The 447,313-nt window shown below is 63.4% G+C and carries 451 protein-coding genes, 2 tRNA genes, 1 other RNA gene, 3 pseudogenes and 2 riboswitches (1 of these 459 cut by a window edge); of the genes and pseudogenes, 200 read left to right on the top strand and 257 right to left on the bottom strand.

Going from position 1 to position 447,313, the window contains the following annotated elements; all coding sequences use genetic code 11:
* Positions 1–168 precede the first annotated feature (168 nt).
* Together sucC and SPHS8_RS07010 are read right to left on the bottom strand one after the other, a co-directional pair.
* Complete coding sequence (gene sucC, locus SPHS8_RS07005; protein ID WP_201514904.1) at positions 169–1,368, bottom strand: ADP-forming succinate--CoA ligase subunit beta; 1,200 nt, start codon at positions 1,366–1,368, stop codon at positions 169–171.
* 137 nt (positions 1,369–1,505) lie between these two features.
* The gene (locus SPHS8_RS07010) at positions 1,506–1,841 is read right to left on the bottom strand and encodes a hypothetical protein (protein ID WP_201514905.1); all 336 of its coding nucleotides are present in this window, start codon (positions 1,839–1,841) and stop codon (positions 1,506–1,508) included.
* Positions 1,842–1,904: 63 nt separating this feature from the next.
* On the opposite strand from SPHS8_RS07010, the gene SPHS8_RS07015 reads away from it, so the two are divergent.
* Positions 1,905–2,303: a low affinity iron permease family protein gene (locus SPHS8_RS07015; RefSeq protein WP_201514906.1), complete on the top strand. Its 399-nt coding sequence runs from the start codon at positions 1,905–1,907 to the stop codon at positions 2,301–2,303.
* Between the two features lie 15 nt (positions 2,304–2,318).
* Here SPHS8_RS07015 and SPHS8_RS07020 read toward each other — a convergent pair whose 3' ends face one another.
* Entirely contained in the window at positions 2,319–2,498 is a 180-nt protein-coding gene (locus SPHS8_RS07020) for a hypothetical protein (protein ID WP_097091092.1), read from the bottom strand.
* A 273-nt stretch (positions 2,499–2,771) separates the two neighbouring features.
* On the opposite strand from SPHS8_RS07020, the gene SPHS8_RS07025 reads away from it, so the two are divergent.
* The 4 genes from SPHS8_RS07025 to SPHS8_RS07040 are packed head-to-tail and all read left to right on the top strand — an operon-like array spanning position 2,772 to position 6,945.
* Positions 2,772–4,157, top strand: coding sequence for a glycosyl transferase family protein (locus SPHS8_RS07025; RefSeq protein ID WP_201514907.1), 1,386 nt, complete (start codon positions 2,772–2,774; stop codon positions 4,155–4,157).
* 56 nt (positions 4,158–4,213) lie between these two features.
* Positions 4,214–5,209: a hypothetical protein gene (locus SPHS8_RS07030; protein ID WP_236575025.1), complete on the top strand. Its 996-nt coding sequence runs from the start codon at positions 4,214–4,216 to the stop codon at positions 5,207–5,209.
* 60 nt (positions 5,210–5,269) lie between these two features.
* Complete coding sequence (locus SPHS8_RS07035; RefSeq protein WP_097091090.1) at positions 5,270–6,184, top strand: sulfite exporter TauE/SafE family protein; 915 nt, start codon at positions 5,270–5,272, stop codon at positions 6,182–6,184.
* Positions 6,185–6,222: 38 nt separating this feature from the next.
* A complete protein-coding gene (locus SPHS8_RS07040) occupies positions 6,223–6,945 on the top strand; it encodes a TIGR02186 family protein (protein WP_201515464.1) in 723 nt (240 codons plus the stop codon).
* A gap of 3 nt (positions 6,946–6,948) precedes the next feature.
* Here the strand turns inward: SPHS8_RS07040 and SPHS8_RS07045 are convergent, their stop codons facing one another.
* Positions 6,949–7,380, bottom strand: coding sequence for a DUF488 domain-containing protein (locus SPHS8_RS07045; protein WP_201514909.1), 432 nt, complete (start codon positions 7,378–7,380; stop codon positions 6,949–6,951).
* Positions 7,381–7,461: 81 nt separating this feature from the next.
* Here SPHS8_RS07045 and SPHS8_RS07050 point away from each other — a divergent pair, with 81 nt between their 5' ends.
* The 9 genes from SPHS8_RS07050 (at position 7,462) to SPHS8_RS07090 (ending at position 15,716) form a co-directional block, all read left to right on the top strand.
* On the top strand, positions 7,462–8,457 hold the full coding sequence (locus tag SPHS8_RS07050; RefSeq protein WP_201514910.1) for an aspartate carbamoyltransferase catalytic subunit: 996 nt from the start codon (positions 7,462–7,464) through the stop codon (positions 8,455–8,457).
* The gene (locus SPHS8_RS07055; protein WP_201514911.1) at positions 8,454–9,677 is read left to right on the top strand and encodes a dihydroorotase; all 1,224 of its coding nucleotides are present in this window, start codon (positions 8,454–8,456) and stop codon (positions 9,675–9,677) included. The genes SPHS8_RS07050 and SPHS8_RS07055 overlap by 4 nt, the downstream gene beginning before the upstream one ends.
* 57 nt (positions 9,678–9,734) lie before the next feature.
* A tRNA-Trp gene (locus tag SPHS8_RS07060) sits at positions 9,735–9,810 on the top strand.
* Positions 9,811–9,978: 168 nt separating this feature from the next.
* A complete protein-coding gene (gene secE / locus SPHS8_RS07065) occupies positions 9,979–10,185 on the top strand; it encodes a preprotein translocase subunit SecE (protein WP_066529257.1) in 207 nt (68 codons plus the stop codon).
* Positions 10,186–10,242: 57 nt separating this feature from the next.
* The gene (gene nusG / locus SPHS8_RS07070) at positions 10,243–10,779 is read left to right on the top strand and encodes a transcription termination/antitermination protein NusG (protein ID WP_097091085.1); all 537 of its coding nucleotides are present in this window, start codon (positions 10,243–10,245) and stop codon (positions 10,777–10,779) included.
* A 249-nt stretch (positions 10,780–11,028) separates the two neighbouring features.
* Positions 11,029–11,460, top strand: a complete 432-nt coding sequence (rplK, locus tag SPHS8_RS07075; protein ID WP_201514912.1) for a 50S ribosomal protein L11 — start codon at positions 11,029–11,031, stop codon at positions 11,458–11,460.
* 3 nt (positions 11,461–11,463) lie between these two features.
* On the top strand, positions 11,464–12,162 hold the full coding sequence (rplA, locus tag SPHS8_RS07080; RefSeq protein WP_097091083.1) for a 50S ribosomal protein L1: 699 nt from the start codon (positions 11,464–11,466) through the stop codon (positions 12,160–12,162).
* Between the two features lie 230 nt (positions 12,163–12,392).
* Positions 12,393–14,138: a DEAD/DEAH box helicase gene (locus tag SPHS8_RS07085; RefSeq protein WP_201514913.1), complete on the top strand. Its 1,746-nt coding sequence runs from the start codon at positions 12,393–12,395 to the stop codon at positions 14,136–14,138.
* Positions 14,139–14,180: 42 nt separating this feature from the next.
* The gene (locus SPHS8_RS07090; RefSeq protein ID WP_201514914.1) at positions 14,181–15,716 is read left to right on the top strand and encodes a cryptochrome/photolyase family protein; all 1,536 of its coding nucleotides are present in this window, start codon (positions 14,181–14,183) and stop codon (positions 15,714–15,716) included.
* Between the two features lie 3 nt (positions 15,717–15,719).
* Here SPHS8_RS07090 and ybaL read toward each other — a convergent pair whose 3' ends face one another.
* Positions 15,720–17,360 (bottom strand): YbaL family putative K(+) efflux transporter, encoded by a 1,641-nt coding sequence (gene ybaL, locus SPHS8_RS07095; protein WP_097091080.1) that lies wholly within the window; start codon positions 17,358–17,360, stop codon positions 15,720–15,722.
* On the opposite strand from ybaL, the gene SPHS8_RS20380 reads away from it, so the two are divergent.
* Positions 17,283–17,576, top strand: coding sequence for a hypothetical protein (locus tag SPHS8_RS20380; protein ID WP_236575092.1), 294 nt, complete (start codon positions 17,283–17,285; stop codon positions 17,574–17,576). The two genes, ybaL and SPHS8_RS20380, sit on opposite strands and share 78 nt — an antisense overlap.
* An 11-nt stretch (positions 17,577–17,587) precedes the next feature.
* On the opposite strand, the gene SPHS8_RS07100 is transcribed toward SPHS8_RS20380, so the two are convergent.
* Entirely contained in the window at positions 17,588–17,959 is a 372-nt protein-coding gene (locus SPHS8_RS07100) for a hypothetical protein (protein WP_201515525.1), read from the bottom strand.
* A 218-nt stretch (positions 17,960–18,177) separates the two neighbouring features.
* On the opposite strand from SPHS8_RS07100, the gene rplU reads away from it, so the two are divergent.
* The 6 genes from rplU to SPHS8_RS07130 all read left to right on the top strand — a co-directional run bounded on the left by rplU (position 18,178) and on the right by SPHS8_RS07130 (position 22,939).
* Entirely contained in the window at positions 18,178–18,474 is a 297-nt protein-coding gene (gene rplU / locus SPHS8_RS07105) for a 50S ribosomal protein L21 (RefSeq protein WP_097091078.1), read from the top strand.
* Positions 18,475–18,504: 30 nt separating this feature from the next.
* Positions 18,505–18,774 (top strand): 50S ribosomal protein L27, encoded by a 270-nt coding sequence (gene rpmA, locus SPHS8_RS07110; protein ID WP_007683600.1) that lies wholly within the window; start codon positions 18,505–18,507, stop codon positions 18,772–18,774.
* A gap of 273 nt (positions 18,775–19,047) precedes the next feature.
* Positions 19,048–19,623, top strand: a complete 576-nt coding sequence (locus SPHS8_RS07115; protein WP_201514915.1) for a GNAT family N-acetyltransferase — start codon at positions 19,048–19,050, stop codon at positions 19,621–19,623.
* Between the two features lie 115 nt (positions 19,624–19,738).
* Positions 19,739–20,836 (top strand): GTPase ObgE, encoded by a 1,098-nt coding sequence (obgE, locus tag SPHS8_RS07120; protein WP_201514916.1) that lies wholly within the window; start codon positions 19,739–19,741, stop codon positions 20,834–20,836.
* Between the two features lie 51 nt (positions 20,837–20,887).
* Positions 20,888–22,018 carry a glutamate 5-kinase gene (gene proB / locus SPHS8_RS07125; RefSeq protein ID WP_201514917.1) on the top strand — a complete coding sequence of 377 codons (1,131 nt, stop codon included), beginning with the start codon at positions 20,888–20,890 and terminating at the stop codon, positions 22,016–22,018.
* A 6-nt stretch (positions 22,019–22,024) separates the two neighbouring features.
* A complete protein-coding gene (locus SPHS8_RS07130) occupies positions 22,025–22,939 on the top strand; it encodes an NAD-dependent epimerase/dehydratase family protein (protein WP_176502170.1) in 915 nt (304 codons plus the stop codon).
* Positions 22,940–22,943: 4 nt separating this feature from the next.
* Here SPHS8_RS07130 and SPHS8_RS07135 read toward each other — a convergent pair whose 3' ends face one another.
* Positions 22,944–23,465 (bottom strand): CvpA family protein, encoded by a 522-nt coding sequence (locus tag SPHS8_RS07135; RefSeq protein WP_097091074.1) that lies wholly within the window; start codon positions 23,463–23,465, stop codon positions 22,944–22,946.
* A 10-nt stretch (positions 23,466–23,475) separates the two neighbouring features.
* Positions 23,476–24,843 carry a DNA repair protein RadA gene (gene radA, locus SPHS8_RS07140; RefSeq protein ID WP_201514918.1) on the bottom strand — a complete coding sequence of 456 codons (1,368 nt, stop codon included), beginning with the start codon at positions 24,841–24,843 and terminating at the stop codon, positions 23,476–23,478.
* Positions 24,844–24,990: 147 nt separating this feature from the next.
* On the opposite strand from radA, the gene SPHS8_RS07145 reads away from it, so the two are divergent.
* From SPHS8_RS07145 to SPHS8_RS07155, 3 genes are all read left to right on the top strand, one after another.
* On the top strand, positions 24,991–25,686 hold the full coding sequence (locus SPHS8_RS07145) for an endonuclease/exonuclease/phosphatase family protein (protein ID WP_201514919.1): 696 nt from the start codon (positions 24,991–24,993) through the stop codon (positions 25,684–25,686).
* A gap of 124 nt (positions 25,687–25,810) precedes the next feature.
* Positions 25,811–28,204 (top strand): patatin-like protein, encoded by a 2,394-nt coding sequence (locus SPHS8_RS07150; protein ID WP_201514920.1) that lies wholly within the window; start codon positions 25,811–25,813, stop codon positions 28,202–28,204.
* On the top strand, positions 28,152–28,631 hold the full coding sequence (locus SPHS8_RS07155) for a hypothetical protein (RefSeq protein ID WP_236575026.1): 480 nt from the start codon (positions 28,152–28,154) through the stop codon (positions 28,629–28,631). The genes SPHS8_RS07150 and SPHS8_RS07155 overlap by 53 nt, the downstream gene beginning before the upstream one ends.
* An 8-nt stretch (positions 28,632–28,639) precedes the next feature.
* On the opposite strand, the gene SPHS8_RS07160 is transcribed toward SPHS8_RS07155, so the two are convergent.
* On the bottom strand, positions 28,640–28,933 hold the full coding sequence (locus SPHS8_RS07160; protein ID WP_201514921.1) for a 4a-hydroxytetrahydrobiopterin dehydratase: 294 nt from the start codon (positions 28,931–28,933) through the stop codon (positions 28,640–28,642).
* Between the two features lie 40 nt (positions 28,934–28,973).
* Between SPHS8_RS07160 and SPHS8_RS07165 the strand changes: the two genes are divergently transcribed.
* The 4 genes from SPHS8_RS07165 to SPHS8_RS07180 are packed head-to-tail and all read left to right on the top strand — an operon-like array spanning position 28,974 to position 31,511.
* On the top strand, positions 28,974–29,381 hold the full coding sequence (locus SPHS8_RS07165; RefSeq protein ID WP_201514922.1) for a metallopeptidase family protein: 408 nt from the start codon (positions 28,974–28,976) through the stop codon (positions 29,379–29,381).
* Positions 29,378–29,980 carry a heme ABC exporter ATP-binding protein CcmA gene (ccmA, locus tag SPHS8_RS07170; RefSeq protein ID WP_201514923.1) on the top strand — a complete coding sequence of 201 codons (603 nt, stop codon included), beginning with the start codon at positions 29,378–29,380 and terminating at the stop codon, positions 29,978–29,980. The genes SPHS8_RS07165 and ccmA overlap by 4 nt, the downstream gene beginning before the upstream one ends.
* A 5-nt stretch (positions 29,981–29,985) precedes the next feature.
* Positions 29,986–30,624 (top strand): heme exporter protein CcmB, encoded by a 639-nt coding sequence (locus SPHS8_RS07175; RefSeq protein ID WP_443018588.1) that lies wholly within the window; start codon positions 29,986–29,988, stop codon positions 30,622–30,624.
* Positions 30,621–31,511 (top strand): DMT family transporter, encoded by an 891-nt coding sequence (locus tag SPHS8_RS07180; protein WP_201514925.1) that lies wholly within the window; start codon positions 30,621–30,623, stop codon positions 31,509–31,511. Before SPHS8_RS07175 ends, SPHS8_RS07180 begins: the two co-directional genes overlap by 4 nt.
* A 157-nt stretch (positions 31,512–31,668) precedes the next feature.
* On the opposite strand, the gene SPHS8_RS07185 is transcribed toward SPHS8_RS07180, so the two are convergent.
* Positions 31,669–31,947 carry a chorismate mutase gene (locus tag SPHS8_RS07185; protein WP_097092697.1) on the bottom strand — a complete coding sequence of 93 codons (279 nt, stop codon included), beginning with the start codon at positions 31,945–31,947 and terminating at the stop codon, positions 31,669–31,671.
* 104 nt (positions 31,948–32,051) lie between these two features.
* Between SPHS8_RS07185 and SPHS8_RS07190 the strand changes: the two genes are divergently transcribed.
* From SPHS8_RS07190 to SPHS8_RS07220, 7 genes are all read left to right on the top strand, one after another.
* Entirely contained in the window at positions 32,052–33,092 is a 1,041-nt protein-coding gene (locus SPHS8_RS07190) for a polyprenyl synthetase family protein (RefSeq protein WP_201514926.1), read from the top strand.
* Positions 33,093–33,181: 89 nt separating this feature from the next.
* Complete coding sequence (locus SPHS8_RS07195; protein ID WP_201515466.1) at positions 33,182–33,961, top strand: TSUP family transporter; 780 nt, start codon at positions 33,182–33,184, stop codon at positions 33,959–33,961.
* A 57-nt stretch (positions 33,962–34,018) separates the two neighbouring features.
* Positions 34,019–36,466 (top strand): ATP-dependent helicase HrpB, encoded by a 2,448-nt coding sequence (hrpB, locus tag SPHS8_RS07200; protein WP_201514927.1) that lies wholly within the window; start codon positions 34,019–34,021, stop codon positions 36,464–36,466.
* A gap of 59 nt (positions 36,467–36,525) precedes the next feature.
* On the top strand, positions 36,526–36,804 hold the full coding sequence (locus SPHS8_RS07205) for an ETC complex I subunit (RefSeq protein WP_201514928.1): 279 nt from the start codon (positions 36,526–36,528) through the stop codon (positions 36,802–36,804).
* 120 nt (positions 36,805–36,924) lie between these two features.
* Positions 36,925–37,167, top strand: coding sequence for an acyl carrier protein (locus SPHS8_RS07210; protein WP_097092694.1), 243 nt, complete (start codon positions 36,925–36,927; stop codon positions 37,165–37,167).
* 131 nt (positions 37,168–37,298) lie between these two features.
* A complete protein-coding gene (gene spt, locus SPHS8_RS07215; protein ID WP_097091063.1) occupies positions 37,299–38,561 on the top strand; it encodes a serine palmitoyltransferase in 1,263 nt (420 codons plus the stop codon).
* A 138-nt stretch (positions 38,562–38,699) separates the two neighbouring features.
* Positions 38,700–40,673: an ATP-binding protein gene (locus SPHS8_RS07220; RefSeq protein ID WP_443018587.1), complete on the top strand. Its 1,974-nt coding sequence runs from the start codon at positions 38,700–38,702 to the stop codon at positions 40,671–40,673.
* On the opposite strand, the gene SPHS8_RS07225 is transcribed toward SPHS8_RS07220, so the two are convergent.
* The 28 genes from SPHS8_RS07225 to SPHS8_RS07360 form a co-directional block, all read right to left on the bottom strand.
* A complete protein-coding gene (locus SPHS8_RS07225; protein WP_201514930.1) occupies positions 40,630–41,505 on the bottom strand; it encodes a hypothetical protein in 876 nt (291 codons plus the stop codon). The two genes, SPHS8_RS07220 and SPHS8_RS07225, sit on opposite strands and share 44 nt — an antisense overlap.
* 47 nt (positions 41,506–41,552) lie before the next feature.
* Positions 41,553–42,197 (bottom strand): DUF938 domain-containing protein, encoded by a 645-nt coding sequence (locus SPHS8_RS07230; protein WP_201514931.1) that lies wholly within the window; start codon positions 42,195–42,197, stop codon positions 41,553–41,555.
* The gene (gcvPB, locus tag SPHS8_RS07235) at positions 42,194–43,765 is read right to left on the bottom strand and encodes an aminomethyl-transferring glycine dehydrogenase subunit GcvPB (RefSeq protein WP_201514932.1); all 1,572 of its coding nucleotides are present in this window, start codon (positions 43,763–43,765) and stop codon (positions 42,194–42,196) included. The genes SPHS8_RS07230 and gcvPB overlap by 4 nt, the downstream gene beginning before the upstream one ends.
* Complete coding sequence (gene gcvPA / locus SPHS8_RS07240) at positions 43,762–45,120, bottom strand: aminomethyl-transferring glycine dehydrogenase subunit GcvPA (protein ID WP_201514933.1); 1,359 nt, start codon at positions 45,118–45,120, stop codon at positions 43,762–43,764. The genes gcvPB and gcvPA overlap by 4 nt, the downstream gene beginning before the upstream one ends.
* A gap of 136 nt (positions 45,121–45,256) precedes the next feature.
* Positions 45,257–45,628, bottom strand: a complete 372-nt coding sequence (gcvH, locus tag SPHS8_RS07245; RefSeq protein WP_097091058.1) for a glycine cleavage system protein GcvH — start codon at positions 45,626–45,628, stop codon at positions 45,257–45,259.
* Between the two features lie 46 nt (positions 45,629–45,674).
* Positions 45,675–46,826, bottom strand: coding sequence for a glycine cleavage system aminomethyltransferase GcvT (gcvT, locus tag SPHS8_RS07250; RefSeq protein WP_201514934.1), 1,152 nt, complete (start codon positions 46,824–46,826; stop codon positions 45,675–45,677).
* A 175-nt stretch (positions 46,827–47,001) separates the two neighbouring features.
* A riboswitch (glycine riboswitch) is annotated at positions 47,002–47,101 on the bottom strand.
* Positions 47,102–47,168: 67 nt separating this feature from the next.
* Positions 47,169–47,462: a hypothetical protein gene (locus tag SPHS8_RS07255; RefSeq protein ID WP_201514935.1), complete on the bottom strand. Its 294-nt coding sequence runs from the start codon at positions 47,460–47,462 to the stop codon at positions 47,169–47,171.
* A 44-nt stretch (positions 47,463–47,506) separates the two neighbouring features.
* The gene (locus SPHS8_RS07260) at positions 47,507–48,664 is read right to left on the bottom strand and encodes a deoxyguanosinetriphosphate triphosphohydrolase (RefSeq protein WP_201514936.1); all 1,158 of its coding nucleotides are present in this window, start codon (positions 48,662–48,664) and stop codon (positions 47,507–47,509) included.
* Positions 48,665–48,674: 10 nt separating this feature from the next.
* A complete protein-coding gene (locus SPHS8_RS07265; RefSeq protein ID WP_201514937.1) occupies positions 48,675–50,396 on the bottom strand; it encodes an SPOR domain-containing protein in 1,722 nt (573 codons plus the stop codon).
* A 119-nt stretch (positions 50,397–50,515) separates the two neighbouring features.
* A complete protein-coding gene (gene ftsZ / locus SPHS8_RS07270; RefSeq protein WP_097091053.1) occupies positions 50,516–51,976 on the bottom strand; it encodes a cell division protein FtsZ in 1,461 nt (486 codons plus the stop codon).
* A gap of 110 nt (positions 51,977–52,086) precedes the next feature.
* Positions 52,087–53,373 carry a cell division protein FtsA gene (gene ftsA, locus SPHS8_RS07275; RefSeq protein WP_201514938.1) on the bottom strand — a complete coding sequence of 429 codons (1,287 nt, stop codon included), beginning with the start codon at positions 53,371–53,373 and terminating at the stop codon, positions 52,087–52,089.
* A 5-nt stretch (positions 53,374–53,378) separates the two neighbouring features.
* Positions 53,379–54,317, bottom strand: a complete 939-nt coding sequence (locus tag SPHS8_RS07280; protein ID WP_201514939.1) for a cell division protein FtsQ/DivIB — start codon at positions 54,315–54,317, stop codon at positions 53,379–53,381.
* Positions 54,310–55,269: a D-alanine--D-alanine ligase gene (locus SPHS8_RS07285; RefSeq protein WP_201514940.1), complete on the bottom strand. Its 960-nt coding sequence runs from the start codon at positions 55,267–55,269 to the stop codon at positions 54,310–54,312. The genes SPHS8_RS07280 and SPHS8_RS07285 overlap by 8 nt, the downstream gene beginning before the upstream one ends.
* Before the next feature lie 100 nt (positions 55,270–55,369).
* Positions 55,370–56,287, bottom strand: a complete 918-nt coding sequence (murB, locus tag SPHS8_RS07290) for a UDP-N-acetylmuramate dehydrogenase (protein ID WP_201514941.1) — start codon at positions 56,285–56,287, stop codon at positions 55,370–55,372.
* A 25-nt stretch (positions 56,288–56,312) separates the two neighbouring features.
* Entirely contained in the window at positions 56,313–57,734 is a 1,422-nt protein-coding gene (murC, locus tag SPHS8_RS07295; RefSeq protein ID WP_097091049.1) for a UDP-N-acetylmuramate--L-alanine ligase, read from the bottom strand.
* A 109-nt stretch (positions 57,735–57,843) separates the two neighbouring features.
* The gene (murG, locus tag SPHS8_RS07300) at positions 57,844–59,010 is read right to left on the bottom strand and encodes an undecaprenyldiphospho-muramoylpentapeptide beta-N-acetylglucosaminyltransferase (RefSeq protein WP_201514942.1); all 1,167 of its coding nucleotides are present in this window, start codon (positions 59,008–59,010) and stop codon (positions 57,844–57,846) included.
* The gene (gene ftsW / locus SPHS8_RS07305; protein WP_201514943.1) at positions 59,007–60,209 is read right to left on the bottom strand and encodes a putative lipid II flippase FtsW; all 1,203 of its coding nucleotides are present in this window, start codon (positions 60,207–60,209) and stop codon (positions 59,007–59,009) included. Before ftsW ends, murG begins: the two co-directional genes overlap by 4 nt.
* Before the next feature lie 35 nt (positions 60,210–60,244).
* Positions 60,245–61,567 (bottom strand): UDP-N-acetylmuramoyl-L-alanine--D-glutamate ligase, encoded by a 1,323-nt coding sequence (gene murD, locus SPHS8_RS07310; RefSeq protein ID WP_201515467.1) that lies wholly within the window; start codon positions 61,565–61,567, stop codon positions 60,245–60,247.
* Positions 61,568–61,572: 5 nt separating this feature from the next.
* Complete coding sequence (gene mraY / locus SPHS8_RS07315; RefSeq protein ID WP_097091045.1) at positions 61,573–62,646, bottom strand: phospho-N-acetylmuramoyl-pentapeptide-transferase; 1,074 nt, start codon at positions 62,644–62,646, stop codon at positions 61,573–61,575.
* A complete protein-coding gene (locus SPHS8_RS07320) occupies positions 62,646–64,025 on the bottom strand; it encodes a UDP-N-acetylmuramoyl-tripeptide--D-alanyl-D-alanine ligase (protein ID WP_201514944.1) in 1,380 nt (459 codons plus the stop codon). The genes mraY and SPHS8_RS07320 overlap by 1 nt, the downstream gene beginning before the upstream one ends.
* Positions 64,022–65,464: a UDP-N-acetylmuramoyl-L-alanyl-D-glutamate--2,6-diaminopimelate ligase gene (locus SPHS8_RS07325; protein ID WP_201514945.1), complete on the bottom strand. Its 1,443-nt coding sequence runs from the start codon at positions 65,462–65,464 to the stop codon at positions 64,022–64,024. The genes SPHS8_RS07320 and SPHS8_RS07325 overlap by 4 nt, the downstream gene beginning before the upstream one ends.
* 1 nt (position 65,465) lies before the next feature.
* Positions 65,466–67,175: a peptidoglycan D,D-transpeptidase FtsI family protein gene (locus tag SPHS8_RS07330; protein WP_201514946.1), complete on the bottom strand. Its 1,710-nt coding sequence runs from the start codon at positions 67,173–67,175 to the stop codon at positions 65,466–65,468.
* A complete protein-coding gene (locus SPHS8_RS07335; RefSeq protein ID WP_201514947.1) occupies positions 67,175–67,825 on the bottom strand; it encodes a colicin transporter in 651 nt (216 codons plus the stop codon). The genes SPHS8_RS07330 and SPHS8_RS07335 overlap by 1 nt, the downstream gene beginning before the upstream one ends.
* On the bottom strand, positions 67,822–68,790 hold the full coding sequence (gene rsmH, locus SPHS8_RS07340; RefSeq protein WP_201514948.1) for a 16S rRNA (cytosine(1402)-N(4))-methyltransferase RsmH: 969 nt from the start codon (positions 68,788–68,790) through the stop codon (positions 67,822–67,824). Before rsmH ends, SPHS8_RS07335 begins: the two co-directional genes overlap by 4 nt.
* Positions 68,787–69,284 (bottom strand): division/cell wall cluster transcriptional repressor MraZ, encoded by a 498-nt coding sequence (locus tag SPHS8_RS07345; RefSeq protein WP_201515468.1) that lies wholly within the window; start codon positions 69,282–69,284, stop codon positions 68,787–68,789. Before SPHS8_RS07345 ends, rsmH begins: the two co-directional genes overlap by 4 nt.
* 182 nt (positions 69,285–69,466) lie before the next feature.
* A complete protein-coding gene (locus tag SPHS8_RS07350) occupies positions 69,467–70,705 on the bottom strand; it encodes a DUF4350 domain-containing protein (protein WP_201514949.1) in 1,239 nt (412 codons plus the stop codon).
* 25 nt (positions 70,706–70,730) lie between these two features.
* Positions 70,731–71,036: a hypothetical protein gene (locus tag SPHS8_RS07355; RefSeq protein ID WP_097092689.1), complete on the bottom strand. Its 306-nt coding sequence runs from the start codon at positions 71,034–71,036 to the stop codon at positions 70,731–70,733.
* A 40-nt stretch (positions 71,037–71,076) separates the two neighbouring features.
* The gene (locus SPHS8_RS07360) at positions 71,077–72,072 is read right to left on the bottom strand and encodes a cysteine synthase A (RefSeq protein ID WP_097092688.1); all 996 of its coding nucleotides are present in this window, start codon (positions 72,070–72,072) and stop codon (positions 71,077–71,079) included.
* Between the two features lie 165 nt (positions 72,073–72,237).
* Here SPHS8_RS07360 and SPHS8_RS07365 point away from each other — a divergent pair, with 165 nt between their 5' ends.
* The gene (locus SPHS8_RS07365; RefSeq protein WP_201514950.1) at positions 72,238–73,173 is read left to right on the top strand and encodes a cell wall hydrolase; all 936 of its coding nucleotides are present in this window, start codon (positions 72,238–72,240) and stop codon (positions 73,171–73,173) included.
* 345 nt (positions 73,174–73,518) lie between these two features.
* A complete protein-coding gene (locus SPHS8_RS07370; RefSeq protein ID WP_097091038.1) occupies positions 73,519–73,647 on the top strand; it encodes an entericidin A/B family lipoprotein in 129 nt (42 codons plus the stop codon).
* A 52-nt stretch (positions 73,648–73,699) separates the two neighbouring features.
* Here the strand turns inward: SPHS8_RS07370 and tatC are convergent, their stop codons facing one another.
* From tatC to SPHS8_RS07420, 10 genes are all read right to left on the bottom strand, one after another.
* The gene (tatC, locus tag SPHS8_RS07375) at positions 73,700–74,488 is read right to left on the bottom strand and encodes a twin-arginine translocase subunit TatC (protein ID WP_201514951.1); all 789 of its coding nucleotides are present in this window, start codon (positions 74,486–74,488) and stop codon (positions 73,700–73,702) included.
* Positions 74,485–74,910 carry a Sec-independent protein translocase protein TatB gene (gene tatB / locus SPHS8_RS07380; protein WP_201514952.1) on the bottom strand — a complete coding sequence of 142 codons (426 nt, stop codon included), beginning with the start codon at positions 74,908–74,910 and terminating at the stop codon, positions 74,485–74,487. Before tatB ends, tatC begins: the two co-directional genes overlap by 4 nt.
* A gap of 29 nt (positions 74,911–74,939) precedes the next feature.
* On the bottom strand, positions 74,940–75,182 hold the full coding sequence (locus SPHS8_RS07385) for a twin-arginine translocase TatA/TatE family subunit (RefSeq protein WP_097091035.1): 243 nt from the start codon (positions 75,180–75,182) through the stop codon (positions 74,940–74,942).
* Between the two features lie 29 nt (positions 75,183–75,211).
* A complete protein-coding gene (scpB, locus tag SPHS8_RS07390; protein WP_201514953.1) occupies positions 75,212–75,805 on the bottom strand; it encodes an SMC-Scp complex subunit ScpB in 594 nt (197 codons plus the stop codon).
* Entirely contained in the window at positions 75,802–76,599 is a 798-nt protein-coding gene (locus SPHS8_RS07395) for a segregation and condensation protein A (protein ID WP_201514954.1), read from the bottom strand. Before SPHS8_RS07395 ends, scpB begins: the two co-directional genes overlap by 4 nt.
* 235 nt (positions 76,600–76,834) lie before the next feature.
* Positions 76,835–77,848, bottom strand: coding sequence for a beta-N-acetylhexosaminidase (nagZ, locus tag SPHS8_RS07400; RefSeq protein WP_201514955.1), 1,014 nt, complete (start codon positions 77,846–77,848; stop codon positions 76,835–76,837).
* Between the two features lie 82 nt (positions 77,849–77,930).
* The gene (locus SPHS8_RS07405; protein WP_201514956.1) at positions 77,931–78,314 is read right to left on the bottom strand and encodes an endonuclease domain-containing protein; all 384 of its coding nucleotides are present in this window, start codon (positions 78,312–78,314) and stop codon (positions 77,931–77,933) included.
* Between the two features lie 95 nt (positions 78,315–78,409).
* Positions 78,410–79,120, bottom strand: a complete 711-nt coding sequence (locus tag SPHS8_RS07410) for an SPOR domain-containing protein (RefSeq protein WP_201514957.1) — start codon at positions 79,118–79,120, stop codon at positions 78,410–78,412.
* Between the two features lie 20 nt (positions 79,121–79,140).
* Complete coding sequence (argS, locus tag SPHS8_RS07415) at positions 79,141–80,868, bottom strand: arginine--tRNA ligase (protein WP_201514958.1); 1,728 nt, start codon at positions 80,866–80,868, stop codon at positions 79,141–79,143.
* A 123-nt stretch (positions 80,869–80,991) separates the two neighbouring features.
* Complete coding sequence (locus tag SPHS8_RS07420) at positions 80,992–81,600, bottom strand: hypothetical protein (RefSeq protein ID WP_201515469.1); 609 nt, start codon at positions 81,598–81,600, stop codon at positions 80,992–80,994.
* A 154-nt stretch (positions 81,601–81,754) separates the two neighbouring features.
* On the opposite strand from SPHS8_RS07420, the gene ispH reads away from it, so the two are divergent.
* From ispH to rnhA, 3 genes are read left to right on the top strand one after another with little or no spacing between them, the layout of a single operon-like run.
* Positions 81,755–82,702 carry a 4-hydroxy-3-methylbut-2-enyl diphosphate reductase gene (gene ispH, locus SPHS8_RS07425; protein ID WP_201514959.1) on the top strand — a complete coding sequence of 316 codons (948 nt, stop codon included), beginning with the start codon at positions 81,755–81,757 and terminating at the stop codon, positions 82,700–82,702.
* A gap of 4 nt (positions 82,703–82,706) precedes the next feature.
* A complete protein-coding gene (gene thrB, locus SPHS8_RS07430; RefSeq protein WP_201514960.1) occupies positions 82,707–83,684 on the top strand; it encodes a homoserine kinase in 978 nt (325 codons plus the stop codon).
* Complete coding sequence (rnhA, locus tag SPHS8_RS07435; RefSeq protein WP_201514961.1) at positions 83,681–84,127, top strand: ribonuclease HI; 447 nt, start codon at positions 83,681–83,683, stop codon at positions 84,125–84,127. The genes thrB and rnhA overlap by 4 nt, the downstream gene beginning before the upstream one ends.
* Positions 84,128–84,160: 33 nt before the next feature.
* Here rnhA and SPHS8_RS07440 read toward each other — a convergent pair whose 3' ends face one another.
* The 3 genes from SPHS8_RS07440 to SPHS8_RS07450 all read right to left on the bottom strand — a co-directional run bounded on the left by SPHS8_RS07440 (position 84,161) and on the right by SPHS8_RS07450 (position 86,786).
* A complete protein-coding gene (locus SPHS8_RS07440) occupies positions 84,161–84,526 on the bottom strand; it encodes a UrcA family protein (RefSeq protein WP_236575029.1) in 366 nt (121 codons plus the stop codon).
* A 203-nt stretch (positions 84,527–84,729) separates the two neighbouring features.
* Complete coding sequence (locus SPHS8_RS07445) at positions 84,730–85,833, bottom strand: NAD(P)/FAD-dependent oxidoreductase (RefSeq protein WP_201514962.1); 1,104 nt, start codon at positions 85,831–85,833, stop codon at positions 84,730–84,732.
* The gene (locus SPHS8_RS07450) at positions 85,830–86,786 is read right to left on the bottom strand and encodes an alpha/beta fold hydrolase (protein ID WP_201514963.1); all 957 of its coding nucleotides are present in this window, start codon (positions 86,784–86,786) and stop codon (positions 85,830–85,832) included. Before SPHS8_RS07450 ends, SPHS8_RS07445 begins: the two co-directional genes overlap by 4 nt.
* A gap of 50 nt (positions 86,787–86,836) precedes the next feature.
* On the opposite strand from SPHS8_RS07450, the gene SPHS8_RS07455 reads away from it, so the two are divergent.
* From SPHS8_RS07455 to SPHS8_RS07485, 7 genes are read left to right on the top strand one after another with little or no spacing between them, the layout of a single operon-like run.
* Positions 86,837–87,310, top strand: coding sequence for an A24 family peptidase (locus SPHS8_RS07455; RefSeq protein WP_201514964.1), 474 nt, complete (start codon positions 86,837–86,839; stop codon positions 87,308–87,310).
* A gap of 50 nt (positions 87,311–87,360) precedes the next feature.
* Positions 87,361–88,377: a Flp pilus assembly protein CpaB gene (cpaB, locus tag SPHS8_RS07460; RefSeq protein WP_097091022.1), complete on the top strand. Its 1,017-nt coding sequence runs from the start codon at positions 87,361–87,363 to the stop codon at positions 88,375–88,377.
* Between the two features lies 1 nt (position 88,378).
* Positions 88,379–89,884 (top strand): type II and III secretion system protein family protein, encoded by a 1,506-nt coding sequence (locus SPHS8_RS07465; RefSeq protein WP_201514965.1) that lies wholly within the window; start codon positions 88,379–88,381, stop codon positions 89,882–89,884.
* A 17-nt stretch (positions 89,885–89,901) separates the two neighbouring features.
* Entirely contained in the window at positions 89,902–90,543 is a 642-nt protein-coding gene (locus tag SPHS8_RS07470) for a CpaD family pilus assembly protein (RefSeq protein ID WP_201514966.1), read from the top strand.
* 2 nt (positions 90,544–90,545) lie between these two features.
* The gene (locus SPHS8_RS07475; protein WP_201514967.1) at positions 90,546–91,829 is read left to right on the top strand and encodes a pilus assembly protein CpaE; all 1,284 of its coding nucleotides are present in this window, start codon (positions 90,546–90,548) and stop codon (positions 91,827–91,829) included.
* Positions 91,830–91,887: 58 nt separating this feature from the next.
* The gene (locus SPHS8_RS07480) at positions 91,888–92,883 is read left to right on the top strand and encodes a type II secretion system F family protein (RefSeq protein WP_201514968.1); all 996 of its coding nucleotides are present in this window, start codon (positions 91,888–91,890) and stop codon (positions 92,881–92,883) included.
* 15 nt (positions 92,884–92,898) lie between these two features.
* Positions 92,899–93,888, top strand: a complete 990-nt coding sequence (locus tag SPHS8_RS07485) for a type II secretion system F family protein (protein ID WP_097091017.1) — start codon at positions 92,899–92,901, stop codon at positions 93,886–93,888.
* Positions 93,889–93,943: 55 nt separating this feature from the next.
* Here SPHS8_RS07485 and SPHS8_RS07490 read toward each other — a convergent pair whose 3' ends face one another.
* The 5 genes from SPHS8_RS07490 to SPHS8_RS07510 all read right to left on the bottom strand — a co-directional run bounded on the left by SPHS8_RS07490 (position 93,944) and on the right by SPHS8_RS07510 (position 97,005).
* The gene (locus SPHS8_RS07490) at positions 93,944–94,636 is read right to left on the bottom strand and encodes an aspartate/glutamate racemase family protein (protein WP_097091016.1); all 693 of its coding nucleotides are present in this window, start codon (positions 94,634–94,636) and stop codon (positions 93,944–93,946) included.
* A 59-nt stretch (positions 94,637–94,695) separates the two neighbouring features.
* Positions 94,696–95,349: a hypothetical protein gene (locus SPHS8_RS07495; RefSeq protein ID WP_201514969.1), complete on the bottom strand. Its 654-nt coding sequence runs from the start codon at positions 95,347–95,349 to the stop codon at positions 94,696–94,698.
* Positions 95,346–95,624 (bottom strand): NADP transhydrogenase subunit alpha, encoded by a 279-nt coding sequence (locus tag SPHS8_RS07500; RefSeq protein WP_201514970.1) that lies wholly within the window; start codon positions 95,622–95,624, stop codon positions 95,346–95,348. The genes SPHS8_RS07495 and SPHS8_RS07500 overlap by 4 nt, the downstream gene beginning before the upstream one ends.
* 110 nt (positions 95,625–95,734) lie before the next feature.
* Positions 95,735–96,853 carry an NAD(P) transhydrogenase subunit alpha gene (locus tag SPHS8_RS07505; RefSeq protein ID WP_201514971.1) on the bottom strand — a complete coding sequence of 373 codons (1,119 nt, stop codon included), beginning with the start codon at positions 96,851–96,853 and terminating at the stop codon, positions 95,735–95,737.
* 26 nt (positions 96,854–96,879) lie between these two features.
* On the bottom strand, positions 96,880–97,005 hold the full coding sequence (locus SPHS8_RS07510) for an aa3-type cytochrome c oxidase subunit IV (RefSeq protein ID WP_176502167.1): 126 nt from the start codon (positions 97,003–97,005) through the stop codon (positions 96,880–96,882).
* A gap of 156 nt (positions 97,006–97,161) precedes the next feature.
* On the opposite strand from SPHS8_RS07510, the gene SPHS8_RS07515 reads away from it, so the two are divergent.
* A complete protein-coding gene (locus SPHS8_RS07515; protein ID WP_097091012.1) occupies positions 97,162–98,610 on the top strand; it encodes a sigma-54-dependent transcriptional regulator in 1,449 nt (482 codons plus the stop codon).
* A gap of 88 nt (positions 98,611–98,698) precedes the next feature.
* Positions 98,699–99,319, top strand: coding sequence for a hypothetical protein (locus SPHS8_RS07520; protein ID WP_201514972.1), 621 nt, complete (start codon positions 98,699–98,701; stop codon positions 99,317–99,319).
* A 163-nt stretch (positions 99,320–99,482) separates the two neighbouring features.
* Here the strand turns inward: SPHS8_RS07520 and SPHS8_RS07525 are convergent, their stop codons facing one another.
* Positions 99,483–100,298 (bottom strand): HpcH/HpaI aldolase/citrate lyase family protein, encoded by an 816-nt coding sequence (locus SPHS8_RS07525; RefSeq protein ID WP_201514973.1) that lies wholly within the window; start codon positions 100,296–100,298, stop codon positions 99,483–99,485.
* A gap of 100 nt (positions 100,299–100,398) precedes the next feature.
* Between SPHS8_RS07525 and SPHS8_RS07530 the strand changes: the two genes are divergently transcribed.
* Entirely contained in the window at positions 100,399–101,370 is a 972-nt protein-coding gene (locus SPHS8_RS07530) for an SPFH domain-containing protein (RefSeq protein ID WP_097091010.1), read from the top strand.
* On the top strand, positions 101,370–101,813 hold the full coding sequence (locus SPHS8_RS07535; RefSeq protein WP_201514974.1) for an NfeD family protein: 444 nt from the start codon (positions 101,370–101,372) through the stop codon (positions 101,811–101,813). Before SPHS8_RS07530 ends, SPHS8_RS07535 begins: the two co-directional genes overlap by 1 nt.
* 237 nt (positions 101,814–102,050) lie before the next feature.
* Here SPHS8_RS07535 and SPHS8_RS07540 read toward each other — a convergent pair whose 3' ends face one another.
* The 4 genes from SPHS8_RS07540 to SPHS8_RS07555 form a co-directional block, all read right to left on the bottom strand.
* A complete protein-coding gene (locus SPHS8_RS07540) occupies positions 102,051–103,217 on the bottom strand; it encodes a hypothetical protein (protein ID WP_201514975.1) in 1,167 nt (388 codons plus the stop codon).
* 117 nt (positions 103,218–103,334) lie between these two features.
* Positions 103,335–104,150 carry a ferredoxin--NADP reductase gene (locus SPHS8_RS07545; protein WP_097092682.1) on the bottom strand — a complete coding sequence of 272 codons (816 nt, stop codon included), beginning with the start codon at positions 104,148–104,150 and terminating at the stop codon, positions 103,335–103,337.
* A 173-nt stretch (positions 104,151–104,323) separates the two neighbouring features.
* Positions 104,324–104,641 carry a hypothetical protein gene (locus tag SPHS8_RS07550; protein WP_201515470.1) on the bottom strand — a complete coding sequence of 106 codons (318 nt, stop codon included), beginning with the start codon at positions 104,639–104,641 and terminating at the stop codon, positions 104,324–104,326.
* A gap of 128 nt (positions 104,642–104,769) precedes the next feature.
* Positions 104,770–106,365 carry a phosphoenolpyruvate carboxykinase gene (locus SPHS8_RS07555; protein WP_201514976.1) on the bottom strand — a complete coding sequence of 532 codons (1,596 nt, stop codon included), beginning with the start codon at positions 106,363–106,365 and terminating at the stop codon, positions 104,770–104,772.
* 283 nt (positions 106,366–106,648) lie between these two features.
* Here SPHS8_RS07555 and SPHS8_RS07560 point away from each other — a divergent pair, with 283 nt between their 5' ends.
* From SPHS8_RS07560 to SPHS8_RS07595, 8 genes are all read left to right on the top strand, one after another.
* Positions 106,649–107,353, top strand: a complete 705-nt coding sequence (locus tag SPHS8_RS07560) for a response regulator transcription factor (protein WP_097091007.1) — start codon at positions 106,649–106,651, stop codon at positions 107,351–107,353.
* Positions 107,322–108,917, top strand: a complete 1,596-nt coding sequence (locus tag SPHS8_RS07565) for a sensor histidine kinase (RefSeq protein WP_201514977.1) — start codon at positions 107,322–107,324, stop codon at positions 108,915–108,917. The genes SPHS8_RS07560 and SPHS8_RS07565 overlap by 32 nt, the downstream gene beginning before the upstream one ends.
* Before the next feature lie 93 nt (positions 108,918–109,010).
* Positions 109,011–109,445 (top strand): HPr kinase/phosphorylase, encoded by a 435-nt coding sequence (locus SPHS8_RS07570; protein ID WP_201514978.1) that lies wholly within the window; start codon positions 109,011–109,013, stop codon positions 109,443–109,445.
* Positions 109,442–110,380: an RNase adapter RapZ gene (rapZ, locus tag SPHS8_RS07575; protein ID WP_201514979.1), complete on the top strand. Its 939-nt coding sequence runs from the start codon at positions 109,442–109,444 to the stop codon at positions 110,378–110,380. Before SPHS8_RS07570 ends, rapZ begins: the two co-directional genes overlap by 4 nt.
* A 23-nt stretch (positions 110,381–110,403) precedes the next feature.
* Positions 110,404–110,808, top strand: coding sequence for a PTS sugar transporter subunit IIA (locus SPHS8_RS07580; protein ID WP_097091003.1), 405 nt, complete (start codon positions 110,404–110,406; stop codon positions 110,806–110,808).
* Positions 110,805–111,077, top strand: coding sequence for an HPr family phosphocarrier protein (locus tag SPHS8_RS07585; RefSeq protein ID WP_097091002.1), 273 nt, complete (start codon positions 110,805–110,807; stop codon positions 111,075–111,077). The genes SPHS8_RS07580 and SPHS8_RS07585 overlap by 4 nt, the downstream gene beginning before the upstream one ends.
* A 65-nt stretch (positions 111,078–111,142) precedes the next feature.
* Positions 111,143–111,943: a TrmH family RNA methyltransferase gene (locus SPHS8_RS07590; protein WP_201514980.1), complete on the top strand. Its 801-nt coding sequence runs from the start codon at positions 111,143–111,145 to the stop codon at positions 111,941–111,943.
* 89 nt (positions 111,944–112,032) lie between these two features.
* On the top strand, positions 112,033–113,298 hold the full coding sequence (locus SPHS8_RS07595; protein WP_236575030.1) for an MFS transporter: 1,266 nt from the start codon (positions 112,033–112,035) through the stop codon (positions 113,296–113,298).
* Positions 113,299–113,521: 223 nt separating this feature from the next.
* Here the strand turns inward: SPHS8_RS07595 and rplS are convergent, their stop codons facing one another.
* The 6 genes from rplS to ffh form a co-directional block, all read right to left on the bottom strand.
* A complete protein-coding gene (gene rplS, locus SPHS8_RS07600) occupies positions 113,522–113,890 on the bottom strand; it encodes a 50S ribosomal protein L19 (RefSeq protein WP_022681436.1) in 369 nt (122 codons plus the stop codon).
* Between the two features lie 12 nt (positions 113,891–113,902).
* Positions 113,903–114,634, bottom strand: coding sequence for a tRNA (guanosine(37)-N1)-methyltransferase TrmD (trmD, locus tag SPHS8_RS07605; RefSeq protein ID WP_201515471.1), 732 nt, complete (start codon positions 114,632–114,634; stop codon positions 113,903–113,905).
* A complete protein-coding gene (locus SPHS8_RS07610; RefSeq protein ID WP_201514982.1) occupies positions 114,631–114,891 on the bottom strand; it encodes a hypothetical protein in 261 nt (86 codons plus the stop codon). The genes trmD and SPHS8_RS07610 overlap by 4 nt, the downstream gene beginning before the upstream one ends.
* Before the next feature lie 70 nt (positions 114,892–114,961).
* Entirely contained in the window at positions 114,962–115,420 is a 459-nt protein-coding gene (rimM, locus tag SPHS8_RS07615; RefSeq protein ID WP_236575084.1) for a ribosome maturation factor RimM, read from the bottom strand.
* Between the two features lie 153 nt (positions 115,421–115,573).
* Positions 115,574–116,026 (bottom strand): 30S ribosomal protein S16, encoded by a 453-nt coding sequence (rpsP, locus tag SPHS8_RS07620; protein ID WP_201514984.1) that lies wholly within the window; start codon positions 116,024–116,026, stop codon positions 115,574–115,576.
* 103 nt (positions 116,027–116,129) lie between these two features.
* Positions 116,130–117,602 carry a signal recognition particle protein gene (ffh, locus tag SPHS8_RS07625; protein ID WP_201514985.1) on the bottom strand — a complete coding sequence of 491 codons (1,473 nt, stop codon included), beginning with the start codon at positions 117,600–117,602 and terminating at the stop codon, positions 116,130–116,132.
* A 354-nt stretch (positions 117,603–117,956) separates the two neighbouring features.
* On the opposite strand from ffh, the gene dapF reads away from it, so the two are divergent.
* From dapF to ispZ, 4 genes are all read left to right on the top strand, one after another.
* Positions 117,957–118,757 (top strand): diaminopimelate epimerase, encoded by an 801-nt coding sequence (dapF, locus tag SPHS8_RS07630; protein WP_201514986.1) that lies wholly within the window; start codon positions 117,957–117,959, stop codon positions 118,755–118,757.
* A gap of 3 nt (positions 118,758–118,760) precedes the next feature.
* Positions 118,761–120,092 (top strand): tRNA (N(6)-L-threonylcarbamoyladenosine(37)-C(2))-methylthiotransferase MtaB, encoded by a 1,332-nt coding sequence (mtaB, locus tag SPHS8_RS07635; protein WP_201514987.1) that lies wholly within the window; start codon positions 118,761–118,763, stop codon positions 120,090–120,092.
* Entirely contained in the window at positions 120,089–121,027 is a 939-nt protein-coding gene (ftsY, locus tag SPHS8_RS07640) for a signal recognition particle-docking protein FtsY (RefSeq protein WP_201514988.1), read from the top strand. The genes mtaB and ftsY overlap by 4 nt, the downstream gene beginning before the upstream one ends.
* 102 nt (positions 121,028–121,129) lie before the next feature.
* Positions 121,130–121,777, top strand: coding sequence for a septation protein IspZ (gene ispZ / locus SPHS8_RS07645; RefSeq protein WP_097090991.1), 648 nt, complete (start codon positions 121,130–121,132; stop codon positions 121,775–121,777).
* Positions 121,778–121,940: 163 nt separating this feature from the next.
* On the opposite strand, the gene SPHS8_RS07650 is transcribed toward ispZ, so the two are convergent.
* Entirely contained in the window at positions 121,941–122,504 is a 564-nt protein-coding gene (locus SPHS8_RS07650; protein ID WP_097090990.1) for a urate hydroxylase PuuD, read from the bottom strand.
* A gap of 210 nt (positions 122,505–122,714) precedes the next feature.
* On the opposite strand from SPHS8_RS07650, the gene SPHS8_RS07655 reads away from it, so the two are divergent.
* Together SPHS8_RS07655 and SPHS8_RS07660 are read left to right on the top strand one after the other, a co-directional pair.
* Positions 122,715–123,326, top strand: a complete 612-nt coding sequence (locus tag SPHS8_RS07655; RefSeq protein ID WP_201514989.1) for a superoxide dismutase — start codon at positions 122,715–122,717, stop codon at positions 123,324–123,326.
* A 122-nt stretch (positions 123,327–123,448) separates the two neighbouring features.
* Positions 123,449–123,880, top strand: coding sequence for a hemerythrin domain-containing protein (locus SPHS8_RS07660; RefSeq protein ID WP_201514990.1), 432 nt, complete (start codon positions 123,449–123,451; stop codon positions 123,878–123,880).
* On the opposite strand, the gene SPHS8_RS07665 is transcribed toward SPHS8_RS07660, so the two are convergent.
* The 11 genes from SPHS8_RS07665 to mscL form a co-directional block, all read right to left on the bottom strand.
* A complete protein-coding gene (locus SPHS8_RS07665) occupies positions 123,863–124,216 on the bottom strand; it encodes a (2Fe-2S) ferredoxin domain-containing protein (protein ID WP_201514991.1) in 354 nt (117 codons plus the stop codon). The genes SPHS8_RS07660 and SPHS8_RS07665 overlap by 18 nt on opposite strands.
* Positions 124,189–124,737 (bottom strand): J domain-containing protein, encoded by a 549-nt coding sequence (locus SPHS8_RS07670; RefSeq protein WP_097090986.1) that lies wholly within the window; start codon positions 124,735–124,737, stop codon positions 124,189–124,191. The genes SPHS8_RS07665 and SPHS8_RS07670 overlap by 28 nt, the downstream gene beginning before the upstream one ends.
* Positions 124,738–124,903: 166 nt before the next feature.
* An RNA gene (gene rnpB, locus SPHS8_RS07675) (RNase P RNA component class A) lies at positions 124,904–125,292 on the bottom strand.
* 42 nt (positions 125,293–125,334) lie between these two features.
* Positions 125,335–126,033: an N-acetylmuramoyl-L-alanine amidase gene (locus SPHS8_RS07680; RefSeq protein WP_201514992.1), complete on the bottom strand. Its 699-nt coding sequence runs from the start codon at positions 126,031–126,033 to the stop codon at positions 125,335–125,337.
* A gap of 146 nt (positions 126,034–126,179) precedes the next feature.
* Positions 126,180–127,046 (bottom strand): CheR family methyltransferase, encoded by an 867-nt coding sequence (locus SPHS8_RS07685; RefSeq protein WP_201514993.1) that lies wholly within the window; start codon positions 127,044–127,046, stop codon positions 126,180–126,182.
* Positions 127,043–128,125 carry a chemotaxis protein CheB gene (locus tag SPHS8_RS07690; RefSeq protein ID WP_201514994.1) on the bottom strand — a complete coding sequence of 361 codons (1,083 nt, stop codon included), beginning with the start codon at positions 128,123–128,125 and terminating at the stop codon, positions 127,043–127,045. The genes SPHS8_RS07685 and SPHS8_RS07690 overlap by 4 nt, the downstream gene beginning before the upstream one ends.
* Positions 128,126–128,173: 48 nt before the next feature.
* Positions 128,174–128,539, bottom strand: coding sequence for a response regulator (locus SPHS8_RS07695; protein WP_201514995.1), 366 nt, complete (start codon positions 128,537–128,539; stop codon positions 128,174–128,176).
* Positions 128,540–128,616: 77 nt separating this feature from the next.
* Positions 128,617–129,054 carry a chemotaxis protein CheW gene (locus SPHS8_RS07700; protein WP_201514996.1) on the bottom strand — a complete coding sequence of 146 codons (438 nt, stop codon included), beginning with the start codon at positions 129,052–129,054 and terminating at the stop codon, positions 128,617–128,619.
* Positions 129,055–129,065: 11 nt separating this feature from the next.
* Positions 129,066–131,429: a chemotaxis protein CheA gene (locus SPHS8_RS07705; RefSeq protein ID WP_201514997.1), complete on the bottom strand. Its 2,364-nt coding sequence runs from the start codon at positions 131,427–131,429 to the stop codon at positions 129,066–129,068.
* Between the two features lie 140 nt (positions 131,430–131,569).
* A complete protein-coding gene (locus SPHS8_RS07710; protein WP_097090980.1) occupies positions 131,570–131,845 on the bottom strand; it encodes a hypothetical protein in 276 nt (91 codons plus the stop codon).
* Between the two features lie 145 nt (positions 131,846–131,990).
* Positions 131,991–132,419: a large conductance mechanosensitive channel protein MscL gene (gene mscL / locus SPHS8_RS07715; RefSeq protein ID WP_097090979.1), complete on the bottom strand. Its 429-nt coding sequence runs from the start codon at positions 132,417–132,419 to the stop codon at positions 131,991–131,993.
* 103 nt (positions 132,420–132,522) lie between these two features.
* Here mscL and SPHS8_RS07720 point away from each other — a divergent pair, with 103 nt between their 5' ends.
* Genes SPHS8_RS07720 through SPHS8_RS07735 form a run of 4 tightly spaced genes read left to right on the top strand, consistent with a single transcriptional unit; the run spans position 132,523 to position 135,154 of the window.
* Positions 132,523–133,128, top strand: a complete 606-nt coding sequence (locus SPHS8_RS07720; RefSeq protein WP_097090978.1) for a LemA family protein — start codon at positions 132,523–132,525, stop codon at positions 133,126–133,128.
* Positions 133,129–133,137: 9 nt separating this feature from the next.
* Positions 133,138–133,935, top strand: coding sequence for a TPM domain-containing protein (locus SPHS8_RS07725; RefSeq protein WP_201514998.1), 798 nt, complete (start codon positions 133,138–133,140; stop codon positions 133,933–133,935).
* Positions 133,935–134,612, top strand: a complete 678-nt coding sequence (locus tag SPHS8_RS07730) for a TPM domain-containing protein (RefSeq protein ID WP_201514999.1) — start codon at positions 133,935–133,937, stop codon at positions 134,610–134,612. Before SPHS8_RS07725 ends, SPHS8_RS07730 begins: the two co-directional genes overlap by 1 nt.
* Positions 134,609–135,154, top strand: coding sequence for an NUDIX hydrolase (locus SPHS8_RS07735; protein ID WP_201515000.1), 546 nt, complete (start codon positions 134,609–134,611; stop codon positions 135,152–135,154). Before SPHS8_RS07730 ends, SPHS8_RS07735 begins: the two co-directional genes overlap by 4 nt.
* A 4-nt stretch (positions 135,155–135,158) precedes the next feature.
* Here SPHS8_RS07735 and SPHS8_RS07740 read toward each other — a convergent pair whose 3' ends face one another.
* Positions 135,159–135,617, bottom strand: a complete 459-nt coding sequence (locus tag SPHS8_RS07740) for a DUF6456 domain-containing protein (RefSeq protein WP_201515001.1) — start codon at positions 135,615–135,617, stop codon at positions 135,159–135,161.
* A gap of 97 nt (positions 135,618–135,714) precedes the next feature.
* Here SPHS8_RS07740 and SPHS8_RS07745 point away from each other — a divergent pair, with 97 nt between their 5' ends.
* Entirely contained in the window at positions 135,715–136,278 is a 564-nt protein-coding gene (locus SPHS8_RS07745) for a helix-turn-helix domain-containing protein (RefSeq protein ID WP_201515002.1), read from the top strand.
* A 58-nt stretch (positions 136,279–136,336) separates the two neighbouring features.
* Positions 136,337–137,509 carry a glycosyltransferase gene (locus SPHS8_RS07750; RefSeq protein WP_201515003.1) on the top strand — a complete coding sequence of 391 codons (1,173 nt, stop codon included), beginning with the start codon at positions 136,337–136,339 and terminating at the stop codon, positions 137,507–137,509.
* A gap of 171 nt (positions 137,510–137,680) precedes the next feature.
* On the opposite strand, the gene SPHS8_RS07755 is transcribed toward SPHS8_RS07750, so the two are convergent.
* Positions 137,681–139,306 carry a molybdopterin-dependent oxidoreductase gene (locus SPHS8_RS07755; protein ID WP_201515004.1) on the bottom strand — a complete coding sequence of 542 codons (1,626 nt, stop codon included), beginning with the start codon at positions 139,304–139,306 and terminating at the stop codon, positions 137,681–137,683.
* Positions 139,307–139,329: 23 nt separating this feature from the next.
* Positions 139,330–140,076 (bottom strand): HAD-IIB family hydrolase, encoded by a 747-nt coding sequence (locus tag SPHS8_RS07760; protein WP_097090971.1) that lies wholly within the window; start codon positions 140,074–140,076, stop codon positions 139,330–139,332.
* A gap of 88 nt (positions 140,077–140,164) precedes the next feature.
* On the opposite strand from SPHS8_RS07760, the gene SPHS8_RS07765 reads away from it, so the two are divergent.
* Positions 140,165–140,980 carry a phosphotransferase family protein gene (locus SPHS8_RS07765; protein ID WP_201515005.1) on the top strand — a complete coding sequence of 272 codons (816 nt, stop codon included), beginning with the start codon at positions 140,165–140,167 and terminating at the stop codon, positions 140,978–140,980.
* Here the strand turns inward: SPHS8_RS07765 and SPHS8_RS07770 are convergent.
* The 7 genes from SPHS8_RS07770 to thiS all read right to left on the bottom strand — a co-directional run bounded on the left by SPHS8_RS07770 (position 140,973) and on the right by thiS (position 148,155).
* On the bottom strand, positions 140,973–142,241 hold the full coding sequence (locus SPHS8_RS07770) for a capsule biosynthesis protein (RefSeq protein WP_201515006.1): 1,269 nt from the start codon (positions 142,239–142,241) through the stop codon (positions 140,973–140,975). The two genes, SPHS8_RS07765 and SPHS8_RS07770, sit on opposite strands and share 8 nt — an antisense overlap.
* Positions 142,234–143,826, bottom strand: coding sequence for a capsular polysaccharide export protein, LipB/KpsS family (locus SPHS8_RS07775; RefSeq protein ID WP_201515007.1), 1,593 nt, complete (start codon positions 143,824–143,826; stop codon positions 142,234–142,236). The genes SPHS8_RS07770 and SPHS8_RS07775 overlap by 8 nt, the downstream gene beginning before the upstream one ends.
* 75 nt (positions 143,827–143,901) lie before the next feature.
* Entirely contained in the window at positions 143,902–145,200 is a 1,299-nt protein-coding gene (locus SPHS8_RS07780; RefSeq protein ID WP_201515008.1) for a glycosyltransferase family 4 protein, read from the bottom strand.
* Between the two features lie 45 nt (positions 145,201–145,245).
* Positions 145,246–145,686 carry an HIT family protein gene (locus SPHS8_RS07785; RefSeq protein ID WP_097090968.1) on the bottom strand — a complete coding sequence of 147 codons (441 nt, stop codon included), beginning with the start codon at positions 145,684–145,686 and terminating at the stop codon, positions 145,246–145,248.
* Positions 145,687–145,696: 10 nt separating this feature from the next.
* Positions 145,697–146,332, bottom strand: coding sequence for a CoA transferase subunit B (locus SPHS8_RS07790; RefSeq protein WP_201515009.1), 636 nt, complete (start codon positions 146,330–146,332; stop codon positions 145,697–145,699).
* On the bottom strand, positions 146,332–147,042 hold the full coding sequence (locus SPHS8_RS07795) for a CoA transferase subunit A (RefSeq protein WP_097090966.1): 711 nt from the start codon (positions 147,040–147,042) through the stop codon (positions 146,332–146,334). Before SPHS8_RS07795 ends, SPHS8_RS07790 begins: the two co-directional genes overlap by 1 nt.
* A gap of 111 nt (positions 147,043–147,153) precedes the next feature.
* On the bottom strand, positions 147,154–148,155 hold the full coding sequence (gene thiS / locus SPHS8_RS07800; protein WP_201515010.1) for a sulfur carrier protein ThiS: 1,002 nt from the start codon (positions 148,153–148,155) through the stop codon (positions 147,154–147,156).
* A gap of 122 nt (positions 148,156–148,277) precedes the next feature.
* On the opposite strand from thiS, the gene aroQ reads away from it, so the two are divergent.
* The 6 genes from aroQ to polA all read left to right on the top strand — a co-directional run bounded on the left by aroQ (position 148,278) and on the right by polA (position 155,366).
* Positions 148,278–148,718 (top strand): type II 3-dehydroquinate dehydratase, encoded by a 441-nt coding sequence (gene aroQ, locus SPHS8_RS07805; protein ID WP_201515011.1) that lies wholly within the window; start codon positions 148,278–148,280, stop codon positions 148,716–148,718.
* Positions 148,719–148,814: 96 nt separating this feature from the next.
* On the top strand, positions 148,815–149,300 hold the full coding sequence (gene accB, locus SPHS8_RS07810) for an acetyl-CoA carboxylase biotin carboxyl carrier protein (protein ID WP_201515012.1): 486 nt from the start codon (positions 148,815–148,817) through the stop codon (positions 149,298–149,300).
* A gap of 14 nt (positions 149,301–149,314) precedes the next feature.
* Positions 149,315–150,667, top strand: coding sequence for an acetyl-CoA carboxylase biotin carboxylase subunit (gene accC / locus SPHS8_RS07815; RefSeq protein ID WP_201515013.1), 1,353 nt, complete (start codon positions 149,315–149,317; stop codon positions 150,665–150,667).
* Complete coding sequence (gene arsC, locus SPHS8_RS07820; RefSeq protein ID WP_201515014.1) at positions 150,664–151,008, top strand: arsenate reductase (glutaredoxin); 345 nt, start codon at positions 150,664–150,666, stop codon at positions 151,006–151,008. The genes accC and arsC overlap by 4 nt, the downstream gene beginning before the upstream one ends.
* A gap of 135 nt (positions 151,009–151,143) precedes the next feature.
* A complete protein-coding gene (locus tag SPHS8_RS07825) occupies positions 151,144–152,490 on the top strand; it encodes a hypothetical protein (RefSeq protein WP_201515015.1) in 1,347 nt (448 codons plus the stop codon).
* Between the two features lie 89 nt (positions 152,491–152,579).
* Complete coding sequence (polA, locus tag SPHS8_RS07830; protein WP_201515016.1) at positions 152,580–155,366, top strand: DNA polymerase I; 2,787 nt, start codon at positions 152,580–152,582, stop codon at positions 155,364–155,366.
* Between the two features lie 91 nt (positions 155,367–155,457).
* Here polA and SPHS8_RS07835 read toward each other — a convergent pair whose 3' ends face one another.
* From SPHS8_RS07835 to SPHS8_RS07845, 3 genes are all read right to left on the bottom strand, one after another.
* Positions 155,458–156,915 (bottom strand): mannose-1-phosphate guanylyltransferase/mannose-6-phosphate isomerase, encoded by a 1,458-nt coding sequence (locus SPHS8_RS07835; protein ID WP_201515017.1) that lies wholly within the window; start codon positions 156,913–156,915, stop codon positions 155,458–155,460.
* A gap of 95 nt (positions 156,916–157,010) precedes the next feature.
* The gene (locus tag SPHS8_RS07840) at positions 157,011–157,292 is read right to left on the bottom strand and encodes a TFIIB-type zinc ribbon-containing protein (RefSeq protein ID WP_201515472.1); all 282 of its coding nucleotides are present in this window, start codon (positions 157,290–157,292) and stop codon (positions 157,011–157,013) included.
* 2 nt (positions 157,293–157,294) lie between these two features.
* A complete protein-coding gene (locus SPHS8_RS07845) occupies positions 157,295–158,005 on the bottom strand; it encodes a Bax inhibitor-1/YccA family protein (protein ID WP_201515018.1) in 711 nt (236 codons plus the stop codon).
* Positions 158,006–158,290: 285 nt separating this feature from the next.
* On the opposite strand from SPHS8_RS07845, the gene SPHS8_RS20385 reads away from it, so the two are divergent.
* From SPHS8_RS20385 to SPHS8_RS07875, 6 genes are all read left to right on the top strand, one after another.
* Positions 158,291–158,914, top strand: a complete 624-nt coding sequence (locus SPHS8_RS20385; protein ID WP_236575031.1) for a hypothetical protein — start codon at positions 158,291–158,293, stop codon at positions 158,912–158,914.
* A gap of 59 nt (positions 158,915–158,973) precedes the next feature.
* Entirely contained in the window at positions 158,974–160,476 is a 1,503-nt protein-coding gene (gene cysS, locus SPHS8_RS07855; RefSeq protein WP_201515020.1) for a cysteine--tRNA ligase, read from the top strand.
* Between the two features lie 107 nt (positions 160,477–160,583).
* Complete coding sequence (locus SPHS8_RS07860) at positions 160,584–160,943, top strand: Rap1a/Tai family immunity protein (RefSeq protein WP_236575032.1); 360 nt, start codon at positions 160,584–160,586, stop codon at positions 160,941–160,943.
* 168 nt (positions 160,944–161,111) lie between these two features.
* Complete coding sequence (locus SPHS8_RS07865) at positions 161,112–162,482, top strand: class II 3-deoxy-7-phosphoheptulonate synthase (RefSeq protein WP_097090953.1); 1,371 nt, start codon at positions 161,112–161,114, stop codon at positions 162,480–162,482.
* A 137-nt stretch (positions 162,483–162,619) separates the two neighbouring features.
* Positions 162,620–163,369, top strand: coding sequence for a ParA family protein (locus tag SPHS8_RS07870; protein ID WP_201515021.1), 750 nt, complete (start codon positions 162,620–162,622; stop codon positions 163,367–163,369).
* 551 nt (positions 163,370–163,920) lie between these two features.
* Positions 163,921–164,376 (top strand): VOC family protein, encoded by a 456-nt coding sequence (locus SPHS8_RS07875; RefSeq protein ID WP_236575033.1) that lies wholly within the window; start codon positions 163,921–163,923, stop codon positions 164,374–164,376.
* Positions 164,377–164,648: 272 nt separating this feature from the next.
* Here SPHS8_RS07875 and SPHS8_RS07880 read toward each other — a convergent pair whose 3' ends face one another.
* Positions 164,649–166,370: a fatty acyl-AMP ligase gene (locus SPHS8_RS07880; RefSeq protein WP_201515023.1), complete on the bottom strand. Its 1,722-nt coding sequence runs from the start codon at positions 166,368–166,370 to the stop codon at positions 164,649–164,651.
* A gap of 204 nt (positions 166,371–166,574) precedes the next feature.
* Between SPHS8_RS07880 and SPHS8_RS07885 the strand changes: the two genes are divergently transcribed.
* The 4 genes and pseudogenes from SPHS8_RS07885 to SPHS8_RS20390 form a co-directional block, all read left to right on the top strand.
* Positions 166,575–167,099 (top strand): regulatory protein RecX, encoded by a 525-nt coding sequence (locus SPHS8_RS07885; protein WP_201515024.1) that lies wholly within the window; start codon positions 166,575–166,577, stop codon positions 167,097–167,099.
* Positions 167,100–167,154: 55 nt separating this feature from the next.
* On the top strand, positions 167,155–167,682 hold the full coding sequence (locus SPHS8_RS07890) for a DUF192 domain-containing protein (protein ID WP_201515025.1): 528 nt from the start codon (positions 167,155–167,157) through the stop codon (positions 167,680–167,682).
* Between the two features lie 51 nt (positions 167,683–167,733).
* Complete coding sequence (locus SPHS8_RS07895; RefSeq protein WP_201515026.1) at positions 167,734–168,132, top strand: NADH:ubiquinone oxidoreductase subunit NDUFA12; 399 nt, start codon at positions 167,734–167,736, stop codon at positions 168,130–168,132.
* Between the two features lie 233 nt (positions 168,133–168,365).
* Positions 168,366–168,536: pseudogene (locus tag SPHS8_RS20390) on the top strand (DUF2155 domain-containing protein); the annotation flags it as partial.
* Between the two features lie 35 nt (positions 168,537–168,571).
* Here the strand turns inward: SPHS8_RS20390 and aat are convergent.
* The 6 genes from aat to sdhC all read right to left on the bottom strand — a co-directional run bounded on the left by aat (position 168,572) and on the right by sdhC (position 172,729).
* Entirely contained in the window at positions 168,572–169,327 is a 756-nt protein-coding gene (aat, locus tag SPHS8_RS07905; RefSeq protein ID WP_201515027.1) for a leucyl/phenylalanyl-tRNA--protein transferase, read from the bottom strand.
* Between the two features lie 64 nt (positions 169,328–169,391).
* Positions 169,392–169,598: a hypothetical protein gene (locus SPHS8_RS20395; RefSeq protein WP_236575034.1), complete on the bottom strand. Its 207-nt coding sequence runs from the start codon at positions 169,596–169,598 to the stop codon at positions 169,392–169,394.
* A 9-nt stretch (positions 169,599–169,607) separates the two neighbouring features.
* Positions 169,608–170,051 (bottom strand): GFA family protein, encoded by a 444-nt coding sequence (locus tag SPHS8_RS07910; protein ID WP_201515028.1) that lies wholly within the window; start codon positions 170,049–170,051, stop codon positions 169,608–169,610.
* 91 nt (positions 170,052–170,142) lie between these two features.
* The gene (gene sdhA, locus SPHS8_RS07915) at positions 170,143–171,945 is read right to left on the bottom strand and encodes a succinate dehydrogenase flavoprotein subunit (protein ID WP_097090946.1); all 1,803 of its coding nucleotides are present in this window, start codon (positions 171,943–171,945) and stop codon (positions 170,143–170,145) included.
* The gene (gene sdhD, locus SPHS8_RS07920) at positions 171,945–172,334 is read right to left on the bottom strand and encodes a succinate dehydrogenase, hydrophobic membrane anchor protein (protein ID WP_201515029.1); all 390 of its coding nucleotides are present in this window, start codon (positions 172,332–172,334) and stop codon (positions 171,945–171,947) included. Before sdhD ends, sdhA begins: the two co-directional genes overlap by 1 nt.
* Positions 172,334–172,729: a succinate dehydrogenase, cytochrome b556 subunit gene (gene sdhC / locus SPHS8_RS07925; protein WP_201515030.1), complete on the bottom strand. Its 396-nt coding sequence runs from the start codon at positions 172,727–172,729 to the stop codon at positions 172,334–172,336. Before sdhC ends, sdhD begins: the two co-directional genes overlap by 1 nt.
* A 168-nt stretch (positions 172,730–172,897) precedes the next feature.
* On the opposite strand from sdhC, the gene SPHS8_RS07930 reads away from it, so the two are divergent.
* The 4 genes from SPHS8_RS07930 (at position 172,898) to SPHS8_RS07945 (ending at position 177,061) form a co-directional block, all read left to right on the top strand.
* Entirely contained in the window at positions 172,898–174,229 is a 1,332-nt protein-coding gene (locus SPHS8_RS07930; protein ID WP_097090943.1) for a methyl-accepting chemotaxis protein, read from the top strand.
* A gap of 236 nt (positions 174,230–174,465) precedes the next feature.
* The gene (locus SPHS8_RS07935; protein WP_201515031.1) at positions 174,466–175,464 is read left to right on the top strand and encodes a 50S ribosomal protein L11 methyltransferase; all 999 of its coding nucleotides are present in this window, start codon (positions 174,466–174,468) and stop codon (positions 175,462–175,464) included.
* 205 nt (positions 175,465–175,669) lie between these two features.
* Complete coding sequence (locus tag SPHS8_RS07940; RefSeq protein ID WP_201515032.1) at positions 175,670–176,197, top strand: porin family protein; 528 nt, start codon at positions 175,670–175,672, stop codon at positions 176,195–176,197.
* Positions 176,198–176,341: 144 nt separating this feature from the next.
* Positions 176,342–177,061 (top strand): dienelactone hydrolase family protein, encoded by a 720-nt coding sequence (locus SPHS8_RS07945; RefSeq protein WP_201515033.1) that lies wholly within the window; start codon positions 176,342–176,344, stop codon positions 177,059–177,061.
* Between the two features lie 121 nt (positions 177,062–177,182).
* Here SPHS8_RS07945 and SPHS8_RS07950 read toward each other — a convergent pair whose 3' ends face one another.
* Complete coding sequence (locus SPHS8_RS07950; protein ID WP_201515034.1) at positions 177,183–178,313, bottom strand: M14 family metallopeptidase; 1,131 nt, start codon at positions 178,311–178,313, stop codon at positions 177,183–177,185.
* A complete protein-coding gene (locus tag SPHS8_RS07955) occupies positions 178,310–178,906 on the bottom strand; it encodes a hypothetical protein (protein WP_201515035.1) in 597 nt (198 codons plus the stop codon). Before SPHS8_RS07955 ends, SPHS8_RS07950 begins: the two co-directional genes overlap by 4 nt.
* A 200-nt stretch (positions 178,907–179,106) precedes the next feature.
* Here SPHS8_RS07955 and ykgO point away from each other — a divergent pair, with 200 nt between their 5' ends.
* Positions 179,107–179,232 carry a type B 50S ribosomal protein L36 gene (gene ykgO, locus SPHS8_RS07960; RefSeq protein ID WP_004210176.1) on the top strand — a complete coding sequence of 42 codons (126 nt, stop codon included), beginning with the start codon at positions 179,107–179,109 and terminating at the stop codon, positions 179,230–179,232.
* Between the two features lie 51 nt (positions 179,233–179,283).
* Positions 179,284–179,925, top strand: a complete 642-nt coding sequence (locus SPHS8_RS07965; RefSeq protein ID WP_201515036.1) for an HAD family hydrolase — start codon at positions 179,284–179,286, stop codon at positions 179,923–179,925.
* Here SPHS8_RS07965 and pyk read toward each other — a convergent pair.
* The gene (gene pyk, locus SPHS8_RS07970; protein WP_201515037.1) at positions 179,909–181,360 is read right to left on the bottom strand and encodes a pyruvate kinase; all 1,452 of its coding nucleotides are present in this window, start codon (positions 181,358–181,360) and stop codon (positions 179,909–179,911) included. The two genes, SPHS8_RS07965 and pyk, sit on opposite strands and share 17 nt — an antisense overlap.
* A 119-nt stretch (positions 181,361–181,479) precedes the next feature.
* Here pyk and SPHS8_RS07975 point away from each other — a divergent pair, with 119 nt between their 5' ends.
* The 5 genes from SPHS8_RS07975 (at position 181,480) to ruvC (ending at position 183,864) form a co-directional block, all read left to right on the top strand.
* Positions 181,480–181,767 (top strand): DUF1244 domain-containing protein, encoded by a 288-nt coding sequence (locus SPHS8_RS07975; RefSeq protein WP_281494513.1) that lies wholly within the window; start codon positions 181,480–181,482, stop codon positions 181,765–181,767.
* Between the two features lie 45 nt (positions 181,768–181,812).
* Positions 181,813–182,055 (top strand): DUF2312 domain-containing protein, encoded by a 243-nt coding sequence (locus SPHS8_RS07980; protein WP_097090934.1) that lies wholly within the window; start codon positions 181,813–181,815, stop codon positions 182,053–182,055.
* 95 nt (positions 182,056–182,150) lie between these two features.
* Positions 182,151–182,477 carry a heavy metal-binding domain-containing protein gene (locus tag SPHS8_RS07985; protein ID WP_174525906.1) on the top strand — a complete coding sequence of 109 codons (327 nt, stop codon included), beginning with the start codon at positions 182,151–182,153 and terminating at the stop codon, positions 182,475–182,477.
* Positions 182,478–182,543: 66 nt separating this feature from the next.
* Complete coding sequence (locus SPHS8_RS07990) at positions 182,544–183,287, top strand: YebC/PmpR family DNA-binding transcriptional regulator (RefSeq protein WP_201515039.1); 744 nt, start codon at positions 182,544–182,546, stop codon at positions 183,285–183,287.
* 85 nt (positions 183,288–183,372) lie between these two features.
* Complete coding sequence (gene ruvC, locus SPHS8_RS07995; RefSeq protein ID WP_201515473.1) at positions 183,373–183,864, top strand: crossover junction endodeoxyribonuclease RuvC; 492 nt, start codon at positions 183,373–183,375, stop codon at positions 183,862–183,864.
* Positions 183,865–183,903: 39 nt separating this feature from the next.
* Here ruvC and SPHS8_RS08000 read toward each other — a convergent pair whose 3' ends face one another.
* The 5 genes from SPHS8_RS08000 to SPHS8_RS08020 all read right to left on the bottom strand — a co-directional run bounded on the left by SPHS8_RS08000 (position 183,904) and on the right by SPHS8_RS08020 (position 187,115).
* Positions 183,904–184,182 carry a DUF2218 domain-containing protein gene (locus SPHS8_RS08000; protein ID WP_201515040.1) on the bottom strand — a complete coding sequence of 93 codons (279 nt, stop codon included), beginning with the start codon at positions 184,180–184,182 and terminating at the stop codon, positions 183,904–183,906.
* A 3-nt stretch (positions 184,183–184,185) separates the two neighbouring features.
* Positions 184,186–184,818, bottom strand: coding sequence for a PadR family transcriptional regulator (locus SPHS8_RS08005; RefSeq protein WP_201515041.1), 633 nt, complete (start codon positions 184,816–184,818; stop codon positions 184,186–184,188).
* 149 nt (positions 184,819–184,967) lie between these two features.
* Positions 184,968–185,522, bottom strand: coding sequence for a nucleotide exchange factor GrpE (gene grpE, locus SPHS8_RS08010; protein ID WP_097090929.1), 555 nt, complete (start codon positions 185,520–185,522; stop codon positions 184,968–184,970).
* Positions 185,519–186,562, bottom strand: coding sequence for a heat-inducible transcriptional repressor HrcA (gene hrcA / locus SPHS8_RS08015; protein WP_201515042.1), 1,044 nt, complete (start codon positions 186,560–186,562; stop codon positions 185,519–185,521). The genes grpE and hrcA overlap by 4 nt, the downstream gene beginning before the upstream one ends.
* Positions 186,563–186,620: 58 nt before the next feature.
* Entirely contained in the window at positions 186,621–187,115 is a 495-nt protein-coding gene (locus SPHS8_RS08020; protein ID WP_176502246.1) for a DUF6438 domain-containing protein, read from the bottom strand.
* 243 nt (positions 187,116–187,358) lie between these two features.
* On the opposite strand from SPHS8_RS08020, the gene rph reads away from it, so the two are divergent.
* Complete coding sequence (rph, locus tag SPHS8_RS08025) at positions 187,359–188,075, top strand: ribonuclease PH (protein WP_097090926.1); 717 nt, start codon at positions 187,359–187,361, stop codon at positions 188,073–188,075.
* A 96-nt stretch (positions 188,076–188,171) separates the two neighbouring features.
* Positions 188,172–188,801, top strand: a complete 630-nt coding sequence (gene rdgB, locus SPHS8_RS08030; RefSeq protein WP_201515043.1) for an RdgB/HAM1 family non-canonical purine NTP pyrophosphatase — start codon at positions 188,172–188,174, stop codon at positions 188,799–188,801.
* A 20-nt stretch (positions 188,802–188,821) separates the two neighbouring features.
* Here the strand turns inward: rdgB and SPHS8_RS08035 are convergent, their stop codons facing one another.
* Entirely contained in the window at positions 188,822–189,358 is a 537-nt protein-coding gene (locus tag SPHS8_RS08035; RefSeq protein ID WP_201515044.1) for a CAP domain-containing protein, read from the bottom strand.
* 124 nt (positions 189,359–189,482) lie between these two features.
* Here SPHS8_RS08035 and hemW point away from each other — a divergent pair, with 124 nt between their 5' ends.
* A complete protein-coding gene (gene hemW / locus SPHS8_RS08040; protein WP_201515474.1) occupies positions 189,483–190,658 on the top strand; it encodes a radical SAM family heme chaperone HemW in 1,176 nt (391 codons plus the stop codon).
* Between the two features lie 193 nt (positions 190,659–190,851).
* On the opposite strand, the gene grxD is transcribed toward hemW, so the two are convergent.
* From grxD to SPHS8_RS08080, 8 genes are all read right to left on the bottom strand, one after another.
* Positions 190,852–191,184: a Grx4 family monothiol glutaredoxin gene (gene grxD, locus SPHS8_RS08045; protein ID WP_097090924.1), complete on the bottom strand. Its 333-nt coding sequence runs from the start codon at positions 191,182–191,184 to the stop codon at positions 190,852–190,854.
* Positions 191,185–191,246: 62 nt separating this feature from the next.
* Positions 191,247–191,480, bottom strand: a complete 234-nt coding sequence (locus tag SPHS8_RS08050) for a BolA/IbaG family iron-sulfur metabolism protein (RefSeq protein WP_097090923.1) — start codon at positions 191,478–191,480, stop codon at positions 191,247–191,249.
* Between the two features lie 18 nt (positions 191,481–191,498).
* Positions 191,499–191,822, bottom strand: a complete 324-nt coding sequence (locus tag SPHS8_RS08055; protein ID WP_097090922.1) for a DUF1476 domain-containing protein — start codon at positions 191,820–191,822, stop codon at positions 191,499–191,501.
* Positions 191,823–191,879: 57 nt separating this feature from the next.
* Positions 191,880–192,473, bottom strand: a complete 594-nt coding sequence (leuD, locus tag SPHS8_RS08060; protein ID WP_201515045.1) for a 3-isopropylmalate dehydratase small subunit — start codon at positions 192,471–192,473, stop codon at positions 191,880–191,882.
* 109 nt (positions 192,474–192,582) lie between these two features.
* Entirely contained in the window at positions 192,583–194,037 is a 1,455-nt protein-coding gene (leuC, locus tag SPHS8_RS08065) for a 3-isopropylmalate dehydratase large subunit (protein ID WP_201515046.1), read from the bottom strand.
* Positions 194,038–194,131: 94 nt separating this feature from the next.
* The gene (locus SPHS8_RS08070) at positions 194,132–194,818 is read right to left on the bottom strand and encodes a glutathione S-transferase family protein (RefSeq protein WP_201515047.1); all 687 of its coding nucleotides are present in this window, start codon (positions 194,816–194,818) and stop codon (positions 194,132–194,134) included.
* A 128-nt stretch (positions 194,819–194,946) separates the two neighbouring features.
* A complete protein-coding gene (locus SPHS8_RS08075; protein WP_176502165.1) occupies positions 194,947–195,099 on the bottom strand; it encodes a hypothetical protein in 153 nt (50 codons plus the stop codon).
* A gap of 20 nt (positions 195,100–195,119) precedes the next feature.
* The gene (locus SPHS8_RS08080) at positions 195,120–196,712 is read right to left on the bottom strand and encodes an isocitrate lyase (RefSeq protein WP_201515048.1); all 1,593 of its coding nucleotides are present in this window, start codon (positions 196,710–196,712) and stop codon (positions 195,120–195,122) included.
* Between the two features lie 139 nt (positions 196,713–196,851).
* Here SPHS8_RS08080 and SPHS8_RS08085 point away from each other — a divergent pair, with 139 nt between their 5' ends.
* A complete protein-coding gene (locus SPHS8_RS08085) occupies positions 196,852–198,252 on the top strand; it encodes a helix-turn-helix domain-containing protein (protein ID WP_201515049.1) in 1,401 nt (466 codons plus the stop codon).
* A 145-nt stretch (positions 198,253–198,397) separates the two neighbouring features.
* On the opposite strand, the gene SPHS8_RS08090 is transcribed toward SPHS8_RS08085, so the two are convergent.
* Genes SPHS8_RS08090 through SPHS8_RS08100 form a run of 3 tightly spaced genes read right to left on the bottom strand, consistent with a single transcriptional unit; the run spans position 198,398 to position 200,032 of the window.
* Positions 198,398–198,805, bottom strand: a complete 408-nt coding sequence (locus SPHS8_RS08090) for a hypothetical protein (protein ID WP_201515050.1) — start codon at positions 198,803–198,805, stop codon at positions 198,398–198,400.
* Positions 198,806–198,831: 26 nt separating this feature from the next.
* Positions 198,832–199,035 (bottom strand): hypothetical protein, encoded by a 204-nt coding sequence (locus SPHS8_RS08095; RefSeq protein WP_097090915.1) that lies wholly within the window; start codon positions 199,033–199,035, stop codon positions 198,832–198,834.
* A gap of 58 nt (positions 199,036–199,093) precedes the next feature.
* Positions 199,094–200,032: a NosD domain-containing protein gene (locus tag SPHS8_RS08100; RefSeq protein WP_201515475.1), complete on the bottom strand. Its 939-nt coding sequence runs from the start codon at positions 200,030–200,032 to the stop codon at positions 199,094–199,096.
* 216 nt (positions 200,033–200,248) lie between these two features.
* Here SPHS8_RS08100 and SPHS8_RS08105 point away from each other — a divergent pair, with 216 nt between their 5' ends.
* Both SPHS8_RS08105 and SPHS8_RS08110 read left to right on the top strand, forming a co-directional pair.
* Positions 200,249–201,700: an ABC transporter substrate-binding protein gene (locus SPHS8_RS08105; protein ID WP_236575036.1), complete on the top strand. Its 1,452-nt coding sequence runs from the start codon at positions 200,249–200,251 to the stop codon at positions 201,698–201,700.
* Between the two features lie 31 nt (positions 201,701–201,731).
* Entirely contained in the window at positions 201,732–202,154 is a 423-nt protein-coding gene (locus tag SPHS8_RS08110; protein WP_201515052.1) for a DUF4112 domain-containing protein, read from the top strand.
* Positions 202,155–202,160: 6 nt separating this feature from the next.
* On the opposite strand, the gene SPHS8_RS08115 is transcribed toward SPHS8_RS08110, so the two are convergent.
* The 5 genes from SPHS8_RS08115 to SPHS8_RS08135 all read right to left on the bottom strand — a co-directional run bounded on the left by SPHS8_RS08115 (position 202,161) and on the right by SPHS8_RS08135 (position 206,537).
* A complete protein-coding gene (locus SPHS8_RS08115) occupies positions 202,161–202,958 on the bottom strand; it encodes a ribonuclease T2 family protein (RefSeq protein ID WP_201515053.1) in 798 nt (265 codons plus the stop codon).
* Complete coding sequence (gene nadC / locus SPHS8_RS08120; protein ID WP_201515054.1) at positions 202,951–203,799, bottom strand: carboxylating nicotinate-nucleotide diphosphorylase; 849 nt, start codon at positions 203,797–203,799, stop codon at positions 202,951–202,953. Before nadC ends, SPHS8_RS08115 begins: the two co-directional genes overlap by 8 nt.
* Before the next feature lie 132 nt (positions 203,800–203,931).
* Positions 203,932–204,918: a quinolinate synthase NadA gene (gene nadA / locus SPHS8_RS08125; RefSeq protein ID WP_097090909.1), complete on the bottom strand. Its 987-nt coding sequence runs from the start codon at positions 204,916–204,918 to the stop codon at positions 203,932–203,934.
* Positions 204,919–204,954: 36 nt separating this feature from the next.
* Positions 204,955–205,674, bottom strand: coding sequence for a DUF4230 domain-containing protein (locus tag SPHS8_RS08130; protein WP_201515055.1), 720 nt, complete (start codon positions 205,672–205,674; stop codon positions 204,955–204,957).
* Positions 205,659–206,537 carry an MBL fold metallo-hydrolase gene (locus SPHS8_RS08135; protein WP_097090907.1) on the bottom strand — a complete coding sequence of 293 codons (879 nt, stop codon included), beginning with the start codon at positions 206,535–206,537 and terminating at the stop codon, positions 205,659–205,661. Before SPHS8_RS08135 ends, SPHS8_RS08130 begins: the two co-directional genes overlap by 16 nt.
* A gap of 91 nt (positions 206,538–206,628) precedes the next feature.
* Here SPHS8_RS08135 and SPHS8_RS08140 point away from each other — a divergent pair, with 91 nt between their 5' ends.
* On the top strand, positions 206,629–207,525 hold the full coding sequence (locus SPHS8_RS08140) for a tyrosine recombinase XerC (RefSeq protein WP_201515056.1): 897 nt from the start codon (positions 206,629–206,631) through the stop codon (positions 207,523–207,525).
* A 155-nt stretch (positions 207,526–207,680) separates the two neighbouring features.
* Here SPHS8_RS08140 and SPHS8_RS08145 read toward each other — a convergent pair whose 3' ends face one another.
* The 4 genes from SPHS8_RS08145 to rsmI form a co-directional block, all read right to left on the bottom strand.
* Positions 207,681–208,280 (bottom strand): DedA family protein, encoded by a 600-nt coding sequence (locus SPHS8_RS08145; protein ID WP_097092671.1) that lies wholly within the window; start codon positions 208,278–208,280, stop codon positions 207,681–207,683.
* A gap of 106 nt (positions 208,281–208,386) precedes the next feature.
* Positions 208,387–209,361 carry a glutathione synthase gene (gene gshB / locus SPHS8_RS08150; RefSeq protein ID WP_097090905.1) on the bottom strand — a complete coding sequence of 325 codons (975 nt, stop codon included), beginning with the start codon at positions 209,359–209,361 and terminating at the stop codon, positions 208,387–208,389.
* Positions 209,362–209,404: 43 nt separating this feature from the next.
* A complete protein-coding gene (locus SPHS8_RS08155) occupies positions 209,405–209,758 on the bottom strand; it encodes a YraN family protein (protein ID WP_201515057.1) in 354 nt (117 codons plus the stop codon).
* Entirely contained in the window at positions 209,755–210,597 is an 843-nt protein-coding gene (gene rsmI, locus SPHS8_RS08160) for a 16S rRNA (cytidine(1402)-2'-O)-methyltransferase (RefSeq protein ID WP_201515058.1), read from the bottom strand. The genes SPHS8_RS08155 and rsmI overlap by 4 nt, the downstream gene beginning before the upstream one ends.
* An 11-nt stretch (positions 210,598–210,608) precedes the next feature.
* Here rsmI and SPHS8_RS08165 point away from each other — a divergent pair, with 11 nt between their 5' ends.
* On the top strand, positions 210,609–211,811 hold the full coding sequence (locus tag SPHS8_RS08165; protein WP_443018584.1) for a penicillin-binding protein activator: 1,203 nt from the start codon (positions 210,609–210,611) through the stop codon (positions 211,809–211,811).
* A gap of 105 nt (positions 211,812–211,916) precedes the next feature.
* Here the strand turns inward: SPHS8_RS08165 and SPHS8_RS08170 are convergent, their stop codons facing one another.
* Positions 211,917–212,696 carry an ABC transporter ATP-binding protein gene (locus tag SPHS8_RS08170; RefSeq protein ID WP_201515059.1) on the bottom strand — a complete coding sequence of 260 codons (780 nt, stop codon included), beginning with the start codon at positions 212,694–212,696 and terminating at the stop codon, positions 211,917–211,919.
* Positions 212,690–213,685: a FecCD family ABC transporter permease gene (locus SPHS8_RS08175; RefSeq protein ID WP_201515060.1), complete on the bottom strand. Its 996-nt coding sequence runs from the start codon at positions 213,683–213,685 to the stop codon at positions 212,690–212,692. Before SPHS8_RS08175 ends, SPHS8_RS08170 begins: the two co-directional genes overlap by 7 nt.
* 125 nt (positions 213,686–213,810) lie before the next feature.
* Between SPHS8_RS08175 and SPHS8_RS08180 the strand changes: the two genes are divergently transcribed.
* Positions 213,811–214,650, top strand: a complete 840-nt coding sequence (locus SPHS8_RS08180) for an ABC transporter substrate-binding protein (protein WP_201515061.1) — start codon at positions 213,811–213,813, stop codon at positions 214,648–214,650.
* 36 nt (positions 214,651–214,686) lie between these two features.
* On the opposite strand, the gene SPHS8_RS08185 is transcribed toward SPHS8_RS08180, so the two are convergent.
* Positions 214,687–216,543: a TonB-dependent receptor plug domain-containing protein gene (locus tag SPHS8_RS08185; RefSeq protein ID WP_201515062.1), complete on the bottom strand. Its 1,857-nt coding sequence runs from the start codon at positions 216,541–216,543 to the stop codon at positions 214,687–214,689.
* A 167-nt stretch (positions 216,544–216,710) separates the two neighbouring features.
* A riboswitch (cobalamin riboswitch) is annotated at positions 216,711–216,972 on the bottom strand.
* A 27-nt stretch (positions 216,973–216,999) separates the two neighbouring features.
* On the opposite strand from SPHS8_RS08185, the gene mobA reads away from it, so the two are divergent.
* Positions 217,000–217,533: a molybdenum cofactor guanylyltransferase gene (gene mobA, locus SPHS8_RS08190; protein ID WP_201515063.1), complete on the top strand. Its 534-nt coding sequence runs from the start codon at positions 217,000–217,002 to the stop codon at positions 217,531–217,533.
* Between the two features lie 201 nt (positions 217,534–217,734).
* On the opposite strand, the gene cobA is transcribed toward mobA, so the two are convergent.
* From cobA to SPHS8_RS08225, 7 genes are all read right to left on the bottom strand, one after another.
* Positions 217,735–218,517: a uroporphyrinogen-III C-methyltransferase gene (gene cobA, locus SPHS8_RS08195; RefSeq protein ID WP_201515064.1), complete on the bottom strand. Its 783-nt coding sequence runs from the start codon at positions 218,515–218,517 to the stop codon at positions 217,735–217,737.
* Positions 218,504–221,116: a nitrate reductase gene (locus SPHS8_RS08200; protein ID WP_201515065.1), complete on the bottom strand. Its 2,613-nt coding sequence runs from the start codon at positions 221,114–221,116 to the stop codon at positions 218,504–218,506. The genes cobA and SPHS8_RS08200 overlap by 14 nt, the downstream gene beginning before the upstream one ends.
* A gap of 126 nt (positions 221,117–221,242) precedes the next feature.
* On the bottom strand, positions 221,243–221,578 hold the full coding sequence (gene nirD / locus SPHS8_RS08205; RefSeq protein WP_097090896.1) for a nitrite reductase small subunit NirD: 336 nt from the start codon (positions 221,576–221,578) through the stop codon (positions 221,243–221,245).
* A gap of 5 nt (positions 221,579–221,583) precedes the next feature.
* Positions 221,584–224,091, bottom strand: a complete 2,508-nt coding sequence (gene nirB, locus SPHS8_RS08210) for a nitrite reductase large subunit NirB (RefSeq protein WP_201515066.1) — start codon at positions 224,089–224,091, stop codon at positions 221,584–221,586.
* Positions 224,092–224,394: 303 nt separating this feature from the next.
* On the bottom strand, positions 224,395–225,639 hold the full coding sequence (locus tag SPHS8_RS08215) for a nitrate/nitrite transporter (protein ID WP_201515067.1): 1,245 nt from the start codon (positions 225,637–225,639) through the stop codon (positions 224,395–224,397).
* Positions 225,640–225,898: 259 nt separating this feature from the next.
* A complete protein-coding gene (locus SPHS8_RS08220) occupies positions 225,899–227,101 on the bottom strand; it encodes a CmpA/NrtA family ABC transporter substrate-binding protein (RefSeq protein ID WP_201515068.1) in 1,203 nt (400 codons plus the stop codon).
* Positions 227,098–227,679 carry an ANTAR domain-containing response regulator gene (locus SPHS8_RS08225; protein ID WP_097090892.1) on the bottom strand — a complete coding sequence of 194 codons (582 nt, stop codon included), beginning with the start codon at positions 227,677–227,679 and terminating at the stop codon, positions 227,098–227,100. Before SPHS8_RS08225 ends, SPHS8_RS08220 begins: the two co-directional genes overlap by 4 nt.
* A gap of 188 nt (positions 227,680–227,867) precedes the next feature.
* Between SPHS8_RS08225 and SPHS8_RS08230 the strand changes: the two genes are divergently transcribed.
* Positions 227,868–229,445 carry an ABC-F family ATP-binding cassette domain-containing protein gene (locus SPHS8_RS08230; RefSeq protein ID WP_201515069.1) on the top strand — a complete coding sequence of 526 codons (1,578 nt, stop codon included), beginning with the start codon at positions 227,868–227,870 and terminating at the stop codon, positions 229,443–229,445.
* On the opposite strand, the gene SPHS8_RS08235 is transcribed toward SPHS8_RS08230, so the two are convergent.
* From SPHS8_RS08235 to SPHS8_RS08245, 3 genes are read right to left on the bottom strand one after another with little or no spacing between them, the layout of a single operon-like run.
* On the bottom strand, positions 229,442–230,938 hold the full coding sequence (locus SPHS8_RS08235; RefSeq protein WP_201515477.1) for a DHA2 family efflux MFS transporter permease subunit: 1,497 nt from the start codon (positions 230,936–230,938) through the stop codon (positions 229,442–229,444). The two genes, SPHS8_RS08230 and SPHS8_RS08235, sit on opposite strands and share 4 nt — an antisense overlap.
* A gap of 37 nt (positions 230,939–230,975) precedes the next feature.
* Entirely contained in the window at positions 230,976–232,139 is a 1,164-nt protein-coding gene (locus SPHS8_RS08240; protein WP_201515070.1) for an EmrA/EmrK family multidrug efflux transporter periplasmic adaptor subunit, read from the bottom strand.
* Entirely contained in the window at positions 232,132–233,643 is a 1,512-nt protein-coding gene (locus SPHS8_RS08245) for an efflux transporter outer membrane subunit (protein ID WP_201515478.1), read from the bottom strand. The genes SPHS8_RS08240 and SPHS8_RS08245 overlap by 8 nt, the downstream gene beginning before the upstream one ends.
* An 89-nt stretch (positions 233,644–233,732) precedes the next feature.
* Between SPHS8_RS08245 and SPHS8_RS08250 the strand changes: the two genes are divergently transcribed.
* Together SPHS8_RS08250 and SPHS8_RS08255 are read left to right on the top strand one after the other, a co-directional pair.
* Positions 233,733–234,392: a TetR/AcrR family transcriptional regulator gene (locus tag SPHS8_RS08250; protein WP_201515071.1), complete on the top strand. Its 660-nt coding sequence runs from the start codon at positions 233,733–233,735 to the stop codon at positions 234,390–234,392.
* Between the two features lie 63 nt (positions 234,393–234,455).
* Positions 234,456–235,070: a response regulator transcription factor gene (locus tag SPHS8_RS08255; RefSeq protein ID WP_201515072.1), complete on the top strand. Its 615-nt coding sequence runs from the start codon at positions 234,456–234,458 to the stop codon at positions 235,068–235,070.
* Between the two features lie 100 nt (positions 235,071–235,170).
* On the opposite strand, the gene SPHS8_RS08260 is transcribed toward SPHS8_RS08255, so the two are convergent.
* From SPHS8_RS08260 to argH, 5 genes are read right to left on the bottom strand one after another with little or no spacing between them, the layout of a single operon-like run.
* Entirely contained in the window at positions 235,171–236,127 is a 957-nt protein-coding gene (locus SPHS8_RS08260) for a zinc transporter ZntB (protein WP_201515479.1), read from the bottom strand.
* Positions 236,124–236,882 carry a precorrin-2 dehydrogenase/sirohydrochlorin ferrochelatase family protein gene (locus SPHS8_RS08265; RefSeq protein ID WP_201515073.1) on the bottom strand — a complete coding sequence of 253 codons (759 nt, stop codon included), beginning with the start codon at positions 236,880–236,882 and terminating at the stop codon, positions 236,124–236,126. The genes SPHS8_RS08260 and SPHS8_RS08265 overlap by 4 nt, the downstream gene beginning before the upstream one ends.
* Positions 236,882–238,147 (bottom strand): diaminopimelate decarboxylase, encoded by a 1,266-nt coding sequence (gene lysA, locus SPHS8_RS08270; RefSeq protein ID WP_201515074.1) that lies wholly within the window; start codon positions 238,145–238,147, stop codon positions 236,882–236,884. Before lysA ends, SPHS8_RS08265 begins: the two co-directional genes overlap by 1 nt.
* A gap of 25 nt (positions 238,148–238,172) precedes the next feature.
* The gene (locus SPHS8_RS08275) at positions 238,173–238,433 is read right to left on the bottom strand and encodes a hypothetical protein (RefSeq protein WP_201515075.1); all 261 of its coding nucleotides are present in this window, start codon (positions 238,431–238,433) and stop codon (positions 238,173–238,175) included.
* Positions 238,430–239,797 carry an argininosuccinate lyase gene (argH, locus tag SPHS8_RS08280; RefSeq protein ID WP_201515076.1) on the bottom strand — a complete coding sequence of 456 codons (1,368 nt, stop codon included), beginning with the start codon at positions 239,795–239,797 and terminating at the stop codon, positions 238,430–238,432. The genes SPHS8_RS08275 and argH overlap by 4 nt, the downstream gene beginning before the upstream one ends.
* A 55-nt stretch (positions 239,798–239,852) precedes the next feature.
* On the opposite strand from argH, the gene SPHS8_RS08285 reads away from it, so the two are divergent.
* Both SPHS8_RS08285 and SPHS8_RS08290 read left to right on the top strand, forming a co-directional pair.
* A complete protein-coding gene (locus SPHS8_RS08285) occupies positions 239,853–240,449 on the top strand; it encodes a TlpA disulfide reductase family protein (protein ID WP_201515077.1) in 597 nt (198 codons plus the stop codon).
* A 213-nt stretch (positions 240,450–240,662) separates the two neighbouring features.
* The gene (locus SPHS8_RS08290; protein ID WP_201515078.1) at positions 240,663–243,290 is read left to right on the top strand and encodes a TonB-dependent receptor plug domain-containing protein; all 2,628 of its coding nucleotides are present in this window, start codon (positions 240,663–240,665) and stop codon (positions 243,288–243,290) included.
* 146 nt (positions 243,291–243,436) lie between these two features.
* On the opposite strand, the gene SPHS8_RS08295 is transcribed toward SPHS8_RS08290, so the two are convergent.
* The 7 genes from SPHS8_RS08295 to SPHS8_RS08325 form a co-directional block, all read right to left on the bottom strand.
* A complete protein-coding gene (locus SPHS8_RS08295; RefSeq protein WP_097090880.1) occupies positions 243,437–243,610 on the bottom strand; it encodes a Trm112 family protein in 174 nt (57 codons plus the stop codon).
* Positions 243,607–244,218 (bottom strand): LON peptidase substrate-binding domain-containing protein, encoded by a 612-nt coding sequence (locus SPHS8_RS08300; protein ID WP_097090879.1) that lies wholly within the window; start codon positions 244,216–244,218, stop codon positions 243,607–243,609. Before SPHS8_RS08300 ends, SPHS8_RS08295 begins: the two co-directional genes overlap by 4 nt.
* An 11-nt stretch (positions 244,219–244,229) precedes the next feature.
* Complete coding sequence (locus SPHS8_RS08305; RefSeq protein WP_201515079.1) at positions 244,230–245,141, bottom strand: tetratricopeptide repeat protein; 912 nt, start codon at positions 245,139–245,141, stop codon at positions 244,230–244,232.
* Positions 245,142–245,223: 82 nt separating this feature from the next.
* Positions 245,224–246,075, bottom strand: coding sequence for a MipA/OmpV family protein (locus SPHS8_RS08310; protein WP_201515080.1), 852 nt, complete (start codon positions 246,073–246,075; stop codon positions 245,224–245,226).
* A 73-nt stretch (positions 246,076–246,148) separates the two neighbouring features.
* A complete protein-coding gene (locus SPHS8_RS08315; protein WP_097090876.1) occupies positions 246,149–246,586 on the bottom strand; it encodes a DUF2141 domain-containing protein in 438 nt (145 codons plus the stop codon).
* Complete coding sequence (locus tag SPHS8_RS08320; protein ID WP_201515480.1) at positions 246,583–247,311, bottom strand: sterol desaturase family protein; 729 nt, start codon at positions 247,309–247,311, stop codon at positions 246,583–246,585. The genes SPHS8_RS08315 and SPHS8_RS08320 overlap by 4 nt, the downstream gene beginning before the upstream one ends.
* 53 nt (positions 247,312–247,364) lie before the next feature.
* Complete coding sequence (locus SPHS8_RS08325; protein ID WP_201515081.1) at positions 247,365–248,255, bottom strand: prephenate dehydratase; 891 nt, start codon at positions 248,253–248,255, stop codon at positions 247,365–247,367.
* A gap of 186 nt (positions 248,256–248,441) precedes the next feature.
* On the opposite strand from SPHS8_RS08325, the gene SPHS8_RS08330 reads away from it, so the two are divergent.
* Together SPHS8_RS08330 and SPHS8_RS08335 are read left to right on the top strand one after the other, a co-directional pair.
* Positions 248,442–249,101 carry a c-type cytochrome gene (locus SPHS8_RS08330; RefSeq protein WP_097090874.1) on the top strand — a complete coding sequence of 220 codons (660 nt, stop codon included), beginning with the start codon at positions 248,442–248,444 and terminating at the stop codon, positions 249,099–249,101.
* A gap of 328 nt (positions 249,102–249,429) precedes the next feature.
* A complete protein-coding gene (locus tag SPHS8_RS08335) occupies positions 249,430–249,951 on the top strand; it encodes a hypothetical protein (protein WP_141397797.1) in 522 nt (173 codons plus the stop codon).
* 58 nt (positions 249,952–250,009) lie between these two features.
* Here SPHS8_RS08335 and SPHS8_RS08340 read toward each other — a convergent pair whose 3' ends face one another.
* A complete protein-coding gene (locus SPHS8_RS08340) occupies positions 250,010–251,326 on the bottom strand; it encodes a hemolysin family protein (protein ID WP_201515082.1) in 1,317 nt (438 codons plus the stop codon).
* A 155-nt stretch (positions 251,327–251,481) separates the two neighbouring features.
* On the opposite strand from SPHS8_RS08340, the gene SPHS8_RS08345 reads away from it, so the two are divergent.
* Positions 251,482–252,162, top strand: coding sequence for an OmpA family protein (locus tag SPHS8_RS08345; RefSeq protein WP_097090871.1), 681 nt, complete (start codon positions 251,482–251,484; stop codon positions 252,160–252,162).
* 173 nt (positions 252,163–252,335) lie between these two features.
* On the opposite strand, the gene SPHS8_RS08350 is transcribed toward SPHS8_RS08345, so the two are convergent.
* The 10 genes from SPHS8_RS08350 to SPHS8_RS08395 all read right to left on the bottom strand — a co-directional run bounded on the left by SPHS8_RS08350 (position 252,336) and on the right by SPHS8_RS08395 (position 261,932).
* Positions 252,336–252,953 carry a MarC family protein gene (locus SPHS8_RS08350; RefSeq protein ID WP_201515083.1) on the bottom strand — a complete coding sequence of 206 codons (618 nt, stop codon included), beginning with the start codon at positions 252,951–252,953 and terminating at the stop codon, positions 252,336–252,338.
* Positions 252,950–253,600 carry a YybH family protein gene (locus tag SPHS8_RS08355; protein ID WP_236575038.1) on the bottom strand — a complete coding sequence of 217 codons (651 nt, stop codon included), beginning with the start codon at positions 253,598–253,600 and terminating at the stop codon, positions 252,950–252,952. Before SPHS8_RS08355 ends, SPHS8_RS08350 begins: the two co-directional genes overlap by 4 nt.
* Entirely contained in the window at positions 253,597–254,490 is an 894-nt protein-coding gene (folD, locus tag SPHS8_RS08360; protein ID WP_097090868.1) for a bifunctional methylenetetrahydrofolate dehydrogenase/methenyltetrahydrofolate cyclohydrolase FolD, read from the bottom strand. Before folD ends, SPHS8_RS08355 begins: the two co-directional genes overlap by 4 nt.
* The gene (locus SPHS8_RS08365; RefSeq protein ID WP_097090867.1) at positions 254,487–254,810 is read right to left on the bottom strand and encodes a DUF167 domain-containing protein; all 324 of its coding nucleotides are present in this window, start codon (positions 254,808–254,810) and stop codon (positions 254,487–254,489) included. Before SPHS8_RS08365 ends, folD begins: the two co-directional genes overlap by 4 nt.
* Positions 254,807–255,097, bottom strand: coding sequence for a YggT family protein (locus SPHS8_RS08370; protein ID WP_097090866.1), 291 nt, complete (start codon positions 255,095–255,097; stop codon positions 254,807–254,809). Before SPHS8_RS08370 ends, SPHS8_RS08365 begins: the two co-directional genes overlap by 4 nt.
* 195 nt (positions 255,098–255,292) lie before the next feature.
* Positions 255,293–256,198 (bottom strand): acetylglutamate kinase, encoded by a 906-nt coding sequence (gene argB, locus SPHS8_RS08375; RefSeq protein ID WP_236575039.1) that lies wholly within the window; start codon positions 256,196–256,198, stop codon positions 255,293–255,295.
* A 224-nt stretch (positions 256,199–256,422) separates the two neighbouring features.
* The gene (locus SPHS8_RS08380) at positions 256,423–257,937 is read right to left on the bottom strand and encodes a Ppx/GppA family phosphatase (protein WP_201515084.1); all 1,515 of its coding nucleotides are present in this window, start codon (positions 257,935–257,937) and stop codon (positions 256,423–256,425) included.
* 5 nt (positions 257,938–257,942) lie between these two features.
* Positions 257,943–260,081, bottom strand: coding sequence for an RNA degradosome polyphosphate kinase (locus SPHS8_RS08385; RefSeq protein ID WP_097090863.1), 2,139 nt, complete (start codon positions 260,079–260,081; stop codon positions 257,943–257,945).
* A 10-nt stretch (positions 260,082–260,091) separates the two neighbouring features.
* Entirely contained in the window at positions 260,092–260,724 is a 633-nt protein-coding gene (locus SPHS8_RS08390) for a chromosomal replication initiator DnaA (RefSeq protein WP_201515085.1), read from the bottom strand.
* Positions 260,721–261,932, bottom strand: a complete 1,212-nt coding sequence (locus SPHS8_RS08395) for a heavy-metal-associated domain-containing protein (protein ID WP_236575086.1) — start codon at positions 261,930–261,932, stop codon at positions 260,721–260,723. Before SPHS8_RS08395 ends, SPHS8_RS08390 begins: the two co-directional genes overlap by 4 nt.
* A 184-nt stretch (positions 261,933–262,116) precedes the next feature.
* Here SPHS8_RS08395 and purM point away from each other — a divergent pair, with 184 nt between their 5' ends.
* The 6 genes and pseudogenes from purM (at position 262,117) to nadB (ending at position 267,348) form a co-directional block, all read left to right on the top strand.
* Positions 262,117–263,211 carry a phosphoribosylformylglycinamidine cyclo-ligase gene (purM, locus tag SPHS8_RS08400; protein WP_201515087.1) on the top strand — a complete coding sequence of 365 codons (1,095 nt, stop codon included), beginning with the start codon at positions 262,117–262,119 and terminating at the stop codon, positions 263,209–263,211.
* Positions 263,212–263,320: 109 nt separating this feature from the next.
* Positions 263,321–263,893: pseudogene (purN, locus tag SPHS8_RS08405) on the top strand (phosphoribosylglycinamide formyltransferase); the annotation flags it as partial.
* A 46-nt stretch (positions 263,894–263,939) separates the two neighbouring features.
* Complete coding sequence (locus SPHS8_RS08410) at positions 263,940–264,230, top strand: LysR family transcriptional regulator (RefSeq protein ID WP_201515089.1); 291 nt, start codon at positions 263,940–263,942, stop codon at positions 264,228–264,230.
* Between the two features lie 141 nt (positions 264,231–264,371).
* Positions 264,372–265,298 (top strand): ABC transporter ATP-binding protein, encoded by a 927-nt coding sequence (locus tag SPHS8_RS08415; protein WP_201515090.1) that lies wholly within the window; start codon positions 264,372–264,374, stop codon positions 265,296–265,298.
* Entirely contained in the window at positions 265,295–265,738 is a 444-nt protein-coding gene (locus SPHS8_RS08420; RefSeq protein ID WP_201515091.1) for an endonuclease domain-containing protein, read from the top strand. Before SPHS8_RS08415 ends, SPHS8_RS08420 begins: the two co-directional genes overlap by 4 nt.
* 5 nt (positions 265,739–265,743) lie before the next feature.
* Positions 265,744–267,348, top strand: a complete 1,605-nt coding sequence (nadB, locus tag SPHS8_RS08425) for an L-aspartate oxidase (RefSeq protein WP_201515092.1) — start codon at positions 265,744–265,746, stop codon at positions 267,346–267,348.
* Between the two features lie 11 nt (positions 267,349–267,359).
* On the opposite strand, the gene SPHS8_RS08430 is transcribed toward nadB, so the two are convergent.
* The gene (locus tag SPHS8_RS08430) at positions 267,360–268,211 is read right to left on the bottom strand and encodes an alpha/beta fold hydrolase (RefSeq protein WP_236575040.1); all 852 of its coding nucleotides are present in this window, start codon (positions 268,209–268,211) and stop codon (positions 267,360–267,362) included.
* A 157-nt stretch (positions 268,212–268,368) separates the two neighbouring features.
* On the opposite strand from SPHS8_RS08430, the gene SPHS8_RS08435 reads away from it, so the two are divergent.
* Positions 268,369–269,514 (top strand): serine hydrolase, encoded by a 1,146-nt coding sequence (locus SPHS8_RS08435; protein WP_236575041.1) that lies wholly within the window; start codon positions 268,369–268,371, stop codon positions 269,512–269,514.
* An 8-nt stretch (positions 269,515–269,522) separates the two neighbouring features.
* Here the strand turns inward: SPHS8_RS08435 and SPHS8_RS08440 are convergent, their stop codons facing one another.
* The 5 genes from SPHS8_RS08440 to SPHS8_RS08460 all read right to left on the bottom strand — a co-directional run bounded on the left by SPHS8_RS08440 (position 269,523) and on the right by SPHS8_RS08460 (position 276,044).
* Positions 269,523–270,371 carry an SGNH/GDSL hydrolase family protein gene (locus SPHS8_RS08440; protein WP_201515094.1) on the bottom strand — a complete coding sequence of 283 codons (849 nt, stop codon included), beginning with the start codon at positions 270,369–270,371 and terminating at the stop codon, positions 269,523–269,525.
* A 14-nt stretch (positions 270,372–270,385) separates the two neighbouring features.
* On the bottom strand, positions 270,386–272,983 hold the full coding sequence (gene metH / locus SPHS8_RS08445; RefSeq protein ID WP_201515096.1) for a methionine synthase: 2,598 nt from the start codon (positions 272,981–272,983) through the stop codon (positions 270,386–270,388).
* A 114-nt stretch (positions 272,984–273,097) separates the two neighbouring features.
* On the bottom strand, positions 273,098–274,144 hold the full coding sequence (locus SPHS8_RS08450) for a homocysteine S-methyltransferase family protein (protein WP_201515098.1): 1,047 nt from the start codon (positions 274,142–274,144) through the stop codon (positions 273,098–273,100).
* Positions 274,141–275,076, bottom strand: coding sequence for a methylenetetrahydrofolate reductase (metF, locus tag SPHS8_RS08455; RefSeq protein WP_201515099.1), 936 nt, complete (start codon positions 275,074–275,076; stop codon positions 274,141–274,143). The genes SPHS8_RS08450 and metF overlap by 4 nt, the downstream gene beginning before the upstream one ends.
* Positions 275,073–276,044 carry an ArsR/SmtB family transcription factor gene (locus SPHS8_RS08460; protein ID WP_201515101.1) on the bottom strand — a complete coding sequence of 324 codons (972 nt, stop codon included), beginning with the start codon at positions 276,042–276,044 and terminating at the stop codon, positions 275,073–275,075. Before SPHS8_RS08460 ends, metF begins: the two co-directional genes overlap by 4 nt.
* A 215-nt stretch (positions 276,045–276,259) precedes the next feature.
* On the opposite strand from SPHS8_RS08460, the gene SPHS8_RS20625 reads away from it, so the two are divergent.
* Complete coding sequence (locus tag SPHS8_RS20625; protein ID WP_097090850.1) at positions 276,260–276,487, top strand: circumsporozoite protein; 228 nt, start codon at positions 276,260–276,262, stop codon at positions 276,485–276,487.
* A 133-nt stretch (positions 276,488–276,620) separates the two neighbouring features.
* Here the strand turns inward: SPHS8_RS20625 and SPHS8_RS08470 are convergent, their stop codons facing one another.
* The gene (locus SPHS8_RS08470; RefSeq protein ID WP_201515103.1) at positions 276,621–277,046 is read right to left on the bottom strand and encodes a glycine zipper 2TM domain-containing protein; all 426 of its coding nucleotides are present in this window, start codon (positions 277,044–277,046) and stop codon (positions 276,621–276,623) included.
* A gap of 263 nt (positions 277,047–277,309) precedes the next feature.
* Between SPHS8_RS08470 and SPHS8_RS08475 the strand changes: the two genes are divergently transcribed.
* Complete coding sequence (locus SPHS8_RS08475) at positions 277,310–278,311, top strand: esterase-like activity of phytase family protein (RefSeq protein WP_201515105.1); 1,002 nt, start codon at positions 277,310–277,312, stop codon at positions 278,309–278,311.
* 260 nt (positions 278,312–278,571) lie between these two features.
* On the opposite strand, the gene rpmB is transcribed toward SPHS8_RS08475, so the two are convergent.
* Positions 278,572–278,865, bottom strand: coding sequence for a 50S ribosomal protein L28 (gene rpmB, locus SPHS8_RS08480; RefSeq protein ID WP_097090848.1), 294 nt, complete (start codon positions 278,863–278,865; stop codon positions 278,572–278,574).
* Positions 278,866–279,021: 156 nt separating this feature from the next.
* Between rpmB and SPHS8_RS08485 the strand changes: the two genes are divergently transcribed.
* A complete protein-coding gene (locus SPHS8_RS08485) occupies positions 279,022–279,243 on the top strand; it encodes a hypothetical protein (RefSeq protein ID WP_097090847.1) in 222 nt (73 codons plus the stop codon).
* Between the two features lie 40 nt (positions 279,244–279,283).
* Positions 279,284–279,742, top strand: a complete 459-nt coding sequence (locus SPHS8_RS08490; protein ID WP_097090846.1) for a nucleoside deaminase — start codon at positions 279,284–279,286, stop codon at positions 279,740–279,742.
* Here SPHS8_RS08490 and SPHS8_RS08495 read toward each other — a convergent pair.
* On the bottom strand, positions 279,704–281,605 hold the full coding sequence (locus SPHS8_RS08495; RefSeq protein WP_201515107.1) for a hypothetical protein: 1,902 nt from the start codon (positions 281,603–281,605) through the stop codon (positions 279,704–279,706). The genes SPHS8_RS08490 and SPHS8_RS08495 overlap by 39 nt on opposite strands.
* A 45-nt stretch (positions 281,606–281,650) precedes the next feature.
* On the opposite strand from SPHS8_RS08495, the gene SPHS8_RS08500 reads away from it, so the two are divergent.
* Entirely contained in the window at positions 281,651–282,067 is a 417-nt protein-coding gene (locus SPHS8_RS08500; protein ID WP_201515108.1) for a GtrA family protein, read from the top strand.
* A gap of 7 nt (positions 282,068–282,074) precedes the next feature.
* On the opposite strand, the gene SPHS8_RS08505 is transcribed toward SPHS8_RS08500, so the two are convergent.
* From SPHS8_RS08505 to SPHS8_RS08515, 3 genes are read right to left on the bottom strand one after another with little or no spacing between them, the layout of a single operon-like run.
* Positions 282,075–282,875: a LytR/AlgR family response regulator transcription factor gene (locus SPHS8_RS08505; RefSeq protein WP_097090843.1), complete on the bottom strand. Its 801-nt coding sequence runs from the start codon at positions 282,873–282,875 to the stop codon at positions 282,075–282,077.
* A complete protein-coding gene (locus SPHS8_RS08510) occupies positions 282,872–283,978 on the bottom strand; it encodes a sensor histidine kinase (protein WP_097090842.1) in 1,107 nt (368 codons plus the stop codon). The genes SPHS8_RS08505 and SPHS8_RS08510 overlap by 4 nt, the downstream gene beginning before the upstream one ends.
* A gap of 46 nt (positions 283,979–284,024) precedes the next feature.
* Positions 284,025–284,507 (bottom strand): winged helix-turn-helix transcriptional regulator, encoded by a 483-nt coding sequence (locus SPHS8_RS08515; RefSeq protein WP_097090841.1) that lies wholly within the window; start codon positions 284,505–284,507, stop codon positions 284,025–284,027.
* A gap of 111 nt (positions 284,508–284,618) precedes the next feature.
* Between SPHS8_RS08515 and SPHS8_RS08520 the strand changes: the two genes are divergently transcribed.
* From SPHS8_RS08520 to rplL, 3 genes are all read left to right on the top strand, one after another.
* Complete coding sequence (locus SPHS8_RS08520; RefSeq protein ID WP_201515110.1) at positions 284,619–286,724, top strand: RelA/SpoT family protein; 2,106 nt, start codon at positions 284,619–284,621, stop codon at positions 286,722–286,724.
* Between the two features lie 601 nt (positions 286,725–287,325).
* Positions 287,326–287,841 carry a 50S ribosomal protein L10 gene (gene rplJ, locus SPHS8_RS08525; RefSeq protein ID WP_201515112.1) on the top strand — a complete coding sequence of 172 codons (516 nt, stop codon included), beginning with the start codon at positions 287,326–287,328 and terminating at the stop codon, positions 287,839–287,841.
* Positions 287,842–287,922: 81 nt separating this feature from the next.
* Positions 287,923–288,303: a 50S ribosomal protein L7/L12 gene (rplL, locus tag SPHS8_RS08530; protein WP_097090838.1), complete on the top strand. Its 381-nt coding sequence runs from the start codon at positions 287,923–287,925 to the stop codon at positions 288,301–288,303.
* A gap of 103 nt (positions 288,304–288,406) precedes the next feature.
* On the opposite strand, the gene SPHS8_RS08535 is transcribed toward rplL, so the two are convergent.
* The 9 genes from SPHS8_RS08535 to SPHS8_RS08575 form a co-directional block, all read right to left on the bottom strand.
* Positions 288,407–288,682, bottom strand: a complete 276-nt coding sequence (locus SPHS8_RS08535) for an Hpt domain-containing protein (protein WP_097090837.1) — start codon at positions 288,680–288,682, stop codon at positions 288,407–288,409.
* Positions 288,679–289,047 (bottom strand): response regulator, encoded by a 369-nt coding sequence (locus SPHS8_RS08540; RefSeq protein WP_236575043.1) that lies wholly within the window; start codon positions 289,045–289,047, stop codon positions 288,679–288,681. The genes SPHS8_RS08535 and SPHS8_RS08540 overlap by 4 nt, the downstream gene beginning before the upstream one ends.
* Before the next feature lie 13 nt (positions 289,048–289,060).
* On the bottom strand, positions 289,061–290,683 hold the full coding sequence (locus tag SPHS8_RS08545; protein WP_201515114.1) for a GAF domain-containing sensor histidine kinase: 1,623 nt from the start codon (positions 290,681–290,683) through the stop codon (positions 289,061–289,063).
* Positions 290,684–290,767: 84 nt separating this feature from the next.
* The gene (locus SPHS8_RS08550; RefSeq protein ID WP_201515116.1) at positions 290,768–291,484 is read right to left on the bottom strand and encodes a Crp/Fnr family transcriptional regulator; all 717 of its coding nucleotides are present in this window, start codon (positions 291,482–291,484) and stop codon (positions 290,768–290,770) included.
* Positions 291,456–291,737, bottom strand: coding sequence for a DUF6894 family protein (locus SPHS8_RS08555; RefSeq protein ID WP_201515118.1), 282 nt, complete (start codon positions 291,735–291,737; stop codon positions 291,456–291,458). Before SPHS8_RS08555 ends, SPHS8_RS08550 begins: the two co-directional genes overlap by 29 nt.
* Positions 291,738–291,831: 94 nt before the next feature.
* Entirely contained in the window at positions 291,832–292,323 is a 492-nt protein-coding gene (locus SPHS8_RS08560; protein WP_201515120.1) for an energy transducer TonB family protein, read from the bottom strand.
* A gap of 297 nt (positions 292,324–292,620) precedes the next feature.
* Positions 292,621–294,240: an NAD(P)/FAD-dependent oxidoreductase gene (locus SPHS8_RS08565; protein WP_201515121.1), complete on the bottom strand. Its 1,620-nt coding sequence runs from the start codon at positions 294,238–294,240 to the stop codon at positions 292,621–292,623.
* A 65-nt stretch (positions 294,241–294,305) separates the two neighbouring features.
* Entirely contained in the window at positions 294,306–296,357 is a 2,052-nt protein-coding gene (locus SPHS8_RS08570) for a TonB-dependent receptor family protein (protein ID WP_201515123.1), read from the bottom strand.
* A 54-nt stretch (positions 296,358–296,411) separates the two neighbouring features.
* The gene (locus SPHS8_RS08575) at positions 296,412–296,822 is read right to left on the bottom strand and encodes a hypothetical protein (protein WP_201515125.1); all 411 of its coding nucleotides are present in this window, start codon (positions 296,820–296,822) and stop codon (positions 296,412–296,414) included.
* 97 nt (positions 296,823–296,919) lie between these two features.
* Between SPHS8_RS08575 and SPHS8_RS08580 the strand changes: the two genes are divergently transcribed.
* The 3 genes from SPHS8_RS08580 to SPHS8_RS08590 all read left to right on the top strand — a co-directional run bounded on the left by SPHS8_RS08580 (position 296,920) and on the right by SPHS8_RS08590 (position 300,356).
* Positions 296,920–297,330 (top strand): MerR family transcriptional regulator, encoded by a 411-nt coding sequence (locus SPHS8_RS08580; protein ID WP_097090829.1) that lies wholly within the window; start codon positions 296,920–296,922, stop codon positions 297,328–297,330.
* A gap of 39 nt (positions 297,331–297,369) precedes the next feature.
* The gene (locus SPHS8_RS08585; RefSeq protein ID WP_201515127.1) at positions 297,370–299,172 is read left to right on the top strand and encodes an acyl-CoA dehydrogenase C-terminal domain-containing protein; all 1,803 of its coding nucleotides are present in this window, start codon (positions 297,370–297,372) and stop codon (positions 299,170–299,172) included.
* A 104-nt stretch (positions 299,173–299,276) separates the two neighbouring features.
* Positions 299,277–300,356, top strand: coding sequence for an alpha/beta hydrolase fold domain-containing protein (locus SPHS8_RS08590; protein WP_201515129.1), 1,080 nt, complete (start codon positions 299,277–299,279; stop codon positions 300,354–300,356).
* Positions 300,357–300,431: 75 nt separating this feature from the next.
* Here SPHS8_RS08590 and dnaJ read toward each other — a convergent pair whose 3' ends face one another.
* The gene (gene dnaJ / locus SPHS8_RS08595; protein WP_201515130.1) at positions 300,432–301,562 is read right to left on the bottom strand and encodes a molecular chaperone DnaJ; all 1,131 of its coding nucleotides are present in this window, start codon (positions 301,560–301,562) and stop codon (positions 300,432–300,434) included.
* Positions 301,563–301,699: 137 nt separating this feature from the next.
* Complete coding sequence (gene dnaK / locus SPHS8_RS08600) at positions 301,700–303,598, bottom strand: molecular chaperone DnaK (protein ID WP_097092660.1); 1,899 nt, start codon at positions 303,596–303,598, stop codon at positions 301,700–301,702.
* A 174-nt stretch (positions 303,599–303,772) separates the two neighbouring features.
* Here dnaK and SPHS8_RS08605 point away from each other — a divergent pair, with 174 nt between their 5' ends.
* The 3 genes from SPHS8_RS08605 to SPHS8_RS08615 are packed head-to-tail and all read left to right on the top strand — an operon-like array spanning position 303,773 to position 305,085.
* A complete protein-coding gene (locus SPHS8_RS08605; protein ID WP_097090825.1) occupies positions 303,773–304,237 on the top strand; it encodes a copper chaperone PCu(A)C in 465 nt (154 codons plus the stop codon).
* Positions 304,234–304,698 carry a vgr related protein gene (locus tag SPHS8_RS08610; protein ID WP_201515132.1) on the top strand — a complete coding sequence of 155 codons (465 nt, stop codon included), beginning with the start codon at positions 304,234–304,236 and terminating at the stop codon, positions 304,696–304,698. Before SPHS8_RS08605 ends, SPHS8_RS08610 begins: the two co-directional genes overlap by 4 nt.
* 27 nt (positions 304,699–304,725) lie before the next feature.
* Positions 304,726–305,085 carry a hypothetical protein gene (locus SPHS8_RS08615; RefSeq protein WP_201515133.1) on the top strand — a complete coding sequence of 120 codons (360 nt, stop codon included), beginning with the start codon at positions 304,726–304,728 and terminating at the stop codon, positions 305,083–305,085.
* A 3-nt stretch (positions 305,086–305,088) separates the two neighbouring features.
* Here the strand turns inward: SPHS8_RS08615 and SPHS8_RS08620 are convergent, their stop codons facing one another.
* Positions 305,089–306,078, bottom strand: coding sequence for a S66 peptidase family protein (locus SPHS8_RS08620; protein WP_443018583.1), 990 nt, complete (start codon positions 306,076–306,078; stop codon positions 305,089–305,091).
* A gap of 41 nt (positions 306,079–306,119) precedes the next feature.
* On the bottom strand, positions 306,120–306,563 hold the full coding sequence (locus SPHS8_RS08625) for a cupin domain-containing protein (protein ID WP_201515135.1): 444 nt from the start codon (positions 306,561–306,563) through the stop codon (positions 306,120–306,122).
* Positions 306,564–306,613: 50 nt separating this feature from the next.
* Between SPHS8_RS08625 and dapE the strand changes: the two genes are divergently transcribed.
* Positions 306,614–307,756, top strand: a complete 1,143-nt coding sequence (gene dapE / locus SPHS8_RS08630; protein ID WP_201515137.1) for a succinyl-diaminopimelate desuccinylase — start codon at positions 306,614–306,616, stop codon at positions 307,754–307,756.
* A gap of 3 nt (positions 307,757–307,759) precedes the next feature.
* Here the strand turns inward: dapE and SPHS8_RS08635 are convergent, their stop codons facing one another.
* From SPHS8_RS08635 to SPHS8_RS08650, 4 genes are all read right to left on the bottom strand, one after another.
* Positions 307,760–309,436 (bottom strand): putative bifunctional diguanylate cyclase/phosphodiesterase, encoded by a 1,677-nt coding sequence (locus SPHS8_RS08635; protein ID WP_201515139.1) that lies wholly within the window; start codon positions 309,434–309,436, stop codon positions 307,760–307,762.
* 98 nt (positions 309,437–309,534) lie between these two features.
* Complete coding sequence (locus SPHS8_RS08640; RefSeq protein WP_201515140.1) at positions 309,535–310,068, bottom strand: Smr/MutS family protein; 534 nt, start codon at positions 310,066–310,068, stop codon at positions 309,535–309,537.
* Positions 310,069–310,080: 12 nt separating this feature from the next.
* The gene (gene mltA, locus SPHS8_RS08645; protein ID WP_201515142.1) at positions 310,081–311,334 is read right to left on the bottom strand and encodes a murein transglycosylase A; all 1,254 of its coding nucleotides are present in this window, start codon (positions 311,332–311,334) and stop codon (positions 310,081–310,083) included.
* Positions 311,331–311,987: a Tim44/TimA family putative adaptor protein gene (locus tag SPHS8_RS08650; RefSeq protein WP_097090816.1), complete on the bottom strand. Its 657-nt coding sequence runs from the start codon at positions 311,985–311,987 to the stop codon at positions 311,331–311,333. Before SPHS8_RS08650 ends, mltA begins: the two co-directional genes overlap by 4 nt.
* 186 nt (positions 311,988–312,173) lie before the next feature.
* Here SPHS8_RS08650 and secB point away from each other — a divergent pair, with 186 nt between their 5' ends.
* The 4 genes from secB to SPHS8_RS08670 all read left to right on the top strand — a co-directional run bounded on the left by secB (position 312,174) and on the right by SPHS8_RS08670 (position 316,185).
* The gene (secB, locus tag SPHS8_RS08655) at positions 312,174–312,674 is read left to right on the top strand and encodes a protein-export chaperone SecB (protein WP_201515144.1); all 501 of its coding nucleotides are present in this window, start codon (positions 312,174–312,176) and stop codon (positions 312,672–312,674) included.
* 115 nt (positions 312,675–312,789) lie between these two features.
* Positions 312,790–314,385: a murein biosynthesis integral membrane protein MurJ gene (gene murJ, locus SPHS8_RS08660; RefSeq protein WP_201515146.1), complete on the top strand. Its 1,596-nt coding sequence runs from the start codon at positions 312,790–312,792 to the stop codon at positions 314,383–314,385.
* Between the two features lie 16 nt (positions 314,386–314,401).
* Positions 314,402–315,406, top strand: a complete 1,005-nt coding sequence (gene trpS / locus SPHS8_RS08665; protein WP_201515148.1) for a tryptophan--tRNA ligase — start codon at positions 314,402–314,404, stop codon at positions 315,404–315,406.
* 131 nt (positions 315,407–315,537) lie between these two features.
* Entirely contained in the window at positions 315,538–316,185 is a 648-nt protein-coding gene (locus tag SPHS8_RS08670) for a DUF4136 domain-containing protein (protein WP_201515150.1), read from the top strand.
* 41 nt (positions 316,186–316,226) lie between these two features.
* Here the strand turns inward: SPHS8_RS08670 and SPHS8_RS08675 are convergent, their stop codons facing one another.
* The 4 genes from SPHS8_RS08675 to mutM form a co-directional block, all read right to left on the bottom strand.
* Positions 316,227–316,832, bottom strand: a complete 606-nt coding sequence (locus SPHS8_RS08675; protein WP_201515152.1) for a peptidylprolyl isomerase — start codon at positions 316,830–316,832, stop codon at positions 316,227–316,229.
* 37 nt (positions 316,833–316,869) lie between these two features.
* A complete protein-coding gene (gene dnaA, locus SPHS8_RS08680; protein ID WP_201515154.1) occupies positions 316,870–318,282 on the bottom strand; it encodes a chromosomal replication initiator protein DnaA in 1,413 nt (470 codons plus the stop codon).
* 432 nt (positions 318,283–318,714) lie between these two features.
* Positions 318,715–318,978, bottom strand: a complete 264-nt coding sequence (rpsT, locus tag SPHS8_RS08685) for a 30S ribosomal protein S20 (RefSeq protein WP_097090809.1) — start codon at positions 318,976–318,978, stop codon at positions 318,715–318,717.
* 117 nt (positions 318,979–319,095) lie between these two features.
* Positions 319,096–319,908, bottom strand: coding sequence for a bifunctional DNA-formamidopyrimidine glycosylase/DNA-(apurinic or apyrimidinic site) lyase (mutM, locus tag SPHS8_RS08690; RefSeq protein WP_201515156.1), 813 nt, complete (start codon positions 319,906–319,908; stop codon positions 319,096–319,098).
* Between the two features lie 106 nt (positions 319,909–320,014).
* Here mutM and SPHS8_RS08695 point away from each other — a divergent pair, with 106 nt between their 5' ends.
* The 9 genes from SPHS8_RS08695 (at position 320,015) to SPHS8_RS08735 (ending at position 328,610) form a co-directional block, all read left to right on the top strand.
* Complete coding sequence (locus SPHS8_RS08695) at positions 320,015–320,746, top strand: class I SAM-dependent methyltransferase (RefSeq protein WP_097090807.1); 732 nt, start codon at positions 320,015–320,017, stop codon at positions 320,744–320,746.
* Between the two features lie 91 nt (positions 320,747–320,837).
* The gene (gene ubiB, locus SPHS8_RS08700) at positions 320,838–322,379 is read left to right on the top strand and encodes a 2-polyprenylphenol 6-hydroxylase (RefSeq protein WP_201515157.1); all 1,542 of its coding nucleotides are present in this window, start codon (positions 320,838–320,840) and stop codon (positions 322,377–322,379) included.
* Positions 322,376–323,623: a bifunctional phosphopantothenoylcysteine decarboxylase/phosphopantothenate--cysteine ligase CoaBC gene (gene coaBC, locus SPHS8_RS08705; RefSeq protein WP_201515159.1), complete on the top strand. Its 1,248-nt coding sequence runs from the start codon at positions 322,376–322,378 to the stop codon at positions 323,621–323,623. Before ubiB ends, coaBC begins: the two co-directional genes overlap by 4 nt.
* Positions 323,598–324,062: a dUTP diphosphatase gene (gene dut, locus SPHS8_RS08710; RefSeq protein ID WP_201515161.1), complete on the top strand. Its 465-nt coding sequence runs from the start codon at positions 323,598–323,600 to the stop codon at positions 324,060–324,062. Before coaBC ends, dut begins: the two co-directional genes overlap by 26 nt.
* A complete protein-coding gene (locus SPHS8_RS08715; RefSeq protein ID WP_201515162.1) occupies positions 324,059–324,826 on the top strand; it encodes a HesA/MoeB/ThiF family protein in 768 nt (255 codons plus the stop codon). Before dut ends, SPHS8_RS08715 begins: the two co-directional genes overlap by 4 nt.
* Positions 324,814–325,179 carry a DsrE family protein gene (locus tag SPHS8_RS08720; protein WP_201515164.1) on the top strand — a complete coding sequence of 122 codons (366 nt, stop codon included), beginning with the start codon at positions 324,814–324,816 and terminating at the stop codon, positions 325,177–325,179. The genes SPHS8_RS08715 and SPHS8_RS08720 overlap by 13 nt, the downstream gene beginning before the upstream one ends.
* 111 nt (positions 325,180–325,290) lie before the next feature.
* On the top strand, positions 325,291–327,273 hold the full coding sequence (gene thrS / locus SPHS8_RS08725) for a threonine--tRNA ligase (RefSeq protein ID WP_201515485.1): 1,983 nt from the start codon (positions 325,291–325,293) through the stop codon (positions 327,271–327,273).
* A 124-nt stretch (positions 327,274–327,397) separates the two neighbouring features.
* Entirely contained in the window at positions 327,398–327,931 is a 534-nt protein-coding gene (gene infC, locus SPHS8_RS08730) for a translation initiation factor IF-3 (RefSeq protein WP_021238112.1), read from the top strand.
* A 295-nt stretch (positions 327,932–328,226) separates the two neighbouring features.
* Entirely contained in the window at positions 328,227–328,610 is a 384-nt protein-coding gene (locus SPHS8_RS08735) for a VOC family protein (protein WP_201515166.1), read from the top strand.
* Between the two features lie 57 nt (positions 328,611–328,667).
* Here SPHS8_RS08735 and SPHS8_RS08740 read toward each other — a convergent pair whose 3' ends face one another.
* The 6 genes from SPHS8_RS08740 to pabB form a co-directional block, all read right to left on the bottom strand.
* Complete coding sequence (locus SPHS8_RS08740; RefSeq protein WP_201515168.1) at positions 328,668–329,780, bottom strand: zinc-binding dehydrogenase; 1,113 nt, start codon at positions 329,778–329,780, stop codon at positions 328,668–328,670.
* Between the two features lie 14 nt (positions 329,781–329,794).
* A complete protein-coding gene (gene msrA / locus SPHS8_RS08745) occupies positions 329,795–330,466 on the bottom strand; it encodes a peptide-methionine (S)-S-oxide reductase MsrA (protein WP_201515170.1) in 672 nt (223 codons plus the stop codon).
* Positions 330,453–330,620, bottom strand: coding sequence for a hypothetical protein (locus tag SPHS8_RS08750; protein ID WP_201515171.1), 168 nt, complete (start codon positions 330,618–330,620; stop codon positions 330,453–330,455). The genes msrA and SPHS8_RS08750 overlap by 14 nt, the downstream gene beginning before the upstream one ends.
* Before the next feature lie 212 nt (positions 330,621–330,832).
* Positions 330,833–332,035: a pyridoxal phosphate-dependent aminotransferase gene (locus tag SPHS8_RS08755; RefSeq protein WP_201515173.1), complete on the bottom strand. Its 1,203-nt coding sequence runs from the start codon at positions 332,033–332,035 to the stop codon at positions 330,833–330,835.
* A 192-nt stretch (positions 332,036–332,227) separates the two neighbouring features.
* Positions 332,228–332,851 carry an aminotransferase class IV gene (locus SPHS8_RS20405; RefSeq protein ID WP_201531047.1) on the bottom strand — a complete coding sequence of 208 codons (624 nt, stop codon included), beginning with the start codon at positions 332,849–332,851 and terminating at the stop codon, positions 332,228–332,230.
* An 18-nt stretch (positions 332,852–332,869) separates the two neighbouring features.
* The gene (pabB, locus tag SPHS8_RS20410; RefSeq protein ID WP_201531045.1) at positions 332,870–334,051 is read right to left on the bottom strand and encodes an aminodeoxychorismate synthase component I; all 1,182 of its coding nucleotides are present in this window, start codon (positions 334,049–334,051) and stop codon (positions 332,870–332,872) included.
* Positions 334,052–334,145: 94 nt separating this feature from the next.
* Between pabB and SPHS8_RS08765 the strand changes: the two genes are divergently transcribed.
* Positions 334,146–334,532, top strand: a complete 387-nt coding sequence (locus SPHS8_RS08765) for a DUF983 domain-containing protein (RefSeq protein WP_201515175.1) — start codon at positions 334,146–334,148, stop codon at positions 334,530–334,532.
* A gap of 294 nt (positions 334,533–334,826) precedes the next feature.
* Here SPHS8_RS08765 and SPHS8_RS08770 read toward each other — a convergent pair whose 3' ends face one another.
* The gene (locus SPHS8_RS08770) at positions 334,827–335,264 is read right to left on the bottom strand and encodes an acyl-CoA thioesterase (protein ID WP_097090792.1); all 438 of its coding nucleotides are present in this window, start codon (positions 335,262–335,264) and stop codon (positions 334,827–334,829) included.
* A 181-nt stretch (positions 335,265–335,445) separates the two neighbouring features.
* On the opposite strand from SPHS8_RS08770, the gene SPHS8_RS08775 reads away from it, so the two are divergent.
* Entirely contained in the window at positions 335,446–336,564 is a 1,119-nt protein-coding gene (locus tag SPHS8_RS08775) for an AI-2E family transporter (protein ID WP_097090791.1), read from the top strand.
* Positions 336,565–336,585: 21 nt separating this feature from the next.
* On the opposite strand, the gene SPHS8_RS08780 is transcribed toward SPHS8_RS08775, so the two are convergent.
* The 4 genes from SPHS8_RS08780 to SPHS8_RS08795 form a co-directional block, all read right to left on the bottom strand.
* Entirely contained in the window at positions 336,586–337,209 is a 624-nt protein-coding gene (locus tag SPHS8_RS08780; protein WP_201515177.1) for a DUF4142 domain-containing protein, read from the bottom strand.
* A complete protein-coding gene (locus tag SPHS8_RS08785) occupies positions 337,206–337,421 on the bottom strand; it encodes a hypothetical protein (protein ID WP_201515179.1) in 216 nt (71 codons plus the stop codon). The genes SPHS8_RS08780 and SPHS8_RS08785 overlap by 4 nt, the downstream gene beginning before the upstream one ends.
* 111 nt (positions 337,422–337,532) lie before the next feature.
* Positions 337,533–338,849: an FkbM family methyltransferase gene (locus SPHS8_RS08790; protein ID WP_201515181.1), complete on the bottom strand. Its 1,317-nt coding sequence runs from the start codon at positions 338,847–338,849 to the stop codon at positions 337,533–337,535.
* Positions 338,850–339,036: 187 nt separating this feature from the next.
* On the bottom strand, positions 339,037–339,900 hold the full coding sequence (locus SPHS8_RS08795) for a sulfotransferase family protein (RefSeq protein WP_097090787.1): 864 nt from the start codon (positions 339,898–339,900) through the stop codon (positions 339,037–339,039).
* A gap of 258 nt (positions 339,901–340,158) precedes the next feature.
* Between SPHS8_RS08795 and SPHS8_RS08800 the strand changes: the two genes are divergently transcribed.
* Genes SPHS8_RS08800 through SPHS8_RS08825 form a run of 6 tightly spaced genes read left to right on the top strand, consistent with a single transcriptional unit; the run spans position 340,159 to position 345,223 of the window.
* Entirely contained in the window at positions 340,159–341,343 is a 1,185-nt protein-coding gene (locus SPHS8_RS08800; protein WP_201515183.1) for a glycosyltransferase family 4 protein, read from the top strand.
* Positions 341,343–341,945 carry a sugar transferase gene (locus SPHS8_RS08805; RefSeq protein WP_201515185.1) on the top strand — a complete coding sequence of 201 codons (603 nt, stop codon included), beginning with the start codon at positions 341,343–341,345 and terminating at the stop codon, positions 341,943–341,945. Before SPHS8_RS08800 ends, SPHS8_RS08805 begins: the two co-directional genes overlap by 1 nt.
* Entirely contained in the window at positions 341,917–342,837 is a 921-nt protein-coding gene (locus SPHS8_RS08810; RefSeq protein WP_201515187.1) for a methionyl-tRNA formyltransferase, read from the top strand. Before SPHS8_RS08805 ends, SPHS8_RS08810 begins: the two co-directional genes overlap by 29 nt.
* A gap of 2 nt (positions 342,838–342,839) precedes the next feature.
* Complete coding sequence (locus SPHS8_RS08815; RefSeq protein ID WP_236575044.1) at positions 342,840–343,517, top strand: PIG-L deacetylase family protein; 678 nt, start codon at positions 342,840–342,842, stop codon at positions 343,515–343,517.
* A 1-nt stretch (position 343,518) separates the two neighbouring features.
* Positions 343,519–344,559, top strand: a complete 1,041-nt coding sequence (locus SPHS8_RS08820; RefSeq protein WP_201515189.1) for an ATP-grasp domain-containing protein — start codon at positions 343,519–343,521, stop codon at positions 344,557–344,559.
* Positions 344,540–345,223, top strand: a complete 684-nt coding sequence (locus SPHS8_RS08825) for an HAD family hydrolase (protein ID WP_236575045.1) — start codon at positions 344,540–344,542, stop codon at positions 345,221–345,223. The genes SPHS8_RS08820 and SPHS8_RS08825 overlap by 20 nt, the downstream gene beginning before the upstream one ends.
* Here SPHS8_RS08825 and SPHS8_RS08830 read toward each other — a convergent pair.
* The 4 genes from SPHS8_RS08830 to asnB form a co-directional block, all read right to left on the bottom strand.
* Complete coding sequence (locus SPHS8_RS08830; protein ID WP_236575046.1) at positions 345,220–346,569, bottom strand: lipopolysaccharide biosynthesis protein; 1,350 nt, start codon at positions 346,567–346,569, stop codon at positions 345,220–345,222. The genes SPHS8_RS08825 and SPHS8_RS08830 overlap by 4 nt on opposite strands.
* A 202-nt stretch (positions 346,570–346,771) precedes the next feature.
* Complete coding sequence (locus SPHS8_RS08835) at positions 346,772–347,965, bottom strand: calcium-binding protein (protein WP_201515191.1); 1,194 nt, start codon at positions 347,963–347,965, stop codon at positions 346,772–346,774.
* 281 nt (positions 347,966–348,246) lie between these two features.
* Positions 348,247–349,401, bottom strand: a complete 1,155-nt coding sequence (locus tag SPHS8_RS08840; RefSeq protein WP_201515192.1) for a glycosyltransferase family 4 protein — start codon at positions 349,399–349,401, stop codon at positions 348,247–348,249.
* Between the two features lie 124 nt (positions 349,402–349,525).
* Positions 349,526–351,475: an asparagine synthase (glutamine-hydrolyzing) gene (gene asnB, locus SPHS8_RS08845; protein WP_201515193.1), complete on the bottom strand. Its 1,950-nt coding sequence runs from the start codon at positions 351,473–351,475 to the stop codon at positions 349,526–349,528.
* A 262-nt stretch (positions 351,476–351,737) separates the two neighbouring features.
* Here asnB and SPHS8_RS08850 point away from each other — a divergent pair, with 262 nt between their 5' ends.
* Genes SPHS8_RS08850 through SPHS8_RS08860 form a run of 3 tightly spaced genes read left to right on the top strand, consistent with a single transcriptional unit; the run spans position 351,738 to position 355,593 of the window.
* Positions 351,738–352,925, top strand: coding sequence for a glycosyltransferase (locus tag SPHS8_RS08850; RefSeq protein ID WP_201515194.1), 1,188 nt, complete (start codon positions 351,738–351,740; stop codon positions 352,923–352,925).
* Positions 352,925–354,181, top strand: coding sequence for a glycosyltransferase family 4 protein (locus SPHS8_RS08855; protein ID WP_201515195.1), 1,257 nt, complete (start codon positions 352,925–352,927; stop codon positions 354,179–354,181). Before SPHS8_RS08850 ends, SPHS8_RS08855 begins: the two co-directional genes overlap by 1 nt.
* Complete coding sequence (locus tag SPHS8_RS08860; protein WP_201515196.1) at positions 354,175–355,593, top strand: pectate lyase family protein; 1,419 nt, start codon at positions 354,175–354,177, stop codon at positions 355,591–355,593. The genes SPHS8_RS08855 and SPHS8_RS08860 overlap by 7 nt, the downstream gene beginning before the upstream one ends.
* A gap of 12 nt (positions 355,594–355,605) precedes the next feature.
* Here the strand turns inward: SPHS8_RS08860 and SPHS8_RS08865 are convergent, their stop codons facing one another.
* From SPHS8_RS08865 to SPHS8_RS08880, 4 genes are all read right to left on the bottom strand, one after another.
* Positions 355,606–356,838, bottom strand: a complete 1,233-nt coding sequence (locus SPHS8_RS08865) for an outer membrane beta-barrel protein (RefSeq protein ID WP_236575047.1) — start codon at positions 356,836–356,838, stop codon at positions 355,606–355,608.
* Positions 356,829–357,395 carry a polysaccharide biosynthesis/export family protein gene (locus SPHS8_RS08870; RefSeq protein WP_097090774.1) on the bottom strand — a complete coding sequence of 189 codons (567 nt, stop codon included), beginning with the start codon at positions 357,393–357,395 and terminating at the stop codon, positions 356,829–356,831. Before SPHS8_RS08870 ends, SPHS8_RS08865 begins: the two co-directional genes overlap by 10 nt.
* A gap of 69 nt (positions 357,396–357,464) precedes the next feature.
* Positions 357,465–358,721, bottom strand: a complete 1,257-nt coding sequence (locus SPHS8_RS08875; protein ID WP_201515198.1) for a DegT/DnrJ/EryC1/StrS family aminotransferase — start codon at positions 358,719–358,721, stop codon at positions 357,465–357,467.
* 65 nt (positions 358,722–358,786) lie between these two features.
* Positions 358,787–360,868, bottom strand: a complete 2,082-nt coding sequence (locus tag SPHS8_RS08880) for a polysaccharide biosynthesis protein (RefSeq protein WP_201515200.1) — start codon at positions 360,866–360,868, stop codon at positions 358,787–358,789.
* Positions 360,869–361,500: 632 nt separating this feature from the next.
* Between SPHS8_RS08880 and SPHS8_RS08885 the strand changes: the two genes are divergently transcribed.
* The 4 genes from SPHS8_RS08885 to SPHS8_RS08900 all read left to right on the top strand — a co-directional run bounded on the left by SPHS8_RS08885 (position 361,501) and on the right by SPHS8_RS08900 (position 366,601).
* The gene (locus tag SPHS8_RS08885) at positions 361,501–362,271 is read left to right on the top strand and encodes a response regulator transcription factor (RefSeq protein ID WP_201515202.1); all 771 of its coding nucleotides are present in this window, start codon (positions 361,501–361,503) and stop codon (positions 362,269–362,271) included.
* A gap of 201 nt (positions 362,272–362,472) precedes the next feature.
* Positions 362,473–363,813: an O-antigen ligase family protein gene (locus tag SPHS8_RS08890; protein ID WP_201515204.1), complete on the top strand. Its 1,341-nt coding sequence runs from the start codon at positions 362,473–362,475 to the stop codon at positions 363,811–363,813.
* A 246-nt stretch (positions 363,814–364,059) separates the two neighbouring features.
* The gene (locus tag SPHS8_RS08895) at positions 364,060–365,535 is read left to right on the top strand and encodes an MBOAT family O-acyltransferase (protein WP_097090770.1); all 1,476 of its coding nucleotides are present in this window, start codon (positions 364,060–364,062) and stop codon (positions 365,533–365,535) included.
* A gap of 7 nt (positions 365,536–365,542) precedes the next feature.
* A complete protein-coding gene (locus SPHS8_RS08900; RefSeq protein WP_201515206.1) occupies positions 365,543–366,601 on the top strand; it encodes an alginate O-acetyltransferase AlgX-related protein in 1,059 nt (352 codons plus the stop codon).
* Here SPHS8_RS08900 and SPHS8_RS08905 read toward each other — a convergent pair.
* Positions 366,579–367,265 (bottom strand): rhamnogalacturonan acetylesterase, encoded by a 687-nt coding sequence (locus tag SPHS8_RS08905; RefSeq protein WP_201515208.1) that lies wholly within the window; start codon positions 367,263–367,265, stop codon positions 366,579–366,581. The genes SPHS8_RS08900 and SPHS8_RS08905 overlap by 23 nt on opposite strands.
* A 21-nt stretch (positions 367,266–367,286) precedes the next feature.
* Positions 367,287–369,617 carry a GumC family protein gene (locus tag SPHS8_RS08910; protein ID WP_201515209.1) on the bottom strand — a complete coding sequence of 777 codons (2,331 nt, stop codon included), beginning with the start codon at positions 369,615–369,617 and terminating at the stop codon, positions 367,287–367,289.
* Positions 369,618–369,907: 290 nt separating this feature from the next.
* On the opposite strand from SPHS8_RS08910, the gene SPHS8_RS08915 reads away from it, so the two are divergent.
* From SPHS8_RS08915 to SPHS8_RS08940, 6 genes are read left to right on the top strand one after another with little or no spacing between them, the layout of a single operon-like run.
* Positions 369,908–370,777 (top strand): cytochrome c oxidase subunit II, encoded by an 870-nt coding sequence (locus SPHS8_RS08915; protein ID WP_201515210.1) that lies wholly within the window; start codon positions 369,908–369,910, stop codon positions 370,775–370,777.
* Positions 370,777–372,495, top strand: coding sequence for a cytochrome c oxidase subunit I (locus SPHS8_RS08920; RefSeq protein ID WP_201515211.1), 1,719 nt, complete (start codon positions 370,777–370,779; stop codon positions 372,493–372,495). Before SPHS8_RS08915 ends, SPHS8_RS08920 begins: the two co-directional genes overlap by 1 nt.
* Positions 372,492–373,091, top strand: a complete 600-nt coding sequence (locus SPHS8_RS08925) for a heme-copper oxidase subunit III (protein ID WP_201515212.1) — start codon at positions 372,492–372,494, stop codon at positions 373,089–373,091. Before SPHS8_RS08920 ends, SPHS8_RS08925 begins: the two co-directional genes overlap by 4 nt.
* Before the next feature lie 9 nt (positions 373,092–373,100).
* Positions 373,101–373,793 (top strand): heme-copper oxidase subunit III family protein, encoded by a 693-nt coding sequence (locus SPHS8_RS08930; RefSeq protein ID WP_201515213.1) that lies wholly within the window; start codon positions 373,101–373,103, stop codon positions 373,791–373,793.
* 5 nt (positions 373,794–373,798) lie between these two features.
* Complete coding sequence (locus SPHS8_RS08935; protein WP_097090762.1) at positions 373,799–374,152, top strand: cytochrome C oxidase subunit IV family protein; 354 nt, start codon at positions 373,799–373,801, stop codon at positions 374,150–374,152.
* A gap of 4 nt (positions 374,153–374,156) precedes the next feature.
* Positions 374,157–374,831, top strand: coding sequence for a c-type cytochrome (locus SPHS8_RS08940; RefSeq protein ID WP_201515214.1), 675 nt, complete (start codon positions 374,157–374,159; stop codon positions 374,829–374,831).
* A 9-nt stretch (positions 374,832–374,840) separates the two neighbouring features.
* On the opposite strand, the gene SPHS8_RS08945 is transcribed toward SPHS8_RS08940, so the two are convergent.
* Positions 374,841–375,641: a DUF2189 domain-containing protein gene (locus SPHS8_RS08945; protein ID WP_201515215.1), complete on the bottom strand. Its 801-nt coding sequence runs from the start codon at positions 375,639–375,641 to the stop codon at positions 374,841–374,843.
* A 313-nt stretch (positions 375,642–375,954) separates the two neighbouring features.
* Here SPHS8_RS08945 and katG point away from each other — a divergent pair, with 313 nt between their 5' ends.
* Positions 375,955–378,204 carry a catalase/peroxidase HPI gene (gene katG, locus SPHS8_RS08950; RefSeq protein WP_201515216.1) on the top strand — a complete coding sequence of 750 codons (2,250 nt, stop codon included), beginning with the start codon at positions 375,955–375,957 and terminating at the stop codon, positions 378,202–378,204.
* A gap of 56 nt (positions 378,205–378,260) precedes the next feature.
* Here katG and SPHS8_RS08955 read toward each other — a convergent pair whose 3' ends face one another.
* Positions 378,261–378,878 (bottom strand): hypothetical protein, encoded by a 618-nt coding sequence (locus SPHS8_RS08955; RefSeq protein ID WP_201515217.1) that lies wholly within the window; start codon positions 378,876–378,878, stop codon positions 378,261–378,263.
* 173 nt (positions 378,879–379,051) lie between these two features.
* Here SPHS8_RS08955 and SPHS8_RS08960 point away from each other — a divergent pair, with 173 nt between their 5' ends.
* The 3 genes from SPHS8_RS08960 to SPHS8_RS08970 are packed head-to-tail and all read left to right on the top strand — an operon-like array spanning position 379,052 to position 380,794.
* Positions 379,052–379,870, top strand: coding sequence for an alpha/beta fold hydrolase (locus SPHS8_RS08960; protein WP_201515218.1), 819 nt, complete (start codon positions 379,052–379,054; stop codon positions 379,868–379,870).
* A 52-nt stretch (positions 379,871–379,922) separates the two neighbouring features.
* Positions 379,923–380,213, top strand: coding sequence for a hypothetical protein (locus SPHS8_RS08965; protein ID WP_201515219.1), 291 nt, complete (start codon positions 379,923–379,925; stop codon positions 380,211–380,213).
* Positions 380,210–380,794, top strand: a complete 585-nt coding sequence (locus SPHS8_RS08970; RefSeq protein WP_201515220.1) for an alpha-ketoglutarate-dependent dioxygenase AlkB — start codon at positions 380,210–380,212, stop codon at positions 380,792–380,794. Before SPHS8_RS08965 ends, SPHS8_RS08970 begins: the two co-directional genes overlap by 4 nt.
* A gap of 213 nt (positions 380,795–381,007) precedes the next feature.
* On the opposite strand, the gene SPHS8_RS08975 is transcribed toward SPHS8_RS08970, so the two are convergent.
* Complete coding sequence (locus SPHS8_RS08975; protein ID WP_201515221.1) at positions 381,008–381,301, bottom strand: hypothetical protein; 294 nt, start codon at positions 381,299–381,301, stop codon at positions 381,008–381,010.
* Between SPHS8_RS08975 and xth the strand changes: the two genes are divergently transcribed.
* Together xth and SPHS8_RS08985 are read left to right on the top strand one after the other, a co-directional pair.
* A complete protein-coding gene (xth, locus tag SPHS8_RS08980; RefSeq protein ID WP_201515222.1) occupies positions 381,300–382,088 on the top strand; it encodes an exodeoxyribonuclease III in 789 nt (262 codons plus the stop codon). The genes SPHS8_RS08975 and xth overlap by 2 nt on opposite strands.
* Entirely contained in the window at positions 382,085–383,128 is a 1,044-nt protein-coding gene (locus SPHS8_RS08985; protein WP_236575048.1) for an ATP-dependent DNA ligase, read from the top strand. The genes xth and SPHS8_RS08985 overlap by 4 nt, the downstream gene beginning before the upstream one ends.
* On the opposite strand, the gene SPHS8_RS08990 is transcribed toward SPHS8_RS08985, so the two are convergent.
* The gene (locus SPHS8_RS08990) at positions 383,115–383,993 is read right to left on the bottom strand and encodes an oxygenase MpaB family protein (RefSeq protein WP_201515223.1); all 879 of its coding nucleotides are present in this window, start codon (positions 383,991–383,993) and stop codon (positions 383,115–383,117) included. The genes SPHS8_RS08985 and SPHS8_RS08990 overlap by 14 nt on opposite strands.
* A gap of 154 nt (positions 383,994–384,147) precedes the next feature.
* Between SPHS8_RS08990 and SPHS8_RS08995 the strand changes: the two genes are divergently transcribed.
* The 3 genes from SPHS8_RS08995 (at position 384,148) to SPHS8_RS09005 (ending at position 386,655) form a co-directional block, all read left to right on the top strand.
* Positions 384,148–385,038, top strand: a complete 891-nt coding sequence (locus SPHS8_RS08995; RefSeq protein WP_236575049.1) for an iron-containing redox enzyme family protein — start codon at positions 384,148–384,150, stop codon at positions 385,036–385,038.
* A 5-nt stretch (positions 385,039–385,043) separates the two neighbouring features.
* Positions 385,044–385,355 (top strand): response regulator, encoded by a 312-nt coding sequence (locus tag SPHS8_RS09000; RefSeq protein WP_201515225.1) that lies wholly within the window; start codon positions 385,044–385,046, stop codon positions 385,353–385,355.
* 79 nt (positions 385,356–385,434) lie between these two features.
* A complete protein-coding gene (locus SPHS8_RS09005; protein WP_201515226.1) occupies positions 385,435–386,655 on the top strand; it encodes an MBL fold metallo-hydrolase in 1,221 nt (406 codons plus the stop codon).
* Position 386,656: 1 nt separating this feature from the next.
* Here the strand turns inward: SPHS8_RS09005 and SPHS8_RS09010 are convergent, their stop codons facing one another.
* The 5 genes and pseudogenes from SPHS8_RS09010 to SPHS8_RS09030 form a co-directional block, all read right to left on the bottom strand.
* Positions 386,657–387,130: a hypothetical protein gene (locus SPHS8_RS09010; protein ID WP_097090748.1), complete on the bottom strand. Its 474-nt coding sequence runs from the start codon at positions 387,128–387,130 to the stop codon at positions 386,657–386,659.
* Between the two features lie 129 nt (positions 387,131–387,259).
* The gene (locus SPHS8_RS09015) at positions 387,260–387,760 is read right to left on the bottom strand and encodes a DUF3617 domain-containing protein (protein WP_201515227.1); all 501 of its coding nucleotides are present in this window, start codon (positions 387,758–387,760) and stop codon (positions 387,260–387,262) included.
* Between the two features lie 77 nt (positions 387,761–387,837).
* Positions 387,838–388,115 (bottom strand): annotated as a pseudogene (locus SPHS8_RS09020) (HNH endonuclease).
* Between the two features lie 4 nt (positions 388,116–388,119).
* On the bottom strand, positions 388,120–388,656 hold the full coding sequence (locus SPHS8_RS09025; RefSeq protein WP_097092656.1) for a DUF3617 domain-containing protein: 537 nt from the start codon (positions 388,654–388,656) through the stop codon (positions 388,120–388,122).
* An 87-nt stretch (positions 388,657–388,743) separates the two neighbouring features.
* Entirely contained in the window at positions 388,744–389,565 is an 822-nt protein-coding gene (locus SPHS8_RS09030) for an acid phosphatase (protein ID WP_236575050.1), read from the bottom strand.
* A 76-nt stretch (positions 389,566–389,641) separates the two neighbouring features.
* Between SPHS8_RS09030 and uvrB the strand changes: the two genes are divergently transcribed.
* The 5 genes from uvrB to SPHS8_RS09055 all read left to right on the top strand — a co-directional run bounded on the left by uvrB (position 389,642) and on the right by SPHS8_RS09055 (position 393,987).
* Positions 389,642–391,825 carry an excinuclease ABC subunit UvrB gene (uvrB, locus tag SPHS8_RS09035; protein ID WP_201515489.1) on the top strand — a complete coding sequence of 728 codons (2,184 nt, stop codon included), beginning with the start codon at positions 389,642–389,644 and terminating at the stop codon, positions 391,823–391,825.
* A gap of 47 nt (positions 391,826–391,872) precedes the next feature.
* The gene (locus tag SPHS8_RS09040; protein WP_201515228.1) at positions 391,873–392,358 is read left to right on the top strand and encodes a disulfide bond formation protein B; all 486 of its coding nucleotides are present in this window, start codon (positions 391,873–391,875) and stop codon (positions 392,356–392,358) included.
* The gene (locus tag SPHS8_RS09045) at positions 392,355–392,909 is read left to right on the top strand and encodes a demethoxyubiquinone hydroxylase family protein (protein ID WP_201515229.1); all 555 of its coding nucleotides are present in this window, start codon (positions 392,355–392,357) and stop codon (positions 392,907–392,909) included. Before SPHS8_RS09040 ends, SPHS8_RS09045 begins: the two co-directional genes overlap by 4 nt.
* 13 nt (positions 392,910–392,922) lie before the next feature.
* Entirely contained in the window at positions 392,923–393,504 is a 582-nt protein-coding gene (locus tag SPHS8_RS09050) for a hypothetical protein (RefSeq protein ID WP_097090742.1), read from the top strand.
* An 87-nt stretch (positions 393,505–393,591) separates the two neighbouring features.
* Positions 393,592–393,987 (top strand): hypothetical protein, encoded by a 396-nt coding sequence (locus tag SPHS8_RS09055; RefSeq protein ID WP_201515230.1) that lies wholly within the window; start codon positions 393,592–393,594, stop codon positions 393,985–393,987.
* Between the two features lie 52 nt (positions 393,988–394,039).
* Here SPHS8_RS09055 and pip read toward each other — a convergent pair whose 3' ends face one another.
* Positions 394,040–394,981 carry a prolyl aminopeptidase gene (gene pip, locus SPHS8_RS09060; protein WP_201515231.1) on the bottom strand — a complete coding sequence of 314 codons (942 nt, stop codon included), beginning with the start codon at positions 394,979–394,981 and terminating at the stop codon, positions 394,040–394,042.
* Positions 394,982–395,170: 189 nt separating this feature from the next.
* Between pip and SPHS8_RS09065 the strand changes: the two genes are divergently transcribed.
* Together SPHS8_RS09065 and SPHS8_RS09070 are read left to right on the top strand one after the other, a co-directional pair.
* Positions 395,171–397,660, top strand: coding sequence for a TonB-dependent receptor (locus SPHS8_RS09065; RefSeq protein ID WP_443018582.1), 2,490 nt, complete (start codon positions 395,171–395,173; stop codon positions 397,658–397,660).
* Positions 397,661–397,725: 65 nt separating this feature from the next.
* Positions 397,726–398,145 (top strand): response regulator, encoded by a 420-nt coding sequence (locus SPHS8_RS09070; protein ID WP_236575051.1) that lies wholly within the window; start codon positions 397,726–397,728, stop codon positions 398,143–398,145.
* Between the two features lie 79 nt (positions 398,146–398,224).
* Here SPHS8_RS09070 and SPHS8_RS09075 read toward each other — a convergent pair whose 3' ends face one another.
* Together SPHS8_RS09075 and dnaN are read right to left on the bottom strand one after the other, a co-directional pair.
* A complete protein-coding gene (locus SPHS8_RS09075) occupies positions 398,225–400,825 on the bottom strand; it encodes an EAL domain-containing protein (protein WP_201515233.1) in 2,601 nt (866 codons plus the stop codon).
* A gap of 168 nt (positions 400,826–400,993) precedes the next feature.
* Entirely contained in the window at positions 400,994–402,106 is a 1,113-nt protein-coding gene (dnaN, locus tag SPHS8_RS09080; RefSeq protein ID WP_097090738.1) for a DNA polymerase III subunit beta, read from the bottom strand.
* A gap of 168 nt (positions 402,107–402,274) precedes the next feature.
* On the opposite strand from dnaN, the gene SPHS8_RS09085 reads away from it, so the two are divergent.
* Both SPHS8_RS09085 and rlmN read left to right on the top strand, forming a co-directional pair.
* Positions 402,275–402,745: a hypothetical protein gene (locus SPHS8_RS09085; RefSeq protein WP_201515491.1), complete on the top strand. Its 471-nt coding sequence runs from the start codon at positions 402,275–402,277 to the stop codon at positions 402,743–402,745.
* 47 nt (positions 402,746–402,792) lie between these two features.
* Complete coding sequence (gene rlmN, locus SPHS8_RS09090; RefSeq protein ID WP_097092651.1) at positions 402,793–404,052, top strand: 23S rRNA (adenine(2503)-C(2))-methyltransferase RlmN; 1,260 nt, start codon at positions 402,793–402,795, stop codon at positions 404,050–404,052.
* Positions 404,053–404,061: 9 nt separating this feature from the next.
* On the opposite strand, the gene SPHS8_RS09095 is transcribed toward rlmN, so the two are convergent.
* The 4 genes from SPHS8_RS09095 to creD form a co-directional block, all read right to left on the bottom strand.
* Positions 404,062–404,529, bottom strand: a complete 468-nt coding sequence (locus SPHS8_RS09095) for an MgtC/SapB family protein (RefSeq protein ID WP_201515234.1) — start codon at positions 404,527–404,529, stop codon at positions 404,062–404,064.
* A 46-nt stretch (positions 404,530–404,575) separates the two neighbouring features.
* Positions 404,576–405,466 carry an NAD(P)H-hydrate dehydratase gene (locus SPHS8_RS09100; protein WP_201515235.1) on the bottom strand — a complete coding sequence of 297 codons (891 nt, stop codon included), beginning with the start codon at positions 405,464–405,466 and terminating at the stop codon, positions 404,576–404,578.
* Positions 405,463–406,266, bottom strand: coding sequence for a histidine phosphatase family protein (locus tag SPHS8_RS09105; RefSeq protein WP_201515236.1), 804 nt, complete (start codon positions 406,264–406,266; stop codon positions 405,463–405,465). Before SPHS8_RS09105 ends, SPHS8_RS09100 begins: the two co-directional genes overlap by 4 nt.
* 95 nt (positions 406,267–406,361) lie before the next feature.
* Entirely contained in the window at positions 406,362–407,870 is a 1,509-nt protein-coding gene (creD, locus tag SPHS8_RS09110; RefSeq protein WP_236575052.1) for a cell envelope integrity protein CreD, read from the bottom strand.
* A gap of 79 nt (positions 407,871–407,949) precedes the next feature.
* Here creD and SPHS8_RS09115 point away from each other — a divergent pair, with 79 nt between their 5' ends.
* A complete protein-coding gene (locus SPHS8_RS09115) occupies positions 407,950–409,014 on the top strand; it encodes a class I SAM-dependent methyltransferase (protein WP_236575053.1) in 1,065 nt (354 codons plus the stop codon).
* A 24-nt stretch (positions 409,015–409,038) separates the two neighbouring features.
* On the opposite strand, the gene SPHS8_RS09120 is transcribed toward SPHS8_RS09115, so the two are convergent.
* From SPHS8_RS09120 to recJ, 3 genes are all read right to left on the bottom strand, one after another.
* A complete protein-coding gene (locus SPHS8_RS09120) occupies positions 409,039–409,398 on the bottom strand; it encodes a DUF2200 domain-containing protein (RefSeq protein ID WP_201515237.1) in 360 nt (119 codons plus the stop codon).
* Between the two features lie 124 nt (positions 409,399–409,522).
* Positions 409,523–409,597: transfer RNA gene (locus SPHS8_RS09125), tRNA-Glu, on the bottom strand.
* Positions 409,598–409,698: 101 nt separating this feature from the next.
* The gene (recJ, locus tag SPHS8_RS09130; RefSeq protein ID WP_201515238.1) at positions 409,699–411,465 is read right to left on the bottom strand and encodes a single-stranded-DNA-specific exonuclease RecJ; all 1,767 of its coding nucleotides are present in this window, start codon (positions 411,463–411,465) and stop codon (positions 409,699–409,701) included.
* 132 nt (positions 411,466–411,597) lie between these two features.
* On the opposite strand from recJ, the gene SPHS8_RS09135 reads away from it, so the two are divergent.
* Together SPHS8_RS09135 and SPHS8_RS09140 are read left to right on the top strand one after the other, a co-directional pair.
* Positions 411,598–413,712 carry an autotransporter assembly complex protein TamA gene (locus SPHS8_RS09135; protein ID WP_201515239.1) on the top strand — a complete coding sequence of 705 codons (2,115 nt, stop codon included), beginning with the start codon at positions 411,598–411,600 and terminating at the stop codon, positions 413,710–413,712.
* Positions 413,712–417,926: a translocation/assembly module TamB domain-containing protein gene (locus SPHS8_RS09140; RefSeq protein WP_201515240.1), complete on the top strand. Its 4,215-nt coding sequence runs from the start codon at positions 413,712–413,714 to the stop codon at positions 417,924–417,926. The genes SPHS8_RS09135 and SPHS8_RS09140 overlap by 1 nt, the downstream gene beginning before the upstream one ends.
* Here the strand turns inward: SPHS8_RS09140 and SPHS8_RS09145 are convergent.
* From SPHS8_RS09145 to dapA, 10 genes are all read right to left on the bottom strand, one after another.
* Positions 417,920–418,381 (bottom strand): GFA family protein, encoded by a 462-nt coding sequence (locus SPHS8_RS09145; protein ID WP_201515241.1) that lies wholly within the window; start codon positions 418,379–418,381, stop codon positions 417,920–417,922. The two genes, SPHS8_RS09140 and SPHS8_RS09145, sit on opposite strands and share 7 nt — an antisense overlap.
* 216 nt (positions 418,382–418,597) lie before the next feature.
* Positions 418,598–422,197 carry an error-prone DNA polymerase gene (locus SPHS8_RS09150; protein ID WP_201515242.1) on the bottom strand — a complete coding sequence of 1,200 codons (3,600 nt, stop codon included), beginning with the start codon at positions 422,195–422,197 and terminating at the stop codon, positions 418,598–418,600.
* The gene (locus SPHS8_RS09155) at positions 422,194–423,789 is read right to left on the bottom strand and encodes a Y-family DNA polymerase (protein WP_201515493.1); all 1,596 of its coding nucleotides are present in this window, start codon (positions 423,787–423,789) and stop codon (positions 422,194–422,196) included. Before SPHS8_RS09155 ends, SPHS8_RS09150 begins: the two co-directional genes overlap by 4 nt.
* Positions 423,686–424,501, bottom strand: a complete 816-nt coding sequence (locus SPHS8_RS09160) for an ImuA family protein (protein WP_201515243.1) — start codon at positions 424,499–424,501, stop codon at positions 423,686–423,688. The genes SPHS8_RS09155 and SPHS8_RS09160 overlap by 104 nt, the downstream gene beginning before the upstream one ends.
* A 180-nt stretch (positions 424,502–424,681) precedes the next feature.
* On the bottom strand, positions 424,682–425,755 hold the full coding sequence (gene recA / locus SPHS8_RS09165; protein ID WP_097090727.1) for a recombinase RecA: 1,074 nt from the start codon (positions 425,753–425,755) through the stop codon (positions 424,682–424,684).
* 102 nt (positions 425,756–425,857) lie between these two features.
* Positions 425,858–426,214, bottom strand: a complete 357-nt coding sequence (locus SPHS8_RS09170; protein WP_097090726.1) for a response regulator — start codon at positions 426,212–426,214, stop codon at positions 425,858–425,860.
* An 80-nt stretch (positions 426,215–426,294) separates the two neighbouring features.
* Positions 426,295–428,733 (bottom strand): hybrid sensor histidine kinase/response regulator, encoded by a 2,439-nt coding sequence (locus SPHS8_RS09175; protein ID WP_201515244.1) that lies wholly within the window; start codon positions 428,731–428,733, stop codon positions 426,295–426,297.
* A 45-nt stretch (positions 428,734–428,778) separates the two neighbouring features.
* Positions 428,779–429,387 (bottom strand): DUF2062 domain-containing protein, encoded by a 609-nt coding sequence (locus SPHS8_RS09180; protein ID WP_236575055.1) that lies wholly within the window; start codon positions 429,385–429,387, stop codon positions 428,779–428,781.
* The gene (gene smpB / locus SPHS8_RS09185; RefSeq protein WP_201515245.1) at positions 429,387–429,869 is read right to left on the bottom strand and encodes an SsrA-binding protein SmpB; all 483 of its coding nucleotides are present in this window, start codon (positions 429,867–429,869) and stop codon (positions 429,387–429,389) included. Before smpB ends, SPHS8_RS09180 begins: the two co-directional genes overlap by 1 nt.
* A gap of 46 nt (positions 429,870–429,915) precedes the next feature.
* Complete coding sequence (gene dapA, locus SPHS8_RS09190) at positions 429,916–430,794, bottom strand: 4-hydroxy-tetrahydrodipicolinate synthase (RefSeq protein WP_097090723.1); 879 nt, start codon at positions 430,792–430,794, stop codon at positions 429,916–429,918.
* A 154-nt stretch (positions 430,795–430,948) separates the two neighbouring features.
* On the opposite strand from dapA, the gene SPHS8_RS09195 reads away from it, so the two are divergent.
* From SPHS8_RS09195 to SPHS8_RS09205, 3 genes are all read left to right on the top strand, one after another.
* Positions 430,949–432,988: a lytic transglycosylase domain-containing protein gene (locus SPHS8_RS09195; RefSeq protein ID WP_201515494.1), complete on the top strand. Its 2,040-nt coding sequence runs from the start codon at positions 430,949–430,951 to the stop codon at positions 432,986–432,988.
* 86 nt (positions 432,989–433,074) lie between these two features.
* The gene (gene greB, locus SPHS8_RS09200) at positions 433,075–433,557 is read left to right on the top strand and encodes a transcription elongation factor GreB (protein WP_201515246.1); all 483 of its coding nucleotides are present in this window, start codon (positions 433,075–433,077) and stop codon (positions 433,555–433,557) included.
* Between the two features lie 307 nt (positions 433,558–433,864).
* Positions 433,865–434,548, top strand: a complete 684-nt coding sequence (locus tag SPHS8_RS09205; protein WP_201515247.1) for a hypothetical protein — start codon at positions 433,865–433,867, stop codon at positions 434,546–434,548.
* A gap of 189 nt (positions 434,549–434,737) precedes the next feature.
* Here SPHS8_RS09205 and SPHS8_RS09210 read toward each other — a convergent pair whose 3' ends face one another.
* The 5 genes from SPHS8_RS09210 to aspS all read right to left on the bottom strand — a co-directional run bounded on the left by SPHS8_RS09210 (position 434,738) and on the right by aspS (position 440,573).
* On the bottom strand, positions 434,738–436,087 hold the full coding sequence (locus tag SPHS8_RS09210; protein WP_201515248.1) for a S41 family peptidase: 1,350 nt from the start codon (positions 436,085–436,087) through the stop codon (positions 434,738–434,740).
* A 91-nt stretch (positions 436,088–436,178) separates the two neighbouring features.
* Entirely contained in the window at positions 436,179–436,364 is a 186-nt protein-coding gene (locus tag SPHS8_RS09215; RefSeq protein WP_097090720.1) for a hypothetical protein, read from the bottom strand.
* Between the two features lie 82 nt (positions 436,365–436,446).
* Complete coding sequence (locus SPHS8_RS09220; RefSeq protein ID WP_201515249.1) at positions 436,447–437,766, bottom strand: methyl-accepting chemotaxis protein; 1,320 nt, start codon at positions 437,764–437,766, stop codon at positions 436,447–436,449.
* Between the two features lie 72 nt (positions 437,767–437,838).
* Complete coding sequence (locus SPHS8_RS09225) at positions 437,839–438,633, bottom strand: polyphosphate kinase 2 family protein (protein ID WP_201515250.1); 795 nt, start codon at positions 438,631–438,633, stop codon at positions 437,839–437,841.
* A 155-nt stretch (positions 438,634–438,788) separates the two neighbouring features.
* Positions 438,789–440,573, bottom strand: coding sequence for an aspartate--tRNA ligase (gene aspS / locus SPHS8_RS09230; RefSeq protein ID WP_201515495.1), 1,785 nt, complete (start codon positions 440,571–440,573; stop codon positions 438,789–438,791).
* Between the two features lie 127 nt (positions 440,574–440,700).
* Between aspS and rnd the strand changes: the two genes are divergently transcribed.
* Both rnd and SPHS8_RS09240 read left to right on the top strand, forming a co-directional pair.
* Complete coding sequence (gene rnd / locus SPHS8_RS09235; protein WP_201515496.1) at positions 440,701–441,867, top strand: ribonuclease D; 1,167 nt, start codon at positions 440,701–440,703, stop codon at positions 441,865–441,867.
* An 11-nt stretch (positions 441,868–441,878) separates the two neighbouring features.
* Entirely contained in the window at positions 441,879–442,175 is a 297-nt protein-coding gene (locus tag SPHS8_RS09240; RefSeq protein WP_201515497.1) for an I78 family peptidase inhibitor, read from the top strand.
* Positions 442,176–442,482: 307 nt separating this feature from the next.
* Here SPHS8_RS09240 and SPHS8_RS09245 read toward each other — a convergent pair whose 3' ends face one another.
* The 4 genes from SPHS8_RS09245 to lepA all read right to left on the bottom strand — a co-directional run bounded on the left by SPHS8_RS09245 (position 442,483) and on the right by lepA (position 445,848).
* Complete coding sequence (locus SPHS8_RS09245) at positions 442,483–443,181, bottom strand: hypothetical protein (protein WP_380801080.1); 699 nt, start codon at positions 443,179–443,181, stop codon at positions 442,483–442,485.
* A gap of 150 nt (positions 443,182–443,331) precedes the next feature.
* Positions 443,332–443,718 carry a PH domain-containing protein gene (locus SPHS8_RS09250; RefSeq protein ID WP_097090717.1) on the bottom strand — a complete coding sequence of 129 codons (387 nt, stop codon included), beginning with the start codon at positions 443,716–443,718 and terminating at the stop codon, positions 443,332–443,334.
* 54 nt (positions 443,719–443,772) lie between these two features.
* Entirely contained in the window at positions 443,773–443,979 is a 207-nt protein-coding gene (locus tag SPHS8_RS09255; RefSeq protein ID WP_097090716.1) for a DUF2945 domain-containing protein, read from the bottom strand.
* A gap of 63 nt (positions 443,980–444,042) precedes the next feature.
* Positions 444,043–445,848 carry a translation elongation factor 4 gene (lepA, locus tag SPHS8_RS09260; RefSeq protein WP_097090715.1) on the bottom strand — a complete coding sequence of 602 codons (1,806 nt, stop codon included), beginning with the start codon at positions 445,846–445,848 and terminating at the stop codon, positions 444,043–444,045.
* Positions 445,849–446,014: 166 nt separating this feature from the next.
* On the opposite strand from lepA, the gene SPHS8_RS09265 reads away from it, so the two are divergent.
* Positions 446,015–446,827, top strand: coding sequence for a CsgG/HfaB family protein (locus tag SPHS8_RS09265; protein ID WP_201515251.1), 813 nt, complete (start codon positions 446,015–446,017; stop codon positions 446,825–446,827).
* A 93-nt stretch (positions 446,828–446,920) separates the two neighbouring features.
* Here the strand turns inward: SPHS8_RS09265 and SPHS8_RS09270 are convergent, their stop codons facing one another.
* Positions 446,921–447,313, bottom strand: the final stretch of a protein-coding gene (locus SPHS8_RS09270) for an acyltransferase family protein (protein WP_236575056.1). The gene runs 648 nt beyond the window's last position; only the last 393 of its 1,041 coding nucleotides appear in the window; its start codon lies off the right edge, out of view; its stop codon occupies positions 446,921–446,923.

Here is a 447,313-nt window from a genome sequence, read left to right on the forward strand (position 1 = left end):
CCCGCGGCTTCACATTATAGTCAATGACCCGCTTCACGGGCACAAGGATCTTCATCGCAACATCCTTTCGTTTCACGCCACAGCCCGCATATGCGGACAAGGACGCAGGCGGCCCTTAAAAAGACCGCCTGCGCCCCATGGTGTTTGTTCAAATGGCTGGAAAGTGCCTCAGGCTGCCTTCCTCACTTCCGCCACGATCTTCTTGGCTGCGTCGCCCAGGTCGTCCGCAGGGACGATCGCCAGGCCCGACGAGGCCAGAATGTCCTTGCCCTGCTGGACGTTGGTGCCTTCGAGGCGCACGACCAGCGGGACCGAGAGGTCAACTTCCTTGGCGGCGGCAACAATGCCCTCGGCAATGATGTCGCACTTCATGATGCCACCGAAGATGTTGACGAGAATGCCCTTCACCGCCGGGTCCTTCAGGATGATCTTGAAGGCCGCGGTCACCTTCTCCTTGGAAGCGCCGCCACCGACGTCCAGGAAGTTGGCGGGGAATTCGCCGTTCAGCTTGATGATGTCCATCGTCGCCATGGCCAGGCCAGCGCCGTTCACCATGCAGCCGATATTGCCGTCCAGCTTGATGTAGGCAAGGTCATATTCCGAAGCTTCAACTTCGGCTGGATCTTCCTCGGTCAGGTCGCGCAGTTCGGCAATGTCCTTGTGGCGGAACATGGCGTTGCCGTCGAAGCCGACCTTGGCGTCCAGCACCAGCAGGTTGCCCTGCTCGGTCAGCGCCAGCGGATTGACTTCGATCTGCTCGGCGTCGGTGTCGAGGAACGCGGCGTAGAGCGACGAGGCGACCTTGGCGGCCTGCTTCGCCTGATCGCCGGTCAGGCCCAGAGCGGCCGCGACCGAGCGGCCATGGTGCGGCTGGAAACCGGTTGCAGGGTCGACGGTGAAGGTGTGGATCTTCTCCGGGGTCGAATGAGCGACCTCTTCAATGTCCATGCCACCTTCGGTCGAAACGACAAAAGCGATGCGGCTGGTGGCGCGATCGACCAGCAGGGCGAGGTAGAATTCCTTCGCAATATCGGCGCCGTCGGTGATGTAGAGACGGTTGACCTGCTTGCCCGCTTCGCCGGTCTGGATCGTGACCAGCGTGTTGCCCAGCATGTCGGCTGAGTGCGCCTTCACTTCGTCCAGGTTGAAGGCAAGGCGAACGCCGCCCTTCGCTTCAGGGGCCAATTCCTTGAACTTGCCCTTGCCGCGACCACCAGCGTGGATCTGCGACTTCACGACATAAAGCGGCCCAGGCAGCTTCTTGGCAGCTTCGACAGCCTCATCGACCGAGAATGCCGCGAAACCCTGCGCGATCGGCGCGCCATATTTCGCCAGCAATTCCTTCGCCTGATATTCGTGAATGTTCATGGGCTCGGCCCGTCCTTTCGCCTGAAAAGCTATTGGAGGGGCTAAAGCACATGGAGCCCTGTCACTCCAGCATCATTTCGCAAAACCACTTTGCAAAATTGCAAAGCTACTGAACCGATATAATCCCGGCAGGAGGATCAGTCGAGCAGGGCGCAGGCAACCGCAGCCTTGCTGGTCACCGCGAATATCTCCGGATCCTCCAGCGCGCGCAGCTTATAAAGAAACCGGTCGACCGTCAGATCGCCGATGTGCGAATTGCGGATCGAGGCGAGCGACTGGACCCGCCGCAGTTGCACCAAGCTCAACCGATCCACCATCCGCTCTGCCATGCAGCTGGCCATCCTTGGGGAAAGCCCCGCTTCTATCAGCCCCGTCCGCACTTTCGATTCGGGCGATACCGTCGCGCAAGAGGACAAGAACAGAGCCGCTGCGGGCAAGGTGAGCGCAAAGACGCGGAGCGATATGGCCGTCATCGCTACTTCATGGCAATCACTGCATGAACGCAGGGTAAATAGATCGAAACGGGGTAGCCATTCATGGACAGGATTTTCGGAATCTTCGCGCATCGAATCGCCAGCTGGTCCGGCCAACCACTCGCTTTCATACTGGCATCCGCGGTCATCATCGGCTGGATAGTGACGGGCCCATTCTTCCACTATTCCGACACGTGGCAGCTCATAATCAACACGAGCACGACGATCGTGACCTTTCTGATGGTGTTCCTGATTCAAAACGCCCAAAACAGGGATGGATCAGCCATTCAGGCAAAGCTGGACGAACTCATCCGCGCAGTCACGGACGCGCGCAACGACTTCATCGGCATCGAACATCTGACCGAAGCTGACCTTGAGCGGATCAAGACCGCGCTTGAGAAGGAATGCGGCCCCGACGCCGCGCACCACCAATCGCTGGAGCGATTGATCCAACGGCGGTAGGTCCAGCCAAGCCGATCAATGCGCCGGGTTCACCAGGCGCGCATTCTCTTCGCGATATGCGTCGATCTGGTCACCATAGCCACGAGCCAGGCCTTCATACGCCGCACGTCCCTTTTTGGACCGGCTCATCTGCGCTCGTATCAGCGACACCTGCTGCCTATGCAGCAGGTAGTTGACATCCATCTCTCCGGTCATTCACGCCCTCCTACCTATCGCTCACGAGACTGGCTGGGGTGCCGCAACTCTTGTCGAGTCGTCTTTCCGGCAGTTGGGACGATAGCATCCCCTGAGCGATGCGACGATTCCATCCAACGCATCCTTGGAGCAGCTTGGCGGAAAACGCACGAACGATGCTCATTCAAGGGAATGGCGCCACTCTTTCAGCCTTTCTGAAAAAATGTTGACAAAGGTCTATGAAATGTAACGCTATTTTGCCAATCCCCTGCGCCAACTCGGGGGTTTCTCATCATGGCGCAATCGCTGGCCACGGTTTTAGTGGTCATCTACCAGGAGATTTTGCTGTTCGCGGTTGTCGGGCTGACCATTGGCGGCATCGACGATTTTCTGGTCGATATCATGTTTCTCGCGCGCCGCTGGTGGAGGAACATCGCGGTGTATTCGCGTCATCCACGCATGACGACCGCCACGCTGCCAGCCTCGTCAAGGCCCGGGACCATCGCCGTCTTCGTCCCTGCCTGGGGCGAAGCGGACGTGATCGGGCCGATGCTGCGCAATGCGCTCAGCCAATGGTCGATCGGACGCTATCGCATCTTCGTTGGCGTCTATCCCAACGACCTTGCTACCCTCGCGGCAGTCAACCCGATAGCGGATCAGGATGACCGGCTGATCATATGCGTCAATGAACGCCCCGGCCCGACGACGAAGGCGGATTGCCTCAACGTCCTGTGGCGGACCATGCTGGAAGAGGAAGAGCGCACAGGCACGAAGTTCAAGGCGATTGTTCTCCACGATGCGGAAGACGTCGTGCATGCCGACGAAATCCGCCTGTTCGACCTGATGATCGACCGGTTTCAACTGGTGCAACTGCCGGTCCTTCCGCTGACGGGCGAAGGCGGGTGGTGGTCGCGCGCGATCGCCAACCATTACTGCGATGAGTTCGCCGAGAGCCACGGAAAATATCTGACCATTCGCGAAGCCATGGGCGCGTCTGTCCCCTCGGCCGGCGTCGCTTGCGCGTTTGAACGGCTGACGCTCGAACGCCTCGTAAATCCGGCAAATGGCGGGCCCTTCGATCCCGGCTCCCTCACGGAGGATTATGAAGTTGGCCTGCGCATCAGGAATATGGGCGGGCGCGGCGTCTTCGTACGGATGCGCGACGCAGCAGGGGAGCTTGTCGCCACCAGGGAATATTTTCCCGACAGCCTGGACGGCGCCGTGCGGCAAAAGGCGCGCTGGATGGTGGGAATTTCGCTCGCCGGGTGGGACCGCATGGGCTGGCAAGGCGGCCTTGCAGAGTCGTGGATGCGCATCCGCGACCGGCGGGCGGCGATTGCCGCCGTCATTCTCTTTGCTGCCTATGTCGCATTCCTGCTCTGGGGCTTGCTCGTCGTGGCACGCTGGCTGGGGCTTGAGGCCGACCACCGGCCATCCTCCGCTGTAGAGTTGCTCCTCTGGCTGAACTTCGCCTTCATGACTTGGCGTGCAGCCATGCGTGCCATCTTCGTGGGCCGCAGCTATGGCTGGATGCACGGCGTTGGAGCCATCCCCCGCGCGATCATTGCCAACCTGATCGCGATGCTCGCAGCACGGCGCGCGGTGCTTCTCTACCTCAAATCCTTGTTCGGAAAGCCGCTGGTCTGGGACAAGACGCAGCATCGTTTTCCCAATCTTTGACGGTCATCATGCACAGTATGACACGCGGACGACCCGTCCGTTTTTTTGCGATCCTCATGGGCGGCTGGGTATTGTTGCGCATCGCCAGCACCGTGCCCGGCACAGACATGGAGCCGACATCTCCATTGCAGCTGGAACCGGTCGCGGCCGCTGAACTGATCACGCCTCCGCTGCAAAACATAGTGTCGACGACCTCATCACCAATCCGCCCGTATTTTGCGCGATCGGCGGTGAGCAAGGGGGTCGTCGCTGCGGAAAAGGCGCCGATCACAAGGGCTGAAAGCGTAGGATCGAGACCCGAGGCAAGCTTTGCACCGCTAATGGCAGAAGCCGCTCAGCCCGACCAATCCCCTTCACCTGATCAACCGGCGCCGCCCGCATTTCCCATGTCTTCCCCGGCAAGCGCACAGGGTGATCGTTGGCGTGCCAGCGCTTGGATCCTCTGGCGCGAAGGCAGCGGAAACCCCCGAGACCTCGTCACCGCTGGCAGGCTCGGCGGATCGCAGGCTGGCCTTCGCCTCGACTATGACATGACGCCAGCAAGCATCAGCCGCACCGCCTTGTACGGCCGCCTGAGCAGCGCCCTCAATCGCCCCGCCTCGCCTGAAGGTGCGGTGGGTGTCGCTTGGCAGCCTGCAAGGTCTGTCCCGCTTACGATCGCTGCGGAACGGCGCATGGCATTGGGAGACGGCGCGCGCAATGCTAACGCGGTATTTGCGGTGGGCGGCTTCGGCCCCCGGCCCCTGCTCGGCAAGGTGGAAGCCCAAGCCTATGCCCAGGCAGGCATGGTGGGGTTCAACCGGCGCGATCTTTTCGCCGACGGCAAACTCTCCCTGCTGGCACCGGTGACCCGAACGCCGGTGCGTACGGGGATCAGTCTTTCAGGAGGCGCGCAGCCTCAGGTGGAACGGCTCGACATCGGGCCCGAAGTACAGCTCCGCCTGCCAATGCCTCGCGCAGCATCGCGGCTCAGCATAGAGTGGCGGGAGCGCGTAGCTGGCAAAGCCTCACCCTCATCCGGCCTCGCGGTGACGCTCGGCGGCGATTTTTAAGGCCGATCCAGCCCTCTACACCTTTATCTTGCCACCCGATCAGCCTAACCCTGCAGGCACATGGATCTCTACCTGCCTATCGCCAATCTATCGGTGAACGCGTTGGTGATCATAGCCCTTGGCGGTGTGGTCGGCCTGCTTTCCGGCATGTTCGGCGTCGGCGGCGGGTTCCTGACGACGCCGCTGCTCATCTTCTATGGCATCCCGCCCACCGTCGCGGCTGCATCTGCCGCCTCTCAAGTCACCGGCGCGAGCGTTTCAGGCGTGGTCACCCACATGGCCAGAGGCACGGTGGATTTCCGGATGGGCGGCGTCCTCATCGGGGGCGGCGTCATCGGCGCTGGCATTGGCGTGCTGCTGTTCCGGCTACTCCAGTCCATCGGGCAGATCGATACGGCGATCGGCATCCTCTATGTGCTGATGCTCGGCGGCATCGGCATCTTGATGGCGAAGGAATCGATCCAGGCGCTCATCATGCTGAAAACTGGCAAGCGTTTGCAAGCGCGCAAGCGCCGCCATCATCCCCTGGTCGCGGCGCTGCCTATGCGGTGGCGCTTTTACCGGTCCGGACTTTACATCTCCCCGCTCGCGCCTTTGCTGCTCGGCGTCGCGACAGGGATATTGACCACCCTGCTTGGAGTCGGCGGCGGCTTTATCCTTGTGCCCGCGATGTTGTACCTGCTCGGCATGACGACGCAGTCGGTCGTCGGCACGTCGCTGTTCCAGATCCTGTTCGTCACCATGGCGACCACCATGATGCACGCCATGACCACCAAGGCGGTCGATCTTGTCCTTGCCCTGCTGCTGCTGATCGGCAGCGTGACCGGCGCGCAGATCGGCACCCGCATCTCGATGACGGTGCGGCCGGAATATCTGCGCATATTATTGTCGGTGATCGTGCTGCTGGTCGCCGCGCGCATGGCGCTTGGCCTCGGCTTCCGCCCGGATGAAATCTACACGGTGGAAGTGCGTTGAGATCGCGCGTCCGTCTCGCTCTTCTTCCTGCCCTATCAATGCTGCTCGGCGCGGCCGGAGAGCCGATGCTCGTCCCCGATGTCTCGCAACGGGAAGTCGAAATCCAATACAGCTTCACCGGAGCCGACCTGCTGCTATTCGGCGCGATCGTCTATCCGGACGGGCGAATGCCCAGCAAGCCGGCGGATATATTGGTGGTCCTCAAAGGGCCCGACCAGTCCATCACGATGCGCGAAAAGCAAAAGGTCGCTGGCATCTGGGTCAATGCCGACAGCGCCCGTTTCCGATCCGCGCCCAGCTTCTACGCGGTCGCTTCGTCGCGCCCCATCGCGAAGCTGGTCGATGAACGAACGGCCGCCATCTACGAACTCGGCGTGGACAAGCTGCAATTATCCCCGTCCTCTCTCAACGACAGCGCGGAGCTGAACCGCTTCCAGGCCGGGTTGATCGACCTGCGCGAACGCACCGGCCTCTTTGCCGAGCATCAGGGTTCGGTCGAAATCACCGAAGGCGTCCTGTACCGCGCCCGCATCCCGCTCCCGGCACGCGTCATCGTTGGCGACTACACGGCGGAAACCTTCCTTGTGCAGGACGGCAGGGTCGTTGCCGCTGCCGTCCGCGACATCACCATACGCAAATCGGGGTTCGAGCGCTTCATGGCTGTCGCCGCCGAACGATGGTCCTTCCTCTACGGCCTCACCGCGATCCTGCTGGCCGTTGGCATGGGCTGGACCGCCGGAGCCATTGCCCGGCGCCTCTGAAGATCAGGGCTTCAGGTCCACCCGCTCATCGTCGGGGAAAAGATATTCGAGCAGCAAGGAGCGATGGCATCCATCCGCCTCCCGCTCGAAACATAGCAGAGCAGTAGGCCGCTCTCCCGCCATCTCACGCAGTTGCTCCGCCTGTACGATGGCTTCAGGCAGGTCGAGCTGGCCCGAGTAAATCTCCCGCAGCTTCGCATGATTGCCCTTGCGCGCTGCTTCCCGGCCCTCGGCAGGCGTGCCCAGCGCCTTCAGCCCGACATAGTCGATCCCTGCCTCCTTCAACCCCGCCGCCAGGATGTTCTTGGAAAAGCCCGGCCGCCGCGACAGCGGAACCGCTCTTATGTCCGCCAGCAGCGTGACGCCCGCCTCCTGCAACGCCGTTATCAGCTCGGCCTGCGTAGCCCCTTCATACCCGATAGTGAAAATGCGCATGACATTGAGATAGGAAGGCGGCAGCGACTTCCAAGCTTCCTGCCTTGCCCTCTTTCCTGCCCTCGCCTAAAGGGTCCGTTCATGCCCGACATCACCGTTCCATCCGCCTCGCCCGACCTGACTGGCCGGGCGTTGTTCCCGCATCGGCATCTTCTCTCCATCGCCGACTTGAAGCCTTGGGAAATCCGCTTCCTGCTGGACGAGGCGGAACATTGGGCGAAGAGCAACAGGGGCGGCGCGCGTAAGCATGACGATCGGCTGGCGGGCATGACGCAAATCAACGCCTTCTTCGAAAACAGTACCCGCACCCTCCTGTCCTTCGAGATCGCAGGCAAGCGTCTGGGCGCGGACGTCGTGAATATGCATGCCGGGCAGTCGAGCGTGAAGAAAGGCGAAACGCTGATCGATACTGCCATGACGCTGAACGCCATGGCCGCCGATGTCATCGTGATCCGTCACGCCAGCTCGGGCGCGGTCGCGCTGATTGCCGACAAGGTTGACTGTCCGGTCCTGAACGCGGGCGACGGCTGGCATCAGCATCCGACGCAAGCGCTGCTGGATGCACTCACCATCCGCCGCCGCAAGGGCGGGTTCGAAGGTCTGGTCGTCGCCATCTGCGGCGATGTGCTGCACAGCCGCGTCGCGCGCTCCAACATGCTCTGCCTGGCAGCTTTGGGCGCACAGGTGCGCGCGGTCGCCCCCCCCACGCTGATGCCGCCGGAAGTCGAAATGCTCGGCGCCACGCCCTATAACCGCATGGACGAAGGTCTGGATGGCGCCGACGTCGTCATGATGCTGCGCCTTCAAAATGAGCGGATGGACGGCGCCTTCATACCCTCGCCGCGGGAATATCATATGCTCTACGGCTTGACGCCGGAACGGCTCGCCATCGCCAAGCCCGACGCGCTGGTCATGCATCCTGGTCCCATGAACCGGGGCGTCGAAATCTCGAGCGTGGTCGCCGACCATCCGGAACGCTCGGCCATCACGGAGCAGGTTGAAATGGGGGTCGCCATCCGCATGGCCTGCCTCGACGTTCTGACGCGGAGTGCGCGCGGCGTGGAGGGTTGGGTATGACAAAGATCGCCATCATCAACGGACAGCTGGCTGACCCCGCCACCGCCGACCTCTGTCCCGGCGCGATCCTGATCGAAGGCGATCGCATCCTGGCCGCAGGCAATATCGATGTACCCGGCGACGCGGAACAGGTCGATGCCGCAGGCCTGGTAGTCGCACCCGGCCTCATCGACCTGGGCGTGTTCGCAACGGACAAGCCCGCCTTCCATTTCGGCGGCATCACCCGGGCGGCGCTGATGCCCGACCAGTCCTCCATACTCGACGAAGCCGGGCTCATCCGCCAGGCCGCGCGCGCCGGCAAGCCCGACTTCTGGGTCCACCCCATCGCCGCCGCCACACGCGGCCTCAAGGGCACCGAACTCGCTGAAATCGGCATGATGCAGGCGGCGGGTGCAAAGGCCGTGGCCACCGGGCGTCAGTGGATCGCCGATTCAGGCGTCATGATGCGCGTCCTTGCCTATGCCTCGGGTCTTGGCCTCACCGTCATCACCCATGCCGAGGATAGCGGTCTTGCTGGCAAGGCCGTGGCGACGAGCGGCGAAACCGCGACACGGCTTGGCCTGTCCCACGCTCCCGCCTGTGCCGAAGCCATCGCCATCTCTCGCGATATCATGCTCGCGCGGGAAACCGGCGCTGCGGTCCACTTCCGGCTGGTGACGACCAAGGCAGGCTTCGACCTCATCAGGGCGGCGAAGGCAGAGGGGCTGAGGATCAGCTGCGGGATCAGCCCCGCTTATCTCTACCTTGCGGACAATGCCGTCACTGATTTCCGCACCTTTGCCCGCCTGTCCCCTCCGCTACGATCGGAGGATGACCGCAAAGCAGCCATTGCGGCGGTGGCTGACGGCACCATCGACGTCATCACCTCCAGCCATGATCCGCGCGGACCTGAGGACAAGAGGCTCCCCTTCGCCGACGCCGCCCCCGGCATGGCGGGCGCCGAGACATTGCTCGCCCTGTCGCTCAACCTCGTGCGCGAAGGCCATCTCTCGATGACGCGCCTGATGACGTTGCTCAGCGCCAATCCGGCCCGCATCCTGGGCATCGACGCGGGCAGTTTCGCAAGCGGCAGCGCGGCCGACCTCATCTTCATCGATCCCGGCGCACCCTGGATCGTGGATTCCGCCAGGATGGCTGCGCAGGCAGGCAACACCCCCTTCAATCGCATGCCCGTGCAGGGCCGCGCCCGCCGGGTCATGAAGGGCGGGCTTTTCCTCTAAAGTTTCCTGCTTGCCCTCCCACGCATGCCACGCTAAAGCGCCCTCCTTCGCCGGCACAGGAGTGTAGCTCAGCTGGTAGAGCGTCGGTCTCCAAAACCGAATGCCGGGGGTTCGAGTCCCTCCACTCCTGCCAAGCAACTGGTCGCGATCCTTGATTTTTCAACGGTTCGCGGCTAGCTGCCCGAGCGAAGATGGGTCGCGAAGCCAGCGGCCGCACCCCGGGACGCCGACATGGCGGGGTCCGGAGGGCGGACTGTTGCTTCGCGCTTTGGTGTTTGTTCGAACGTTTTTTGAGGCAGTGATGGCGAAGGTTTCTCCGGGCGAATTCGTCAATCAGGTGAAGACCGAAGCGTCTAAGATCGTGTGGCCCACCGGCCGCGAAACGGTCATGACCGCGGTCATGGTCGGGATCATGACCACGCTGCTCGGCCTCTTCTTCTTCGGCATCGACACCTTCTTCGGCGCGGTCGTTCAGTGGCTGCTGAGCTTCGCTGCCGGACAGGCTTGAGTTTTTTATCTGCCGCGGTTTCCCGGGAAATCGCTTGTGGGAGTTTGAAACGGTAACATGGCGCGCTGGTACATCATCCACGCCTATTCGGGCTTCGAAAACAAGGTCAAGGAATCGATCCTGTCCGAAGCCGAGCGCATGGGCCTCTCCCAGCTGGTCGAGCAGGTGGAAGTCCCCACCGAGACCGTCACCGAGGTGAAGCGCGGCAAGAAGGTACAGGTCGAACGCAAGTTCATGCCCGGCTACGTCCTTGCCAAGCTGGCGATGAACGACGACATCTACCACCTCGTCAAGAACACGCCGAAGGTGACCGGCTTCCTGGGTAGCTCAGGCAAGCCGCAGGCGATCAGCGAAACCGAAGCCGCCCGCTATTTCGGTGCGCAGAAGGCCGCCGAAGCCGCGCCCAAGCACAAGGTCAATGTCGATTACGAAATCGGCGACAGCGTTAAGGTGCTGGACGGCCCCTTCGCCAGCTTCAACGGCACGGTCGAGGAACTGGATTTCGAAAAGAACCGCGTCAAGGTGTCCGTCTCGATCTTCGGCCGCGCCACCCCGGTGGAACTGGACTTCGAACAGGTCGAACTGTCGAAGTAACTATTCCCCTCTTCCGCAGGCGGGAGAGGGCAGCGAGACTTGGCGGCTCAGCCGCCTAGTCGCAGCGGGAGAGGGCATAGCCCCTCTCCAACCTAGGCTAGCCAGAAAACTGGCAAGCTACGGTATCCTCTCCCCTGAAGGGGGCGAGGATAATGCAGTGCGGGAGGCTTGCTCTCAGCAAGCTGTCTGACCGCTAAACTTGAACCGGTGGATTTGCCCGCAAATCCGCCAGCAACAGAGTGAGTGAAAATGGCCAAGAAGATTACGGGCTATATCAAGCTCCAGGTGCCCGCTGGAGCCGCCAACCCCTCGCCGCCGATCGGTCCGGCGCTGGGTCAGCGCGGTGTGAACATCATGGAATTCTGCAAGGCGTTCAACGCCTCGACGGAAAAGATGGACAAGGGCACGCCGCTGCCGACCATCATCACCGTCTATGCGGACCGTTCGTTCAGCTTCGTCACGAAGCAGCCGCCCGCCACCTATCTCATCAAGAAGGCCGTCAACCTGAAGTCGGGCTCGAAGGAGCCGGGCAAGGTGACCGCTGGAAAGATCACCCGCGCACAGCTCACTGAAATCGCCCAGGCCAAGATGGTTGACCTGAACGCGAACGACATCGACGCAGCGACGAAGATCATCGAAGGCTCCGCTCGCGCAATGGGCCTCGAAGTGGTGGAGGGCTAAGACATGGCAAAGCTGACGAAAAAGGCGAAGGCTCTCGCCGCTGCCGTTGACCGTGAAAAGCTGCACGGCGTCGATGAAGCGCTGGGCCTGATCAAGACCCACGCAACCGCCAAGTTCGACGAAAGCGTCGAAATCGCGATCAACCTCGGCGTTGACCCGCGTCACGCCGACCAGATGGTCCGTGGCGTCGTCACCCTGCCCGCAGGCACCGGCAAGGACGTCCGCGTCGCCGTGTTCGCCCGTGGCGACAAGGCCGAAGCCGCGACTGCCGCTGGCGCCGACATCGTGGGTGCCGAGGATCTGCTCGACAGCATCCAGGCTGGCAACATCGACTTCCAGCGCGTGATCGCCACCCCCGACATGATGGGTCTGGTCGGCCGTCTTGGTAAGGTTCTGGGTCCCAAGGGCCTGATGCCGAACCCGAAGCTCGGCACTGTCACCCCGAACGTCGCCGAAGCGGTCAAGGCTGCCAAGGGCGGTCAGATCGAGTTCCGCGTCGAAAAGGCCGGCATCATCCACGCCGGTCTTGGCAAGGCGAGCTTCTCGGCCGAAGACCTGCGCAAGAATTTCGACGCTTTCGTTGACGCGATCGTCAAGGCGAAGCCATCGGGTTCGAAGGGCAAGTATGTCCGCAAGATCGCCCTGTCGTCCTCGATGGGCCCGGGCGTGAAGGTCGACGTGGCGGAAGTCGCTTCGGTCTGATTCTCGCTGACAAGCAATAAAGGGGCCGCCTTCCCTCTTTGCGGGGGAAGGCGGCCTTCTTATTTTGGGTATCCCGCCACCGGGGATTTCAGTCGCCTTGAACGACCCCAACAACGGTGTGAACTTCGGGGTGTGCGACCTGCACTCCGGGCTCCAGCAGCAGCCGGAGCACATCAGGTCATCCATGTATCCGTCGGGAATGGCGGGTCGCTTTACCGACGGAAAATACAATGTCTTTTGAACATCTACCCCCTCTCCTCTCGGACGCGCTGACGCGGAAAGGCTATGAAAGCCTGACTCCCGTCCAGGCCGAAGTCACCCAACCGGAAGCCGAAGGGCGCGATCTCATCGTTTCAGCGCAGACCGGCTCGGGCAAGACGGTCGCTTTCGGCCTTGCCATGGCGGGCGAACTGCTCGGCGAACAGATGCGCCTGCCCGTGGCCGGAAAGCCGCTTGCCCTCGCCATAGCCCCCACCCGCGAACTGGCGCTGCAGGTCAGCCGCGAACTGGAATGGCTCTACGGTGAAGCCCGCGCCCGGATCGCAACCTGCGTCGGCGGCATGGACGCCGCCAAGGAACGCCGCGCCCTGTCCCACGGCGCGCACATCGTCGTCGGCACCCCCGGCCGCCTGCGCGACCATCTTGAACGCGGCGCGCTGGACCTTTCGGGCCTCAAGACCGTGATCCTCGATGAAGCGGACGAGATGCTCGACATGGGCTTCCGCGAAGATCTGGAGGAAATCCTCGACGGCGCGCCTGAAGGCCGCCGCACGCTGCTCTTCTCCGCCACCATGCCCAAGCCCATCGTGGCGCTTGCCAAGCGCTACCAGAAGGACGCGCTGCGCATCTCCACCGTCAGCGACGAACGCGGCCATGGCGACATCAGCTATCAGGCCGTGACCGTAGCGCCCGCCGATATCGAGAACGCGGTGGTCAACCTGCTGCGTTATCACGAAGCGGAAACCGCGATCCTCTTCTGCGCCACCCGCGACAATGTCCGTCACCTCCACGCCAGCCTCACCGAACGCGGCTTCGCGGCGGTCGCCTTGTCTGGCGAGCATAGCCAAAACGAGCGCAACCACGCCCTTCAGGCGCTGCGCGACCGCCGCGCCCGCGTCTGCGTAGCCACCGACGTCGCGGCGCGCGGCATCGACTTGCCCAACCTCAGCCTTGTCGTCCATGTCGAAATCCCGCGCGATGCCGAAACGATGCAGCACCGATCGGGCCGCACTGGCCGCGCGGGCAAGAAGGGAACGGCTGTCCTCATCGTCCCCTATCCCCGCCGCCGCCGTGTCGAATCCATGCTGCGCGGTGCGAAGATCCCGGTCGAATGGGGCACCCCGCCCAGCAAGGAGGCGATCCAGCAGCAGGACAATGCCCGCCTGCGCGAGCGCCTGATGGAGCGTGCCGAACTGGACGAACAGGACTGGGCGCTCGGTGCCGAGCTTCTCGCCGAAAAGAGCCCCAAGGAAATCGCCGCCATGCTGGTGAATAGCGCTCGCGCCGCCCTGCCCGCGCCCGAAGAATTGCTCGACGCCAGCGAAGCCCCTCCACGGCGCGACGGCCCGCGCCCTGGCTTCGAGGACACCGTCTGGTTCCGCATGGACATCGGCCGCCGCCAGAACGCCGATCCGCGCTGGATCCTGCCGCTCATCTGCCGCCGCGGTCACGTTTCGCGCCAGGACATTGGCGCCATCCGTATCGCCGCGAACGAGACGATGTTCGAAATCCCGTCCGCTATCGTTTCGCGCTTCATCGGCGCGGTCAAGCGTACCGGGGAAGCGAATGACGAGGGCGCGGACGTCGCTTTCGAACAGATCGAGGGCGCACCCCGGGAAGCCGCTCGCGAAAACCGCCGCGAAGGCCCACGCGGCAAGGGCCGCCCCAACGAAGGACGCGGACCCAAGCCCGCTTATGGCGCCCGCCCGTTCAAGGGCGCCCCGCGCAAGGGAGGCCCTCGCAAACCCCGCGGATAGTTGCCACGGACACGGATGGGGGCTTCACGCATTAGCGCCATAATGAAGCCCCCTATCCTCATCCCGATCCTGGGCGATCAGCTGACGCCGGACATATCCTCGCTTGCCGAGGCTGATCCAGGAGACAGCGTCCTTCTGATGATGGAGGTGGCGGACGAAACCACCTATGTTCGCCATCACAAGGCCAAGATTGCCTACATCCTCTCGGCCATGCGCCACCATGCCGAACGGATGCGCGCACTTGGTTGGACCGTCGATTATGTCCGCCTCGACGACCCGGCAAACAGCGGCAGTTTCACCGGCGAAATCGCCCGCGCAATCGATCGCCACCAGCCCCGCGCCATCCACGTCACCGAAGCAGGCGAATGGCGCGTCCGCGCAATGCTGGAGGAATGGGAGGGCCGCTTCGCACTACCCGTCACCATCCTTGAGGACGATCGCTTCCTTTGCTCCCACGCCGAGTTCGACACCTGGGCAGCCGCACGCAGGCAACTCCGCATGGAATTTTTCTACCGCGACATGCGCCGCAAGACCGGCCTGTTAATTGACGAAGAGGGCCAACCGGAAGGCGGCCAGTGGAATTTCGACGCCGAAAACCGCAAGCCTCCACCCCCACGCGATCTACTGATGCCCCGCCCTCTCGCCTTCAAACCGGACGCGATCACCCGGGAGGTCATTGCATTGGTTGCGGAGCGTTTCGCCAATCACATCGGCTCGCTCGACCATTTCGCCTTTGCCGTCACCCACGAAGACGCCCAACGGCAGCAGGCGCGCTTTCTAGACGAAGCACTCCCCCGGTTCGGCGATTATCAGGACGCGATGCTCACCGGAGAGCCCTTCCTGTGGCACTCCATATTGTCCCCCTACATCAACAACGGCCTGCTCGATCCGTTGGCTTTGGTGAAGGAGGTGGAGCAGCGCTATAAAGCAGGCAAGGTGCCGCTGAACGCTGCGGAAGGCTTCATCCGCCAGATCATCGGTTGGCGCGAATATGTGCACGGCGTTTATTGGCATGAAGGGCCGGATTATGGCAGCCGCAATGCTTTGGAAGCTCAACGCGATCTGCCCGGCTTCTACTGGACTGGCGACACCGACATGCATTGCGTGGCCCAGGCGATTGGCCAGACCATCGACCACGCCTATGCCCATCATATTCAGCGGCTGATGATCACGGGCAACTTCGCGCTGCTCGCCGGAATCGAGCCAACCCAGGTCCATGTCTGGTATCTGGAGGTTTATGCCGACGCCTATGAGTGGGTCGAGATGCCCAACACGCTCGGCATGGCGCTCTTCGCTGACGGAGGGCTATTGGGATCGAAGCCCTACGCGGCGGGCGGAGCCTATATCAACCGCATGTCGGATTATTGCCGCCATTGCCGCTATGACGTGAAGCAGCGGGTAGGCGAGGATGCCTGCCCGTTCAACGCCCTATACTGGCACTTCCTCGCCCGTAATGAACGCAAGCTTCGCCAGAACCCGCGCCTCGGCATGCCTTATCGCAATTGGGAAAAAATGACCGAGGAAGACCGCGCCGCCATCCGGGATCAGGCGGCACGGTTCCTCAAAAGCTTAGGTTGACGTTCAGCCCGCGCCGGAAAGCTGGAGCATCCGCGCCGCCAATTCTCGTTCACCCATCACGACATGCGGCACGCCCATCCCTTCGAGATGCGCGACCTCCGCATCGCTGTGCGCCCGAGCGATCACCTGCAGCTTGGGGTTAAGATGCCGCGCATGCTCATGGATCGCGCCGCCCTCGAACCCTTCAGGCACTGCGATCAGCAGTCGCCGCGCCTCGCAAATGCCTGCCGCCATCAGATGGCGGTCCTCCAGCGCGCTTCCCCGCACAACTGGGTGCCCGGCTTCCTCGGCCTCCTCTGCTCGCTCGGCATCCGCCTCCAGAACCACGAAATGCGCTTTGCGTTCGGCCAGCCGTTCCGCGATCAACTTGCCGACACGTCCATAGCCGACCAGGATGACATGACCGATATGCGGCCGTTGACGTGCCTTTTCCGCTTCTTCTTCCTCCTCGATTTCCTCCTTTTTATGTCCCCGCACGATCATCGAGAAGATGAAGGGGTTAAGGAAGATCGACACGATCGCCCCCGCTAGAATCAGGTCGCGTCCCTCCGCCGGAAGCACACCAAGCCCCGTGCCTAGCGTCGCGAGGATGAACGAAAACTCGCCGATCTGAGCCAGGCTTGCTGCAATGGTCAGAGCCGTGTCACCTGGATATCCGAACGCACGCACTATCGCAAAGGCGGCAATGGACTTGCCGACGATGATGATCGCCACGGTGGCGAGCAGCGGTAGAGGCTGCTCGATCAGCACCGCCGGGTTGAACAGCATGCCAACCGATACGAAGAACAGCACGGCGAAGGCATCGCGCAATGGCAATGTCTCCTCCGTCGCGCGGCGGCTGAGCGGCGTCTCACCCAGGATCATGCCTGCGAAGAAGGCGCCAAGAGCGAACGACACGTCGAACGCAACCGCTGCGCCGAAGGCGACGCCCAGAGCGATGGCAAGCACAGCCAAACGAAACAGCTCGCGCGACCCCGTGTGAACCACCCAATGCAGCGCCCAGGGAATGACCCGGCGGCCCACGAGCAGCATCAAAGCCACGAACCCGGCGACCTTCAGCAAGGTGCTGAGGAGAGGCGCCAACAGATCGCCCATTCCGGCTGAAGCATCAGCGTTGTTCATTACCTTTGCCAGCGCGGGCAGCAGCACAAGCGCCAGCACCATCACAAGGTCTTCCACGATCAGCCAGCCCACGGCTATGCGTCCGCGCCGCGTTTCGACAAGGTCGGCGCCCTGCAGGGCGCGCAGCAGCACGACCGTGCTCGCCACCGATAGGGCAAGGCCGAACACGATACCGCCCATAACCGGCCAGCCCATATAGTGCGATAGCCCCAGGCCAAGCAGCGTCGCGACCGCGATCTGCCCTATGGCTCCCGGCACCGCGATATTCTTGACCGAAAGCAGGTCACGCAGAGAAAAATGTAGCCCGACCCCGAACATCAAAAGGATGACGCCAATCTCGGCCAGTTCGTTAGCCAAGCTGGTGTTGGCTACAAAGCCTGGCGTGAAGGGGCCAACCATGATCCCGGCGATGAGATAGCCGACGAGCGGCGATAATTTGAGGCGATGCGCAATGGCACCCATTATGAAAGCAACAACAAGGCCCGCGACGATTGTTCCGATCAGGGGCGTGTGGTGAGGCATAAACGTCCTTCCCTGTCTGCCGGCGGAGCGTTTATCGCCTCCACCGGCAGCATATCATATTTTCATTCTGCAACCGCCAGCATGGCGGCCGACAACAAGGCTCCAGCAGCACCCAGTCCAGCCAATACTGTGGGCATGAACCACCATGGCGGACGGCGTTTGCTGCGGCGCGACCGTCTCCGGACCATCAAAAAATCTCCTGTCCTGACGATTTAACGGAATATACGTTAGATCAGGGCAGGTGGCGCGCGGGCGTGGAAGCCATTGGGAAAGTGCCTTTGCACGCGTTGCGTGATGGCAGGACTGGCTACGGGAAGCGGGCGCAACAGCCAGGCGACGACCAATATCGCCGTAGCGAAGACCAGCCATTGTATGACCGAAGTCACGGGCGCAATGCTGTCATTGTCGCCTGGGGCGCTCACGCGCTCGCCTGGCGGGATCGACAGAGCCCGCGCTTTCAAAACCACGTCCGTAGTTGCCGGATTGAAGGCGGAACCGGTTATCTTGCTGGACGGGGGGCCCAGGGGCGTAAGGGCGCTCAACAACGCGACGCTGATCGCCATCCACAGGGTCAGCATGAAGAGCAGCCTGCCGCTCATGCTTTCTGTCCTGTCAGATCTAGGCATCATGCGCGGCGAGTTTCCTTCCGGGACCGAAGATAGGCTCTAGCCCGCGCAAAAACCACCCCCTAGAATGGGGCATCCCGGTTGACAGAAGCGAGTCAGTCCACTACCGGGCCACATTCCCGCGCGGGTCAACAGGACTTCATGTCCTCGACGATCTGCGTAAAGCAGATTTGAACGAGAAGAGAAGAGCCATGTTCGCAGTCGTGCGCACGGGCGGCAAGCAGTATCGCGTCGCCGCCGGAGACAAGATCGTCGTCGAGAAGCTGGCCGGTGAGGCTGGTGACAAGGTGACGTTGGATGACGTCCTGTTCGCCGGCGAAGGCAGCGACGTGAAGGATGCCAGCAAGCTGACCGTCGCCGCGGAGATCATCGCGCAGGCGAAGGGCGAAAAGGTTATCGTTTTCAAGAAGCGTCGTCGGCATAACTACCGCCGCCGCAACGGCCACCGCCAGAATCACACGATCCTGAAGATCGTGTCGATCGCCTGAGCCGCAGTCCAGTTTCGAGGAGTTTGAGTCATGGCACATAAAAAAGCTGGCGGTTCATCGCGTAACGGTCGCGATTCAGAATCGAAACGCCTTGGCGTGAAGAAGTTCGGCGGTCAGGAAGTGATCGGCGGCAACATCATCATCCGCCAGCGTGGCACCCGCGTATATCCTGGCCGCAATGTCGGCATGGGTAAGGACCATACCCTCTTCGCCCTTGGCGAAGGTCGCGTGGTATTCCACACTGGCAAGCTCGGCCGCAAATATGTGTCGGTCGACGCGATGGCTGAAGCAGCCGAATAACGGACGATCAATGACGGATCGTCCCTCATCATCGGGGCGATCCTTCCGGAGAATGGTTTCAAGCCGTCTCCGGTAATCCGAGGGAAATAAGGGGCGCCCCATCAGGGAGCGCCCCTTTTTCTGTTCGGCGGCACCTCCCCTCATTTTCCCTCAAACCTCTGGAACCCTGGGACTTCTCGCGCGTCATGCGGGCGGGGCTCAGCCAGAGGAAGAAGTCGTCAAGTCGTAACTTTTTGCGGCCATTGGCGTGTCGATCAGAGGAGAGATTTTAAAATGTTCGCCCGCACCCCCCGTTTGCTCCTGAGACCCGGTTGGATGGAAGACGCATTCGCGCTGGCCGAGGCGTTCGGCGATCCGGCGGTTCTGCGCAACCTGACCCGGGCCCCGGCGTCCTACGGCATTGATGACGCGCGCCACTTCCTCTCGCTTCCCCAGGACAACTGCCTGCCGAGTCTTCTGGCCTTTTCCCGTACTCGCGGCGCACCGCGTCTTGTCGGCGGCTGCGGCGTTCAATTGGGCGAAGATGGCACGCCGGAGCTGGGTTACTGGATAGCACGACCCTATTGGGGCCTCGGCTTCGCGACCGAGGCGGCGCGCGCTGTATTCAGTATGGCACGGGCTGCGGGCGTCAGTGGAATTCAGGCCGTGCATTTTGCCGATAACCCTGCATCGGGCAACGTCCTCCGCAAGATCGGTTTCCGCCATACGGGCCGGGTCGAGCAACGCTATAGTCCCGCGCGGGGCGCAATGGCCGATTGCCTGGTCTTCGAAGAAGGTGTGGCCGGACGAATGACGATCGACCCGGCCATGGACCTTTATGAGGATGCACTGCCCGCACTCGCGGCCTGAATGAAAGGCGTGGACGGCGTTTCTATACGCCGTCCACGCTGGTGAATTGTCAGTTTGAGGTCGACAGCAGACGGCGAGGTTTAATTCCGCACCATAAGCGGCTATGGGCCAGCCCATGCATTTTCTGGATCAGGCGAAGATTTACATCAAGTCCGGCTGGGGCGGCCCCGGCGCGGTCAGTTTCCGGCGTGAGAAATATGTCGAATATGGCGGGCCCGACGGCGGCAACGGCGGCAAGGGTGGAGATATTATTTTCGAAGCGGTAGCCGGCCTCAACACCCTGATCGACTTCCGCTACACACAGCATTTCAAGGCACAGCGCGGCCTGCCGGGCGCAGGCAAGAATCGTTACGGCGCGGGCGGTAATGATCTGGTCATCAAAGTGCCTGTCGGAACGCAAATCCTGTCCGATCCCCAGCCTATAGAGGGGACGGAGGACGAGGATGGTTATCCGGAATATGAGGAACAGGAACTGCTCGCCGACTTCACCGAGGTAGGGCAGCGCCTCGTCTTTTTGCGCGGTGGCGACGGCGGCCGTGGCAATCTTTCTTACAAAACAAGCACTAACCGTGCGCCGCGACAGCATGGAACTGGTTGGCCGGGGCAGGAAATGTGGGTGTGGCTGCGCCTCAAACTGCTCGCTGATGTCGGCTTGGTCGGCATGCCGAATGCGGGGAAGTCGACCTTTATCAATCAAGTGACCAACACCAAGGCGAAGGTTGGCGCTTACGCTTTCACCACGACCAAGCCACAGCTGGGTGTCGTCACACATCGTGACCGCGAATTCGTGCTGGCGGATATCCCCGGCCTGATCGAGGGCGCGGCGGAAGGCGCGGGCATTGGCGACCGGTTCCTGGGCCATATAGAGCGCTGCCGGGTGCTGCTGCATCTGATCGATGCCACAGGAGACGATCCGGTGGAACAGTTCCGCATCGTGCAGGACGAACTGGAAGCCTATGGCGAAGGGCTGGCCGACAAGCCGCAGATCGTAGCGCTCAACAAAGGCGATCTTCTCGGACAGGAGTTGATGGACGACATCGCCGCTCAGCTTCACCGCGAGGCTGGCGTGGAGAAGATATTTATCATCTCCGGCGCCACCGGCGAAGGTGTGCAGCCACTGTTGGATGCCGTCCTGCCGCTGCTGCAACAGTACAAGCCGGACAAGGAGGAGGAGACGGGCGATGAAGGCGACTCGACATGGTCGCCGATTTGACAGCCCATTGTTCCGCATTTCCTCCTAGCGTTACCGAACGGAACTGATCCAGTGACTCCCCCTTCGTCAGGTTTCCCTCCCTCCCAGATAAGACGGCTGGTCATCAAGATCGGTTCGGCCTTGCTCGTGGATGGAAACGGAGAGGTCCGCGAGGCTTGGCTCCGCACGCTGGTGGAAGATGTGGCTGCGCGCAAGGCTGCGGGGCAGCAGATCATCATCGTATCGTCGGGCGCCATCGCCCTGGGCGCGCGGCGGCTAAAGCTGCCCAAGGGCGGGCGCGGCAGCCTGGAGGATGCGCAGGCCGCAGCGGCGACCGGCCAGATTGCGCTATCTCAATGCTGGGCGCGCCTGTTGCAGGACAAGGGCATCACTGCCGCCCAGATGCTGGTGACGCTGGACGACCTTGAACATCGGCGGCGCTATCTCAACGCGTCGGCAACTCTGGAACGGCTGATCACGCTGGACGTCGTGCCAGTCGTCAATGAAAATGACAGCGTCGCGACGGCCGAAATCCGTTTCGGCGACAATGATCGTCTGGCAGCGCGCATCGGACAGGCAGCACGGGCTGACGCAGTCGTGCTGCTTTCCGACGTTGACGGGCTTTACACCGCCAATCCGCATGTCGATGCGAGCGCCATGCTGATAGAGACAATCGAGCGCATCGATGCGCGGATCGCGGGAATGGCGGACAGCGGTTCAGCCTCAGGAATGGGGTCCGGGGGCATGACGTCCAAAATAGAGGCCGCGCGGATCGCGACCGGGGCTGGGGCCCATCTCGCGATCATATCCGGGAAGGTCGATGCGCCGCTGTCTCATTGGTCAAATGGGGGCAAGGGATCGATCTTCATCGCCGCGCCAGCAAAGCGAGCCCGGAAGGGATGGCTGGCGGGGCGCCTCACCGTTCGCGGCCGCATCGTCGTCGACGCGGGCGCGGAAAAGGCTTTGGACCGGGGCAACAGCTTGCTGCCCGCGGGTGTGGCCCAGATTGAAGGCAGCTTCGTGCGGGGGGATGTTGTCGACATCGTCGCGCCCGACGGCCGGGTGATCGCCCGGGGCCTCAGCGAATATGACAGCGAGGAAGCGGCGCGGATCGCGGGCAAGCGGAGCGAGGATATCGCGGCTCTGCTTGGGCATCTTCCGCGATCGGTGCTTGTTCATCGCGATCAGATGGCGATGGTCTGACATCCCATGAAATTACGTATTGCCATGACGGGCGCGACAGGTTTCGTCGGCGCCGAAACGCTGAATCAGGCTCTTGAAGCTGGTCATCATGTGACGGCTATCACCCGAAAGGCGCAGCCGCCTCGCGCCCGGCTGAAATGGGTGCATGGCTCGCTTGAAGATCGCGCGGCGCTCAACACGCTTGTGCGAGACGCTGATGTGGTGATCCATATTGCGGGTGTCGTGAACGCCCCGGACCGCGACGGGTTCGAGGCTGGCAACGCTCGTGGCACCATGGCGGTGGTCGACGCCATGCGGCAGCGGGGTGTGCGGCGGCTGGTGCATGTTTCGTCTTTGGCCGCACGCGAGCCGAAGCTGTCTGACTATGGCTGGTCGAAGGCTTTGGCGGAGCGTCATGTCAAGGCTAGCGGCCTTGATTGGACGATCGTGCGGCCGCCCGCGATCTACGGGCCTGGCGATCGGGAAATGCTGGAACTGTTCCGCATGGCCAAGCGCGGCATCATGCTGCTGCCTCCCGGTGGACGGCTGTCGCTGATTGAGGTGAGCGATCTTGGCCGGTTGCTGCTGCGGCTTGCTGGCGAGACGGAGATAAGCCTTGCCCACTGTTACGAGGCGGATGATGGCACGCCCGGAGGGTGGGACCATCTGGACTTTGGGCAGGCTGTTGGCCGCGCGGTCGGCAAGGATGTGCGAACCTTTGCCACCCCGAACTGGGCATTGGGCCTGGGTGCCCGGCTGGACCGCATTCTACGGGGCAAGGGTGCAAAGCTCACACAAGATCGTGTCAGCTATTTCTGCCATCCCGACTGGGTAGTAACGAAGCGCAAGCAGCCTCCCAAGAAGCTGTGGGTGCCCCAAGTGTCTACCGAGGAAGGCCTCAAGGCGACCGCCGAAGCCTATCGGGTCAAAGGTTGGCTTTGAGCCATCACTGATCGCTCTGGATTGACGGCTTTCTGGAGCGGCGTTCGGCTACGAATTCACTGATGGCTTGGCCGCTGGCGTTGAGCAGCGGATAGGTGCGCGCGTCGGACAGCCAATCCGGGCGGCGTTCACCGCTGCCGTAGAAAGTGTCGTACACCAGGCTGAATGCCAGGAAAACGAGAGTTGCGCCGATTAGTCCCTTGATCGCGCCAAAACCGCCGCCCAGAACGCGATCGACGGGGCCAAGGATGGATTGGCGCGTGCGGCGGCCGATGGCGTGGGCGAGGAGTTTTCCTGCGCCGAAAGTGACGCCGAAAACCAGAATGAATGCAAGAATTGCCGCGCCTCCGGTCGTACCGACGAAGGGGGCGAGGAGTTCGGTAGCTGAAGGATGGAAGAGGCGGATGGCGAAGATGCCCAGGACCCAGGCGATCAGCGACAGGGTTTCAAGAACGAAACCACGAAGCAAACCCAAGACTGTGCAACCGCCGATGGCGAGAAGGACGAGGATATCGACGGCGTTCATGTGGGCCGGGCTATCCGCGGCCGAGCATCTGGTCAACCAGTTGGCTTAAGGCGCGATAGCCGCTGACGGCGATCCCCTTCACCCCATCGGCGACCGCGGAAGGAACATAGGCGCGTTCGAAGCCGAGCTTTGCCGATTCGCGCAGGCGAAGCGGCGCATGGGCGACCGGGCGGATTTCCCCGGAGAGCGCGATTTCTCCGAACAGGACCAGATCGGCGGGCACTGGCCTTTCCGCGAGCGCCGATATGAGCGCGGCGGCGACGGCAAGGTCAGCGGCGGGGTCGGACAAGCGATAGCCGCCCGCGACGTTCAGATACACTTCGCAGGTCGAGAAGCTGAGGCCGCAGCGCGCCTCCAGCACGGCGAGGATCATGGCGAGGCGGCCGCTGTCCCATCCCACCACCGCGCGCCGGGGCGTGGCGCCGCTGGATAGGCGAACGACGAGCGCCTGGATCTCGACCAGCACTGGCCTAGTGCCCTCCAGCGCGGGAAAGACGGTTGCGCCGGTCACGGTTTCGTCGCGATGGGTAAGAAACAGAGCCGAAGGGTTCGCGACTTCTTCCAACCCCTCCGCGACCATTGCGAAAACGCCGATCTCGTCCGTGCCGCCAAAGCGATTCTTGATCGCGCGCAGGATGCGATATTGGTGACTGCGCTCGCCTTCGAAGCTCAGCACGGTATCGACCATATGCTCCAGCACGCGCGGCCCGGCGATGCTGCCATCCTTGGTGACATGGCCGACCAGGATGACAGCGGTGCCGCGCTGCTTGGCGAAGCGGATCAGTTCCTGGCTGGAGGCGCGCACCTGACTGACGGTGCCCGGCGCGCCTTCGATCAGGTCGCTGTGCATCGTCTGGATCGAATCGATGACGAGCAGCGCAGGCGGCTCCCCCTCCCCCAAGGTGGTCAATATGTCCCGGACGGAGGTTGCGCTGGCGAGCTGCACCGGCGCGTTGCCAAGGCCGAGGCGCTGCGCGCGGAGGCGGACCTGGTCCGCCGCTTCCTCACCGCTGATATAGGCGACGGAAAGACCGCGCGCGGCGATGCGGGCAGCGGCCTGAAGCAGCAGGGTCGATTTGCCGATGCCGGGATCACCGCCAATCAGCGTGGCTGATCCGGGAACGATGCCGCCGCCCAGGGCGCGATCGAACTCGGCAATCCCGGTGCTCGTCCGCTGGGGCAGTTCGACCTGGCTGTTCAGCCCGACAAGCGTCAGCGCGCGCCCGCCGGTTTGCAGATCGTGGCGCGCGGAAAAGATGGTCTCTGCCGCTTCCTCGACAATGCTGTTCCATTCGCCGCAGTCGTCGCACTGCCCCTGCCACCGGGAAGAAAGGGTGCCGCACTGCTGGCAGACGAATTTGCGCTTTGCCTTGGCCATCTGCGAGCTATGGCTTGCAGTTGCGAACGTTTCAAGAACAAAAGAAGCGCCTGAATCGCTCCTCCCTTTGCCAGGGGCATGGCATGGACATGATGAACCTGCCCGAGGGTGCTGGAAACTCATGCTGATGTGGCGCATTGTTTCGCCATGAAGTCCTTTCGCGTCGCCAGCTACAATATCCGCAAAGCCATTGGCACCGACCGCCGCCGCAGCCCCGAGCGAGTATTGGAGGTGCTGGGGGAACTGAATGCGGACGTCATCGCACTTCAGGAAGCGGATCGACGCTTTGGCGTGCGCACCGCCGCCATTCCGCCCTGGCTGCTGGAATCGATGAGCCCCTACAAGCCTGTGCCCCTGAATGTGCAGGTCGATTCGATGGGATGGCATGGCAACGCGATCCTGGTGCGGAAGGAGGCTGAGATCGGCACTCATGACGTGCTGCACCTGCCCTGCCTGGAGCCCCGCGGCGCGACGATGGCGGAGGTGGAGTTGGGCAAGGCGAAGCTGCGCGTCTTTGGCATGCATCTCGACCTGTCGGGCCTGTGGCGGCGCAAGCAGGCGGCTGCGGTCATTCACGCGGCGGCGCAGCGGGACGCGATGCCCACGGTATTGATGGGCGACCTGAATGAATGGAGCGCCAACCGGGGATGTCTGGCGGACTTCGCCCGGCATTATGCTTTCGCACCCTGCGGGCGGAGCTTTCACGCGCGGCGGCCCGTGGCGCGGCTCGACCGGATCATGCATTGCGGTCAGTTGAAGCTGGTGGACAGCGGCGTGCATGACAGCGCGGCGTCCCGAAAAGCTTCGGATCATCTGCCGATCTGGGCGGAGTTTCGGTTGTGAGGTGGCGCGTTTTCATGGGGGTGAAGGTGCAAAAACATTGCCCGCTCGCCTCAAGGAAAAGTAGAGCCCTTCGACAAGCTCAGGGCGAAGGGAGGAGAGGTTTAGGGCCGGGGGGGTGCGCCGCATGAAGGAGCGCGAACTTCGGCTTGCGCTGGTCTGCTATGGGGGGATCAGCCTTGCCGTCTACATGCATGGCATCACCAAGGAAATCTGGCGGCTGGCGCGGGCGAGCCGGGGGTTTCATGACGGCACCCCGAGCAGCGAGGGTAGCGAGGCCGTTTACAGGAAGCTGCTGGAGGATCTGGAGGCGGCAAGCGGCGTGCGGTTGCGGGTGATGCCGGACATCATCGCCGGGGCAAGCGCTGGCGGGATCAACGGCATCTTCCTCGCACAGGCGATCGAAACGGGGCAATCGCTGGAACCGCTCACCGATTTGTGGCTGGAAAATGCCGATGTTGAGCGGCTGCTGGACCCCGATGCCCGTCCAGCAAGGCGCATCAGCAAATTCTGGGCAACCCCGCTGGTGTGGATGGCAGCGCGGCGGCCGGGAGACACGGTCGAGCGCACCGTCGCCCCCGACACGCGCGAGGAGGTGCGGCAGAAGCTGTCCCATTTCATCCGGTCCAGATGGTTCGAACCTCCCTTTGGCGGCGAAATCTTCACGGCGATGCTGTTGGATGCATTCGATGCGATGGAGGCGGCCGAGCGCGGGCCGCCCCTGCTGCCGGACGGGCACCCGCTCGACCTGTTCGTCACGGTCACTGATTTTGAAGGTCACCCCCAGAGCCTGAGCCTCAACAGCCCGCCCCAGGTGGTGGAAACCGAACATCGCCTGTCCGTCGGCTTCCGGGCGCGGGGACGCGGCGACCGTCTTTTCGCCGACCCGGCGGAGCTGGTATTCGCCGCGCGCGCGACGGCGAGCTTCCCGGGCGCCTTCCCGCCCTTCACCGTGCGGGAACTCGATCGGGTGCTGAAGCAGCGTCACCGTGCCTGGCCGACCCGCGACGCTTTTCTGGCCCATGCCCTGCCCCGCCACTGGGCGCGCGGCAATGCGGAAGACGCGATCCTGATCGATGGGTCGGTGCTGGCGAACGCGCCCTTCGCTCAGGCGATAGGGGCGCTGCGGAACCGCCCATCACGGCGCGAGGTCGATAGGCGCTTCGTCTATATAGATCCCAAGCCCGGCCATCGATCCATCCGGCTGAACCGGGAGGGTGAGCAGGAAGACGCCACGCCGGAGGAAAAGGCGCAATTGCCCGGCTTTTTCCGGACCATCTTCGGCGCACTGAGCGATATCCCCCGCGAGCAGCCGATCCGCGACAATCTGGAAGCGATCGATCGTCATTCGTCGCGCATTCGGCGGATGGTCCGGATTTTGAACGCGCTGAGGCCCGGGATCGAGGCGGAGGTCGAAAATACGATCGGCGGCATGCTGTTCCTCGACCGTCCGACGCCCGCTCGTTTGTCCGCGTGGCGCGCGAAGGCGCAAATGCGCGCCGCGAATTCGGCGGGTTTCGCTTTCCCGGCCTATGGTCATTTGAAGCTGTCGGGCATCGTCGAGGATCTTGCCGTCGTGCTGTTCCGCCTCAGCGGCGAAGACAGCCCGATGATGCGGGAGAATTTTCGTCAGGCCTTGTGGTCCCATGTCCGGGCGATTGGTGCGGACAAGCTGATCGAGGATGTGGGGCCGACCTCGCCACCTGTCGCGTTCTTTCGCACCCATGACCTCAGTTTCCGCATTCGCCGCCTGCGCTTTCTGGCGCGGCGGCTCGCGGAAACATTGGAGATCGATTCGCAGGCTGACGCCGCGGCGATCCAGAAGATGCATAACGCCATCTACCAATCGATGGCGCATTATACGGAATGCGAGGGCACGGATTTCTATAACGGCGCGATCCGGGCCGCAGCCAGGGACGTGCCGTCCGATCCTGCCGCCGCGCTGGATGCGATCGCGCAGGCACGCGATTTGAAGGCGCGGGACGACGTGGCCGATATGGTGCTGGCCGAAGCGCTCGCCGGGCTGCCGAAAGCGGAGCGGCGGATCATGCTGCTCTCCTATCTTGGCTTTCCCTTTTACGACATCGCCACCCTACCGTTGCTCCAAGGCCACGCCATGGAAGAATATGATCCGGTAAAGGTGGACCGCATTTCTCCGGAAGATTGCAGCGCCATTCGGCCGGGAGGTGCGGACGCCACCTTAAAAGGCATTGAATTCAACAACTTTGGTGCGTTTTTCAGCAGGGCTTACCGAGAAAACGACTATTTGTGGGGACGCCTTCATGGTGTCGAGCGGCTGCTCGATATCGTAATTTCCACATTACCCGCGGCAAGCCGCCTTTCGGAAGACCGTGTGCGCGATTATAGGCAAGCCGCATTCTTGGCGATTCTCGATGAGGAGGAACAGCGACTGCCGCATGTCGCTGATCTCATTGCCATTTTGCGGGAGGAAATCGGTGGGCGCACGGGTGGGGCTGTTTCCATTGATGGTGATGCTGGCGCTGACCGCCGGTTGCCGTGACGCGTCTGGCGATGCTGCGTCCTCGGAGAACGCCTCCATCCCTCAGCCCGTGCTTTCCGCCAACGCGATCGAAGGCGAGCCGATCGAAGTGGTCGCCGCGCCGCAGCGCTTGTCTGCGCAAGTGACCGTGCAGGCGCAGCCCGCGCCGCGCGGATCGCTCGACCTACCTCCTTCTCCCGATGCTGCTCTGGCGACGGCTTTCCCGCAGGAAGTCACCAGCTTCATGGTCGATCGCGACAGCTGCGACCATTTCCGGGGGGAAGAGCCCTATGATGGGGAAAGGCGCGTGTTCCTGATGGAGAGCATCGCCGAGCTATGCACCGGCACCGACGCGAAACTCGCCATGCTGCGCCGCCGCTATGCCGGAGATTCGGCCGTGATCGCAGCGTTGCATGGCTATGAGGATCGCATCGAGGGGCAACCCTGATCGACCGATCAGGTGGTAAGTAGTGCGTCGATAGCTTTTGCAAGGTCTATGTCACGGCGCGACAGGCCATCGGCGTCATGCGTCGTCAAGGTAATGTCGACGCGATTATAGACGTTGAACCATTCGGGATGGTGGTTCGCCTGTTCGGCGAGCAGCGCCACTCTGGTCATGAAACCGAACGCTTCGCTGAAATCCGAAAAGGTGAAGCGCCGCTTGATCCCCTCCGGCTCCGCCACCAGCGTCCATTCCGGGAGGGAAGCGAGCTCTTGCACCCGTTCATCGCCGGACAGTTTACCAATCATGGCTCTATCCTCATAATAGTGTTTCGCCTATGTCGCAGCCATGTCAGACGCCGGTCAACCCCCTCTTTTCGCGCCAACCGTGGCGCAGATCGAACGACTGGCGCTTGAGGCGCTGGGGCGTTTGCCGGACCCTTTCAGATCCCATCTGTCCAATGTCGTCCTGTTCGTTGAGGAATTTGCCGACGACCGGATATTGAAGGAGATGGAGATCGATGACCCGTTCGGGCTGACCGGGCTTTACAGCGGGCGGCCCGTGGGGGAAGCCGAGCAGACGGGTGACAGCCCGCCTACCGTGCATCTTTTCCGGCGGCCGCTGCTGGATGAATGGGTGGAAACGGGCGTGCCGCTCGATGCGCTGATTACCCATGTGGTGGTGCATGAGATCGGCCACCATTTCGGGCTTTCCGACGTGGACATGCAGGTGCTGGAGGACATGGTCGCGTCATGAGCGGCGTGGCGCTGCGGTTGTCGGGCATCGCCTGCGCGCGTGGCGGGCGGTTGCTGTTCCGGGGCGTGGACCTGGCGCTGGAACAGGGTGGTAGCGCCCTGCTTCGGGGGCCGAACGGGATCGGCAAGTCGAGCCTGATGCGCATTTGCGCGGGGCTGCTGCGGCCGACCGCGGGGACGATCGAGCGGCGCGGCAGGATCGCGCTGGCGGACGAGCGGCTGGCGCTCGATCTGGAAGAACCTTTGGCGCAAGCTCTCGGCTTTTGGGCGCGGCTGGATGGTGCGGACGGACGTGCGCTTGATGGTGCATTGGAAGCTATGGCGCTGGGGCCGCTTGTGGGGATTCCGGTGCGGATGCTTTCGACCGGGCAGCGCAAGCGCGCCGCGCTGGCGCGGGTGATTGCGAGCGGCGCTGAGCTGTGGCTGCTGGATGAACCGGGCAATGGGCTGGACGATGCGTCGCTCGGGCTGCTTGGCGCGGCGGTGGCGGCGCATCTAGCCAGGGGGGGGATCGTGCTGGCGGCTTCGCATCAGCCGTTGCCGATGGCGTCGCCCGTGGTGATCGACCTTGCCGCCTATGTCGCGGAGGAGGCGGCGTGAGGGTGATGGCGCTGCTGGTGGCGCGGGATTTGCGGCAGGCGTGGCAATCGGCGGGGCTGTGGCTCCCTGTGGCATTCCTGCTGCTGGTGGCGAGCCTGTATCCCTTTGCCGTGGGGCCTGACGCGGCGCTGTTACGGCGGTCGGGTGGCGGGACGCTGTGGATCGCGGCGCTGCTGGCGAGCCTGTTGCCCGTGGACCGGCTGATCGCGCCTGACAGGGACGCAGGGGTGCTCGACCAGATCGCGTTGCGGGGCGTGGGCGAGGAAACGCTGATGCTGGCGCGGCTGATCGCGCACTGGCTGGGATTCGGCCCGGCGCTGATGATCGCAACCCTGCCCGCGAGCGCGCTGCTGAAGCTGGACGGCGCGACGGTGTGGATGCTGGAACTGGGGTTGCTGATCGGCACGCCTGCGCTCGCGGCTTTGGGGTTGCTGGTGGCGAGCCTGACCGCGGGGCTTCGGTCGAGCGGGGCGCTGGCCGGGCTGCTCGCGCTGCCGCTCGCGGTGCCGCTGCTGATATTTGGCGCAGGGACGTTGGGCGACGGGAGCGGAGCAGCGCTCAAGTTCCTGGGCGCGGCGTCGCTGCTGCTGGTTGCCATCACGCCCTTTGCGGCGGGGGCTGCGATCAGGGCGGGACGGGAATGATAGGGTTCGCCGCCTCGCTGTTATTCGTTCTGATCTGGTCGACCGGCTTCATCGTCGCGCGGGGCACGGTGCCGCATGGCGCGCCGGAATTGATCCTGAGCGTGCGCATGACGCTCACGGCTCTGCTGCTGGGATTTGTGGCGTGGCGTGCCGGGCAGAAGCTGCCCCGAGGCAAGCGGCTGATGCTGCATCTGGCAGCGGGCGCGATGCTGCATGGGGTTTATCTGACCGTGAGCTGGTGGGCCGTCTATCGCGGAATGCCTGCTGGCATCATGTCGCTGCTCGGCGCGCTGCAGCCGCTGATGGTGGCCGTGGCAGGCGCATTCCTGCTGGGCGACCGCCTGCTCGCGCGCGGGTGGGCGGGCCTGGCGATCGCCATTGCGGGCGTCGTCTGCGTGCTGCTGCCAGCGATCGAACGATCGGGCGCGGGCGCGGTGCCGCTGCTCCCCGTGGTAGCGGGCTTGCTGTCGGTAGTAGCGATGGCGGCAGGGACGCTGGTGCAGCGCGGCTCGCTGTCAGGGGATGGCATATGGATTTCCGGCACGGTGCAAAATGCAGGCGGCGCGTTCGTCGCCATCACCGCAGCCCTGATCGCTGGGGAGACCCGCTGGGATGGCGCGCCTATCCTGTGGCTAGGGCTCGCATGGTCAGTGCTGGGCCTGTCAGCGGGCGGCCTGTCGCTGCTGGTATGGCTGGTGCGGACGCAAGGTCCGACGCGGATGTCGATGCTGCTGCTCTTGGTCCCGCCGCTTGCTGCGGTGGAGGCGTGGCTGCTATTTGGTGAGAAGCTGGTGCTGGTTCAGTTGGCCGGCTTCGCGCTGGCGCTGGGCGGAGTGCTGCTGGGCCGGTCACAAGGCAAGCGGGAGGCGGTTAGCGAACCGGCTTAAGCTAGTGTGCGATTAGGCGAGGAGAAAAGCCCCCTTCGACTGTCTGCTTGCAGCAGGCGCTCAGGACAGGCTTCGATAAGCTCAGGGCGAACGGCGATGGTAACGCCCTGCTTCTCGCCGGGTGCGCGCCGATCTGCCTCCTTCGCGTAGCAGGTTCTCAGGCGTCCCTTAGCCGCTCGTGATGGCGGATCACTTCATCGATGATGAAGCGCAGGAATTTTTCGGTGAAATCGGGATCGAGATTGGCATCCGTCGCCAGCTGACGCAGGCGGCTGATCTGACGCTCCTCCCGGCCCGGATCGGCCGGCGGCAGGGCGTGGGTCGCCTTATATTCGCCGACAGCCTGGGTGATCTTGAAGCGTTCCGCGAGCATGAACACGAGCGCGGCGTCGATATTGTCGATGCTCTCGCGATACCGCTTCAAAGTGTCGTCCACGCTCGTCCCTTCCGAATATCCGCGCGCTTTTTGCCCCATCCGTCGCTCTGTGCAAGCTATTCCCGCTTGCTATCTGCATTTTGCGCCGCCACATGGGCCGGGTCATGACCGCACCTGCCCCCGGCCCCATCTCCGGCAATGTCCACCCCATCGGCCGCGCCAATGGCGAGCCTTCGCTCACCCCCATGATGGCGCTGGTTGCCGACGGCATGAACCAGGTCAATGCGGTCATATTGGACCGGATGCAGTCGCGCATTCCCCTGATCCCGGAACTGGCCGGCCACCTGATCGCGGGCGGCGGCAAGCGGATGCGCCCGATGCTGACCCTCGCCTGCGCTCAATTGGTCGGCTATGCGGGCAGCCGCCACTATAAGCTCGCAGCGGCGGTCGAGTTCATTCACACCGCAACACTGCTGCATGATGATGTGGTCGATGGATCGGGCCTGCGCCGGGGCCGCAAGACCGCCAATATCATCTGGGGAAACAGCGCCAGCGTGCTGGTGGGCGATTTCCTCTTCTCCCGTGCCTTTGAGCTGATGGTCGAGGCGGAATCGCTCAAGGTGCTGAAGATCCTGTCCAACGCCTCGGCGGTGATCGCGGAAGGTGAGGTCAATCAGTTGACCGCGCAGCGCCGCATCGACACGAGCGAAGAGCAATATCTGGACATCATCGGGGCGAAGACAGCCGCGCTGTTCGCCGCCGCCTGCCGCATATCCGCCGTGGTGGCGGACCGGGACGAGACGGAGGAAAAGGCGCTGGATGTCTATGGCCGGAACCTTGGCATCGCATTCCAGCTGATCGACGATGCGATCGATTATGAATCGGACGGCGCCACGATGGGCAAGGACGCAGGCGACGATTTCCGCGATGGCAAGGTGACGCTGCCCGTGATCCTCGCCTATGCCCGCGGTTCCGAAGAAGATCGCGCTTTCTGGAAGCAGGCGATCGCGGGCAATCGGGTCAGCGACGAGGATTTGGCGCATGCGACCGGGTTGCTGCGCAAGACGGGCGCGATCAACGATACGCTCGCGCGGGCAAGGCTCTATGGCCAGCGCGCCATCGATGCGCTGGGCCGGTTCGACACGGGCAAGGCCAAGGCAGCGCTGACCGAAGCCGTCGAATTCGCCATCGCTCGCGCTTATTGAGGAACAGGCGCGCTCCGATCGTATAGGTGTGCAGGCGCATGTGGTTCTGACGACAGGCGCGGCAGAGGCTGAAGCGGACGCGCATGGACATCATCCTATCTCCTGAAACGCTGGCCTTCCTTATGGCGGCGGCCCTGATCTCCGGATGCATCGACGCGATGGCTGGAGGCGGCGGGCTGATTTCCCTGCCTGCATTGCTGGCGGCAGGCGTGCCGCCCGTAGCAGCCGTGGGCACGAACAAGCTGCAATCATCGCTGGGTACATTTGGCGCCTGCGTCGCTTACGCGCGCGCCGGGCATATGGATCTGAAAACCTATCGCTGGCCGATCATCGCAGCATTTGTTGGGTCGGTAGGTGGCGCCTGGCTGCTTCAGCGGGTGGACCCCGGCATATTGGCGGGATTGATGCCGGGTCTGCTGATCGCGCTCGCAGGCTATTTCACCTTTTCGCCCCGCTTAAGCGAGATGGATCGGCACAGCCGGGTGGGAATGGCGGGGCTGAGCCTGTCGATCGGCGTCATTGGCTTTTACGACGGCTTCTTTGGACCGGGTGCCGGAGCATTTTATGCCACTATCTTCCTGGCATTGGGCGGACTGGGCCTGGTCCGCGCGACGGCGCAGACAAAGGCGGCCAACCTTGCCAGCAATGTAGCGGGCCTGTTGACGATGGTCGCTGGCGGTCATGTGCTTTGGATCGCGGGGTTGACGATGGCTGTCGGCAGCATCACCGGCAGCCAGATCGGATCGCGCCTGGCCATGCGGTTCGGCAGCAAGCTGATACGGCCCCTGCTGATCATCATGTCCCTGGGGCTAACGGCTAAGATGCTGCTCGACCCGGACAACCCGGTCCATAGGCTGCTGTTTGGATAAAGCTTGGCATTGCACCGGCATTGCACCGGATGACGATTGGGGCGAGAGGAGCAAATCATGAGCGCCACCCTGCCCATCCACGATATTCTCCCTCATTTGCTGAGCAGCCTGCGTGACATGAACAGCGCGGTGCTGGTGGCGCCGCCGGGCGCTGGCAAGACGACGGCTGTAGCACCTGCCTTGCTGAATGAGCCATGGTGCACGGGGCAAGTATTGCTGCTGTCCCCCCGCAGGCTGGCAGCGCGCGCGGCGGCCGAGCGGATTGCGGAGCTGATGGGCGGCGTGCCGGGCCGGGTCGTTGGCTATGCGACGCGGATGGACAGCAGGCAGTCGGCCGCAACGCGCCTGCTCGTCCTGACGGAGGGGATTTTCGTCCGCCGGATTCAGGATGATCCGGAGCTTGCCGGAGTATCAGCGGTCCTGTTCGACGAAGTGCATGAGAGGAGCTTGGACAGCGACTTAGGGCTGGCGCTGGCGCTGGATGCGCAGGCGGCGCTGCGTCCTGATCTGCGCATCGTGCCCATGTCGGCCACGCTGGATGGCGCCCGCTTTGCCGCGTTGCTGGACGATGCGCCAGTGCTGGAGAGCGAAGGCCGGATTCAGCCGCTGGAGTTGCGGCACATCGGCCGGGCGGCGGAAAAGCGGATCGAAGATGAGATGGCCGGGGCCGTGCGGCGGGCGCTGGCGGAGGAGGCCGACGGCGACCTGCTTGCGTTCCTGCCCGGCGTGGCGGAGATCGAGCGGACGGCGGAGCGGCTGGAGGGGATCGGCGTCGAGCTGCATCGGCTGCACGGCAGCCTGGACCCGGCAGCGCAGCGTGCCGCCATCCGTCCTTCGCGGGAGGGAAAGCGCAAGGTGATCCTGGCGACCTCGATCGCTGAAACCAGCCTGACCATCGATGGAGTGCGGATCGTGATCGACTCCGGCCTCGCTCGAAGGCCGCGCTATGACCGGGCGGCGGGGGTGACGCGGCTGGTCACGGAACGGGCGAGCCAGGCAGCCGCGACCCAACGTGCGGGGCGTGCTGCAAGGCAGCGGCCGGGCGTGGCTTATCGGCTGTGGGAAGCGGCCGCCACGGCGGGCATGCCGCCTTTTGATCCGCCCGAGATATTGGAAAGCGATCTATCGAGCCTGTTGCTTGATTGCGCGTTGTGGGGGGTGAGCGACCCGGCCAGCATGCGCTGGCTCGACCCGCCGCCCCGCCCCGCGCTGGATGAGGCGCGCAAGCGGCTGACGGTCTTGGAGGCGCTGGACGAGGATGGGCGGATCACGCCGCATGGCAAGGCGCTGGCGCGGCTGCCGGTGGAGCCGCGGATCGGGCATATGCTGGTGCGCGCGGGCGAATTGGGACTGGCCGAGGTGGCGGCGGAGATCGCGGTGCTGCTGGGCGAGCGGGGCATTGGCGGGCAGGATGTGGACCTGTCGCAACGGCGGCTACGCTGGCGGCGGGAAAGTGGAAAGCGGGCCGATGCGGCCAAGGCAATGGCCAGGCGCTGGGCGAAGCTGGTCGCTTCCGGACACAAAGCGGCGGCGGGCGAGCATGATGCGGGGCTATGTCTTGCGCTGGCCTTCCCTGACCGCGTGGCTAAGCGGCGCTCTGCCGACGGCGCGGAATGGGCCAGCGTCGGCGGACGCGGTTTTAGGCTTGATCCGCTGAGCCCGCTCGCGCGTGAGGAATGGCTTGCGGTGGGGGAAGTACAGGGCAGCGCGGCAGGAGCGCGTATCCTTTCCGCCGCCCCAATCAGTGAAACTGAAGTGCTGCAGTTGTTCAGCGCGCGGCTGACGGAGCATCGGACGGTGCGGTTCCGGGCCGCAACAGGGGGCATCGAGGCTCTGCGCGAGAGGCGATTGGGCGCGGTGCGGCTGACGTCCGGATCGGATGACCGGCCGGACCCTGATGCTGTCGTAGCAGCTTTGCTGGATGGGGTCAGGCAGGGTGGACTTGATCTGCTGCCTTGGTCGGACGCGGCGCGATCACTGCGGATGCGGGCTGGCTTTGCGGGGGTGGAGGCGTTGGCGGATGCCGCGTTGCTGGCGACGCTCGACGAGTGGCTTTCGCCCCTGCTCGCGGGCAAGAGGCGCCTGTCGGACATCGACCGGTCGCAATTATCCGGCGTTCTTGAGGGCATCATCGGCTGGGACGGCAAGCAACAGCTCGACCGCCTGGCTCCCCCGGCGTTTCAATCGCCTGCCGGAAGCAGCCATGAGATCGACTATGCAGCAGAAGGCGGGCCGCGCGTGGAGCTTCGGGTGCAGGCGCTGTTCGGCCTTGCCACGCATCCGGTCGTCGGCAGCCAGCGCATCCCGCTGGTCCTCTCCCTCACCTCTCCCGCCGGGCGGCCGATACAGACGACGCGAGACCTGCCGGGCTTCTGGGCGGGAAGCTGGAGTGCGGTCGCAAAGGAGATGCGTGGGCGCTATCCCCGGCATCCATGGCCCGACGATCCGGCAGGCGCCGCCGCCACGCTCCGCACGAAACGCGCCGATGCCCGCTCCAAGTCTTGACTTCCGGGCGCACGCTGGTGCAACGGACCCATCGCCCTTCCCAGGAGTTTGACGCGATAATGGCTGCGCGCATCTACCAGATTCAGAAAAATGCCCTCCAGTCCGGCAAGGCGCGGACCGACAAATGGGTATTGGAATTTGCGCCGAGCGAGGCGAAGAAGCCAGACCCGCTGACGGGCTGGGCCGGATCGGGTGATACGCAGAGCCAGGTGAAGCTGACCTTTCCGTCGCTGGACGCGGCGCGTGCCTATGCCGACAAATATGAAATCGGCTACACCTTCATTCCGACGCCGCCCAAGACGCTGAAGATTCAGGCTTACGCCGACAATTTCCGGTAAGAGCGCGCGAAGCCGCTCATAATCGGGCGCGATGCTGCCTGATTGACGCCTTATTCCCTTGCCAAGAGGCGGGACTTGGGGGCAAAAACCGCCCTTTCATGGGAAAGCTTTGAACAGATCATGACGGATCGCCAGCAGATTTTCGACAGCATCGCCGCGCAAATCGCTCCTTTCAACAAGAAGGGCGTCGACCTCAGCGAAGCGACGACCTTCGCAGGCGACCTGGAATGGGACAGCCTGACCGTCATGGATTTCGTTGCGGCGATCGAGGATGAGTTCGACATCATCATCACCATGAACATGCAGGCTGAGATCGAAAATATCGGCCAGCTTGTGGACGCTGTGGCGAAGTTGAAGGGCTGATCCAGTCCCCTCCGTTCACTTCGCCCCTCTTGCGCCTCGCGCAGGGCGGATGATGAAGAGGACGGGCAAAAATTTTCGACTGACGCATCTCGACTTGCTCGACGCTGCTCGAACCCTAACGGAAATATGCGATGACCGACGCTGTAGAGACCGCCACCGACGCCCATACGCCTGCTGAAGTCCCGGGCGCGCGCGACCTCTTTTCCAAATTCGATCCCTTGATCGCCGAGCGCGAAGCGCTGCTCGCGACCGGGGTGCGTGATCCCTTCGCGATCGTCATGGATGAGGTGAAGTCCCCTACCCAGGCTGTGATCAAGGGCAAGGACACGATCCTGCTCGGCACATATAACTATATGGGCATGACTTTCGACCCGGACGTCGTCGCGGCGGGCAAGAAGGCGCTTGACGAATTCGGAGCCGGAACCACCGGCAGCCGCGTATTGAACGGCACCTACCAGGGCCACAAGGAAGTCGAAGACGCGCTGAAGGAATTTTACGGCACGTCGGGCGCCATGGTCTTTTCGACCGGCTATCAGGCGAACCTTGGGATGATTTCCACGCTGGCTGGGAAGGGCGACTATGTCGTGCTGGACGCAGACAGCCACGCGTCCATCTATGACGGCTGCTTCCTGGGGGACGCAGAAATCGTCCGCTTCCGCCACAACAGCGTCGAGGATCTGGACAAGCGTCTCGGCCGCCTGCCTGCGGATGCGCAGAAGCTGGTGGTGCTGGAAGGCGTCTATTCAATGCTGGGCGACGTCGCCCCCCTGCCCGAGATGGTGGCTGCGGTACGCAAGCACGCCAATTGCATGATCCTGGTGGACGAAGCCCATGGCATGGGCTTTTTCGGCGCAAACGGCCGCGGCGTGTACGAGGAGCAGGGCGTAGAAAAGGATGTCGATTTCGTCGTGGGCACCTTCTCCAAGTCGGTCGGCACCGTGGGCGGCTTCTGCGTATCGAACCATCCCAAGTTCGAGGTTCTGCGCCTCGTCTGCCGTCCTTATGTCTTTACCGCCTCGCTGCCGCCGAGCGTCGTTGCAACCGCGGCGACATCGATCCGCAAGCTGATGCATGCTGGCGAAAAGCGCGCGCATCTGTGGAAGAACAGCCAGCGGCTGCACAAGGGCCTTACCGATCTTGGCTTCAAGCTGGGCACCGAAACGCCGCAGTCCGCGATCATCGCCGTCATCCTGACCGACCAGACGCAGGCCGTGGCAATGTGGCAGGCTCTCCTAGAGCTCGGACTTTACGTTAACATGGCGCGTCCTCCGGCCACTCCGGCAGGAACCTTCCTGCTGCGTTGTTCGCTTTGCGCGGAGCATAGCGACGAACAGGTTGGCCAGATCATCGGCATGTTCGAGGCAGCGGGCAAAGCCACAGGCGCGATCGCCTGATCGCGCAACGCCGTTGCGTCGGCGAAAAGAGGCGAGCGAGCGGCAACATGGGTCATCGCCTGGAACCTTTTGTGCCTTGATATTTTCGCTGTAATGCTGTTCGTCTAAGATCAGGGGTTGATGGCAGACAGCTATTACATGGACGACCAGGAGTCTGGCTGGCGGGCTGCGGTGCGACGCTCCCTTCCGCTGGTCCTCGTGATATTGCTGATAGGGTCCTTGGGAACCCTGCTCTACAGCGCCAGCAGCGCGTCGCGCGATCATGAGCGGGCGCTGCAAGAACAACGCCGCAGCTTCGAGATCATCGCGCTCGCTCGTGCATTCGAGGCCAAGACGGCACGCGCAGAGGTGACCTTGGCGCGCTATGTCATCAGCCTGGACCCAGACGTGGGCCGCCTTTTCCAGGATCAGTGGCGCACCGCATCCAGTCAGCTCAAGCTGCTGAATTACGCCACGCGCCGATCCGGTTGGCAACGCGCCAATGTGCGGGAATTGCAGGACGCCTTTCAGCAGCGGGGCAAGACGCTAAGCGAAATCGGGCTGCGCACCACTTATGACCAGAAGATGGCGGCATTGGCGCAGTTTCACCGTGCGGGCCGGTCGGAAGATTTGAAGCATATCACGGCCTTGCTTGACCGGGTGATCCAGGCGGAAAATGCCCGGCTGCAGGAGCGGAGCCTGGCCGTTAAGCTGGCGGGCAACCGGACGCAATTTGTCGATCGTACGTCCCGGCTGTTCGGGCTGGTGCTGCTGGTCTGCGTGCTCTTCGCGCTGTGGGTCGCGAATGCTGCCTATAGCGAGCGGCGCATGGCGCGGCGCATGGCCGAATCGGAGGCGGAGCGCGCCGACCGGTTGGAAGAAGCCGTGGCGGCGCGAACGGCCGAACTGTCGGATGCTTACGAGCAGTTGAAGAAGGAAACGTCGGAGCGCGCTGCCGCAGAGGAAAATCTCCGCCAGATGCAGAAGATGGACGCCGTCGGACAGTTGACCGGCGGCATTGCCCATGACTTCAACAATATGCTGGCGGTGGTGGTCGGCGGATTGGAACTGGCCAAGCGCAGGCTGCGCCTCAAGCCGCAGGAGGCGGCGCGCCATCTGGACAATGCGATGGAAGGGGCGAACCGTGCCGCCGCCCTCACCCGCCGCCTGCTCGCCTTTGCCCGATCAGAGCCGTTGTTGCCGAGCGCGGTCGATCTCGACATGCTGGTCGGCGGTATGGGTGAACTGATTGACCGGTCGATCGGCGATCAGATCATCGTGTCGATCGACAGGCAGGCGAAGGGCTGGCGCATTTTCGTCGATCAGCATCAGATGGAAAATGCCGTGCTCAATCTGTGCGTCAACGCGCGTGACGCCATGGAGGGTCGCGGGCGGCTGCTGATCCGAACCGGGCAAGCGCATCTGGCGAGCCATGAAATCGGCGAATGTGCCGAGGGCGATTATGTCACGCTGAGCGTCAAGGACGATGGCTGCGGCATGAGCCCGGATGTGTTGGCACGTGTGTTCGAACCCTTCTTCACCACCAAGCCGGTTGGCAAGGGAACGGGCCTGGGGCTGAGCCAGATTTTCGGCTTCGTCCGGCAGAGCCAAGGCGAAATCCGTATTGAATCCGAGCCAGGTGAAGGGACCAGCGTTCACATCTACCTGCCACGGAAGATTGGCATGGAGAAAGCCGCCGACGCTGAACAGTCTTTGCCAGAGGGTGAGCCGGTATTGCATCCGCCCACCCGCATCCTGGTCGTGGAAGATGATCCGCGGGTCCTGAACCAGACCATGTCCGCACTTGCGGAACTGGGCCATTTGCCCGTTGCCTGCGACCACCCGTCAAAGGCAGCGAAGCTGTTGACCAGCCATGGTGACATCGGCCTGATCATGAGCGACGTGTTGATGCCCGACATGACGGGTCCTGAAATGATCCGCACCCTGCCCCCGGCATTTGCCAGCCTGCCTGTGCTGTTCGTCACCGGCTATGCGGGTGACATCGCCGAAGGTACGGACTTTGGCGGGCATGAGGTGCTGCGCAAGCCCTACACGTTGATGGGCCTGTCCCAGGCGCTTTCCAATGCGCTCAGCGGATCGCACCACCCCGGAACAGCCGCGGCAGCAGAGTAAGCGCGCCGACAAGCGGCCAGCGCCGCTGCCAGGGCTTGATCTGGATGCTTGTGCCTGCGTGACGGTTGATCTTCCACGCCAGATAATCGATTCCGCCCGCATAGGTGAAGCTGGCCTTGGCGAGGCGGATGACGGAGAGATATTTGCCGCGCCTTTGCAGAGCGCGCCAACGCTTGGCCGGATCTGGCGGTGAAGGCGGCAAGCCTTGAGCCAGGGCGGCCTCTCCGAAGCGGCGATAGCGATCGGGATCGGCATCGACGATCGAAACCGAACGCCCCTTCTTCTCCGCCCGCAGTTCGGCATTATAGGTGAGGGTGAAACCCGCCTTCCAAAGCGACAGCGCGTCCTGCGCCTGGGTCATCGGACGAGCAAGCGACAGGAGCGTAGGGGCGGCGCCCGCGACCGCGCTGATCGCGCGCTGGCGGGCGAGATCGTCTGCGGCCCAGAGCAACCGCGCAGGCTGCGCGAAGCGGGCCCAGACCGAGACATTGTCGGCGGCGGGGCTGTTCAGGCGCGCGAAGTCAGCCTCCGAGAGTATGGCATATTTGGCGATCAGGCCATTATGTTCGAACGGAAAGACATTGGGCGGGATCAGCCGGTTGGCGGTGGCAAGCCAGCTTCTTCCGTAAGCGGCGCGATAGCTGGACACGATGAGGTAGAAGTCGAGCATCAACCCGTCGAGATTGCGCTCCCGCAGACAGGAGCCGTAGAACAGCACCGCCCGCGCCGCTTCTGGATATTGCGCCGCCAGCGCCCCGGCCATCGCCGCAGCGCGCGGGTCGGCGGATGCTGTGAGTTCGGCTGTGACAAGGCGGAGGAGCGGGTTGGGCATCGCGTTCCCCATATCCGGTCCAGCAGAACTTGTCGAAGGGTCAGCCATCAAAGGCCGTCAGGCGCCACCTTTCGGAACAGCAGCGACAGATTATTGGCGGGCATTTCGATCAACTTGTCCAGCGAGAAGCCTCGCGCCTCGGCGGCAGCCGAAACCTCATCGATGCGACGCAAGCCCCATCGTGGGTCGCGCGCCTTGAGCGAAGCATCAAAGGCGAGATTGCTAGGTGCGGTTTCCACCTCGTCCCGGATGAAGGGGCCGTAAAGGTAGAGGAGACCGCCTGCGGGAAGCGTTTTCCCGGCACCTTCCATCAGGCCGAGCGTCGCGGACCAAGGGCTGATGTGCGTCATGTTGATGCAGAGGATCGCATCGGCCCTGTTGAACGGCCAGGGAGCAGTCGCATCGAGCATGACCGGCGGGAGGAGATTGGGAAGCTTGGCCTCCGCCCGCCATGCGTCGATCGATGCCAGCGCCGAAGAGTCAGGATCGCTGGGCTGCCAATCGAGGTGAGACAAAGCGGCGGCGAAGTAAGCGGCATGCTCACCGCTGCCGCTCGCCACCTCCAGCACAAGTCCGGAAGATGGCAGCGCGTCACGGAGCACCGCAAGGATGGCGTCGCGGTTCCGCAGCGTTGCGGGGGCGTGAAGCTTGTTGCTCGCCGCCCCCGCGTCCCCCGGAACCCAGACGCTCACTCCGCCGCCTGCGCCAGCGCCGGGTCCGTCCAACTGAGGACCGGCTTGCGGGCGGCCAGCGTTTCATCGAGACGGCGGCGAGGGGCGAAATAGGGCGCGCCCTTCAACGCCTCGTCCCCGGCCTTGGCGCGTTCCGCGAGGCTGCGCAGCGCCATGATGAACTGGTCGAGCGCTGCCTTGCTTTCCGTTTCGGTGGGCTCGACCAACATCGCGCCATGGACGACCAGCGGGAAATACATGGTCATCGGATGGAAGCCCTCGTCGATCAGCCCCTTGGCGATGTCGAGCGTGGTGAAGCCTTCGGCCAGGCCCTTGTCGCTGAACAGCGCCTCATGCATGCACGGGCCACTCTGGCCGAACGGGGCATCCAGCACGTCGTCCAGGCTGCGCAGAATGTAATTGGCGTTCAGCACCGCGTCGCTTGCGACTTGGCGCAGACCGTCCGCGCCATGGCTGAGGATGTAGGTCAGCGCGCGCGTGAACATGCCCATCTGGCCATGGAAGGCGACCATGCGGCCGAAGCTGCTGGCATGATGTTCGTCCGCCGTTTCTTCTTCGACCAGCACGAAGCTGTCGCCTTGACGCTCCACGAAGGGCAGCGGCGCGAAAGGCGTGAGCGCTTGGCTGAGCACCACCGGCCCGGAACCGGGACCACCGCCGCCATGGGGCGTCGAAAAGGTTTTGTGCAGGTTGATGTGCATGGCATCGACGCCAAGGTCGCCGGGGCGGACCCGACCGACGATGGCATTGAAGTTCGCGCCGTCGCAATAGACGAAGGCTCCGGCGGCATGCACCGCGTCGGAAATCGTCTTCATGTCACGCTCAAACAGGCCGCAGGTGTTTGGGTTGGTGATCATCACCGCCGCGACGTCCGAGCCGAGCCGGGCCTTCAAGGCTTCCAGATCGACGCGGCCGTCTGGAGTTGCCGGAATGTCTTCGACCTTATAGCCGCAGAAGGCCGCTGTCGCGGGGTTGGTGCCATGGGCGCTTTCCGGCACAAGGATGACGCTGCGCGCGTCGCCTCTTGCTTCCAGTGCCGCGCGGATCGCGAGCAGGCCGCACAGCTCGCCATGCGCGCCCGCCTTGGGGCTCATCGCAACCGAGTGCATGCCCGTCAGCTTGACCAGCCATTCGGCAAGCTCATGGATCACCGCGAGCGCACCCTGCACCGTCGATTGCGGCGCAAGCGGGTGAAGGTCAGCGAAGCCGGGCATCCGCGCGACCTTTTCGTTGAGGCGCGGGTTATGCTTCATCGTGCAGCTGCCAAGCGGGAACAGGCCAAGGTCGATGGCGTAATTCTGGCGGCTGAGGCGGGTGTAATGGCGCACCGTCTCCTGCTCGGACAGGCCGGGCAAGCCGATCCCGTCAGTGCGAGCAAGGTTGCCGAGGCGGCTTTCCACCTTGGGCGCTTCTGCGAAATCGACGCCGGTGGTGTCGGTCGAGCCAATCTCGAAGATCAGCGCCTCCTCCAGCATCAACGCGCGGTTGCCGGTGGCGGTTGCAGCAATCCCAGCTTCTTCGGTTACGGCTTGCGGCGCGGTGGGGCGGCCTTCCTTGAGCATGGTCATGCCAGTTCCTCCTCAAGCGCCCTGGCCAGGGCTTCGATATCTTCGGCGGTCACGGTTTCCGTCACGGCGACGACAAGGCCGTTTCCGATCTCCGGAGCATCCGGGAACAGGCGTCCCAACGACACGCCGCCAAGCACGCCCTTGTCGGCGAGATTGCGCACGGTTTCGCGGGCATCCTTGGAAAGCACCAGCGTGAATTCGTTGAAGAAGCTGCCGTTGAGCAGTTCGACGCCAGGCACCTGCGCCAACCGTTCGGCCGCCTGAACGGCAAGGCCATGGTTCAACATCGCCAATTCGCGCAGTCCCTTCTCACCCAGCAACGTCATGTGGATGCTGAACGCCAGGGCGCAGAGGCCTGAATTGGTGCAGATGTTGGACGTCGCCTTCTCACGCCGGATATGCTGCTCACGGGTGGAGAGGGTCAGCACGAAACCACGCTTGCCCGCGGCATCCACCGTTTCGCCACACAAGCGGCCGGGCATCTGGCGGACATATTTCTGCTTGCACGCGAAGAGGCCGAGATAAGGGCCGCCAAATTGCAGGCCGACGCCGATCGACTGACCCTCGCCTACGACGATGTCGGCGCCCATATGACCCGGCGCCTTGATCGCCCCCAAGGCCACGGGCTCAGTCACGACCGCGACCAGCAACGCGCCGGCTTCATGCGCGGCGGCGGCAAGTGGGGTGAGATCGGCTATGCGGCCCAGAATGTCTGGATATTGGACGACGACGCAGCTCGTATCCTTGTCGATCCCGGCAATCAGCGCGTCGATGTGGGCCGCGGCGTCCAATGTCGGCGCCTCATGCACGAGCGCATCACCGGTGAACTTCGCCATGGTCTTTGCGACGGAGACATAGTGGGGGTGAAGGCCCGATGACAGGATCGCCTTGCCACGCTTGGTGATGCGGCGAGCCATGCCGATCGCTTCCCAGCAGGCGGTGGAGCCATCATACATGGACGCATTGGCCACGTCACAGCCCAGCAGGCGCGCGACCTGCGTCTGAAATTCGAAAAGCACCTGCAACGTGCCCTGCGCGATTTCCGGCTGATAGGGGGTATAGGCCGTCAGGAACTCGCCGCGCTGGATCAGATGATCCACGCTGGCGGGAACATGGTGACGATAGGCCCCGGCGCCGAGGAAGAAGGGCGCTTCCCCTGCCGACAAATTCTTCCGAGCCAACGCCGCCATATGCCGTTCGACGGACAGTTCGCTGGCATGATCCGGCAAGCCGGGGATCTTGCCGGAAAGACGGGCTTCAGCGGGGACGTCGATGAACAGGTCATCGATCGAAGACGCGCCGATGACGGACAGCATGTCCTGCCGGTCTGAGTCGGTAAGGGGTAGGTAGCGCATATTCCGTAAACTCCGCCCTTCCCCCCTTTTGATCTACCCATCCGCGTGCGGGAGGGGCCGGGGGGACGGTTTGTTGAGGAGACGGCAACACTCGCCCTCCCCCAAACCCCTCCCGCAAGCGGGAGGGGAATATTGGTTAAAGCGAAGCCACGAACTTCTTGTAGGCGGCTTCGTTCATCAGGCCTTCGAGCTCGCTCGCATCCGTCACGCGCAGCTTGAAGAACCAGCCATCTTCTTCCGCATCGCTGTTGACCAGGGCGGGCTCGTCTTCCAGCGCGCCGTTGGTTTCCACGACCTCACCCGAAATCGGCGCATAGACGTCAGACGCAGCTTTGACCGATTCCACGACGGCCGCATCATCGCCCTTTTCGAAGGTCGTTCCTTCGGCAGGCAACTCCACGAATACGATGTCGCCCAGCTGTTCCTGCGCATAGTCCGTGATGCCGACCGTGGCGATTTCGCCCTCTACGTCGATCCATTCATGTTCGTCGGTGAAGTAACGGCTCATCTTACTGCTCCCCTCGGAGTGCTTGCTTGACCATAAAATCAGGAAATCAGGCCTTGCGGCGGTAGCGGTGTGGCACGAACGGCATGGGCGCTACGGTCGCCGCCACGCGCTTGCCGCGCACTTCGATCTCCAATGCGGTATCGATCGCGCTGTGGGGCAAGCTGACCCAGCCCATGGCGATGGGCGCGCCAACGGTCGGCGCAAAACCACCTGAGGTCACCTCTCCCACCCTGATCCCGTCAGCAAAGATCGGCGCGCCTTCACGAACCGGCAGGCGACCTTCGATCTTCAATCCCACGCGCTTCGAACCTGGCCCATCGGCCAGTTCCTTCATCACACGCCCATGGCCGATGAAACCGCCCTCCTCGCGACGCCGCTTCTGGATGGCGAAGCCGAGATCCGCGCCGATCGTGCTGACGGCGGGTGTCAGGTCGTGGCCGTAGAGCGGAAGCCCGGCCTCAAGCCGCAAGGAGTCCCGCGCGCCAAGGCCGATCGGCTTCACTTGCGGCAAAGCGCACAGAGCGTCCGCCAGTAGCACAGCGCTGTCTGCGGGCACGCTGATCTCAAAGCCGTCCTCCCCCGTGTAGCCCGACCGGCTGATCCACAGTGGGACGCCGCGCCAGGTGAAAAGACCCGACTGCATGAAAACAAGATCGCCTGTTTCGGGGATCAGGCTGGCCAGCGCCTCGCCTGCCTCAGGACCCTGAAGGGCGAGCAGCGCCTGCTCGTCCATATGGTTCATGACGACCTCGTCCGGCAGATGCTCGATCATCCAGCCAATGTCGTCATATTTGGTCGCGCCGTTGACGACCATGTAGATGTCCGCACCGTCGAACGCGCCCGCGCCGAGGCGAGAGACCATGAGGTCGTCGAGAATACCGCCTTCTTCATCAAGCAGCATCGAATAACGCTGGCGGAAAGGCTTCAGCCCCTTGATATCGCTCGGCAGCAGATATTCGAGCGCTTCGTCCACGCCGTCACCGGAGAAGGTGAGCTGGCCCATATGGCTGACGTCGAACAGCCCGGCATGCTCGCGGACCCAGCCATGTTCGGCCATGATGCCTTCATATTGGATCGGCATGTGATAGCCCGCAAAGCCGACCATCCGCGCGCCTCGCGCACGATGCCAGGTATCGAGCGGCAGGTCCTGCAGCGGCAATTCTTCTTCGATATGGGCGATGTCGTCATTGCCGGACATGAGAGCGGCCTTTCGTGGCAAGGATATGGCGACAAACGCGTGGGTCCAGAGACGGACTCGTGACGTCTGCCACCCCCTCTGTCACGGAACCTGAGAGCTTTGACCACCAGCCGCGCGGCCGGATGGCTTACCCCTTCGGTGGGACGGCGCGAACCGTCCGCTTTCCAGAGTGCCTGCCCATGATGCGGTCCTTTGGCCTGAGAGATTCCGGGGCGGTTGCTCCTTCGGCGACGGGGTGGCCTGAAAGGCTTCCCATGCTCTCCCGCATCATGTCCGGACCCGAATCTGTCGGGCGCCGGTGACCCCGTTGCATTGCGGGAAATGACGTGCGCCGTCAATTGCTCAATCGGCAGCACCTTCTTCGCGCGCCAACCGTTGCGCCAATGCGCGGGTCACCTTGCGCAGCTCGTCGAGACGATTGTCACTTGCCGGGTCGCCCAGGACGAGATGCTCCAGGCTGTCATCGCCTTCGAACAGGCGCAGGAAATGGTCGACGCCGGTGAAATTGGAGTCCGCCACCAGATGAGCGCATAGCTCCACCCTGCCCGACCATTTGCGATCGCCCCGGCTGCGCAGAAATGCGGCGAGATCTTCGAGTTGTGCCGCAAGGGCGGCGATCTGCGGATGAAGGGCCATATGGCAGAGGCTAGGGCGCGTTCAGGGCCAGCGCAACCGGCTCTTCAGGCGAGCGCCACTTCTCCGAAAATCTCCGCATGCCGCTTTTCCGCATAGCGGTCAGTCATGCCAGCGATGAAATCGCCGATGTGCCTGCTCCGGCGCGGCTCATCGAGCAGGCGATCATCCTGCCACTCGGCTGGCATCAGTTGCGGCTCCTGTTGATAAGCCCGGAACAGATCCCGCACGATGATGCGGGCGCGGTCGGCGGCGGCCAGTTGGGATGGATGATGATAGAGCGAAGCGTACATGAAGCGCTTCAGTTCACGTTCCTGCGCCGCCAGTTCGGGGGAGAAGCAGACGAGCGCGCGTCCGGCGTTGCGCACATCCTCGACCGTTTCGATGCGTTCGTCCGCGATGTTCCGGCGGGTGGACGCGATGAGGTCATTCGCCATGAGGCCGATCTGTTCACGCACCAACTCGCGCAGCAGGCGTTCCTGCGGAATATCAGGATAGCGCGCACGCACCCTCTCCCAGCAATGCCTGACGACCGCGACCTCCATCAGTTGCTCGAGCGTCAGCAAGCCAGCGCGCAGGCCGTCGTCGATGTCATGATTGTCATAGGCGATATCGTCGGCAATCGCGGCCAACTGCGCCTCCAGCGAGGCGTGGGAGGACAGTTCCAACGGAAATAGCCCATCCACTTCCCGCATTGCCCAGCCGGGCCGATCGACCGGGCCATTATGCTTGGCGAGCCCTTCCAGCATTTCCCAGCTGAGGTTGAGCCCGGCGAAACAGGGATAGGGCGACTCCAGCAGCATGAGCGTGCGGAGGGTGTGCGCATTGTGGTCGAAACCGCCATGATCCTCCAAGGCCGCCTCCAGCGCCTCCTCACCCGCATGACCGAAGGGAGGATGGCCTATGTCATGGGCAAGGCACAGCGCTTCGGTCAGATCCTCATTGAGGCCGAGGGTGCGCGCCGTTGTCCGGCCGATTTGCGCGACTTCCAGACTGTGGGTCAGGCGGACGCGGAAATGGTCGCCATCCGGGGAAACGAACACCTGCGTCTTGTGCCGCAACCTTCGAAAGGCGATCGAGTGAATGATGCGATCACGATCCCGCTGAAAGATGTCACGCGGGCCACGCAATTCGCCGCCAGGTTCAGGATGCAGGCGGCCGCGGCTGCGGCTGGGGTGCGAAGCATAAGGGGCAAGGGTCGTCATGAGGACGCCCTTACTTCCCTCCCAGCCGTTCGACCACCTCGCCCGCGTCGCTTTGCCACGCGAAGGCGTCAGCGCCGGCGGATTTCAGCTTGGCCTCCACCGCCTTGGCGCGGGTGAAGCTGGCAAATGGGCCGATCAACAGGCGGTTGGTGCGGCCCCAGCTGGCAACCCAGCCATCCTGCGGCTTCACATCATCATATTTGCGGCGAAGGCTCTTGAGCGTGAAGCCAAGGGCGCTGCGATCCGCACCCGTGCCGATCTGCACCCAGCTGCGTGCCGGATTGGCGGCAAGCCGGGCTTTTTCCTCGGCCGCTTTCTTCGCCTTGGCATCCGCTTCCGCTTTCGCCTTGGCCTTTGCCGCTGCATCAGCCTTTTCCTTGGCTGCGGCGGCCGCCTTCTTCGCCTTGTCCGCTGCCGCCTGCCGCTCCGCACGGCGCGCAGCCTGAAGCGCTTCGATTTCGGAAAGATCGACCGCTGCCACGCTCACCTGGCGTTCCGACGCAGGAACATCGATGGCGTGGATGATGTCGGCCAAGGTTCGTGTCGCTTCCGGATTGGGTTGCGGACGCGGCGCTGGTGCAATAGCGGGCGGCTGTGGCGTTGGCGCGGATGTTGGCGCTGGCGTCGCCGCACTAGGCAGGTTTTGCTGTGCAGGCAGCGAAGCAGCCGGGCGAGCGACAGGAGCGGAAAATGGCGCAGGCGGCCCCTGCACCTGTGCCGGGCGCGTTTCCGTCGTCTGCGCGAGGGTGGATGGCGCAGGATTGGGTGGAACGGGACGGGCAACTGTTGCGGAGGACTGAGGCGATGAGGGCGTTGCCGTGAAGGAAGGCCTGCCCGGCTGTTGCGTTTGCGCGCTTGGTAAGGGCATCGCTGGCCGCGCGGAAGTGGACGGCACGGCCTGGGCTGGAGCCGGAGTTGGCCTTGGCGCCGGTGCAGCCATCGGCGCAGGCGCGGGCGCCGCCCTGGGAGTTGCAGCTGCCAAGGATGTGCCGACGGTGGTCGGGAAATGACCGAAATGCACCGCTGCGGCTTTTTGCGCGGGAGTCAGATAGGGCATCTTCTCCATGTAAGGCGTGAGCGCAGATGCGAGCTGCGCTGGCAAAGTCTGGCTGGCGATCTTTCGCGCATCGGCCTGCTTGTTGTTCATGGCCAGGATGAAAGCGCGATAACGCCATGCAGCGCGGTCACTCTTGTAAAGCAGCGGCTGAAGCACCTTCTCGGCCGCATCAACCTGGCCCGAAATACCGAGCGACGCGGCATAGCGGTAGATAAGATCCGGATCTGCCGGAGCACGCTTGAGCGCCGCCTGATAATCCTGCTGCGCTCCGGCCTGATCACCGGTCATGTCGCGCGCAAGCCCTCGATCTCCGAGCAGTGTGGCCTCGCCAAAACCAAGGCGGGTTGCCTGATCGAACAAGCGAAGCGCTTCGGCAGGATTCTGCGCCTTGAGCGCTACTCGTCCAAGCCCCGCCTTCACTCGTCCATTATTGGGCTGGATCGCATCGGCGCGCGCGAAGAAGCCTGCGGCGGCCCGGGTGTCATCCATGTCGATCGCCGCCTCACCCGCCCCGATCAGCGCATCAACATCGCGCGGATTGGATGCCAGACGGGATAGGTTGCGGCTGAGATTTTCAGCGCCCGAGGGGCGGAGCGGTTGGATTTGAGCGGGCTGTGCCTGCGCGGTTCCCGCAACAAGCAGGCCGCCAAGGATCCATAAAGCTGAGCGTTTCACACTAGCCCTTTACCGGATCGATGGGTGAATGGGAAATTTATAGAAGTAAAAAGCGCGCCCGGCCGCCCGATGCAGCCGATGGCGCGCTTTCATATCAAATCGAGCTTCGATCCGCCGTCTTACTGGTTGCTCTGGCGGTTGAGGAAGCGCGGGATGTCCGGCGTCGATGCCGCATCATCGCTGAGGCCAGCATTCTTGTCTGAACCCCGGGTAAGACCGGCCATGCGTTCGAACAAAGTCCCGCCCGAAGCGACGCGCGGCGCAGCCTGAGGTGCGGGAGCAGGGGCTGGAGCGGGCTGCGCTTCGGCTTCCTCGGCGCCGAGCAGCAGTTCATCCTGCGACGGGTCTTCATCTGAAAATACGGCGGCTGGCCGCGCAGGCGCCGCAGCAGCGGGCTTGGGAGCAGGAGCAGCCGCCCGCTCTTCGACAGGAGCCGGAATGGGCGCAGGCGCTGGAGCCGCCGGAACATCCAGTTCCAGCGTTTCCGGCTCGGGCTCAGGTGCTGCAGCCGGAGCGGCCTGCGGCACCGGCCGCGAGGCAGCAGCAGGAACAGCGACGGCGGGACGGCTCGCGAAACTGAACGGCTGGGTCAGCGGAGCAGCGGCACCCGTGGCCTCGCTGTCGATGCCGGTCGCTACGACCGAGACGCGAATCTTGCCGTTGAGGCCATCGTTGAAGGCCGAACCCCAGATGATGTTCGCATCGGGATCGACCAGCTCGCGGATATGGTTCGCGGCTTCGTCGACTTCCATCAGGCGCATGTCGTCGCCGCCGACGATGGACACGATGACGCCCTTCGCGCCGCGCATCGACACGCCGTCGAGCAATGGGTTGGCGATCGCCTTTTCCGCCGCCTGAAGCGCGCGGCCGTCGCCTTCGGCTTCGCCGGTGCCCATCATCGCCTTGCCCATCTCGCCCATGACCGAGCGGACGTCCGCGAAGTCGAGGTTGATGAGGCCCGGCATAACCATGAGGTCGGTAATGCCGCGAACGCCCTGCTGCAGCACCTCGTCAGCCATCTGGAAGGCTTCCTTGAAGGTGGTGTTGGGGTTCGCGATCAGGAATAGATTCTGGTTCGGGATGACGATGAGGGTATCGACATGCTTCTGCAGCTCCTCGATCCCGCTCTCGGCCGATTTCATGCGGCGATTGCCCTCGAAGGTGAAAGGCTTCGTCACGACACCGACGGTCAGGATGCCCCGTTCACGCGCAGCCTTCGCAATGACAGGCGCAGCGCCGGTGCCGGTGCCGCCGCCCATGCCAGCGGCGATGAAGCACATATGCGCTCCATTCAGCGCCTCTTCGACCGAGGTGATCGTTTCTTCAGCAGCCGCCTTGCCGATTTCGGGGCGCGAACCAGCGCCAAGACCTTCGGTGATTTGCGGCCCGAGCTGAATGCGCCGCTCGGCAGGCGAGGCGTTCAGCGCCTGCGCGTCGGTATTGGCGACGATGAAATCCACGCCCTCAACCGACGCGGCGATCATGTTCGCGATGGCGTTGCCGCCCGCGCCGCCGACGCCGATCACCGCGATGCGAGGCTTCAACTCGTCTACATGCGGCGGGCTGATCTCAATGCTCATAAATTCTAGCTCCCTCCAGCTTCGGCGACATGAGCGAAACTGTCATCGAAAGTTAATGCAACAGAAAATAGCGTATTTCACTAGCAAATTTCGTCTGGCTTTAGATTTGTTCAATAGTTCGTCTTCATCGCCCGCACCATGCGCTGCCACCATTGCGGTGCGTTGATACGATGAACGGTCTGTGGCGCAGGCGCTATCGTTCTAAGATCAACCGGGTTCGATGCGCCGTAAAGCGCTAGTCCGGCCAGCGTAGCGAAAGCGGGGCCGCTATGCGCCTCCGGCAGAGCGGCAAGGCCACGCGGCCTGCCGATGCGGACGGCACGGCCCAACGCGCCCTGCGCATAATCGGCAATGCCCTTCATCTCCGCGCCGCCGCCGGTCAGCACCACCTGGCGTCCCGTAGGCGTATTGAAGCCCATGCCCGCAAGCGCCGCGTTGATTTCCGTCATCAACTGGTTCAGCCGTTCGCAGATGACGGCGACCAGCGCAGCGCGCGTGATTTTGCCACCATCGGCGTTCGGCCCTGCGCTCTGTCCCGGCACGGCGACATCGCCATGCGGGGGCGCGATCTCGATCATTTCGCGGAAGTCCCGGCGGTTTTGCATCGCCGACCCGTAAAAGCATTTGATCCGCTCGGCTTGGCTGCGACGGATGCCGAAGGCCGACGCGATGTCGTCCGTGATGTCGGACGCGCCGATCGGTATGCTGTGCAGGCCGACCAGCATGCCGCCCGCGTAGAGGGAGACGTTGGTCACGCCCGCGCCCAGTTCCACCAGCGCAACACCCAGATCACGCTCCTCCTCCGACAGGCAGGCGAGACCCGTCGCGATCGGCGATGCGACGATCGAATTGACGTTAAGATAGGCTCCCCGCACGCACAGATCGAGATTAGCAAGCGGCGCGCCATCCGCCAGCACGACATGGATATCCACGCCGAGCAAGTCGGCATGCATGCCAAGCGGCTTCTTGACAGGCACCTTGCCATTGATCGTGAAGCAAGTGGGCTGGGCATGCAGCACGACGCGCCCGTCAGGGTCGATCCCCTGCTGCCCTGTCGCAAGCAGATCGTCGATGTCGGCCTGTTCGACGCGATAGCCGCCCATGTCGCGCTCGACCGTCACTACGTCACTAACCAGGCTGCCGCCGGAAAAGCTGACCCACACATCCTCGATGTTGGTGCCCGCCACCCGCTCTGCCTGCTCGACGGTTTCGCGCACGGCCAATTCGGTGCGCTCCATATCGGCGATAAAGCCGCGCCGGACACCACGGCTTTCCCGTTGGCCAGTCCCCAATATCGCCAGTTCGCCCGTCTCGGTCCGGCCTGCGATGAGGGCCGAAACCTTCCACGATCCAATGTCGATCGCGGTGACGAGCTTGTCGACCTTGGGCTGAGCCATGCGCGTCAGCCTTCCTCGCCCTGAGGCTGGGGCTCGGCGCTCGCCGCAGCCTTGTCGTTCACCTGATTTTGCGGGAGCCGCAGCACGAAGCGGTCAGGGTCGCGCATGTCGAACTTCACGATGCCGCGCCCCAGCAGGCGATTGACGCCATCCATGCGCGCGAAATTGACCAGCGCGGTTGCAGAGGCCCTGTCTCCCTCAGGCAGCGAAAGCGTTTCACCCGACTGAAAGCGCAAGTCCCAGCGACGGTTCCCGACCCAGGTCGCACCGGCCAGCATGGGTTTCAGCGCGGGCGCATTTTCCATGAGCTTGTTGAGGCCCGCAGTCTGGCGATTGGCATCGGGGCCGACGACCAGCGGCAGGTCCGGCATCGCGTCGGTGGATACGGACTGAAGCACCACGCCCTGTACGTCGATGAGGTGCAATTGCCCGTCATGCTGCCAGACCGCCACCGGGTCGCGCTCGACGATATCGACCACCAAAGTGTCAGGCAGGCGGCGCGAAATGCGCGCGTCCTTGACCCAGCCGAGCTTCAGCATTTCGTAGCGGACCTTGGGCAGATCGAGCGACAGCATCGAGCGGTCCACCTGGCCGAGCGCGATATTATAGACCGGCAACTCGTCCATGCGCTCGACGCCCCGCACTTCGACCTTCTGCACCTCGAACCCGGCGCTGGCGGCGACTTCGGCTGCCTTCTGCCCGGCCGTGGCGGGGACGCCCATCAGCATGGCGATGCCACCAAGTGCGATGACGACGATACCGACGATCGCCCAGCTCGCCATGCGCTGAAGCGTGTCGTCGCTGACCGGCAGCGCGTGCAGCATACGGCCGAACCAGGAGCGGCGCTTGCCTGGCTTTCCCCGGCCGGGGCCGGTGCGGCCGCGCGGTCCGGTCGTCCGCGTCAGTCGCGCCGTCCCTCCGCGCCGGATGCGTGCTTCAGCCATGCCCTGCCCCCTTTGCGCCCTGCTTTTGCGTCAGCGCATCCTCGACAATACGCTCGACCAGCTCGGCATAGTCAATGCCCAGTTTCGCCGCCTGCTCGGGCACGAGGCTGAGCGGTGTCATGCCGGGCTGCGTGTTCACCTCCAGCAGGTAAAGCCCGTCTACCCCCTGCGTGTCGTCCCAGCGGAAATCGGACCGCGAAGCCCCCTTGCAGCCCAGAAGCTGATGCGCGCGAAGGGCGATGGCCTTGCAGGCTTCACCGATCTCGTTCGGGATTTCGGCCGGGCAGACATGCTCTGTCATGCCATCGGTATATTTGGCGTCGAAATCATAGAAGCCGCTCTTGGGGCGCAGCTCCGTCACCAGCAGCGCCTCGTCACCCAAAACGGCGGTCGTCAGTTCGCGCCCGCGAATATAGGGTTCGGCAAGCAGCTGATCGAAATGCTGCCAGGGCCCTTCTACGTCACGGCCGATGGGCGAACCATAGTTACCATCCTGAGTGACGATGGCCACGCCGACGGAGCTGCCTTCATTGACGGGCTTCACCACATAGGGGCGCGGCAGGGGATCGGCTTCGAACAGGCTGGCGCTGTCCACGATATGACCGCCGGGCATCGGAATGCCCTGAGGCACCAGCGCCTGCTTCGTCAGCTGCTTGTCGATCGCGATGACGGAGGTGGCGAGACCCGAATGGGTGTAAGTGAGACCCATCAGGTCCATCATGCCTTGAACCGTCCCGTCCTCCCCCGGAACGCCATGGAGCGCGTTGAACACGACATCGGCCTTGGCTTCGGCAAGCCGGGCAGCAACGTTGCGATCCATATCGATCCGAGTGACCTTGTGCCCGCGCGATTCCAACGCCTTGGCTACGCCCTCGCCGCTCATCAGCGATACCGGGCGCTCGGCGGACCAGCCTCCCATGAGAACGGCGACATGCCAGGGGCCACGGGTCATTCCATTATCTCCGTCATCCCGGCGGAAGCTGGGATCTCTTTGGTCTTGTAAAGAAAGGGAGAACCCAGCTTTTGCTGGGATGACATAAGGGTGGAGAGCATCACTTCTTCACTCCCACCCGCTGGATTTCCCATTCCAGTTCGATGCCGCTCTTTGCCTTCACCCGGCGGCGGACTTCCTCACCCAGCGCTTCGATATCGGCGCTGCTGGCGTCGCCCAGGTTGAGGAGGAAATTGGTATGCTTTTGCGAAACCTGCGCGCCGCCCAGTTGCAGCCCCCGGCAGCCGGCCTCATCGACCAGCGCCCAAGCCTTATGGCCTTCGGGATTCTTGAATGTCGATCCGCCGGTCTTGCTGCGGAGCGGCTGGCTTTCCTCGCGCGCGGCGGCGATGCGGTCCATTTCCGCCTGGATCTGGGCAGGCTCGCCGGGAACACCCCGGAACAGAGCGCTGACCACGACCGCGCCTTCGGGCAGGCTGCTGTGACGGTAAGTATAGCCCAAGGCATCAAGCGGCAGCGTCACCCGCTCACCAGAGCGCAGTATGACGTCACATTCGACCAGAATATCACATGTCTCGCGCCCATAAGCGCCGCCATTCATCCGCACGAAACCGCCGACCGTGCCCGGGATCGAGCGCAGGAACTCCAGCCCTGCGATGCCAGCATCCCGCGCGGTCGAGGAGACCAGGATGCCCGACGCCCCGCCCCCACAGCGGAGCGTAGTGGCGTCGGCTTGCTCGACCTTCGCAAAGGGCTTGCCCAGACGCACGACGACGCCGGGAACGCCGCCGTCCCGCACGATAAGGTTGGAGCCGAGGCCGAGCGCCATCACCGGTATCGCCGGATCGAGACGCGCCAGAAAATCCGACAGATCTTCTGCATCCTTGGGTTCGAACAGCCATTGCGCCGCACCGCCCGCCTTGAACCAGACGAGCGGAGCCAGCGGGGCGCCAGCCTTCAATGACCCGCGAACCGGAGGAAGGGCGGCCAGCGCGGTGGTCACCCCAGCGCTTTCCATGCAGAAGATCGGTCCAACTGCGCCATCATGCCGCTTCTTTGGCTGCGATAGCCGGAGCCAGGCCCGCAGCCCATTTGGTGATATCGCCCGCGCCCAGGCAGATGATCATGTCATCGGCCTGAACATCGCTGGCGATGACGCGGGCAAGATCGTCCGCGCCCTCAACGGTGGCGGCCGAACGATGTCCGCGCCGCTTCAAGCCCGCTACCAGTTCAGCGCTGTCCACGCCCTCGATCGGCTGCTCGCCCGCCGGATAGACCGGGGCGGCATAGACGATGTCGGCATCGTTGAACGCCTGCTGGAACTCGTCCATCAAGTCGCGAAGCCGGGTGTAACGGTGCGGCTGCACCACGGCGATGACACGGCCCTTGGCGCCCTCACGCGCGGCCGCCAGCACGGCCTTGATCTCGACCGGGTGGTGGCCATAATCGTCTATCACTGTCGCAACCCCCTGCCCCGCCGGTATCTCCCCAACCTTGGTGAAGCGACGCTTCACGCCGCCGAACTTTGCAAAGCCGGTCTGGATGGTGGCGTCGTCGATGCCCATTTGCAACGCCACGCCGATCGCCGCCATCGCGTTCAGCACATTATGACGGCCGGGCATCGGCATTTCGATGCCCTCGATGCGGCGGAGAGAACCGTCCCGCTCGCGGATCTGCACATCGAAGCGATTGCCGCCGGGGATCGGCTGAACATTTTCGCCGCGAATATCAGCCTGCGCCGAAAAGCCATAGGTGACGATGCGCCGGTCCTGCACGCGCGGCAGGATCGCCTGCACTTCCGGATGATCGAGACAGAGCATCGCAGCGCCATAGAAGGGCACATTTTCGACGAACTCGACAAAGGCGTCCTTCACCTTTTCGAAGCTGCCATAATGATCGAGATGCTCAGGATCGATATTGGTAACGACCGCCAGCGTGCCGTCGAGGCGCAGGAAACTGCCGTCGCTCTCGTCGGCCTCGACCACCATCCAGTCGCTCTTGCCGAGGCGCGCGTTCGAGCCATAGCTGTTGATGATGCCGCCATTGATCACGGTCGGATCAACTCCGCCCGCGTCGAGCAAGGCCGCGACCATCGATGTCGTCGTGGTCTTGCCATGGGTGCCTGCGACCGCGACCGTGGATTTGAGACGCATCAGTTCGGCAAGCATTTCCGCGCGGCGGATCACGGGAACGCGGCGTTCCAGCGCCAGATCAACTTCCGGGTTGCCCTTCTTGATCGCGGTGGAGGTCACGACCACGGCGGCGTCGCCCAGATTTTCAGCCTTATGGCCGATCATCACGTCGATGCCCTTCTTGCGCAGCCCTTCAACGACATAGCCCTCGGCGACGTCGGAACCCTGAACCTTGTAACCCAGATTGTGCATCACCTCGGCGATGCCGGACATGCCGATGCCGCCAATGCCGATGAAATGGATCGTGCCGATGTCGGTGCCGACACCCTTCATGCGATAGTCTCCAGAATGCGAACAGCACCGCCTCCCGGTCCCTTGGGAGCGACGGCGCGAGAAGGAATGAGATTCCAGCTTTCGCTGGGATGACGTGAGGGGTTCATGTTCATGCAGGAACACCCTGCAAGTTCAAGCTCGTCGGCACCGGACCAACCTTGAGCGGATCGTTCATGATCGGCGCAGGACCGATGCTTTCGAGCAGGTCGGCCATGTCGCGCGCGGCATTCGGGCGACCGCAGGCTCTGGCGCGCTTGGCGGCGTTCTGAAGCGCGCCGGGCTCCATCGCCATCTTCTGCATCTGCTTGGCGAGTTCGACGGCAGTGAAACGCGACTGCGCTATCGTCCGCGCGCCGCCCGCCTCCGTCATTTCGCGGGCATTGGCCGTCTGGTGATCATCCATTGCGCTCGGCAGCGGGACAAGGATGGCCGGACGGCCCGCACAAGTCAGTTCCGCCAGCGTCGATGCGCCAGCGCGCGCGATCACAAGATGCGACCAGCTCAGCTTTTCCGGCACATCGTTGAAATAGGTCGCGAGGTCAGCGGGTATCTCTAGCTCCGCGTAGAAGCGCCGCACCCGCTCGATATCCTCCGCCCGGCATTGCTGCGTGACCTGCAACCGGCGGCGCAGGCTGAGCGGCAACATGCCAAGGCCATCCGGCACCACGGAAGAAAGGATGCTGGCGCCCTGGCTGCCGCCGATGACGAGCACGCGAAAGACGCTTTCATCCGTCAGTGCAGGAAATTCCTCATCTCGCAGCGCCTTGACTTCCTCGCGGACCGGATTGCCGACCAGATGCACCTTGCCCGCATATCTTTCGCGCAGGCGCTCGACCTTCGGATAAGCCGTCGCGATCGCGTCGACGCGGCGCGCGAGCAGGCGGTTCACGCGGCCCAGGACGGCGTTCTGCTCATGGATGGCGGTGGGGATGCCATCCGCCAGCGCACCCAACAGTGCAGGCATTGCGGGATAGCCGCCGAAGCCGACGACAGCGGTGGGGCGAAAGGTTTCGTTGAGGCGACGCGCCATGGCGCGGCCGGCCAGGATGGCTTTCAGCGCGCCCGGCCAGCTTTTCGGGTTCTTCGTCATGCGCCCGGCAGGCAGGACATGGACCTGCGCGCGATCAAAGATGCCCGGGATCTTCGCCCCACGCTCGTCGGTGACCAGCGCGACATGATGGCCGCGCGCCATCAACTCTTCGGCGACGGCATGCGCCGGGATCATGTGACCGCCCGTCCCACCCGCGGCCAGGACGAAGTGACGGGAAATGCTCATCGACCACTCCATTTGACGACGGTATGCCGCCCCATGAAGGGATTGCGCCGTGTGAACGCAAGCAGCAGGCCGACCCCGATACAAAGCGCCAGCATAGAGGAGCCGCCATAGCTGATAAAGGGCAGCGTCATGCCCTTCGATGGAAATATCTGGGCATTGACGCCCATGTTGATGATCGCCTGCAACCCGAACTGCGTGGTGAGGCCCGCAGCCGCGAGGATCGTGAAATTATCGTCCTCGTCGAGCATGCGCAGCAGCACGCGGACGATGACCGCCAGATAGACGCAGGCGATGCCGATGCAGGCGAGAAGCCCGAATTCTTCCCCGATTACCGAGAAGATATAGTCAGTGTGCGCTTCGGGCAGGCGGAATTTCTGCTGGCCACCGCCCGGCCCCACGCCGGTGAAGCCCCCATGGGTGATGGTGCGGAAAGCCAATTCCGTCTGGTCAGGCCCCGTGTCTTGCGCAACGCCGATGCCAAGGAAGTCGTTGATGCGCTGACGGCCGTTTTCGTAGAACATGTACATGGCAACCAGGCCCGCCAGCGCCACCCCGCCCATCATGCCGATGAACCGCATCGACACGCCCGAGAGCAGAAGCAGGCATCCCCAGCAGGCAAGGAAGATCACCGTCTGACCGAAATCCGGCTGCTTCATCAGGATTGCCGCTATCAGCAGCGTCAGGGCGCCCGTCAGCGGGATGACCGGCAAGCTCATGTCCTTGCCGCGCAGAGACAAAAGCCAGGCCAGGGTCACGACATAGACCGGCTTCAAAAACTCGGACGGCTGAAAGCGGAAACCGGGCAAGTCGATCCAGCGCCGCGCGCCGTTCACGGTCGATCCCAATATGGGCACGCACAGCAGCATCAAGGCAAAGAAGATCGTCATGAATATGGCAAGCCGGCGCGCCTGTTGCCGGGGCAGCATTGATATGACGAGCATGATGGGCAGGCCGATGAACACCCAGATCAACTGCCGGTAGAAATAGATAAGCGGCGTCACCGACACGCTGCTGGTCGACCGATCGATCGCCGCGACGGGGGACGCCGCCGCGACGGCAACCAAGCCGATCGCCATCAGCGCCACGATGAGCGAGAGGAGGACGCGGTCGATCTCCCAGAACCAGATGGCCAGGGCCGTACGCTCGCGCGGAACGGTGCGGTTCTTGAACCCCTTCACCAGTTCGCCTGCCCTGAACATTTTTGTGTCGCCCCTTCTTCGCCCCTGCCCTGCCTTTAGCCGTCCACGCCCCCTTCTTCCAGCGCCGCGACCGCGGCAACGAAGGCATCGCCTCTCGCCTCGAAATCCCGGAATTGGTCGAAACTGGCACAGGCTGGCGAAAGCAGCACAACGTCGCCGGGCTGCGCCACGCGAGCGGCCCGGCGGACGGCGGCCGATAGCATCTCGCTATCATCCACCGCCATATGATCTTTCAGCAGATCAGCGAACATATGGCCCGCTTCACCGATGGTGTAAGCGGCAGCGACATTGCCGAACCATGGGGCGCATTCATCCAGATTGTCCGTCTTTGCAAGGCCGCCGACGATCCAATGCAGACGCTGCCGGCCGTCGACAGGTGGATAGGCCGCAAGCGCGGGCGCCGTGGAGGCAGGGTTGGTCGCCTTGCTGTCATTGACGTAGAGGACGCCATTCAGTTCGCGAACGCGCTGCATGCGGTGGGGCAGGCTGGCATAGCTTTGCAGCGCGGCCTCGATCGTCGCCTCGTCAATGCCGAGCGCTTTGGCGACCGCAATGGCGACAGCAGCATTCTGCGCATTGTGCGGCCCTTGAAGCGATGGCCATCGCGCCTGCTCCGCAGGATCGATGTCGTCCGCCCTTACCTCGACCCGGTGGGCGCCCGCTTGGGCGGCAATCGATCGGCTTGGCTCATCTTCGGTCGCGATTACCGCAACATGGCCGGGCGACTGCATGCCGAATAGCCGCGCCTTGGACGCCACATAGCCTTCAAAGCCATTATAGCGATCAAGATGATCCGGCGTGATGTTGAGCAACACCGCAACATCGCAGTCCAGGCTCTGCGTCAGGTCGATCTGGTAGCTCGACAGCTCAAGCACATAGACACCACCTTCCGGCAGCGGCTCCTGTCCTAGGATCGGCAATCCGATATTGCCGCCCATCCGGGTCGGAATGCCCGCCGCCTCGATAATGTGGTGCACCAGCGCCGTCGTCGTCGACTTGCCATTGGTGCCCGTGATCCCAACGACGCGATGAGGAGGAAGCGTCGGCCGGGCCAGCGCGAACAGCTCGATATCGCCGATGACCGGCACGCCCGCGAGCTTCGCATGCATCGCGATTGGATGCTTGTTGAGGGGGACGCCCGGCGAAACAACCACGCCGTCGAAACCGGCAAGGTCGATCTCCAGCGGGTCCGCCAACTCAGCCTTATCAGCGACAGCGGCGCGCGCTTCATCGCGATTGTCCCAGGCGACCACTCGCGCCCCGCTCGCCACCAGCGCTTCGACGGTGGCAAGGCCGGACCGCGCTAGGCCCAGGACGGCGTAGCTTTTGCCAGCAAAGGCTGAAGAGGTAAGTGCCATATCGCTCACCGCAGCTTCAGCGTTGCAAGACCGGCAAGCGCCAACACGAAGGAGATGATCCAGAAACGGATCACGACCGTCGGCTCGGCCCAGCCCAGCTGCTCGAAATGATGGTGGATCGGCGCCATCTTGAACACCCGCTTGCCCGTCCGCTTGTAGAAGAAGACCTGGATGATGACGCTCATTGCTTCAACGACGAACAGGCCGCCGATGACGCCGAGCACGATTTCATGATGCGCGGTGACCGCGATCACGCCGATCGTGCCGCCGAGCGCCAGGCTGCCAGTGTCGCCCATGAAGACGGCGGCAGGCGGGGCGTTGAACCAGAGGAAGGCCAGACCCGCTCCGATAATCGCGCCGCACAATATGGTGAGATTGCCCGCGCCCGGCACATGTGGAATGCCGAGATAAGAGGCAAAGTCGGCGCGGCCAACGAGATAGACGATCGCCATGAAGGCCATGCAGGCGATGATCACCGGCATGGTCGCCAGCCCATCGAGCCCGTCGGTCAAATTCACAGCGTTACCAAAGGCCACGATCACGAAGGCAGCAAAGAGGAAATAGAAGGGGCCAAGTTCGATCGCGGGCCCATTGTAGAAGGGTAGATAAAGCGCAGTGTTGCCATGCTGGTTGACGATCAACCAGGCCGCCACGCCAGCAATCAGAAATTCGAACGCAAGGCGCATCTTGCCTGACAGCCCCTTGTGGCTCGCCTTCGTCACCTTGTCATAATCGTCGAGAAAGCCGATCGCGCCGAAGCCCAGCGTCACGAACAGGCAAGCCCAGACATAGATGGACGACAGGTCCATCCAGAGCAGCACCGATGTGATCATCGACGTGAGGATCATGAGCCCCCCCATGGTCGGCGTACCGCGCTTGGCAAGATGGCTCTGCGGGCCATCGTCGCGGATCGGCTGGCCCTTGCCCTGCCGCACCCGCAGCCAACCAATGAACCGGGGGCCAAGGAGCAGGCCAATGATAAGCGCAGTCGCGATCGTCGCGCCCGCGCGAAAGCTCAAATAGCGGACAAGGTTGAACACCCCCGCAAAATCCATGGTCTGGGCGAGCCAGTAGAGCATTAGTTCTTATGTTCCCCAAGCGCGGCGACCAGGCGCGACAGGCCGATGCCGTTCGAGCCCTTGACCAGGATCGCGTCGCCAGCGCGCATTTCCGTCTGGATGAGATTGGTGGCGGCCGCCGTATCCGGCACATGAGCAAAGGCCAACCGCTGCCCCTGCAAGGTGTCGGCCAGCGGTGTCATTTCATCGCCCACCAGAATAGCGTAATCGACTTTCCCGGTGGCAAGCGGCTCGGCAAGCCCGGCATGAAGTTCGTAGCTGCGATCGCCCAATTCCCGCATTCCGCCCAACACCGCAATGCGACGGCTGGCGTCTTCCTTGCCCAACTGCTTGAGCGTGGCTGCCATGCTGAGCGGATTGGCATTGTAGCTTTCGTCGATGAGCAGCGCTTCTCCGCCCGCAACGGCAATCATCCGCCGTTCGCCCCGTCCCGGCAGACCCGGCAGTTCGGCCAGCGCAAGTCCCGCAGCCGCAAGATCGCCGCCCAATGCTTCGACCGCCGCCAACACCGCCAGCGCGTTCGATACCCAATGTTCACCCGGCGCGCCCACGGTAAAGCAGAGTTCGGCGCTGGGAAGCGCGGCCGTGACCAACGTGCCGCCATTTGCCGCCGGAACCATGTCACGCGCGCGTACATCCGCCTCTTCATCGAAACCGAAGGTCAGGATACGGGCGGCATGCTGCTCCGCCTTGGCGTAGAGCGTCGCTACATGCGGACTGTCATAGGGAATGACGGCGGTGCCATCGGGCTCGAGCCCTTCGAATATCTCCGCCTTGGCCTCTGCGATCTTCTCTTCGGTGCCGAAAAATTCGATATGCGCGGGGGCGATGGCAGTGACGATGGCGACATGGGGCCGGACTTGCCGCGTCAGCTGCGCGAGCTCGCCTGCGTGGTTCATGCCCATCTCGAACACGCCGAAGGCCGACGCACGAGGCATGCGCGAAAGGCTGAGCGGCACGCCGACATGGTTGTTGTAGCTCTTGACCGAACGATGCACCTGATCCGGACAGATGCGATCGAGCGCATGGAACAGCGCTTCCTTGGTTCCCGTCTTGCCGACCGAGCCCGTCACCCCGACGACCTTGCCCTGCATGCGCGCGCGGGAGGCGCGGCCCAATGCTTCCAGCGCGGCGGCACTGTCGGGAACGAGGATATGGGGCTGCGAAACCGGTTCGCTGACGATCGCCCCAGCTGCGCCTTGACCAAAGGCCTTGTCGATGAAGCGATGGCCATCCGTCGTCTCGCCCTTCATCGCGACGAACAGGTCACCGCCCGTCACTTCGCGGCTGTCGAAGGCGACACCTGAAACGGCGAAGGGCGCCGAAGCGACGCCCCCTGTGGCTTGCGCTATTTCCTCGGAGGTCCAGAGGTCGCTCACCCTGCGCACTCCCGGGCAACGGTGACATCGTCGAAGGGCAGCACCCGGTCGCCGATAATCTGTCCCTGTTCGTGCCCCTTGCCTGCCAGCAGCACGATGTCATCGGCTCCGGCCTGCGCGATCGCTGCGGCGATGGCAGCGCGGCGGCCACCGATTTCCTCGGCGCTTGATGCCCCAGCCATGACGGCAGCGCGAATGGCGGAAGGATCCTCCGACCGGGGATTATCATCCGTGATGATGACATGATCGGCCAACTCGGCCGCCACCTTGCCCATCTGCGGGCGCTTGCCGGCATCACGGTCGCCTCCCGCGCCAAACAGTGCGATCAACTTGCCGCGCGTATGCGGCCGCAGCGCCTCGATGGCGGCGCGCAGGCCGTCTGGCGTATGCGCATAATCGACATAGACGGGCGCACCTGCCTTGGTGATCACAGCGCGTTCCAGGCGACCGCGAACCGGCTGTACCCGGCTAAGCAGTTCCAGGACCTTCGCCGCGTCCTCGCCGCCAGCGATGACGAGCCCGGCAGCAGTCAAGGCGTTGGCGGCCTGATAGGCACCGATCAGCGGCAGATTGACCTTGTAGAGCCTGCCCTCGACCTCGACTTCCAGCGTCTGGCCCAACTGGGTCGGGGTGCGGTTGGCAAGACGCAATGCCTGCCCCTGCACCCCGACGCTCAGCACACGAAGCCCCCGCTTCGTAGCTCGCTGGATAACCTTGCCGGACCATAAGTCATCGGCCCAGACGACTGCCGTGCCGTCGGGAGCGACCACCTCGTCGAACAGCCGCATCTTGGCTTCGAAATAGCTGTCCATGTCGCCATGATAATCAAGATGATCGCGCGACAGGTTCGTGAAGGCAGCGGCAGATACCGGCAGGCCCTCGGTGCGATACTGAGCCAAGCCATGGCTCGAAGCCTCGAAAGCGGCGTGGGTGATGCCCTCACGCTTCAGGCCCGACATGTTGGAGAGGAAGGTTACGATGTCCGGCGTCGTCAGCCCGGTCGATACCTGATCGACCGAGGTGGTGACGCCCAGCGTCCCGATAGATGCCGAATGATGGCCAAGCATCCGCCAAAGCTGGCGGGCCAGCTCGACCGTAGACGTCTTGCCATTGGTGCCGGTGACGGCGACCGTCACCTCCGGAAAAGGCGCGAAATAGCGGGCGGCGAGCAGCGCGAAGAGGCGGCGGGGATTGTCATGCGCGATATGCGCCGCCCCCTCCACCTTGGCTTCCGGCCGGGCGACCACTGCGACGGCCCCGGCGCGCACGGCATCGGCAATGAAGTCCTCGCCATTCACCCGAAGCCCCTGAAAGGCGCCGAAGACCGTGCCCGGCGCAACCTTCCGGTTATCGATCGCGAAGCCCGACACTGCGGCGTCAAGCGACACCGCAGCGTCGAGCTTCACATCCAGCCCCTCGATGAGCGACCCGAGGCGCATCTCAATGCTTTTCCTTCTGCCCGAGCAGGGGCATGAGGTCCGATATATCCACGTCCCGGCGCTCGTCGGGCAGCACGCCCAGCATCGGCGCGGTGCGCTCGACCACGCGCTTCACCACGGGCGCGGCGGTCCAGGCAGCGGTACGCAGGCCGAAAGTCTGCGCGTTGCCCTTGGGCTCGTCCATCATCGTCAGCACGACGTAGCGGGGATTATCCATCGGAAATGCGGACGCGAAAGTCGTCACCAGTGAACTCTTGTTGTACCGGCCTTCTTCAGGCTTCTCGGCTGAACCCGTCTTGCCGCCTACCCGGAATCCCTTGGCGTCGGCGCTGCGACCTGTACCCGCCGCGACAATCATCCGCAACAGCTGCCGCATCCGAGCGCTGGTGGCGGCGGAAAAGACGCGATGGCCCTCGGGCACTTCATTGGCGTGCAGCTTGCGCAAGGTGGCGGGCCGCCAGATGCCGCCATTCACCAGCGCCGCATAGGCGGTGGCGAGATGCAGCGGGGTCACCGCGATGCCATGGCCATAGGATACGGTCATGGTAGTTATGCGGCCCCAATTATAGGGCCACAAGCTCTTGGCGCGCTCCTTGAGCTCGATCGGGGCGCGCTGGTCAAATTGAAGATTGCGGAATAGCTGCTGCATGGGCGCCGCGCCCATTTCATCGGCGATCCTGGCCGTGCCGATATTGGAACTGTGCACCAATATTTCCGGCACGTTGATCCAGCGGCCGAGCGAGTGGTCGTCCTTGATCCGGAACCCGGCCACTGCCAGCGGCGCGGTCGCGTCATAGCGTTTTGCCATGGACGTTACGACGCCCCGATCCATCGCCGCGGCGATCGACAACGGCTTGAAGGTCGAACCCAGCTCGTAACGCGCCTGGACCATATGGTTGCAGAGCGGCGATTCGCTGCACTTCTTGCCCGCATAATTCTGAAGCTTGTTGGGATCGAACACGGGGATCGACGCCATTGCGATCAGTTCGCCTGTATTGGCGTCCATGATGATGCCACCCGCGCCCTTGGCGTTCTGCGCGACCATCTGGGCGTAAAGCTCGCTTTCCAGCGCGCCCTGCACCCGGCTGTCGATCGAAATGGCAAAAGGCTGCCCACGCAGCGCCGAGTCCGTCAGCCGTTCGTTGAACGCAGCCTCCACCCCCATGCCGCCCTGCCCATCCGCGTTGGGCGCGAAGCCGAGCACATGCGCGGCGAGGCTGCGCTGCGGATAGAGGCGTTCCTTCTCGCGGGGAAATTCGATGCCGATTTCGCCCAGCGCGTTCACCGCTGCGACTTCCTCCGGCAGCGCGCGGCGGCGAAGATAGGCCCAGCCTCTACCCGTCAGCTTCTTGTAGAAAGCCGCTTCGGGTTCATCGGGGAATATTTCGTGCAGCTTGCGGGCAAGCTCGGCAGGCTCGCCGATCAGCTTCGACGGGCGCACGGCGATCGAATAAGCGTCCATCGTGCGGGCGAGCGGCACGCCATTGCGATCGACAATGTCCGCGCGCACCGGAAGGAAGCCCGAAGCGTCGCCATTCCCGCTCGCGCCATGCGCGAAGATGCCGACCCAGGTCAGCCGCAGGATCACCACCGCCGTGATGGCCATGAACAGGATGAGCAGCAGCATCAGCCGGTTATGTGCGACAGCAGTCAGGTCGACCCGCTGCTTGCCTGCCCTTGCGCCACCGGGCTGAACGATGATCGTCGCCATCAGCGCGCTCCCTTCTTGCGCTCGCGCGCCGCCTTGTCGCTTATGTCGCCCATGGTGCTGTCATCGAGCAGCTTGGCGTCCAGCATCGCCATCCGCTCAGCACGGCGGGCGAGCGGGTTGGGCTTCGACACGTCCGCATCGTCCTTCGCCTTCTCGGCAGCGCTCTTGGCCGCGGGCTTGGCGATCTTCTCGACGTTGTCGGCGGCATGGGCTTCGCGGATCACGGCGATGTCGCTGCGGATCTGCGTGGCGGCCGGACTTGCCGGAACAGCCTGCGCGGCAGAGGGAAGGTCTGCCGGGCTCTGCACCATCGCCACCATCACCGGTGGGGCGACATAATCAGGCCCGTTGGGCTGAATGCCGTCGAGGTTCGCCAGCGCCCGCTCGCCGCCCAGATATTGCTGGGCGGTCGGGGTGGCGTACATGAAGTCGTCCTGGTTCCAGCGTTCAAGCTGCCGCATGCTCGCCCGCGCGCTGAACTCCGTTTCCAGATAGCGGATGTCGGCCCGCGCCCGCGCGATCTGCGCCTGCACCTTCATCAATTCGTTGCGCTCCGTCGCGACTTTCAGCGACACCAGATAAGCGCCAAGCGCACCCAGCGCGACGAGCAGGATCCAGATCAGGCTCTGCAACCTTTTCACCGCGATCATGGGCGAGGGCTCCTCGAAGAACTTTGCCGGGAAGGAATGGCGGCTGATGTACGAACGGCACTGCGCAGGGTCGCGGAGCGCGCGCGCGGATTGCGGGCCAGTTCCACCTCGCCGGGGCGAACAGCCTTGGCCGGTTTGTGGAAGGTGGGTGCGGCAGCCGCCTTGCGCTCCGGCAGGTGGCGCGATCCGGCGCCTTCGCCGCCGCTACGCTGACGCAGGAATTGCTTGACGATACGATCTTCCAGGCTGTGGAACGTGACGACGGCCAAGCGGCCGCCCTCCTCCAGCATCGCCTCCGCCGCCTCCAATCCGCGCTCCAGTTCCTCAAGCTCGCGATTCACATAGATGCGGATCGCCTGGAAAGTGCGGGTGGCCGGATCCTTCTTGTCATGCGGCTTATGTCCAAGCGCCCGGCGAACGACGCTGGCCAACTGGCCTGTACGCTCCAACGGACGCGCCTCCACGATCGCGCGAGCCACACGGCGCGAGCGCGGCTCCTCTCCATAGCGATAGAGGACGTCGGCAATCTCCTGCTCAGGGGCATTGTTCAGGAAATCGGCAGCGCTCATCCCGCTCTGGCTCATGGTCATGGTGAGCGGACCGTCAGCTTGAAAAGAAAAGCCGCGTTCTGGCCGGTCGAGCTGCATCGACGACACGCCGATGTCGAGCGTCACGCCCGATACCGAGGTGATGCCGCAATCGGCCAGCAACTGCTCCATCCGGGAAAATTCCCCGGCGATCAGAGTGATGCCCTTTTCCGCCGCCAACGCCTCGCCCTCGCGAATCGCGTCAGGGTCGCGGTCAAAGGCGAACACCTTCGCCCCCTTGCTCGCCATCGCGCTGGAATAGCCACCCGCACCGAACGTGCCGTCGACATGCACTTCGCCGGGGTTGATGGCGAGGGCATGCAGCACTTCATCGAGCAGAACCGGGACGTGACGACCGGCGTCGACAGCAGCGGTCACTTGCCGCCTCCCGCAGCCCGCTGGTCGAGCCAGCGCCGCACCTTGTTGCGGATCAGTTCGGGGCGATCCTTGCTCTCGGCAAGCGTTTCGGGCTTCCAGATCTGGATGTAGCGGCCGACGCCGTAGAAGAAGACCGCGTCGGTGATGCCATATTCATCCTTGATGTCCGGATGCATGGCGAAGCGGCCGCCCTCGTCGAAATTCACCTCCTCGATCGTGCCGAGGCGGCGTTCCAGTTCCAGGTCGGCATTATAGTCGCGGCCTTGAGCGCGCGCTTCGCGAGCCAGTTCCTCGACCTCGGTGAACAGGAAGCGGCGGTGCGATTCTCCAAAGCCGGTGGCGCAGGGGTTGTCGCCATGGACCGAGAGATAAAGCCGCGTTTCGCCGCCGCTGGACAGCTTGACCTGTCGGCGCATCTCAAGAGGCAGGACGAAACGGCCCTTGCCGTCCGCCACGCTGAACGCGTTGCCTGTAAAGAGAATGATATCCGACACGTACGGACTGATGCCCCTCTGTTCGTAGGGACGCAGGCCATCGCTCACCAACCCGCATCATCGCGGCCGGTGCGCAGGACTAGCAAAGCCTGACAAACCCCTATGCGCCTTAGATACCAAGGCGAGAGGTGCATGGAAAGGGAAAAGTCGGGAGAAGCCGGGAAATCCTGTTTTGTTCTGGTCTAACCCGGTTTAACGGCCTCCCAAGGTGGACGGGAAGAGATGTCTTGCACCCGATCGTCGCGGTAAAACCAGCCGAGCCAGACGCTTCCCAGGATCACCCAGCCAATTCCCCCAAGAATCGACCAGCGTAGGGCCATCACAAGGTCGGCCACCGATCGGAGCCAGCGGCGCCCTTCGACCATGCCGCCATCCAACGCCTCGATCACGAACCCCGGACTATCAGCGGACCAGTGCCGCGCATCCAGAGGCGCAGCAGCATCGGCCAGCCACAATCGGTCGTCGATCAGGTCCGCGTCGGCAACCAGCACGGCGCTCCCTCTGCCGATCGCGCATCGCGCGGCCAGCCCCTCCTCTTCGACGTGACATGACGTCCCAGGCCGCAGCACGAAGCCAGAACTGCCCATGGTCGTGAGTACGCGGCCATCCTCCAATATGCGCCGCTCTTCCGCCACGGCGACCGGGGGAAGAAGCGCGAGGCCCCAGTGATTCAGCAGCGACGTAAGCATGCTGACGGCAGGGGGCCTGCGCCTGTCTCCCAGCGGCAGGGACGATGGCCAGCGCAGCAAAGGATCAGCCAGCAGCAAGACATGTCCGCCGTCGCGCACCCAATTATCCAGCGCGACCAACTCTGCCGGGGAAAAGGCGCGCGGCTGCGCGAGCAGCAGGGCGTTGGCATCCCTCATCGCTGGGCCGAGCGGGCTGTCAACGGGCTGTACGTCGAAGCGCCGCCGCAGGAGAGTGACGATCGGCGCATCACTCCGCGCACCGAAACTTGGCTCTCCCTCCTTCCAGAATAAGGGCAGCGCGCTGATGACCGCCAGCTTGGGCCGGGGCGATGGCGTTTCCGGGAGAGGCGCCTCCCGCGCCAGCCAGCAGGACAACAGAGCAGCAGCGCAGAAGGTAAGCCCTGTCCACTTCCGGCGAGGAAGGCAGACGCCAGCCATGACCGCCAGTGCGGCAACGAGCGTTAAACCGCCAACATCACCTATCGCTGGATAGGAAGACGCCGCCAAAACATCGAAGATCAGGACCGTCCCCAAACTTCCCGCCCCAGCCCATAGAGCATAGGGCCAGCCCCGCTTCAGGCTTAGCAACAGCGCGACGGGCATGAGCATCAGGGCAGGCCAGGTCCAGCTCTGCAGGTCGACCTGCCCCGTTTTCAACAAGGAAGGAAGACCGCCGAGCACAACCAGCACCGGACCAAGGCCAAGCATCAGGAATGTGCGCAACGCCTTCATGGAATGCGCGCTTCGATCAAGATGATCAGCGGCCGGACGCTTGCGGATCGCGATCCATCGGCTTGCGCAAATTGGGGTCCGGCTGCAGGTCGGGCACGATCGGCTGCTGCTCGGGCGCCGGTTGCACGCCCAATTCCGCCAGCGGCTCCTTGGGCGCGACGGCATTGACGTCCAACGTGGGCACGGTCGGCGGCGGCACCGCCGGATCGTCGATCCGCGCCTTTTCGATCACGATATTCGCCAGACCTACGAGGAGCACCACGCCCGCCAGCCCCGTCAGGCCGATCTGGACACGCTGCAACCCTTCCTGCCGGCGGGGATGTTCAGCCATCAAAGCGCTCTTTATCTTGCCGCCGCGACCCGTGCGGCGATCAGCGATTGTGCGCGAGCCAGGGGAACACCGTCAAGCCCTTCGCTTCCAGCCACTCGCGATTGTAGAGGGTGGAGAGATAGCGGAAACCCGTGTCGCAAAGGATGGTGACGATCCGCTTGCCCGGGCCCAGTTCGCGCGCCAGCGCCACCGCGCCCGCCACATTGATGCCCGACGACAGGCCAAGGCAAAGCCCTTCTTCCGCCAGCAGGCGCTCGACCCAGTGCAATCCCTCCTCATCGGAAATGCGGAACTGGGTATCGATAGGCGCACCCTCCAGATTGGCGGTGATCCGGCCTTGCCCGATCCCCTCGGCCACGGATGACCCTTCCGCCTTCAGCTCGCCATGGGCGTAATAATTATAGAGCGCCGCGCCATGCGGATCGGTCAGCGCGATCGTGATATTCTCGTCATGCGCCTTGAGGCCCAGCCCCACGCCCGCGATCGTGCCGCCAGTGCCCGCCGCGCAGGTGAAGCCGTCGATCTGCCCGTCCAGCTGCTGCCAGATTTCCTCCGCCGTACCGACGATATGCGCTTTCCGGTTGGCGATATTGTCGAACTGGTTCGCCCAGATCGCATTCTCCGTTTCTTCCGCGATCCGGCGGGACGTGTGGACGAAATGCCCCGGGTTCGAATAGGCAGCGGCAGGCACCGTCACCAGTTCAGCGCCCAGCGCGCGCAACGTGTCCATCTTCTCGCGGCTCTGCGTTTCGGGCATGACGATGATCGTCCTGTAGCCCTTCGCATTGGCGACCAGCGCCAGGCCGATACCAGTATTGCCCGCCGTTCCTTCGACGATCGTGCCACCCGGCTGCAACAGCCCTTTTTCTTCCGCATCATTGACGATGAAGAGCGCCGCGCGATCCTTGACCGACGCACCGGGATTGGCGAATTCGCACTTGGCGAAAATATCGCAGCCCGTCTCTTGCGACGGACCGGCAAGGCGCACCAGCGGCGTGTTGCCAATCAGGGCGAGGCTATCATTCTGAACCAGCATGTTCCCCGCATAGCGGAGCGGATGCACGCTTGCCAAGCAAGGGAATGCTGATCCACCCAAAGACCTGATTGCAATCCGTGCGCGATAATCGCCGCCGCCGGGAAGAAAGTGGCAAGGCTTTTGCGCTAGGAGTGGCGCCGTGCGGCGTTAAGCCGCGATCCATTGATGAGTACAGACAGCTTCGACATGACGCGCGGGCAATCCTGGCATCTGATATTGTCCGTTCTGGCGCTGACGGCGCTTGCTCTGCCGCGCCTGATCACCGCCGCGCCGCTGGACATGCTGGCGGATGTGAGGGCGCGCGACGATGTTGCCGAGCGGGCGGGAGAAAATTTCCCTGGTTCCGCCTACTTTTTCGCTGACGATATCTTCCAGGATCTCCCCGATTCGGTTGGGAACAGCCCACACGTCCTGAAACTCGCCACCATCGACGCCGCGCCAGCGGCTGCGTTTCGCGGCAAGACCCCGCTCGATAGCTACAGGGCGGTCAACTGCCTCACCTCGGCCATCTATTATGAAGCAGCCAACGAGCCGGAAGACGGCCAGCGCGCGGTTGCCCAGGTCGTCCTGAACCGCGTCCGCAATCCGCTGTGGCCGCACAGCGTCTGTGGCGTCGTCTATCAGGGATCGGAACGCACCGACTCCCTCTGCCAGTTCACGTTCAGCTGCGACGGCTCGATGGGGCGGGCCAATCATGCGCAAAGCTGGGCACGTGCGCGCCGGATCGCGGAACAGGCGCTTGCGGGCCGCGTCTACGCGCCCGTTGGGCTCGCCACATTCTACCATACGCTGGCCGTGCGTCCCGGATGGGCGGCATCGAAGCGGCCCGTCGCCGTCATCGGGGCGCACATCTTCTACCAGATGCCGGGCTTCAACGGGACAGAGGCAGCGTTCCGCATCCCCTATGCGGGGCGGGAGTGGCAATCGGGCCCATCAACCAGAGCTTGGACGGTGAGGCCACCTGCGATGCAGCATCCCTTGCCGCCAGTGGGTGGGGATGTCACCGTTCCCCTTGCCGTCCCTCCGCCAGCGGCGACTGACATGCTGCCACAATCAACGATCCGGCCCGAATATCGGAACAGCGGCCGCCCGCTCATCTGAATAGCAGGGCGCGCAATTTATTGGCGGCCTTTCCTAAATCACTGATTCTTGGTCATAATAAAAAAACTTCAGGAAGTGGAGGAACGGCGGAACCAAATGCCGCGATCGGTGGTTCTGCATACCGGATAGCAAATCTTTTGCCCCCCGCTCTTGCTATCCAAAAAAACATGAGCCCGGAACGCATCTCCCCCCCCCGACGCGTTCCGGGCTCAGATTTTGTGGGGCAGCCTCCTTCGAGTCTCAGATATTTCCGGTTGCGGAACGTATTTCGCCTCTGCGGGTTCTCCCCCTCAGCCGCTGGATAGCGCGGCCATCCGGCTCGAGTTTTTTCCTCAGGAGACGACCATGACCAAGAAGATTTTTGCTGCCCTGCTGCTTACCGGTTCGCTGATGGTGGCCGCGTGCAACACCGTCGAAGGCGCGGGCAAAGACGTGCAGAGCGCTGGCGCGGCGGTGGAAGACGCAGCCAAGTAAGCAGCGAAAAACAGGCTCCCACCCTAGCGGCCCGCCATTGGCGGGCCTTTTTTTATCTGGTGGAAGTGTCTGCTCCGTCCGCTGTTGCGGCGTCGCGGGCCTGTTTCCGATCGGTGAACCAGATCGCGACGATGGTGATTTCGTAGAGCAGCAGCAGGGGGATGGCGAGCATCAGCTGCGATACGACGTCGGGCGGGGTCAAGACGGCGGCGAGGACGAACGCGGCGACGATCATGTAGCGGCGCAGGCCGATGAGTTGAGCACGGGTGACGAAACCGGCGCGGTTCAGCAGCATCAGCAGGACGGGCATCAGGAAGCTGATGCCGAATGCAAGAATGAACTGCATGACTAAAGTGAGGTAGGCGTCGGTACTCGGGAGTGCCTCGACTGCGAGGCCTCCGCTACTTCCTTGAAATTGCAGGAAAAAGTGGAACGCGGTCGGCATCACGACATAGTAAGCGAGGCTCGCGCCCATCAGGAAAAGCACCGGCGTCATCACCAAGAAGGGCAATAACGCCTTCTTTTCCTTCGCATAAAGACCCGGCGCCACGAAAGCCCAGAGCTGGTTCGCGATGATCGGGAAGGACAGACAGAAAGCGCCGAAGATCGCCACCTTCACCTGAACGAAAAAGGCTTCGTAGAGCTTGGTATAGACCAGCCGCCCGCCGCCGTCGCCAAAGGCCTCTTTGAGCGGATGAACCAGGAAGGCGAAAAGCTTGTCGGAAAAATAAAAGCAGACCGCGCCCGTCAGGAAGAGCGCCCAGACGCACTTCAACAGCCGCCCGCGCAGTTCGATCAGATGGTCGAGCAGCGGCGCCTTTGTCTCATCGATATCTCTCATGCCTGAGCATCACCTTTGGCCGCAGGATTGGACTGGGCCGCGATATAGGGCGGGCCGTCGGACGCAGGGGCGGGAGCAACGGGCGCCGATTGGGCGACGAAGGCCGGGGGCGGCGACGATGCGCCCGTCGGGGGGACGGCGGAGGAGTCCGGCAAGGGCTCCATCGCTGGGGCGGACGACGCTTCGGGCGGATGTTCCTGCATGATGCGCCGGTTCTGGTCCGCCCACTTCTTTTCCAGCTCTTCCATCTCGGCTTCGCGCACCATCGCGTCGATGCCGGTGCGGAAATGGCGCGCCATGCCGCGTGCCTTCCCGACGATCTGCCCAACCTTGTACAGAGCGCGCGGCAGATCCTTGGGACCGATCACGACAACCGCGACGATCACGATCAGCAGAAGTTCGGACGAACCGATATCGAACATGCGCGCCTACCGCTGGAGGGTGACGAAGGTCAGGCCTTGGTCTTTTCTTCGGTGGTCGCGGTCGGCGCATCCTGTTCAGGCACGCGATGTCCTTCGATCCGCGTGGCAGGCTTGGCCGGGGCGATGTCGTCATCATCGTCCGCCATGCCCTTCTTGAAGCTCTTGATGCCCTTGGCGACGTCGCCCATCAGGCCAGAGATGCGGCCGCCGCCAAACAGCAGCATGACCACCAGGAGAACGATGACCCAATGCATCAAAGAAAAGGAACCCATTTTAACTTTCTCCTGAAAGGAAGCCCTTTTTAGGCTTCTTCCTCATCATTTTCCAGAACGGATTGAGCGCCGAGGCCCTCCAGCGCAAGATCGACCGGATCGAGCAATCCGGCAGCGCGCAGATCATCCAGTCCCGGCAAATCCCGGCGGCTGCTAAGTCCGAAATGTGACAGAAATTCGTGCGTCGTCGCATAAATCAGCGGACGGCCCGGAACTTCCCGCCGTCCCACGGGCCGGACCCAGCCTGCTTCCATGAGAACGTCGAGCGTCCCCTTCGCCACCTGGACGCCGCGAATGGCCTCCACCTCCGCGCGGCTGACCGGCTCGTGATAGGCGATGATGGCCAGCGTTTCCATCGCCGCGCGGGACAGCTTGCGCGTCTCATCCTTCTCCCGCCGCAGGATATGCGCAAGGTCCGCCGCCGTCTGGAAATGCCAGCGCCCGCCACGCTCGACCAGATTGATGCCCCGCCCGGCATAATGATCCGAGAGCATGGCCAAGGCAGCACTTAGATCACCAGCCTCCCCCACATGCTGCCGCAACTCGGCAGCCGTCAGCGGATGTTCGGCGACGAACAGGGCGGCCTCCACGGCGCGCATGAAATCGTCCGGTTCCTGCATCACAACAGACGCCTCCCACCCTGGTCCGCCCCATTTTGATCTGGCAGCGCGGCGCGCAGATAGATGGGCTCATATATGCCATCCTGCTGTATTTCCAGCCGCCCCTGCCGCGCGAGTTCCAGCGCCGCGACAAAGCTGCTCGCGAGCGCCGATCGCGCCATCGGTCCGTCCTGACCATCGGGCAGGAAGGATTCGAGCGTGGTCCAATCGATCGCGGACCCAACCAGCGTGCCGACGCGCTGGATCGCTTCATCCAGCGTCATCACCGGACGGGCGGCGACCATATGGACGGCCGGTTGCGTGCGCGCGCGCAGCTGTCCGTAGGATTGCAGCAGATCATAGAGGCTGGCGGCCCATTTTGCCTTGCGCACCAGCCGCAGTCCTTCGGGCCGAGGGCGGACGAACACGTCGCGGCCGATACGGTCCCGGGCCATCAGGCGTGCTCCCGCCTCCCGCATGGCGTGCAGGCGCTGGAGCCGCAATTGCAGGCGCAGGGCCAGTTCGTCGGGGCTAGGGTCAGGCTGAGCCTGCTTCGGCAGCAGCAGCGAGGATTTGAGATATGCGAGCCAGGCGGCCATCACCAGATAGTCGGCCGCCAGTTCCAGCTTCAGCTTCCGCGCGCCTTCGACATAAGCGAGATATTGTTCGACCAGCGCGAGGATCGAGATTTCACGCAGGTCGACCTTTTGCGAACGGGCGAGCGCCAGGAGGAGATCGAGCGGCCCTTCCCAGCTTCCGAAGCTGACGGTCAGCATGTCGGCGCGGGGCTGTGGCGGAGGGGTAAAGAGGTCTTCCATGGTCAGGCGGCTCTTTGACGCGCTGACGGTGGGAAGAGTTGTTCACGCGGAGACGCGGAGACGCGGAGGGTGACCAGGCGCCCGCGCAGCACCAAAAAATCGGCCTGGGCCGTGGGGGTGGGTTCAAAATGACAAGTGGCTTCGCCGAAGGCGCGATATCTCCGCGGCTCCGCGACTCCGCGTGAGCATTTAATTCCGTATAGCTTTGCCGGAAGGGACAGGATCACGCCTGCCCTCACGCAGCCACCACGGAGAGCAGGCTGTCGCGGGTCGCCAGCAGCTGTTCCAGGGGTGGGCTTTCGGCGGTCAGGCTGGTCGAGGCCATCGCGCGATCCAGGCGCGCCCGCGACCGGTCGCTGATGTCGGGGAGCAGATCAGCTATGCCCACCATGTCATCCATCCTCCCCCAGCAATTGAGCGCAAGGTCGCAACCCGCCGCGACCACGCCTGCCGCCAGTTCCGGGATGCTGCCGTTCAGCGCCTTCATGTCGAGATCGTCGGACATGAGGAGGCCGTCGAAACCGATGCGCTGGCGGATGATCGTGTCGATGATCGAGGCGGAAAGGCTGGCGGGAAGATCGGGGTCCCAGGCCGTATAGACGACATGGGCGGTCATGCCGATGGGCGTGTCCTTCAGCGTCTGAAAAGGCGCGAGGTCGGTGGCGAGTTCCTCTTCGCTCGCGGTCACGATGGGCAGTTCATGATGGCTGTCCACCATGGCGCGGCCATGGCCGGGCATATGCTTGATGATGCCCGCGACCCCGCCCCTCGCCAGCCCTTCGATGACTGCGCGGCCGAGCGCGGCGACGCGCATGGGCTCCGCGCCGAGCGTGCGGTCGCCCATGATGTCGCTTGCGCCATCCTGCCGCACGTCGAGCAGCGGGAGCGCGTCCACGGTGATGCCCGCTTCGGCCAGGGTCAGAGCGATCGCATGGGCATTGGCGCGCGCGGCGGCGATCGCGCTCGACGGCGCGATGTCATAGAGGCGGTCGAACACGGCGCCGGGGGGGAAGCTTGGCCAGACGGGCGCCTGCATGCGGGCGACGCGGCCCCCTTCCTGATCGATCATGATGAGCAGGTCGTCGCGGCCGTGAAGCGCCCGCAGGTCGTCGGTCAAGGCGCGCAATTGGACGCGGTCGGCGATGTTGCGGCGGAAGAGAATATAGCCCGCAGGCTGCGCATCAGCGAAGAAGGCGCGCTCGTCCGCCGTGAGCGTCTCGCCGGAGAGGCCGAAGATTACCGGTTTCATGAGGGCGGATGGTAGCGGCTGTGGGGCGCTGTGTCGAAGGGGTTGTTGGGGTGATCAAGGAGTGGCGTGTCCCCTCTCCCCTTCAGGGGTCGATGAGAGGCACGTGACTCTCATCGAGGTCAGGGAGAGGGGGAAGGCGCTGCGCTATCGTGGACAGAACGGCTTCGAGGTTTTGCAGGACGTCTGCGTTGGTGAAGCGGAGGACGCGCCAGCCTTGTTGTTCGAGAAATGCCGTTCGTTCAGCGTCGTACTGAATGGCTGAGCCGTGCGTGTCGCCATCCACCTCTATTACAAGCATTGCGGTTCGGCACGTGAAGTCGGCGATGTAGGGCCCGATCACCGTCTGGCGGCGGAACTTGACTCCTGCGAAGCGCTTGGCGCGGAGATTGTACCAGAGGCGGGCTTCTGCTGGGGTGAGATCGCGGCGGAGTTGCTTCGCAAAATTCAGCGATTTGCTATCCCGCACCTGCGTTCCCCTCTCCCGCCTTCGCTGCGCTCGGCACCTCGGCCAGGGTCACGTGCCTCTGGCCGACCCCCTGAAGGGGAGAGGGGAACGGCAGCTTAGTTCACGACGATGCAGCTTTCGCCGGCGACTTTCAGTCTGCCGCAGAGGGTGCTGGCTTGGGCTCCGGCCGTCGCGCGCAAGCGGTAGAGGGTGCTGCCGCCGACTTCGGTGGGTTCGATCGCCATGGTGAGCGGCGCGAGATAGGCGAAGCGCTTGGACAGGCGCGTCCAGGCGTCGCGGGCGCCGGATTGGCTGCCATAGGCGCCGAGCTGGATCACCGCGCCGCCCTTGCGGACGGGCTGCGCGGTTGCTGGCCGGACGTTGGTTTCGTCCGCCACGCGCGCGGTCACGCTCTGCGAAGGCTTGCCCGGCACTGGCTGGCTGGGCTTGGCGGGCGCAGTGGCGGTTACGGGCGCTTCGGGGACACGGCTGGGATCGATGCGGCCGTCGCGCAGTACGCCTTCGCTGGCGGCGAAGCTGGCGTCGCCCTCCCCTTCGAACTTCTTGGCATCGGCCTCGCGCGCGGCCACCTTGTAGTCGCCAGCGGGCGCGGCGATCAGCTTGCCTTCGCCGCCGCCGCTCGAACGGTTGTTGAGGAACCAGACGCCAGCGACCACGCCGCCTAGCAGGACAAGGGCGACCAGTATGAAGCCGAGCAGACGGACGGGGGAGAGCCCTTCATCCTCCTCATCTTCAATGCCAGGCTCAAGCCAAGGCAGACGCTCGTCATCGTCGAGATCGAGCCGCCCCCTCGCAAAGTCGCCCATGTGTCCGTGCCTCCGCCTGGCTATTGCATTTCCGTCAACGCAGCCACGCCCATCAGGGCAAGGCCATTACGGATGATTTGCCCGATTCCGCGGCTTAAGAAAAGGCGCGCAGAAGTTATCCCCGGATCGTCCGCCAGGATCACGCGGGCGCGCGGATTGTCGTTCCCCAAATTCCACCAGCTGTGGAATGCAGAAGCCAAGTCATTGAGATAAAAGGCGATGCGGTGCGGTTCGCGCGCGAACGCAGCCCCTTCCACCACCCGTGGGAACTGTGCGGCCAACTTAACAAGGTTAAGTTCCTCCGTCCCAAGGCGGGACAGGTCGGGCGCAGGAAGATCCATTCCGGCTTCCTCCGCCCGGCGGCCGAGCGAGGAAATGCGGGCATGGGCATATTGGACGTAGAAGACCGGGTTGTCCTTCGACGCTTCCACGACCTTGGCGAAGTCGAAGTCCATCTGGGCGTCGGCCTTGCGCGTCAGCATGGTGAAGCGGACGACGTCCTTGCCCACTTCGCGGACGACATCGGCGAGCGTCACGAAATTGCCCGCGCGCTTGGACATCTTCACCGGCTCGCCATCGCGCAGCAGGCGGACCATCTGAATGAGCTTGACGTCGAAGCGCGCGCGGCCTTCGGTCAAGGCGGCGACGGCGGCCTGGATGCGCTTCACCGTACCGGCATGGTCCGCGCCCCAGATGTCGATCAGCTGGTCGGCGGTCTGCGCCTTCTGGAAATGATAGGCCATGTCAGCGCCAAAATAGGTCCAGGCGCCGTTCGACTTCTTGATCGGGCGGTCCTGATCGTCGCCGAACCTGGTGGAGCGGAACAGGGGGAGTTCGACTGGCTCCCAATCTTCGGGCGTCTCGCCCTTGGGTGCTTCGAGGACGCCATCATAGACGAGGTCATGGTCGCGCAGCCATTGCTCCGCGGCTTGCGGCTTTCCGGCGGCCTGCAGTTCGGCTTCGGACGCGAAAATGTCGTGGTGGATGCCGAGGAGGGCCAGATCGCTGCGGATCATCTCCATCATCGCCGCGACCGCCTTGGTGCGGAAGGGGACGAGCCATTCGCTTTCGGGTGCGTTTACGTAAGCGTCGCCATATTCGGCGGCGAGCGCCTGGCCGACGGGGACGAGATAATCGCCGGGGTAGAGGCCCTCGGGAATCTCGCCCACATCCTGGCCCAGCGCTTCCCGGTAGCGGACATGGGCGGAGCGGGCGAGCACGTCGACCTGGCCGCCCGCGTCATTGATATAATATTCGCGGATGACCTTGTGCCCGGCATATTCGAGCAGCGTGGCGAGCGCGTCGCCGACCACCGCGCCCCGGCAATGGCCCATATGCATGGGGCCGGTGGGGTTGGCGGAGACATATTCGACGTTGACGGTGACACCCGCGCCCGCGTCGGAGCGGCCATAGTCGGCGGCCTCGCCATGGATCGCGGCCAGCTCCGCGCGCCAGGTGGCGTCAGTCAGCGTCAGGTTGATGAAGCCGGGGCCAGCGATGGTGGCGCTTTCCACCTCTTCGAGCTTTTGCAGGCCCGCGACGATCTTTTCCGCCAGCGCGCGCGGGTTGGTGCCTGCGGGCTTGGCAAGGACCATGGCGGCGTTGGTGGCGAGGTCGCCATGGCTGGGGTCGCGCGGGGGTTCTACCGTCACCGGCTTGCGGTTGAGGCCAGCAGGCAGGGTGGCGTCCGCCTCCAGCGCGTCCAGCACGGCGTTCAGATGGGCGGTGAAACGAATGTAAAGGGACAAGCGTGTTTCCTCGAAAAAGCACAAGACCCGTCCGGGCTGGGCTGAAATCGAAGCCTCATCCTTCCCTGCAAGAAGTAGAGCCCTTCGACAAGCTCAGGGCGAACGGAAGATTAAGGTTCGCTCTTAACGTGTCGCGTTGTATCGGAGCTGGTCCTGGGTCAGGTTGAAACCCACAAGCAACTCGAAGCTGGTTCGTTGCAGCGCCGCGCGGACGTCGGGCTGGGCGAAGGGATCGATCGCCGCGTCCTCATCGCCCGCCTTGCGCTTTTGCGTGATCTTCGCCTGGATGTCGGCGGGCAGCGTCGCTGCGGCCTTGTCGACGAAGGAGCCCGCCTTGGCGCTCGCGCTCGCGCGATACTGGCCGGCGGGGAAATCGAGCACGACCTGGCCCACCCGCTTGGCGACGACGGCGTTGCCGCCACGCACGACCGCGGAGAAATAGGGCAGCGTCACCTGCCGCGCGGCGGTGGCGTCGGAACGGCGGGCGTTCACGACGAAGGTCGCCTCGCTGTAGAATTGCGCGCCTTCCGAACAAGTGGCGCGCAAATCGGTGATGTTCGCCACTACGTCGATCGCGCGAGCGTCGGTGCTGCCAGCCGGATTGAACAGCGTGATGTCCCCCGTATAGGCCGGGATCGCAGCCGTCGGGCAGGCCGAGCGGACGGCGACGATGCCGCCGGTGGGATCGATTTCTCCCCGGCGCGAACAGCCCGCAAGGGCAAGGGCGATCATTCCAGTCAGCGCAAGTCGAGAAAAGGTCACGAGGCAATCCCTTGGGAACAGGCTGGGGCTTCTTATCCGCACCCCGCCGCTCACGCAACCGAAAGGAACGCAGAGCGCGCGCCTCCCCCTTCCTTCCGGCGTCACATTGGCCTAAGCGGCTGGCATGACCGCCCGCCTCCCCTTGAAGCTCCTGATCGCCGCCCCGCGCGGCTTTTGCGCTGGCGTGGACCGCGCCATCGTCATCGTCGAAAGGGCGATCGAGAAATATGGCGCGCCCGTCTATGTCAGGCATGAAATCGTCCACAATAAATATGTGGTGGATAGCCTGCGGGCGAAGGGCGCGATCTTCGTCGAGGAACTGGATCAGGTGCCGGACGGCGTGCCGGTCGTCTTTTCCGCCCATGGCGTGCCCAAGGCCGTGCCCGCCAAGGCGGAAGAGCGCGGCCTCGACTATCTGGACGCCACCTGCCCGCTGGTGAGCAAGGTGCACCGGCAGGCCGAACGGCAGGTCGAGGCAGGCCGTCATATCCTGTTCATCGGCCACAAGGGGCATCCCGAAGTCATCGGCACCTTTGGTCAGGTGGACGCGGGAAGCATGACCCTGATCGAAACGGTCGAGGATGCGGAAAGCTTTGTGCCTGCCGATCCCGACAATCTCGCCTTCCTGACGCAGACCACGCTGTCGGTGGACGACACCGCCGCCATCGTTGAAACGCTTCAGCGCCGCTTCCCGACGATCCATGCGCCCAAGGGCGAAGACATCTGCTACGCGACGTCGAACCGTCAGGCGGCGGTGAAGGCGATCGCGGCCCAGTGCGACGCGCTTTACGTGATCGGCGCGCCCAACAGCTCCAATTCGTTGCGGCTCGTCGAGGTGGCCGAACGCGAAGGCACGCCAGCCCGGCTGATCCAGCGTGCCGACGACATCGATTTTGCATGGCTGGAGAATGTCCGCACGCTTGGCCTGACCGCAGGCGCATCGGCCCCGGAAATATTGGTGCGCGAAGTGGTGGGCCGGCTCGCCGCGCGTTTCGACGTGACGGAGGAGCAGGTGGAGACGGCGCGGGAAACCGTCTCCTTCAAATTGCCCCGCGAACTGGGAGCGGCATAAGGCGATGGCAGTCTATACCCATGTTCCCGCCGAAGAGATTGACGCGTTCCTCGCCCGCTATGATGCCGGACGGCTGGTATCGGCGAAAGGCATCGCCGAAGGGGTGGAGAACAGCAATTATCTGCTGGAAACCACCGGTGCCGACGGGAAGGGCCATCGCTATATCCTGACCCTGTATGAAAAGCGGGTGGATGAGGCCGACCTGCCCTTCTTCATGGACCTGCTCGATCATCTGGGCGCGCGTGGATGCCTGGTGCCGCGCTTCATCGCCGACCGGGAGGGCAAGCGCCTGCAGCAGCTTGGCGGAAGGCCTGCCTGCCTGATCGAGTTCCTGACCGGCATATCCGTCACTGAACCCACCGCTGCCCAATCGAAAGCCGCAGGCGCTGCACTGGGCGAGCTGCATCGCGCGGCGGAAGGATTTGCGGGCGAGCGTCGCAACGCGCTCGACATTGCTGGCTGGCATGATCTGGCGGCCAAGTGCGGCGACCATTTCGACGATATCGCGCCGGACCTTGGCCAGCGGGTGACGGATGAGCTCGCCTATCTCGACGCGCATTGGCCCGCTGGACTGCCGCGCGCGGTGATCCACGCCGATCTTTTTCCCGACAATGTGCTGATGCTGGGCGATGAAGTGACCGGCCTCATCGACTTCTATTTCAGCTGCACCGACATTCGCGCCTATGACCTGGCCGTCACGCACAGCGCATGGGTGTTCAGCAATGACGGCGCGCACTTCTTTCCCGATCGTTCGGCGGCGCTGCTCGCTGGCTATCAGGCAGCGCATGGCCTTTCCGACGCGGAGCAGGCCGCCTTCCCGATCCTGTGCCGGGGCGCGGCGCTGCGCTTCCTGCTGACCCGCGCCTATGACTGGATCAACACGCCCGCCGACGCGCTGGTGACGCGCAAGGACCCGCTGGCCTATCTACGGCGGCTGGATTTTTATGCGCGGACTGCACCGGCGGAGTTGCTGCGGGCGTGAGCGCGCTGTCTCAGGTCGAAATCTTCACGGACGGCGCATGCAAGGGCAATCCCGGCCCCGGCGGCTGGGGCGCGGTGCTGCGCTTTGGAGCCACGGAAAAGGAAATTTCCGGCGGAGAGGCGCAGACCACCAACAACCGCATGGAGATGATGGCCGCGATCGAAGCGCTGAATGCGCTGAAGCGCCCCTGCCAGGTGACGCTCTACACCGACAGCAAATATGTGATGGATGGCATCACCAAATGGGTGTTCGGCTGGCAGAAGAATGGCTGGAAGACGGCCGACCGCAAGCCGGTCAAGAATGCCGAGCTATGGCAGGCGCTGCTCGCCGCCGCCGCGCCGCACAAGGTCAACTGGCAATGGGTGAAGGGTCATGCCGGTCACCCGGAAAATGAGCGGGCCGATCAACTGGCCTGCGCCGCAGCCGAACTCTTCCGCGCCTGACGGGGGAGCGGCAGGCCACTCCACCTGACGGCGTCAGGGATAGCGTTCGACCCAATCAGCGGGATAAGGCGGCTGCCAGCGCGTCCCCGCGACCCATGTGGTGCCGCGCGGCGCGAAGCCTTCCTCGACTGTGCCGACCCGCGTCATCGCGTCCCTCACCGCAGCATCGCGGCAGCTGGGCACGACGGGCGAGGCATTGTCCGATTCGCCCAACTTGCCGCACAAATAGCGCGCAGTCAGCGCGACACGGTGGCGCAATTCGTCCTTCCCGGCCTTTGTGCTGAGGTCGAGATCGGCATAGCTGACGCCCTGTGACAGCGATTGGGCGTTGTTGTATCGGCCCGTGACGGTGATTTCTTCGGTCGGCTGGGCAAAGCTGATGCTACTGCTCGCCATCATTAGCCCTGACAGGATCAAGGCCGATCGTGAAAAGCATTTCATGACGGCATCCTCCTACTCCATGGATCGTGCCCAGGAACACCACATCTTTTCATGATCACCCTGTTCGGGCTGAGCCCTTCGACAGGCTCAGGGCGAACGGTCATCCAGATACCTGGCACGTTTTTTTGAACGTCACGGACGCCGCTTCGTTCCGGCTGCGCCTATGCGAACCGTGCAGGCGAATAGGCGGCCGGATCTATGCCCTTGACCGCTTCGGCCATGGGACCACCCGTCAGCAGCGCCGACCCCAGCAAGGCGGCGGCGGGCGCTGTCTGGATGCCGAAACCGCCCTGCCCCGCGAACCAGAAAAAGCCGGGCGCGACTGCGTCGAAGCCGTAGACCGGCGCGCGATCCAGCGCGAAGCTGCGCAGCCCTGCCCATTTGCGTTCGACCGCCTCGACCGGCCAGTCCACGACATCTTCGAACCGGGCGATCGCCTGCGCCACTGCCAGTTCTTCGGGTGCCGCGTCGCACGGGAGCGAGGGCTCCTCATCATGCGGGGTCAGCCAGATGCGCCCCTCCCCTTCCGGCTTGAAATAGAAACGGGAGGAAAGGTCCATGACGAGCGGCAGGTCGGCTGATGGCATCGCGGGCACGCGCAGTTGCACGACGGTGCGCCGCAAAGGGGTGATGCCGATGGGCGCCACGCCGCAGCGCCGCGCGACATCGTCGGCCCATGCGCCTGCGGCATTCACGATGATGCCACAATGGATGACGCCGTTGCTGGTCTGGATACGCCAGCCACCCGGCTCCTGGGCAGCCTTGTGGAGCGCCGTTCCCAGCTGCGATTGGCCACCCTGCGCATGGAAGCGCCGCAGATAGGCGTGATGCAGCGCCGCGACGTCGATGTCGCACACGCCTGGCTCCAGCAGGCCGACCGTCCATTGCGGCCGCAGTCCGGGCAACAGGCTCGCAGGGTCGACCGGGCGCAGATCGACCCGGCCGGAAAAGTCCCGCACCAGCCGATCCCGCTCCGCACGATCAGTGTCCCGCCCGACAAACAGCGTCTGCCGGGGGGTGAGGAAGGATCGGTCGGCAAAGGCAGGATCGGGGGCGTGCAGCAACGGCCCGGACGCGGTGGTGAGCGGCTGCACCTGTGGGCCGCCATAGGTCTCCTCCCAGAAGGCGACGGATCGGCCGGTGGCGTGATAGCCGGCGCTCTCCTCCTGTTCCAGGATCAGCACGGATGCCTCGCCCGCAAGCTGCGCCCCAAGGCTGGCGCCCGCTATGCCGCCACCGACGATCACCATGTCGAAACGGCTCATGGCCCGGCGGCCTCATCCAGGAAAGCGTCGATCCGCCGCAGCGCATCGAGGCGAACGGGGTCGATCTCCCGCAATATTTCATGCGCCGCTTCCGGCCCATAGACGTGCAGGCGCGCGCCCGGAATATGCGCGGCGATGCGGCGGATCGCGGGCGTGGACACCAGCCGGTCGGCCTTGGTGGCGAGGATGAGCAGCGGCACCGCTATGCGTTCCAGCTTCCCGCTCCGCTCCAGCATGAAGGTCGATCGCAGGGCCTCCACCACCCAGCGCCAGCTTGGCGCGCCCAGCGCCACGTCCCGGCTGTGGTCGCGCCACCACAGCTCATCGGCATAGCGTTCCGGATCATGCGTCAGCCGCTTCTGCCGCATCGCGCGCTGCCGATCGGAATTCTCCTTCTGCGTCCAGGCCTGCCGCTCGGAAAAACCAAGTGCGCACATGGTCCGGGCGATCAGCACCGCCAGCCAGCGCGGCAAGGGGGCGGTATGAACGCCCATCATCGGCGCGACGGCGACCGCTGCATCAGGCGGGGGCATCCCCTCGGCCAAGGCGCGCAGCAGCAGGTGCCCGCCCATGCTGTGGGCGATGATCGCGCACGGCCCCGTCGATTGCGCCCGCCAGTCGGCAACGAACGCTTCGAGGTCTGCAACCCATTGCGCGAAATCCTCGATATGCCCGCACAGCGGATCGGCCCCGACGCGGCCCGACCCGCCTTGCCCGCGCCAGTCGAAAGCGGTAACCGCCCAGCCCCGGTTTGCCCAATGGGCGATGACTTCCAGATATTTCTCGATCATGTCGCCGCGCCCGCCGAGCATCAGCAATTGCCCGCGCTGCCCGTCGCCCAGCCGGTAGCGGCGCAGCGGCCAGCCATCGGGCGCTGTCCAGAAATCGAGCCGCCCATCCATCGGCCATGCACGACGGTCAAAGGCCGGTGGAACAGACAGGGGCGAATCCATGGGGCGGATGGTTACGGTTTAGTAAGCCATGCGGTCTAGGGTTTAGATTCATGACGGGGGAATATTTCAGAATGGCGCTGCTATGCGCCCTTGGCGTGCTGCTGGTCATCGCGTGCGTGACCGATTGGCGGTCGCGGATCATCTCCAACCGGTTGAACCTAGCCATCGCGGCGCTGGCGCCGCTGTGGTGGGTCGCCAACGGCTTACCGGTTTGGCCGGGCATGTTGTTGCAGGTGGCGCTTGGCCTAGCCGTGTTCGCGCTGTTCGCCGCGCTCTTTGCGATGGGATGCATGGGCGGGGGCGACGTCAAGCTGTTGGGGGCGCTGGCGCTGTGGTTTCCATGGGAAGCCGTCCTGGCGATGCTGATGATGATGGCCATGGCCGGGGGCGTGGTGACGATCGTCACCGTGGTCCACCACCGGATGACCCGACGGCTCGGACAACCCCAGATTCCTTACGGTATCGCAATATCCTTCGCCGCCCTTTGGCTGATTGGCGAACGATATCTTAACCATTTTGCGTAAAATTCGGGGCTCGGGCGCAACTCGCCTGATTGAGGGAGACGAATTTCATCATGGACGGCAAGAAAATCGTGCTGCTGGTGGGGGCGCTTGTCATAGCGGTCACAACAGCTCTTCTCGCGCGCAACATGCTGAGTTCGTCTAGCGCGCCCCAGGCCAGTGCCTCTTCCATGCCGGTAGCGGCCGACCAGCCCCATGTGCTGGTCGCGACCAAGGCATTGCCGGTCGGCACCATCCTCGACGCGGAAAGCTTCCGCTTTCAGCCATGGCCCAAGGATCTGGTCGAGCAGGCCTATTATATCCAGGGCCAGGCCGATCCGGCGAAGCTGGTGGGCAGCGTCGTGCGCACCGCCATCTCGGCTGGTCAGCCGATGACCGTGGGTTCGGTGATCAAGCCGGGCGAGCGCGGTTTCCTCGCCGCGGCGCTGGGGCCGGGCATGCGCGCTGTCACCGTGCCGGTGTCCGCGCAGAACTCGGTCGCGGGCTTCGTCTTCCCTGGCGACCGCGTCGACCTGATGCTGACGCAGAGCGTATCGGGCGGCGGCGACGGGGAGCCGTTGAAGGTCTCCGAAACCATCCTGCGCAACCTGCGCGTGCTCGCCACCGACCAGCGCATGGACGCCATGGGCGATGACGGCAAGCCGGTCGTCCAGACCTATTCCAACGTCACCATCGAAGTGACGCCCAAGATCGCGGAGAAGATCGCCGTGGCGCAGACCATCGGATCGCTGTCGCTGACGCTGCGTTCCATCGCGGACAATGCGTCGGACCTCGACGCCGCCATCGCTGGCTCCGACGTCGACCTGCCCGATGGCGCCAGCCCGAACGCGGAAAAGAAGATCATCGCAAAGCTCGCCGCTCGCCCGGTCGACAAGGGCAGCACCTTTTCAACCGGCGCAGACGTGTCTCGCTACCAACGCAGTTCCGTCCCCGCCAAGCCGTTGCAGACCGCCGGCGTCGAAGTGCCCGCAGGGGGCGGCGCGCAGGCAGCGCCGGGCGGCGTCAGCGGACCTGTGATCCGCATCGCGCGCGGCACCAATGTGACCGTCGTTCCGGTCGGGGGGAAGTAAGATGAAGTCTATCAACCTTCAGGCGGGCAAGAAGGCGGTGAAACCGCTCATCGGCCCCGCCATCGCTCTCGGCCTCGCCGCCGCCATGGCCGCCACGCCCACGACCGCGCTCAATGCAGCCCCTTCCTCGATGCAGGACAATGCGATCCTGATGTCGGTGGGCGGCAGCAAGGTCATCAACCTGGGCGCCAAGATGTCGGACGTGGTAATCGGCAACCCCGAGGTCGTCGACGTCCATGTGCGCGCCCAGAACCAGCTTTACCTGATCGCGAAGGCAGCGGGCGAAACCACCGTGTTCGCCACCGCCACCAACGGCAAGGTGCTGTTTTCCGGCACCGTCCGCGTCGGCAACAATCTGTCGAACATCGACGACATGCTGCGGCTGGCGATGCCGAACGCGCAGATTGCGGTGAACAAGATGAACGGCATGGTTCTCTTGACCGGCACCGTCGCTGCTCCCGAGGACGCCGCCGAAGCCGAGCGGCTGACGCAGGCCTTCGTCGGCAAGGACGTCACCGTCGTCAGCCGCCTGCGCACCGCGACCCCGCTTCAGGTCAACCTGCAGGTCAAGATCGCCGAAGTCAGCCGCGACCTAGGGCACCAGATCGGCGTGAATATCTCGGCATTGGCGAATGGCAATGGCCGGATCATCGACAGCATCGGCCGGGCCGACCGAAACTTCGTGACGCGCGGTACGAATGCGACTGGCGGCACGACCTACACCTTCAACAACCCGACCGACGGCAGCACTTCGCTCGGCTTCGTCGCCAACCTGCTCGGCATGGACGTGGCAGGCGCGCTGGACCTTGCCGAATCGAGCGGCCTTGCCACTGCGCTGGCTCAACCCAACCTGACCGCGCTGTCGGGTGAAACGGCCAGCTTCCTGGCGGGCGGCGAATATCCCTATACCGTCAGCAACGGCACGCAGGGCAACAGCATCGAGTTCAAGCAATATGGCGTGCAGCTCGCCTTCACGCCGACGGTGCTGGCGGATGGCCGCATTTCGCTGCGCGTGCGCCCGACCGTGTCGAGCCTCGACTTCTCGGTGAACACGACCGTCCCGGCGCTCAAGAGCCGCACGGCGGAAACTACCGTCGAACTGGGTTCGGGTCAGGCCTTCATGATCGCGGGCCTGCTCAACAACGACACCGCCAACTCGATCAGCAAGACGCCGGGCTTCGGTGAAATCCCGATCCTTGGCAGCCTGTTCAAGTCGCGCCGGTTCCAGCGTCACGAAACCGAACTGGTCATCGTCGTCACCCCCTATCTGGTGAAGCCGATAAATGCGTCGGACGTGCGCCTGCCCACCGACGGTTTCCGCAATGCCAATGTCGCACAGGGTCTTCTGCTCCAGCAGGGCAGCGACGGCGTAAGCGGTGCCCGCGCGCCGATGCCGCGCCGCGATCCCGGCAGCCCGGCTCCCGCGCCCGGCCCGCAGGCGGCTGCTCCCCGCGACACGGGCAAACGCTCGGCGAAGACCGCCGCCGCGCCCGGCTTCAGCTTCTGATCGGAAGGACGACAGTCATGACTTCCCTCTCCGCCAACACCATCGTCCGCTTCGGCGCGCTCGCCCTGATGGCGCTGCCGCTCGCCGCCTGCAATCCCGCCGTCAATCGCGGGGTCGAATCGGTGCATCAACCAGTCGTCGGCCACGACACCTACACCTATGATGTGCAGGCTGGCCCGGACGGCGGCCTCAGCGCTTCCGAAGCGCGCCGCCTGGAAGACTGGTTCGCCTCCATCGGCCTTGGCTATGGCGATCAGGTGGCGATCGTGACCGATGCCTATTACAGCCCTGAACTGCGCGAAGGCATCGCCGATGTCGTCGCCCGCCACGGCATGCTGGTGGGTGAGGACAGTTCCGCCGCCGCAGGTTCTGCGCCTTCCGGCAGCGTCCGGATGGTCGTGCGCCGCGCGACCGCGCGCGTGCCCGGCTGCCCTGACTGGTCGAGCAAGCAGGAAACCGAATCCCAGCTTGGCACTACCTCCAATTTCGGCTGCGGCGTGAACGGCAACCTTGCCGCGATGGTCGCCAATCCGGAGGATCTGGTGCGCGGCCAGAGCAGCGAAAGCGACCTGCGCACCGCCACGTCCAGCCGCGCCATTTCGACCTATCGCGAAAAGACCCCGACCGGTTCTGGCGATCTCAAGAGCTTAGGACGCTGATCATGAACGCACCCTGGAAACCCGCCATGTCTGGACAGCGCGATCCCTTCCACGCCTTCGTCTGCGACGATCATAGCCACGACCTGCTGGCGATGGTTGCCGCTGAAATGGGCTGGGCCCCGGAAAAGGTGAACAAGGGCGGCATGCGCAACGCCGTGCAGAGCCTGTCGGTCAGCGCCAGCCCCCAAATCCTGTTCGTCGACATGTCCGAAAGCGGCGACCCGCTCAATGACATCAACAGCCTGGCCGAAGTGTGCGAGCCCGGCACGGTGGTGATCGCCGCTGGTCAGGTGAATGACGTCCGCCTCTATCGCGACCTCATCGCCAGCGGCATTCAGGATTATCTGCTGAAGCCCTTCGGCGCCGACCAGTTGCGCGATGCGCTGGCACAGGCGCAGGCGGTGTTCTTCGCCCCGCGCGACGCGGGCCCCGAACGGCCGCACCTCACTACTGCCGTCATCGGCACCCGTGGCGGCGTGGGCGCGTCCAGCATCGCGACCTCGCTCGCCTGGCTGCTCAGCGACAAGCAGAAGCGGCCGACCGCGCTGCTCGACCTCGATGTCCATTTCGGCACCAATGCGCTGGCGATGGACCTTGAACCGGGCCGTGGCCTCACCGACGCGATCGATAATCCGAGCCGCATCGATGGCCTGTTCATCGAACGCGCGATGGTGCGGGCCAGCGATACGCTGGCGATCCTGTCGGCTGAAGCGCCGATCAGCCAGCCGATGCTGACCGATGGAGGCGCCTTCTATCAGTTGCTGGAGGAATTTCGCGCCGCGTTCGAATGCAGCGTCGTCGATCTGCCGCGCCATATGCTGATCCAGCATCCGCACCTGATGGCAGACGTCAATGTCGCCATAGTCGTCACCGAACTGACGCTGGCGGCGGCGCGCGATTCAATCCGCATCCTGTCCTGGCTGAAAAGCAACGCGCCCCAGTCGCGCGTGATCGTGGTCGCCAACCGCGTCCATGCAGGCGCGCAGGAAATCAGCCGCAAGGATTTCGAGACGTCGATCGAGCGGAAGGTGGACGTCCTCGTCCCCTTCGACCTGCGGATCGCGGCGCAGTCCGCAAAGCTCGGCAAGACATTGGCCGAAACCGCCAAGGGCAACAAGGTCGGCGCGGCTTGCGTCTCGTTGCTCGACGCGGTCATCGGGGCCGCCGAGGATGGCGATGCCGCCGATGGCAAGCCCGCAAAGAAGAAGAAAGGCGACTCCCTGCTTGGCAAGATCGGTGACCTCAAGGGGCTGATCCCGGCACGCAAGGACAAGGTCAAGGCGTGAGAGTACGGCGGGCATGCCGCCATCGGGCGGGGTGCACCTATAGGAAACGGGCGATACCATGAGCAATTCGATATTGCTGATCATGCTGCTGATGACCTTGGCTGGTCTGGCTGTCGTGGCCTTTGCCGGGCCGTCGGCTGAAAAGGCCAGCAAGCGCCGTGTCGCCCTGATCCGCGAACGTCACAGCGGATCGGCGGATGCGATGATGGAAGCGCGCATGCGCAAGGCCATCTCCAACCGGCAGCCCGGCAACGACATGAAGATGCTCGTGTCGCTGGTGCCCAACCCGGAAAATCTGGCCAAGCGCCTCCGCATGACCGGCAAGAAATGGACGGTCAGCCAATATATGACCAGCTGCGCCTTCACAGCGCTTGGCATGGCCGCCTTTCTGATGCTGCGCGGCTTTGCGCCGCTGCTCGCCATCATGATGGGCCTCGCGAGCGGCCTTGCCCTGCCGCACATGTGGGTCAGCCGCCTGATCAAGAAGCGGGTGATGCAGTTCACCATGAAATTCCCCGACGCGCTCGAACTGCTGACCCGCGGTCTGCGCTCGGGCCTGCCGATCACCGAGACGCTGGGCGTCGTCGCGGGCGAAGTGCCGGGCCCCGTGGGTGAGGAATTCAAGCTGATCACCGAACGCATCAAGATCGGCAAGACGATGGACCAGGCCCTGCAGGAAACGGCCGATCGCCTCGGCACACCGGAATTCCAATTCTTCGTCATCAGCCTGGCGATTCAGCGCGAGACGGGCGGCAACCTTGCCGAAACCTTGTCGAACCTCGCCACCGTGCTGCGTCAGCGCGCGCAGATGAAGCTGAAGATCCGCGCGATGTCCTCGGAATCCAAGGCGTCGGCCTATATCATCGGCGTGCTGCCGTTCCTGGTCTTCGGCATGATCTGCTACATCAACTACGCATATATGTCGCCATTCTTCACGCCTGATCCGGCGGGCCTTTTCGGCATGTCGACGATGCAGGTCATTGGCCTCGGCGGCATGTGCTGGATGGGCATTGGCGTCTTCATCATGTCGCAGATGATCAACTTCGAAATCTGACGGGGGATAAGAGACATGGAAACCGCTTCCCCCGCAGGCACTCTCTTCGGCATGTCCGCCACGGACTTTGGCACCTTGCTCGCCGCGATGGCGACGCTCGCCATGCTGTTCGTGCTCTACACGGTGATGACCGTGCGCGACCCGATGGCCAAGCGCGTCAAGGCGCTCAACGAACGGCGTGAGCAGCTGAAGGCCGGGATCACCGCCTCCACCGCGCGCCGCCGCGCCAAGCTGGTCAAGAAGAACCAGACGACCGATCAGATGCGGGCCTTCCTGTCCAGCCTGAAGGTGCTGCAGGACGATCAGCTCAAGGATTCGCAAACCAAGCTGGCGCAGGCCGGTATCCGGTCGAAGGATCTGGCGGTCGCCGTCATCTTCGGCCGCATGGTGCTGCCGATCGTCATCGGCGGCCTGGCCGCGCTGCTGCTCTATGGCGTCGGCATTTATCCTGACTGGGGCGGCGCAAAGCGCTTCATGGCGTTCGCCGTGGCGCTGCTGCTGTCCTACAAGGCGCCGGACATCTTCATCGACAACAAGATCCAGAAGCGTTCCGCCGCCATCCGCAAGGGCCTGCCCGACGCGCTCGACCTGCTCGTCATCTGCGCCGAGGCTGGCTTGACGGTGGACGCCGCCTTCGCCCGCGTCGCCAAGGAACTGGGCAAGGCCTATCCGGAGCTGGGCGACGAGTTCCAGCTGACCGCGATCGAACTCAGCTTCCTTACCGAACGGCGCATGGCGTTCGAAAACCTGGCCAATCGGGTAAAGCTCGACGCGGTCAAGGGCGTGGTGACGACCATGATCCAGACGGAAAAATACGGCACGCCGCTGGCATCCGCCTTGCGCGTGCTGTCAGCCGAGTTCCGCCATGAACGCATGATGCGCGCCGAGGAAAAGGCCGCGCGCCTGCCCGCCATCATGACGGTTCCGCTGATCCTCTTCATTCTGCCGACGCTGTTCGTCGTGATCCTTGGGCCAGCGGCCTGCTCGATCAGCTCGGCCTTCTGAAACAGGCTAAAAAGGGGAGGAAGGGGACGTCCGGGGGGCGTCCCCTTTTTTGTGCTCAATCCCCCAGGATCACATCGACCCCGGCGCGAGCATGGATCGCGGTGCCGTCGTAGATGGGCAGCACGTTCGCCTTCACATCGACGATCATTTCCAGTTCTGTGCAGGCCAGGATCGCCGCCTGAACATTTTCCTTCGCGATGTCCGTCAGTTCCGAGCGCATATAGCGTTCGGACTCGCGGCTCACCTTGCCGATCGTCAGCTCCTCATAGACGATGCGGTCGATCCGCTCGGCGAGGTCAAGGTCCGGGGGCAGCAGCGAGATGCCGTGGCCGACCAGCCGCTGGCGGTAGAATTTCTCCGTCATGACGTTGCGGGTGCCGATCAGCGCGGCCCTTTGCACGCCATCGGCCTTCATCTTGCGGCCGACCGCATCGGCGATGTTGATGATCGGCGTGTCCACCCCGCCCTGCACCTCGTCATAGACACGGTGCATGCTGTTGGCGCAGATCAGCAGCGCCTTGGCGCCTGCCTGCTCCAGCCGCCGGGCGGATGCCGTTAGCACCTGCGCTGCATAGGCCCATTCCTCTTCGGTGGTGGAGCGGCCGATTTCGGCGAAGTCGAGGCTCTCGATCAGCAGCGGGGCGCTGTGCTGCCCGCCCTTTGCCCGGTAAACCGCCTGATTGATGATCTGATAATAGCGTGCTGTGGATGTCCAGCTGAGACCGCCGATCAGGCCGAGCTTCTGCATGGTGCGTCTTTACCCCAATTGCCGCCCGGAAACTGCCCCGGCGTCCGTCCGCTCCAGCGTTACGGACGGGACCCCGCATCGGCAAGCCCCTTCCCGCGCGCTCCGCCACATATGCGCAGCGCAACGCCCGTTCCGGCAGCAGCTGAAAGCCCTCCCGCAGCCAGGAGCCCCACATTTTCCAGCAGGAATGCGAGCGCGGCGGCGGACCAGCCCGCCATAGCGATGGCGAGGACGAGCAGCAGCATGGCGGGCCGCTCCAGCCGAAACAGCACGATAAGCGCGCAGGTCGACGCACCGATGCCACCCATGGTGACGACTGCCAGCGCCAGCATATGCCGCGCGGCAACGCCGGTGCTTCCCTCGTCGACCAGCCCGAAAGCATAAGGGTTGAGCCAGGCAGCCGCTGCTGCAAACAGCATCGCCGCTGCCGAGAACCCGGTGAATATCGTCAACAGCGGCATCCATCGGCCGCGCGGCCATTCCCGTCCCAGCAGCAAGCCTAAGCCGCCGCCCACGATCAACGCGCCGATGATATCGGGTCCGTTGATGACGTCCATGTCATACACCGCCACGGCAGACAGGATGATCGTGCCAGCAAGAGCCGCATGCCGCCGCCTCTCGCTCGTCAGGATTGTAAAGGGCCAAGAAGCGCCCAGGAAAAGCAGCGCCGCGAGGGCCTGCCCGATCAGGATCAGGTCAAAGCTGGCAATCATGGACGTTTCGCCGCCTGCCCGGTTTTGGCGCTCCGGCGCGCAGCGATGGCGCCGCCGAAGAAGGATGCGCTCGCCAATATGACCGCGACCAAACTCACATAGCGGGCGACAGGACTACTCACCTCAGCTGCGACCGTCAGCGTTGCGGCGATGGCTGCAGGCGGCAGCAGAAACAGCGGGAGGAAAGCGCCGGTTTCGTCCAGGCGCAAACGCCAGGCAGAGATCGCCCCGATTGAACAGGCCAGAAGGAAACAGAGGAGGAGAAGCGCGCTCATTCCTGCCCTTCAGACGCGATCGTCCGGTCCTGCCTGATCCATGGAAAGGCGCGATACGACGCCGAAGCCCTCCCCCTCAGGCTTTGCCAGAGGGGGAGGAGCATGCCGATTTACAGCAGGCGGTCGCTGACGACCTTGCCGCCCTGCGTCACGCGGATGGCGTTGCCGATTTCCTCGTCCAGCACTGGCGCATTCTGTTCCTTGTTCCAGAAGGCCGAGAGGAAATTATAGAGGTTGCGCGCGAACAGCGCCGAGGCGTCGGCGGCAAGGCGCGAGGGCACATTCTTGTGGCCCACGATCTTCACGCCATGGCGCTCGACCACCTGGCCCAGCACCGCGCCTTCGACATTGCCACCCTGTTCGACGGCGAGGTCGACGATCACGCTGCCCGGCTTCATCGTCGCGATCTGCGCATCGGTGATAAGGCGCGGCGCGGGCTTGCCCGGAATCAGGGCCGTCGTGATGACGATGTCCTGCTTGGCGATGTGGCTGGACACCAATTCGGCCTGCGCCTTCTGGTAATCCTCGGACATTTCGGTGGCATAGCCGCCCTTGCCCTCGCCCTCGATGCCAGCGACGCTTTCGACGAAGACCGCCTTTGCGCCCAGGCTTTCGATCTGTTCCTTGGTCGCCGAGCGCACGTCGGTCGCCGACACCTGCGCGCCCAGGCGCTTGGCCGTCGCGATCGCCTGAAGCCCGGCGACGCCCACGCCCATGACGAAAGCCTTGGCCGGGGAGATCGTCCCCGCCGCCGTCATCATCATCGGGAAAGCGCGGCCATATTCGGACGCTGCGTCCAGCACCGCCTTGTAGCCGGACAGGTTCGACTGCGAAGACAGGATGTCCATCGACTGCGCGCGCGTGATGCGCGGCATGAACTCCATCGCCAACGCCTCATAGCCCCCCTGCGCATAGGCGTCGACGCGCGCGCGCTCGACAAAGGGGTTGAGGCCAGCGACGATCCACGCACCCGGCTTCGCGCCCGTGATGCTGGCGACGTCAGGACCCTGGACGCCCAGAATGATGTCCGCGCCCGCGACCGTCGCGGCGCGATCCGCAATGGTCGCGCCCATGGCGGCATAGTCGGCGTCGGCGATGGCGGCGGTAAGGCCCGCGCCCGCTTCGACGGCGACATCGGCGCCCAGCGCCTTGAACTTCTTGACGGTTTCCGGCGTACCGGCAACGCGGCGCTCACCCTCGGCGAGCTCCTTGATAATAGCGATCTTCATCGACATCCCCCTGGTGGCGCCGGTCTTTAGCTGGAGATCAGCAGAACGACGATCGCAGCGACGATCACGCTTGCGATAGTGCCCCACTTCACGAGGGCCACGAACCCTGTGTAGGTCTGGGTCGCGCTCTCCATATTTCCTTCTGACGCCATGTCCATTCCCTTGTCGCCTGTGTTTTTGAGCGGGCCCCTCTTATCGACAAGGTTCTCCCCCCTCAACCTCGAAACGGATGAAGAAAAACTTTCCGGTTAAGGGCGCCTTTACCCCCTTGGTCTAGGCTGGCGCCACGGAACAAGAAGAGGGGTAAGATGGCGCGCGACGGCGTTCCCATGCTGATGCTGATCGACGAAGAGCCCGCGCAACGCAGGCTCGTGTCCGCGCTGGCCGCCCGCGCTGGCTGGCGCACGATCTTCGCCAATGACGGCGACATGGCGATCGCCATGCTCGGCACGCAGGATGGGATGCGGCTGGACGCGGTGCTGCTCGACCAGTGGATTCCCGGCCCCGACGCGACCGGCCTCGTCCGCGAATTGCGCAGCCGTCGGCCTGCGCTTCCTATATTGATATTGACCGCGCACAACAGTGTCGCCGTTGCCGTGGACGCCATGCGTGCTGGCGCGACCGACTATCTTGCCAAGCCGGTCGCGCCGGAAAGGCTGCTCTCCGCGCTCAACGCCACCCTGTCGCAGGAGCATGGCAAGGGTGAGCTGCGCCCGCTGACGGAAAAGATATCCGCGGCCCTTTCTTTTGAAGATGTGGTCGGCGCCGCGCCGCAATTCCGCGCCGCCCTCGCGATCGCAGCCAAAGCGGCCCGCGCCCGCGTCCCCGTCCTGATCGAAGGCGAAAGCGGCGTCGGCAAGGATGTGATCGCCCGCGCCATCCACGCGGCCTCCCCCCGCCACAAGCAGGCGATGGTGACGGTGAACTGCGGCGCCATCCCCGCGAACCTCGTCGAATCGGACCTGTTCGGCCATGAGCGCGGCGCTTTTACCGGGGCCTTCGAGCGCCAGGTCGGCAAGTTCGTCGCCGCCGACATGGGCACCATCTTCCTCGATGAAGTCAGCGAAATGCCGCTCGACGCCCAGGTGAAGCTGCTGCGCGTCCTTCAGGACGGCGAGGTGCAGCCGATCGGTGCGCGGCGGCCGGTGCATGTCGATGTGCGGATCATCGCCGCCACCAACAAGCGGCTGGTCGATGAGATCGAGGCGGGGCGTTTTCGCGAAGACCTTTATTACCGCCTGAACGTCGTTCAATTGACGATTCCGCCGCTGCGCGAGCGCATTGGCGACGTTCCCGCGCTTTGCCGCCATCTGCTCGCCCGCATCGCCAATCAGCCGGGGCTGCGCAGCCTGGGCCTGACCGACGATGCGCTCGCGCTGCTGATGCAGCATGAATGGCCGGGCAATGTGCGCCAGCTGCAAAACGCGCTCTTCCGCGCCGCCGTCCTGTGCGAAGGCGATGCGCTGACGCCGCAGGACTTCCCGCAGATCGCCGCGCAGATCCGGACGCGCGCCAGTGGCGAGCCGCTCCAGCCGCGCCTGCGCGCCGTGCCCGCGACTCACCGGGAAGCGGCGGGCATCACCCTGTTCGAAGGCGACGGCCATGTCCGCCAGCTTGCGGAGATCGAAGCGGATGTCATCCGCCTCGCGATCGGCCATTATCGCGGCCGCATGACGGAGGTCGCCCGCCGCCTGGGCATCGGTCGCTCGACGCTCTACCGCAAGCTTGCCGAGCTTGGGATCGACAGCGCCGCTTGAACGCACCGGCGCAACGCAACGCTCATCCTGCCGCTGCGGATATCGTTGCGCCGTTGAAATGTCGGGCTGGCTATGCTTTGGACTGGGCATGAAAAAACTCAGCCTGGCGACCGCCCTTCCACTCCTCCTGCTGGTAGCCTGCGGGCGCGCCGAGCCGGTGGAAGATATGCCGAGCCAGGAAGAACTGGCCGCAGCCGCCAATGCCGCCGCTGCCAAGGCGCTTGCGGAGGGCAAGGCGGAAGCGGCCGAGAATCGCAATTATGTGAATGACGAACGCGGCTTTTCCATCAGCTTCCCGGAAGGCTGGGAAAAGGACAGCGGCGCCAGCACGCCTGACGGCACCGTCTATCAGGACCCGGGCGCAGGGGCCGACGTCCGCGTCTTCTGGCAGCGCAATGAGGACAAGCAATCGCTCCAGCAGGTCGTCCAGGCGATGAGCAGCGGTTCGGAAGGCGTGGATGGCGACTTCATCGGCGACAATGAATATCGCGGCACCGCCAATGACGGCGAAGGCAATAATGTCGCCGTCCGCCTCCTGCGCCAGTCTGACGGGGGCATCGTCACCGTGACGTTCGTCTATCCCGAAATGCTGAGCGAACAATATCAGCCGATCGCGAAACGGGTGCTGGATAGCCTGCGTGTCTTCGCGCCGAAGGGGGCGGAGGCCGAGCCAGCAAACGCTGCGAGCGCTGCGAACGCGGTGGAGTAACCTCATCTCCCCTCCCGCAAGCGGGAGGGGCCGGGGGTGGGCCTGCGCAACGTCAGATTTCCCAATCTGAGCCGTAGAAGCTCGCTCCGCTCGCCCCACCCCTAACCCTTCAAACGAGTCACGTGCCTCGTCTGAACGCCTGCGGGAGGGGAACAAGCTCCCCTCAAGGCATAACCGCCTCCGCCCGAGCGATCAGCGCGCGCGCCTCCTCGACATGCATTCCCTCGATCATTCGCCCCTCGAACCGCTCGGCCCCGCCCGTCGCCGCCTCGATCAGCCGCCGCGCATCGGCCACCGCCTGCGCATCGGGGCCGAACACCTGGTTGGCGACCGGAACCTGGCTCGGATGGATCAGCGTCTTGCCGTCGAAGCCCAGCGCATGCCCCGCCGCGCATTCCGCTTCGAACCCTGCTTCATCGTCCAGCCGATTGAACACGCCATCGAACACGGCGACCCGCGCCGCCCGCGCGCTCAGGATCACCGACTGGAGAGCGAAACTCAGTCCTTCCCTGCCCGCCGATGGAGGAATGCCAAGGTCCTGCCGCAGGTCGTTGGTGCCCATGAAGATCCCGGCCGTCCCCTCTTCCGCCGCGATCGACGCAGCGGCAAGAACCCCGGCCGCGCTCTCGATCATGGCAAGCACCGGCTTCTGGCAGACGCTGAACACGTCACGCACCTGCCTGCCGCTTTCGACCTTGGGCAGGATGACATAGTTCGCCGCCGACTTCTTGACGGCGACCATTTCCGGCCCATGCCACGGCGTCCCTTCGACATTGATGCGGACTGCGCACAGCCGTTTGCCAAAGCCTTCCGCCGCCGCCTCCACGGCATTCGCGCGCGCTTCCTCCTTCATGCCGTCAGCCACCGCATCCTCCAGGTCCAGCATGACCATGTCGCAGGACAGGGTGCGCGCCTTGGCGATGGCGCGCCTGTTCGATGCGGGCAGGAACAGCAGCGATCGGGCGTGGCGCAGCAACATGACAGGTCTCCTCTTCGGGCCGGGCGGCAGCGGTGACGGTTTGACTTTTCCCGTTAATGATTTCGCGTCATAGTCAAGCGCTTCTTCGGGGGAGAGAAAGATGCTGACGACCTTCGCGCTGACCGTGACTTTCCTGGTGCTCTTCTATCTGGCCGTGAGCGTCAAGGTGGTGCGACAGGGCTATCAATATACCATCGAACGCTTCGGCCGGTTCACCGAAGTGGCAAAGCCGGGCCTCAATTTCTATCCCGCCTTCTTCTACGCCGTCGGGCGCAAGATCAACATGATGGAGCAGGTGGTCGACATTCCGGGGCAGGAGATCATCACCAAGGACAATGCCATGGTGTCGGTCGACGGCGTCGTCTTCTTCCAGGTGCTGGATGCCGCCAAGGCCGCCTATGAAGTGTCGGAGCTTTATGTCGCGATCATGCAGCTGGCGACCACCAACCTGCGCACCGTCATGGGCTCGATGGACCTCGACGAGACCCTTTCGAAGCGCGACGAGATCAACGCCCGCCTGCTGTCCGTGGTCGATCACGCCACCAACGCCTGGGGCATCAAGATCACCCGTGTCGAGCTGAAGGATATCCGCCCGCCCGCCGATATCGTCAACGCCATGGGCCGCCAGATGAAGGCGGAGCGCGAAAAGCGCGCTCTGATTCTGGAATCGGAAGGTCTGCGCGCCTCTGAAATCCTGAAGGCCGAGGGGCAGAAGCAAAGCCAGATCCTGGAAGCCGAAGGCCGCCGCGAAGCCGCCTTCCGCGACGCCGAAGCCCGCGAGCGCGAGGCGGAGGCGGAAGCCAAGGCGACGCAGATGGTGTCCGAAGCCATCGCATCGGGCAATGCGCAGGCGATCAACTATTTCGTGGCGCAGAAATATGTCGAGGCGGTGAGCCAGTTCGCCAACTCGCCCAATGCCAAGACCATCCTCTTCCCCGTGGAGGCGACGCAGCTGATCGGCACGCTGGGCGGCATCGGCGCGCTGGCGAAAGAGGCCTTGGGCAGCGACGGCACGCCCACCCCTCCCCCCGCCGCGCCCCGCCGTAGCCCCTTCGCGCAGGGTCAGGGCTGATGGACTGGCTCGGCATGCTCGACGATCATTGGGGCTGGCTGGTCTTCGCCGCCCTGCTTGGCGTCGGTGAAGTCCTGTTGCCCGGCGTGTTCCTCATCTGGGTCGCGCTGGCGGCGGCGGTGACGGGACTGATCGCGCTGGCGCTGCCCGTCTCGGTGCCCGTACAACTGCTGATCTTCGCCCTGCTGTGCCTGCTTTCGGTTTGGGGCGGCCGCCGCTGGTATGCGGCCAATCCCGTGAACTCACAGGACCCGCTGCTCAATGATCGCACCGCCCGCCTGATCGGCGAAGTCGTGCTGGTGGTCGAAGCCATCGAGGCAGGCCGGGGCCGCGTGAAGGTCGGCGACAGCGTCTGGTCCTGCCGAGGCCCGGACGCACCTGCGGGCAGCCACGTGCGCGTCATCGGCGCGGATGCATCGGTACTACAAGTGGAACCGGCCTGACAGAGAAGTTCAGTCCTCACCCCTCCCGCAGGCGTTCAAACGAGGCACGTGACTCGTTTGAAGGGCCGGGGGTGGGCCAGCGCAGCGCCCGAGGACGTTCTTAAACGGCACGCCCGGAAGCTCGCTCCCCTGGCCCGCATCCCTCGCCCAAACTCGGAGGGAGGAAATGACTTGCATGGGTGGATTGCGGACTGTCTGTTCTGGGACAAATCCCTGTTAATCGAGACGTGGTGACGTTTACAATGTCGAGGCTTCCGAAGCGCTGAGCGCATTCTTGCAGGACCGTATAAGCTGAAGCAGCTTAGTTATGCGCCCCCACGGATCGCGAGCGGTCATTGCGTCTGTAAGGCTTTGGTCTGTTGGACTTGGCGTGTCGGCGCCTAGCATCTTTACCATGTATGCGAGGTTGTCCGGCTCCCGACGATTAATATAGATACCTTCCGCTAACCGACGAGGTTCGTCGCAACTTTTAGGTCCGTTCTTCACAATCCGCTCCACAAGGTCGCACCGACCTTTTGCCGCGAGCAGAGCTAGCAGACTCCTTCCAGTTACGGAGGCGGCGGAATAGTTTTCTGAGGCCATCCGAACAGCGAGGTATTCAATATATTCCATCGCGCGGGGCGTTGGATTGTAAGCTGCTAAGGCGCTCCAACGGGCGTCCCAAACCGTATCATGATTAGGTAAGCTCAACATCGCGGTTTCCGCAGTTGTCATCGCCGTGTGTGCTTCTTTGTCTCCTGCCGCGTCAAGATAAGCCGCCGCCAGATAGCGTTTACCAAGCCGCCCTCCAGGAGTCAGGTACGGGTCGTCCGTTCGATCTCCCATTAGAGCGGCCAATCTGACTATGCAGGACCGATTCACACCGTTTTCTGCTGCCCGGCTAATCAGTCGCTCAATTCCCGTGGCTTTAATCTCGGTGCGCTCTTGCACGAACGCCAAGGTCTCATCGCAGCGGCTAAGCGTCATAAGGATGAGCGCAAATTGGCTTTGCGCATCCCTGCGGTCATCGGCCGACAACGCTTGGTTAGAGCGGGCCTCATCTGCTTCTATCCTCGCGGTTTGGACAGCACGTTGCATGAGCAAGGTGATCCGTGTGCGCTCGTCCTCTGCCAGCCCACTGGGGCCGGTGACTGCTCCGACCCAGCTTGAAAAAGCAAGAAGGATAGAGAAGCACAACGCGCGCACAAGCTGCGTCATCCGTTTTCGCGTAATCAAAGCATATACCCGGTGTAACGAGGCCGAGGAAGAGTAAGCGAAAGAAGCCATTGCTTTTCTTATGTCGATAAAGAAGACCGTCCGCAATTGGGCTGCAGCGATGTCAATTCGAACGGCAAAAAATGGTCGCGTGCGGCCAGTCTGCTTCCCTTCAACGGCATGCCGGAAGCTCGCTGCACTTGCGCCCAACCCTCCCGCCTGCGGGAGGGGAACAGCGTGAGTTGCCCCGACCGAGCACATTCAACCCACAAACAAAAAGGGCCAGCGTCGCCGCCAGCCCCTCTTGCACCGAAACTCTTCGCCCGCTTATCCCACGAACGCCCGCTCGATCACGAAGGCGCCGGGCGCCGCGTTTGAGCCTTCGGTGAAGCCTTCGCCTTCGAAATAGGCGGCGAACTGCTTGATCATCTCCATGCTGCCGCACATCATGATGCGGTCAGTCTCCGGATTGAACTTCCTGTCGCCCGCAATGCCTTCGAACAGCGCGCCATTCTCGACCAGCTTGTCGATGCGCACATTGTTGCGGAACGGTTCGCGCGTGACGGTCGGCACATAATGGAACTGGTTAGCGGCCTGTTCAGACACCAGCGGATCTTCCGCCAGCTTGCCCGTCAGTTCGTCATGGAAAGCAAGGTCGCTGACCCGGCGGACCGAGTGGACGACGACGACCTCTTCATAAAAGTCATAAACGTCGGGATCGCGCGCCAGGCTGAGGAAGGGCGCGAGGCCCGTGCCGGTCGACAGCATGAAGAGGCGTTTGCCAGGCAGCAGCGCGTCGGTCACCAACGTGCCGGTTGGCTTGCGGCCGAGATAGATCTGGTCGCCCGGCTGGATCAGCTGAAGCTTGGAGGTGAGCGGCCCGTCCTGCACCTTGATCGACAGGAACTCCAGCTCCTCGTCCCAAGCGGGGCTGGCGACGGAATAGGCGCGCAGCAGCGGCTTGCCATTGTCGCCCTGAAGCCCGATCATCACGAACTCGCCCGAACGGAAGCGGAAGCTTGCCGGGCGGCTGATGCGGAAGCTGAACAGATGCTCGTTCCAATGCCGGACCGACAGCACGGTTTCGACAGTCAGGGCGCCGGTCGGTTCCAGTACCGGCTTTTCGATCGTCACGTCGCTCAAAACCTTGTCTCCTGCCAAATCCACTTGGCCAACGCCCGGTCAGGACGCCAGTTGCGTGGCTTTCGCAATAAGTGATGGCGGCGCGAATGCCTTTTCGGCCCGTCCAAGGCAAGGTGAAAAAACTTTCATGGCCGATAGCTGACGATCATGCCCGCACGCGTCAGCCGGATTTTTCAGCCGAACAATCCCTTGGCGAGCCTGCTCAGTTCGCCGATCGGGCTGCCATCGCCATCGCTATCGAACAGGCCGCCCAGCTTGCCCAGCAACGCTTCGGGCCCGCCGAATTGGGCGAACAGTTCCTGCAACTTGTCGGCGGAAACGCCATGCTCCGCCGCGGTGGTGGCGAGCGCCGCGACATCGGTTTCGCCCGACGCGATCTTGCCGCCGATTTCCGCCATCAGCGCCTGCATCTGCTCGGCCGAAAGCCCCAGTTTCGCGGCCACCGCTTCCAATCCGCCCACGCTGTTTATCAGTTGGTCAAACATCGTCATCATCCCGTTATATCAAGCGGCAGGATAGCACCGCCCGCCGCTGCCTGAAAGAGAAAGGGGCCAAAGCAAAAGAGCCGGAAAGGCGCATGCCCCCGGCTCCTTCACCATTGCGATCGTCGGTCCTGTGATCAGGCCGCCGTCAGCGCAGCCTGCCGCACCGACGCATCGACATGCTCTTCGAACTGGGCGAAATTGTCCACGAACTGCTTGACCAGCTTGCCCGCAGTCTCGTCATAGGCGGCCTGATCGGCCCAGGTCGCGCGCGGATCGAGGATGGTCGCGTCAACGCCCGGCACCGCGACGGGAACCTGGAAGCCGAAATTGGGATCGACCCGGAACTCGGCATCGTTGAGGCTGCCGTCCAGCGCCGCGTTCAGCAGCGCGCGGGTAACCTTGATAGGCATGCGCTTGCCAACGCCATATTTGCCGCCGGTCCAGCCGGTGTTGACCAGCCAGCAGGTAACGCCGCCCTTGTTGATCCGGTCCTTGAGCAGATTGCCATAGACCGAGGGGTGACGCGGCATGAAGGGCGCGCCAAAGCAGGTGGAGAAGGTCGCCGAAGGCTCCGTCACGCCGATTTCCGTACCCGCGACGCGCGCGGTGTAGCCGGACAGGAAGTGGTACATCGCTTGGTCCGGGGTCAGCCGCGCGATCGGAGGCAGCACACCGTAGGCGTCGGCGGTCAGGAAGATGATGTTCTTCGGCACCGGACCCAGATTCTTTTCCGACGCATTCGGAATGAAGTCGATCGGGTAGGAACCACGGCTATTTTCAGCCAGGCTGTTGTCGTCGAGGTCGATTTCGCGCGTATCCTCGTCGATCACCACATTTTCAAGCACCGTGCCGAAACGCTTGGTGGTCGCGAAGATTTCCGGCTCGGCTTCGGCCGACAGGTTGATCATCTTGGCATAGCAGCCGCCTTCGAAATTGAAGACCGCCGTGTCCGACCAGCCATGTTCATCGTCGCCGATCAGCGTGCGGCTGGCATCGGCCGACAGCGTCGTCTTGCCGGTGCCCGACAGGCCGAAGAAGACTGCCGTATCACCGTTCGGGCCGATATTGGCCGAACAGTGCATCGGCATCACGCCCTTGGTCGGCAGCAGATAATTGAGGATGCCGAAGACCGACTTCTTCATTTCGCCGGCATATTTGGTGCCGCCGATCAGGATCAGCTTTTCGCTGAAATTGACAGCGATCACCGTTTCGCTGCGCGAACCATGACGGGCCGGATCAGCCTGGAACGACGGCAGGTCGATAATGGTATATTCAGGGGCGAAGCCGCTCAGCTCTTCCGCCTTGGGCCGCACCAGCAGCGTGCGGATGAACAGGTTGTGCCAGGCAAGTTCGTTGATGACGCGGACGTTGACGCGATGCTCAGGCTGCGAGCCACCGAACAGATCAGCAACGTAGAGCTTGCTCTTCTCGCCCAGCGCCTTGAAGAAGTCTTCCTTGAGAGCGGCGAAATGTTCGGGCGTCATCGGGACGTTGGTCTTGCCCCACCATACCGTGGATTCGGTCTCAGCGTCCTTGACGATGAACTTGTCGTTGGCCGAACGGCCGGTGTGCTTGCCGGTCTTGACGACCAGCGGGCCATCCTTGGACAGCATGCCTTCGCCATTCGCAATGGCAGCTTCGACGAGCGGCGCGGTGCCGAGATTCCAATGCAATTCAGCGGTCGTGGAAATGCCCTGCTGATCCAGGGTAATTGAGGATTTGGCCTGCACGCCTTAGCTCCTGATGTGATTACTCCGGCCCGCCAACTCGCGCTCGCGACCGATCCGCTCCTAGCGTCGCCGGCCTCATATGGGCGGCAACATTCCTGCAGATGGGGGGGCAATAAGCCTTTGCACCCCCAGCGTCAAATCCCGCCCGCACGCACTTTATCCCAGATTAACACGGGTAAACCGCATAATCGCCCGCCTACCCCTTTCTTGCGAGCGGGGCAGGCATCGTCTAACGCTGGATGGGAAGGCCTGAGCAGGGCGGCCACGATCTTTGGGAACAAGCATGACTCCAACCATCGCCCTTGTGGATGATGACAAGAATATCCTGACTTCCGTGTCCATCGCGCTGCAGGCCGAAGGCTTCCTGACGCGCCTCTATTCGGATCCGGAGGCGGCGCTGAAGGCGCTGCTCGACAATCCCGCCGACCTCGCCGTGTTCGACATCAAGATGCCGGGCATGGACGGCCTGGAACTGCTGCGGCGGCTGCGGGAAAAGAGCCAGATGCCGGTGATCTTCCTGACGTCCAAAACCGATGAGCTGGACGAGGCGCTGGGCCTCGCAATGGGCGCGGACGATTACATCGCCAAGCCCTTTTCCCAGCGCCTCTTGATCGCCCGCATCCGCGCCATCCTGCGCCGCTCGGAAGTCGGACGGGCGACGGATGCGAGCGACGAGCCCGCCGCCGAGCCGATCATCCGCGGCCGGTTGGAAATGGACCCGGCCCGCCATCGCGTCAAATGGATGGGGCAGGACGTCACGCTGACGGTCACGGAGTTTCTGATCCTAGAAACGCTGGCGTCACGGCCCGGCGTCGTCAAGAACCGCAACCAGTTGATGGATGCTGCGTATCAGGATGACGTCTATGTCGACGACCGCACCATCGACAGCCACATCAAGCGGCTCCGCCGCAAATTCCGAGAGGTTGATCCTGAATTCAACGCAATCGACACGCTCTATGGCGCCGGATATCGATTCTCCGAAGAATGATCCGCGGGACGGCGGGTTGCGCTGGTCGGGCCGCATCAGCCTGACGCCGCGCATCCTGGCGGTCAACGTGTTCGCGCTCGCCTTGCTGGCGGGTGGCTTCTTCTATCTGGACAGCTATCGGACCCGCATCGTTGACGCGCGGCTGGAGCAGTCCGCGCGCGAATTGAAGCTGCTCGCCATCGGGCTGGAGACGGCCCCGGCCGAACAACATAACGCTCTGATCGCCGCCTATGCCCGGCAGACGCGCGATCGCGTTCGCCGCTATGCACCGGACGGGCGGCTGATCGCGGACAGTTTCGCCATGGATGCGCCCCGCTACCGGCTGCGCCTGCCTTCGGAAGAAGGCTGGCGGCGGCATGCCGCGCGTTTCCTCGACAAGGCGGTGGACCGCGTCGTCTTCGCCGATCGCCCGCCCAATTTCGAAGAGCCTGCCGTGGACCGCGCGGATGCCTGGCCGGAGGTGCTGCTCGCGCGCAAAACAGGCCAGCCGCAGGCGACGAACCGCTATGCCCCCGATCGCACCTTCATGATCTCGGCGGCGACGGGCATGAAGGACGGCGGCAGCCTGCTTGCGACCGAAAATGCGCGCGACATCACCCGAACGGTGCGGGCGGAACGGCTGAGGCTAGGCATCGTCATCGCCGCCGCCGTGCTCGCGTCGGTCCTGCTCTCGCTGTTCCTCGCCCGGACCATCGTCCAGCCGCTGCAACGCCTGGCCCGCGCCGCCGTGCGCGTCCGCCTTGGCCGCGCGCGCGAGGTGACGGTGCCCCGCCTGCCGGAGCGGCGCGACGAGATTGGCATGCTCGCCCGCGCGCTTTCCGACATGAGCCACGCATTGAGGCAGCGGATCGACGCCACCGACGCCTTCGCGGCCGATGTCAGCCATGAACTCAAGAACCCCATCGCCTCGCTCCGCTCTGCCCTCGACGCTATGGAACGGATCGACAAGCCGGAACTGCGCGACCAGCTGATGGCGATTGCGCAGGACGATGTGCGGCGGCTCGACCGGCTCGTCACCGACATCGCCGAAGCGTCGCGCATCGACGCTCAGCTTTCCCGCACGCGGTTCGAACCCATCGACCTTGGCTTGTTGATCGAGCGCATGGTCGTGGCGCGCGAGGCACGGGGCGTTCCACGCGGCGTCCGGCTCGCCTTCGCCCGCCCGCGCAAGGATGTCGCCGTCGTGCTCGGCGAAGAGCAGCGCCTGCTCCGCGTGCTCGACAACCTGATCGACAACGCCATCTCCTTCTCGCCCGACGGCGGCCTCGTGCAGATCGTCGCCACGGTCGCCGATCATGAAGTGCTGGTCAGCGTGGAGGATGAAGGGCCCGGCGTGCCCGAGTCCCAGCGCGAACATGTCTTCCGCCGCTTCCACAGTGTCCGTCCGGAAACGGAAAGCTTCGGCAAGCATTCGGGCCTTGGCCTTGCCATCGCCCGGTCGATCGTCGAAGGCCATCAGGGCAAGATCAGCATCGCCGACCGCGAGGACAACCAGCGTGGCGCCTGTTTCATGCTGCGCCTGCCCATGGGGGTCGAGCGTGATCCCGGCATTGTCTCGGAATAGGACAAAGCGCTTAAGTTTTTGACGTTTGCGTTAATTTCCTGCGTCAATTCGATTCACACGCACCGCCGCAAGGTCTAAGAAGAGGTCAGGGATATGGCGGCGCAAGACTCAACCGAAACAGTGCACGCAACGAGCGTCGCGATAGGCGGGCGCGGCATTCTGCTATGTGGCGCAAGCGGCGCAGGGAAATCCGATCTGGCGCTGCGCCTGATCGATCGTGGCGCCATGCTCATCAGCGACGACTATACGATCGTGGAGCGTAACGGGGGGCAACTGACCGCGTCCGCACCCGCCACCATCGCTGGAAAGATGGAGGTGCGCGGGTTGGGAGTCGTGGACATGCCCTTTGCCAGCGAGGCACCGCTGGCGCTGGTCGTCGACCTTGCGCAGCATGTCGACCGCATGCCGGGTGATCCGGACGAATGGATCATCGCCGGCGCGCCGCTGCCCGTCATCAAGCTTTCGCCTTTCGAAGCGTCCGCCCCGATCAAGGTCGAACTGGCGCTGGGCGCGGTGAGGCTGGCATGAGCGCGCCCACGCCCAAGACCATCCTCCTGGTGTCGGGCCTGTCCGGGGCGGGCAAGACGACCGCGCTCAAGACGCTGGAGGACATGGGGTGGGAAGTCGTCGACAACCTCCCGCTCCTCCTGCTGGAGCGGCTGCTCGACACGCCCGTGCCTGCGGGCCACGAGGAACTGGACGACCGGCCTTTGGCGCTCGGCATCGACGCGCGCACCCGTGGCTTCGACGCGCAGGCGATCGTCCAGCGGATCAAGGCGCTGCGCACCCGGCGCGGCCATGATGTCGAAACGCTCTTCCTCGACTGTTCCGACATGGAACTGGAACGCCGCTTTGCCGAAACGCGCCGCCGCCACCCGCTGGCGTCCGACCGTCCGGCCGCGCACGGGCTGGCGCGGGAGCGCGAGCTTACCGATCCCTTACGCCGCTGGGCGACCCATGTCATCGACACGACCAGCCTGACCAGCAACGGGCTGCAGCAGGAAATCCGCAACCGTTTTTCGCGTGACGGCCTGTCCGCCCCGACGCTGACGATCATGTCCTTCGGCTTTTCGCGCGGCGTGCCCCTGAATGCCGATCTGGTGTTCGACATGCGCTTCCTGCGCAATCCGCATTGGGAAGCGGATTTGCGCCCCCATACCGGGCTCGATCCTGGGGTCGCTGCCTATATCATCGAAGATCCCGCATATGAGGACGCCGTCCACCGCATAGAGGAACTGCTCGCGCTCCTGATCCCGCGCTATGAGGAAAGCGGCAAATCCTATGTGACCGTCGCCTTCGGCTGCACCGGGGGGCGGCACCGGTCGGTCCATGTCGCCGAGCGGGTCGCCAAATACTTGCAAGACGCGGGCTTTTCGCCCACGGTCTCGCACCGCAATATGGAATCAGCGCCCCAGGACAGTCTGGAGAAGCGCGAACCGGGAGGCCCGAAAGCTAAATCATGAAACAATCTGGGCCGGGTAGGTAGATGATAGGACTTGTTCTCGTCACGCATGGATCGCTGGCGACGGAATTCGTCGTGGCGATGGAGCATGTGGTCGGTCCGCAGCAGCAGATCGCGACCATCTGCATCGGCCCGGAAGACGACATGGAGGTGCGACGCGCCGATATTGCATCGGCAGTCGAGCGGGTGAATGACGGTTCGGGCGTCATCCTGCTTACCGACCTGTTCGGCGGCACCCCGTCCAACCTCGCCATCTCTCTGCTGAAGGCGGGCGAGATCGAGGTGATCGCGGGCATAAACCTGCCCATGCTCATCCGCCTGGAAAGCGCGCGCAAGGTCATGGACGTGCGCCAGGCCGTCGCCGCCGCGCGCGAAGCGGGCCAGAAATATATCAGCGTCGCATCCGAATTGTTGGGCAGCACCACATGAGCGAAATCAGCAGGCAAGTTCTGATCAGCAACAAGCGCGGCCTGCACGCGCGCGCCAGCGCCAAGTTCGTGACGCTGGCAAGCGGCCTTCCCGCCCAGATCACCGTGCGCAAAGACGGCAGCGAAGTGACCGGCACGTCGATCATGGGCCTCATGATGCTGGGCGCGGCGCTGGGCGATTCCATCACCATCAGCGCCCAGGGGCCTGATGCCGAAGAATCGCTCGGCAAGCTGGTGACGCTGGTCGAAGACAAGTTCGGCGAAGAATAGCTCTTCCGCGCTCCGCCCCGGCCCGATAGAGAGGCCGCCTCATCCTCAGGAGGAAAGCAGGCGCAGTGGCACGCGAGATCACCGGATTTTCCAACCCGCTGGTGAAGCGCGTCCGCTCCTTGCGCGAAAAGAAGTTCCGCAAGGCCGAGGGGCTGTTCCTGGCAGAAGGCCTCCGCATCCTCACCGAAGCGCGCGAGGAAGGCGTGCTGCCGGAAATGCTCTTCCACGCCGGGTCCACCCACCCGCTCGCCGCAGAGCTGATCGCCGTGATGGAGGCGTCAGGCGGCGACGTCATCGAAACCACGCCCGACATCCTGTCCAAGATTTCCGGCAAGGATAATGCCCAAGCGGTCGTCGGCGTCTATCGCGACCGGCTGACCCCCTTGGCGAAGCTCGACCGGAGCAAGGCCGACATCTGGATCGTCGCCCAGTCGCTCCGCGATCCCGGCAACCTCGGCACCATATTGCGCACTGGCGATGCGGTGGGGGCTGGCGGCCTCATCCTGATCGACGATTGCGTCGACCCCTTCTCGGTCGAATCCGTCCGCGCATCGATGGGCGCGCTTTTCACCCAGTCGATCACCCAGGCGCGCTGGGGCGAATTCATGCACTGGCTGCGGCAAGGGCCGGGCGAACTGATCGGCACCAGCCTCAAAGCGACGCAGGATTATCAGGAACCGCGCTATGCCAGCCCCTCCTTCCTGCTGGTCGGCAACGAAGCGCAGGGCCTTCCCGAGGCCTATGAGGCAGAATGCGATCAGCTGGTGAAGATGCCGATGCTTGGCAAAGCCGACAGCCTCAACGCTGCCGTCGCCTGCGCCGTGATGGCCTATGAACTGCTGAACCAGAGGCGAGCGAAACGATAACGATAAGCCAACCATTCCCCTCAACGGGGGCGAGGTGATCCAGAATGCGGGGGATAGAGAGAAAGATGGCAAGCGAGGGAATAGGCGCAATGCTGCGCCACAAACGGGTGCTGGCGGCTAGCCTCATCGGCACGGCGGTCGAATTCTACGACTTCTACATCTACGCCACCGCCGCAAGCCTGATCTTTCCCTCGCTCTTCTTCCCCTCATCCTCGCCGACGGCGCAGTTGATGGCATCCTATGGCTCCCTCGCCCTCGCCTTCTTCGCCCGGCCTTTGGGCGCAGCGGTGTTCGGCCATTATGGCGACCGCATCGGCCGGAAGGCGACGCTCGTTACCTCTCTCATGCTGATGGGCGGATCGACGCTCGCTATCGGCTTCCTGCCGACTTACCAGATGATCGGCTGGTGGGCGCCGCTCATCCTCTGCATCCTGCGCTTCGGGCAAGGTTTGGGACTTGGCGGGGAATGGGGCGGCGCGGCGCTGCTGGCGGTGGAAAATGCCCCTCCCGGCTGGCGAGCGCGCTTCGGCATGTTCCCGCAATTGGGCGCGCCGGTCGGCTTCATCGCCGCCAACGGCCTGTTCCTGATCCTCGGCATGTTCCTCACCGATGAGGATTTCTTCGCCTGGGGCTGGCGCCTGCCCTTCCTCGGCAGCGCGGTGCTGGTCATCCTCGGCCTCTGGATACGGCTGAAGCTCACTGAAACGCCGGAATTCGCCGCCGCCAAGGCCGAAGCGCCGCCGCCCGCCGTCCCGCTGGCTACATTGTTCCAGAACCATCTTGGCGCGGCGATCGCGGGGACGTTCGCGTGCGCGGCCTGCTTTGCCGTATACTATATCGCGACCGCATGGGCGTTGGGCTATGGCACGACCGCGCTGAAGATCGACCGCGAGACATTCCTGGCAATCCAGTTGGGCGCGATCCTGTTCATGGCGTTCAGCATCATATTGGCAGGATGGTGGGCCGACCGCAGCAGCCCGACCCGCGTGCTGGCATGGGGTTGCGTGGGCACGGTGGCGATGGGCGTGATCTTCGGCCCAGCAATGGGCACGGGAGCCTTGTTGCCGATCTTCCTGATACTCAGCCTCGCACTGTTTCTGATGGGCTTCGTATATGGGCCGCTCGGGGCTTATCTGCCGCACTTGTTCCCGGTGCAACTGCGCTATACCGGCGCGTCCTTCGCATTCAACCTGGGCGGCATCATCGGCGGCGCGCTGGCGCCGATCGTCGCGACCTGGTTGATTGCTGCGCAGGGGGTGGAACTGGTCGGCCTCTACATGACCGCCGTGGCGCTGGTCAGCCTTGTCGGCTTGTGGTTCACGAGCCGGACCGGCAAGCGCCACGCTATCGGCTGAGGGGAAACTGCCGGCCAACGCCTCTCCTCCCCTCCCGCAGGCGGGAGGGGCCGGGGGTGGGCCAGCGCAACGCCGAATTTTCGTCTAAGCCAGCCCAAAGCTCGCTCCGCTCACCCCACCCCCTAACCCCCTCCCGCCTGCGGGAGGGGGAACAGACACAAAAAAGGCGGCGCTCCTTCAGGAACGCCGCCTCTTCATCTTGGCCATCAAGCCGCGAGGAAGATCAATCCTCGCTGCGGACGTCGCGGCGCTCGGCGATACGAGCGCGCTTGCCGGTACGGCCGCGCAGATAGTAGAGCTTCGCACGACGCACGACGCCACGGCGGACGACGGTGATCGAATCGATGTTCGGCGAATAGAGCGGGAATACGCGCTCTACGCCTTCACCGAACGAAATCTTGCGCACGGTGAAGTTGCTGCCCATGCCCTTGTTGGAGCGGGCGATGCAGACGCCTTCGTAGTTCTGGACGCGGCTGCGGTCACCTTCGATGACCTTCACGCCGACGCGCAGCGTGTCACCGGGGCGGAATTCCGGGATATCCTTGGCGAGAGCCGCGATGTTCTCGGCCTCGATCTGCTGGATCAAGTTCATTTGACTTAGGTCCTACTTTTCGCGTTGCGCACCAGAGGGCGGCTGGTCCCGAACGCCAATATGACGTTCCCAAAGGTCCGGCCGCCTTAGCCGTGTGTCATCTTCCGCCCTTTGTTTCCGCCAGGCGGCGATTTTCGCATGATCCCCCGATCGCAACACTTCAGGGATCGTGCGCCCTTCCCACAAAGCGGGCCGGGTATAGTGCGGATATTCGAGAAGGCCGCTTTCAAAGCTCTCTTCATCCCCACTGGAAGCCGCGCCCATTACTCCGGGAAGCAACCGAATGCAAGCGTCCAGCAGCATCAACGCGCCCATCTCTCCACCGGACAGGATGATGTCGCCCATGCTGATCTGCTCAATGGGCCGCGCCTCGAAAATGCGCTCGTCAAAGCCTTCGAACCTGCCGCAAAGGATCGTTGCGCCTGGCCCCGCCGCCAGTTCCCGCACGCGGCCTTGCGTGATCGGCCTGCCACGCGGCGTCATCGCGATCACCGGCAGATCGGGCCGCTTTTCCAGCGCATGGTCGATGGCAAGCCCAAGGATGTCGGCGCGCAGCACCATGCCCGCCCCGCCGCCCGCGGGCGTATCGTCCACGGTTCTGTGCTTGTCGGTCGCAAAGTCGCGGATGTGGATCGGATCGCACGACCACTTCCCCTCGCTGAGCGCTCGCCCGGCCAGCGACACGCCCAAGGGCCCGGGAAACATCTCCGGATAGAGCGTCAGAATCTGCGCTGCAAAGCTCATGCGCGACGTGCCCTCATCCACGCCACCGCCATGCCGCCCAATAGCGACAACGCACCCCCGGCGATCAGCGATAGGCCGATGCCCCGCTGAAGATCGGCAAAGGGCCGCTCAGGGTGCAGCAGGAACAGCATCGGAAAAGGGGCGACCAATGCCACGGCCGCGGCGACTTTCCGTCCCCGCGTCCAGCCCATGCCGAACAGCCGCCATCCAGCAGCGACCGTCAGCAGCATGTAGAAGGCGATGAGGGCTTTGGGCATGATGGACCTGATAGTTCTTCGTCATGCTGAACTTGTTAGCATGACGCTCGAGGGCGGAGTTCCCCATCCCTCAAACCGCAAAAGCCGCCTCAATCACCGCGCGATCGTCTGCGATCGTCACCGCATGCATCGGCGCCATGAAGCGCTTGCCGGTCGGCCGCTCGACCTCGATGATGTCGCCAGCGCCGAAATTCTCGACCGCGACGATATTGCCCAGCCCATCGCCATCGCTGGAAAAGCAAGGCAGGCCGATCAGGTCGGCATGATAATATTCGCCCTCTTCCAGCGGAGGCAGGGCCGATCGAGGCACGGTGAGTTCCGTGCCGCGCAAGGCTTCAGCTTGCGTGCGGTCGCCGATCTCGGCGAAGCGCGCCACCGCGCCATTGGGCCCGGGGCGCACCGACTTCAACGTCAGCGTGCCGCCCGCAGCGTCGAAGCTCTTGTAGGATTTGAGGGTTTCCACCCCCTCCCCGAACAGCTTCAGACGAACCTCGCCCGCCACCCCATGCGCGCCAATGATGACGGCCAGAGTGACGGCGCGCGAAGAGGCTAGCCCCTCCCCTTCAGGTTCAACCGAGTCACGTGCCTCGGTTGAAGGGTTGGGCTGGGGGGTGCCGGGCGCGGGGCCATTGTCAGCCCCCACCCCCGGCCCCTCCCCTGAAGGGGAGGGGTGATTACCCATTTAGCCTTCAGCCTGCTCTTCGGGAGCAGCTTCTTCCGCAGGCGCTTCTTCAGCGGCCGGAGCAGCAGCAGCCTCAGCAGCGGCAGCCTTGGCAGCTTCGGCAGCTTCAGCGGCTTCGGCAGCCTTGGTGGCGCGGTCTTCGGCGCGATCCTTGGCCTTCTGGCCCGGCTCAGCCTTCTTCGGGTTGTTGCGGGCAACGCGTTCCTTCACGCCAGCCGCGTCCAGGAAGCGGGCAACGCGATCGGTCGGCTGCGCGCCAGCGGCAACCCAGTGCTTCGCGCGCTCGACGTCGATCACGACGCGCTTCTCGTCGCCCTTGGGCAGGACGGGGTTGTAGCTGCCGATGCGCTCGATGAACTTGCCGTCACGCGGGGCGCGGCTGTCGGCCACGACGATGCGGTAATAAGGACGCTTCTTGGAACCACCGCGCGAAAGACGAATGGACGTTGCCATGCTGTTTTTGACCTTTCTACTCTAATCTACTTAGCTTCAATTCGTCATCCCAGCGGAAGCTGGGATCTTGTGCCTGAGATCCCAGCCTCGCTGGGATAACAGACTATTTCTTCATGAAATTCTGAAAGCCCGGCGGCAGGTTCGGCATGTTGCCACCCCCGCCCAGGCCACCCAATCCACCGAGCCCGCCGAGGTCCGGCGCGCCGCCCGCGCCGCCCATCAGCTTGTCCATGCCGCCACCGGTGAACATCTTGGCGAGGCCCTTCAATCCGCCCATCTTGCGGATCTTCTTCATCGCCGTTTCCATCTCCTGATGCATTTTCAGGAGCTTGTTGACTTCCTGCACCGTGCGGCCGGAACCCTTGGCGATGCGGATCTTGCGCTTGGCGTTGATCAGGCCGGGCTTCTCCCGCTCCTTGGGCGTCATGGAGCCGATCATCGCGTCGAGATGGATCAGCGTCTTGTCATTGGTGCCGCTCGCCGCCATCGCGGCCTGCGCCTTCTTGAGGCCCGGAAGCATGCCCGCCAGCGCACCAAGGCCGCCCATGCGGCGCATCTGATTGAGCTGGGCGCGCAGGTCGTTCATGTCGAACTGACCCTTGGCCATCTTCTTGGCGAGCTTCTCGGCTTCCTCGGCATCGACCGCCTCTGCCGCCTTCTCGACAAGGCTGACGACGTCGCCCATGCCCAGGATACGCTGCGCCACGCGCGCGGGATGGAAAGGCTCGATCGCGTCCAGCTTTTCGCCCGTGCCCGCGAACTTGATCGGACGGCCCGTAACGGCGCGCATCGACAGCGCCGCACCACCGCGCGCATCGCCGTCCATGCGGGTCAGCACCACGCCGGTCAGCGGCACCTGAGCGGTAAAGCTGGTCGCGACGTTCACCGCGTCCTGGCCGGTCAGCGAGTCGACGACGAGCAGGATTTCCGCCGGGTCGGAGACTTGCGCCACCGCCTTCATCTCGTCCATCAGCGCCTGATCGACGTGCAGACGGCCCGCGGTATCGAGCATCACCACGTCGAAGCCCTGGAGCTTCGCCGCCTGAAGCGCGCGCTTGGCGATTTCGACCGGCTGCTGGCCCGGCACGATCGGCAGGGTCGCGACATCGGTTTGCGTGCCCAGCACCGCCAGCTGTTCCTGCGCCGCCGGACGCTGAACGTCGAGCGATGCCATCAGAACCTTCTTGCGCTCTTTTTCCTTCAGGCGCTTGGCGATCTTGGCGGTGGAGGTGGTCTTGCCCGAACCCTGCAGACCGACCATCATGATGACGGCGGGCGGGCTGACATCGATCAGAAGGTCGCTGGTTTCCGCGCCCAGCGTTTCGGTGAGCGTGTCGGAGACGATCTTGACGACCATCTGCCCCGGCGTAACCGATCGCAGCACGTCGCTGCCCACGGCGCGTTCGGTCGCCTGATCAACGAACTGGCGCACCACCGGAAGCGCGACGTCGGCCTCCAGCAGCGCGATTCGCACCTCGCGCATCGCGGCGCGGACATCGTCCTCCGTCAGCGCACCGCGCCCACGCAGCTTGTCGAATACCCCGCTCAGACGATCGCTTAGCGAATCGAACATCATCACCTCATTTGGGCGTAAAAGCCCGGAAAACTGCACACCCCGCCAAACGACAAAATCGCCGGCGGGCGAAACCTCGCCGGCCAGCGTCCATCCGGTACTCCCTAGTGAGCGCCATGGATCTGTCAGGGTATCGAACGGCGAACCGTCCAATTGCGATGTGGCCCTTAGCGGAAAGCGTGCAGCGATGCAACCGGCGCGCCAACTCCCTCCGTCAGCCTGCCCCCCAACGTCATGCCAGCGAAGGCTGGCATCTCAGGAGACGTCGCCCGAGGCAGCCCAAGATCCCAGCTTCCGCTGGGATGACGAGGATGCAGACTCGCCTTTTCCCCACACAGCCCCTACATGCGCCCGCCTATGGGACGCTTCTCCAAAATGCACGGGCTGGGCAATGATTTCGTCGTGATCGACGCGCGCGAGGACGCGGTCGATATGACATCCACGCGGGCTCAGGCCATTGCCGACCGCCACGCCGGCATCGGCTGCGATCAGCTCATCCTCATCGGGCAATCCGATCGCGCGGACGTATCGATGCGCATCTTCAACAGCGACGGCAGCGAAGTCGAAGCCTGCGGCAACGCCACCCGCTGCGTGCCCCTGTTCGTCGGCCGCGACGTCCTGATCGAAACCAGGGCAGGCCTGCTTGATGCGAAGGCCGTCGACGGTGGCGCCAGCGTCGACATGGGCGCGCCCCGGCTGGACTGGGACGCCATTCCGCTCACCTATGCGATGGACACGCTCACCATGCCCGTCAGCTGGGAAGACCTTCCCGCCCCCGCCGCCGTCAATGTCGGCAATCCGCATGTCGTCTTCTTCCTTGACGATATGAACGGTGTGAACTTCGACCATTTGGGCCCGATGATCGAGACCGATCCGCTATTCCCCGCCCGCGTCAACGTGAACTTCGCGCAGGTCGTCGGCGACAATCATATCCGATTGGTCGTATGGGAGCGCGGCGCTGGCCTGACGCGCGCGTGCGGCACAGGAGCCTGCGCGACAGCCGTCGCAGCGGTCCGTCGCAAGCTCGTCAGCGGGCCGACGCGCGTCACGCTGCCCGGCGGCGATCTCGTCATCGACTGGCAGCCCGGCGGTCACATCATGATGACCGGCCCCGCCACCCACGTCTTCGATGGCGAGGCTGACTGGACGCGCTTTTAGAGCATGAGCGGGCCGCAGATCATCACCCTCGGCTGCCGCCTCAACATCGCGGAAAGCGAAGCCATCCGCGAAATGGCGGGCGAACAGGACGACCTTATCGTCGTCAACAGCTGCGCGGTAACCGCCGAAGCCGTGCGCCAGACCCGCCAGGCCATCCGCCGCGCCCGCCGCGAACGGCCAGAAGCGAGGATCATGGTCACCGGCTGCGCGGCACAGACCGAACCGGAAACCTTCGCCCAAATGACGGAAGTCGACGCGGTAATAGGCAATCGCGAGAAACTCGACCCTTTCCACTACCCGTCATCCCGGAGAACGCTGGGATCTCAGGCCCAACGCCGTGCGCCACCGCATGAGACCCCAGCCTCCGCTGGGGTGACGGAAGTGTTGAAGGCAGCGGAGAAAGTCCAAGTCTCCGACATTATGGCCGTCCGCGACACAGCGCCGCACATGGCCAGCGCCTTTGCCGAACATGCGCGCGCCTTCCTTGAAGTGCAAAATGGCTGCGACCATCGCTGCACCTTCTGCATCATCCCCTATGGTCGGGGAAACAGCCGCTCCGTGCCCGCAGGCGCCGTCATCGACAAGGCACGCGAGCTGGTCGATGCAGGCTATCAGGAGATCGTGCTGACGGGCGTGGACGTCACCAGCTACGGCCCCGACCTCCCCGGATCGCCCTCCCTCGGCCTGCTGGTCGAACGAATTCTGAAAGCGGTGCCTGCCCTGCCCCGCCTGCGCCTCTCCTCCATCGACAGCGTGGAGATTGACGACCGGCTCTTCGAGCTTCTCGCTCATGAACCGCGCATGATGCCGCACCTGCACCTCTCCCTCCAGGCAGGCGACGACATGATCCTGAAGCGCATGAAGCGCCGCCACATGCGCACCGACGCCATCCGTATCGTGGAGCGCCTCAAGACCACCCGCCCTGCCATCAGCATCGGCGCAGATATCATCGCCGGTTTCCCGACCGAGGATGAAGCGATGTTCGAAAACAGCCTGAAGCTGGTCGAGGAATGCGCCATCGTCCACGGGCACATCTTCCCCTACTCTCCGCGCGCAGGCACGCCCGCCGCCCGTATGCCGCAAGTCGATCGCGCCATCATCAAGGCCCGCGCCGCCCGCCTCCGTTCGGCCTGCGAGGCGCGGCGCCGGGAATGGCTGCAAAGCCTCATCGGCAGCACCCAATCCGTGCTGGTCGAGCGCAACGGCCTCTCGGGCCACGCCGAAAATTTCGCCCCGGTTCGCTTCGAGGCGCCTCAATCCCCCTCCTCCATCACGTCCGCAACGATCACGGGCCTTGAGAATGGCGTGCTGATCGCGCAAGAGGCTCGTCAATGACTGAACCCGGCACCAGCTGGCGCGACCGCCTCTTCGGCGGCTTGAAGCGCACCTCCGACAAGCTTGGCGAGAACCTCACCGGCCTCTTTACGAAGGCCGCGCTTGACGACCAGACGCTCGACGAGATCGAGGAAGCGCTGATCGTCAGCGACTTAGGGCCCGCCATGGCCGCCCGAGTGCGCGATCGTCTGTCCGAAGGCCGCTACAATCGCGAACTAACCGAAGACTATCTGCGCGAGATCATCGCGGAAGAGATCGAGAAGGTCCTCGCTCCGGTCGCCCGCCCGCTGGAGATCGAAGCCTTCCCCCGTCCTCAAGTCATCCTGGTCATCGGCGTCAATGGCTCGGGCAAGACCACCACGATCGCTAAGCTCGCCAATAATTTCCTGGAGCAGGATTATGGCGTGATGCTGGCGGCGGGCGACACGTTCCGCGCCGCTGCCATCAGCCAGCTCAAGGTCTGGGCCGATCGCCTCGGTATCCCCATCGTCGCGGGCAAGGAAGGCGGCGACGCAGCGGGCATCGTGTTCGATGCGGTCAAGCAGGCGACCGCCACCGGTATCGACGTGCTGATCGTCGACACCGCCGGCCGCCTGCAGAACAAGACCGAGCTGATGGATGAACTGGCCAAGATCCGTCGCGTCCTCGGCCGGTTGAACCCGGCTGCGCCCCACGACGTTGTGCTGGTGCTGGATGCCACCACCGGACAGAATGCGTTGAGCCAGATCGAAGTCTTCAAGGAAGTCGCGCAAGTCACCGGTCTCGTCATGACGAAGCTGGACGGCACCGCGCGCGGCGGCGTACTGGTCGCGGCGGCCGAGAAATATCGCCTGCCCATCCATGCGATCGGAGTGGGAGAGAAGATCGAGGATCTGCGCCCCTTCGACCCCGGCGACATGGCGCGCGCTATCGCGGGAACGGCCTATGCGCGTTGAGATCACCATTTTAGTCATCCCGGCGGAAGCTGGAATCATGCGGGCACAGAACGGCCCAACCTTACAAGATGCCAGCTTCCGCTGGTATGAAGCAGGTGCCCAATGACTGACTCCAAACCAGCCCATGGCGGCAACCTCAGCCTCGCGCTAGACTTCGGCCCGCTGCTTGTCTTCTTCCTGACCTACAAGGGCGTGGGCTGGATATGGGGTCCGGGCAACCCGATCACCGCGATGAGCTTAAGCACGGCCGCCTTTATGGCCGCCATCGTTATCGCGGTCATCATCTCGAAGGTGAAGCTCGGCCGCGTGTCGCCCATGCTGTGGCTGTCGGCGATGCTCGTGCTCTTTTTCGGCGGCCTCACCATCTATTTCCAGGATCAAAGCTTCATCCAGGTGAAGCCGACGATAATCTACAGCTTCTTCGCCCTGATGCTGTTCGGCGGGCTTCTGCGTGGCAAGGCGCTGCTCAAATATCTGCTGCAGGCCGCCTATGACGGCCTGACCGACGAAGGCTGGCGCAAGCTGTCGCGCAACTGGGGCATCTTCTTCGCCGCCATGGCCGTCGCCAATGAAGTGATGCGCCATTCGATGAGCTTCGACGCATGGCTTTCGGTGAAGGTCTGGGGCGTGACAGTGGTTTCATTGCTCTTCGCCCTCGCCAACATCCCGATGCTCACGCGTCACGGACTGACATTGGGTAACAATCTCGACAGCGAGGAAGTCGGCGAGACCACGCCACCCCAGGGGTGATGCGGATCTGGCGCCACGCATATTATTTCCGTTCGGGCTGAGCCTGTCAAAGCCCTTCGCTTCTTCCAAGAGAGCCCTTCGACAAACTCAGGGCGAACGGAGGAAAAGTCAGTCGGAAAACGCAGGCGGAGCCAGCCTTGGCCAGCCCCGCCCAAACCTCGCTTCAACCGCCGTTGAAGTTCACCATGCAATACAGCATCGGCAAAGACAGCAGCGTATTGGTGCGCGAGAAGATCATCGCCGTCGTCGCCGCTTTCGCCTTCACCGCATCCTCGGCGGGAACGATGCCCAGCGCCTTCTTCTGGTTCGGCCAGATGATGAACCACACGTTGAACGCCATGATCAGCGCCAGCCACATGCCAATGCCGATCAGCACGAACCCGGGCGTCAACGTCAGTGCTTCCACCAGATAGCCGCTGCGCCATGCGATGATCGCCCCGGTCAGCACCGTCAGCGCCGCGCCCCAGCGAAAGAAGAACAGGGCCGAAGGCGCGATGAATTTGGACACGCCGGGCTTCAATTCCGCCGGAACCTTCGGCATCGTCGGGATCTGGACGAAGTTGAAATAGTAAAGCAGGCCGATCCAGGTGATGCCGAAGAACAGGTGAAGCCACCGCAATATAGCCTGTTCCGGCACGGTATTGGCGGGAATAGCGAAGATGACGGCGAGCGCGAGGACAAGCCCCACCACCAGCACAAGATGCAAATTGCCGAAGAATTTTGCCATTGATCCGTCCCCTATTATCAGCCGCTGCTTTTGCACGGCCTAACCGGCGATTCTAAGGCATCGTTACGCTGCTGTCACACGGATATTTCCATGCAGCTAAACGAAAATATCCTGTTTTCCGCAGTGCAATAAGGCTGCTACGGGGCCGGGACACTTCCGGTGGCATGACCGTTATGCCGCCATCCATCCATGAACCCGAGGAGTTCCGACATGGCCTTTGTTCTGCCTGACCTGCCCTATTCCAAGGATGCCTTTGGCGACATTCTGTCAGCCGAAACCTTCGACTATCACCATGGCAAGCACCACAATGCCTATGTCGTGAAGGCCAATGAACTGATCGCGGTCGATCCCGCGCTTCAGGGCAAGTCGCTCGTCGAACTGATCAAGAGCAGCAAGGGCGCGTTGTTCAATCAGGTTGGCCAGATCTGGAACCACACCTTCTACTGGCATTCGCTTTCCCCGGAAAAGAAGCAGCCTTCGGGCCAGCTTCTCGACCTCATCAACGAGGGCTTTGGTTCGGTCGATGCCCTGCTCGACAAGCTGAAGGCGGAGGCCGTCGGCCATTTCGCCAGCGGTTGGGCTGCGCTGATCCTGAAGGACGGCAAGCTCGAAGTGACCAGCTATCATGACGCCGACACCCCCGTCGCGCATGGCCACACGCCGCTGCTGATCCTCGATGTGTGGGAGCATGCCTATTATATCGACTATCGCAATCTGCGTCCCAACTATGCCGAGCGCGTGCTGAAGGAAGCGATCAACTGGGACTTCGTCGCCCAGAATCTCGACGGCGAAGGCGCCAGCCGCGCTGACCAGCCGGGCTGATCCGTCATGCCATCCGCCGCTCATGGGGCGGCGGATGGTGCCGACGGGTGAAAACCCTACCAGCACAGTTTCTTAACGCCATTCTGCCACAAGCATCATAAGGCGATGCATGGAATTGGCCGATGGACCTGCAACAGCTACAAAGCCAGCATGATGCGCTTGATCTGCTCGCCGGGCGGTTCCTGACGCTGGTCGATGATGATGGCGTTGCTCGTCCGCTGGGCACACTGCGCTGGCAATTTGCCCGCGAACTGATGGCGCACTTGGCCTTGGAAGATCAGTTCTTCTATCCGGCCATGCAGCGGCAGCCTCATGTTCCGCTACAAAAGATGGCCGCACGTCTACAAACCGAAATGGCCCCGCTGGCCCTGAGCTTCTCCCACTATATGGCACGCTGGAGCGACGATCGCATCGCCCGAGAGTGGCCGGAATTTTGCCGGGAAAGCCGTTATATGATGGAAACCATCCTCAACAGGATGCGCAAGGAGGAACAGCTGCTGATGCCGCTTCTGGCGGAAGCAGGGCTGGAGCAGCCGCTAAGGCACGCTGGCTGACCCGTCATTCTCCGCCGCAAGGCCCAGCGCCTGTGCCAGTTCATCCAGATCCGTGCCGCGCCGCACAAGCAGCCAATCACGCGATTGGGCGCCATTCACGACCGTCACAGCTCCCTTGGGACACACGCCCAGGCAATTCACCTCGATAATACCAGCCGCGGCTTTCCGCCCCTTCTTCAGCGAAAGCTGCTTGCGGAGCGCCTTGGCCAGCCGCTCGTCCCCTTGAGCACCAAAGCCGCCGTCGAGCTTTTTTGAACATTTGCGACAGACCAGCACCGCATTCTGCCAGTTGGACCGGACATGATCCTTCAATCCACGGTCTCCCGTGGCTTCCATGTCCGCCGCTCTTCCGCCGATCGCAGCACCTCATAAGCGGCCTGGATCGTCTGGAAACGGACGGCCGCCTCCGCATCTCCCGGCTTGACGTCGGGATGGTTTTCCTTGGCCAGCCGCCGCCAGCTCTTCTTCACAGCTTCGAAATCGGCGTCATCTTCCAGATCGAGGGCTTTCAGAGCATGTAGTTCGTCGCGCGATCGGCTGCCGTCTCCGGGGCCGCCCCAGCCATGATAGGCGCTGCTCTGATAACCGCCCGCGTCGCGCCGTTCCGCGCGCTCTCGCTGCTCCCGCTCTTCCTGGTCGAGCCCCTGAAAATAGTCCCAATTGCGGTTATATTCCGCCGCATGATCACTACAAAAATACCAGCGCTCGCGGCTATTGGGCGATTTGGGCGCGGGACAATCGCCCGGCTTGTCGCAGCCATAGCGGTCGCACATACGCACCTGCTGCGCCTCACGCGATGCGCCATAGCTGCGCCAGCGGGGAAAGCCCCAGTCATTTGATCGGCTGCTTCTTGCCATCGGTCCAAATTAGGTAAGCCGCAGGCGGAACACCACCCCGGCGAGTTAAAATTCGATCGGTTGAAAGCCCTTGCCGCTATGCCAGCGCAGGCTGGGCATCTCAGGACAATATGCGCGGCATGGCCTGCGATCCCCGCCCTCTCCGGACGACGCTTTCTCCCGATCCGATGCCAGAGGGCCTGTAAGCCGGGTTCTGTCCACCATGGTCACCATGGATGGGCGGCCATTCCTCTAGGAGACGGATTGCTCCGTCCCTCAAGCAACCAACCCGGGCGGTCTCAGCCGAAACTGGCCTAGCAGTCAAAGCTGCGCGCCGCCCCTATTCGGTCTTGCTCCCGGTGGGGTTTACCGTGCCGCCTTCCGTTGCCGGAGACGCGGTGCGCTCTTACCGCACCCTTTCAATTTCGCTGCGCCGAAGCGTTAGCGACCTGCTTTCTGTTGCACTGTCCCTTGGATCACTCCAGCCGGCCGTTAGCCGGCACCGTCATTTCGTGGAGCCCGGACTTTCCTCGCCGTGGAAGTTACCCGCCACGCCGCGGCCGCCCGGCCCTCTGGCAGGGGTGCTATACACGGCGCGCCGCCGTCCGTCATCCCCGCTTATTCGTCACCCCTCGGCTTTGGCAGCAGCAGGGCGAGCAGGATGGCACGGCATTCGCCATCGATGACGCCGTCGATCAGTTCGGGGCGAAATCGGCGCTGGAAAGCGACGACCGCTGCTTGTGGCTCGGCGATGTCATAGCCGAACCGTTCCAGCGCCAGCATGAAGGCACTGTCCGACCAGAGCGGGTCCATGAGGTTGCGGGTCGGCCGTGGCAGCGCGAGCCGCAGCCGGGCGAGTTGCCCCCATGGAAAAAGCTCGCCGGGGTCCTGCTTGCGCGCAGGGGCCACGTCGCTGTGGCCGACGATATTGCCACGCGTGATGCCGTGCCGCTTTACGATGTCGTGCATCAGCGGGATGAGCGCGCCGATCTGCGCATCCGGAAATGCGCGATAGCCCCATTCATGGCCGGGATTGACGATCTCTATTCCGATGCTGGCCGAATTGACGTCATCCATGCCGCGCCAGTGCGATCGGCCCGCATGCCACGCCCGCTTGGCTTCATCGACCATGCGGACGATTTCGCCCTCTTCGGTCACGACATAATGGGCCGACACCTTGGATTCCGGGCTCGCCAGCCAGTTGATCGCGCTCTGGGCGTCGTGCATCCCCGTATAGTGCAGCACCAGCATCGATATGGGCAGCTTGCGATCGTCGAAATTGGGCGACGGAGTCTCGATCATCGGAATGTCGCTCATCGGAAAACCGTAACCACCACCTGTCCTGACCGCATCCAAAAAGATGCGCAGCTCCCGCCAACCATGGCGGAGAGAACAGGGCCGATCAAGCACAAGCGCTTGGCGTTGATCCTGAACCTGGCGAACCGATGAGCGAAGTCCCGCCGTCAGACGGCCCGGCGGATGCCTTCGCTGCTATGCGCCGCTTCCGGACGCCTGCCATAGCCGCCGCGAAATTCCGGGTGAGGGATGAAATCGTCACTATGGCCGATGACGGTTTCGCCCGCCCCCAGCAGCAGGACCGACCGGTCATGGCTGTGGCGCGTCATCAGCCGGAACACTTCCTGCCGCCGCTCCGGCGTGAAGTACAGCAGAACATTGCGGCAGAGCAGCAGGTCATAGTCGCCCGAGGGCGCCTTGGGCTCAAAGAGATTGTCGGTGCGGAAATCGATCATCCGGCGCAACTCAGGGCTCGCGCGCCAATTGTCGCCTGCAGGTTCGAACCATTTGATGAGGTCGCCCACGGCAAGGCCGCGCTGAACGTCCATCTGCGAAAAGATGCCGCTGCGCGCCTGATCTATGGCCGCCGTCGAAATATCCGTCGCCAATATCTCGATCCGCCAGCCGCGCCAACGCGCCGCATCATTGCGGAGCTGGATCGCCAGCGAATAGACTTCCTGCCCTGTAGAACAGCCCGCGCTCCAGATCCGCAGCACCCGCTCCCGCCGCTCTGCGAAGGAAGGCAGTATGTGCCGGTTGATCATGTCGAATATCTGAAGGTCGCGAAAGAAGCTGCTTTCATTGTTGAGCAGCGCATTGACGACTTCCTCTTCCAATCGAGGATCACGATTGCCGAGCAGCCGGGTAGCCAATTCATCCATGTCGGCCACGCCATTGGCCCGCATGACGGGCTTCAACGCGGTTTCCATCCGCCAGGCGCGGCTTTCCGACAGGATCTGACCCGTGCGCGCCTCCAGCAGGCCGGAAAAGATGCGGGCGGCGCCGCGCGAGGATGAATCAGTTGATAGGGTCAATGTGTCAAACCTCTGCTTTTTCCGCGCCGCGCGACGAAATCCATGATGGCATAAGGATCGAGCAGGGCGCAGCTGAGCCCCGCCCCTGTCACCGATCCCGGCATGCCCCAAACCACGCTGCTTGCTTCATTCTGCGCCACGATCCAGCCGCCGCCTGCGATGATGTCATGCCCGCCCGCCGTGCCATCGCGGCCCATGCCGGTCAGCACGACACCAGCAGCCCCCGGCCCATAGGCTTCCGCCATGCTGGTGAACATCGGATCGACGCCGGGCAGGTTGCCTGCGGGCGTACGCTCTGGATTGAGCGTGACCATCACACGCCCATAAAGGCCGCGGCGCACTTGCAAATTCGCGTCGCCGGGCGCCACATAGACGGTATCGGGCGCCAGTAACTCCCCCTGCTCGCCGACCTTCACCGGCAGACTGGTCATCCGGGCAAGCTGCTGCACGAAATAGGATGTGAAGCTGACAGGCAGATGCTGCGTCAGCAGGATCGGCACACCAAGGGGCGCGCTCATCCCGGCAAACAGCTGGCCCAGCGCATGGATGCCTCCCGTAGACGCGCCGATGCCCAGACAGGCAAGAGGCGCGCTCGGCTTGCTCGCCGCCATCAGGACCGGCTGCGTTTCCGCAGGCTGCTGCGGATGCGCGCCGAACAAGCGCGACAGGCGGTCTATCAGCGCCTGAGGAAACTGCTCGCCGAAACTCCCGCTGCCCGGTTTGGCGAAGATGTCGCTAGCCCCCAGCGCCAGCGCCTCGACCGCGGCCCCGCTGCCCTCTTCGCAGTTGCCCGACAGGATCACGACCTTGCCCTGGGGATTGGCACGCAGGAACGCCGGAAGGGCGGCCAACCCACTTTGACCTGGCAGCTCAATGTCGAGCAGAACAAGGTCGACCTCATGCGCGGCGAGATAGCGAAGCGCATGTTCGGCGCTGTTGGTCTTGTGAACCACCGAGAAAGCCGGGTCACCATTCAATATCCGCGCGATCATCGTCCGCACCACGACCGAATCATCGACAACCATCGCGCGGACCTGCGGTCTGCTTTGGCTGGCCAGGATCGGCGAAAGGGGGGACATGGAAGGACTTTCCGGCAGTGAGGTTGGCAACGAGTAGGTCAGCGGTCTTTAGATGACGCCGACGATCGACAGCTTGCTTTCCAATGTTTCGCGATCGAAGGGCTTCATCACATATTCGTCGGCCCCCGCCTCCACCGCTGCCTTGATATGGCTGATGCCGTTTTCGGTGGTGCAGAAGATGATCTTCGGCCGTGCGGACACCTTGGCGGTGGACAGGGCCTGCAGGAATTCCATTCCGCTCATGACCGGCATGTTCCAGTCGAGAAGGACCACGTCCGGCGCGGCCGCTTCGCACTGGGTCAGGGCATCCTGCCCATCGACCGCTTCGCTTACCGACAGGTCGAGCGATTCAAGTATATGCCGTGCAACTTTACGGATGACTTTGGAATCATCCACCACCAGACAGTTTTTCATGAAGCGTCCCTTAGATTTTCCTCGTAAAGGAAGGATTAGCTGCCAAAGCCAAGTAATTGGTAAACAAGAAGCCGGAATTATGCAGCCTGCGCCAGCAATCCCGTTTCGATGAAGCTTGCCAGCGATACCAACAGGTGCGGATGGCCATCCTGCTCGACGATCGCGCGTGCGTAAGGAGCCCATGCCCGGTCCAGCTGGCCCCGGAGCGGCAGGTCACCTTCCGGCACTTCGCAAATGTCATGCACCGCATCCACCATCAGGCCGTAGCTGTGGCCGCTGATGTCGGCGATGATCGCCAAGCCGCGCCTGTCGGCGGGCGTAGGCGCGCCATGGATCAGCGCAGGCACGTCGATGATGGTGAGAACCCGGCTGCGCAAGGCGGACAATCCCGCCACATGCCGCAGCATTCCGGGAACAGGCGAGATGTCGGCAAGCTTGACGACGGCCTCGACCTCATGCGCCGCAACGGCGACCCTGGTATCGGCAAGCGTCGCGAGAAGGTAAAGCTGTTCCATAAATTGCCTCCTTAACGCCGCGTGCCGGAGATGGCCGCCATCAGCGCGTCCTGATCATAACGGTAGATGCTGCCATCCTCTGGCCCCGTCGGCCTTGGCGAAGCGCGCAGTTGAACGATGCGGCATCCCAGTATTTCTGCCGCCTGGGATATGTCCCCACCCGAACTCAGCACCACATCGGCCGGATCGACTGGTTCATCCTGCGGCAGGCCCAGAAGAACATCATGCCCCGCTTGCCGCAGCAAGGGCGCCAATATCTCACGCGTCCAGCCGTCCTCCCTGTCCGCCAGGACGCACCGTCCCCGGCGGCGCTCCACGATCGGCCCTCCGGGCAGGGAAGCGAACAAGGCGAAGGGATTGAGCACTTCCAGATGTTCGCCATCGACAACGGCGACCCCGCTCAGCGCACCCTGCATGGCGACCATATCGGGCACGGCCGGCATTTCGACGATGTCCAGGACAGCGGCAACCGGGTAACAGGCCTCCTGGCTGCCGTCGCGCAGACGCAGTGCCGATACATGACCGGTTGCAAAGCTGTGCGCTCCATTCGCCACCGGCACCAGCCGCCCGTCCAAGCGAACAAAGGCGTTTCCGCCAGAACGGCCAAAGAGCGTGGCATCGACATCTTCCACACGCTCTACCAGCGACAATTTGATCAGCCGCCTTTCGCCCGAAAGCTCTTCGAACCGCAGTGCCGACACCATTTCGACCCGCGCTTCTCCGTCGCCGCTGTCCTCCAACTGATCGATCGAGCGCTCATCCACGATGTTCGGCAGGCGGGCAGCATTGGCGAGACCAGCGGCGTCCAGCAGCAGCATCGGCTTCCCATTGTCGGGCAGCGTCATGCCCGCATAGACGCCCGTCGCCATGATCAGCGGCGAAGCTGGACGGATGACCAGTTCCTCATGATTGTCGACGGCAGCGACGCCCAGGGCAAAGGGCACGCCAGTGGCGGAGCGCACGACCATGATCGCACGCGGACCCGGCTGAACCACCTTCTCCATGCCAAGCACGTCTTCCAGATCGATCATCGAATGACGGACCGTCCGGATCGTGGCGATCTTGGCGCCGCCGACCTCAGCGATGTGCAGCGTCTCATTATTGTCGTGCAGGATTTCCACGACGGCAGCGCGCGGGATGGCGAAATGCAAACCGCCCGAACGAATGATGAGGCCCGGAATGATGGTCAGCGTCAACGGCACACGCAGCGCGATGCGTAGCCCGCGCCCGATCTGGTTATGCAGCGCGATGACTCCGCCGATCCGCTCGACATTCGCGCGCACCACGTCCATGCCGACCCCCCGGCCGGAAATCGCAGTAACCTGCTGCGCGGTGGAAAGCCCGGCCTGGAAGATCAGCTCCAGCTTTTCGCTCTCGCTCATCTTGGCAGCGGCCTCGCGGGTCAGCTTGCCGCTCGCAATGGATTTTTCGACCAGCCTTGCCGTGTCGATGCCCTGCCCATCGTCGCTGACCTCGATCACGATCTGGTTGCCCGACTGGCGGGCCTGCACCTTCAGCGTCCCCGCCTCGGGCTTGCCAAGCGCGCGGCGTTGCTCGGGCGTCTCGATGCCATGGTCGATGCTGTTGCGCACGATGTGGGTCAGGGGGTCGACCACCATCTCCACCATTTCGCGATCCATTTCGACGTCGCCGCCCTCCAGGACCAGGTCGATGCGCTTACCCAGTTCCCGGCCAAGGTCGCGGACCATGCGCGGGATAGCGGTGAACAGCCGCTCCACCCGCTGCATCCGCGTCTTGGAAATGGAATCGCGCATGTCGGCAACGCAGGTCGACAGCCGCTCGAACACGCTTTCAAGCTCGGGATCGCTTGTCCGTTCGCGCAGCTTGCGGGACAGTTCGTTGCGCGCCAGCACCATGTCCGACACGCCGTTCATCAACTGATCGATCAGCGACAATGGCAGACGGATGGTCCGTGGCACCGCCTGGGCGCCACCCTGACGGATAGGCTCCACGGTCGGGGCCAGCTCTTCGGTCGCCGCGCCTTGCTCCCTCTCGGCAAGCGCGCCGATCAGATAATCGTCATTCTCGTCCGGCAGCGCCGCGCCGATCGCGACGGCTTCCGCCAGTTCGGCAATCCGATCCATGATGCCAAGGACCGCGCTCACGGTCGCCGGATCAGCGGTACGATTGCCAGCGCGGATTTCGGACAGCACATCCTCGGCCGCATGGCTCAGCCGCTCAAATCGCGGCAGGTTGAGGAAACCGCAGCTGCCCTTCACCGTATGGAAGAAGCGGAAGATGGCATCGAGCCGGTCCCGGTCGCCCGGGTCGGCTTCCCAGGCGACGACTTCGCCCGCCAGAGCCTCCAGCGTTTCCTGTGTTTCGGCTATGAATTCCTGAAGTAGCTCGTCCATTCCCTTGGCCTTCACGGATGCGCGCGACGGCACCATGGGCAGAGCGTGGTTAAAGGGCCGTTAAAGACATTGAGACGCCAAGCAAAAAGGGCGCCGCGATCATCATCGCGACGCCCTTTCCGGCTTGGGAAAGCGAAAGCTTAGCGTTCCGTCTTCTCTTCAACCGCGTCGGCAGCGCGCTCGCCTGCTTCGCGGGTTGCCTCAGCCTTGTTCTCCAGTGCGTCGGCGGCGTTTTCAGCAGCAGCCTCTGCGTTGCCCGACAGGTTATCAGCCATCGCTTCCATGTTGCTGGCCTGGTTGTCGATGGCGTCCGCCTGATTCTCGTATGCGTTCTCGACCTTGTTTTCCTGCTTGGAATCGCACGCAGCAAGCGCGACCAAGCTGGCAAGGCCGAGGACTGAGACGATGGTTTTCACGGCGTATTCTCCTGTTGCGCCCCCCTGGGGCTGACGTCATTCGGCAAGAGCCCGATCGCGCAATTGCGCCCCGAACTCTGACCGCGATCAACTGGTCGCACGGCAGATGGTTCCCGCCGCACACTCCTTTCGTCGCAGAAACGAATTATTTTTTCAAATTGTCGCGAATTTCGCGCAGCAGCAGCACCTCTTCGGGTGTCGCGGCGGGCGTGGCCTCCGGCTTGGGCATCAGCTTGTTCACTGCCTTGACCAGCAGGAAGATGATGAAGGCGAGGATCAGGAAGTTGACGAGCACGGTCAGAAACTCACCCCAGCCCAGCATGGCTACGCCAGCGCTTTTCAGGTCGGCATAGCTTTCCGGATTGCCCTTGAACCCGGCGGGTATGTCGCCAAGCCGGATGAAGTAGCGGGAAAAATCGGCGCCGCCGAACAGGAAGCCGACTACCGGCATGATAAGGTCATCGGTCAGCGACTTTGTGATCGTTGCAAAGGCGCCGCCAATGATCACGCCGACTGCCAGATCGATGACATTGCCTCGATTGATGAACGTCTTGAATTCGGAAATCAGTCCCATGTGCGAACCCCTTGCCCTGATTGCGTGTTTATCAGGATGAGGCGTTGCGCCCGCATCCACAACCACCTATTTCCGACATCGTAACAATGCCAAGGATGTTTCCATGACGATCCTGCGCCGCTTTTTCCCTTCCTTTTTCCTGCCCCTGCTCACCGCCTTTGCCTTGTCGGCTTGCGGCATCAACAGCGTGCCCACCGCCGAAGAAGCCGCCAAGGCCAAATGGGCTGACGTACAGGCGCAATATCAGCGCCGTTCCAACCTGATCGGCAACCTCGTCGCGACGGTGAAGGCGGCAGGCAAGCAGGAACAGGACACGCTGGTCCGGGTTACGGAGGCACGCGCCAAGGCAACATCGGTACAGGTCAATGCCGAAGACCTGTCCGATCCCGCCAAGGTCCAGCAGTTCCAGCAGGCACAAGCGCAACTGAGCCAGGGTCTTGGGCGGCTGCTCGCGTCGGTCGAGGCCTATCCCGATCTCAAGAGCAACCAGAATTTCCTCGACCTGCAATCGCAACTGGAAGGAACCGAGAACCGCATCGCCGTCGCCATCCGCGACTATAATGAAGCGGTCCGCGCCTATAACACCCGCATCCGCACCTTCCCCGACGCGATCGGCGCCAAGATCATCCATGGCGCCAAGCCGATGACGCCCTTCCAGGCGACCACGCCGGGAGCGGAGGAAGCGCCCAAGGTCGATTTCGGCAACTAAGCGCCAGCCATGTTCCGCCGCCTGCTCCTGATCTTCGCGTTGCTGGCCGGGGTGCTCGGGCTGATCCCGGCCGCCGGAGCGCAAAGCTTTCCGAAGTTCGACGACAAGGGCGTCGTGGATGCCGCGAACATCCTCGACCCCGCGCAGGAACAGGCGCTCAGTCAAAAGCTGATCGCGCAGAAGCAGGCAAGCGGTCGGTCGCTGGTGGTCGCCACCATCCCCGACCTGCAAGGCTATGACATATCCGACTATGGCTACCGGCTCGGGCGTGCCTGGGGCATTGGCGACAAGGACAACCAAGGCGTCCTGCTGATCGTCGCGCCCAATGATCGCAAGGTACGGATAGAGGTCGGCTATGGCGTCGAAGGCATACTGACGGACGCACTGTCTTCGCAGATCATCCGCAACGCCATCACCCCGCGCTTCAAGGCGGGCGACATGGCAGGCGGAATCGAGGCGGGCATCGACCAGATCAGCTCGCTCCTTGCCCTCCCCCCTGACCAGGCCCGCGCACGCGCCGCGCAGGCGGAGGCCGAAATACGGCAGCAGGACAGCGGAGGCGGAGGCATCCTTGGTTTCTGGATCATCATGTTCTTCGTTTTCTTCGTGCTGCTGCCCCTCCTGTCCCGCGCGCGCGGCGGCAAACGCTATCGCCGGGGCGGCGGCGCGCCAGTGATCATCTGGGGCCCCGGCATGGGCTCCGGCTGGGGCTCGGGAGGCGGCGGCTGGGGCGGCGGAGGCGGCGGGGGCGGCGGCTTTTCCGGCGGCGGCAGCTTCGGCGGCGGCGGCGCGTCGGGGGGCTGGTAATGCAAGTGCTGCTCAGCCAGGCCGATCACGAACTTGTATCGGCCGCCGTACAGGAAGCGGAGACACACACCTCTGGTGAGATCGTGACGATCGTCGCCCGCCGGTCCGACAGCTATCATGATGTCGGGCTCAGTTGGGCGGCGGCGGCCGTCTTCCTTGCGCTGGCGCTCATGGCGGCCTTCCCTGCACACCTGCGGGCCTTCCTGTCGTCTTTGCTGCTTGATTGGGATCATGAGCTGGCAGACTGGAAACTGCTCCTGGGGCTGACAGCCATTCTCATCCTGAAATTCCTGGTGGTGCGCTATCTGCTCGCCATCATGCCGCTGCGCATGCTGATGACGCCGCGCGCGACGAAGGCCCGTCGGGTGCGCCGCCGCGCCATCCTGCTGTTTCGCACCGCAGCCGAAGCGCGCACGCATGGACGGACAGGCGTCCTCATCTATCTGTCGCTGGACGAACATCGCGCCGAAATCGTCGCCGATCGCGCCATCAACGAACAGGTCGCGCCGGAGGCATGGGGCGACGCGATGACGGCGCTGATCGAAGCCATCCGTTTGGGTAAACCCGGCGAGGGGCTGGCACAGGCCGTGGCCCAGGTGGGCGCCGTCCTCGCCACCCATTTCCCGCGGGAACAAGGCGATATCAACGAACTGCCCGACAGGCTGATCGAGTTATGAGCGAACAGGATATGGCCGCCCCCGAAGAAATCATGTGGGCGGGCCGCTTCATCACCGCCAAGCGCCGGGGCAGATGGGAATATGTCGGCCGGGCGCGCGGCATTCATGCCGCGGTGATCCTTGCCATAGACGAAGATGCGGACGGCCGCCGCCATGTGCTGCTGGTCGATCAGTTTCGCGTGCCGCTCGGCCGCCGCTGCATCGAACTCCCCGCCGGGCTGGTCGGCGACACGGAAGAAGGCGAGGAATCCGCTCTCGCCGCGATCCGCGAACTGGAAGAGGAAACCGGATACCGCGCCGGACGCATGGAGCCGGCTGGCGACTTCTACAGCTCGCCCGGCATGGTATCGGAAAGCTTCTGCCTCTTCCGCGCCCATGATTTGCAGAAGACCGGCGAGGGCGGAGGCGTGGACGGGGAGGATATCCGCGTCCACCGCGTACCGCTCGACGACGTGCCCCAGCGGATAGCCGCCTGGCGCGCCGAAGGCTTTGCCATCGACGTTAAGCTGCTGCTGTTGCTCGGCCCGGACTCGAGCCGCTGACGCGTCAAGGCACGCGATACCAGGCCGCCACCCGCTCAAGCGCCAGCGTCAGCACAAGCTTGCCTGCCCTGCTCGGCCATCCGAGCGCCCGCTCCGCTGCGGCCAGCCCCTCGCCAGCGCAGGCGACCCGCCACAATATGTCGCCCAGCCCCGGCCCGGCAGCGGCAATCGCCGCGTGGAACCGCTCCCGCGCGGAAAGTTGCGCCATGCTGGGATCGGGCGTTCCCGCGCCGCGCCGTGCCCCGCCAGTCGCAGGCGCAGCGTCCCAGCGCATCGTCACGCGCGGTCCCAGGCCCGCCTTCTCCCAATCGGCCCGCAGCAACTCGCCCGCGCTGTAATAGCGATCGCTCAAATGGCCCCGCGCGTGCAGCCAGGCCAATGGTGATTCGCCGAGATTGACGGCAACCGTCTGGATCTGCCCGGCGGGGTCCTCGATCCTCTGCTCCACATATTGGCCTCGCATCGGTTCCTCCTCTCAGATGACTGGTGGAAGGGACTTGCCACGACGAACCATTTGTAGGAAAGAACAAAAACCAAATAGGTAAAATTCTGGAACAGGCATGATCACGCGGATAAGAGAAGTTCGAAAAGCGAAGGGATTGACGCTGGAGCAGGTAGCCGCCCTCTGCCAGCCTCCGACGACCGCGCAGACCATCGGGCGCCTTGAAACCGGGACACGAACCGTATCGGTCAACTGGCTGAACCGGATTGCCGATGCGCTGGGCGTGGGATCGTCGGAGCTTGTCGCGCTTCCGGGACAAAGCGTGGTGCCGGTCGCGGCGCTGCTCGGCCCAGAAGGGGCGCGCGCCCCTACCCGCAGCCTGTCCTTCCCCCCGCCCGTCCCGGCAGACGCGATGATCGGCGTGCAGGTTTCCGCCAGCATCGGCGACTATCGCAGCGGCGATGAAATCTGGTGCCGCCGCATCGGCCCGGACGAATTTGCAAGCGCGCTCAATCGCGACATATTGCTGCCCCGCCATGCCGGGCGCTTCGTCTTCGGCCGCCTCATCGGGCGCGAGGGCGACAAGCTGCAGATCCTCCCCCTCGGCAGCGGCAGCCGCCAACAGGTGATAACTGATCCGCCCTGGGGCGCCGTCGCCGTTCAGCTGGTCAGACAATTATAGCCAAAGCCTTACTTCACCCCTAACCCTCGATTAACCGCGATGCCCTATGGGAGACGGCATGACGTTGAATGTCCTCACGCTCTCGACCCTCTTTCCGGATATGAGCCGCCCCAATTTCGGGGTGTTCGTTGAGCGGCAGGCGCGGGAACTCGCCAGCCGCCCGGACGTGAATGTCACGGTCATCGCGCCCTTGGGCATCCCCATTTGGCCGATCGGCCTCGCCAATCAATATGCCCCGCTCCGCGCCTTGCCCCGCAAGGAAAGGTGGAAGGACCTGACCGTCTACCGCCCGCTCTTTTCAACGATTCCGAAAATCGGCGCGCGCTACAATGTCGGCAGCATGACCCGCGCGATCCTGCCGCTGGTCCGCCATCTGCATGCGCAGCAGCCCTTCGACGTGATCGACGCCAGCTTCTTCTTCCCCGACGGCCCGGTCGCGCAGCGCCTCTCGCGCGCGCTCGGCATTCCCTATTCGGTCAAGGCGCGCGGCGCGGACATTCATTATTGGGGCAAGCGGCGCGACACCCGCGCCATGGTCAAGCGCGCCGGGGCTGAGGCGGCTGGCCTGCTCGCCGTTTCCAGCGCCATGCGCCGGTCGATGGTAAAGCTCGGCATGGACGCTGCCAAGATCCGGGTCCATTATACGGGCGTCGATCTCGATCGCTTCGAAATAGCCGATCGTGCCGTCGCCAAGGATGTCCTCGGCTTTGAAGGTCCGGTCGTCCTGTGCGTCGGGGCCCTCATTCCCCGCAAGGGCCAGGATCTCCTCGTGCAGGCGCTCCCTCGGCTGCCCGGCATCACGCTGCTGTTCGCTGGCCAGGGTCAATATCGCCGGTCACTGGAAAAGCAGGCGGAGGAACTTGGCGTCGATCGCCGTATCGGCTTCCTGGGTTCAGTGCCGCATGACCGGCTGCCGCGCATCTACGCCGCCGCCGATGTAATGGCGCTGCCTTCCTCTTCCGAAGGGCTCGCCAACGCCTGGGTCGAATCGCTCGCCTGTGGCACGCCGATCGTCATCACCGATGTGGGCGGCGCACGCGAACTGCTCGATCGGCCGGAAGCGGGCAAGATCGTCGATCGCGACCCTGAAGCCATCGCCGCTGCCATTGGCGAAATCCTGTACAATCCGCCCGAGCGCGAAGCGGTGCGCGACACGGCCCTGCGCTTCACCTGGGAAGCCAATGCCGACCTGCTGCTCCATCATCTCAAGGGCATAGCGCGTGGCGGCTGATCTCTAATCGCGCGCAGAAGCACGCCACATCTCCGTTAGAGGATGGGCGGTCATCACTCCTGCACCCCGCGTGCCCTGAGCCTGTCGAAGAGCTCTACTTCCTTTAAACAAGAAGGCTTTGACAAGCTCAGCCCCGAACGGATCAAGTGTTTCAGGTTATCGCACTCAACTTCAAAGCAACAGTCTCGCCCTGCCATCGGGCGTCGGAAACCGCCCCTCGTCAAAGGGGATCTCGCCCCACCGCCATGGTGTCAGCTCATCATATGCGGGGTTGGATATCGGCGCGTGCCGTCGCAGATCGAGCAGTCTTTCGCCACCATTGCGGTAGCCGGTCAGCCGCACATGCTCGCGATAGATTTCGGCGGGCCGTTCATAATGGAAAGCATCTCCCCACCCCATCGCGCGCGCAATCTGGGTAAGGCTCCACCAGTCCGGCTTCGCTTCGCCCGGCAGCGGAAAGAGGCGGCGCTGGCGACTGATCAGCCGATCGGCCCCAGTCGCCGTGCCATCCTTCTCGATCCAGACGGGGGACGGCAGCGCCAAAAGGTTTTTCGCGCCAGCTTCCGGTGCCCATGGCGTCGTCATGATGACCAGCGGCACTTTGGCGAGCAGAGCCGACAGTCGATGTTCCGGAGCAAGGCCCCCGACGACCAACAGCGCCTTGATCGTCCCTCGCTCTATCGCGTCCGGCACGTCATCGCCGGACAATCCCGGCTCCTCCGCCATGTGCGGCGCGCTCCAGAAGCGCGCCGTCGAACTCAGCGCGTCGTCGGAGAAGTCGCGATGCGCCGCCAGTTGCCTGTTGCCGCATCCGACCTCTCGCGCGCCCATCGCGTTGCTGTCCCGCGCCAGTGCGAACGCGGTCGCGCCGGGGCGCCCTATCCACTCCATCGACAGGTGAAGGTTGAGCACGGCCTGCATCAGGCCTGCGTCACCATCATCAAGCAACGTCACCACACGCCGTCCGGCCGCGACCAGATCATAGAAGGCGCGAACCTCACCCGCTTGCATCCCGCAGCGCCGGGCGACCGACCAGAGATCATGCCCGTGCCGCAAGCGCGCCCAGAAATCGGCGGGCACCACCACATGCCGGTCGAGATAGGCCCTGTTGACCAGCTTGCGCTCATGACAATGCAGCAGCAGTCCATTGAGCAGGATGGCTGCGCTTGCCCGCGTGATGTCCAGCCTAATGTCAGCCGGGATCACCTGCTCATCCGCTCCATCACTTAGCAGAATCAATCGCGCGCCATCTTCTTCCCGCGCAGCCTGGACCCGATCGGCCAATATGGGATGGTTGCGCAACGCCGCTTCGCCCGGAACCAGGATCAATTCCGCCCGGTCGACATCCTCATATGTTCCCGGCACCGCATCCTCGCCCAGCGCCCGGCGATAGATTTCCGCGGCAGCCCCGCCCGCAGAAGGGCAATCGATATGCGCGGAGCCGATGAACCCTTTCATCAGCTTGTTGGCGACATAATAATCCTCGGTGAGCAGCCCGCCCGCGACGTGCATGGCGACGCAGCCCGGCCCATGACGATGCAGGACATCCTTCAATCGCCGCGCGGCTTGGCCGATCATCCGGTCCCAGCTTAGCCGCTGCCCGTTCAGCAGGGGGTGAAGCAGCCGCCCGTCCAGGGGCACCATGGCATCGATCGCCCCGCTCCCCGCGCACAGCAGGCCGCTGTTGGTCGGGTGTACGGGATCGCCTCCGAAGGACAGGTCGCGCCCCTCCCCCGTCATGGCGCGCACGCCGCAGCCGACCGAACATTGGCCGCAAAGCGTTCGAACCACCGTCATCGCGCGAAATCAGCCAGCTTGCGTCATTTCTGGCAGGCAACGATCGCGGCGATGACGGACAGCGTTTCTTCCGGATCGCGCACGCGCACCGTGTCCAGCCCCAGTTCCTTGGCCGGATAGTCGTTGCCGCCGGGGAAGATCGCGTCGCCGATGAACATCATCGCATCCAGCGCGATGCCGCTCGCGTCGCGTAGCTTCTTGAGGCCATAGGCCTTGTCCACGCCTTCGCGCGTGATGTCGATCGATGTCGCGCCGCCCATGTTGATAGACAGGCCCGGCAACCGCTCCCGCAGGTCGGCCTGGATGATGCGGCGCTTGGCGAAGTCCGGGTCCCACCCTTCCTTGGCATGGATCGGTGCCTGCTGGCCCAGCGCGGAAAAGGTGATCTGGCTACCTCGATCCTCGATCCGCTCGCCCCAGGTTTCTTCCGGCACGAAACCCGTCGCCTCCAGCGCCTGATCGAAAGCCGCGAAGATCTTCTGCTTCTGCGCGTCGTCGAACAGCTCGGCATAAACCGGCGTCCAGGCTCCCTCTTGGTGCGTGTAGAGCTTCGTCCCGGTGGTCGGCATCAGCCACAGGCGCGACAGATCGGCGCGGGTGGGCAAGCGGCTCGCCACCTGCTTGTCGAACTGCGGCCAGTCGCCTCCGGAAATCACGGCGACATGCGCCACCGTCAACAGGTCGGCCAGCGCCTCCCCCATCTCCTCGCCCAAAGGCTGCTTGCTTTCCGCCAGCGTTCCGTCGAGATCGAAAGCGATCAATTCTTTCATAGGGACAGGCTCCTGGAATTCATGCCGGCGCAGCTACCATCAATTGAGCGATCGGCAAATGCATAGAGCCAAGGAAATGACGCCGCGCATGAGGTTGAAAAGGGAAGGCGACTGGCTGCTGCTTGGCCGGGGCAAAAGCTCGGAGGTTTTCCGCATCGGAAACGGAGAGGTGGTCAAGATCTTCCATCCAGCCGTGTCGGACGAAATGATCGACCGCGAAATGACGGCGGCAACACTCGCCTCCTCCCTCGGCCTCCCCACGGCCGCGCCGCGCGCGCGCGTCGAGGTGGAGGGCGAGCGCGCCCTCATCTATCCCGAAATCAGCGGCGTCTCGATCGCCCGCGCCATCCGCAAGCAGCCGCTGTCAGCCGCGTCGCTGCTGCGCCAAATGGCGGGGCTTCTGAACAGCGTTCATACCCCCTCCGCCTCCGGGCTGCGCACCGTCAAGTCCGTGCTGCAAACCGACATCGACTATGGCCCGGCCCCCGAAAGGCTCAAGAGCGCCGCGAGGGATTATCTCGCGCGCCTGCCGGAGGGCAGCCATATCCTTCATGGCGACTTCCACATCGACAACATCCTGGTGAGCGGCAGCGGGCTGGTGATCCTCGACTGGGCGAAAGCCGCGATCGGCGCGCCCGCCGCCGACGCCGTCCGAAGCGAGATGCTGATGCGCTTTGGCGAAGGTCCCGCCGATCCCATCACCAACATCTGGCGCGATTGGGCGGCCGGTCAGCTTGGCCACGCCTATCGCAAGCAAAGCTGCCTCACGCCTGATCAGTTGAACCAGTGGCGCCCTGTCGTCGCGCTGGCATGGCTCCGCGCGCGCCCGCCTGTCCGGGATAAAGCCTTCACGCGCTACCTGAATAAGGCCCTGCGCGATGCGGGGCTCGCGATCCTCAGCTGACCCGCGCCAGGTTGATCCGCCTGACGGGCACATCCGCGCTGCGCTCTGCCGTCGTCGATCGGCCGCACAGACGCTCCACCGCATTGTTCACCAGCATGTCGAGCCCCTGATCGCTCAGCAGGCCGCCCCGGATCAGGCATCGGTCGATCAGCACCCTGCGAAATGCCGCATACAGCGTCTGGTCCGGCGCTCCTGGATCGAGCCAGAATTCGTCCAGCGTTCCCTTGTAGACGACACCCGGCACCTTGTAGACGGCATGTCCCAGCACCAGCACCGGCTTGCCCTTGTTCAGCGCCAGCGTGCCGACCGTGCTGTTGACCGTCACGACGCCCAATGACCGCCCCACCACCTGCGCGATGTCGAGGTCGGCCAGATAATAGACCCGGTCTTCCACCCCATATCGGGCCGCCAGCCTCCGCGTCAGCCGCTCCCAGGCGACCAGCCCCGAATCAAGCGGATGGCGCTTCACCAGCAGGTAAGTGCCATCGGGCGCGTAGCGGGCGAAGCTCTTGATCACGAACCGCAAGGCCGCGCGCATATTGCCGAACGGCGAATGCACCCGGATCTGGTAATCGGAATCGAGCTGCAACGGCAGGGCGAAATAGGGCTTGTCCCGAATCTTCTCCCACTGCGCATGCGACAGGCGCACGTCCCGCTTGCGCAGCATCAGCTTCTTGAACCACCCCGCCGCCTCCAGCAGGAAGCTTTGCGGCCGATGCGTGCGGTAAAAGGGAAAGACCGGCCACATCATCGCAGACGCCAGCCCGTTGCGTGTCGTGTTGACGGCGCGCCTGCGGAAGGTCGAGGGGATTTGCGGCTCCCGCCCACCCTCCGGCGGCAGACCCAAAGCCTGATCCAGGAACCATTGCGGGTCGAGCGGCAAGGTCGAATTGCCGTTCACCCCATCTTCCTGCAACGTCATGAAATCGGGCCGGATATAGCCCTCCTCCAGCACATGGACGCGCAAGCCTCGCAGCCGCGCCATCTTGTGCGCCGACGCATGATAGGGGCGGCAGTCACCATAAAGGATCAGGTCGGTGACGCCATGCTGGACGATGAAATCGTCGAAGAAGAGCGGCCAGTTGCGAAAAGTACCGCGATAATCAGTCGCCTCCCCCGGCCAGTCGACCTTGTCCCCGCCATTGATGTTGATCCGCAGCGCCCCGTGCCCCCGCGCGCGCAAGGCATCGGCCAGCATCGCGAAAAAGGGTCCATGCGGTCCCTGGAGGAAAAGGAAGGTCTTGGCTTGGCCGTCAGCCATGGAGACGCTCGGCAGACACAGTCATAAATCTTCTAATTTTCCCCTGTAGCGTCCGCATTCGGATCAGCCATGAGATTGATGACGTCGATCCACTGCCCAAACGCTCCACCATGATTTCGGGGCCGCAGGGCAGACATGTTACCGGGTCCAGGTAACGAGGATAGAGAATGAGGGCGGCCGCGACAAGCTGGTCGATGGTCAGCTTGCGCCCCCGCCGTGGATTGGGTTCCGCCAAGTCGCGCGTCAGTCCCCACCCGGCATAGAATGGCATGCCGTGCACCGTGACGGGCCGGTCGCGCAGCAACGCCTCGAACCCCGTCAGCGACGACAGGACATGCACGTCGTCCACCGCCTGCACCAACGCCATCAGCGGCGCGCCGCTGTCCAGCGCGTCGGCATGGTCATGCACCACGGCATCGCTCAAATGCCCGCGCCGCAATCCGGCCTGCACATCGGGGTGGGGTCGGTAGATGATATGGGCATCGGGTTCGGCCCGGCGAGCCCGCTTCAACAGTCCCAGATTGCCTTCGACCCCAGCGCCGCCAAGCTGCACCGAAAGGTCATCCTCCACCTGCCCGACGACCAGCACCGTGCGCTTGGCGCTAGGAAGGCTCGGCATCTGCCCGGCATCCTGCCCATATTTGGTGACGCCCGTCGCCCGGATCGTTTCACGCAGCCGCCGCGCCCGCTCGACAAGCATTGGCGAAAAAGCATGAGTCGCGAGCAGCGTTTCCAGATCGCTCGGCCTGCCCGCATCATAATAGATGCCGGACCGATCGACGACGACAGAGCCCGGCGGCGTCAGCGCGGCGCCCAGCCCCTTCGACCGCAAGAAGCCATCCTCCACCCGCGCGACGGCAATATCCGGCGCGTCCGCCTGCAAGGAAGACGGCACCCGAGACGGCCATATCGCCAGTGCTCCATCTTCCCGTCGTGCGCGCACCACTCCCGCGCGCGGAGACAGGAATGGCGGAGACCGCACCCCATCCCACAGGAACCGCCGCATCGCTTCCCGCTTCCAGAAGGCCATGCCGCTGGCAGCGGCGATATGCCGATTGCCCTGCAAGTGGCGTCCCCACTCAGCCAGCTGCGCGATGGCTTGATCGACGCCAACCGCCTTCCCGCTGAAACAATCCCGATAGCTTGCTGCTGCCACGGCCCGCTTCGCCTCCAGCCGAAGCCGCTCCGGCGCGATGATTTCACCATCGGGCCCATGCACGGCGACCCCCAGCATCCCCGCGATGATCGCCAGTTCATCGTCAGCTTTAGCATGGACAGAGCGGGCCTGCGCCACCAGCGCCCAAGGGTCATATGCCTTGGCGGGCTGCCGCAGCGGCAGAATGACGACCTCGCGTCGATCAAGTCCGTCGCGGGAGAAGCAGCACCCCGCCCGCGCCACCAGCTTCACCCCTTCGCGCTGCCTGCCCCAATAGGCCCCGCCCACACGCGCGGCCGCGATCTGTTCGATAACGCTATCCGGCACTTCATCGGGCTCGCCCGCCCGCTCGCGCAGGATGCTCACCGCGGCCACGCGCGAGGCGATTCCGGGAAAGGGCGGCGATCGCAGGAAGGGCAGCGGCGTCACTTCGTCAAATCCAGTCCGCACCCGGCAGAAAAACGATTGTTCACAAGAGTTTCATGCGCAGCCCCGGCGGACACGTCAAGCGGGCGCGGTAGCCGTCACATCGTCCAGCAATTGCATGATGATGTCGAAATAGTCCCGCCATTGCGGGGCGCGCCATGCCTTGATGCGCGCCATCTGCGCCTCGCGTTCATGTGAATCCGGCATGGCATAGGCCTCGATCAGGCGCATCCAGCCGAGCCCGTCCAGCGGATCGAGATAATCGGGCGCCTCGCCACCCACTTCCCGATGCGCGACGATGTCGCTGCAAATCACCGGCACGCCTACCGACAGCGCCTCTATCACCGGAATGCCGAACCCCTCCTCGAACGAAGGCATCAGCATCGCCCTTGCGCCAGCGACCAGCGCGTGCATTTCCGTGTCAGGCACACTGCCCGCTTCAATGACATGGCCGCGCAAGATCTCGGCACGCTCCAGCATGTCGACGACATTCTCATTTTCCCAGCCACGGCGGCCGATCAGCACCAGAACCGGAGCCCGATCACCCAGCCGCTCCACCAACCGTCGCCATAGATTGAGCAGCAGCAGGTGGTTCTTTCGCGGCTCGATCGTGGAGATATACACGAAATAGGGCCGCGACGGCACATTGTGGCTTTCGCCCCCGAATATGTCTGGCGGGTCAGCGCCGAAATGCGCAACGCACAGGCTGCGCCCTTCCATGCTCCGCGTCATGAAGGGGCCAAGCGCATCGATCGTCGCCTGGCTGTTGCCTATGATCCCGTCGGCATAGCGGTCGATCGTGCGTATCCGCCGCCGATGCTCTGCCGCCCCCTGCGGCCGGGCGAACTCTGGATGGGTTAGCGGGATGACATCATGCACAAGCGTCACGAACCGCGCGCCTTCCGCCCGCAATATTGCACCAACCTGATCGGGATCGTCCAGATGATGGGGCGACACTTGCAGATAGACGCGAGGGCTGCGGGCGCGCGGCACCGGGCGTGGCCGCAGCGCGATCAGGTGCCGGATAACAGCGGCGCGCCCCGCCGCCTCGTCCTTGACGCTGCTGTTGCGCCAGCGCGCTGCCGTGAACGCCAGAAACTGCCGCACCGCCGCGCCGTTCAGGCGGCCATAATAGCCGCCCGCCGGATGCACGGCGGCAAAGGCCAGCCGGTCTGGAATCCGCTCCAGCAGTTCGCGCGCATAGACATATTCGACCCGGTCGATCCCCGTTGGCGCTGCATGGAAGCTGCGCGACAACAGGCGCGAGATGTCGAGGATGATCTCCGCCTTGCCATCGGCCGCCGCGACATAGCTCCTCGCCGGCTTCGATCGCAGCGCGAGCCGGGCACCCGGCGCCTTGAAGGGTTTCAGCGCCATGTCAGCACTTCTTCATATATCCGGCCATGGAAGGACGCGCCGGACTCAGAACTGGGCACGAATCTCTTCCGCCAGCGCTTCGAGGGCAGCGGGATCAGCGAAATTGCCCTGTGCATGAGCGGAAAAGCCCATCGGCCCGCCCTGCCAGCGTGGCACGATGTGGAAATGCAGATGAAAGACGGTCTGCCCGGCAGGCGCACCGTTGAACTGCGCGACATGGATACCGTCGGGCTTCAGCGCCTTGGCAGTCGCATTGGCGACCTTCTTCACCGTCGCCATCACCTGCGCCAGCGCCTCATCCTCGATCTCCAGGATGTTGCGCGCCTTGGACCATTTGGAAATGACCAGGCTGTGCCCCTTCGACTGCGGCTGAATGTCCAGGAACGCATAGGTATGCGCATCCTCATACAGCTTGGTCGAAGGGATCTTGCCCTGGAGGATCAGTGCAAAGACATTGCCTTCGTCATAAGTGCCTTCAAGGCTCATGTCCGGTTCCTCAGCTCAGATAATGAGCCGTGGTCTTAGCGGCGACTTCCTCCGCCGTCACGCCCGGTGCGAGTTCGATGAGCTTGAACGGGCTGCCATGGTCAGGCCGCTGGAAGACGCAAAGGTCGGTGACGATCATGTCCACGACATTCTTGCCCGTCAGCGGCAATGTGCAGGCCGGGATGAATTTCGGGCTGCCGTCCTTGGACGTATGTTCCATGACGACGATAATCTTCTTGACGCCAGCGACCAGGTCCATGGCACCGCCCATGCCCTTGATCATCTTGCCGGGGATCATCCAGTTGGCGATGTCGCCATTTTCCGCGACCTCCATCGCGCCAAGCACGGTCAGGTCGATATGCCCGCCCCGGATCATGGCGAAGCTGTCGGCGCTGGAGAAATAGACCGTGTTCGGCAGTTCGCTGATCGTCTGCTTGCCTGCGTTGATCAGGTCTGCATCCTCCTCGCCCTCATAAGGGAAGGGGCCGATACCCAGCATGCCGTTTTCCGACTGCAGCGTCACTTCGACACCCGCCGGAATATGGTTTGCCACCAGCGTCGGGATACCGATGCCAAGGTTCACGTAGAAACCGTCCTTGAGCTCCTTCGCCGCCCGCGCGGCCATCTCGTCACGAGTCCAAGGCATCAGGCGGTCTCCCTCTGGCGAACAGTGCGGAATTCGATCTTCTTGTCGTAGGGCGCGCCGATGATCATGCGCTTCACATAAATGCCGGGCAGATGGATGCTGTCGGGGTTCAGGCTGCCGACCGGCACCACTTCCTCGACTTCGGCGACGCAGATCTTGGCGGCGGTCGCCATGGGGGCGTTGAAGTTGCGCGCAGTCTTGCGGAAGATGAGGTTGCCGCTCTCATCCGCCTTCCAGCCCTTGATGATCGACACATCGGCAAAGATGCCGCGTTCAAGGATATAATCCTGCCCGTCGAAATTCTTCACTTCCTTGCCTTCAGCGACCGCCGTGCCGACGCCCGTCTTCGTGTAGAAGCCCGGAATGCCAGCACCGCCAGCGCGGCAGCGCTCCGCCAGCGTGCCTTGGGGTGAAAACTCCACCTCCAATTCGCCGCTCAGATATTGTCGCTCGAACTCCTTGTTCTCGCCGACATAGGAGCTGATCATTTTCTTGACCTGGCGGGTGCGCAGCAGCTTGCCGAGCCCTTCGCCGTCGATCCCGGCATTGTTGGACGCGATGGTGAGGTCCTTCACCCCCGAATCACGGATCGCGTCGATCAGGCGCTCGGGAATTCCGCAAAGCCCAAAGCCGCCCGCACAAAGATGCATGCCATCAAAGAGAAGGCCCTCCAACGCAGACGCAGCATCGGGGTACAGCTTATTGACCATCGCTTTTCCTCCTCCTGAATGCGTTTAGCCCATAAGCGGAAGCGGCCGGACGGTCAATTTGCTGCAATGGCGAAAGTGATGCGGCTCCGGCTCGGTTCCAGCGAAGGCGGATTAGATAAGGCCAGCAAGCGGGCTCGACGGATCGGCATACATGCGCTTCCCCATCCGACCTGCGCGATAAGCCATGCGCCCGGCCTCGACGCCGGCCTTCATCGCCGCCGCCATCAGCACTGGATCCTTGGCCTCCGCGATGGCCGTGTTCATCAGCACGCCCGTGCAGCCCAATTCCATCGCCTCGGCCGCTTCGGACGCGGTGCCCACGCCAGCATCGACCAGCACCGGCAGCTTCGTGCCCTCGACGATCAGGCGGATCGTCACCCGGTTCTGAATGCCAAGGCCCGAGCCGATCGGCGCACCCAACGGCATGATCGCCACCGCGCCCGCATCTTCCAGCCGCTTGGCCGCGATCGGATCATCGACGCAATAAACCATCGGCTTGAAGCCTTCCTTGGCCAGGATTTCCGTCGCGCGCAGCGTCTCCACCATGTCGGGATAGAGCGTCCGCGCTTCGCCCAGCACCTCCAGCTTGACGAGGTCCCAGCCACCTGCCTCCCGCGCCAGCCGCAACGTCCGGATCGCCTCTTCACCGGTATAGCAACCCGCCGTATTGGGCAGATAGGCGATCTTCCGGGGATCGATAAAGTCCGTCAGCATCGGCGCGTTCGGGTCCGACACATTCACGCGCCGCACCGCCACCGTGACGATCTCCGCCCCCGAAGCCGCGACTGCCGCCGCATTCTGCTCGAAATTCTTGTATTTCCCGGTGCCGACGATCAGCCGCGACCGGAACGTCTTGCCCGCGACGCTCCAGCTATCCTCATCGACAGCCGACACATCGCCGCCACCGACAAAATGCACGATCTCCAGATCATCGCCATCCTCGACGCACACCTGCGCCAGCGTCGACCGGGGCACGACCTCCAGGTTACGCTCAACCGCCACCTTCTCCGGCGCGAAGCCAAGCTCGCTCGCCAATTCCGCCAGCGTGATGCCTGCGCGCACGCGGCGATGCTCGCCATTGATGGTGATCGATAAGGTGCCGTCGACGTGCAATGCTTTATCCAGTCTTCAATTCACAGAACGTGTCTCGACTTGGCGCGACACGAAAGGCTAAGGATCAGCGCTGCATATAGGGGCCGCGACGCCCCTGCCGCAACATGCTAAGGGGGATTGCCATGGCCGATGCACGGAAAATCTATGTGTTGAATGGCCCCAACCTCAACATGCTGGGCACGCGGGAGCCGGACATCTACGGCTATGACACGCTCGACGACATTGCCGAGCGGATGGAAGACGCGGCGCAGCGCGCTCATGTCGAAATCGACTTCCGCCAGTCCAATCATGAAGGCCACCTGATCGACTGGCTCCAGGAAGGGCATGAGGAAGGCGCGCATGCCATCATCCTTAATCCGGGCGGCCTCACCCACACTTCCATCGCGCTGCATGACGCGATCAAGGGCATCAGCATACCCGTGATCGAGGTTCACCTGTCGAACCCGCATGCCCGCGAGCCGTTCCGCCACAAAAGCTATGTCGGCATGGCGGCAAAGGGCACGATCGCCGGCTTTGGCGCGATGTCCTACATGCTGGCGCTGGAAGCCGCACTGGAACTTTAAGCCGCCAGCAGTTTTGGCGCTCAAAAGTTGCGCTTTGGCCTAAATGCGCATAGGCGCGGGCATCACATAAGACATTTCACCGTCCAGGGACTTCAAATGAACGACAAGGCTGAAAAGGGCGCAATGCAGGTGGACGTGCAGCTGGTGCGGGATCTCGCCGCGCTGCTCGACGACACCAACCTGACGGAAATCGAGGTTGAGGACGGCGATCGCAAGATCCGCGTCGCACGCAAGGCGGCCAGCGGCGGCAACGCCATCGCCTACGCCCCCGCGCCGGTCGCCGCAGCCCCGGTCGCCGCTCCTGCGCCCGCCGCCGCTCCGGCCGTTGCCGCTGCGCCTGCCGTTGCCGCCAACGCCGTCCGATCGCCCATCGTCGGCACCGCCTATCTCTCGGCGGAACCGGGCGCTGCTCCCTTCGCCGCCGTCGGTGCGACCGTGAAGGCTGGCGACACTGTCCTCATCGTGGAAGCGATGAAGGTCATGAACGCCATCACCGCGCCCAACGCGGGCACGGTCAAGGCCGTGCTGGTCGATAATGGCCAGCCGGTTGAATATGACCAGCCGCTGATCGTCATCGAATAAGGGCCGCTTCACACATGGCCATCGAAAAGCTGCTGATCGCGAACCGGGGCGAAATCGCGCTCCGCATCCACCGCGCCTGCCATGAAATGGGCATCAAGACGGTGGCGGTGCACTCCACCGCCGACGCCGATGCCATGCATGTGCGGCTCGCCGACGAAGCGATCTGCATCGGCCCGCCCGCGGCCAAGGACAGCTATCTCAACATCGCCGCGATCATCTCCGCCGCCGAAATCTCCGGCGCGGATGCGATCCACCCGGGCTATGGCTTCCTCTCCGAAAACGCTCAGTTCGCGGAAATCGTGGAAGCGCACGGCCTCGCCTTCGTCGGCCCCAAGCCGGAACATATCCGCATCATGGGCGACAAGGTCGAAGCCAAGCGTACCGCAGGCGCGCTCGGCCTGCCGCTCGTCCCCGGCTCCGATGGCGCGCTGTCGACGGTCGAGGAAGCCCGCGAAGTCGCCGCCAGGATCGGCTACCCCGTGCTTATCAAGGCAGCCTCGGGCGGCGGCGGGCGCGGCATGAAGGTCGTGCCCTCCGAAGATCAGCTCGAAACGCTGATGCGCCAGGCCGGATCGGAGGCGAAGGCGGCATTTGGCGACGACACCGTCTATATGGAAAAATATCTGGGCAATCCCCGGCATATCGAATTCCAGGTCTTCGGCGACGGCAATGGCGCCGCCATCCACTTGGGCGAGCGCGACTGCTCGCTCCAGCGCCGTCACCAGAAGGTGCTGGAGGAAGCTCCCTCCCCCGTCCTCTCCGCCGCAGAGCGCGACCGGATGGGCGAAGTCGTGCGCAAGGCGATGGCCGACATGGGCTATCGCGGCGCGGGCACGATCGAGTTCCTGTGGGAAAATGGTGAATTCTACTTCATCGAGATGAACACCCGCCTTCAGGTGGAGCATCCGGTGACGGAAATGATCACCGGCCTCGACCTCGTCCGCGAACAGATCCGCGTTGCTGAGGGCAAGCCGCTCTCCGTCACGCAGGAAGAGATCGAGTTTCACGGCCACGCCATCGAATGCCGCATCAATGCGGAAGATCCGCGCACCTTCGCACCTTCGCCCGGCACCGTCACCAGCTATCATGTCCCCGGCGGCATGCACGTCCGCGTCGATAGCGGCCTGTATCAGGGTTATAGGGTGCCGCCCTATTATGACAGCATGATCGGCAAGCTGATCGTCTATGGCCGCACGCGCGAAGGGTGCATCATGCGCCTCAAGCGCGCGCTGGAGGAATATGTGATCGAAGGCATGAAGACCACGATCCCGCTCCACCAGAAGCTGCTCAAGGACCCCGAATTCCTGAGCGGCGACTACACCATCAAATGGCTGGAGGAGTGGTTGGCGAAGGACGAACAGGCGTGAAGGCCACCATCTGGCACAATCCCCGCTGCTCCAAATCGCGCGCCGCGCTTGCGATCCTTGAGGAGACACCGGGGGTAGAGGTCGAGGTGGTGGAGTATCTGAAAACCTCGCCCACCCGTGCAGAGATCGAAGCGGTGCTGACGAAAGCAGGCGTGCGCCCTTCCGAAGCGCTGCGCAAGGGCGAAGCGGTGGTGAAGGACATCGGCCTCGACGTCGCCGATGACGAAGCGGTCCTCGATGCCATGGCGCAGCACCCGATCCTGATCGAACGCGCTATCGTGATCACCGACAAGGGCGCGGTCATCGCCCGCCCGCCCGAACGGTTAAGCAAAGTTCTTTAGCGATCGAGCTTCCGCGGAATCGATGACAAATCCGGACCTCCAACCGGGCGGACATCGCTTTGACGAGGTCGCGGGATTTGCCAGCTTCAATGGAAGCACATCCATTACGTCATCCTGCTTTACTAGGGAAATTCGATGCGCCTGCCTCTGATAGCTGCCATTTCAGTAGCCGCGTTATTATCTGCTTGTGGCGGAGGATCTGACGGCGGTTCAAGTGAGCCGACTCCTGCACCAGCGCCAACCCCCGGCCTCAGCCCTACACCAACAGTCTTTAGCGCGGTCAGCGCTGGTCCCTTGCTTGCGCCAATATCGTTCGACCTAAATGGCGACGGCACGACCGATGCAACCAGCACGACATCCGCCAAGGGACAGTTTGGGCAGGGCGTCAATGTCTTGCAGTCGTCGCTTGGTTTCGGGACGGTGCCGACAACTGCGACTGGTCGCATGAGCATGGGCTGGGGCATCGACGCGACAACGGGTCTGATTGTCGGCCATATGAGCGCACCCATTGGCGCCACGATCATTTCGCCACTTACTACCCTGATCGACATTCAGGGATCAGCAGACTCGGTGAGAAGGGCGCTGAGACTTGATGCAGGTCCCTACGCTGTGCGCTCGGAAACAGATTTGCTACAGTTCAATCCTGCCCTGAACTGGCAGAATAGCGATACAGCCATCTCTCAAGACGCGGGCCGCCTCACCACGATCAACCTACAACTGCTCGCGCTTGCGGCATATTTCACGGAGACGCCTGGAGACCCTGTAGATGTAGGTGTATCACTGGCGAAGGTGTCGCAGCATATATCAGGTGCCATGGTCACCAACGCGACGTTGGATTTGACCAGTCAAGCTAGCATCGTGGCGCTAATGGCTGTGTTAGGCCCGGCTCCTGACCTGAATATCCCCACTGACTGGCGTGACGCCAAGGCCGATCTGATCGCGAAATATATGACGGCAATGCCCGTCCGAATCAGAGATGAGGCCGATGTTCGAGCTTGGGCTTATACGTTTCGCTTTTTCATCTTACCGGAGCTGAAAATCCTTGATCGTCGATGGCCTAATCCGGCTGCAGCCAGGATAGCAGCTATTCAACCAGCCGACATCGCGGAAGTTGCGGAGAGCTTTCGCTCAGTTCCCGCACCAGTGGTCGGTTCCCTGATGGCTGTGCCCGACTATAGAGAAGTGACTGACTCGTCGTCGCCGCCATATTCCTTGATCTTGAATGATTGCGCCGCATTAACCCCTTCGCGCCTGCCCACGTGCAGTGATTGGCCGATCTTTCGCGGGCCAGATTCGACAGAGTTGACCGCTGTTCAAGCAACGGAACCCGGCAAACTGACTGCCAGCCTGACAAAAGGCAGCATCTATCTAAACCGAGTTGGCACGTTCACCGGACTGACGCACGTCACCTATGAGACACGCTCTGCATCTGGCGATGTGGCGACCGGTACGATCTTCGTGCGGGTTCGAGAACCAGATTAAAGGTAATATCGCGCAGGGATAATAGGCCTGTCCTCTCCCCGAACGACCACACTGGAGCGCGCCGCCCTAACCCGCTATCCCCTACGCCCATGGCCCAGAATCATCTCTACCTCGTCGACGGCAGCGGCTACATCTTCCGCGCCTATCACCAGCTCCCCCCGCTCACCAATCGGCACGGCCAGCCGGTCGGCGCGGTCTATGGCTATACGACGATGCTGTGGAAGCTGGCGGAGGAACTGGGCAAGGCCGAGGGACCAACTCATCTCGCGGTGGTGCTGGACAAGGGCAGCCAGACCTTCCGCAACGAAATGTACGACGCCTACAAGGCGAACCGGCCACCCCCGCCCGAGGACCTCGTTCCCCAATTTCCGATGATCCGCGACGCGACCCGCGCCTTCTCCCTGCCGTGCATCGAGGAAGCGGGTTTCGAGGCTGACGACATCATCGCCAGCTATACGAAGGCCGCCGTCGCGGCTGGCTGGCACGTCACCATCGTCAGTTCCGACAAGGACCTGATGCAACTCATCCAGCCCGGCGTCGACATGTACGACACCATGAAGAATGAGCGGCGGGGCGCTGACTATGTCATGACCAAGTTCGGCGTGCAGCCGGAGCAGTTGGGCGACGTCCTCGCGCTGATGGGTGACAGCGTCGACAATGTCCCCGGCATCCCCGGCATCGGCCCCAAGACCGCCGCCAAGCTCATCACCGAATATGGCAGTCTGGAAGCCGCGCTCGAAGCCGCCCCGAGCATGAAAAAGTCGAAGATGCAGGAAAACCTCATCGCCCATGCCGACATGGCCCGCCTCTCACGCAGGCTGGTAGCGTTGCACGACGGCATGGACCTGCCAGAACCTCTGGAGGATCTGACGCTCAAGGGTATTCCGCCTGAGCCGCTCCAGACCTTCCTGGAACATCATGGCTTCAAGTCGCTCCTGACCCGCCTCGGCGCGCCCGCCGCCGCCGTCGCGGTCGCGACCGCCGCGCTTGCTGTTACCGAAAGCACGCCGCCCGCCGCTCCGACGCTGGAGGAAGAACCGCCGATCGACCGCAGCCTCTACGAAACGGTGGTGACGGAAGAGGCACTCGACCGCTGGATCGCCGCTGCCCATGCCGAAGGGTTGCTCGCGATCGACACCGAAACCGACATGCTCGACTGCGTGTCCTGCGCGCTCGTCGGCGTCAGCCTCGCGGTTGGCCCAAGCGCGGCCTGCTACATTCCGGTGGGCCACGGGGGCAAGGACATGTTCGCGGAAAAGCCCGAGCAGCTGCCCAAGGACCTTGTGCTTGCAAAGCTCAAGCCGCTGCTGGAGGACGACAGCGTCCTGAAGATCGGCCAGAACCTCAAATATGACCTGACTGTCATGCGCCGCCACGGCATCGAAATCGCACCCTATGACGACACCATCGTCATGAGCTTCGACCTCGACGCCGGGCAAAGCCTGGCGGGCCATGGCATGGACGAAGCGGCAAAGGTGCACCTCAATCACACATGCATCAGCTTCAAGGATGTGTGCGGCACCGGCAAGAACCAGATCAGCTTCGCCGAAGTTCCGCTCGACAAGGCGACCGAATATGCCGCCGAGGACGCTGACGTGACGCTGCGCCTGTGGAAAATCTACAAGAGCCGCATCGCGAACGAAGGCGCAAACCGCGTCTATGAACTGGTCGACCGCCCGCTCGTCGCCGTCATCGCCAGGATGGAGCATGAAGGCATCAAGGTCGATCGCGAAGCCCTCTCCCGCCTGTCTGCCGAATTCACCGCCGAAATCGCCAAGCTGGAGGGCGAGATACACGCCATCGCGGGCCAGCCCTTCGCCATCGGATCGACGCAGCAGCTGGGCGCGATCCTGTTCGACAAGATGGGCTACAAAGGGGGCAAGAAAGGCAAGTCCGGCGCATATTCCACCGACGTCACCATCCTTGAGCAGCTGAAAGCGCAAGGCGCGGAGATCGCGGGAAAAGTGCTCGACTGGCGTCAGCTGTCGAAGCTCAAATCCACGTACACCGACGCGCTTCAGGCGCAGATCAACAAGGATTCAAGCCGCGTCCACACCAGCTACTCGCTGTCCGGCGCGCAGACCGGCCGCCTCTCCTCGACCGACCCCAATCTCCAGAACATCCCGATCCGTACCGAAGTCGGCCGCCAGATTCGCCACGCCTTCGTTGCCGAACCCGGCAATGTGATCCTCGCGGCTGACTATAGCCAGATCGAACTGCGCCTCGCCGCCCATATCGCGGACGTTCCCGCCCTCCGCGAAGCCTTCCTCGCGGGCGAGGACATTCACGCCGCGACCGCCGAGCAATTGTTCGGAGAAGTGAACCGCGACACCCGCAGCCGGGCCAAGACGATCAATTTCGCCATCCTCTACGGCATCTCCCGCTGGGGCCTTGCCGGGCGGCTGGAAATCACCGCCGACGAAGCGCAAGACATGATCAGCCGCTATTACGAGCGCTTCCCGGGCATCAGCCTCTACATCACCGACACGCTCGAGAAGGCGCGCGCGCGCGGCTACACTGAAACGCTCTTCGGCCGCAAAACCTGGTTCCCGCGTATCAAGGCACCGATCCAGCACGAACGCCAGGGTGCCGAACGCGCCGCGATCAACGCGCCGATCCAGGGCACCAGCGCCGACATCATCAAGCGCGCAATGGTCCGCATGGGCCCAGTGCTCGCGGCTGAGGGTCTGCACAATGTGAAGATGCTGCTTCAGGTCCATGACGAACTGGTCTTCGAACTGCCCGAAGCTGATGTGGAACAGGCCAGCACCGTCATCCGTCAGGTGATGGAAACGGCAGCCGAACCGATCGTGAAGCTCAGCGTGCCCCTAGGCGTGGAAATCGGACACGGCCCCAGTTGGGGAGCGGCCCACTAGCCTAACATCGTCATCCGGAGCGGAAGCTGGGATCTCGTGAGCCGGACCCGGCCCTCATCTCAGTTCCCAACCGCAGCGGGACCAATGCAGATCAATTGCGCGCGTAACGATCCTCATAGCGCACAATGTCATCCTCGCCCACATAGGACCCGGTCTGCACCTCGATGAACACCATCGGGATACGCCCCGGGTTCTCGATCCGATGCACTGCCCCCACCGGCACATAGACGGATTGGTTCTCTGACAGCAACTGCACCTCCTCGCCCACCGTCACCTTAGCCGTGCCCTCGACGATGATCCAATGTTCAGACCGGTGGAAATGGCTCTGCAAGCTGAGAGACGCGCCGGGCAGCACGGTGATGCGCTTCACCTGAAAGCGCGAGCCGACCACCAGGCTCTCATACCAGCCCCATGGCCGGTGATCCTTCGGAAATGCCTCCGCCTGCGATGCGCCTTTGCGTTGCAGCGCTTCCACGACCAGCTTCACATCCTGCGTGCGCGACTTGTCTGCGATCAACACCGCATCGTTCATCGCAACCGCGACGATATTGTCGAGACCGAGCCCGACCAACTCCAGCCCCTCGCTTTCCGACCGCAGCAATGTGTCGCGGCAATCCAACGCCGTCGCCGCGCCCGAGAGCGCAACCCCATTGTCATCAGGCTGCGAATGGCTCCAAACGGCGTCCCAACCGCCCAGATCAGACCATTCGGCGTCAAACGGTACGACCGACAGATTGGCCGCCCGCTCCATAATCGCATAATCGATTGCGACGCTTTCCGCCTCTCCCCAAGGTTCCGGGGCCAGCCGCAGGAAGCCGAGATCGCTTTCCGCCTGTTCGACAGCCCCGCGCACAGCCGTGAGGATGCGCGGCGCATGCTGCTCGAAGGCCGCGATCAAATCCTTGGCAGCGAACAGGAAAATGCCCGCGTTCCACAGATAGTCGCCCGTCGCCAGCATCTCTTCCGCCCGGGCCGCGTTGGGCTTTTCAACGAAGCTAGCAAGCTTGATCGGCTCGCCCGTCCCATCGGGCCTGCTGTGCGCCTGAAGATAGCCATAGCCCGTTTCCGGGCGCGTCGGCTTGATCCCGAAAGTCACAAGGTCGCCACCCTGCGCCGCGCCGAGGCCCTTGCCGACAGCTTCATGAAATGCCGACACATCGGGCACGACATGGTCCGAAGGTGCCACCAGCATGACAGCATCCGGCTTGCTCGACACCAGATGCAGCGCCGCGGCCAATATAGCAGGAGCAGTATTGCGCCCTTCCGGCTCGATCAGGATGGCCTGCGGATCGATATTCTCCTTTGCCAACTGCTCGGCGATGATGAAGCGGAACAGCGAGTTGGTAAGGACCAGCGGCCGACCAAAGGAAAATTTCTCAGCCTTGCCGGAAAGACGCCGTGCGACCGACTGGAACAATGTCGTTTCGCCCAGCAGCGGCACGAACTGCTTGGGATAGGATTTGCGCGACAACGGCCAAAGGCGAGTGCCAGACCCCCCGGCGAGAATGACGGGGGTGACCTCCATCTGAGGTGCATTGCTTATCGACATTAAAATCCTGGCCGCGAAGTGGAACTGAAGGAAAGCTCTAAAGGATCAGCGGCCAGAGGCAAGCGCTTCAAAAAAGGGACGGCGCAACGGCCGTCCTAATCGAACAGTTCTTCCAGGAAGCTCTTCTTGCGCTTCTTCTGATAATATCGGCCATCGTCACGATAATCGCGATCAGGCCGATAATGAGGCTGCTGAGGCGGTGGCGCTGCGGTGGCCGTCCCCGACCGCTCGATGATCTTGTCGAGTTCACCCCGGTCCAACCACACGCCCCGGCATTGCAGGCAATAGTCAATCTCCACCCCCTGCCGGTCCGTCATCGATAGTCCGACATGACAGACCGGGCAGAGCATCGCCGACACGGCTTCGGGCGTGCGCATCATTATTCCCGTTCGCCCGTCAGGCTCAGCAGCATCTGGAACAGGTTCACGAAATTCAGGTACAGCGACAGCGCGCCCATCACCTGCATCTTCTGCGCGACCTCATGACCGGCATAGTAGAAATATTCCGACTTGATGCGCTGCACGTCCCAGGCGGTCAGGCCGGTGAAGACCACGACGCCGATGATCGAGATCACCATCTGCATGGCCGAAGAGCCGATGAAGATGTTGATGAGGCTGGCGACCAGGATACCGATCAGGCCCATGATCAGGAATGACCCCATCTTCGACAGGTCACGCCCGGTGGTATAGCCCCACAGCGCCATCGCAAGGAACATCACCGCCGCCGAGAAAAAGGCCTGCGCTATGCTGGCGCCTGTGAAGACCAGGAAAATGCTGGCCAACGACACACCCATGACGGCCGAGAAGGCCCAGAAAGCCGTCCGCGCGCCAGCCGTAGTCATCTTTTCGATGCGAAAGCTGAAGAAGAACACGAACGCCAGCGGCGCGAAGATCGCCACCCACTTCAGCGGCGTATTGAAGATCGCGGCGGCCAGCGCTGGCGTATTGCCGATAAAGGCAGCGACCAAGCCAGTGATGACCAAGCCGATCCCCATGTTGCGGAAGACGCCCAGCATGTGACTGCGCAGCCCGGCGTCATGTTGCGCCGCCTGCGTCGTCCCATAATTTGGTGTACGAACGGGATTGTTCACGGCGTAAAAACTCCATCCTTCAAAACAAACTTCTGATTGGATCGAGTGGCCCGGCGCGGTCTTCGTGGAGCTTTGAGGGGGGATAAAGCCCACGAACCTGCACCGAGCGCACTCGATGCGGTCCGACATCACGATTGGATTATCCAACCGCCAGAGGGGCCCGGCCCGCACAAGCAATATTGGAGGTCGAACGCATGAAGGCAAGAGATCGGCCCGCTGGAAACAATTTGTTACAATGGAATAATAGATATTGATTATCATTCTCATACAAAGATAAGGTGAAGCATGGCCCCCCTTTTTCTTCTCGCCGCCGCGCAATTGACGCCTCCGCACCCCATCAACGCAGCTGATTGGATCAGAGAAGAAGATTATCCTCCAACCTCCCTGCAAGTGGCGGAGCGGGGCTATTTTCTCGCCCATATCACGACATCTTTGTCCGGAATGCCGTTACGGTGCGATCCTGTCCGCCCATCGGCCTTCTCCCGATCCGTTTGTGAAACGGTTATGCAGCGTGCCCGTTTCAGTCCGGCGATGGACAGGAAAGGGCAAGCCACGACGGGCCTGTATCTTCACCGGATCACCTTCCGCATTCCCGCGAAAAACCTGCCGCCTGCGCCGCCAAAACATGTCGTGGCGCTGACCGTGGGCCGGTTGCCTTCCGGATCGCCAGATCCGGCGGATATTCGCGTTGCACTTGAGGTCTCTGCCGATGGACGAATTGCCGATTGCGCGCCCCTGCCCGGCGGCTCGTCCCCACTTCAAGAACTTGGACAGCTGGGCGCTATCGCCTGCCGTCAGCTGACGCAAAGCTACAATCCACCTGTCGCCTACGATGGCCAGAGCCAACCGGTCTCATCCATCCAATCCGTCCTCATCCGTTTTCAAACTTCTCGCTTGCTGAAGAAATAGCGCTTATCAAGCGATAGTCCGCTGTTGACCCCCGATGCGGTTCGCGACATGGCTTCACCATGCCCCATGATCAGCATGCCGACGCCCCGCTGCGCCTGTTCAACAGCCTTACCCGCGCCGTCGAACCTTTTGCCCCGATCGACCCCGGCCATGCGCGCGTCTACAGTTGCGGCCCGACCGTCTACAACTACGCCCATCTCGGCAATCTGCGCGCTTATGTGTTCACTGACACGCTGCGCCGTACATTGCTGTGGAAAGGCATGCACGTCACCCACATCATCAACATCACCGATGTCGGGCACCTGACCAGCGACGCAGACGCGGGCGATGATAAAATGGAGGCTGCCGCCCGCGCTCAGGCAAAAAGCATCTGGGACATAGCGGCGCATTATACCGACGCGTTCAAGCAGAACATTGCGGACCTCAACATCATCGAGCCAAGCGAATGGACGGTCGCCACCGACTATGTGCCGCAGATGATCGAGTTCGCGAAGAAGATCGCCCCTGCGCATTGCTACGAACTGGAAAGCGGCCTCTATTTCGACAGCAGCAGCGTGCCCGATTACGGCGCCCTGGCTGGCGGGCGGGACGACGCCGCCCACGCCCGGATCGATCCAGTCGCGGGCAAGCGCAATCCGTCCGACTTCGCCATCTGGCGCAAGTCCCCACCCGGGGAGCAGCGGCAGATGGAGTGGGACAGCCCTTGGGGCAAAGGTGCGCCGGGCTGGCACCTTGAATGCTCGGTAATGAGCGAGGCGCGCCTTGGCCATCCGTTCGACATCCACACCGGCGGCATCGACCATCGCGAAATCCACCATCCCAACGAGATCGCACAAAATCAGGCCTACTGCGGCTGCACCGACGCCCAGCCCGGCTTCACTGGCGCGCGCTGGTGGATGCACAACAACTTCCTGGTCGATCGCCAGGGCAAGATGAGCAAGTCGAAGGGCGGCTTCACCACCCTCTTCTCGCTGATCGACGCGGGCGTCCATCCGCTCGCCTATCGCCTGCTATGCCTTGGCGCTCATTATCGCAGCGAACTGGAATTCAGCCCGGAAAGCGTCGGCGCGGCCCTCACCCGTCTCAAGCGGCTGGTGATGGCTGTCGAGAGTCTCAAAGCGCGAGCAGAGGGCGTGACCTGGCAGTCTCCGCGCCTCGACTATCTTCGCACCAACCTGCACCCCAAGCTTTCTCCGCTACTCGAACAATTTGACTCAGCGATCAGCGACGACCTAATGATGCCTCGCGCCCTGCCCCTTCTGGAAGAAGCCATTGCGCTCAAGAAGGTGCCGGTGGATGAAAAGCTCTGCCTCGTCGCCGCCTTTGATCAAGCCCTAGGCCTCAACCTTCTCGAGCTTAGCCGGGCGGACTTGCGTATCATGCCCAAGGGCGCGCAGATCACGCCTGAAGAGATTGAAGCGGAATTGGACCGTCGTCAGTCCGCGCGCGCCGCCAAGGATTTCGTCCTGTCCGACGAGATCAGGGACCTTTTGATCGCTCGTGGAGTGGAGGTCATGGACGGCGACCCGCTGCGCTGGGATTGGCGGCTGGAACTAGGGTAAAGCCCTTATTTACCATATAGTTACGAAACCGTTATGATGCGGTGGGCCGTGCCGCGATTGCGCTTGTCCGGCTGGACAGGATCATGGCGGAAGGGCACCATCGACCCATGAAATTGCAACTCGCAGCGGCGCTGCTTCTTTCGGCTGTAAGCCCCGTTGCCGCGTCCCCGGTAGCTGCGCAGAATTTCATGTTCGAAACTGGCAGCACATTGCTTGCCAAGTGCCGCAACAAGGCGCCCGAATATGCACTGGCTTGCACCGCCTACATCGTCGGGGCGGTGGATGGCATCAAGAAAGACGTGTTCATCGGCCGCGCGCTCCCCAATTGCTGGCCCGACAGGATGCAAGCCGAAGAAGTGCGAAAGATCGTCGTTGCCTATCTCCAACGCTATCCTGACCAGCGCAACGCGCCCGCTTCGGTTCTGGTCAGCGTGGCCTTGAACGGACACTATCCGTGCGAGAAATGACGCCGCGATAGGGCGGGTGGAGAGGCTGCGGCTTTACCAAGCCCATATCGCTTCGTGCCCGCCGCGCCTCAGCGCCACCCCTTGCCCTCCGCCGCTGGTATAAACTTGCTTTAGCCCCTACATCAGCGTAGGGGCGGCCCCTATTTCTGTAGCTTTGGGAGAAAAGACGTGACGGCGAAGTGGACGCCGGAAAGCTGGCGCGAGCATAAGGGCATTCAGATGCCCGTCTATCGTGACGCACAGGCGCTTGCCGCCGTGGAGGGTCAGCTCAGCCAGTTTCCCCCGCTCGTCTTTGCCGGCGAAGCGCGCAACCTGAAGGCTGAACTCGCCAAGGTCACGACCGGCGAGGCATTCCTGCTGCAAGGCGGCGATTGCGCCGAAAGCTTCGCCGAGTTTCACCCCAACAACATTCGCGACACTTTCCGCGTGCTGTTGCAGATGGCGGTGGTGCTGACCTTTGCGTCCAAGCTGCCGGTGGTGAAGGTCGGCCGCATGGCGGGCCAGTTCGCCAAGCCGCGCTCGGCAGATACGGAAACGATCGGCGGCGTGGAACTGCCCAGCTATCGCGGCGACAATGTCAACGACATCGGCTTCACAGCAGAGTCGCGTGAGCCCGATCCGGAACGCATGATCCGCGCCTACAACCAGTCGGCCGCGACGCTCAACCTGCTGCGCGCCTTCTCGACGGGCGGCTATGCGAGCTTGGACCGTGTCCATGGCTGGATGCTGGATTTCATGGGCCGCAGCCCGCTGGCCGCGAAGTTCGACGCCGTCGCTGACCAGATCGGTGCGGCGCTCGACTTCATGCGCGCCTGCGGCCTTTCGCCCGAAACCGTGCCGCAGCTTGGCGGGACCAGCTTCTACACCAGCCATGAAGCGCTGCTGCTCCCCTATGAGCAAGCGCTGACCCGGCAGGATTCGCTGACCGGCGACTGGTACGACACGTCCGCGCACATGCTCTGGATCGGCGACCGCACGCGGTTCGAAGGGTCGGCGCATGTCGAATATCTACGCGGCATCGGCAATCCGATCGGCATGAAGTGCGGCCCGAGCCTGGAGCCCGACGCGCTGATCCGCCTGCTCGACATCCTGAACCCCTCGCGTGAGGCCGGGCGCATCACCCTTATCACGCGCTACGGCCATGACAAGATCGAGGCGGGCCTGCCCAAGCTCGTTCGCGCGGTCATGAAGGAAGGTCATCCTGTCGTCTGGTCCTGCGACCCGATGCACGGCAACGTCATCAAGGCGGCCAATGGCTACAAGACGCGGCCCTTCGATCGCATTCTGGCCGAAGTGCGCGGCTTCTTCGCCGTGCACCGCGCCGAAGGCAGCTTCGGTGGCGGCATCCATGCCGAGATGACCGGGCAGAATGTGACGGAGTGCACCGGCGGCGCCATCGCCATCACCGACGAGGGCCTTGCCGATCGTTACCACACCCATTGCGACCCGCGCCTCAACGCGGCGCAGAGCCTCGAACTCGCATTCCTGCTCGCGGAGATGCTGAACGAGGAACTGAAGGAACGCCGCGCCGCGGCCTGATCCATTCGTCGAAACAGGAAAATCCCGCCGGTCATCTCCGGCGGGATTTTTCATAAGGTCCGCGCGTCTGTCACGACAGCGTCACTAACCTATGATTGTCCGCTTGCTTTGGCGGGTCAAAGCCGTAGCTTTCACCCATGGCAAAGGAACCGGCATTGGCGACCATCGCCGTTTACAGCCTCAAGGGTGGCGTGGGTAAGACCACTTTCGCGATCAATCTCGCCTGGGCATCCGCCACCATCTCGCGGCGACGCACTTTGCTGTGGGACCTCGATCCGCAAGCCGCGTCCAGCTGGCTGATCTCCACCGACAGGCAGAGCCGCGATGCTGCCCAGGCGATCTTCAGCAAGGATGTGGAGGTCCGCAAGCTCATCCAGCCTTCGACCGTTCCCGGCCTTGACCTCATCGCCGCCGACACGTCCCTGCGCAGCCTGGACCATCTCTTCCGGGAAATGGATAAAAAGAAGCGGCTCGCCAAGCTGATCGACAGCTTAGGCCGGGATTATGACCGCATCATCCTAGATTGCCCGCCCGGCCTTACGGAAACCAGCGAGCAGGTGCTGCGCGCCGCCGACATGATCGTCATCCCGGTCATCCCGTCCCCCCTGTCGCAACGGGCCATGGGTGAAGTCGCCCGCTACCTCGTCCAGCGCGGCGGATCGCATGCGCCGATCCTGCCCGTCTATTCGATGGTCGACCGCCGCCGCGCCCTCCACCGGAAAGCGCTGGAGGAACAGCCCGGCTGGGCCGCCATCCCGATGGCGAGCCTGGTCGAACAGATGACCGTGCAGAGAAAGCCTCTAGGCTCCTTCGCTGCATCATCGCCGCCAGCGCAGGCCTTCGCGGCCTTGTGGACCACAGTCGAGCGGCAATTGTCCAAGGCTTGAGCCCAGCCGGGGCAGCGGCGCGCTGGCAGGTCCGATCAAACTGGCTGGACGCTCCAATCCGCGTAGGACCGGGGAGGCAGGCCGAAAGGCTCCAAGCGCTTGTTTTCCGCCGAAGTTCACAGTGTATGCGCGCGCGTACCCGCGCGCGCGTGTAGGTGAGGGCGCGATATACCTGACATTTCAAAGACGCACGGCGATTAGGCTCTCCGGCAGGAAATAGGACAGGGAAAAATCGCGCCCTGTTGGAGAAATAGGATGGTTTTTGGATATGGATGTGGCTGTTGGGTGACACTTGGCCATGAGACAGGCGTGGTCATCATGCTGCATAGTGAAAGGTCCGGGAGCGACCAACCTTAGCGATTCATGAGCACTCGAGCAGTGTGTGAAAGGAGACCGGTAACTCTCACGGATCCAAGTAATTCCAGAGCGTGCGGGCAATGCCGATTTTTGCCGCTCATTTAGGCTTACGCGTCAAGGTTAACTTCTACGCGCGGCCTTGATTACGTGCGGCGCAAAGCTAATAAATGCCAGAAATATAGTTGGAGAGGTTTATGGGGCTTAGGGGCGTAGATCGCGTTGTAATCGCAGTACATAACTTGGAGAAGTCGAAGCGCCAGTATAGTGAACTATTAGGTGCCACTTTCATGGATGCTGATTGGACGGGGGAGCCTTTCGGTATCAATGTCGCCATCTCTTGGGATGCGGGGATCGAGTTGTGCGCGCCGATGGCGGGCCGAGAAGAGGATAGCGCAGTGTCGCAATTTCTTGCTCGCCGTGGAGAAGGCATTTTGACCGTCTGCTTCGGCGTCGATGATGCGGACGCGGCGCATAAGCGGGCATCGGATCGTGGCTATGGCTGTGTTAACTCATTGGACTACACACAAGAGGAAATTGATCAGCATCTTGATGGTCTGTTCAACCGATACCAAGAGTTCTTCTTAGATGCGCATTCCAGCTGCGGCTTTGGTGTCGCTCTTGTCCGGATCGATCCTAAGCAGCAGCCATAAGGTCATGCCCCAAGCGGGGCTCATAAGAATTTGATTCCGGATAGCGCACCACCTTCCTCGTTCACAACGCGACGGCGGCTTCCTCTGCTTGCCATCGCATTGCGGAGGCTCCGCTAACCACCCATCTTCGTCATCCCGCACAGACGAGCACGACGGCATTTTAGGCGGAAGACTTCCACATCAGCCGGTCTCAGCTGCCCATCCTTCGATGACCTGGAGCGCCAGCCCGCGCCATATCAATCTGGCGCGACCTGCCCGTAGGCAGGCCCTGCTCAGGCCGCGATGTCGTAGGGCCTGATCTCACCTGTCAGATACAGGTTGCGCGCCTTCGACCGGCTCAATTTGCCCGAACTGGTGCGCGGCAAGGTGCGCGGCGGGACCAGTTCGACGACGCAGTTCATGCCGGTGATCGCCCGCACCCGCTCGCGAATCTGGTCGCGCAGCCGCGTGCGCTCGTCATTGTCGGACGTGCGGCAGTGCACCAGCACGGCGGGCGCTTCTTCGCCGCCCGGCGTCGTGATGGCGAAGGCGGCGATGTCGCCCTGCTTGAAGCCTGGCAACTGCTCCACCGCCCATTCGATATCCTGCGGCCAGTGGTTCTTGCCGTTGATGATGATCATGTCCTTGGCGCGACCAACGATGTACAGATAGCCATCGCTCAGATAGCCCATGTCGCCGGTGTCGAGCCAACCGTCCACCATGCAGGCGTCAGTCGCTTCCTGATCGCGGAAATAGCCCACCATCAGCGAAGGCCCGGTGGTCCACACCTTGCCGATCTGCCGTTCGCCGAGCGGCGCGCCATCTTCGTCGCGGATTTCCACGATCATGTCGCGCGCAGGCCTGCCGCAGTTGACGATCGACCGGAAGCGCTGCGGCCGTCCCTCGGTCGCGTCGCCGCCGGAGAGATCGGTTTCCTCGACCAGTTCGACGATGATGCCCTCGCCGGGCGGCATGATGGTGACCGCCAGCGTAGCTTCGGCCAAGCCATAGCTCGGCAGGAACGCCTTTGGCGAGAAACCCGCGTCGGCGAACGCATCGACGAAGCTCTGCATCACGTCAGGCCGAATCATGTCCGCACCATTGCCCGCAAGGCGCCAGCGCGACAGGTCGAACCGGTCCTGCGCCTTCGTCTGACTCGACATGCGCCGCGCGCAGATGTCGTAACCGAAAGTCGGCGAATAGCTGATCGAGGTGCCTTCGTTGCGGCTGATCAGGTCCAGCCACGCCAGCGGACGGCGGGCGAAATCCTCGGTCTTCATATAGTCGGTCGACACCTGGTTCGCGACCACCGACAGGAAGCAGCCGACCAAGCCCATGTCATGATACCAGGGCAGCCAGCTGATGCAGCGATCGCTGTCCTGCACCTGCATGCCATGACTGTGCGCGGCAAGATTGCTCAGCAGCGCATGGTGCGTCACAGCCACGCCATGGGGGAAGCGGGTCGAACCGCTGGAATATTGCAGATAGGCGATCTCGTCGCCCCTCGCCTGCGGCAGATCGCAAGCCACGGCCTCGCGCGCGATGAAATCCTCGAAAGCGATGCTCTCGACATTCTTCTGCCGCCCGGACTCGCCCGCCATCTCCTCCAGTTCCTTGGGGAAGAGGAACAGCATCGGGTCGCAGCTATCCAACTGGACGTTCAGCTGGTCGATATAGCTTTCCTTGCCGCCGAAGCTGGTGGGCAGCGGCAGCGGCACCGGCCAGGCGCCCGCATAGACGATCCCGAAGAACAGTTGCGCGAAATCCGCCCCAGTTTCCGCGACCAGCGCCACGCGGTCCTCTGGCTTGACGCCATGGGCGATCAGCCGCTGAGCGCAAGCGATCGCGTCGTCGCGCAGTTCCGAAAAAGGATAAGGCCGCGCCAGATTGCCGCGCGCATCATGGAAGTTCAGGCCGCGCCGCCCGCTCGCCGCATAATCGAGCGCCTCGCCCAGGGTCTCGAAATCGGAGAAGCGCCGAGGCAGGCTGTCTTCGGTCGGCGTCGGTGCCATCATGCTCTGCGAACCCGTCATATTGGCGTCACCCGATTGTCTTCATCTTGTCTTCCGGCGGGGCCGCTATCATCTTTGAAGCAGCGATGCACCGGATAGTTGCATTCCAGCGTCGCTTTCTACAGCATAAGGCGCGGTAAAATTCCGGCCCCACTGTGGCATAATCAAGGCGGCGCTTGCATAAACCATTGCCATGAAGATGCGGACATGACCGGTAGACGCCCCCGATTGCCTCTGGATGGCGACAGCTTGCGCGATCTGGCGCTGCGCTATGTCAGCCGCTTTGCAACAAGCCGCGCGAAGCTGCTCGCCTATCTCAATCGCAAGCTACAGGAACGTGGATGGGATGGCGAAGACCCGCCCGCGCCGGAGCGGCTCGTCGAACGGCTTGCGGAACTGCGCTATGTCGATGACCGCAGCTTTGCCGTCATGAAAAGTGCTGCGCTTACCCGTCGGGGCTATGGCGCGCGGCGGGTAGCGCAGACGCTCCGTGCCGACGGCATCGCCGATGCGGACAGGGAAGAAGCGGACACGCAGCTTTCCAACGACAGCTGGGACGCGGCCGATCGATTCGCTCGCCGGAAGCGCCTCGGCCCCTATGCCGCCGCGCCAGCCGATCCCAAGCAGCGCGACAAGGCCCTGGCCGCCTTCCTGCGGGCGGGGCATGGTTTCGAGACGGCGCGCCGCTGGATCGACGCGGCTCCGGGGGAACCGCCCGAACGCGACCAGTGACGGCCTGAGGCGAAATCTATGGCGCTCCTCTTCCGCTTTGGGCTAGCAGCGGGGCATGAGGATCGCTCTTCCCCTTCTCGTCGGCTTGCTGGCTGGCTGCTCCCCGACCCAGCCTAAGGCGGAGAAAGCCGCCAGCGCCGCAGCCCGGCAAGACAACCTGTTGCCGCTCGAAATCCGGACGAAGGGCGGCAGCCACCGCTTCGCCGTGGAAACCGCGGTCACGCCGCAGCAGCAGGAAAAGGGCCTGATGTTCCGCAAGTCGCTGGATGCGGACGGCGGCATGCTGTTCCCCATGACGCCGCCGCGCACCGCCAGCTTCTGGATGAAGGACACGCTGATCCCGCTGGACATGCTCTTCATCCGGACCGATGGCACAATAGCCTTCATCGCCGCCAACGCCGCGCCCTATTCACGCGTGCCGGTTTCCGCCGGGGTTCCGGTGACCGCCGTCCTTGAACTGCGGGGCGGACGCGCCGCTGAACTCGGCATTTCCGAGGGGGATAGCGTATCCTGGGGCAGTTGCGTCGATCCCGCGATCAAGAGCCCCGGCGAGCTTGATTTCTGCCCCTCGCGCGCGCGCTGACGCCATATCCGCCTTGCCAATGCCCCACGGCAGGCGCTAAGCGCTTGGCGCATGGGAATCCTGGCCAAGATCTTCACCTGGTGGAATGGCGCGACCATCGGCACCGCATTTTACACTTCCCGCAAGGGCAAGAAGGTGGGCGAAGACCATCAGGGCAACATCTATTATGAAGGCGGCACGGACGTGCACGGCCGCACCCGCCGTTGGGTGATCTACAACGGCAATAACGACGCCAGCCGCGTGCCCGCAGAATGGCACGGCTGGCTCCATCACACCATTGAGGGGACGCCGGAAAGCTTCCTTCCCCCGCCGCGCATATGGGAACGCGATTTCACGCCCAACGCGACTGGCACACCCAATGCCTACCGCCCGACCGGCGCGCTGGAAAAGGGTGCGCACCGTCAGCGTGCAACCGGCGACTATGAAGCGTGGAGCCCTGACGCATCATGAGCCTGCGCCCGGCGGGGGCGGTCCTGCCGATCCTGCCCTTTGCGTTGCTGCTGTCACTGGCGGCCTGCGGCGACAATGAGCCGCCGACTGAAAATCGCACCGGTCCGGTGAAGATCGAAGGGCAAAAGATCCGCAATGGCGGGTCCGATGCCTTGCCAGGGACCCCGATGGCGGAGCGGGTGGCCGTGATCGGACTGCTCAACAAGCGTAACGGCATAACGACCGACCTCATGATGAAGCCCGGCGACGCCTTGCGCCTGGGCGACGCCATCGTCCGGCTACAAGCCTGCGAAACCAGCGCGCCGTGGGAAAATGTCCAGGAAACCGGCGCCTTCGTCCAACTCGACGTACGCAGTACCGCCGACAACAAGTGGCGCCGCAATTTTTCGGGCTGGCTGTTCAAGGAGCGGCCTGAACGCAATGTCGTGCAGCATCCGATTTACGATGTCTGGGTGAGAAGCTGTACGATGTCCTGGCCCGAAAGCGGCCCCGATACGGTCAAGCTGGGTAGCAAAGGCGAACCCCCTGCCGCTGCGTCGCCCGCCAGCGGGGCAAATGCCAGTTCCGCCCAGGCTCCCGAACCGCCAGCCAATGCTGACGAACGCCCAGCACCGAGCGGCACTTCACCGAGCGCACCTGCCAGCAGCGCAAGATAGTCCTTCTGGCTGATCTCTATGGCGCCCAGGGACCGGAGATGTTCGGTCATGAACTGGCAATCCAGGAGGGTAAAGCCGGAAAAGCGCATCCGTGCGGTAAGCCACGCTAAAGCGACCTTCGACGCGTCGGTCCTTCGCGACACCATGCTCTCGCCGAAAAATGCCTGGCCAAGTGCGACCCCGTAAAGCCCACCGACCAGTTCATCGCCGTCCCAAACCTCGATCGAATGGGCAAAGCCGATGTCGTGCAAATGCCGGTATGTCTGTTCAATCTCCCTGTTGATCCATGTCGAAGGCCGGTCCTCCGCCGCCTGTGCGCACAGTGATACAATTCCGCCAAAGTCGCGATTGGCCGTCACGCGAAATCTGTCACGGCGGATCGTCCGGGCCAGTGAATGGGACATGTGAAAGCCATGAAGCGGCATGATCGCCCGCCGCTTGGGCTCGATCCAATAGACCTCCTCCGCATCCCGATCATCGGACATGGGAAACACGCCGATGGCATAGGCCTGCAACAGAACCAGGGGATCGATCGTCATTGGAAGAAGACTTAGCGAGAGGGGAGGCGCTGCGCCAGAGGGGGTTTACCATTCTCAAGGCGGGTCAGCAGATGATGGGGACCAGCAACACCTGGGTGGCCTGTTTCGGGTCGGTGAGTAGCAGCCATTCCCCCTCCCGCAGGCGGGAGGGGGTCAGGGGGTGGGCCAGCGCAACGGCGGGAGATTGTTCTTGAACAGCGCCCCGGAAGCTCGCTGCGCTCGCGCCCACCCCTAGCCCCTCCCGCCTGCGGGAGGGGAAGAATCCCAACATATCACCCGTTCAATAATCGCCCTCATCATCCCTACCCGCCCGAACGAACCTCAGCACCCCTGCCATCAGCGCGCGCCCGCCATTATCGCTGGGATGCTTCTCACCATCCAGCACCGGAACCTCATCGAAGTCGAAGGGGCTCATTCCTTCGAGGCATGCGACGTTCACGCCATATTCGTTCGCATTGGAGCGGCGCTGGTGATGGGTGTAGATCCCGCACCGCGAGCAGAAGAAGTGCTCGGCTGCTCCTGTATTGAAACGATAGCTGGTAAGCATGTCCGCGCCTCGCACGACATGTAGACCATCGAGCTTTGCCGACACCGCTACGGCACCCCGCATACGGCAAAATGAGCAGGTGCAACGCCGGGCGCTGTCAATGCCATTGCTCAGTTCAACCTCAAACCCGACCGCGCCGCAATGGCATTGGCCAGAATGTCTGTTTGGGTTCGACATCGCCACCTCCCTCAATATGTGAGACGACCCAATAAACGAAAAAGGGCGAGCCTTGCAGCCCGCCCTCTTGCATCCTGCCTGAGGCAGCGTCTTAGTAAACGCGTGCCTTGGGCTTGATATATTCCGCTTCGTCCGTGAGCGTATAGTCGTGCACCGGGCGGTAATCGAGCGACACCTTGCCGCCCTTGCCACCCCAGCCCTCGAACCAGCTGACGGTGTGCTTCATCCAATTTTCATCGTCGCGGTTCGGGAAGTCCTCATGCGCATGCGCACCGCGGCTTTCCTTGCGATTTTCCGCGCTGACCATGGTGCAGACCGCCTGGGACATGAGATTGTCCAGTTCCAGCGTCTCGATAAGGTCGGTGTTCCAGATCAACGAGCGGTCGCTGACCGCCACATCAGCCAAGCTGGCATTGACCTGCGCCATCTTGGTGACGCCCTCGCTCAGCAGCGCGCTGTCGCGGAACACGGCGGCATGCTTCTGCATGGTGTGCTGCATTTCAAGGCGGATCTTCGCCGTCGGCGAGCCGCCCTTGGCGTTGCGATAATGGTCGAGACGCGAAAGCGCCAGATCGGCCGCATCGGTCGGCAGCGGACGGTGCGAGCCATTGGGCTTGATCGTTTCCTTGAGGTGCAGGCCCGTAGCGCGGCCGAACACGACGAGGTCGATCAGCGAGTTGGAACCGAGGCGGTTCGCGCCATGGACCGACACGCAGGCCGCTTCGCCGACTGCATAGAGGCCCGGCACGACGACTTCCGGATCATCGCCGACCTTCGTCACCACCTGGCCATGATAGTTACAGGGGATGCCGCCCATATTATAATGGACGGTCGGGGTCACAGGCAGCGGCTGGCGCGTAAGGTCAACGCCCGCGAAGATTTTGCCGCTTTCGGTGATGCCAGGCAGACGCTCGGCCAGCACCTTGGGATCGATATGGTCGAGGTGCAGGTAGATGTGATCCTTGTTCGGACCCACGCCGCGTCCTTCGCGCATTTCCATCGCCATCGAGCGCGACACCACGTCACGCGACGCAAGATCCTTCGCCGAGGGAGCATAGCGCTCCATGAACCGCTCGCCTTCGGAGTTGGTGAGGTAGCCGCCCTCGCCGCGCGCGCCTTCGGTGATCAGCACGCCCGCGCCGTAGATGCCGGTCGGGTGGAACTGAACGAACTCCAAATCCTGGAGCGGCAGACCCGCGCGCAGCACCATGCCGCCACCGTCGCCGGTGCAGCTATGTGCCGAGGTGGCGGAGAAATAGGCGCGGCCATAGCCGCCCGTCGCCAGCACGACCGCATGGCTGCGGAAGCGGTGGATCGAGCCATCTTCCATGCAGATGGCGATCACGCCACGGCATTCGCCATTTTCCATGATCAGGTCGATGGCGAAATATTCGATGTAGAAGTCCGCGTCATATTTCAGGCTCTGCTGGTACAGAGCGTGCAGCATGGCGTGGCCAGTACGGTCGGCGGCCGCGCAGGTGCGCTGCACTGGCGGGCCGGCGCCCATATTCTGCATATGGCCGCCGAACGGACGCTGGTAGATCGTCCCATTCTCGTTGCGGCTGAACGGCACGCCGGCATGTTCCAGCTCGATCACGGCCGCAGGCGCTTCACGCACCATATATTCGATCGCGTCCTGGTCGCCCAGCCAGTCCGACCCCTTGACGGTGTCGTACATATGCCAGGTCCAGTGGTCGGGCGAGTTGTTGCCGAGCGACGCGGCGATGCCGCCCTGCGCCGCGACTGTGTGCGAGCGGGTCGGGAACAGCTTGGTGATGCAGGCGGTCTTCAGGCCCGCTTCGGCGCTGCCCATGGTCGCGCGCAGGCCCGATCCGCCCGCGCCCACCACGACGGTGTCGTAGGTGTGGTCGATGATCTTATAGGCTTCGGTCATTACTTGACGACCCCCGTGAGCGCGATCTTGGCGATCGCGAAGATGCCAGCGGCGGCGCCAGCAATAGTGTAGAAGTTGAGCAGCAGGATGGCGAAGAAGTTCAGCCCCTTGTCGTGAACATAATCCTCCAGCATCACCTGCATGCCAAGGCGAAGGTGCCAAAAGACACTGACGAGCATCAGCATCAGCGGCACGGCGACGAGCGGATTGGCGATCCAGTTGCGGACGCTCTCATAATCCAGGCCCGGCAGGCTGACGAGGCTGAAGATCAGCCACAGCACCAAGAGCAGATTGCTGACCGACGTATAGCGATGCGTCAGCCAATGGCTTGCGCCGTGGCGCACCGAGCCCAAGCCACGAACGCGGCCGATTCCGGTTCCCGTTCCCATCAGAATTTCCCCGCGAAGATAAAGGCCCACAGCGCGACGGTGGCCAGTGTCGATAGAAACGGGATCACCAGCGCCCACCGCTTGTTGGTGTTGAGTTCATAGCCCGCGCCCAGGTCCAGCACCCAGTGGCGGATGCCCGACATCATATGCTGAAAGAAGAACCAGCTGATGCCGACCATCACCAGATAGCCCAGGGGCGAGGTGGCGCAGTTGATGAAGCTTGCATAGGCTTCCGGCCCGATCGCCGCCGCCATCAGCCACCATACAACCCCCATCACACCAACGGTTGCAAGACCGTTGCCGGTCACGCGGTGCAGGATGGAGATCGCCATGTGCGGCCCCCATTTCCAGATCGTCAAATGCGGCGAGAGCGGCCGGCTCGTGGTTCGCGCCATATCTACCTACGTCCCTGATGCTTGTCCCTGATTCCCGTCCCCTTAGGCACGATCGGTCAAGAGGGCAAGCCGCGCTGGCCGCGCGGGCGGGCGATCTCGGCTAAGAACTGATTAACCAGATCGCGCTATGACCTCGGACACGAACAAGACAATTGAGGTTTGCCGCATATGACGTCCGTCGCACCAGCGAAGAGCGCAATGATCGCCAGCATGGCCGAAATCGATCCAACCGGCGAATTGGCCGCGGGACTGCGCGAAATTCGTGACCTGATAGGCGACGCCTCGTCGGTCGTGGCCCGCACCTTTTTCGACAGCTATATGGACCAGTCGCATCTGCGCAGCACGCTGGCCGCTTCAACGATCGCGAAGATCGAGACCGAAGCGCATGAATATGTCCGGCAGAAGCTCAGCTTTTATGAAGCAGGCAGCTGGGCGGGCAGTTGCATTGCTTGTGTGCGGCTGGCTCGCAAGCGCGGCTTGCCGCTGGGTGTCGTCCTGACGGCGGTATCGGAAGCCAACAAGAAGCTGACGAGCCTCATTTGGCAAAAGGCTGCGGATGACGCCACTCGCCAGCGGCTGGTGAATATCATCACGATGGTCAGCATGGTCGACGCCAGCATGATGACAAACGCCTTCGCCGGCGACGAAGCCGAAGCGCAACGCAACGAGCGCCAGCGTATCGGCACCCTTTTCGAACAACGGATCATGGGCGAGATCGACGGCGCTTCGCATCTGGGCGAATCGCTTCGTGAACAGGCGAAGGACGCCTCCGCCGCCACGCGCGGCATGCTCGGCAAGGCCTCTGAAGTCGCTGCGGCGGCTGAACAGTCGGCCATTGCGATGCGGGAAGCGGCGCGTACTTCGGCGGGTCTCATCCGCGCGATCGAGGACGCCCGCACCGAGGTGGAGAGCGCCGCCGACGTCGCCCAGCGCGCTGCCCGCCAATCGGGGGATGCGGTGACGATGTCCGCCACCTTGTCGGAACATGCCAAATCGATCGAATCGATCCTTGGCCTGATCCGCGACATTGCGGGCCAGACGAACTTGCTTGCCCTTAACGCCACGATCGAAGCAGCCCGCGCAGGCGACGCGGGACGCGGCTTTGCTGTCGTTGCGCAGGAAGTGAAGAGCCTCGCCAACCAGACAGCGCGTGCCACCGACGAGATTGCAGGCAAGATCGCCGATATTCAGGCTTCGACGCGGCAGTCGGTGGAAACCAACGAGCGGATTCGCGATACGGTCGGCGAAGTACAGTCGAGCGCCGATCGCATCCGCCACGCAATGGATGCGCAGGCGCAGACGGTCACCATGATCACCGCCGCTGTCGACGAGACGGCGCTGGCGGCGGACTCCATGTCGAGCACCATTTCCGCGATCCGTCAGGATACGGAGGTCGTCGCTTCGGAAATCGACCAGCTGGAACGCGGCTTCATGAGCGTCGAAGGCAAGCTTGCCAGCCTGCGCGCCGCATCGTCCGATTTCGGACGGCAAGTGGCTTGACCCACTTCTCCCCCCCCCCCCCCGCAGGCGGGAGGGGTCGGGGGTGGGCCCTGCGGAGCCCCTCACTAACCGTCACCCTAGCGACCCGAGGGGCGACCCCCAGGCAAGGCCGGGATTTTGCACGGCTAATTCGCACCATCGATAAAAGATGCCAGCTTCCGCTGGCATGACGAAACAGGTTGAGGGAAAAGCGCCCCCGCTTCCCCTCTCCCCTTCAAAGTTCTAAAGGCCGCGCCATGACCGATGCCGCGCCCTCATCCGCTCAAAGCTGGAAAGTGACCCTCCCCTGCACCCGCGCCGAAGCGGAGGCGTTGGACGGCGACATCGCGGCCTTTGCCCTCATGGACAAGCCGCCGGTGCTGATGACAAGTGAAGCCACGCCAGACGATGAAAATGCCTGGCAACTCGACGCCTATTTCGAAGGCGAGCCCAGCCCCGCCGCGGTCAAGCTTCTTCGTTCGCTGGTGCCGAGCGCGAATGGTATCAAGCCGGTGGTCGAACAGCTGCCCGACGAGGATTGGGTAACGCTGAGCCAGCAGGGCCTGGAGCCGGTTACCGCCGGGCGCTTCCACATCCGCAACCTTGCCAGCGATCCGGAACAGCCGGGGCACGTCAACTTCCTGATCGAGGCAAGCCGGGCGTTCGGCACCGGGCAGCATGAAACAACCGCAGGCTGCCTTCAGATGCTGGATCGCATGCGTCGTGTCGGCATGCGCTTTGGCAATGTTGCGGATATCGGCACGGGAACAGGATTGCTCGCGTTCGCAGCGCTTCACCTGTGGCCCAGCGCTTATGCCACGGCATCCGACATCGACCCGGTTGCCGTTGATATCAGTATGGCAAATGCTGCCGCCAATAAAATCCAGGCCGGAAAGGGACAAGGCCAGCTCGCGCTCTATGTCGCGGCGGGCGTCGATCATCCGGCCATCGCTACCCGAGCGCCCTATGATCTGCTGATCGCGAACATCCTTGCCGGTCCGCTGATCGAACTTGCGCCCTCGCTATGTGCGCTGGTGGAAGAAGGCGGCACGATCCTGCTCGCGGGATTGCTGAAGCAGCAGGCGGATGCCGTTCTGTCGGCCTATCGGACGCAGGGCATGCGCCTCGCGGAACGTATGGACAATGGCGACTGGCCAACCTTGCGGCTGCGCAAGCGCCCCCGTATCGGCTGGAAACGCCCGACCCGGCTGGACAAGCAGGCGCGCGGCGAAGCACCCGGATATGGCAGCCTGTAACTTTGATGCAGGCCTGAAAAAGCGGGGCTGGCCAGCTTTCCTGGAAGCTGCTGGAGCGCGATAATCCACTTTCAAGACGTGATGCAACATTGCCACAGTGCGTGGTGCAATGCGGCATGTCGTTGTTTGCGAAGCTTTACTCGCCCCCGTCAGCCTCTCTAAAGCGCGCCCAACGACAACAGGAACCCAGAGAAGGAGCCTCCTCATGAAAAAACTCATCGCTTCGGCGCTGCTGCTTGCCAGCGTTTCGGCACCCGCTTTCGCGCAGGACGCCGTGCCGTTTTCCGGTCCCTACATCGCCGGCGTCGTCGGTCTCGACCACATGGATTTCAACGCTGACGTTCATGACAGCGGCCTGCTCTATGGCGGCATCGTCGGCTATGACATCAACGTCAATGGCGCCGTGTTCGGCATCGAAGGCGAATATGCGGACTCCGACGTGAAGGAAGGCGTCGTTCGCACCGATCGCGACCTCTATGCTGGCATCCGCATCGGTGGCGAAGTGGCGCCCAACGTCCTCGCCTACGCCAAGGGCGGCTACACCAATGCCCGTCTGGAAGACACGGCCGACAACAGCGTCAAGCTCGACGGCTACCGTCTGGGCGCCGGTCTGGAAACCACCTTCCAGGGTTTCATCGCTCGCGCCGAATACCGCTATTCGCGCTACGAAGAATTCCTGGGCGAAAACCCCGAGCGTCACCAGGCTGCGCTGATCCTCGGCTACCGTTTCTAAGAAACGGCTCAGCAGAAAAAGAAGGGCGTCCCTCTCACGAGGGGCGCCCTTTTCTTGTGTGGGAAATGAACGCGCGGGCGCCCTTGTCACCTGCCCGAAGCAGCCTAATGTCGGCTTCGCTCTTCTTTTCAGCGAGGCTTGCCCATGACCATCACCCGCCGCGTTACGCTAAATGAAGGCCTTGGCGGCCCCTTCGAGAGCATGGCCGTCCTGGATAAGAGCGCAGGAGGACCCCGGCCCGGCATTCTGCTCTTTCCCAATGTTCTGGGGACCAAGGAAGCGGATTTCGCCTATGCTGAAAAGGTCGCGGCGCTTGGGTACACGGTGCTCGTCGCCGACATTTACGGCCAAGGGAAGCGCACCAGCCGCGATGATCCGGATATGGCGCGCTACATGAACGCGCTCAACGCCGATCGGGCATTGCTCCGCGACCGGGTCAAGGCGTCACACAGCGTCCTGAAATCCCTGCCCGAAGCGGATGCGAGCCGGACGGCGGCGATCGGCTTTTGCTTCGGCGGCAAATGCGTGCTCGACCTGGCGCGCAGCGGCGCGGATATTGCCGGTGGCGTCAGCTTCCATGGCGTTTATGACGCGCCGCCCTTTCCCAATGCCGCCATCACCGCGAAGCTCTTGATATGCCATGGCTGGGATGATCCTATCGCTCCTCCGACGGCCACGGTCGCGCTCGCCGAAGAGCTGACGCAATCGGGCTGCGACTGGCAGGTCCACGCCTATGGTCACACCGGGCACGCGTTCACCGATCATGCAGTCAACATGCCGGACAAGGGGCTCGCCTATAATCCCGACGCCGACAAACGCAGTTTCCGGTCCATGCGCGACTTCCTGGCAGATCTGTTCGGCTAGAGCGTTTTTGAAGCAGATAGAATCATCCGCTGACTCGGAAAACGCGGCAAAACAGAGACCTAGAGCAGACGAGCCGATGCAATCGGATCGGATTCTGCTCTAGGACGCCGCCCGGCGCGCCTCAAAGCTCCCCGATCATCTCCGCCAGCACTGCGAGGCAGTCCTTGGCCAGCTGCTTCGACCGCGCCGGGGACCAGCCAAATTCCGGATCGGGCAGATCGTCATTGTCCTTGAACGGCATTTCCAGCGTCATCGCGACGGCGCCGAAACGCTCAGCGACCTGATTGGTGGACATGGTCAGATTGCCCTTGCCCGGCGCCGATGAAGGATAGCCACGCGCCGTCTGGAAATCGGGCGTTCGGGCGGCGAGCGTGTCGCGGAACCGATTATAGAGCATAAGCTGCCGCTCGCTGAGCGACGGGATGCCTTCGAACCCAGCCAGGAACACGGCGGCAATGGCTTCATCGCCATGCACATCCATCGCGAAATCTACGCCGGTCCGGTCCATTTCCTGCCGGACAAGAAAGACCTCCGGACTACGCTCCATCGATGGCTCATGCCATTCGCGATTGAGGTTCACGCCCGCCGCATTGGTCCGCAGATGCCCCCGGCGGCTGCCGTCAGGATTCATGTTGGGCATGATATGGAATGTCGCGCGCGCCCGGAGCAGTCTGGCGACGGCGTCTTCCTCGTCGCAAAGCCGCTCAAGCGCGCCCTCCATCCACCACTCCGCCATCGTCTCGCCCGGATGTTGGCGGGCATAGAGCCAGATCTGCTTTGGCCCATCGCCCAGCGTCAGCAGGTCAAGCGGCTGCTTGTCGAGCGTCAGGCCCAATTCCCGATGCTCGACCCCAGGCTGGCAGGCTGCCCAGGCGATCAGGTCATGATGCCGCTCCATCGAATAGGGCGCGAAATAGGCGACCCACAGCGCGTTGCGATCTGGCGAGAGGTTGATCGTTAGGACGCCGTCGGCGTAGCTTGTATCCGCCTGCGTCCAGACCTCCCGATCCTCGCTGATGCGCGCCTTGTAGCCGGGCCAGCCATCCGGATAGGCGGACGTTCCACAGTTGACGACCGCCAGTTCCACCTCGCGTCCGGCGACGCCCGCGATGCGGAAGTGGAACCATTGGTAGAAGTCGCTCTGCCTGTCCTTGACGATTTCCAGTTCGGCCCGCACCCTGTCGCCAGTATCGACGATGGAGAGGACACGAATATTGCCGCTGTCGAAGGCATTGCTGATCGAGATGGTCATTTGACGGTTATAGTGCGCCCCGATTCCCCCGGATAGCCCCCGATCAACGCACTTGCGAGCTTTTGCGCGGCTATGCCGGGCTGCGCGGCGGGCGTGCCTTCCCGCGCCTGGGTGAAGGCGCGCCCCTCCCAGATCGTGGTCGAATCGGATCTCCTGCGGATCTGCACCTGCAACTCCGTCGTCACCACATCCTTGGGCCGCCCCGAAAGATTGATGCCGATGCCGACGCCCAGTCCCGAATAGCCGCCGCTGCCAACCCCGCCGCCCACACCAACGCTGACCGGCCTTCCGTCATTGCCGTAGCCGGTGGGACGGAACGAACGTCGAAAGCCGACCGACGCGACATATTCGCTGCGCGTCCCCGCAGGCACGGCGCTGAAGCCCACCCGCTGCAATTCCTGCTCCACTGCCGCCGCATAGGTGCGAAATTCCAACCCGGCGTCGGGATTTGCGGGCATTTCCTCTACCGCCACCGTACCGCTTCGCGCCGGATTGCCGACATGGAAGCGTGTCACTTCGACCGGCGGCACAGCCGTCGCGCATCCGGCGAGCGAGAGGGCGAGAAATGAGGGCAGGATCATCTGCTTCATCATGCTAATCTCCGACAAAGATGCGGTGGTCCATAGAGAATGCAGCACCGTGCTTACCATCAACGCGTGAAGCCATGTCTTTGCTGCACATGGCGTGAACAGGTCAAAAGTAGCGCTGGCCGCCCTTGACTTTCAGCCGCCCCACCCATAGGGGCTGCGCTTCGATTTTCCGATCACGCAAGATTCTTAAAAGGCTGGCTTCCATGAAGATCCGCAACTCGCTCAAGTCGCTCAAGGGCCGTCACCGGGACAACCGCGTGATCCGCCGTCGCGGCCGCACTTATGTCATCAACAAGACCAATCGCCGCTTCAAGGCTCGCCAGGGCTAATCAAAGCATCGCGAGGAAAAGTGGGAACCGGTTTTCCGCTTAAGCGATGCGATGGTTAAAGCGTGCGAGCCGATCTCCGCCGTCATATTCGACGTCGGACAGGTTCTGTACCATTGGGAGCCCCGGCTCCTCTACGAGCGCCTGATCGACGATGATCGGGCGCTCGACGCGTTTCTGCGCGACATCGTGTCGATGGAGTGGCATTTCCAGCATGACATTGGCCGCCCCTTCGCGGAAACCAGCGCCGAACTGATCGCTCGCCATCCTGAGCATGAGGCGCTGATCCGCATCTGGGGTGAGCGTTTCATCGACAGCGTTCAGCCGGCCGTTGCTGGCATGGCGCAACTGGTCGGCGAGCTGCACGAACAAGGCATCGCTCTATACGGCCTCACCAATTTCAGCGCGGAATTCTGGGAGCCGTTCCACGCGCGAGAGGCGGAATTCTTCGCGCATTTCCGTGACATTCTCGTGTCCGGCGCCGAAGGGCTGGTGAAGCCTGACCCTGCCATATACAGGCTGGCGCTCAGTCGATTTGGCCTAAGCGCCGGAGAAACATTCTTCATCGACGATCGCGAAGAAAATGTCGCGGCGGCGCAGGCGCTGGGGATTCGCAGCCACCTGTTCCAGGACGCAGCGACCTTGCGCCGCGCCCTTGTGGCCCACCGCCTGCTGGACGCTATTCCCGCCCTCTAAGCTCGTCACCCCGAATCGTTGCGACATGCAGCACGTTCGTCGATCCCGGCGTGCCGAACGGTACGCCCGCCAGCACGACGATCTTGCCGCCCTTCTGCGTCATGTCGTGCCGCAACGCCATGCGCCGCGCCTTACCCACCATCTCCTCGAAATTGCCGATATCCTTGGTGCGCACCGCATGCACGCCCCAGGTGAGGCCGAGCTTGCGCGCCGTATCGAGCCGCGGCGTCAGCGCCAGGATCGGCGTCAATGGCCGTTCACGCGCCACCCGGCGCACCGTGCTGCCCGACAAGGTGAAGCATGTGATCGCGCTCGCCCCCACGACCGAGACGATGCTGCCCGCCCCTTCGGCCAGCGCGTCGGCGGTGGTGGCGTCGGGCTTGGTCTCGGTAAAGTGCAGCCGCGCAAAATAGCCGGGGTCGCGCTCGACGCTGTGCGCGATGCTGTCCATCATCGCCACCGCCTCTTCCGGCCAGTCGCCCGCCGCCGTTTCCGCCGACAGCATGATCGCGTCGGCACCGTCATATACTGCGGTGGCAACGTCCGACACTTCGGCGCGGGTGGGCGTCGGCGCCTTGATCATCGATTCGAGCATCTGCGTCGCGACAACGACCGGCCGCCCCATGCGCCGCGCCGTCGCCACGATCTGCTTTTGCAGCGGCGGCACGGCCTGGGGCGGCAATTCGACGCCCAGATCGCCGCGCGCGACCATCACGCCATCGGCGAGCTCCAATATCTCCTCCAGCCGCTGGACCGCCGCAGGCTTCTCGATCTTCGCCATCAACGCGCCGTGTCCGCCCATCAGCTTGCGCGCTTCCGCAAGGTCCTCCGGGCGCTGCACGAAGCTCAATGCAATCCAGTCGCAACCCTGCTCCACAGCGAAGCTGAGGTCGCGCCGGTCCTTCTCCGTCAAGGCCGGGACGGGCACGACCACGTCCGGAACGTTCACGCCCTTGCGGTTGGAAAGGGTGCCGCCCACTTCAACGACCGTGTCGATCCGCTCGTCGGATACTTTCTTCACCCGCAGCACCAACTTGCCATCATCGAGCAGCAGCCGGGTTTCAGGCACCAGCGCCGCGTAGATTTCCGGATGCGGCAAGTTCACGCGCCGCGCGTCGCCCGGCTTTTCATCACGGTCGAGTATGAAGGGCGCGCCTACCTCCAAAACAGCCAGACCGCTCTTGAAGGTGCCTACCCGTAGCTTGGGTCCCTGCAGGTCGCCCAAGATGGTGGTCGGCCGCCCAAATTCCTTTTCAAGGCTGCGGATGATAGCGATGCGGGCCGCATGATCCTCATGCGCGCCATGGCTCATGTTGATGCGGAAAGCGTCTGCCCCGGCAACAAACAGCGCGCGGATCACCTCCGGCGTGTCGCTCGCGGGTCCAAGGGTCGCGAGGATACGGACCTTGCGCGAACGGGGCGGCAGTTTCGTCATTCCCAAAAAGCTCCTGGCAGTGATGGTCAGCCCTCGGCTTGCCAGGGCGCCGTTTTCGATTATCCCTACTGCACGACAGGATGATGTAGATCAGCGAAAGGATCGCCGTGGCCGACAATATGCTCAACGACGCGGTGGCTGCAACCGCCTTCCGCCGCCTGATCGCGCATTTGCAGCACAGGACCGACGTTCAGAACATTGATTTGATGGGGACGGCGGGCTTCTGCCGCAACTGCCTTGCCGACTGGATCGCCGAAGCGGACGGCAATCTCGGCAAGGAGCAAGCGCGCGAAATCATCCACGGCATGCCCTTTTCCGAATGGAAACAGCGACACCAGAACGAGGCGACGCCGGAACAGATCGCAAAGATGCAGGAGAGTGTGGCGAAGAACGCCGACAATCATTAGGAGCGTGCGCCAACCCGATTCACATTCTACCGGAGACATATTCATATGAGCGAGGGCAACGTCGCCGCCGATCAGCTACGCCTTCTTATCGAACGCATCGAGCGTCTGGAGGAGGAGAAGAAGGGTATCGGCGACGATATCAAGGATGTTTATCTGGAGGCGAAGGCCAACGGCTATGACCCCAAGATCATGCGCCAGATCGTCCGCCTGCGCAAAATGCCCCAGCATGACCGGCAGGAAATGGAAGCGATCCTCCAGACCTATCTATCTGCCCTGGGCATGGAATAAACTGCTGATCCTCCGTTTGCGCTGAGCTTGTCGAAGCGCCTCTCTTTCTTCAAGACAGGCGCTTCGACCAGTCAACGGGAGCAGGGAAACGCAGCATGTCCGAGATCATCGTCAGCACCACCAGCCGCCTCGAAGGACGTCCGGCGAAAGAGTATCTCGGCATCGTCACTGGAGAGGTGATCGTGGGCGCCAATCTTTTCCGCGATCTGTTCGCCAGCGTGCGCGACATCGTCGGCGGGCGTTCGGGCGCTTATGAGGATGTGCTCCAGCGGGCGCGTGAACAGGCCATCGGGGAAATGCGGATGCGGGCGGCGACGCTGGGCGCGAATGCGGTGGTCGGCGTCGATCTCGACTATGAAGTGCTGGGCTCCAACGGATCGATGCTGATGGTGTCGGCATCAGGCACCGCGATCCTCGTCTAGTTGCGCTCGGGCGGGACGCTCGCTAGAGAGCGCGCTTCGGATCACAGACAAGTTTAGGAGCAGGCCGTGGCCGGCCATAGCAAATTCAAGAACATCATGCATCGCAAGGGCGCGCAGGACAAAAAGCGCTCCTCGATGTTCTCCAAGCTCAGCCGCGAAATCACCGTGGCCGCGAAGATGGGCATGCCCGACCCGGACATGAACCCCCGCCTCCGCCTCGCCGTCAACGCGGCCAAGGCGCAGTCCATGCCCAAGGACAATATCCAGCGCGCGATCGACAAGGCGATCGGCGGCGACATGGAGAATTATGAAGAGATCCGCTACGAGGGCTATGGCCCCGGCGGCGTGGCCATCATCGTCGAGGCGCTGACCGACAACCGCAACCGTACGGCGACCAATGTCCGCACCGCCTTCTCGAAGAATGGCGGCAACCTCGGCGCGTCGGGCGCGGTCAGCCATGGCTTCGACCGCATGGGCCTCATCACCTATCCCGCCAGCGCGGGCGACGCCGACGCTATCTTCGAAGCCGCTCTGGAAGCAGGCGCGGATGACGTGTCGTCCAACGAAGATGAGCATGAAATCTGGACCGCCATGGACGCGCTGCACGAAGTCGCCAAGGCGCTCGAAGCCAAGCTCGGTCCCGCAGAAGGCGCAAAGCTCGCCTGGAAGCCGCAGACCACCGTCGAAGTCGACGAGAGCAACGCCGCCACGCTCATGAAGCTGGTCGACACGCTGGAAGATGATGACGACGTCCAGACCGTCTGGGGCAATTATGAAGTGTCCGACGAGGTGATGGAGAAGCTGGGTTAGTGCAGGCCGATGAGCCGCTCCCTTCCGGTCCAAGCAAGGCAAGTGACTTGTTTGGAGGGTTGGGGTGCGGCTTGAGCGCCATCCCATGATCATCCTGGGACTTGACCCTGGCCTTGGCACCACCGGCTGGGGCCTGATCGCCGCCGCTGGCAACCGCCTCACCCACATCGCCAACGGGCAGATCAAGACCGACGCGGAGATGGCGCTGGCGACGCGGTTGCTGGCGCTTGATCTAGCGCTAACGGACCTCATCCTCGAACATCAACCCAATGGCGCTGCGGTCGAGGAGGTGTTCGTCAATGTGAACCCGCAATCGACGCTGAAACTGGGTCAAGCACGGGGCGTCGTGCTGCTGGCGGCATCGCGGTCGGGCATGGAAGTGGGCGAATATGCCGCCCGGCTCGTCAAGAAATCGGTCGTCGGCGTCGGCAACGCGTCCAAGGAGCAGGTTCACGCCATGGTCACACGGCTTCTGCCGGGCGCGAAGATAGCAGGACCGGACGCTTCGGACGCGCTCGCCGTCGCTATAACGCACGCCCATCATCTCGCCAGCGCCCGCCGTATTCCACGCGGTTGAGTGAACAATATCCGCCGTCAGACGAAATAACAGACGCCGTTAATGCCAGTCGAAGCTCAGCGGCGCTTCCCTGAAGGCGAAGCGGTCAAGATGCTCGGCCACGACCTGCTTGAAACGGTCGACGTCAGCGCCCTCCGTGGGTTCGAGGGTCACGGTCAGCGCCTCTTCACCAGCCGCCATGCGGATCGGGCCCATCGGAAAGGCGATCATGCCTCGATCGGCATCGAAGTCCGTTTCAAACTTGTGGCTCCAATGCTTGCAAAGCTGCTGGAGATAGCGGCTGCCGTTTTTTGTCGGCACATTGGCGGTCAGGGTCATGGGTCAGAGCCTTTCAATCTTGCTGGCCGCTTCGTCGATCAGTGCGGCGACGTCTAACATGGTTTGGGAATCAGCCCCTTCCCTTTCAAGCCGCCCGCGTACCGCCATGGAAAGGTTGTGCATCGCCCGGCGGATCGGCGCACCATCGACGCGTTCCGCGCGCTGAGCAAGCAATGCCAGCCGCCCCATCGCCTCTTCGACGGCAGAGGCTTGCTCGGCCAGACGGGCTGTCCCGGCTTCCGTGATCTCGAACTGCTTGCGACCGGAACCGCTTGCCTGTTCGGCGATGAGCCCCATGTCGGCAAGTAAGGTCAGCGTCGGATAAACGATGCCGGGGCTTGGCGCATAGGCTTGACCGGACAGGCTTTCGATCTCCCGGATAAGGTCATAGCCATGGCGCGGCCCCTGCGCGATCAGCTTCAAGAGGATGAGTTGCAGCGCATCGTTGGTGAACAACCGCCTCCGCCCCCCACCGCCATGGCCCCCGCCCATCGGACCCCTGCCAGATCGGCCGCCCTGCCCATGAGCAGAACCGCCACCGAAGCCTCTTGGGCCGAAGAAATGACCGCGACCGTGCAGCAGGTGCCTGCCTTTGTGAAAATGATGATGATGGTGCGTCTCTACAAACTGTTTCATGATGCATCTAGATATATCTTAAATCTGTGAGGCGTCAAGAGTTGAGATATATCTTATCTGCTCTCCCCCCCATGATTTCTCCCGTGCGTACGAAAAAACCCGCCGGAACAAGCCCGACGGGTTTATCGCATTGTGATCAACAGGGCCGATCAGTCTGGCTTTTTAGCGACACTCACCAAAGCCGGACGCAGCAGGCGATCGCGGATCGTATATCCAGCCTGCATTTCCACCAGTACGGTGCCAGGCTCGGCATCGTCGGATGGCACTTCCATCATCGCTTGGTGCTTGTTGGGATCGAGCGGCTGCCCAACGGACACCAGCTTTTCAATGCCGTTGCGGCCAAAGACGCTCTCCAGCTCACGGCCAGTCGCTTCGAGGCCAGCCACCAGACCCTTGAACTTCTCATCCTCGCGTAGATCGGCCGGAATGGCCTGCAACGCACGGCCGAGATTGTCCGCGACGGACAGCATGTCGCGCGCGAAGGACGTCGCCGCGTAAGCGCGCGTGTCGGCCAGTTCCTTTTCCAACCGCCGCCGCACATTCTGCGTCTCGGCATGGGCGTACAGGGCATCCTGCTTCGCTGCCGCCAACTCGCCCTCCAGCGCTGCCAAACGTTCTGCCGCGGCATCCCCTGCGGGCGCCGCATCCTCGGGCAGTTCGTCAACGACTTCGGTATTTTCCATATTCAGCTTGTCTTCGCTCATCTCATCAATCTCGATAACGTCTGCGCGGTGAAGTCCACCATGGGGATCACCCGCGCATAGTTCAAGCGCGTCGGGCCGATCACGCCGACCACGCCAACGACACGGCCGTCAACGCCCCGGTAGGGCGCGGCTATGACCGAAGAACCGGACAGGGAAAAGAGCTTGTTTTCCGAGCCGATGAAGATTTTGGTCGCGCTGCCCGCCAGCGCGCTTTCCAGCAGGCGCGAAATTTCCTGCTTGCCTTCAAGCTGCTCCAGCAACTGCCGGACACGTTCCAGGTCAGCCGCCGTGCCGTCGTCCAGCAGGTGCGCCTGCCCCCGCACGATCAGCACCGGGCGATCGTCGGCATCCTGCGACCAGACGGCGATGCCCCGCGCCACCAGTTCGCGAGCGACTCCTTGCAACGCGGTCCGTTCGCCCTCCATTTCCCGCTGAAGAGCATCGCCCGCTTCCCGAAGCGTCATGCCGGAAAAGCGCGCCGACATGAAATTCGCCGCCTCGGCCAGCATACCGGGCGTCACGCCCGCAGGCATATCCAGCACGCGATTTTCGACCGAGCCATCCTGCCCGACCAACACTGCCAGCGCCTGGCGATCATTCAGCGGAACAAAGCCGAATTGCCGCATCACCGGTTCCCGCTTGGGCACCATGACGATGCCCGCGCAAGCCGAAAGCCCCGATAACGCAGCGGTGGCGGCGGACAAGGCTTCCTCGATCGGTCCGCCTTCGGCGACGCCCGCCTCGATCGCGCGGCGTTCCTCGGGCGACGGCTCGGCCGCCTGCATCATGCCGTCGACGAAGAGCCGCAAGCCGGTTTCGGTGGGCATCCGCCCGGCCGAGGTATGCGGCGCGGCCAGCAACCCCAACTCCTCCAGATCCTGCATCACGTTGCGGATGGAGGCGGGCGACAGGCTGAGCGAGGCGATCTTGCTGATGGTGCGCGATCCCACAGGCAGGCCGGTGCCGAGATAACTCTCAACTACCAGGCGGAAAACGTCGCGCGCCCGCTCATTCAATTCGGTAACCGGTGTGACCGCCATGCGCCCCTATCTAGGGGAGCAACTGGCCGCACTCAAGCCGGGCCAGGGCCGATCGACCCTAGCGAACGGCGGAGGGCTTCACCATGGCGTCGATGTCGAGCATGCGGGGAATGGCGGCGATGGTTGCCCGCAGCTTGCCATAGTTGGGGTCCATGCACCCCGACTGGAACTCCAGCCGCGTGGCTGGCCGCTCCTCCCTCGTCCATTCGATGGTGTAGCCCGGCATGTCTGTCGCAAAGCGCGTGCAATTCTCGCCATGGGAAATGCGCTTTACCGTCCCCGCCGGCGGCCGGAACTGCGCAAGCGCGGCACGGAAGCGGCGATATTGCGCTGGCGTGACGGTGAAACGCGTGGCGCCGGGGACAGTCGTGAACCGCTCGGGCTCCAGCAGCCCCGATCCGTCAGGCGTCACTTGCAGGCTGTAGCTCGGGCAGACGCCGAAGCAGGGCCCCGCCGAAAAACGGATCGTGTCACCGGCGGCCACAGGCTTCTCCAATTCGGGCCGCTCTGCCGCACAGCCCGCCGTCAGGGCCGCGCCCGCGAAAATCATCATCCAACGCAATTGCATGGGGTGCTTCCTAGCATTTTTCTGGCCGATCGCCACTGGCATGACGGCACGCCCCGCGAAGTTATTTCGTCATCGCATCGCTTTTTTGCGAAAAACCGGTTCCCACTTTTTCGCGCGATGCGCGCAGTTATTTGAGTGCCGCATCGCTTTTTTGCGAAAAACCGGTTCCCACTTTTTCGCGCGATGCTCTAAGCCCCTCGCCGACTGAACCCTTCGGAGAAAAATATCATGCGTCCTTCCGGCCGCGCGCCAGACCAGATGCGCGCCATTACCATGGAGCCCGGCTTCACCATTCATGCCGAGGGCAGCTGCCTCGTCAGCTTCGGCGACACGCGGGTGCTCTGCACCGCTTCGGTGGAAGAGAAGGTGCCGCCTTTCCTGCGGGGCAAGGGTTCGGGCTGGGTGACGGCGGAATATGGCATGCTGCCCCGCGCCACGCACACGCGCGGCAGCCGTGAAGCGGCGAAGGGCAAGCAGTCTGGCCGCACGCAGGAGATTCAGCGGCTGATCGGCCGGTCGCTGCGCACCGTGGTCGACCTCAAGAAGCTGGGGGAGCGGCAGATCGTCGTGGACTGCGACGTCATCCAGGCCGACGGCGGCACCCGCACCGCCGCGATTTCCGGCAGCTGGGTCGCCCTGCGCATCGCCATAGACAAGCTGCTGGCGTCTGGCGCACTGACGGAAGACCCGATCATTCAGAAGGTCGCCGCGATCAGCTGCGGCATCTATGAGGGCACGCCGGTGCTCGACCTCGACTATGCCGAGGACAGCAATGCCGAAACGGACGCGAACCTGATCCTGACCGGCGACGGCAAATTTGCCGAGGTGCAGGCGACTGCCGAGGGCGCGGCCTATGATGAGGAAGAGCTGCTGCGCCTGCTGCGCCTCGCACGGATCGGCTGCGCGCAGATTTTTGCCGCGCAGGACAAGGCGACGGGACGATAAGGTCTTTCACCCGTTCGCTTCGGGTGTTTCGAGAAATGCTATCTATGCACTGCGCGCTTCTCGACTATGCTCGGAGCGAACGGGGAGAATGACTTGATGAGCGACGATTTCGGACAGGAACAGGCGATCCGCAAGCTAGGGCCGGGCAAGCTGGTGATCGCCAGTCACAACCCCGGCAAAGTGCGGGAGATCGGCGACCTGCTGGCGCCGTTCGGGATCGAAACGGTGTCGGCGGGGGAGCTGGACCTGCCCGAGCCCGACGAAACGGGCACGACCTTTATCGCCAACGCGGAACTGAAGGCGCTTCAGGCGGCGGACCTGTCGGGACTGCCCGCTCTGGCTGATGACAGCGGGCTATGCGTCGAAGCGTTGAATGGCGATCCGGGCATCTTTTCCGCGCGTTGGGGCGGTGAGACGAAGGACTTCGGCATCGCGATGCAGCGCGTTTGGCAGGCGATCGAAGCCAGGGGACCCGATGCCGGGCACGGCGCGCACTTCATCTGTGCGCTGGCGCTCGCCTGGCCTGATGGGCATGTCGAAGCGTTCGAAGGGCGCGTGGACGGCATTATCAGCTGGCCGCCGCGCGGCGACAAGGGGTTCGGCTATGACCCGATCTTCCAGCCGCTAGGCCACGCGATCAGCTTTGGCGAGATGGACCCGCAGAAAAAACATGCGATGAGCCATCGCGCCGATGCCTTCGCGCAACTCGTGGCGGCGGTTTTCTAAAGCATCGTGCGGCGTGGGCGTTATTCGCCTACGCCCGCAAATTGCGCGCCACGCGGATTTTCCTCAAGATCCAGCGGCCCCTTGCCAAAACTGTTGCCTGCCGGAAAATAGCGGCAGACGAGATAGTCGTAATTCTGCCCCTCGGCGACGGCGCACCCAAGCTTGCGCGTGCCGCGCCAGATCATCTGCGTATAATGGCCGACATCCTCCCATCGGCCTGACATGCTGATATCCGGCAGCTTGCCAGCAGCGCGAAGCAGCCGCTTTTCCTCGAGGAACGCTCCGATCATGACGCCGTAGCCATAAAGACGGCGCGGCCCCATCCAGAGATTCTCGCCGCTGGGGATGGCGCGAGACGCGCGTGGAGAATGCTGGAACCGGTTGGTGACGGCCATCTCCCTGGCGTAGCGGGCCGCATCCTGCGCAAGCGCATTGTCCCAGGCGAGCGGCGCAAGGCCGAGCGATGCGCGCTCTTCATTATGCATGCCAAGCACGACCTCGCGCAGGAGCATGTCGCCACGCTTCGCTTCTTCCATGCCATAATAAGCGGCGGGCATGACCCTCTCCATCGGCGCGGCCCGGCCGGAAGGGGACGCCACCGCAGCAGCGGAAATCCCCACGCTCATCATCACCGCCATTGCTGGCCGTGCGGTACAAAGCCGTCTAAGAACGCCCCCACTCATGTCCCTGCCCCTTATCGATTCTACGGCCCGCGCGCCTGAACCCATTGCCCTATATGTGCACTGGCCATTTTGCGTTTCGAAATGTCCCTACTGCGATTTTAACAGCCATGTTCGGGCCGAGATCGACAATGATGCCTGGCGCGCCGCGCTGATGGACGATCTTGCCCATGAAGCGGAGCTGATTGGCGGACGGCCGCTGTCCTCGATCTTTTTCGGCGGAGGCACGCCATCTTTGATGCCGCCCCAAATCGTGTCGAGCATCATCGACGCTGCGGCCAGCCATTGGCAACCGACGCCCGACATGGAGATCACGCTGGAAGCCAACCCCAGTTCAGTGGAGGCAGCGCGCTTCGCGGACCTGGCCAGCGCTGGCGTCAACCGTGTGTCGTTGGGCGTGCAAGCGCTGGATGATCAGGCGCTGCATTTCCTCGGCCGTGCCCATGATGTCGGCGAAGCGCTGGCGGCACTGGATGTGGCGCAGTCGGTATTCGGCCGGGTAAATCTGGACCTTATCTATGCCCGGCCAGACCAAAGCGAGGCGGACTGGGAAGCGGAGTTGAAGCGCGCCCTCACCTTCGGCACCGATCATATGTCGCTCTATCAGTTGACGATCGAGCCCGGCACACGGTTTGCTACATTGGTGGCGCAGGGCAAGCTGACGCCCGCTGATCCAGACCATGCCGCCACTCTCTACGAGCAGACGCAGGCGATGACGGCGGCCGCTGGACTGCCCGCCTATGAAATCAGCAACCATGCCAGACCGGGTCAGGAAAGCCGCCATAATCTGACCTATTGGCGTTACGGCACTTATGCGGGGGTCGGTCCCGGCGCGCATGGACGGCGCGCGGGCATGGCGACGCTCAGGCACAAAAAACCGGAAAACTGGATGGGCGCGGTGCGGCGCAACGGCCACGGGCTTCAAAGCGAGGACATGCTGACGCCCGAAGATCGCGGGCGTGAGGCACTGCTGATGGGATTGCGGCTGGCCGAAGGCGTCGACCTTGAACGCATATCAGCGCTGTCGGCCTTGCCGGTCGAGCAGTTGATTGATGAGGCGGCGGTGGCGCGGCTTGCGCAGCACAGTCTGATCGAGCGGCAGGGCCAGCATTTGAGGATCACGCCAGCGGCCATGCTGCTGCTGGACGCAATCCTACCGGAAATCGTGAAAGTTTAGGACAGCATGTTTCTATTCGGGTCCTCAACCCGTTCGGGCTGAGCTTGTCGAAGCCCGTCTTAAGCGCCTGCTGCAAGTGTCAGTCGAAAGAGCCGTCCTCTTGCTAAAACAAGTGATGCCCTTCGACAGGCTCAGGGCGAATGGCCCTAAGCATTTCCGATCCAAAGCGTGAAGCTCTGAACGACAATCCTGATCAGTTAGCTGCAGCGACCCCTTGGTCGGCCATAAGCTGCTGAAGCTCGCCAGCCTCGTACATTTCCATCATGATGTCGCTGCCGCCGACAAATTCGCCCTTCACATAAAGCTGCGGGATCGTCGGCCAGTCCGAAAATGCCTTGATGCCCTGCCGCACCAGCTGGTCCTGCAGTACATCGACCGATTCATAGGCAACGCCCAGATGATCGAGGATGGCAATTGCACGGCTGGAAAAACCACATTGGGGGAACAGCGGCGTACCCTTCATGAAGAGAACCACATCGTTGCTGTTCACAATATCGGCGATCCGTTGATGCACGGCGTCGGTCATGGGTTGGTCCAGTCCTGTCGGGCGCCGCAATCACCGGCGGCGCGCATGATAAATGATAGCGGTTAGTTGGGAACGGCAGTGGTCAGTTGCAAGGCATGGAGCACCCCGCCCATGCGGCCGCCAAGCGCGGCGTAGACGGCCCGCTGCTGCGCGACCCGGCTCATGCCGCGAAAGCTTTCGGCCACGACTCGCGCCGCGTAATGATCGCCATCACCAGCAAGGTCGGTGATTTCGACCTCAGCGTCCGGAATGGCCGCCCGGATCATATCCGCAATGTCTTCGGCAGCCATCGGCATTGGACGCGTCCGTTCTGCTTACTGGGCTTCGATGAAGTGGCGGCGCGCGATCACCTGCTGCTCTTCCAGGGCAGAGCGGACGCCCGCCTCGTCAATGTCGAGACCAGCCTGCGTCATGTCGCCGACCAGCTTGCGGATGACATCCTCGTCACCTGCTTCCTCGAAATCGGCCTGGACCACGGCCTTGGCATAGGCGTCGGTTTCTTCCGGCGTCAGGCCCATCTTGGCTGCGGCCCATTCGCCGAGCAGCCGGTTCCGCCGCGCCTGGATGCGGAACTGCATCTCCTGGTCACGAGCGTACATATTTTCAAAGGCCTTTTCGCGATCATCGAAAGTGGTCATGCCTATGCCTTGTAAAAAGAAGCTGAAGTCTCAATCCAGATAGGAAAGTCGGGCCGCTTACGCAACGGCGGGAACAAGCCAGGGCCGTGCCCCAGCGTCCTTCACCTCGAACTGGCTGATCGTGTCGGCCTGTCCCAGCGTCAGTCCGATCTCGTCTAACCCGCCGAGCAGGCAGTGCTTGCGGAATGGATCGATCTCGAACTGAAAGCGGTCCTGGAACTGGGTCGTCACGGTCTGATGTTCCAGATCGACATGGATAGGGTCGGTCTTCGCGACCTCCATCAGCCGGTCGATCGCTTCCTGGGGCAGGACGACCGTCAGAATGCCGTTCTTGAAGGCGTTGCCCGAAAAAATGTCGGAGAAGCTGGGCGCGATCACGACCTTGATGCCAAGGTCGGCAAGCGCCCAGGCGGCATGTTCGCGGCTGGAGCCACAGCCGAAATTGTCGCCAGCGATCAGGATCGGACTGCCCGCATATTCCGGGTCGTCGAAGACGTTACCCGGTTCCTTGCGCAGCACCTCGAACGCGCCCTTCCCCAGGCCCGCACGCGAAATGGTCTTCAGCCAATGCGCCGGAATGACGATGTCGGTATCGACATTCTTCATCCCGAACGGATAGGCCCTGCCCTCGACGATATTCAGCTTGTCCATCAATGCGCCCGCTTGGTCTCCAGGGAGCGGCTGTCTTCCGCCCGCCCGAGGGTCGCCGCCATGGCGGCACTGGCCAGCGCGCCAAGCGCCAGCACCCAGAATACCTTCTTCATGCGACCACCTCTCCCTGCTTTTCTTTCAGTAACTCCCGAACGTCGGTCAGATGGCCGGTGATGGCCGCCGCCGCCGCCATTTCAGGCGAAACGAGATGCGTCCGCGATCCCGGACCCTGACGGCCCATGAAGTTGCGGTTGCTGGTGGAAGCACAGCGTTCGCCAGCAGGAACCTTGTCCGGATTCATGCCCAGGCACGCCGAACAACCCGGTTCGCGCCATTCAAAGCCAGCCTCGGTGAAGACGCGGTCCAGCCCTTCGGCTTCTGCCTGCTGCTTGACGAGGCCGGAGCCGGGAACGACCAGCGCCTGCTTGATGCGTTCCGCGATATGGCGGCCCTTCAGCAGAGCGGCGGCCGCGCGGAGATCCTCAATCCGGCTGTTGGTGCAACTGCCGATGAAGATATGCTCGACCGTCACATCTTCCATCCGCTGCCCGGCGGTCAGACCCATATAATCGAGCGACTTCTGCGCGGCGGCGCGCTTGGACGCGTCGGCGAAGCTTTCCGGATCGGGAACCACGCCGGTCACGGGCACGACGTCCTCGGGGCTGGTTCCCCAGGTGACGTTGGGCACGATATCAGCGGCATCGATGACCACCGTCTTGTCGAACTGCGCGCCTTCGTCGGTGGCCAGCGTCTTCCAATAAGCGACGGCGGCATCCCAATCGGCGCCCTTGGGGGCCATCGGGCGATTCTTCAGGTAAGCGAAAGTCTTTTCGTCCGGCGCGAAGAGACCCGAGCGCGCGCCCGCCTCGATCGACATGTTGGCAACCGTCAGCCGCCCTTCGATCGACATGTCGCGGAAGACGGAGCCACGATATTCCATGACATAGCCGGTGCCGCCTGCCGTGCCGATCCGGCCGCAGATAGCCAGCGCCACATCCTTGGGCGTTACGCCAAAGCCCAGTTCCCCCTCGACCACGACTTCCATCGTCTTCGATTGCTTCAGCAGCAGCGTCTGAGTGGCGAGCACATGCTCGACCTCCGACGTGCCAATGCCGAAGGCCAGCGCGCCCAGCGCACCGTGCGAGCTTGTATGGCTGTCGCCGCAGACCAGCGTCGTGCCCGGCAGGGTGAAGCCTTGCTCCGGCCCCACGACATGGACGATCCCCTGCTCCCGGTCAGCGTCGCCGATCAGGCGAACGCCGAACTCCGGCGCGTTCCGTTCCAGCGCGGCAAGCTGCTGCGCGCTTTCGGGATCGGCGATGGGGATGCGGTTGCCCTGCGCATCGCGGCGCGGCGTCGTGGGCAGATTGTGATCCGGCACCGCAAGCGTCAGGTCAGGACGCCGCACCGGGCGGCCCGCCATGCGCAGACCTTCAAAAGCCTGGGGACTCGTCACCTCATGAACAAGGTGGCGGTCGATATAGATGAGGCAGGTTCCATCGGGGCGGCGTTCAACGACATGCGCGTCCCAGATCTTTTCGTACAACGTGCGAGGCTTGACCATGATATTTTCCCCCTAGACCCAGAGCGGGCGCGGCGAAAGGGGGCACGAACCAATATTTGCTGTTTCCCGCCCATGGCCCGCTTGGCATCGGAAGTCAGGACGCACGATGATCCTCGATGATCCGGCCAGCGGCACCCACTTCCGCCTCATGGCTTTCTTCCCGCCAGGTTTCCGCGAGCGCGGCGGCTTCCCATTCGCGCATGGCGGGATGGTCCAGCATATGATCGGCCCACCCGCGCGCCACGGGCCCGACATCAAGACCATAGGTTCGCACCCGGAACACGACCGGCGCGTAAAAGGCGTCGACCGCGCTGAACTCCGGGCCTGCGAGGAACGGCCCGCCGAAGCGCTTCAGCCCCTCCCCCCACAGTTCCGACAGCCGGGCTATGTCGCGGTTGAGGTGGGGCGAGGGCATATCCATTTCCACGCGCACGCCCACATTCATCGGACATTCGTTGCGCAGCGTCGCAAAGCCGCTGTGCATTTCCGCGACGGCGCATTGGGCAAAAGCGCGGGCAGCCTCATCCTGCGGCCAGACAGCCGGATGGCGATCGGCAAGATAGAGGGTGATGCCAAGGGAATCCCACAAGGTTCGCTCCCCGTCGATCAGCACCGGCACCTGTCCGGTGGGGGAGAAGGAGCGGAAGGCGGCATAGTTGGTGCTATGCGCGAATGGCTCAACCCGGTCCTCGAACGGAATGGCGAGCGCCTTCATCAACACCCATGGACGCAGCGACCAGCTGGAATAATTCCGGTTCGCGGTGATGAGCGTGTAGGGCATGGGGGCTCTCCCATCGGTTCAGACGCCTTCAGGATAAGCGTCTGCCAGTTCGGGCGAAAGCGCAAAGTCGGTAAAAGCCCGCCGCCGAGAGCCGTCGGCGGCGGGGCCCCTGTCACCGGCAAGGGCAATTAGCGCAAGCGGCCGAGCCGGTGATAGAGGTTGGCGAACTTCACCGAATCCGGCGTGTCCTTCACCTTCTGAAGATATTCCGCCACCGCGGTCCTCAGCAGCGAGAAATCCTCGGTCGAGAAAACCGCGCGGGATCTTGCAGGTTCAGTCATCTTCTTCCTCCTTTCCTAATTTAGGCAGCAAACTGGTTCATCGTGTTGTGCGCGCCGCCAGCCTTCAGCGCCGCCTCGCCAGCGAAATATTCCTTGTGATCGTCGCCGATGTCGCTGCCCGCCATATTCTGGTGCTTCACGCAGGCAATGCCTTCGCGGATTTCGCGGCGCTGGACGCCCTCGACATAGCCGAGCATCCCGGCCTCGCCGAAATAGTCCCGCGCCAGATTGTCGGTCGACAATGCCGCCGTGTGATAGGTCGGCAGCGTGATGAGGTGATGGAAGATGCCCGCCCGCGCCGCGGCGTCCCTCTGAAAGGTGCGGATCTTTTCATCAGCCTCGCGGCCAAGGTCGGTGGCGTCATAGTCCGCGCTCATCAACCGGGCGCGATCATAGGCAGACACATCCCTGCCCTCGGCCTCCCAGCTGTCGAACACCTGGCATCGGAAGTTCAGCGTCCAGTTGAAGCTGGGCGAATTGTTGTAGACAAGCTTGGCATTGGGAACGACCTTGCGGATGCGATCCACCATGGCGGCGATCTGCTCGACATGCGGCTTCTCGGTCTCGATCCACAGCAGGTCCGCGCCGTTCTGAAGCGAGGTGATGCAGTCCAGCACGACTCGGTCCTCGCCCGTGCCGGGGCGGAACTGGAAGAGGTTGGAGGCGAGACGCCTGGGTCGCAGCAGCTTGCCGTCGCGGGCTATGACGACATCGCCGCGCAGGGTCGTGGGGTCGGCGACCTCTTCCATATCAAGGAAGCTGTTATACTGGTCGCCAAGGTCGCCGGGCTCGCGGCTGAAGGCGATCTGCTTGGTGAGGCCAGCGCCGAGCGAATCGGTACGGGCGACGATGATGCCATCATCAATGCCGAGTTCGAGGAACGCGTAGCGGCAGGCGCGGATCTTCGCGAGGAAGTCCTCGTGCGGAACCGTGACCTTGCCGTCCTGATGGCCGCACTGCTTTTCGTCCGAAACCTGGTTCTCGATCTGGAGCGCGCAAGCGCCGGCCTCGATCATCTTCTTGGCGAGCAGATAGGTGGCCTCGGCATTGCCGAAGCCTGCGTCGATGTCGGCAATGATCGGGACGATGTGAGTTTCATGATTGTCGATCGCCGTGGTGAGGCGATGGACCTCAACCTCGTTGCCCGCCTCGCGCGCCTTGTCGAGGTCGCGGAACAGCATGCCAAGTTCGCGGGCGTCGGCCTGGCGCAGGAAGGTGTAGAGTTCCGCGATCAGCGCGGGAACGCTGGTCTTTTCGTGCATCGACTGGTCCGGGAGCGGGCCGAATTCGGAACGCAGCGCCGCGACCATCCAGCCGGACAGGTAGAGATATTTGCCCTTGGTGGTGCCGAAATGCTTTTTGATGCTGATCATCTTCTGCTGGCCGATGAAGCCGTGCCAGCAGCCCAGCGACTGGGTGTAGTTAGCGGGATCGGCATCATAGGCGGCCATGTCGCGGCGCATGATGGCGGCGGTGTGGCGCGCGATGTCGAGGCCCGTGGGGAAACGGTTCTGGAGCCGCATGCGGGCGACCGAGTCGGCAGCGATGCCGTTCCAGTTTGGCTCGTCGCTCAGGAGCGAGGAGGCGCGGGTGATCTGTTGGGCGTAGGTCATGGAAATCCCCTGAATGAAGTAGCGAGTTGAACGCGTTTTGGGGGAAGGCGGGCCGGGCCGGGAGGGGTCGTGCGGTTCAGTTGTCGATCTTTACAAACTTCTTCTGTATAGTTGTAAGGTCTGCACAGGAGCCCGTACCATGGCCAAGGATCGTCCCGTCTATATGGGCCCGCGCTTGCGGCGGCTGCGGCGGGAGCTGGGGCTGACGCAGTCGGACATGGCGGCGGACCTCGAGATATCCGCATCCTATGTCGCGCTGCTGGAGCGCAACCAGCGGCCCCTGACCGCCGACATGCTGCTGCGGCTGGCGCGCACATACCGGATGGACATGAGCGAACTGGCGGGAGACGGCGGCGCGGAGCAGACGGCGCGGCTGCAGGCGGTGCTGAAGGACCCGATGTTCGCGGACATCGACCTACCCGCGCTCGCCATGCAGGACGTCGCGATCAACTATCCGGGGTTCAGCGAAGCGCTGCTGCGGCTGCACACCGCCTATCGGGAAGAGCAGCTGGCACTGGCGGACCGGAGCAGCGATCGCACGCAAGCAGCGGAGCAGGCCCCCGATCCTTCGGCCGATGCCCGCCGGTTCCTGGGCGCGCGGCGCAACAGCTTCCCGCCGCTCGACGATGCGGGCGAACGGCTGGCGGCGGATATCGAGCAGGCAGGCGGCACGGCAGCGTGGCTCAAGAGCAAACATGGCCTGCGCATCCGCCGCCTGCCGCCAGACGTGATGGCTGGATCGATGCGCAGGCTGGACCGGCATCGCGACGCTGTGCTGGTCAATGACGCGCTGGACGGACCAAGCACCGCGTTCCAGCTGGCGATCCAGATCGCCTATCTGGAAATGCGCGGCGAAATGGAAATGCTGCTGAAGGACGGGCAGTTTTCCAGCGCGAGCGGGCGGCAACTCGCGCGCCAGGGTCTCGCCAATTATGGCGCGGCGGCCATCCTGATGCCCTATGGCAGCTTCGCCAAGGCAGTGGAGGCACGACGCTACGATGTCGAGGCGCTGGCCCGGCAGTTCGGAACGAGCTTTGAACAGACCGCCCACCGGCTGACCACCCTGCAGAAGCCGGGGCAGGAACGGGTGCCCTTCTTTTTCCTGCGCGTCGACAAGGCGGGCAATATCAGCAAGCGGCTGGACGGCGCGGGCTTTCCCTTTGCCCGCCATGGCGGATCATGCCCGCTCTGGTCGATCCATCATGTGTTCGAGCGCCCGGACGAAGTCGTGACGCAATGGCTGGAGCTGCCCGATGGACAGCGTTTCTTTTCGATTGCGCGCAGGGTGACTGCTGGCGGTGGCGGCTGGGGCGCGCCGCGCGTCGAGCGGGCGATTGCGCTCGCCTGCGCCGCGGACCATGCCCATCGGCTGATCTACACGCAGGGAATGGGGCCGTCCGAGCCGACGCCCATCGGGCTCACATGCCGCCTGTGCCACCGGAACCAGTGCATGGCGCGGTCAGCGCCGCCGATCGGCCGTGAAATGCTGCCGGAGGATTTCCGCCGTGGCTATACGCCGTTCGGCTTTGCGGATGGGTGAATATCAGCCTTGAAGCCCCCGTTTCCGTCGCTCCCGGACTTGATCCGGGTTCGACTGCCTCGCAGCGTCCAGAAAAGCGAGACCCCGGATCAAGTCCGGGGTGACGATCACATCATGGTCGCGCACTGAGGCGCTGATGATCGCCTCAGCCAACCGCACGGGTCGGCGACGCCACCGCTTCGGCAGGTGTCGCGAGCCAGTCGAGGGCTTCCTGTTCGGTTGCGAAATAGCCGTAGCTGGTGATGACATTCTCCAACCGTTTGGTCTGCATGCGCAGCAGCATCGAAGGCGAGACGACCGCGATCCGGCCCGTTTCTGAATCCTTGTTAGAATAAGCGAGGCGGCCCAGCGCCTCGCTGACTTCCGCCGAGTGGATTTCCGTGCGGCTGTTGACGAGGGTATCACACAGGGGATCAGCGGTGCGCACGACTTCGGCTATAGCGCGGCCGAACTGATCGACCACATCCAGATTCCAGAAGCCCGAAGTGGAGATAAGCAGGAGGTTGCGATCGCTGTCATAGCGGACTTCGAAAAAGCCATCCAACTTGCGCATCTATCCCTCCTACTTCGAAGGGCTCGTCAGTCCCCCCGCAAATCCAACCAGGCAACCACATCATTGTCGGTGGCGATGAAAAGCCCGTCCTGAATCTCTTCGGGCTGTTGCTGCGCGATATGCACGGCTTCGCTTAACGGGCCGTAAAAAAGCGTCGTGGCGGCGCCGCCTTCTTCGCTGTCGCTCAAATGATAGAGGCGGACGGTGGCGGAATCATAGGTCGTGCGCATGCCGCATTATCGGTTCCGGCTTTGCCGCGCGCAAGACGGCCGGTCAGCGGAGGGCCAGTCAGCGGCGATCCGTGACCTTGATGCCGCCCGCCAGCCGATTCGCGCCGATCTTCACCGGGTCGGCGGTGAAGTTGGCGACGAAGCTGCTGCCCCGTTGCAGCCCCGGCACGAAAGACGCGCTGTTGCCCGCGATCGACAGGCCGCTGCTGTCATGTTCGCGCCCTTCGGGTGCGACGGTGATGAAGGCGCTGTGATTGTCCTTGTCCCGGCCCTGCACCATTTCATTGCCGCTGATCTCTCCGCTCGCGCCATTGGAGAGGTCGATCATATAGTTGGTGAGATGGCCATGGCTGTCGTCGAAACTGTTGCCGGTGATCGTGACGCGCGCCGTGCGGGTTTTCAGATAATGGCCGCCATCGCCCTGGTCGAAGCGCGAGCGCGTGACCTTCAGGCTGCCGTAACGGCCGATATAGATGCCATGGGCGCAGTCCAGATCACGGTCGCATCGGCCAAGATGACGGAAGGTGGATTTGTCGATGGTGACGCTGTTGCCCGGTGCATCGCCGCTCAATATGCCCTGTTCGCTGTTGCGGAACAGGCTGTTGGCGACGGTGAGATTGCCGCTTTCCAGCCGGATGCCCGCGCCATTGCCGTCCGGCACGCGCAGATTCTGGAAAATGATGCCATCGATGCTGCTTGACCGGCCACGCAGCACCAGCGCCGCCTTGCCCTCGCACGGCACGCCGTCGAGAATGACGCTGCCCGGCGCCTGGGCGCGGAAGGCGACGTCGCCGCCCTGCTGCACCGCGCATTGGGCATAGGTGCCGGGCGCGATCAGGATCGTGCCCTTGCCATTGCCGATCGCCGCCACCGCATCCTTGAGCGCGCTGTAGCCGCGCCCGCTCTCCGCCACGGTAAAGGGGGTCGGCATCCCTTGCGCCAGGGCAGCGGCGCCAGCGGCGGCGGAAACGAGCAGGATCGTGGACAGGATGCGCATATCCAAAGACATAGGCGCGGCAGGCAAAGGGGCCAATGCGGAGTCGTGGTTAACAAAATCCTGTTCCGGGACAGGTGAGATAAGGGCCGATCTTCCTACGCCGACGGGAACGGCGCGCGCCCGAGCCGCTTTAATGCATGTACATGCTTCAACTTCACCGCCATTGACCCTAAGCCAGTCATAAGAATGACCGTGGCTGCTCCCCTGCTTCGATCCATGGCTGTCCTTCTGGGCACGGCCGCGATGATCGCGGGCTGCTCACAGGAGGCGAGCGGGCCCGTGACGGTGAGCGTGATCGGATCGCCCGCCGACTTTTCCAAGCCGCTCGAAAACCTGCCGGACCCCGGCGCGAAGCTGATGCTGGAGGCGACGGCGCAGGGACTGGTGGCCTTCGACGCGAGCGGCGAGATCTTGCCCGCGCTCGCCCAGCGGTGGATCGTCGAGGAGAATGGGCGAAGCTATATCTTCCGCCTGCGCCGCGCCGAATGGCCCGATGGGTCGAAGGTGACGGCGGGCGATGTCGCGCGGCTGCTGAGCGCCCGGATCGATGCGTTGCGGCGGCTTGACACCGACGGGCCGCTGGACGCGGTCGAGGCGGTCGTGCCGATGACCGGCGAGGTGATCGAAATCCGCCTGTCCCAGCCCCGGCCCTATTTGTTGCAGATGCTGGCGCAGCCGCAGATGGGCCTGTTGTCGCGCCAGGGCGGCACTGGCCCCTACCGGCGCGAAAAATGGGGCAAGGCGCTGATCCTGACGCCGGTCGACAGGGCAAGCAGCGGCGAAGAGGGTGAAGAGGCGAAGGCGGCGGGCTGGGAAACGCGTATCCTGCGCGCGGAACGGGCGGCGCTGGCGATCATCCGCTTCCGTGAAGGCAGGGCGGAGGCAGTGCTGGGCGGGCGCTTCGCCGATCTTCCGCTGCTGGTGCCCGCAGGCGTCGACCGCGATGCCGTGCGGGTCGATCCGGTGCAGGGGCTGCTGGGCTTCGCGGTGACGGGCAAGGGCAAGCTGCTCGACGATGACGGCGTGCGGCGGGCGATCAACATGGCGATCGATCGCAGCCAGTTGCCGATCCTCTTCCCCCTGGGGGGGTGGGCGATCACCGAGCAGATCGTCCCCGCGCAGATGGACCTGCCCCGCATGCCGACGGCGCCGGATTGGCCGGGGCTGTCGCTGGATGACCGGCGTGCAGCGGCAAGCGCCGTCATCCGCCGCTGGCGCAGCGACAATGGCGATCCGCCGCCGCTGCGCGTGGCATTGCCTGATGGACCGGGCGCGACCAGCCTCTTCGCGCTCATTCGCCATGACCTGGGGCTGATCGGCCTCGATGCCGAGCGGGTGGGGATGAAGGCGGACGCCGACCTTCGCTTGATCGATGAGGTCGCCGCTTATGACAGCGTGCTTTGGTATCTCGGCCGGGTGGGCTGCGCGCGGAAGGTGCATTGTTCGCAGGAGGCCCATGCGCAGTTGCAGGCGGCAAGCCTTGCGACCAGCGCAGCAGAGCGGATGGCGCGGGTGGCGCAGGCCGAGGCGCTGATGCAGGCGCATAACGGCTATATTGCGCTCGGCGCGCCTGTCCGCTGGTCGCTGGTCACGCGGCGGCTGACCGGCTTCATGCCATCGCCCCGTGCGCGGCATCCATTGAACCATCTGTTCCGCGGCACCAACTAGGCCGTGAGCCCAAGGACGAGGAGGATCAGCCATGGCGTTATCGCAGGACCAGTTCGACCGGATGGTGCGTGACATGCCAGGCTTTGGCCGCGATCCTGCGTCCGTGCGGCGGCGGATCGAGGCGATGGAAGCGATGCTGGAGGGGATGTTCGTCATCCCCGGCACGAATCGGCGCGTGGGGCTGGATAGCCTGGTCGGCCTGATCCCGGTGGTCGGCGACATCGCGACTGCGGCCATGGGCGCCTGGATCGTGTGGGAAGCGCGCAACCTCGGCATGCCGAAATGGCAGCTGACCCGGATGGCGGCCAATGTCGGGTTCGACACGCTGGTGGGCGCGATCCCGTTTGCGGGCGATGTGTTCGACTTTCTGTTCAAGTCCAATACGAAGAACCTGCGGATCATCCGCAAGCATCTGGACAAGCATCATCCTTCGACCGTGACGATCGAGGCTTAGGCGCGGCTAGTCGGAGGGGATTTGCGCGTTGGGATCAAGGTCCAGCTTGAGCGCTGGGCGGCGTGGCTGTGCGGCGCGGGCCTTGGGCGGCAGGATGTTGGGGCCGGGCCGGATGCGCAACCTCGCCGCTTCGGGCGCGCCACGCTGACTGGCGGGGCAGCGGGCATAATCCATCGCGCGGTCCATGCAGAGCGAGACTTCGCTCAGCCAGCCGCCGCGCGCGGTCTTGACCCGGATCATGCCGGGCGAAAGCCCCTTGTTCGCGCGGGCGAACGCGGCGGTGAACTGCTTGACCGTCAGCGCTTCACGCCGGGCCAGTTGGGTCATGTCGGGATAGCGGATGCCCTCGTACAAGGCGCGGGCGAGATTGAAATAGAGCTCTGGCCGGGTCGTCATGCAGCTGCCATGCTTGGCCCATTCATGCTGGAGCAGCTGGACAGACGGGGTGGCGCAGAGATTCTGGCGGATGACTTGCCGGGGCAGAAGGTCGGCGGCGCGGCAATATTGCGGCCAGTCGCGCCCGCTGCCTTCGGGCCAGAGGCCGTGCAGGACGAAGCCGAACTTGCCGTTGCGCTCGCCGCACTGGAACGCGCTGTCGCCGCCCCGCGCCGTCGCGCAATATTGCGGGGACCAGCTGAGCGCGAGGGTGTAGCCCGCGATCGGCAGCAGGCGGCGCGGCTCGTTGGACGGCGGCAGTTCGATGCGCGGGCGGGGAACTTGCTGCGGGATCGAACAATAGGCCGCCTGAGCCAGCGCGGGGGCTGGCGCGGCGAGCAGGAGCAGGGCCAGCAGCCCTTTATGCAAAGGCGAAGTCCAGGCCGATGTCGGCGGCAGGGGCGGACTGGGTCAGGCGGCCGACGCTGATATAGGTGACGCCGGTTTCCGCCTTGGCGCGGATGGTCTGGAGCGTGACGCCGCCCGATGCTTCGGTCGGCACGCGGCCTCCCACGAGGGTAACGGCGCCACGCAGGGTGGGCGCGTCCATATTGTCGAGCAGCAAATGCGTGGCCCCGGCGGCGAGCGCGGGTTCGATCTGGTCGACGCGGTCGACTTCGACGATGATGCGCTCGATCCCGGCGGCGGCGGCGCGGCGGACGGCTTCCTCGACCGATCCTGCGACCGCGACATGATTGTCCTTGATCATCGCCGCGTCCCAAAGGCCCATGCGGTGATTGGTCGCCCCGCCCTGCCGCGTCGCATATTTCTCCAGCACGCGCAGGCCGGGAATCGTCTTGCGCGTGTCGAGCAGGGTCGCGCCGGTGCCCATGATCGCATCGACATAGGCGCGGGTCATGGTGGCGATGCCGGTCAGGTGCTGGACGGTGTTGAGGGCGGAACGCTCCGCCGTCAGCATGGCGCGCGCCTTGCCCCGGATGCGCATGATGTCGGTGCCCGCCGCAACGCGATCGCCGTCCTGGCGGAGCAGCTCGATCTCCACCTCCGGGTCGAGCGTACGGAAGAAGGCGGCGGCAATAGGGAGCCCCGCCAGCGTCACCGCGTCGCGGCTGTCCATCACCCCTTCGAAGATCGCATCGGCGGGAATGACGGCCTCGCTCGTGACGTCGCGGCCGTCAGGGCCGAGATCCTCGGCGAGAGTGGAGGCGATGAAGGCGTCGAGGTCGAAGCCGGGCAAGGTGAAGGTCATGGAAATCCCCTTAGGGTCCAGATGAAATTTTGACCCCGTTCGCCCTGAGCCTGTCGAAGGGCTCTCCTTCCTTACCAGGAAAGGGGCTTCGACAGGCTCAGCCCGAACGGATTATTGTTCGGTAACAGAAATTCAGCGGTTGCCCACGTCGCCCTTGCCCACCGTGCCGCTGGCCAGTTCCAGCATCCGGTCGAGGCTCTTCTTGGCGGCGAGGCGCAGGCCTTCCTCCATCTCGATGCGCGGCTGGAGGTCGCGTAGCGCGAGGTAAAGCTTTTCCATCGTGTTGAGCGCCATGTAGGGGCACACGTTGCAGTTGCAATTGCCGTCCGCACCGGGCGCGCCGATGAAATTCTTTTCCGGCACCGCCTTGCGCATCTGGTGGATGATGTGCGGTTCGGTCGCGACGATCAACGTGTCGCCGGTCATCGTCTTGGCATATTGCAGGATGCCGCTAGTGGACCCCACATAATCGGCATGATCGACGATATAGGGCGGGCATTCCGGATGCGCGGCGATCGGCGCGTCGGGATGCTGGGCCTTGAGCTTGAGCAGCTCGGTCTCGCTGAACGCCTCATGGACGATGCAGACGCCGGGCCACAGCAGCATGTCGCGGTTGAACTTGCGCTTCAGATAACCGCCCAGATGCTTGTCGGGACCGAAGATGATCTTCTGGTCGCGCGGGATCTGGGACAGGATGGTTTCGGCGGACGAGCTGGTGACGATGATGTCGGACAGCGCCTTCACCTCGGCCGAGCAGTTGATGTAGCTCAAGGCGATATGATCGGGATGCGCCTCGCGAAACGCCTTGAACTGGGCGGGCGGGCAGCTGTCTTCAAGGCTGCAACCGGCGTCCATGTCTGGCAGAACGACGATCTTTTCCGGGCTCAATATCTTCGCGGTCTCGGCCATGAAGCGCACGCCGCAAAAGGCGATGACATCGGCATCGGTTTCCGCCGCCTTGCGCGATAGCTCAAGGGAGTCGCCGACAAAGTCGGACAGGTCCTGAATTTCCGGCTTCTGGTAGTAGTGGCCGAGGATGACGGCGTTGCGTTCCTTGCGCAGCCGGTCGATCTCCGCGCGCAGGTCAGTCCCCTGCGGAATTCCAGTGATGGCGTTCATGTCCCTAACTCCTCACGGGCCTTGCCCTGCGCGCCCCTAGCGGGCGGCGCGGCGGTTGGCCAGTACCTCATTGATCGGCGTCGTAACGTCCCATTGGTCGCGATTGTCGCCAGCGCGCTCCGCCGGGAAGGTGACGATCACCCGCGCGCCACCCTGCCCGGCTGCTTCCAGCGGCGCCGCCATCAGCTTTGCGAGCGCGGCGCGGCCATATTCCCGGGCGCGCGCCATGCGGGCCGGAGAGCGCGCCTCCTGCTCGGCCCGGCCCTGCGCATGGGCGGACACACGGCGGCTCAATTCCTCGCCCGCCTGCCGGGTGACGAACAGGCCGCTGGTGCGCACCAGCGTCCTTGCCGCCTCATCGACATTGGGCTTGGCGGGCTTCACGTCCGGTGCGTTGACGATCAGCGTGCGGCTGTCGGCATTCCATTCCAGATCGTCCGCGCCGATGCGGCTGACGTCGATGAAATAATCCACGGAAAAGGGCATCTTCACGACCTGATCCGACTTCAGGAAGCCAAAGCCGCGCACGTCGCGCGCCGTGCTCTGGATCGTGCCGGACATTTCGGACACCTTGAGGCTCGACGCGCCCGCGAACCGGTCCGCTATGATCTTCGTCACGGCCGATCCATCATCCTCGACACTGACCACATAATCGCGGTCATAGCTGCGCAAGCCGAGCAGCAGCGCGCCGCCGATCATCAGGACCAGCAGGGCGGCAAGGATGGGCGTCCCAAACCTGTTCAGCGCAACCGCCATCGGCCATCCTCCGCCGCAGCGGCAATGCCGCGCCCGTCGAGGTCGATCAGATGGGCAAGGACCGATCGTCCCGCCGCCGAATAGAGGCGCGGATCGACGCCCTTGTACATCTCCGCCACCATGGCGGGGATCTGTGACGCGCCGTTGCGCTCAAGGAAACGGACGATCTGGCCTTCGCGCTGCTTTCGATGGCCCATCATGCCGCGCACCAGCCGCTGCGGGTTCTGCACCGGTTCGCCATGGGCGGGGTAGTAGATCGCATCCTGCCGGTCGAGCAGGCGCTGCATCGACCGCATATAGTCGGCCATGTCGCCGTCCGGCGGCGAGATGACGCTGGTCGACCAGCCCATCACATGATCGCCGGTGAACAGCGCATTTTCCTCCAGCAGCGCGAAACAGAGATGGTTGGAGGTGTGGCCGGGCGTCGCCAGCGCTTCGAGCGTCCAGCCTTCCCCCGCCACCTGTTCGCCGTCGCCAAGGATGCGGTCCGGACTATAGGTCGGGTCGAACGCGGCGTCGGCTCGCGGGCCGTCATCGTCGAGAACGAGCGGCGCGCAGCCGATCACAGGCGCCCCGGTCTGCGCCGAAAGCGGCGCGGCGGCGGGGCTGTGGTCGCGATGGGTGTGGGTGCAGAGGATCGCCCGGACGGGCCGGTCGCCGATGGCGGCAAGTAAGGCGCTCAGGTGCGCTTCATCCTCCGGCCCCGGATCGATGACGGCGAGGTCGGTCGTGCCGATCAGATAGGTCTGCGTGCCCGTATAGGTGAAGGGCGACGGATTGGGCGCGAGGACGCGGCCGATCCGCGGCGCGATCTGCAGCAGCGTGCCGGTGGGCATGTCGGCCATGTCAGGAGCGGTTGCCATGCGCCTCATGTGCCCATCTGGCGCGGATTTTCAAGGTCCGGTGCATGGTAAGGGATTCCGTTCGGGCAAGTCATGGCCTAGAATTCAGGTCATGAGCGCGGGCAGAGACATGGTTGAAGGATGGCATCGGCATCTGGCGCTGGACCGGCGGCGCTCCACGCATACGGTGCGCGCCTATATGGCGACGGCGGAGCGGCTGATCGCCTTCCTCGAAGAACATCGCGGCGAGGCGGCAACGGCGGCCCTGTTGCAGAGCGTCGAGCAGGCCGATCTGCGCGCCTTCCTGACGGCGCGGCGGATGGACGGCATCGGCAATGTGTCGGCGGCGCGGGAATTGTCGGCGGTGCGCGGCTTCCTGAAGTTCATCGGCGGCGAGGATGCGCGGGTCCCTGTGCTGAAAGGCCCGAAGGTGAAGCGCGGCCTGCCCCGACCGATTTCGCCTGACGAGGCGGTGGCGCTGGCGCAGGATATCGCCGAAACCGCGCGTGAGGGGTGGATCGGCGCGCGCGACTGGGCGGTGCTGCTGCTGCTGTATGGCGCGGGGCTGCGCATTGGCGAAGCCATGGGGCTGATGGGCGATGTCCTGCCGCTTGGCGATACGCTGCGGGTGACCGGCAAGCGCGGCAAGAGCCGACAAGTGCCGCTGCTGCCGCAGGTGCGGGCGGCGATCGAGGCTTATGTGGCGGCCTGTCCCTATCCGGCTGGCCGTGGCGAGCCCTTGTTCCGTGGCGCGCGGGGCGGGCCGTTGTCGGCGGCCTTGATCCGGCGGGCGGTGCAGGGCGCGCGGGGGCGGCTGGGGCTGTCGGACCGGACGACGCCGCATGCGCTGCGGCACAGTTTCGCGACGCATTTGCTTGGGCGCGGGGCGGACTTGCGGTCGCTCCAGGAACTGCTGGGGCATGCGAGCCTGTCCTCGACGCAGATCTATACGCAGGTGGATGCGGCGCATTTGCTGGATGTGTATCGGAATGCGCATCCCCGGGCTTGAGGGGGGCGGGCGGACACATATTCCCCTCCCGCAGGCGGGAGGGGTTAGGGGTGGGCTGGCGCGACGCCAGAGGCATTATCCAACGGCTAGGTCGAAGCTCGCTCCGCTCGCGCCCACCCCCTAGCCCCCTCCCGCCTGCGGGAGGGGGAATAGCGCTATCCCCTCGGCTTCCACGTCGCCAAGCGCCAGAGGTACAATATCACCGCCCCGACGACACACGCCGTCGCCACGGGCCCCACATATTTATCGATATCACGAAAATTCTGACCCAGCAGATAGCCGGCATAGGCCAGGATGATATTCCAGATCAGCGCCCCGCCCGCCGTCCAGGCGAGAAAGCGGACATGCCCCATGCGGAACAGCCCGGCGGGGAGCGATATCATCGTGCGGAAGGCGGGCAGGAAGCGAAAGACGAACACGACGATCTGACCATATTTGCCGAAAATATGGTCGAGCTTCTCCACGTCCCGCCATTCCAGCGTCGCCCAGCGGCCATAGCGGTCGACCAGCGGCTTGAGGCGATGGAAGCCCAATATGTGCCCGACCAGATACCAGAAATAATTGCCGACGGTGGTGCCGATCGTGCCCGCCAGCAGCAGCCACTCCATCGCCATCCGGCCCTGCCCCACCCGGATGCCGCCGATGCCCATGATGAGTTCGGACGGCACGGGCGGGAAGACGTTTTCCAGCACCATGAGGAGGAAGATGCCCCAATAGCCGCCCGCGTCGATGAGGTGGAGGACCCAGTCAGTCATGCGACAGGCCGCCCGGCACTGTTACGTGCTCCTGCGAAGGCAGGAGCCCAGTTCGACCGGGGGGCCTGGGCTCCTGCCTTCGCAGGAGCACGCTGCGCCATTCTGATCAGGCAGCCACCCGCTCGGCGAGGCGCGCGTCGATCGCGTCCCAGATCATGCCGCCCGTATCCGTCCCGTTGAACGCGTCGATCGACACGATGCCGGTGGGCGATGTCACGTTGATCTCCGTCAGCCATTCGCCGCCGATCACGTCGATGCCGACGAACAGCAGCCCGCGCCGCTTGAGTTCCGGGCCCATGGCCGCGCAGATCTCCAGCTCGCGGTCGGTCAGCTCCGTCTTCGCCGCCGATCCGCCCACCGCGAGGTTCGAGCGGATTTCGCCTGCGCCGGGAATGCGGTTGATCGCGCCTGCGATGTCTCCGTCGATCAGGACGATGCGCTTGTCGCCTTGCGCCACGCCGGGAATGAAAGCCTGAACCATGAAGGGCTCGACCCATGAAGCGTTGAACAGTTCCACAAGCGCCGAAAGGTTCGCGCCGGATTGCCCGACATGGAAGACCGCGTTGCCCGCGTTTCCGTAGAGCGGCTTGACGACGATCTCGCCATGTTCGGCAAGGAAGCTCTTCACCTCGGCCAGGTCGCGGGTGATCATCGTGGGCGGCATGAAGCGGGCATAATCGAGCACGAACAGCTTTTCCGGCGCATTGCGGACGGCGGCGGGATCATTCACCACCAGCGTTTCGGCCTGCACCCGCTCCAGCAGATGAGTTGCGGTGATGTAGCTCAGGTCAAAGGGCGGGTCCTGCCGCATCAGCACGACATCGACGTCGCGGCCGAGGTCGAGCATTTCGGGCTCACCAAAGGCGAAATGGTCGCCGTCCACCTTCTGCACCTTCACCGGGCGCGCCTTCGCCAGCACGCGGCCGTCGCGATAGGTGAGATCGGGCGCGAGATAATGGTAGAGCCTGTGCCCCCTCGCCTGCCCCGCCAGCATGATGTGGAAAGTGGAATCGCCCTTGATGTTGATCCCTTCCATCGGGTCCATCTGCACGGCGACGGTGAGAGGGTTGAGTTCGGTCATCTGCTTTTACGTCTCCGTTCGGGCTGAACCGGACGAGAGCGGGTCAGCCCCCATGCCAGACATTCGCCAGATGGCGCGGCGGGCGGCCCGGCGCAAGGAGGATCACATCGATTCGCATGTCATCGCCCGGCTTGGCGAGGTCGTAGAACAGCATTTCGGCAGCCGCAGCCACGCGGGACAGGCGGCGTTCGTCGATCGCGAGGTCAAGATCAGCACCGGTCGCGCGGGCCTTCACCTCGACAAAGGCCAGCATCGCGCCGCGCCGGGCGACAAGGTCCACCTCCCCCGCAGGCGTGCGGAGGCGGCGGCCGACGATCTGCCAGCCCTTGAGCCGCAGCCACCATGCGGCGATCCGCTCCGCTTGGCGTCCGCGCTTTTCAGCAGCCTGCCGCTTCACCCCTTCAGTTCCAGCGCGCGATCGTACAGGGCGCGGCGATCGAGGCCGAGCTTCTTGGCAACCTCCCCCGCCGCCTTGGAGACCGGGAGCCGCTCCATTGCTTCGATCAGGGCGGCGTCGGCATCTTCTGCGCTGGCAGGCGGGGCTTCGCCGGGCGGGCCGACGATGACGACGATCTCCCCCTTGGGCGGCGCGTCGGCATAGCGGGCGCAGAGTTCGCTCAAAGTGCCGGTGCGGGTTTCCTCGAACGCCTTGCTGATTTCGCGGCTGACGGCGGCTTCGCGATCGCCCAGCCCCTGCGCCATGGCGGCGAGGCTTTCGGACAGGCGCGGGCCGCTTTCGTAGAAGATCAGTGTGGCGCGCAGGGCCGCGACTTCGGCCAGGGCATCGGCCCGCGCCTTCTGCTTCACCGGCAGGAAGCCCATGAAGAGGAAGCGGTCGGTCGGCAGGCCCGACAGGGTGAGCGCGGCGATGGCGGCGCTGGGGCCCGGCAGCGTCACGATGCTCCGCCCCGCCGCGCGCGCATCGCGGACCAGCTTGTAGCCCGGATCGGAGATGAGCGGCGTGCCCGCGTCGGAAAGCAGCGCGACCGATTCCGCCGCCATCCGATCGATCAGGCGAGCGCGCACCCCTTCGGCGCTATGGTCATGATAGGGGATCATCGGCCGATCCGACCCGGCATGGCGCAGCAACCGTGCGCTCACCCGTGTATCTTCCACGGCGATCACATCGGCGCGGCGCAGGACATCGGCCGCGCGCGGGCTAAGGTCTCCAAGGTTGCCGATCGGCCCCGCAACGATGTAAAGCCCGGGTTCCAGCCCAGAAGTTGTATTTTCCATAAGGACGCCAGATGACAGAGACGGATGCCCTCCGGCAAGCGGACATGTTCGCGGCAATGAAGCGCGGCGCGCGCATCCTCTTCGCCGCCAGCGCCCTGGCGCTCGCTGCCTGTCAGTCGATCGTGCCGCGTGGACCCGCGCCCGTCCGTCCTTCCGAGCCTGTCCCGACCGGCCCCGACGTGACGCAGGGCCTGCCCACCGATGCGCAGCGGCACCGCGTCGCGCTGCTGGTGCCGATGAGCGGCCCCAATGCGGGCGTCGGCCAGTCGATCGCCAATGCCACCACCCTCGCCCTCCTGGATACCAAGGCGGACAAGGTGCGCATCACCACCTATGACACCAGCATGGGCGCGGCGGCGGCGGCGAACCGGGCGCTGGCGGAAGGCAATCGCCTGATCCTGGGCCCGCTGCTGGCAGAAGACGCACGGGCCGTCGGGCCGATCGCGGCGCGGGCTAACGTGCCGGTCATCAGCTTTTCCAACGATGTGAGCGTTGCCGGAAACGGCGTCTACATCATGGGGTACAATCCGGGCCAGTCGATCGAGCGCGTGGTCGACTTTGCCAGGGGCAAGGGACTGTCGAAGTTCGCCGCGCTGGTGCCCAAGGGCATGTATGGCGAGCGTTCCGGCACATCGCTGCTGCGCGCCGTAGAGGGCGCGGGCGGCACGGTCGTGTCGATGCAGACCTTCGACCGGACGCCAGCGTCGATGACGGCGGCGGTCAAGAAGTTGCAGGCGTCGTCCAGCTATGACGCGCTGCTGATCGCCGACAGCGGGCGGGTGGCTTTGCAGCTTGCCCCCATCGTGCGGAAGAATGGCGGCGCGACGGCGCGGCTGCTCGGCACGGAATTGTGGAATACGGACAGCAGCCTTGGATCCAGCCCGGCGCTGCGCGGCGCCTGGTTCGCCAGCGTGTCGGACGGCCTCTACGGGCAACTGGCGACCAAATATCGGGCGCGTTACGGCAGCGCGCCGTTCCGGCTGTCGGCGCTGGGCTATGACGCGGTGCTGCTGACCGTGCGGATCGCGCGCGACTGGCGGCTCGGCACCCCCTTCCCCGCGGCGCGGCTGCGCGATGCGGGCGGCTTTTCCGGGATCGACGGGGCGTTCCGCTTCGGACGCAGCGGGATAGCCGAGCGAGCGCTGGAAGTGTCGGAGATTGGCGCGGGCACCTACACGGTGGTGGCTGCGGCACCCAAGGCTTTCGGGGAGTAGTAACCACCTTTCGCCCAAACTCTTCCGTTCGGGCTGAGCCTGTCGAAGCCCTTGTCTTCCAAGGGGGAAGCCCTTCGACAAGCTCAGGGCGAACGGAGGTAGCGCTTAGCCTTTGATCCGCCCAGTCGGCAGGATCAACGGCCACGCCCCACCAGCCTCGATACAAGCCGAAATCCCGTAGACATCCGCCAGACTCTGCTCCGTCAGCACGTCCATCGGCTTGCCGTCCGCGACCAGCCACCCCTGGTCCATCAACAGCAGCCGGTCGCAATAGCGCGCCGCCATGCCCAGGTCGTGCAGCACGGTGACAACCAGCGATCCTGCCCGCGCCTCGGCCTTCAACAAGTCCATGACATCAAGCTGATGCCCCGGATCAAGCGCGGCAAGCGGTTCATCAGCGATGAGCGAGGGCGCTCCCACCGCCAATGCGCGGGCGAGGAGAACACGGGCCCGTTCGCCGCCTGACAGCTCCGTTGCGATCCGCCCCTTCAGGTGCAGCACGTCAGCGCGGGCGAGCGCGGCATCGACCATCGCCTCATCCTCTGCCGACAGCCGCGACAGCGGGCCCAGATGCGGCATCCGCCCAAGCGCCACCAGCCGCTCCACCATCAAGGGCCAGTGCAATGTCTGCCCCTGCGGCAGATAGGCGACCAGACGCGCGATGTCCTTGCGGACGAGACTGGCGATCGGCTTGTCATTGACCGACACCGTTCCACTCTCCACGCGGGCAAGGCCGAGCATCGCTCGGATCAGCGTCGATTTGCCCGCGCCATTGGGACCGATGATGCCGACCAGCTGCCCCGGCTCCAGCGCCGTAGTGACGCCGCGAACCGCAGCATGACGGCCAAGGCGCACCGACAGCTCCTGCGTACGGATCGTCACCATAGCCGCCGCTCCCGCATCAAATGGACGAGGAAGACCGGCACACCCAACAGCGCCGTCAGAACGCCCAGCTTCAATTCGCTACTGGTGGGAATGAGCCGCACGCCGATGTCCGCAAGCGTCAACAACGCCGCGCCGCCGAGCAAGGAGGGAAGCAGGATGGCGGACGGCGAGCGATCGGTCAGCGGCCTGACGAGATGCGGCACGATCAGCCCGACAAAGCCGATCGCACCAGACACCGCGACCGCGCCACCGACGCCGATGGCAACGCCCAGCATCATGCGCAGCCGCGCCTTGGTGAGGTCGACGCCCAGTGCCTGCGCGCCCTCCTCCCCCAAGGTCAGCGCGTCGAGACTGCGCCCGTCCGCGATCAGCAGCGCGGCTCCGATAAGCACGCAGGGCAAGGCGATCCAGACATGCGCATAGCTGCGATTTTCAAGGCTGCCCATCAGCCAGCTCATGATCTCCATCGCGGCAAAGGGATTGGGGGACAGGTTGAGCGACAGGCTGATCCCCGCCCCCGCCAGCGTTGCGACGGCGATGCCCGCGAGGATCAGCGTCAGCGGGCTTTCCGATGGCCCGGCCAGCAGGAACAGCGTGCCGATCGCGATCAAGCTGGTCGTGATGGCAAGGACCGGCAGGATCAAAGGATGCAGCTGCGCCAACCCGAAATAAAGCGCGCACACCGCCCCGAGCGCGGCTGCATTGGACGCGCCAAGCACCGAAGGTTCGGCAAGCGGATTGCGCAAATAGCCCTGCAACGCCGCTCCGGCGAGCCCCAGCATCGCGCCGACGATCAGCCCGAGCAGCATGCGCGGCAGGCGCAGATCGATCAGGATGGCGCGGGCGACCTCATCGCCGCCGCCGCTCAGGACGGCAAGGATGCGGACGGGAGCGAGCGGAACCGCGCCGAGCGTGAGCGAGCCCAGCGCTGCCACCAGCGTAAGCGCAATGAGGACAGGGAGCAGCAGCGGATGGCGGCGCGCGCTCATGGCTTGCGCACTCCAAGGCCGCTGATACAGGTCGTAGTGCTCCTGCGAAGGCAGGAGCCCAGTTGCTTCACTTGAGCTGGGCTCCTGCCTTCGCAGGAGCACGGCACGTTGCAGAGGCAGGATTGATGCGCGGAAAGATCATCGCGGCGCTTTGTGCGCTCAGCCTCACCGGCGCTGCGCCTGTCCCGCCACGCCGCATCGTGTCGCTCAACACTTGCGCCGACCAATATGTGCTGGCGCTCGCCGATCCGGGTCAGATCGCGGCGTTGAGCCCCTATGGCCATGATCCCGAATTGTCGGCAGCGGTGGCGAAGGCGCGGCGCTTTCCGGTGCTGAAGCGCCCGGCCGAAGAGGTGCTGGCGTTGCGGCCCGACTTGGTGATTGGCTTTCCCGATGGTGCGGGCGGTGTTGTCGGCGCACCCGATGGGCGATGGCGCAAGCTGGGCCTCGCGAGCGCAACCAGCTTCGCCGCCATCCGCGATCAGGTTCGTCAGGTCGCCGCGGCGGCCGGCCAGCGCGCGCGGGGCGAAGCGTTGATCAGGGGCATGGAGCGCGATCTTGCCGCCCTGCCCCGGCGCAAGGGCGGCGGGGTCGCGGCCTATTATCAGCGACGCGGCTATATGACGGGCACGGGCACCCTGGTCGATGAACTGATCCGGCGCGCGGGCCTCGTCAATCTGGCGGAAAAGCTGGGCAAGCCTGCACTGGCGCAAGTGCCGCTGGAACAGATGATCGCAGCCAGGCCCGACTATCTGATCGTGGAAGAAGGCAGCGAAAACATCGTCGATCAAGGCACGGAGATGCTGCACCATCCCGCGCTGCGATCCATCCCGCGTATCCGTGTGCCCCAGGCCTGGACGGTCTGCGGCGGCCCCGCCTATGTGCAGGCCGCGCGCAGCATCATTGCCCAGGCGGATGCTGCGGGCAAAGAAAGGGCGAAGCCAAAGGCCGCGCCCCGGCGATGAAGCGGGGCGGCCGCCCACCCCCGTCACCTTTCACCGTCAGAAGCGGACACGCACGCCGCCATAGGCCGATCGGCCATAGGTGCTGTAACCATAGACGGTCGCATATTCTTCGTCCGTGACATTGTCGATGCGCCCGTAGATCTCCAGATGCTCGTTGATCGGCAGCGAGGCGCGGAGGTCCAGCCGGGCGTAGCCGTCATGCTGGATGCGAACGGCTGCGAATGTCTGTTCATCGAAGATCGAATCGTAGCTGTCGCTAACCATCGTTACGGTAGCCCCTGTCGATAACCCGAACGGCCAGACATAATCAGCCGACAGGCTGGCGACATTGGCCGGACGCCGTAGCAGGCGCAGACCTTCGTCGGGGCTTCCCGGCGAACGATCCCGTGCATCGACATAGCTGTAAGCCGCCGTAACGGTCAGCGCATCGACCGGCCGCAGCGCGATCGACCCTTCGACGCCTTTTGCCCGCGTGCAACCGACATTGCCGTATGCGGCGGCGGCAAAGGTGATCTGATCGCGCGTGTCACGCAAAAACGCCGTAACGGAAATCGTCACGCGATTATCGTCGAAGCTCTGATCGAAGCCGATATCGTAGCTTTTGGAACGCTCCGGCTCCAGCGCCGCATTGCCAAATATCGGCGCATAAAGCTGATAGAGCGAGGGTGCCTTGAAGCCCTCGCCATAGCTGAGGCGGAAGTTGGTCGCGCCCTTGTTAGGCGTGTAATTGGCATTGGCGCCGAAGGTGGTCGCGCCGCCGAACTGGCTATGATCATCATGGCGAACGCCTCCGGTGAGCGAGAGGCCGTCGACCGGCTGTACGACCGCGAGCGCATAGACGCTGTCGATATTGGCCCGCGCGCTGCCCGGCGCGAAGGGACCGAAGGAATCAAAGTCGGGCCGTTCATGTTCGTAGCCGAAGATGATGCGGGCCTGATCCACCGGCTTATAGACGCCCTCATATTCAAAGCGCAGGGTCGTACCGCTATACCCCTCCCTCGCGTCATCGCCCCGGAACGAGAAGTAATCGCGGTCCGTGCGCGACCATGTGACTGCTGCCCGGTTCTGAAGCTTTCCATCGAACAGAGCGGCGTTCAGACCTGCATAACCGATATATTGATCGACCTTGCTGGTGTCGGGCGTGTCGATCGGCGCGCCGAAGAACATGTCCGTGTCGAGATCGGAATGGATATAGTAGCCGCGCAGATCAAGGCTCAGGGCATCGGTGAAGCTTAGCTTGAGCTTCGCGTTAGCGGCGACATTTTCATAGCCGTCTCGCTCGGTGCCCCCCGCAGCGGACGAAATGCCATCCGTGCGGAAATAAGCGACGCCAAGCCCGCCTGACGCGATGCCGCTTGTGCCGGAAACGTCCGCCTTGGCGTTCAGCGTGTCGGCATAGCCATAGTCGACCGAAACCGTCCCTCCGAAATCTTCACTGGGGGCGCCGGTCATGATGTTGACGACGCCGCCGATCGCCTGGCTGCCGTAGACCACCGAATTGGAGCCGCGCAGCACTTCGATGCGGCGGATGTTGCCGGTCAGCAAATTGCCGAAATCATAGGCGTCGCCGATGCTGCTCGGATCATTGATCTTCACGCCATCGAGCAGCACCAGCGTTTGCGTCGTTTCCGCGCCACGGATCGAAATGCCGGTGACGCCGCCCACGGCATCGGCGCGGTTGAAACGGACGCCGGGCGTGGTGATCAGCAGGTCCGCGATGCTGACATTCTGGCGCGTCTCGATGGTCTTTTCATCGATCACCGTCACGGCCTGCCCGACTTCATCGGTCGGCTGCTCGATGCCGAGCGCGGTGACAACGATTTCGTCTGCATCTTCGGCAAGCGCGGGGGTGGCCGCAAGCAGCGCCAGCAGTGAAATTCCGGTCTTGAACATTTTCTGTCTTCCCTGAGCGCCATGCGACATGAGGCCAGGGCTTCCGCGCGAGCGGCCGGTGCACGAGGGAGGGAGACGCCAATCCCGTCACGCGCACCGATGCGGCCCTGCGCCGCTTCGTCGCTCAGACGGAAAACCGTGCCCGGGCCGATCCCTGGACCCAAGGCAAGAGCGACCATGCGCCGGCAGGTCTCCTGGCTCGCGGGTCGTCGCGGCGATGCACGGGCCTTCCCGGACGCGTGTCCAGTGGCTGGTCCCCCTCGCCTTCCCCTTTTGAAGGCATGCGGGTTTCCGGGTGCATCGCGCTCACCGCTTACAGTTGCAGGGGCAGCTGCGGACTTGGACGGATGAACCGTCCCCACCGCATTCCCTTTCCGGCGCGATCTTTCGTGAACGGTTGCCCGCTCACGCCGCGCGCCATAGGGGAAAGCGAGGGTTCTGCCAAGGAGTGGATCGATGCGATTACTGGGCGCTGTGCTTGCCGGGGGACGATCCCGTCGGTTCGGGAGCGACAAGGCGCTGGCGCTGATGTCGGATGGGCGCATGCTGATCGACCATGCGGTGGCGGCGATCGCGCCCCATGTGGAGGCGGTGGTGGTCTGCGGGCGGACGGTCGAGGGGATGACCAGCCTCTCCGACCGGCCCGCGCCTGATATGGGACCGCTGGGCGGGCTGAACGCGGCACTGCATCATGCGCGGGACGAAGGCTATGACGCGGTGCTGACGACCGGGTGCGACATGCCGGTCTATCCGGCGGCGTTGGTGGAGGCGCTGGCGGGAGAAGGCGCTGCGGTGTTGAAGGGGCAGCAACTTGCCGGTTTCTGGCCTGCCGGGCTTGCGGATGATCTGGACGCGCATCTGGCTGAGGAGAATAGCCGGTCGATATATGGCTGGCTGGAGCGGATCGGCGCGCGGATCGTGGAGCGGGCCGATATCGTCCTGCCGAATATCAATCGACCGCAGGATCTTGCCGGGTTGCCAAAAAACTAGCTGCGCCGTGCTCCTGCGAAGGCAGGAGCCCAATTCAGAGGACGGGACTGGGCTCCTGCCTTTGCAGGAGCACGTTGCTTATCGTGCTGAGCGGGTTGCACCCTATCGCCGAGCTGAACTTGCCGAAGCCCCCTCCCTTCCTTCCAACTAAGTTCGGGGGCGTTCGGCAAGCTCAGGGCAAAGGTCGCGGAGAGCCGGTCTTCAAAGCTGAAGAGCGACGCTGGCTGCGGCCTCTACTGGCATGGACGTGCCCGCCACCGCCTCACCAATCAGAAGCAGGGTCGGATCTTCGTCGCTGATCGTCGCGACCAGGAAGGCAAGCGCCGACAGCTTGCCCCGAATCAGCCGTTCGGTGGGCAGCGATACATTGACCGCCACCATCACCGGCGTTTCGGGATCGCGCCCGGCGGCGATCAGCTGGCGGCTGATCTCGCCAGCTGCGGCGCGGCCCATATAGATGCCGAGCGTGCCGCCCGGACGGGCCAGCGTTTCCCAGTCGAGCTTGAGCGGTTCACCGGCTTTGAGATGCGCGGTCACCAGCGTCAGGCCGCGCGCCTTGCCGCGCAGGGTGAGCGAGGCGTTGCCGCTTGCCGCCGCCGCGCTGGCGGTGGTGATGCCGGGGCAGATGTGAGTGCGGATGCCGTCAGCGGCGAGATGCTCCATCTCCTCCGCCGATCGGCCGAAGACCGACGGGTCACCGCCTTTCAGGCGCACGACGCGCTTGCCTGCCTTGGCAGCGGCGAGGAGGAGGTCGTTGATGCTTTCCTGATCCTTGCTGTGACGGCCGGAACGCTTGCCGACGCTGACGCGCTGTATGCTTTGCGGGATGAGGTCAAGGACGCCGGGGCCGACCAGCGCGTCATAAAAGACGATGTCAGCCGCCGCCATCAGCTTTTCGGCCTTGCGGGTCAGCAGATCCGGATCGCCCGGCCCCGCGCCGACCAGCCAGACTTCACCGGGGGCGATAAGTTCATTCGGCTGCATGGAGCGTCTCCTGCGGAATTTGGGCAAGGATATTGGCAAGCGCGGGGCGGCAGGACCCGCAATTGGTCCCGGCGCCGATCGCCTTGCCGATGGCGGGCACGTCGACCAGGCTCTGTTCGCGGATGGCGGCCATTATCTGATTAAGACCGATGTCGAAGCAGACGCAGATGGTCGGCCCCTTGTCGGGCTGACTGCCGGGCCCGCGCGCGGCGAGGACGGACGCCCCCACGCCTTCGACTTCCAACTGGCTGATGAGCCAATCGCGCGACGGGAGCAGCCCTGTGCGCGTGACGATCAGGATACCCGCGAGCTTGCCATCCTTGATGATCGCGACGCGGCGGGTGCCGCGTGACATGTCGATGGCCTCGACCCGGTCGCCCTTGGGCAGGCAGGCTTCGAGCCGGGCGGGATCGCCATTGCCCGCGACCTCGTAAAGCGCGCCGCCCGGCACGGTGACCTTTGTCGCCCACAGACAGGGAACCCTGGCGGGCTGCTCGCCGCGCAGGATCAGGAAGCCCTTCCACTCGGTCGCGACCTTCTCGATGCTGGCGGGCGTCAGCTTGAAGCCGGGCTGACCGGAATGCGGATCGACCAGCGGACGGGGCAGCAGGCCGGTGCGGCCGCCGGTCGATATTTGATCGGTCCAGTGGATCGGCGTGAAGATTTCGCCCCGGCGCTGGCCATCGCTCAGCCCAACGCGGAAGATGCTATTGCCCTGCGCGGTCTGGACGCGCGCCAGATCACCGTCGCAGATATCGAAGTCCCCGGCGTCCTGCGGGTGAATCTCGACCAACGGCTCCTCCCGATGACGGGCGAGCTTCGCCGAAAGGCCGGTGCGCGTCATCGTGTGCCACTGGTCGCGATAACGGCCGGTGTTGAGCGTCATCGGCCACTGTTGGAGCGGCTCCTGAAGATCCATCTGCTTGGCGAGCACCAGCCGCGCCTTGCCATCGAGGGTGGAGAAGCGACCATCCGCGAAGGGCTTGTCGCCACCCCAGCGGAAGGGCTCCATCGCCTCATAGGCTTCATTCCCGATGGTCGCCTGCGCGCGGAGGTTGAGCAGCCGTGCGCCATCATTCTGATAAGCGGTCAGGCGCGCATGTTCACGCCAGATGTCGGCGGGCCGGTCATAGGCGAAAGCGTTGCGCCAGCCCATGCGACGGCCGACTTCCTTGATGATCCACCAGTCGGGCTTCGCCTCGCCGGGCAGCGCCAGGAAAGGACGCTGGCGGCTGATGGTGCGGTCGGAATTGGTGACGGTGCCGTCCTTCTCGCCCCAGCCAGCAGCGGGCAGGCGGACGTCGGCATGAACGCTGGTGTCGGTGTCGGCGATGATGTCCGAGACGACGAGGAAGGGCACGGCCTCCAGCGCCTCGCGCACGCGGTTCGCGTCGGGCAGCGACACGGCGGGGTTGGTGGCCATGACCCAGAGCGCCTTGATCCGGCCTTCGTTGATGGCGCGGAACAGGTCGACGGCTTTCAGGCCCGGCTTGGTCGCCATGGTGGGCGCGGCCCAGAAGCGGCCCACGCGTTCCACATTCTCCGGCGCGAAGTCCATATGGGCCGCCAGCGTCGAGGCGAGGCCGCCGACTTCGCGGCCGCCCATGGCGTTGGGCTGGCCGGTTATGGAGAAGGGCGCAGCGCCGGGCTTGCCGATGCGGCCGGTCGCGAGGTGGACGTTGATGATCGCGTTGACCTGATCAGTACCGCGGATCGACTGGTTGATGCCCTGGCTGAACAAGGTGACGGTGCGCGCGGTGGCGGCGAACAGCTTGAAGAATTGCTCCAGCAGCGCGGGCGCGATGTCGCAGGTCTTTGCCGTGGTCCAGAGATCGTGGCCGGTGCGGATATGCTCCCAGAAGCCTTCGGGCGCATTGAGATGGTCGGCGATGAACGCAGGGTCGGTGACGCCTTCCTGATCGCACCAGGCGAGCAGGCCGTTCATCAGGGCAACGTCGGTGCCGGGCTTTACTGGCAGATGCAGGTCCGCGCCCTCGCAGGTTTCCGTGCGGCGTGGGTCGATCACGACCAGCTTGGTCCCGCGCTCCGCCCGCGCGGCCTGAATGCGCTGATAGACGATCGGGTGGCACCAGGCGGTGTTGGATCCGACCAGCACGATCAGGTCGGCTACGTCCAGATCGTCATAGCTGGCGGGCACGATGTCCTCGCCAAAGGCGCGATTATGACCGGCAACCGCGCTCGACATGCAAAGGCGGCTGTTGGTGTCGATGTTCGCCGTGCCGATGAAGCCCTTCATCAGCTTGTTGGCGACATAATAATCTTCGGTCAGCAACTGGCCCGAGACGTAGAAGGCGACGCTGTCGGGGCCGAAGCGATCGACGGTCTCGCGAAATTTCTTCGCGACGAGGTCCAGCGACTTGTCCCAGCTGGCGCGCTTGTTGCCGATCATGGGGTGCAGCAGGCGACCGGTCAGGCCCACCGTCTCGCCCAGATGCGTGCCCTTGGAGCAGAGGCGGCCACCGTTCGCCGGGTGCTGCTCATCGCCCTTGATCGTGACCGACCGGGGTCCGGTCGGCGTGGCCGAAATGCCGCAACCAACGCCGCAATAGGCGCAGGTAGTGCGGATGGCCTGGTTCATGCTCTTACCTCTTCTTCCCGAGGAACAAGAATTGGGTGGAGGCGCTTGCCGCAAGGGATGGCCAACAAGACACCCCCACCCAGATCCCCGCCATTATGGCTGGGGACCGGAAGCTCGATGCCGGTTTCAGGCAGCCGCCTTCAGCGCCGTGGGCCGAGCGATCAGGATGCGGCCGCCCTCCTCCTTCACGGCGATGGTCGGCGTGCAGCCCTCGTCATTGCCCTGCGCCTCGCCCGTCTTCAGGGCGATGTTCCAGTTGTGGAGCGGGCAGGCGACGCTGTGGCCATGGACAATGCCCTGGCTCAGCGGCCCCTTCTTGTGCGGGCATTCATTGACGAGCGCGAAGACCTTGTCATCGCTGGTGCGGAACACGGCAATTTCCTTTTCGCCCGTGATCTGAACGGTGCGAGCGCCACGCTGGGGAATGTCGGCCAGCGTTCCGATGTCGATCCAATCGGTCATGGGTGTCACTCCGCAGCGATGGCAATGGGTTCAAGGTGCTGGTGCAATTCGCTTTCCGCACCGGCGGCGCGCTGCGCCCAGGGATCTTCCTGGCTGAAGCTCTGCGAATAGAGGAAGCGTGCGCGCAGAGCCTCGCGGCCTGCGTCGTCCTCGACGATGCGCTGCTTCACATAGTCGACCCCGACGCGCTCGATCCAGGGCGCGGTGCGCTCCAGATAGCGCGCTTCCTCGCGGTAGAGCTGGGTGAAGGCGGCGCAATAATCGAGCGCTTCCTGCTCGGTCGAAACCTTGCAGAGCAGATCGGTGGCGCGGACATGAATGCCGCCATTGCCGCCGACATGCAGTTCATAGCCCGAGTCCACGCAGACCACGCCAAAGTCCTTGATCGTCGCCTCCGCGCAGTTGCGGGGGCAGCCCGATACGGCGATCTTGAACTTATGGGGCATCCACGACCCCCAGGTCATCCGCTCCGTCTTGACGCCAAGGCCGGTGGAGTCCTGCGTGCCGAAGCGGCACCATTCCGAACCCACGCAGGTCTTCACCGTGCGCAGCGACTTGCCATAAGCGTGACCCGACACCATTCCGGCCGCGTTCAGATCGGCCCAGACGGCGGGCAGATCTTCCTTCTTGATGCCGAAGATATCCAGACGCTGACCGCCCGTGACCTTCACCATCGGCGCATCATATTTCTCGACCACGTCAGCGATCGCGCGCAGTTCCTTGGGGTTGGTCAGGCCACCCCACATGCGCGGGACGACCGAATAGGTGCCGTCCTTCTGGATGTTGGCGTGCATGCGTTCGTTGACGAAACGGCTCTGCTGGTCATCGACATATTCGCCCGGCAGCGCGCAGAGCAGATAGTAATTGAGCGCGGGACGGCAGGAAGAGCAGCCGTCCGGCGTCGACCAGTGCAGCTTCTGCATCACCTCGGGGATCGAGCGCATATTCTGCGCGACGATCTCGCGGCGGACATCGTCATGGCCGAAGCTGGTGCATTTGCACATCGTCTTGGGACCCGACTGGACGTCATCGCCCAGCACCACCGCCAGCAAATTCTCGACCAGACCAGTGCACGAACCGCAGCTGGCCGAAGCCTTGCAGGTGGCGCGCACCGCATCCAGGCTGCATGCGCCCTTTTCGATACAACCCACGACCTGGCCCTTGCTGACGCCGTTGCAGCCGCAGATCTCGGCATCGTCCGAGAGCGCCGCAACGGCCGCCTTAGGGTCCAGCGCGCCTCCTCCAGAGGCGAAGGCCTGACCGAAGATCAGCAGGTCGCGGATTTCGCCGACATCTTCCTCGCGCTTCAGCAGGTCGAAATACCAGCCGCCATCCGCCGTGTCGCCATAAAGGACCGCGCCAATGACCTTGTCATCCTTGACCACGACGCGTTTGTAGACGCCGCGTGATGCGTCGCGCAGCACGATATCCTCGCAACCCTCGCCGCCCGAGAAATCACCGGCGGAGAAGACGTCCAGACCGGCGACCTTGAGCTTGGTTGAGGTGACGGAGCCCTTGTAGCCCGTGTGCTGGTCGGTCAGCCCATCAGCCAGGCTGCGGCACATGTCCCAGAGCGGCGCGACGAGGCCGTAGACATTGCCGTCATGCTCGACGCATTCGCCGACCGCCAGCACATCGGGGTCGCTGGTGACCATATGGTCATCGACCTTGATGCCGCGATTGACGTCGAGGCCAGCTTCGCGCGCCAGAGCGGTCGAAGGGCGGATGCCCACCGCCATGACGACCAGGCTCGCGGGGATTTCGGTGCCGTCCTTCAGGCGGACGCCTTCCACCTTGCCGTCGCCATAGATGGATTCGGTGTTGGCGCCGGTCAGGATGGTCTGGCCCCGGCCTTCCAGCGCGGTCTTGAGCAACCAGCCCGCCGCTTCGTCCAGCTGACGTTCCATCAGCGTGTCCATGAGATGGATGACCGTCACCTTCATGCCGCGCAGGGTGAGGCCGTGCGCCGCTTCCAAACCGAGCAGGCCACCGCCGATCACCACTGCATTGCCGCCCTTCCCAGCGGCTTCCAGCATCGTGTCGACATCCTTCATGTCGCGGAAGCTGATGACGCCGGGCAGGTCCTTGCCCGGAACCGGGATGATGAACGGGTCGGAACCCGTTGCGATCAGCAGCTTGTCATAGCCAACAGTGCGACCCGACTGGCTCGTGACGGTCTTGGCGGTGCGGTCGATGCCCGTCACCGGATCACCCGCGATCAGTTCGATCTGATTGTCGTCATACCATTCGCGGCTGTTGATGATGATGTCATCGAAGCTCTTCTCACCAGCCAGAACCGGCGAGAGCATGATGCGATTATAGTTCACATAAGGCTCTGCGCCGAAGATGGTGACGCGATAACGCCCTGCATCCCGTGCCAACAGTTCCTCGACCGCGCGGCAACCGGCCATGCCGTTGCCAACAACCACCAGATGTTCGCGAACATCCTCCGACGGCACGAAGATATCCTCTTCGTTGGCCGTCTCCGGTCCGGCGTTGTTCTGAAAATCCATCCCTTGACTCCAGACAATAAAAAAGCCGCCATCCGGACCCCTGGGCTTTGAACCCAGAGGTCTGGATGGCGGCTTTGCCATCATTCACGCTTTGACGATCCGTCCGTGGATCACCGCAGCTATGTCAGTTGAGGACAACCTTGTCCTTCGCAGTGCAGCATAGATGAATGGAAAATGGGGTCAAGGTGATTCGGGAGAAACTTTCACTCGAAATCCCAGAACACTTCTACCCGTTCGCACTGAAACAAAGGGCGGCGGCTCCTCTTCCGAGTGCCGCCGCCTCCCTCTCCAATCAATTTCTGATCAGATGCGCGCGCCGCTGCTCCAGGTCGCCCGCCACCGCGCACGAACCATCGAGATGCCAAGGAAGGCCACCACGCAAAGCCCCGCGAAGATCAGGAAGCCCGGCGCAAAACTGCCGGTGAACTGCTTGGCGATCCCCAGCGACGAAGCGAGGTAAAATCCACCAATGCCGCCCGCCATGCCGACCAGGCCCGTCATCACGCCGATTTCCGCCTGGAAGCGCTGCGGCACCAGTTGGAACACCGATCCGTTGCCGGCACCCAGCGCCAGCATCGCCGCGACGAAGAAGCCAAGCGCCGAAACCAGCGTGTCAGCGTAGGATACAGCCGCCAGCGCCAGAGCGGCGGCGATATAGACCATCATCAGCGCCTTTACGCCGCCGATCCGGTCGGCCAGCGCGCCGCCCATCGGACGGACCAGCGATCCGGCGAACACGCAACCGGCAGTGCAATAGCCTGCGGTGATCGGCGTCAGCCCGAACTGATCGGTGAAGTAGATTGGCAAGCTCGCGGCAAGGCCGACGAAACCGCCAAAGGTCACCGAATAAAAGCCCATCAGCCACCAGGCATCCGCGCTCTTCAGCGGCTGGAAATAATCCACCAGCTTCTTGGGCGCAGGCGCGTTGGGCGCATTCTTCGCCATCATCATATAGAGGACGAACACGATGGTCAGCGGGATGCAGGCGAGGCCGAGCACAGCGTTCCAGCCGAACAGCTTGGCCAGGATCGGCGCGAAGAGCGACGCCAGCACCGTGCCCGAATTGCCCATGCCCGCAAGGCCCATGGCCTTCCCCTGATGTTCAGGCGGATACCAACGGCTGGCCAGCGGCAGCGCGATGGCGAAGCTTGCGCCTGCAAAGCCCAGGATCACACCCAGCGCCAGCGTGCCGCCGAAGCTGTTGACGCCCATGAACCAGGCGGTGAAGAGGCCCAGGATCACGATGACCTGGCTGATTGCCCCCGCCTGCTTGCACCCGATTCGGTCGACCAGCAGGCCGTTCACCACCCGCAGCAGCGCGCCCGCAAGCGTCGGCACCGCGACCATCAACCCCTTTTCAGCAGGCGTCAGACCCAATGTCTTGGAGATCGACGGGGCGAGTGGCCCCAGCAGCACCCACACCATGAAGGCAAGGTCGAAATACAGAAAGGCAGCGATCAGCGTCGGCGTGTGACCAGCTTTCCAGAAGCTGGTCGAACCCGCTTCCCCCTCACCGCTTTTGTCGCGGTCCCAATAAGCAGTTGCCATGATGCAAGTCCTTCAATCTAAGTGAAATGGACATAAAAAAAGCCGCTCTCCGGACGATCGCTTTCACGACATCCGGCCAGCGGCTTTGCTGCAAAATAATGCTGAGGAGAGCGTGCACCCTCTTTGGGCAGGCTCATCCATAAACGCGCATCGTCGCGCGACCCTTATCTTATCCGATGATTCGTTTCATGTTGCAAGGCACAATTTTTCGTCGTTCATCGGCTTCAAATCCTCCCCAATAAGGATGGGGATGGAGCATTTAGAAACTCGCGAGAAAATCCTCGATCCGCTCAGGATCGAACACCCGCCCGTCGAAGAAGCGATCAGGCCCCAACGTCAATTCGCCGCGCTTCGATCCCACTGCCAATGGCGAGGCGACAGCGCCCTCCACCTTCATGCTTGCGCCGGGTATCGGCACATTGCTGTCCGCCAGTGCCCGCCGGAATATGTCGGGGCGGAACACGGACCCGGCCTTGGCGGAATTTTCCGCTGTGTGCTCAACCATCTTCCACCGCACGAGCTGCGAATAGAGCCATAGCGCCTGACTGCGCCACGGAAACGGCGTAGCCTCCCGCGAAAAGAGCAGGAAATCGGGCATATCCACCGGTGGCATATCCGCCCGCGCGGTGATGCGCCCCGATAGTGCCCGCCCGATCACATCGGCAGGCTGGTCGACGAGATGCGGCTGGGACAGCAGGTGCGCCAACGCCTCATGATTGGCCGGATCGTCGCACCAAGCCGCCGACCGCACCAGCGCGCGGATCAGCGCATCGACGGCCTGCGGATTTTCCTCCAGCCAGGGCGTGCGGAAAGCCAGCACCTTTTCCACCCCGCGCCGCCAGATCCGCTCGCCGATCGCCACCGCTTCGGCAAGGCCCGCGTCCACCGCCGCGCTGCCCCATGGCTCGCCCGCAATGAAGCCGTCAATCTCACCCGCGCGCATCGCCTCCACGGTCAGCGACGGCGGCACCACGCGCAGCAGCACGTCGCGGTCCGGATCGACGCCAGCGCTTGCCAGCCAATAACGCAGCATGACCGCATGGCTGGAAAAGCGGTGGACGACGCCGATTACCGGCTTGCGCTTCCAGAGGCCAATGGCGGCGGCGAAATCATGCGCCGTGCCCAGCGGATCGTCGAGCCGCGCGACCACATCGGGGTCGAGCGCCTGCGCGAATTCGCGCGCCATCACCAGCATATTGCCGTTGACGTTGAGCTTGTAGGGCGCGGCCAGCGGCGCGGGTTGCTGGCTCAACCCCAGCGTCACCGCGATGGCGAGCGGCGCCAGCATGTGGGCGGCCTGCACCTGCCCGAACACCAACCGGTCGCGCAAAGTCGCCCAGCTGGTCGCGCGGACGAGGTCAAGGGCGATACCCTCCTCTTCCGCAAAGCCCTTTTCCCGCGCCACCGCCAGCACGGCGGAGTCGGTCAGCGGCAGATAGGCGATGCGCAGGGACGTCGTCATAACCCTCCTCCCAACAGGTCGCTGGCGGTGATCAGGGCCTGGGCGACATCCACGATCTTCTTCCCCTGGTTCATCGCGCCCGATCGCAGCAGCGCATAGGCGTCCGGCTCGCTAATGCCACGCTGGCTCATCAATATGGATTTGGCGCGGTCGATGATCTTGCGGTCGGACAGCGCCGTGCGCGCCTCGTCCAGTTCCGTTTGCAGCTTGGCGAAGGCGTTGAAGCGACGCACGGCCAGTTCCAGCACCGGCTTCACCCGTTCCTTGCGCAGGCCATCGACGACATAGGCGGACACGCCCGCATCGATCGCCGCGCCGATCATCGATTCGTCGGACTGGTCGACGAACATCGCGATCGGCCGGGCCAGCGCACGGCTGACCGACAGCATTTCCTCCAGCATGTCGCGGCTGGGGCTGCCCAGGTCCATCAGCACGACGTCGGGCGCCATGCGCTCCAGCCGCGCGACGAAGCCGCCGCGCGGGGGAACGATGTGGATATCGTCATAGCCCGCCTCGCGCAGTCCTTCTTCGAGTACCGTCGCGCGCAGGCCGCTGTCATCGATGATGACGATTCGCATGTGGACCCCGACCCTTTTGCCCTTTCAGTGACGGCGATGCTGCGCCGCGTCAATCGGGCGAGCGCGGCAAGGTTGCCTGCGCGCCGCACCTGCTGTACCGCTGCAGACCAATATTCGGAGGATCGACATCATGGACATCAACCTGATCGCACAGCCCCAACGCTTTGCTTTCAGCGAGATTTTTGCCCATGCCTTCGATCACATTATCGCACATCAGCTGGTCCGCGCCTGACGGGACAACCGTCCTTTCGGACATAGATTTTCGTTTCACTCCTGAGCGGATTGGCCTTGTCGGACGCAATGGCGTCGGCAAATCGACGCTGCTCGCCCTCATTTCCGGCAGGCTGAAGCCCACCAGCGGCAGCATTCAACGGGACGGGACCATCGCCGAACTGCGCCAGACGGTACAGGTCGCGCCTGGCGAGACCATCGCCGATCTGTTCGGCGTGGCCCAAGCGATGGCGCTCCTTTCCAAGGCCGAAAGCGGCGAGGCTGACATGGCCGAGCTGGAAGCATGCGACTGGACGCTGCCATCCCGCATTGAGGAGGCTCTGGCGGACACCGGCCTCGAAGCCTTGCCCGAAACGCCGCTCAGCCAATTGTCGGGCGGGCAGCGGACGCGGGCGGCGCTTGCCGGCGTGGTCTTCGCCCGGCCCGATTTCCTGCTTCTGGACGAGCCGACCAACAATCTCGACGCCGATGGCCGGGCCGCGCTGATCGCCCTGCTCGCACGCTGGCGCGCGGGTGCGATCATCGTCAGCCATGATCGCGCGCTGCTGGAGGAAATGGAGGCGATCGCCGAACTGACGACGCTCGGCATCAGCCGCCATGGCGGCAATTTCTCCTCCTGGCAGGCACGCAAGGCAGTGGAACTGGCCGCTGCCGAGCAGGACCTCGCCAATGCCCAACGGCACCAAAAGGAAATCGCCAAGCGCACCCAGATCGCTACCGAGCGCAAGCAGCGCCGCGACGCCGCAGGAGCCCGCAAGGGCGCGAAGGGCGACATGCCGCGCATCCTGATCGGGATGCGGAAAGATCGGGCGGAAGGGTCAGGCGGCGAAGCAGCCCGCCTGGCCGAGCGCCTGCGCCGCGAGTCGGAACAGGCAGCGGAAGCCGCCCGTCAACAGATCGAAGTGGTCGAAAGCCTGACGGTCGCCCTCCCCTCCACCGCTGTGCTGCCGGGGCAGCGGATCGTAACGCTCGATCATGTCACCGCGGGGCATGACCCCAACGCACCGATCGTCAAGGGGCTGTCCTTCACCGTCAACGGCCCGGAACGCATCGCGATCGTCGGCCCCAATGGCGCGGGCAAATCCACGCTGCTCCATGTGATCGCGGGCAGCCTTCCGCCACTGTCCGGACAGGTCGACCGGCACGTGGCCTGCGCGCTGCTGGACCAGAAGGTGGAGCTGCTCGATCCGGCCGCCAGCATCGCGGACAATTTCGCGCGCCTGCATCCGGACGCCACCCATAATGAGGTACGCGCCGCCCTTGCCCGCTTCCGGTTCCGCGCCGACCTTGCCCTGCAAAAGGCCGGGAGCCTCAGCGGCGGGCAGCTGCTGCGCGCGGGGCTCGCCTGCGTGCTGGGCGGCGCGATGCCGCCGCCGCTGCTGATGCTGGACGAGCCGACCAACCATCTCGACCTGGACAGCATCGCGGCGATCGAACAGGGCCTGCTTGGCTATGACGGCGCGCTGATCGTGGTCAGCCACGACCCGGCCTTCCTGCGCGCCATCGGCATCGATCGGGAGATCAGCCTGCCTTAATGCGCCGCCGACATGTCCACGCGCGCCACCGGCTTCGGCGCGACCCAGACCAGCGCGGCTGCCACGAACAGGATCAAGGATGCGATGAAGAACACATGGTTCATCGACAATACCGTCGCTTGCTGATCAACCAGATTGGCGAGCATTTGCGGCGTCTGCTCGGGCGAAAGTCCCGTTCCGGAGAGCCGCGAACCCACATCGGGGGCGAGAGCCGACACCATTTCATTGCGCGCTGTTCGCTGGCCATTGCCCCAGCCTGTGAGGACGACGGAGGTTGAGATCGCCACGGCCATGGTGCGCAGGAAATTCTGCATGCCCGCCGCTGATGCCGTCTCTTCCGGATTGACCGAACCCAGCGTCAGCGTCGTGAGCGGAATGATGAAGAAGGGCATCGCCAGCCCCTGCACGACCTGCGGCAGCGAAAGCGTCCAGAAATCAGCTCCGCTCGTCCACCCGGCGCGCCACATCGTGACCATGCCCATCCACGCGACAGACGCCGATATCAGGATGCGCACATCCACTTTGCTGACCGCGCGCCCCGCCAGCGGCGCGACAAGAATGGACGTCATGGCGGTGAAGGCCGTGACGATCCCAGCCCAGACGGCGGTGTAGCCCATCGATATCTGGAGCCATTGGGGAATGATGACGATCCCCGCGAAATAGGCCCCGAAGCAGAGCGAATATGTCAGCACCCCCGATGTGAAGCCGACATGGCGGAACACGCGCAGGTCGACGATCGGATGCTCCTCGGTCAACTCCCAGATGATGAAGACGAGGAAGCCGATGCCCGCCAGCACGGCCAGCGTCAGGATCATGGGATCGGCGAACCAATCATGGTCGCGGCCGGTATCCAGCATGATCTGGAGACAGCCGATCCAGAATATCAGCAGGGCAAGGCCGATATAATCGATCGGCAGCTTCTTGCGCTCCGTTTCGGCTGGAGCGAGCAGCACCATCGCTGCGAAAACGCACAGCACGGCGATCGGCAGGTTGATGAAGAAGATCCAGTGCCAGCTCCAATTGTCGCTGATATAGCCGCCGATGATCGGCCCCAAGGCTGGCCCGGCGAGCGTCGTCATGGCCCAAAGCCCCATCACCCTTCCGCGCTGCTCGGGCGGAAAAATGCGCATCAGCAGGGTCTGCGACATCGGCATCAACGGCCCGCCGCACAGCCCCTGGCCGATGCGGCACACGACAAGCATGCCGAGCGTCATCGACAGGCCGCAGAGCAGCGAGAAGATGCCAAAGCCGATCATGCCCCCGATGAAGAGCCGCACCGTCCCGAACCGCTGCGCCAGCCAGCCGGTCAATGGCACGCAGACCGCTTCCGCCACCGCATAGGATGTGATGATCCATGTGCCCTGGTCAGGGGAAATGCCCAGATTACCGGCGATATGCGGCACCGATACGTTCGCGATCGTCAGGTCGAGCACGACCATGAAATTGCTCAGCGCCAGCACGAACCCCGCCAGCATCCGCCGCCGGGGGTCCATGAAGAATCGTTCGGCCGCCTCGGTCACGCGCCCGTGCTCAATGGCGCGACAGGTCGATCTCGACCTCGGTCGAGAGGCCTACGCGCAGCGGATGTGCGGCGAGTTCGCGCGGATCGAGCGCGATGCGCACAGGCAGGCGCTGGACTACCTTGATCCAGTTGCCGGTCGCGTTCTGCGCCGGGATCAGCGCCAGCGACGATCCGGTGCCGCCCGAAAAGCCGACGACCTTGCCATGATAGACGACATCCCCGCCATAAATATCCGCAACCACCGTCGCGGGCATGCCGACGCGGACCTGCCGCAGCTGCCGTTCCTTGAAATTGGCGTCGACATAGACTTGGGCAAGCGGCACGATGCTCATGATCGGGTTCCCTTGCGCGACGCGCTGGCCGACCTGCACCTGACGCCGCGTCACGACGCCATCGATCGGCGCGCGGATGATCGTGCGGCCAAGGTCAAGCCGCGCATTTTCCAGCTTCGCCTTGGCGGCAAGCACGGCGGGGTCCGTCTCGATGGTCGATCCGCTGACAAGGGCGTCGTTCGCCGCAAGCTGCCCTTCGGCTGCGCCCTGCGTCGCCCGTGCCGTCGCCACGCCCGCGCGCGCCTGCTCCAGGCCGGCCCGCGCCGCAGCGAACGCCTTGCGCGCGCTGGTCACTTCCTCACCCGAGACCGCGCCTTCGGGCGATAGCGCCTCGCGCCGCTGAAGGTCGACCCGCGCCTTTTCATAATCGGCCTGGGCAGCGGCAAGCTGGGCGTTCGCCTGGGCTATGTCAGCGCCACGCGCCCGCACCTGGGCGGAAAGCGACGTGCTGGTGGCCGCAGTCTGGCGGAAGCGGCGGCGCGCTTCGGCGAGGTCAGCCTCCGCCTGCGCAACGGCAATCCGCGCGTTGGTGGGGTCGAGCCGCACCAATATGTCGCCGCGCTTCACCGCCTGCGTATCGGTCACCCGCACTTCCACGGCCTGCGCGGAAATGAGTGGCGTCACCTGCGCGATCTCGGCATTCACATAGGCGTTGTCGGTGCTGACATGATTGCGGCCGATCAGCAGATACCAGAGCGCATAGATCGCGCCGATGACCAGCACGGCCAAGCCTAAGCGGACCAGCCATTTCTTGCGCTGCTCCATCCGCGCGCTCTTGTCGGCGCTGCCCGCGTCTGTGCTGGCGGTATCGGCGGTGAATTCGGGGGCTGCATCAGCCATTGGGCAGGTCCTTGGACGAGGTGCCGCGGGAGGCGAAGCCGCCGCCCAGCGCGCGAATGAGGGCTATGTCAGTGGAAAAGGTGAGCGCTTCCAGCTCCGCTACGGACTGACGCGCGGAAAGCAGCTGATCCTCGACATTCAGCACGTCGAGAAAGGTGAAAAGCCCGCCGCGATAACGTTTCTGCGCAATCGCATAGGCTTCTTCCGAAGCGGCCAGAGCCGCCCGTGCTTCGGTCAGCCGCTGCTCCAGCAAGCGGCGGCCGGTGACGGCATCCGCCACGTCGCGATAGGCGCCCAGCACGGTCCGGTCGTAATTGGCGACGGCTTCATCAAAGGTCGCCCGCGCGCCCCGATAGCGGCCGCTCAGCTCGCCGCCATGAAAGATAGGCAAGCTGATCGCCGGGCCCACCGTGCCGAACAGCGAATCCTTGCTGAACAGCGTGTCGACGAACGATCGGGGGCCCGTCGCCGATTGATCGGTGAACGACGAATTATACCCCAGCGACTGCACCCCGACCAAGGCGCTCAAGCGAATGGCCGGGAAGAAATCCGCGCGCGCCACCTTGATCCGCTTGGCCGCCGCTTCGGTCCGCGCGAGCGCGGCGGCGACATCGGGACGGCGTGCGACCAGGTTTGTGGTGACATCGGCAGGCAGGCCCAAGCCAGTCAGCGCAGCCAGACGCGGCTGCGTGATGGCAAGGCCGCGATCCGGCCCCGCACCGATCAAAGCAGCGATCTGATGCCGCCGCACAGCGATGGACTGGTCAATGCCTGCCAGCGCGGCGCGGGCTGCGGATACCGTCGCATCGGCCTGCCGCACGCTGCCTTTCGTTTCCAGCCCATTGCGCTGCCGATCCGCCACCAGCTTCTGGCTCGCGGAGCGGATGGCGAGCGCGCGTTCCTGGATCGCCCGTTGATCAAACAGGCGGGCAAGGTCGGCATACGCATCGCCGATGCCGGTCGTAAGCGCCAGCCGCGCCTGCTGCGCATCGAAGCGCGCGGCCTCCGTTTCCGACGTCGCGGCAGCGAGCGCGGCCCGGTTGCGGCCCCAAAGGTCGAGATCGAAATTCAGGTCCAGCGCGACCTGACCCGTGCCCAGCCAGCCCTTGGGCACGAAATCCTTCGGCAGACCCATATTATAGCTCTGCTTCGTCGCGGCGGCCGAACCGTTGAGATCGAGCGAAGGCGCAAGCGGAGCCCCGGCCTGCTGGGCAGCAGCACTTGCCTGCCGGAAGCGCGCGGCGGCGGCGGCAAGGTCGGGCGATCCCGCCAGCCCCTCCTCCATCAGCGCATCGAGTTGCGAGTCGCCATAGGCCTTCCACCATCCGTCGGCGGGCCAGAGCGCGGTGCCCTGGCCGAGCGTCTCCGACGCGGCGATGCTGGATGCAGGCCGGGGCGCAGGCGCCTTGCCCAGGTCCGGCACAGCCGCGCAGGCGGACAGCGCCAGCACCGCCGCCGTCAGGCTTCCAGCATGAAGGAGATGGATCGATCGACGTGTAGACATAGGAAACCGTACCATGTGGTATGAAAAACGCCTTTGCGCCTGCCGCATGACCTTGTCAACCAAATTATCGTACTATATGGTACGCTTTTATGACAGCCCCGACCGACACTGCCTGCCTGTCCCGCCGCGAAGTCCGTCGCCGCGACCGCCGCGACGCCATTATCGCCGTTGCGAAGCGATCGTTCCTCGAAACTGGTTATGCCGCAACGACCATGTCCTCCATCGCCGCTGAACTGGGCGGGTCGAAGGGCACCTTGTGGAGCTATTTCCCGAGCAAGGAAGAATTGTTCGCCGCCGTCCTGCGCGACGCGACGAAGGTCTATCATGCCAGCCTCGCCCAGTTGCTCGACACCGGGGGCGAGCTTGAACCGACGCTGCTGCGCTTCAGTCACGATCTGCTGCGCAAAGTAACGTCGCCGGACGCGATAGCGCTGCATCGGCTGGTCGCGGCAGAGGCGAGCCGCTTTCCCGAAATGGGCGCGATCTTCCATGAACTGGCCCCGCTCTACACCCGCAACCTGCTGGCCCGTTTCCTTGAAGGTGCGATGGACAAGGGGCAGTTGCGGCGGACCGATGCCATGCTTGCCGCGCGGACGCTGGTGGTGCTGACGCTCTCGGGCTGTCATCAACAGATGATCTGGGGGGAGATAGATGCACCTGAAGCCAAGCAGATCGACGCCGATGTGTTCTTCGCGGTGGATTGTTTCCTGCGCGCCTATGCGCCCGATGCCGAAGCGCCGAATCCCTGACAGACGCATTAACTATTTTTTTGCGCACTTATCCTAGATCAAGCCGTGGAGGAGATCCACGCCATGCAGTTCTTCAGGGCAATGGACAGCAGCGACAGCGCCAGGACGGAAGGCGCACGGCCGCTTCGCCGTCGCAGGCTGCTGCTGATCGACGAGGACGAAACGGCCCGCGCCGTAATCGGGCGGCGCCTCTCCCACCTCCATCATGACGTGGCACTTGCTGAAAACGGCTTCGTTGCACTGAATCGCCTTCTCGCGCGCCCCGCCGACATCATCCTCATCGACATGGGCCTCAAAATCCTGTCGGCGATCGCTACCATGAGGAAGATCCGCGCGGCCGGGCTGTCGGGTCAGGCAAGCTTCGTGATGATCGCGGGGCGGCAGGACAGCGGCAGCGTCGTCGAAGCATTGGAAGCGGGTGCGGACGATTATGTCGCCAAGCCGTTCGACTTCGCCGTCCTGGATGCGCGGCTCCGCCAGCTCTGCCAGCGCACGGACGAGATCAATGCGCTGACCCGCCACAATGCCGAACTCGACGCCCGCATCGCGCGCCGCGCCGTGGAACTCGGCGAAACCCGCGACGCCCTGCAGCTGTTGCAAGCGGACCGGGCACGGCTGGTGTCTTCCATCCAGGCGCTGAATGACGAGATCACAAGGCTGAGCGCTGGCCGGGCGTGACGCCGCGCGCACCTTAGAGACCACCTTCCAAAACCCGTTCGCCCTGAGCCCGTCGAAGGCCTCTATCGACAAGCTCAGCCCGAACGAATTCGAAATTGCTCTAACGCTTCAGCCAGCGCGTCGCGGCGAACCAGCCACTGATCCCCACCGCCATGACCACGCAGACCGCGACCACGCCCCAAAACGCCCAGCGCTCATGGGCGAAGGGTATGCCGTTGACGTTCATCCCCAGCAAGCCGGTCAGGAAGGTCAAAGGCAGGAAGACCAGCGCCACGACGGATATGATCAGCGCTTGCCGGTTCATCTGCTCGGCGCGCAGGTCCGTCAGCTCTTCATGCGCCAGCGCCGATCGTTCCCGCACCGCCTCCAATTCCTCGGCCATGCGCGCGCAGCGGTCCGCCGCTTCCTGCAAATGCAGCCGGTCGTCGGGATGCAGCCAGGGCGCGTCCGCCGCCGACAATCTTTCCAGCGCCTGCCGCTGCGGCGAGATGAAGCGGCGGTAGCTGATCGCCGAGGCACGGATTTCCGATACCTGCCGCCGTACTTCCGCCGCGCCGCTGTCGCTCAGGCTGCTTTCAATCTCATCCAGATCATCGCCAAGCTGCGCGACTTCCGGGTCGAGCGCTTCGGTGATTTCCTGCGCGAAGGCGGCGATGAGGTCGCCCGGATCGCGGATTTCCCCGGCAAGCATGCGCTTCACCACCGGCTCCATCGCCGCGAGCGGGCGGTAGCTGACGGTGATCACCCGCGCATGTTCGGCCCACAGGCGGATCGACACCAGCGGATCGCCGCCCGCGCCCTCATCCGCGCCCAGGCCGCGCAGGTTGATGAGCGCGCCATGCCCCATCAATGTACAGCGCGGCCGCGTCTCCTGCGCCAGCAATGCCGACAGCGCCGCCTGCGGCATATGGTCGCAGCGCGAGACGATGCCGTGCGCATCCTCGCGCCAACCATCGGCATGGACCCAGCTGAAAGCCGCATGATCCGCCTGCGCGCAAAATTCGTCGAGCGAGATTTCGCGGGCTCCGTCGCCATTATAGACGAACACCCGGCTCATCGCGGCATCTCCAGCCATAGCGACAGTCCCTCGCCCGGCGCTTGCGGCGGCGCGTCGGCAGGGATGCGCACGGCGTCGGCGCGCGCGCGATCAAGGATCACGGGCGGCACGCGGGACTCATGATAGATGCGGTCAGCCTCCCCCAGCAGGCGGGCGGCGCGCAACGTCAGCTCATCGGGATCACCCGACAGTAGACGCAACGCGACCAGGCGGGAAGGCGCGGCCTCCCCCTGCTCCGCCAGCCAGCGCGGCACCGCATCGGCGGCATCCTCGCGCAACGGGTCGATCAGCCCTCCCGCCGACAGCCCGGCGTCAATCGCCCGGCGGCGCGCGCTCGCATCGGGCCAGCGCGCTCGAATGGCGGCGCGCGCGTCGTACAACGCGGCGGCGAGCGCCCCCAGCCGTTGCGGCAAAAGCGCCTCGATCCGCTGGCGCAGCGCCTTGGCCAGTCCCGCCGACGCCCCGCCCGTGCCGATGGCGATCAACACAGGCTCCCGATCGATGATGGCGGGCAAGGTGAAGTCGCAAAGCTCCGGCCGGTCGGTCGCATTCACCAGCACGCCCCGCGCCTTCAGCCGCGCGACCGTCGCATCATCGCCATCCGCGACGATCGCGATCCCCGCATCCTCACCCTCGCCGACGACGCGCGCGCCCGCCCGTTCCAGCAGCCGCCGCTTGGCCTCCGCCGCCTCGCCCTTCCCCGTCAGGATGACGGCCCTGCCCTTCAACACAAGGAAGACGGGCAGGCTTTGCATCAGCCCTGCACCCAATCGGGGATCATGTCGGCCTCGATCAGCGCCTCGATCGGCGGGCGGGCGCGAACCACAGCCCATTTGTCGCCGGACACCAGCACCTCGGGCGTCAGCGGGCGGCTGTTATACGTTCCAGCCATGGTCGCGCCATAAGCGCCCGCCGTCATGAAGGCGACCAGGTCGCCTGCCTGCACCACGTCCATGTCACGGTGCATGGCAAAGGTATCGCCCGTCTCGCACACCGGCCCCACCACATTGGCGGTCTCCCGCGCGCCCGAAGGATCCACCGCACGGATATCATGCCACGCATCATAAAGGCTCGGCCGCATCAGGTCGTTCATCGCCGCATCGACGATGACGAACGGCGCCTGCGCCCCCTGCTTGACCCGCACCACCCGCGACAGCAGCGCCCCTGCATTGCCGACGATGACCCGGCCCGGCTCGAACATCAGCCGCACATTCCAGCCCTGCGTGACCCGCGTCACCATCTCGCCATAGGCTTGCGGCAGCGGCGGAACAGGAAGCGAGGGATCGTAGGGAACGCCAAGTCCGCCGCCCAGATCGGCGGTGCGGATATCATGCCCCTCGGCGCGCAGCTTCTCGATCAGCGCGCCGACTTTGATGAAAGCTGCTTCAAGCGGTGCAAGATCCGTCAGTTGGCTGCCGATGTGAACGGCGACGCCCCGGACATCCAGACCCGGCAGGCCGCGCGCGGCGGCATAGCTTTCCAGCGCCCTGTCATAGGGGATGCCGAACTTGTTCTCGGACTTGCCGGTCGAAATCTTGGCATGCGTGCCCGCGTCCACATCAGGATTGATGCGATAGGCAACCGGCGCCCTCTTCCCCATCGACAACGCCACCTCGGACAGCATCTCCGCTTCCGGCTCGCTCTCCAGGTTGAACTGGAAAATGCCATGGTCAAGGGCAAGGCGCATTTCCTCCGCCGTCTTGCCGACGCCGGAAAAAACGATGCGGCTGGCCGGAATCCCCGCGGCAACCGCGCGCAGCAGTTCGCCGCCCGACACCACGTCCGCGCCCAGCCCCAGCTTCGCCAGCGTCGCCAGCACGGCGCCATTGGGATTGGCCTTGACGGCAAAGGCGATCAGCGGATCGTCCAGCCGTGACAGGGCATCGCGAAAGACATTGACGTGGCGCGTCAGCGTAGCGGTCGAATAGATATAGACGGGCGTGCCGACCGCCTGCGCGATCTCCGCCATCGGCACCTGCTCCACATGCATGGCGCCGTTCACATAATCGAAATGGTCCAAGGCTTGTCTGTCCTAGCGAAGCGTATCAGGGCTGGTTTTCAGGCGGCAGGTCGAACGGATCGTCCTTGCGCACTTCCGACTGCGAAAGAATGTCGACGCTCCGTTCCGGCCGCGACTGCATGGTTGGCGTCATCAGCTGCTGCGCGGTGGGCGCGGCAGCAGCGCCGACCGGCACCGCTGGCATTTTCTGCCCTTCAATGGGTTTCAACGGCTGCCGTCCGCCACAGGCCGCGAGCCCGAGCGCCAGCAGGGCAAAGACGACGTTCCGACTTATGGCAATCCTCATGCCGTCTCCTCCCGCGCCTCAGCAATGCGCGCGCGCACCTGGTCCGGCGCGGTGCCGCCATGGCTCTTGCGGCTGGCGACCGACGCATCCACCGTCAGCACCGCATAGATGCGCTCATCGATGCGGGCGTCAATGGCCTTCAGCGTCTCGATCGGCAGGTCGGCGAGCGGCGTGCCCACGCTCTCCGCCGCCGCGACGGCACGGCCCGTGATGTGATGCGCCTCGCGGAACGGCACATTGGCTTCGCGCACCAGCCAGTCGGCCAAGTCCGTGGCCGTGGCAAAGCCGCTCTCGGCGAGGCCGCGCATGCGATCGGTACGGAACGTCACCGTCTCGATCATCCCGGTCATCGCCGCGATCGACAGGCCGAGGAGATCATGCGCCTCGAACACCGGCGGCTTGTCGTCCTGCATGTCCTTGGAATAGGCGAGCGGCAGGCCCTTCATCGTGACGCAAAGCGCATTCATGCAGCCCATGATCCGCCCGGCATGACCGCGCACCAGCTCGGCGGCATCGGGATTGCGCTTCTGCGGCATGATCGAACTGCCGGTCGAATAGGCGTCGGGCAGCTTGACGAAGCCAAAAGGCTGGCTCGCCCAGATGATGAACTCTTCCGCCAGCCGCGACAGGTGCAGGCTGCACTGTGTCGCCGCCATCAGATAATCGAGCGCGAAGTCGCGGTCGCTGACGCTATCCAGGCTGTTGTCGGTCGGCTTGGCAAAGCCCAGCGCCGCCGCCGTCGCATGCCGGTCGATCGGAAAACCGGTCCCTGCGAGCGCCGCCGCGCCCAGCGGGCATTCATTCGCCCGCGCGCGCGCATCGGCAAAGCGGCTGCGGTCGCGGCGGATCATCTCATAATAGGCCATCAGATGATGACCCAGCGTCACCGGCTGCGCGGACTGAAGGTGCGTGAACCCCGGCATCACCGCCTCGGCATGCTCCTCCGCGCGCGCCAGCAGCGCCTGCTGCAACGCATCCAGCCCCGCCTCGACCTCATCGATGGCGTCACGCACCCACAGGCGGAAATCCGTCGCCACCTGATCATTGCGCGACCGCGCCGTATGCAGCCGCCCCGCCGCCGGGCCGATCAGTTCGGCAAGGCGAGACTCGGTCACCATGTGAATATCTTCAAGGTCCAGGTTCACCGGCACGCCATTGGCTTCATATTCAACCGCAATGGTGTCGAGCCCCTGGGCAATCGCCGCCGCGTCGTCGGCCGAAACGATGCCTTGCTTGGCCAGCATCGCGACATGCGCCTTCGACCCTGCGATGTCCTGCTTCCACAATCGCTTGTCGAACGGGATGGAGGCATTTATCTCGCGCATGACCGAAGCCGGGCCCGCTGCGAAGCGTCCGCCCCACATGCTGTTGGAGCTCCCGTTGCGATCTTCCCCGCCCCGATCGTTCTTGCCCTGCGTAATGACTCTGCTCCTGCTGGCTGGCCTCGGCGCGTGCGATAGGCAATCGCCGGGCGCGGGGCAAGATCAAGCCAATAGCAGCGCGCAAGTCCCGCCGACAAGCGGCGAGGCAATGGGCGCGCCGCAAAGCGCCAAGGGCGATTTCAGCTACACGCTCGACCGCTCGAAGGCAGGCACCCCTGCCCCGGATTTTGCCTTCGCAGGCGCCGACGGCGCGGACGCGACCCTGCTGGATTTCGCGGGCAAGCCAGTGCTCGTGAACCTCTGGGCCACATGGTGCGCGCCGTGCGTCGCGGAAATGCCGACGCTCGACGCCGTAGCCAAGGCTTATGAGCCGAAGGGCCTCGCCGTGCTCACCATTTCGCAGGACAGCCAGGGCGAAAGCGTGGTGAAGCCCTTCTTCGCCAAGCACAGGCTGCCGCACCTCAAAAGCTTCATCGATCCGGAAAATCAGTTCGGCTTCCACTATGCGACCGGCATGCTTCCCACCACCGTCCTCTACGACCGGCAGGGCAAGGAGATGCTGCGCGTCGTCGGAGCCATGGACTGGAACAGCAAGGAAGCACGCGACCTCATCGAGACGGCGCTGAAATCCTGAGGTTCACCCTCTCCCCGCACCCGACATGCTGACTAAGACCAGGTCAGCAATCCTAATACGGACCACGTCTGAAAATCCGCTACACAGCCTGCATGCAAATTGCGCAAGCAAGTTGCAGCTTTCTCAATCGCATGATTGCGCGCTGTAATAGCGGCTAACCACCACCTCTTCGTCTTTCCCACTGCACGATAACGCATAAGCAGGGGGCAATAGATGAAACGATTATCCGCATTCCGGCTTTCTCTTGTTCTGGCTTCCTCATGGTCTGCTTGCGCCATGGCACAGGAAACGCCGCAGGAAGCCCAGGCTGACGACGGCGGCGCGATCATCGTCACGGGCACCCGCGCGACGGGCATGCAGGCCGCCGAAAGCGCCGCGCCCATCCAGGTGGTGAGCGAAGAGGCGATCAGCCATGTCGGCCAGCCCAACCTCAATCAGGTGCTGACGCAAATCGTCCCCAGCTTCACCGCGCAGACGCAGGGCACGGATCTTTCCAGCTTCTCCCTGTCCGCCCGGCTGCGGGGCCTCAGCCCCAATCACACGCTGGTGCTGGTCAACGGCAAGCGCCGCCATGGCAACGGCATCCTCCAGGTGATTTCCGGCGCGTTCCAGGGCTCGGCCGCGCCCAGCATCGACCTCATCCCGCCGGACTCCGTCGCCCGCGTCGAAGTGTTCCAGGAAGGCGCTGCCGCCGTCTACGGCACCGACGCGATCGCGGGCGTCATCAACTTCATCCTCAAGGATCAGGACGAAGGCGGCAGCTTCAAGATCACCGGCGGCCAGCATTATGACAGCGAGGGCGAGCTTTTCTCCGTCTCGGGCAATATGGGTTTCAAGCTCGGCGAGGACGGCTTCTTCAACCTGACGCTGTTTCACCGGCGGCAGGATTACACCACGGTCGGCGAAGGCCAGGTGCAAGTCACCCGAGCCGACGGCACGCTGCAAACCAATGCGCCTGCGCAATGGGCGAACCTGGCTGGCGACGCTCTTTCGGGCATCAACGGTGGCCAGCCACGCACGAAACTGACGCTCGGCTTCTACAATATGGGCTATGATTTCGGCGGCGTCGAACTCTACAGCTTCGGCGATTATGCCCGCCGCGAAGGCTGGGCTCGCCAAGGCTACCGCCATCCCAAGCGCATCTGCTACGAACCCGGCAACTTCGGCGGCAGCGTGACGCCCGCACCCTATGATCCCGGCATCTGCTACAGCGATACCGGCATCTACGGCATGGTCCCGCTTCAGCATGTGGTGGAGGACGAATATAGCTTCACCATCGGCGCGAAGGGTGAATTTGGCGGCGGCTGGAACTACGATATTTCCGGCACCTATGGCGCCCAGAAGGACAGCATCTACACCGAACAGTCGGCGCACCGGGAACTGTGGCAGGAAAGCTTTGCCGCGGGCGGCGCAGCGCGGGCGATCACGCCCAGCAGCGCCTATGACGGTGGCTTCAAGCTGGCGCAGACGACCATCACCACCGACATCCGCAAGGAATTCGAAGTGGGCATGGCGAGCCCGCTGACCTTCGCTTTCGGTGGCGAATATCGGAAGGATGAATATGAAATCCTTCAGGGCGACGCCGTCTCCACCTACAAGACCGGCGTTCAGTCCTTCCCCGGTTACAAGGCAACGGACGCTGGCGATTATCAGCGCAGTTCGAAAGCCGTCTACGCCAACCTGATCGGTGAACCGGTGAACGGCTGGAGCGTCGACCTTGCCGGGCGCTATGAGGATTATACCGACTTCGGCGACACCGCGATCTGGAAGGCGACGACCCGCTACGACGTCTCGCCCGCCTTCGCGCTGCGCGGCACCGTCAGCACCGGCTTCCGCGCGCCGACGCTCGCGGAACAGAAATATTCGACGATCAGCGTGGGTCCGACCAGCGCGGTGGCTCAGCTGCCCGCGGGCACGCCCGCAGCCCAGCTGCTCGGCTTCGGCCCCCTGAAGCCCGAAAAGTCGAAGAACTTCTCGGCAGGCATCGTGTTGCGGCCCGTGCCGAAGCTCGCAATCACCCTTGATGGCTACATCATCAAGATCAAGGACCGCATCACCGGAACGGCGGCGCGCAATGCTGTCCTGAACGGGGTTCCGCAGGCGGGGGGAGCCGACATCCTCAACGCCCTGAACGCCGCAGGTATCGTTCTGGACAGCGCCTTGTTCACGTCCGGCACGATCGGCGTGTCGAGCTTCACCAACGGCATCGACACCCGCACCTGGGGCCTCGATTTTTCGGCCAGCTATCCGGTCGCGCTGGACTTCGGCTCGCTCAACCTGTCGCTGACCGCGAACTACAACAAGACGAAGATCACCAACAACAAGGTCGGCTACCCGATCTTCAACGCAGCGTCGGAAAGCAATATCGAACGCTCCAATCCCGACTATAAGATCGTCGCCAACGCGCTGTTCAAAAGCGGCCGCTTCACGCTCAACCTGCGTGAAACCTTCTACGGCAAGACCAGCGTCCTCGTTCGCCCGGCCTTCACGCCAGCGGGCGGCTTCATCCCCGACGGCGGCTTCCTGATCGCCGATGGCGCGCTTAATCCAGTCACCAACATCAACGCCAACCAGCTCTACTTCAACGGCGTGGTGAAAGCGGCGGCCATCACCGACCTGGAGGCAAGCTACGACTTCACCGACAATGTGACCTTCGCGATCGGCGCGAACAACCTCTTCGACAAGCGGCCGGAAATCCCCGCCCTCATGCAGGGCGTCACCCCCGGCGCGGGCGTGTCGCCCTATGTCAATGGCACGGGCACTTACAACGCCTATTACGGGCACGGCCCCTATGGCACCTCCGGCGGCTATTATTACGCGCGCCTGGACTTCAAATTCTAAAAAGCCAGAGGGTCGCGAACGGAGGCCGGTTTCCAAAATGGGAGCCGGCCTTTTCCCTCCGACCGTCACCCCAGCGAAAGCTGGGGTCTCAGGCCCCACTGCACGACTTCTCCTGAAATCCCAGCCTCCGCTGGGATGACAGCACTTTAAAGCGAACGCGCCTCGCGCACCACCAGCACCGGCACGCCATCGCGCACCGGAAAGGCAAGCCCCGCAGCTTCCGACACCAGCTCGCTCCGCTCCCCATCCCAGCGGAGCGGCGTCCGCGTCACCGGGCAGACGAGCTTCGCCAACAGAAAGGGATCAGGCCCGCTGCTCATTGCATCGTCGCCCCGCCATCGGGCTCCATCCGGCCGACGATCTGCATCAACTGGATGATCCGATCGCATCGCTCGCTTAAAGTGTCCGCTTCCAGCAAAGTCTGCTTGGCGGCCGGATCGAAAGGCGCGATCTGGGCAATGCCGTTCACCAGCGATGTATCGTCAAGCCGTGACACCGCCGTCCAATCGACGACATAGCCCAATGCTTCGGCAAAGCGCCGCGATTCCTGTTCCAGGGCGGCACGCTCGACGGCATGGAGCACCTCATCCTCGCCAACCTCTTCCACGTCCGCCTCGATCTGGCGAAAGGCGGTGGTGACGTCGAGCTCGCGGATCACCCGAAAACGGGCCAGCCCTTCCAGGATGATGTTGAAGCGGCCATCGTCCAGAAGCTCGAACTCGCTGATCCGGCCGAGGCAGCCGACATCGTAGAGCGCGGGCTTCGCCCCTTCCCCGCGCGGCTGGATCATGCCGATGCGCCGGTCGCGCGCCATCGCATCGTGGATCATGGCCCGGTAGCGCGGCTCGAATATATGCAACGGCAAGTCCATGCCCGGCAGCAGCAAGGCTCCGGGCAAGGGAAAGATCGAGACGCGCGCGCGGTTCACCGGCCGCGCCGTCAGGAAAAGAGGATTTGCGACAATTTGCGCCGCTGCCCCGCGACCCACGGGTCCTCAAGGCCGGTTGCCTCGAACAGCTTGAGCAGTTGCGCCTTGGCCGCGCCCTCATTCCATTCGCGGTCGCGGCGGACGATCTCCAGCAGCTCCTCGGCAGCCCGGTCCCGATCGCCATTGGCCATCAACCCACCGGCCAGTTCAAATCGCGCGTCATGATCATCGGGGTTGGCGGCAACCTTCGCCTCGATCCCCGACAAGTCCGCAACCGGCTTCGCATCCCGCGCCAGGGTAATCGCGGCGCGAGCGCGGTCGACCGCCTGATCCTTCGCCACATCGGCGGGCAGCGCGGCCAGCACCGCCTCCGCCTCATCCAGCTGTCCCAGCGCCACCAGCGCGCGTGCATGGCCGGAAGCGACGTCGGCATTGTCCGGCACCATCTGGCCGATCTGCTCGAACACGGAAAGCGCCCGGTCAGGCTCTCCCCCGGCCAGCAGTTCCTCACCCATTTCGATCAGCGGCGCGATCTCCTCAAGCTGCGCCTTCTCGTCCGATTCGATCGGCAGCTGCGCCAGCAACTGGTCGAGATATTGCTTGAGCTGCCCCTCGGTCCGCGCCTGGCTCAGGTCAGCGACCGGCTGGCCCTGGAACACGGCATAGACCGTCGGGATGGACTGCACGCGGAACTGGGCGGCGATGAACTTATTCTCATCGACGTTGATCTTGACCAGCTTCACGCCCTTGGGTGCATATTCGGCACACACCTTTTCGATGACCGGCGTCAGCTGCTTGCAGGGTCCGCACCATTCCGCCCAGAAATCGACGATGACCAGGCTGGTGCGCGACGGGTCCACCACGTCGCGGCGGAACGCCTCCACCGCTGCCTTATCGGTGTCGCTCATTCCTAGGGTCGCCACTGCCGTCTTCTCCTGCCTTGTTGCGGTTGGGTGCCGCCTCCATAGACCGCCTTATGTGGGGCGTCACCCTTTCCGCACAAGATCAGAAGGTGTAGCCGACCCCGACCGCGCCGATCCACTGGTTCCTGGACCCGGCGATGCTGACCACGGGCGAGTCCGCATAATCGCCCAGCATGCGCGAATAGCCGCCAAGCGCGAACAGGGCCCAACCTTTGCGGATGTCGCCCGACAAGGACACGCCGCCCGTCAGGTTGACGCCGATCTTCTTGAAACCGGACCCCTCGCCCGCGCGCGAATAGGCGGGCAGGCCCGACGCCAGCGCCCCGGCGGCATCGACGTCATAATAATAGCGGCCATATTTCTTCCCGACATAGTCGGCTGAAACGCCCAGGCCCACGAAGCTGCGCGTCGAAAGCGGCGTGAAATATTCGATGGCGGGCGTCACGATATAGCTGCCATGCGCCCCCGCGACATCCTTGGTCACAGCAACGCGCACCGACAGATTGTCATAGTCGCTGGTGATGATCCCGGTCTTGCCGACGCCGACGAAGCCGCCCAGCTCCACCGCCACGTCACGCTCGCCCAGCGCCCGCACCGCGTCATCCTTGATACTCTTGAGGCTCGACCGGTCGAAGCGGACGCCCGCGACAGGCCCCAGCTGAAGGTCGATGTCCTGACCCCGGTTCGGGATCACATCGAAATAGAGGCTCGGGCCCCGGGTCCAGAAGGCGAAGTCGCTCACCTTGCCGCGCAGCTGCGGAACGGGGATCACGCGATAATCGTCCGACCCTTCATAGCTCGGGATGACGGCGGCCCCGATCCCGACGGTGAGTGCATTGCTGTCCTCAACCTCCTTGACTTGGGCATAAGCGCTATTGGCGGCACCCAGCGTAATAAAGGCCAGGCCCGCGAACACTATCTGGCGATGATTCATAAATCCCCTGTTCCCACGAATATGGTCAGCGCCTAGAATGTTTCGCTGCCATTACGGTTCCGATTAACTTCAATCAGAGGAAATATTTGATCTTTACGTCCTGACGCACCGCCGATCCCGTCATGGCGAATTGCGCGGATCGGAAGCTCGGCGCGCCAAAGCGGATCGCCGGGTTCCGGGAAAAACCCACGCCCTCGCGCGGGATACCGGCAAAGGTATCCAGCTTCCCATTGCCATTTTCGTCATGGATGATGGCGATGGCATAAGTCCCCGGAGCCATGTCGCCCAGGGGAATAGCCGCGTTCGTCGCGGGCACCACCAGATGGCGCTTTTGCGGGTCCTTGCTGCAATCCGGGAAATAGGCCGCCGAGCGCGCCACGCATATGAGCAGGTCGCCCTTCATGGACCGCAAGCCCTGCACTCCGATGCTGAGCGGCTGGGCCTCAGGCGCCGGGGCCGCGCCGGAACCGGCCATCAGCGCCCCCGCCAGCAACAGCAGCTTCCCCCTCATCGACGCCCTTTCTCGAACTCGCCCAATCCCCGATCCGTCCCGCACAGCCGATCCCAGACACGGAAATAGAGCCCGTAATTGCAATTATATTGTTCATGATGCCGCTGATGATGGCTGGCCGTGATCAACCAGCGGCCCGCCGGACCTTGCACCATCCAGCGCGGAAACATCTCCCACCCCATATGATTGGACACGCCCATCACCGTCATGATCGTCAGCACGCAGCCGAGAGCCGCCACATGAATGGGGATCAGGAAGACGAGCGCCGGAATGACGATCGCGCCGCTCAACGCCTCCCACGGGTGAAAGCTCATCGCCGCCCAGGCCGTGGGCGGACGGCTCGCATGGTGCACCGCATGGGCCGCGCGGAACAGGCGCGGCCGGTGCATCCAGCGATGCGTCCAGTAAAACCAGCTGTCATGCGCGGCGAGGTAGAGCAGCACCGAAACCGGCAGATACCAGAGCGGATAGGCGTCGGCATCCGTATAGATGCGCGTCCAGCCCTGCGCCTGCCATCCCCAGGCGACCACGCCCGCCGGGATGCCGTAGATAAACGCGGACGCCAGCGACCATGCGATCTCCCGCCGGATCTGCGGGTCGAGCCCGGTATAGAGGCCCGGTTGCCGGACACGGGTCGCGAAGGCAAAGCCGCCGCTGGTGACCAGGTAACGGACCGCCACGATCGCGCTCATGGCAAGAGCGGAAAGAAGGATCGCGGCCAGCATGGGGTCGACTATAAGCGGCAGCACCCGGCCCGTCACCCCTTCAGGTCCCTCCATCAGGTCCGCGGACGCGCCTGGCGGTAACTGCCCAGCATGCGCACCCACTTGCTGTGGAATTCCAGTTCGGCAAGCGCCCGGTCCACGGCGGGGTCGCCCGGCATGCCCTCGATGTCGCAGAAAAACTCCGTCGCCGCGAAGCTCGCGCCCCGCTGATAGCTTTCCAGCTTGGTCATGTTGACGCCGTTCGTCGCAAAGCCGCCCATCGCCTTGTAAAGCGCGGCGGGCACATTCTTCACCTCGAACAGGAATGTCGTCATCACCGGCGCGTCGTCGGCCTGCGGCATCTGCGGCTCGCGCGACAGCACGAGGAAGCGCGTCATATTGTCGTCGCTATCCTCGATATTCTCCGCCACCATCTTCAGCCCATAAAGCTCTGCCGCCAGATAGGGGGCGACGGCGCCTTCGCCGGGCTTGCGCGATTCCGCCACCAGCGCCGCCGCGCCCGCCGTATCCGCATAGGCGACCGGTTGGATTCCCCGCTCGCGCAGATAATGGCGGCATTGCCCCAGCGCCTGCGGATGGCTGATCGCGCTTTTGACCGGGCTGTCATCCACCGCCATCAGGCAGTGGCGAATGCGCAGGAAATATTCGTCGATGATATGCAGCCCCGATTCGGGCAGCAGGAAATGCATGTCGGCGACGCGCCCGTGCAGGCTGTTTTCGATAGGAATGATCGCCCGCGCTGCGATTCCGCCGCGCACGGCATCGATCGCATCTTCAAAGGCGAAGCAGGGCAGCGGCACCCAATCGGGCGCATATCCAAGCGCCGCGAGGTGCGAATTGGCGCCCGGCGCGCCCTGATAGGCAATGGCTCGCGACGGGTCGGCTGCGGCCTTTTCAGCGAGTTCCGCGACCAGCGCGCGGGCGGGGGCAGGATAGTTTTCCATGGATGCAGCGCGCTTAGGCACTCCTCCCCGCGCGCGCAAGCGGAACGGGCGCTTGGCCGCGCACCGCCCCGGCGCCCCGCCGTTCAACCATGCTTGCACGTTCGCTCTTGCGCCATTATGGCAGCGCGCTAGAGGGGGCGCGGAAACCAAGCCGCCAGAACAGAAATTCAAGGGAATCCAAGCGAAATGAGTGATCGTTTCAACACCGTTGCAGGCTGGGCGTTGTTTGCGGGAATCATTGCGCTGGGTGGCGGCATCGTCAGCTCCAAATATTTCCACGCGGAACGTCCCGAAAAGATGGGCTATGCGATCGAAGGCGTCGAGGCCGAAGGTGAAGGCGGCGCGGCCAGCGGCCCCGGCCTCAACACCCTGCTCGCCAGCGCCGATGTCGCGGCCGGTGAAAAGGTCTTCGCCAAGTGCGCCGCATGCCACACCATCAATCAGGGCGGAGCCAACGGCATCGGCCCCAACCTCTTTGCGACCGTGGGCGAAGCCATCGGCCAGGGCAAGGGCGGCTTCGCCTTCTCCGACGCGCTCAAGAGCAAGGGCGGCAACTGGACTTTCGAAAATCTTGACCATTGGCTGAAGAGCCCGCGCGAATTCGCGCCCGGCACCAAGATGACCTTCGCTGGCCTCGGCAACCCGGCCGACCGCGCGAACCTCATCGCCTGGATGAACACGCAGGGCTCCAACCTGCCGCTGCCCGCCGCCGACGCGGCACCCGCCGACGCCAGCGCCACCCCTGCTGAAGCCGCAGGCAACGCCACGAACGCCGCCGAAAGCGTCGAAGGCAAGGCCCCGGCCAACGCCGCACCCGCGACCGGGCCCGCTGCCCCCGGCAAATAAGGGCTAGCCCCTTCTGACGAACTGACGGGCGCGGCACGATTGCCGCGCCCGTTGTGTTTAGGGGGTAAGCGGCCCATCCGGAACCAAAGCCAGGAGCGCGCACCTGCTCCCCCTCCCGCAGGCGGGAGGGGGTCGGGGGGGTGGGCCAGCGCAACGCTCGTGTGGTTCCGACCGCTGCTCACCCCATGCTTCAATCATCAAGCCCATCCAGTCACCTCACCTACCGCTCGCCCACCCTCTTCCCGTCGCTTGCCACGGAACATCGGCATGCGCTTCGGGTTCAGGCTCGTCTGCAACACAGCAGCAAAGCCCAGGAAAGGACCCGGTCATGGTACAGGCATCAGCTATTTTCGACTCACACGCAGAGGCCGAAAGGGCAGTATCGGAGCTACGCACGCTCGGCGTGAATGACAGTGACCTGTCCGTCATCGCCCACCATGGCGGCACGACCACGACCACCAGCGGCGACGGCGAGATCACCGACGAGCACCATCGGAACATTCTCCGGGGCATTCTGGGTGGCGGCGCGCTGGGCGCAGGGCTGGGCGTCGCGGCGCTGGCGATCCCCGGCGTCGGGCCGCTCGCAGCCGCTGGCGCCATCGCCGCGTCGGCCGTCCCCGAAGCCGTCGGCATTGGCGCTGTCGTCGGCGCGATCGGCGGAAGCCTCAATGAGGCGCTGACCAAGCACGGCGTCAGCAAGGAAGACGCCGACTATTATGGCGGCCGTTTGAAGGATGGCGCCGTGCTCGTCACGGTTGCCGACGCCGGACTGGATGCCGGGCGCGTCCGCGAGGTGCTGTACCGCAACGGCGGTCACAACGCGTCTCAGGCCCGCAACGCCACCATCTAAAAAACGCATGGAGCCGGAAAGCATCGCTTTCCGGCTCCTGCTTACCCGAGCTGTTCCTTTACCGCTCCGCCACCAGCAGCTTGTCGATCTTGCGCCCGTCCATATCGACGATCTCGAAGCGCCATCCCTGGTCCTCGATGAAGTCGCCCACTTCCGGCAGGCGCTTGAGCAGCCAGAGGGCATGGCCCGCCACCGTCGCATAGTCGCGGTCCTCGGGCAGGTCGATGCCGATCCGGTCCGCCAGCAGGTCCACCGGCATCTGCCCCGACACCAGCAAGCTGCCATCGTCCCGTTCCACGACATCGGGCTCGTCATGCACGTCGCGGTCGGATGCGAAGTGGCCCGCGATCGCCGACAACAGGTCGGCAGGCGTCGCGATGCCTTCGAAATGGCCATATTCGTCATGCACCATCACCATCGGCACGTCCGCGCGGCGCAGCACTTCCAGGGCGTCCATGGCGTCGACCTGGTCGGGCACCACCTCCACCCGGCGCATCAGCGATCCGACATCGAGCCGCTCGCCCCGGAACAACGCCGTCATGATGTCGCGCGCCTGCACGACGCCGATAATATCCTCCACCGTGCCCCGTCCCACCGGAAGCCGCGTGTGCGGGGTCTGGAGCAGCCTTGCGCGGACCGTCTGATCGTCCGCGTTGATGTCGATCCAGTCGACGTCCATCCGCGGCGTCATGACCTCGCGCACCGGGCGGTCGGCCAGCCGCACCACGCCCGAAATGATGGCGCGTTCGCTTTCCTCGATCACGCCGGAGCGGCTCGCTTCCGCCACGATCAGGTGCAGTTCCTCGGCCGTCACATGATGTTCGGACTCCCGCGTCATGCGCAGCAGGCGGAAAATGAGCGCGCTCGACCCGTCCAGCACCCACACGATGGGCGCGGTGATCTTCGCCAGCCACAGCATCGGCGTCGCCATGACAACGGCGATCGGCTCGGGAGCGCGCAGGGCGAACTGCTTGGGCACCAGCTCACCGATGATCAGCGACGCGTAGGTCGTCAGGCCGATGACGACCGCAAAGCCGAGATTTTCGGCAACGTTGGGCGACAGGCCCAACAGCTGCAACCGCTCACCCACCGGCCCACCCAGGCTCGCCCCGGAATAGGCACCCGCGACGATGCCGATCAGGGTGATGCCGATCTGGACGGTGGAAAGAAACTTGCCGGGATCGCTCGCCAGCATCAGCGCCGTGTGCGCGCCGCGCCGCCCTGCCTTTTCCATCGCCTGCAAGCGCGGACGGCGGGCGGATACGATCGCCAGTTCCGACATGGCGAAGACGCCGTTCAGCGCGACGAGCGCCAGAATGATGACGATATCTACCCAGGGAAAGGGCGTCGGAGCGTGCGGGGGGATCGTGGCCATGGTGGTCAGCTACGCCCTATAACCCTGTTTCTTACAATTTCACAACCGTTGCATCATCTGGGGTTCAGTTCGCTGGTGGAACAAAAGCGCCGGTTCGATGATTGGGGCCTGCATCCGCGCTTTCGGGTGCAAGATAAATAAGGGAACTCAAATCTATGCGGATTTCTCATCGCATCCTGGGTACGGCGGGACTAGCCGCCATGCTCGCCACCGCCGCCTGCACGACTGATCCCAACACCGGCCAGCGGCAGATTTCGAAGGCCGCGATCGGCGGCATCGGCGGCGCGCTCGGCGGCTATCTGCTGGGCGATCTGGTCGGCGGCAAGCGTGACCGGACGGAAAAGATCCTCGGCGCAGGCATTGGCGCGGTCGCCGGCGCAGGCATCGGCGCTTACATGGACGCGCAGGAGCGCAAGCTGCGCGAGGAAACCGCAGGCAGCGGCGTCGACGTGATCCGTGACGGCGACAATCTGGTGCTGCGCATGCCGTCCGGCATCACCTTCACCACCGACAGCGCCGCCGTCCAGCCGCAGTTCCGCCCGACGCTGGACGAAGTGTCGTCCGTGTTGGCGCAATATCCCAAAACCTATATCGACGTGTACGGCCACACCGACAGCGATGGCGCGGACGCCTATAACCAGACCCTGTCCGAACGCCGCGCTCAGTCGGTAGCGGACTATCTGACCAGCCACGGCGTCCAGTCGGCCCGCATCGCGACGCGCGGCTTCGGCGAAACCCAGCCCATCGCCTCCAACGCCACGGCCGAGGGCAAGGCCAGCAACCGCCGCGTCGAAATCAAGATCGCGCCGGTCACGGAAAGCGACATCCGGGCCTAAGCCCGCCGCCATGACCAAAAAAGCCGGGAGGCGCCCCAAGCGCTCCCGGCTTCTTTACCCCCCTCCTCCGTTCGCCCTGAGCCTGTCGAAGGGCTCTTCTTTCTTCATAAGAAGTAAAGAGCTTTGACAGGCTCAGCCCGAACGGAGAAGGACCTCAGACGGCGTGCCGCACCTCAAAAACTCGCCTTCAACCCATCGATCACGAACTGCGCGGCCAATGCGGCCAGCAGCACCCCCAGAAGCCGCGTAATCACCGCCTCGATCTTGCTGCCCAGCCGCGCCATGATCGGCCCCGCCGCCAGCAATGCCCCCAGCATCAGCGCCAGCGTCACCACCACCGCGCCCATCACCACCAGCCGCTGGCTGATCCCGTCGGCCTGCGACATCAGCAGCATCACCGTCGCGATCGATCCCGGCCCAGCGATCATCGGCATCGCCATCGGAAACACCGACACATCCTCGACCTCGGGTGTCTCCGCGATCTTGTGCGCCCGGTCCTCGCGCCGCTGCGTGCGCTTTTCGAACACCATGTCCATCGCGATGATGAACAGCATGATCCCGCCTGCGATCCGGAAGCTGTCGAGCGCAATGCCCAGCACGCCCAGCAGCTGCTTTCCCCACAGCGCGAAGATCAGCAGGATGACCGCCGCGATCCCCACCGCGCGGATCGCCATCGCCCGCCGCTGCGCATGGCTCGCGCCTGTCGTCAGGCTGGCGTAGATGGGCGCGCAGCCCGGCGGATCGATGACCACGAACAAGGTGACGAAGGCGGAGATGAACAGTTCGATCATGCTGCCGGCGCCTTCACCCTGTCGTCGATCACCACCTCATAATCCGTGCCGTTCCAGACACGCACCATGACCTGCCGTCCGCCATCGGGCGCAACCTCCGCGCTCCAGATCAGGCTTTCATCGGCAGGCGGCACCGCAGCTTTCGCCTTGGGCACCACTCCTTCAGGCGCTTTGCCCCGCTTGCACGTCGCGACCTTGCCCACCAGAAATTCCGGCGCAGGACGGGCAGCGCCCAGCGTATCCCCATGGTCGAGCACCCATTTCCACGCGCCCTGCTTGTCCCGCCGCCAGATCGTCGTGAAATAGCCGACCGTTCCATCCGGCCGCTGCCAATTGCCCGTGCTCGCCGCCATATTGCCGTCGCACGACACATGGATGACCGACGGCGTCCAGCTCACCGGCTGCGGCGGATCGGCCCGGCCCTTCAGCCATTGTTTCGCCAGCACCCGTTGCGGCACGAACATCACCGCGTCATCGGCAGCGGTCGCGCGAAAGGCGGTCCACTGCCCCTTGTCCCGCGCCAGCCGGTTGAAGGCGATTTCGGCGGCGAAGACGGAACTGGGATCAGGCTGATGCCGCATCGGCGGCCGCGCCGCGACCAGCCCCGTCAGGCAAGCCGCGATCAGCACGACCCGCCTTGCCGTCACAGCCCCTCCGGCTTTGCCAGCCCCGCGCGGGCATGGGCCGCCACCAGCGTATTGCGCAGCAGCACCGCGATCGTCATCGGCCCGACGCCACCTGGAACCGGCGTGATCGCCCGCACATGCGCCAGCGCCTCGGCCGTGGCGACATCGCCGACGATCCGGCTCTTGCCATCCTCCGTGTCCGTCACGCGGTTGATGCCGACGTCGATCACGGTCGCGCCCGGCTTGATCCACTCGCCCTTCACCATCTCGGCGCGTCCCACGGCGGCCACGACGATGTCGGCGCGATGCACGACCGACGCCAGATCCCGCGTGCGGCTGTGCGCGATCGTGACCGTGCAATTCTCCGCCAGCAGTAGCTGCGCCATCGGCTTGCCCACGATGTTGGATCGGCCGACGACCACCGCCTCCATGCCCGACAGGTCGCCCAGCTCGTCTTTCAGCAACATGATGCAGCCGAGCGGCGTGCAGGGCACCAGCGCCTCCTGCCCCGTCGCCAGCCTCCCCGAATTGACGACATGGAAGCCGTCCACATCCTTGGCCGGATCGATCGTCCCGATCACCGCCGCCTCGTCGATATGGCCGGGCAGCGGCAGCTGGACCAGGATGCCGTCCACCCGGTCATCCGCATTCAGCTCCTCGACCAGGTCGAGCAATTCTTCCTCGCCGATGCTCGCGGGCAGCTTGAATTCCAGGCTTTCCATGCCCGCCTCGACCGTCATCTTGCCCTTGTTGCGGACATAGACGGAACTGGCCGGGTCCTCGCCCACCAGTACGACCGCCAGCCCCGGCTTGCGCCCGGTGCGCCCGACGAACGCGGATACGCCATCAGCCACCTTCGCGCGCAGCGTGGCGGCGAAAGCCTTTCCGTCGATGATCTTGCCGATGGTCATGCTGCCTCAACCCATTCCCTGATGATGGCGGACAGCCGCACCAACGCGTCGGCACCGCCCTTGATACGCAGCCGCTTTAGCCGGTTGCTGTCACCCGATTCCAGCGAAAACGCGCTGCGTGGCCAATCCATCTCCTTGGCGAGCAATGCAACGAGCGCCCCGTTCGCCTTTCCCTTTTCCGCGACGGCGCGAACCCGCGCGCAGAGCCACTGCGCGCCTTTCTCATCCGTCCAGCACCCGCCAACATCCTCACGCGCCGCGCCCGGCGTCAACCGGACGGAAAGCAGCAGGTCGGTCCCGTCCTGCCGCCAGACGCTCACACCAGCCCGAAGATCGGCGGCAAAATGGCCTGGCGGATGATCAGGATGGCGAGCAGCACGACCATCGGCGACAGGTCGAGCGCGCCAAGGTCAGGCATCACCCGGCGAATGGGATTATAGATCGGCGCCGTCATCCGGTCGAGCGCCACGATGATCGTGCGCACGATGTCGCTGGACGTGTTGATGACATTGAAGGCGATCAACCAGCTCATGATCGCCTGTATGATGATGATCCACCACAGCACATCGAGCAGGATGACGATGATCTGATAGAGCGCGTAGGCCATGTGGTCTCCAATTGATTGCCGATGCTCTAGCCGAGCGGGGCATGGCGCGACAAGAGTCCCTTTCGCCATCACCCTCTCGCCCCACTCCGTCATCCCAGCGGAAGCTGGGATCTCAGGAGAGGATACGCCAAGCCGCCCAAGATCCCAGCTTCCGCTGGGATGACGGACAAGGGAAGGACGGATTGCAAACGACGATTACCGGCGCACTAAAGTCCCCGCACCGCGCTTGGTGAAAATCTCCAGCAGCATGGCATGCGGCACCCGCCCGTCCAGGATGACGGCAGCATCCACGCCGCCCTCGACCGCCTTCACGCAGGTCTCCAGCTTCGGGATCATGCCCCCGCTGATCGTGCCATCTTCCTGCAATATCTTGATCGCGGCCGGATCGAGGTCGGTCAGCAACTGCCCCTGCTTGTCCAGCACGCCCGCCACATCGGTCAGCAGGAAGAAGCGCGAAGCCTGAAGCTCCGCCGCGATCGCGCCCGCCATCGTGTCGGCATTCACATTATAGGTGTGCCCGTCCGCACCGATGCCCACCGGCGCGATGACCGGAATGATGCCGCTTTGCGACAGCGTGTCGAGGATCGACCGGTCGACCTTCACCGGATCACCGACAAAGCCCAGGTCGACATTGCGCTCGATGCCCGAATTGGGATCGGGCGCGCGCGTATCGCCCACTTTTTCGCACAGGACGAGCCCACCATCCTTGCCCGAAATGCCGACCGCCTTGCCGCCCGCGCCGGAAATCCAGCCGACGATTTCCTTGTTGATGGAGCCCGCCAGCACCATCTCGGCGATCTGCGCGGTTTCCTTGTCAGTGACGCGCAGCCCGTTCACGAAATGCGATTCGACGCCCAACTTCTTGAGCATCGCGCCGATCTGCGGCCCGCCGCCATGGACGACGACGACATTGATGCCGACCGCCTTCATCAGCACCACGTCCTCGGCAAAATCGCGCGCCGCTTCGGGGTCGCCCATCGCATGGCCGCCATATTTCACGACGAATGTCTGCCCCGCATAGCGCTGCATATAGGGCAGCGCCTCCACAAGCGTTTCGGCCTTGGCGAGGAGAGCGGGATCGGGGGCGTGCTTGCTGTTCATGTGCGCGCGCAATAGGGCCTTATAGATGCGGGGGCAAGTTGCGGGAGAAGGACTATAATCCCCTCTCCCCTTCAGGGGTCGGCCAGAGGCACGTGACTCTGGCCGAGGTGCCGAGCGTAGCGAAGGCGGGTGAGGGGACTGCTAAACCCTGGCGTCGCCCCCTCTCCCCAACCCTCTCCCCAACCCTCTCCCCTAAAGGGGAGAGGGAGCAGATCACGCCCCCCTCACCAGGCCATCCGATACTTCACCCCCATCGCCTGCGCCAAATGCCGCTGCCGCCGCTCGACCGCCTCGCCGAACAGGTCCACATCCACGCCTTTCAGCCGCAGTTCCAGCGTATCGCCATCCATCTCCAGCGTCGAGGCGAGCAGAGGCCCCTCGACCCCGCCGGACAGCCGCTGGCCAAGCCGAATCGCCAGCCCCCATAAGGTCGCGCGCTTCAGCGCCGCAGCCGAAGCCAGCCCCGCAATCCCGGCAGGCGGCGTGGACGATCCTCCGAAATTGCTGTGCAACGCCTGCGCCAGCATCGCCCGCTCGCACGCGGTGATGCCCACCCAATTGCTATGCAGGGCAATCTCCACCCCCCGCTCCGCGCGAAAGTCGGGGTTGGCGCGCCAGCCGACATCGGCCAGCAGGCAAGCCGCCCGCCGGATGCGCCGCCAGGACGGCTCGTCATCGCGGAACAGCGGCCCGATCCACCGGTCGATCATGTCGCCATGGCCCGCAAAGCGCCCCTGCGCCTCGCCCTCCGCCTCCGCCGCGACCAGCAAGGGATCATGCGTCCGGATCTCGGCGGGCAGGTCTTCGAACAGCAGCCCCTCGCGCAGGCCATAGGCCGACACGATCAACTCGCTCGACTGCAATTGCCGGACGACCACCGACAGCAAAGCCGCCGCGTCGGGCAAGGTCGGCACGCGCGATCCGGTGATTGCCGGAATATCCTTCAGCCGCGCACGGCCGACATGGGACACGATCCGCGTCAGCTGCTCGGCGCGAAATGCGGGCATGGCATATTGATGCACGACCGGCAGCGGAAAGTTGGTCAGCTGCATGTCGAACCGGGCAAGCGCGCGCCACGATCCGCCCACCAGATAGAAGGGCAGGCCGGGCCCCGCGCTCCAGCCCGCCTTCGCCAGCATCTTCTTGACGCAGCGTTCCAGCGCGCCCGGCCCCTTCGCCCGGATCTGCGGCAGGCGCAGCACGCCCAGCGGCAGCGATATCGTCTCATGCACCGCGCCATCGCGGATTCGCGCCAGCTCCAGGCTGCCGCCCCCCAGGTCCCCTACGATGCCGTCCGCGCCGGGTATACCCGACAGCACGCCATAGGCCGCCGCGACCGCTTCCTGCCTCCCCGACAGCAGTTCGACCTCCAGCCCCATGTCCCTGGCGCGCAGGATGAACTCTTCCCCATTGGCCGCGTCGCGCACGGCAGCGGTGGCGACGCAGCGCACGTCACGCACCTCCATCTCGCGGCACAGATGGGCAAAGCGCCCCACCGCCCGTAATCCGCGCTCCATCGCGTCAGGCTCGATCCGCCCCGTCTTCCCGAGCGACGCCCCCAGCCCCGCCATCACCTTTTCATTGAACAGGATGAACGGGATGCGCCGCGGCCCGTCATAAACGACCAGGCGGACGCTGTTGGATCCGATGTCGATGATCGCCGTGCGCGCCTTCGCATGGGCGGGGGATGTCACCATCGTTTCGGCGATGGCGCGCACCTGGCTCAGCATCGAATTCATGCGCGTCAGGCCCGGCCGCGCAGGCGCAAAGTCGGCACCGTCCCGCTGTCCATCGCCGCGCCCCGGCCCGACAGCGACGGGTTGGTCATGAAATAGCGGTGCAGGTTGAACGGCCGATCGCTCGAATCCACGCGGGTATAGTGGCCGTCGCTGTCCAGCTCCCAACTCTGTTCGCTGTCGATCAGGTTGGCGACCATCACCTGGTCCAAAATCTGGTCGTGAACGGTCGGGTTCTCCACAGGGGCAAGAAATTCGACGCGGCGGTCAAAGTTCCTCGGCATCCAGTCTGCCGAGCTGATGAACACCTTCGCGCCGTTGTTGGGCAGCGCCTTGCCATTGCCGAAGGCGGTGATGCGGCTATGCTCCAGAAAGCGGCCGACCACCGATTTCACCCGTATATTCTCCGACATGCCCGGCACCCCGGGCCGCAGGCAGCAGATGCCGCGCACGATCAGGTCGATCTCCACCCCCGCGTTGCTCGCCGCATAGAGCTTCTCGATGATCGCGGGATCGACCAGCGAGTTCATCTTAGCCCAGATATTACCGGGCCGCCCGGCGCGGACATGTTCGATCTCCGCATCGATCAGCTGACAAAGCCGATTGCGCAGGTCGCGCGGGCTCATCACCAGCTTTTCGAGGCTCTGCGGCTCGACATAGCCGGTGATGTAATTGAACAGCGCGGCGGCATCCCGGCCATAAGCGGGATCGGCGGTGAAGAAGCTCAAATCGGTATAGATGCGCGCGGTGACGGGGTGATAATTGCCCGTGCCGAAATGGCAGTAGGTGCGGAACGCCTCGCCTTCGCGGCGGACAACCATCGACACCTTGGCATGCGTCTTCCAGTCGATGAAGCCATAGACCACCTGCACGCCCGCGCGTTCCAGCGCGTCGGCCCACATCAGGTTCTGTTCCTCGTCGAACCGCGCCTTCAGCTCCACCACCGCCGTCACCGACTTGCCCGCCTCGGCCGCATCGATCAGCGCGCGGATGATCGCCGACTGCTTGCCCGCGCGATACAGCGTCTGCTTGATCGCCACTACGTCGGGGTCGGACGCCGCTTGTTTCAGAAATGAAACGACCACGTCGAACGCTTCATAGGGGTGATGGACGACGATGTCCTTCGCCCGGATCGCCGCAAAGCAATCCCCGCCATATTCGCGGATTCGTTCAGGGAATCGCGGAGCATAGGGTTCGAACTTCAGGTCGGGCCGATCCTCATCGACAATGCCGCTAAGGTCGCCGATGCCGACAAAGCCCTCGACCTCGGCAATGATCGCCTCATGCCCCTGGAGCATGTCCTGCAACATTTCCTCGACCGGCTCGGGAATGCGCTCCTCGATCTCCATGCGGATCACGCGGCCCCGGCGGCGGCGCTTGATGGCGCTGCGGAAATAGCGGACCAGATCCTCCGCCTCTTCCTCGATCTCGATATCGGAGTCGCGAATGATGCGGAACACACCGCTGTTGCGCACCCGATAGCCGGGGAAGAGGTCGCCCGAAAAGCGGCGGATCACCGCCTCCAGCGCCATGTAGCGCGCCGGGGTGCCCGGCACCCGAACAAAGCGGGCCAGCGAGGACGGGATCATCACCAGTTCGCGGATCGGCTGCTTGTCCGACAGCCGCTCCAGATCGAAGACGATCGACAGCCCCTGGTTGGGGATGAAGGGAAAGGGATGCGCCGGGTCGAGCGCCTGTGGCGTGAGGATCGGAAAGACCTGGCTCAGGAAATGCTCCCGCAGCCATGTCTCGCTGCCCGCATCGATCTCGCTGGCGGGCCCCATCACCTCGATCCCGACCTGCGTCAGTTCACCATGCAGCGCGCCCCAGACCTTCTGCTGCGCCGTCATCAGCCGCGCGGTCTCATCGGCGATCGCGGCAAGCTGCTGCGCGGGAGTTAGCCCATCGGCCGACCGCATGTCGACATCCTGCAGCTGCTGCCCTTTCAGGCCCGCCACGCGCACGCTGAAAAATTCATCCAGGTTCGCCCCGGAAATCGACAGGAACCGCAGCCGCTCCAGCAGCGGATGCGCGCGGTTCATCGCCTCTTCCAGCACCCGCTGGTTGAATGCCAGCCAGGACAGCTCCCGGTTGAAATAGCGGTCGGTGGGCAGTGTCAGGCTGGCGGACGGATCAGCTTCGGCCACGTCTCTCTCACTATGATGAGGGGTGCGGATCGTCCGCCACTATAGGCAAGAAACCAGCCGCTTGCAGACTCTCTTTGGCCATAGCGACGGAAATCTTACGTCCCGATGACAATGCCGCTTCGTTAAGCAGGCGCGTCACCTCGGCGATAGCGGCATAGCTGCGCTCGATCCGGCGGAGCAGCCAGTCGGGCAAATCCTGCCCATATCGTGACCCCGCGCCCCCCAGCGCCCGTTCTACAAGTGCACGGGCAAGCGGCTCGTCCGGCTGCTCGATCGCGACATGCGGCGCGGCGGCAAGGCGCGACCGCAGGTCCGGCAGCGCCACGTTCCACAGCGTCGGTGCGCTGTCCCCGATCAGCAGCAGCGGCTTGGCGCTCGTCTGCGCATCGTTCCAGGCGTTGAACAGCAGCCGGTCCTCCTGTCCTTGCGCATCGTCGATCACCATGCCCCCGCTCATCGCGGCGAAGCGGCGACCCAGCATCGACCGCCCCGACCGGGCCGGACCGCTCAGGACGCTGATCGCCAAGGGCCATTCGCGCCAATTTTCCAGATGGCGAACGGCGACATGATTGGCGTCGCTGACCAGGAAGTCATCGTCCGTCCCCTGCCCTGGCCATTCGAACGGCAGGCTTATCTGGCTCATTGCAGCGCTGACGTCCCCGCTCCCGCTCCGGCAGGTGCCGCCGCCCCGCCCCGGCGGATGCGCAGCGCATTGCCGGAACCCGTCACGGTGAAGCCTCGCGCCTGAAGCCCGGCGCGCAACGCATCGACACTGCCGTCGAAGCTCACCTGCATCACCGACGTGCCCCCCAGCGCAAGGCTGCTCGTCGCCGCCGACCTGACGCCCAGGATAGACCGAACCGCCGCCTCGCCCTGCGCCACCGATCCGACATCGGGCGTATCGAACTGGATCGAAAAGCTGCTGGTGGTCGCAGATGGCGTTGGCGTCTCCAGTGTCTCCAGCGGCTGCTCGGTCGCATTCTCGATCTCGAGCGCGTCGGGATTGACCGGCTCCTCGATGATCAGCGACGGGTCGGGCCGCAAACGCCCGTCATTGAGCGCGGCTGTATAAAGCTGGTCGATCCGCCGCGCGGCCTCATCCATCATCTGCGGCAGCGCGCTTTCGGCCGATGCGCGAAGCGAAAAGCTGCCGATAAGCGTATCGTCCGGCCCATAGCGCGCGGTGAACGTGCCCCTTACCGGGCCGCCCGGATATTCCCGTTGCAATCGGGCGATCGGCACCACCACGTCAGCCGCGCCATATTGGTCCAGCAGCACGCGCCACCACAGCCGCCCGCGCCGCCCCACCTGGCCCGCATTCAGCAGGATGGGGTCGGCGATCGAACCGCTCACCCGCACATAGTCGATCGCGCTGTCCCCGGTGCGGAACCGCGCCCAGGCCTTCTGCCACTCATTGATCCGCTCATAGGAGACGGCGGACCCGCCGTCCCACATCACCGGAATGACCAGCAGCGGCGGCGAACGCATGACATTTCCGGACACGCCCAGCAGCTGCCCCGTTCGCGCGCGGTCGAACAATATGCCCAGCGTCGCGACATAGCGCGTCGGCCCGATCTGCTCATATTCGATCTCGATGCCGGAAATCATCGCTTCCAGCTGCGAATCGGACAGGTTCGGCACGCCGCCCTCGCCATGGGTACGCGTCCACAGCATCCGCCAGCCCTGCCGCTGCGCCAGCCGCCAGCCCGCCTGCCGCGCGCTGCTGGCGTCCTTGCCCATCACATCGACCTTGATGCCGCCTACCTGATAATCGCCGCCGCTGGCGATCGGCGGCACACCGCGTTCGCCCTCCATCTGCGCGAACAGGGCCGCAGCTGCGAGGCCAAGCATGATCGCGCCAAGAATCTGGACGGGCCGCGACAAGCGGCGAAGCAGCGAAGAAGGCCGGAAAATCTGGCTTTGGAAGGCAGTGGACAGGCTCACGCGCGCCCTTTTGGCGGGATTTCCCCCATCTGCCAAGCGGCAACCCATTTGCCGTTCCGTTTTCCGCGTCATTGTTCTAGTGGGGCCAACCATGAGCGACACCGAATCCTACAGCTACGCCAAGGCTGGCGTGGACATCGCGGCAGGCAATGCGCTGGTCCGTGCCATCGCCCCCTTGGCCAAAGCGACCCGCCGTCCCGGCGCGGACGCCGAACTGGGCGGCTTTGGCGGTTTCTTCGACCTCAAAGCCGCTGGCTATGAGGACCCTCTGCTCGTCGCGGCCAATGACGGGGTGGGCACGAAGCTCAAGCTCGCGATCGACCATGACCGCCATGACGGCGTCGGCATCGACCTCGTCGCCATGTGCGCCAACGACCTCATCGTGCAGGGCGCGGAGCCGCTCTTCTTCCTCGACTATTACGCCACCGGCAAGCTGGAGAGCGGCGTCGCCGAGCGCGTGATCGCGGGCATCGCCGAAGGCTGCAAACAGGCCGGCTGCGCCCTCATCGGCGGCGAAACCGCAGAAATGCCGGGCATGTACGCCGCCGGAGACTATGACCTCGCCGGTTTCTGCGTCGGCGCAGTGGAACGGAGCCAAGCGCTCACCGGCAACAAGGTGAAGGCAGGCGACGTCCTCCTCGGCCTCACTTCCTCGGGCGTCCATTCCAACGGCTTCTCCCTCGTCCGCCGCCTCGCCGCCGACAAGGGGTGGAAGCTCGACCGCCCGGCCATCTTCGACAATGAAGTGCTGTTGATCGACGCGCTGATGGCCCCGACCCGCATCTATGTGAAGCCGCTCCTTCCGCTGGTACGCGGCGGCAAGATCAACGCGCTCGCCCACATCACCGGCGGCGGCCTTCTCGAAAACATCCCCCGCGTCCTGCCCGAAGGCTGCCATGCCGTGGTCGATGCCGACGCATGGGAACAGCCGCGCCTCATGGCCTTCCTGCAAGCGCAGGGCCATATCGAGCCGGAAGAAATGGCGCGCACCTTCAACTGCGGCGTCGGCATGGTGCTCGCCGTGGACGCTGATGCAGCCGACAGCGTAACCGCCGACCTCGAAGCCGCAGGCGAAACAGTCGTCCGCGTGGGGCTGGTCGAAGCGGGCGAAAAGGGTTGCACCGTCAAGGGCAGCCAGGAGACCTGGAGCGCCAAGGCCGACTGGACCGCCACGCATCTGGGTTAATCAACCAATCCCCCTCCCGCTGGCGGGAGGGGCTAGGGGAGGGCATGTCACAGGGTCAGCTTGAGCAAGCCTACCCCCGACACCTCCCGCAGCGGCAGGGAAGTTCCCCATGCAAAAGGCAAAAGTCGGCGTTCTGATTTCCGGACGCGGGTCCAACATGGCGGCGCTGCTGTACGCCGCCAAGCATCCCTCCTGCCCCTATGAACTCGTCCTCGTCGCCGCCAACGACCCGCAAGCCCAAGGCCTCACCCTCGCAGAGGCCGAAGGCATCCCCACCTTCGCCCAAAGCCACAAGGGCCTGAAGCGCGCCGAATTCGACCAGATCGTCGACGCGCAGCTGCGCAAGGCAGGCGCGGAATATGTCGCACTGGCCGGTTACATGCGCCTGCTCTCGCCCGAATTCGTGGGCGGCTGGGAAAACCGGATGCTCAACATCCACCCCAGCCTTCTCCCCAAATATAAGGGCCTAGACACGCACCAGAAGGCGCTCGACGCGGGCGACAGCCATGCGGGCTGCTCCGTCCATGTCGTCACCAGCGAACTGGACGACGGCCCGGTGCTGGCGCAGACGGAGGTAGCGATCCTGCCCGGCGACACCGCCGACAGCCTCGCCGCGCGCATCCTCATCGCCGAACATCAGCTTTACTCCCGCACCCTCGCCGACTTCGTCACCCGCGAACGCCTCTCAGCCCTTCCAAAATAGGATTTCCCCTGATCTATCCTGCCGGATGGAACAGCCTCTCCCCACTCCGCCCGCCGCGCGCGACCTTCCGCCGCCATCCGGCCATGGCCGCTGGACCCCAGCCCTTCAGCGCCTCTTCCTCACCGCGCTGATCGAAACCGGCAACGTCTCCCAAGCCGCGCGGTCGGTCGGCATGTCGCGGTCCAGCGCCCACCGCCTGCGCCAACGCCTCACCGGCACCGCGTTCGACCGCTGCTGGAACGACGCGCTCAAGATTCACGCGACGCGCATGGCCGATCCCTTCGCGCTGGAAACACGCCCCCGCGCCCCCGCCTGATCCTGTCGCCCACCTGTCGCGTTCCCGCCGCCTTTTCGTCGCGATCCCGGCGATTTCAGCCCAAATCAGCCGACGACACTGTGAACTTCGGCCGTCTCAGCCTCTTTCCTTAGCCGCCTACGATCCCCATAGAGTTCAGCCATGACCCAGAGCCCCACCCCCGCCATAGAGATCACCAACCTCACCAAAGTCTATGCAGGCGGAAAACGCGCGCTCGACAATATCAACCTCACCATCCCGCGCGGCCAGATCTACGGCCTGCTCGGCCCCAATGGCGCGGGCAAGTCGACCACGATCAACATCCTCGCAGGCCTCGTCAACAAGACCAGCGGGACGGCAAAAATCTGGGGCTTCGACATCGACCAGAACCCCCGCAATGCCAAGAACAGCATTGGCATCGTGCCGCAGGAAATCGTCTTCGACCCCTTCTTCACGCCGTTCGAGACGCTGGAAAACCAGGCGGGCTATTATGGCGTGCCCAAGGAACGCCGCCGCTCCCTCGAACTCCTGCGCGCCGTCCATCTGGAGGACAAAGCCAACGCCTATGCCCGCACCCTTTCCGGCGGCATGAAGCGTCGCCTGCTTGTGGCCAAAGCCATGGTCCACTCACCGCCGATCCTGGTGCTGGACGAACCGACCGCAGGCGTCGACGTCCAGCTGCGCCAGCAACTCTGGGCCTATGTGCGCGAGCTCAACGCACAGGGCGTCACCATCGTCCTCACCACCCACTATCTCGAAGAAGCCGAGGAACTGTGCGACCGCATCGGCATCATCAACCATGGCCGCGTCATCACGGATAAACCTACCCGCGAACTCATCGCCATGGCGCAAGAGAAAGTCGTGCAGGTAACCGTCGACCGCGACATCACCGCTCCGCCCGATGCGCCCTGTTTCGAAAAGGTCGAACTGTCGGACCAGCGCACGCTCACCATCACCTACATGAAGGACCGCGCCAATGCCGGGCAGGTGCTGAGCGCCGTTCAGGCAAGCGGCCTCTCGATCGTGGACGTCGTCACGAGGGATCCGGATCTTGAGGATGTTTTCCTCAACCTGACGGCGGCGGCGTGACAGAGGGCCTCAAAGTTCCCCCTCCCGCTGGCGGGAGGGGGTTAGGGGGTGGGCCAGCGCAACCTTTCCAACCGCGTAACACCGCTCGGGCCAAACAGCTCAGAAGAGCGGCACCGCCCGCCGAGCGGCTGTTGTGGCAAGCGCTACGCGCTCGCAAACTTGGCTTCAAGTTCAGCCGTCAGATGCCCATTGGCCCCTATTTTGCCGATTTCCTATGCCGCGAGCTAAACTTCATCATCGAAGTCGACGGGGACAGCCATGATCAAAGCGTCGACTATGATGCACGCCGAGAAGATTACTGCCGCTCCCTCGGCTATCAAATCTTGCGCTTTTCCAATGCCGATGTGATGAAAAACCTCGAAGGCGTCATAACGCACATCCAGACCACCCTTGCGCAGGCCCACCCCCGGCCCCTCCCGCAAGCGGGAGGGGAGCAGTAGAAGTAATGCCCACCACCACCCACGACGTCGTCATCATCGGCTCCGGCGCGGCAGGCCTCACCGCCGCCATCAACCTGGCACAGGATCGCAAGGTGGTCGTCCTCGCCAAAGCCGCGCTCGACAGCGGCTCGACCAACTGGGCGCAGGGTGGCATCGCCGCCGTCCTCGACGCGGGCGACAGTTTCGAAGCCCATGTCAACGACACGATGGTCGCAGGCGCAGGCCTCAACAATCGGGAAACGGTGGAGTTCGTCGTCTCCGAAGCCCCCGCCGCCATCGAAAGGCTGGCAGAACTGGGAGTCCCCTTCAACGGCGGCGAAGAGTTCGGAGAACGCTGGCACCTGACGCGCGAAGGCGGGCACAGCCACCGCCGCATCGTCCATGTCGACGACGCCACCGGCCATGCCGTGCAGGTCGCCTTGCTCAAGGCCGCGCGCGCCAACCCCAACATCACCCTGCTGGAGGATATGGTCGCCATCGACCTCATCACCTCCCGCCATGGCGAGCGCTATTCGGGCGACGGTCATGTCTGGGGCGTCTACGCCTTCAACAAGCGGACCAAGCATGTCGACGCGCTGCTGGGCCGTGCGACGATCCTCTGCACCGGCGGAGCGGGCCGCACCTACCTTTTCTCCACCGCCCCGCGCGGCGCGACCGGCGACGGCATCGCCATGGCCTGGCGCGCCGGCTGCCGCGTCTCCAACATGGAGATGAACCAGTTCCACCCGACCTGCCTCTACAATCTGGAGGTCAAGAATTTCCTGATCACCGAAGCGGTACGCGGCGAAGGCGGTCACCTGAAGCTCCCCACCGGCGTCCCCGGCGGCGGCGAGCGTTTCATGCCCCGGTTCGATCCCCGCGCCGAACTTGCGCCCCGCGATGTGGTGGCACGCGCCATCGACCATGAGATAAAGCGGCTCGGGCTCGACTATGTTCATCTCGACATCAGTCACAAGGAACCCGAATTCGTCCGCACCCACTTTCCCACCATCTACGCGCGGCTGCTCGACCTCGACATCGACATCACCAAGGAACCGATCCCGGTCGTCCCGGCGCAGCATTATACCTGCGGCGGGGTCATCATCGACCTGGACGGCCGCACCGACCTGCCGGGCCTCTATGCTGCTGGCGAAGTCACCGAAAGCGGCCTGCATGGGGCCAATCGCCTCGCGTCCAACTCGCTGCTCGAATGCTTCGTCTTCGGCGAGGCGGCGGCCCGCCATATCCGCGCCCATTGGGGCGAACTGCCGCCGCCCCCAGCGATCCACCCATGGGACGAAAGCCGCGTCACCAACAGCGACGAAGAGGTCATCGTCCAGCATAACTGGAAGGAAATCCGCCGCTTCATGTGGGACTATGTCGGCATCGTCCGCACCACCAAGCGGCTTGAGCGCGCGCAGCACCGCATCGACCTGCTCGCCAAGGAAGTGGACGAATATTACGGCCATTTCCGCGTGACGCCCGACCTGATCGAGTTACGTAACCTTCTGGAGGTCGCCCGTCTCGTCGTCCGCTCGGCGCTCCGCCGCAAGGAAAGCCGGGGCCTGCACTATACGCTCGACTATCCCGACATGCTTCCGCAAGCGGTCGACACGGTACTCGCGCCCTGATGGCGGTCGGCTCAGCTCGACAGGAACCGCTTCACCACGGCGCTGAACCGCGCGGGCTGGTCCGCCATGATGACATGGCCGCTCGGCCCGATCGGCGTCAGCTTCAGGTCCTTCTTGGCCGCATAGGCGCTGCGGAAATTGCGCGCGATTTGCGCCGACTGCGCGGCGTCAGCCCCGACCGCATAGACCACCTCCATCGGCACGGCGATCCGTCCAAGCTGCGGCCCCAGATCGACATTGGCGAGATCGCGAAGCGCATTGGCGATGACATCAGGATCGCTCCCCTTGGCCCCCGGCGAATCCGCGACGATCTGCGCCAGATAAGCCCGGCCCGCCTTGGTGCCGGTGAAATACTGGCTCAGCTGGTTGGCGAGATAGCCCATGCCCCGCGCCGTGCCGCCGACCATCGCCGCGCCCTCCGGCAGCATGTCGACCACCATGATCCGTCCTGCCAATGCCTTCAGCCCCAGCTTCATCGCCAGCGTGCCGCCCATCGAATGCCCGATGACCGAAGGCCGCACGAGCCCGGCCGCCTTGATGTACCGCGCAATCTCATCGGCCAGCGGCTGCACCAGCGGCCCGCTCGCATTGGCATCGGCTGCGAGCCCGGCAAAGCCGCGCACATGGACAAGGTGCCAGCGATAGCCGGGCAGCTTCGCCATCATGTCGCTCCACAGCGACGGCCCGCTGGCGAGCCCCGCGATCAGGATCACGTCGCGGCCCGTCCCCCGCGTCGTCACGGCGATCCGGCGCGATGTGAAGGGCGCAGCCGACGCGCTCTGATGCCGCAGCAATATCAGCCCGGCGCAAGCGCCCGCGCCTATCCGCAGCAGTGCCCGCCTGTCGATCATCCGTCCGTCCATGCGCCCTTCCTTGCCCATCCCTGCTTAACGGCGGGTGAGCGCTGCTCGGCCATATCGTTCAGGCTCCTTACATCGCAAATGTGGAATCATTCGTCGCATCGTCCTTGTCAGTCGAAGGGTGCCGCAGGCCTAAATGAAGGAGAAGTCGGGGATATTCATGGACAAGCGAAATAAGGGGCGCAGCCTGCGTCCGGACGGGGGATCGCTCCGCCTCATCCTGTTGGTTGCGGCACTTTCCGCGTGCGTCAGCGCTCCCATGGAGCCGCAAGCCAGCGCCGCCCGGCAGGTGCAGCCCACGACGGCCACATTCCCGATCAAGCGCGTCGCCAACCCGCCCAAGACGTTCGACGAACTCGACGTCGATCAACGCCAGACCCCGCCGCCTGCCCTCGTCAGCGTCGTGCGCAACCTCGGGCAGAGCTTCAATGGCAAGGTCGGCATCGCCGTCCGCCGCATCGGGGCCGACTGGACCGTCGCGTGGAACGGAACCTCACTCTTCCCGCAGCAAAGCGTATCGAAGCTCTGGGTGTCGATGACCTTCCTCGACGCGGTCGACCGGGGCAAGATCCGCCTGACCGACACGACCACGATCACGCGCAAGGACCTCACCCTCTTCCACCAGCCGACCGCCGCGCTCGTCGGGACCAGCGGCTGGACGACCAGCTATTCCGACCTCATGCGCCGTGCGATGACGCAGAGCGACAATACCGCGAACGACACGCTGCTGCGCGCGGTCGGCGGCCCCGAAGCGGTGCGCGCCTACCTCGCGCGGCGGACGATCAAGGATATCCGCTTCGGCCCCGGTGAGCGGCTGCTGCAATCGGCCACCGCCGGGCTTGACTGGCGGCAGGATTATTCGATCGGCCGCAACTTCTACGCCGCCCGTTCCCGCCTGCCCATGTCGGTACGGACCAAGGCGCTCGACAATTACCTCTCCAATCCGCCGGACGGCGCTGCGCCCTCCTCGATCGTCAAGGCGCTGGCAAAGCTCAAGGAAGGCGAGATGCTGTCCCCCGCGTCAAGCCAGTTGCTCATGTCGATCATGAGCGAGGCGAAGACCGGCCCGCAGCGCATCAAGGGTGGCGTGCCTCCCGGCTGGAAATATCTGCACAAGACCGGCACGGGCCAGGAATTGGCTCCACGCTCGACCGGCTATAACGACATCGGCATCATGACCGCGCCCGACGGCACCAGCTATGCCGTGGCGGTGATGATCGGCAGCACGACCGAACCTATCCCGGTCCGCTGGAAGCTGATGCAGGCAGTCGCGAAGGCCGTGGCCGCGAACCACGAGAAGCGGTAGGCGCGGCCTTATCTGCCCAGCATCCGGTCGAGCGCATCCGCGATCGCCGTCATGCCGGGCAGCGTGGGATGATAAGGCGCGCTCACCGGCTTCTCTGGAACAGGATAGCCGTTCATCCACGGATCTGGCGCGCAAACGTCATGCCCCTTGGTCAGGCGCGAAGCAGCGAGGATCGACCCGCCCGTCTCCCGCGCCACCCGCGCCGTCAATGCCGCCAACCGTTTCGCTATCTGACGCGCCCCATCCGCCTGCTCCGGCGAAAGCGGCGCCGCCGCGCAACCGCCCCGCTCGGGCAGGACGGCAGGATAATCGACCCAGATCAGCCGAGCCTTTGGCGAACGCTGCCGCACCTCGTCCGCGATCCGGCGAAGCGCAGCTTCCAGCGCCGCCCACTTCTCCTCGGTCGCCGGGACAGCGGGCGGACAACGGACGCTGCTCGCCGCATTCGCCCTCTGGCAGGATGCCGCCATCAACCCCCCGATGTAGCCGACATCATTACCGCCGATGGTGATCGTGACGAGCCGCGTCTCCGGCGTCAGCGCATCGATCTGCGGCGCAATCCCCGCCCAGCCATCAAGCACACCGCGCGTCGTCGCCCCGCTGCAACTGACATCGTCAAGCTGCAGCCCCCGCCGCTTCGCCAGTTGCTGAGCATAATTATTCGCCGACCGTGCGCACAGGGCCGGCTTGCTCCCGGCAGAAGGCGCAATCCCAGGTCCTGCGGCAAAGGAACTGCCCATTGCCACATAAGCGGCGCCGGACGGGATAGGCACGTCATGGCGCGTACGCTGATCATGCACGCAGCCCGCAACCATCAGCCCTGTCAGAAGGACAAGGCACGGAGAAAATCGGATCATGCGCTTGTCATTCCTCAATCCAGATTGGGCCGCAGCCAGCGCTCGGCGGTCTCCACATCGATCCCGCGCCGCCCTGCATAATCCTCCAACTGATCGCGCCCAACCCGCGCCACGCCGAAATATTCCGCCTGCGCATGTCCGAAATAAAAGCCGCTGACCGCCGCTGTCGGCAGCATCGCGAAGCTCTCCGTCAGCGTCACGCCCGTCGCATGATGGGCGTCGAGCATGTCAAACAGCAACGGCTTGAGGCTATGCTCCGGACAGGCCGGGTAGCCGGGAGCCGGGCGGATACCGCGATATCGCTCGCGGATAAGCGCCTCGTTGGTCAGCTGCTCGCCTTCGGCATAGCCCCACAGTGCCGTCCGAACATAATGATGCAGCCGCTCGGCAAAGGCTTCGGCCAGACGATCGGCCAAGGCTTTCAAAAGGATGTCCGAATAATCATCGATCGCCGCCTTGAAGCGCGCAAGATGCGGCTCGATACCATGGATCGAGACAGCAAAACCGCCCATCCAGTCGCCATTGGGGCTGATGAAGTCGGCTAGGCACATATTCGCCCGCCCTTCACGCTTGGCGATCTGCTGCCGCAACATGGGCAGGCGGACATGCTTTTCGTCTTCGACATGGACGATGATGTCATCGCCTTCGCGGCGGCAGGGCCATAGCCCGGCCACGCCGCGCGCCGTCAGCCACTTTTCGCTGACGATCCGGTCCAGCATCTTCTGCGCGTCGTTGAAGAGGCTCGTCGCGCTTTCGCCAACCACCTCATCCTGCAGGATCGCCGGATAGTTGCCCGCCAGTTCCCAGGCCCGGAAGAAAGGCGTCCAGTCGATATAGTTGATGAGGTCCTTCAAATCCCAGTCGGGGAAACTATGAATACCCGGCAGCAGCGGGCGGGGAGCCTTCAGCGCCTCATCCATCTCGAACGCGTTGGCGCGCGCGTCCTCGATCGAGAGCAACTGGCTCTGCCCCTTGCCCTCGCGCGCGGCGCGGACATGGGCATAATCATCCTTTGTCTTCTGGACGAAGTCGGTCTTCTGCGTCTCGGACACAAGAGCCGTCGCGACGCCGACCGCGCGGCTGGCGTCCAATACATGCACGACCGGACCAGTAAAGGCTGGGTCGATGCGCAGCGCGGTATGCACGCGTGAAGTGGTTGCGCCTCCGATCAACAGCGGCATCGTCATGTTGGCGCGCTGCATTTCCGCCGCCACCGTGACCATCTCGTCGAGCGACGGGGTGATGAGGCCGGACAGGCCTATCATGTCCGCGTCATTCTCGTTCGCTGCCTTGATGATGTCCTGCCACGGCACCATCACGCCCATGTCGATCACTTCAAAGCCGTTGCACTGAAGCACGACGCCGACGATGTTCTTGCCGATATCATGCACGTCGCCCTTGACGGTCGCCATGATGATCTTGCCCTTGCCCTTCGCGCCGGGCTCCTTGGCCGCCTCGATGAAGGGCAGGAGGTGTGCCACCGCCTTCTTCATGACGCGCGCCGATTTCACCACCTGGGGCAGGAACATCTTGCCCGCGCCGAACAGGTCGCCGACCACGTTCATGCCGTCCATCAGCGGGCCTTCAATGACATGGATCGGCTTTTCGGCGGCCAGGCGCGCTTCTTCCGTATCCTCGACCACCCAGCTGTCGATGCCCTTGACCAGTGCATGTTCCAGCCGCTTGGCGACGGGCCAGCCGCGCCATTCCTCGGCCGCCTTTTCGGACGCGGCATCCTTGCCCTTGAAGCTTTCGGCCAGTTCGACCAGCCGGTCGCCCGCTTCCGGATCGCTGTTCAGCAGCACATCCTCGCACGCCTTGCGCAGCGCCGGGTCGATGGCGTCATAGACGTCCAGCTGCCCGGCATTGACGATCGCCATGTCCAGCCCCGCCGGGATGGCATGGTAGAGGAAAACCGAGTGCATCGCCCGCCGCACCGGCTCGTTGCCACGGAAGGAGAAGCTGAAGTTCGACAACCCGCCTGAAATATGGACATGCGGGCAGCGTGCCTTGATCTCGCGGCACGCCTCGATGAAATCGACGCCGTAATTATTGTGCTCTTCGATGCCCGTCGCCACCGCGAAGATATTGGGATCGAAGATGATGTCCTCGGGCGGAAAGCCGATGGTCATCAGCAGCTTGTACGCGCGCTCGCAAATTTCGACCTTGCGGTCCTTGGTGTCCGCCTGACCGGTTTCGTCGAAGGCCATCACCACCACGGCCGCGCCATAGGCCATGCATTTGCGGGCGTGGTCGAGGAATGCTTCCTCACCCTCCTTCATGCTGATCGAGTTGACGATCGGCTTGCCCGAAACGCATTTCAGCCCGGCCTCGATCACCTCCCATTTGGAGCTGTCGATCATCACCGGCACCCGGCTGATGTCCGGCTCGGACGTCATGAGCTTCAGGAAGGTCGTCATCGCCTCCACGGCGTCTAGCAACCCCTCGTCCATATTGACGTCGACGATCTGCGCGCCATTCTCAACCTGGTCACGGGCAATGTCGATGGCGGCGGCATAGTCGCCCGCCATGATCAGTTTCTTGAACTTGGCCGATCCGGTGACGTTGGTACGCTCACCGATGTTGACGAAAGTGGCGGTCGATTGGGTCATGTCATTCTCTTCCCCCCTCCCGCGAGCGGGAGGGGCCGGGGGTGGGCTTTCTCGGGATGACGCCTCGACCGGCCCACCCCCTGGCCCCCTCCCGCCTGCGGGAGGGGGAACAATTTACGCAGCGATGTGCATGGGCTCCAGTCCGGCAAGCCGCGTAACCACCGGCAATTCCGGCACGATCCGCGGCTTATGCCCCGCCAGCGCCTTTGCCACCGCACCTATATGCGCAGGGGTCGTGCCGCAGCAGCCGCCGACCATATTAACTAGGCCCTCATCCACCCACTGGCGGATCAGGGTCGCCGTCGTCTCGGGCAACTCATCATATTGGCCCAACTCGTTCGGCAGCCCGGCATTGGGATAAGCCAGGATCAGAGTATCGGCATTCTTCGCCAGCTCGGAGAGATAGGGCCGCAGCAAATCCGCGCCGAACGCGCAATTCACCCCAATGGTCAGCGGCTTCAGATGCCGCAGCGAATACCAGAAGGCGTTGATCGTATGCCCGGACAGGTTCCGCCCCGACATATCGGTAATGGTGAAGCTCAGCATCAGCGGCACGGGCCGCCCCGCCGCCGCCTCGGCCTCGCGCGCAGCCATGCCCGCCGCCTTGGCGTTCAGCGTGTCGAAGCAAGTCTCGACCAGCAGGAAGTCCACCCCGCCCTCGATCAGCGCATCGCACTGCTCGCGATAGTCAGCCTTCAGCGTATCATAATCGACCTCGCGGAAAGCCGGATCGTTCACGTCGGGCGAAATCGACAGCGTTTTGTTCGTCGGCCCGATCGACCCAGCCACGAAGCGCGGACGGCCGTCTTTCGCGGTCGCCGCTTCACATGCCTTGCGCGCAATCTGGGCAGCCGCGATGTTGATTTCCCGCACCAGATGCTCAGCTCCATAATCGGCCATGGCGATCTTGGTGGACGAGAAGGTGTTCGTCTCGATCATGTCCGCACCGGCGTCCAGATAGGCGGTGTGAATGCCCTCGACGATATCCGGCCGCGTCAGGCACAGAAGGTCGTTATTCCCCTTCTGATCCTTCGCCAGATCGAGCGATCCGCGATAATCCGCCTCGGTCAGTCCATGCTTCTGGATCGACGTGCCATAGCCACCGTCGAAAATCATGATCTTTTCAGCGGCAACGGTGCGAAAGCGTTCCTCGGCGGTCATGCCGTCTTCTCCGTGTTCGCAGGCCGCAAACCAAGCAGATGACATATCGCATAGCTCAGCTCCGCCCGGTTGAGCGTATAGAAATGAAAGTCGCGCACTCCGCCAGCATAGAGTTTGCGGCAAAGTTCCGCCGCCAGCGTCGCCGACACCAGCTGCCGCGCGGCGGGCAGATCGTCCAGTCCCTCGAACAGCTTGCCCATCCAGCCCGGCACATCGGTATTACACATGGCCGACATGCGCTGAACCGCGGCGAAGTTGCTCACCGGCATGATGCCCGGAATGATGTCTGCCGTAATCCCAGCCGCTGAAGCAGTGTCGCGGAACCGGAAGAAGGTTTCCGGTTCGAAGAAGAATTGCGTGATCGCCCGGGTAGCACCCGCATCCAGCTTGCGCTTCAGATTATCGACGTCGCTCTGCGCGCACGCCGCATCGGGGTGCGTTTCGGGATAGGCCGCGACCGAAATCTCGAACGGATGGCGCTTGCGCAGGCCTTCGACCAGCTCGGCCGCGCCCTGATATCCTTGCGGATGAGGCATGAACTTCGTGCCCGCTTCCGGCGGGTCGCCACGCAGCGCGACGATATGCCGAACGCCCGCGTCCCAATAGGCGTCGGCCACCTCGTCGATCTCGGCCTTGCTCGCCGCCACGCAGGTGAGATGCGCAGCGGCCGACAGCGGCGTTTCCTTCGCGATCCGCGCCACCGTGTTATGCGTCCGCTCCCGCGTCGAGCCGCCCGCTCCATAGGTCACGGAGACGAACTTGGGCGCCAGCGGCGTCAGCGTCTCGATCGCCGACCAAAGCTGCTCTTCCATCTTCTCCGTCTTGGGCGGGAAGAATTCGAAGCTTACATTCAGATCGCCTGCCAGATCCGCATAGAGCGGCGCTTGCCAAGCCCGTGCGGCCTCTTCGCTGGAGGGGATGCTTAGGGTCATAGGCAAAGTCGTCCTTCGATGGGCAGGATGCGCGCGCCCCGGCGGCGGCCCAGCCATAATACTACCGTTAATTCCTGGCTGGGCAGCACTTCCACCCGTTCCAGTTCCAGGCCCGCGTCCGCGAACCAGCTTTCGATCTGCTCATCGGAAAAGCCAAGCCGCGCATGCTGGTCGCGCAGCCGAAGCTCTTCCCGTTCATGCGCCGCGAAATCGGCGATCAGCACACGCCCGCCGCCCGTCGTGACGCGCGCGGCCTCCGCGATCACCGCTTCCGGCGCCTGCGCATAGTGCAGAACCTGGTGCAGGACCACCGTGTCCACGCTGCCCGGCTCCAAAGGCAAGGCCGTGAAGTCGCCCAGAACCAGCGCATATTTATCGGCTGCATCTTCCGGCAGCTTGGCCCGTGCCAGCCGCAGCATGTCGGGGCTGCGATCCAGCGCCGTCACCTGATCGGCCGAACGCCCGAACAGCTCTATCATCCGGCCGGTGCCCGTGCCGATGTCCAGCAGATGGCCGATCGTCTCGGGTCCGAGCAACGCCGTCATCACAGCTTCGACATCCACATCCGGCACGTGAAGCGATCGGATCGCGTCCCATTCCTCGGCATGTTCAGCAAAATAGCTTTCCGCCGCGCGTGACCTGTCGGCGCGGACAGCTGCCAGCCGGGCAAGGTCGGCCTTTTGCCATAGCTCCTCGCTTTCCGACGGTATCAGCTGATCGAACAGCGCCAGGAATGGCGCTATCGCCTCGCCCCTCACCAATCGCAGAAACACCCAATTGCCTTCCTTGCGCCGCTCGACCAAGCCCGCTTCAGCGAGAATGCGGACATGGCGGGAGACGCGCGGCTGGCTTTGGCCCACAACTTGGGCGATCTCGCCCACAGCAAGTTCCATCGCGCGCAACAGATAGATGATGCGCAGCCGCGTCGGGTCGCCTAGGGCGCGAAAGATGTCGAGTGCGGCGCTCATGACACCACCATATAAAGAAATCTTTATATGCGTCAATGGCCGTACGCAAGATCGGGGCCGATCGCCGGTTCAACCCCCGCAAATGCGCGAGTCGCACGATGGGGATTGCCTTGAGTCGTTCAACGCATTACGAATCGGCCCCGCAGGCGCAAAGGGGGGTGAACTTTTCTCCGAGAGTGGTCTGCACCGTTTTTATCTCTGAGAGGGGTTTGCCCATGTCCAAGTCGATTGCTCTTTCGCTCGTTCTCGCCGCATCGCTCGGCCTCGCCGCTTGCTCGAAGGGCGAAGAAAACGCCGCCAACGCTTCGGCCAACGCTGCTGAGAACGCTTCGAATGCTGCTGACAACGCCATGAACGCTGCCGAAAACGCTGCTTCGAACGCTGCCAATGCTGCTTCGAACGTCAGCAACACTGCTGAAAACGCTGCTTCGAACGCGATGTAATTTCCCTCCTCGGGATTTTCGGAAACAGGGCCGCCCGGCAACGGAGCGGCCCTTTTCTTTTGTGCGGCCTACACGACATGAAAAGGGCCGCCCTTTTCAGGGCGGCCCTCCTTGTTCAACGGTAAGTGGCTGATCAGCAGTCGCGATCGATAGCCCGGCCAGCCAGCGCACCTACGCCCGCACCCACGATCGCACCGGTGGTGCCATCGCCGCGGCGGCCATAGCGGCCACTGCCCTTGCCGATCTCATTACCCAGCAGGCCACCGGCGATCGCACCTATGATCGTGCCGCCCGTGCCATTGTCCCGGCAGCGGTGACCGCCACGATAGCCCCGATAATAATTGTTGCGGTAGTAGCGATCACCCCGATAGCCGCGATAAGAGTCACCGCGATAATAATCGCCACGGTAGCCGCGATATCCCCGATCACCACGATAATAGTCGCCGCGCTCGTAACGGCCCCAGCCATCCCGCGCCTGCGCAGGCGCTGCAGTGACGGCGAAGGAAGCAGCGCCCATTGCCAGCGCCGCCCCCATATTGATCAGAAACTTGGTCTTCATGGCGTGCTCCTCAATAATCTTGCTCTCGACCCGGTGAGCCTTTGACGCCGCACCTTCGATTGCACCCCTTTTGACCGATTCGCATTGAGCCGAGCCTGAATGGGCGTGTCAGCCGCCGTTCAGAAAAAATATCCGCCTCCACCGTGATGCGGGCTCACCAAGCCTCGGTTCCGACCGGCGACCTTACACCAAAAGCGCTCGGCTGTCGCCAAAGGGAGCAATCAGCCGTTGGTGGAGTGCGATGGATTGCCTATGGCGAAGCGATGCGCCGTATCCTGATCGTCCTGTTGCTCGCGATCCTGCTTTTGCCAGCGCCCCACAAGAACAAGCCTGAACTGCTAGAAGCGGGCCCGCTGCTCGTCACGGTCCGTCCCCTGTCCCTGAACTCGGCAGATCCCGCGGACAGGAGCGCAGGGGCGCTCGACTATCTGGGAGGCTGGCAGCTGAGCAGCCCGCATCATGGCTTCGGCGGCATATCCTCCCTCCTGGTCGACGAACAGGATCAGGTGCTGGCGCTCAGCGATTCCGGCACGCTCATGGGTTTCGCTCTCACGCCCAATCCCAAAAACAGACATTCTTTCATCGCGCCGCTGCCTGTCCGCCCGCAGGATAAGGACCAGCCTTGGTGGGCGTGGGATTCAGAGGCGATCGCCCACGACGCTGTCACCAACAGATATTGGGTCGGCTTCGAGATGCTCCAGCGCATATGCCGCTATGCGCCGGGATTTTCGCGGGTGGAGGCGTGCCGCACCTGGCCTGAAATCGAAGCGTGGCCCGAAACAGGGTCGATCGAATCCATGGCGCGTCTTCCGGACGGCCGCTTCCTTGTGATCGCGGAAATGGGGATGATGGCGGATGGCAGCCATGACAGCCTGCTTTTTGCTGCCGACCCCGCCGAAGAGAGCACCCCACGGCCCACACGCCTCCGCTACGTCGCCCCGCGCGGCTATCGCCCCACGGATGCCGTCGCTCTCGATGATCGTCACATTCTGGTTTTGAACCGCCGCGTCACATTGCGCGACCTGTTCACGGCGACGCTCGCCCTGATCGAGCTGCCCAACCGCCCAAAGCCGGGCGACCGGCTGATCGCTCGCACCCTGGCCCGGCTCGCGCCGCCGCTGTTGGCGGACAATTTTGAAGGGCTGGCAGTAACGCGGGAGGACGGACAAACGATCGTCTGGATCGCGTCAGACGATAATCACGAATTCTTCCAGCGCACCTTGCTCCTGAAATTCGCCCTGCGTGGAGCGCCCGGCTCTTCGTGAGCAGTAAGCGTAGCTTTGCTCCGCCCGCTACACCCGTTCGGGCTGAGCTTGTCGAAGCCTGCCTTGAGCCCGTCGAAGGGGCTTTTTCTTTCTGGAGAACAGTAGAACCCTTCGACAAGCGCAGGGCGAACGCCTTTCGAGACTATGCCGACTGAAATACGACGTCCTAAAACCGAACGACACCTCGCTCATTCCTTGTGGACGCAAAAAAGCGGCCCGTTGCCAGGCCGCTTCTTAAAGCCGAAACGAATCGAACCGAATCAGGCGGCTGCGGCAGCCTGCTTCTTGACGATGTCGCGCTTCAGGCGGCGCGCCTTCAGCGACAGCTTTTCATCGCTGGTCTTCAGCAGCCAGTTGTCCAGGCCGCCATTATGTTCGACCGAACGCAGACCATGGGTCGACACGCGCAGCTTGACAGTGGTTTCCAGCGTTTCGGAAATCAGCGACACATTCTGCAGGTTGGGCAGGAACACGCGCTTGGTCTTGTTATTGGCGTGGGAAACATTGTGACCCACCTGGCGGCCCTTGCCGGTCAGCTCGCAAATGCGCGACATAGTCAATCAACCTTGTAGTTCATGTTCGTTCGGAAAGCGGCGCCAGTAGCGGGATTCCGGATGGCCGTCAACCCGCCAAGCCGGTGAGATCGGACCGCTTGCGCAACCCTTTCCGCCACTCGGACGTTTGCAGCCGATAGACGAAAGGAGGGCGCAATGCGACTCATTGGTGGCTTGTTGCTGATTGTTCTGCTGGTGCTGGCCGCCGGCATCGCGACCGGCTTTGTCGATCTGCAAAAGACCCAGGAAGGCAGCCTGCCCAGGATCGCCGTCGAGGGCGGTCAGCTCCCCAAATTCCAGGCCGATGTTGCCAAGGTCGAAGTGGGCACGCGCAATGAAACGGTCGAGGTGCCGACAGTGGACGTAAAGAAGCCCTGACCATTTCTCGAACGGACGAGGATGCTGTAAGGACGTGCCGATGGCACCGCCCTTCCCCCTTCCCGTAACGATGCGCCGCGCGCTTGAACTGGCGCGCGCTGCGGAGTTGGCGGGCGAAGTGCCGATCGGCGCGGTCGTCACGCTCGACGGGCATATCCTTGGCGAAGGGGAAAACCGCAACCGCCGCGACCGTGATCCCACGGCCCATGCCGAAATAGTTGCCCTGCGCGCCGCGGCGGAGCGGCTGGGCGATTTCCGCCTAACCGGCTGCGACCTTTGGGTAACGCTCGAACCCTGCCCGATGTGCGCGGGGGCGATATCCCACGCGCGCATCGCCCGCCTCTATTATGGCGCTGCAGACCCCAAAGGCGGCGCGATCGAACAGGGCCCAAGGCTTTTCACCCAACCCCAATGCCTCCACCGCCCCGAAGTTTATGGCGGGCTCGGGGAAGCGGAGGCGTCAACGCTGCTGCGCGACTTTTTCGCTGCCCGCCGTTGAGTAATCGATGCGATAAAGGGTGTAGGGCAAGGCAAAGCCGCTCTTGAGCGTCACGGGTTTGAGCCAACCGGGAACCTCGCCGCGTATCAACCCCGCATAGAAGCCGCGCGGGCTGCGGGACTGGTAGACTGTTCCTTCCGGAAACCCAGGACAGATCAGCAGATAGGTGGCATGATGCCGCGCAGCGATCGGCCGGAATGCCTCTGCGGTGCCATCGAAGGCATGATGCAGGTCCAGGATCACTGCTCCGTTCCGGTGATAGGGCCCTGCAACGGCGCTGTGATGCGTCGTGGCGATCAGGCGCGGCCCCAGATCGACCATAGTGAATATGGTGGCGGCCGGAAGCTGGTTCAGCACCTCCAGCGCTGGCAGCGACCGGCAACGCCCATTGGCCTTGTTGATCGACTGCAATCGGCTCTTCGCCGCCGGACGCTGGACCTTAGGCTTTTCGCCGGTCACGCCCGCCCATAATTGATTGATCTGCGGGTAAAGCGGCGTCGCGAACGCGGCTACGCCCAGCAGCGCGGCTCCGGCGATGCCGAACGCGCGGGCAACGGGCCTGCCGGAAAATATGATCTGAAGAACACGATGCGCCGCCCATGCCGCCGCCGGAATGGCGAGCAGCTGCGCGGCAGGCCCCGCCCGCAACTGCCAGAAAAGCAGGGCGGTTGAAAACAACATCATCAGCCCGACGGTGGCCCAGGCCCATAGCCGGTCGCTATCACGCCGCGACTCCCACAGCGCCCAGATCAGGCCGAACAATCCCGCAACCGGAATGGCCATGAGCGGCACGATCAGGCTGCGCGCCTGAACCGTGATCGGCTTCGCCTCCCTAATATTGGCGAGCCACAGCCGCTCCAGCTCCGGCGAAATCTGATAGGCGCCCGTCAGGCACTGCGGCCAGTTGAGCCATGCAAAGGCGGCGACGGCCGCGCCAACCACCACGCCAGCGCCCAATCTCGCCTGCCAGCTTCGAAGCGGCAGCACCGCCAGCAGCGTCATCCCCGCGCCCACGGCTCCGAATATCGCCACCCAAATGGGCGAGATAGCGTCACACACCATCTGCCGGTTCGCGTAGCTGGCGAAGAGCAGGAACAGCACCGAAATCGAACCGGCAAGGCTGAGCGCATAAGGCAGCATCCGCCTCGCCGCGCCTTCCTTGAACACCCAGCGTAGCGCGATCAGCGCGCCGCCTGCCGCCAGATAGACGATCATCTCCATGCCGATCGTGATGGACAGCGCGCTGCTCACGCCCGCGACGACGCCGCCGCGCAGCCAGTTGCGATCGACAAGCCCCGCCAGCATCAGCACCGTCAGCGCCAGTTGCCAGCCATGGTGATCGACCCGCATCGGCAGGAACATGGCTATGCCCATCTGCGCTGCGAACGGCGCCAGCACCGCCAATATCCAGCCATTGCCTCCCGCCAGGCGACGAGCGATGAAGCCCAGTCCCAGCATGAGCGGCAACAACGGAAGCGTCGGTGCGATGGCGCAGACAAGCCGGTCGGCCAGCCCCTGCTCCAGAAACGCCCGGAACAGCAGCATCAACGCCGCGAGGGGCAGATCGACCAGCCTGGACCAGTGGATGTTGAACCCGGCGGGCGGGTCCAGACGATATTGCCTCAGATCATACCAGCCCTGTCCCGCCAGCCAGTCCCTGACCTGCAGGTATCGCATATTGTCATCGGTATCGTTGAGCGTCAGCCAGTGGATGGCTGGCCAGCGCGAATAGAGCAGCCAGCTGACGGCCGCGACCCACATCAGGAAGGTCAGCCATTTCCAGTGCACCTGCGCCCAGGCAGATATCCAGACCAAGGCGCGCCGGGTTCTTTCCCGCACGGTGAAGCCGCTTTGCAAGTTCATGGCCGGTGGATTAGAGCGTTCGCATCAAATCGCAACGGGGCCTTCATGAAATTGCTGTCACGCCTGACGCCAGAGCGGCAGGCCCTGTTCTGGCAGATCGTGCGCTATGGGCTGAGCGGCCTCTTCATCACAGCCTGCCAGGCGGTGATCTACTGGACGCTCGCCGCCCTCGCGGGGTGGCACCCGCAGCTTGCCAATGTCACGGGCTATGTCGCGGCGGTGATGATCGGCTATGTCACGCACAGCCTCTTCACCTTCCGCGATCAGGGCAGCGATGGAAACCACGCCGCACGCGGCGCCAAATTCGTGGCCGTGTCACTGCTGAGCTATGCGCTCAACGCTCTCTGGGTCTTCCTGTGCGTCACCCATATGCAATGGCCGGAATGGTCGCCCATCCCGGCCATGCTGTTCGTAACGCCAGCCGTGGTGTTCGGCCTCAATCGTCATTGGGTATTCCGTTAGCCTCGCCTCAATGAACGAAGCGGGCCACCACGTCCCTGTAGGACCGGCTGACCTTCACCTGAGCGCCTGATTCCAGCACCAGGAAGCATTCGCCATTGGTGTGCGGCTTCACCTGCCGCACTTGGCTTAAGTTAACGATGGTCGACCGGTGCACCCGCTGGAAATTGCGCGGGTCGAGCCGCTTTTCGAGATCCTTCATCGTCTCGCGCAGGATGAGGGAATTATCCGCCGTATAGATGCACATATAGTCGCCCGCGGCATCGATCCGCTCGATCGAATCCACATCGACGCGGAAGATCTGCCCCCGGTCCTTGATGTTGATGAGCTTTTCGAAACGGTTCGACGAGGGTGCCTCTTCATCGGCGTTGAATTCGTTCATCGCATCGGGCGCGACCTCCGCCAGCACTTCGCGCAGCTTCTCCGCTTCCTGCACCTGCTTCTTTTCGGAAAGGCGCTGGCGGACCCGGTCGAGCGCGTCGGCCAGGCGGCCTTCATCGACCGGCTTCATCAGATAATCGACGGCCTGCGCCTCGAAAGCCCGAATCGCATGATCGCTATAGGCGGTGCAGAAGATGAACAGCGGCGGTTCGACTTCCATCAGGCCCTGGACAACGGAAAAGCCGTCAAATCCGGGCATCTGAATGTCGAGGAACACAAGGTCGGGTTTATGCGTCTTGATAGCGCGGATGGCTTCACGGCCATTCGAGCAGGTTTCTACGATTTCGACATCCTCATGCGCTTCCAGACGGAGCTTGAGGCCTTGGATAGCCAGGCTTTCGTCATCGACGAGGATTGTTCTAATGGTCATGCGGCCACTTTCGATGGTTCATCCAGATTAAGCGGCATTTCGATATGGACCGAAAAGCCGCCTGGCGTGGAACGCGTTTCAAAGCTCTGTCGTTCCCCGAACGCCTGGATCAGGCGGTCGCGGATATTCGCCAGGCCAACGCCTGTCCCTTCGCTCATGGGAGTGTTCGGCCGCGTGAACCCTTCGTTCAATCCCGGACCCGTATCGGACACGACGATCCGGACGTTTTCACCGGCAGGCTGCGCCGTGATGGCGATTTCTGCCCCCTCTTCCTTGGGTGTGACGGCATATTTGATGGCATTTTCGACCAGCGGCTGCAGCAGCAGCGACGGCAATCGCGATTGCGCCACCGCCGGGTCGATGTTGAAGACCGGCCGCAACCGGTCCTCGAACCGCATCTTCTCGATTTCGAGATAGAGTTTGAGCGTCTCCACCTCCTGCTCGATCGTCACCTGCGCGGTCGGCTCGTTGATCAGCGTGTAACGCAGGAAGGACGACAGGCGCGACAGCATCGCGTTGGCCCGATCGGTCTGCTTGAGCAGCACAAGGGTCGAAATGCTGTTCAGCGTATTGAACAGGAAATGGGGATTGAGCTGGTAGCGAAGCATTGCCAGTTGCGCGCTCGACGCCTGATTTTCCAGAAGCAGCAGCTGGTCCGCCTGCTCCTCCACCTGCAGATAGAAATTGATGGCGTAATACAGCGCCGACCAGGCGCCCAGCAATGTGATGCTGAGATAGAAAGCGCCCAGGAACAGCTGCACGCCAGCCGTATCGCTCCCTCGGTTCTGGGTCGAAAATACCCATGCGTCGATGAAGGCGACCAGACCGGCGGCCAGCACCACCGTCACGATCGAAGCGCCCCAGGTGATGATCGGCCGCTGCCTTTGCAAAAAGCGGAAGATGACCGCGATGAGCAGCGTTACCGAATAGCCGGACACCGTCGATATCATCACCGGGATCAGGCTGGAAAGCGGCTGCCCATTCGCGATGGTAGACGACCCACGCAGCAGGAAGGCCCCGGCCCACCCGACCGATTGCAGATTCCAGAAGGCGCGGTTCTTGTCAGCGAAAAAGGGCTGAGGCTGAATACGTTGGACAGACATCGCCGCCAGCCTAGGCGAATTCAGGCCCAGGGTGAAGCCACCCGCATCACGCCGCGGTAGCAGCTTCCTGATCCATCGGCGTGACTTCGTCAGGGCAAAGCCAGACAAGGTCCCTCAACTCAAGCGGGCGGCCGTCATGCGCCTGTATGGTCACCCGGCGGATCGGTTGGCCGTCCCGCTTGTCGGCCAGCACCTGGCAGGACAGCGGACCGCATCCCCATTTCTCGCCCCATTGGCGCAGCGCGATCATGACGGGGGCCAGCTCCTGCCCTTTCTCGGTCAGCCGATATTCGATTTTCCGCCGATCGCACTGCATCGGCTGGCGCAACATGATCCCGTTTTCAACCAGGCGCGAAAGCCTGTTCGCCAGGATGTTGCGGGCTATGCCAAGCGATGACTGGAAATCTTCGAAATGCCGGATGCCCGATAAGGCGCCGCGGAGGATGAGAAACGACCAGCGCTCACCCATCGCCTCCAGTGCGCTCGGCAGCGCGCACTGTTCCAGATCCTGCGCCAGATTATGCTTCATCGTCCGCCTAGATAGCTCAAAGCCACGGCCCATGCAAAAGTGCAGCCATTTGCCCCAAGATGGGATTTTTTTGTTGCACAGCAAGATGCTTCCCGGACAATCGGCAATACGATGCTGCGTCAATATGAACTTGTTGAGCGGGTGAAGCGCTACGATCCGGATGCGGACGAAGCGATGATCAACCGCGCCTATGTCTTTTCCGTCCAGAAACACGGGTCCCAGAAGCGCGCCAGCGGGGACCCCTATTTCAGCCATCCTATTGAAGTCGCCGGCATCCTGACCGACTTCAGCCTGGACGATCAGACGATCGTGACGGCGCTGCTGCACGATACGATCGAGGATACGCTCGTCACCTATGACGAGATCGAGAGCGCCTTCGGCAAAGATGTCGCCAGGATGGTCGACGGCGTCACGAAGCTGTCGAAGATCGAGGCGATGTCGGAAAATGAGCGGGCGGCGGAAAATCTCCGCAAGTTCCTGCTCGCCATGTCGGACGACATCCGTGTGTTGCTGGTCAAGCTCGCCGACCGGCTGCACAATATGCGCACGCTGCATTTCATCAAGAATGAGCAGAAGCGCCGCCGCATCGCCCGCGAAACGATGGATATCTACGCGCCGCTGGCCGAGCGGATCGGCATGTATGATTTCATGCGCGAGATGCAGCTGCTCGCTTTCCGCGAACTGGAACCGGAAGCCTATGACAGCATCACCAAGCGCCTCGACCAGCTAAAGGAAGGCGGCCATGGGAAGGTCGACCGCATCGGCGCGGAACTGCAACTGCTGCTAGGTGGGAAAAACCTGTCCGTCACCGTGTCCGGCCGCGAAAAGCACCCCTATTCCATCTGGAAGAAGATGCAGGAACGGCACATCAGCTTCGAACAGCTGACCGACGTCATGGCGTTCCGCGTCATCACCGATACGACCGAAGACTGCTACCGGGCGCTCGGCTTCATCCACCAGACCTACAAAATGGTCCCCGGCCGGTTCAAGGATTACATCTCCACGCCCAAGCGCAACGGCTACCGGTCGCTGCACACCACCGTCATCCACCAGGACAATGCGCGCATAGAGGTGCAGATTCGCAGCCGCGACATGCACAATGACGCCGAACTCGGCCTCGCGGCGCACTGGGCGTACAAGCAGAAGGGCGACGCGGCCGATCATCATGCGGCATGGCTGCGCGACCTCGTCGAAATTCTGGAACAGAGCCAAGATGCGGACGAACTGCTCGAACATACCCGCATGGCGATGTACCAGGATCGGATCTTCGCCTTCTCTCCCAAGGGCGAGCTGCACCAGCTGCCCAAGGGTTCCACCCCGGTCGATTTCGCCTACGCGGTGCACACCTCCCTCGGCAACCAGACGGTGGGTGCGAAGGTCAACGGCCGCGTGGTCCCGCTGCGCACCAGCCTTGAAAATGGCGACCAGGTCGAAATCCTCAAATCCGAGGGGCAGGAACCGCAACCGGGCTGGCTGACCTTCGCCATCACCGGCAAGGCGCGCGCCGCCATTCGCCGCTACATTCGCCAAAAGCAGCGTGGCGAGGAAGTGGCGCTGGGTGAGAAGCTCTATGAGGAAATCATCGGCCGCTTCTCCCCCGAACTGGCCAGCGAACTGGGCGACAAGGCGCTGAAGGCTGCGTTGAAGCGCTTGAAGCTGGAGGACCGTGCCTCTTTGATGGTCGCCATCGCCACGCACCGCTTGCTGGACTCAGAGGTGATGGAGGCGCTCGTCCCCGGCTCCACCAGCGTCGAAGGCGTCGAAGAAGCCCACCCGCGCCAGCACGCCCCCGTCTCGATCCGTGGCCTCACGCCCGGCATCGCCTATAATCTGGGCGATTGCTGCCACCCCGTCCCCGGCGATCGCATCGTCGGCGTTCGGCGCACGGGCGAGCCGATCGAAGTGCACACCATCGACTGCCGTTCGCTCGAAGCCGGGCAGGATGACGATTGGGTTGATCTCAGCTGGGACAGCAGGTCCAAGGGCGGCACCGCGCGCCTGCAGGTCATCGTAAAGAACCAGCCCGGCGCCCTCGCCGCCGTCGCCAACGTGTTCGGCGCGACGAAGGCGAACATCCTGAACCTTCAACTGGTAAACCGCGAAGGGCCGTTCCACACCGACATCATCGACCTGGAAGTCAACGACGCCCAGCACCTGAACCGCATCCTCTCGGCACTCCGGGCCCTCGACATAGTGGTGCAGGCGGACCGCGTATAAGCGGCGTGACCTCCCCCTCCCGCAAGCGGGAGGGGGCCGGGGGGTGGGCCAGCGCAACCTCGATCTTCAGAGCATGCTCGCGCAAATCGGAACCTGTATCCCGAAAACCACGATCTCCGAAAAAACCATCCTATTTCCCTCCAAAACCTTCCCATTCCCGCTGTCCTACACAGCCCCGATCTGCCTATCCCCCACCCGTCTTTGAAAACGTCGAACCGCTTCCCCCGACGCCTACGCGCGCCCGCGCACGCGCGCGCATATGGTGTGAACTTCGGTGCAGAAACGGCGGTTTTCCGCCATTTGCCCGGCCTGCGCCAGAATCTGCGTGACACAAGGCGTCCTATTTTGTAGAGGCCCGCGCAGCAGGCTCCTTCGGGAGTCTTCCGTCCGAGACAGTTGGTGAAGGGAATTTGCCCTTCTTAATCTCCAGCCTAGACGGGGAAAAGTTCTTTACCGGCTGGCTTTGCCTGTCCGGGTCTGCCTGTTCTCCCATGAGGATGCGGGCCAGTCGATCTCTCCCCTTCGGACTTTAGTGCCCCGCGATTCGTCGCGGGTTTTAGCCGTTCGCTGGTTCGCCAGTGGACATGAAGTGGAGAATGGCATGGATCGTAATCAGAAAGCTGAGGTCGTTTCCGCGCTGAACGCACATCTGGCAGAAGTTGGCGTGGTCGTCGTGACCCGCAACCTCGGCATGACGGTCGCTCAGTCGACCCAATTGCGTCAGAAGATGCGCGAAGCCGGTGGCACCTACAAGGTTACGAAGAATCGCCTCGCCAAGATCGCCCTTGAAGGCACCGACTATACCGGCATCAGCGACCTGCTGACCGGCCCTGTCGGCCTCGCCTCCTCGGCCGATCCGGTTGCTGCCGCCAAGGTTGCAGTCGAATTCGCCAAGACCAACGATCGGCTTGAGATCGTTGGCGGCGCGATGGGCGAAGTGCTGCTGAACGCGGAGGGCGTGAAAGCGCTCGCCTCGATGCCGTCGCTGGATGAACTGCGTGCGAAGCTGGTCGGCCTTCTGGTCGCACCGGCTACCAAGCTCGCAACCGTCACCCAGGCGCCGGCGGCTCAGCTCGCGCGGGTCTTCAACGCCTATGCGGAGAAGGACGCGGCCTGATCGCCGTCGTCTCGACCGTCAATACACGTTTTCAACTCTTGATTTTGCGGGGTTCATCCCCCGCCCAGAAGGGAAATTAACATGGCAGATATCAATGCTCTGGTCGATCAGCTGTCGGCCCTGACCGTTCTCGAAGCCGCTGAGCTTTCGAAGGCCCTGGAAGAAAAGTGGGGCGTTTCGGCTGCTGCTGCTGTTGCAGTTGCTGCTCCCGCCGGTGGCGCCGCTGGTGGCGCGCCTGCTGAAGAAGCCAAGGACGAATTCGACGTCGTTCTCACCGGCGACGGTGGCAAGAAGATCAACGTCATCAAGGAAGTCCGCGCCATCACCGGCCTGGGCCTGACCGAAGCCAAGGCGCTGGTGGAAGGCGCGCCGAAGGCTGTCAAGGAAGGCGTCGGCAAGGAAGAAGCCGAAAAGCTCAAGAAGCAGCTGGAAGAAGCCGGCGCGACTGTCGAACTCAAGTAATCGGATCGCTCCGCCTCGCGCGGGGCACCGATCCAGCTCAGCTGGAACAAGGGGCGGCATCTTCGGATGCCGCCCTTTTCGTGAGCGTCCAGCCACTTCCCCGTCAGGCGCGGTCCAGGGCCCCGATCAACACCTGCGCTAACAGCCTGACCTTCTCATCTTCAGCATCTGCATCCAGCGCTTCTTCCAGCGCGGACGCACTGCTGCTGATCTCTCCATAACCAAATATCCCGGCAACCCCCGCCAACCCATGCGCGAGCTGCAGAAGCCGGGGGCAATCGCCCGCCGCCAACGCCGCCTCGATCGCCGCGCGATCGGACGCTGCCCGCTGCTGAAAACGCTGCCGCATCTCCTGCATCTGCCGTTCCATGCCGCTCATGGCTGAAGCAATGTCCGCACATTCGCAGCAAGACTCATCGGATCGAACGGCTTGGCCAACACCGCACGCGCACCAAGCGCCTTCAAGTCCGTCACATGCCGCGGATGCGTCTTCGCCGTTATGAAAGCGGCGGGAATTTCGCTGGTGTCCGGATCGGCCCTCAACCTCGCCAAGGTCGCGGGGCCATCCATGCCCGGCATCATCACGTCAAGAAGGATGAGCGCAGGCTGCCATTGCTTCGCCTGTTCCAATGCCTCAGCGCCAGACGCCGCCGTGCGCACCTGAATTTCCGGGTCCAGTTCAAGCGACATGACGGCTATTTCCCGCAAGTCAGCTTCGTCATCGACATACAGGATGCGGATCAACCCGGCCTCTCCTTCAGCTCGCGGTGACGGCGGGCAGTTCTACACGGAAGGTCGCGCCCTTTTCCGTCTCCGGGTCGAGCGTGATACTGCCGCCATGCGCCTCTACTATGGCCTTGCTGATCGCCAGACCCAGGCCGGTGCCTGCATGACCTTGTTGATGGGCGCCGTCCTCCTGTTCAAAACGCTTGAACAGTCTGGCCCGGAACTCCGGCGAAATACCCGGCCCTTCATCAGCCACGCTGATGTGCGCACTATCGCCCGCACGCTGCAGCGAAACGCGGACCGTGCCGCCGGAGGGCGAGAATTTGCAGGCGTTCGACAAGAGATTGGTCATGACTTGGCACAGACGGTTGCTGTCAACCTTCGCCACCACGGCGTCAGTTGGCCTTTCGAAAGCGAGCCTGACGCCGAAACGCTCCGCATAGGGTTCGATCTGCTCAATCGCTTCCGTCAGCAGCAGGCCCAGTTCCCGCCCCTCGAAATGGAAAACCAGTTTGCCTGATTGAAGCTTGTCCATGTCCAGCAGGTCGTTGACCAGATGGATCAACCGTTCGGCGTTCTTGCTGCCGATCGCCACCAGTTGCTTGGCCCGGTCAGGCAGCTCTCCCGCAGCCCCGCCCGCCATCAATCCCAAGGCCCCGGAGATAGCCGTCAATGGCGTGCGCAGTTCATGACTGACGGTCGAGACCAGTTCGTCCTTCAATCGGCTGATCTGCCGTTCCTGGGTTACATCCCGTGCGGTCATGATGAAGCGCCCGCCGCGGATTGATTCCCGCCTTATGTCGAGAATACGACCGTTCCGGCGCTGAATTTCCAGACGCCGACTATCGTTTGTACGAATGGAGTCCACAAAGCCCGCAACGATCTGATCCGGATCGCCGGGGCCCAATTCGCCACGCTGCGCCGTGAGCCGGATGAGCTCGCGCGCATCCCTGCCGCCCGTGACATTATCGGGAGCATAATCGAAGAGATCGACGAAAGCCTGATTCCAAAGCATCAAGCGTAAATCGCGATCGACCACCGCGACGCCACCGCTGACATTTTCCACCGTCAGCTTGAGCAACTGGCGTTCGTCGTCGAGCTTACGCCGATGCTCCTCCGCCGCAAAACCCTCCACCCTGAACTCGATGAGATCGACCACCGTCCGCGCAAGTTGCGCAAGCTGCTGTTGTTCCCTTTCTCCAAAATCGCGGGGCTCGTGATCGATGATGCAGAGCGTCCCGATCGGCTGGCCGTTGGCGACCCGCAACGGCGCACCCGCATAGAAGCGGATGTGCGGCGCGCCGGTTACTAACGGATTGCTGCGAAACCTGGGGTCCTTCGCGGCATCCGGGACTACCATCACCTCAGGCTGCAAGATCGCGAAGGCGCAGAAGGCAACGTCACGCGGCGTATGGGTTTCATCAATCCCGCATGCGCCGCGAAAACATTGCGCGTCAGATCCCACGATCGACACCAGCGACATGGGCGCGTCGAACAGGTCGGCGGCGAACTGGGTGATATGATCGAAGGGCTGTTCCCGGCCGATGCCCCCCAGCCGATAATGCTCCAGCGCTTGCAGCCGGTCAGCCTCATCCGCCGGGATAGGGGGTTTTACCGTGCCAGCATGCTGTTGGCGCTCTTGCGTCCCTGACATCTGCCCTCACATCCGACATGTCGTCATCACATAAGTCCACACCTTATCTGGCGTGAAATCAACTACTTCCTGAACCATTCAGGATCATAGCGGGTCAGGATCAAGGTACAAATAGCGTTCGTCAAAGCCGGCGAGGGACTTCAAGCCCTCAAGATCCACAATCTGCGCTTCCCCCCGCTGATAGTTCAAAAGCCGCTGCTCCCGCAAAAGACGCAGCGTGCGATTCACATGAACGGGCGTCATACCCAGGCTATCGGCGAGTTGCGATTGGCTCATCCCGAGATTGAAGCAGGCACTTTCAAGACCCACGACTTGCAGCCGGACCTGCAGTTCGCAAAACAGCGCCGCCAGCCTTCCAGCTGCGGACCTTTGTCCCAATGACAGTTCCCATTCGCGATTCATGGAGGCGTCCAGATTGGTGGTGAACCAATATAATCTACCCAATCGCGGCCATTGTTCGATCAGTTGGCGGATATGCTCATGAGGCACCAGGGCCACGACGCAGTCCGTCAGCGTCATCACATCATGTTCAAGGCGCTTCAATGTAAAGCCATGCAGGTCGACAAAATCGCCGGCGATATGGATTTGCGTGATCTGCCGCTTGCCGTCGGCGAGGTCCTTGAAGCGGCACATGACACCTTCAAGGAGCAAGGTGCTGGCTTCCAAAAGCTCCCCTTCATGAACGATGGTGCTGTTGCGCGCCACTCTCTTGCCTGGTGGTACGATGGCCCGGATCGCAGCCTCTTCCTCACTGGAGAGCGGATGGCGGAACCTAAGTTTGGCGAGATGCGCCGCTATCATCGCGGTCTCCTGGGTCGAGCCGGAGACACACGGCCTCGCTGAAGGTCACTCGCCCGATTTCTATACCAGCTTCGTTCCTTATATCGATCCAGCCGGTAAGATCGACCATGCCCTTTAGCACTTCTTCGCTCAGGATGGAGCGGATACTCCTTATAGCCACATCACGGGCATCCTCTTCATCAGCTAGTTCACGGCCCTCCTTGTCGCTGGTGAAGCCGGTGCCATTGTGAAGATCAAAGTGAAGGCGGCGCATGGCAGGGGAACGCCGCCCTCACCGGTAAGTTTCACGGATCACCCGATAAGTGTTGCAGGAGCGCCGCCACTTCTGGACGCCACCTCCTATTCAATCAACGCGCTGCCAGAAGGATTGGACGCTCGCCTGAAGCGTCAGCCAAATGTTCGGTGCGCAGGCTGTTCAGCATCGTATCCCTTTCCCGCGCGTCATTGGCGACGATGACCCAGGCTTCAAACTTTGATCCTGGCCGCACTTCCTGGGGTAAAGGATAAAGCGATCCCATCGAGCGGATAGCCCGCATCGATATGCGATCGACATTCCGCGATGTGGAAGAGCCAGTTAGAGAGATATTTTCCGGTCGCCCTTGTTCTCCAAGGCGAAACTGGACACGGGAGTAACCTGTCGATGCTGCATCCCGGTAAAGAGATGTTGCTTGACGGATGCTTCGAGACAATCTCGACGCTGTGCGGTCCGTCCACTTTTCATAGCTTATCGCGCTCTTATCGGGTGCAACGACGGTGAGTTGCCCACCCTGTTTCGCATCGGCGGCAATCGGCATAGCCAGGCAGACGCAAAGCGCCGCCATCACAGGCTTGGCATACATAGAGGCCTCCTCTGTTTATCTATCGATTTTTACTGAAAAGCCACTGCGGCAGCGTCATACCGGCCGAGAGCAGCAACAGCCTTATATGGCAAAGCCGATCGGTAGGGTAATAAATTAACGCCAGCGATGTCATGGGCCTATGATTATTTCATACGGCCTTCACGTTCGCGTCATATTCGAACTTAACTGCTGCATCTATGTCCGGATACGAAAACCTGCGCCTAAGCCAGCATAAGGGTTGGATTTTCGCGATTTCCCCTACGGCAAGGCTATGGCGAATCACTTTGAAGGGCGCATTTAATTGGTGATTGCCAACCCGATGGCTTCGCCGACCTTGATGCCATCAATCGCAGCGGACAATATCCCACCCGCATAGCCAGCGCCTTCACCCGCAGGGTAGAGTCCGGCGACGTTCAAGCTTTGAAGATCTTTCCCCCGCGTAACTCGGATTGGGGAGGAAGTGCGCGTTTCCACCCCTGTCATAACGGCGTCGGGATGGTCGTAATTGGCGATCTGTCGGCCAAAGATAGGCAAGGCCTCACGAAAGGCCTCGGTCACGAAATCGGGGAGGCAGGATGACAAGTCCGTCATCTTCACGCCCGGCTTGTAGGAAGGAACAACTTCCCCCAGCGCCGTGGATGGCCGCCGCGCGAGGAAGTCACCCACCTTCTGTCCCGGCGCCCAGTAGGAAGAGCCGCCTGCAATGAACGCCTGGCTTTCCCAATGCCGCTGAAGATCGATACCAGCCAGCGGACTACCGGGGTAGTCACGTGCGGGGTCGATACCGACGACTAAACCGGAGTTGGCATTGAACTCGGCCCGGCTATACTGGCTCATGCCATTGGTGACCACCCGGCCTTCTTCGGATGTTGCCGCAACTACGCGGCCGCCGGGGCACATGCAAAAGCTGTAGACGGTGCGGCCATTCTCGCAATGGTGCGCCAGGCTATAGGCCGCCGCGCCCAACAGCGGATGGCCCGCGCAATTGCCGTAACGCGCGCGATCAATCCAGCTTTGCGGATGTTCGATCCGCACACCGATGGAAAATGGCTTCGCTTCGATATGCACGCCGCGTCGGTGCAGCATTTCGAATGTCGGACGGGCGCTGTGCCCTACCGCAAGCACAACATGGTCGGCCTCGATGAAGCTGCCGTCGGATAGATGCAACCCGCGCAGCCGCTGCGTCCCGTCGGATCGCCGCTCCAGTTCCAGGTCATCGACCTTATGCTGCCAGCGATACTCGCCGCCCAACTCCTCAATCTGGCGGCGCATGTTTTCGACCATCGAGACCAGTCGAAATGTCCCGATATGCGGATGCGCTTCAGTCAGAATATCTTCAGGCGCGCCAGCCGCCACAAACTCTTCCAGCACCTTGCGGCCGAGAAACCGGGGGTCCTTCACCCGGCAGTAGAGTTTGCCGTCAGAAAAGGTGCCCGCGCCGCCTTCACCGAATTGCACGTTGCTGTCAGGGTTCAGCTCGGCCCGTCGCCACAAACCCCAGGTATCCTTGGTCCTCTCACGCACCACCTTGCCGCGATCCAGGATGATGGGCCGGAAACCCATCTGCGCCAGGATCAATCCGGCGAAGAGACCGCAGGGGCCTGCACCGACCACCACCGGCCTCTTGCCCGACCATCCTTGCGGCGCATGGGCGACGAAACGATAATCTGTATCCGGTCGTCGGCGCACGTCATGATCATGGGCGAGCCGCTCAAGCACCTCCGCCTCATCGGCGAGCGTGACATCGACGGTATAGACCAGCTGGATCGCATTCTTGCGCCGGGCGTCATTGCCCCGGCGCACGATCATGTGACGCAAAAGGTCCGATGCCTTTATCCCCAGCCGCGCACAAATTGCGGCGGGCATCGCGTCGGCCGGATGGTCGAGGGGCAGCTTAAGGCCGGAGAGGCGCAACATGGCGCCGCCTCTAGCCGCATTTGCCGCCCCGCTCCACCCCCTCATGAGGATAGGCCGACACCTTTTCAGAGACGCGCGCGCAGCCCGGCATAGATGGCACGTCGCTCAATGGGGTAGAAGGCGACACTGGCTTCGTTCGCCGCTGTCAGCGGATTGTCCCGCTTGTAGTTGACGAGCGCTCCTATGTCGCCGATCGCTCGCTTGCCCGTCAGGTTGCGAGCGTCGATGAAGAGGCTGACAGCTTTCGTCAGTTGCGCCTGCGCCCCCAGGTTGAACGTGGCATAGCCATCGACCCGCTTGCTGTTGGCATAATCTACCCAGGCGCCCTGTGGGACCCATTCGACGGCCGGAGCGATGCTGGCGCGATCCGTCCCCAACCTCAGTTCGGCCCGGTAGAAATGGCGCGGCACGACGGGGAGGCGATTGTTGCCAAACTGCGCGTCGCCCCGGAATCGGAAATCGCTATATTGATAAACCTGCCGCAACGCCGCCCAAGGCGAAATCTTCAACTCTAGCGCTGCCTCCACACCCTGATGCCGCGTCTGGCCCGCGTTGAAGGTGGCAGCCGGGATAACGCCCGGCTGAACATTATATTGAAGCAATTCGCCCTTCAGGTCCGCACGGTAGATGCTTAGATCCCACCGCGCCGGACCCAAGCTGCCGCGCGTGCCTATTTCCGCCGTCCAGGCCCGTTGCGCGTCAAGCGGCGTGAAGCCAGGCAATGCCACTCCGCCCGAGCCGACCGCTGTTTGCCCCAATTCGATGAAGCCCGGGAGTTCCACCGACCGACTATAATTGGCGTAGAACTGCACCGCTTGAGACGGTTCAAACAACAGCCCGAATTTTGGAGCGAAACTATCAAACTTCGCCTCCCCGCTACGTGCAGGGGCAAGGCGGTTGTCAAGTCGTCGTTCGCCATGCGTGTAGACGCCGCCTGCGATCAGCCATAATCCCCGAACGGGCGCTATCCTCGCTTCCGCATAGCTGTTAATCGTCTGAGCACGCGCCTTCTGGATGGAGGTGGGAACACCTGCCTTACCATTGATGTTCACGAACTGCCGGAAGTCGCCATGACCAAAGCGCGCCTGCGTGCCGAGCGTGATTCCGACCGGAAGCCCTCGTATGTCGCCCGCCAATTCCAGGCTCGCGAACAGCCCGCGGTCTTCGGATTTCTGATCCACCACCTGGTAGATGGGATGATCCAGCGCCTTCGCGTTGAAATAGGCGCCAAATGCAAATTGTCCGCCGTCCAGCTGCACCATGGTCCGGTTTTGAAAGCGGATCGAATCGATGTTCCTCGCCTGATCCCCTGCGAAATTACCGCGCGCCGGGTCGTTCAGAGCATCCACTTCGTTCAATGCGCCCGACAGTTTTTGCCTTATCGACTGTGCGCTGACGTAGAAGCGGGTTTCCACACGCTCGCTGAGCTTGACCCCGACATTGCCGTTGAAGCGCAACGCGCGCCTCTCACCATGAGCGCGGTCACCATCCGACCGGTCGGCGGTAATTGCTGCCCAGGCATCTCCACGGTCATCCGCATAGCCATAGGCCGCCTTGGCCCGGAGCGTATCAAAAGAACCGCCATCGACGCGAAATTCAGCCCCAGACGCTGTCCGCCCGGTCGGCGTCACTGCGTTGATCGCGCCACCCAGCGTCGATCCACCAAGCCGCGAAGCATTGCCGCCGCGATACACCTCCAGATGCTGGAAAACCTGCGGGTCCAGTTCCTGAAAGTCCCCATTGTCATCGGCCATGTTGATGGGAATGCCATCCTGCAACAGGGTCAAGCCGCGCATATGGAAGCCTCGCGAAAGGCCAGAGCCGCGGATCGAAATCCGAACCTCCTGCCCGAAGCGGGGCTGCGTGTAGACGCCAGCGGAAAAAGCAAGCGCATCGCGCAGCGATACGGCCAGCTTGTCCTCGAAATCCTTGGCGGTGACGATGTCGGCGCCCCCAGCGGTACGGCTGATATTCGCAGCGGCGTCCTCAGGGGTCGAGGCAGCCGTAACAACGATGCGGCCTTGATCGCCCGCCTCATCAGCCAGGGCGGGTACGGACATCAGAGAACAGGCAAGTGCGCACAGCGAAACGCTGCGCGAAGCGGTAGGTGCAGACATGAATTCATCCTCATGAAAAATCGTGCCGCGCTCCGCGCGGCATAAGCGGCATTGTCAGGAGGATTGAGGGGGACCGGATGATGGAGGCGGGGGCGCCGCAAGCCTGGCGATCAGCCCGGTTTTGAGGGCGAAGGCGATGGGCCCGAAAATTGTCTGCCAAGCTGGCAGAGGCAGATCGGCCAATAGCAAAGGCGGCACCATCGGCTGCACGGATGCGGCGAAAGCGCAATGCTGCTGAACGGGGCCGCCCTCATCGGGTGAATGATGCACCTTGCCGGGCGCCTCTTCGCGATCCACCATGACGCGGACGGCGCCCTGACCGGTGCAGAGCGTCACCATCACGCCGTGCGAGGTCCGTACCGGCATGAAACCGGTAGGCGTGACGAGCTGGATCGCGAGGACAAGCAGCCCCAACGCAGCCAAAAGGCCCCGCGCAAGTTCTGATCGTCTGATCGCCCCCATCATCGGAAGCCGCTTAGCTCCCCCAGCCCACCCTGTCATCAGGCCAAATCGTCCCAGATCACACTTGACGTTAACGTAAAGCCCTCCTAGCTAAGGCGCCATGGACCAGCGCAGCAGCATCGCGGGCATTGAGCTGCCCGATCACAAGGAACGGCAAAGCTACACGATAACCGACCTGTCCGAGGAGTTCGGCGTCACCGCGCGCGCGCTCCGCTTCTATGAGGATGAAGGACTGATCGCACCCGAGCGCCAAGGTTTGGCGCGCATCTATTCCCGCCGCGACCGCGCGCGCCTCGCCTGGATCCTCCGCGGCAAGAGGGTCGGCTTCAGCCTGGCCGACATTCGCGAGATGATCGATCTTTACGACGCGGATGAAGAACATGAGGAGCAGCGGCGAGTCACGGTCGCCAAATGCAAGGCGCGTATCGAACTGCTCACCCGCCAGAAAAGCGATATCGACGCCGCAATCGCGGAACTGTCGGACTTCGTAACCGCTCTCGACAGGCCCTGACACTTCGCCCTGCCAAGAAAAGAAACATCGGAGAAGATCATGCCCAGCTATTCAGCCCCCATCCGCGAAACCCGTTTCGTCCTCGACCATGTGGTAGGGCTGGAACGCTACGCAAACCTGCCGGGCTTTGAGAGCGCGACGCCGGATCTTGTCGACGCGATTCTGGCGGAAGGGGGCAAAATCGCGGAGGAGGTGCTCTTCCCGCTCAACGCGGTGGGCGACAAGGAAGGCTGCGTCCGCCATTCCGATGGCAGCGTGACCACGCCTCCCGGCTTCAAGGAGGCGTTCGACACCTATGTCGAGGGCGGCTGGACCACGCTGCATGCGCCTGTGGAATATGGCGGACAAGGCTTGCCCAACGTCGTCGCATCCGCGGTCGGGGAATATGTGCTTTCGGCCAATCACAGTTTCGAGATGTATCACGGCCTGACGAGCGGAGCTGTCTCCGCATTGCTCGCGAAAGGCAGCGAAGAACAGAAGCAGAAATATATCCCCAACATGGTGTCGGGCAAATGGACCGGCACGATGAACCTGACCGAGCCGCATGCGGGCACGGACCTGGGCCTGATCAAGACCAAGGCGGTGAAGCAGGATGACGGCAGCTATTCGATCACCGGCACGAAAATCTTCATTTCGTCGGGCGAGCAGGACCTCACGGAGAATATCATCCACCTGGTCCTCGCCAAGACACCCGATGCGCCGGAAGGCAGCAAGGGCATTTCGCTCTTCGTCGTTCCCAAGGTTCTGGTGAATGATGACGGCTCGCTGGGTGAACGTAATGCGGTCTCCTGCGGGTCACTGGAACATAAGATGGGAATCCACGGCAACGCGACCTGCGTCATGAATTATGACGGAGCGAAAGGCTGGATCGTGGGCGAGGAGAATAAGGGCCTTGCCGCCATGTTCATCATGATGAACGCCGCCCGGATGTGGGTCGGCATGCAGGGGCTGGGACAGGCCGAGGTCGCTTTCCAGAACGCAGTCCATTATGCTCGCGACCGGCGGCAGGGCCGCGCGCTGACCGGGCCGCAGGACAAGGATGAGAAAGCCGACACTCTCTTCGTCCATCCCGACGTGCGCCGTATGCTGATGGAAGCCAAGGCGCTGACGGAGGGACTGCGCGCGCTGATGCTCTGGGGTGCGCTTCAGGTCGATCTGGCGCATCATGCCGCGACGGATGAGGAGCGACAGGCCGCTGACGATCTGGTCCAGCTGTTGACCCCCGTGCTGAAAGGCTATGGCACCGACAAGGGCTTTGACGTTGCGGTCATGTGCCAGCAGGTTTTCGGCGGTCACGGCTACATCTGGGAGAATGGCGCAGAACAATATGTGCGCGATGCTCGCATAGCCCAGATTTACGAGGGCACTAATGGCGTTCAGGCGATGGATCTTGTCGGCCGCAAGCTGCCCATGAACGGCGGCAGAGCGTTGCAGGCTTTCCTGAAGATCGTCGCTGACGAGGTAGCTGAAGCGAAAGGCAATGCGCGGCTGACGGGCGTGGCGGAAGCGCTGGAGAAAGCGAGCGGGCAGCTGGGGGCGGCGACCATGTGGCTGATGCAGAACGCGATGCAGAACCCCGACAATGCCGGGGCTGGCGCGGTGCATTACATGCACATATTGGGGATTGTCTCGACCGGCCTGATGTGGCTGCGCATGGCGAAGGCGGCGGCTGAGTTGCTGGAGGCGGGCGAAGGCGATGCGCGCTATCTGGAAGCGAAGCTGGTGACGGCGCGGTTTTTTGCGGAACGTGTCATGCCGGATGCCGGGGCGTTGCGGCGCAAGATCGAGGGCGGGGCGGAAAGCTTGATGGCGATCGATCCGGACATGTTCCTGGCGGCTTGAGGGTGAAGCTGAAATTGATTTAAAGAATGAAGTAGCGAGAAAACGCTTTCCCGACATATAATGGTACGGTACAGTTCTATTATATGTCGGCGGGGGAGATGGCGATGCGTCATGTAAAGAAGCTCGCGGGGCTGCTGGCGCTGTGCGCTGTACAGGGGACCGGTTTCACGCAGACGCCGCCTACCAAGCCGAACCCGATCGAAACTGATGGGACGGTGAACGTCCCCGCATTCCGCCTTCCCCCGTCCGTCTATCTGAGCGAGGAGGCGAAGAAGGCGCTTCCACGGCGTCCGCTGGATGCCAACGACATGCTGACCCAGTTGATCGAAAAGAGACGGGTGCCAGCGACCCGGGAGATGATGACGCGCGGAGCGGCTTCGATGGTCCGCAAGCTGGCGGAGGAATATCGGGTCAACTATCGCGAGGTCACGGTTGGCGGCGTCCACGGCTATCTGATCACGCCTGACAAGCGGAGCGGCCGGGGCAAGAATGGCAACATCCTGATCAACCTTCCCGGCGGCGGCTTCATCGTGGCGAACGCTGCAGCAGGCGGATTGCAGGAATCCATCCCCTTGGCGAGCCGGACCGGATTTGAGGTTCTGACGATCGACTACCGGCAGGCGCCCGAAGCTGTCTTCCCGGCGGCGAGCGAGGATGTGGCGGCGGTCTATCGGGAATTGCTCAAGACGCGCAAGGCTTCGCAGATCGGCATTTTCGGCAGTTCGGCCGGTGGCCTGCTGACGGCGCAGGCGATCGCCTGGTTCCAGCATGTGAAGCTGCCCGCGCCCGGCGCGGCGGGGATATTCTGCGCGTCGGCGGATGCGCGATGGGCGGGCGACAGCTGGTACACATTCAAGCCGATGCAGGGACTGACCACGCCCGCGACGCTCGACGAGCGTTTCTATTATGGCAATCACGACCTGCTCGACCCGCTCATGTCGCCGATCATGTCGAGCGACACGCTGCGCTATTTCCCGGCTACCTTATTGGTGACCTCGATGCGCGCGGGCGAAGTCAGCGCCGCCGTCAACACCCATCGCGAATTGATCAAGGCGAAGGTGAAGGCCGACCTGCATGTCTGGGACGGGCTGGACCATTGTTTCTTCGCCAACCGAAATCTGCCCGAGGCGCAGGAAGCGCTGGATGTGATGACGGAGTTCTTCCAGAAGAACCTGCGGAAATAATCACCCTTAGATAAAAGGAAAGCCAGGGACGGTCTTTCCGCACCCGGCTTCATGCGTTGGCAGCAGCGAAGCGCCTTATTCGCCCCACAGCTCCTTGAGCTTGCTGAAGAAGCCGGTGGACTGAGGACATTCCTCGCCGGTTTCGGTTTCCCGGAAGGCTTCCAGCAATTCCTTCTGCTTGGCGGTCAAGCGAGTGGGCGTTTCGACATCGACCTGGATGACGAGGTCGCCCTGCCCCCGCCCGTTCAGTACCGGCATGCCCGCGCCGCGCTGGCGGATCTGCTTGCCGGACTGGATGCCGCTCGGGATCTTGATCTCATGCCGCTGGCCGTCGAGGCCGGGCACTTCGATGCAGCCGCCAAGCGCCGCCGTGGTGAAGCTGACGGGCGCGCGGCAGAAAAGGGTCGTGCCGTCCCGTTCGAACAGGGAATGCCGCTTCACATGCAGGAAGATGTAGAGGTCGCCAGCAGGAGCGCCCCGCGCGCCCGCCTCGCCTTCGCCGGACAGACGGATGCGGGTGCCTTCGTCCACGCCTGCGGGGATAGTGACCGATAGCGTCTTGGGCTTGTCCACCCGGCCCTCGCCGCGGCAGCTGCGGCAGGGGCTTTCGATGACTTGGCCCGCGCCATGGCAGCCGGGGCACGTGCGCTCGACCACGAAGAAGCCCTGCTGCGCCCGCACCTGGCCATGACCGCCGCACGTGCCGCAGGTCTTGACGCCGGTGCCGGGCTGCGCGCCCGATCCATCGCAGCTTTCGCAAGGGGCGGAGACTTCGATCTCGATCTCGGTCTTCTTGCCATGATAGGCTTCGTCGAGCGTGATCTCCATGTCATAGCGCAGGTCCGCGCCGCGCCGTTGCGTCTGACGACCCCCGCCACCAAAGCCGCTCTGGCCGAAGATCGTTTCGAATATGTCGCCAAGATCGGAAAAGCCGCCCGCGCCACGGCCATTGAAGCCGCCACCGCCATTCTGGGCGTTGGTGTAGGCCGCATGGCCATAACGGTCGTACGCGGCGCGCTTCTGCGGGTCTTTCAGACATTCATAGGCTTCGGAGACCGCCTTGAACTTGGCCTCGCTGTCGGTGCACCCGCCAGTGCGATCCGGATGATATTTCATCGCGAGCTTGCGATAGGCGCTCTTTATCGCGTTCCCATCGGCTGTGCGCTCGACTTCGAGCAGTTCGTAATAATCCACTTCGGTACTCATTAAAAAGCCCTCTCCCCTTCAGGGGAGAGGGTTGGGAGAGGGGCAATGCGGAACGTTAGATATCCTGTTGCCATCGCCATCTCTTCTAACCCCCTCTCCCCGGCCCTCTCCCCTGAAAGGGAGAGGGAGGGGGTCTGTTACGCCTTGTTGTCGTCGACTTCCGAAAATTCAGCGTCGACGACATCGTCATCAGCCTTGGGCGCTTCGGCACCCGGAGCCGCGGCTTGGGCCTGCTCCTTTTCATAGATCGCCTGGCCAAGCTTCATCGCGACTTGGGCGAGTTCCTGCGCCTTGGCCTTCATCGCTTCAGCGTCGCCACCCTCGACAGCCGACTTGGTCGCGGCGATCGCGGTTTCGATTTCGGACTTGAGGCTTGGCTCCACCTTGTCGCCATGCTCATTGAGCTGCTGTTCGGTAGTGTGGATCAGGCTTTCGGCGTTGTTCTTCGCCTCTGCGCCTTCACGCCGCTTCTTGTCCTCTTCGGCGAAACGTTCGGCGTCCTTGACCATCTGATCGATGTCGGCGTCGGACAGGCCGCCCGAAGCCTGGATGCGGATCTGCTGTTCCTTGCCCGTCCCCTTGTCCTTGGCATGGACGTTGACGAGGCCGTTAGCGTCGATGTCGAAGGTGACTTCGATCTGCGGCACGCCACGCGGCGCGGGCGGGATGCCGACCAGGTCGAACTGGCCGAGCAGCTTGTTGTCCGCCGCCATTTCACGTTCGCCCTGAAACACGCGGATCGTCACCGCCTGCTGATTGTCGTCAGCGGTCGAATAGACTTGGCTCTTCTTGGCGGGGATCGTCGTGTTACGGTCGATCATGCGGGTGAACACGCCGCCCAGCGTCTCGATGCCGAGGCTCAGCGGAGTGACGTCGAGCAGCAGCACGTCCTTGACGTCGCCCTGAAGCACGCCCGCCTGGATCGCCGCGCCCATGGCGACGACTTCGTCCGGGTTGACGCCGGTGTGCGGTTCCTTGCCAAAGAACTCCTTCACGGCCTCGCGCACCTTGGGCATGCGGGTCATGCCGCCGACGAGGACGACTTCGCTAATCTCGCTCGCGGAGATGCCAGCGTCCGCCATCGCCTTCTTGCAGGGCTCCATCGTGCGCTTGATGAGGTCGGTCACCAGACGCTCCAGATCGGCGCGGGTGATGTTCTTCACCAGATGCTTGGGGCCATTCTGGTCAGCGGTGATGAAGGGCAGGTTGACTTCGGTCGACTGGGCCGAGGACAGTTCGATCTTCGCCTTTTCAGCGGCTTCCTTCAGACGCTGGAGCGCCAGCTTGTCCTTGGTGAGGTCGATGCCCTCATCCTTCTTGAAGCCTTCGGCCAGATATTCGACCAGCTTGGCGTCGAAATCTTCGCCGCCCAGGAAGGTGTCGCCGTTGGTGGACTTCACTTCGAACACGCCATCGCCGATTTCGAGGATGGAAATGTCGAAGGTGCCGCCGCCAAGGTCATAGACCGCGATCGTCTTGCCGTCCTGCTTCTCAAGGCCATAGGCGAGCGCCGCCGCCGTAGGCTCGTTGATGATGCGCAGCACTTCGAGGCCCGCGATCTGGCCGGCGTCCTTCGTCGCCTGACGCTGGGCATCGTTGAAGTAAGCCGGGACGGTGATGACCGCCTGCGTAACCGTTTCGCCGAGATAGCTTTCGGCGGTTTCCTTCATCTTCTGAAGGGTGAAGGCGGAAATCTGCGAAGGCGAATAATCCTTGCCGCCCGCCTGGACCCATGCGTCGCCATTGCCGCCCTTCACGATGTGATAGGGGACAAGCTCCATGTCCTTCTTGGTGGTCGGATCGTCGAAGCGGCGGCCGATCAGGCGCTTCACCGCGAAAATCGTATTGTCCGGATTGGTGACGGCCTGACGCTTGGCAGGCTGGCCGATCAGGCGCTCGCCATCCTTGGTGAAGGCCACGATCGACGGCGTGGTGCGCGCGCCTTCCGCATTTTCGATCACCTTGGGCTTGCCGCCGTCCATCACAGCCACGCAGCTGTTGGTGGTGCCAAGGTCAATGCCGATTACTTTTCCCATCTTGTCCTCTTCAAACCCCAAATCACATCAGCGGTTGACGGCCCCATACCTCACGAAAGCGCCAAGGCAAGGCCGTTTGCGGATGGGATATAGGCGCGATCTTCCTTGGCACAAGAAGCGCGGACGATTACCGTAACAACCGACCGGAAACGAGACAGTCACGAAAGTTCCCCGATGCGCGCACCCTTGTCCCTTTTTGCCTTGGCTACTCCCTTTGCACTTGCGGCCTGCGGCGATCCTGCCCCGACCTATATAGATCAGGCCTGGGTGCGGCTCAGCCCCAACAAGGACACGCCTTCGGCCGGTTATTTTGTCGCCCATGGCGGCGATACGGCGACGCAGCTGCGCGGCGTGCTGACCGATTATGCGCTCAAGGTCGAGATGCATGAAAGCATGGATCATGGCGGCACGATGAAGATGCAGAAGATCGACGCGGTCGACATTCCCGCCAAGTCGAAGGTCGCCTTTGCACCCGGCGGCAAGCATCTGATGATCTGGGGCATCAACGACACGGCGGTCAGCCGCGGCAAGATGAGCTTTACCTTCCTCCTTGCCAATGGAGACCGCCTGCTGGTGGATGCCGTGATCCAGAAGCCCGGAGCGCCCGCTCCGAAGGCCGGGGAGCCCGCCGAGCATTGACCAGCCGGAGCCTGACGCCGGGAGAGGTGGCGCTCGCCCGATCGGTGTTCGGCGACGCGATCGCCTATGACCGGGTGCGGGCGCATAATCGCAAATGGTGGCCCTTCCAGCCTGCTCGAGTCACCATGTCGCCCGATGGCGATATCTGGTTCAACCCCAGGAGCGGGCTGTTTTGCGATGATTTTTGCGGGTCGGCGCTTCACCTGCAGGGGCATTTCATCCACGAAATGACCCATGTCTGGCAGGCGCAAAGGGGCGGCAAATGGTATCTGCCGCTGATGCGCCACCCCTTTTGCCGCTATGGCTACGACATCGTGCCGGGGCGGCCGTTCGCGCGCTATGGGCTTGAGCAACAGGCGGAGATCGTGCGCCATGCCTTCCTGATGCGCCGGGGTGCGCGGGTGGAGGGAAAGCCGCCTTTGCCGGTTTATGAAGAGCTGATCCCCTTCGTCCGCGCCTGAGCGATGAACATCTGCTAAGCTATCCGCATGCGGCTGCTCACCCCCCTCATGCCCCTGGCGGCTTTCTTCGCGACACCGGCACTGGCGGAGACTGCGCCTGCGGAACGGGCCGGTCACTATTATCTGCGTGGCGTCATGGAAACCGGATCGGAGCTGATGCTCCGGCCGGACGGGCGCTTTCAATGGTATCTCGTCTATGGCGCGCTTGATCTGTTTGCCGAAGGGCGCTGGCAGGAGGCGGATGGCACGGTGCGGCTTGAGGCGGAGCCGACGAAGGATGTGCCGCAGCCGGGTTTCAAGACGCTGACCTTGACGATCAGGGGCAAGGAACTGGTGCCGCCGGACGGGCGCGGGGCTTATGCCCGCGCCACGAACGAAGCAGAGTGACCTTTAGCTGACGGCTGGTTCTAGCAGGCGGATGCTGCCCGCATCGGCATCGATTTCGGCCCGCACGCCGAGCGGCAGGCTGAACTGGTTGGCGACATGGCCGATGGCGGCGCCCTGAAAGGCGGGGATGCCGAGGGGCCGGAGATGTTGCTCAAGCACTTGCGACAGGGTGAAGCCGCCATAGGAGGGTCCTGTCGCGCCGCAACTCGTGCACTGGCCGAACACCACCCCGGCCAGCTTGCGCAACACGCCCGCGAGCGACAATTGGGTCAGCATCCGGTCGATCCGGTATGGCGCTTCGTCCACATCCTCCAGGAACAGGATGGCGCCTGTGAAATCGGGGAGCCAGCCTGTTCCCATGAGCGCCGTCAGCACGGTGAGGTTGCCGCCCAGCAACCGGCCGCTCGCCCGCCCCCTGCCGAATGTGCGGATGCGGCCGCCCAGCGGGACCAGCCGATCCTCTTTCGCCTGCGGGTTGGTCAACAGGGGCGTGGCGCCGTCAAAGGCGATCGCCCGGAACGCGTCCCAGCTGAAGCGCGGCCAGCTGCTGGCGGCGTTCGGGCCATGGATCGTGGTAAAGCCCGCGCGTGCGGCGAAGGCCATGTGCAAGGCGGTGATGTCGCTGAAGCCGATGAGCAGCTTTGGGTTGGCGCGGATGGTGGTGAAATCGAGATAGGGCAGGATGCGCGCGCATCCCCAGCCGCCGCGCACCGCGAATATGGCCTTCACCTCCCGGTCGGCGAACATCGCGTTCAGATCGGCGGCGCGGTCTTCATCCTTGCCCGCGAGATAGCCGTGGCGGTCGAGCAAGTGGCGGGCGGGCCTGGGCTTGAGGCCCATCGCGACGATCGTTTCCTTCACCACATCCAGATCGAACAGGTCGTCGGTGAAGCCCGCCGGTTCCACAAGGCCGACGACATCGCCAGGGCGCAAGCGCGGCGGCTTTACGTGTTCAGGCGGGGGCGCTTTCGCTGCCACCAAGGCAGCCCCCATGCCCGCCAGCATCATCCGACGGTCGAACGCTGGACAGCCGCTCAAAAGGCGCTCCCATCCTTGCGCTGATAGCCTCCCCTCGACCATCGAAGGTCGATGTCGGGATAGTGCGCATCCCCCTTTGGCACGCGCCCGAAGGCGAGGAATTCGCAGTCGCCGTCACTTTCGTTGACGAGATGATGGCCATTGGGCTCCCCCTTGGGGAAGGCGGCCATGTCGCCTGCCTGCATGGCGAAGCGGCCTTCATCCTCTATCAGCACGGCTTGCCCGCTCAGCATGACGACGAATTCATCCTCATCTTCATGCCAGTGACGCTGCGACGAAGCGGCGCCGGGTTTCAGCACCACATGGCTGACGCCGAAGTCCGCAAGGCCGGAGCCCGGACCCAGTCTTCGCACCCATCGCCCCTCCACCACAACTGCATAGGGATCGGGATAGCCGGTCCTGTTGGTCTGTTCCGTGGCTGCAAGATCGATCTTGGGCATGATCTTTTCCTCCGCTGGCAAAGGCGCTCGGCTTTCGCTAACGCAGCGCCATGAGCATGACCAGCACCAATGCCGATGTAGTGGACATAGCGCGCAAGCTGATTGCCTGCCCTTCGGTGACGCCCGCCCGGGGTGAAGTCTTCGCGGTCCTTGAAGCGATGCTGGCGCCGATGGGCTTCACCGTCGATCGCTTTGTCACCGGAGAAGCGCCCGACGGGCCGGTGGAAAACCTGCTTGCCTGGCGGACGACGGGCGCGGGCCCGCACTTCGCTTTCGCGGGGCATCTGGACGTGGTGCCGCCGGGCGACGGCTGGACCAGCGATCCCTTCACGCCGGAGCTCCGCGGCGACCTTCTCCATGGCCGTGGCGCGGTCGACATGAAAGGGTCTATCGCCGCCTTTGTCACTGCTCTTGCCAGCGTTCCCGATGATGTGCCGGGGACCGTCAGCCTCATCATCACCGGCGATGAGGAAGGCCCGGCGGTTTACGGCACGCTGGCGCTGATGGACCGCATGGCAGCGCACGGATTGCGGCCCGACCTCTGTCTGGTCGGCGAGCCGACTTCCTCCCAGCGGCTGGGCGACGTCATCAAGGTCGGTCGGCGCGGCTCGGTCAACATGTGGATAAAGGTGGACGGCGTGCAGGGGCATGTCGCTTATCCGCACCTGGCCGACAATCCGGTTCCGCGCCTCGTCCGCATCCTCGCGGCGATCGATGCTGTGGTGCTGGATGAGGGCACGGACTGGTTCCAGCCGAGCAATATCGAGATCACGGATCTGGAGGTGGGGAATCCCGCCACCAATGTCATCCCAGCGGCCGCCCATGCCCGCATTTCCATCCGCTTCAACGACCAGCATAGCGGCGCGCAACTGATCGAGCGGATCAGCGCGATTGCGGCGACCGAGGGCGGTATCGTCACCGCGAAGATCAGCGGCGAGCCGTTCTTGACGGAACCAGGCGCGCTATCCAGCCTTGTGGCGGGCGCGATCAAGGACGTGACGGGGGTCGAGGCGGAGCTTTCCACCACCGGCGGCACATCGGACGCGCGTTTCCTCTCCCGCCTGTGCCCGGTGGTGGAGTTCGGGCTGAACAATGCAACGATGCACAAGCTGGATGAGGCCGTGGCGGTGCAGGACCTTGAGGACCTGACCCGGATCTACGCCCTCGTCATCGGGAGCGCACTGGCGGCCTGATCGTCAAACGGTGCGGCGCTGGCCTAGCGGTGAAAGGGCGAAGCGGGACAGATAGTCCTGCTCGCTCATCGGACGGGCGAAATGATAGCCCTGGAACAGGGTGCAGCCGATGACGCGCAGCATTTCCATCTGCGCTTCGGATTCGACGCCTTCGACCACGACTTCCATCCCCAGCCCCTGGATGAGGCCGACGACGGCGCTGCAGATCGTGCGCGCTTCCGCCGAAATGGCGATGTCGCGCACCAGACTGCGGTCGATCTTGACGCGATCGACGGGGAGTTCCTTCAGGCGCGAGAGGTTCGAATAGCCGGTTCCGAAATCGTCGATGGCGATCCGCACGCCTTCGTCGCGCAAGGCCTTCAACTGGCCAAGCACACGGCTGTCCATCTCCATCGCCAGCGACTCGGATATTTCCAGCTCCAGCATCTGCGGGGGCGTTTGATGCGCGGCCATGGCGTGCCGCAGGCGCAGGAAGAAATCCGCCTGCGACAATTCCCTTGAGGAGATGTTGACCGCGATACGCTGGCCGATGTCGGCCTTAGACCAGCGTGCCGCGGTCTCGCACACCCGGCCCATGACCCAGTCACCCAGCGCCACGATCGCGCCGCTTTCCTCCGCTACGGGCACGAAGAAGCCCGCCATGACCATGTCGCGTTCGGGATGGGCCCAGCGGATCAGCGCCTCCGCCGTGACGATCCGGCCGCTGGTGGCCTCGACCTGAGGCTGGAACTCCAGAATGAACTCATCCCGCTGCAAGGCCAGCAGCAAGTCCCTTTCCAGCTCGGCGCGATCGGCGGCTTCCAGCGCCAGTTCGGCGGTGAACATCTCTGCCCGGTTCCGCCCTTCATGCTTGGCATGATACATGGCGATGTCCGCCGAACGCAGCAATGCGGACAGGGTGTCGCCATGGTCGGGATAGCAGGCGATGCCGATCGATGCGCCCAGTTCGATATGCTGGCTGCCAAGGTCGAAACGCTCGCTGAGCGCGAACTGGATCGCGCGCGCGATGCGGATGGCCGATTCGCGGCCGGGCAGTTGAGGGAAGAACATCGTGAATTCGTCACCTGCCAAGCGCCCGATGACGGCATCGCTGATTCCGGCGCTGACTTGGGCCATGACGACTTCGCGCAGGCGGCCCGCGACACGCGCAAGCAACTGGTCACCCGCCGCATGGCCCAGCGTGTCATTGACGCCCTTGAACCCATCGAGGTCGATGAAGAACAAGGCGGCCGAAGCCACGTCGTTGCGCTCCGCCAACAGCCTCTCGACTTGCCGGCAGAAGCTTGTGCGGTTCGCAAGGCCAGTCACCTGATCGAACAGGGCGAGCGTCTGCACATGGTCGAGATTGGTGCGCACCTGACTGAACAGGCTGGTCATCGCAACCGAGAGGTCGGGTAATTCTGCCACGATTTCGGGCGGCACGGGGGATTGCAGGTCGCCATGGGCGGCAGCGACCAGTCTTTCCGTGGCCCGATCGATCGCGCTGGCGGCCGCGACGACAGCCTGGCGGGCCGACGCCCAGCTCATCGTGCCGCACAAAATCGCTACGATCAGCGATCGGCCTATGCCCAGGATGTCGGTCGCCTGCCCCTGCCCCAGCACGAGCGACAGGATGAACACCAGCGCCCCCGCGGCGCAGGCGAAGGCGGTGGCGCGGCTTTTCAATGTCACGCCCTGCATGTGCCTCCCGCCCAGAGCGTAGCTCGACAATGAGCCACGGATGGGTTGGTTATGGCCAATGCTGGTTAAGAAAAGGTCATTGGCGCGCGTCGCACCGGCTATTTTTTGCGCCGCAATATGATGTAGATGGCGCCCGTGCCGCCATGCCGTGGATGGGCCTGACGGACGCTGGCGATACGGTCCGCATAGGCGCTTGTTTCAAGCCAGTGGCCGATCTCTCCGCGAATTGCGCCGCGCCGGGATTGCTGGCTGGAAGCTGAAAGTTTCGGGGGCTTGCCAGTGATGATCAGCAGAACCCGATGATCGCGCGCCAATGCCGATGACAGCGCCTGATTGAGCCTGGCATGGGCGCTCGACAGGCTGTGTCCGTGCAGGTCGACCGTCATGTCCGGCGTCAACGTACCGCTGCGAATGCGGCGTTCCCAGCTTGTATCGAGCATGGTTGCCGGAGCGCGGGCGGAGGGGGCATCGACTGGCCGGGGGGACAGCGGGGTCACGCTTCGACCAGTGGAGATCGCAACGGGCCGCTCGGTGAGGGCCTCAGGTCGCGGGCGCGGACGGAGTGGCCTCACCGACTGCGTCAGGGTGTTCCAGATTGCCTGTTCGTCTGAAGACAGATGCCGCCGGGCCATCGCCAGCCACGCTTATTGCTGTGCGAGACGCGCCGCCGATCCGATCGGCAACAGGATCAATGCGCTGCCGCGTGCCGACATGCCGCCCGCTATTTCCCGGGCTCGCTTGCCTGCTCCCCAAAAGCTGTCGAAACGGTTGGCGCCCTTGATGGCGCCGCCGGTATCCTGCGCGATCCAGATGCCATTGGGCTCCGCACGATCGAGGGACAGCAGCACGGGCGCGCCGAGGGGAACATAGCGGGGATCGGCGGCCACCGTCGCTTCTGCCGTCACCGGCACGCCCAGCGCGCCCAGCGGTCCGGCCCCCGTCAACTCCCGGAAGAAGACGAAGCTTTTATTCTCGTTCATGATCTGCGCACCCTCCGCGGGATTGGCGCGCAGCCATGCCATGATATCCTGCATCGACCCGGCCTGGATCAGCCCGCGATCCTTCATGAGCTTGCCGATCCCGGTGTAATCGCGGCCATTCTGCCCATCATAGCCGATCCGCATGACCCCGCCGTCGGGCAGCAGCAGCCGTCCGCTTCCCTGCACCTGGAGGAAGAAGAACTCGACGGGATCGGCGGCCCAGGCAAGTTCCAGACCCCGGCCTGCCAGAGAGCCCGCCACGATCTGCGCGCGATCGTCAAAGGGTACGAAGTTGGTCCCCTGCACCTTGCCGCGAATGGTCTTGCCCTTCAGGCTGTCGCTGAACAGGCCGAGATTGACGTCTATCAGGTCCGGCGGGCGGCGATAGATCGGCACCTCATAGCCGGGCTGCCGGACGCGCGATCCGGAGATTTCCGGCTCATAATAGCCGGTGACGAAGGCCGTGCCGGGGCCGACCTGCACCGCTTCGAAATATCGGGAGAAAAATTCATTGGCGCTCGCTTCGGGCCAGCTGGAGGCGGCGGCGCACGCGCTGTTCCAGTCCGATCCCTGGGTCAGGCCGCTCTGGTCCGTGCGCTTCATCAGCGAGGGGCAGGAAATCCGGAATGCCTCGAGCGCCTTGCGCGCCCGATCGCCGGGCTGGATCAGGGACGTGACGTCGGGCCCGCGCGTTATGCCTGCGGCGAGAGCATTTTCCGTCGTTGCGGCGGGCGGTGCCGGCCTGGCTGTCGGCACAGTGGGGCGCGGAGTCGCCGGGACGGGCTGCGCCGCGACGTCAGATCCGCGTACCGGGCCGGATGGCGCCGGGCCTGACGCGCCAGGCGGAATGACACCGCCCGCGCACGCCGACAGCAGCAGCGCGGCACAGGTCGCCGCCCACGCCTGCCGGAAGCTCATGCAGCCTCGTCGGTTTCGCTGAGCTTCCAGTTGGGATCGGTGCTGCGCAGGTCGCGCGTGAAAGTCCAGATATCGTTGGTGCTGACCGCGTCGGTGAGCGACCCGGCGACGACATTGCCGTCCTTGTCCCTGGTCACGGCGGCGATGTCCGCTTCGAACCGCAGCGACACTTCGGCGATGCGCCCGTTCACATGGGCGCCGACGATCTGCGCCTTGTCGATGCGCACCAGCCGGTTGTCGAGCACATGACCCGCCGCCTCCCGCTGCGCAATCGCCTCTTCGAACGAGGTCAGCACGTCCGTGTCGCACAGCCATTCCAGCTCCGACCGGTCGCCGCGCCAGAAGGCTTCGAGCACCATCTTGTAGGCCGCCTTCGCGCCATCCACGAATTGCGGCACGTCGAAGGTCCGATCTGCCGCGATCAGCGCGCGCACGCCCGCTTCGCCGCCCGGCGCAATCAAGCCGTCCGCCAGACGAACCGAATCGCCGGGCATGTCCGATACCGGACGCGGCTGAAGCACGGTGACCTTCGCTCTTTCCTCCGCCGGGCGCAGCGCAGGCTCCTGCTCATGCCCTGTCCGCTTTCCCAGCACGGAATAGAGCCGCAGCGCCAGGAAACCGGCGATGAGCGCGAGGATGACGATTACATACACGGGCCGAGGCACCCTTTAGTTTAGATCTGAAACCACAACGCAGCCAACATAGGCATGTTTCCGCCCATATTCAAATGGCGCCTTTCGGCAGGCGGCATTGCCCTGCCCGGCCGCCCCTGCTAAGCGCACGGGCCATTGTCCCAAGGCTTTTCGCCAGCGGACCAACAGGAAAATCAGGGAACAGAGATGGCCGACGACGCCGATACGATCCAGACCAGCGCGGGCAACGGCGCGGACACGAGCCCGCAGATCGCGCTCATCAGCCAATATGTGAAGGACCTCTCGTTCGAGAACCCCAATTCGCCGGCCGTCTACCAGTGGCCCGATCAGCCGCAGATCGACGTTCAGTTCAACATCGGCGCCGACAAGGTGGGTGATGAGGTCGTCGAGGTTTCTCTGAAGATCGAAGTGAAGGCGACCGCGCCTCAGGGCACGGCTTTCGCGGTCGAACTGCTCTATGCCGCCCTCTTCGGCATGCGCAACGTGCCGGACGACCAGTTGCAGCCGTTCATGCTGGCCGAAGCGCCGCGGCTGATCTTCCCCTTCGCCCGCCGCGTTCTGGCCGATGCGATCCGCGACGGCGGCTTCCCGCCATTGCTGCTCGACCCGATCGACTTTGGCGGCCTGTATGAGCAGCAGGCTCAGGCAATCGCGCAGACGGCGGGCGAGCCGGCCGGTCACGCCTGAGCCTGGGAATGACCTTCATTTCCGTTCGCCCTGAGCTTGTCGAAGGGCAGTCCTTTTCTTCAGGTAAGAACAGGGCTTCGACAGGCTCAGCGCGAACGGCGATAGAGGTTTTGCCATGAAACTGGTGAAGGCGCTTGGCTCGGTCGGCGGGTTGACGCTTGCCAGCCGCATACTCGCCCTGGTGCGGGATTCGCTGGCGGCGCGCTATGTGGGCGCGGGATTTGCGTCGGACGCCTTCAACGGCGTCGCCTTCCGCCTGCCCAACATGTTCCGCGCGCTCTTTGCCGAGGGCGCCTTTTCCGCCGCCTTCATCCCCATGTTCAACCGCAAGGCGGCAGGGCCCGGAGGCATTGCCGAGGGCTATCATTTCGCCGAGCGCGCCTTGGCCGTTCTGCTGCCCGTGCTGATCTTCTTCACCGTGGCGCTCGTTGCTGCGGCTTGGCCTGTAACATGGCTGCTGTCCGGCGGTTTTTCGCGGCAAAACCCGACACCGGAACAGTTCGCCTTCGCCGTGCTCCTGTCGCGCATCACCCTGCCCTATCTCGCGCTGATCAGCCTTGCCTCGCTGCTCGGCGGCATCCTGAACTCGCTCGACAAATTCTGGGTCAATGCCGCCGCGCCGATCCTGCTGAACCTCGCCATGATCGCGGGGCTGTGGCTGTTCCACGGCGCCGACGAATATGAGACCGCGCGGGTTCAGGCCATTTCCGTAACGGTGGGTGGCGCGCTTCAACTGTTGTGGCTGATATGGGCCTGCCGCCGCGCTGGCGTGTCGATGAAGCTCAAGCGGCCGCGCCTGGATGCCGATGTGCGCGAGTTGTTGCGCCTGATCGTGCCCGCCGCCGCTGGCGCTGGCGCGTCGCAGATCAACCTGCTCATTTCCACCGCCCTGTCGGGATGGCTGCTCGCGTCGGGATCGATCACTTACATCTATTATGCGGATCGGCTGAACCAGTTGCCGCTCGGCCTGATCGGCATCGGCCTTGGCACCATCTTGCTGCCGACAATCTCGCGCATGCTGTCGACCGGGCAAGAACAGCAAGCGATGGATACGCAGAATCGTGGGATCGAACTGGCGCTGTTCCTGACCCTGCCCGCCACCGTCGCCTTCATCACCGTAGCCGAGCCCATCGTGCGCGGCCTGTTCCAATATGGGCGCTTTACGGCGGAAGATGCGCAGCGGTGCGGATGGGCCTTGTCAGCCTTTTCGATCGGCTTGCCATCCTATGTGCTCGTGAAGGTGCTGACGCCCGGCTATTATGCGCGCGGCGACACGAAAACGCCGGTGCGTTACGCGATGCTGTCGATCCTCATCAACATCATCGGCAATATCACGCTGATCCCGCTGATGGCACGAGCGGGCCTTGGCCATGTCGCGCCGCCGCTGGCGACCGCGCTGTCATCCACAGTCAACGTCGCCATGCTGTATGCGACATTGGTGAAGCGCGGGCATTTTGCGGCGGATGCGCAGTTGCGCAGGCGGTTGCCACGCCTGGCGGTGGCGGCGGTCGTGATGGGCGGCGCGCTGTTCGCGGGAGAAGAGCTGCTGGACCCATGGCTCGGCGGCACGATGATCCAGCGCTATATCGGCCTTGCCCTGCTTGTCGGCGCTGGCATAGCGCTTTACGGGGTGGCCTGTTTCCTGACGGGCGCCTATCGGGTGTCCGACCTGAAGGCGCTGATGCGCCGCAGGGGCTCAACCGCAACCTAGAAGAACGGATAGAAACATGCGCGTCCTTTCCGGCATCCAGCCGACCGGTAATCTGCACCTGGGCAATTATCTGGGCGCGATCCGCAACTGGGTGCGGATGCAGGATGAAATGGACGGCGACAGCCAGTGCTTCTTCTTCCTCGCCGACATGCATTCGATCACCGTGCATGAGGCACGCGAGCAGCGCATCCGCAATGTCCGCGACATGGCGGCGGCACTGGTCGCCGCCGGGATCGATCCCGATCGTTCGGTGCTTTTCAACCAGGCACGGGTGCCCGCCCATGCGGAGCTGTGCTGGTTGCTGAACGGCACGGCGCGGATCGGCTGGCTCAATCGCATGACGCAGTTCAAGGACAAGGTGGGCAAGGACCGCGAGGGCGCCTCGATCGGGCTGTTCGTTTATCCCGTGCTGCAGGCCGCCGATATCCTTGCTTACAACGCCACCCATGTGCCCGTGGGCGAGGACCAGAAACAGCATCTTGAACTGGCGCGCGACATCGCGACCAAGTTCAACACCGATTTCGGCGTCGAGCTTTTCACGCTGCCCGATCCGATCATTCCCAAGGAATCGGCGCGCATCATGTCCCTGCGCGACGGGACGGCGAAGATGTCCAAGTCGGACCCGTCGGACATGAGCCGCATCAACCTTACCGATGACGATGATGCGATCATGCAGAAGGTGAAGAAGGCGAAGACCGACCCCGAACCCCTGCCTGAAACGGCCGAAGGCCTGGCGGGGCGGCCGGAAGCGGCCAATCTGGTCGGCATCTACGCGACCTTGGCCGGAAGCTCGCCTGACGCCATTTGCGCCCAATTTGCCGGCACAGGGTTTGGCGCGTTCAAGCCTGCGCTGGGCGAACTGCTGGTCGAAACGCTGCAGCCGATCCGGACGCGCTTTCTGGAACTGCGCACGGATGACGCGGCTCTCGACGCGATCCTGGAAAAGGGCGCGGCCAAGGCGCGGGCGGCGGCGGAGCCGACGCTCCGGGCCGCCTATGACGCGATGGGGCTTATGCGCTGAAGTCTGGAACTGCTTCACTGAGCGGCCTGCGGCAGCCCGCCCCGACAGAGCGTTCAAATGATGTTCAGTTGCATTCTGCTATGGCCGGGAGCAAGATTGCACCAAGCCCTTCCAGATTGGGACGCAAGACGATGAAATATATGAAGAAGATCGGCATGGTCGCGGCCCCTGCTCTGGCATTGGTCGCTCTTTCCGGCTGCGCGACATCCTTCAAGGCGGACGTCGCCCGGTTCCAGCAATTGCCCGCTCCGGCTGGGCAGAGCTTCACCGTGGTGGCGGACGATCCCCGGCTCGCTGGCGGTCTGGAATTCGGTCAATATGCAGGGCTGATCGGCCAGCGGCTGGCGCAGACGGGATACACGCCCGCATCTGACCCGGCGCGGGCCGACCTGATCGTCCGCGTTGCCTACCATGTCGACAATGGCCGGGAAAAGGTGCGCTCGACCGGCTTCGGACCTGCTGATCCTTATTTCTACGGCGGCTGGGGCTGGCGAGGCCGGTGGGGACGCCCGTGGGGCTATGGCTTTTATGACCCCTGGCTGTTCGGCCCCGGTTACAGCGATGTCAGCAGCTATACCGTTTATACGAGCGACCTCAGCATGAAGATCGATCGGGCAGCGGACAACCGGCGCCTTTTCGAGGGCAAGGCATCCGCACAGTCGCTGTCGAACAAGCTGACCTATCTCGTGCCCAATCTGATCGACGCCATGTTCACCGGCTTTCCGGGGCAGAATGGCGAAGATGTAAAGATCACCCTGCCACCTGAACGGAAGGGCTGATCTTCCAGGGAACCGCGAGCGGGTTTTGAGCGGTGTCAGGATCAGGGCAGACGGCGTGCGGTGACGATCCGCACGGGTTGCTCCAGCATCTGTCCTTTCATCACGCCCTCGCCCGCCGTGGGCGATTTGGGCGTCGACAGGATCGAGCGGACGGCTTCCATGCCTTCCACGACATGGGCGAAAACAGCAAAGCCCTGATTGTCGCCCGGTGAAGCGGGCTGCGCGTCCATGCTTGGCATCTTTCCCAGGACGATGAAGAAGTCGCCGGTTGCGCTGCCAGGCGCATAGCGCGCCATGGACAGCGCGCCGTCATCATGGGTGAGACCGGTTTGCGTGGTCGGCTCATGCGCGATGGGCGGCAGGACGCGGGCGGGATCATTTTGCGTTCCGCCCTGTACGAACCCATAGTCCGTCGTTCCCACAGCCCGGTAGAAGCCGGTTCCGTCCAGTCGCTTCTGATCGACATAACGCAGGAAGTTGCGCGCGGTGACCGGCGCTTTGGCGACATGTACCGCTATGATGATCCGGCCAGCGTTGGTGTCGAGCGCGACCTGAACATCTTGCGCGGGCGGCGAAGCGGGGACCTGAGCGGCGGCCGGGACGAAGGACAGCAAGGCGGCGAGCAGGAAAGCGGCGTGGCGGATCATGGCCTGATCCTAGCCGTTCTCCGATAATCTGTCAGCGTCAGTTTTCCAGCTGCCGCTGCAGCGTGCGAATGTCGGCGTCTATGTCGGCATTGGTCTGCCGCAGTTCCTCGATCGTGCGCACGGCATGGATCACGGTGCTGTGATCGCGGCCGCCGAAGATGCGTCCGATTTCCGGAAGAGAGCGAGGCGTCATCTTCTTGGCAAGGTACATGGCGACCTGCCGGGGCCGCGCGACGGCGCGGGCGCGACGCTTGGAGCGCATTTCGGCGGCGTCGATCTTGTAATGCGCGGCGCAGACCTTCTGGATCTCGTCCACCGTGATGCGGCGCGCGTTGGCGCGCACGGCGTCGGCGAGCATGCTTTGCGCAAATTCCAGATCGACGGAGCGGCCGGTGAGTTGGCCGTAGGCGATGAGTTTGTTGAAAGCGCCTTCCAGCTCGCGGATGTTGGAGCGGATGGAGCGCGCGAGGAAATCGACGACGGCGTCGGGGACCGGCGGATCGCCCGCTATGGCGCGCTTGGCTTCCAGGATGGACAGGCGCAGGTCAAGGTCCGCCGGGCGGATGTCGGCGACGAGGCCGCCCGCGAGCCGGGAGAGGATGCGAGGGTCGATCGAATCGAGCAGCTGCGGCGCGCGATCGGCGGTCACGACGATGCGTGCGCCCGAGTCGATGAGGTCGTTGATGGTGTGCAGGAATTCCTCCTGCGTCGAACCCTTGCCCGCGATGAACTGGATGTCGTCGATCAGCAGCAGGCGGGCGGCGCGCAGACGCGCCTTGAACATCATGGTTTCGTTGGCGCGCATCGCGTTTACGAATTCCATCATGAACCGCTCCGCCGACATGTAGAGGACGGGCGCGCTGGGCGAATGACTGGAGAAATGCTGGGCAATGGCGTGGAGCAGGTGGGTCTTGCCCTGGCCGGTGCTGCCATGGATGAAGAGCGGGCTGAAGCGCGGCTGCGCTTCTGCGGCAATGGCCTCCGCCGCGGAAAAGGCGAGATGGTTGGACTCGCCCGTAACGAAATCGGCAAAGCTGTGGCGCGGCTGGAAGTTGCAGGCGGGCGCGCCCTCGACGGGGATCGGGGCAGCAGCAACCGGTTCTTCAGCCGGAGCAGATTCGAGCAGGCGCGGGCCGACCGCATTGGGCGCGCGGCGCAGCCTGACCTCGCGGACGCCCACGCCAGCGCAGCGCCAGGCCATGCACAGCCGATCGCCAAAATGGCCGGAGACGAAATTGGCCGTGAAGTCGGAAGCGAACAGCAGGTCCAGCGTCTGGGATTCCGGGCAATAGTCGCCCAGCTGAGCAGCCTTCAGCCACTGGTCGAACATGCGTGGGCCAATGTCGCGGCGAAGCCCGGCGCGGATCGCATCCCACGCCGATTCCAGACGCGCATGGTCATGCGATGCCTGAACGCTCGAACTATTCGCCACTGCCGTGAAACCCTTCATAAACAGTCGACCCCCATCAACTGTGCCCCTGCCTGGCAGGGACAATCAGACGCAAGAAGCCCTTTGGGAAAGCAGCACTTTCCCAACATATCTGCGTCAACAAACCTAATGACGATCGCCGGAAATCGATTCGAGTGGCGACCAGAGAGTTGAAAATAGACAGGCATTCTCCGCCTGATCAAGGGCAGGCCCGTTCAAAAATGTGAAATAAAGACGTTGACTCGGAAAACCGGGGAAAACCGGAAATCCTTGTTTATATCCTTATATTTCAATCACTTAATCAATATACGGATTCGGGCACTTTTGCTCGAATCGTTGGGGAATCGCGGGAATCTGCGGGACTCCGTTACGGCTGCGTGACGGACATATGAAAAAACCCGCCCCAGAGCGGGACGGGTCTTTTCAATTTATTTGACGATCGAGTGAAGCGGCTCAGGCGAGCGCGCTGACTCGCTTCGTGAGACGGCCGAACTTGCGAGCCGCGGTATTCTTGTGCAGGACGCCGCGGGCAACGCCACGGGCCAGTTCAGGCTGGACGGACTGAAGCGCCGTGGCCGCAGCCGCCTTGTCGCCAGCGGCGAGAGCGGTTTCGACCTTCTTCACCAGGGTGCGGATCCGGCTGATGCGGGCGCCGTTGATTTCGGCGCGGCGTGCGTTGCGGCGGATGCGCTTCTTGGCTTGCGGCGTATTGGCCATTTAAAGTCCTCAGTCTCGTCAAATCGCGTGAATAGGGCTCGTCGGAATCGCCAACCAGCCCCGTGAAGGTGCGCCCCTTACAGGGGATAAGGCGGAGCGTCAACGGCAAGACGCGCGCTATTTCTGGCATTTCGGGCAGTAGAAGGTCGATCGGCCACCATCCACACGGCGCCGGATCACCCCGCCACAGGCGCAGCTTTCCCCTTCCCGACCGTAGACGCGCCACTGTTTGGAAAAATAGCCAAGCTCCCCGTCGGGCCGGGCATAATCGCGCAAGGTCGATCCTCCGGCCGCGATCGCGGCGGTCAGCACTTCGCGAATCGCGTCGGTCAACAGGCCGAGCCGCGCCCGGCTGATCCGCCCGGCTTCCCGCGTGGGAGAAATGCCGGCCATGTTGAGCGCTTCGCAGACATAGATGTTGCCCAAGCCCGCGACGATTCGCTGATCGAGCAGCGCCGCCTTGATCGATGTCGCCTTGCCCTGGAGCGCGCGGGCCAGATAGGCGGCGGAAAAGTCGGGGCCCAGCGGTTCGGGGCCCATGCGGGTAAAGGGGGCATAAGCCTGCCACGCATCGCTGCGGACAAGGTCGAGCGAACCGAAGCGGCGGGGATCGTTCAGCGAGAGCAGATGGCCGTCGCTGGTCTCAAGCAGCAGATGGTCATGCGCGCCGATCTCCGCCGGATCGATTCGCCAGCGCCCGGACATGCCGAGGTGAAAGATGAGCGTGTCGCCACGATCCGTCTCTATCAGCCCATATTTGGCGCGGCGGGCGAGCGAAGTGACGGTCGCGCCGGTCAGCCGCTGCCGCAGGTCGACGGGGATCGGGAAACGCAGGTCGGCCCGGCGTGGTTCGACGCGAGTGAGAACCGTGCCCTCCAGGACCGATCGAAGTCCCGCGACCGTGGTTTCGACTTCTGGCAATTCGGGCATTCAGATCGTTCCGGAAGCTGTTGTAGAGGCAGTGACAAATCACTGAACATTTTCGCCGATCTGGGGTGTTTCCACCGGACATGCAAATGCTCTAGGAGGCTGGCCCATGAACGACACCGCTTCTTTCGGCTATCGCGACGTGGATGCCTCTGAAAAACAGGGGATGGTCCGCGCGGTCTTTTCCAATGTCGCGTCCAAATATGACCTGATGAACGACGCCATGTCGGCAGGCGCGCACCGGCTGTGGAAAGATCAGTTCGTCAGTCGTGTGAAGCCCCGCAAGGAGGAAGCGATCCTCGACATGGCGGGCGGCACGGGCGACGTCGCTTTCCGCTTGGCTAAGCATGGCGCGCGCGTCACCGTGTCCGACATCAATCCGGAAATGCTGGCCGTGGGCGTCGAGCGCGCGAAGAAAAAGGGCCTGGAAGGGCTGATCTGGTCGGAGCAGAATGCGGAGGAACTGACGTTCAAGGATCGCAGCTTTGACGCCTATACGATCGCCTTTGGCATCCGCAATGTGACGCATATCGACAAGGCGCTGCGGGAAGCGCACCGGGTGCTGAAATTCGGCGGGCGCTTTTTCTGCCTGGAATTTTCGACGACGACATGGCCGGGATTTTCCGATGTATATGACGTCTACTCCCATCGGCTGGTGCCCAAGCTCGGCAAGCTGCTGGCGGACGACGAGGACAGCTACAGATATCTGATCGAATCGATCCGGCGCTTTCCGCCCATGCCTGAATTCGAGCGGATGATCCGCGAGGCGGGTTTCGTGCAGACGAAGGTCGAGCCGATCCTGGGCGGATTGGTGGCGATCCATTCGGGGTGGAAGATTTGATGGTGCCGAAGCTCGCTTCGCTCGCGCCCACCCCCTGCCCTCGAAGAGAGTCACGTGCCTCCCTTCGACGCCTGCGGGAGGGGAGCCAGTAGTGCCATCCCACATCACGCATATCTGGCGGCTGCTGAAATGGGGCCGGACGCTGGCGCGGCATGGCGCGCTGCGAGGGATTGAGCGCGATCCGCTGACGCCAGCGCCGGTCCGGCGTCTGGTGCGGGTGGCACGGGTCGGCGCCAGGGTGCCCAGGGAGCCGCGCTATGCCGATGCGTTTCAGGCCATCGGGCCTGCGGCAATCAAGCTGGGGCAGACATTGGCGACGCGCCCCGACCTGGTCGGCGATGAAGCGGCGAACGATCTTCTGCGGTTGCAGGACGCGCTGCCGCCAGTGCCGTTCGCGACGATCCGCGCGCAGATCGAGCAGAGCTTCGGGCGTCCGTTGGAGAGCATCTATCGCAGCTTCGACGAAGTACCGGTAGGCGCGGCTTCAATCGCGCAGGTGCACCGCGCCGTCACGACCGACGGGCGCGACGTGGCGGTGAAGGTGATCCGGCCCGGCGTCACGGACCAGTTCAATCGCGACATCCAGACCTATGAGTGGGCGGCTGCTCATATGGAGATGCTGGGCGGGGAGGCCGCGCGATTGCGGCCGCGCCTCGTCATCGCGAACCTCAAGCGGTGGACGGCACGGGAGCTGGACCTGCGCCGCGAGGCCGCATCGGCATCCGAACTGGCCGAGGCGATGGAGGCGATGCCCGGCTATCGCGTGCCGGTTATCGATTGGGATCGCACGACCGGCAAGGTCATGACGATGGAGTGGATCGACGGGATCAAGATCTCCGACCGCGACGGCCTGATCGCGGCGGGTCATGACGTGAAGGAACTGGCTGCGCGGCTGGTCAACGCCTTCCTGCGGCAGGCGATCGCCGAAGGTTTCTTCCACGCCGACATGCATCAGGGGAACCTGTTCGTCACCGGCAATGGCGACATCGTGGCGATCGACTTCGGCATCATGGGGCGGATCGACCGGCGGGCCCGCATGTGGCTGGCGGAGATCCTCTACGGCCTGATCACCGGCAACTACAAGCGGGTGGCAGAGATCCATTTCGAGGCGCAATATGTGCCCGGCCACCATAATGTTGAGGAGTTCGCTACCGCCCTGCGCGCCGTCGGCGAGCCGATGCGCGGCAAGCCGGTGCGCGAGCTTTCGGTCGGGGGCATGCTGGACGGGCTGTTCGCCATCACCCGTGATTTCGACATGCAGACGCAGCCGCACCTGCTGCTGCTGCAAAAGACGATGGTGATGGTGGAAGGCGTGGCAACCGCGCTCGATCCCGACATCAACCTGTGGGAAACGAGCGGCCCTTATGTGAAGGAGTGGTTGCGCGCGGAACTGGGACCGGAGGCCAAGGCGGCCGATGCGCTGATCGAAAATTGGCGGACGCTTCAGCGGCTGCCGGGCCTTGTGCGCCGGATCGAGGAAGCATTCCCGGAGAAGGGCGGCGCGCCGCCGCCGCCGCCGCTGACCGAAGTCAGGCTGATCCGCATCGGCGGCGGGTGGCGCTATGCCGCCGTGGCGGGGATCGCCGCGGTGACTGGAGCGGTCGTTACGGCCCTGCTACATCTGCAGCTATGACTCAGCGCCGCATTCTCCTGATCGTCGCCGGTGGCATTGCCGCCTACAAGTCGCTGGAGCTGGTGCGGCTGCTCAGGAAGCGCGGCATCGCGGTGCGCGCGGTGTTGACCGATAGCGCGACCAATTTCGTGACGCCGCTGTCCCTGGGCGTGCTGACCGAGGATCATGTCTATGGCGACATGTTCGACCTGAAGGAAGAGCGGGAGATCGGGCATATCCAGCTCAGCCGACAGGCGGACCTGGTGGTGGTCGCGCCCGCGACGGCGAACATTCTTGCGAAGATGGCGAATGGCATTGCCGATGATTTGGCAACGACGCTGCTGCTGGCGACGGACAAGCCGGTGCTGGCGGTGCCTGCGATGAATGTGCGCATGTGGCATCATCCGGCAACGCAACGGAACCTGGCGCGCCTGCATGCCGATGGCGTCCACCTGATGGAACCCGATAGCGGCGAGATGGCTTGCGGCGAGTTCGGCAAGGGGCGTCTGCCTGAACCCGAAGCGATCGTCGCGGAGGTTGAGCGGTTGCTTGAACGTCCGGCGATGAAAGACCCGCTTGCCGGGCAGCCGGATTTCGAAGGGGCCGAACTGCCGCTCAAGGGACGCCATATCCTGATCACCGCCGGGCCGACGCATGAGCCGATCGATCCGGTGCGCTACATCGCCAATCGTTCTTCGGGGAAGCAGGGCTTTGCCATCGCGGCGGCGGCGGCGCGGGCTGGCGCGCGCGTGACGCTGGTGGCCGGGCCGGTGCATTTGCCGACGCCTGCGGGCGTGGACCGCATCGATGTGGAAACGGCACGGGACATGCTGGCTGCGGTCGAAGGCGCGCTGCCCGCCGACGCGGCGATCATGGTTGCGGCGGTTGCCGACTGGCGCACGGCGGATGCTTCCGGGCAAAAGCTCAAGAAGGATGGATCGGGCAAGCCTGCCCCGCTCGCGCTGGTGGAGAATCCAGACATTCTTGGCACTCTGGGCAAGCATGCGCAGCGCCCTGCCCTGCTGATCGGTTTCGCCGCCGAGACCGAGAAGGTCGCGGAATATGCGCAGGCCAAGCTGGCACGCAAGGGCGCGGACTGGATCATCGCCAATGACGTATCGGGTGACGTCATGGGCGGCGACAGCAACAGCGTGCATATCGTCACGGCGGACGGCATCGAAAGTTGGGAACAGCTGCCCAAGGATGCCGTCGCCACTCGCATCATCGAAAAGGTCGCTCATGCCCTCCCCCCTCTCCCCCATTGAAATCCGCCTGAAGCGCCTGCCCCATGGCGAGGGCTTGCCGGTGCCCGCCTATGCGACCGAACATGCGGCGGGCATGGACGTCGTGTCTGCCGAGGATGTGATCATCGTGCCAGGTGGGCGGCATGCGGTGGCGACGGGCTTCGCGATGGCGATCCCCGATGGCTATGAGGTGCAGGTGCGGCCAAGGTCGGGCCTGGCGCTAAAGCATGGGATCAGCCTGCCCAACACGCCCGGCACGATCGATGCGGATTATCGCGGCGAATTGAAGGTCATCCTCATCAACCTGGGCACCGAGCCGTTCGTCATCTCGCGGGGTGACCGCATCGCGCAACTGGTGGCGGCTCCGGTGCAGCTGGCGCGCTTTGCCGAGGTCGAGGAACTGGACGAGACGGTCAGGGGTTCGGGTGGTTTCGGATCGACGGGAGTGAGTAGCTCATGACCTTTTCCGACGAGCAGCTGGAACGCTACGCCCGCCATATCGTCCTGAAGGAAATTGGTGGGGCGGGTCAGGCGCGGCTGCTGTCGGCCGATGTCGCGGTGATCGGTGCGGGCGGCATCGGCAGCCCCGCGATCCTCTATCTCGCGGCGGCGGGCGTCGGCACGATCCGGGTTATCGATGACGACCATGTCGCGCTTTCCAATTTGCAGCGGCAGGTGCTGTTCGGCACCGGCGACGTTGGCGCCCCGAAGGCCGAGGCCGCGATGGCGGCGGTGGCCAGGCTCAATCCCGATGTGAAGCTGATCCCCATCAATGCGCGGATCGATGCGGATAATGCCGCCCTCATGCTGCGCGATGCGGATGTCGTTCTGGACGGATGCGACAGCTTCGCGACGCGGCTAGCGGTGGCGGATTGCGCGCAGCGGCTGCGCATCCCGCTCGTGTCGGCCGCGGTCGGGCCGTTCGAGGGGCAGCTTGCGACCTATCGCGGCTGGGAAGGCGACCAGCCCTGCTATCGCTGCCTGGTCGGCGATCCGCAGGATGCGCCAGAGCGGAACTGCTCCGAGACGGGCGTGATCGGCGCGCTCACCGGCGTGATGGGGAGCCTCGCCGCGCTGGAAGTCATCCGCGCTCTCGTTCCGTTCGGCGCGGACATGGCGGGCAAGCTGCTGCTCGCCGACCTGCTTTCCATGCGGTTCCGCACGGTCAGCGTCGCCAAGGACCCCGGCTGCAAGGCGTGCGCCGCTGAACTATGCGCGAACTGAGGATCGTCGTCGCCACCGCTGACGCAGAGCGGCTGCGCGGCGCGCTGGTGCTGGCCAGCGCGCAGGCGGCGCTGGGGGGAGCGGCCAGCATATTCCTGCAATTGGATGCGGTGGCGCTGCTGCGGCACCCGATTACAGCTGCGGGGGACGCGGCACATGTAGCGGCTGGCCTGCCCCGGCTGGGAACGCTGATAGAGGAGGCCGTTGCGTTGGGAGTGACTATCCTCGCGTGCCAGAGCGGCCTCATGCTGGCGGGCATGACCGCGGACATGCTCCCGCCGGAGGTGGAAGCAGGCGGCCCCGTCTCCTTTCTGCAGGAGACCAGCGATGAGGCCCGCCTGCTCTTGGCATGAGCTTTCACCACAGCCCCTTCTATTGACAGACGGGGCCGCCCATTTATGGGGAAAGCGCGGCTTTTTGCGCTGCTTGCCTCCACTCACAGAAAGACCTGTCCCTTGTCCGCCATGCTCAAGATCACCCTGCCCGATGGTTCCGTGCGTGAAGTCGCGCCCGGCACTACTCCGGCGGATATTGCGGCGGCGATCGGCCCTGGTCTGGCCAAGGCGGCGATCGCGGCGCGGGTGGATGGTGAACTGCGCGATATCATGCGCCCGCTGGAGCAGGATTCGCAGCTCGCTTTGGTGACGAGCAAAGACGAAGCTGACGCACTGGAACTGGCGCGGCATGACTTCGCGCATCTTTTGGCGGAGGCCGTGCAGGCGCTGTTCCCAGGGACGCAGATCACCTTCGGCCCGGCGACGGACGATGGCTTCTACTATGATTTCGCACCGAAGGACCGGCCCTTCACGGAAGAGGACCTGCCTGCGATCGAAGCGAAGATGCGGGAGTTGATCGCGGCCAACAAGCCTCTTCGCCGCGAGGTGTGGACGCGCGAAGACCTGATAGCGCGCTGGAAGACGGAAGGCGAGACGTTCAAGGCGGAATGGGCGGCAGAGCTTCCTGAGGGGGAGGAGCTGACCGTCTACTGGTCGGGTGGCGACTGGCTCGACATGTGCCGCGGGCCGCATCTGGCTTCGACCGGCAAGCTCGATCCCAACGCCTTCAAGCTGACGCGTGTGTCGGGCGCCTATTGGCGCGGCGATCAGAAGAATGCGATGCTCTCGCGCATCTACGGCACCGGCTGGCTGAACAAGAAGCAGCTCGACGCGCACCTGACGCGGCTTGAAGAAGCCGCGAAGCGCGACCACCGCAAGCTGGGCGCGGAGATGGACCTGTTCCACCTTCAGCAGGAAGCGCATGGCTCCGTCTTTTGGCATCCCAAGGGCTATCTGATCTGGCGGGAGCTGGAAGCCTATATGCGCCGTGCCATCGATGCAGGTGGCTATCGCGAGGTCAAGACGCCGCAGGTGATGGACGCGCGCCAATGGGAGCAGTCCGGCCATTGGGGCAAATATCGCGAAAATATGTTCGTCATCCCCGACGAAGTGCCGAACGTCGAGGATGAAGGGCCGCTGGTGTCGGACGATGCCGACTGGATGGCATTAAAGCCCATGAACTGCCCGGCGCATGTCCTGATATTCCGCCAGGGGATCAAGAGCTATCGCGACCTGCCGCTGCGCTTTTACGAGAATGGTTGCTGCCATCGGAACGAGCCGCATGGCGCGCTGCATGGGCTTATGCGCGTGCGGCAATTCACGCAGGATGATGCGCATATCTTCTGCCGGGAAGACCAGATCGTGGCGGAGGTGCAGGCTTTTTGTGAGCTGGCCGACCGGATCTACAAGGATTTCGGCTTCACCTACTCGATCAAGCTGGCGCTGCGCCCCGACAAGCGCTTCGGCACTGAAGAGATGTGGGACAAGGCCGAGGAGGAACTGCGCAACGCCGTTGCCGCCGCTGGCCTCAACACGCCGGAATATGGCTGGGAGGAATTGCCGGGCGAAGGTGCCTTCTACGCGCCGAAGCTGGAATGGCATCTGACCGACGCGATCGGGCGGACATGGCAGGTGGGCACGATCCAGTCGGACCGGGTTCTGCCGGAGCGACTCGACGCATCCTATGTGGGCGAAGATGGCGAACGGCACCGGCCGGTGATGCTCCACAGGGCGATTTTCGGGTCCTATGAGCGCTTCATCGGCATATTGATCGAACATTATGCGGGCAAATTCCCGCTCTGGCTCGCACCGGTGCAGGCGGTGGTCGCGACCATCGTTTCGGATGCGGACGACTATGCGAACGAGGTGGTGGAGAAGCTTCGGGCGGCGGGAATTCGCGCGGAAGTCGACGTCCGCAACGAGAAGATCAACTATAAGGTTCGCGAACATAGCCTTGCCAAAGTCCCGAATTTGCTGGTTGTCGGCCGCCGCGAAGCCGATGAAGGCACGGTGGCGTTGCGCGAGCTGGGCAAGGAAGGGCAAAGCGTCCTTGCCGTCGATGATGTCATCGCGCGCCTTGCAAAGGACGCACTGGCTCCCGATATGCAGTGAGGCGGCAATGCCACACGGGGCCGGTGAATCCGCAACTGCGGACTTGCCGCCCCTTTCGGCTTTGCGCTAAAGACCCCGCCAGATTCTTGAAGTTTCCATAGGAGAAGCCGCTATACGTCCCCCAATGATGCGCCGCCCGATGGCGCCGCCGCCTAAGTCCGGTCCCCGTTACAATGAGTTCATCACCGTGCCCAAGGTGCGCGTGATCGACGACGAAGGCGAAAATCTGGGCGTGATGTATACGCAGGAGGCTATCGAGCGCGCCTATGAGATCGGGCTGGACCTGGTCGAAGTGTCGCCGACCGCCGATCCGCCGGTTTGCAAGTTCCTAGACATCGGCAAGTACAAGTACGAGGCCCAGAAAAAGGCGAATATCGCCCGCAAGACCCAGAAGACGCAGGAACTCAAAGAGATCAAGATGCGTCCGAACATCGACGATCATGACTATGATACGAAGATGAAGAAGGTCCATGATTTCATCGGCGACGGCGACAAGGTGAAGATCACCCTGCGCTTTCGCGGCCGCGAATTGTCGCACCAGCAGCTCGGCATGCAGCTGCTCCAGCGCGTGGCGGAAAATGTCGGCGAGATCGCGAAGGTCGAAGCCTATCCGCGCATGGAAGGCCGCCAGATGCTGATGGTGCTGGCGCCGAAATAAGGCTTGCCGCTTTGGCAGATGCAATTGGGCGGGGTTTGGGTTCAGGCTCCGCCCATTTTGTTATGGAAACGCCGGGGCGCGGAGCGTGAAGCAGTTGCAGGGACGCGAGCTCGATGAGGGTCGACAGCGAGCTTCGGCTGGTTCATGCATCAGGCGCGGCAAAGATAAGCCGTGGTCTTGTGAAGCTTTTCCGACCCATCGGCTCGGTGAGTTTCAGCTTTTATGCGAAGCGTTTTCCGGACGGACCGGCAAGTCCAGTTGGTGCGGGCCGCTCGAAATGGCAGAGAGGGTGAATATGTTCAGCCACATCATGGTGGGCGCCAACGACATTCAGGAATCCAAGCAATTTTACGACGCGACGCTGGGCGCACTGGGCGTCCCGCCGGGTTTCATCGACGACAAGGGCCGCGTCTTTTACATGACGCAAAGCGGCGTGTTCGCGATTTCCAAGCCGCTGAACGGTGAGCCGGCAAGTGCTGCAAACGGGGGCACCATCGGCTTTTCCGTTTCTTCGCCCGAGCAGGCCGACGCATGGCATGCGGCGGGCATCGCGGCAGGCGGCGCGACCTGCGAAGATCCGCCCGGCGTTCGTGACGGTGGCATGGGGAAGCTGTACCTCGCCTATCTGCGCGACCCGGCGGGCAACAAGCTGTGCGCGCTGCACCAGATGTCGGCCTGAGCTAGGCTGGGTTTTCAGGAGCGCGACCATAGCGCTCCTGAATTTTCGCGTTTCAGGTCAGTTTGGAACGACCAGATATTTTTCGCCAGTGCGCCGGGCATTGTAGGTGAGCACCGCATCGCGGCTGAGCGCTTCGGACAGTGAAATATGGCCCTTATAGTGGCTGGCGAAGGTGGTCGTGATATTGTCCATCACGCGCTGCTTCATCCGTTCGATCGTTTCCGGCCCGGCGCTTTGCAGGAAGGGGAAGAGCAGCCAGCCACCGACAGACCAGCCAAAGCCGAAGCTCCGCGTCAGGATGGTGGGCGAAAGGTCGAGTGCGCCGTAAATATAGGCTTGTTTAGGACTGTCAGAGCCATAGCGGCTGTACGGGGCGTCCTTGCTGGCAACCTGTTCCATGGCGTGCAGGATCTGGCTGACGAGATGGCCGCCACCGATCGCGTCGAAGGCGATGGTCGCGCCAGTTGCGGCGACGGCGGCTTCCAGTTGAGCGGCGAACCCTTCTTCCGAACTGTTGAGCACATGTTCGGCGCCGATATCCTTGAGGATAGCCACTTGAGCATCGTTGCGCACGATGTTCACCAGCGGAATGCCATCTTCCTGGGCGATGCGCACCAGCATCTGGCCAAGGTTGGAGGCCGCGGCGGTATGAACGATCGCCGTGTGCCCTTCCCGCTTCATCGTTTCGACAAAGCCCAGCGCGGTCATGGGATTGACGAAGGCGGACGCGCCCTGCTCCGCCGTCACGTCGTCGGGCAAGACCATGCAGGCGCGGGCATTCACGGTGCGATATTGCGCGAACATGCTGCCGCTGATCAGGGCGACGCGCTTGCCCAGCAGGGCCTGTGCTTCGGGCGAATCGCCAGCGGCGATGACGGTGCCGGCGCCTTCATTGCCGATCGTCATTGGCTGACCGACCCGCCCTGCAAGCGCGCGGCGCGCGGCGTCGGGCATGCGTGCGACGATGCGGCCTTCGCTATATGCGGCGTTTTCCAGGTCGGCAGACGCGAAGAGCAGCGCGAGGTCGGACGGGTTGATGGGCGCGGCCTCGACACGGACCAGCACTTCGTCCGCCTGCGGAGGTGGGAGCCTCTCCTCGGCAAGTTCCACGATCAAGCGACCATCCGCATCCAAGGTCGACAGGAGTTTCAGGCCTTGGATCTCGGTCATGTCGCTTTCCTTTCTCAGGCTGAAGGGCGGGCGCTGTAGAGGCTGGGGTACATCGCCTTGAACGCGGCGAGCTTGGGCATGTCCCACCGTTTGATATAAGGATGCCGCGGGTTGCGGGTCAGGAAATCCTGGTGATAGGCGTCAGCGGACTGGAAGCCGGTGAACCGTTCCACCTTCGTCACGATCGGGTCGCGCCACAGGCCTGCCTTGCCCAATTGCGCGAGATAGGCGCGGGCCGCCTTGTCCTGGCCGGGCGTCAGCGGAAAGAGCGCGCTGCGATATTGGGTGCCGCGATCGGGGCCCTGATAATTGAGCGTGGTGGGATCGGCGATGACCGAGAAGAAGACGCGCAGCAAGGTGCCGTAGCTCACCTGACGCGGATCATAGGTGACGCGGACGGCTTCGGCGAACCCTGTGTCGCCCTGGCTGACGCGGTCATAATCGACCTTGAGTTTGGCAGGGCCACCGGCGAACCCGGAGGTGACGAGGCGCACCCCCTTGATGTGGGAGAAGACGCCCTCCACGCCCCAGAAGCAGCCGCCAGCGAAGACAGCGGTTTCGAGCCTGCGCGTCGCTGGAGCGTCTATCGCGGGCGCGGGAGCGAACACCGGGCGCTCGGCGCGCAGGGGAGAGGCAACGGCGATGGCCGCCGAGAAGACGAGGAGAAAGGCGTTAACGCGCCGCATGTTCGGTCGCCTGCGGAGCGCTTTCGGGCGCGGCCATGGCGGGGGTGGTCAGCGCAGGAGGCTCGGCTACGTGAAAGGCGAACAGGCCAGCGGAGCCGATTGCGAAGCCGCCGAGGAATCGCAGGAAGAGGTCCGACTTCAGGAATGTCAGCATGGCTTTCTTCCTTTCTATCTTTGCCTGGGCGGAGGGGGATAGCAGCAGGCGGGTTAGCCTTTGGTGAACAAGGTCGACCAATCAGTTTCGAGTTGAAACGCGATATAGGCGGCCGGGTTCTGGCTGCAAGAGACTGTTTCGGACGCAGGTCCGATTTTTTCAAAAAAGAGAACGGTCCCTCCCCATGTTTGGAATGGGGAGGGATGATCAGCTTACTTGAGTGCGGCGCAGGCTTCCTGGATGCGCTTGCATGCTTTGGCCAGCACCTCTTCCGACGTCGCATAGCTGATGCGGAAGGCGGGCGAGAGGCCGAAGGCGGCGCCGTGAACCGCAGCCACGCGCGCTTCGTCGAGGAAATAGCCGATCAGCGTTTCGTCGCTGTCGATCAGCTGGCCCTTGGGCGTGGTCTTGCCGATCACGCCGCTGGCGTCGGGATAGACGTAGAAAGCGCCTTCGGGCGTCGGGCAGTCGAGACCCGGCGCGTCGTTCAGCATCGACACGACCATGTCCCGGCGCTTCTTGAAGGCGGCGTTGCGCTCTTCCAGGAAGTCCTGATCGCCGGTCAGCGCGGCGACGGCGGCCGCCTGGCTGATCGAGCAGGGGTTCGACGTGGACTGTGACTGGAGCTTGCCCATAGCCTTGATGATCCATTCGGGACCACCGGCGAAACCGATGCGCCAGCCGGTCATCGAGAAGGCCTTGGAACAGCCGTTCACCGTCAGGGTGCGCTCATAGAGGTCAGGGCAGACCTGCGCGATGGTCGCGAAGGGGGTCGGCGCGTACCAGACATGCTCATACATGTCGTCCGTCATGATCAAGACGTGCGGATGGCGACGCAGCACTTCGCCCAGATCCTTTAGCTCGCTAGCCGAATAGGCCGCACCCGAAGGGTTGGACGGCGAGTTCAGGATCAGCCACTTGGTGCGCGGGGTGATCGCGGCGTCCAGCTGCGCGGCGGTGATCTTGTAGCCCTGGCTCGCGGGGCCTTCGACGAACACGGGGGTGCCGCCCGCGAAGTTCACGATGTCAGGATAGCTTACCCAATAGGGCGCGGGGATGATGACCTCATCGCCCACATCGACGGTCGCGACCAGCGCGTTGAACAGGGTGTGCTTGCCGCCCGAGTTCACGCTGATCTGGCTGCGCTTATAGTCAAGGCCATTGTCGCGCTTGAACTTGAAGGCAACGGCGTCCTTGAGGTCGGCGGTGCCATCGACGTCGGTATAGCGGGTCAGGTTCTTGCGGATGGCGGCGATGCCCGCTTCCTTGACGAAGTCGGGCGTGTCGAAATCGGGTTCGCCCGCCGAGAGACCAATGACATCGACGCCATCGGCTTTAAGGGCATTCACGCGCGCGCTCATCGCCAGGGTGGCGGAGGGCTGGATGCGACCGAGGGCAGCGGAAGTCTGGCTCATCGTGACACTCTTTCTGATGGATAGTGAATCCGCCCGGGCGGACGCGAGGCTCCTTAGTGCGCTATCACGCGGTGGGCAACCGCCAGTTGGGATGGGGTGGCTTCATCCTCTTCGTCATACCAGCGAAAGCTGGAATCTGGCGAGGGGCCGTAAACCTAACCTGAGATCCCAGCTTTCGCTGAGATGACGGCGTTATTTGACCAGCGACGCGGCGACCATGCCTCTGGCGGCGTTGCCGATGAAGAAGCCGTGGGCAAGGTCGCTGGGGCGCAGGTCGTGTTCGATCGCTTCGCCCATTTCGATGAGGCTACGGCGCAGGACGCCGGGGAGCAGTCCGCGCGAAAGCGGCGGCGTCACCAGCTTGTCGCCCCGTTCGACGAAGATCGAGGAGAAGCAGCCTTCGGTAAGGAAGCCATCCTCGTCCGTCATCAGCACTTCATAGGTGCCCCCCCGCTTCAGCGCATCGCGGTAGACGCTGCGATCCGTCGTCTTGTGGATCAGGCGCAGGTCGTTGGAGGAGCTCTGGCGGGGAACGATAGCCACATGCATGATGGCCTGTGGCCAAGTGCGATGTTCGCGCACCTCTATCGCGATCGAGCCGCGCCGCGAGACAAGGAGGCGAAGGCGGCTGCGTTCGCGCAGGCGAAAGGTCGCGGCCTGCAATTCGTTGCGGACTTCATGGCGGTCGAAGCTGAAATCAAGCGCCTCAGCGCTTTCCTTCAATCGTTCCAAGTGCAACTCCAGCAGCCTGATGCCCTCGACGGGATCGAAAGCCATGGTTTCGAGCAGATCAAACCGTCCGTCAGCCAATGACATCGAAACTATTCAAGCCCCCTATTGTGCTGCGGTCGTGAGGAAGCGCCCCTTGGCCAGACATTCCGCCCACTCGGATACCGCATCCGAGTCCGCGACGATGCCCGAACCCAATCCCAGGCGCCCTTCCCTGCTGCCTTCTTCAACCCAAATCGTGCGAATGGCAACATTGAAGGCGGCATCTCCATTGGGATCGATCCAGCCCATGGTGCCTGTGTAGATGTCGCGGGGATAGGCCTCCACCGCGTCAATGATCTCCATCGCCCGCACCTTGGGCGCCCCGGTGATCGACCCGCACGGGAAGAGGACGCGCAATATGTCGATCGGTGACAGGCCGGGCAGCATCCGGGCGCGGATGGTCGAGACCATCTGGTGGACGGTCGGATAGGTTTCGACATGAAAGAGGTCGGGCACCGTCACCGTGCCCGCGCGCGACACGCGGGACAGATCATTGCGTAGCAAGTCGACGATCATGAGATTTTCGGCGCGCTGCTTGGCATCCTGCTCCAATTCGCGCGCCAGCGCCGCGTCGGCCAACGGATCGACCGCGCGGCGGGCGGTGCCCTTCATGGGCCGCGCGGTCAGCTGCCCGCGCACATTGGTGAAGAAGAGTTCGGGCGAAAAGGAGAGGATATTATGCGCGCCGGTGCGGATGATACCGCCATAGCCGGCGCGCTGGCGCGGGCGGATAGCAGCGTAAAGCGCCATGATGTCGCCGGTGAAGCGGGTGGAGCAAGGGAAAGTCAGATTGGCCTGATAGATGTCGCCTGCGCGGATATAATCCTGAACCCGGGCGAAGGCAGCGTGGTAGGTCTTCTCGTCCAGCAGGGGACGGGGCGCTTCGACCGTGGCGGTAGCAGGATCGGGAAGCAGGTGCGGCATCAGTGCCGGGTCGATCAAGCGGTGACCTTCGAACAGGCCGAACCAGAGCAGCGGCATGCCCGGTTTGCGATCCCCTTGCCCAGCAGCCAGGGCAAGCAGCCGGTCCTCCAAGACAAGGCCGGCCTCATAGCTCATATAGCCTGCCGCGTGCATGCCCAGTTCCGCCGCTTCTGCAAGGCGATCAAGCGCAGGCTGCACTTCCTCTAGGCTGTTCGCGCAAATGACTTCCACAGGGTCGCGATAGAGGCGCGCAGGCGCGGGATTGCGCTCTCGCGCATCGTCGAACAGGACAAAGGCTTCGGAAGAACCCGGCAATCGCATCCGCGCCGTCTTAACAGCCTTTTGGCCGGGAGGAAGGGCGGCGGATGTTTAAAGCCTTGTTGCGTGGACCGGCCCTCAGCCATAGGGACGGCGTATGAGCGACAATCCTTCTACCGATGTGGCGGTCCGCCCGCTCAGGTCCGCAGTGCTGAGGGGGCTGAAGGGGCGCTGTCCTGCTTGTGGCGAAGGCGCGATGTTCGCGCGGTTCCTGAAGCCAAGTGCGGCGTGCAGTGCGTGCGGGCAGGCCTGGAATGTGTCACAGGCCGATGACTTTCCGGCCTATATCGTGATCCTGCTGCTGGGGCACATATTGGTGCCATTGATGATTGAGGTGAATAGCGCGCTCGCCATTCCGCTGGGAATGCAGGCGCTGCTGTGGCCGGGGCTGGCGATGGTGCTGGCAGGAGTAATGATCCAACCGGTCAAGGGAGCGGTGATCGCGTTTCAATGGGCGCGGCGGATGGATGGGTTTGCTGGTTAAATCAGCGCCCGCCGGGTTCCGGGCTGGTTTGTTCACGCGGAGATGCGGGATTCCTGTGTTGGAGCAGGACCCATCCGGGCCTCCACTCTTCACCATCTCGCCTATTTATGTGGAAATCCCAGTCCCGTTCGGGCTGAGCTTGTCGAAGCCCTTTTCTTCTAAGAGGAAGAGAGCCCTTCGACAGGCTCAGGGCGAACGGTGGGAACGCGCGGCCTGGCATCACGAGACCCCAGCCTGCGCTGGGGTGACGGCTATCTGTTGAGGTCCGGTTGCGCTGAGTCGGCGAGAATCCGATCAGTCGGGCTTGCGCAGGAAGTTGCGTTCCATGGCTTCGCGCAGGCTGGCGTCGATGATGCGGCGGCCTTCGGAGCCATGGGTGACGACGGTGGTGTCGCAGGTGGCGACGCAGACGCCCTTCTGGAATGCGGCGGAGCTGACGGTCCAGCTGGTGCGGCCGATATGGCCGATGCCGCAATGGACTTCGAACGGATAAGGGAAGTGCGATTCTTCGACGAAGTTCAGCGACACGGCGGCGACCAGCCAGCGGACGCCCTGCTCCTGCGGATGGCGGCCGAGATGATGGTGGAAGCGGATGCGGGCGGTTTCGAAGATACCCGAGATAGCCACATTGTTGATGTGGCCCATCGTGTCGATATCCTGGAAGCGCGTGTCCATGCTGGTGATGAAGCTGTATGCTTCCGGGCTCAGCCGCCAGGATTCGGGTTTTGCCATGTCCTGCTTTCCGATGGTTGTCCTTTAAGGCTCTTAAGCTTCATGGGCGCGGATTCAATCGCCTGGACAAAATTGGCGTCACTGCGACCTTTTTGACACAGCCGATGTTTGTGGCGGCGCAACAGAGGCTCGCGCGGCCCAGCGATGGACTTTTGCCCCCCATTTCTGCCAAAGCCGGTGAATGATCGACCAGCCGCAGAATGTTCGTATCGAAGATGGCGTTTTCCTGGGCTTCGTGCTGCTGGTGTCGGTGGCGTTCGCCTTGGTGATCGAACCATTTTTCGCGGCGATCCTGTGGGGCGTGATCGCGGCCATATTGTTCGCGCCGATCAACCAGAACCTGTTGCGGCAGATGCCGGGTCGCCCGAACAGCGCCGCCAGTCTTACCCTGTTGCTGATCGTCGCGGTCGTCATCCTGCCGGCGATCGTCCTTGGCGTGGCGCTGGTGCAGGAAGCAACGCTCTTCTACGCCAAGGTGCAGTCCGGGCAGATCAACATTCCCGCGATGTTCAATGCGTTTCAGGCCAGCCTGCCCGACTGGGCATCGGCACTGCTGGAGCGGGTCGGCATCACCAATTTCGCGACCGTGCGAACCATGTTGGGCGAAGGAATCGCCAACAGCTTTCAGTCCGTCGCGGCTCAGGTCTTCCAGATCGGGCAGAGTGCGTTCAGCTTTTTCGTGGCCTTGAGCGTCTCGCTTTACCTCACCTTCTTCCTGTTGCGTGACGGGTCCGCGCTGGCGGCGCGGCTTGATCGGGCGGCACCGCTGCGCACCACGCACAGGCGGGCGTTGATGGAGCAATTCGTGATCGTCATTCGCGCGACGATCAAGGGCAGCGTCGTCGTGGCCATCGTCCAGGGCATGATCGGCGGTATCGTGTTCTGGATGCTGGGCATACAGGGGCCGCTGCTGTGGGGCGTGCTGATGGGCTGTTTCTCGCTGATCCCGGCGGTGGGCACGGGGCTCGTCTGGGTGCCGGTCGCGCTATACCTGCTGGCGACCGGCGCCGTGGCGAAGGCAATCATCCTCGTCGCCTGCGGCCTGTTCGTCATCGGCTTGGTTGATAATCTGTTGCGGCCGATATTGGTCGGGCGGGATACGCGCATCCCCGACTATGTGGTGCTGATCACCACCTTGGGCGGCATCGACATGTTCGGGTTCAACGGCATCGTGATCGGGCCGGTGATCGCGGCGCTGTTCATCGCGACATGGAACATCGTCACGCGTATGCGGACCGGGAATGGCCTTGAAGGACCACTGACCCAGGAAGAGGCGCGGCCCGTCACGCCCGAATTCTAAAAAGGGCCGCGCTGTTTCCCGTCAGGGTGCTCCGGCAGCGGTGCTGAACTTCTTGTCGAGAGCGGTGACCTGCTCGCGATGATGCTCGATCAGTTTGACGGTCGATTGGGCCAGTTTCTTGAGCGCGGGATAGTCGCCGCGGTTGGCGTAGCTGCCGTGCAGGTTGAACGCTTCCTGATGCGCGGCGGATTGCTGGCCCACATATTGGGCATCGAACTCGGCGTCGCTTGCGCCCTTCAGGTTCGAAAGCATCGCCTGGCGGCGCGCATCCATATGGGCAGGTATCGCGATATTGACCGGGTTATCGGCGACGAACTGCTTGAGCGCGGCGCTCGTCTTCTTGTGATCGTCGATCATCATCCTGGCGAAGGCCTTCACCTCCGGCGCCTTCGCGCGAACGAGGGCCATTTCGCTGGCCTCGATCTCATACATGTCGCTGATCGCGGCTTGTGGGATGTAGAAGGTGGTGGTGACCGCGTCATTGGGGCTGGAGACCCCTTCGGGCTTAGGCCCCTCATACTGTTTGGCGACGGTGGCGGAGCCATTGGCGACTTGGGTGTCTCCGGCGACGCCGCTCGTCTGGTCGCAGGCGGCAAGGAGGAGAAGGGCCGCGCTCCCCAGCAACAGCGATGCGGGGCGGATCATGGCTGCGTCCCCTGCCCGCCCGTGCCCGGCGCGCCGATGCCCGGCATAGTGTTCGAAGCGCCGCTCTCGTTCGCGGCGTTGATCGCATCCTGCTGGTCCGTGCCGCCTGGTACGCGGCCGCTCTCATTCTGGGCGGCGGGGCTGCATGCGGACAGGAAAAGCCCGGCGCATATAGTCAGGGAAAAGGGCAAATGATCGTGACGAAACGACATGCTGCTCTCCAGAAAATAGGGAACAGCAAGAACGTCGGCCTGGCATGACAGGTCGCAGGGGCAGCGCCAACCTACATTAGCGCGCCGCTGCTTTTGGTTCCCGCGCCACCTTCAAGAGGTTACATTGTCGGCAATGTCTTCGGCCAGGCGGTCGAGTTCGGCCGGCTGCCTTTTCTGGGCAACAAGGGCATAGGCCAGTTCCCCCTCCTGCCAATAGGCGACCGTCTTGCCGTCGCGGGTCAGCACCGCCGGTTTGGCGGGCGCGACATCATCGTCTCGGACGGCGAAGAGAGAGACGGGACGGCTGGCCTTGTCGCTGATCGTCATCTGGAGGCTGGGGCCGCTGTCGGAGGGAAAAAGCTGCACATCGGTGACGCGCCATCCATGAGGCAGCACGGGCAAGGCGATCCGAGCGGATGATCCCACCTCACCGACGTTGAACACCGTCGGCGGTGAACGGCGCAGGGCCGCCCGCATTTCCGCGACTTCATGGGACTGCAAAGCTTCCTGTATGAAATATTCTTCCGCCTCGACCCGCTCGACGGGCAAGCCCTTTCCAACGAAAAACCAGCCGCCACCAATGACCAGCATGATAGCGGCAGCGCGCGCCAGTCGGCTTGCGCTAAATCGGCGTTTGGGCGCGGCAACGGGCTGGCGCGATGACGGCGGCGTCACAGAAGCTCCGGGCTTCGATGCAGCCGCGTCCGGGCGACGGAATACCGCATCGAAATGCCCGCCCCCGTCGCCGGGGTTGATGCGGGTAAAGCCGTGACGCTCGAGCAGGCCGAAGACATCGCTTGCTTCATTGCCGTAGCGGCCGAGGTTGTGATCGTCGACCTCGACGATCGCGCCGCAGGTTTGCGGCAGGGCCAGGATCGGCTGCAATCCCTGCAGCACGGCATATTCAAATCCCTCCACATCGATCTTCACGGTGATGGATCGATCGCCGATCAGCTTCATCAGCCCCGGAAAGTCGCTGATTGCCAATGTCATGACCCGTTCGGCCGCTTCGACCGGCTCATGCGCGATGGAGAAACGGCCGGAATGGCCAACGGCGCTATTGTCGAGCAGGTCAGGGCGGGTGAGATCGGCCAGAGCCATGTTGAGCGGCAGCACATTGCCAAAGGCGTTCAGCCCGATGTTCCGCACCAATTTGGCAAAGGTGGAAAAACAGGGTTCGAAGGCGACGACGAGCCCGTCCGGACCCACGCGCTTGGCCGCCAGCAGGGTGAAGATACCGCAATTGGCCCCCACGTCGATGAAGCAGTCGCCCGGTCGAAGACGTTCCACCTCATTGGACACACGCACGCCGTAGCGTCCGGTCACGCCGAGCAGATGGGTGCGATCCCGCCCATCGAAGGCCAGGCAAACATCGCCGTAGCTCGACCGGACCGGAGTGCCGTTCAGCAGCTCAGCAAAAAACGACAAAAGCCGCCACTTCCCCCGGAAGTGTGGCAGCCGATGAACATAGAGGTTCAACAGCCAAGGGCGGCCCACCCTGAAACCCGGCATCAGCGCACCTCATTTCAACTTCGGTTACACGTTACGGCAAGGTCATTCTCCAGCAGCACACTTTTCCGGACTATTCCGTCCGTCATATCCTGCACGGCCTGCCTCATCTCGCGGCCATGGCATGCGGGCCCTTCGACGGCTGCCGCCCAGCCATCCAATGGCGCAAGTCCATTTGAAGAATGTCCTGCAGGAGCAGGATATCGTCCCGGTAAAAGTCCCGGAGCATCTGCTGCAGTTCGTCGGTCAAGGGCGGGTAGCGCACGGGCGCTGCCAGCGACGCGCGCAGTTTTGCCAAATGACGGTTGGCCCGAAGCGGATCGAGCATCGGGCGCATCGGCTGCAAGACACGGCGCAGTGGCAGCGGCAACATGGGGCTGGCGCTGTCATTCTTCCGGCTGGCAACCTCTTCGGGTGCGATATGCACCGGCACGCCGATGTGGGTGCACACGTCGGCTATGACCTGCTCCGGCATCTCCCGCACCGATTCGTAGAGGATCACCTGAATCTGATCGCGCTGGTAATGTTGCAGGAAGCGGCGCAGATGCGCGCCGTAAAGGCCGCCCGACAAAAAGCGGGATTGTTCGGGATTGGCGCCCTTCAGATATTTCGCCGGATCGCCACTGACCCAGCCACGGCGGAACAACATGCAATAGTCGGAGTAAGCCCGCTGCACGGGGTCGCGCAGCTGAACGATCAGCCGTGCGCTGGGGATCATGGCAGCCATGCGCTCCGCCGCTAATGGATGTGCCAGATAATCCGCCGACTTTTCCCCGATGATCCGGTCCGCCGGAGCAGCGTCGAAGAGCGAGGCATACCATGCCGGGCCACGATCATATTCCGAACTGAAATAATGCGGTTCCGCCCCGGGGAGCCATAATTGGGGGTGATTGCGGAGCTGATGGGCGATCCATGTGGTTGCACCCTTCATGGCGCCGATCACGACGAAGCTTGGCTGTCGATCAGTCATGACCTTGAGATAGGCGGGTTGCAGGCGCGAGGCAGTAGAGCATCGGTACGATCCGAATAGGGTTAGCGTCCCCTATCCCTTTGGGCAGAAATCGGCTCCCGATCCCTTTTTCTCACCCGAAAGGATGGGTGGAGCCGGGCCAGCTGGCCTCAAGTATAGGTGGCGAAATGGTGCGGCGCATTCTGGCAGCTTTATCCTATGGTTAGGCCTGCCGTCGCCGCCTGGAGCGCGGCCGTTCGGGAGCTAATGCGGGACCGCATGAAAATCATCGTTATCGCCAGCCTCGCCTATTCGCTGATCAACTTCCGTGGACGGCTGATCGCCGCGATGATCGGGAACGGACATGAGGTCGTCGTCTGCGCACCGGGCCGCGATCCTGAAATAGAGGAAAAGCTGGCGGCAATGGGCGCAACCTATCTGCCCATGCCGATGGCGCGCGCGGGCATGAACCCGTTCGCCGATCTTGGCACGCTGATATGGCTGATCCGCTGCTTCCGGGACAACCGGCCGGACGCGGTGCTCGCCTATACCCAAAAGCCGATCATCTATGGCGGCATCGCGAGCCGGTTTTTCCCATCGATCCGCTTCTACGCCATGGTGAGCGGCCTCGGCCATGTCTTCAGCGATGGCGAATCGCGCCTGCTGCCCCATGTGCGCCGCATCGTTTCGATCCTCTACCGGCAGGCCCTGGGCAAGGCGAAAGCGGTGTTCGTCTTCAACAGCGACGACCGCGGCGAGATGATGCGGCACAAGATACTGCGCCGGACGAACCGGGTGATCCAGGTGCCAGGGTCGGGCGTCGACCTTTCGCATTATGCACAGGCTCCGGTGCCGCCGGGGCCGCCTGTCTTCCTGATGATCGCCCGGCTGCTGCGGAACAAGGGTCTGATCGAATATGTCGAGGCGGCCAGGATCGTGCGGGCGCGCTTCCCGGATGCGCGGCTGCAATTGCTGGGGCCGCTCGATGAAAATCCGGCCGCCGTTTCGCGGGAGACGGTCGCGCAATGGCAGGACGAAGGCGTCATAGAATATCTGGGCGAAACGCGCGACGTCCGCCCCTATCTGGAGCAAGCCAGCATCTTCGTGCTGCCGAGCTGGTATCGGGAGGGCCTGCCGCGCACGATATTGGAAGCGATGGCCGTGGGCCGCGGCGTAATCACGACCGACATGCCGGGATGCCGGGAACCGATCAGGGAAGGACTGAACGGCTTCACCGTCGCACCGCGCGATGCAGGCGCCCTCGCCGATGCAATGATGCGGATATGCGCCCAGCCCGATCTGGCAGGCAGACTGGGCTCGGCCGCGCGCGAGACGGTCGAAGAGCGCTATTCGGTCGAGATGGTGAATGCACTGCTGCTTTCGACAATGGAGATGAACAAGGCCCCTGCCGAGCAGCCCCGTAGGGCGAGGGCCAGCGCGCCGATGCTCGCCGGGGAATCCTGATGGCCGTCAGGCGCCTGATCGACATGCTGGTGGCGGCCGCCGCCCTGCCGCTGGCGCTGCCCGTCATGGCTGTCATCGCCACCGCCATAAAGCTGACCGATGGCGATCCTGTGCTGTTCCGGCAGGTCCGCGTCACGAAGGGAAGACGGCGGTTCGAACTCATCAAGTTCCGGACGATGACAGACGCGCGCGATGCGCAAGGACATTTGCTGCCCGACAGGATGCGGATGACCCGGCTTGGCCGCTTTCTCCGCCGCTCGCGTATGGACGAACTGCCGCAGCTTTGGAATATCCTGACCGGCGCCATGAGCCTGATCGGGCCCCGCCCCTTGCTGCCTGCGACCATAGAGGAAGCCGGAGAAGCTGGGCGGCGGCGGTGCGAAGTCACCCCTGGCCTCACGGGTTGGGCGCAGGTCAACGGCAACGCCTTGCTCGGCGAGCAGGACAAGTTCGCGCTGGACCTCTGGTATATCGCGAACCGCTCTTTTCGGCTCGACCTCATAATCCTCATTCGCACAGCCGGCGTGGCCTTATGCGGCGAACGCTTCAACCCGTCATCGATCAGGAGGGCGCATGAAGGCCATAGTCGTCGGCGCGGTTGAAAGCACGCGGGTCGCCGTTACCTGCCTGGGCGCGTCCCGGCAGTGGGATCTGGCAGCGGTCTTCACGCTGCCATCGGATATGTCCCACCGTCATTCGGATTTCGTCGATCTTACGGGAGAGGCAGAAAAGGCGGGTGCGCGGATGGTGCGCACCGCCAATATCAATTCCGACGCCGCATTGCAGGCGATCCGCGATCTTGCGCCCGATTACATCTTCGTCATCGGCTGGTCGCAGATTTGCGGCGAAGAATTCCGGGCCACCGCGAAAAGAGGCGTGGTCGGCTATCACCCCGCGCCGCTGCCGCGTCTTCGGGGACGGGCCGTCATCCCTTGGACGATCCTGCTGGATGAACCGATTTCCGCCTCGTCGTTGTTCCTGATCGACGCGGGCGTCGATAGCGGGCCGCTGCTTGGCCAGCGCTATTTCCATCTGGCGCCCGACGAGACCGCCGCCACGCTCTACGCCAAGCATATGGCCGCGCTGGAGGCGATGCTGCCGCCCGTGCTGGAGGATATTGCAAGCGGATCGCCGACGCTCACGATCCAGGATGAACGATGCGCCACTTATGCCGCGCGCAGGCGGCCCGAAGATGCGCTGATCGACTGGTCAGCGCCGGGATCGGCCATCTGGCGTAGCGTCAGGGCCTGCGGTCATCCCTATCCGGGCGCATGGACGAGTTATGCGGGCGAGAAGATAGTCATCGAAGAGGCGGCGCTGGTGCCGCTGCGCCATCATGGCGCAGCCATGCCGGGACAGATTGTGGAGCGCTTGGACCAAGGCTTCATCGTGCGCTGCGGGGATGATCAGGGATTGCATGTGCTGCGCTGGCAGACAGCGCGGGAAGCGCCCCTGCCCAACCACGCCATATTGGGGCGGGCAAAGGCGGCATGACGATGATCGAGACCATTCAGCGCGCGATGGTGATCGCCCCTCATCCCGACGACGAAGTGCTCGGCTGCGGCGGGACGATCGCGCGGCTTGCCGCGACGGGCCGCCATGTCGAGGTGATCGTCGCGACACGGGGCAAGCCGCCGCGCTTCGATGCGGCGCAGGTGGAGCGGGTGCAGGCCGAGGCCAAGAGGGCCCATGCGGTGCTGGGCGTCGCGCGGACGCACATGCTGGATTTCGAAGCGGCGGCGCTGGATCGCGTTCCCCGCGCGGCGTTGAACGAGGGCATCGCCGCCCTCGTGGCGGAAAGCCGCCCCGACACGCTGTTCGTCCCCTTCCCCGCCGATCTGCATTTTGACCACGGCCTGATATTTGAAGCGGCGATGGTCGCGGCGCGTCCGGTGGGAACGCATTATCCCGCGCGCATCCTGGCTTATGAAACGGTATCGGAAACCAATTGGGCGGCGCCCTATCTGACGCCTGCCTTTCAGCCGCATGTCTTTGTCGACATCAGCGAGCATCTCGAGCGGAAGATCGAAGCCTTCGGCTGCTTTGAGTCGCAGGTCCGTCCTTTTCCCAACGAACGATCCTTCGAAACCCTGCGCGCATTGGCGCAGGTGCGCGGCAGTTGCGTCAGCCGACGGGCCGCCGAAGCCTTTGTCCTGATAAGAGAGGTAGCCTGACATGGACGCACCCGCGACTCGCCATGGAGGAGCATCGGCAAGCTTGGGCACGGATTGGGAAGGAGCAGAACGCAGCGGCCGGTCGCTGCGCATGATGCTGAGCTCCGCCGGGCGGCGGGTCGGGCTGATGCGGAGCTTTCGCGAAGCGGGGGCAGCGCTTGGCATAGACCTCATGATGTTCGCTTCGGACCTGAAGCCGGATTGGAGCCCCGCCTGCGTCGAGGCTGACAGAAGCTTCGCCGCGCCGCCTGCGGAGAGCGAAGGGTTCATCCCGGCGATGCTGGATATATGCAGGCGTGAGCAGATCGAGCTGATCGTGCCGACGATCGACACCGAGCTGATCGCTTATGCGCATGCACGCGATGAGTTCGCCGCGATCAACTGCCATGTCGCGGTCTCCGATGCGGCGGTGGTGGAGATGGCGCGGGACAAGCTGGCGACGGCGCAGTTCCTGACGGGTGCAGGCTTGCCATCCCCCGCGACGATCGCGGCTGAGGATTATCTGGCGGGCTCGGCGGACTTGCCGCTGCCGCTGCTCGCCAAGCCGCGACATGGTAGTTCGAGCCGGGGCATCGGTATGGTCTATGATCGCGAGGAGGTGGCCGCGCTGGACAACAGTGAGCCCTATATCCTGCAGCAATTCCTCGACGGGCGGGAATTTACCGTCAGCCTCTACTTCGATGGGGAGGGACGGATGCAGTGCGCGGTTCCGCATGAGCGACTGCGGGTGCGGGCTGGCGAGGTCGAGAAGGGCGTGACCGTCCGGAACGCAGTCATCGAAGAGCTTGCATGGCGATTGGGCGCGGCGCTTCAGGGCGCGCGGGGAGCGCTGTGCTTCCAGCTCAGGATGGATGCGGCCGGGGGTGCCTCGATATTCGAGATCAACGCGCGCTTTGGCGGCGGCTATCCGCTGGCGCACCGGGCAGGCGCGCGCTTCGCGCAGTGGTTGCTGGAGGAACGGCTGGGACTGCCACTCACGGCCCATGATGGCTGGCAGGACAATGTCATGATGTTGCGTTTCGATGATGCCGTTTTCGTCTGAAGCCACTCGGTTCGATCGCGTCATCGTCTTCGATCTGGATGACACGCTCTATCTGGAGCGCGACTATGTGCTGAGCGGGCTCGGGGCCGTGGGGCGATGGGCGCGCAATGCGCTGGGGATCGACGGTCTTGGCGAGATGATGCGGGCCCGGTTCGAAGCGGGATTCCGCACCCATATCTTCGACGAAAGCTTGATGGAGATGGGGCTGACGCCCTCGCCCCCTCTGATCGCGCGCATGCTGGGAACATACCGCCAGCACCGGCCGGATATCCGCCTGGCACCGGATGCAGACCATTTCCTTGCCGCCCGGGACGAGAGGACAGGCTTTGCGGTGATCACGGACGGCTTTCTCGACGCGCAGCGGCGCAAGATCAGGGCTCTCGGCCTTTATGGGCGCGGCATCCATCTGGGCATCTGCACCGACAGATGGGGACGAGACTGCTGGAAGCCCAACCCGCGCGCCTTTGAACATGTCGAACAGTTGTTCGAATGTTCCGGGGCTTCGCTGACCTATGTCGCGGACAACCCGTCCAAGGATTTCACCGCGCCGCGAGAGCGCGGATGGCGGACGGTGCAGATTGCCCGGCCGGAACGCATCCATCACTTCGCCTCGCATGAGGGCGTGAAAGCCGACCGGGTCATCGAGACGCTGGAAGAGCTCTAACACTCTACGCTCTTCTCGCTCGCGTCCGCCCATCGAGCCGCGCTGATTGCGCGGCGCAGATAGAAGGCCAGCCCCCCGAGCCAGATCGCACCGAACAGCAGATGCGCGATGTTCGCGCCCATCGCCCCGACCAGCGGGACCAGCGGAAATACGGCGCAGTAGAAGGCGAGCGTGCACGCCATGGTCGTTTTCAGAAGTGCGCGCTGATCGCCCAGCGCCAGCAGCCCTGCACGGCTTGCCGACCCGCTCATGGTAAGCGTCACCGCCAGAATCTGGACGGTGAGCAATGGCACGGCCCCGGCAAAATGAGGCCCGACAGCGATCCGCATCAACGGTCCGCCGACCAGCAACATGCCTATGAAGCAGCAGGCGCCAAAGGCGGCGAGCAACATTTCGGTCTGAAGCAGCACCCGAACGAAGGCGCGGCGCTTGCCCGCCGCGACGAGGCGGCTGAGGTCGGGATAGACGACGGCCTGCACCTGCGCACCGACCTGCATGACGACGCGGCTGATGCGCTTGGCAATGTGGAAGAGGCCTGCGCTGGCTGGATCGGCGAGCCATCCGACGATCAACGTGTCTACTGCCTGAGCACTCGACCAGAGGGTGAGCGAGATGTTGGAACCGAGCGCAAAGCGCCAGATGTGGGGAAAACGGCTGTTGATACCCTTGGTGCTTGCCTTCAGCAGCTGGCGGAACCCAGGCTTGGGTAACAGGCGCATCGCCCAGGCGAAATTGAGCAGCGATCCCAATATTTGAGTGATCGTCCATATGATGATGATATGAACCATGCCCGCACCGGCCAGATAGGCCCCCGCCACGCAGAGGAGGCGGATGAGGGCATTCACAACCTGGATGTGGGCGACGGCCCGATATTGGCCCGCCAGCCTGAAGATCGCAGTAGACACGCCATTGAAGTTGAACAGCAGCGACGTGACGAACAGCAGTGTATAGCCGACATGCTCGAGCGAAATGCCGAACAGGAAATGTCCGGCGATCGTCAATGCGCTCGCGATGGCCCAGGCCGCCACGCTGCCGCCGATATCGAGGAGCCATCCGAATTTGAGCAACGCGAAATAGGAGGCTTCGTCCCTCTGAAGATCAATCGTCGCGCCGCTGCGGATCAGCGGTTGCCAGGATTGAAAGCTCAACAGCCGTTCGCACGCCTGCCCGAGCGTCAGGATCATGGCGAAGACGCCATAGGGGGCTGGCGTCAAAAGCCGGGCGACCAAAGCGATGGACAGAAGCGTCAGCGCCAGCGTCGCCGCCGTTCCGGTGAGAAGATGGAAAACAGCCCTTACGCGCCGATGAGCCAGGACATCGCGCAGGGATACCGAGGACAGGTTCATTCTTAATCGAAATCCGCCGGCATTCATCGGCAGCCCACCTTAGATCGTGTTTTCACGGCCTTAGCATGGGGCTGAAGCACGCAAGACGCAGCTTCTCTGTCGTCTTAATCCTAAATAGCCTGTGCTGGAAAAGAAGGAACGGGATGGCGCTGCCCCGCAGGCGGCGCCATCCCGTTCAACAAGAAGAGACTGTCGACCAGCCTTAGACGAGAAGAAAATCCGCAGCCGTGAAGTTGGCGGCGCTCAGCGATGCCGTAGGATCGGCGATGTCGATGCTGAACTTTGCCCCTGTCGATGTAACGACATCCAGGAAGACGTTACCCCCCGCCCCGTCGCGCGCGAAGACAGTTCCGAGCCCGCCGCCTGCCGCATATTTCGTGACGCCAAGCTTTTCGAGCACGATACGGTCGATGCCGTCCTGAAAATCCTCGACACGGTCACCGCCGCCCAACGCTCCTGCGCCCTTGAAGACGAACCAGTCATTGCCAGCGCCACCCCAGAGCCTGTCCGCGCCCGCGTCGCCGATCAGCTTGTCGAACCCGGCATCGCCATGCAGCTGGTCGGCGCCGTCGCCGCCCATCATCATATCGTCGCCATCGCCGCCATACATGATGTCGTCGCCAGCCTCCCCGCTCATGGAATCCGCATCTCTGCCACCGTCGAGGAAATCGTTGCCAGCGCCCGCTTCCAGACTGTCGCGACCATCACCACCGTAAAGCTGGTCGATGCCATTTTCGGAGTCGAGAATATCGTTGCCGATCCCGCCGGACAGATAGTTGTTGCCGTCGCCGCCATCGACCCTGTCATCGCCGTTCCCGCCATAGACATGGTCGTCGCCCGACTGGCCCTTCAGCTTGTCGTTGCCATCTTCCCCGTAGATCCAGTCATTGCCTGCTCCGCCGGAAACGGCCTGGGTCGTCATCAGGCCAGTGCCGGGATCGATCTCGTTCGCGAAGCCATCATCGCCGGCGCCCGCATAGATGATATCGTCGCCCGGCCCCGCGTCGATATAATCGCGGCCAGCACCGCTGTAGATGGTATCATTGCCGCCATCGCCCAGAATATGATCGTGGCCATCGGCGGTTTCGATCCGGTCGTTGCCGTCGCCGCCTTCAATCGTGTTCTTGCCGGAGCCGCCGTAGATACGGTCATTGCCCGCCCCGCCGTCGATCAAGTCGTCGCCATCCTCTCCCCAGATCTGGTCGTCGCCCAATCCCCCCTTGAGGAAGTCGAGACCCGCTTCACCGTGGATCACGTCGTTCCCGTCATTCCCCTCGATATAGTCGTCGCCCGATCCGCCCCACAATTGATCATGGCCCGCCCCGCCATACATGAAGTCGGCAAGGATCGTTCCCCTGATGAGGTCGTTGCCAATCGTACCGGTAAATTTCGCCATTTCCCCGCTCCCGCAAAAAGCCTGGCGGCCGTCAAGTGACGCCAGGCTGATCTAACTTGCGGTGTAGCTAATATAAATGAACGTATGATTGAAATGCCCACAGGAGGCGGATTGTTCTCGATGTGCGGAGCAAGTGTTGGCACAGGATCAACAAAGATGCTGACATTATGCTTTTGAGAGCAACGACTTCCACTTCGAGGTTATGATTGCCCGGAAGCCAATCGTCCTGCGAGTGGAACCGAACAGCATCGTCTAGATGTGGCAAAAACAGGCTGCTCCGTTCAAATAGCGGCGGCCTTGATCGTCCCGATGGCGGCTTCTCGCGGCGCGATCGCCTGCTGGGCGGTCCGTTCCCATTGAGCAAGGATGCGATCGATGGTGAAGCGCTGGGCTGCGATCCGGGCGCCTTCGGAAAGGCGCTGCCTTTGATCCGGGTCGGCGGAAAGTGCCGCAATGGCAGCGCCAAGAGCGGCAATATCGCCGTCGGGAACGAGGAGGCCGCTGATGCCGTCCGAAATCATCTCCCCAGGACCCCAGCGGCAATCGAATGATATGACCGGGACGCCTGCCGCCATGGCTTCGCCGACGACGATGCCCCAGCCTTCGAAGCGGGAGGAAAGGACGAAGATGTCGGCATCGCGAAGCCATGCGCCATGTTCCTGCGTGACGCCCGGCAATGTTACGCGGCCCTGTAGGCCAAGCGCATTCCTTTGCGCTTCCAGCCGGGCGCGTTCGGGGCCTTCCCCCCAGATGGTGAGCGACCAATCCGGGATATGCGGCGCAGCTTTGGCGAAGGCGTCGAGCAACAGGTCGAAGCCCTTCTGCGGGACGAGGCGGCCGACCGCGACGATCCGCCTGCCATTTGGCCGCAACCCATCGAGCTGGACCGGAGCATAGGTGGGATTGGGGATGACCCACTGGCGCTGGCGCATGACCTTGGGGAAATAGCGCATCGCGCCTTCCGTCATCGTCACCAGCCCATGGGCGCGGGCATAGGCATAGCGGCGCAAGGCCGACCAGAGCGTCCCGGGATATTGCAGGGCGGGATTGTTGCGCTCCGACACGATGACGGGGATGCCGAGCGGCCTGGCGGCAAGCACGCTGACGACGTTGGTCCGGATGAGGAAGCTGATGACGAGATCCGGGCGGCTGCCCGCCAGCGCCCGCCGGAGAGCGGCGATACGATTGAACACGGCAAGGGCGGATCGCAGCACCGGCATGCGGCCGACGGGATGGCCCAGCTGAATGATGCTGACCGCTGGATCATGGGCATAATAGGGCGGCGTTCCCGGTTCTTCGAAGGCAAAGAGGCTGACCGACCAGCCCGAACGGCTGAAATGATTGCAGAGCAGGCTGACGATATGTTCCGATCCGCCCGCACGGAGCCCAGGCAGGACGAAGGCGATATGCGGCTTGCCGTGAACCGGTTTTGTCATGCGGTCACAGTGGGGCCGTCACAGCCGAGATTCCATGTCGATTGGGGATGATATCCCGATGGTCGGCAGCCAGCGCGGGATTGCCATTCCGGCGAATATCGGACGAATCTCTTCACGCGAATGATCAGTCCACCGCGTCCCGCCATGCCTGGAACATCAGGATGCCCCAGAGATGATGGTGCCAGTTCCGGACGCCCGACTGATGCTCCCGCCATTTTCGGTCCACCACCTTCGGATTGAAATATCCTTCTTCGGCCAATCGGGCCGGGTCGAGCAGGTCGCCCGCCCAGTCACGCAGGGGCCCCCGCAACCAGTTATCCAGCGGAACGGCAAAGCCCATTTTCGGCCGGTCGATCAGCTGCTTGGGAACATGGCGGTAAAGCAGCTGCCGCAGGAGATATTTGCCGGCGCCGCCCCGTACCTTGAAGTTGTAGGGAAGGGTCCAGGCAAATTCGAACAGGCGATGATCGAGAAAAGGCGCGCGCGTTTCGAGGCTGCAAGCCATGGCTGCCCGGTCGACCTTCACCAGAATATCGTCGGACATATAGTGACAAGTATCCTCCAGCATCTGATATTCAATCAGGTTGCCGGATGGGACATCGCGCGGCGGGCCATACTCTAGCGGCTCGTCTATGCCTTCCATCAGGTCCGAAGGAGACCACAGGCTGGTCATTTCGCGGCAGAAGCTTTTCTGGTCGGGCGCAGCGATGACGTTCGCGCCCTTGTGAAGCTTGTCCCCCGGATGCGCCCATCGCTTGTGCGCGGGCATCAGCGGTTCGGCAAAGGCGTAGAGCCGGTCCCATTGCTGTTCAGGAACCGATTGCACCAACTGGCCAGCCATGCGCCGCACCATCCGGGGGATGCGTGCCGTGTGCCGCCACAGCCCTGCTGCCATGAAATAGCGGGCATAGCCGCCGAATAGCTCATCACCCCCGTCGCCCGACATGGCGACGGTAACCTGCTGCCGCGCCAGCCGCGTCACCAGCGTGGTAGGAATTTGCGAAGGATCGGCAAAGGGCTCATCATAGATAGCGGGCAGATCGGGGATGACGGCCATAGCGTCGGCCGGAGACACCATGAGTTCGGTGTGATCGGTGCCCAAATGCCGGGCGACCGCAGCGGCATGTTCCGCCTCATTATAGTCCGCCTCGTGGAATCCGATCGAGAAGGTCCGGACGGGCTGCGACGATTGAGCCTGCATCAACGAAACGATGACGGAGGAATCGACCCCACCGGACAGGAATGCGCCCAATGGGACATCTGCAACCATCTGCCGCCCGATCGCGCCGCGCAGCAGGTCTTCGAGCGCATCGGTGGCGTCCGCTTCGTCCCCGGCGAACGGCATCTGGCGCTGGCGGGCGACTGCGTCGGCGGCGAGCCAATAGGGCTGCGGATCGGGCGTCACGCCCCTCTCCAGATCCTGCATGCTGATCTTGAGCCAATGGCCGGGCAGCAGCTTGCCGATGCCCTCATAGACGCTGAAAGGCGCGGGAATGGCATTGTGACGCAAATAAAGCGCAAGCGCGCGCCGGTTCAGCGGGGCGTTGAAACCGGGCAGGCGCCGCAGCGCCTTCAGCTCCGACCCGAACAGGAAAACGCCCTTGTGCCACCCATGATAGAGCGGCTTCTCGCCGAACCGGTCGCGCGCCAGGTAGAGGCATCGCTCCGCCCGATCCCAAAGAGCGAAAGCGAACATGCCTGTGCTCTGCCTCAGCGCCTTGTCGAGCCCCCAGGCCTCGACTGCGGCGAGCAGCGTCTCCGTATCGGAATGCCCCCGCCATTGGGGCGCAAGGCCTTCCCGCTCCAGTTCCCGGCGGATGTCGGCATGATTGTAGATCTCACCATTATACACGATCACCCAGCGCCCGCCTGCCGACTGCATCGGCTGATGTCCCGCAGCCGACAGGTCGACAACGGCAAGCCGGCGGTGCGCCATCGCGATGCCCGCTTCGTCATCATGCCAGCTTCCCCCGTCATCGGGGCCGCGATGCCTTATGGCGTCGTTCATGACAGGCAGGCTGTTTTTAAGGAGGGAGAAATGCTGGCGGCTCCAGCCGCCGATCAAGCCACACATGCTGTTTGCATCTCCCTCAGGTCCGGGTGTCAGGAGCGCGCACGTCCGTCGCGACTGGTTATCATTCGTCCGGCACAATGAAGGCGCAGCAAAGCCGAATCCACGGCCCTTCCGGATATACCCCCTTGGAACATCTCGATTATCGTGGAACGCCCGCCAATTTCGGGCTAATCCCGATTGGCAGGCCTCATATCCAAGAGCCCACTTTCTGCCTCGGCGCTAAATTGTAGATTTTTCTACACTATCCGGTGCGGGAGAAAGTATGAAAGTCCTCCACGTCATTACCGCCCTGAACGTGGGGGGCGCGGAAACCATGCTCGCCAAACTGGTAGAGCATGAGCGCATGCATGGCTTTGCGGTCCAGTCATCAGTCGCGTCGCTGATGCCGCCCGGCGCTGGCGCGGATCGTATCAGGGCCAGCGGCACGCCCGTTCATGATTGCGGCCTGACCGGACCGCTCACCCTGCTACCCAGCCTGTTCCGCCTGCGCGCGGCCGTCCGCCAGGTACAGCCCGACCTGATCATGGCGTGGATGTACCACGCGCACATCGCCGCCACGCTGGCCAGCGGGCTGATGCCTCGAAAAATCCCCCTGATCTGGAACGTACGCCATAGCATCGACGATATCCGGCAGGAAAAGCCCGCGCTGCGAACGGTCGTGAGGACGGCAGCCCTGCTATCCCGCCTGTCCCACTCGATCATCTACAATTCGCATGCCGCCGCTGGACAGCATAAACGGCTCGGTTTCCACGCGCGCCATGCAATGGTGATCCCGAACGGCTTCGACCCCGATCTTTTCCGCCCTCGCGAAGGCGCGCGCGAGCAACTCGCCGCCAAACTCGGCATTGATCCCGGATCGCTGATCATCGGGATGGCGGCGCGCAATCATCCGATGAAGGACGCCGCCAACCTGGCGGAGGCAGTGCTGATTGCCAGGCAGTCGGGTGTCGATGCCCACCTCATCCTGACGGGCGAAGGGATGGATCGGCCGACGGGGCGACTGGCTGAGCTGCTGAAGGCGCTCCCCTCCGATCGCGTGACACCGCGCGGCCATGATGGCTCACTCACGGACCTGTTACAGGGCCTCGATCTCCTCGTCCTTCCATCGGCATGGGGCGAAGGCTTTCCCAACATTCTGGGCGAGGCGATGGCTTGCGGCATAGCCTGCATCGCGACGGATGTGGGCGACAGCGGATGGGTGCTGGGTGAGACGGGCGTCATCGTTCCCCCGCGCGATGCGGCGGCTCTGGCGGATGGCATCGTCAGCCTGGACAGGATGGGGCCGGACGGGCGCCGTCAACTCGGCGCCGCCGCGCGCGCTCGCGTGAAGGAGAGATTTTCCATGAGCAGGATCGCCGGGATGTACAGCGATCTCTACCGGAGCGCAGGCGGCGCAGGCATCCCTCGAAATTTGTTTCAGGCCGGTATCGGCCCGGCGCAGGTGATGTGATGGATCAGGTTCTGCCAGCCTTCAGCGCCAGCCCGTCCGACGCCAGACCCGCACCGCGCGATATCTGCGCTGGTCCGGCCCGCATCTGCTTCCCCTTTGCCGGAGGCGTGGTGGGCGGTAGCCATATCTCGACGCTCAAGCTCATCCAGCGCCTCGACCGGACACAATTCACGCCGCTGATAGTGCTGCATCATGGCGCGGGGCAATGCGCCGAACTGCTCCGGAAGGAAGGGCTCGAATTCATCACCCTGCCCCGCCGCTTCCTGGGCAAGTCTTCGGGTGTGCCGCCACTTGAAGGGGGGCGTGCGCTCATGAGCGCCCTGACGGACCAATGGAGCCTATGCCGCTTCCTCAAGTCCCACGACGTCAGGATCGTTCATACCAATGAAGGTCCGATGCATATTTCCTGGGCGCTGCCCGCGCGCCTCGCCGGGGCAAAGCTGCTCTGGCACCATCGCGGAACATCCAAGGCGCGAGGCGTGCGGTATATCGCGCCGTTCGCCGCCAACCGGATCGTGGGCGTGTCGGCTTTCGCCCTGTCCGAGGTACGCCGCATCACCGCAGCCGCGCGGGAGACGGCGGTGGTGTATAGCCCGTTCGATACGCACTGCGAACCGATCGACAGGGCAGAAGCGCATCATCGCCTGACATCGGAACTGGGGCTCGACCCGGCGACACGGCTCATCGGCTTTTTCGGCAATCTGGTGGGAAGCAAGCGGCCAGACATGTTCATCGACATGATGGCATGCGTTGCAAGGATGCGGCCCGATCTGCCCGTGGTAGGGCTCATGTTCGGCTCTCCCCTGATCGATGGGATCGAAGCCCGATTGCGCCAGCGGATCGAAGCGCAAGGCGTCGCCGCCCAGGTGCGCTTGATGGGCTTTCGCTATCCTTCGGAAAGGTTCATGGCGGGATGCGACATTCATGCGGTGACGGCAGTCGGTGAACCCTTCGGCAGAACCTTGATTGAAGCCATGTTGCTGCGCACGCCAGTCGTGGCGGCTGCATCCGGCGGCAATCTGGAAGCGATCGAGGATGGAGTGAACGGGCTGCTCGCCAAGGTCGACGATCCTGATGCCATGGCGTCGACTCTCATCTCTCTGCTGGATTCGCCGGAGCAGGCTGCAAGGATAGCGGCGACGGCAGCGGCCCAGGCCGTCGAGCGATATGGGGTTGATCGCCATGTGACCGAGATCAGCGCGATCTACCGGTCGCTGCTCGCGGACGAACGCCAGGGAAAGCACAAGTCGTGGTAAGCCAGAATGCGACCGCGGTTCTGGGCGTCAGCATTGCCACCTTGCTGATCACGCCATTCGTCGCGCCGCCCGACTTGTTCAGCCTTCAAACTCGACAAGGCGCTGACAGCGATGTGAATGGGTCATCGGTACTGCCCGAAGTGGCGGGCGCGGAAGCCTTTCCGGGAGCCGAGGGCTTCGGCCGCCGTTCGCGCGGCGGACGCGGCGGCAGGATCATGCCCGTGACGACCTTGGCGGATCATGGCCCCGGGTCCCTGCGCGAATGCATCGATGCCAAGGGACCGCGAACCTGCATTTTCCGGGTAAGCGGCGTGATCCGCTTCACCACCCAGCGCCCAACGATCCGCAATCCATTCATCACAATCGCGGGGCAGACTGCGCCTGGGGGCGGAGTAATCATCACCCATGGCGGCGGAGAGGACGGCTTTACCCCTATCGTGGCCAAGGACACCCATGATGTTGTCATCCGCCATATTCGTGTTCGTACCGACCTCAATGGTGTTCATCGCGGCAGCAATGGTTCTTTCACCTTCGAGAACAGCCGCAATGTGATATTCGATCATGTGAGCGGCGCCTGGGCCCAGGACCAGATCATGACGGGCTTCCTCTTCAACGACAATATCACCATTTCCAATTCGATCTTCACCCAGGGCATTCCCAAGCATGACAAATGCGCGCTGCTCGCCTCTCATCCGGAAAAGCCACAGAAGATCAGCTTCATCCGCAATATTTGCGCGCATAATGGTGACCGTAATCCGGACGTGAATTTCATGCCCGGCTCCTGTATAGAGATAGTCAACAACCTTCTTTACAATGCCCAATCCCAATTCACCGAAGTTCATGAGAGTTTTGGAGGTTCGGCGGTCAATATCGTTGGCAATTATTACAAGAGAGGACCCAATAGCAGGGACGATATCGCTGCGGTGGATCGCGTGGTTTATGACAATCCGGGCATATCTCAGGTCTTCCTCGAGGGTAACAAGCTGGACCGTGTTTCGCGGCTCAACACCAAGGATGTCGACATCGCCCTGGTGAAACGCCCGGCATGTCCTTTGAGCGTCCGGGTGATCTCAGCTGATGAGGCTTATGCCCAGGCCTTGGGAGGCGCGGGGGCTTTTCCGCGCGACGCATTGGACCTGCGGACCGTGTCGGAAGTGCGCGAGCGCAAGGGCACGATCCTGCAGGACCCCGCAATGCAGGCGGGCCCTCGCCCCTTACCGGCGATCGCGCCGGGCACGCCCTATGCCGACCTGGACGAGGACGGAATGGCCGACAGTTGGGAACGGGTCAACGGCATGGATCCCAGGAAAAACGACGCCTGGCAGGATGCTGATCATGATAAATGGCTGAACCTGGACGAATTTCTCGATTTCGCCCATCGCGAGGTCATGGCCGGTCGGCAGATCCGCTGACGCTTCTACCCATCAATATTGCAGGCGGATTTCCGCGCCGAGGATAGTGCGATCGAAATCGTCGAACGCTCTGCTGCTGTCTCGGTTTGCAATACGGCCAGTTAAGGCGAAGGAAATATTGCGGGTCAGCAGATATTCGATTTCGGCCACGCCCGCAATGGTGCGTTCCTTCTGGCTGGTGCCGATGAAGTTGCTGCGGCGGTACACAACGGAAGCTTGCCAGCGTATGTTATGGTATATTTCATTCTGTACCCCCAACCGCACGCGCGTGTCGGTTCGCGACTGCGCGCCGTTTCGGACCGTGGCGACATCTCCCCGGAAACCGTCAAGCGTAACCGCCCAGCGCGGCGCAGGCGTGTAGATGAGCCCTGCCGACACGGAAAGGCCGGTGCGGCTGTCGAACCGGGGATCGTCGGGATTGAAGCGAAACACGCCGACCGCCGCCTCGCCGCGGATCAGCCCACCCGGTTCAAAGGAGATGCCGCCGCGCGCGCCATAAGTCTTGGAGTCGCGATCGACACCCGACGCATCTACGGCCAGCCGGAAGTTTCTGGCGGTGTAAAAGGCCTCGCCAAAGACGTCCATCATTCCGCTGAGCCGATAGCCGAGGCGGGCGGAGCCGGAATATTGATCATAGTCGCGCTCGGCATCGACCGAGGCAAGCGCATTATTCTTGAGCGCACTCCCCTTCACCCCGACGGTGAAGCGAGCGCCGCGATGCGTATAGCCAAGGTCGCCCTGCCATATGTCATATTTGCGCGGTGGGGTGCCGGTTCCAAGCCGTGCTTCAGGTTCACCCCGGTCTTCGACCAGTCGTGTCCAGCCAACATTGGCGCTGATCGCGTCGCTGCCCGACAGATTGTATACGCCGCCGAGGCTTGCATTGATGCCCTCGGAGTTTTCAGACTCATTTTTGAAATAGCGCCGGACGACGCCGCGCGCCTGTGCGGACAGCTGGAACTTGTCGTCACTCAGTCGCAGGTTGAGCCATGGCGAAATGGTCAGGCGCTCATCATCGATCTTGTCCGAAGGCAGCGCATAGATGTTGGAATCATATTCCAGCCGGACATCCGCACCGAGATAAGCCGAAATCCTCCCCAATTGGACTGCTTTTGCTTCATATTCCTCGGGTGTTTCCAGCAGCGGCGTGGCCCTGTCCAGCTGCTGAGCGGCCGCTGGCAATGCGGTCCCCGCAAGGATGATGCAGGAGCAGAATGGGAGGAGGCGCGCTGCTGTCAAAACCATTTCTCCACGACTTTGATGGTGTCACCCGGTTGGATCGGCGTATTTTCGGATGCCTTGGCGGTCGATGCCTGCCCATCCACCTGACGGATGATGGCGACAGTGTTCTTGTTGGCGCGGAAGGTGTAGCCACCGGCCACCGACACAGCCGTGACGACAGTCATGCCCGGCCGATAAGGATATTCACCTGGGCTGCGCACTTCGCCAAGAATATAGATGGGACGCAGCTTCACAGGCTGAATGCTGACGGCAGGCGACACCATCAGCCTCTTTTCCACCAGCAGGGCAGCGACCCGCTGCTCCAGTTCGGGTATCGTCGAGCCCTTGACCGGAATCCCGCCCATCAGCGGCAGCGTCAGTTCTCCGCGATCGTTGACAACGAAAGCCGTGCCGTTTTCGATCTCCGTCAGGCCGGGGATGATGACGCGAAGCTCATCGCCCGGCCCTAACCTGTACTGATCAGCGTTAGCGGTGGAAACGGCGGGCAGGCCACCGACCGAGCCTGCACAGGCCGAAAGGGCCAGCATGAGGGAAATGCCGAAAGACTGGACGATCCGCATGACCACCTCCCATATCTCTGACCATCTCTGGCCATTTTGTTTCAGTTTCAGAACAGAAATAAGTTCAAGTCAATTGCTGCTGTATAGTTGCTTGTTCAGTAACGATAATTTCCCGCCTTCATTGCCAATTGCTTCCAGCAACGTCTCGATCATGAAGTGCATCGCCGCTTCTCCTAGAAGATGGTCCACCGGAAGCATGAGACTGCGCTCGCCTATCTCGGCAGCGACGGGGAGCGGCCGCAGATTGGGATGGGCGCTGTTGCGCACGGCCAACTCGCGCGACATGTCCGGGCAGGAACCCGTCCCCGCCGGAATGCCGCGCCGCGCGAGCGCCGCGATCACCTCGGATCGCGCCACCGCTGGATCGAGCAGCAGGTAGAATTTATAATAGGCATGTTCGACCCCGTCGGGCACCTGCGGAAGCGCGATCAGCGGGTGCGCGCCCAAGCCTTCGCGCAGGAGGGCGGCGTTGGTGCGGCGGCGGGCCAGCCAGGAAGGCAGCTTGCGCAGCTGGGCCCGGCCGATCGCGGCCTGCATCTCCGTCAAACGCCAGTTGGTGCCGAAACTTTCGTGCAAATAGCGGAAGGCATTGCCAGCCGACGGGGCGCTGAGCATCGCGACATTCTTGCCATGGTCCTTATAGGCCCAGGCTCGTTCCCAATGGGCTTCATCCTTCAGCAGCAGCATGCCGCCCTCGCCACCTGTCGACATGATCTTGTCGGTGCAGAAGGAAAAGGCGGAAGCATGGCCGAAGGAACCCGCCATCTTTCCCCGGATCGCCGCGCCATGCGCCTGCGCACAGTCCTCGACCAGCCACAGGCCATGTCGATCCGCAATGGCCAACAGCCCGTCCATGTCGCATGGCCAGCCCGCCAGATGCACGCACAGTATCGCCCTTGTCCGCTCATTGATCAGCGGGATGACGGCGGCGGGATCTATGGTGTGGCTGTTCCGGTCTATGTCGGCGAACACCGGCACCGCCCCGACAGCAGCTACTGCCGAAGCGCTCGCGAAGAAGCTGCGCGCCGGCACGATCACCTCGTCGCCCGGCCCAACGCCTAGAGCGCGAAACGCGAGCTCCAACGCGAGCGTGCCGTTCGCCAGCGATATGGCGTGCGGCATGCCGCAATAGTCGGCAAACTCCCGCTCGAACGCGCGGCACTCATCGCCATGCACCAGCGAATTGACCCGGCCGCTTTGCAATACATGGACGACTGCGTCGATTTCGTCCTGCTCATATTGCGGCCAGCGCTGCTCGGGCGGCGGGAACGGCGCAGCCAAAGGCGTTGCGCCACTGATTTCACGATTTTGGACAATCTGGTTCATCGACTTCCAGCCCTCACGCTGATCTTTGGGACGGCTGCGAGCCGGAGCGTCTGAAGCGCAGTCCGTCATTCATTCGCAGCCTTGCCCACAAGATCGATTTCGCGGGTCAGTTCGCGCAGCGTCTTGGCCCAGGTGGATTGGGCAGGAGCGCGCAGCAATTCCTTCATCAGGTCGCGAACCCCATCCTCATCATGGGCATGGATCAGGCTCGCCAATTCGGTGAAGGCGTTGACCAGCTTTTCCAGCGGCACGGGGCAAGGACTGGCCTCGATCACGCCGGGAATGGTGGAGCGAAGCTGTTCCTCGGTCGTGTCGAACAGTTCCTCGTAGAGCTTCTCGCCCGGGCGCAGGCCGACGAACTTGATGGGCACGTCGATGTCCGGACGCAGCCCCGCAAGCCGGATCATCCTGCGCGCGATATCGACGATCTTGATCGGCTCACCCATGTCGAGGACGAAGATCGTGCCGCGGTCGATATTCGTTTCCATCGCGCGGGCACTGCTCTGCAGGATGAGCTGCACAGCTTCGCCGACGGTCATGAAATAGCGCTTGATGTCAGGATGCGTGATGGTGAGCGGCTTTCCGGCGGCCATCTGCTGTTGCAGCAGGGGCACGAGCGAGCCGCTGGAACCCAGCACATTGCCGAACCGGACGGTCATGAAGCGCGGGCTGTCCGGATCGCACTGACCAATGAGGTCGAGCGCCTGGCAATAAAGTTCGCCCAGGCGCTTGGTCGTGCCCATGACACCGACGGGATTGACCGCCTTGTCGGTCGACACCTGGATCATCGCAAGCGCGCCATAGGCGCAGACCGCATCGGCGACGTTGCGCGTGCCAAGCACATTGGTGTGTGCGCCCTCGCAGGGGTTGGCCTCGACGATCGGCACATGCTTGAGCGCGGCCGCATGGAAGACGACCTCAGGCTGGTGGCGCTCGAAGACGTCATTGAGCGCCGCGCGATCACGGATCGAGCAGAGTTCAGGGCGGCAGATGACCTCGGGAAACTTGTCCCGCACCTGCATCTCGATCGTATAGAGATTGAACTCCGAATGGTCGAGCAGCACGATCTCCACTGGGCGGAACGTTGCGATCTGGCGCACCAGTTCGCCGCCGATCGTGCCGCCTGCCCCCGTGACCAATATCCGGCGGCCACGGATCAGCCGGTCGACGATATTGCGCTGGAGGGACACTTCGGGACGGCCGAGCAGGTCGGCAAGCTCGAACTGCTTGATCTCGATGCGCGGTTCTCCATCCTTCGTTTTCTGCAGGTCGTTGGCATGGGCGACGGTAAGGTCGCACTGGTCCGCCAGCTTGACCAGATGGGAAAAGGAGCGGCGCGGCATCGTCTTGTCGCCGCGGATGACAAGGCTCTCGGGCTTCAGTCCGCGTGTCGCCAGCGTTTCCACGATCTGGGGCAGCTTGTCGGGTGAACCGAGCACAGGAATTCCCGCGATCTGCAGCCTCGTCTCGCGGCTATCGAAGGTCAAAGCGCCCACGACATTGAAACGGTTCGTGCGTTCGGCGCGCAACATGTCGATGAGCGACCGGATCCAGTCGAGCTCGCCGAGCAGCAGGATATTGTGGCTGCCGCCCGGCGGCACGATATGGGCAAGCGCAAATTCGCGCAGGCCACGGCGCACCGTTCGCACGCCGATCATGGCGACCAGCAACAGGGCTGAATGCAGCAGAGCAAAGCCGACCGCCTCCAGCGGAGCAGCCCTGATCTTGGCGGAGAGGATCAGGCACATCCCCCAGGCCGCCGCCGCGCCTCCGGCCACCGCCGTCGACAAGGTGATGCCGTCGCCAAAGGAGAGGAAGCGCCAGCTCCGCCAATAAAGGCCCGTTAGGCAAAGGGTGAACACCGCCACCAGGCTGAAGAAGAACATGAGGCTGGGGCGATCATGGAAGGCCGTCGAAACCGTCCCCGGCATCGTCATGACCACCGCAAGCAAGGTGATCAGGATCAACGATGCATCGATCAGCATCAGCGCTGCAAAACGCGCAGGACCGGGGAAGCCGGTCGGCCGTGTCAGCAGATCATGGAGCAATATCGCCCAAACCGGCGCGCCAGCGGGCACATTTTCCCGCAGGTCCACGCCGTCGTCGAGAATTGGGTCAGATCCAGCGGGCGGTGCGCTCGCATCCATAGCAAAACCCTTGCGGTTCAAGAAAAGACCTTCGACGGTCGCGCACCGCATAGGTCGAAGACATCTTCGCGGCATGCAGAGCGTGATCGTTCAAGTCACCGCCAAACGGTAACGACTTGGGTTTCACCCGCAATGAACCAGACAGCTATCATCCCTAGTGGCAGAAAATGGGCGCCCGCGATGGCCGAAGGAGCAGAATTCCCGGCTCTGGCAGCCCGAATGATTTACCGGATGAGGTCGGAGTAAATCTTTTGGCTAATTGACAGCAGCCCACGGGGTGTTGGCACGGCGATCTTCCGAACGCCCGGATGCGCCTAATAAAGGCAGTGGTCCTTTGATGCTGTCACAAACGAATCGGACATTTGGTCTACGCCGGCCGGTCATGTTGCAGCGCAAATGGAATGCGGCACATGATTTCAACCATTTTGCCAAATATGTGAAAAGACAGTCCCTTACCGAATCCGCCTCCTGAACATTCTTTATACAAGTTAAGTTTTTACAGAAAGTTACGCCTATTGTTCAGATCGGCAGTTGTGATACTCTCCGGCTCGATAAGATTGGGGTCGCCTTCAGGCAGTGCTTTTGCATTTCAATCCATCACGGCGTGCCGATGATGTTGAGGGAGGCGAACGATGACAATAGTTTCAGATGTCGTGCTTGTGGGCGGAAGCTCGATCGTCAGGGAAGGTTTGCGGCGGCTGTTGTCCTCTCAGCACCGCCATATCCTTTATACGGGCGCCAAGCTTGATGAGTTCCTCCTTTCGGAAACGGACTGCCCCGCATGTCTGCTGCTGCTGATCGAGGATCAGGACAGGGAATGGAGCGGCGCTGCCCTTGCCGAGGTGCGCGAGCAATGTCCTGCCGCCCGCATCGCCATTCTCGCCAACAAATTTGACTTCGACACGATGCTGGATGCTTTTCGGGCCGGGGCGGAAGGCTATCTGATCAACGACCTCTCTTGCGAAAGACTGGGCGGATATCTTGATCTCATAGCGCTTGGAGAAAAGATTTTCCCGTCCCAACTGGCTCAGCAGCTGATCGACCAAGCCACGACTTGCGAAGACGTGCCTGATGCCGTGTCGATCGACGGCGCCAATCTTTCCGCGCGAGAGATGGAAATATTACAGCGCCTGATCGCCGGATTGCCCAACAAGGTCATATCCCGCCAGCTGTCGATCAGCGAGGCCACCGTTAAGGTCCATGTGAAGGCGGTACTCCGCAAACTGCGCGTGTCCAACCGCACTCAGGCGGCGATATGGGCCGCGAGCCAAGGGCTGCACGGCATGGCTGGCGGCGATACGTCGTTCCCCAAAACCGCCACCTCTTCCGCCAAGATCGATCATCCCGGCCTTGCTGCAAAGGGCGGGAGCAACGCCGCCACCGGCTATACGGCCAACGTCTGAAAGCGGCAGAGACCAAGCTGCCGCATTCCCCTAAGCCGCGCGAAATTTTCGGTTTTTAGTGGCTCTGACCCTTACCCGATTGGATATTGCCGCCTGCCCCTTTTGAACGTTGCGCAGGCATTATGTGCAATGGACTAATCGAGATCGGATTTGCATCCTAGCCGCCGAACGAGGCAGTAATTACGAGCCGGAGCGCCAGGCGTGCAGACCAGTCACTATCAGGCAAGCAACTATCCTTTGCCCAGCGGTCATGGCGCCAGCCCTCCCCGGGAACGGGCGCAGTTCTGGACGGACGAACTGCACCGTTGGGAATTCGTGCTGTTGCAGGGAGCGGTATTTTTCGCGCCTTATATCGCGTTTCGCCATCCCAGCGTCTACATCACCTTGAGCGACATCATGTTCGCCGGCGCCTTTTTCCTGCGGGTCGCGTCGGGCCGGGTGGCCACCCCCTTTGCCAGCTTGACCTGGCTCTGGGTGCTGGGCCTTCTGATGCTGAGTGGCGGCCTGTTCATAGGCAGCGTCTTCAAGGGCGACGTCGTCAGATGCCTGGTGCTGATCGCGCAATATGCCTTCGCTTATCTGATCGTGCCGCTCGTGCTGTTGCGCAGGTCGGAAGAGGAAGCGGTGCGCCTGATCAAATGCTGCATCTGGGGCATGGTCACGATGTGCGTTATCGGCGGCATCATCTATCTAAGCGGCCATTACAGCGCCGAAAGAGAGCAGATGGCGGTGGTGACAGGCAACCGGCGGTTGCAGGGCTTTGCCGGAAATCCCAACGGCATGGCGGTCTTGACGGTCATGGCCTTGCCGCTCGTCTGGCTCCTTCTGCTATCGCAAAAGATGCGGACCTGGGTTTCACTGCTTTGCATTGCCCTTCTCGTCACGGGCATAATTCTGACCAGTTCCAACACAGGTCTCTACAGCATGATCGCTGCCGCCCTCATCTTCTTCGGTGGCAGGCGCAATTTCAAGACCTTGATCGTCATAGCCTTGCTTGGCAGCGCGCTGTTGACCTTTGGGCAGAATTATTTGCCCGAGACCTTCCAGACCCGCGTGCTGTCCGCGATGAACTCCGGCGACCTCTCGAGCGCCGGCACGTTCGCGGACCGCCAGGAGTTGAACAAGGAAGCGCTCGAAAAGGCCGATGAGAATCTCATCATTGGCATGGGCGCTGACCAGTATCGGCAGGAAAGCCGATATGGTCTGCCGGTACATAATCTCTATCTTCTCCTGTTGAACGAAGGCGGCGGACTGTCTCTGCTCGGTTATCTGATATTGCTCGCCGTTCCATTGCTCGCCGCCATTGCAGCGCACCGGAGCAAGCACGGGAAATTGGTGCTCCTGACGACGGTCACGATATTGGTGGCCTTCGCCAACGCTGTCATGGGGATGCCCCATGTCTATGGGCGATGCTGGTTCCTCTTCGTTTTCCTTGCCCTCAGTCCGTCGCTTGTCGGACAGGGGGTGATAGACCCGCGCTTCCTTCCTTCGCCTGGGCAACGCCGCGGCATACGCGGCCGCCTTCCGCCGCTGGAAAGCTGAAGCCGGATCGAGCATTTTCGAAGCAGATCGCATTCTGCTGGCTTCGGAAAATTCAGATCACCAAAGGTAGATGGAGCGTGATCCGATCCAGCCGACCGGGTCATGCTCCATCCTCATGGGGAAAAAGATATGTCCCCAAAAGGACGATTTCTGCGCGGGATAGGGCGCTTTACCATGACATTATGCAGTTCCCGCGGGTGACAGAGAGAAGCGGTCCGTATCCACACATTTGGTGAAAGGGGAGGCATGCTTTTCAATTCATATGCATTTCTGTTCGGCTTCTTCCCGCTCACCATGTGCGGCTTCCTGCTGTTGTGGCGGTTCAAGCCGGATTGGCGCGGCGCCTTTCTCGCGCTGGCTTCGGTGCTTTTCTACATCTGGTGGGACGCGCATTTCCTCTGGTTGCTCGCCGGTTCGATCGTCTTCAACTATCTTTGCGGCTGTGCGATCGTGAAAGCGCGCACGCGCAAGTCGGCTCTCCGCATCATGCAGGCGGGCATTGCCATCGACCTCTGCGCGCTGGGTTATTTCAAATATGCGACCTTCATCGCGAACAATATCGATGCGCTGACCGGGCTTGATTTCGCGGTCGGCTATATTGTCCTTCCCATCGGCATATCCTTCTACACCTTCACGCAGATAGCCTTCCTGGTCGATGCTTATCGCGGAGAAGCGAAGGAATATAATTTCACCAATTATGTGCTGTTCGTCAGCTACTTTCCCCATCTGATCGCGGGGCCGATCATCCACCACAAGTCGATGATGCCGCAATTCGAATCCAAATCTATCTTCCGGCCCACCGCGCGTGGGGCGGCGCTGGGGACTGTCTTCTTCCTCATCGGCCTCATCAAGAAGGTGGTCCTGGCTGACGGCTTCGCCCTCTATTCGGACGCGATATTCAACGCATCCCTGAAAGGCTTCGCGCCCGACTTTGCCGTCTCCTGGATCGGAGCGCTCTGCTATACATTCCAGATTTACTTCGATTTTTCCGGCTATTGCGACATGGCGATCGGCCTCTCGCTATTCTTCGGCGTCCAACTGCCGTTCAACTTCAACTCGCCCTACAAAGCGCGGAGCATCGTCGATTTCTGGCGCCGCTGGCACATGACCCTGTCCGCTTTCCTGCGCGAATATCTCTACATCGCGCTTGGCGGAAACCGGAAGGGTCCGGGCCGCCGCTATGTCAATCTGCTGCTCACCATGCTTTTGGGCGGACTGTGGCATGGCGCGAACTGGACGTTCGTCTTCTGGGGCGCGCTGCATGGATCCTATCTGATCATAAATCATGCGTGGCGATCCTTGGCGGCGCGGCTCTCGCTGCCATCCTGGGGCGCTGCGGGTGTGATCGCGTCGACCGCGCTCACCTTCTTCAGCGTGATCATCGCATGGGTGTTTTTCCGCGCCGAAAGCTTTGCGTCAGGTACAACGATGCTGGGCGGGATGTTCGGCCTCAACGGCTTTGCAGGCTGGCAGCCAGCGACAGCAGAACTGTCCCGCCTGCTTGGCTATGACGAGATGTTGCTGGCGCCGGTCAGCCTCATATGCCTCGGTGGACTGATCGTCTGGGCGATGCCGAATTCGCAGCAGCTGGTCGCAAAGGCGGAGGAACTGATTTCTTCCCGCCGCTGGTCGCTCATGGGCGCAAGCGCGGTCCTCACCTGCTTCATCATGGCGATACATTCATCGCAAGGCGTGTCGCCTTTCATCTACTTCAACTTTTGAGCGCAAGATGAAACCCATCTCCCAATTTCTCGTTGGCGCGGCTCTCACGATCGGAGCGTTGGAGCTTGCGCTGTGGTTGCTGCCGGTGAGTTCGGGCTTCGCCAGCCCGCCTCTATCGCCCAAGGACCCAGTGGTTCATTATGTGCCGCGCACCCAATATACCTCGTCAAGCGGATGGCTGATGCGCGATGCTGTCTCGGGACGCATGAACAGCCTTGGCTTTTCCGGCCCGGAGGTGAGCCCGACCGACCAGAGCATAGCGCTGATCGGCGACAGCTTCGTCGATGCTCTCAGCATCCGGCCGGAGAAACGGGTGGGCTATCTGCTTGAAAACAGCGCTGTGCCAAAGCCGGTCGTGTCGCTTGGCGTGGCGGGCGCGGACTTTGCCGATTATGTCGTCGCGGCGCGGTGGGCGGAGCAGCATCTGAAGGCGCGGAATGCGATCGTCGTCGTCAATGAAGAGGATCTCTCATCCTCGATTCAGCCCAAGCTGCGCGGCTACTGGTATGAGGGCCATGGATCAGAGTTGCAGGTGCGATCCCGCTCGCCCAGCGCGTTGCGGAACAGCATAGGGCGCAGCCGCCTTGCCAGCTATCTGGTCTATAATCTCAAATTTTCCCCTTCGGATGTCGCGCGCTCGCTTGATCCCTTCCCTGCGGGGAAGAAGGACATGCCAGCGCCGGCCGAAGCCAATCTTAAGCAGCGCGCGGTCCAGAGGTTCGTGCATGATCTCACCACTTTGCGGGCCAATGGGGGGCATGTCCTTTTGGTGCTGCAACCCAACGCCAAGGCGATCTATTCCGGCAAGCAGATGAGCCGCCCCAATATCGATCTATTGGTGAAGCAGGCCAATGCCGAACAGCTTGAGGTGCTGGACCTGGATGCACCGTTCAGGCGCTTCTACGCGAAGACCGGCAAGCGCTTCGACTTGAGCGATACGGATCCGCACTGGAACGAGGCGGGGCATCAGCTTGCCGCCCAGGCAATCAGGCAGCACATTGCATCCTGGCACATCGCCAGCCCGCGTTACGTCGCGAAACCGGTCAAAGCCGCAGTTGCCGGATGACCATGTCAGCGAAATAGCGCGCGCCCTTCGAGCCCAGATGATTGATGTCTGGCTGCGTTCCATCTGGAGCAAGCCCCCGCGCCTCCGCCGGGCTCATCTTTTCCAAGGCCACAACACTCATGGTGTGCAGATCGATAAGGGACGTCCGCTTTGCCGCCGCGATCCGGCGGACCGCACCGGCATAGGGCTCCAGCCCGTCCCTGATCTTTCCATCAACATAGATGCGGCGCGCCACGGGCGTGATCAGGACCGGCTCGGCATTCAAGCTCCTGACATCATCTACATATTGGCTGATGATGTCCGTGAAATCCGCGTCGGGATCGGTTCTCCGCTTCTCGTCCTTACCGGCATCATTATGGCCGAACTGGATCAGGACCAGTGCATGTGAAGCGCCGTCATCCTTGATTTTCTGAAGAACGGCTTTCCAGCTGCCCTCCTTGCGAAAGCTTCTGGAGCTTCGCCCCGCGCGGGCGAGATTCGCGCAACTCTTCACCTTGGCAACCATGGATTGGCAAAAGGCATCACCCCAGCCGGTCGTGGAAGAGACGGTGGAATCACCGACGAGGATGATGTCCCTCTGCTTCGGCGTTGAAGGGCCTGCCTGGGCGCAGGCGCTCAAGCCAGCCAATGCCATGCCGAGCCGCGAGATCGTCCGCCATTGCATGCGCGTAGCCCCTTCAGTGCCTCACGCCATATGCTCGGCGCGCTCCCGCCAGCGTGACGGAGCCATACGCTCGTACCAACGGCGCCGGGTCGGCATTTCGCCGCTGAAATATTCGGCCGAATCCATGTAGAACTGGACGGGATCGCCATAGCCGCGACGGGCATGTTCCGCATAATCGACCCGATTGATGACCACGCCGTCCACCGGCTTTTGCAGCACCTGCAACGCCGCGCGCACCTGTTCGATCGTGGTCCGGCCCCAGCGCACGACCATCAATGTGTGATCGGCGGCATCCATCAACATCCGCGAGTCCCGCGTGGCGAGCGTCGGCGGGGCATTGATGATCAGCAAGTCATAATGTTCCCGCAACTGATCGAGCAATTCGTTGACTTTCCGCAGCCGCATCAGCGCGACGGGATTGCGGGCGGGCTCCCGGGCGCTCAGGACGACGGGTTCATAGGTCGTTACTTCGGACGGCTCCAGGTCCTGCCTTTGCGTCAGGGCAAGGGGAGGAAGCATGTGGCGCGCATCGACTGCACCACTCAGATAATCAATGAGGTCCGGCTTTCCTCCCCCGTCATCGGTGGGGCGCAGGACATCGCTGGGGCGCCGCAGATCAAGGTCGATGACGATGGCGCGGCGGCCCATTGCGACGGCCGCGGCCAGCAAAGTCAATGTGACCGTCGACTTGCCGTCGCCCGTGATGGGCGACGTGATCAGCACGGTCTGGGCCTTGCCTGGCTGTGCCAGTTCGGCGACCTCGCTGCCCAGGCCACGCGCCACCTCCGCAAACAATGACTGGGGGTCCTTCAAAACCGGGTTGGCCTTTGCTGACATCAGCGCATCGCCGTCCAGTTCGGGCAGCATGGCGAAGGTACGAAGGCCGAACTGGTGATAGATCTGCTCGGCGTTCCACAGCCGGTTGTCGGTCAGCTCAATTCCAAAGACGATCAGCAGGCCAAGGATGAGCGATCCCACGAACGCCGCAAAGGTCGCGGACTTTGGCCGTGGCGAAATCGGGTCCTGCGGCACGGCGGCGGGCGACATCAGGCGCGAATGGATGCCCGATGCAGCGAGGCTGGTTTTTACCTGTTCCGCCCGCGTGCTCATCGCGACATAGGCGCTCCGGGCGGCTTCAGCGGTACGTTCCAGCGCGTTCAGTTCGACCGTCGCGGCCGTGTTTGCAAACGCCTTGCCCGTGATGGAACGAAGCGTTCCTTCCAACTGTCCCGCTCGCGAGGCTGCAGAGGCCGCCTCGCTTCTTGCTAGGCCAGCCTCGCGAGCGGCGGCATTTTGCGCCTGCGTCGTGGCGGCCGCGATCACCCGGGCCTGCTCCTGGCGCATGCTGCCCGTGGTTTCGGCGATTTGCGCTTCCAAACCACGCATCTTGGGATGCTCGGCGCCATACATCATCGCCAGTTCACTGCGCGTGCGCGTGAGATCGTCCAATTGCCGCCGCTGCTGGTCGAGCAATGGCGATGTCGCGCCCGCCGTCGTGATATTGTTCACCGCGCTCGCGATGCCAGCCGCGCGCGCACTTTGCGCCGCGCGCATGGCGGCGGCGGATGCGGCCTCCGTAGCGATGCGGTTGATCTGCGCATAATCTTCAGAGCCCCCGGCACCGGTCAGCATCTGGTGCTGGCGGCGGAAATCGGCGACCGCCTGCTCCGCCTTATGCGCCTCGGTCGCAAGCCGGCCCCGTTCATCATCCAGCTGGGCCGCAATCTTGCCCTGTCGGTCGTCGCGCAACACGGCGCGGTAAGCGGCAAGGCTGGCGGGATATTGATTGGCGATTTCGGATGCGAGATCAGGCGACGTGGACCGCACGGTGATATCGATGAAGTCGGATTCCTTCTGGCTCGAAACCGACGTGCTGTACATCAGCCTGCCCGCGAGGCGCGACAGGCGCCGGTTGTCGAGGATGGCGCTGGCGGGCAGCGGATTTTCGACGAATCGCGGATCGGAAGCGAGCTTCAGGTCCTGCACGACGCGTTCGGCGAGCGATCGGGACCGGTAGATGCCCGCTTCGTTCGCCACACGCTGCTGGTTGCGGGCGGCCATGTCCGGCGATCCGCTGTCGTCATTCAATTCGACCTGGACCGTCGCCGTCGCCTGATAGACGGGCGTGCTCGTCAACTGCACCGCAAGAACAATCAGCACCGCGAAGAATACTATCGCGCCCAGCAGCAATTCATGCCGCCGGATGATCTTTATGACTTGCCGTGCCGAAAGGCTGGAAGGGCGGGACCCGCCATCCATCGGGCCGTCAGACCTTGCTTCGAGAAGGGGCGCGTTCAGCATTCCCGATTGCGACAGCATGAATAGATCCTCCACGACGGCATTCTGCCCCATTGGCCGCCGACCCTCCTGCTTTTGGAAGGAGCGATCAAACAATCTTAGGGCGCAAAGGGCAGGAATAATGATTAACCCCTTCGGGCATCGCGTGACGCAAGCGGCGCAGCACCGGGCCGCTCGCGCGCAGTCCCAAGCCGCGTCGGCTGGCTTCAGAAGGCCGCTCCACGGCCAACCACTTCCAAAGCGCGCATTTTTTATATAAGTTACCAATGCGGTTATTTTCCGAGGCGACTCAAGAAAAGCCGGGTCAAAGGCTATGAGGCGCCCGCATTGGTGGGAGAGGGCCTGTGCCGATTGCGGTAGCCATCGCCATGCTGGTGCTTGGTTCGGTCCTGTTTCATCTGTTCAGTCCCTGGTGGCGTACGCCGATCGCGTCCAATTGGGGCTCCATCGACTCCGCACTGGACGTAACCCTCTGGATTTGCGCTGCCGCCTTCATCCTCCTCAACCTGTTCATGGCCTGGGTCCTGGTGCGTTACCGCCACCGCGCCGGGCACCGGGCGCATTATGAGCCGGAAAACGCCTCTTTGGAGAAAAGGCTGACGATCTGGACGGCTATCGGCATCGCTGGAATGCTGGCTCCAGGCCTCGCCGCATGGGGCCGCTATGTTTCCGTGCCCCAGGACGCGACGATCATCGAGGCGGTTGGCCAGCAGTGGCAATGGTCCTTCCGCTATCCCGGACCCGATGGCGTGCTGGGCGCGGCAGCGGTCAAATATGTGACGCCGGACAATTCGCTGGGCCTCGATCCGCTGGACCCGTTCGGCCGCGACGATCTGCTGGTGGAGGCGGGCGACCTTCATCTTCCCCTGGATAAGCCGGTCAAGATCGTGCTGCGCTCCAAGGATGTTCTGCACGATTTCTACGTGCCCGAATTCCGGGCGAAGATGGATATGGTCCCCGGCATCGTCACCTATTTCTGGATGACCCCGACCAAGGCGGGCACGTTCGATATTCTCTGTGCTGAACTGTGCGGCACGGGCCATCATGAAATGCGCGGACGCGTCGTGGTGGAGCCGCCCAAGGCTTTCGCCGCCTGGCAGGCGCAACAGACAAGCTTTGGCCAGATTCTCGCCGAAACGCCGCCTGCCGCCATGTCCATCCTGCTCGTCAAGGCAAATGCCTGCATAGTCCCCGCTTCCTGGAGCAAGAGTTGATGGCTACCACCCTGGCCGACGACCTGAGGCCGATGCATCATCCTCATAGTTGGGTCACCAGATATGTCTGGAGCCAGGATCACAAGGTCATCGCCATCCAATATAGCGTCACGGCCATCGCGATTGGACTGGTGGCGCTGGTCCTGTCCGCGCTGATGCGGCTGCAACTTGGCTTCCCCGGTGTCTTCCCCGCCATCCAGCCGGACAATTACCTCCAGTTCGTGTCGATGCACGGCATGATCATGGTCGTCTATCTGCTGACAGCTTTGCTGCTGGGCGGCTTTGGCAACTATCTCATTCCGCTGATGATCGGCGCGCGGGACATGGTCTTCCCCTTCGTCAACATGCTGAGCTACTGGCTCTACCTGTTGTCGGTCATCGTCCTCGTCACGGGTTTTTTCGTTCCGGGCGGGCCTACGGGAGCGGGCTGGACGCTTTACCCACCGCAGGCCATCAGCGAAGGAACGCCCGGCCACCAATGGGGCATCGCCACCATGCTGGTGAGCCTTGCCATCTTCGTTGCCGCCTTCACCATGGGCGGGCTTAACTATGTGACGACAGTGCTTCAGGCGCGGACCAAAGGCATGACCCTGATGCGGATGCCCCTGTCGGTCTGGGGCATTTTCACCGCGTCCATCATGGGCCTGCTTGCCTTCCCCGCGCTGTTCGTCGCGGCGATCATGATGTTGTTTGACCATTTCGCGGGCACCAGCTTCTTCATGCCGACCATGCAGTCGATGGGTGCGATCACCCCGACCGAGGGTGGAAGCCCCCTGCTATTCCAGCATCTCTTCTGGTTCTTCGGCCATCCCGAAGTCTATATCGTCGCGCTTCCCGCCTTCGGCATCGTGTCGGACCTGATCAGCGTCCATGCGCGCCGCAATATCTTCGGCTACCGTATGATGGTGTGGGCAATCACCATTATCGGCGCACTCAGCTTCGTCGTGTGGGCACATCATATGTATGTCAGCGGCATGAACCCCTATTTCGGGTTCTTCTTCGCGACATCGACGCTGATCATCGCGATCCCCACGGCGATCAAGGTGTATAACTGGCTGCTGACGCTTTGGCGCGGCGACATTCATCTGCGCGTGCCGATGCTGTTCGCCATCGCCTTCATCTTCACCTTCATCCACGGCGGGCTGTCGGGATTGTTCCTTGGCAATGTCAGCGTCGACGTTCCGCTGTCCGATACCTTCTTCGTCGTCGCGCATTTTCACATGGTTATGGGCGTGTCGCCTGTATTGGTGATCTTCGGCGCCATCTATCACTGGTATCCCAAGATCTTCGGGCGGATGTGGAACGAGACATTGGGCAAGCTCCACTTCTGGATCACCTTCCTCGGCGTCTATGCCATCTTCTTGCCGATGCACTATCTCGGCATCCTCGGCGTGCCGCGCCGCTATTATGCCTTGGGCGAAACGGGCTTCATCCCGCCCTCGGTCCATCTGGCCAATGAATGGATCAGCATCGCCGCACTGATCGTCTTCGCTGCGCAAGGCCTGTTCTTCTTCAACATGATCTGGAGTTTTTTCCGGGGACCGCGCGCTGATCCGAACCCCTGGGGTGCAGCAAGCCTCGAATGGCAGACGCCGCAGACCCCGCCAGACCATGGCAATTGGGGGCCAACCCTGCCGACCGTCTATCGCTGGCCCTATGATTACAGCGTGCCGGGCGCGCCGCGCGACTTCATTCCTCAGACGGAACCGCGCACATGACCATCCTTGCGCGCCTTGCGGAAAAGAGCTGGGAACCGGCCAGCGATCGGGACCCTGCCGCATCGTCCGGTCCCCGCCCCTCCGCCGGGGGGATAGGCCTCAGCGTCTATTTCGCCGTTGCTCTCGTCATGTTCTCCCTGCTCGGCGCGGCCTATGTCATGCGCATGGGCCTGCACGCATCCATGGGCCACGCGGACGATTGGGTCGCCCTGCCCGATCCGCCACTGCTCTGGATCAACAGCGGGATATTGGCCGCGAACAGCATCGCCTGGGAAATCGCGCGCCGCTCCTTCGACAACGGAAGGACAGTGCGCGCAGCCGCTACGGGCACGGCACTCGGCCTCGCCTTCCTGATTGGCCAATGGCTGCTGTGGCGTCATTATCTGGCGCAGGGCTATTATCTCTCGTCCAACCCCGCCAACGCCTTCTTCTATCTGCTGACGGCGCTCCATGGCCTGCACATTCTGGGCGGGCTCGTCGCGGCCGCCTGGGTACTTGCGGCGCACAATCTGCACAATGTCCGGCTGTGCGCCGTCTATTGGCATTTCCTCTTCTTCATCTGGATTTTGATCGCCGCCCTGCTCGTCTCCACATGAGGTCCATCCATGGCTCACACAGTATCCGACGGAAGAGACAGGGAGATCATCACGCCCGCGCTGCGGGAAATCGTCGCGGATTGGTCGGCCGATCAGGAAGTCTTTCGCCATACCCACTGGGGCAAGGCGATGATGTGGATATTCCTGCTGTCGGATACCTTCATCTTCTCCTGCTTCCTCACAGGCTACATGACGATGCGCGCGTCAGCGGTGGAGCCATGGCCCAATACCGCCGAAGTATTCGCCCTGACAATCGGTGGTCAGGACATTCCGCTCATCCTCATCGCGATCATGACCTTTGTCCTCATCAGTTCCAGCGGTACGATGGCAATGGCGGTCAATTTCGGTTATCGCCAGGACAAGCGCAAAACAGCCATATTGATGCTGCTCACCGCTTTGTTCGGCGCGGCCTTCGTCGGCATGCAGGCTTTTGAATGGACCAAGCTGATCCACGAAGGCGTTCGCCCGTGGAGCAACCCCATGGGGGCGCCGCAATTTGGGGCGAGCTTCTTCATGATCACCGGCTTTCACGGCCTGCACGTGACCTGCGGCGTCATCCTGCTGCTGATCATCGCGTCCAAGGTCGCGCGCGGCCATTATGACCGCGCCGGTGACTATAGCGCGGTCGAGATAGCGGGGCTCTACTGGCACTTCGTCGACCTTGTGTGGGTCTTCATCTTCGCCTTCTTCTACCTGTGGTGACGCCCATGAAGCATGAGATACCAGGCAGCGAAGCCTCGCTAGTCCATGAAGGGCAGCATCACCCCATCAGCCTTTACCTGAAGGTCTGGGGCTATCTGTTCGTGCTGAGCGCCATGTCCTACATGGTGGACTATATGCATGTGCAGGGGATCGTCCGATGGACGCTTATCATCCTCTTCATGCTGCTGAAGGCAGGGCTGATCCTGTCGATCTTCATGCATCTCGCCTGGGAAAGGCTGTCGCTGATCTACGCAATCCTGGTGCCGCCGCTGGTATTGCTGGTGCTGGTGCGGATCATGACGATCGAAGCCGACTACGCCTTTTGGACGCGGGCGATCTTCATGGGCGGGGGAGGATGAAGCCATGAACCGCGTGCGCTGGTTGGTGACGGGACTGTGTGTCGCAGGCGCGGCAGGCGCGCTCTGGAGCCTCAACTGGTTCGCGGGACAGCTATATCCCAATGGCGATGCGGGCACCCTCGCCTACAAACCGGGCGAGGACATGCCGCCGCGCATCGACATGGCGTCCGTCCAGCGCGACTGGCCCGCGAGTCTTCTCGATCCAGGCGAAGGCAAGCGACTGATAGCCTATCATCGCGACATGCGCGGTAAGACGCCCGCGCCTGCCTCCAGCGCAGGCGGTGCGCCTGCCCCGGCAACCTTGGATCTTGGCACCTTGCTGGCGAGTGCCGACGCCAATTCGGGCAAGGCGAAGATGCAGCTTTGCGCCAGTTGCCATGATTTGGGCCAGGGCGGCCCAAACCGGATCGGACCCAATCTCTGGGGTGTGGTCGGGCGGCCGGTCGCAAGCCATGCAGGCTTTGCCTATTCTCCGGCGATGAAGGCCCATGGGGGAAGCTGGACCTATGACAAGCTGTTCGAGTTCCTCGCCTCCCCCGCGCGCGACATTCCGGGAACCAAGATGAGCTTTGCAGGCCTGCGCCGCCCCGAAGATCGCGCAGCCGTCATCAAATATCTTGCCAGCCTCGGGAATGGAGGGCCGCCGCTACCAGCGCCGTCCCCACAAGCCGGGCAGTGAGGGGCCGCCTTACCGGACGACCGCGCGGGTATAGAGATGCCAGGTAGCGTATCCGAGCACCGGCAGCACGACGGCAAGCCCGACAAGTCCCGGCAGCGCACCCAGGATCAGCAACGCTACGACTATCAGTCCCCATGTGGCGACGGTGACGGGATTTTCCCTGGTGACGCGCACCGATGTGCGCAACGCGTTGCCCCAGCTTACCTGTCTGTCGACGATCATCGGAAAGGACACGACGCTGACCGCCAGCGTCACCATCGCAAAGGCCAGACCGACAAGATTGCCGATGATGATCATCTGCCAGCCTTCGGCCGTCCCGAACACCGCGCTCACGAACGCGCCAAGCGATGAAATCGCCTCAGGACCGAACCTGCCCACCGTCGAATTATAGATGAACCACGCCGCGGCGAGCCACGCGAGGAACAGCAGGGCGGTGATGCTGGTAAGGTCGAAAAGCGACGGCGCGGACGGTCCGCGCACGACATCCAGGAAATGCCGCCAGCGCGAGTCGAGGCCATGCTCCCTGCGCCGGGCAAGCTCATAGAAGCCGCTGGCCAAAGCAGGACTGAACAGGACCGAGCCTGCAAGAAGCGGGAACAGCAGCGGCAGGATCGATACGCGGCTGGCGATCAGGATGGCGAACAGCACGACCACCGGATAGATCAGCCCAATGAAGATGAGGTCGCCGCGCTTGGCCTGAAAATCTTCCCAGCCCTGCCGCAGCGCGATCCGCAGGTCGTCAAAGCCGATCCTGCGAATTTCATGATCTTCCCGGCCGCGTGGAACATCAGCCGAATGCGTGATCGCCATGCTCGCTCTCCCTCGCGAAGTCACCATGACGGACGCTCAAGCTTCCTTACCCTCAGTCGGGACTGGTGACGGAGGCGGCCTGTTGACCTGCGCAGCGCATCGTCTCGGCATGAGGAGCGCCTCATGGCCATGTGCCGCAGATTACACCAAAGCGTCACGAAGCGGAACCAAAAAGCAGCTTCGTACCTTGGCCGGGCATAGTTAGCACCGCGGCACTGATCGCTTTTGTCGATCGCTCTGACCGATCTTAATCGCTTCCGTAACTATCGCGTCGAGCCTAGCCTACCCCCTGTATTCAAGAGGAGAGCCAATCATGGACGCAAAAACTGGTGGAAGCCCGCTGAGCTGCCCGATGAAGGAACCGGCCGCGCTCCGGTCACTGCTCGGACGCACCAACCGCGACTGGTGGCCGAACCAATTATCTCTCGAAATCCTTCATCAAAATGGCGCACACGCCAATCCGATGGGGGACTCTTTCGATTATGCGAAGGAGTTCGCCAGTCTCGATCTGGAAGCGGTCAAGAAGGACCTGCACGCGCTGATGACCGACAGCCAGCCCTGGTGGCCGGCCGATTATGGGCATTATGGCCCCTTCTTCATCCGCATGGCGTGGCACAGCGCAGGCACTTACCGCACCGGCGACGGGCGCGGCGGCGCGTCTTCGGGCGGGCAGCGTTTCGCGCCGCTCAACAGTTGGCCTGACAACGCCAATCTGGACAAGGCGCGCCGCCTGCTCTGGCCCATCAAGCAGAAATATGGCCGCAAGCTGTCCTGGGCGGACCTGATGATCCTGACGGGCAATGTTGCGATCGAATCCATGGGCGGGCCCGTCTTCGGCTTCGGCGGCGGACGCGAAGATGTGTGGGAACCGGAAAAGGACATTTATTGGGGCACGGAAGAACAGTGGGTCGGGCATGCAGACAACCAGACCCGCATTCAGCCCGACAAGGAAATGGCGCTGGAAGAACCGCTCGCGGCGATCCAGATGGGCCTCATCTACGTCAACCCTGAAGGACCGGGCGGCAACCCCGACCCGCTCCAATCGGCACGCGACATTCGCGAAACCTTCGCACGCATGGGCATGAATGACGAAGAGACGCTGGCGCTTACCGCTGGCGGTCACACCTTCGGCAAGGCGCATGGCGCAGGCGATGCTGCGAAGATCGGGGCAGAACCGGAAGGCGCAGACATAGCGCAGCAGGGGCTCGGCTGGCAGAGTGGGCATGAAAGCGGCCTTGGCGATCACACGATCACCAGCGGGATCGAAGGCGCATGGACGCCGACGCCCATCCAGTGGGACATGAGCTTCTTTCACATGCTGCTAGACTATGACTATGAACTGGTGAAGAGCCCCGCGGGCGCGCATCAGTGGCAGCCCGTCAACCAGAAGCCCGAAGACATGGCGCCGGGCGCGCATAGCCCCGACAAGCGATTGCCGACGATGATGACCACCGCCGACATGGCGTTCAGGGAAGACCCGGAATATCGCAGGATCGCCGAACGCTTCCGCAATGATCCGGACGCATTCGCCGATGCCTTTGCGCGCGCCTGGTTCAAGCTGTGCCATCGCGACATGGGCCCCAAGAGCCGTTACCTCGGGAGCGATGTTCCTGCCGAAGACCTGATCTGGCAGGACCCGATCCCGGCCGCGGACTATGCCCAGATCGAGCAGGCCGATATCGCCGCGCTGAAACAGGAGATCGCGTCTTCCGGACTGACTGTGTCCGAACTTGTGCAGACGGCGTGGGCGTCGGCATCCACTTTCCGCGGATCGGACAAGCGCGGCGGCGCCAATGGCGGCCGCATCCGCCTCGCGCCGCAAAAGGATTGGGAGGTGAACCAGCCCGATCAGCTGGCCCGCGTGCTTGGCGTGCTGGAAGGCATCAAGGCCGGGTTCGACGGCGCCGCATCTGGTGGCAAGAAAGTCAGCATCGCAGACCTCATCGTGCTGGGTGGAAGTGTCGGCATCGAACAGGCGGCGAAGGACGCCGGGCATGATGTGACCGTGCCGTTCACACCGGGCCGCACCGACGCGTCGCAGGAACAGACCGATGTCGATGGCTTCGCCGTACTCGAGCCGAAGGTGGACGGCTTCCGCAACTATCTGCCGGTCAGCTATCGCGTGCCGGTGGAAGAACTGCTGATCGATCGCGCCAACCTGCTGCGGCTGAGCGCACCTCAGATGACGGTACTGGTCGGCGGGCTGCGCGTGCTTGGGGTCAGCCATGGTGGATCGAAGCATGGCGTGTTCACGGATCGGCCGGGGCAGCTTACCAACGACTTTTTCGTCAACCTGCTCGACATGGGCACGGCGTGGAAGGCGGAAAGCGACAAGGGCGATGTCTTCATCGGCACCTGCCGCAATTCTGGCGAGCAGAAGTGGACGGGCACGCGCGTCGACCTGGTTTTCGGATCGAACTCGCAACTGCGCGCCTTGTCGGAAGCCTATGCTTCCGCCGATGCGGACAGGAAGTTCGTCGATGACTTCGTCAACGCTTGGGTCAAGGTGATGGATGCCGATCGCTTCGACCTTCGCCGGTCGGGTCTGACAGCCACCGCCTGAGCATGAAGCCGCCGCAGTCTTCCCAAGGGGAACTGCGGCGGCAACTTGCCGTCAGATCAATGAAGATCGCGACGGCCATAGTCGGGCTCGCCGAACCGGCTGGGCCGCGTCATGTGCGACATGCCGTTGGGCTCTCCAGGCTCGTGCACAAGCTCTTCAAACAGGGCGCGATAATGGATCATCGCCTGGCGCAGATCTTCGGTATCGGCCTCGCCACGCGCGTGACGGATCGCGATGTCGTGCGCTGAACGATAATTTTGCACCACTTCGGGATGATCCACCGAGAGGTCGGCCGAGCGCCGGTCGAAGTCGGCAATTGGATAGCCGCGCGCTTCCATGACTTCCGTCAGCAGCACGTCGGCGCGCGAAACCGCGCCCTGCGGATCATCGACGAACTGGTTCTGCACCTTCATCCAGCCATCGTTGAACATGTCGATCTGCTGCGGCGAAAGACGGCGCAGCGAAAAGCTCGCAACGCGCTTTTCCCTCTCCTGCAATTCTGCTTCGGCTCTGCGCGAGCTTCCCGTTTCCTCGACGGTGCGCGCATATTCAGACCCGAATTTCGACCGCAGATTGGCGCGCTGCCTGTTGCGCATGATCAACACAGCTATTCCGGCCAGCAGGACAAGGACGACCAGTCCCAAGCCGATTTCCAGCGGAGTGAGCGTCACCATGACATCTCCTTGGCCTGTGTGTTAGGCCGATTATGGCGCCCGCCGCTCTATGCTGTTCAACCGGGATGGAGGGTCATGGTTCCCCAACGGCGCGCAGAGCGGATCGATGGAGCGTACGGAACGATACGCGGCGCCACCGGTTGCGGTCACTTCCTAGTAGAAGGAGTGGCTCCATGCATATCGAAACCTCCGAAGGTCATGTCATCCATGTGAAGGACATGGGTTCGGGCCACCCGGTGATCCTGATCCACGGCTGGCCGCTGACCGGCGACATGTGGGAATATCAGACGCTGGCGCTGCTCGAAGCGGGCTATCGGGTGATTACCTACGACCGTCGCGGTTTCGGGCAGTCGGGGCATCCTGCGGACGGCTATAATTATGATGTTTTCGCCGCCGACCTTGCGGCCGTCATCGACAAGGTGGGCGCACCCAAGGTGTCGCTCGTCGGCTTTTCCATGGGCGGTGGCGAAATCGCTCGCTATCTCTCGCGCTTTGGATCGGCGAAGGTGGACAGGGTCGCGCTGGTCGGTTCGGTCGTTCCCTACATGCTGAAGGATGACAGCAACCCCGACGGCGTCGATGATTCCGTGTTCGACCAATTGCAGGCACAGGTGCGGGAGGACCGTTTCGCTTTCCTGCAAAGCTTCGCCAAGACATTCTACGGCATCGGCCTGGTATCCAAGCCGGTCAGCAACGGGCTGCTCGACTGGACCTTTGCCCTCGCGATCATGGCGAGCCCCAAGGCGACGGTCGATTGCATCAACGCTTTCGGCCGCACCGACTTCCGGCCGGACCTTCCCGCGTTCGACATTCCGACGCTCATTATCCACGGAACCAGCGACAAGACGGTGCCGATCGATCCCACCGGACGAGCAGCGGCGGCTGCCATTCCGGGCGCGCAACTGATCGAATATGATGGCGAACCACATGGCCTGTTCGCGACCGCGCCGGACCGGCTGAACGCCGATCTGCTGGACTTCCTCGCCCGTTGAACAGCCTTGCCCCGGACGTGGAACTCACGATCGGGGCACGACTTTACCCACTATGGTGAAGGCCAATCCATTCAGCCTCATGATCGACAGCTGGCAGCTGGGGGTAGAGGCATGGATGGTGATCGCCCTGCGGATACCGAAGCTGCTGGCGGGCAATTCCGCTGCAGCGCGGGAGGCCCATCTTATGGTTGCCGAGAAGATAGAAGCGGTCGGCGCGCTGCAGTGGAAAGCGCTCACCGGCACTCTTGGCACTGATCCTGACGCAGCCATGCGCAACTCCATCGCCCATTACCGCAAGGCGGTGGCCCGCAATCAACGGCGGCTTTCCCGGCGTAGAAAATGACGCAGACCAACCTGTTCGAAACGCCTCTCATTCCCGGGCTCGATTACCGGGACGACATGCTGGACCCTGACGAAGAGTCGATGCTCATCACAAAGATCGATGAGCTGCCTCTGACGCCCTTCCGCTTTCAGGGATGGACCGGCAAAAGGCTGACGCTGTCGCTTGGCTGGACCTATGACTTCGACAATGGCCGATTTGGCCCGAGCGAGCCGATCCCGCCCTGGCTCCGGCCGATCAAGGCGCGGGCAGCATCCTTCGCAGGGCTGGCGGATGCCGACCTCGTCCAGGCTTTGTTGATCCGCTACGATCCGGGCGCTGGTATAGGCTGGCACCGGGACCGTCCGGTCTTCGAACATGTTGTTGGCATTTCCTTGGGCAGAGCCACCACATTGCGCTTCCGCAGGCGGACGGCAAAAGGCTTCGATCGCATCTCGCTACCGGTGTCACGCAGATCCATATATCATCTCTCAGGCGAAGCACGGCATGCGTGGGAGCATAGCATCGCGGGCATGGACACGCGCCGCTGGTCGATCACCTTCCGGTCGCTCTCCACGAAGGCCGCGGTAATGGCACGCAACTGACCCCTTGTTCTCGCCGTTCGGGCACCCATATCGCGGTCATCGTCAACAACGGAAAGGAGGTGGTCTGATGTCTCATTGTCATATGCCGATCACGGCAGAAATGAAGAGCCTGACCTCCGCCGCGGGGGTCCGCCTCTTCTGAGCGCGTCCAATCGGCTGACAATGGAAAGGCCGTCCGGAATCAACCGGGCGGCCTTTTGATTTGGGCGGCTTCTAGAAGCCTTCCGTTCCCTTGTGGTCGCCAAATCCTGCCGAGCGCAGTTCTTCCTGATCTTTCTCCGCCTTCTCTTGAGCGTCGGCAATCTGCTTCCGCTCCTTCTCCGTTGGCGGCTGCGGCTTGGGCGACGCCTTTTTGACGATCTCGGTTTCGTTGGTCGGACATTCGTTCTGGTCGTGGTCCACGTCATTCGCTCCTTGGATGCCTTGGCGAAAGAACGGGCTGGCGACGGCGTCGTTCCTGCCCTCGTCGAACCAATCGAGCCGCGGAGCGTCTTGCTGAAAAGACATGAAGATCGCGACTTACAATGTGAACGGCGTCAATGGACGTCTTCCCGTGCTGCTGCGATGGCTGGAGCAGGCCGAGCCAGACATTGTGTGCCTGCAGGAGCTGAAGGCGCCGCAGGAGAATTTTCCCGAGCGGGCGATCCGATATGCGGGATATGATGCAATATGGCACGGGCAGAGCCGGTGGAACGGGGTCGCGATCCTTAGCCGTGTTGGCGCCATTCATGAAACGCGGCGTGGACTGCCGGGCGACTCCGACGATGTGCAGAGCCGCTACATCGAAGCAGCGGTGAATGGGGTCCTCATTGCCTGCCTCTACCTTCCGAACGGCAATCCTCGCCCTGGCCCCAAATTCGATTTCAAGCTGCGCTGGTTCGATCGGCTGCACAGCCATATGGCTTCGCTCATTGATGTCGACGCGCCGGTGGTCATCGCTGGCGATTATAATGTGATGCCGACTGACCTTGACGTTTATGTTCCCGATCGGTGGCGCGACGATGCCCTGTTCGCCCCGGAGGTGCGCGCTGCCTACCAACGCCTCCTCGATCAGGGATGGAGCGATGCGATACGGCAACTGCATCCGGATGAGGTGATCTACAGTTTCTGGAAATATTGGCGTGGCTCCTTCGAGCGCAATGCTGGTCTGCGGATCGATCACGCACTGCTGAACCCGGTGGCGTCAGCCAAGCTGGTCGCCGCCGAAGTCGACACCCGGCCTCGCGCCTGGGAAAAGACGAGCGACCATGCGCCCGTGGTGATCACGCTGGATATGAGCGGAGAGGAGCCATGACCGGAGCGGAAGACCCGATGGAGCTTGCCTTGCCGCTGCCGATGGAGGCGCGGCTCGTATCCGAACTTCCGACGCCTCCGGGATGGCAATATGAACCCAAATGGGACGGCTTCCGCGCTGTCGTCGGCCGTGACGGCGGGCAAGCCGACATACGGTCAAAATCCGGCAAGTCGCTGGCACGCTTCTTTCCGGAGATCATTGATGCCCTGCTTGCAACGGCCGAGAGCCGCTATGTGCTGGACGGCGAGTTGATCCTGCCCGTGGAAGGCGTTCTTTCCTTCGATGCTTTGCAGCAAAGGCTGCACCCAGCGGAAAGCAGAATTATGCGCCTGTCCCGCGAAACTCCGGCGCAGCTGATGCTGTTCGATTGCCTGTCGCTGGGGCGGAGCGACCTGATGGACTCTCCCTTGCACGAACGCCGCGCGGCCTTGGAGCGCTTTCACGCAAAGAATGGGACAAAAACGCTGCTCCTGTCGCCCGCAAGTAAACGGATCGAGGATGCCGACCGCTGGCTGGAAGGAAGCGGCGGCGCGCTGGATGGCATTATCGCCAAGCCATTAGATGCGCCCTATCGCTCCGGCGAACGCGCCATGATGAAGATGAAAAATTACCGCAGCGCCGATTGCGTGGTCGGCGGATTCCGCCGCACGGCTGATCGTGGCGGCGCTGCATCCCTGCTGCTGGGGCTCTATGATGAAGCAGGCAAGCTCAACCATGTCGGCTTCACCTCCGCGTTCAAGGCGGATGAGCGCCCCCATCTGCTGAAACGCCTTGAACCGCTTGCCGGTGGCTCCGGCTTCACCGGCAAGGCGCCCGGTGGCCCGAGCCGCTGGAACAGGGGCGAGGAGAGCGCCTGGGATCCGCTGAGTCCCGAATTGGTGGTGGAGGTCATCTACGATCAGGTGACCGGAGGGCGCTTTCGCCACGGCACCCGCTTCCTGCGCTGGCGTCCCGACAAAGCACCGCGCCAATGCACATGCGACCAGTTGCGAGCGGAACTGCGCCCAGCCGAGATCAATCAGCTGCTTAGGCTTGACTGACCCGCCGCTCAGCCCGGCTCGCAGCGCCGCCGTCCAGCGCCCAGCGCATGAGAAGCCCCATCCCCGCCAGCTGCGCCCGTGTCACATGGCGGCCAGGCCCCAGCTCAAAGCCATGCATGCGCGCTGCCCAAGGCGGCAGCAGATCGATCGCCGCGTCGATCGCAACCTTGCTGAAGGGCGCGTTGAGCAAGCCCGGCGTGGGTTCGGCCAGGAGGGACACAATCTCCCTCGTCCGCTCATCGCTGCGAAGCTGCGGCCGCATGGCGGATAGATATTCCCGCACTTGCGCAACAGTGCGAGGGACGGGCGCAGCACCCAGCCGTTCGGCAAGACCGGCCATTTCCCCGTAATAGCGGTTCTGCTCCCGCAGGCTTAGAATAGGCGCCCGGTAGCGGCGATAGGCCGTGAGGAAGCAATAGACCTCTGCGACGTGGACCCAGCGCAACAACTGCGGATCGCTCGCGCGATAATGGGTTCCATCCGGCAGTTCCCCCTCCACCCGATCATGCACGGCGCGGACATGCGCGATCAGGCGTTCGGCTTCGGCGGTCGCGCCATAGGTCGTGCCCGCGATGAACTGAGCCGTCCGCCGCAACCGCCCGCTACGATCCTCTCGAAAGCGGCTATGGTCCCATATTCCAGCGAGCGCAGCAGGATGAAGCATCTGAAGCAGGAGCGCGGCGATGCCGCCGGTCATCATGCTCGTGAAATCCTGATGCACGCGCCACGCCATGGATTGCGGCCCGAACAGCCCCTGGTCACCAAGGGGCGTGTCGAGGTTGATCCTTTCTCCCCCAGACCCGAAGACCTTGGCGACATTGTGCTGGACCATCTGCCGTAGCACGCGATGAGGTAGCAGCAGCATGAAAATCCTCCTGCCGCGACAAACGCGTAAATCGGCGAGTCGATGCCAATTTGATTGGGCAAACGCCAGGATACTGATCCCGATTAGGCATTTTAAAGGGAACGTCACGCCCTCCCCTGAATTGAACAGGGGTACAATCAGGAGAGCATTTTCCGTGGCTACCCGTTTCATCGCACCCGAGTGCGAGTCGCAATTTCTTCAACAAAGTTTTCAGCAGCGCCTCAGTCATTGGAATCGGCAACGGCTCGCGCCGTCCTATCCGGAGGATTGGGAAAGCCGGTTCCGCCAGGACGAAGCCATGCTCCGCCTGGAACATGGCTTCATGGAAGAGCTACGCGCCATGGTCCGTGATCGTGCTGCACAAGCTCCGACCGATCCAGAAGGCTTCATCCAATGGTTCGAAGCGCTCGAACAAACCGGCCCCGGTCAGCATGATGCGCTGTTCCCATGGCTCGCCGACCACGCGTCCCGGGACGAAATCCGCTGGTTCCTGACGCAGGAGGCGGCAGGCGAGGCTGGCTTTGACGATCTCGTCGCATTGACGCAAGTCAAGCTGCCAGACTCCGCCAAGTTGGAACTCGCGCGCAATTATTGGGATGAAATGGGGCGCGGCCAGGAGAAGGGCATGCATGGCCCCATGCTTGCGCAGCTGGTCACGACACTCGAACTGACACCGACGATCGAGACCACGGTCTGGGAAAGCCTGGCGCTCGCCAACGCGATGACCGCGATGGCGACGCAGCGATGCTACGCCTGGCACAGCGTCGGCGCGCTGGGCGCGATCGAACTAACCGCGCCCGGTCGATCGGCGCACACCGCTCGCGCCTTGCGACGAATTGGGCTCAGCCAGTCCGAGCGACGATATTTCGATCTGCATGCGGTGCTGGACGTCAAGCATAGCCGGGACTGGAACGAACTGGCGATCAAGCCGCTGGTCGCGGAAGACCCCCGCCGCGCGACCGCCATAGCAGAGGGCGCGTTGATCCGCCTGAGTTGCGGCGAACGCTGCTTCAACCGCTACCGCAGCCATTTCGGCCTGGAGTAAGGCAGATGCCGAAACCAAATGGTCGTATTCTGGTCGTCGAAGACGATCCCAAACTTGCCGGCATGATGGTCGATCTGCTGCTGGCGGAGGATTATGAGGTCGATGGGCCTTATACCAGCGTCAGCGATGGCATGGCTGCTCTGGCCATGCATATGCCCGATGGCGCGGTGGTGGACCTGCATCGCCACAGCCGGAGCGAAAGTCTGTTGAAAGACGATCTGGAAGCCTATGCCATTCCCTTCCTGGAAGGCGAAAGCAGCGGGGCGCATGACCTTCAAAGGCGATTGCTACCCTGGCTGCGGCACATGCGTCATTGAGGCGGAACGCCGGAAGCGGCTCTTGCCGCGCGGCATATCAAGGCTATGACCCTGCATCGTGAACAGTGCAGGAGACGGCATGGGCCGCATCATCGGGAAACTCTTTCGCGGAGCGGGCGTAGCGCTGCTGTTCCTCGTCATCGCGCTTTGTCTTGCGATCACGATCATCCCGCCCTTCCTCGACCGCATCTATTATGACGGGCCAGTCAGCCGTCATTATGATGGCGAGCATTTCTTCAATCCCGATGGCGAAATCGAATTTTCCAGTCCTCCGGGAAAGAACCGGCGCGGATTTCTTCTCCGCTGGCTGACTGGGCAAGACGAGCGTGCCGAATGGCCCGCGGTGGTCGCTGTAGAGCCCACACGCCCCCCGGCATTCGCAGCGCCGCGGGGCATGCGGGCGACCTGGGTCGGCCACGCCACAGTGCTGGTGCAGGCGGCGGGCCTCAACATTCTTACCGACCCCATATGGTCCGACTATGCGAGCCCTTTTCCGCCACTGGGCCCGAAGCGCGTGGCGCAGCCGGGCATCAAGTTCGATGATCTGCCGAAAATCGATCTCATCATCGTCAGCCATAATCATTACGACCATATGGATATCCCCACGCTCAGGAGATTATGGGAGCGTGACCGGCCCAAGATCATCGTCAGCTTGGGGAATGAGCGCATCCTTAAGGACAAGGGCATTCCCGCAATCGCGCTCGATTGGGGCCAATCCGTGTCCGGCGCCGCCCTGAACAATCTGGGGACGCAAACGGTCATCCAGTGCGAAAATTACGAACATTGTCCCGACTATCGTGTCCATGTGCTGCGCAATCATCACTGGAGCAGCCGGTGGGGTACGGACCGCAACCGCGCTTTGTGGTCCAGCTTCCTGATCGAAACCCGTGCGGGCAACATCTTCTTCGCGGGCGACACGGGCGCTGGCGACATGGCATGGCCCGCAGAAGCCGCACGGATCGGGCCGATCCGCCTCGCGATGATCCCTATCGGCGCCTTTCGTTTCTGGCCGGGGCAGATGGAAGCGGACTCGCACATCGGGCCGCAGCGCGCGGTCGAGGTGTTCGAAAAGCTAAAGGCATCGACTGCAATCCCCATCCATTGGGGCACATTCCGACTGTCTTATGAAAAATGGGACACGCCGCCTCGCATGCTGGACCTGTTCCTCAAATGCGAAGGCATGGAACGGCACCGCTTTGCGCCGCTGCGCATCGGTCAATCCATTCAGGTGCCCGTCTATTCCGCCCCGCGCCAAGGGCCCAAAACATGCGACCAGCGCGCCATCCGGGCGCTGCAATAGGTCAGGCGGGCGCGCCTGCTTTCAACATGGCGCGCCAATTGTCCGTCGTCATCGCGGCCAGATATTCGGACTGCATCTCGGCAGTCAGCATCTCCATCATCTGCCGCCCTTCGATCCACAGTTCGATCACACCGAAGGCGCCGCCGCGCTTGCGATATTTGGCGGGCCACCCTTCCCGCCGCGCGATCCCCATGATCTCTTCGCGGGATAGCGGGGTGGCCAACGCGGCATGGGTGGCGGTGTAGCGGCTTTCACCAGTCCGCTCTCCAAAACTATCGGCGTCGCCTTCTTCCTCCCGCAGGACCGTATCGATCGGATAAACCTCTATCGCGGTGCCCCGGTCGTCGCCCGCAAAGGCGATCCAGCTACCAGGCGTGACTGGCGGGAAGTAAAAGGCCTCGCCGCGCCACATTTCCGCGATGACTTCTGCAACATGCTTGGGATCATGCGCGGCGATCGAAAGATGAAAGAGCATGTCTTAACCCTCCGCCATTCCGATGAATGCCGGGGCGAACATGGCACAGAAGCCCGCTCTCGGCATTGGCGATTTCGGACAGGTGATCCTCCGCCGAGCGGCGGCGGAGGACCTTTCATCACGGCCGCTTCAGGCCTTGCTGCATTCGCCGGTGCGTTTGCCGGTTACGTCATGGGTCGTGCGCAGGACCGGGCTGCCCCCGGCCGTCTTCGTCATGGTGCTGCCCAGCGTCAGAGTGTCGGCAGTGTAATTGCCCTCCAGCGCGATTTCCGAGGTGGCCGCGCCGGACTTGCAGGACAGGGTAGCGATCAACCTTCCCTTGCGCAGCAGCTTGTCCTTGTAGGTGCAATCCTGGCCCTCATCCCCAGCCAGGGCATTCGCATCGGGCGTTCCCTTTGCATCGACGGCGATACACAGCTTTTCCTCATCAACCTGTTTGAGCGCCGCCTGATATTGGGCGGGCGTCACGGTTGGAGTGTTGTAGCCTGTCGTTTTGCGGGTGATCGTCCATTCACCCGCCTTCATGAAGATCGGCGCCTCGACCGCTTCCGTTTTGGGTGCCTCATTGCCGCATCCGGCCAAGCCAAGCGTCATCGCGAGCGGCAGCGCCGCCATCATCGTCTTTCGCATATCCTCTTCCCCTGTTCTCTTGCGGAACAGTCAGAGGCTCGCTCGGCGCGCGCCGAAGCGCAAGGGAAAAAGCGGCGCTAGCGCTTCCTGTAGGTGGGCGCGTGAAAGTCCGGCGGTTTGTTAGCGACCCAGCCAAGGAAGCGGGCGATCCCAGGATGCGCGCGCAGAACGGCGCCGTCACCTTGCGTGCGGGCCAGCTCGACATTGCTCAATTGCGCATGGATTGCGCGATGACAAATCGGTGCACGGGCACCGTCTCGCGCCCGCCCCGGCTCTTCGGCACCGGATGATGCCATTCCACACGCTTTCCGAGCGGGCGCGCGCAAAGCCAGCAACTGCCCTCCGCGCCTTCCATTAGATCAGGATGCGACGCAGTCCGCGCCGACCCACTTGCCCGTCGTCTTCGCCTTCATGCTCATGTTCATGCCGCCGGGAGCACCGCTCATCTTCATGTCCATGTGCATTTCATAGCTTTCGGGCGCGTAGCTGCCGGACATGACGGCATTCATGGTGCCATGTTCCGACTTGCAGGCGATCTCGCCTTTCACCGACCCGCCGCTGACGTCAAAGCCCTTGTAGGTGCAATCCTTGCTTTCCTGGCCAGAGAACATCTTGCCGCTCGGGTTCGCTGCTTCTTCAGGCGAGACGCAATATTTGATCGAGCTGCGGCTCATCATCTTCTTCATCTGCTCTTTCATCTGATCGCCGCCGCCCTGCACGTTCGGCATCTCGATATCCTCGAGCGTATAGGCTCCTTCCCACTGGCCGGGCTTCAACTGCACCTTCTGCACCTCTGCCCTCACTTCCTCGCGGCTCTGCGGTTCGCCCGAAGGCTTGTCCCCGCAGCCGCCAAGCAACAGCGCCGCAGGAACAATGACTGCCAAGGCTTTCAACATGATTTTCCCCCGTTGATGCCGGAATGGCCCGGCCTCTCTGATCGGCAGCATATCAGGACAGACGAGGGATGGAAAATGATCCTGCGGCTATTGACCCAGCGCCGCCGCCTCCTGCGCGCAATCGGGCGCGGCCTCGGCGGATTTGCTCTGCTGCGCCGCGACCTCCTTGCGGGCGGCGGCGAGATCGGCGGCGAAGGCGGGATCGGCATTGAGGCGCATCACCGTGGCCGAGGCGATGACGCGTCCCTCCTCGATATCGCTCAACCAGTGCACATTGCAGATGCGGCGGCTGTCCCCCATCGCGCGGCCACGCGCGACCAGCTTTGCCGCCCTCTCCGGCATGACTTCGGCCAGGATAAGGCCAAAGCCATAGCCGATCGCGCTGTGGCCGGAAGGATAGGAGCCGTCACGGCGCAGAACCTTGTCCCAGTCCGGGGTGCACATCGGCTGCCCATTCACCATGAAGGGACGCTGCCGCATGTACCGCTTCTTCACCTCGCCGGTAGAGCCGCCGAGATCGCCCATGGCCCGTGACAGAAGGCGGACAAGCGCAGGAGTATGCGCCTGATCGATGAGAATGCCGGCGGAGCAGGAAAATGCGGCAGCGGCGTGGGCTGGGCGCAGATCCGCATCCGCCTTGGCGAGATCCCACCGCGCGCTGCCGCGCATGGCAAGAGCGGCGGCTGCCCCTTCCTTATCGCGCGCTTCGGCCGCTGATCCAGCCGCTGGAGGCGGCGGAGACAGCATAAGGCCGTCGGGCAGCGCGCCGCCGCCCAGATAGCTGGCGGTGCGCGCCTTTGTCCCTTGCATCACCGATGGCGGCGTCTGCGCCGATCCCGTCCCGGCCGTGGTCGTCGCGCATGCCTGCAACATGGCCATCGAAGTGAACAGAAAAATGGCCTTGCGCATCGAGTCCTCCGCTATCGTTACATGGGATGCCTGCCCCACATTGCTGTGGTGCGGGACCATGCCCATATTGGCCCGCATGTCCATTCAGATTCGCACAACGCTGGACGAGCCCCAGACCGGCGAAGGCTTCGTCCCCCACCGTCCCGCGCGCCCGGAAAAGAGCGAGGGCGGGCGTCCGTTCAAGCTGGTTTCGGACTATGAGCCCTCGGGTGACCAGCCCACCGCGATCGCCGAACTGGTGGAACAGGCGCGGGCGGGGGAAAAGGACCAGGTGCTGTTGGGCGTCACTGGTTCGGGCAAGACGTTCACCATGGCGAAGGTGATCGAGGCGATGCAACGCCCCGCTCTGATCCTCGCGCCCAACAAGATTCTCGCCGCGCAACTCTATGGCGAGTTCAAGAGCTTCTTCCCGGAAAATGCTGTCGAATATTTCGTCAGCTATTACGACTATTACCAGCCCGAAGCCTATGTGCCGCGCTCCGATACCTATATCGAAAAGGAGTCGAGCGTGAACGAGGCGATCGACCGAATGCGCCACTCCGCCACCCGCGCTCTGCTCGAGCGGGACGATGTGCTGATCGTCGCGTCTGTCTCCTGCCTTTACGGCATCGGGTCGGTCGAAACCTATTCGGCGATGACCTTCCCGATGAAGAAGGGCGCAGTGGAGGATCAGCGGGAGATCATCCGCAAGCTGGTGGCGCTGCAATATAAGCGCAACGACGCCGCCTTTGCCCGCGGCAACTTCCGGGTGAAGGGCGACAATCTGGAAGTTTTCCCATCCCACTATGAGGACACGGCCTGGCGCATCAGCTTCTTCGGCAATGAGATCGAAGAGATCGTCGAGTTCGATCCGCTCACGGGCAAGAAGATCGCCAGCCTCGACTATGTGAAGGTCTTCCCCAATTCGCACCATGTGACGCCCGGTCCGACGCTGAAGCAGGCGATGGAGGCGATCCGCTTCGAACTCGCCGAGCGGCTGAAGGAACTCGTCGCAGAGGGCAAGCTGCTGGAGGCGCAGCGACTGGAGCAGCGGACGAATTTCGACCTCGAAATGATCGCCGCAACAGGCTCCTGCGCCGGGATCGAGAATTATTCCCGCTTTCTGACCGGCCGCCTGCCCGGTGAACCGCCGCCGACTCTCTTCGAATATCTGCCCGAAAACGCGCTGCTGTTCGTGGACGAAAGCCACCAGACCATCCCCCAGATCGGGGCGATGGCGCGCGGCGACCATCGGCGCAAGATCACGCTCGCCGAATATGGTTTCCGTCTTCCAAGCTGCATCGACAATCGCCCGCTGCGCTTCAACGAATGGGATGCGATGCGGCCGCAGACGGTCAGCGTTTCGGCAACCCCCGGCTCATGGGAAATGGAGCAGACCGGCGGCGTCTTTTCCGAACAGGTCATCCGCCCCACTGGCCTCATCGACCCGCCAGTGGAGATCAAGCCGGTCGAGGATCAGGTGGACGACCTGATCCATGAAGCCAGGGAGACGGCGAAGAAGGGTTATCGCACGCTCGTTACCACGCTCACCAAGCGCATGGCCGAGGACCTGACCGAGTTCATGCATGAGGCGGGCTTGAAGGTCCGATACATGCACAGCGACGTCGAGACGCTGGAGCGTATCGAACTGATCCGCGACTTGCGCCTGGGCGTTTATGACGTGCTGGTCGGCATCAACCTGCTGCGCGAAGGGCTCGACATTCCCGAATGCGGGCTCGTCGCGATCCTTGACGCGGACAAGGAAGGCTTTCTGCGCTCCGAAACCTCGCTCATCCAGACCATCGGCCGCGCCGCGCGCAATGTCGAGGGGCGGGTCATCCTCTATGCCGATCGCATCACCGGCAGCATGGAGCGCGCCCTCAACGAAACCAGCCGCCGCCGCGAGAAGCAGGAGGCCTATAATCTCGAACACGGGATCACGCCGACAACGATCAAGCGCAACATCGGCGACATCATCGCCCATGTGGCGAGCAAGGATCAGGTCACGGTCGACACGGGTCTGGAGGACCGCCCGCACCTCGTCGGCCATAACCTGCGCGCCTATATCGAGGATCTGGAAAAGAAGATGCGTGCCGCCGCCGCCGACCTGGAATTCGAGGAAGCAGGCCGCATCCGCGACGAAATCCGCAAGCTGGAGGCCGACGAGCTTGGCCTGCCCATGGACGAGCAGGTGGCATCGCCGCGCGGCCGCGCCACCGAAGGCAAGCCCGGCACGCGCAAGCTGCGCTACGGCAAGACCCAGCGGAAGTTCGGGCGCTGACGCAAGTTCAGCATGACGAAAGGTTCAAGGCCGTTTAAGCGGGCACAATGAAGAGCTTGCCCCTCGCCCGCTTCCTTGCCCTTGTGTTGCCACTGCTGCTGCTGGGTGGCGCTTACGCCTCGCAATATGTGGGCGGCCTGCATCCGTGCGAAATGTGCTGGTGGCAACGCTACCCGCATATGGCGGCGGTCCCGTTGGCGTTGATCGCTTATGGCACGAAAAAGCGCCCCTGCGTCAGCGCGTTGTTCGCAGGGCTGGCGGGGCTGGCGATCGGGATCAGTGGCGCAATCGGCCTTTTCCATGCGGGTGTCGAATATGGCTGGTGGCAGGGGCTGACGGCCTGCTCCACCTCTCCAACGGCGGGAAATCCAGCCGACATATTGAACCAGATCATGGCAACCCCGATCACGCGCTGCGATGTCGCACCTTGGACTTTGCTGGGCATTTCGCTGGCGGGCTTCAATGGGCTCTTGTCGGGAGCAAGCGCCCTCGCCATCTTGGCCCTGCTGATCAAGTCGAGGAAAGAGGCATGAGCGCGCCTAGGGATTTCCCCCGCCCTGGCCGGCGGGTGACGGCAGATGATCGCGCGGCGATGCTGCGCGTGGATCAGGCTGGCGAGTTCGGCGCGACGCGCATCTATGCCGGGCAGCTTGCCGTCCTTGGCGATCGCCACCCCGACGCCCGCATCATCGCGGGCATGGCGGCGCAGGAGGAGCGGCACCGCAAGATATTTGACGCGATGATCGCGCGGCGCGGCGTGCGTCCGACCGCATTGCAGCCGATCTGGAACGTCGCGGGATTTGCGCTGGGTGCGGTCACCGCCGCGATCGGCCCGCGCGCCGCCATGGCCTGCACCGCCGCTGTCGAGACGGAGATCGATCGCCATTATGCAGAGCAATTGGCGGAGCTGGCGAATGATGATGCGGAACTTGCCGCCACCATCACGGATTTTCAGGCGGAAGAGGTCGAGCATCGCGAAACCGCGATCGCCCGTGGAGCGGAACAGGCGCCCGCCTATCCGCTGCTTTCGGGTGTCATTCGCCTGGGGTGCCGGGCTGCAATCGCGCTGTCGAAGCGGATCTGAGGAGATAAGGACGATGATGAAGACCGCGACAGCCGCCATGCTGCTGATGGCTGCGAGCGTTTTGCCCGCCATGGCGCAGCAGCAGACCGGACCCGTGCAGGAACAGGCGCCCACCGCCGCTGCCGGAACGACGGGATCGGAGCGGGTGAACCTGGTCATCGTCTATGGCGAGGACCCCTGCCCGCAAAGCGCTGGCAGCGACATCGTCGTATGCGCGCGGAAGGGCGAGGAAGAACGCTATCGCATTCCCGAACCCCTGCGCGGCGATCCGAACAAGCCGAGCAACCAGGCATGGGGTGAGCGCGTGCGATCCATGGAATATGTCGGCCGCACCGGCACGGAAAGCTGCTCGGCCACCGGCCCCGGCGGGTTCACCGGCTGCTTCAACCAGTTGGCCCGGCTTGCCAAGGCAGAGCGGCAGGCGGCGGACAATGCCAGCTGGAAGGACCTGGTCGAAGCCGAACGGGCGCGGCGGCTCTCCACCATCGATGAGGATAGCAAGGCGATCGAAGCGCGAGCCGTGGCGGAGGAAAAGGCGCAAGCCGGACAACCGCAGCAGACTGCTCCTCAGCCGGGCACGCCCCCGCAACCCTGACGGCCGTGCGCGACGCTCGGCGTCTGAACAAATGGGCGGATTTGGGCAGTCCGCCGGTGGACAGGGGCGAATGGAGGATATTCACCAATGCGCTTTCCTGTACATGCCTTGCTCGGCTTAGCGGCGCTGGCGCCCTTCCTGTCGCTCGCGCCGGCCAGCGCCGAGCCCCCTCAGCGCGTGTTCAACCTCATCGTTTATGGGGACGACCCCTGCCCCAAGGGTGAAGGTGACGAGATCATCGTCTGCGCGCGCAAACCCGAGTCCGAACGCTACCGCATCCCCAAGAAGTTGCGCGAAAAGCCAGCGCCGTCGGGTGGGCCGGGCTGGGGCAGTCAGGTGGCCACGATGGAGCAGGTTCAGCGGCAGAATCTGCCCGGCAGCTGCTCGGCCATCGGCAGCAACGGCTTCACCGGCTGCACCGCCAAGATGCTGGAGCAATGGTTTGCGGAACGGCGGATGCAGGAGTCGAGGGGCGAGCCTTGAGGCTCTTATCCTCGGCGCGCCACAGCTGCTATCCCAGCGCACTGGATGGGCCTCAAGCGGCAAAACCATCCGTGGCGCGGACAAGGGCGTCGAGAATGCCGGGCTCATTATAGGCGTGCCCCGCGCCCTCGATCATCTCGAACCGCGCTTCAGGCCAAGCTTTGTGCAGTGCCCAGGCGGTTTCGGCAGGACAAGCCATGTCATACCGGCCCTGAACGATGACGCCGGGAATGCCGCTTAGCTTACCCGCATCGCGAATGAGCTGGCCTTCTTCCAGCCAACCGCGATGAACGAAATAATGATTCTCGATCCGCGCAAAGGCCAGAGCGAAGGCGTCGTCATCATGCGTGGCTGACAAGGCAGCATCAGGCAGCAGACGGATGGTTTCGCCTTCCCAGACACTCCAGGCCTTCGCTGCAGCAATCTGTGCCGCACGATCGTCGCCCGTCAGCAAGCGGTGATAGGCATGAAGCAGGTCGCCGCGATCCTCCTCCGCTATGGGAGCGAGGAAACGTTCCCATTTGTCGGGGTAGATGCGGCTCGCACCCTCCTGATAATACCAGTCGATCTCCTGTTGGCGGAGCGTGAAAATCCCGCGCAAGATCAATTCGCTGACGCGGGAGGGATGACTCTGCGCATAGGCCAGGGCGAGCGCCGATCCCCAGCTTCCGCCGAACACCAGCCATTGATCCACGCCCACCAATTCCCGCAGCCGCTCGATATCCGCGACGAGGTGCCATGTGCTGTTCGCCTCCAGCGACGCGTGCGGCGTCGAACGGCCACAACCGCGCTGGTCGAATAGCAGGACATCATAGCGGTCCGGATCGAACAGGCGGCGATGATCGGGCGAGATGCCGCCGCCCGGCCCGCCATGGAGAAAGACCGCAGGCTTCGCGCCCGGCGTGCCCGCGCGCTCCCAATAGATGAAATGGCCATCGCCAACGTCGAGATGGCCGGAGGCATGAGGGTCGGTGGCCGGATATAAGGTGCGCATCGGCAAAGCCTAGGCGAGCCGATCGGCGAAGGGAACAGGGGGCAGGATAAGCCTGTCCGTACAGATGTTCCGCAGCGCACGACTGCAACTGCTACAATTTGCGACAAATTAGCCTTGGCCTTGCCAAGATTTTGAGACAGTTCGCCCCTAGTGACGGACCATCAAGGGTTCGCTTTTTCCAAAAGGGGTATGTTCGTGCGCCGACCGGCTTCGCTGATGCTGTTTTTCCTATTGGGCGCGTCGCCCGCTGCGCTGATGGCGCAGACTGCATCCCAGGAGCCGCCGGTGCAGATCGACGAAGGGGAAGAGATCGTCGTCACCGGCCAGCCCCAGCGTGGCGCTGTGCTGGGCAATATAAAGCCCGAACAGCAGCTTTCCTCCGCCGATATCCGCGCTTTGGGCGTGACATCCATTTCGGAAATGATCACCGAGCTGTCGGCACAGACCAACGGAACGCCGGTTGTTCTGCTGAACGGCAAGCGCATATCCAGCTTTTCCGAGATTCAGGACATCCCGTCGGAGGCCGTGGCCCGGGTCGATATCCTGCCCGAACAGGTCGCCCTGTCCTATGGCTATGCACCGACACAAAAGGTAGCGAACATCGTGCTTCGCCAGCGTTTCCGTGCAGAGCTTGCCGATCTGCGGGCGGCTACGACCACCGATGGTGGACGGGAAAGCGGATCGGCCGAGGCAGGCCTGCTACGTATCCGGGGCGACAATCGCTTCACATTGAACGTCAAATATAATGCAGCCGCTTCCTTGCTGGAGAGCCAGCGCGGGATCGAACGAACGGTGAGCAACCCGGCGCTGATCGACGTCACCCGCTTTCGCACTCTCAGCCCCGCGACCGAAAGCATATCCGCGAACGCCACCTATGCCCGCGCGCTCGGCGGCATGTCGATGACCGTCAATGGTCGCGTCGAGCTTTCGGACAATGACTCGCTTCAGGGGCTTTCGGCGGCAGCACTCGCCGCGCCGATCGGCGATGGACCGCGCTATGCCGAATTCCTGCGCGACAACCGGCTCGATCAGCAGATTCGCGGAACGACCGGCCATTTGGGGCTGACGTTCAACGGGCTGCTCGGCAAAGGCTGGCAATGGTCCTTCACCGGCAATGGCGATGTGTCGGACACCCGGACGCGAACCGACCGATCGAGTTCAACCGACCGGGCGAGCGCGCGGTCGCGGGCCGTGACGGGCGACCTGCTACTGTCGGGCCCTGTGTTCGACCTGCCCGCAGGCGCCGTGACAAGCTCGATCCGGATGGGCGCATCGGCCAACGGCTTCGAAGCCTGGTCGATCCGCAACGGAACCGAGCGCAGCAATGACTATGACCGGCAGATCGCCAGCGGACAGGTAACGCTCGACTTGCCGATCACCAGCAAGGCAAGGGGCATCCTAGGCGCGGTTGGCGACATCGGCATCAATGTGAATGCGGCTGCGCAGGAGCTTTCGGATTTCGGCACGCTCTCCACATTAGGCTATGGTGTGCGGTGGCGGCCGATACCAGCGGTCCAACTGCTGGTTTCCGCCAACCAGGACCGGGCAGCACCTACGGGCAACCAGCTCAGCGATCCTGTGATCAGAACGGAGAATATTCCGGTCTTCGACTATCAAAGCGGCCAGACCGTCTTCGTGACGCGGGTGACCGGGGGCAACGCGCAATTGAAGGAAAGCGTGCGGGATCAGTTCCGGCTGAGCGCGACGGTGAAGCCGTTCGACAAGCCCAACCTGACTTTGACTGCGACCTATCTCAACAGCCGGACGAGCAATCCGATCGCGGCCTTCCCCGAACCGACCCCGGCGATCGAGGACGCCTTCGATGGTCGCTTCACTCGCGTGAACGGCGCGCTCACCGAAATCGATGCGCGGCCGATCAACTATCTACGGTCGCAAAGCGAGCAGCTGCGTTGGGGTTTCGATCTATCCTTCCCGCTCAAGTCCCGCATCCAGAAGCTGGTCGAAGCCTGGCGGGCGGCTGGCGCGAAGCCGGAGGACCGGCCGAAGGAATTGCAGGACATGCGCGCGCTGTTCGGCAACCGTGGCGGGCGCGGAGCGCAGAGAGGCCAGGATGGCGCACCCCCTCCGCCTGCACCAAACGACAGCGATCACCCCCGTGGCGAAGGCAGCTTTGGCGGCGGCGGACGTCCAGGCGGCGGTTTTGGCGGGCCGGGTGGCGGACGCGGTGGTGGAGGCGGACGGCTGAGCTTCAGTCTCTATCACACATGGCATTTTACCGAGAGCATCCTGATCGCGCCGGGCGTGCCGGAACTCGACCTGTTGAACGGCGACGCGACAGGATCATCGGGCGGCCAGCCAAGGCACGAGGTGGAGGCGCGCGTCGGTTACACGAACAACGGGCTTGGCGCGCGGCTGAGCGTCGATTGGGAAAGCGGCACCCATGTCGATGGTGCGTTGGGCGGCACGTCGCGGCTTGATTTCGGCAGCCTCGCGACGGCGAACCTGCGGCTGTTCGCCAATCTCGGGCAAATGCCTTCGCTGGTGAAGAACCACCCATTTCTACGCGGATCGCGAGTGTCGATCGGCATCGACAATATCTTCAACACCCGCCGCGACGTGACCAACGCCACAGGAGGAACGCCGCTGCGTTATCAGCCGGGCTATCTTGATCCGCTGGGCCGGACGATCAGCATTTCCTTCCGGAAGCTCTTCTTCTGACCCTCGCCTAAATGACTCCATTGTCCGTCCGTTATGATCCATGAAAACATGGGTCGGAGGAATATATGGCAAAGCCGATACGGATCATGGTGGTCGACGATTCGCTCACCATCCGCGCAATGATCGAAACGCTGCTGGAGCGCGATTGCCGGTTCGATGTCGTAGGCGTCGCCCGCAATGGCGAAGAAGCGATCGACCTTATCCGCATGGAAAAGCTCGATGTGGTGACGCTGGATGTCGCCATGCCGGGCCGGGATGGCCTCAGCATCCTGGATGAGATCATGGAGATCGATCCCTGCCCCGTCATCATGCTCTCCAGCCTGATGCGTGACGGAGCGCCGATCATGGCCGAAGCGCTCCACCGGGGCGCTGCCGCCTGCTTCAACAAGGCCATGATCGCTCGCGAGGCCGGGCGGTTCATCACCCTGATCAGGGACGTGGCCCGCGGCATGGTTCAGGCGGAGCGGACAGCGATCGCCGCCTGAACAGTTATCAGTTCAGCACAATAAGGGAGCCGCGATCGGCGGCTCCTTTTTTTGTGCGCGGTCGCAAAGCTGTGCGGGATCAGGATGCCAGTGATCGGGGCAGGGCGCACACCGCCGCAATATCGATGGCGCCGGCGAACTCCACGCCCATTCGATCGTCGCGGGACCAGCGGACGACCGCATCGACGCTGTGCACGTCGCTGAACTCAACAACCAGGTCCATGCCTGAAGGCACGTTCCAAAGCCCTTCGATCATCGCGCCAGTGGCCGAAATATTGCGGATGCGCCCGGTATAGGCATGGCCGTCGGCATGCACCGCCACCGTGCGCAGCATGGTCTTGCGCTCAGGACGGCTGGACTGGAAGCCTTCCACCAGCGCGACCGTGCCATGAACGCGGTGCCGGGCCAGCACATCGCTGGCTCCGAGCGGGCGGCCATAGACATAGCCCTGTATATGGCTACAGCCCAGATCGCGGATGAGCGCAAGTTCGTCCTGCGTTTCCGCTCCCTCAGCGGTCGTGTCCATGCCCAGCGCCTCCGCCAGGCTGACGATGGCCTTGATGATCGCGCTGTTCCGGCTGCCGGTCATCACCGCCCCGCGAACGAAGCTCTGGTCGATCTTGATCTTGTCGAACGGCGCTTTCTTCAGATAGCCGAGCGAGGAGTAGCCGGTCCCGAAGTCATCCAGCGCCAGCCTGATGCCGATCCCTTTGAGCCGGGAAAACATCGCATCGGTGCCTTCATCATCGTTCAGGAAGACGCTTTCGGTGATCTCCAACTCCAGCCGCTGGGGCGCGAGTTGCGAGGCGGCAAGTGCGCTCATGACGGTCGCAGGCAGGCCGGGATTGGCGAACTGGATGGGCGAGACATTGACCGCGACGCGAATATCCTCGTCCCACTGGGCTGCATCGTGGCAGGCGGTGCGGAGCACCCACTCACCCAGCGATCCAATAAGGCCGGTATCTTCCGCGATGGGCACGAAAATGGACGGGGATATCTCGCCGCGCACCGGATGGATCCAGCGCAGCAATGCCTCATAGCCGGTAACCCGCTCCGTCTTGGAGGACACGACGGGTTGATAGACAAGGTGCAGCCCGTCCGAAGCGAGGGCGTGACGCAGATCCTCCTCCAGCTGCCGCCGTCCTTCTGCATCAGCATGCATTTCCGATGAATAGAAGCGATGAACGCCCCGCCCGTCACCTTTGGCGGCATAGAGCGCCAGGTCGGCATTGCGGATCAGCGCATCGGCCGTCTCGCCATCCTGCGGACAGCAGGAAATGCCAACAGATACGCCGATGACGACGACTTTGCCTTCGATCGTGTAGGGCTGCGAAAGCGTACTGATGATCGTCTTGGCAAGTTGGGACAGAAGCGCGCGATCCTGTCCGCCCGGCAGCAGCACCTTGAACTCGTCGCCCCCCTGCCGCCCGACGAGCCCGCGATTACCGACCACGCGCTGGAGCCTCTGGCTGACCTGCCGCAGCAGTGCGTCACCGGCTGGATGGCCAAGCGTATCATTGACCGTCTTGAATCGATCCAGATCCAGCATGAGCAATGCGCAATCGCCCGGTTGTCCGCGCGCGCCAGCGACGGCATCTTCCAACGACTGCAGCATCTGCACGCGATTGGCGAGCCCGGTGAGCGAATCGAACTGGGCGAGCCGCTGCACCTCGGCCTGGCTCCGGCGCATTTCCGTAAGATCGGTCCCGCTTCCCCGGAAGCCATGGAACTGGCCATATTCATTGAAGACCGGCTGGCCGGAGATCGACCACCAGCGCTCGTCGCGTGTCGCCGCCGCCCGCACATGAACGTCCGAAAACCCGGTCCGCGCTGAAAGATGGAACCCCAGGGTGCGTTCACCCCCGCCATTTTGATGATCACCAGCCGATACGATGTCGGTGATCGGCCGCCCGACAAGGTCATCCTCAGGGACGTTGAGTGTCCGTGCCAAGGGTTCTGAAAGATAGGTCAGGCAGCCCTGCCGATCCGTTTCCCAGAACCAGCCCTGCCCCGATTGCTCATATTCCTGCAACAGCCGGTCGGATCTTTGGGCACGCAGATCCTGCTGATGCCGCGTAACGGCGCGCTCAAGGTCAACGGTCGCCTGGCGGACAGCAGCGATCAGCATGACGGCAATGCAGCTCAGCAACAGGCCGATCTGGGCAAAGCCTGCGCCTTGAACGGCTGACACGATCAGCGTTCCAAGAAAATAACTGACGCCCAATAACCGCCGGTCGCCGAACACGGAAATGGCGATCAGCGCCATCGCGACTTCGGCCGCGAGGGAAAATGACAAGGGTCCGGCAAAACGCGCCGGTCCCAGCAACATGCTGAATGTCACGCTCGACAACAGGACGGCGGGCAGCATCAACCATTTCTGCACATGCGGTCTTTGGTTGTGAAACCGCTCGGCGCGCGGCCCGACGATCAGCACGCCGTCGATCAGCAGCATGAACAGCAATGTCAGGATGGAGAAGATGCTGCCAAGCGGCACATGCAGCAGCGCGACGGTGCACAGCTTGCCCAGCAGGATCAGCGGCCAAAGCCGCGCGATGTGGGAAAAGGCGCCGGATATCCAGAAAGCCGACGCCTCGGTCCCGCCCTCGGCAAGGCCCAGCGCCACCGCAAGATCAGCGGGCCGGGACGGGGAATCATTCAGCCTGATGCGCGAAGGGGCCATGGGCCGTGCGTAACGCACAGATGTTGAAAGAAACTTACCCGGTTATGCCAAAAGGCATAATGGCTCCGCGCGGCCGCGAAAACCGGCGAGCCGAGCTGAAAAAGAAAGATGCTGAACATCGCCAGCATCTTTCCAAACCCTGATCATTATACTCCGCCGAGCCTAGGTTCAGACGCGCATGGGCATCAGCACGTAGAGCGCCGGGCTCCGGTCATTTTCACGGATGAGCGTCGGGGCTGCCGCGTCCGCCAGGTGCAGCTCGACCGTCTCGCTGTCGATCTGGCCCAGAATGTCCAGCAGGTAGCGGGCATTGAAACCGATATCGAAACCCTCGCCTTGGAATGCGCCCGGCACTTCTTCCGCCGCCGTGCCGTTTTCCGGGCTGGTCACTGACAGGGTGATCTTGTCCCGATCAAGCGTCATCTTGACTGCACGGGTCTTTTCCGTCGCGATCGTCGCGACGCGGTCCACGCCTTCCTCGAAGCTGCGCGGATCGATCTTGAGCAGCTTGTCATTGGCGGTCGGGATGACGCGGCTATAATCCGGGAAGGTCCCGTCGATCAGCTTGCTCGTGAGGATCGCGCTGCCAAGGCCGAAGCGGATCTTGCTTGCGGACAGGGTGATCTGGACCGACCCTTCCACCTCATCCAGAAGCTTGCGCAGTTCGCCGATGCACTTGCGGGGGATGATGATGCCCGGCATTCCGTCGGCGCCGTCGGGACGGGGCACGGTAACGCGGGCAAGGCGATGGCCGTCGGTCGCAGCGGCCTTCAGAACCGGCTGGCCTTCGTCAGACACATGGAAATAAATGCCGTTCAGATAATAGCGCGTTTCTTCGGTCGAGATGGCGAAGCGCGTCTTGTCGATGATCTGCTTCAACGTCTCTGCGGGCAGCTCGAAGCTGGTGGGCAGATCGCCTTCCGCGATCACGGGGAAATCGTCGCGCGGCAGGGTCGACAGGTTGAAACGGGCGCGGCCCGCCTGGATCAGCATCTTGCCCTCGGCCGCGTGCAGCGAAACCTGGCTGCCTTCCGGCAGCTTGCGGGCGATGTCGAACAGCGTGTGGGCGCTGATGGTGGTCGCGCCGGGCTGTTCCACCTGCGCGGAAACGCTCTCGACGATCTGGAGATCGAGGTCGGTCGCCATCAGCTTGATCGCGCCGTCGGCGGACGCTTCGATCAGCACGTTGGACAGGATCGGAATCGTATTGCGCCGTTCAACCACCGACTGGACGTGGCTGAGGCTCTTGAGGAGCGTGGCGCGTTCGATTGTGGCCTTCATGTCCCTGTTTGTCCGTTTCTTTTCTGCGCAAAGCCCGAATGCGGTCGAATCCGGGCGACAATGATGGATGATCCTTCATAACCACTGTTGCGGCGGCGGCAAGCGCCTGCTGATCGTTTCGTGACGGCAAGGGTTGCAAAAGGGGACATGATGGGCTTTGCCAGCTTCATGAAGCGCCTCTGGCTCCTCTCGTTGCTGATCTCGACGCCTGCGGCTGCGCGGGATTCTCTGGGAATGTTCGAAGCCTGGGGGGCATTCCGCGATCCGGCAGCGCCGCGCTGCTACGCCATAGCCAAACCCGTGAGCCGCGCAGGCAGCGGGTTTGCAGCGGTCGGCAACTGGCCCCGCCAACGCGTGCGCGGACAGGTGCATTTCCGGCTGAGCCGGGTGCGGGCCGATGGCGCTTCCGTCATCCTGAATGTCGGTGAGCGGCGCTTCCCGCTGGTCGCGGGCCAGGCTGACGCGTGGGCGCCCGATCCCCGCTCCGACGCCGCCATCATTGCGGCCATGCGCTCGGCAGGCAGCATGAGCGTGCAGACCCAAGGCGCGAATGGGCGAGCCTTTGCCGACACCTACACGCTGCGCGGCGCTGCCACGGCGATCGACGCGGCGGCATTGGGGTGCGCCCGGCTGCGCTGATAGACGCTCCCTTTATAAATACGCAAAAATCCGCTATGGGCGCTGCCATGCATTCATCCGCCAGCCCCCTGATGCCGATTCCCGGCGCTATTGACCCTGTGCCCGTGCCGCGCGCGGTGACGCCGCGTGAAGATGGACGCACTGACCTCATGGGCCTGTCGCGCCCGCAGATCAAAGGCGCGCTGGAGGAAGCAGGGCTCGACGCCAAGCAGGCGAAGCTCCGCTCCAAGCAGTTGTTCCACTGGCTCTATCATCGCGGCGAGACCGATTTCGACGCCATGACCGATCTTGCCAAGCCCATGCGCGGCTGGATGGCCGAGCGCTTCGTCGTCGGCCGCCCTCAGGTAGTGGAAGCCCAGGTGTCGAGCGACGGCACCCGCAAATGGCTGCTCCGGTCGGACGATGGCCAGGATTATGAAATGGTGTTCATCCCCGACGCCGATCGGGGAACGCTCTGCGTCTCCAGCCAGGTGGGCTGCACGCTCAACTGCCGTTTCTGCCATACCGGCACGATGCGTCTGGTGCGCAATCTGACGCCGGGCGAAATCGTCGGCCAGGTGATGCTGGCCCGCGACGCGCTGGGCGAATGGCCAAAGGGCAGCATGGCGTCGGCCAATGACGACGAAGCCGACGACGCGTCGCAATATACGACCGATGGCCGCATGCTGACCAACATCGTGATGATGGGAATGGGCGAGCCGCTCTACAATTTCGACCATGTCCGCGACGCGCTAAAGGTCGTCATGGACGGCGATGGCCTGGCGCTGTCGAAGCGCCGCATCACCCTCTCGACCTCCGGCGTGGTGCCGATGATGGCGCGCGCTGGTGAAGAGATCGGCGTCAACCTCGCCGTGTCGCTCCACGCCGTGACCAAGGATGTGCGCGACGAACTGGTGCCGCTCAACAAGAAGTTCGGCATCGAACAGCTGCTTCAGGCCTGTGCCGACTATCCCAGCGCCAACAATGCCCGCCGCATCACCTTCGAATATGTGATGATCAAGGACAAGAATGACAGCGACGAGGATGCGCGCGAACTGGTGCGGCTGCTGCGTCACTACAAGCTCCCAGCCAAGGTCAACCTGATCCCGTTCAATCCCTGGCCGGGCACGGACTATGAATGTTCGACGCCCGAGCGGATCAAGCGCTTTTCCGACATCGTGTTCGAAGGCGGCATCTCCGCTCCGGTGCGCACGCCGCGGGGCCGGGACATCATGGCCGCCTGCGGGCAGCTGAAATCCGCCAGCGAGAAGAAGAGCCGCGCTGAGCTCGACAGGTTAGCGGCCGAAAAGCAAGCGGCGCTCGGTTGAGCCTTCGCCTTAGCGTGGCGGGCGGGGCTCGCTGATGGTCTCTTCCGCGTCCCGTTCATTCTCATCGGGCTTCAGCGGCGCCATGACCCAGAATGTCAGCAGCGTGAAGCCGGTGAGAACCACCGCCACATCGTAGGTGCCAAGCCCCGCCGCAACGCCGATCGCGCCCGTGATCCATAGGCTTGCGGCGGTTGCAGTGCCCTTCACGGCATGCCTTTGCTGAAGGATCGCGCCGCCACCCAGGAATCCGATGCCTGCGATCACGCCTTCCAGCACGCGAGCCAGCGCCTCCACTTCCTGCGACATTAAGCCCTCGACCGTCTGGACCAAGCCACAGCTGGCCACGGCCACCAAGGGGAAGGTCCGCAACCCGGCGCTGCGTTCCGCCCGCTCCCGGTTCCAGCCGATCGGAAGCGCCAGACAATAGGCAATCACGATCGGAACCAGATGCGGCAGGACCGAAAATGTGTCTCTCATTTCGCCTAAACGCACGAACATGAATTCGGATGCGCAACGAACATCGCTAGCTGCTGCCGGGTTCCTCCAGCAAACGGGGGATCAAGAGCAACAGTTCGCGGGCGAGGAAGCCGATCGGCCCCATAGTGCGGGCCAGTTCCCGCCCTGCCCGTCCATGAAGCCAGCTTGCCCAGGCAGCGGCGCGGAAAGGGTCGGCTCCACGCGCTGCCAGACCACCAGCAATGCCTGCGAGCACGTCACCGGATCCTCCTGTGGCAAGCCCGACGCAACCGCCCTCATGCAGTAGGCAGGCGCCATCCGGAGCCGCAATCACGCTGCGGTCCCCTTTCAGGATCACCACGGCCTGGAAATCCTGCGCGACCTGCGACGCGACCCCAACCGGGTCGGCTGTAATGGCTTCAGCGCTCTTGCCCGTCAGGATCGCCATCTCCCCATGATGCGGCGTCAGGATGATATGCCCCTCATGCGCTGCGATCGTGGACCGCAAATCGCGCGCCGATGTCATTGCTGCCGCATCGAGGATGATGGTCACGGGTGGCTCCGTCGCAGCCAGAATATCGGCGACCAGCTGATCCGTCCCGGCACTCACATTCATGCCGGGTCCCAGGACCAGCGAATCGCAGCGGGCAAGCTGCGGCTTCAGCACGGCGGCCGCGCCGACTGCGATCTCGCCATCCTCCTGCGCCGGAAGGGCGATCATCGCCGCCTCGGGGACCAGCACGCCCAGCGACATGGCGGCCGATCGCACCGTCGCCATCTGCAGCTTGCCTGCACCCGCCCGCAGGGCGGCTTCGCCCGTCAGCCGAAGGGCGCCAGGCACGAACTCCGCCCCACCGACCACCAGCACACGGCCGCGCGCATTCTTGTCTGAATCGCTGTCGACCACCGGCAACGGGTTCGCCTTCAGCCAGGCGGTATCCAGGGTCTCCGGCATCATCCCCGCGCTCCTGCAATGGCATCGGGTTCGCGCGTGACCGGCGTCGCTTCTTCTTCCATCGGCGCGGTCACATTGTAACGGCAAAGCACCAGCCCGCCATTGCGGCCATGCGAGGGGTCATAGACATAGTCGCTGATCGCGCAATTGGCGACGTCTCCCGCCCGATCAATCGCCAAAATCTCCGCTTCATCAAGGCCTTCGATGATGTAGCGCAGGCACAGCACCACGACCTGATGCGTGAAGATCATCACCCGGCGCCCGGCATAGTGCAACGATATCGTATCCATCACCGACCGGAGGCGCAGGATGACGTCGCACCAACTTTCCCCGCCGGGTGGCCGATGGTAGAATTTCCCGAGCATCCGGCGAAACTCATATTGCTCTGCTTCAAGGTTACGGATGCCGGACGTCGTCAGCCCGTCCAATATTCCGAATTCCTTTTCCCGCAGCCGCTCGTCGAAGCAGATCGGCTCATCCGCCCTCGCTCCGCCTGCTTCACGAAAGACCTGCGCAGTCTGAAATGCACGCAGATAGGGAGAGGATAGCAGAACCTCCGGCCGATGATCCTCCGCCTCGCTTGCGAACCAATGGCCCAACGCCCGCGCCTGTTCGCGCCCCAGCTCACTTAAGGGGACATCCGCGTCGCGCACCGACAATTCTATGCGATCGGACTGCGCTTCCGTCGCCTCATCGCGCGCGACATTTCCGGCGCTCTGGCCATGACGAACGATGATGAGCTGGCTTGGCCAATGAAGTGACGCCACGGATGTCCCTGCCTTTATGCCGCGTTGCTGAGGCATGAAGAACGGTCGCGCCAAGGCTTTGATCCCGACGCAGGCGCGCGAGGGACGCATGGCGAGCCAACCCTGAAGCGGCCATGCGCCATCCACCCGGTCTACTCGCGGGATTGGGCTTCCCCGGATTTCCGCTGCCCGACATTGCTCCATTCAACATTGCGCGTGGCGTACATGACGCTTGCCAGCGCGATCAGCAGCAGCACCGAACCGATGAGCAGCGACCATGCCTCCAGGTTGAGCAGCACGAACAGCAAGGCATAGAGCCCCACCAGCAGCGCCCCGATGAAGCGGCCCCGCCGCCAGCTTCCCAGCACGGCGGCGCTATAGGCGGACAACAGGCCGATGATCGCAGCCGCCCCCAGAATATAGGCTGCGGTAAAGCCGATGACCTCTGCAAAGGCAAGCAACAGGGCGAAGAAGAGCACCAGCGCCGCCCCCGTCAGCAGATATTCCGCCGCAGCCACGCGCGCGCCGCCGACAATGTCGAACAGCAGGAAGGCGAGGAAAGTGAAGCCTATGAACAGGAAGCCATATTTGACCGACCTGTCCACCTTGGAATAAAGATCGACCGGTTCGATCAGGCCGACCGTCACCGCGCGGGAATTGCCGCCGATGACTTCGGCTGGCCTCGCCGCAACCGTAGTGTCGGCAGCCGCCACCATGGCATAGCCCGCGCTGCCATCCAGCAGCGGAGGCCCCAATTCCTGCATCGCGACGGGAGGCTGGCCCAGCGCCAGCTTGTCGATCTGATAGCGCGCAGAAAAACCGCCGTCCGAAATCTCCCGCTTCTCGGGCAGGAAAGCTCCGCCAAAGCTTGGGCTCGGCCATGTCGAAGAGACCTGCCAGAAGGTCTTGCCGCCCCTTGGCACCAGGCTCAGCGACCGGCTGCCGCGCAAGCCGAAATCATATGCCACGGTCAGCCTGCCCTCGCCCGCCCAGGGGAGAAAGGCGAAGAAACCCTGCCCTCCGGTGGCGCCGGGACCTTTGCCGGGCTGCACGGCCAAAGCCTTGCCACCGGCAGACAGCGACCCGCCGCTGGTCAATCCCCGCGCATCCGATGCGCCCATCCGCAATTCCGCCCGATCCCATAGCAGGCGATCGGCGGTGATGCCGAAACGTGGCAGGTCTTCTGGCAAAGCAAATTGTGCGGTCCCCTTTATACGTGCGTCGTAGAGCACACTGCGGTAGATCGACTTGCGCCGCTCTTCCGGACGGACGGTGGTCGTGACCATATTCTCGACCGGCGAAATATAGAGCAGCTTTTCGGTCTCTACAGTGCGCGACACCCGCTGGCCGTCAACCTGCTCTTCCTGCACCTGAGTGGTGCGGAACGGAACGACAATGACAGGTCCCGCAATGATCTGTGGCCCGCCCCAACCAGCATTGATCGCGTCCTGCGCCGTCTGCGATTGGCTTTGCCGATCCCATACCAGAGCATAGATCAGCATCAGCGGCACGATCAGCGACAGCGCTACCAGCGCCGCGAACAGCAGCTTCATGCCGGGCGACCGCGTTGGCCGCATGTCTTCAGCCGAGCCTGTAACCAACCGCTGCTCCTGTCGAATATTGTCCAGGTCACTGTCTATGCCACGGGGCGGCAGCGTCAATCATCACGTGCCGCGTGTCCGTTAATCTGATAAGGTCGCCCACGAGAAATGCCGAGAGTCGAACTGTTTCGAGGAGGGCATGATGCAGACGTCGATCGACGAAGCGAAACTTCACAATTTTGTCGGAAAAATGCTGAACGACCTTGGCGGCGCGATCAGCGTGCCGACGGTGCGCGTCGGCTTCAGGCTAGGCCTGTTTGACGCGCTCGCGCAGGGCGCAGCGACATCGGCGGACCTCGCACAACGAGCAGGCGGCCTGCATGAGCGTTATGTGCGGGAATGGGCAATGGCCCAGGCCGCCAATGGCTTCATCGACTTCGATCCTGGCTCAGGCATGTTCAGCGTCTCGCCAGAGCAGGCGATGGTTTTCGTGAACCCCGACAGCCCCGTCTATCTGGCTGGCGCCTTCGAAATGGTCGCCGCCATGATAGAGGCGGAGCCCAAGGTCGAAGAATGTTTCCGCAACGGCAAGGGCGTCAGATGGGGAGACCATGCGGGCTGCCTGTTCTGCGCGACCGGCGCATTCTTCCGGCCCGGCTATGTCAACAACATCGTGCAGAGCTGGATACCCGCGATGGACGGCATGGAGGCAAAGCTGCGGTCCGGCGCGAAGGTCGCCGATGTCGGCTGCGGCGTCGGCTTCTCCACCTTGCTGATGGCGCAGGCCTATCCCGAAAGTCACTTCACCGGCTATGATTTCCACGAACCATCGATCGAGGACGCACGGCGTCATGCGCAAGAACATGGCCTCAGCGATCGGGTGCGGTTCGAAGTAGCAGCGGCCAAGGACATTGCCGAGAAGGACTTCGACTTCATCACCATGTATGACTGTCTGCACGATATGGGCGACCCCAAGGGATGCGCGGCACACATGCGCCGCATCCTGACACCGGGCGGCAGCTGGATGATCGTCGAGCCGATTGCAGGCGACAGGCCGGAAGACAATCTCAATCCCGTTGGGCGGCTCTACTACAACGCGTCCACCATGATCTGCGTGCCCACGTCGCTCGACCAGGAGGTCGGCGAAGGCCTGGGCGCGCAAGCAGGCGAAGCTCGTCTGGCGGCAGTCATCGCCACCGGCGGCTTCCAGTCGGTCGAAAGAGTCGCGGAAGGGCCATTCAACATGGTGCTTCAAGCGCGTTGAAGGGCAGGAACTGGCCGAAGCCGCTCAGCTGGCATCGGCGCGCAGGATCTTCTCCATCGGCTTGCCCCTGGCGAGTTCGTCGATCAATTTGTCCAGATAGCGGATCTCTTGCATGAGGGGCTCATCGACCTCTTCGATGCGGACGCCGCAGACCACGCCGGTTATAAGCCGCCGCGCGGGGTTCAGTTTGGGCGCCTCGGCAAAGAAGCGTTCGAAACTGACATTGGCCGCCAGCTGCTGCTCATGCGTTTCTTGGCTGTGTCTGGTCAACCAACGGAAGATCTGATCGACCTCGCTTCTGGTGCGGCCCTTCTTCTCGGCCTTGCTGACGTAGAGGGGGTAAACGCTCGCCACGCTGACCGAGTAGATGCGATGCTTCGCCATGATCCCTCCTGCGCAGACCCGAAATGCCTTAGCAGCTTTCGCGCAAAAGGATGATGGGGAAACTGATCCCCAGCTTCAGGGGACCTGATCTCGGTGGAGATGAAAAAACCCAGCAGATGCTGGGTGGTGACCCCTACGGGAATCGAACCCGTGTTTCAGCCGTGAAAGGGCCGCGTCCTAACCGCTAGACGAAGGGGCCACACTGCAGAATTGCTCTGGCAGTGCTGCGAAGCGAGGGCGGCTTTAGGGGGGCAGCTTGCGCCGGTCAACCCCCTTTGGGCCTAGAAAATCATCTCTTCTTCAATCGGCCCAGGCGGCGTCTTCCAGATGCAGCTCGGCTGCCGGGCGGCTACCCCAATCGTCGATCTTCGCGCGCCCCGCGACCCACAGGCGGCGATCGCGCGGTGCGCCCAGGATCGCTTGGCCCAGCTCGCTTTCGGCCTGGCGGAACGCGATGGTCTTGATCGAACGGCCATCATCGCCAGCCATCACGGCGCGCAAATGCCCGTTGCCGACCACATCCGCCTTGATGACCCGCATCGGTCCGGCCGCCACCAGCGGGGCAGGCCAGCCAGCGCCATAGGGCCCCCCCGCTTCGATCGCGGCCACAAAGTCGGGATTGACCCCCGCAGGCGCCAGCACGGCATCGATGAGCAGCGCACGATCATCGCGCGCACGGGCCACGGCAGGTCCAAGCCTTTCGTCCAGGAAGTCTGCCAGCGCATCCACCTTGTCCGAAGCGACCGTCAACCCTGCCGCCATGGCATGGCCGCCCCCGGCGACCAGCAACCCGCTGTCCTTCGCCGCCAGCACGGCCGCCCCCAGGTCCACGCCCGATATGGACCGCCCGGAACCCTTGCCGGTGCCCGCGTCGTCGATCGCAACGACGATCGCAGGCCGCCCGGCCTTTTCCTTGATGCGTCCGGCAACAATGCCGATCACCCCAGGGTGCCAACCTGGCCCCGCGATCACCGCGACTGCGCGATTGCCCTGCGCGGCGAGCAGTTCCTCGGCCTCGGCCTGCACCGCTGCCTCGATCGCGCGCCGCTCCTCGTTGAACTGGTCGAGCTCGGCCGCGATGCTCGCTGCTTCCAACGGGTCTTCGGTCGTCAGCAGCCGCACGCCAAGGTCGGCTTTGCCCACCCGGCCGCCGGCATTGATGCGTGGGCCAAGCGCGAAGCCAAGATCATGACATAACGGGGCACGGCTGAGGCGGCTGGCGTCGATCAGTGCCGAGATGCCGATATTGCGGCGCTTGGCCATGATCTTGAGGCCCTGCGCCACAAAGGCGCGGTTGAGCCCCTTGAGCTGCGCCACGTCCGCGACGGTGCCGAGCGCCACGATATCGAGCAACTCCATCAGCGCAGGCTCGGCCCGGTGCGTGAACCAGCCGCGCCGCCGCAGCACGCGGATCAGCGCCGCGCCGAGGAGGAAGGCGACGCCGACCGCCGCCAAATGACCATGAGCCGCCGCTTCCTCGACCTCGTCAAGCCGGTTCGGGTTCACCAGCGCGAACGCTTCGGGAAGCGCTGCGGCGCATTTATGGTGATCCACCACCACGACATCGACGCCGACCGCCTTCGCCATGGCGAGCGCCTCGAACGCCTGAGCGCCGCAATCGACGGTGACGATCAACGTCGCCCCTTCCCCGGCCAGCCGCACCAGCGCCTCGCCAGACGGGCCATAGCCTTCCATCAACCGATCCGGGATGTAAGGCCGCGCGGACAGGCCAAGATCGCGCAGCAGCCGGATCAGCAAGGCCGCGCTGGTCGCGCCATCCACGTCATAGTCACCGAAAATCCGCACATGTTCGCCGCTCTGCACCGCATCCGCCAGCCGCTCGGCCGCGCTGTCCATGTCGCGGAACAGGCTGGGGTCAGGCATGAAATGACGGATGGTGGGATTGCGATGCGCATCCACCGCCTCGCGCGGACAGCCTCGGGCGAGCAACAGCTGTGTGACGAGGTCGTCGGGCAGATAGCCGGGCTCGCGAGCATCCGCGCCCGCACCCCGCCAGCGCCACGGTTGTCCAAGGATGGAGCGGGATACATTCAGCGCGACAGTCATTTATCAGTCCCTAAACCGGCCAAGCCCTTGAGGGAAGCGGTTCGCGGACAGCGGCGGAACCGAATCGATGTCCTGCGCGTATTCCCAAGCCGCGCGCGGGTGCGGCGGATCGAAAGGGGCGGCGAAGTTTACATGAGTTCAGGGCAGGCGAAACGCGTCCGGCATGCCTTGGGCGTTTTGATGATTGCGGCGTCACCTCTTCCGCTACAGGCCCAGACTTCCAGCGGCGCTTCCACCGGCACGGTTGCGCCGGAACAGGAGCCGCCGATCCTGCCCGACGAGGAATTCGAGGCGCGCCTCCCCAAGGCTGGTGAGAGTGACACGGCGAACCCCTCCGCTCCGCTCCCGTCGATCGACAGCTGGATCGACCAGCAAATGCCGCAGGCCCGCGCGCCCGTCGAACTGCCCCCCGCTACTGAACCCGCAGCGGAAGCAGAGCTCGCCCAGCCCCTCCCCCCGCTCGACAGCGTCACCGTGCCTGCCCAGGTGGCAAGCGAAAGCCCCAATGAGAAAACGCCGGAAATCCGCTATGCTGTCGAGATTGACGGCTTTGGCAGGACCGGCCTTGAAGATGAGTTCCGGGGCGAGTCAGCGCTGATCGATGGGAATGGACGCGCCGACACCGCCGCCATGGTGCAGGCCCGCGCGCATGAGGATGAAGCGCTCGCGGTGCGGCTGCTCTATTCGGAAGGCTATTATGACGCGACCGCCCTCGCCTCGCTCGACCAGACTGGCAAAGGCACGTTGAAGGCGGTCTTGTCCGTCACGCCGGGCAAGCGGTACAAGATCGGTGACATCGTGATCAACGCTGGGCCTACGGTGCCGCCCGGGCTCGTCCGCGACAGCCTGCCGCTCAAGACCGGCGACTATATCGTCGCCGCCGATGTGGAAAGCGCGGAAGCCAATGTCGGCGTGAGGCTTCCCGAAAATGGCTATCCCTTCGCCAAGGTCGGCGAACGGGACATATTGCTCGATCCGGCGACGATCACGGGCGACTATACATTGCCTGTCGAGGTCGGCCCGCGCGGGTCGTTCCGGGGCATCACCACCTCCGGCGCCAAGCAAGCCTTTGGCGCCGACCATATGAAAGTCATCAGCCGCTTCAAACCCGGCGAACTGTATGACAGCCGCAAGGTCGACGACCTGCGCCGCGCCCTCGTCGCGACAGGCCTTTTCTCCAGCATCGCGGTCGATCCGGTGGGCACGAACGAGCCCGGCCCCGACGGCACCGAATATGTCGACCTGCATGTCGACCAGGAAGCAGGACCGCCGCGCACCCTGGCGGGCGAGCTTGGTTATGGCACGGGGCAAGGGTTCCGCGCAGAGGGCACATGGACGCATCGCAACCTCTTCCCACCGGAAGGCGCACTGATCGCCAAGGTCATCGCGGGCACGCAGGAACAGGGCGTCTCGGGCACCTTCCGCCGCTCGAACGCGGGCAAGCGGGACAAGACCTTCCAGGCTGGCGTCCTGCTCAACCACCAGAATTACGATGCCTACGAAGCATTCACCGCGGGCCTGAACATCAGTTGGTCGCGCCAATCGACGCCGATCTTCCAGAAGCGCTGGACCTACACCTATGGCGCGGAAATCCTGCTGTCCAACGAACAGACGACGATCGATCCGGCAACGGCGGAAAAGCGGCGACTGACCTATTTCATCGGCTCGCTGCCGCTGCAGGTCGGCTATGACCGCTCAAATGACCTGCTCAATCCGACCAAGGGCTTTCGCGCCAATCTGCGCCTTTCGCCCGAGGCATCATTGCAGGGTAATGTGTCGCCCTATGTGCGCGGCACCTTCGACCTTAGCGGCTATTATCCCGTTTCCGATGCGCTGGTGATCGCGGCGCGGACGCGGCTCGGCACGATCAGCGGCGCTGCCCGCGACCAGATCGCGCCCTCCCGCCGGGTCTATGCAGGCGGCGGCGGATCAGTGCGCGGCTTTGGCTATCAGGAACTGGGGCCCAAGGACGTCAATGACGATCCCATTGGCGGCCGGTCCGTCAACGAGTTCGCCGTCGAGGGCCGCTATCGCTTCGGCAATTATGGCGTCGTCGCCTTCGTTGACGCGGGCCAGGTCTATGAAAGCGCCATCCCGAAATTCTCGGACATTCGCTATGGCGTAGGCTTGGGCGGCCGCTTCTATACCGACTTCGGCCCGTTCCGGGCGGACATAGCCATGCCGATCAATCGGCAGCCCGGCGAATCCAAATTCACTCTCTATATCGGCATTGGACAGGCTTTCTGATGGCCGAAGATACGCCTCCACCCGCTCCCGAAAGCCAAACCGTGATCATCCGGGAAGGTCGGCCGTTGTGGCAGAAGATCGTTTTCGGCGTTGCCGGTCTGATCCTTGGCCTGGTCGTCCTCGCCGCCGGGTTGCTGCTCTTCCTCAACACGCAGCCGGGCAAGAAATTCCTGATCCGCCAGATCGCGGCGCTGAAGCTGGAATCCGGCATGGCGATCGAGGTCGGCCGTATCGAAGGATCGGTCTATAGCGACATGGTCATCCACGACCTTGTCCTGCGTGATCCCAAGGGACCATTCGCCGTATCGCCACGCGTTCATGTCGTTTGGAGCCCCTTCCGCTATCTCAGCAACCATATCTCCGTCCGCCTGCTGGAAAGCCCGCTTGTCGTGCTGGCCCGCAGCCCACAGTTCAACGTCACGCAAAGCGATCCCAACGCCCCGATCCTTCCCAACCTCGACATCGACGTCGATCGGCTGAAGATCGCCAAGTTCGTGCTGGCGAAGCCGGTGATCGGCCAGAAGCGCGAGATCGCCATTGACGGCGTCACCCACATTGCCGATGGCCGTGCGCAGCTTAGCGCCAATGCCGTGGTCGATAGCGGCGATCGGCTCCAGGCATGGCTCGACGCGGTGCCCGAACAGAACCGCCTGGCCATGAAGGGCACGCTGACCGCGCCCAAGGGCGGCGTGATCGCAAAGATGAGCGGGCTCACCGATGGCCTCACCGCGACGCTGGACGGGCGTGGGACATGGCAGGCGTGGAACGGCCGGATCGTCGCCAACTCGCCCAAGGGCGAGCTTGCGAACATCGCCCTCGCCGCGCGCGACGGTAATTTCACGGCCAAGGGTCCGGTGCGCCCCGGCCTCGTCTTTGCCGGAACCGTTGACCGGCTGACCGCCCCCGCCCTTGATGTCGATCTCTTCGCCGGGCTTAACGAGCGGCGCGTGAACCTTAAGGGATCACTCCGCTCGAACGCGCTCGCCGCGACGGCGCAGGGCCTCATCGACCTCGGCAAAAGCCAGTTCAGCGGGCTCAAGATCGACGCCGCACTGCTGACGCCCGGCGCGATCATGGAAAAGGTGCGCGGCAGGGATGTGCGCGCTTCGATCATCCTCGACGGCCCCATGGCGACACCCTTCATAAACTATGATCTCACCGCCGCGATGCTCGCCTTCGACCAGACCGGCATCGAAGGGCTGAAGGCCAGCGGCCGGGCAGTGATCGATACCGATCGCATCCGTATCCCGGTAAACGCGACCGCGCGGCGGGTCACCGGCCTCAATGCAGCAGCAGGCGGGTTGCTCCAGAATCTGCGGGTAAAGGGCGACTTCGCTTATTCCGCAGGCAAGCTGATCAGCGACAATCTGAAGATCGACAGCGATCGGGTGGACGCCACCGCCATCGTCCTCGCCGACCTCGACAACGCCATTTACCGAGCCGCGCTCAAGGGCCGGGTGAACGATTACAAGATCGACGGCGTCGGCATCGTCAACCTCAACACCGATGTGGAGTTGGTGCCGGGCCCCAAGGGCGGCTGGGGCCTTGCGGGCAAGTTCGGCGTCCGCACCGCGCGCTGGGAAAATGCGTCGGTGCGCGATTTCCTTGGCGGCAATGCCGTCATGTCGGGCCGCATCGGCATGACGCCGGAAGGCAAGTTCACCCTTGCCGGCCTCAAAGGCGCGGCACCCAATTTCCGCATCCATTCCGGGTCAGGCAGCTACGACACCAATGGCGCGATCACTTTTGACGCGTCCGCGACGTCCAACCAATATGGCCCGCTTGCGCTCACTGTTCGCGGCACGATGGAACGGCCGCAAGCTATCCTGCGCGCGGCCCGGCCCAATGTCGGCGTGCAACTGTCCGACGTCGTTGCAAAGCTCAATGGCGAAGCAGGCGGCTATCGGCTGGAAGCGACTGGCGGCTCCGCCTATGACCCCTTCTTCGCCAATGTGCTGATCCGCACGGGGCGTGGGCCGCTTACGATCGACATCACACGCGCGCGTTTCGCGGGCGTAGACATGAATGGCCGCCTTCAGCAGACCGCCGCCGGACCTTTCGCCGGACGGCTGGCCATGAACGGCTCGGGGATCAACGGCACGGCGCGGCTCGCGGCCGTGGGCAAGGCTCAGGGTATCGCGGTCAACGCCACCGCCAGCAACGCTCGCCTGCCCGGCGAAGCCGATGTGGTGATCGGCCGCGCCATAGTGGCGGCCGACATCGTGCTCACTGACCAGCCGCGTATCACCGCCGATGTGCAGATGGCGAACGCGGCCTATGGCGACTATGTCGTGCGCAAGGGACGGGCGCGCATCAATTATCAGGGCGGACGCGGACGCGCGCAGCTTGTTGCGGATGGATCGACGGGCGTGCCCTTCTCCATCGCCATCAACGCAGCGCTTCGCCCCAACCTCTACGCCGTCGCCTTGGAAGGCAAGGCGAGCAACATCCCCTTCCGCTTCGCCCAACCAGCGATCATCCGCATCGAACCGCAGGGCTACCGGCTCGAACCCGCGACGCTTGTCTTGCCGCAAGGAAGGGTTGATCTTGCCGGACGGTTCGGCGGGCAGACCGCCCTCCAGGCCCGGTTCAAGGATTTCGACCTCGCCATCATGAACATCGCCAGCCCCGGCCTCGGCATCAGTGGCAAGGCGACGGGCGCGATCGATTTCAACCAGAGCGGCAACGCCTTCCCCACCGCCACCGCCCGCATCGCGATCAATGATTTCCGCCGCTCAAGCCTGTCCGCCGTGTCCGATCCCGTATCCATGGCGATCGAGGGCCGCCTGTCAGGGCGCGGCGGCGATCTGCGCGGCCTCATCCGGCGCGGCAATGCGCCGCTCGGTCGCTTCATCGCCACGCTCGCGCCTCCTGGCCCCGGAGCCAGCTGGACGCAGCAACTCCAATCGGCGCCGCTCGGTGGCGGCATCCGCTACGCCGGCCCGGCCGATGTGCTCTTCTCCTTCGGCGGGCTCGCGGACCAGCAACTGACCGGCCCGATCGCCGTCGCCGCGGACTTCAGCGGCCGCCTCACCGCGCCGCGCCTCAACGGCCTCGTCCGCGCCAACGCGCTGACCTACGAAAATGAAACCTTCGGCACCCGCCTGACGCAGATGCGCCTTGATGGGCGCTTCACCAACGATCGGCTGGAGATACGCGACTTTTCCGGCCGGGCGGGCGACGGCACCGTGCAGGCAAGCGGCTCAGTGGGGCTCGCCGCCGAAAGCGGCTATCCCATGAACATCGCCGTCAAGCTGGACCGCGCCCGCATCGCCCGCAGCGAAGCCATCACCAGCGTCGTGACCGGCAACATCAACGTCACGAATAGCGCGGCGAATGGCGGGTTGATCAAGGGCGACCTGTGGCTCCCCGAAACCCGTTACCGCATCGCCTGGCAGGGCGGCGCGGAAATCCGCCAGCTTCAGGGCGTCCGGCGCAAGGGCGAAGGCACCGGCCTGCTCGACCAGCGCGTCGCGTCCCGCCAAGCGGCGGCGAAGCCCGCCGACTGGAAGCTCGACATCCGCGTGCGTGCCGACAATGAGATCTACTTGACCGGCATGGGGCTCGATTCCGAATGGAAGACCAACGTGCGGGTCACGGGCACAACAAAGGCCCCGCGCGTCGTCGGCAAGATCGAGGTGATACGTGGCCGCTACAGCTTCTCAGGGCATCAGTTCGAACTTGAACAGGGAATCATTACCTTCAACGGGCCGATGATGAACCCGGTGCTGGCGATCCGCGCCGAAACCCGGATCAACACGGTGACCGCAGGCATTGCAGTGGGCGGTACGGCGCAGCGGCCCGACATCAGCTTCATCTCGACGCCCACCCTGCCGCAGGACGAGATATTGGCGCGCATCCTGTTCGGCGACAATGTCGCGAACCTGTCCGCCACGCAGGCGATCCAGCTTGCCGCCGCGCTCAACGGCCTGCGCGGTGGCGGTGGCGGCCTCAATCCGATGGGCAAGCTGCAGAACGCGTCGGGCGTCGACCGCATCGGCATCGTCGGCGGGGACGATGCCACGGGGCGCGGCACGTCGCTGGCAGTCGGGCAGCGCATCTCCAACAATATCTATGTGGAAGTGATCACCGATCCCAAGGGCTTCACCGCCACCCAGCTGGAAATCTCGCTGTCAAAGACGCTGAGCCTGCTGTCGAAGACCGGCACCAACGCCGGATCATCGGCAAATCTGCGCTATTCGAAGGATTATTGAAGCCGCTCCGCGCGGTAGCGGGCGATCAGCCCATCATATTCATCCATGCCGGGGAAGCGCTCAAAGCTGACCGCCGCCCCGGTTTGCGCCCAGGGCAGCTTCTCCGCTGTCTGCGTTTCCATCCAGGGCGCGAACCAGCTTGCATCGTCCAGCATCGTCGCGCGGACATTGACGAAGCCCATGTCGGCGGCAGGCCTGGTAAAGACCCAGCTCTTGCACCAGCCGCAATGATGATGGTGCACATCCTCGCCATGCATCCCGCCGATCACGGTATCACCCGCGATCAGTGCAAAGCCGCTCGACGGCATGATGATCGTGGTGGAAAAAGCGCTGCCCGTCATCTTCTGGCACCCGGTGCAATGGCACGCCGCCTCACCCCACGGCGCTTCGCTCAACTGGAAACGCACCCGGCCGCACCGGCAATGACCGTCGATGGGGAAATCGGGGATAGGCATGGGGCTTCTCCTGTTAGAGCGGAATGCATTTACTCTGTATCACGTAGCCCGTTCGGGCTGAGCTTGTCGAAGCCCTCTCCTTCCTAAAAAGGTAGAGCCCTTCGGCAAGCTCAGGGCGAACGGTGCTAAGAGGTGGCGCTGATTTAAAGCGCGAAACTCTAGAGCCGACGTAATTGATCCTTCCTATCGCAAGATGGGGAGTATTCACGCGCGCCCTCAATGAAAGTCCCGCGACTTGGGCAAGATGCGCACATTGCGCGGATGGCTGGACGTGCGCGGGTGCTGGGGATGCAAGAACTCATCCGCCCTCGACAAGGCGATATGCGGCTTATGCGTATCCGACAGGCGCGACATCTCGGCGGTGCGATCATGCACGCGGGTCGCCATCAGGTGGACGACGCCTTCCTTGCTCCGCTGCACCTCCCCCTCGACCAGCATCAGCCGCGACGCCATGACAGGCCGCCGCTGCATTTCGAACAGTCGCGCCCACAGCAAAATGTTGGTGATCCCCGTCTCATCCTCGATCGTGATGAAGACGGCGTTGCCCTTGCCCGGCCGCTGCCGCACCAGCACCACGCCTGCCGTCCGCACCTTGGTCCCGTTCTTCGCCGCCGATGTCTGCGCGCAACTCAGCACGCCCTCGGCCGCAAAAACCGGGCGCAGGAACTGCATCGGATGGCCTTTTAGGGACAGGCGCGTCATCTGGTAATCGGCCGCAACCTGTTCGGCCAGCGGCATGGCGGGCAGCATGGCATCCGGCTCCTGCCCCAATTCTCCCGCCGCTTTCTGGTCCCGTTTGCGGGCAGCGGCGAACAGCGGCAATTCATTGGACGGCGTGCGCCGCGCTTCCCACAGAGCCGCCCGCCTGTCCTGCCCCAACGACCGGCAAGCGTCCGCGTCCGCCAGCAGGCGCAGCGCCCGCGCAGGCAACCCCGCCCGCCGCGCCAGATCCTCAAGGCTGGTGAACAGGCCCTGCGCCCGCGCCTCGACCATCTGCGCAGCCCAGGTCTCGCGAAAGCCATCGATCTGGCGAAAACCCAGCCGCAGCGCCAACGCCCGGCCTTCCCCTTCACCCCGCCGCCTGTTTCGCGATCGAAGCAGGGGTTCAAGCGCATTGTCCCACCCGCTCATGTTCACATCCACATCATGCACGGCAACCCCATGCTCCCGCGCATCCCGGACGATCTGAGCCGGAGCATAAAAGCCCATGGGCTGCGAATTCAGCAACGCGCAGGCGAACACGGCAGGCTGGTGGCACTTGATCCAGGCCGACACATAGACCAGCCGGGCAAAGGACAGAGCATGGCTTTCAGGAAAGCCATAGCTGCCGAACCCTTCGATCTGGCTATAGCATCGCTCGGCAAAATCGCGCTCATATCCACGCCGCACCATGCCGCCGATCATCTTCTCCTTGAACTTGTCCATGCCTCCCACCTGCCGGAAAGTCGCCATCGACCGCCGCAGCTGATTGGCCTCCGAAGGCGTAAATTCCGCCGCGACAATGGCGAGCTTCATCGCCTGCTCCTGGAACAAGGGGACACCGTAGGTATCCTTCAGCAACTCCCGCAATTCGTTGGGATTGTGGGGTGGACTGGGCGAAGGAAATTCCGCTTTTTCGAGTCCTGCCCGCCGCCGCAAATAAGGATGAACCATGTCACCCTCGATCGGGCCAGGCCGTACAATCGCGACCTGCACCGTCAGGTCATAAAGATTTTCCGGCTTCAAGCGCGGCAGCATGTTGATCTGCGCCCGGCTTTCCACCTGGAACACGCCAATGCTGTCCCCCTTTTGCAGCATGGCGTAAACAGCAGGGTCTTCGGAATCGAGATCGACGGTGAGGTCGTAATCGCCCAGTCCATGACGCCGCATCAACTCATAGGCTCTCCGGATGCAACTCAACATGCCGAGCGCCAGCACATCGACCTTCATCAAGCCAAGCGCATCGATATCGTCCTTGTCCCATTCGATGAAGCTGCGATCGGGCATCGCGGCATTGTGAATGGGCACCGTTTCATCCAGCCGGTTCTGGGTCAGGACGAAGCCGCCGACATGCTGCGACAAATGCCGTGCGAAAGGCGCGCGGATCAACTGCTCAACCAGCGATCGCAATCGGACGATCTCCACGTTGTCGAGAGAAAAGCCCGCGTCGATGAAACGTCCGTCGCCCAGATCGCGTGAGTAACTTCCCCAGACGGTGCTCGACAGGCGCGCCGCTATATCTTCGCTTAGTCCCAGCACCTTCGTCACTTCACGTAGAGCGCTTCGGGACCGGTAATGAATGACGGTCGCGGCGATTCCCGCCCGTTCGCGCCCATAGCGACGGTAGATATATTGCATCACCTCCTCGCGCCGCTCATGTTCGAAATCGACGTCGATGTCGGGCGGCTCGTTCCGCTCTTCTGATACGAAGCGCGAAAAGAGCAGGTCGTGCTTCATCGGATCGACGGAAGTGACGCCCAACAGAAAGCAGACGATGGAATTGGCTGCAGACCCCCGGCCTTGGCAGAGAATAGGAGGTTTTTGAGCGCGCGCAAATCGGACGAGATCGTGGACGGTCAGGAAGTAATAAGCATAATTTTGCCTTCGGATGAGCCGCAGCTCCTGCCCGATCAGTGCTCTTACCTTAGGAGGCAATCTGCGTCCGTAACGCCCTTTTGCCCGGCGGCGCACCAAATTCTCCAGCCAGCCATCGGGTGACCAGCCGGGCGGAACCGGCTCATGAGGATATTCATATTTTAAGTCGGTAAGGACGAAGTCGATCTGATCGACGAACCGGATCGTTTCGGCAAGCGCTTGCGGACAGTCGGCATAAAGCCGGGCCATTTCGAGGGGAGGCTTGATATGCCGTTCGGCATGCGCTTCCAGCCGCCGTCCCGCCTGCTTCAACGTCACGCCATCCCGAACGCAGCTGAGCACGTCCTGCAATGGCCGCGATGATGCTTCGGCATACAGCACATCGTTAGTCGCTATAACGGACACGCCCACCTCTCCGGCAATCTTCTGAATGGCGGCGGCATGACGGCGGTCTCGTCCATGATGGCGCAGGGTCAGCCCGAGCCACACGCGTCCCGGCGCTGTGTTCTGCAACCGGCGCAGTGCATCCTGCCATGTGGGTGGAGCCGCGGGCGGCACCAGTTTCAGGTGAGAGATGGATACCGCTTCATCACCGGACGGATAGGCCGGAGGAGCTTTATGCGCCTCTTGGGGGCGGGCCGTGGAAAGCGGCAGGATGATCAGCAGAAGATCGTCGAGGTGATCGATCAGATCGCTGAAGGTAAGAATACAGTCGCCCTTCACCGCCTCCATATTGCCCTTGGTCAGCAGGCGGGTGAGCCGTCCCCAGCCCAAGCGGCTTTTGGGATAGGCGAGAATATCAGGCGTCCCATCGACAAAGACCAAGCGAGCGCCCATTACCAGGCGCAGATCGGTATGACAGGCCGCTTCTTCCTGGGCGGTCAGTTCGACCGATTCACCTCTCTCCTTCTTCGCTTTGATCATGGCATCACGTGCCTTGCCGGGTGCGTCACGCAACGCGACATAGGCGCGCACAACGCCAGCCACGCTGTTCCTGTCGGCAATGCCGATGGCCTGAAGCCCCAATTCAATCGCCCGGCCGACAAGGTCGGAAGGGTGGGAAGCGCCGTGCAGGAAGCTGTAATTGGACATAACGCCCAGCTCGGCGAAACCAGGACCCTGCTTTAAGGGCGGCGCTATTGCAGGCTTCCTCCCATCCTTCTCCCTTGCCTCGATCCTGTCCAGCTCCCGCCGGTCAGGGGATTTAGGCTTGGACGGATCAGGCCCCTTGCCGCGTTTCATGCGAACAGGCCGTGGATATACCATCCCGGATGCCGCGCCTCCGTGCCGTAAAGGCCGTGGCGGAAAATCCAGTAGCGGCGGCCGCGCGCATCCTCGATCCGGTAATAGTCGCGGGTCATCCCTGCGCTTTCGCCCGCCAGCGCACCGTCCTTCGCCTTCCACCATTCGGGCGCGATCCGCTCGGGCCCTTCATAGCGGGTCACTTCATGCACGCTGCGCCGCCAACGGAAATGATGGGGTGGGCCATCCGGAACTTCCGCCACCACCTCGATCGGCTGGGGCGGATCGAACAAATGGATGGGGCGCATGGGTGGGTCGCCCGGTTCGCCCTGGCGCGGCCAACTGGATGGCGTGCGGCTTTCGATCGCGGGCAAGGCGAGCTGCGCCTGCTCGGGAATATGGCTGTCGCGCGGCTCCAGGCGCTGGATGCGATTGCGGCCGGCCCGCACGGACAGCCGGTCGACGAGCGCCGCGACCGCTTCCTCGCGCCGCGCTTCCCCGCCTTCCAGCGCCAGTTGGGTCGCAGCCATCGGCTCGGTCTGCGGCACGGCAAGGCGCAGCATGTCGAAGCCGAAACCGGGATCGAGCGGATCGGACAGACTGTCGATCCGCTCCTGCACCAGCCGCATGATCGCGGGCGCGTCGCGCACTGGCAGCCCGGTTTCCACCCGCAGCGGAAAAGCGAGACCATCGGTGCGAAAGAACAACAGCTCGAACCGCCGCCCGCCTTCGCCCCGCTCGGCCAGCCGCTCGCCCGCTTCGGCCGCCATCTCCTCGACCCGTTGCAGGGCATAGGCGGTGCTGCCCACCGGTTCTGCGAAACGGCGCTCGATCCGCAGCACAGGGCGTGGGCGGCGGGGGCTAAGCGGACGGTGCCCCAGACCCAGCAAGCGATGCAGCGCATCCACCGCCTCCTCGCCAAACCGCGCGGCCAGCGTTGCGGCTGGCCTGGCGGCAAGGTCGCCGATGGTGCGCAGCCCCGCGCGTCGCAACGCCACGCTGCTCTCCTGCTCCAACTCCAGCGCCTCCACCGGCAGGCGGCGCAAGGCAGCCTCTTCATCGGGCGCTGGCCCTGCGGAAAAGCGGCACAGCGCATGGGCTCCCTCCGCCGTGCCCGCTATCGCATGACGCACCTCCATGCCGTGCCGCTCGAACCGGTCCACCGCCTCACGCGCCAGGGCCTCCTCCCCGCCCCACAGATGCGCGCAGCCGGTGATGTCCAGCATCAGCCCATGCGGCGGATCGATCGCCGCCGCCGGCGTATAGCGCGCGCATCCATCGCACAGCCGCTCCAGCCAATCCTGGTCGGCATGATGATCGGCTTCGAAGCTGACAAGGTCGGGCTCCTGCGCCCGCGCATCAGCCAGCGTCATGCCCGCGCTCAGGCCCAGCGCCAGCGCGTCGGCATCCGGCGTGACGAGGCGCATCGCCCCGCGCACCGACTCGACGATGGCGACCGGCCCGGCACCGGCCTGCGCCTGCCACAGATCAGGCCGCGCGATGCGCAGCCGGTCGACCGGCAGGAAGGGGAACCACAGCGCCAGGTAGCGCCGCCTCTTCAGCGCGTCCTCCGCTTGCCCATCCATGCTCATGGCGTTCATCGCACTCTTCTCCAAAATCTCCCCGCTCGGCATTCCACACCATCCGCCATGTCATGCCGTCCGGTCCCGACCTGCGGCGCAGCAGGTGGAGTGAAAAGGCGCTCATGCCCGGCGCGTTGCCCGGCAAAGGCAGGGACGGCGCGGCCTCCACCCGCCACCGCGTCTCCGCCGCGCTCGGCACGGGATCGCCGCCGATCCGCAATAGGAAGGCCGTGACTCCCGAAGTTTCGGCCGCCAGCGCCAGGCGCCGGCTTGCCGTCAAATCCATGAGCGGCGCGCGCCCGCGCAGTTCGATGACGAGCGCACCCAGCGCCGGGCAGCGCAGTGCATCGACCGCCGCGCGCAGCAGCAGCGCCTCATCCTTCATCGCCCCGATCAGCAGCCGCGCCGGATCAATCCCCAGTTCCGCAAGCCCCGGCCCATAGGGCTGCGCCCCCGTCCCCTTGGCAAGCCGCAGCCAGAAGAGCGGCAAATCGCCCGCCGCCAGATGAGCAAGGATCAACGACAGGCCCGCTGCCGCGCCTTCATCCTCGTCACCGCCGAACAGCTCATGCAGCCGCCCGCGCGCCAGACCGCCTTGCAACGCCTTATCGAACAGGCCATGTCCCGTCGCCACCGGCGCACCAGCCTCCATCGCCGGAATGCCTTCCAGCAATGCGATATGCCGCCTGAGGGCTGCAAGGGTCTTTACCGACTCGACCATAAGAATGTTCTTCTTATGTTCTTTTTGATCCTTCGATGAACCCTGTCAATCAGGGATTCATTGCCGTTGAGGGAGCGGGCAGGACTCTCAGCGCCAACGTGCGAGAATCAAGAAAGGCCCGCCGCGACATGCGCAGACGGGCCTTTCACTATTCATAAAAAACGCAGGTACTAGCGCGCCTTATTCGCCGTCATCATCCGGTTCAGGTCCTGTCATCATGCCTTCAGCAACTTCCTCGGTCTTGCCGCGGATGGCGCGTTCCAGGCGTTCGGCCATCTCCGGATGTTCCTTGAGGAAAGTCTTGGCATTTTCCCGGCCCTGCCCGATGCGAACGGAGTCGTAGGAGAACCACGCGCCCGACTTTTCAACGATGCCCGCCTTGACGCCCAGATCGAGGATCTCCCCGATCTTGGAAACGCCTTCGCCATACATGATGTCGAATTCGACCTGCTTGAACGGCGGGGCGACCTTGTTCTTCACCACCTTAACGCGGGTCGCATTGCCCACGATATCGTCGCGATCCTTGATCTGGCCGGTGCGGCGGATGTCGAGGCGGACCGACGCGTAGAATTTGAGCGCGTTGCCGCCCGTCGTCGTTTCCGGATTGCCGTACATGACGCCGATCTTCATGCGAACCTGGTTGATGAAGATGACAAGGCATTTCGACCGCGAAATCGATCCCGTGAGCTTGCGCAGCGCCTGGCTCATCAGGCGCGCCTGAAGGCCGACATGGCTGTCGCCCATCTCGCCTTCGATTTCGGCGCGGGGCACCAGCGCGGCCACCGAGTCCACCACCAGCACGTCGATCGCGTTCGACCGCACCAGCGTATCGACGATCTCCAGCGCCTGTTCGCCAGTGTCGGGCTGCGACACGATCAGTTCGTCGATATCGACGCCCAGCTTCTTGGCATAGACCGGGTCCAGCGCATGTTCCGCGTCGACAAAGGCCGCAACGCCGCCCGTCTTCTGCGCCTCTGCAATGGCGTGCAGAGCGAGCGTGGTCTTGCCCGAGCTTTCCGGGCCATAGATTTCGATGATGCGCCCGCGCGGCAACCCGCCAATGCCAAGCGCGATATCGAGCCCCAGCGATCCCGTCGAAATCGCCTCGATCTCGATCTTCTCGCGGCTGCCCAGCTTCATCGCCGAACCCTTGCCAAAGGCGCGGTCGATCTGGGAAAGGGCCGCTTCCAATGCTTTCTGTCTGTCCATTGTCCCTGTCTTCTTGGAATCGATGAGTGAGAGCATTGCTGTCATCGGCCTATCCCCTGTCAAGCGGAAGCGCCGATTAAGTGGCGCCTTGGCCACTACGTATCCGCTTTGTTCTCAAAGAACAAGAGGGGAACGGAAATTTCCTATTTAGGCGGAGAGCACCTTGGCCAGCGCCCGCTCGACCGCGCCGATCGTATAGGGTTTCGCCAGCGTCGGCCGATCCGCATGACCTGATGGCACATCATCAGCCATGCCGCCCGTGGCGAAGATGAAGGGAATTCCAGTCTCGGCCAATATGTCGGCCACGGGCCAGCTTTTCTCGCCCTGCAAATTGCAGTCGAGCAGCGCCGCGTCAAAGCCGCCCCTGCGCGCCTGATCGCAGGCTTCATCCACCGAAACGGCAACCGCGTGCAGGCGATATCCCAATGTTTCGAGATAATCTTCCAGCATCATGCCGATCATTGCTTCATCTTCGACCACCAGGATGGTCTTGCTGTCCGACATGTGCGACCCCCTATTTCGTCACGCTCGCTATCTTATCATCGACGCGCGGACCAGTATAAACGCTTGATCGTTCAAGAAGTTCATTCAGCCGTGGGCCGCATCGCCAAGGCATCACGCGCGGCCTCTGCCAACTGGCTGACGGAAAAGGGTTTTGGCAGGAAGGCGACATTGGCAAGGTCGATGGACTTGCGCAGTTGTTCCTCGGCATAGCCCGACATGAACAATACCGGAAGGTCAGGATGCGTATCCCGCGCGCGCGCAACCATGGACGGGCCGTCCATATTGGGCATGACCACATCGGAAATCAGCAGGTCGATCTGCTCGCCGCCTGCCAGCACCTCCAGCCCCTGCTCGCCGTCATGGGCGGTCAGCACCTTGTAGCCCTGCCGCGACAGCGCGCGTTCGGCAACGGCGCGGACCATATCCTCATCCTCGACCAGCAGCACGGTGCCGGTGCCCCATGTCTCGCTGCGCTTGATCGGCGCCTTTGCGGGGATCGCCTGCTCCATGTCCGCGCCCTGATAGACGGGCAGGTAGATGACGAAGCTCGCGCCCCGCCCGAGTTCGGATTCGGCAAAGATGTAGCCGCCCGATTGCTTGACGATGCCATAGACCGTCGACAGGCCCAGCCCGGTGCCCTTGCCCAATTCCTTGGTCGTGAAGAAGGGTTCGAAGATCTTGGAAAGAATGTCGGGCGGAATGCCGAGCCCGGTGTCGGATACGCGCAGCGCGGTATAGTCGGCGGCTGGCAATATTTCCTGCCGCATCTCGCGCACCTTGCCCGCCGGAACCGCATAGGTCTGGATATTGAGGATGCCGCCTTCGGGCATGGCGTCGCGGGCATTGACCGCCAGGTTCACGATCACCTGCTCCAACTGACCCGGGTCCGCGCGCACCGCGCCCAGGTTGCGGCCATGGCTGACCTCCAGCTTGACGCTCTCGCCCAGCAGGCGCTTCAGAAGGTTGGAGACATCGGCAACGATGTCGGGCAGTTGCAGCACCTGCGGCCGCAGCGTCTGTTGCCGTGAAAAAGCGAGCAGCTGGCGCGTCAGCCCGGCTGCGCGATTGCTGTTCGACTTGATCTGCTGAATATCGTCATAGTCGCTGTCGCCCGGCGTATGGCGCATCAGCATCAGGTCGCAATGGCCGATGATGGCGGTCAGGATATTGTTGAAATCATGCGCGACGCCGCCAGCCAGCTGGCCGATCGCCTGCATCTTCGTCGCTTGCGCGACCTGCCGCTTGAGCTTGCTTTCCTCGCTATTGTCCTTGAGGCTCAGCAGCACCGCCGCCTCGCCCAATCCACGGACGCCCGCGAGGCTCAACGCGGTCGGCTCCTCCGGTTCGTTCCGCAGCCTGATCGCAATGTCGCCGGACATTTGCGGCCCCACGGCAAAGCGGCGCACGGCATCAGCGACGGCCGCCTGATCCTCGCGCACGACAAGGTCGCCCGGATAGCTCGGCTTCTCGCTCCGCTTCAGCCCCACGGCACGGGAAAAGGCGCCGTTCAGGAACAGGATGCGCCCGTCGCGATCCGCCATCGCCAGGCCAAAGGGCAGCAGCGACAGCAGCGTTTCGATATAGGAAAGCGCCGAGGTGCCGCCCGCGCTGCCCGCAGGCTCGTCGATGAGCAGCAGGAGCATCGGGCCGTCCTGCCCTCCGCCCTGCCCGCTCCCCTGATAGCCGCCCGGCTGCGTCGCCCGGCGCAAGGGCACCTGCAACAGCCGCAGCGGCAACCCGCCCGACTCTTCCCGCGCCAGGAACAGCCGTCCCTTGTCATCGACCCGCATATGGGCCGCAAAATCGCGCCCGGTGATGTTGGCGTCGATCCGCCCCGCCGCGCGCAGCAGGAAAGCGCCATTGGCCGAGCGGATGCGCCCTTCCCCCCCGATCATGACCGCCATGATCCCGGCCTCACCCATCTGCCGCCCGGCATCGCCCGTCAGCAGCCGATGCACGTCATCCAGCGCGTTGGGCTGGCGTACAGGGGTAAAGCGCCACAGCAGATAATCTTCCGACCGGCCCGTGCGGCTGATATCGACGTCCAGCCGTAGCGCGCCCTGCGCCATGCCTTCCACCCGCGCTTCGCCGTCGCGCCAGGCCCCGCGCGCGGCATCGGCAAGGCTTTCGGCCAGCCCCGTTTCGGCCGTGATGTTGGGGGGCGTTGGAAATCCGGGAAACCATTCCCCGAACAGGTCGCTCGCGCAAACGAGCTGCCCGGCACGATCAGTGACCGCGATCGCCATGCTCGACGCGTCCGCCGCGGCCCGCGCGACCGTCCAGTCCGGCACCGCGTCAAGGTCAGCGGCTTCTTCGGGAAAGAGGCGGCGATACCAGCTGAGCAGCGCGGCGGCGGCCAGGATCATGGCGCCGAAACCAGCGCCGACCGCCGCATTGCCGCTCGCGAAAATGACCAGGATCGCGGACAGCAGCGCAGCCAGTATCAGCAGCGGCAGGGCCAGCCGGGAAGGGCGTTCGCCCGTCCACGCTTTCCCATCCCTTTTGATACGCGAGGCCATCGGCCGGCCTTCCCCCTGAAAACGCCTGGACTATTCTACCCGGCGTCAGACGCGGGCGACTTCTTCCAATGCGCTGCTTTCGGGTGCCTTGCCAATCCTCAATTTACGCGCATGCCATTTCCGGCCCATCCTGTGGCGCCAGAACCAGTCGGCCAGAAAATAACCCACGACTGCAAAGGCGATGGAAATAAGGGCGAGGCCGAACAGCATGGCGGGCGCCGCTTCGGAAAAGAGCCAGGCGCACCATTCGCGTATCGATGCATGCTTGTCGACCAGCGCCATGAAGCCCGAAGCATCGGCGCTGCGGCCAAGCAGCCAATTACCGATATAGACCGACGCCATCAGGAACAGCGGCGTGGTGGCGGGATTGGACAGGAATGTCATCGCCGCCGCGATCGGGATATTGGCCCGGAACGGCAGCGCCAGCAGCGCCGCGCCCGCAATCTGCACGCCGGGGATCAGCAGAAAGATGCCGACGAGCAGCCCCAGCGCGACGCCACGCGGCACCGACCGGCGGGTAAAGCGCCACAGCGACGGTTCCAGCACCCGGTGCGCGACTGGCGCGATGAAGCGATTTTCCTCCATCGACTCCCGGGTCGGAGCATTGGCGTGCCACCAGCGGGCCAGACGGCCCATGCTCGCCTTGGGCCCCATCAGCGATGCGCCTTCATGATGCGCTGCTGATCGCGCTTCCAGTCGCGTTCCTTGATGGTGTCGCGCTTGTCGTGCGTTTTCTTGCCCTTGGCGAGCGCCAGCTCGACCTTTGCCTTGCCGCGGCTGTTGAAATAGACGCTCAAGGGAACGAGCGTCATCCCCTTGCGCTCCACCGCGCCGTGCATGCGGGCGATCTCCCGCTCGTGCAGCAACAGCTTGCGGGGCCGCTTGGGTTCATGATTATAGCGGTTGCCGTGGCTGAATTCGGGGATGTTGCTGTTGACCAGCCACACCTGATTGCCCTTCACCTCGGCATAGCTTTCGGCGATGTTGCCCTCACCGAAGCGAAGCGACTTCACCTCCGTCCCCTGCAGGGCGATGCCCGCTTCGAACACGTCCTCCAGAAAATATTCGAAGCGCGCGCGCCGGTTCTCGGCGACGATCTTCTTCTTGTCGAACAGTTCGGGACGGGGGCGGGCCATGGCTCTCTTAACTAACTCACTTCACCATATAGGGCCGCAGCCCCTTTCAGACGAGACCCGCAATTTCCAAAGCGCGATCGACGGCGGCTCGGCTCGGTTCCGAAGGCCAGGTGATCGGCAGGCGAAGCTCGCCGGGCATGTCGGGCCGCACCCGATTAAGCGCATATTTGACTGGCCCAGGTGAAGAATCGCTGAACAGCGCGTCATGCAGCGGGTAGAGCCGGTCCTGCAGCGCCAGCGCACCGGCCCAATCGCCTGACGCGCACGCAGCCTGGAACTGCGCGCACAGGCGCGGCGCGACATTGGCCGTGACGGAGATGCAGCCCCTGCCCCCCATGGCGTTGAATCCCAAAGCGGTTTCGTCATTGCCGGACAGCTGGCAGAAATCATCGCGGCACGCGAGCCGCTGCGCGGTGACCCGCCCCAGATTCCCGGTAGCGTCCTTGATGCCCACGATCGTCTGATATTCTTCGGACAAGCGGTGGATCACCGGCACACCGATATCGGTAATCGTGCGGCTCGGCACATTATAGAGGACGATCGGCAGCTGGCAGCGTTCGGCCAGATAGGCGAAATGCTGATAGACGCCTTCCTGGTTGGGCTTGTTATAATAGGGCGCGACCACCAGCGCGGCGTCAGCGCCTGCGGCTTGGGCTGCAAACATATGCTCCAGCGCGATTCGCGTGTCGTTGGAGCCGCAGCCCGCGATCACAGGCACCCGGCCCGCCGCCTGATCGACGCAGATGGCGACGACGCGATTATGCTCCTCGACCGTCATGGTCGCGCTTTCCCCGGTGGTGCCGCACGGTACGAGCGCGCTGCTTCCCTCCTCGATCTGCCAGTCCACCAGCGCGCGAAAAGCCGCCTCATCCACGGCTCCATCGCGGAAAGGGGTGATCAGTGCCGGAATCGACCCGGAAAACATCAACAAACTCCTTCAATTCACCGGCATTCCGGGGCACATTGTCGCCTCAAGGCGACGGGGCGCTATAGCGCGTCATTCAGGGCCTGATAAGGATGGAATTGCGATGATGTCCAGTAGGCTGTCAACTCGCCGCCCCGAAACAGCAATGGTCCGCATGCCCTTGATCGCTCTTCTTCTTTTTACCGCCGGCGCCAGCGCCCAGACCGAAACACCAACAGCATCGCCCTATCCGCCGGGCGCAGTAGTCCAGCAACTGCCTGCCCAGACTCGGCCCTCGTCTCAGCCGTCGCCCTGGAATCAGGTCAGCAGCCGAATCGGCGTTGCGTCCGATCCATCGATCTCCGCGACGATCAGCCAGTGGCGCGCCTTGCAGCAAAGCGATGGTCTGGGCTTCTCCTCCTATGCCAGCTTCATCCTCGCCAATCCCGGCTGGCCGGGGGAGGACCGGATGCGGCGGCTGGCGGAAACCGGCATTAACCCCAACAGCTATGATCCGCGTCAGGTGACGGCCTTCTTCGCGCGCTTCCCGGCCCGGACCGCCACGGGCCATGCCCGACATGCGCTGGCGCTGATGCAGATGGGCCGGGCGGCCGAAGCCCGCATCGCCGCGCGCAGCGCCTGGATCGGCGGAACGCTTTCGCCGGACGATGAAGCAAGATTGCTTTCGATGTTCGGCTCGGGCTGGACAAGCGCGGATCACGACCAGCGCGCCGACATGCTGCTGTGGGGCAATGACATTGCCGGTGCGCAGCGGATGCTCGCCTATGTCACGCCATCGCGGCGGCCGGTCTATGAAGCACGCATGGCATTCCGCCGGAAAGCGCCGGACGCGGCTGTCCGGATGCAGGCCGCAGAAGCCATCGGCGTCTCCGACGCAGGCTTCGTCGCGGACAAGGCCACATGGCTGATGAACACCGGCAATTGGGTCGCCGCCCGTCAATATCTCGCCAATCGCCCGCAGCTGACCTTCCGTCCGGGCAATGCCGAAAAATGGTATGAGGTCCTACTGGGACAGGCCCGCGCCGCCGCCAACGACAGCCAGTGGAGCTTCGCCTATGGCATCGCCAGCAAGCTCGACGACGCCTACGCGCCCGGCACCGACGTCTCCAGCCGCCCGATCGGCGAGCGTGATGACTATACCAGCCTTGCCTGGCTGGCGGGCTCGACCGCCTTCTACAATCTCAATCGTCCATCCGACGCAGCGGTGATGTTCCGCAGCTACGCCACGGCTGCCAAATCTCCCCAGACCCAATCCAAGGGCTATTATTGGGCCGGGCGCGCAGCACTGGCCGCAGGGGATAAAAGCACCGCGAACAGCTATTTTGCCCAAGCGTCGGTATTCCCCGACCAATTTTATGGTCAGCTCGCCCTGGAACGCGTCGGGAAACCGGTGCCTGCGCCCGCCGCCGTCGAACGGCCGGTGGAAATCTCTGCCGCTGATCGCACCGCCTTCAACAATCGCTCCGTGGTCCGTGCGGTGAAGGCGCTCGGGCAAATGGGCTATTGGGAGGATCAGAGCAAATTCGCCCGCGCGATCGCCAATAATGCCGACAGCGACAGCGACCATTATCTCGCCGCAGAACTCGCCAAGAGCATCGGCAGGCCGGACATGGGCGTGATGGTCGGCCGCCGCGCGGTTTCGAGCGGCCTCACCGGCTATGGCGAGAGCGCTTTTCCCCGTGTGCCAGTGCCGTCTACCGCACAGTCCAACTGGACGATGGTCCACGCCATCGCCCGTCAGGAAAGCCAGTTCGACCGCCAGATCGTCAGCCATGCGGGCGCACGCGGCCTCATGCAGCTGATGCCCGGCACCGCGCGCGAGCAGGCGGGCAAGCTCGGCCTTGGCTACGACCCCGGCTCCCTCAACGATCCCAGCTACAACATCATGCTGGGCTCATCCTATTTCCAGCGGATGCTCGACTATTATGGCGGCAGCTATCCGCTGGCGGTCGCGGCCTATAATGCAGGGCCCGGCAATGTGAACCGCTGGATCAGGGCCAATGGCGATCCGCGCCTGCCGGGCGCCGACATGTTGCGCTGGATCGAGCAGATCCCGATTTTCGAAACGCGCAACTATGTGCAGCGCGTGCTTGAAAATGCGGTGGTGTATGAAGCGATGAACCCGGAACGCGCGCGCTTTCGCGGATCGAACACGCCGCTGTCCAAATATCTCGGCAAGCAGACGCCGGGCTGACGCTTCTCATTCTCCTACCGGGTTGAGCCTGTCGTATCCAGAGGGACTTCGACAAGCTCGACCCGAATGGATAAAGATGTCCCGTCATGACCGCTCATCCCAACTATATCTCGCCCGAAGGCTTCGCGAAGCTGCGCGCCGAATATGATCAGCTGCTTGGGCAGGAGCGGCCCCGCATCGTGGAGATCGTCAGCTGGGCGGCAGGCAATGGCGACCGCAGCGAAAATGGTGACTATCTCTACGGCCGCAAGCGCATGCGCGAAATTGACAGCCAACTCCGCCGCCTGTCCAAGAAGATGAAGGACGCCAAGGTCATCGACCCGCGTCAACAGCCCGACAAGACCCGCGTCTTTTTCGGCGCGACCGTCACGATCGCTGACGAAGACGACAATCACCGCACCGTCACCATCGTCGGCAATGACGAAGCCGACGCCAGTGCAGGCCGGATCGGCTGGAACTCCCCAATCGCCCGCGCCCTGCGCAACGCGGTGATAGGCGACCTGCGCCGCGTCATGCTCCCTGCCGGGGAGAAGGAATATGAGGTGATGGAGATCAGCTACCCGGAGTGAGCACGTCCAAATGCCTGTCGTCCCAGCGAAGGCCGGGATCTCATGCAACAGGTAGAACATCAGCCCGGAGACCCCAGCGTCGCTACGACCGTTCCGTCATATGATCCCTTAGAAGGGTCTGTAAGCGACCAAAGCCAGTCATTCAGTAGCTAAATTTCGACACTCCGAAACAGACTTTGAAGGACGGGGCGGTGCGCTTGTGTCGGTGGCTACCGCCGAATAAACGTGATGGATGAATACTCAACCAAGGCTCCCTGCGCTTATTCTCTTCGCTATCATCCTGTCGGGAGGATTCGGGATCGTGCGCATGGCCCTCTTCCGCCACGACTTTCTCGGAATATCGACCATCATCGTCGCCTTGGCTCTAACGGCGGTCTATAAGCGTCTTGCAATTTCGAGGCGTCCTGATGTTCGCAGCGTCACGGGCAATCCGCAATCGAAATGGCCAATCCAACTCGCTTCAGTGGCAAGTGACAGCTTCGAGATTTTTCCAGGCCGACCGGAAGGCTATGTCGGTTATACCGAATACACCGCGATGAGTGTCGATGTTAATGATGATCTAGCAGCGCGACAGCCCGCTCAACAGTATGCGCTATTGGGCTTCGGTAGTGGTTTTCTTCAAGAAGTCCGGAACAGGCTCCCTAAAGTTGAAGGCTCCAGTCGCACCCATTTCCGCGTCGTTGATGCCTCTCAGCGTTACAAGGAATCGATCGGCTGGCTAGCTTATCTACAGCGGTCCGGCACAGACAACGCACCTCCCTCCACAGAAAACCTTCATTCGGTCGTCCAGTCCGTAGCATCGGCCGTTGGCTCCAAAGGGCCGATCACAATGAAGTTCTGGGACAAAGTGCATAACAAGCAGAGCCAAAACCTCGATGCAAGTGGCACATCGCCTGAAATGCTAAAGGAATGGACAGGCATCTATGAAACGGCGTTTGTAGAAGGACAGCAACAGGCGCGCGGTGCGGCCATCATAACTAAGCCAATCTAATCGGTATGGCGGCTTTCCTACACTCGCTGCCGGAAAGCTGACTGACGGGAAGCCACCCATACCCGTCATCCCAGCGAAAGCTGGGATCTCAGGAGAGTTTCTGCCCAATCGAGAAAGATGCCAGCTTACGCTGGCATGACGAAGGGCGGAACGCCGGGGGTCACCGAAAGCCGTCCTCAGCCCGCCCCCTCACCGCACAACCTTCTTCCCCACCGGCTGCGCCTGCGCGACCACCGCGCCCGGCTTTGCCGCCAGCCGTGCGATCGTCTTCAGCGCATAGTCCAGCTGGAAATCCTCGATCCCCTTCTTCTTCAGCTCCTCCGCCGTCATGGCGAAGCGGGGGTCTTCCTTCGTGTCTTCCTCCAGCGCGGCATTGTCCGTCTTAATCTCGTTGATCAGGTGACGGCGCAGGTCGCTTTCGCGGAACTTCGGGCGGTTCTTGTAATCGGGGTCGGACAGCTGGGGTACGCGCACATCAGGCTCGATCCCGCCTTCCTGCACAGATCGCCCGGACGGCGTATAATAGCGCGCCGTCGTCAGCTTGAGCGCCGTCGTATTGGTCAGCGGCAGCATCGTCTGCACGCTGCCCTTGCCGAAGCTGCGCTCGCCCATCACCAGCGCACGGTGCTGGTCCTGAAGCGCGCCAGCGACGATCTCCGACGCTGAAGCAGAGCCCGCATCGACCAGGACGATGATCGGCAATCCCTTCGCATCGTCACCGGGCTTGGCATAATAGCGCTCGACATCGCCCTTGTTGCGGCCACGCTGCGACACGATCTCGCCGCGTTCCAGGAATGCGTCGCTCACCGACACGGCTTCGTCCAGCAGTCCGCCGGGATTGGAGCGCAGGTCGAGGATATAGCCGGTCGGCTTATGGCCAAGGCTCTTGTCGATGCTGCGGATCGCCTGCCGCAGATCGGCGCCGGTGTTGGCGGAGAAGCTGACGATGTTGATCACGCCAATGCCGTTCTTCACCTCCCACTTCACCGGCTTCAGCTGAATGATCTCGCGGGTCAGCGTCACGTCGATCGGTTTGTCGCGGCCCGCGCGCACGATGGTCAGCTTGATCGACGTGCCCGGTGCGCCGCGCATCTTGTCGACCGCTTCGTCCAGCGTGCCGCCATAGATGAGCTGCCCGTCCAGATGGGTGATATAATCGCCCGCCTTGATCCCCGCGCGCCAGGCGGGAGTATCCTGCGTCGGCGCGATCACCTTGACCGCGCCATCCTCCTGCGTGACCGACAGGCCCAGGCCGCCATAGCTGCCCTCGGTCTGGGTGCGCAGATTCTGGAAATCGCGCGCGTCAAGGAAACTTGAATGCGGGTCGAGGCTGGCAAGCATGCCGTCGATCGCGCCCTTGATCAGCTTTTCGTCATCCACCTTCTCGACATAGTCGCTGCGGACTTTCTGGAAGACGTCCATGAACTCGTCGAGCGCCTTGTAGCTGCTCGCTTCCCCGTCCGCGAGCGCGGCCGTGGTGGCGGGGATGAGCGCGAGCGCACCAAGGGCAACGGCGCCCCGGAAGAAATTGGATTTCATTGCTGTCCTGAGTCCTGGCATCAAGCCATCAGTATAGGGAGGTTCTCAGGCAGACGCAAAACATCGGTGAGGCCGCGCGTCCGGCGTAACGCTATTCGTGCGGCCGTAGTGCCTGGTTGAGATCCTCCATCACCTGCGCGATGGGTTCGACCACGGTGACGCTGCGTCCTTCGCCAAAGCGGATGCGGGTGCCTTCCGTGACCGAAGATACGAAGGTGACCTGCGCGGCGTTGATGGCGGTTTCGGTCCGGTCGGCGCCCACGAACATCACGAGCATGGCTTTCCTCTCCTTCTGGTTGGATGGAGAGGTTAGCCGCATTTCCGCTATGCGCCAGCCATTTTCGCCTCAGCCTGACGCGTCAGCCGGGACGGATCGCCTCGATGAACAGGCTGGCGCGGGCATCCAGCCGCTGCGCCTCCGCGGCGAGTTGACCCGCGGCCTCCCGCATGGCGCGCGCCCCGTCGACCGCCGCGCTCGCATTGTTGCTGATCTGGCTGGCGCTCACCCGCACATGGTCGCTGGATTCGCCCGCCTCGGCCATGCTCGCCGCAATGCCCCGGCTGAAGGCGCCATGGCGGGCGACCGCGTCGAACAAAGATGTGGAAAGCCGGTCCGCTTTCTCGATCGCTGATCCCATCAGCCCATGCCCCTGCGCGACATGGCCCACCGTCGAGCGGATATGCTCGATCCGGCTGGCGATTTCGGCCGCCGCCTCCCGCGTCTGCCCCGCGAGCAGCTTCACCTCGCGAGCGACTACGGCAAAGCCCTGCCCCGCCTCCCCAGCCCGCGCGGCTTCTATGCCTGCGTTCAGCGCCAGGGTGGCCGTCGCCCGCGCCACGGCGTCGATCAGCGCCGTCACCTCGCCAATGCCATCGGCCTGCACCCGCAACTGCTCGGTCTGCGCCGATCCCAGCCGCGTCTGCTCGACCGCAGCCTTGATCGCGGCGCCCGCCTGCCGCACTTCCCCCTCGATCGATTGGAACAGCAGGCCAAGGTCATTGGCCGATCCAGCAATGCCGGTGAGATTATCGGCGGTCTGTGCCGCCGCCACCGCCATGCCCGCTGCCGCCTGTCCATTATCCGCCGCCCGTTCCGCCGCGTCGCTCGCCAGCCGGGACAGCATATCAGCCATGGCCACCAGATCCGCGATCAGCGTCGCTATGTCGTCGCTAAACCGGCCGCTTTCCCGCGTCACCCGTTCCAGCCGCTCCGCCCGCGCCACCGCCACGCGGGCATCGCGTTCCGCCGCAAGCTTCAGCAGCAATTGCCCGCCGACCATGCCCGCATAGCAGCCGCCCTCCACCACGATCAGCCCTTCGCACTTCTGCCCCTGCGCCGCATAAAGGTCGATCAGCATCTCGATCGTCGCGCTCCGTTCCACCGATGCGCAGGGCCGCACATGATCGTCGAGCCGCCCGCCAAAACTCGGATTGCGCAGCAGTGCATGGCCGAACGGATTGAACAATATGCGCCGCATGTCCCGCTCATAGATCGCGCCCCTTGGCCGATCCGCGTCATCTAGCACAGGCAGGATGCGCAGCGACGGGTTCTGCTGAAACTGCTCCACCGCCTCGCTCAGCGGCCGCCCCAGACGGATGAAGGGGCTCGCCATGACGAATGGCAGTCCCTGCCCCTGGGGCAGGCTTGGCGAAGGTTCGAGCATCATGGGCGCGTACATGCGCCGCTGGTAGCGCCCCAATGGTAAATGAGCAGTTAGGTTTTGATGACAGTTTTATGACAAGTCACTGTTTTATTGGGATTTTCGTCCAAGCTCATACCCGAATGCCTGCCTTGCCAGCTGCACCACCTTCGGGTCCGCTTCCGGAAAGTCCATCGGCACCAGCTTCTCCAGCGTCTTCGCCACATATCGGAGCGCATCAATGCGGCCCGCCTTGCGATCATTATTGTCGATAATCTGCCAGCGCCCATATTTGCCGTCGGTCTTCTCGAACATGTCGTGCATCGCATCGAGATAATCGCCACGCCGCGCCCGGTTGCGATAATCGTCCGCGCCGGTCTTCCACCGCTTCCACGGCGTGTCGAGCCGCTGCGCCAGCTGCTCGTCCTGAGTCTCCTGCGTGATATGCACGAACAGCTTGATGATGTTCGTGCCCGCGTCCGCCTGCTGCTTTTCAAAGGCGTTGATCTCGTCATAGGCGCGCTTCCATTCGCCTTTGGAACAGAGGCCTTCCACCCGCTCCACCAGCACCCGGCCATACCAGCTGCGATCGAACACCGCGATGTTCCGGCCTGCGGGCAGCCGCGTCCAGAAGCGCCACAGGAAATGATGGTCGCATTCTTCCGCTGTAGGAGCCGCGATCGGCCACACTCGATAATAGCGGGGGTCCCATTGCGCGGTCATGCGCTTGATGATGCCGCCCTTCCCCGCCGCGTCCCATCCTTCGAACAGAATGACCGACCGACGATCATGGATCACATGGGCAACCTGAATCTTCGCCAGCCGCTCCTGCAGCTTGTCGAGTTCGGCCTCATAGTCGCCCTTGAACGGCTTGCCCTTCTCATAGTCGGCAAGGTCAATCGCCATGCGCTTCTCCTTCGCTCAGAAGGAAGCAACGCCTCAGGCCGCGAAAAGTCAAATCTCCCTGCCCATGCGCCGTCATCCCAGCGTACGCTGGGATCTCAGGAGGTGAAGTGCGATCTCGACCGAGATCCCAGCTTCCGCTGGGATGACGGTAGGGATTAACCCTTCGCCTGCGGCTCAACCACCCGGACATGCAATTCGCGCAGCTGCTTGAACTCCGCTGCGCTGGGCGCGCCCATCAGCAGGTCCTCGGCACGCTGGTTCATGGGGAACAGCGTCACCTCGCGCAAATTCTGCGCCCCGCACAGCAGCATCACGATGCGATCGACACCAGCGGCCATGCCGCCATGCGGCGGCGCGCCATATTGGAAGGCGCGGTAGAGTCCGCCGAAGCGCTCCTCAACATCCTGCTGCGACAGGCCGACCTTCTCGAAGGCCTTCACCATCAGCTCCGGCGACTGATTCCGGATCGATCCCGAAGCAATCTCATAACCGTTGCAGACCATGTCATACTGATAGGCCTTGATCGTCAGCGGGTCCTGATGCTCCAGCGCGTCCATCCCGCCCTGCGGCATGGAGAAGGGGTTGTGCGCAAAATCGACCGACTTCGATTCCTCGTCATATTCGTAGAAGGGGAAATCGACGATCCAGCACAGTTCAAACCGGTCCTTGTCGATGAGGTCCAGCTGCTCGCCCACGCGAATACGGGCAAGGCCCGCGAGCTTGGCCGCTTGGGCCTCCTTGCCCGCGGCAAAGAACACGCCATCATTGGGGCCGAGGCCCAGCGCCTCGATCAACTTCGCCGTCCGCTCTTCGCCATGATTCTTGGCGATGGGGCCGCCGGGGACGCCATCCTTGATGTTGATATAGCCAAGGCCCGAATAACCTTCGCCCCGCGCCCAATTGTTCATGTCGTCGAAGAATTTCCGGCTACCCGCGCCCGCGCCCGGCGCCGGGATCGCGCGAATGACGCTGCCGCTCTCAACCAGCGAGGCGAAAATGCCAAAGCCCGAGCCATGGAAATGCTCGGTGACGTCCTGGATCAGGATGGGGTTGCGCAGGTCCGGCTTGTCCGACCCATATTTCAGGATCGCCTCGTCATGAGGAATGCGCGGGAAGCTGCCTGCGGGCGTCACCGGTTTGCCCTCGGCAAATTGCTCGAACACCTGGGCGATCACCGGCTCCATCGTGTTCCACACATCTTCCTGCGTGACGAAGCTCATTTCCAGATCAAGCTGGTAGAACTCGCCCGGTAGGCGGTCAGCGCGGGGGTCTTCGTCGCGGAAGCAGGGCGCGATCTGGAAATAGCGGTCGAAGCCCGCGACCATCAGCAGCTGCTTATATTGCTGCGGCGCCTGCGGCAGGGCGTAGAATTTGCCCGGATGAATACGGCTCGGCACCAGAAAGTCGCGCGCGCCTTCCGGGCTGCTCGCCGTCAGGATCGGCGTCGAATATTCGGTGAAGCCCGCCCCTTCCATGCGGCGGCGCATGTCGGAAATGATCTTGGTCCGCTTGACGATATTGCCGTGCAGCGTCTCGCGCCGCAGGTCGAGGAAGCGGTAGCGCAGGCGGATATCCTCGGGATATTCCTGCTCGCCAGCCACCGGCAGGGGCAAATCAGCGGCAGCAGACAGCAGCACCGCATCCAGCGCGCGGATTTCGATCTCACCCGTCGGCAGGTTCGGGTTCACCGCTTCGGGCGCACGCGCCACGACCTTGCCGGTCACCGTCACGACGCTTTCGGCGCGCAGAGATTCGATCACCTTGAAGACGGGTCCATCGACCTCGGTGACGATCTGCACCATGCCATAATGATCGCGCAGGTCGATGAAGACCAGGTCGCCATGATCGCGCTTGCGATGCACCCATCCGGACACGCGCACCTCATTGCCGACTTCGGCCGAGGTAAGAGCGCCGCAAGTATGAGTGCGATAGGCGTGCATGGCGATTGTATCTTTCAGCTTCGTTTTACGGAAATGACAAAGTGCCGCAGCCCCGCTATGGGCGGTCTTGTCAAGCATTGACGAGCCCGTGAGCGACGGGCCAGCCCATAATAAGATCGAAGACCATATGCAAATCCATCCGCTGATCACCGACAGCAAGACACTCGCCCAATTCTGCGCCCGTATCGCCAAATCGCCCTACATCGCGGTCGATACCGAGTTCATGCGCGAAAACAGCTACTGGCCCGACCTCTGCCTCGTGCAGGTGGCGGACGATAACGAAGCCGCCGCGATCGACCCCAAGGCGCCGGGGCTCGACCTTTCCCCCCTGCTCGACCTGCTGGTCGACAATGAGGATGTGCTGAAGGTCTTCCACGCGGGCGGGCAGGATCTTGAGATCATCTACAACCTGACCGGCAAGACCCCCCATCCGCTATTCGACACGCAGATTGCCGCCATGGCGCTCGGCCTCGGCGAGCAGATCGGCTATGGCAACCTCGTCGATGCATGGCTCGGCGTTCAGCTCGACAAGGGCGCGCGCTTTACCGACTGGGCGCGCCGCCCGCTCGACAAGCGGCAGATCGACTATGCGATCGGCGACGTCACCTACCTCATCCAGATTTTCCCGATGATGCTGGAGGAACTGCGCAAGACCGGCCGGGGCGACTGGCTGGATCAGGAAATGGAACGCGTCTGCGATCCCTCCAATTATGTGAACGAACCGCACGATGCCTGGAAGCGCGTTCGCATCGCCAGCCGCAAGGCCGATGTGCTCGGCCGCCTGAAGGCGCTGGCCGCATGGCGCGAAATCGAAGCGCAGGATAAGAACCTCCCCCGTGGCCGCATCGTCAAGGATGAGACGCTGGCCGATATCGCCAGCCATCCGCCCCGGTCTCAGGAAGACCTTGGCAAGGTGCGCGGCCTCTCCGCCACCTGGAAGACCAACGACATCGGCGCGCGTCTGATAGCGGCGCTCGGCAGCCAGAAGCCGCTCGACAAGGATGAGATGCCCGAACGCGATCCCAAGCGACCCGGCCTTGGCAAGGACGGCGCACTGGTCGCGGACTTGCTCAAGCTCCTCCTCAAGATCCGCTCGCGCGACATCAACGTCGCCGCTCGCCTCCTCGCGCGCAGCGACGATCTGGACGCGCTGGCCGCTGGTGTCCGCGAAGGCCTCCCGATCCTCGAAGGCTGGCGCTATGAACAATTCGGCCGCGATGCCGTTGACCTTGTCGAAGGGCGCCTGGCCTTCGCGGTGAAGGGCGGCCGGCTGAAAATGACACGTACGGAATAGGAACCACGATGATGCGGGCAGCGGCGCTGATGATCCCCCTTTTGGCTGCGGCCTGCACTACCGCTGATGGCCAAGGCCCTGCCACAATGCCCGCCACCGCCGAAGGCCCCTGCCGCAACGACGGCCTCGACCGCTTCGTCGGACAGACCGCAAGCGAAGACATCGGAACCCAGTTGCTGCAAGCATCCGGCGCCCGCGCCCTCCGCTGGGGTGCGCCCGGCATGGCCATGACCATGGACTTCCGCCCCGATCGCGTCACTGTCAGCTACGACGAGAAAATGGTGATCAAGTCAGCGCGCTGCGGATAGCGGCTTGTACTCCCCCTCCCGCAGGCGGGAGGGGGCTGGGGGGTGGGCCAGCGCAACGCGAGTTCAGCTTACGCCCTCACCTCCAGGCAACCACCACCTGTCACCCAAAAACCACACCCCCTCCAAGAACCATCCTATTTCGAGCACCAACCCAAAATCCCGCCTGTCCTATTCTCCTGCAACAAGCCTATCCCCGCGCTCTTCTTTGAAACGTCCCATATCACTCCCTCGCGCCCACGCGCGCTCGCCCTCGCGCGCGCATACACTGTGAACTTCGGCGGAAATCCGCCATTTTTGACGTCCCGCCTCAACATTCCAGTCCTACAAGAGCGCCGCTGCCGATCCGGTTCACATGGCGCTTCCCATCGATCTCCAGCCAATCAGGCGTCACCTCCAGCCGCCTGCCGCGGATCGTCGTGCGCAGATGCTCCACCGCGATCCGGTTGCGCGCCACGATCCGCAGGATGGCGAGCCCGTCACCGCGCGCCGCCATGACGCTGTAGCGGTCGCCGCGCAGCAGGAACCGCCAGCTGCCATCGGTGGGCAGCCATTCATTGCCCTGGATCACTTGCACCGGATCGCCGTCAAGGTCTCCCAAGCGCAGGCTGATCCGCGTCGCGCCCCGGCTGCGGCGCGGCGGCGCGAACATCAGGATCGGCTCGCCATCCAGCATCAGCGGGATCGGCGTATCGCGCAGCAATCGCGAACCGCCCACGATCAGCATCGGCAGTTCCGAAGAAAATGGCATGCGGTCCCGCGCGAAGTGCCGCTGCCTGACGACCGGATTGGTATGAAAGCCCTGCACCTGCGCCGCGGTCAGCCGCCCCTCCTCCACCAGCGCATGGCATGTGGGACAGAGCAATGTGGTCTGCGGGGAGTCGGGCAGGCCCAGATAGCGGTAGATCGTCACGCCGCACCGGACGCAGGCAAAGCCGCATGCCTCCCTCACGTCCTCACGCTGCGTCTCAGTCAATTCAGGCAGCGAAAGCATCACCGGCAAGGCCATGGACGAACCCTTTGCAACCGCTCCTCGCGTCATTGCGAAGCAGCGTTACCCAGTGGCGTCCTTTCCCGGATGCAGGCTCTTCAAGGTCCCTTCACTTAGGACATATGGTTGAAATAATTTGGCCTCAGGTCAAGGGGGCGTGAACGCAGGTCAGCGCTGCGGCAGCAAATCCAGGTTGCGCGATGCCGCGATGTTGCGGATGCGCCCCGGCCGCGGCATCGACTTGATGGCGATTTCCGCGATATCCCCCGCGCTGAAAAGCTCGACATTGCCAACGTCGAATATGCGCTGCCCGAATGTCTGCGTGATGCGCACGCTCCGGATGCTCGACAGTGCGATCTCCGTCCGCTGCTTCGCCAGCAGCCCGCGCTCCATCAGCACCTCACGGTCGGACAGGGCCAGCCGCTCGCCCTTGGCCCGCAGCCACCAGACGCCGATCGCCAGCAGCCCGACGACCGAAATGAGCAGCAGGATGAACAAAAAGGGATGCGCCCGAAACATCGCAGGATGCTCGTCATACAGCCACGCGTCGCTCATCACTCATCCCATACACAGGTGCCGCCGGACATGATCATGGATGCCCTGTCCGCGTCAATCCTTGGACAGCGCCTCCTTCTTGTGCGCGGCGCGCTTGCCATCCCCGGTTTCGACGATGAACTGCGGATTGTCCTTGGAAGCGGCAACCTTGTGCCCCTTGATCTGGGTGGCGCTCGTCTGCTTCTTCACCACCTTGCCATGCGCTTCGCCGCCATGGCTCTTCCAGCTGACCTTGTCGCCGGCCTTGGGTTCCTGCTTCATGTCCTGATCTCCTGCCAAGCCCCAAGAACCCGGCAGGAGGATAGAGGTTGCGTGCGAACCGCTCTAGCTCTCATCCCCCATCCGCAGCGCCGCGATGAAGGCCTCCTGCGGGATCTGCACCGATCCATATTCCCGCATCCGCTTCTTGCCCTCTTTCTGCTTCTCCAGCAGCTTCTTCTTGCGGGTGATGTCGCCGCCATAGCATTTCGCGGTGACATCCTTGCGCATCGCCGCGATCGTCTCACGGGCAATAACCTTGCCGCCGATCGCCGCCTGAATCGGGATCTTGAAAAGGTGGCGAGGGATCAGGTCCTTCAGCCGCTCGCACATATGCCGACCCCGCGCCTCGGCCGCCGAGCGGTGAACGATCATCGACAGTGCATCGACCGGCTCATTGTTGACGAGGATGCTCATCTTGACCAGGTCGCCCTCCCGCGTGCCGATCTGATGATAGTCGAAACTGGCATAGCCCCGGCTGATCGACTTCAGGCGATCGTAAAAATCGAACACGACTTCGTTGAGCGGCAGTTCATAGGTCACCTGCGCGCGCCCACCGACATAGGTCAGGTTCTTCTGAATGCCGCGCCGGTCCTGGCACAGCTTCAGGATCGATCCCAGATATTCATCGGGGCAGTAGATCACCGCCTCGATCCAGGGCTCCTCGATCATCTCGATATGATTGGGGTCTGGCATGTCGGCCGGATTGTGCAGATGGCGCACCGTCCCGTCCTTCATGTGCATCTCATAGACCACCGATGGCGCGGTGGTGATGAGGTCGAGATCATATTCGCGGGTCAGCCGCTCCTGGATGATCTCCAGATGCAGCAGCCCCAGGAATCCGCAGCGGAAGCCGAAGCCGAGCGCCGCCGACGTCTCCATCTCGAAGGAGAAGGACGCATCATTGAGCCGGAGCTTGGAAATCGAGTCGCGCAGCTTTTCAAAATCGTTCGCATCGACGGGAAACAAGCCGCAGAACACGACCGGCTGCACTTCCTTGAAGCCCGGCAGCGGATTGGCCGCCGGGTTCTTCACCGTAGTGATGGTATCGCCCACGCGGGTCTGGCTGATATCCTTGATCTGCGCGGTGATGAAGCCGATCTCACCCGGGCCAAGTTCCGGCAGCTGCTCGATCTTGGGCCGCATGCAACCGACGCGATCGATCAGATGCTCGGTCTCGCCGATCATGAACTTGATCTGCTGCCCCTTCTTGATGACGCCATTGACGACGCGCACAAGGATGACGACGCCCAGATACGGGTCGTACCAGCTATCGACCAGCATCGCTTCCAGCGGCGCGTTGCGATCGCCCTTGGGCGGCGGGATTTTCGCAACGATCGCTTCAAGGATGTCGTCGATGCCGATGCCCGACTTGGCACTCGCCAGCACCGCTTCGGACGCGTCCAGGCCGATCACTTCCTCGATTTCCGCCCGCACTTTCTCCGGTTCGGCGGCGGGAAGGTCGATCTTGTTCAGCACCGGCACGATCTCATGATCATGCTCGATAGACTGATAGACGTTGGCCAGCGTCTGCGCTTCCACCCCCTGCGCCGCGTCCACCACCAACAGCGCGCCCTCGCAGGCGGCGAGCGACCGGCTCACCTCATAGGCGAAGTCGACATGGCCCGGCGTGTCCATGAGGTTGAGCTCATAAGTCTCACCATTTTTCGCGACATAATCGAGACGCACCGTCTGCGCCTTGATGGTGATGCCCCGTTCCTTTTCGATATCCATATTGTCGAGCACCTGCGCGCTCATCTCGCGGTCGGTCAGGCCGCCGGTGCGCTGGATCAGGCGATCGGCCAGGGTCGACTTGCCATGGTCGATATGGGCGATGATCGAGAAGTTGCGGATATGCGAAAGGTCGGTCATGGCCCGCGCCGATAGCAGCCATTTGCGGGCCTGTCAGCAGAGCTTAGAAACAGCCAGGCCATCAGTAGGAAAAGGCGGCGAGCTATGGTAAGTGACGCGAGCTTTAAGCGGGTCGTACCATATAAGAAATTCCGTAATTAACCGCTCGAAAAGGGGATTTGGGGCAATGTTCAGGACGGTTTCCGCGGTCGTCGCGGCAGCATCGATGCTTGCGACGCCGATGTCTGCGATGGCGCAGACGAATATGAGTTCTTCCGGCAAGACCTATAAGGATGGCACCACCAAGGGCGCGTCGTCGGGCCGCAGGGCGCAGGAACGCGCTCAGCAGGAGATCCCCCGCTGCACCCGCCGCCTTGGCACCGTCGCGATTGTCGAGCCCGACAACCAGTGGTGGCGCGAACTGAACCTGGGCAGCCCGGAAGCGGTGCTCAAGGTATTGATCCAGCAGTCCGGCTGTTTCGGCATCGTCAATCGCGGCCGCGCCATGCAGAGCCGGGCGATGGAACGCGCCATGGCGGACTCCGGCGAATTGCAGGCCGGATCGAACCTGGGTCGCGGCCAGGTCAAGGCGGCCGATTATTATCTGGAGCCTGATATCGTATCGTCCAACCGCAATTCTGGCGGTGGCGGCTTCGGCGCTGCACTTGGCGGCCTGATGGGCGGCACCTTCGGCGCACTTGCCGGAGGCCTCAACATCAAGAAGAAGGAAGCGAACGTCACGCTTTCCATCGTCAACGCCCGCACGACGGAAGAAGAGGCGCTGACCGAAGGCTATGCGCGCAAGACCGACATCGGCTTTGGCGGCGGCGGTGGTGCAGGGTGGTGGGGCGGCTTTGCGGCCGCCGGTGCCAGCGGCTACCAGAATACCGAAATTGGCCAGGTTATCGTGCTCGCCTATCTCGACGCTTATACCAAGCTCGTCACGCAGATGGGCGGCCTGCCCGCTAACGCGGCAGCCGCTGCTCCGCGCGCGCAGTAAGGCTTCAATGCAGGGGCTTGGCCAAGCGAGGCCGAGCCCCTGTTCTGCTCTTTCGGCTCACCTTCGCTGCCGTTGTCAGGACAGGCACCGCTATCAAATCGGCCGGGACGAGACTTCCGGCTGCACCAACCTTCTTTCGCGCCGCCGCCGCCACCACGACAATATCGCCTCGCCCGCGGGACGCTCCACCAGCTTGTTGATCCCCGCCCCCAAGATCAGCGCGACAAGGAAAGCGGAAAAGAAGGCGAGCCAGGCGCTATAGCCTTGCTCCGTCATTTTCAGCATCACGACAAAGCCGACATGCTGGTGAATGAGGTAGAAGGAATAGCTGATGCCTCCCATCCAAAGCAGCGGACGTGCCGCAATCCATCGCAGGCGCCCTTGAATGAGCGCGGCAAAGCCTGCCAGCAAGACGCAGGCCATGATCGTGACGTCCCACGTCTCCATCATGGCGACAGAGAGCAGGGCGATCATCGCATAGGGCGC

The organism is Sphingobium sp. S6 (assembly GCF_905120495.1).
Lineage (GTDB): Bacteria > Pseudomonadota > Alphaproteobacteria > Sphingomonadales > Sphingomonadaceae > Sphingobium > Sphingobium agri.

Excerpts from the sequence above, each read along its gene's own strand:
- katG (WP_201515216.1), top strand. The coding sequence starts at position 375,955 with ATGGACGCAAAAACTGGTGGAAGCCCGCTGAGCTGCCCGATGAAGGAA.
- SPHS8_RS07660 (WP_201514990.1), top strand. The coding sequence starts at position 123,449 with ATGGACCTGCAACAGCTACAAAGCCAGCATGATGCGCTTGATCTGCTC.
- SPHS8_RS08235 (WP_201515477.1), bottom strand. The coding sequence starts at position 230,938 with ATGGACCCCCGGCGGCGGATGCTGGCGGGGTTCGTGCTGGCGCTGAGC.
- SPHS8_RS07695 (WP_201514995.1), bottom strand. The coding sequence starts at position 128,539 with ATGAAAAACTGTCTGGTGGTGGATGATTCCAAAGTCATCCGTAAAGTT.
- dnaA (WP_201515154.1), bottom strand. The coding sequence starts at position 318,282 with ATGAAGGGTTTCACGGCAGTGGCGAATAGTTCGAGCGTTCAGGCATCG.
- gcvH (WP_097091058.1), bottom strand. The coding sequence starts at position 45,628 with ATGAGCCGTTACTTCACCGACGAACATGAATGGATCGACGTAGAGGGC.
- SPHS8_RS07335 (WP_201514947.1), bottom strand. The coding sequence starts at position 67,825 with ATGATCGCGGTGAAAAGGTTGCAGAGCCTGATCTGGATCCTGCTCGTC.
- SPHS8_RS08330 (WP_097090874.1), top strand. The coding sequence starts at position 248,442 with ATGAGTGATCGTTTCAACACCGTTGCAGGCTGGGCGTTGTTTGCGGGA.
- SPHS8_RS08625 (WP_201515135.1), bottom strand. The coding sequence starts at position 306,563 with ATGCCCAAGATCGATCTTGCAGCCACGGAACAGACCAACAGGACCGGC.
- SPHS8_RS08285 (WP_201515077.1), top strand. The coding sequence starts at position 239,853 with ATGACTCTGCTCCTGCTGGCTGGCCTCGGCGCGTGCGATAGGCAATCG.
- SPHS8_RS07880 (WP_201515023.1), bottom strand. The coding sequence starts at position 166,370 with ATGATGGCACCGACGCCGACCGAAGACAGCCTGCCTCGGCGCTTCTCC.
- SPHS8_RS08870 (WP_097090774.1), bottom strand. The coding sequence starts at position 357,395 with ATGCGGATCGTCCAGTCTTTCGGCATTTCCCTCATGCTGGCCCTTTCG.
- msrA (WP_201515170.1), bottom strand. The coding sequence starts at position 330,466 with ATGCGGCGCGTTAACGCCTTTCTCCTCGTCTTCTCGGCGGCCATCGCC.
- sdhC (WP_201515030.1), bottom strand. The coding sequence starts at position 172,729 with ATGGCGCGAACCACGAGCCGGCCGCTCTCGCCGCATTTGACGATCTGG.
- SPHS8_RS07210 (WP_097092694.1), top strand. The coding sequence starts at position 36,925 with ATGACGGATCGCCAGCAGATTTTCGACAGCATCGCCGCGCAAATCGCT.
- pabB (WP_201531045.1), bottom strand. The coding sequence starts at position 334,051 with ATGCGATTGCCGGGTTCTTCCGAAGCCTTTGTCCTGTTCGACGATGCG.
- SPHS8_RS08225 (WP_097090892.1), bottom strand. The coding sequence starts at position 227,679 with ATGCGAATCGTCATCATCGATGACAGCGGCCTGCGCGCGACGGTACTC.
- SPHS8_RS09030 (WP_236575050.1), bottom strand. The coding sequence starts at position 389,565 with ATGCGCAAGGCCATTTTTCTGTTCACTTCGATGGCCATGTTGCAGGCA.
- purM (WP_201515087.1), top strand. The coding sequence starts at position 262,117 with ATGAGCGACACCGAATCCTACAGCTACGCCAAGGCTGGCGTGGACATC.
- SPHS8_RS08140 (WP_201515056.1), top strand. The coding sequence starts at position 206,629 with ATGAGCGCGGGCAGAGACATGGTTGAAGGATGGCATCGGCATCTGGCG.
- SPHS8_RS08170 (WP_201515059.1), bottom strand. The coding sequence starts at position 212,696 with ATGGTGACGATCCGTACGCAGGAGCTGTCGGTGCGCCTTGGCCGTCAT.
- SPHS8_RS08570 (WP_201515123.1), bottom strand. The coding sequence starts at position 296,357 with ATGTCTGCACCTACCGCTTCGCGCAGCGTTTCGCTGTGCGCACTTGCC.
- rpsT (WP_097090809.1), bottom strand. The coding sequence starts at position 318,978 with ATGGCCAATACGCCGCAAGCCAAGAAGCGCATCCGCCGCAACGCACGC.
- SPHS8_RS08135 (WP_097090907.1), bottom strand. The coding sequence starts at position 206,537 with ATGGCAACCGCTCCTGACATGGCCGACATGCCCACCGGCACGCTGCTG.
- SPHS8_RS08850 (WP_201515194.1), top strand. The coding sequence starts at position 351,738 with ATGAAAGTCCTCCACGTCATTACCGCCCTGAACGTGGGGGGCGCGGAA.
- SPHS8_RS07740 (WP_201515001.1), bottom strand. The coding sequence starts at position 135,617 with ATGCGAGGCCAATATGTGGAGCAGAGGATCGAGGACCCCGCCGGGCAG.
- SPHS8_RS07455 (WP_201514964.1), top strand. The coding sequence starts at position 86,837 with ATGACGGGGGAATATTTCAGAATGGCGCTGCTATGCGCCCTTGGCGTG.
- SPHS8_RS08435 (WP_236575041.1), top strand. The coding sequence starts at position 268,369 with ATGGACAAGCGAAATAAGGGGCGCAGCCTGCGTCCGGACGGGGGATCG.
- SPHS8_RS09055 (WP_201515230.1), top strand. The coding sequence starts at position 393,592 with ATGCGCTTTCCTGTACATGCCTTGCTCGGCTTAGCGGCGCTGGCGCCC.
- dut (WP_201515161.1), top strand. The coding sequence starts at position 323,598 with ATGCCCTCCCCCCTCTCCCCCATTGAAATCCGCCTGAAGCGCCTGCCC.
- SPHS8_RS07175 (WP_443018588.1), top strand. The coding sequence starts at position 29,986 with ATGGCGCTGCTGGTGGCGCGGGATTTGCGGCAGGCGTGGCAATCGGCG.
- cobA (WP_201515064.1), bottom strand. The coding sequence starts at position 218,517 with ATGCAGCCGAATGAACTTATCGCCCCCGGTGAAGTCTGGCTGGTCGGC.
- SPHS8_RS08110 (WP_201515052.1), top strand. The coding sequence starts at position 201,732 with ATGGCGTTATCGCAGGACCAGTTCGACCGGATGGTGCGTGACATGCCA.
- SPHS8_RS07705 (WP_201514997.1), bottom strand. The coding sequence starts at position 131,429 with ATGGACGAGCTACTTCAGGAATTCATAGCCGAAACACAGGAAACGCTG.
- SPHS8_RS08415 (WP_201515090.1), top strand. The coding sequence starts at position 264,372 with ATGACCCAGAGCCCCACCCCCGCCATAGAGATCACCAACCTCACCAAA.
- SPHS8_RS08470 (WP_201515103.1), bottom strand. The coding sequence starts at position 277,046 with ATGAAGACCAAGTTTCTGATCAATATGGGGGCGGCGCTGGCAATGGGC.
- SPHS8_RS08510 (WP_097090842.1), bottom strand. The coding sequence starts at position 283,978 with ATGTCTGTCCAACGTATTCAGCCTCAGCCCTTTTTCGCTGACAAGAAC.
- SPHS8_RS08750 (WP_201515171.1), bottom strand. The coding sequence starts at position 330,620 with ATGCTGACATTCCTGAAGTCGGACCTCTTCCTGCGATTCCTCGGCGGC.
- infC (WP_021238112.1), top strand. The coding sequence starts at position 327,398 with ATGATGCGCCGCCCGATGGCGCCGCCGCCTAAGTCCGGTCCCCGTTAC.
- hrpB (WP_201514927.1), top strand. The coding sequence starts at position 34,019 with ATGAGCGCCACCCTGCCCATCCACGATATTCTCCCTCATTTGCTGAGC.
- SPHS8_RS08580 (WP_097090829.1), top strand. The coding sequence starts at position 296,920 with ATGGACCAGCGCAGCAGCATCGCGGGCATTGAGCTGCCCGATCACAAG.
- rplA (WP_097091083.1), top strand. The coding sequence starts at position 11,464 with ATGGCAAAGCTGACGAAAAAGGCGAAGGCTCTCGCCGCTGCCGTTGAC.
- rph (WP_097090926.1), top strand. The coding sequence starts at position 187,359 with ATGCGTCCTTCCGGCCGCGCGCCAGACCAGATGCGCGCCATTACCATG.
- SPHS8_RS07480 (WP_201514968.1), top strand. The coding sequence starts at position 91,888 with ATGAGCAATTCGATATTGCTGATCATGCTGCTGATGACCTTGGCTGGT.
- SPHS8_RS07365 (WP_201514950.1), top strand. The coding sequence starts at position 72,238 with ATGAGTACAGACAGCTTCGACATGACGCGCGGGCAATCCTGGCATCTG.
- SPHS8_RS07160 (WP_201514921.1), bottom strand. The coding sequence starts at position 28,933 with ATGATTGGTAAACTGTCCGGCGATGAACGGGTGCAAGAGCTCGCTTCC.
- SPHS8_RS07610 (WP_201514982.1), bottom strand. The coding sequence starts at position 114,891 with ATGCCCAAAGCCCTCATCGCCTTCTACATGCTGCTGACGGTCGCTGCT.
- SPHS8_RS07090 (WP_201514914.1), top strand. The coding sequence starts at position 14,181 with ATGAAGCCCCCTATCCTCATCCCGATCCTGGGCGATCAGCTGACGCCG.
- SPHS8_RS07020 (WP_097091092.1), bottom strand. The coding sequence starts at position 2,498 with ATGACCGGAGAGATGGATGTCAACTACCTGCTGCATAGGCAGCAGGTG.
- SPHS8_RS08230 (WP_201515069.1), top strand. The coding sequence starts at position 227,868 with ATGCCTTCGATCACATTATCGCACATCAGCTGGTCCGCGCCTGACGGG.
- SPHS8_RS07585 (WP_097091002.1), top strand. The coding sequence starts at position 110,805 with ATGAGCGAAATCAGCAGGCAAGTTCTGATCAGCAACAAGCGCGGCCTG.
- SPHS8_RS09225 (WP_201515250.1), bottom strand. The coding sequence starts at position 438,633 with ATGGCGATTGACCTTGCCGACTATGAGAAGGGCAAGCCGTTCAAGGGC.
- SPHS8_RS07355 (WP_097092689.1), bottom strand. The coding sequence starts at position 71,036 with ATGGCTGAACATCCCCGCCGGCAGGAAGGGTTGCAGCGTGTCCAGATC.
- SPHS8_RS07410 (WP_201514957.1), bottom strand. The coding sequence starts at position 79,120 with ATGGGCGACTTTGCGAGGGGGCGGCTCGATCTCGACGATGACGAGCGT.
- SPHS8_RS07940 (WP_201515032.1), top strand. The coding sequence starts at position 175,670 with ATGAAAAAACTCATCGCTTCGGCGCTGCTGCTTGCCAGCGTTTCGGCA.
- SPHS8_RS07910 (WP_201515028.1), bottom strand. The coding sequence starts at position 170,051 with ATGTCGAACCCAAACAGACATTCTGGCCAATGCCATTGCGGCGCGGTC.
- SPHS8_RS08220 (WP_201515068.1), bottom strand. The coding sequence starts at position 227,101 with ATGACGACGTCCCTGCGCATCGCCTATCTGCCGCTGACCGACTCCGCC.
- rplL (WP_097090838.1), top strand. The coding sequence starts at position 287,923 with ATGGCAGATATCAATGCTCTGGTCGATCAGCTGTCGGCCCTGACCGTT.
- SPHS8_RS08460 (WP_201515101.1), bottom strand. The coding sequence starts at position 276,044 with ATGAGCGCCGCACTCGACATCTTTCGCGCCCTAGGCGACCCGACGCGG.
- SPHS8_RS07040 (WP_201515464.1), top strand. The coding sequence starts at position 6,223 with ATGCTGCTCGGCGCGGCCGGAGAGCCGATGCTCGTCCCCGATGTCTCG.
- dnaN (WP_097090738.1), bottom strand. The coding sequence starts at position 402,106 with ATGAAGGCCACAATCGAACGCGCCACGCTCCTCAAGAGCCTCAGCCAC.
- SPHS8_RS07385 (WP_097091035.1), bottom strand. The coding sequence starts at position 75,182 with ATGGGTTCCTTTTCTTTGATGCATTGGGTCATCGTTCTCCTGGTGGTC.
- SPHS8_RS08410 (WP_201515089.1), top strand. The coding sequence starts at position 263,940 with ATGGAACAGCCTCTCCCCACTCCGCCCGCCGCGCGCGACCTTCCGCCG.
- folD (WP_097090868.1), bottom strand. The coding sequence starts at position 254,490 with ATGACCATCGGCAAGATCATCGACGGAAAGGCTTTCGCCGCCACGCTG.
- lepA (WP_097090715.1), bottom strand. The coding sequence starts at position 445,848 with ATGACCGACCTTTCGCATATCCGCAACTTCTCGATCATCGCCCATATC.
- SPHS8_RS08975 (WP_201515221.1), bottom strand. The coding sequence starts at position 381,301 with ATGTCTTTTCAGCAAGACGCTCCGCGGCTCGATTGGTTCGACGAGGGC.
- SPHS8_RS07180 (WP_201514925.1), top strand. The coding sequence starts at position 30,621 with ATGATAGGGTTCGCCGCCTCGCTGTTATTCGTTCTGATCTGGTCGACC.
- SPHS8_RS07975 (WP_281494513.1), top strand. The coding sequence starts at position 181,480 with ATGCTCAACGACGCGGTGGCTGCAACCGCCTTCCGCCGCCTGATCGCG.
- SPHS8_RS08830 (WP_236575046.1), bottom strand. The coding sequence starts at position 346,569 with ATGAACCTGTCCTCGGTATCCCTGCGCGATGTCCTGGCTCATCGGCGC.
- SPHS8_RS09085 (WP_201515491.1), top strand. The coding sequence starts at position 402,275 with ATGAAGCGCCTCTGGCTCCTCTCGTTGCTGATCTCGACGCCTGCGGCT.
- murC (WP_097091049.1), bottom strand. The coding sequence starts at position 57,734 with ATGAAGGGTGTCGGCACCGACATCGGCACGATCCATTTCATCGGCATT.
- SPHS8_RS07580 (WP_097091003.1), top strand. The coding sequence starts at position 110,404 with ATGATAGGACTTGTTCTCGTCACGCATGGATCGCTGGCGACGGAATTC.
- SPHS8_RS07785 (WP_097090968.1), bottom strand. The coding sequence starts at position 145,686 with ATGAGCCTTGAAGGCACTTATGACGAAGGCAATGTCTTTGCACTGATC.
- SPHS8_RS08215 (WP_201515067.1), bottom strand. The coding sequence starts at position 225,639 with ATGGCAACTGCTTATTGGGACCGCGACAAAAGCGGTGAGGGGGAAGCG.
- SPHS8_RS08585 (WP_201515127.1), top strand. The coding sequence starts at position 297,370 with ATGCCCAGCTATTCAGCCCCCATCCGCGAAACCCGTTTCGTCCTCGAC.
- SPHS8_RS07875 (WP_236575033.1), top strand. The coding sequence starts at position 163,921 with ATGGGGCTTAGGGGCGTAGATCGCGTTGTAATCGCAGTACATAACTTG.
- nusG (WP_097091085.1), top strand. The coding sequence starts at position 10,243 with ATGGCGCGCTGGTACATCATCCACGCCTATTCGGGCTTCGAAAACAAG.
- SPHS8_RS07670 (WP_097090986.1), bottom strand. The coding sequence starts at position 124,737 with ATGGCAAGAAGCAGCCGATCAAATGACTGGGGCTTTCCCCGCTGGCGC.
- argB (WP_236575039.1), bottom strand. The coding sequence starts at position 256,198 with ATGAACAGCAAGCACGCCCCCGATCCCGCTCTCCTCGCCAAGGCCGAA.
- SPHS8_RS07665 (WP_201514991.1), bottom strand. The coding sequence starts at position 124,216 with ATGGAAGCCACGGGAGACCGTGGATTGAAGGATCATGTCCGGTCCAAC.
- spt (WP_097091063.1), top strand. The coding sequence starts at position 37,299 with ATGACCGACGCTGTAGAGACCGCCACCGACGCCCATACGCCTGCTGAA.
- SPHS8_RS07985 (WP_174525906.1), top strand. The coding sequence starts at position 182,151 with ATGTCCGAGATCATCGTCAGCACCACCAGCCGCCTCGAAGGACGTCCG.
- SPHS8_RS08940 (WP_201515214.1), top strand. The coding sequence starts at position 374,157 with ATGAACCGCGTGCGCTGGTTGGTGACGGGACTGTGTGTCGCAGGCGCG.
- mscL (WP_097090979.1), bottom strand. The coding sequence starts at position 132,419 with ATGGGACTGATTTCCGAATTCAAGACGTTCATCAATCGAGGCAATGTC.
- SPHS8_RS09095 (WP_201515234.1), bottom strand. The coding sequence starts at position 404,529 with ATGAGAGACACATTTTCGGTCCTGCCGCATCTGGTTCCGATCGTGATT.
- SPHS8_RS09145 (WP_201515241.1), bottom strand. The coding sequence starts at position 418,381 with ATGCCTATCCCCGATTTCCCCATCGACGGTCATTGCCGGTGCGGCCGG.
- SPHS8_RS07150 (WP_201514920.1), top strand. The coding sequence starts at position 25,811 with ATGAAGGAGCGCGAACTTCGGCTTGCGCTGGTCTGCTATGGGGGGATC.
- SPHS8_RS09160 (WP_201515243.1), bottom strand. The coding sequence starts at position 424,501 with ATGGTCGAGTCGGTAAAGACCCTTGCAGCCCTCAGGCGGCATATCGCA.
- rpmB (WP_097090848.1), bottom strand. The coding sequence starts at position 278,865 with ATGTCGCGCATTTGCGAGCTGACCGGCAAGGGCCGCCAGGTGGGTCAC.
- SPHS8_RS08515 (WP_097090841.1), bottom strand. The coding sequence starts at position 284,507 with ATGAAGCATAATCTGGCGCAGGATCTGGAACAGTGCGCGCTGCCGAGC.
- SPHS8_RS08985 (WP_236575048.1), top strand. The coding sequence starts at position 382,085 with ATGACCGGAGCGGAAGACCCGATGGAGCTTGCCTTGCCGCTGCCGATG.
- SPHS8_RS08505 (WP_097090843.1), bottom strand. The coding sequence starts at position 282,875 with ATGACCATTAGAACAATCCTCGTCGATGACGAAAGCCTGGCTATCCAA.
- SPHS8_RS07225 (WP_201514930.1), bottom strand. The coding sequence starts at position 41,505 with ATGCCCAACCCGCTCCTCCGCCTTGTCACAGCCGAACTCACAGCATCC.
- SPHS8_RS08670 (WP_201515150.1), top strand. The coding sequence starts at position 315,538 with ATGAAATATATGAAGAAGATCGGCATGGTCGCGGCCCCTGCTCTGGCA.
- SPHS8_RS07045 (WP_201514909.1), bottom strand. The coding sequence starts at position 7,380 with ATGCGCATTTTCACTATCGGGTATGAAGGGGCTACGCAGGCCGAGCTG.
- SPHS8_RS07650 (WP_097090990.1), bottom strand. The coding sequence starts at position 122,504 with ATGGCAAAATTCTTCGGCAATTTGCATCTTGTGCTGGTGGTGGGGCTT.
- xth (WP_201515222.1), top strand. The coding sequence starts at position 381,300 with ATGAAGATCGCGACTTACAATGTGAACGGCGTCAATGGACGTCTTCCC.
- SPHS8_RS07790 (WP_201515009.1), bottom strand. The coding sequence starts at position 146,332 with ATGCCTTGGACTCGTGACGAGATGGCCGCGCGGGCGGCGAAGGAGCTC.
- SPHS8_RS07370 (WP_097091038.1), top strand. The coding sequence starts at position 73,519 with ATGACCAAGAAGATTTTTGCTGCCCTGCTGCTTACCGGTTCGCTGATG.
- ybaL (WP_097091080.1), bottom strand. The coding sequence starts at position 17,360 with ATGCCTCACCACACGCCCCTGATCGGAACAATCGTCGCGGGCCTTGTT.
- SPHS8_RS07895 (WP_201515026.1), top strand. The coding sequence starts at position 167,734 with ATGGGAATCCTGGCCAAGATCTTCACCTGGTGGAATGGCGCGACCATC.
- SPHS8_RS07325 (WP_201514945.1), bottom strand. The coding sequence starts at position 65,464 with ATGCGCCTCGGGTCGCTCATCGAGGGGCTGGATGTGAAGCTCGACGCT.
- dapE (WP_201515137.1), top strand. The coding sequence starts at position 306,614 with ATGAGCATGACCAGCACCAATGCCGATGTAGTGGACATAGCGCGCAAG.
- SPHS8_RS09070 (WP_236575051.1), top strand. The coding sequence starts at position 397,726 with ATGGCAAAGCCGATACGGATCATGGTGGTCGACGATTCGCTCACCATC.
- SPHS8_RS07500 (WP_201514970.1), bottom strand. The coding sequence starts at position 95,624 with ATGAGCGCGCTTCTCCTCCTCTGTTTCCTTCTGGCCTGTTCAATCGGG.
- SPHS8_RS07465 (WP_201514965.1), top strand. The coding sequence starts at position 88,379 with ATGAAGTCTATCAACCTTCAGGCGGGCAAGAAGGCGGTGAAACCGCTC.
- SPHS8_RS08055 (WP_097090922.1), bottom strand. The coding sequence starts at position 191,822 with ATGACCACTTTCGATGATCGCGAAAAGGCCTTTGAAAATATGTACGCT.
- SPHS8_RS07730 (WP_201514999.1), top strand. The coding sequence starts at position 133,935 with ATGCAAGTGCTGCTCAGCCAGGCCGATCACGAACTTGTATCGGCCGCC.
- nagZ (WP_201514955.1), bottom strand. The coding sequence starts at position 77,848 with ATGAAACCGGTAATCTTCGGCCTCTCCGGCGAGACGCTCACGGCGGAC.
- SPHS8_RS08000 (WP_201515040.1), bottom strand. The coding sequence starts at position 184,182 with ATGACCCTGACCGCCAATGTGCCGACAAAAAACGGCAGCCGCTATCTC.
- SPHS8_RS07015 (WP_201514906.1), top strand. The coding sequence starts at position 1,905 with ATGGACAGGATTTTCGGAATCTTCGCGCATCGAATCGCCAGCTGGTCC.
- SPHS8_RS08100 (WP_201515475.1), bottom strand. The coding sequence starts at position 200,032 with ATGCGCATCCTGTCCACGATCCTGCTCGTTTCCGCCGCCGCTGGCGCC.
- SPHS8_RS07495 (WP_201514969.1), bottom strand. The coding sequence starts at position 95,349 with ATGATTGCCAGCTTTGACCTGATCCTGATCGGGCAGGCCCTCGCGGCG.
- SPHS8_RS08380 (WP_201515084.1), bottom strand. The coding sequence starts at position 257,937 with ATGAATTCGATGCTGAGCCAGGTGCGCGCCATCGCCGAAACGATGGTG.
- tatB (WP_201514952.1), bottom strand. The coding sequence starts at position 74,910 with ATGTTCGATATCGGTTCGTCCGAACTTCTGCTGATCGTGATCGTCGCG.
- dnaJ (WP_201515130.1), bottom strand. The coding sequence starts at position 301,562 with ATGAGTACCGAAGTGGATTATTACGAACTGCTCGAAGTCGAGCGCACA.
- SPHS8_RS08855 (WP_201515195.1), top strand. The coding sequence starts at position 352,925 with ATGGATCAGGTTCTGCCAGCCTTCAGCGCCAGCCCGTCCGACGCCAGA.
- SPHS8_RS08970 (WP_201515220.1), top strand. The coding sequence starts at position 380,210 with ATGACGCAGACCAACCTGTTCGAAACGCCTCTCATTCCCGGGCTCGAT.
- SPHS8_RS09140 (WP_201515240.1), top strand. The coding sequence starts at position 413,712 with ATGGCCGAAGATACGCCTCCACCCGCTCCCGAAAGCCAAACCGTGATC.
- SPHS8_RS09135 (WP_201515239.1), top strand. The coding sequence starts at position 411,598 with ATGAGTTCAGGGCAGGCGAAACGCGTCCGGCATGCCTTGGGCGTTTTG.
- SPHS8_RS09105 (WP_201515236.1), bottom strand. The coding sequence starts at position 406,266 with ATGCCTCAGCAACGCGGCATAAAGGCAGGGACATCCGTGGCGTCACTT.
- SPHS8_RS09180 (WP_236575055.1), bottom strand. The coding sequence starts at position 429,387 with ATGGGGCCCAAGGCGAGCATGGGCCGTCTGGCCCGCTGGTGGCACGCC.
- SPHS8_RS08945 (WP_201515215.1), bottom strand. The coding sequence starts at position 375,641 with ATGGCGATCACGCATTCGGCTGATGTTCCACGCGGCCGGGAAGATCAT.
- SPHS8_RS09255 (WP_097090716.1), bottom strand. The coding sequence starts at position 443,979 with ATGAAGCAGGAACCCAAGGCCGGCGACAAGGTCAGCTGGAAGAGCCAT.
- secE (WP_066529257.1), top strand. The coding sequence starts at position 9,979 with ATGGCGAAGGTTTCTCCGGGCGAATTCGTCAATCAGGTGAAGACCGAA.
- murB (WP_201514941.1), bottom strand. The coding sequence starts at position 56,287 with ATGGAAAGCGCTGGGGTGACCACCGCGCTGGCCGCCCTTCCTCCGGTT.
- SPHS8_RS08370 (WP_097090866.1), bottom strand. The coding sequence starts at position 255,097 with ATGGCCTACGCGCTCTATCAGATCATCGTCATCCTGCTCGATGTGCTG.
- gcvPB (WP_201514932.1), bottom strand. The coding sequence starts at position 43,765 with ATGACCATGCTCAAGGAAGGCCGCCCCACCGCGCCGCAAGCCGTAACC.
- SPHS8_RS09250 (WP_097090717.1), bottom strand. The coding sequence starts at position 443,718 with ATGAGCGACGCGTGGCTGTATGACGAGCATCCTGCGATGTTTCGGGCG.
- SPHS8_RS07825 (WP_201515015.1), top strand. The coding sequence starts at position 151,144 with ATGCGCCTGCCTCTGATAGCTGCCATTTCAGTAGCCGCGTTATTATCT.
- SPHS8_RS08640 (WP_201515140.1), bottom strand. The coding sequence starts at position 310,068 with ATGGCCCGGCGGCATCTGTCTTCAGACGAACAGGCAATCTGGAACACC.
- SPHS8_RS09025 (WP_097092656.1), bottom strand. The coding sequence starts at position 388,656 with ATGTTGAAAGCCTTGGCAGTCATTGTTCCTGCGGCGCTGTTGCTTGGC.
- SPHS8_RS08260 (WP_201515479.1), bottom strand. The coding sequence starts at position 236,127 with ATGAGCCGGGTGTTCGTCTATAATGGCGACGGAGCCCGCGAAATCTCG.
- SPHS8_RS08910 (WP_201515209.1), bottom strand. The coding sequence starts at position 369,617 with ATGGGGCAGAATGCCGTCGTGGAGGATCTATTCATGCTGTCGCAATCG.
- SPHS8_RS07420 (WP_201515469.1), bottom strand. The coding sequence starts at position 81,600 with ATGATCGCCCTTGCCCTTGCGGGCTGTTCGCGCCGGGGAGAAATCGAT.
- SPHS8_RS07445 (WP_201514962.1), bottom strand. The coding sequence starts at position 85,833 with ATGAGCCGTTTCGACATGGTGATCGTCGGTGGCGGCATAGCGGGCGCC.
- SPHS8_RS07220 (WP_443018587.1), top strand. The coding sequence starts at position 38,700 with ATGGACGACCAGGAGTCTGGCTGGCGGGCTGCGGTGCGACGCTCCCTT.
- trpS (WP_201515148.1), top strand. The coding sequence starts at position 314,402 with ATGCGCGTCCTTTCCGGCATCCAGCCGACCGGTAATCTGCACCTGGGC.
- SPHS8_RS07565 (WP_201514977.1), top strand. The coding sequence starts at position 107,322 with ATGGCGCCGGATATCGATTCTCCGAAGAATGATCCGCGGGACGGCGGG.
- SPHS8_RS07840 (WP_201515472.1), bottom strand. The coding sequence starts at position 157,292 with ATGCGCACGCCCGAAGCCGTGTCGGCGATGCTCTGCCCGGTCTGTCAT.
- SPHS8_RS09175 (WP_201515244.1), bottom strand. The coding sequence starts at position 428,733 with ATGGCCTCGCGTATCAAAAGGGATGGGAAAGCGTGGACGGGCGAACGC.
- sdhD (WP_201515029.1), bottom strand. The coding sequence starts at position 172,334 with ATGGGAACGGGAACCGGAATCGGCCGCGTTCGTGGCTTGGGCTCGGTG.
- sucC (WP_201514904.1), bottom strand. The coding sequence starts at position 1,368 with ATGAACATTCACGAATATCAGGCGAAGGAATTGCTGGCGAAATATGGC.
- pip (WP_201515231.1), bottom strand. The coding sequence starts at position 394,981 with ATGCGCACCTTATATCCGGCCACCGACCCTCATGCCTCCGGCCATCTC.
- SPHS8_RS09100 (WP_201515235.1), bottom strand. The coding sequence starts at position 405,466 with ATGATGCCGGAGACCCTGGATACCGCCTGGCTGAAGGCGAACCCGTTG.
- mraY (WP_097091045.1), bottom strand. The coding sequence starts at position 62,646 with ATGCTCTACTGGCTCGCCCAGACCATGGATTTTGCGGGGGTGTTCAAC.
- SPHS8_RS08900 (WP_201515206.1), top strand. The coding sequence starts at position 365,543 with ATGAAACCCATCTCCCAATTTCTCGTTGGCGCGGCTCTCACGATCGGA.
- SPHS8_RS07440 (WP_236575029.1), bottom strand. The coding sequence starts at position 84,526 with ATGATGGCGAGCAGTAGCATCAGCTTTGCCCAGCCGACCGAAGAAATC.
- SPHS8_RS07360 (WP_097092688.1), bottom strand. The coding sequence starts at position 72,072 with ATGCTGGTTCAGAATGATAGCCTCGCCCTGATTGGCAACACGCCGCTG.
- ruvC (WP_201515473.1), top strand. The coding sequence starts at position 183,373 with ATGATCATCCTGGGACTTGACCCTGGCCTTGGCACCACCGGCTGGGGC.
- SPHS8_RS08335 (WP_141397797.1), top strand. The coding sequence starts at position 249,430 with ATGGTACAGGCATCAGCTATTTTCGACTCACACGCAGAGGCCGAAAGG.
- SPHS8_RS07965 (WP_201515036.1), top strand. The coding sequence starts at position 179,284 with ATGGTTAAAGCGTGCGAGCCGATCTCCGCCGTCATATTCGACGTCGGA.
- SPHS8_RS08620 (WP_443018583.1), bottom strand. The coding sequence starts at position 306,078 with ATGGGGGCTGCCTTGGTGGCAGCGAAAGCGCCCCCGCCTGAACACGTA.
- SPHS8_RS08075 (WP_176502165.1), bottom strand. The coding sequence starts at position 195,099 with ATGACTGAACCTGCAAGATCCCGCGCGGTTTTCTCGACCGAGGATTTC.
- aspS (WP_201515495.1), bottom strand. The coding sequence starts at position 440,573 with ATGCACGCCTATCGCACTCATACTTGCGGCGCTCTTACCTCGGCCGAA.
- SPHS8_RS20395 (WP_236575034.1), bottom strand. The coding sequence starts at position 169,598 with ATGTTGGGATTCTTCCCCTCCCGCAGGCGGGAGGGGCTAGGGGTGGGC.
- SPHS8_RS08550 (WP_201515116.1), bottom strand. The coding sequence starts at position 291,484 with ATGATAGCGGCGCATCTCGCCAAACTTAGGTTCCGCCATCCGCTCTCC.
- aroQ (WP_201515011.1), top strand. The coding sequence starts at position 148,278 with ATGGCCGATGCACGGAAAATCTATGTGTTGAATGGCCCCAACCTCAAC.
- SPHS8_RS08795 (WP_097090787.1), bottom strand. The coding sequence starts at position 339,900 with ATGACTGATCGACAGCCAAGCTTCGTCGTGATCGGCGCCATGAAGGGT.
- SPHS8_RS07475 (WP_201514967.1), top strand. The coding sequence starts at position 90,546 with ATGAACGCACCCTGGAAACCCGCCATGTCTGGACAGCGCGATCCCTTC.
- uvrB (WP_201515489.1), top strand. The coding sequence starts at position 389,642 with ATGTCCATTCAGATTCGCACAACGCTGGACGAGCCCCAGACCGGCGAA.
- SPHS8_RS07570 (WP_201514978.1), top strand. The coding sequence starts at position 109,011 with ATGGCGGCGCAAGACTCAACCGAAACAGTGCACGCAACGAGCGTCGCG.
- SPHS8_RS08500 (WP_201515108.1), top strand. The coding sequence starts at position 281,651 with ATGAAATTGCTGTCACGCCTGACGCCAGAGCGGCAGGCCCTGTTCTGG.
- SPHS8_RS08145 (WP_097092671.1), bottom strand. The coding sequence starts at position 208,280 with ATGACTGACTGGGTCCTCCACCTCATCGACGCGGGCGGCTATTGGGGC.
- SPHS8_RS07260 (WP_201514936.1), bottom strand. The coding sequence starts at position 48,664 with ATGACGACCCTTGCCCCTTATGCTTCGCACCCCAGCCGCAGCCGCGGC.
- SPHS8_RS08880 (WP_201515200.1), bottom strand. The coding sequence starts at position 360,868 with ATGGATGCGAGCGCACCGCCCGCTGGATCTGACCCAATTCTCGACGAC.
- SPHS8_RS08005 (WP_201515041.1), bottom strand. The coding sequence starts at position 184,818 with ATGAAACAGTTTGTAGAGACGCACCATCATCATCATTTTCACAAAGGC.
- SPHS8_RS08720 (WP_201515164.1), top strand. The coding sequence starts at position 324,814 with ATGCGCGAACTGAGGATCGTCGTCGCCACCGCTGACGCAGAGCGGCTG.
- thrB (WP_201514960.1), top strand. The coding sequence starts at position 82,707 with ATGGCAGTCTATACCCATGTTCCCGCCGAAGAGATTGACGCGTTCCTC.
- SPHS8_RS07010 (WP_201514905.1), bottom strand. The coding sequence starts at position 1,841 with ATGACGGCCATATCGCTCCGCGTCTTTGCGCTCACCTTGCCCGCAGCG.
- SPHS8_RS08085 (WP_201515049.1), top strand. The coding sequence starts at position 196,852 with ATGGCCAAGGATCGTCCCGTCTATATGGGCCCGCGCTTGCGGCGGCTG.
- SPHS8_RS08615 (WP_201515133.1), top strand. The coding sequence starts at position 304,726 with ATGCGGCTGCTCACCCCCCTCATGCCCCTGGCGGCTTTCTTCGCGACA.
- SPHS8_RS08165 (WP_443018584.1), top strand. The coding sequence starts at position 210,609 with ATGACAGAGACGGATGCCCTCCGGCAAGCGGACATGTTCGCGGCAATG.
- SPHS8_RS07165 (WP_201514922.1), top strand. The coding sequence starts at position 28,974 with ATGTCAGACGCCGGTCAACCCCCTCTTTTCGCGCCAACCGTGGCGCAG.
- SPHS8_RS07750 (WP_201515003.1), top strand. The coding sequence starts at position 136,337 with ATGACGTTGAATGTCCTCACGCTCTCGACCCTCTTTCCGGATATGAGC.
- nirB (WP_201515066.1), bottom strand. The coding sequence starts at position 224,091 with ATGGATTTTCAGAACAACGCCGGACCGGAGACGGCCAACGAAGAGGAT.
- SPHS8_RS08895 (WP_097090770.1), top strand. The coding sequence starts at position 364,060 with ATGCTTTTCAATTCATATGCATTTCTGTTCGGCTTCTTCCCGCTCACC.
- radA (WP_201514918.1), bottom strand. The coding sequence starts at position 24,843 with ATGGCCAAGGCAAAGCGCAAATTCGTCTGCCAGCAGTGCGGCACCCTT.
- SPHS8_RS07935 (WP_201515031.1), top strand. The coding sequence starts at position 174,466 with ATGACCGATGCCGCGCCCTCATCCGCTCAAAGCTGGAAAGTGACCCTC.
- SPHS8_RS09015 (WP_201515227.1), bottom strand. The coding sequence starts at position 387,760 with ATGCGAAAGACGATGATGGCGGCGCTGCCGCTCGCGATGACGCTTGGC.
- SPHS8_RS08450 (WP_201515098.1), bottom strand. The coding sequence starts at position 274,144 with ATGACCGCCGAGGAACGCTTTCGCACCGTTGCCGCTGAAAAGATCATG.
- SPHS8_RS08555 (WP_201515118.1), bottom strand. The coding sequence starts at position 291,737 with ATGCGCCGCCTTCACTTTGATCTTCACAATGGCACCGGCTTCACCAGC.
- SPHS8_RS09115 (WP_236575053.1), top strand. The coding sequence starts at position 407,950 with ATGATGCAGACGTCGATCGACGAAGCGAAACTTCACAATTTTGTCGGA.
- SPHS8_RS07470 (WP_201514966.1), top strand. The coding sequence starts at position 89,902 with ATGACTTCCCTCTCCGCCAACACCATCGTCCGCTTCGGCGCGCTCGCC.
- SPHS8_RS07130 (WP_176502170.1), top strand. The coding sequence starts at position 22,025 with ATGAAATTACGTATTGCCATGACGGGCGCGACAGGTTTCGTCGGCGCC.
- SPHS8_RS08675 (WP_201515152.1), bottom strand. The coding sequence starts at position 316,832 with ATGATCCGCCACGCCGCTTTCCTGCTCGCCGCCTTGCTGTCCTTCGTC.
- SPHS8_RS07190 (WP_201514926.1), top strand. The coding sequence starts at position 32,052 with ATGACCGCACCTGCCCCCGGCCCCATCTCCGGCAATGTCCACCCCATC.
- SPHS8_RS08320 (WP_201515480.1), bottom strand. The coding sequence starts at position 247,311 with ATGCTGGCCGCGATCCTTCTTTCCGCTCTTGCCATGAGCGCGATCGTG.
- accC (WP_201515013.1), top strand. The coding sequence starts at position 149,315 with ATGGCCATCGAAAAGCTGCTGATCGCGAACCGGGGCGAAATCGCGCTC.
- SPHS8_RS08560 (WP_201515120.1), bottom strand. The coding sequence starts at position 292,323 with ATGTATGCCAAGCCTGTGATGGCGGCGCTTTGCGTCTGCCTGGCTATG.
- SPHS8_RS08090 (WP_201515050.1), bottom strand. The coding sequence starts at position 198,805 with ATGCGCAAGTTGGATGGCTTTTTCGAAGTCCGCTATGACAGCGATCGC.
- SPHS8_RS08955 (WP_201515217.1), bottom strand. The coding sequence starts at position 378,878 with ATGGTGACGCTCACTCCGCTGGAAATCGGCTTGGGACTGGTCGTCCTT.
- SPHS8_RS07050 (WP_201514910.1), top strand. The coding sequence starts at position 7,462 with ATGCCCGACATCACCGTTCCATCCGCCTCGCCCGACCTGACTGGCCGG.
- SPHS8_RS09215 (WP_097090720.1), bottom strand. The coding sequence starts at position 436,364 with ATGCTCGTGATGTTCGTGGGCGCCGACCGGACCGAAACCGCCATCAAC.
- SPHS8_RS09000 (WP_201515225.1), top strand. The coding sequence starts at position 385,044 with ATGCCGAAACCAAATGGTCGTATTCTGGTCGTCGAAGACGATCCCAAA.
- SPHS8_RS07760 (WP_097090971.1), bottom strand. The coding sequence starts at position 140,076 with ATGAAAGAATTGATCGCTTTCGATCTCGACGGAACGCTGGCGGAAAGC.
- rlmN (WP_097092651.1), top strand. The coding sequence starts at position 402,793 with ATGCATTCATCCGCCAGCCCCCTGATGCCGATTCCCGGCGCTATTGAC.
- rplS (WP_022681436.1), bottom strand. The coding sequence starts at position 113,890 with ATGAACTTGATCCAGCAGATCGAGGCCGAGAACATCGCGGCTCTCGCC.
- SPHS8_RS09050 (WP_097090742.1), top strand. The coding sequence starts at position 392,923 with ATGATGAAGACCGCGACAGCCGCCATGCTGCTGATGGCTGCGAGCGTT.
- rapZ (WP_201514979.1), top strand. The coding sequence starts at position 109,442 with ATGAGCGCGCCCACGCCCAAGACCATCCTCCTGGTGTCGGGCCTGTCC.
- SPHS8_RS07595 (WP_236575030.1), top strand. The coding sequence starts at position 112,033 with ATGCTGCGCCACAAACGGGTGCTGGCGGCTAGCCTCATCGGCACGGCG.
- SPHS8_RS08810 (WP_201515187.1), top strand. The coding sequence starts at position 341,917 with ATGAAGGCCATAGTCGTCGGCGCGGTTGAAAGCACGCGGGTCGCCGTT.
- SPHS8_RS08185 (WP_201515062.1), bottom strand. The coding sequence starts at position 216,543 with ATGTTCAAGACCGGAATTTCACTGCTGGCGCTGCTTGCGGCCACCCCC.
- SPHS8_RS07055 (WP_201514911.1), top strand. The coding sequence starts at position 8,454 with ATGACAAAGATCGCCATCATCAACGGACAGCTGGCTGACCCCGCCACC.
- SPHS8_RS08350 (WP_201515083.1), bottom strand. The coding sequence starts at position 252,953 with ATGATCGAACTGTTCATCTCCGCCTTCGTCACCTTGTTCGTGGTCATC.
- SPHS8_RS09195 (WP_201515494.1), top strand. The coding sequence starts at position 430,949 with ATGCCCTTGATCGCTCTTCTTCTTTTTACCGCCGGCGCCAGCGCCCAG.
- mtaB (WP_201514987.1), top strand. The coding sequence starts at position 118,761 with ATGAGCGGGCCGCAGATCATCACCCTCGGCTGCCGCCTCAACATCGCG.
- SPHS8_RS07280 (WP_201514939.1), bottom strand. The coding sequence starts at position 54,317 with ATGGCTGAAGCACGCATCCGGCGCGGAGGGACGGCGCGACTGACGCGG.
- SPHS8_RS07945 (WP_201515033.1), top strand. The coding sequence starts at position 176,342 with ATGACCATCACCCGCCGCGTTACGCTAAATGAAGGCCTTGGCGGCCCC.
- SPHS8_RS08740 (WP_201515168.1), bottom strand. The coding sequence starts at position 329,780 with ATGACCGAGATCCAAGGCCTGAAACTCCTGTCGACCTTGGATGCGGAT.
- SPHS8_RS08105 (WP_236575036.1), top strand. The coding sequence starts at position 200,249 with ATGGCTGTCCTTCTGGGCACGGCCGCGATGATCGCGGGCTGCTCACAG.
- mltA (WP_201515142.1), bottom strand. The coding sequence starts at position 311,334 with ATGAGCTTCCGGCAGGCGTGGGCGGCGACCTGTGCCGCGCTGCTGCTG.
- argH (WP_201515076.1), bottom strand. The coding sequence starts at position 239,797 with ATGTGGGGCGGACGCTTCGCAGCGGGCCCGGCTTCGGTCATGCGCGAG.
- SPHS8_RS08635 (WP_201515139.1), bottom strand. The coding sequence starts at position 309,436 with ATGCAGGGCGTGACATTGAAAAGCCGCGCCACCGCCTTCGCCTGCGCC.
- sdhA (WP_097090946.1), bottom strand. The coding sequence starts at position 171,945 with ATGACCGAAGCCTATAAGATCATCGACCACACCTACGACACCGTCGTG.
- SPHS8_RS08255 (WP_201515072.1), top strand. The coding sequence starts at position 234,456 with ATGCAGTTCTTCAGGGCAATGGACAGCAGCGACAGCGCCAGGACGGAA.
- SPHS8_RS08390 (WP_201515085.1), bottom strand. The coding sequence starts at position 260,724 with ATGAGCCAGATAAGCCTGCCGTTCGAATGGCCAGGGCAGGGGACGGAC.
- leuD (WP_201515045.1), bottom strand. The coding sequence starts at position 192,473 with ATGGACAAGCTGAATATCGTCGAGGGCAGGGCCTATCCGTTCGGGATG.
- SPHS8_RS08070 (WP_201515047.1), bottom strand. The coding sequence starts at position 194,818 with ATGCCCTACACGCTCATCACCGCGAACCGGAATTATTCCAGCTGGTCG.
- ftsY (WP_201514988.1), top strand. The coding sequence starts at position 120,089 with ATGACTGAACCCGGCACCAGCTGGCGCGACCGCCTCTTCGGCGGCTTG.
- SPHS8_RS09075 (WP_201515233.1), bottom strand. The coding sequence starts at position 400,825 with ATGGCCCCTTCGCGCATCAGGCTGAATGATTCCCCGTCCCGGCCCGCT.
- aat (WP_201515027.1), bottom strand. The coding sequence starts at position 169,327 with ATGACGATCGATCCCCTGGTTCTGTTGCAGGCCTATGCCATCGGCGTG.
- SPHS8_RS08245 (WP_201515478.1), bottom strand. The coding sequence starts at position 233,643 with ATGTCTACACGTCGATCGATCCATCTCCTTCATGCTGGAAGCCTGACG.
- SPHS8_RS08545 (WP_201515114.1), bottom strand. The coding sequence starts at position 290,683 with ATGTCAGGGACGCAAGAGCGCCAACAGCATGCTGGCACGGTAAAACCC.
- SPHS8_RS08835 (WP_201515191.1), bottom strand. The coding sequence starts at position 347,965 with ATGGCGAAATTTACCGGTACGATTGGCAACGACCTCATCAGGGGAACG.
- SPHS8_RS08935 (WP_097090762.1), top strand. The coding sequence starts at position 373,799 with ATGAAGCATGAGATACCAGGCAGCGAAGCCTCGCTAGTCCATGAAGGG.
- SPHS8_RS09010 (WP_097090748.1), bottom strand. The coding sequence starts at position 387,130 with ATGCTCTTTCATCTTTCGATCGCCGCGCATGATCCCAAGCATGTTGCA.
- gcvT (WP_201514934.1), bottom strand. The coding sequence starts at position 46,826 with ATGTCCGGCAATGACGACATCGCCCATATCGAAGAAGAATTGCCGCTG.
- SPHS8_RS07720 (WP_097090978.1), top strand. The coding sequence starts at position 132,523 with ATGACGATCCTGCGCCGCTTTTTCCCTTCCTTTTTCCTGCCCCTGCTC.
- SPHS8_RS08475 (WP_201515105.1), top strand. The coding sequence starts at position 277,310 with ATGCGCCGTATCCTGATCGTCCTGTTGCTCGCGATCCTGCTTTTGCCA.
- SPHS8_RS08440 (WP_201515094.1), bottom strand. The coding sequence starts at position 270,371 with ATGATCCGATTTTCTCCGTGCCTTGTCCTTCTGACAGGGCTGATGGTT.
- SPHS8_RS07395 (WP_201514954.1), bottom strand. The coding sequence starts at position 76,599 with ATGGAAGACCTCTTTACCCCTCCGCCACAGCCCCGCGCCGACATGCTG.
- SPHS8_RS07515 (WP_097091012.1), top strand. The coding sequence starts at position 97,162 with ATGGCGCGCGACGGCGTTCCCATGCTGATGCTGATCGACGAAGAGCCC.
- SPHS8_RS08815 (WP_236575044.1), top strand. The coding sequence starts at position 342,840 with ATGATCGAGACCATTCAGCGCGCGATGGTGATCGCCCCTCATCCCGAC.
- SPHS8_RS08695 (WP_097090807.1), top strand. The coding sequence starts at position 320,015 with ATGAACGACACCGCTTCTTTCGGCTATCGCGACGTGGATGCCTCTGAA.
- rplU (WP_097091078.1), top strand. The coding sequence starts at position 18,178 with ATGTTCGCAGTCGTGCGCACGGGCGGCAAGCAGTATCGCGTCGCCGCC.
- SPHS8_RS07285 (WP_201514940.1), bottom strand. The coding sequence starts at position 55,269 with ATGACCCGTGGCCCCTGGCATGTCGCCGTTCTCATGGGAGGCTGGTCC.
- obgE (WP_201514916.1), top strand. The coding sequence starts at position 19,739 with ATGCATTTTCTGGATCAGGCGAAGATTTACATCAAGTCCGGCTGGGGC.
- SPHS8_RS07550 (WP_201515470.1), bottom strand. The coding sequence starts at position 104,641 with ATGACGATGTTTGACCAACTGATAAACAGCGTGGGCGGATTGGAAGCG.
- trmD (WP_201515471.1), bottom strand. The coding sequence starts at position 114,634 with ATGAGCTTTGCAGCGCAGATTCTGACGCTCTATCCGGAGATGTTTCCC.
- SPHS8_RS09040 (WP_201515228.1), top strand. The coding sequence starts at position 391,873 with ATGAAGAGCTTGCCCCTCGCCCGCTTCCTTGCCCTTGTGTTGCCACTG.
- ccmA (WP_201514923.1), top strand. The coding sequence starts at position 29,378 with ATGAGCGGCGTGGCGCTGCGGTTGTCGGGCATCGCCTGCGCGCGTGGC.
- SPHS8_RS08035 (WP_201515044.1), bottom strand. The coding sequence starts at position 189,358 with ATGCCCGCCGCTTATTATGGCATGGAAGAAGCGAAGCGTGGCGACATG.
- ykgO (WP_004210176.1), top strand. The coding sequence starts at position 179,107 with ATGAAGATCCGCAACTCGCTCAAGTCGCTCAAGGGCCGTCACCGGGAC.
- SPHS8_RS08175 (WP_201515060.1), bottom strand. The coding sequence starts at position 213,685 with ATGAGCGCGCGCCGCCATCCGCTGCTGCTCCCTGTCCTCATTGCGCTT.
- SPHS8_RS08715 (WP_201515162.1), top strand. The coding sequence starts at position 324,059 with ATGACCTTTTCCGACGAGCAGCTGGAACGCTACGCCCGCCATATCGTC.
- SPHS8_RS08590 (WP_201515129.1), top strand. The coding sequence starts at position 299,277 with ATGCGTCATGTAAAGAAGCTCGCGGGGCTGCTGGCGCTGTGCGCTGTA.
- SPHS8_RS08315 (WP_097090876.1), bottom strand. The coding sequence starts at position 246,586 with ATGAGGGGGAAGCTGCTGTTGCTGGCGGGGGCGCTGATGGCCGGTTCC.
- SPHS8_RS07860 (WP_236575032.1), top strand. The coding sequence starts at position 160,584 with ATGAAATTGCAACTCGCAGCGGCGCTGCTTCTTTCGGCTGTAAGCCCC.
- SPHS8_RS08755 (WP_201515173.1), bottom strand. The coding sequence starts at position 332,035 with ATGAGCCAGACTTCCGCTGCCCTCGGTCGCATCCAGCCCTCCGCCACC.
- SPHS8_RS09265 (WP_201515251.1), top strand. The coding sequence starts at position 446,015 with ATGTTCAGGACGGTTTCCGCGGTCGTCGCGGCAGCATCGATGCTTGCG.
- nadC (WP_201515054.1), bottom strand. The coding sequence starts at position 203,799 with ATGACCTTCACCTTGCCCGGCTTCGACCTCGACGCCTTCATCGCCTCC.
- SPHS8_RS08765 (WP_201515175.1), top strand. The coding sequence starts at position 334,146 with ATGAGCGACAATCCTTCTACCGATGTGGCGGTCCGCCCGCTCAGGTCC.
- recA (WP_097090727.1), bottom strand. The coding sequence starts at position 425,755 with ATGACAGCAATGCTCTCACTCATCGATTCCAAGAAGACAGGGACAATG.
- SPHS8_RS07745 (WP_201515002.1), top strand. The coding sequence starts at position 135,715 with ATGATCACGCGGATAAGAGAAGTTCGAAAAGCGAAGGGATTGACGCTG.
- SPHS8_RS07980 (WP_097090934.1), top strand. The coding sequence starts at position 181,813 with ATGAGCGAGGGCAACGTCGCCGCCGATCAGCTACGCCTTCTTATCGAA.
- SPHS8_RS07780 (WP_201515008.1), bottom strand. The coding sequence starts at position 145,200 with ATGGCGCTGAAACCCTTCAAGGCGCCGGGTGCCCGGCTCGCGCTGCGA.
- ffh (WP_201514985.1), bottom strand. The coding sequence starts at position 117,602 with ATGATGTTCGATTCGCTAAGCGATCGTCTGAGCGGGGTATTCGACAAG.
- SPHS8_RS08275 (WP_201515075.1), bottom strand. The coding sequence starts at position 238,433 with ATGAGGATTGCCATAAGTCGGAACGTCGTCTTTGCCCTGCTGGCGCTC.
- dnaK (WP_097092660.1), bottom strand. The coding sequence starts at position 303,598 with ATGGGAAAAGTAATCGGCATTGACCTTGGCACCACCAACAGCTGCGTG.
- SPHS8_RS07795 (WP_097090966.1), bottom strand. The coding sequence starts at position 147,042 with ATGGTCAATAAGCTGTACCCCGATGCTGCGTCTGCGTTGGAGGGCCTT.
- SPHS8_RS20405 (WP_201531047.1), bottom strand. The coding sequence starts at position 332,851 with ATGTCATTGGCTGACGGACGGTTTGATCTGCTCGAAACCATGGCTTTC.
- gshB (WP_097090905.1), bottom strand. The coding sequence starts at position 209,361 with ATGACCGAACTCAACCCTCTCACCGTCGCCGTGCAGATGGACCCGATG.
- SPHS8_RS07255 (WP_201514935.1), bottom strand. The coding sequence starts at position 47,462 with ATGGCCCTTCATCCGCAGATCGCCGCCCTTGCGGCACAACTCGAAGAT.
- hrcA (WP_201515042.1), bottom strand. The coding sequence starts at position 186,562 with ATGGCGGTCACACCGGTTACCGAATTGAATGAGCGGGCGCGCGACGTT.
- SPHS8_RS08340 (WP_201515082.1), bottom strand. The coding sequence starts at position 251,326 with ATGGCCACGATCCCCCCGCACGCTCCGACGCCCTTTCCCTGGGTAGAT.
- nadA (WP_097090909.1), bottom strand. The coding sequence starts at position 204,918 with ATGAACGCCATCACTGGAATTCCGCAGGGGACTGACCTGCGCGCGGAG.
- SPHS8_RS07350 (WP_201514949.1), bottom strand. The coding sequence starts at position 70,705 with ATGAAGGCGTTGCGCACATTCCTGATGCTTGGCCTTGGTCCGGTGCTG.
- recJ (WP_201515238.1), bottom strand. The coding sequence starts at position 411,465 with ATGACTGTCGCGCTGAATGTATCCCGCTCCATCCTTGGACAACCGTGG.
- grxD (WP_097090924.1), bottom strand. The coding sequence starts at position 191,184 with ATGACCGACGCCGTGCATCAACGGATCGCCGATATTGTGAACAGCAAC.
- SPHS8_RS08775 (WP_097090791.1), top strand. The coding sequence starts at position 335,446 with ATGATCGACCAGCCGCAGAATGTTCGTATCGAAGATGGCGTTTTCCTG.
- rdgB (WP_201515043.1), top strand. The coding sequence starts at position 188,172 with ATGAGCGACGATTTCGGACAGGAACAGGCGATCCGCAAGCTAGGGCCG.
- SPHS8_RS07505 (WP_201514971.1), bottom strand. The coding sequence starts at position 96,853 with ATGAAGATCGCTATTATCAAGGAGCTCGCCGAGGGTGAGCGCCGCGTT.
- ftsA (WP_201514938.1), bottom strand. The coding sequence starts at position 53,373 with ATGGCTCAGCCCAAGGTCGACAAGCTCGTCACCGCGATCGACATTGGA.
- SPHS8_RS08735 (WP_201515166.1), top strand. The coding sequence starts at position 328,227 with ATGTTCAGCCACATCATGGTGGGCGCCAACGACATTCAGGAATCCAAG.
- SPHS8_RS08905 (WP_201515208.1), bottom strand. The coding sequence starts at position 367,265 with ATGCAATGGCGGACGATCTCGCGGCTCGGCATGGCATTGGCTGGCTTG.
- SPHS8_RS07955 (WP_201515035.1), bottom strand. The coding sequence starts at position 178,906 with ATGATGAAGCAGATGATCCTGCCCTCATTTCTCGCCCTCTCGCTCGCC.
- SPHS8_RS08960 (WP_201515218.1), top strand. The coding sequence starts at position 379,052 with ATGCATATCGAAACCTCCGAAGGTCATGTCATCCATGTGAAGGACATG.
- SPHS8_RS07145 (WP_201514919.1), top strand. The coding sequence starts at position 24,991 with ATGAAGTCCTTTCGCGTCGCCAGCTACAATATCCGCAAAGCCATTGGC.
- SPHS8_RS09240 (WP_201515497.1), top strand. The coding sequence starts at position 441,879 with ATGCGGGCAGCGGCGCTGATGATCCCCCTTTTGGCTGCGGCCTGCACT.
- mutM (WP_201515156.1), bottom strand. The coding sequence starts at position 319,908 with ATGCCCGAATTGCCAGAAGTCGAAACCACGGTCGCGGGACTTCGATCG.
- SPHS8_RS09170 (WP_097090726.1), bottom strand. The coding sequence starts at position 426,214 with ATGTCGGACAGCAAGACCATCCTGGTGGTCGAAGATGAAGCAATGATC.
- SPHS8_RS08490 (WP_097090846.1), top strand. The coding sequence starts at position 279,284 with ATGGCACCGCCCTTCCCCCTTCCCGTAACGATGCGCCGCGCGCTTGAA.
- SPHS8_RS08575 (WP_201515125.1), bottom strand. The coding sequence starts at position 296,822 with ATGATGGGGGCGATCAGACGATCAGAACTTGCGCGGGGCCTTTTGGCT.
- SPHS8_RS08965 (WP_201515219.1), top strand. The coding sequence starts at position 379,923 with ATGGTGAAGGCCAATCCATTCAGCCTCATGATCGACAGCTGGCAGCTG.
- SPHS8_RS09210 (WP_201515248.1), bottom strand. The coding sequence starts at position 436,087 with ATGAAATCCAATTTCTTCCGGGGCGCCGTTGCCCTTGGTGCGCTCGCG.
- SPHS8_RS07490 (WP_097091016.1), bottom strand. The coding sequence starts at position 94,636 with ATGCAGAAGCTCGGCCTGATCGGCGGTCTCAGCTGGACATCCACAGCA.
- SPHS8_RS07870 (WP_201515021.1), top strand. The coding sequence starts at position 162,620 with ATGGCAAAGGAACCGGCATTGGCGACCATCGCCGTTTACAGCCTCAAG.
- SPHS8_RS08430 (WP_236575040.1), bottom strand. The coding sequence starts at position 268,211 with ATGGACGGACGGATGATCGACAGGCGGGCACTGCTGCGGATAGGCGCG.
- thrS (WP_201515485.1), top strand. The coding sequence starts at position 325,291 with ATGCTCAAGATCACCCTGCCCGATGGTTCCGTGCGTGAAGTCGCGCCC.
- hemW (WP_201515474.1), top strand. The coding sequence starts at position 189,483 with ATGTCCCTGCCCCTTATCGATTCTACGGCCCGCGCGCCTGAACCCATT.
- accB (WP_201515012.1), top strand. The coding sequence starts at position 148,815 with ATGAACGACAAGGCTGAAAAGGGCGCAATGCAGGTGGACGTGCAGCTG.
- SPHS8_RS08605 (WP_097090825.1), top strand. The coding sequence starts at position 303,773 with ATGCGCGCACCCTTGTCCCTTTTTGCCTTGGCTACTCCCTTTGCACTT.
- SPHS8_RS07655 (WP_201514989.1), top strand. The coding sequence starts at position 122,715 with ATGGCCTTTGTTCTGCCTGACCTGCCCTATTCCAAGGATGCCTTTGGC.
- ispH (WP_201514959.1), top strand. The coding sequence starts at position 81,755 with ATGACCGCCCGCCTCCCCTTGAAGCTCCTGATCGCCGCCCCGCGCGGC.
- SPHS8_RS08250 (WP_201515071.1), top strand. The coding sequence starts at position 233,733 with ATGACAGCCCCGACCGACACTGCCTGCCTGTCCCGCCGCGAAGTCCGT.
- SPHS8_RS08130 (WP_201515055.1), bottom strand. The coding sequence starts at position 205,674 with ATGGCGGTTGCGCTGAACAGGTTTGGGACGCCCATCCTTGCCGCCCTG.
- SPHS8_RS07560 (WP_097091007.1), top strand. The coding sequence starts at position 106,649 with ATGACTCCAACCATCGCCCTTGTGGATGATGACAAGAATATCCTGACT.
- SPHS8_RS08520 (WP_201515110.1), top strand. The coding sequence starts at position 284,619 with ATGCTGCGTCAATATGAACTTGTTGAGCGGGTGAAGCGCTACGATCCG.
- SPHS8_RS07725 (WP_201514998.1), top strand. The coding sequence starts at position 133,138 with ATGTTCCGCCGCCTGCTCCTGATCTTCGCGTTGCTGGCCGGGGTGCTC.
- greB (WP_201515246.1), top strand. The coding sequence starts at position 433,075 with ATGACCGCTCATCCCAACTATATCTCGCCCGAAGGCTTCGCGAAGCTG.
- coaBC (WP_201515159.1), top strand. The coding sequence starts at position 322,376 with ATGACTCAGCGCCGCATTCTCCTGATCGTCGCCGGTGGCATTGCCGCC.
- SPHS8_RS07525 (WP_201514973.1), bottom strand. The coding sequence starts at position 100,298 with ATGTTGCTGCGCCACGCCCGATCGCTGCTGTTCCTGCCCGCATCGAAC.
- SPHS8_RS07115 (WP_201514915.1), top strand. The coding sequence starts at position 19,048 with ATGTTCGCCCGCACCCCCCGTTTGCTCCTGAGACCCGGTTGGATGGAA.
- SPHS8_RS07025 (WP_201514907.1), top strand. The coding sequence starts at position 2,772 with ATGGCGCAATCGCTGGCCACGGTTTTAGTGGTCATCTACCAGGAGATT.
- SPHS8_RS08990 (WP_201515223.1), bottom strand. The coding sequence starts at position 383,993 with ATGCTGCTGCTACCTCATCGCGTGCTACGGCAGATGGTCCAGCACAAT.
- SPHS8_RS08240 (WP_201515070.1), bottom strand. The coding sequence starts at position 232,139 with ATGGCTGATGCAGCCCCCGAATTCACCGCCGATACCGCCAGCACAGAC.
- SPHS8_RS07520 (WP_201514972.1), top strand. The coding sequence starts at position 98,699 with ATGAAAAAACTCAGCCTGGCGACCGCCCTTCCACTCCTCCTGCTGGTA.
- cpaB (WP_097091022.1), top strand. The coding sequence starts at position 87,361 with ATGGACGGCAAGAAAATCGTGCTGCTGGTGGGGGCGCTTGTCATAGCG.
- pyk (WP_201515037.1), bottom strand. The coding sequence starts at position 181,360 with ATGACGAAACTGCCGCCCCGTTCGCGCAAGGTCCGTATCCTCGCGACC.
- SPHS8_RS07485 (WP_097091017.1), top strand. The coding sequence starts at position 92,899 with ATGGAAACCGCTTCCCCCGCAGGCACTCTCTTCGGCATGTCCGCCACG.
- SPHS8_RS07035 (WP_097091090.1), top strand. The coding sequence starts at position 5,270 with ATGGATCTCTACCTGCCTATCGCCAATCTATCGGTGAACGCGTTGGTG.
- SPHS8_RS07085 (WP_201514913.1), top strand. The coding sequence starts at position 12,393 with ATGTCTTTTGAACATCTACCCCCTCTCCTCTCGGACGCGCTGACGCGG.
- murG (WP_201514942.1), bottom strand. The coding sequence starts at position 59,010 with ATGAGCATTTCCCGTCACTTCGTCCTGGCCGCGGGTGGGACGGGCGGT.
- SPHS8_RS07835 (WP_201515017.1), bottom strand. The coding sequence starts at position 156,915 with ATGTCGATAAGCAATGCACCTCAGATGGAGGTCACCCCCGTCATTCTC.
- SPHS8_RS07530 (WP_097091010.1), top strand. The coding sequence starts at position 100,399 with ATGCTGACGACCTTCGCGCTGACCGTGACTTTCCTGGTGCTCTTCTAT.
- SPHS8_RS08780 (WP_201515177.1), bottom strand. The coding sequence starts at position 337,209 with ATGATCCGCCCCGCATCGCTGTTGCTGGGGAGCGCGGCCCTTCTCCTC.
- SPHS8_RS08825 (WP_236575045.1), top strand. The coding sequence starts at position 344,540 with ATGATGCCGTTTTCGTCTGAAGCCACTCGGTTCGATCGCGTCATCGTC.
- tatC (WP_201514951.1), bottom strand. The coding sequence starts at position 74,488 with ATGAGAGATATCGATGAGACAAAGGCGCCGCTGCTCGACCATCTGATC.
- SPHS8_RS08930 (WP_201515213.1), top strand. The coding sequence starts at position 373,101 with ATGGCTCACACAGTATCCGACGGAAGAGACAGGGAGATCATCACGCCC.
- SPHS8_RS09065 (WP_443018582.1), top strand. The coding sequence starts at position 395,171 with ATGTTCGTGCGCCGACCGGCTTCGCTGATGCTGTTTTTCCTATTGGGC.
- SPHS8_RS08840 (WP_201515192.1), bottom strand. The coding sequence starts at position 349,401 with ATGACAAAACCGGTTCACGGCAAGCCGCATATCGCCTTCGTCCTGCCT.
- SPHS8_RS08080 (WP_201515048.1), bottom strand. The coding sequence starts at position 196,712 with ATGACCTACGCCCAACAGATCACCCGCGCCTCCTCGCTCCTGAGCGAC.
- SPHS8_RS08050 (WP_097090923.1), bottom strand. The coding sequence starts at position 191,480 with ATGCCGATGGCTGCCGAAGACATTGCGGATATGATCCGGGCGGCCATT.
- SPHS8_RS07765 (WP_201515005.1), top strand. The coding sequence starts at position 140,165 with ATGAGGTTGAAAAGGGAAGGCGACTGGCTGCTGCTTGGCCGGGGCAAA.
- rnd (WP_201515496.1), top strand. The coding sequence starts at position 440,701 with ATGCAAATCCATCCGCTGATCACCGACAGCAAGACACTCGCCCAATTC.
- murJ (WP_201515146.1), top strand. The coding sequence starts at position 312,790 with ATGAAACTGGTGAAGGCGCTTGGCTCGGTCGGCGGGTTGACGCTTGCC.
- SPHS8_RS07735 (WP_201515000.1), top strand. The coding sequence starts at position 134,609 with ATGAGCGAACAGGATATGGCCGCCCCCGAAGAAATCATGTGGGCGGGC.
- SPHS8_RS20380 (WP_236575092.1), top strand. The coding sequence starts at position 17,283 with ATGCGCAATGGCACCCATTATGAAAGCAACAACAAGGCCCGCGACGAT.
- SPHS8_RS08265 (WP_201515073.1), bottom strand. The coding sequence starts at position 236,882 with ATGCAAAGCCTGCCCGTCTTCCTTGTGTTGAAGGGCAGGGCCGTCATC.
- secB (WP_201515144.1), top strand. The coding sequence starts at position 312,174 with ATGGCCGACGACGCCGATACGATCCAGACCAGCGCGGGCAACGGCGCG.
- grpE (WP_097090929.1), bottom strand. The coding sequence starts at position 185,522 with ATGAGCGAAGACAAGCTGAATATGGAAAATACCGAAGTCGTTGACGAA.
- SPHS8_RS08820 (WP_201515189.1), top strand. The coding sequence starts at position 343,519 with ATGGACGCACCCGCGACTCGCCATGGAGGAGCATCGGCAAGCTTGGGC.
- mobA (WP_201515063.1), top strand. The coding sequence starts at position 217,000 with ATGCGATTACTGGGCGCTGTGCTTGCCGGGGGACGATCCCGTCGGTTC.
- SPHS8_RS08925 (WP_201515212.1), top strand. The coding sequence starts at position 372,492 with ATGACCATCCTTGCGCGCCTTGCGGAAAAGAGCTGGGAACCGGCCAGC.
- SPHS8_RS07100 (WP_201515525.1), bottom strand. The coding sequence starts at position 17,959 with ATGAGCGGCAGGCTGCTCTTCATGCTGACCCTGTGGATGGCGATCAGC.
- SPHS8_RS07330 (WP_201514946.1), bottom strand. The coding sequence starts at position 67,175 with ATGGCGACGATCATCGTTCAGCCCGGTGGCGCAAGGGCAGGCAAGCAG.
- SPHS8_RS09045 (WP_201515229.1), top strand. The coding sequence starts at position 392,355 with ATGAGCGCGCCTAGGGATTTCCCCCGCCCTGGCCGGCGGGTGACGGCA.
- SPHS8_RS09245 (WP_380801080.1), bottom strand. The coding sequence starts at position 443,181 with ATGGCCTTGCCGGTGATGCTTTCGCTGCCTGAATTGACTGAGACGCAG.
- dapF (WP_201514986.1), top strand. The coding sequence starts at position 117,957 with ATGGGACGCTTCTCCAAAATGCACGGGCTGGGCAATGATTTCGTCGTG.
- SPHS8_RS08495 (WP_201515107.1), bottom strand. The coding sequence starts at position 281,605 with ATGAACTTGCAAAGCGGCTTCACCGTGCGGGAAAGAACCCGGCGCGCC.
- SPHS8_RS07510 (WP_176502167.1), bottom strand. The coding sequence starts at position 97,005 with ATGGCGTCAGAAGGAAATATGGAGAGCGCGACCCAGACCTACACAGGG.
- SPHS8_RS07885 (WP_201515024.1), top strand. The coding sequence starts at position 166,575 with ATGACCGGTAGACGCCCCCGATTGCCTCTGGATGGCGACAGCTTGCGC.
- nirD (WP_097090896.1), bottom strand. The coding sequence starts at position 221,578 with ATGACCGATTGGATCGACATCGGAACGCTGGCCGACATTCCCCAGCGT.
- SPHS8_RS07890 (WP_201515025.1), top strand. The coding sequence starts at position 167,155 with ATGAGGATCGCTCTTCCCCTTCTCGTCGGCTTGCTGGCTGGCTGCTCC.
- SPHS8_RS07135 (WP_097091074.1), bottom strand. The coding sequence starts at position 23,465 with ATGAACGCCGTCGATATCCTCGTCCTTCTCGCCATCGGCGGTTGCACA.
- SPHS8_RS07680 (WP_201514992.1), bottom strand. The coding sequence starts at position 126,033 with ATGAGCGACATTCCGATGATCGAGACTCCGTCGCCCAATTTCGACGAT.
- SPHS8_RS08295 (WP_097090880.1), bottom strand. The coding sequence starts at position 243,610 with ATGAGCAGCGGGCCTGATCCCTTTCTGTTGGCGAAGCTCGTCTGCCCG.
- SPHS8_RS07690 (WP_201514994.1), bottom strand. The coding sequence starts at position 128,125 with ATGTCCCCCCTTTCGCCGATCCTGGCCAGCCAAAGCAGACCGCAGGTC.
- asnB (WP_201515193.1), bottom strand. The coding sequence starts at position 351,475 with ATGTGTGGCTTGATCGGCGGCTGGAGCCGCCAGCATTTCTCCCTCCTT.
- SPHS8_RS09220 (WP_201515249.1), bottom strand. The coding sequence starts at position 437,766 with ATGTACGCGCCCATGATGCTCGAACCTTCGCCAAGCCTGCCCCAGGGG.
- smpB (WP_201515245.1), bottom strand. The coding sequence starts at position 429,869 with ATGGCCCGCCCCCGTCCCGAACTGTTCGACAAGAAGAAGATCGTCGCC.
- SPHS8_RS07950 (WP_201515034.1), bottom strand. The coding sequence starts at position 178,313 with ATGACCATCTCGATCAGCAATGCCTTCGACAGCGGCAATATTCGTGTC.
- dapA (WP_097090723.1), bottom strand. The coding sequence starts at position 430,794 with ATGTTTTCCGGGTCGATTCCGGCACTGATCACCCCTTTCCGCGATGGA.
- metH (WP_201515096.1), bottom strand. The coding sequence starts at position 272,983 with ATGACCCAATCGACCGCCACTTTCGTCAACATCGGTGAGCGTACCAAC.
- SPHS8_RS08095 (WP_097090915.1), bottom strand. The coding sequence starts at position 199,035 with ATGCGCACGACCTATGATTCCGCCACCGTCCGCCTCTATCATTTGAGC.
- SPHS8_RS08395 (WP_236575086.1), bottom strand. The coding sequence starts at position 261,932 with ATGCTTGGCCTCGCAGCTGCGGCCCTGTTCGCGCAGATGGAGGGCGAA.
- SPHS8_RS09205 (WP_201515247.1), top strand. The coding sequence starts at position 433,865 with ATGGCCCTCTTCCGCCACGACTTTCTCGGAATATCGACCATCATCGTC.
- SPHS8_RS07700 (WP_201514996.1), bottom strand. The coding sequence starts at position 129,054 with ATGGAACAGCTTTACCTTCTCGCGACGCTTGCCGATACCAGGGTCGCC.
- SPHS8_RS07770 (WP_201515006.1), bottom strand. The coding sequence starts at position 142,241 with ATGGCTGACGGCCAAGCCAAGACCTTCCTTTTCCTCCAGGGACCGCAT.
- leuC (WP_201515046.1), bottom strand. The coding sequence starts at position 194,037 with ATGGTCAAGCCTCGCACGTTGTACGAAAAGATCTGGGACGCGCATGTC.
- SPHS8_RS07205 (WP_201514928.1), top strand. The coding sequence starts at position 36,526 with ATGGCTGCGCGCATCTACCAGATTCAGAAAAATGCCCTCCAGTCCGGC.
- SPHS8_RS08805 (WP_201515185.1), top strand. The coding sequence starts at position 341,343 with ATGGCCGTCAGGCGCCTGATCGACATGCTGGTGGCGGCCGCCGCCCTG.
- SPHS8_RS09150 (WP_201515242.1), bottom strand. The coding sequence starts at position 422,197 with ATGAAACGCGGCAAGGGGCCTGATCCGTCCAAGCCTAAATCCCCTGAC.
- SPHS8_RS08865 (WP_236575047.1), bottom strand. The coding sequence starts at position 356,838 with ATGGTTTTGACAGCAGCGCGCCTCCTCCCATTCTGCTCCTGCATCATC.
- rsmI (WP_201515058.1), bottom strand. The coding sequence starts at position 210,597 with ATGGAAAATACAACTTCTGGGCTGGAACCCGGGCTTTACATCGTTGCG.
- SPHS8_RS08290 (WP_201515078.1), top strand. The coding sequence starts at position 240,663 with ATGAAACGATTATCCGCATTCCGGCTTTCTCTTGTTCTGGCTTCCTCA.
- rpsP (WP_201514984.1), bottom strand. The coding sequence starts at position 116,026 with ATGGCAACGTCCATTCGTCTTTCGCGCGGTGGTTCCAAGAAGCGTCCT.
- SPHS8_RS08325 (WP_201515081.1), bottom strand. The coding sequence starts at position 248,255 with ATGGAAAACTATCCTGCCCCCGCCCGCGCGCTGGTCGCGGAACTCGCT.
- SPHS8_RS09155 (WP_201515493.1), bottom strand. The coding sequence starts at position 423,789 with ATGAGCATGGATGGGCAAGCGGAGGACGCGCTGAAGAGGCGGCGCTAC.
- rpmA (WP_007683600.1), top strand. The coding sequence starts at position 18,505 with ATGGCACATAAAAAAGCTGGCGGTTCATCGCGTAACGGTCGCGATTCA.
- SPHS8_RS08200 (WP_201515065.1), bottom strand. The coding sequence starts at position 221,116 with ATGAACCAGGCCATCCGCACTACCTGCGCCTATTGCGGCGTTGGTTGC.
- SPHS8_RS20625 (WP_097090850.1), top strand. The coding sequence starts at position 276,260 with ATGTCCAAGTCGATTGCTCTTTCGCTCGTTCTCGCCGCATCGCTCGGC.
- gcvPA (WP_201514933.1), bottom strand. The coding sequence starts at position 45,120 with ATGCGCTACCTACCCCTTACCGACTCAGACCGGCAGGACATGCTGTCC.
- SPHS8_RS07030 (WP_236575025.1), top strand. The coding sequence starts at position 4,214 with ATGGGCGGCTGGGTATTGTTGCGCATCGCCAGCACCGTGCCCGGCACA.
- SPHS8_RS08180 (WP_201515061.1), top strand. The coding sequence starts at position 213,811 with ATGCGCGGAAAGATCATCGCGGCGCTTTGTGCGCTCAGCCTCACCGGC.
- SPHS8_RS08020 (WP_176502246.1), bottom strand. The coding sequence starts at position 187,115 with ATGATGATTTTCGCGGGCGCGGCCCTGACGGCGGGCTGTGCGGCAGAG.
- SPHS8_RS08875 (WP_201515198.1), bottom strand. The coding sequence starts at position 358,721 with ATGAACCAGATTGTCCAAAATCGTGAAATCAGTGGCGCAACGCCTTTG.
- rplJ (WP_201515112.1), top strand. The coding sequence starts at position 287,326 with ATGGATCGTAATCAGAAAGCTGAGGTCGTTTCCGCGCTGAACGCACAT.
- SPHS8_RS08785 (WP_201515179.1), bottom strand. The coding sequence starts at position 337,421 with ATGTCGTTTCGTCACGATCATTTGCCCTTTTCCCTGACTATATGCGCC.
- SPHS8_RS08565 (WP_201515121.1), bottom strand. The coding sequence starts at position 294,240 with ATGTTGCGCCTCTCCGGCCTTAAGCTGCCCCTCGACCATCCGGCCGAC.
- ftsW (WP_201514943.1), bottom strand. The coding sequence starts at position 60,209 with ATGTTCAGGGCAGGCGAACTGGTGAAGGGGTTCAAGAACCGCACCGTT.
- SPHS8_RS08485 (WP_097090847.1), top strand. The coding sequence starts at position 279,022 with ATGCGACTCATTGGTGGCTTGTTGCTGATTGTTCTGCTGGTGCTGGCC.
- SPHS8_RS08770 (WP_097090792.1), bottom strand. The coding sequence starts at position 335,264 with ATGGCAAAACCCGAATCCTGGCGGCTGAGCCCGGAAGCATACAGCTTC.
- SPHS8_RS08885 (WP_201515202.1), top strand. The coding sequence starts at position 361,501 with ATGACAATAGTTTCAGATGTCGTGCTTGTGGGCGGAAGCTCGATCGTC.
- metF (WP_201515099.1), bottom strand. The coding sequence starts at position 275,076 with ATGACCCTAAGCATCCCCTCCAGCGAAGAGGCCGCACGGGCTTGGCAA.
- polA (WP_201515016.1), top strand. The coding sequence starts at position 152,580 with ATGGCCCAGAATCATCTCTACCTCGTCGACGGCAGCGGCTACATCTTC.
- rplK (WP_201514912.1), top strand. The coding sequence starts at position 11,029 with ATGGCCAAGAAGATTACGGGCTATATCAAGCTCCAGGTGCCCGCTGGA.
- SPHS8_RS07450 (WP_201514963.1), bottom strand. The coding sequence starts at position 86,786 with ATGGATTCGCCCCTGTCTGTTCCACCGGCCTTTGACCGTCGTGCATGG.
- SPHS8_RS08345 (WP_097090871.1), top strand. The coding sequence starts at position 251,482 with ATGCGGATTTCTCATCGCATCCTGGGTACGGCGGGACTAGCCGCCATG.
- SPHS8_RS09005 (WP_201515226.1), top strand. The coding sequence starts at position 385,435 with ATGGGCCGCATCATCGGGAAACTCTTTCGCGGAGCGGGCGTAGCGCTG.
- murD (WP_201515467.1), bottom strand. The coding sequence starts at position 61,567 with ATGGCACTTACCTCTTCAGCCTTTGCTGGCAAAAGCTACGCCGTCCTG.
- SPHS8_RS07535 (WP_201514974.1), top strand. The coding sequence starts at position 101,370 with ATGGACTGGCTCGGCATGCTCGACGATCATTGGGGCTGGCTGGTCTTC.
- SPHS8_RS08920 (WP_201515211.1), top strand. The coding sequence starts at position 370,777 with ATGGCTACCACCCTGGCCGACGACCTGAGGCCGATGCATCATCCTCAT.
- SPHS8_RS07930 (WP_097090943.1), top strand. The coding sequence starts at position 172,898 with ATGACGTCCGTCGCACCAGCGAAGAGCGCAATGATCGCCAGCATGGCC.
- SPHS8_RS07755 (WP_201515004.1), bottom strand. The coding sequence starts at position 139,306 with ATGACGGTGGTTCGAACGCTTTGCGGCCAATGTTCGGTCGGCTGCGGC.
- ftsZ (WP_097091053.1), bottom strand. The coding sequence starts at position 51,976 with ATGAGCATTGAGATCAGCCCGCCGCATGTAGACGAGTTGAAGCCTCGC.
- SPHS8_RS09120 (WP_201515237.1), bottom strand. The coding sequence starts at position 409,398 with ATGGCGAAGCATCGCATCTACTCGGTCAGCGTGGCGAGCGTTTACCCC.
- SPHS8_RS08535 (WP_097090837.1), bottom strand. The coding sequence starts at position 288,682 with ATGAGCGGCATGGAACGGCAGATGCAGGAGATGCGGCAGCGTTTTCAG.
- cysS (WP_201515020.1), top strand. The coding sequence starts at position 158,974 with ATGCCCCATGATCAGCATGCCGACGCCCCGCTGCGCCTGTTCAACAGC.
- SPHS8_RS08800 (WP_201515183.1), top strand. The coding sequence starts at position 340,159 with ATGAAAATCATCGTTATCGCCAGCCTCGCCTATTCGCTGATCAACTTC.
- SPHS8_RS20385 (WP_236575031.1), top strand. The coding sequence starts at position 158,291 with ATGGCCCCCCTTTTTCTTCTCGCCGCCGCGCAATTGACGCCTCCGCAC.
- nadB (WP_201515092.1), top strand. The coding sequence starts at position 265,744 with ATGCCCACCACCACCCACGACGTCGTCATCATCGGCTCCGGCGCGGCA.
- ispZ (WP_097090991.1), top strand. The coding sequence starts at position 121,130 with ATGACTGACTCCAAACCAGCCCATGGCGGCAACCTCAGCCTCGCGCTA.
- SPHS8_RS08310 (WP_201515080.1), bottom strand. The coding sequence starts at position 246,075 with ATGAATCATCGCCAGATAGTGTTCGCGGGCCTGGCCTTTATTACGCTG.